Annotated in this window: 365 protein-coding genes, 2 tRNA genes and 8 pseudogenes (1 of these 375 cut by a window edge); 190 read left to right on the top strand and 185 right to left on the bottom strand. The window is 61.7% G+C overall.

Annotated features, from left to right (window positions below; translation table 11 throughout):
* Positions 1-255: pseudogene (locus NKL06_RS26780) on the top strand (UbiH/UbiF family hydroxylase); the annotation flags it as partial.
* Here the strand turns inward: NKL06_RS26780 and NKL06_RS26775 are convergent.
* Positions 232-1,193, bottom strand: a pseudogene (locus NKL06_RS26775) (AEC family transporter). The pseudogenes NKL06_RS26780 and NKL06_RS26775 sit on opposite strands and share 24 nt — an antisense overlap.
* Positions 1,194-1,417: 224 nt before the next feature.
* On the opposite strand from NKL06_RS26775, the gene hspQ reads away from it, so the two are divergent.
* Positions 1,418-1,741 carry a heat shock protein HspQ gene (gene hspQ, locus NKL06_RS26770; RefSeq protein ID WP_023668971.1) on the top strand — a complete coding sequence of 108 codons (324 nt, stop codon included), beginning with the start codon at positions 1,418-1,420 and terminating at the stop codon, positions 1,739-1,741.
* Positions 1,742-1,822: 81 nt separating this feature from the next.
* On the opposite strand, the gene NKL06_RS26765 is transcribed toward hspQ, so the two are convergent.
* Positions 1,823-2,446, bottom strand: a complete 624-nt coding sequence (locus tag NKL06_RS26765) for an invasion associated locus B family protein (RefSeq protein WP_023668972.1) — start codon at positions 2,444-2,446, stop codon at positions 1,823-1,825.
* 260 nt (positions 2,447-2,706) lie between these two features.
* On the opposite strand from NKL06_RS26765, the gene NKL06_RS26760 reads away from it, so the two are divergent.
* The gene (locus NKL06_RS26760; protein ID WP_023691321.1) at positions 2,707-4,527 is read left to right on the top strand and encodes an extracellular solute-binding protein; all 1,821 of its coding nucleotides are present in this window, start codon (positions 2,707-2,709) and stop codon (positions 4,525-4,527) included.
* A 49-nt stretch (positions 4,528-4,576) separates the two neighbouring features.
* Positions 4,577-5,257: a DsbA family oxidoreductase gene (locus tag NKL06_RS26755; RefSeq protein WP_023691322.1), complete on the top strand. Its 681-nt coding sequence runs from the start codon at positions 4,577-4,579 to the stop codon at positions 5,255-5,257.
* A 125-nt stretch (positions 5,258-5,382) separates the two neighbouring features.
* Here NKL06_RS26755 and NKL06_RS26750 read toward each other — a convergent pair whose 3' ends face one another.
* A complete protein-coding gene (locus tag NKL06_RS26750; RefSeq protein WP_196814090.1) occupies positions 5,383-5,790 on the bottom strand; it encodes a hypothetical protein in 408 nt (135 codons plus the stop codon).
* Between the two features lie 632 nt (positions 5,791-6,422).
* On the opposite strand from NKL06_RS26750, the gene NKL06_RS26745 reads away from it, so the two are divergent.
* Both NKL06_RS26745 and mgtE read left to right on the top strand, forming a co-directional pair.
* On the top strand, positions 6,423-8,309 hold the full coding sequence (locus NKL06_RS26745) for an ABC transporter ATP-binding protein/permease (protein ID WP_023691324.1): 1,887 nt from the start codon (positions 6,423-6,425) through the stop codon (positions 8,307-8,309).
* Positions 8,310-8,599: 290 nt separating this feature from the next.
* Positions 8,600-9,967 (top strand): magnesium transporter, encoded by a 1,368-nt coding sequence (gene mgtE, locus NKL06_RS26740; protein WP_023691325.1) that lies wholly within the window; start codon positions 8,600-8,602, stop codon positions 9,965-9,967.
* A gap of 74 nt (positions 9,968-10,041) precedes the next feature.
* On the opposite strand, the gene gor is transcribed toward mgtE, so the two are convergent.
* The 3 genes from gor to rpiA form a co-directional block, all read right to left on the bottom strand.
* Positions 10,042-11,433 carry a glutathione-disulfide reductase gene (gene gor, locus NKL06_RS26735; RefSeq protein WP_023691326.1) on the bottom strand — a complete coding sequence of 464 codons (1,392 nt, stop codon included), beginning with the start codon at positions 11,431-11,433 and terminating at the stop codon, positions 10,042-10,044.
* Between the two features lie 124 nt (positions 11,434-11,557).
* Positions 11,558-12,175, bottom strand: a complete 618-nt coding sequence (locus NKL06_RS26730) for a DUF2059 domain-containing protein (RefSeq protein WP_023668979.1) — start codon at positions 12,173-12,175, stop codon at positions 11,558-11,560.
* Complete coding sequence (rpiA, locus tag NKL06_RS26725; protein WP_023691327.1) at positions 12,162-12,893, bottom strand: ribose-5-phosphate isomerase RpiA; 732 nt, start codon at positions 12,891-12,893, stop codon at positions 12,162-12,164. Before rpiA ends, NKL06_RS26730 begins: the two co-directional genes overlap by 14 nt.
* Before the next feature lie 155 nt (positions 12,894-13,048).
* Between rpiA and NKL06_RS26720 the strand changes: the two genes are divergently transcribed.
* Positions 13,049-13,732, top strand: a complete 684-nt coding sequence (locus NKL06_RS26720; protein WP_023691328.1) for a phosphoglycolate phosphatase — start codon at positions 13,049-13,051, stop codon at positions 13,730-13,732.
* A gap of 128 nt (positions 13,733-13,860) precedes the next feature.
* Positions 13,861-13,935 (top strand) — tRNA-Val (locus NKL06_RS26715).
* A 38-nt stretch (positions 13,936-13,973) separates the two neighbouring features.
* Here NKL06_RS26715 and NKL06_RS26710 read toward each other — a convergent pair.
* The 8 genes and pseudogenes from NKL06_RS26710 to pcaD form a co-directional block, all read right to left on the bottom strand.
* A complete protein-coding gene (locus tag NKL06_RS26710) occupies positions 13,974-14,246 on the bottom strand; it encodes a hypothetical protein (protein ID WP_023691329.1) in 273 nt (90 codons plus the stop codon).
* A 111-nt stretch (positions 14,247-14,357) separates the two neighbouring features.
* Positions 14,358-17,027 (bottom strand): DNA/RNA non-specific endonuclease, encoded by a 2,670-nt coding sequence (locus tag NKL06_RS26705; RefSeq protein ID WP_023691330.1) that lies wholly within the window; start codon positions 17,025-17,027, stop codon positions 14,358-14,360.
* A complete protein-coding gene (locus NKL06_RS26700) occupies positions 17,024-18,382 on the bottom strand; it encodes a hypothetical protein (protein WP_155927156.1) in 1,359 nt (452 codons plus the stop codon). Before NKL06_RS26700 ends, NKL06_RS26705 begins: the two co-directional genes overlap by 4 nt.
* A gap of 77 nt (positions 18,383-18,459) precedes the next feature.
* Positions 18,460-19,443, bottom strand: a complete 984-nt coding sequence (locus NKL06_RS26695) for a trypsin-like peptidase domain-containing protein (RefSeq protein ID WP_023691332.1) — start codon at positions 19,441-19,443, stop codon at positions 18,460-18,462.
* A gap of 16 nt (positions 19,444-19,459) precedes the next feature.
* Positions 19,460-20,806, bottom strand: coding sequence for a DNA/RNA non-specific endonuclease (locus NKL06_RS26690; RefSeq protein ID WP_023691333.1), 1,347 nt, complete (start codon positions 20,804-20,806; stop codon positions 19,460-19,462).
* A gap of 76 nt (positions 20,807-20,882) precedes the next feature.
* Positions 20,883-21,002 (bottom strand): annotated as a pseudogene (locus NKL06_RS26685) (protocatechuate 3,4-dioxygenase subunit beta); the annotation flags it as partial.
* On the bottom strand, positions 20,992-21,405 hold the full coding sequence (pcaC, locus tag NKL06_RS26680; protein ID WP_023691335.1) for a 4-carboxymuconolactone decarboxylase: 414 nt from the start codon (positions 21,403-21,405) through the stop codon (positions 20,992-20,994). The pseudogene NKL06_RS26685 and the gene pcaC, both read right to left, overlap by 11 nt.
* Positions 21,398-22,207, bottom strand: coding sequence for a 3-oxoadipate enol-lactonase (gene pcaD / locus NKL06_RS26675; RefSeq protein ID WP_023691336.1), 810 nt, complete (start codon positions 22,205-22,207; stop codon positions 21,398-21,400). The genes pcaC and pcaD overlap by 8 nt, the downstream gene beginning before the upstream one ends.
* Positions 22,208-22,299: 92 nt before the next feature.
* Here pcaD and pcaQ point away from each other — a divergent pair, with 92 nt between their 5' ends.
* From pcaQ to NKL06_RS26630, 9 genes are all read left to right on the top strand, one after another.
* The gene (gene pcaQ / locus NKL06_RS26670) at positions 22,300-23,217 is read left to right on the top strand and encodes a pca operon transcription factor PcaQ (RefSeq protein WP_023691337.1); all 918 of its coding nucleotides are present in this window, start codon (positions 22,300-22,302) and stop codon (positions 23,215-23,217) included.
* Between the two features lie 276 nt (positions 23,218-23,493).
* Complete coding sequence (locus NKL06_RS26665) at positions 23,494-24,792, top strand: ABC transporter substrate-binding protein (protein WP_023691338.1); 1,299 nt, start codon at positions 23,494-23,496, stop codon at positions 24,790-24,792.
* A gap of 23 nt (positions 24,793-24,815) precedes the next feature.
* Positions 24,816-25,556: an ABC transporter ATP-binding protein gene (locus tag NKL06_RS26660; RefSeq protein WP_023691339.1), complete on the top strand. Its 741-nt coding sequence runs from the start codon at positions 24,816-24,818 to the stop codon at positions 25,554-25,556.
* Positions 25,553-26,281: an ABC transporter ATP-binding protein gene (locus NKL06_RS26655; protein WP_023691340.1), complete on the top strand. Its 729-nt coding sequence runs from the start codon at positions 25,553-25,555 to the stop codon at positions 26,279-26,281. Before NKL06_RS26660 ends, NKL06_RS26655 begins: the two co-directional genes overlap by 4 nt.
* Positions 26,278-27,174: a branched-chain amino acid ABC transporter permease gene (locus tag NKL06_RS26650; RefSeq protein WP_023691341.1), complete on the top strand. Its 897-nt coding sequence runs from the start codon at positions 26,278-26,280 to the stop codon at positions 27,172-27,174. Before NKL06_RS26655 ends, NKL06_RS26650 begins: the two co-directional genes overlap by 4 nt.
* Complete coding sequence (locus NKL06_RS26645; protein ID WP_023691342.1) at positions 27,171-28,235, top strand: branched-chain amino acid ABC transporter permease; 1,065 nt, start codon at positions 27,171-27,173, stop codon at positions 28,233-28,235. The genes NKL06_RS26650 and NKL06_RS26645 overlap by 4 nt, the downstream gene beginning before the upstream one ends.
* Before the next feature lie 2 nt (positions 28,236-28,237).
* Positions 28,238-29,023, top strand: a complete 786-nt coding sequence (locus NKL06_RS26640; protein WP_023691343.1) for a coniferyl-alcohol dehydrogenase — start codon at positions 28,238-28,240, stop codon at positions 29,021-29,023.
* Between the two features lie 89 nt (positions 29,024-29,112).
* Positions 29,113-30,558 (top strand): aldehyde dehydrogenase, encoded by a 1,446-nt coding sequence (locus tag NKL06_RS26635; RefSeq protein ID WP_023691344.1) that lies wholly within the window; start codon positions 29,113-29,115, stop codon positions 30,556-30,558.
* Positions 30,559-30,811: 253 nt separating this feature from the next.
* Positions 30,812-31,843 carry a hydroxyacid dehydrogenase gene (locus NKL06_RS26630; RefSeq protein WP_023691345.1) on the top strand — a complete coding sequence of 344 codons (1,032 nt, stop codon included), beginning with the start codon at positions 30,812-30,814 and terminating at the stop codon, positions 31,841-31,843.
* A 296-nt stretch (positions 31,844-32,139) separates the two neighbouring features.
* On the opposite strand, the gene msuE is transcribed toward NKL06_RS26630, so the two are convergent.
* Entirely contained in the window at positions 32,140-32,700 is a 561-nt protein-coding gene (gene msuE / locus NKL06_RS26625; RefSeq protein ID WP_023691346.1) for an FMN reductase, read from the bottom strand.
* 133 nt (positions 32,701-32,833) lie between these two features.
* Entirely contained in the window at positions 32,834-33,490 is a 657-nt protein-coding gene (locus NKL06_RS26620; protein ID WP_023691347.1) for a glutathione S-transferase family protein, read from the bottom strand.
* Between the two features lie 126 nt (positions 33,491-33,616).
* On the opposite strand from NKL06_RS26620, the gene NKL06_RS26615 reads away from it, so the two are divergent.
* Both NKL06_RS26615 and NKL06_RS26610 read left to right on the top strand, forming a co-directional pair.
* On the top strand, positions 33,617-34,525 hold the full coding sequence (locus NKL06_RS26615; protein ID WP_196813619.1) for an AraC family transcriptional regulator: 909 nt from the start codon (positions 33,617-33,619) through the stop codon (positions 34,523-34,525).
* Between the two features lie 108 nt (positions 34,526-34,633).
* The gene (locus NKL06_RS26610; protein ID WP_023691349.1) at positions 34,634-36,280 is read left to right on the top strand and encodes an acetolactate synthase large subunit; all 1,647 of its coding nucleotides are present in this window, start codon (positions 34,634-34,636) and stop codon (positions 36,278-36,280) included.
* Positions 36,281-36,309: 29 nt separating this feature from the next.
* On the opposite strand, the gene NKL06_RS26605 is transcribed toward NKL06_RS26610, so the two are convergent.
* The 6 genes from NKL06_RS26605 to NKL06_RS26580 form a co-directional block, all read right to left on the bottom strand.
* Entirely contained in the window at positions 36,310-37,680 is a 1,371-nt protein-coding gene (locus tag NKL06_RS26605; RefSeq protein ID WP_352581156.1) for an alpha-glucosidase/alpha-galactosidase, read from the bottom strand.
* Positions 37,681-37,701: 21 nt separating this feature from the next.
* The gene (locus NKL06_RS26600) at positions 37,702-39,369 is read right to left on the bottom strand and encodes an ABC transporter ATP-binding protein (RefSeq protein ID WP_023691351.1); all 1,668 of its coding nucleotides are present in this window, start codon (positions 39,367-39,369) and stop codon (positions 37,702-37,704) included.
* A 10-nt stretch (positions 39,370-39,379) separates the two neighbouring features.
* Positions 39,380-40,516, bottom strand: coding sequence for an ABC transporter permease (locus tag NKL06_RS26595; protein ID WP_023687914.1), 1,137 nt, complete (start codon positions 40,514-40,516; stop codon positions 39,380-39,382).
* A complete protein-coding gene (locus NKL06_RS26590; RefSeq protein ID WP_023668135.1) occupies positions 40,517-41,524 on the bottom strand; it encodes an ABC transporter permease in 1,008 nt (335 codons plus the stop codon).
* Between the two features lie 99 nt (positions 41,525-41,623).
* Positions 41,624-43,735, bottom strand: a complete 2,112-nt coding sequence (locus NKL06_RS26585; protein WP_023691352.1) for an ABC transporter substrate-binding protein — start codon at positions 43,733-43,735, stop codon at positions 41,624-41,626.
* Between the two features lie 98 nt (positions 43,736-43,833).
* On the bottom strand, positions 43,834-45,300 hold the full coding sequence (locus NKL06_RS26580) for an alpha-glucosidase/alpha-galactosidase (RefSeq protein WP_023687911.1): 1,467 nt from the start codon (positions 45,298-45,300) through the stop codon (positions 43,834-43,836).
* A 247-nt stretch (positions 45,301-45,547) separates the two neighbouring features.
* Between NKL06_RS26580 and NKL06_RS26575 the strand changes: the two genes are divergently transcribed.
* Positions 45,548-46,390 carry an AraC family ligand binding domain-containing protein gene (locus tag NKL06_RS26575; RefSeq protein WP_081725414.1) on the top strand — a complete coding sequence of 281 codons (843 nt, stop codon included), beginning with the start codon at positions 45,548-45,550 and terminating at the stop codon, positions 46,388-46,390.
* Between the two features lie 2 nt (positions 46,391-46,392).
* On the opposite strand, the gene NKL06_RS26570 is transcribed toward NKL06_RS26575, so the two are convergent.
* From NKL06_RS26570 to NKL06_RS26540, 7 genes are all read right to left on the bottom strand, one after another.
* Positions 46,393-47,460, bottom strand: coding sequence for an ABC transporter ATP-binding protein (locus tag NKL06_RS26570; RefSeq protein ID WP_023691353.1), 1,068 nt, complete (start codon positions 47,458-47,460; stop codon positions 46,393-46,395).
* A 3-nt stretch (positions 47,461-47,463) separates the two neighbouring features.
* The gene (locus NKL06_RS26565; RefSeq protein ID WP_023691354.1) at positions 47,464-48,312 is read right to left on the bottom strand and encodes a carbohydrate ABC transporter permease; all 849 of its coding nucleotides are present in this window, start codon (positions 48,310-48,312) and stop codon (positions 47,464-47,466) included.
* On the bottom strand, positions 48,312-49,235 hold the full coding sequence (locus tag NKL06_RS26560; protein WP_023685296.1) for a carbohydrate ABC transporter permease: 924 nt from the start codon (positions 49,233-49,235) through the stop codon (positions 48,312-48,314). Before NKL06_RS26560 ends, NKL06_RS26565 begins: the two co-directional genes overlap by 1 nt.
* A gap of 230 nt (positions 49,236-49,465) precedes the next feature.
* Entirely contained in the window at positions 49,466-50,743 is a 1,278-nt protein-coding gene (locus tag NKL06_RS26555) for an ABC transporter substrate-binding protein (protein WP_023685297.1), read from the bottom strand.
* Positions 50,744-50,769: 26 nt separating this feature from the next.
* On the bottom strand, positions 50,770-51,966 hold the full coding sequence (locus tag NKL06_RS26550) for a PLP-dependent transferase (RefSeq protein ID WP_023691355.1): 1,197 nt from the start codon (positions 51,964-51,966) through the stop codon (positions 50,770-50,772).
* Complete coding sequence (locus tag NKL06_RS26545; RefSeq protein WP_023691356.1) at positions 51,963-52,697, bottom strand: FadR/GntR family transcriptional regulator; 735 nt, start codon at positions 52,695-52,697, stop codon at positions 51,963-51,965. The genes NKL06_RS26550 and NKL06_RS26545 overlap by 4 nt, the downstream gene beginning before the upstream one ends.
* A gap of 121 nt (positions 52,698-52,818) precedes the next feature.
* Positions 52,819-53,526, bottom strand: a complete 708-nt coding sequence (locus tag NKL06_RS26540) for a DJ-1/PfpI family protein (protein WP_023691357.1) — start codon at positions 53,524-53,526, stop codon at positions 52,819-52,821.
* 86 nt (positions 53,527-53,612) lie between these two features.
* On the opposite strand from NKL06_RS26540, the gene NKL06_RS26535 reads away from it, so the two are divergent.
* Positions 53,613-54,560: a GlxA family transcriptional regulator gene (locus NKL06_RS26535; RefSeq protein ID WP_023685300.1), complete on the top strand. Its 948-nt coding sequence runs from the start codon at positions 53,613-53,615 to the stop codon at positions 54,558-54,560.
* 62 nt (positions 54,561-54,622) lie between these two features.
* On the opposite strand, the gene NKL06_RS26530 is transcribed toward NKL06_RS26535, so the two are convergent.
* From NKL06_RS26530 to NKL06_RS26515, 4 genes are all read right to left on the bottom strand, one after another.
* Positions 54,623-55,402, bottom strand: coding sequence for an SDR family oxidoreductase (locus tag NKL06_RS26530; protein ID WP_023691358.1), 780 nt, complete (start codon positions 55,400-55,402; stop codon positions 54,623-54,625).
* Between the two features lie 24 nt (positions 55,403-55,426).
* Entirely contained in the window at positions 55,427-56,377 is a 951-nt protein-coding gene (gene araH, locus NKL06_RS26525; protein ID WP_023691359.1) for an L-arabinose ABC transporter permease AraH, read from the bottom strand.
* Between the two features lie 11 nt (positions 56,378-56,388).
* Positions 56,389-57,900 (bottom strand): L-arabinose ABC transporter ATP-binding protein AraG, encoded by a 1,512-nt coding sequence (gene araG, locus NKL06_RS26520; RefSeq protein WP_023691360.1) that lies wholly within the window; start codon positions 57,898-57,900, stop codon positions 56,389-56,391.
* 70 nt (positions 57,901-57,970) lie between these two features.
* The gene (locus NKL06_RS26515) at positions 57,971-58,960 is read right to left on the bottom strand and encodes an arabinose ABC transporter substrate-binding protein (RefSeq protein WP_023668118.1); all 990 of its coding nucleotides are present in this window, start codon (positions 58,958-58,960) and stop codon (positions 57,971-57,973) included.
* 245 nt (positions 58,961-59,205) lie between these two features.
* Here NKL06_RS26515 and NKL06_RS26510 point away from each other — a divergent pair, with 245 nt between their 5' ends.
* Together NKL06_RS26510 and dgoD are read left to right on the top strand one after the other, a co-directional pair.
* Positions 59,206-59,895 (top strand): FadR/GntR family transcriptional regulator, encoded by a 690-nt coding sequence (locus NKL06_RS26510; RefSeq protein ID WP_245259915.1) that lies wholly within the window; start codon positions 59,206-59,208, stop codon positions 59,893-59,895.
* Between the two features lie 7 nt (positions 59,896-59,902).
* The gene (gene dgoD, locus NKL06_RS26505) at positions 59,903-61,051 is read left to right on the top strand and encodes a galactonate dehydratase (RefSeq protein WP_023668116.1); all 1,149 of its coding nucleotides are present in this window, start codon (positions 59,903-59,905) and stop codon (positions 61,049-61,051) included.
* A gap of 239 nt (positions 61,052-61,290) precedes the next feature.
* On the opposite strand, the gene NKL06_RS26500 is transcribed toward dgoD, so the two are convergent.
* From NKL06_RS26500 to uxuA, 5 genes are all read right to left on the bottom strand, one after another.
* Positions 61,291-62,943: an FAD-binding dehydrogenase gene (locus tag NKL06_RS26500; protein ID WP_023691361.1), complete on the bottom strand. Its 1,653-nt coding sequence runs from the start codon at positions 62,941-62,943 to the stop codon at positions 61,291-61,293.
* A gap of 49 nt (positions 62,944-62,992) precedes the next feature.
* Complete coding sequence (locus tag NKL06_RS26495) at positions 62,993-64,705, bottom strand: aldehyde dehydrogenase family protein (protein WP_023691362.1); 1,713 nt, start codon at positions 64,703-64,705, stop codon at positions 62,993-62,995.
* A 79-nt stretch (positions 64,706-64,784) separates the two neighbouring features.
* A complete protein-coding gene (locus NKL06_RS26490; protein ID WP_031207959.1) occupies positions 64,785-65,957 on the bottom strand; it encodes an alanine racemase in 1,173 nt (390 codons plus the stop codon).
* Positions 65,954-67,243, bottom strand: coding sequence for a D-arabinono-1,4-lactone oxidase (locus NKL06_RS26485; protein WP_023691364.1), 1,290 nt, complete (start codon positions 67,241-67,243; stop codon positions 65,954-65,956). Before NKL06_RS26485 ends, NKL06_RS26490 begins: the two co-directional genes overlap by 4 nt.
* Before the next feature lie 878 nt (positions 67,244-68,121).
* The gene (uxuA, locus tag NKL06_RS26480) at positions 68,122-69,306 is read right to left on the bottom strand and encodes a mannonate dehydratase (protein ID WP_023691365.1); all 1,185 of its coding nucleotides are present in this window, start codon (positions 69,304-69,306) and stop codon (positions 68,122-68,124) included.
* An 82-nt stretch (positions 69,307-69,388) separates the two neighbouring features.
* On the opposite strand from uxuA, the gene NKL06_RS26475 reads away from it, so the two are divergent.
* Positions 69,389-70,174, top strand: coding sequence for an SDR family NAD(P)-dependent oxidoreductase (locus NKL06_RS26475; protein ID WP_023691366.1), 786 nt, complete (start codon positions 69,389-69,391; stop codon positions 70,172-70,174).
* A gap of 49 nt (positions 70,175-70,223) precedes the next feature.
* On the opposite strand, the gene NKL06_RS26470 is transcribed toward NKL06_RS26475, so the two are convergent.
* The gene (locus NKL06_RS26470; RefSeq protein WP_023691367.1) at positions 70,224-71,060 is read right to left on the bottom strand and encodes an amidohydrolase family protein; all 837 of its coding nucleotides are present in this window, start codon (positions 71,058-71,060) and stop codon (positions 70,224-70,226) included.
* A gap of 69 nt (positions 71,061-71,129) precedes the next feature.
* Positions 71,130-72,659 carry an MDR family MFS transporter gene (locus NKL06_RS26465; protein WP_031210315.1) on the bottom strand — a complete coding sequence of 510 codons (1,530 nt, stop codon included), beginning with the start codon at positions 72,657-72,659 and terminating at the stop codon, positions 71,130-71,132.
* A gap of 116 nt (positions 72,660-72,775) precedes the next feature.
* On the opposite strand from NKL06_RS26465, the gene NKL06_RS26460 reads away from it, so the two are divergent.
* Positions 72,776-73,414 (top strand): MarR family winged helix-turn-helix transcriptional regulator, encoded by a 639-nt coding sequence (locus tag NKL06_RS26460; RefSeq protein WP_023691369.1) that lies wholly within the window; start codon positions 72,776-72,778, stop codon positions 73,412-73,414.
* Between the two features lie 74 nt (positions 73,415-73,488).
* Here NKL06_RS26460 and NKL06_RS26455 read toward each other — a convergent pair whose 3' ends face one another.
* From NKL06_RS26455 to NKL06_RS26435, 5 genes are read right to left on the bottom strand one after another with little or no spacing between them, the layout of a single operon-like run.
* Positions 73,489-74,691, bottom strand: a complete 1,203-nt coding sequence (locus tag NKL06_RS26455) for a mandelate racemase/muconate lactonizing enzyme family protein (protein ID WP_023691370.1) — start codon at positions 74,689-74,691, stop codon at positions 73,489-73,491.
* Between the two features lie 8 nt (positions 74,692-74,699).
* Positions 74,700-75,026, bottom strand: coding sequence for an NIPSNAP family protein (locus tag NKL06_RS26450; RefSeq protein WP_023691371.1), 327 nt, complete (start codon positions 75,024-75,026; stop codon positions 74,700-74,702).
* A gap of 47 nt (positions 75,027-75,073) precedes the next feature.
* Complete coding sequence (locus NKL06_RS26445; RefSeq protein ID WP_286457382.1) at positions 75,074-76,432, bottom strand: mandelate racemase/muconate lactonizing enzyme family protein; 1,359 nt, start codon at positions 76,430-76,432, stop codon at positions 75,074-75,076.
* A gap of 56 nt (positions 76,433-76,488) precedes the next feature.
* Complete coding sequence (locus NKL06_RS26440; protein ID WP_023691373.1) at positions 76,489-77,655, bottom strand: mandelate racemase/muconate lactonizing enzyme family protein; 1,167 nt, start codon at positions 77,653-77,655, stop codon at positions 76,489-76,491.
* A gap of 54 nt (positions 77,656-77,709) precedes the next feature.
* Positions 77,710-78,420: a GntR family transcriptional regulator gene (locus tag NKL06_RS26435; protein ID WP_023691374.1), complete on the bottom strand. Its 711-nt coding sequence runs from the start codon at positions 78,418-78,420 to the stop codon at positions 77,710-77,712.
* A gap of 205 nt (positions 78,421-78,625) precedes the next feature.
* Here NKL06_RS26435 and NKL06_RS26430 point away from each other — a divergent pair, with 205 nt between their 5' ends.
* The 6 genes from NKL06_RS26430 to NKL06_RS26405 all read left to right on the top strand — a co-directional run bounded on the left by NKL06_RS26430 (position 78,626) and on the right by NKL06_RS26405 (position 85,216).
* Positions 78,626-80,104, top strand: a complete 1,479-nt coding sequence (locus NKL06_RS26430; protein ID WP_023668101.1) for an ABC transporter substrate-binding protein — start codon at positions 78,626-78,628, stop codon at positions 80,102-80,104.
* Between the two features lie 81 nt (positions 80,105-80,185).
* Positions 80,186-81,145, top strand: a complete 960-nt coding sequence (locus tag NKL06_RS26425; RefSeq protein ID WP_023691376.1) for a carbohydrate ABC transporter permease — start codon at positions 80,186-80,188, stop codon at positions 81,143-81,145.
* Positions 81,142-82,032: a carbohydrate ABC transporter permease gene (locus NKL06_RS26420; protein ID WP_023691377.1), complete on the top strand. Its 891-nt coding sequence runs from the start codon at positions 81,142-81,144 to the stop codon at positions 82,030-82,032. Before NKL06_RS26425 ends, NKL06_RS26420 begins: the two co-directional genes overlap by 4 nt.
* A 124-nt stretch (positions 82,033-82,156) precedes the next feature.
* Positions 82,157-83,254, top strand: coding sequence for an ABC transporter ATP-binding protein (locus NKL06_RS26415; protein ID WP_023691379.1), 1,098 nt, complete (start codon positions 82,157-82,159; stop codon positions 83,252-83,254).
* 31 nt (positions 83,255-83,285) lie between these two features.
* Positions 83,286-84,449 (top strand): mandelate racemase/muconate lactonizing enzyme family protein, encoded by a 1,164-nt coding sequence (locus tag NKL06_RS26410; protein WP_023691380.1) that lies wholly within the window; start codon positions 83,286-83,288, stop codon positions 84,447-84,449.
* Positions 84,450-84,472: 23 nt separating this feature from the next.
* Entirely contained in the window at positions 84,473-85,216 is a 744-nt protein-coding gene (locus tag NKL06_RS26405; RefSeq protein ID WP_023668095.1) for a ribonuclease activity regulator RraA, read from the top strand.
* A 79-nt stretch (positions 85,217-85,295) separates the two neighbouring features.
* Here the strand turns inward: NKL06_RS26405 and NKL06_RS26400 are convergent, their stop codons facing one another.
* The gene (locus tag NKL06_RS26400) at positions 85,296-86,432 is read right to left on the bottom strand and encodes a DUF930 domain-containing protein (RefSeq protein ID WP_023691381.1); all 1,137 of its coding nucleotides are present in this window, start codon (positions 86,430-86,432) and stop codon (positions 85,296-85,298) included.
* 141 nt (positions 86,433-86,573) lie between these two features.
* Entirely contained in the window at positions 86,574-86,729 is a 156-nt protein-coding gene (locus tag NKL06_RS26395; RefSeq protein ID WP_023681184.1) for a YjiS-like domain-containing protein, read from the bottom strand.
* A 233-nt stretch (positions 86,730-86,962) separates the two neighbouring features.
* Between NKL06_RS26395 and NKL06_RS26390 the strand changes: the two genes are divergently transcribed.
* From NKL06_RS26390 to NKL06_RS32780, 7 genes and pseudogenes are all read left to right on the top strand, one after another.
* Positions 86,963-87,832 (top strand): LysR family transcriptional regulator, encoded by an 870-nt coding sequence (locus NKL06_RS26390; protein WP_023691382.1) that lies wholly within the window; start codon positions 86,963-86,965, stop codon positions 87,830-87,832.
* 322 nt (positions 87,833-88,154) lie between these two features.
* Positions 88,155-89,135 carry a cell division protein FtsZ gene (ftsZ, locus tag NKL06_RS26385; RefSeq protein WP_031198409.1) on the top strand — a complete coding sequence of 327 codons (981 nt, stop codon included), beginning with the start codon at positions 88,155-88,157 and terminating at the stop codon, positions 89,133-89,135.
* Between the two features lie 453 nt (positions 89,136-89,588).
* Entirely contained in the window at positions 89,589-90,230 is a 642-nt protein-coding gene (locus tag NKL06_RS26380) for a hypothetical protein (protein WP_023691383.1), read from the top strand.
* Positions 90,231-90,413: 183 nt separating this feature from the next.
* On the top strand, positions 90,414-91,385 hold the full coding sequence (locus tag NKL06_RS26375; protein ID WP_023687856.1) for an SDR family oxidoreductase: 972 nt from the start codon (positions 90,414-90,416) through the stop codon (positions 91,383-91,385).
* Between the two features lie 264 nt (positions 91,386-91,649).
* Positions 91,650-91,967: a hypothetical protein gene (locus tag NKL06_RS26370; RefSeq protein ID WP_023691385.1), complete on the top strand. Its 318-nt coding sequence runs from the start codon at positions 91,650-91,652 to the stop codon at positions 91,965-91,967.
* A 26-nt stretch (positions 91,968-91,993) separates the two neighbouring features.
* Positions 91,994-92,170: a PCC domain-containing protein gene (locus NKL06_RS26365; RefSeq protein ID WP_023691386.1), complete on the top strand. Its 177-nt coding sequence runs from the start codon at positions 91,994-91,996 to the stop codon at positions 92,168-92,170.
* Positions 92,163-92,591: pseudogene (locus NKL06_RS32780) on the top strand (GFA family protein). The gene NKL06_RS26365 and the pseudogene NKL06_RS32780 overlap by 8 nt, the downstream one beginning before the upstream one ends.
* 118 nt (positions 92,592-92,709) lie before the next feature.
* Here the strand turns inward: NKL06_RS32780 and NKL06_RS26355 are convergent.
* The 6 genes from NKL06_RS26355 to NKL06_RS26330 all read right to left on the bottom strand — a co-directional run bounded on the left by NKL06_RS26355 (position 92,710) and on the right by NKL06_RS26330 (position 103,369).
* A complete protein-coding gene (locus NKL06_RS26355) occupies positions 92,710-94,791 on the bottom strand; it encodes a PAS domain-containing hybrid sensor histidine kinase/response regulator (protein ID WP_352581143.1) in 2,082 nt (693 codons plus the stop codon).
* 10 nt (positions 94,792-94,801) lie between these two features.
* Positions 94,802-100,513, bottom strand: a complete 5,712-nt coding sequence (locus NKL06_RS26350) for a HAMP domain-containing protein (RefSeq protein ID WP_352581235.1) — start codon at positions 100,511-100,513, stop codon at positions 94,802-94,804.
* Between the two features lie 445 nt (positions 100,514-100,958).
* Positions 100,959-101,234 (bottom strand): hypothetical protein, encoded by a 276-nt coding sequence (locus NKL06_RS26345; protein ID WP_023691389.1) that lies wholly within the window; start codon positions 101,232-101,234, stop codon positions 100,959-100,961.
* A gap of 295 nt (positions 101,235-101,529) precedes the next feature.
* Positions 101,530-102,150, bottom strand: a complete 621-nt coding sequence (locus NKL06_RS26340) for a cysteine hydrolase family protein (protein ID WP_023687850.1) — start codon at positions 102,148-102,150, stop codon at positions 101,530-101,532.
* Positions 102,151-102,173: 23 nt separating this feature from the next.
* A complete protein-coding gene (locus tag NKL06_RS26335) occupies positions 102,174-102,716 on the bottom strand; it encodes a DUF6894 family protein (protein ID WP_031210317.1) in 543 nt (180 codons plus the stop codon).
* A gap of 44 nt (positions 102,717-102,760) precedes the next feature.
* Entirely contained in the window at positions 102,761-103,369 is a 609-nt protein-coding gene (locus tag NKL06_RS26330) for a LysE family translocator (RefSeq protein WP_245264472.1), read from the bottom strand.
* Between the two features lie 167 nt (positions 103,370-103,536).
* Here NKL06_RS26330 and ku point away from each other — a divergent pair, with 167 nt between their 5' ends.
* Positions 103,537-104,829 (top strand): non-homologous end joining protein Ku, encoded by a 1,293-nt coding sequence (gene ku / locus NKL06_RS26325; protein ID WP_348625490.1) that lies wholly within the window; start codon positions 103,537-103,539, stop codon positions 104,827-104,829.
* Positions 104,830-105,482: 653 nt separating this feature from the next.
* On the opposite strand, the gene NKL06_RS26320 is transcribed toward ku, so the two are convergent.
* The 5 genes from NKL06_RS26320 to NKL06_RS26300 form a co-directional block, all read right to left on the bottom strand.
* Positions 105,483-106,529, bottom strand: coding sequence for an ATP-dependent DNA ligase (locus tag NKL06_RS26320; protein ID WP_050592991.1), 1,047 nt, complete (start codon positions 106,527-106,529; stop codon positions 105,483-105,485).
* A 128-nt stretch (positions 106,530-106,657) separates the two neighbouring features.
* A complete protein-coding gene (locus NKL06_RS26315) occupies positions 106,658-107,164 on the bottom strand; it encodes a YciE/YciF ferroxidase family protein (protein ID WP_023668075.1) in 507 nt (168 codons plus the stop codon).
* Between the two features lie 332 nt (positions 107,165-107,496).
* Complete coding sequence (locus tag NKL06_RS26310; RefSeq protein WP_023681173.1) at positions 107,497-107,916, bottom strand: HD domain-containing protein; 420 nt, start codon at positions 107,914-107,916, stop codon at positions 107,497-107,499.
* A gap of 40 nt (positions 107,917-107,956) precedes the next feature.
* Positions 107,957-108,367 carry a DUF427 domain-containing protein gene (locus NKL06_RS26305; RefSeq protein ID WP_023691393.1) on the bottom strand — a complete coding sequence of 137 codons (411 nt, stop codon included), beginning with the start codon at positions 108,365-108,367 and terminating at the stop codon, positions 107,957-107,959.
* Positions 108,368-109,000: 633 nt separating this feature from the next.
* Positions 109,001-109,321, bottom strand: coding sequence for a hypothetical protein (locus tag NKL06_RS26300; RefSeq protein WP_023807304.1), 321 nt, complete (start codon positions 109,319-109,321; stop codon positions 109,001-109,003).
* A gap of 202 nt (positions 109,322-109,523) precedes the next feature.
* Here NKL06_RS26300 and NKL06_RS26295 point away from each other — a divergent pair, with 202 nt between their 5' ends.
* On the top strand, positions 109,524-110,099 hold the full coding sequence (locus NKL06_RS26295) for a GNAT family N-acetyltransferase (protein ID WP_023681170.1): 576 nt from the start codon (positions 109,524-109,526) through the stop codon (positions 110,097-110,099).
* 79 nt (positions 110,100-110,178) lie between these two features.
* On the opposite strand, the gene NKL06_RS26290 is transcribed toward NKL06_RS26295, so the two are convergent.
* Genes NKL06_RS26290 through NKL06_RS26275 form a run of 4 tightly spaced genes read right to left on the bottom strand, consistent with a single transcriptional unit; the run spans position 110,179 to position 112,551 of the window.
* A complete protein-coding gene (locus NKL06_RS26290) occupies positions 110,179-110,511 on the bottom strand; it encodes a hypothetical protein (RefSeq protein ID WP_023681169.1) in 333 nt (110 codons plus the stop codon).
* 2 nt (positions 110,512-110,513) lie between these two features.
* Positions 110,514-110,873: a hypothetical protein gene (locus tag NKL06_RS26285; protein WP_023691395.1), complete on the bottom strand. Its 360-nt coding sequence runs from the start codon at positions 110,871-110,873 to the stop codon at positions 110,514-110,516.
* Positions 110,873-112,093 (bottom strand): NRAMP family divalent metal transporter, encoded by a 1,221-nt coding sequence (locus NKL06_RS26280; RefSeq protein ID WP_023668066.1) that lies wholly within the window; start codon positions 112,091-112,093, stop codon positions 110,873-110,875. Before NKL06_RS26280 ends, NKL06_RS26285 begins: the two co-directional genes overlap by 1 nt.
* Positions 112,090-112,551: a hypothetical protein gene (locus NKL06_RS26275; RefSeq protein WP_245260972.1), complete on the bottom strand. Its 462-nt coding sequence runs from the start codon at positions 112,549-112,551 to the stop codon at positions 112,090-112,092. Before NKL06_RS26275 ends, NKL06_RS26280 begins: the two co-directional genes overlap by 4 nt.
* 523 nt (positions 112,552-113,074) lie before the next feature.
* On the opposite strand from NKL06_RS26275, the gene NKL06_RS26270 reads away from it, so the two are divergent.
* From NKL06_RS26270 to NKL06_RS26260, 3 genes are all read left to right on the top strand, one after another.
* Complete coding sequence (locus NKL06_RS26270; protein WP_023696321.1) at positions 113,075-113,872, top strand: SDR family NAD(P)-dependent oxidoreductase; 798 nt, start codon at positions 113,075-113,077, stop codon at positions 113,870-113,872.
* A gap of 250 nt (positions 113,873-114,122) precedes the next feature.
* Positions 114,123-114,806, top strand: coding sequence for an SDR family oxidoreductase (locus tag NKL06_RS26265; protein ID WP_280804108.1), 684 nt, complete (start codon positions 114,123-114,125; stop codon positions 114,804-114,806).
* Positions 114,807-114,974: 168 nt separating this feature from the next.
* Positions 114,975-115,220: a hypothetical protein gene (locus tag NKL06_RS26260; protein WP_023691400.1), complete on the top strand. Its 246-nt coding sequence runs from the start codon at positions 114,975-114,977 to the stop codon at positions 115,218-115,220.
* A gap of 191 nt (positions 115,221-115,411) precedes the next feature.
* Here NKL06_RS26260 and NKL06_RS26255 read toward each other — a convergent pair whose 3' ends face one another.
* Positions 115,412-115,828 (bottom strand): response regulator, encoded by a 417-nt coding sequence (locus tag NKL06_RS26255; RefSeq protein WP_023804850.1) that lies wholly within the window; start codon positions 115,826-115,828, stop codon positions 115,412-115,414.
* Complete coding sequence (locus NKL06_RS26250; protein WP_023691402.1) at positions 115,825-118,932, bottom strand: CheR family methyltransferase; 3,108 nt, start codon at positions 118,930-118,932, stop codon at positions 115,825-115,827. Before NKL06_RS26250 ends, NKL06_RS26255 begins: the two co-directional genes overlap by 4 nt.
* A 158-nt stretch (positions 118,933-119,090) precedes the next feature.
* Between NKL06_RS26250 and NKL06_RS26245 the strand changes: the two genes are divergently transcribed.
* Together NKL06_RS26245 and NKL06_RS26240 are read left to right on the top strand one after the other, a co-directional pair.
* A complete protein-coding gene (locus NKL06_RS26245; RefSeq protein WP_050588792.1) occupies positions 119,091-119,645 on the top strand; it encodes a response regulator in 555 nt (184 codons plus the stop codon).
* 2 nt (positions 119,646-119,647) lie between these two features.
* Entirely contained in the window at positions 119,648-119,938 is a 291-nt protein-coding gene (locus NKL06_RS26240) for a hypothetical protein (RefSeq protein ID WP_031197822.1), read from the top strand.
* A 225-nt stretch (positions 119,939-120,163) separates the two neighbouring features.
* Here the strand turns inward: NKL06_RS26240 and NKL06_RS26235 are convergent, their stop codons facing one another.
* The 4 genes from NKL06_RS26235 to NKL06_RS26220 form a co-directional block, all read right to left on the bottom strand.
* The gene (locus NKL06_RS26235; RefSeq protein WP_023691404.1) at positions 120,164-120,427 is read right to left on the bottom strand and encodes a hypothetical protein; all 264 of its coding nucleotides are present in this window, start codon (positions 120,425-120,427) and stop codon (positions 120,164-120,166) included.
* A 337-nt stretch (positions 120,428-120,764) separates the two neighbouring features.
* The gene (locus NKL06_RS26230; RefSeq protein WP_023691405.1) at positions 120,765-120,929 is read right to left on the bottom strand and encodes a hypothetical protein; all 165 of its coding nucleotides are present in this window, start codon (positions 120,927-120,929) and stop codon (positions 120,765-120,767) included.
* 247 nt (positions 120,930-121,176) lie between these two features.
* Positions 121,177-122,664 (bottom strand): alpha,alpha-trehalose-phosphate synthase (UDP-forming), encoded by a 1,488-nt coding sequence (locus tag NKL06_RS26225; RefSeq protein ID WP_023691406.1) that lies wholly within the window; start codon positions 122,662-122,664, stop codon positions 121,177-121,179.
* A gap of 291 nt (positions 122,665-122,955) precedes the next feature.
* Positions 122,956-123,180 carry a hypothetical protein gene (locus tag NKL06_RS26220; protein ID WP_023668054.1) on the bottom strand — a complete coding sequence of 75 codons (225 nt, stop codon included), beginning with the start codon at positions 123,178-123,180 and terminating at the stop codon, positions 122,956-122,958.
* Between the two features lie 192 nt (positions 123,181-123,372).
* On the opposite strand from NKL06_RS26220, the gene NKL06_RS26215 reads away from it, so the two are divergent.
* Complete coding sequence (locus tag NKL06_RS26215) at positions 123,373-123,843, top strand: GFA family protein (protein WP_023691407.1); 471 nt, start codon at positions 123,373-123,375, stop codon at positions 123,841-123,843.
* A 174-nt stretch (positions 123,844-124,017) separates the two neighbouring features.
* Entirely contained in the window at positions 124,018-124,902 is an 885-nt protein-coding gene (locus NKL06_RS26210) for an alpha/beta fold hydrolase (protein ID WP_023691408.1), read from the top strand.
* On the opposite strand, the gene ligD is transcribed toward NKL06_RS26210, so the two are convergent.
* The 3 genes from ligD to NKL06_RS26195 all read right to left on the bottom strand — a co-directional run bounded on the left by ligD (position 124,882) and on the right by NKL06_RS26195 (position 128,201).
* The gene (gene ligD, locus NKL06_RS26205; RefSeq protein WP_023691409.1) at positions 124,882-127,524 is read right to left on the bottom strand and encodes a DNA ligase D; all 2,643 of its coding nucleotides are present in this window, start codon (positions 127,522-127,524) and stop codon (positions 124,882-124,884) included. The genes NKL06_RS26210 and ligD overlap by 21 nt on opposite strands.
* Positions 127,525-127,686: 162 nt before the next feature.
* Positions 127,687-127,980 carry a hypothetical protein gene (locus NKL06_RS26200; protein ID WP_023687836.1) on the bottom strand — a complete coding sequence of 98 codons (294 nt, stop codon included), beginning with the start codon at positions 127,978-127,980 and terminating at the stop codon, positions 127,687-127,689.
* Positions 127,977-128,201: a hypothetical protein gene (locus NKL06_RS26195; protein WP_155921617.1), complete on the bottom strand. Its 225-nt coding sequence runs from the start codon at positions 128,199-128,201 to the stop codon at positions 127,977-127,979. The genes NKL06_RS26200 and NKL06_RS26195 overlap by 4 nt, the downstream gene beginning before the upstream one ends.
* A 193-nt stretch (positions 128,202-128,394) precedes the next feature.
* Between NKL06_RS26195 and NKL06_RS26190 the strand changes: the two genes are divergently transcribed.
* A complete protein-coding gene (locus NKL06_RS26190) occupies positions 128,395-129,387 on the top strand; it encodes a YihY/virulence factor BrkB family protein (RefSeq protein ID WP_023691410.1) in 993 nt (330 codons plus the stop codon).
* Positions 129,388-129,460: 73 nt separating this feature from the next.
* The gene (locus NKL06_RS26185; protein ID WP_023668045.1) at positions 129,461-129,757 is read left to right on the top strand and encodes a hypothetical protein; all 297 of its coding nucleotides are present in this window, start codon (positions 129,461-129,463) and stop codon (positions 129,755-129,757) included.
* A 91-nt stretch (positions 129,758-129,848) separates the two neighbouring features.
* Here the strand turns inward: NKL06_RS26185 and NKL06_RS26180 are convergent, their stop codons facing one another.
* Positions 129,849-131,246, bottom strand: a complete 1,398-nt coding sequence (locus tag NKL06_RS26180; protein ID WP_023691411.1) for a phospholipase D family protein — start codon at positions 131,244-131,246, stop codon at positions 129,849-129,851.
* 423 nt (positions 131,247-131,669) lie between these two features.
* On the opposite strand from NKL06_RS26180, the gene NKL06_RS26175 reads away from it, so the two are divergent.
* The 6 genes from NKL06_RS26175 to NKL06_RS26150 all read left to right on the top strand — a co-directional run bounded on the left by NKL06_RS26175 (position 131,670) and on the right by NKL06_RS26150 (position 134,466).
* Positions 131,670-132,197 carry a YciE/YciF ferroxidase family protein gene (locus tag NKL06_RS26175; RefSeq protein WP_023681150.1) on the top strand — a complete coding sequence of 176 codons (528 nt, stop codon included), beginning with the start codon at positions 131,670-131,672 and terminating at the stop codon, positions 132,195-132,197.
* 63 nt (positions 132,198-132,260) lie between these two features.
* Positions 132,261-132,416, top strand: coding sequence for a hypothetical protein (locus NKL06_RS26170; RefSeq protein ID WP_155923313.1), 156 nt, complete (start codon positions 132,261-132,263; stop codon positions 132,414-132,416).
* Entirely contained in the window at positions 132,413-132,625 is a 213-nt protein-coding gene (locus NKL06_RS26165) for a hypothetical protein (RefSeq protein ID WP_245259911.1), read from the top strand. Before NKL06_RS26170 ends, NKL06_RS26165 begins: the two co-directional genes overlap by 4 nt.
* Before the next feature lie 68 nt (positions 132,626-132,693).
* The gene (xth, locus tag NKL06_RS26160) at positions 132,694-133,470 is read left to right on the top strand and encodes an exodeoxyribonuclease III (RefSeq protein WP_023691412.1); all 777 of its coding nucleotides are present in this window, start codon (positions 132,694-132,696) and stop codon (positions 133,468-133,470) included.
* Between the two features lie 114 nt (positions 133,471-133,584).
* Entirely contained in the window at positions 133,585-134,154 is a 570-nt protein-coding gene (locus tag NKL06_RS26155) for a hypothetical protein (RefSeq protein ID WP_031207947.1), read from the top strand.
* 15 nt (positions 134,155-134,169) lie between these two features.
* Positions 134,170-134,466 (top strand): SemiSWEET family sugar transporter, encoded by a 297-nt coding sequence (locus NKL06_RS26150; protein WP_023681146.1) that lies wholly within the window; start codon positions 134,170-134,172, stop codon positions 134,464-134,466.
* 1 nt (position 134,467) lies between these two features.
* Here the strand turns inward: NKL06_RS26150 and NKL06_RS26145 are convergent, their stop codons facing one another.
* The 3 genes from NKL06_RS26145 to NKL06_RS26135 all read right to left on the bottom strand — a co-directional run bounded on the left by NKL06_RS26145 (position 134,468) and on the right by NKL06_RS26135 (position 137,035).
* The gene (locus NKL06_RS26145; protein WP_023691414.1) at positions 134,468-135,067 is read right to left on the bottom strand and encodes a cupin; all 600 of its coding nucleotides are present in this window, start codon (positions 135,065-135,067) and stop codon (positions 134,468-134,470) included.
* 40 nt (positions 135,068-135,107) lie between these two features.
* The gene (locus NKL06_RS26140; RefSeq protein WP_023691415.1) at positions 135,108-135,617 is read right to left on the bottom strand and encodes a pyridoxamine 5'-phosphate oxidase family protein; all 510 of its coding nucleotides are present in this window, start codon (positions 135,615-135,617) and stop codon (positions 135,108-135,110) included.
* 701 nt (positions 135,618-136,318) lie between these two features.
* Complete coding sequence (locus tag NKL06_RS26135; RefSeq protein WP_352581134.1) at positions 136,319-137,035, bottom strand: glycoside hydrolase family protein; 717 nt, start codon at positions 137,033-137,035, stop codon at positions 136,319-136,321.
* Positions 137,036-137,388: 353 nt separating this feature from the next.
* On the opposite strand from NKL06_RS26135, the gene NKL06_RS26130 reads away from it, so the two are divergent.
* Genes NKL06_RS26130 through NKL06_RS26120 form a run of 3 tightly spaced genes read left to right on the top strand, consistent with a single transcriptional unit; the run spans position 137,389 to position 140,275 of the window.
* Positions 137,389-138,561 (top strand): glycosyltransferase family protein, encoded by a 1,173-nt coding sequence (locus NKL06_RS26130; protein ID WP_023691418.1) that lies wholly within the window; start codon positions 137,389-137,391, stop codon positions 138,559-138,561.
* A gap of 2 nt (positions 138,562-138,563) precedes the next feature.
* Complete coding sequence (glf, locus tag NKL06_RS26125) at positions 138,564-139,706, top strand: UDP-galactopyranose mutase (RefSeq protein ID WP_023691419.1); 1,143 nt, start codon at positions 138,564-138,566, stop codon at positions 139,704-139,706.
* A 47-nt stretch (positions 139,707-139,753) separates the two neighbouring features.
* A complete protein-coding gene (locus NKL06_RS26120; protein ID WP_023687824.1) occupies positions 139,754-140,275 on the top strand; it encodes a ferritin-like domain-containing protein in 522 nt (173 codons plus the stop codon).
* Between the two features lie 69 nt (positions 140,276-140,344).
* On the opposite strand, the gene NKL06_RS26115 is transcribed toward NKL06_RS26120, so the two are convergent.
* Positions 140,345-141,502, bottom strand: a complete 1,158-nt coding sequence (locus NKL06_RS26115) for a hypothetical protein (protein ID WP_023691420.1) — start codon at positions 141,500-141,502, stop codon at positions 140,345-140,347.
* 299 nt (positions 141,503-141,801) lie between these two features.
* On the opposite strand from NKL06_RS26115, the gene NKL06_RS26110 reads away from it, so the two are divergent.
* From NKL06_RS26110 to cyoD, 5 genes are all read left to right on the top strand, one after another.
* On the top strand, positions 141,802-142,692 hold the full coding sequence (locus NKL06_RS26110) for an MBL fold metallo-hydrolase (protein ID WP_023668030.1): 891 nt from the start codon (positions 141,802-141,804) through the stop codon (positions 142,690-142,692).
* A gap of 233 nt (positions 142,693-142,925) precedes the next feature.
* Entirely contained in the window at positions 142,926-143,855 is a 930-nt protein-coding gene (gene cyoA, locus NKL06_RS26105) for a ubiquinol oxidase subunit II (RefSeq protein WP_245263729.1), read from the top strand.
* A gap of 2 nt (positions 143,856-143,857) precedes the next feature.
* Positions 143,858-145,858, top strand: a complete 2,001-nt coding sequence (gene cyoB / locus NKL06_RS26100; protein ID WP_023681135.1) for a cytochrome o ubiquinol oxidase subunit I — start codon at positions 143,858-143,860, stop codon at positions 145,856-145,858.
* On the top strand, positions 145,855-146,541 hold the full coding sequence (locus NKL06_RS26095; protein ID WP_023681134.1) for a cytochrome (ubi)quinol oxidase subunit III: 687 nt from the start codon (positions 145,855-145,857) through the stop codon (positions 146,539-146,541). Before cyoB ends, NKL06_RS26095 begins: the two co-directional genes overlap by 4 nt.
* Positions 146,538-146,948, top strand: coding sequence for a cytochrome o ubiquinol oxidase subunit IV (gene cyoD / locus NKL06_RS26090; protein ID WP_023691421.1), 411 nt, complete (start codon positions 146,538-146,540; stop codon positions 146,946-146,948). Before NKL06_RS26095 ends, cyoD begins: the two co-directional genes overlap by 4 nt.
* A 73-nt stretch (positions 146,949-147,021) precedes the next feature.
* On the opposite strand, the gene NKL06_RS26085 is transcribed toward cyoD, so the two are convergent.
* Positions 147,022-150,351 (bottom strand): DEAD/DEAH box helicase, encoded by a 3,330-nt coding sequence (locus tag NKL06_RS26085; RefSeq protein ID WP_023691422.1) that lies wholly within the window; start codon positions 150,349-150,351, stop codon positions 147,022-147,024.
* Between the two features lie 309 nt (positions 150,352-150,660).
* Between NKL06_RS26085 and NKL06_RS26080 the strand changes: the two genes are divergently transcribed.
* The 3 genes from NKL06_RS26080 to NKL06_RS26070 all read left to right on the top strand — a co-directional run bounded on the left by NKL06_RS26080 (position 150,661) and on the right by NKL06_RS26070 (position 152,135).
* Positions 150,661-151,500, top strand: coding sequence for a Crp/Fnr family transcriptional regulator (locus NKL06_RS26080; protein ID WP_023714650.1), 840 nt, complete (start codon positions 150,661-150,663; stop codon positions 151,498-151,500).
* A gap of 19 nt (positions 151,501-151,519) precedes the next feature.
* Positions 151,520-151,756 (top strand): DUF6894 family protein, encoded by a 237-nt coding sequence (locus NKL06_RS26075; protein WP_023668023.1) that lies wholly within the window; start codon positions 151,520-151,522, stop codon positions 151,754-151,756.
* A 202-nt stretch (positions 151,757-151,958) separates the two neighbouring features.
* The gene (locus NKL06_RS26070; protein ID WP_023687819.1) at positions 151,959-152,135 is read left to right on the top strand and encodes a hypothetical protein; all 177 of its coding nucleotides are present in this window, start codon (positions 151,959-151,961) and stop codon (positions 152,133-152,135) included.
* 186 nt (positions 152,136-152,321) lie between these two features.
* On the opposite strand, the gene NKL06_RS26065 is transcribed toward NKL06_RS26070, so the two are convergent.
* The 4 genes from NKL06_RS26065 to NKL06_RS26050 all read right to left on the bottom strand — a co-directional run bounded on the left by NKL06_RS26065 (position 152,322) and on the right by NKL06_RS26050 (position 154,950).
* Positions 152,322-152,714 (bottom strand): response regulator, encoded by a 393-nt coding sequence (locus NKL06_RS26065; RefSeq protein ID WP_023691423.1) that lies wholly within the window; start codon positions 152,712-152,714, stop codon positions 152,322-152,324.
* Positions 152,715-152,957: 243 nt separating this feature from the next.
* Complete coding sequence (locus NKL06_RS26060; protein WP_023687817.1) at positions 152,958-153,488, bottom strand: DUF1003 domain-containing protein; 531 nt, start codon at positions 153,486-153,488, stop codon at positions 152,958-152,960.
* 20 nt (positions 153,489-153,508) lie between these two features.
* Positions 153,509-154,567, bottom strand: coding sequence for an alpha/beta fold hydrolase (locus tag NKL06_RS26055; RefSeq protein ID WP_023691424.1), 1,059 nt, complete (start codon positions 154,565-154,567; stop codon positions 153,509-153,511).
* Positions 154,568-154,695: 128 nt separating this feature from the next.
* A complete protein-coding gene (locus NKL06_RS26050; protein ID WP_023681126.1) occupies positions 154,696-154,950 on the bottom strand; it encodes a hypothetical protein in 255 nt (84 codons plus the stop codon).
* 221 nt (positions 154,951-155,171) lie between these two features.
* On the opposite strand from NKL06_RS26050, the gene NKL06_RS26045 reads away from it, so the two are divergent.
* From NKL06_RS26045 to NKL06_RS25985, 13 genes are all read left to right on the top strand, one after another.
* A complete protein-coding gene (locus NKL06_RS26045; RefSeq protein WP_023691425.1) occupies positions 155,172-158,324 on the top strand; it encodes a GAF domain-containing protein in 3,153 nt (1,050 codons plus the stop codon).
* A gap of 361 nt (positions 158,325-158,685) precedes the next feature.
* A complete protein-coding gene (locus NKL06_RS26040) occupies positions 158,686-159,654 on the top strand; it encodes a manganese catalase family protein (RefSeq protein ID WP_023691426.1) in 969 nt (322 codons plus the stop codon).
* A 141-nt stretch (positions 159,655-159,795) separates the two neighbouring features.
* Complete coding sequence (locus NKL06_RS26035) at positions 159,796-160,845, top strand: chemotaxis protein CheB (protein WP_023691427.1); 1,050 nt, start codon at positions 159,796-159,798, stop codon at positions 160,843-160,845.
* Between the two features lie 273 nt (positions 160,846-161,118).
* Positions 161,119-161,901 (top strand): heme-binding protein, encoded by a 783-nt coding sequence (locus NKL06_RS26030; RefSeq protein ID WP_023712209.1) that lies wholly within the window; start codon positions 161,119-161,121, stop codon positions 161,899-161,901.
* Positions 161,898-163,775 carry a methanol/ethanol family PQQ-dependent dehydrogenase gene (locus tag NKL06_RS26025; protein WP_023691428.1) on the top strand — a complete coding sequence of 626 codons (1,878 nt, stop codon included), beginning with the start codon at positions 161,898-161,900 and terminating at the stop codon, positions 163,773-163,775. Before NKL06_RS26030 ends, NKL06_RS26025 begins: the two co-directional genes overlap by 4 nt.
* Before the next feature lie 58 nt (positions 163,776-163,833).
* A complete protein-coding gene (locus NKL06_RS26020) occupies positions 163,834-164,625 on the top strand; it encodes a substrate-binding domain-containing protein (RefSeq protein ID WP_023815901.1) in 792 nt (263 codons plus the stop codon).
* A complete protein-coding gene (locus NKL06_RS26015) occupies positions 164,622-165,155 on the top strand; it encodes a c-type cytochrome (protein ID WP_023668011.1) in 534 nt (177 codons plus the stop codon). Before NKL06_RS26020 ends, NKL06_RS26015 begins: the two co-directional genes overlap by 4 nt.
* Positions 165,152-166,165 carry a cytochrome c oxidase subunit II gene (coxB, locus tag NKL06_RS26010; protein WP_023691430.1) on the top strand — a complete coding sequence of 338 codons (1,014 nt, stop codon included), beginning with the start codon at positions 165,152-165,154 and terminating at the stop codon, positions 166,163-166,165. Before NKL06_RS26015 ends, coxB begins: the two co-directional genes overlap by 4 nt.
* A complete protein-coding gene (gene ctaD, locus NKL06_RS26005; protein ID WP_023691431.1) occupies positions 166,162-168,138 on the top strand; it encodes a cytochrome c oxidase subunit I in 1,977 nt (658 codons plus the stop codon). Before coxB ends, ctaD begins: the two co-directional genes overlap by 4 nt.
* Positions 168,135-168,740, top strand: coding sequence for a cytochrome c oxidase subunit 3 (locus NKL06_RS26000; protein WP_023681116.1), 606 nt, complete (start codon positions 168,135-168,137; stop codon positions 168,738-168,740). Before ctaD ends, NKL06_RS26000 begins: the two co-directional genes overlap by 4 nt.
* Entirely contained in the window at positions 168,740-169,081 is a 342-nt protein-coding gene (locus tag NKL06_RS25995; protein WP_023691432.1) for a hypothetical protein, read from the top strand. Before NKL06_RS26000 ends, NKL06_RS25995 begins: the two co-directional genes overlap by 1 nt.
* Positions 169,078-169,956: a cytochrome c oxidase assembly protein gene (locus NKL06_RS25990; protein ID WP_023691433.1), complete on the top strand. Its 879-nt coding sequence runs from the start codon at positions 169,078-169,080 to the stop codon at positions 169,954-169,956. The genes NKL06_RS25995 and NKL06_RS25990 overlap by 4 nt, the downstream gene beginning before the upstream one ends.
* Positions 169,937-170,353 (top strand): c-type cytochrome, encoded by a 417-nt coding sequence (locus NKL06_RS25985; protein ID WP_023691434.1) that lies wholly within the window; start codon positions 169,937-169,939, stop codon positions 170,351-170,353. Before NKL06_RS25990 ends, NKL06_RS25985 begins: the two co-directional genes overlap by 20 nt.
* Before the next feature lies 1 nt (position 170,354).
* On the opposite strand, the gene NKL06_RS25980 is transcribed toward NKL06_RS25985, so the two are convergent.
* The 8 genes from NKL06_RS25980 to NKL06_RS25945 all read right to left on the bottom strand — a co-directional run bounded on the left by NKL06_RS25980 (position 170,355) and on the right by NKL06_RS25945 (position 176,983).
* A complete protein-coding gene (locus tag NKL06_RS25980; RefSeq protein WP_023691435.1) occupies positions 170,355-171,161 on the bottom strand; it encodes a lanthanide ABC transporter permease protein PedC in 807 nt (268 codons plus the stop codon).
* Positions 171,158-171,883, bottom strand: coding sequence for a lanthanide ABC transporter ATP-binding protein PedB/LutE (locus NKL06_RS25975; RefSeq protein WP_023691436.1), 726 nt, complete (start codon positions 171,881-171,883; stop codon positions 171,158-171,160). Before NKL06_RS25975 ends, NKL06_RS25980 begins: the two co-directional genes overlap by 4 nt.
* Complete coding sequence (locus NKL06_RS25970) at positions 171,880-172,842, bottom strand: PQQ-dependent catabolism-associated beta-propeller protein (protein ID WP_023681110.1); 963 nt, start codon at positions 172,840-172,842, stop codon at positions 171,880-171,882. Before NKL06_RS25970 ends, NKL06_RS25975 begins: the two co-directional genes overlap by 4 nt.
* The gene (locus tag NKL06_RS25965) at positions 172,830-174,005 is read right to left on the bottom strand and encodes a lanthanide ABC transporter ABC transporter substrate-binding protein PedA1 (protein WP_023691437.1); all 1,176 of its coding nucleotides are present in this window, start codon (positions 174,003-174,005) and stop codon (positions 172,830-172,832) included. The genes NKL06_RS25970 and NKL06_RS25965 overlap by 13 nt, the downstream gene beginning before the upstream one ends.
* Complete coding sequence (locus NKL06_RS25960; protein ID WP_031210327.1) at positions 174,002-174,673, bottom strand: ABC transporter ATP-binding protein; 672 nt, start codon at positions 174,671-174,673, stop codon at positions 174,002-174,004. Before NKL06_RS25960 ends, NKL06_RS25965 begins: the two co-directional genes overlap by 4 nt.
* Positions 174,673-175,440: an ABC transporter permease gene (locus NKL06_RS25955; protein ID WP_023691439.1), complete on the bottom strand. Its 768-nt coding sequence runs from the start codon at positions 175,438-175,440 to the stop codon at positions 174,673-174,675. The genes NKL06_RS25960 and NKL06_RS25955 overlap by 1 nt, the downstream gene beginning before the upstream one ends.
* 10 nt (positions 175,441-175,450) lie before the next feature.
* The gene (locus NKL06_RS25950; RefSeq protein ID WP_031203154.1) at positions 175,451-176,485 is read right to left on the bottom strand and encodes an ABC transporter substrate-binding protein; all 1,035 of its coding nucleotides are present in this window, start codon (positions 176,483-176,485) and stop codon (positions 175,451-175,453) included.
* 156 nt (positions 176,486-176,641) lie between these two features.
* Positions 176,642-176,983, bottom strand: a complete 342-nt coding sequence (locus tag NKL06_RS25945) for a DUF768 domain-containing protein (protein WP_023696361.1) — start codon at positions 176,981-176,983, stop codon at positions 176,642-176,644.
* 188 nt (positions 176,984-177,171) lie between these two features.
* On the opposite strand from NKL06_RS25945, the gene NKL06_RS25940 reads away from it, so the two are divergent.
* From NKL06_RS25940 to NKL06_RS25925, 4 genes are all read left to right on the top strand, one after another.
* Entirely contained in the window at positions 177,172-178,128 is a 957-nt protein-coding gene (locus NKL06_RS25940) for an NAD(P)/FAD-dependent oxidoreductase (RefSeq protein ID WP_031202187.1), read from the top strand.
* Between the two features lie 165 nt (positions 178,129-178,293).
* Positions 178,294-179,580, top strand: a complete 1,287-nt coding sequence (locus tag NKL06_RS25935; RefSeq protein ID WP_023807295.1) for an SDR family oxidoreductase — start codon at positions 178,294-178,296, stop codon at positions 179,578-179,580.
* The gene (locus NKL06_RS25930) at positions 179,580-180,062 is read left to right on the top strand and encodes a DUF2269 family protein (protein ID WP_023691442.1); all 483 of its coding nucleotides are present in this window, start codon (positions 179,580-179,582) and stop codon (positions 180,060-180,062) included. The genes NKL06_RS25935 and NKL06_RS25930 overlap by 1 nt, the downstream gene beginning before the upstream one ends.
* A 110-nt stretch (positions 180,063-180,172) precedes the next feature.
* Positions 180,173-180,499, top strand: coding sequence for a low affinity iron permease family protein (locus NKL06_RS25925; RefSeq protein ID WP_023681103.1), 327 nt, complete (start codon positions 180,173-180,175; stop codon positions 180,497-180,499).
* A 215-nt stretch (positions 180,500-180,714) separates the two neighbouring features.
* Here NKL06_RS25925 and NKL06_RS25920 read toward each other — a convergent pair whose 3' ends face one another.
* Positions 180,715-180,990 (bottom strand): hypothetical protein, encoded by a 276-nt coding sequence (locus NKL06_RS25920; protein WP_023667991.1) that lies wholly within the window; start codon positions 180,988-180,990, stop codon positions 180,715-180,717.
* Between the two features lie 217 nt (positions 180,991-181,207).
* Here NKL06_RS25920 and NKL06_RS25915 point away from each other — a divergent pair, with 217 nt between their 5' ends.
* The 9 genes from NKL06_RS25915 to NKL06_RS25875 all read left to right on the top strand — a co-directional run bounded on the left by NKL06_RS25915 (position 181,208) and on the right by NKL06_RS25875 (position 190,426).
* On the top strand, positions 181,208-182,314 hold the full coding sequence (locus NKL06_RS25915) for an NAD-dependent epimerase/dehydratase family protein (protein ID WP_023691443.1): 1,107 nt from the start codon (positions 181,208-181,210) through the stop codon (positions 182,312-182,314).
* Entirely contained in the window at positions 182,311-183,384 is a 1,074-nt protein-coding gene (locus tag NKL06_RS25910) for a GDP-mannose 4,6-dehydratase (RefSeq protein ID WP_023691444.1), read from the top strand. Before NKL06_RS25915 ends, NKL06_RS25910 begins: the two co-directional genes overlap by 4 nt.
* Entirely contained in the window at positions 183,381-184,673 is a 1,293-nt protein-coding gene (locus NKL06_RS25905; protein WP_023691445.1) for a TIGR04295 family B12-binding domain-containing radical SAM protein, read from the top strand. The genes NKL06_RS25910 and NKL06_RS25905 overlap by 4 nt, the downstream gene beginning before the upstream one ends.
* Positions 184,658-185,758: a glycosyltransferase family 4 protein gene (locus NKL06_RS25900; protein WP_023667987.1), complete on the top strand. Its 1,101-nt coding sequence runs from the start codon at positions 184,658-184,660 to the stop codon at positions 185,756-185,758. The genes NKL06_RS25905 and NKL06_RS25900 overlap by 16 nt, the downstream gene beginning before the upstream one ends.
* Before the next feature lie 2 nt (positions 185,759-185,760).
* Positions 185,761-186,891 (top strand): CgeB family protein, encoded by a 1,131-nt coding sequence (locus NKL06_RS25895; RefSeq protein WP_023691446.1) that lies wholly within the window; start codon positions 185,761-185,763, stop codon positions 186,889-186,891.
* Positions 186,888-187,982, top strand: coding sequence for a CgeB family protein (locus tag NKL06_RS25890; protein WP_023667985.1), 1,095 nt, complete (start codon positions 186,888-186,890; stop codon positions 187,980-187,982). The genes NKL06_RS25895 and NKL06_RS25890 overlap by 4 nt, the downstream gene beginning before the upstream one ends.
* Entirely contained in the window at positions 187,979-189,082 is a 1,104-nt protein-coding gene (locus tag NKL06_RS25885) for a CgeB family protein (RefSeq protein WP_023681097.1), read from the top strand. The genes NKL06_RS25890 and NKL06_RS25885 overlap by 4 nt, the downstream gene beginning before the upstream one ends.
* A 23-nt stretch (positions 189,083-189,105) precedes the next feature.
* Positions 189,106-190,146, top strand: a complete 1,041-nt coding sequence (locus tag NKL06_RS25880) for a UDP-glucuronic acid decarboxylase family protein (protein WP_023681096.1) — start codon at positions 189,106-189,108, stop codon at positions 190,144-190,146.
* A 94-nt stretch (positions 190,147-190,240) separates the two neighbouring features.
* Positions 190,241-190,426 (top strand): hypothetical protein, encoded by a 186-nt coding sequence (locus tag NKL06_RS25875; protein ID WP_023667982.1) that lies wholly within the window; start codon positions 190,241-190,243, stop codon positions 190,424-190,426.
* Positions 190,427-190,434: 8 nt separating this feature from the next.
* Here NKL06_RS25875 and NKL06_RS25870 read toward each other — a convergent pair whose 3' ends face one another.
* Positions 190,435-192,249 (bottom strand): hypothetical protein, encoded by a 1,815-nt coding sequence (locus NKL06_RS25870; RefSeq protein WP_245262557.1) that lies wholly within the window; start codon positions 192,247-192,249, stop codon positions 190,435-190,437.
* An 85-nt stretch (positions 192,250-192,334) separates the two neighbouring features.
* Here NKL06_RS25870 and NKL06_RS25865 point away from each other — a divergent pair, with 85 nt between their 5' ends.
* The 11 genes from NKL06_RS25865 to NKL06_RS25815 all read left to right on the top strand — a co-directional run bounded on the left by NKL06_RS25865 (position 192,335) and on the right by NKL06_RS25815 (position 201,307).
* Complete coding sequence (locus NKL06_RS25865) at positions 192,335-193,438, top strand: inositol-3-phosphate synthase (RefSeq protein ID WP_023681094.1); 1,104 nt, start codon at positions 192,335-192,337, stop codon at positions 193,436-193,438.
* Positions 193,435-194,031 (top strand): histidine phosphatase family protein, encoded by a 597-nt coding sequence (locus NKL06_RS25860; RefSeq protein ID WP_023667978.1) that lies wholly within the window; start codon positions 193,435-193,437, stop codon positions 194,029-194,031. Before NKL06_RS25865 ends, NKL06_RS25860 begins: the two co-directional genes overlap by 4 nt.
* Before the next feature lie 14 nt (positions 194,032-194,045).
* Positions 194,046-195,146, top strand: a complete 1,101-nt coding sequence (locus NKL06_RS25855) for a CgeB family protein (RefSeq protein ID WP_023667977.1) — start codon at positions 194,046-194,048, stop codon at positions 195,144-195,146.
* The gene (locus NKL06_RS25850; RefSeq protein ID WP_023667976.1) at positions 195,146-195,949 is read left to right on the top strand and encodes a sugar phosphate nucleotidyltransferase; all 804 of its coding nucleotides are present in this window, start codon (positions 195,146-195,148) and stop codon (positions 195,947-195,949) included. The genes NKL06_RS25855 and NKL06_RS25850 overlap by 1 nt, the downstream gene beginning before the upstream one ends.
* 3 nt (positions 195,950-195,952) lie before the next feature.
* Positions 195,953-196,714 carry a TIGR04290 family methyltransferase gene (locus tag NKL06_RS25845; RefSeq protein ID WP_023667975.1) on the top strand — a complete coding sequence of 254 codons (762 nt, stop codon included), beginning with the start codon at positions 195,953-195,955 and terminating at the stop codon, positions 196,712-196,714.
* Positions 196,707-197,639: a glycoside hydrolase 5 family protein gene (locus NKL06_RS25840; protein ID WP_023691448.1), complete on the top strand. Its 933-nt coding sequence runs from the start codon at positions 196,707-196,709 to the stop codon at positions 197,637-197,639. Before NKL06_RS25845 ends, NKL06_RS25840 begins: the two co-directional genes overlap by 8 nt.
* A 7-nt stretch (positions 197,640-197,646) precedes the next feature.
* Complete coding sequence (locus tag NKL06_RS25835; RefSeq protein ID WP_023667973.1) at positions 197,647-198,804, top strand: glycosyltransferase; 1,158 nt, start codon at positions 197,647-197,649, stop codon at positions 198,802-198,804.
* Positions 198,805-198,857: 53 nt separating this feature from the next.
* Positions 198,858-199,790 carry a GNAT family N-acetyltransferase gene (locus NKL06_RS25830; RefSeq protein WP_023691449.1) on the top strand — a complete coding sequence of 311 codons (933 nt, stop codon included), beginning with the start codon at positions 198,858-198,860 and terminating at the stop codon, positions 199,788-199,790.
* A 4-nt stretch (positions 199,791-199,794) separates the two neighbouring features.
* Positions 199,795-200,697, top strand: a complete 903-nt coding sequence (locus tag NKL06_RS25825) for a class I SAM-dependent methyltransferase (RefSeq protein WP_023691450.1) — start codon at positions 199,795-199,797, stop codon at positions 200,695-200,697.
* Between the two features lie 73 nt (positions 200,698-200,770).
* Positions 200,771-200,989, top strand: coding sequence for a hypothetical protein (locus NKL06_RS25820; protein WP_023691451.1), 219 nt, complete (start codon positions 200,771-200,773; stop codon positions 200,987-200,989).
* A 141-nt stretch (positions 200,990-201,130) separates the two neighbouring features.
* Positions 201,131-201,307 carry a hypothetical protein gene (locus tag NKL06_RS25815; protein ID WP_023667969.1) on the top strand — a complete coding sequence of 59 codons (177 nt, stop codon included), beginning with the start codon at positions 201,131-201,133 and terminating at the stop codon, positions 201,305-201,307.
* Here NKL06_RS25815 and NKL06_RS25810 read toward each other — a convergent pair whose 3' ends face one another.
* The 5 genes from NKL06_RS25810 to NKL06_RS25790 form a co-directional block, all read right to left on the bottom strand.
* Complete coding sequence (locus NKL06_RS25810; RefSeq protein ID WP_023667968.1) at positions 201,308-201,871, bottom strand: sigma-70 family RNA polymerase sigma factor; 564 nt, start codon at positions 201,869-201,871, stop codon at positions 201,308-201,310.
* Positions 201,872-202,494: 623 nt separating this feature from the next.
* Positions 202,495-203,466 (bottom strand): amino acid ABC transporter permease, encoded by a 972-nt coding sequence (locus NKL06_RS25805; protein ID WP_023687785.1) that lies wholly within the window; start codon positions 203,464-203,466, stop codon positions 202,495-202,497.
* A 19-nt stretch (positions 203,467-203,485) separates the two neighbouring features.
* Positions 203,486-204,766: an NAD(P)/FAD-dependent oxidoreductase gene (locus NKL06_RS25800; protein WP_023691452.1), complete on the bottom strand. Its 1,281-nt coding sequence runs from the start codon at positions 204,764-204,766 to the stop codon at positions 203,486-203,488.
* Between the two features lie 144 nt (positions 204,767-204,910).
* Positions 204,911-205,738 carry a transporter substrate-binding domain-containing protein gene (locus tag NKL06_RS25795; protein WP_023691453.1) on the bottom strand — a complete coding sequence of 276 codons (828 nt, stop codon included), beginning with the start codon at positions 205,736-205,738 and terminating at the stop codon, positions 204,911-204,913.
* A gap of 298 nt (positions 205,739-206,036) precedes the next feature.
* Positions 206,037-207,239: an MFS transporter gene (locus NKL06_RS25790; RefSeq protein WP_023691454.1), complete on the bottom strand. Its 1,203-nt coding sequence runs from the start codon at positions 207,237-207,239 to the stop codon at positions 206,037-206,039.
* 176 nt (positions 207,240-207,415) lie between these two features.
* On the opposite strand from NKL06_RS25790, the gene NKL06_RS25785 reads away from it, so the two are divergent.
* From NKL06_RS25785 to NKL06_RS25770, 4 genes are all read left to right on the top strand, one after another.
* Complete coding sequence (locus tag NKL06_RS25785; RefSeq protein WP_023691455.1) at positions 207,416-208,327, top strand: LysR family transcriptional regulator; 912 nt, start codon at positions 207,416-207,418, stop codon at positions 208,325-208,327.
* Positions 208,328-208,617: 290 nt separating this feature from the next.
* On the top strand, positions 208,618-208,821 hold the full coding sequence (locus NKL06_RS25780) for a hypothetical protein (protein WP_023667962.1): 204 nt from the start codon (positions 208,618-208,620) through the stop codon (positions 208,819-208,821).
* A 224-nt stretch (positions 208,822-209,045) separates the two neighbouring features.
* Positions 209,046-209,300 carry a hypothetical protein gene (locus tag NKL06_RS25775; protein ID WP_023699977.1) on the top strand — a complete coding sequence of 85 codons (255 nt, stop codon included), beginning with the start codon at positions 209,046-209,048 and terminating at the stop codon, positions 209,298-209,300.
* A gap of 313 nt (positions 209,301-209,613) precedes the next feature.
* On the top strand, positions 209,614-210,588 hold the full coding sequence (locus NKL06_RS25770; RefSeq protein WP_023691458.1) for a L,D-transpeptidase family protein: 975 nt from the start codon (positions 209,614-209,616) through the stop codon (positions 210,586-210,588).
* Between the two features lie 88 nt (positions 210,589-210,676).
* Here NKL06_RS25770 and NKL06_RS25765 read toward each other — a convergent pair whose 3' ends face one another.
* The 6 genes from NKL06_RS25765 to NKL06_RS25740 form a co-directional block, all read right to left on the bottom strand.
* Positions 210,677-212,647 (bottom strand): CHASE2 domain-containing protein, encoded by a 1,971-nt coding sequence (locus tag NKL06_RS25765; protein WP_196815250.1) that lies wholly within the window; start codon positions 212,645-212,647, stop codon positions 210,677-210,679.
* A gap of 90 nt (positions 212,648-212,737) precedes the next feature.
* Positions 212,738-213,562 carry a FecR family protein gene (locus NKL06_RS25760; protein ID WP_023691460.1) on the bottom strand — a complete coding sequence of 275 codons (825 nt, stop codon included), beginning with the start codon at positions 213,560-213,562 and terminating at the stop codon, positions 212,738-212,740.
* Positions 213,559-214,776 (bottom strand): tetratricopeptide repeat protein, encoded by a 1,218-nt coding sequence (locus tag NKL06_RS25755; protein ID WP_196814065.1) that lies wholly within the window; start codon positions 214,774-214,776, stop codon positions 213,559-213,561. The genes NKL06_RS25760 and NKL06_RS25755 overlap by 4 nt, the downstream gene beginning before the upstream one ends.
* 537 nt (positions 214,777-215,313) lie before the next feature.
* Entirely contained in the window at positions 215,314-216,501 is a 1,188-nt protein-coding gene (locus NKL06_RS25750; protein ID WP_031198439.1) for a magnesium transporter, read from the bottom strand.
* A 202-nt stretch (positions 216,502-216,703) separates the two neighbouring features.
* Complete coding sequence (locus NKL06_RS25745; protein WP_023681074.1) at positions 216,704-216,859, bottom strand: hypothetical protein; 156 nt, start codon at positions 216,857-216,859, stop codon at positions 216,704-216,706.
* 143 nt (positions 216,860-217,002) lie between these two features.
* Entirely contained in the window at positions 217,003-217,719 is a 717-nt protein-coding gene (locus NKL06_RS25740; RefSeq protein ID WP_023691463.1) for a pentapeptide repeat-containing protein, read from the bottom strand.
* An 883-nt stretch (positions 217,720-218,602) separates the two neighbouring features.
* Between NKL06_RS25740 and NKL06_RS25735 the strand changes: the two genes are divergently transcribed.
* The 5 genes from NKL06_RS25735 (at position 218,603) to NKL06_RS25715 (ending at position 224,742) form a co-directional block, all read left to right on the top strand.
* Complete coding sequence (locus NKL06_RS25735; RefSeq protein ID WP_155927121.1) at positions 218,603-218,908, top strand: hypothetical protein; 306 nt, start codon at positions 218,603-218,605, stop codon at positions 218,906-218,908.
* Between the two features lie 251 nt (positions 218,909-219,159).
* Positions 219,160-220,608 (top strand): TolC family protein, encoded by a 1,449-nt coding sequence (locus NKL06_RS25730; protein ID WP_023681072.1) that lies wholly within the window; start codon positions 219,160-219,162, stop codon positions 220,606-220,608.
* 37 nt (positions 220,609-220,645) lie between these two features.
* A complete protein-coding gene (locus tag NKL06_RS25725) occupies positions 220,646-222,778 on the top strand; it encodes a type I secretion system permease/ATPase (RefSeq protein ID WP_023691465.1) in 2,133 nt (710 codons plus the stop codon).
* 43 nt (positions 222,779-222,821) lie between these two features.
* Complete coding sequence (locus NKL06_RS25720; RefSeq protein ID WP_023691466.1) at positions 222,822-224,111, top strand: HlyD family type I secretion periplasmic adaptor subunit; 1,290 nt, start codon at positions 222,822-222,824, stop codon at positions 224,109-224,111.
* Positions 224,101-224,742, top strand: a complete 642-nt coding sequence (locus tag NKL06_RS25715) for a ribbon-helix-helix domain-containing protein (RefSeq protein WP_023681069.1) — start codon at positions 224,101-224,103, stop codon at positions 224,740-224,742. The genes NKL06_RS25720 and NKL06_RS25715 overlap by 11 nt, the downstream gene beginning before the upstream one ends.
* 85 nt (positions 224,743-224,827) lie before the next feature.
* Here NKL06_RS25715 and NKL06_RS25710 read toward each other — a convergent pair whose 3' ends face one another.
* Positions 224,828-225,769: a transglutaminase-like cysteine peptidase gene (locus NKL06_RS25710; RefSeq protein WP_023691467.1), complete on the bottom strand. Its 942-nt coding sequence runs from the start codon at positions 225,767-225,769 to the stop codon at positions 224,828-224,830.
* Positions 225,770-226,092: 323 nt separating this feature from the next.
* Between NKL06_RS25710 and NKL06_RS25705 the strand changes: the two genes are divergently transcribed.
* The 6 genes and pseudogenes from NKL06_RS25705 to NKL06_RS32775 form a co-directional block, all read left to right on the top strand.
* Positions 226,093-231,540: a beta strand repeat-containing protein gene (locus tag NKL06_RS25705; protein ID WP_352581111.1), complete on the top strand. Its 5,448-nt coding sequence runs from the start codon at positions 226,093-226,095 to the stop codon at positions 231,538-231,540.
* A gap of 26 nt (positions 231,541-231,566) precedes the next feature.
* Positions 231,567-232,232 (top strand): hypothetical protein, encoded by a 666-nt coding sequence (locus tag NKL06_RS25700; RefSeq protein ID WP_352581109.1) that lies wholly within the window; start codon positions 231,567-231,569, stop codon positions 232,230-232,232.
* Positions 232,142-233,620 (top strand): cadherin-like domain-containing protein, encoded by a 1,479-nt coding sequence (locus NKL06_RS25695; RefSeq protein ID WP_352581107.1) that lies wholly within the window; start codon positions 232,142-232,144, stop codon positions 233,618-233,620. The genes NKL06_RS25700 and NKL06_RS25695 overlap by 91 nt, the downstream gene beginning before the upstream one ends.
* A gap of 206 nt (positions 233,621-233,826) precedes the next feature.
* Positions 233,827-233,952 (top strand): annotated as a pseudogene (locus NKL06_RS25690) (Ig-like domain-containing protein); the annotation flags it as partial.
* Between the two features lie 27 nt (positions 233,953-233,979).
* The gene (locus NKL06_RS25685) at positions 233,980-234,645 is read left to right on the top strand and encodes a hypothetical protein (protein WP_352581105.1); all 666 of its coding nucleotides are present in this window, start codon (positions 233,980-233,982) and stop codon (positions 234,643-234,645) included.
* A pseudogene (locus NKL06_RS32775) lies at positions 234,642-234,710 on the top strand (hypothetical protein); the annotation flags it as partial. The gene NKL06_RS25685 and the pseudogene NKL06_RS32775, both read left to right, overlap by 4 nt.
* Positions 234,711-234,836: 126 nt before the next feature.
* Here the strand turns inward: NKL06_RS32775 and NKL06_RS25680 are convergent.
* Positions 234,837-235,001 (bottom strand): hypothetical protein, encoded by a 165-nt coding sequence (locus tag NKL06_RS25680; protein ID WP_352581103.1) that lies wholly within the window; start codon positions 234,999-235,001, stop codon positions 234,837-234,839.
* A gap of 284 nt (positions 235,002-235,285) precedes the next feature.
* On the opposite strand from NKL06_RS25680, the gene NKL06_RS25675 reads away from it, so the two are divergent.
* The 7 genes from NKL06_RS25675 (at position 235,286) to NKL06_RS25645 (ending at position 245,630) form a co-directional block, all read left to right on the top strand.
* Complete coding sequence (locus NKL06_RS25675) at positions 235,286-241,120, top strand: SPM autocatalytic domain-containing protein (RefSeq protein WP_352581101.1); 5,835 nt, start codon at positions 235,286-235,288, stop codon at positions 241,118-241,120.
* A gap of 72 nt (positions 241,121-241,192) precedes the next feature.
* Positions 241,193-241,561: a hypothetical protein gene (locus tag NKL06_RS25670; RefSeq protein WP_023691470.1), complete on the top strand. Its 369-nt coding sequence runs from the start codon at positions 241,193-241,195 to the stop codon at positions 241,559-241,561.
* A gap of 34 nt (positions 241,562-241,595) precedes the next feature.
* On the top strand, positions 241,596-242,345 hold the full coding sequence (locus NKL06_RS25665; RefSeq protein WP_023691471.1) for a lytic transglycosylase domain-containing protein: 750 nt from the start codon (positions 241,596-241,598) through the stop codon (positions 242,343-242,345).
* A gap of 98 nt (positions 242,346-242,443) precedes the next feature.
* The gene (locus NKL06_RS25660) at positions 242,444-243,643 is read left to right on the top strand and encodes an ABC transporter substrate-binding protein (RefSeq protein WP_023691472.1); all 1,200 of its coding nucleotides are present in this window, start codon (positions 242,444-242,446) and stop codon (positions 243,641-243,643) included.
* Between the two features lie 13 nt (positions 243,644-243,656).
* Positions 243,657-244,370 (top strand): thermonuclease family protein, encoded by a 714-nt coding sequence (locus tag NKL06_RS25655; protein WP_245260618.1) that lies wholly within the window; start codon positions 243,657-243,659, stop codon positions 244,368-244,370.
* A gap of 165 nt (positions 244,371-244,535) precedes the next feature.
* The gene (locus tag NKL06_RS25650) at positions 244,536-245,288 is read left to right on the top strand and encodes a GGDEF domain-containing protein (RefSeq protein WP_023691474.1); all 753 of its coding nucleotides are present in this window, start codon (positions 244,536-244,538) and stop codon (positions 245,286-245,288) included.
* Positions 245,289-245,390: 102 nt separating this feature from the next.
* A complete protein-coding gene (locus NKL06_RS25645) occupies positions 245,391-245,630 on the top strand; it encodes a hypothetical protein (RefSeq protein ID WP_023696398.1) in 240 nt (79 codons plus the stop codon).
* Here the strand turns inward: NKL06_RS25645 and NKL06_RS25640 are convergent.
* Positions 245,606-246,016 (bottom strand): acetate/propionate family kinase, encoded by a 411-nt coding sequence (locus tag NKL06_RS25640; protein WP_023807288.1) that lies wholly within the window; start codon positions 246,014-246,016, stop codon positions 245,606-245,608. The genes NKL06_RS25645 and NKL06_RS25640 overlap by 25 nt on opposite strands.
* A gap of 420 nt (positions 246,017-246,436) precedes the next feature.
* Between NKL06_RS25640 and NKL06_RS25635 the strand changes: the two genes are divergently transcribed.
* Positions 246,437-246,604, top strand: coding sequence for a hypothetical protein (locus NKL06_RS25635; protein ID WP_023687760.1), 168 nt, complete (start codon positions 246,437-246,439; stop codon positions 246,602-246,604).
* Positions 246,605-248,414: 1,810 nt separating this feature from the next.
* Here NKL06_RS25635 and NKL06_RS25630 read toward each other — a convergent pair.
* From NKL06_RS25630 to NKL06_RS25620, 3 genes are all read right to left on the bottom strand, one after another.
* Positions 248,415-248,660, bottom strand: coding sequence for a hypothetical protein (locus NKL06_RS25630; RefSeq protein WP_023714697.1), 246 nt, complete (start codon positions 248,658-248,660; stop codon positions 248,415-248,417).
* Positions 248,661-248,760: 100 nt separating this feature from the next.
* Positions 248,761-248,886 (bottom strand): hypothetical protein, encoded by a 126-nt coding sequence (locus tag NKL06_RS25625; protein WP_280791034.1) that lies wholly within the window; start codon positions 248,884-248,886, stop codon positions 248,761-248,763.
* Between the two features lie 68 nt (positions 248,887-248,954).
* Positions 248,955-249,251, bottom strand: a complete 297-nt coding sequence (locus NKL06_RS25620) for an ATP-dependent DNA ligase (protein WP_023691480.1) — start codon at positions 249,249-249,251, stop codon at positions 248,955-248,957.
* 179 nt (positions 249,252-249,430) lie between these two features.
* On the opposite strand from NKL06_RS25620, the gene NKL06_RS25615 reads away from it, so the two are divergent.
* Positions 249,431-249,943 (top strand): response regulator, encoded by a 513-nt coding sequence (locus NKL06_RS25615; RefSeq protein WP_245267070.1) that lies wholly within the window; start codon positions 249,431-249,433, stop codon positions 249,941-249,943.
* 1,075 nt (positions 249,944-251,018) lie between these two features.
* Here the strand turns inward: NKL06_RS25615 and NKL06_RS25610 are convergent.
* Together NKL06_RS25610 and NKL06_RS25605 are read right to left on the bottom strand one after the other, a co-directional pair.
* A complete protein-coding gene (locus NKL06_RS25610; protein WP_081725366.1) occupies positions 251,019-251,246 on the bottom strand; it encodes an aminotransferase class I/II-fold pyridoxal phosphate-dependent enzyme in 228 nt (75 codons plus the stop codon).
* A 14-nt stretch (positions 251,247-251,260) separates the two neighbouring features.
* Positions 251,261-251,548 (bottom strand): aminotransferase class I/II-fold pyridoxal phosphate-dependent enzyme, encoded by a 288-nt coding sequence (locus NKL06_RS25605; RefSeq protein ID WP_081725365.1) that lies wholly within the window; start codon positions 251,546-251,548, stop codon positions 251,261-251,263.
* Positions 251,549-252,029: 481 nt separating this feature from the next.
* On the opposite strand from NKL06_RS25605, the gene NKL06_RS25600 reads away from it, so the two are divergent.
* Positions 252,030-253,460, top strand: a complete 1,431-nt coding sequence (locus NKL06_RS25600; RefSeq protein ID WP_023691483.1) for a coiled-coil domain-containing protein — start codon at positions 252,030-252,032, stop codon at positions 253,458-253,460.
* 289 nt (positions 253,461-253,749) lie between these two features.
* Here NKL06_RS25600 and NKL06_RS25595 read toward each other — a convergent pair whose 3' ends face one another.
* The 9 genes from NKL06_RS25595 to NKL06_RS25555 all read right to left on the bottom strand — a co-directional run bounded on the left by NKL06_RS25595 (position 253,750) and on the right by NKL06_RS25555 (position 264,319).
* Positions 253,750-255,045, bottom strand: coding sequence for an HlyD family type I secretion periplasmic adaptor subunit (locus NKL06_RS25595; RefSeq protein WP_348625496.1), 1,296 nt, complete (start codon positions 255,043-255,045; stop codon positions 253,750-253,752).
* 71 nt (positions 255,046-255,116) lie between these two features.
* Positions 255,117-256,829, bottom strand: a complete 1,713-nt coding sequence (locus NKL06_RS25590) for a type I secretion system permease/ATPase (protein ID WP_023691485.1) — start codon at positions 256,827-256,829, stop codon at positions 255,117-255,119.
* A gap of 333 nt (positions 256,830-257,162) precedes the next feature.
* Positions 257,163-258,077 carry a class I SAM-dependent methyltransferase gene (locus NKL06_RS25585; protein WP_023706596.1) on the bottom strand — a complete coding sequence of 305 codons (915 nt, stop codon included), beginning with the start codon at positions 258,075-258,077 and terminating at the stop codon, positions 257,163-257,165.
* Between the two features lie 72 nt (positions 258,078-258,149).
* A complete protein-coding gene (locus tag NKL06_RS25580) occupies positions 258,150-259,409 on the bottom strand; it encodes a polysaccharide biosynthesis/export family protein (RefSeq protein ID WP_023691487.1) in 1,260 nt (419 codons plus the stop codon).
* Positions 259,396-260,673 carry a hypothetical protein gene (locus NKL06_RS25575; RefSeq protein ID WP_023691488.1) on the bottom strand — a complete coding sequence of 426 codons (1,278 nt, stop codon included), beginning with the start codon at positions 260,671-260,673 and terminating at the stop codon, positions 259,396-259,398. The genes NKL06_RS25580 and NKL06_RS25575 overlap by 14 nt, the downstream gene beginning before the upstream one ends.
* Positions 260,670-261,674 (bottom strand): SDR family NAD(P)-dependent oxidoreductase, encoded by a 1,005-nt coding sequence (locus tag NKL06_RS25570; protein WP_023691489.1) that lies wholly within the window; start codon positions 261,672-261,674, stop codon positions 260,670-260,672. Before NKL06_RS25570 ends, NKL06_RS25575 begins: the two co-directional genes overlap by 4 nt.
* Positions 261,675-261,718: 44 nt before the next feature.
* The gene (locus tag NKL06_RS25565) at positions 261,719-262,393 is read right to left on the bottom strand and encodes a sugar transferase (RefSeq protein WP_023681043.1); all 675 of its coding nucleotides are present in this window, start codon (positions 262,391-262,393) and stop codon (positions 261,719-261,721) included.
* Positions 262,390-263,541, bottom strand: a complete 1,152-nt coding sequence (locus NKL06_RS25560; protein WP_023691490.1) for a DegT/DnrJ/EryC1/StrS family aminotransferase — start codon at positions 263,539-263,541, stop codon at positions 262,390-262,392. Before NKL06_RS25560 ends, NKL06_RS25565 begins: the two co-directional genes overlap by 4 nt.
* 49 nt (positions 263,542-263,590) lie before the next feature.
* Entirely contained in the window at positions 263,591-264,319 is a 729-nt protein-coding gene (locus NKL06_RS25555) for a nucleotidyltransferase family protein (RefSeq protein ID WP_023681041.1), read from the bottom strand.
* Positions 264,320-264,953: 634 nt separating this feature from the next.
* Here NKL06_RS25555 and NKL06_RS25550 point away from each other — a divergent pair.
* Positions 264,954-265,631, top strand: a complete 678-nt coding sequence (locus NKL06_RS25550; protein WP_023681040.1) for a LuxR C-terminal-related transcriptional regulator — start codon at positions 264,954-264,956, stop codon at positions 265,629-265,631.
* A 101-nt stretch (positions 265,632-265,732) separates the two neighbouring features.
* Here the strand turns inward: NKL06_RS25550 and NKL06_RS25545 are convergent, their stop codons facing one another.
* Positions 265,733-267,451, bottom strand: a complete 1,719-nt coding sequence (locus NKL06_RS25545) for a PAS domain S-box protein (RefSeq protein ID WP_023691491.1) — start codon at positions 267,449-267,451, stop codon at positions 265,733-265,735.
* Between the two features lie 254 nt (positions 267,452-267,705).
* Between NKL06_RS25545 and NKL06_RS25540 the strand changes: the two genes are divergently transcribed.
* Both NKL06_RS25540 and NKL06_RS25535 read left to right on the top strand, forming a co-directional pair.
* Positions 267,706-268,383 (top strand): helix-turn-helix transcriptional regulator, encoded by a 678-nt coding sequence (locus NKL06_RS25540; RefSeq protein WP_023689781.1) that lies wholly within the window; start codon positions 267,706-267,708, stop codon positions 268,381-268,383.
* Between the two features lie 160 nt (positions 268,384-268,543).
* On the top strand, positions 268,544-269,680 hold the full coding sequence (locus NKL06_RS25535) for an NAD-dependent epimerase/dehydratase family protein (RefSeq protein ID WP_081725364.1): 1,137 nt from the start codon (positions 268,544-268,546) through the stop codon (positions 269,678-269,680).
* Positions 269,681-269,729: 49 nt separating this feature from the next.
* On the opposite strand, the gene NKL06_RS25530 is transcribed toward NKL06_RS25535, so the two are convergent.
* The 6 genes from NKL06_RS25530 to NKL06_RS25505 form a co-directional block, all read right to left on the bottom strand.
* A complete protein-coding gene (locus tag NKL06_RS25530; protein ID WP_023691493.1) occupies positions 269,730-270,935 on the bottom strand; it encodes an acyltransferase family protein in 1,206 nt (401 codons plus the stop codon).
* 215 nt (positions 270,936-271,150) lie between these two features.
* A complete protein-coding gene (locus NKL06_RS25525) occupies positions 271,151-273,322 on the bottom strand; it encodes a polysaccharide biosynthesis C-terminal domain-containing protein (protein ID WP_031207915.1) in 2,172 nt (723 codons plus the stop codon).
* Positions 273,323-273,391: 69 nt separating this feature from the next.
* Positions 273,392-275,593 carry a GumC family protein gene (locus tag NKL06_RS25520; RefSeq protein WP_023691496.1) on the bottom strand — a complete coding sequence of 734 codons (2,202 nt, stop codon included), beginning with the start codon at positions 275,591-275,593 and terminating at the stop codon, positions 273,392-273,394.
* 1 nt (position 275,594) lies between these two features.
* Complete coding sequence (asnB, locus tag NKL06_RS25515) at positions 275,595-277,592, bottom strand: asparagine synthase (glutamine-hydrolyzing) (protein ID WP_023691497.1); 1,998 nt, start codon at positions 277,590-277,592, stop codon at positions 275,595-275,597.
* A 1-nt stretch (position 277,593) separates the two neighbouring features.
* Positions 277,594-278,850, bottom strand: coding sequence for an O-antigen ligase family protein (locus NKL06_RS25510; protein WP_245267072.1), 1,257 nt, complete (start codon positions 278,848-278,850; stop codon positions 277,594-277,596).
* Positions 278,850-280,076, bottom strand: coding sequence for a glycosyltransferase family 4 protein (locus NKL06_RS25505; RefSeq protein ID WP_023670892.1), 1,227 nt, complete (start codon positions 280,074-280,076; stop codon positions 278,850-278,852). The genes NKL06_RS25510 and NKL06_RS25505 overlap by 1 nt, the downstream gene beginning before the upstream one ends.
* A gap of 1,001 nt (positions 280,077-281,077) precedes the next feature.
* Between NKL06_RS25505 and NKL06_RS25500 the strand changes: the two genes are divergently transcribed.
* Together NKL06_RS25500 and NKL06_RS25495 are read left to right on the top strand one after the other, a co-directional pair.
* Positions 281,078-282,556, top strand: coding sequence for a M10 family metallopeptidase C-terminal domain-containing protein (locus NKL06_RS25500; RefSeq protein WP_023670890.1), 1,479 nt, complete (start codon positions 281,078-281,080; stop codon positions 282,554-282,556).
* An 88-nt stretch (positions 282,557-282,644) separates the two neighbouring features.
* Positions 282,645-282,857, top strand: coding sequence for a DUF768 domain-containing protein (locus NKL06_RS25495; protein ID WP_023670889.1), 213 nt, complete (start codon positions 282,645-282,647; stop codon positions 282,855-282,857).
* Positions 282,858-282,936: 79 nt separating this feature from the next.
* On the opposite strand, the gene NKL06_RS25490 is transcribed toward NKL06_RS25495, so the two are convergent.
* Positions 282,937-283,662: an AAA family ATPase gene (locus NKL06_RS25490; protein ID WP_023670888.1), complete on the bottom strand. Its 726-nt coding sequence runs from the start codon at positions 283,660-283,662 to the stop codon at positions 282,937-282,939.
* 342 nt (positions 283,663-284,004) lie between these two features.
* Between NKL06_RS25490 and NKL06_RS25485 the strand changes: the two genes are divergently transcribed.
* The 5 genes from NKL06_RS25485 to NKL06_RS25465 are packed head-to-tail and all read left to right on the top strand — an operon-like array spanning position 284,005 to position 291,634.
* Positions 284,005-286,755: a non-ribosomal peptide synthetase gene (locus NKL06_RS25485; RefSeq protein ID WP_023691500.1), complete on the top strand. Its 2,751-nt coding sequence runs from the start codon at positions 284,005-284,007 to the stop codon at positions 286,753-286,755.
* Positions 286,752-287,732, top strand: coding sequence for an NAD(+) synthase (nadE, locus tag NKL06_RS25480; protein ID WP_280790677.1), 981 nt, complete (start codon positions 286,752-286,754; stop codon positions 287,730-287,732). The genes NKL06_RS25485 and nadE overlap by 4 nt, the downstream gene beginning before the upstream one ends.
* A gap of 6 nt (positions 287,733-287,738) precedes the next feature.
* Entirely contained in the window at positions 287,739-289,766 is a 2,028-nt protein-coding gene (gene asnB / locus NKL06_RS25475) for an asparagine synthase (glutamine-hydrolyzing) (RefSeq protein WP_023691501.1), read from the top strand.
* Positions 289,756-291,312 carry a class I adenylate-forming enzyme family protein gene (locus NKL06_RS25470; protein ID WP_031207913.1) on the top strand — a complete coding sequence of 519 codons (1,557 nt, stop codon included), beginning with the start codon at positions 289,756-289,758 and terminating at the stop codon, positions 291,310-291,312. Before asnB (NKL06_RS25475) ends, NKL06_RS25470 begins: the two co-directional genes overlap by 11 nt.
* A 55-nt stretch (positions 291,313-291,367) precedes the next feature.
* Complete coding sequence (locus NKL06_RS25465; protein ID WP_023670883.1) at positions 291,368-291,634, top strand: acyl carrier protein; 267 nt, start codon at positions 291,368-291,370, stop codon at positions 291,632-291,634.
* 54 nt (positions 291,635-291,688) lie between these two features.
* On the opposite strand, the gene NKL06_RS25460 is transcribed toward NKL06_RS25465, so the two are convergent.
* Positions 291,689-292,381 carry a N5-glutamine methyltransferase family protein gene (locus NKL06_RS25460; protein ID WP_023689767.1) on the bottom strand — a complete coding sequence of 231 codons (693 nt, stop codon included), beginning with the start codon at positions 292,379-292,381 and terminating at the stop codon, positions 291,689-291,691.
* 485 nt (positions 292,382-292,866) lie between these two features.
* Between NKL06_RS25460 and NKL06_RS25455 the strand changes: the two genes are divergently transcribed.
* A complete protein-coding gene (locus NKL06_RS25455) occupies positions 292,867-293,238 on the top strand; it encodes a response regulator (protein WP_023670881.1) in 372 nt (123 codons plus the stop codon).
* 371 nt (positions 293,239-293,609) lie between these two features.
* Positions 293,610-293,813, top strand: coding sequence for a hypothetical protein (locus tag NKL06_RS25450; protein ID WP_155921622.1), 204 nt, complete (start codon positions 293,610-293,612; stop codon positions 293,811-293,813).
* Between the two features lie 173 nt (positions 293,814-293,986).
* On the opposite strand, the gene NKL06_RS25445 is transcribed toward NKL06_RS25450, so the two are convergent.
* The 3 genes from NKL06_RS25445 to NKL06_RS25435 all read right to left on the bottom strand — a co-directional run bounded on the left by NKL06_RS25445 (position 293,987) and on the right by NKL06_RS25435 (position 295,611).
* Positions 293,987-294,172, bottom strand: coding sequence for a hypothetical protein (locus tag NKL06_RS25445; protein WP_023681021.1), 186 nt, complete (start codon positions 294,170-294,172; stop codon positions 293,987-293,989).
* Between the two features lie 638 nt (positions 294,173-294,810).
* On the bottom strand, positions 294,811-295,002 hold the full coding sequence (locus NKL06_RS25440) for a hypothetical protein (RefSeq protein ID WP_023691504.1): 192 nt from the start codon (positions 295,000-295,002) through the stop codon (positions 294,811-294,813).
* Positions 295,003-295,535: 533 nt separating this feature from the next.
* A tRNA-Ile gene (locus tag NKL06_RS25435) sits at positions 295,536-295,611 on the bottom strand.
* Positions 295,612-295,744: 133 nt separating this feature from the next.
* On the opposite strand from NKL06_RS25435, the gene NKL06_RS25430 reads away from it, so the two are divergent.
* Positions 295,745-296,455, top strand: coding sequence for an SIMPL domain-containing protein (locus NKL06_RS25430; RefSeq protein ID WP_023672467.1), 711 nt, complete (start codon positions 295,745-295,747; stop codon positions 296,453-296,455).
* Positions 296,456-296,722: 267 nt separating this feature from the next.
* On the opposite strand, the gene NKL06_RS25425 is transcribed toward NKL06_RS25430, so the two are convergent.
* Both NKL06_RS25425 and NKL06_RS25420 read right to left on the bottom strand, forming a co-directional pair.
* Positions 296,723-297,067: a hypothetical protein gene (locus NKL06_RS25425; RefSeq protein ID WP_023672466.1), complete on the bottom strand. Its 345-nt coding sequence runs from the start codon at positions 297,065-297,067 to the stop codon at positions 296,723-296,725.
* A 220-nt stretch (positions 297,068-297,287) separates the two neighbouring features.
* Positions 297,288-297,734: a YcgN family cysteine cluster protein gene (locus tag NKL06_RS25420; RefSeq protein WP_023672465.1), complete on the bottom strand. Its 447-nt coding sequence runs from the start codon at positions 297,732-297,734 to the stop codon at positions 297,288-297,290.
* Positions 297,735-297,936: 202 nt separating this feature from the next.
* On the opposite strand from NKL06_RS25420, the gene NKL06_RS25415 reads away from it, so the two are divergent.
* Together NKL06_RS25415 and NKL06_RS25410 are read left to right on the top strand one after the other, a co-directional pair.
* Entirely contained in the window at positions 297,937-300,132 is a 2,196-nt protein-coding gene (locus NKL06_RS25415; RefSeq protein ID WP_023691506.1) for an OmpA family protein, read from the top strand.
* Between the two features lie 326 nt (positions 300,133-300,458).
* Positions 300,459-300,974 carry a TIGR00645 family protein gene (locus NKL06_RS25410; protein WP_023672463.1) on the top strand — a complete coding sequence of 172 codons (516 nt, stop codon included), beginning with the start codon at positions 300,459-300,461 and terminating at the stop codon, positions 300,972-300,974.
* Between the two features lie 130 nt (positions 300,975-301,104).
* On the opposite strand, the gene NKL06_RS25405 is transcribed toward NKL06_RS25410, so the two are convergent.
* The 3 genes from NKL06_RS25405 to NKL06_RS25395 all read right to left on the bottom strand — a co-directional run bounded on the left by NKL06_RS25405 (position 301,105) and on the right by NKL06_RS25395 (position 303,694).
* Positions 301,105-301,971, bottom strand: coding sequence for an SDR family oxidoreductase (locus NKL06_RS25405; protein WP_023691507.1), 867 nt, complete (start codon positions 301,969-301,971; stop codon positions 301,105-301,107).
* Positions 301,972-302,090: 119 nt separating this feature from the next.
* Positions 302,091-302,813, bottom strand: coding sequence for a helix-turn-helix transcriptional regulator (locus tag NKL06_RS25400; protein WP_155927115.1), 723 nt, complete (start codon positions 302,811-302,813; stop codon positions 302,091-302,093).
* Between the two features lie 8 nt (positions 302,814-302,821).
* Positions 302,822-303,694 carry a S1C family serine protease gene (locus tag NKL06_RS25395; protein WP_023691508.1) on the bottom strand — a complete coding sequence of 291 codons (873 nt, stop codon included), beginning with the start codon at positions 303,692-303,694 and terminating at the stop codon, positions 302,822-302,824.
* 169 nt (positions 303,695-303,863) lie between these two features.
* Between NKL06_RS25395 and NKL06_RS25390 the strand changes: the two genes are divergently transcribed.
* On the top strand, positions 303,864-304,814 hold the full coding sequence (locus NKL06_RS25390; protein WP_023691509.1) for a S1C family serine protease: 951 nt from the start codon (positions 303,864-303,866) through the stop codon (positions 304,812-304,814).
* Between the two features lie 4 nt (positions 304,815-304,818).
* On the opposite strand, the gene NKL06_RS25385 is transcribed toward NKL06_RS25390, so the two are convergent.
* Positions 304,819-305,730, bottom strand: a complete 912-nt coding sequence (locus tag NKL06_RS25385) for an arginase family protein (protein WP_023691510.1) — start codon at positions 305,728-305,730, stop codon at positions 304,819-304,821.
* Between the two features lie 94 nt (positions 305,731-305,824).
* The gene (locus tag NKL06_RS25380; protein WP_023691511.1) at positions 305,825-306,250 is read right to left on the bottom strand and encodes a VOC family protein; all 426 of its coding nucleotides are present in this window, start codon (positions 306,248-306,250) and stop codon (positions 305,825-305,827) included.
* Positions 306,251-306,316: 66 nt separating this feature from the next.
* Between NKL06_RS25380 and NKL06_RS25375 the strand changes: the two genes are divergently transcribed.
* On the top strand, positions 306,317-306,943 hold the full coding sequence (locus NKL06_RS25375; RefSeq protein WP_023691512.1) for a TetR/AcrR family transcriptional regulator: 627 nt from the start codon (positions 306,317-306,319) through the stop codon (positions 306,941-306,943).
* Here the strand turns inward: NKL06_RS25375 and NKL06_RS25370 are convergent.
* Positions 306,876-307,832 carry a LysR family transcriptional regulator gene (locus NKL06_RS25370; protein WP_023691513.1) on the bottom strand — a complete coding sequence of 319 codons (957 nt, stop codon included), beginning with the start codon at positions 307,830-307,832 and terminating at the stop codon, positions 306,876-306,878. The genes NKL06_RS25375 and NKL06_RS25370 overlap by 68 nt on opposite strands.
* A gap of 109 nt (positions 307,833-307,941) precedes the next feature.
* Between NKL06_RS25370 and NKL06_RS25365 the strand changes: the two genes are divergently transcribed.
* Together NKL06_RS25365 and NKL06_RS25360 are read left to right on the top strand one after the other, a co-directional pair.
* Positions 307,942-308,577, top strand: coding sequence for an FMN-dependent NADH-azoreductase (locus NKL06_RS25365; RefSeq protein WP_023672454.1), 636 nt, complete (start codon positions 307,942-307,944; stop codon positions 308,575-308,577).
* A 217-nt stretch (positions 308,578-308,794) separates the two neighbouring features.
* Positions 308,795-309,370, top strand: a complete 576-nt coding sequence (locus NKL06_RS25360; protein ID WP_245267073.1) for a hypothetical protein — start codon at positions 308,795-308,797, stop codon at positions 309,368-309,370.
* 47 nt (positions 309,371-309,417) lie between these two features.
* Here the strand turns inward: NKL06_RS25360 and greA (NKL06_RS25355) are convergent, their stop codons facing one another.
* The 3 genes from greA (NKL06_RS25355) to NKL06_RS25345 form a co-directional block, all read right to left on the bottom strand.
* Positions 309,418-309,900, bottom strand: coding sequence for a transcription elongation factor GreA (gene greA, locus NKL06_RS25355; protein WP_023691515.1), 483 nt, complete (start codon positions 309,898-309,900; stop codon positions 309,418-309,420).
* A 101-nt stretch (positions 309,901-310,001) separates the two neighbouring features.
* Complete coding sequence (locus tag NKL06_RS25350) at positions 310,002-310,298, bottom strand: HlyU family transcriptional regulator (RefSeq protein WP_023691516.1); 297 nt, start codon at positions 310,296-310,298, stop codon at positions 310,002-310,004.
* Between the two features lie 101 nt (positions 310,299-310,399).
* Positions 310,400-311,077, bottom strand: coding sequence for a PadR family transcriptional regulator (locus NKL06_RS25345; RefSeq protein WP_023689755.1), 678 nt, complete (start codon positions 311,075-311,077; stop codon positions 310,400-310,402).
* 272 nt (positions 311,078-311,349) lie between these two features.
* Here NKL06_RS25345 and NKL06_RS25340 point away from each other — a divergent pair, with 272 nt between their 5' ends.
* Positions 311,350-311,607, top strand: coding sequence for a DUF2798 domain-containing protein (locus tag NKL06_RS25340; protein WP_023672449.1), 258 nt, complete (start codon positions 311,350-311,352; stop codon positions 311,605-311,607).
* Between the two features lie 45 nt (positions 311,608-311,652).
* On the opposite strand, the gene NKL06_RS25335 is transcribed toward NKL06_RS25340, so the two are convergent.
* The 5 genes from NKL06_RS25335 to NKL06_RS25315 all read right to left on the bottom strand — a co-directional run bounded on the left by NKL06_RS25335 (position 311,653) and on the right by NKL06_RS25315 (position 317,504).
* Positions 311,653-312,033, bottom strand: a complete 381-nt coding sequence (locus tag NKL06_RS25335) for a thiol-disulfide oxidoreductase DCC family protein (RefSeq protein WP_023683796.1) — start codon at positions 312,031-312,033, stop codon at positions 311,653-311,655.
* Between the two features lie 69 nt (positions 312,034-312,102).
* A complete protein-coding gene (locus tag NKL06_RS25330; protein WP_023672447.1) occupies positions 312,103-312,396 on the bottom strand; it encodes a GYD domain-containing protein in 294 nt (97 codons plus the stop codon).
* A 190-nt stretch (positions 312,397-312,586) separates the two neighbouring features.
* The gene (gene rpoD, locus NKL06_RS25325) at positions 312,587-314,611 is read right to left on the bottom strand and encodes an RNA polymerase sigma factor RpoD (protein ID WP_023672446.1); all 2,025 of its coding nucleotides are present in this window, start codon (positions 314,609-314,611) and stop codon (positions 312,587-312,589) included.
* A 412-nt stretch (positions 314,612-315,023) separates the two neighbouring features.
* Positions 315,024-316,964 (bottom strand): DNA primase, encoded by a 1,941-nt coding sequence (dnaG, locus tag NKL06_RS25320; protein WP_023683795.1) that lies wholly within the window; start codon positions 316,962-316,964, stop codon positions 315,024-315,026.
* Between the two features lie 171 nt (positions 316,965-317,135).
* Positions 317,136-317,504: an RcnB family protein gene (locus NKL06_RS25315; protein WP_023672444.1), complete on the bottom strand. Its 369-nt coding sequence runs from the start codon at positions 317,502-317,504 to the stop codon at positions 317,136-317,138.
* A 388-nt stretch (positions 317,505-317,892) separates the two neighbouring features.
* On the opposite strand from NKL06_RS25315, the gene NKL06_RS25310 reads away from it, so the two are divergent.
* The gene (locus NKL06_RS25310; RefSeq protein WP_023691517.1) at positions 317,893-319,557 is read left to right on the top strand and encodes a Na/Pi cotransporter family protein; all 1,665 of its coding nucleotides are present in this window, start codon (positions 317,893-317,895) and stop codon (positions 319,555-319,557) included.
* Between the two features lie 93 nt (positions 319,558-319,650).
* Positions 319,651-320,832: an MFS transporter gene (locus NKL06_RS25305; protein ID WP_023807278.1), complete on the top strand. Its 1,182-nt coding sequence runs from the start codon at positions 319,651-319,653 to the stop codon at positions 320,830-320,832.
* Between the two features lie 7 nt (positions 320,833-320,839).
* On the opposite strand, the gene NKL06_RS25300 is transcribed toward NKL06_RS25305, so the two are convergent.
* Both NKL06_RS25300 and NKL06_RS25295 read right to left on the bottom strand, forming a co-directional pair.
* On the bottom strand, positions 320,840-321,397 hold the full coding sequence (locus tag NKL06_RS25300; protein ID WP_023672441.1) for a GNAT family N-acetyltransferase: 558 nt from the start codon (positions 321,395-321,397) through the stop codon (positions 320,840-320,842).
* Positions 321,398-321,506: 109 nt separating this feature from the next.
* Positions 321,507-321,956 carry a GatB/YqeY domain-containing protein gene (locus tag NKL06_RS25295; RefSeq protein WP_032888139.1) on the bottom strand — a complete coding sequence of 150 codons (450 nt, stop codon included), beginning with the start codon at positions 321,954-321,956 and terminating at the stop codon, positions 321,507-321,509.
* A gap of 260 nt (positions 321,957-322,216) precedes the next feature.
* On the opposite strand from NKL06_RS25295, the gene carA reads away from it, so the two are divergent.
* Positions 322,217-323,434, top strand: coding sequence for a glutamine-hydrolyzing carbamoyl-phosphate synthase small subunit (carA, locus tag NKL06_RS25290; protein ID WP_081725362.1), 1,218 nt, complete (start codon positions 322,217-322,219; stop codon positions 323,432-323,434).
* A 263-nt stretch (positions 323,435-323,697) separates the two neighbouring features.
* Here carA and NKL06_RS25285 read toward each other — a convergent pair whose 3' ends face one another.
* From NKL06_RS25285 to ypfJ, 3 genes are all read right to left on the bottom strand, one after another.
* Positions 323,698-324,618, bottom strand: coding sequence for an aldo/keto reductase (locus NKL06_RS25285; RefSeq protein ID WP_352581080.1), 921 nt, complete (start codon positions 324,616-324,618; stop codon positions 323,698-323,700).
* Positions 324,615-325,880 carry a TCR/Tet family MFS transporter gene (locus NKL06_RS25280; RefSeq protein WP_023683790.1) on the bottom strand — a complete coding sequence of 422 codons (1,266 nt, stop codon included), beginning with the start codon at positions 325,878-325,880 and terminating at the stop codon, positions 324,615-324,617. The genes NKL06_RS25285 and NKL06_RS25280 overlap by 4 nt, the downstream gene beginning before the upstream one ends.
* Before the next feature lie 176 nt (positions 325,881-326,056).
* Positions 326,057-326,992, bottom strand: coding sequence for a KPN_02809 family neutral zinc metallopeptidase (ypfJ, locus tag NKL06_RS25275; protein WP_023672436.1), 936 nt, complete (start codon positions 326,990-326,992; stop codon positions 326,057-326,059).
* A gap of 186 nt (positions 326,993-327,178) precedes the next feature.
* Here ypfJ and NKL06_RS25270 point away from each other — a divergent pair, with 186 nt between their 5' ends.
* On the top strand, positions 327,179-329,245 hold the full coding sequence (locus NKL06_RS25270; protein ID WP_031207902.1) for a hypothetical protein: 2,067 nt from the start codon (positions 327,179-327,181) through the stop codon (positions 329,243-329,245).
* A 28-nt stretch (positions 329,246-329,273) separates the two neighbouring features.
* Here the strand turns inward: NKL06_RS25270 and NKL06_RS25265 are convergent, their stop codons facing one another.
* Positions 329,274-329,462: a hypothetical protein gene (locus NKL06_RS25265; RefSeq protein WP_023672434.1), complete on the bottom strand. Its 189-nt coding sequence runs from the start codon at positions 329,460-329,462 to the stop codon at positions 329,274-329,276.
* A 91-nt stretch (positions 329,463-329,553) separates the two neighbouring features.
* Complete coding sequence (gene mntR / locus NKL06_RS25260; protein WP_023672433.1) at positions 329,554-330,009, bottom strand: manganese-binding transcriptional regulator MntR; 456 nt, start codon at positions 330,007-330,009, stop codon at positions 329,554-329,556.
* A 257-nt stretch (positions 330,010-330,266) separates the two neighbouring features.
* On the opposite strand from mntR, the gene NKL06_RS25255 reads away from it, so the two are divergent.
* The 3 genes and pseudogenes from NKL06_RS25255 (at position 330,267) to NKL06_RS25245 (ending at position 333,403) form a co-directional block, all read left to right on the top strand.
* Positions 330,267-331,625 (top strand): Nramp family divalent metal transporter, encoded by a 1,359-nt coding sequence (locus NKL06_RS25255; protein ID WP_023691522.1) that lies wholly within the window; start codon positions 330,267-330,269, stop codon positions 331,623-331,625.
* A gap of 153 nt (positions 331,626-331,778) precedes the next feature.
* Positions 331,779-332,636, top strand: a complete 858-nt coding sequence (locus tag NKL06_RS25250) for a protein-L-isoaspartate O-methyltransferase family protein (RefSeq protein ID WP_023691523.1) — start codon at positions 331,779-331,781, stop codon at positions 332,634-332,636.
* A gap of 117 nt (positions 332,637-332,753) precedes the next feature.
* Positions 332,754-333,403 (top strand): annotated as a pseudogene (locus NKL06_RS25245) (dihydrofolate reductase family protein).
* 63 nt (positions 333,404-333,466) lie between these two features.
* Here the strand turns inward: NKL06_RS25245 and NKL06_RS25240 are convergent.
* The gene (locus NKL06_RS25240) at positions 333,467-334,345 is read right to left on the bottom strand and encodes a LysR family transcriptional regulator (RefSeq protein WP_032888145.1); all 879 of its coding nucleotides are present in this window, start codon (positions 334,343-334,345) and stop codon (positions 333,467-333,469) included.
* An 87-nt stretch (positions 334,346-334,432) separates the two neighbouring features.
* Between NKL06_RS25240 and NKL06_RS25235 the strand changes: the two genes are divergently transcribed.
* Positions 334,433-335,032 (top strand): LysE family translocator, encoded by a 600-nt coding sequence (locus NKL06_RS25235; RefSeq protein WP_023683785.1) that lies wholly within the window; start codon positions 334,433-334,435, stop codon positions 335,030-335,032.
* Between the two features lie 159 nt (positions 335,033-335,191).
* On the opposite strand, the gene NKL06_RS25230 is transcribed toward NKL06_RS25235, so the two are convergent.
* A complete protein-coding gene (locus NKL06_RS25230; protein ID WP_023683784.1) occupies positions 335,192-335,986 on the bottom strand; it encodes an SDR family NAD(P)-dependent oxidoreductase in 795 nt (264 codons plus the stop codon).
* A 179-nt stretch (positions 335,987-336,165) separates the two neighbouring features.
* On the opposite strand from NKL06_RS25230, the gene NKL06_RS25225 reads away from it, so the two are divergent.
* Positions 336,166-336,630 (top strand): MarR family winged helix-turn-helix transcriptional regulator, encoded by a 465-nt coding sequence (locus NKL06_RS25225; RefSeq protein ID WP_023691525.1) that lies wholly within the window; start codon positions 336,166-336,168, stop codon positions 336,628-336,630.
* 29 nt (positions 336,631-336,659) lie between these two features.
* Here the strand turns inward: NKL06_RS25225 and NKL06_RS25220 are convergent, their stop codons facing one another.
* Positions 336,660-337,838 carry an MFS transporter gene (locus tag NKL06_RS25220; protein ID WP_023691526.1) on the bottom strand — a complete coding sequence of 393 codons (1,179 nt, stop codon included), beginning with the start codon at positions 337,836-337,838 and terminating at the stop codon, positions 336,660-336,662.
* Between the two features lie 199 nt (positions 337,839-338,037).
* Between NKL06_RS25220 and NKL06_RS25215 the strand changes: the two genes are divergently transcribed.
* The gene (locus tag NKL06_RS25215; RefSeq protein WP_023683780.1) at positions 338,038-338,394 is read left to right on the top strand and encodes an ArsR/SmtB family transcription factor; all 357 of its coding nucleotides are present in this window, start codon (positions 338,038-338,040) and stop codon (positions 338,392-338,394) included.
* A gap of 20 nt (positions 338,395-338,414) precedes the next feature.
* Here the strand turns inward: NKL06_RS25215 and NKL06_RS25210 are convergent, their stop codons facing one another.
* Entirely contained in the window at positions 338,415-338,885 is a 471-nt protein-coding gene (locus NKL06_RS25210) for a nucleoside deaminase (protein ID WP_023691527.1), read from the bottom strand.
* A gap of 198 nt (positions 338,886-339,083) precedes the next feature.
* Here NKL06_RS25210 and NKL06_RS25205 point away from each other — a divergent pair, with 198 nt between their 5' ends.
* From NKL06_RS25205 to NKL06_RS25190, 4 genes are all read left to right on the top strand, one after another.
* Entirely contained in the window at positions 339,084-339,860 is a 777-nt protein-coding gene (locus tag NKL06_RS25205; RefSeq protein WP_023672422.1) for a metallophosphoesterase family protein, read from the top strand.
* 214 nt (positions 339,861-340,074) lie between these two features.
* Complete coding sequence (locus NKL06_RS25200; RefSeq protein WP_245267075.1) at positions 340,075-341,157, top strand: SH3 domain-containing protein; 1,083 nt, start codon at positions 340,075-340,077, stop codon at positions 341,155-341,157.
* Positions 341,158-341,391: 234 nt separating this feature from the next.
* Positions 341,392-344,895 carry a carbamoyl-phosphate synthase large subunit gene (carB, locus tag NKL06_RS25195; protein WP_023691529.1) on the top strand — a complete coding sequence of 1,168 codons (3,504 nt, stop codon included), beginning with the start codon at positions 341,392-341,394 and terminating at the stop codon, positions 344,893-344,895.
* A 200-nt stretch (positions 344,896-345,095) separates the two neighbouring features.
* Positions 345,096-346,505 carry a hypothetical protein gene (locus tag NKL06_RS25190; protein WP_023691530.1) on the top strand — a complete coding sequence of 470 codons (1,410 nt, stop codon included), beginning with the start codon at positions 345,096-345,098 and terminating at the stop codon, positions 346,503-346,505.
* A 51-nt stretch (positions 346,506-346,556) separates the two neighbouring features.
* Here NKL06_RS25190 and NKL06_RS25185 read toward each other — a convergent pair whose 3' ends face one another.
* The 3 genes from NKL06_RS25185 to NKL06_RS25175 form a co-directional block, all read right to left on the bottom strand.
* Positions 346,557-346,949 (bottom strand): RidA family protein, encoded by a 393-nt coding sequence (locus NKL06_RS25185; RefSeq protein WP_023691531.1) that lies wholly within the window; start codon positions 346,947-346,949, stop codon positions 346,557-346,559.
* 237 nt (positions 346,950-347,186) lie between these two features.
* The gene (locus NKL06_RS25180; RefSeq protein WP_023691532.1) at positions 347,187-347,636 is read right to left on the bottom strand and encodes a cupin domain-containing protein; all 450 of its coding nucleotides are present in this window, start codon (positions 347,634-347,636) and stop codon (positions 347,187-347,189) included.
* 303 nt (positions 347,637-347,939) lie between these two features.
* A complete protein-coding gene (locus NKL06_RS25175; RefSeq protein WP_023691533.1) occupies positions 347,940-348,491 on the bottom strand; it encodes a DUF4142 domain-containing protein in 552 nt (183 codons plus the stop codon).
* Between the two features lie 325 nt (positions 348,492-348,816).
* On the opposite strand from NKL06_RS25175, the pseudogene NKL06_RS25170 reads away from it, so the two are divergent.
* A pseudogene (locus tag NKL06_RS25170) lies at positions 348,817-349,154 on the top strand (hypothetical protein).
* 286 nt (positions 349,155-349,440) lie between these two features.
* Here the strand turns inward: NKL06_RS25170 and NKL06_RS25165 are convergent.
* Positions 349,441-349,929 carry a GNAT family N-acetyltransferase gene (locus tag NKL06_RS25165; protein ID WP_023691535.1) on the bottom strand — a complete coding sequence of 163 codons (489 nt, stop codon included), beginning with the start codon at positions 349,927-349,929 and terminating at the stop codon, positions 349,441-349,443.
* Positions 349,930-349,934: 5 nt separating this feature from the next.
* The gene (locus tag NKL06_RS25160; protein ID WP_023691536.1) at positions 349,935-350,864 is read right to left on the bottom strand and encodes a lytic transglycosylase domain-containing protein; all 930 of its coding nucleotides are present in this window, start codon (positions 350,862-350,864) and stop codon (positions 349,935-349,937) included.
* 177 nt (positions 350,865-351,041) lie between these two features.
* Between NKL06_RS25160 and NKL06_RS25155 the strand changes: the two genes are divergently transcribed.
* A complete protein-coding gene (locus tag NKL06_RS25155) occupies positions 351,042-351,623 on the top strand; it encodes a methylated-DNA--[protein]-cysteine S-methyltransferase (protein ID WP_023691537.1) in 582 nt (193 codons plus the stop codon).
* Positions 351,624-351,787: 164 nt separating this feature from the next.
* Here NKL06_RS25155 and NKL06_RS25150 read toward each other — a convergent pair whose 3' ends face one another.
* Positions 351,788-352,114, bottom strand: coding sequence for a hypothetical protein (locus NKL06_RS25150; RefSeq protein WP_023689728.1), 327 nt, complete (start codon positions 352,112-352,114; stop codon positions 351,788-351,790).
* 298 nt (positions 352,115-352,412) lie between these two features.
* Between NKL06_RS25150 and NKL06_RS25145 the strand changes: the two genes are divergently transcribed.
* Positions 352,413-352,625 carry a cold-shock protein gene (locus NKL06_RS25145; protein WP_015316174.1) on the top strand — a complete coding sequence of 71 codons (213 nt, stop codon included), beginning with the start codon at positions 352,413-352,415 and terminating at the stop codon, positions 352,623-352,625.
* A 230-nt stretch (positions 352,626-352,855) separates the two neighbouring features.
* Positions 352,856-353,056, top strand: coding sequence for a hypothetical protein (locus NKL06_RS25140; protein ID WP_023689727.1), 201 nt, complete (start codon positions 352,856-352,858; stop codon positions 353,054-353,056).
* Between the two features lie 100 nt (positions 353,057-353,156).
* On the opposite strand, the gene NKL06_RS25135 is transcribed toward NKL06_RS25140, so the two are convergent.
* Both NKL06_RS25135 and NKL06_RS25130 read right to left on the bottom strand, forming a co-directional pair.
* Positions 353,157-354,017 (bottom strand): EAL domain-containing protein, encoded by an 861-nt coding sequence (locus NKL06_RS25135; protein ID WP_023689726.1) that lies wholly within the window; start codon positions 354,015-354,017, stop codon positions 353,157-353,159.
* The gene (locus NKL06_RS25130; RefSeq protein ID WP_023691538.1) at positions 354,014-354,913 is read right to left on the bottom strand and encodes an EAL domain-containing protein; all 900 of its coding nucleotides are present in this window, start codon (positions 354,911-354,913) and stop codon (positions 354,014-354,016) included. Before NKL06_RS25130 ends, NKL06_RS25135 begins: the two co-directional genes overlap by 4 nt.
* Positions 354,914-355,187: 274 nt before the next feature.
* On the opposite strand from NKL06_RS25130, the gene NKL06_RS25125 reads away from it, so the two are divergent.
* Positions 355,188-356,390, top strand: coding sequence for a pyridoxal phosphate-dependent aminotransferase (locus NKL06_RS25125; RefSeq protein WP_023691539.1), 1,203 nt, complete (start codon positions 355,188-355,190; stop codon positions 356,388-356,390).
* A gap of 57 nt (positions 356,391-356,447) precedes the next feature.
* Here NKL06_RS25125 and NKL06_RS25120 read toward each other — a convergent pair whose 3' ends face one another.
* Together NKL06_RS25120 and NKL06_RS25115 are read right to left on the bottom strand one after the other, a co-directional pair.
* Complete coding sequence (locus tag NKL06_RS25120) at positions 356,448-356,843, bottom strand: (R)-mandelonitrile lyase (RefSeq protein WP_023691540.1); 396 nt, start codon at positions 356,841-356,843, stop codon at positions 356,448-356,450.
* Positions 356,844-356,891: 48 nt separating this feature from the next.
* A complete protein-coding gene (locus NKL06_RS25115; protein WP_023691541.1) occupies positions 356,892-357,443 on the bottom strand; it encodes a methyltransferase family protein in 552 nt (183 codons plus the stop codon).
* A 147-nt stretch (positions 357,444-357,590) separates the two neighbouring features.
* Here NKL06_RS25115 and NKL06_RS25110 point away from each other — a divergent pair, with 147 nt between their 5' ends.
* From NKL06_RS25110 to NKL06_RS25100, 3 genes are all read left to right on the top strand, one after another.
* Positions 357,591-358,451, top strand: a complete 861-nt coding sequence (locus NKL06_RS25110; RefSeq protein WP_023671967.1) for an alpha/beta fold hydrolase — start codon at positions 357,591-357,593, stop codon at positions 358,449-358,451.
* Between the two features lie 247 nt (positions 358,452-358,698).
* Positions 358,699-360,750 (top strand): elongation factor G, encoded by a 2,052-nt coding sequence (locus NKL06_RS25105; RefSeq protein WP_023691542.1) that lies wholly within the window; start codon positions 358,699-358,701, stop codon positions 360,748-360,750.
* Between the two features lie 725 nt (positions 360,751-361,475).
* Positions 361,476-361,973 (top strand): methyltransferase family protein, encoded by a 498-nt coding sequence (locus NKL06_RS25100; protein WP_023671969.1) that lies wholly within the window; start codon positions 361,476-361,478, stop codon positions 361,971-361,973.
* A gap of 22 nt (positions 361,974-361,995) precedes the next feature.
* On the opposite strand, the gene NKL06_RS25095 is transcribed toward NKL06_RS25100, so the two are convergent.
* On the bottom strand, positions 361,996-362,892 hold the full coding sequence (locus NKL06_RS25095) for a LysR family transcriptional regulator (protein WP_023671970.1): 897 nt from the start codon (positions 362,890-362,892) through the stop codon (positions 361,996-361,998).
* An 80-nt stretch (positions 362,893-362,972) separates the two neighbouring features.
* Positions 362,973-363,947, bottom strand: coding sequence for a thioredoxin-disulfide reductase (gene trxB, locus NKL06_RS25090; RefSeq protein ID WP_023671971.1), 975 nt, complete (start codon positions 363,945-363,947; stop codon positions 362,973-362,975).
* A 256-nt stretch (positions 363,948-364,203) separates the two neighbouring features.
* Here trxB and NKL06_RS25085 point away from each other — a divergent pair, with 256 nt between their 5' ends.
* Entirely contained in the window at positions 364,204-364,680 is a 477-nt protein-coding gene (locus NKL06_RS25085; protein ID WP_023689719.1) for an Lrp/AsnC family transcriptional regulator, read from the top strand.
* Positions 364,681-365,101: 421 nt separating this feature from the next.
* On the opposite strand, the gene NKL06_RS25080 is transcribed toward NKL06_RS25085, so the two are convergent.
* The 5 genes from NKL06_RS25080 to NKL06_RS25060 form a co-directional block, all read right to left on the bottom strand.
* A complete protein-coding gene (locus NKL06_RS25080; protein ID WP_245267076.1) occupies positions 365,102-366,082 on the bottom strand; it encodes a phosphodiester glycosidase family protein in 981 nt (326 codons plus the stop codon).
* A gap of 206 nt (positions 366,083-366,288) precedes the next feature.
* A complete protein-coding gene (locus NKL06_RS25075; RefSeq protein ID WP_023671974.1) occupies positions 366,289-366,942 on the bottom strand; it encodes a D-glycero-alpha-D-manno-heptose-1,7-bisphosphate 7-phosphatase in 654 nt (217 codons plus the stop codon).
* On the bottom strand, positions 366,935-367,507 hold the full coding sequence (locus tag NKL06_RS25070) for a D-sedoheptulose-7-phosphate isomerase (RefSeq protein ID WP_023671975.1): 573 nt from the start codon (positions 367,505-367,507) through the stop codon (positions 366,935-366,937). Before NKL06_RS25070 ends, NKL06_RS25075 begins: the two co-directional genes overlap by 8 nt.
* A gap of 8 nt (positions 367,508-367,515) precedes the next feature.
* Positions 367,516-369,009, bottom strand: a complete 1,494-nt coding sequence (rfaE1, locus tag NKL06_RS25065) for a D-glycero-beta-D-manno-heptose-7-phosphate kinase (RefSeq protein ID WP_023671976.1) — start codon at positions 369,007-369,009, stop codon at positions 367,516-367,518.
* Positions 369,010-369,133: 124 nt separating this feature from the next.
* On the bottom strand, positions 369,134-369,766 hold the full coding sequence (locus NKL06_RS25060) for a LysE family translocator (RefSeq protein WP_023691544.1): 633 nt from the start codon (positions 369,764-369,766) through the stop codon (positions 369,134-369,136).
* Positions 369,767-369,900: 134 nt separating this feature from the next.
* On the opposite strand from NKL06_RS25060, the gene rfaD reads away from it, so the two are divergent.
* From rfaD to waaC, 3 genes are read left to right on the top strand one after another with little or no spacing between them, the layout of a single operon-like run.
* Positions 369,901-370,851, top strand: a complete 951-nt coding sequence (rfaD, locus tag NKL06_RS25055; RefSeq protein WP_023691545.1) for an ADP-glyceromanno-heptose 6-epimerase — start codon at positions 369,901-369,903, stop codon at positions 370,849-370,851.
* Positions 370,824-371,831: a lipopolysaccharide heptosyltransferase II gene (gene waaF / locus NKL06_RS25050; RefSeq protein WP_023691546.1), complete on the top strand. Its 1,008-nt coding sequence runs from the start codon at positions 370,824-370,826 to the stop codon at positions 371,829-371,831. Before rfaD ends, waaF begins: the two co-directional genes overlap by 28 nt.
* Entirely contained in the window at positions 371,828-372,802 is a 975-nt protein-coding gene (waaC, locus tag NKL06_RS25045; RefSeq protein ID WP_023683754.1) for a lipopolysaccharide heptosyltransferase I, read from the top strand. Before waaF ends, waaC begins: the two co-directional genes overlap by 4 nt.
* Positions 372,803-372,825: 23 nt before the next feature.
* On the opposite strand, the gene greA (NKL06_RS25040) is transcribed toward waaC, so the two are convergent.
* On the bottom strand, positions 372,826-373,299 hold the full coding sequence (gene greA / locus NKL06_RS25040; protein WP_023683753.1) for a transcription elongation factor GreA: 474 nt from the start codon (positions 373,297-373,299) through the stop codon (positions 372,826-372,828).
* A 288-nt stretch (positions 373,300-373,587) separates the two neighbouring features.
* Positions 373,588-374,124: a tetratricopeptide repeat protein gene (locus NKL06_RS25035; protein ID WP_023689712.1), complete on the bottom strand. Its 537-nt coding sequence runs from the start codon at positions 374,122-374,124 to the stop codon at positions 373,588-373,590.
* Between the two features lie 225 nt (positions 374,125-374,349).
* Here NKL06_RS25035 and NKL06_RS25030 point away from each other — a divergent pair, with 225 nt between their 5' ends.
* The 3 genes from NKL06_RS25030 to NKL06_RS25020 all read left to right on the top strand — a co-directional run bounded on the left by NKL06_RS25030 (position 374,350) and on the right by NKL06_RS25020 (position 376,974).
* Positions 374,350-374,775 (top strand): DUF3775 domain-containing protein, encoded by a 426-nt coding sequence (locus NKL06_RS25030; protein WP_023683751.1) that lies wholly within the window; start codon positions 374,350-374,352, stop codon positions 374,773-374,775.
* 102 nt (positions 374,776-374,877) lie between these two features.
* The gene (locus tag NKL06_RS25025) at positions 374,878-376,050 is read left to right on the top strand and encodes an extensin-like domain-containing protein (protein ID WP_502903791.1); all 1,173 of its coding nucleotides are present in this window, start codon (positions 374,878-374,880) and stop codon (positions 376,048-376,050) included.
* Between the two features lie 132 nt (positions 376,051-376,182).
* Positions 376,183-376,974 (top strand): extensin-like domain-containing protein, encoded by a 792-nt coding sequence (locus NKL06_RS25020; RefSeq protein WP_023691548.1) that lies wholly within the window; start codon positions 376,183-376,185, stop codon positions 376,972-376,974.
* Positions 376,975-376,994: 20 nt separating this feature from the next.
* Here NKL06_RS25020 and NKL06_RS25015 read toward each other — a convergent pair whose 3' ends face one another.
* On the bottom strand, positions 376,995-377,714 hold the full coding sequence (locus tag NKL06_RS25015; protein WP_023691549.1) for a gamma-glutamylcyclotransferase: 720 nt from the start codon (positions 377,712-377,714) through the stop codon (positions 376,995-376,997).
* A gap of 112 nt (positions 377,715-377,826) precedes the next feature.
* Between NKL06_RS25015 and NKL06_RS25010 the strand changes: the two genes are divergently transcribed.
* Entirely contained in the window at positions 377,827-378,534 is a 708-nt protein-coding gene (locus tag NKL06_RS25010) for an LssY C-terminal domain-containing protein (protein ID WP_023807273.1), read from the top strand.
* A 70-nt stretch (positions 378,535-378,604) separates the two neighbouring features.
* Positions 378,605-379,915 (top strand): hemolysin family protein, encoded by a 1,311-nt coding sequence (locus NKL06_RS25005; protein WP_023683747.1) that lies wholly within the window; start codon positions 378,605-378,607, stop codon positions 379,913-379,915.
* A 28-nt stretch (positions 379,916-379,943) separates the two neighbouring features.
* On the opposite strand, the gene NKL06_RS25000 is transcribed toward NKL06_RS25005, so the two are convergent.
* A complete protein-coding gene (locus tag NKL06_RS25000; protein WP_050587011.1) occupies positions 379,944-380,822 on the bottom strand; it encodes a DMT family transporter in 879 nt (292 codons plus the stop codon).
* Positions 380,823-381,080: 258 nt separating this feature from the next.
* On the opposite strand from NKL06_RS25000, the gene NKL06_RS24995 reads away from it, so the two are divergent.
* The gene (locus NKL06_RS24995) at positions 381,081-382,376 is read left to right on the top strand and encodes a glucoamylase family protein (protein WP_023691551.1); all 1,296 of its coding nucleotides are present in this window, start codon (positions 381,081-381,083) and stop codon (positions 382,374-382,376) included.
* 165 nt (positions 382,377-382,541) lie between these two features.
* On the opposite strand, the gene NKL06_RS24990 is transcribed toward NKL06_RS24995, so the two are convergent.
* Positions 382,542-383,147, bottom strand: a complete 606-nt coding sequence (locus NKL06_RS24990) for an NADPH-dependent FMN reductase (protein WP_023671992.1) — start codon at positions 383,145-383,147, stop codon at positions 382,542-382,544.
* An 89-nt stretch (positions 383,148-383,236) separates the two neighbouring features.
* Here NKL06_RS24990 and NKL06_RS24985 point away from each other — a divergent pair, with 89 nt between their 5' ends.
* Positions 383,237-383,605, top strand: coding sequence for a winged helix-turn-helix transcriptional regulator (locus NKL06_RS24985; RefSeq protein ID WP_023683744.1), 369 nt, complete (start codon positions 383,237-383,239; stop codon positions 383,603-383,605).
* Between the two features lie 500 nt (positions 383,606-384,105).
* Here NKL06_RS24985 and NKL06_RS24980 read toward each other — a convergent pair whose 3' ends face one another.
* Positions 384,106-384,501 (bottom strand): acyl-CoA thioesterase, encoded by a 396-nt coding sequence (locus NKL06_RS24980; RefSeq protein WP_023671995.1) that lies wholly within the window; start codon positions 384,499-384,501, stop codon positions 384,106-384,108.
* Between the two features lie 223 nt (positions 384,502-384,724).
* Between NKL06_RS24980 and NKL06_RS24975 the strand changes: the two genes are divergently transcribed.
* The 3 genes from NKL06_RS24975 to NKL06_RS24965 are packed head-to-tail and all read left to right on the top strand — an operon-like array spanning position 384,725 to position 388,466.
* Positions 384,725-386,341: a GMC family oxidoreductase gene (locus NKL06_RS24975; protein WP_023691552.1), complete on the top strand. Its 1,617-nt coding sequence runs from the start codon at positions 384,725-384,727 to the stop codon at positions 386,339-386,341.
* Positions 386,338-387,552: a mandelate racemase/muconate lactonizing enzyme family protein gene (locus NKL06_RS24970; RefSeq protein WP_023691553.1), complete on the top strand. Its 1,215-nt coding sequence runs from the start codon at positions 386,338-386,340 to the stop codon at positions 387,550-387,552. The genes NKL06_RS24975 and NKL06_RS24970 overlap by 4 nt, the downstream gene beginning before the upstream one ends.
* A complete protein-coding gene (locus NKL06_RS24965; RefSeq protein WP_023683741.1) occupies positions 387,549-388,466 on the top strand; it encodes an NAD(P)-dependent oxidoreductase in 918 nt (305 codons plus the stop codon). The genes NKL06_RS24970 and NKL06_RS24965 overlap by 4 nt, the downstream gene beginning before the upstream one ends.
* Positions 388,467-388,558: 92 nt before the next feature.
* Here the strand turns inward: NKL06_RS24965 and NKL06_RS24960 are convergent, their stop codons facing one another.
* Positions 388,559-389,497, bottom strand: coding sequence for a diacylglycerol/lipid kinase family protein (locus NKL06_RS24960; protein WP_023683740.1), 939 nt, complete (start codon positions 389,495-389,497; stop codon positions 388,559-388,561).
* Positions 389,498-390,271: 774 nt separating this feature from the next.
* Between NKL06_RS24960 and NKL06_RS24955 the strand changes: the two genes are divergently transcribed.
* Positions 390,272-390,472 carry a hypothetical protein gene (locus tag NKL06_RS24955; protein ID WP_023672000.1) on the top strand — a complete coding sequence of 67 codons (201 nt, stop codon included), beginning with the start codon at positions 390,272-390,274 and terminating at the stop codon, positions 390,470-390,472.
* Between the two features lie 37 nt (positions 390,473-390,509).
* On the opposite strand, the gene NKL06_RS24950 is transcribed toward NKL06_RS24955, so the two are convergent.
* Positions 390,510-391,142 (bottom strand): hypothetical protein, encoded by a 633-nt coding sequence (locus NKL06_RS24950; protein ID WP_023807272.1) that lies wholly within the window; start codon positions 391,140-391,142, stop codon positions 390,510-390,512.
* Between the two features lie 286 nt (positions 391,143-391,428).
* Here NKL06_RS24950 and NKL06_RS24945 point away from each other — a divergent pair, with 286 nt between their 5' ends.
* From NKL06_RS24945 to NKL06_RS24935, 3 genes are all read left to right on the top strand, one after another.
* Complete coding sequence (locus NKL06_RS24945; RefSeq protein ID WP_023672002.1) at positions 391,429-391,944, top strand: hypothetical protein; 516 nt, start codon at positions 391,429-391,431, stop codon at positions 391,942-391,944.
* 101 nt (positions 391,945-392,045) lie between these two features.
* Positions 392,046-392,540: a YegJ family protein gene (locus tag NKL06_RS24940; RefSeq protein ID WP_023691555.1), complete on the top strand. Its 495-nt coding sequence runs from the start codon at positions 392,046-392,048 to the stop codon at positions 392,538-392,540.
* A gap of 11 nt (positions 392,541-392,551) precedes the next feature.
* Positions 392,552-393,553: a serine hydrolase domain-containing protein gene (locus NKL06_RS24935; protein WP_023691556.1), complete on the top strand. Its 1,002-nt coding sequence runs from the start codon at positions 392,552-392,554 to the stop codon at positions 393,551-393,553.
* Between the two features lie 28 nt (positions 393,554-393,581).
* Here NKL06_RS24935 and NKL06_RS24930 read toward each other — a convergent pair whose 3' ends face one another.
* Both NKL06_RS24930 and NKL06_RS24925 read right to left on the bottom strand, forming a co-directional pair.
* A complete protein-coding gene (locus tag NKL06_RS24930; protein WP_023691557.1) occupies positions 393,582-394,559 on the bottom strand; it encodes a DUF3137 domain-containing protein in 978 nt (325 codons plus the stop codon).
* 46 nt (positions 394,560-394,605) lie between these two features.
* Entirely contained in the window at positions 394,606-395,649 is a 1,044-nt protein-coding gene (locus NKL06_RS24925) for a CapA family protein (protein ID WP_031198259.1), read from the bottom strand.
* A gap of 146 nt (positions 395,650-395,795) precedes the next feature.
* Here NKL06_RS24925 and NKL06_RS24920 point away from each other — a divergent pair, with 146 nt between their 5' ends.
* Positions 395,796-397,061: a hypothetical protein gene (locus NKL06_RS24920; protein WP_023691559.1), complete on the top strand. Its 1,266-nt coding sequence runs from the start codon at positions 395,796-395,798 to the stop codon at positions 397,059-397,061.
* Between the two features lie 122 nt (positions 397,062-397,183).
* Positions 397,184-397,503, top strand: the start of a protein-coding gene (gene uvrB / locus NKL06_RS24915) for an excinuclease ABC subunit UvrB (protein WP_023691560.1). It continues 2,845 nt past the right edge of the window; only the first 320 of its 3,165 coding nucleotides appear in the window; the start codon lies at positions 397,184-397,186; the stop codon falls past the right edge of the window.

Below are 397,503 nucleotides of genomic sequence, written 5' to 3'. Positions count from 1 at the left end.
CCCGGCGCCGCGAAGGCCCTGGCCGCCTATGATTCCAGGCGCCGTCCCGACATTCTGGCGCGTTCCGGCGCGGTCAATCTGCTCAACATGTCGCTGCTTTCGGACATGCTGCCGGCGCAGATGGCACGCAGCGCCGGCCTCAATGTGCTCGGCAGTTTCGCGCCGCTGCGCGCCTTTTTCATGCGCGAAGGCTTGAGGCCGGGCAGCGGCTTTGCGGCGCTTACCGGCGGTTCAGGGAAACAGGTCCGGCGGTAAGATGCCGTGGCGGATCATGTAGAGCAGCCCGGTCACCGTCAGCACCGAGAGGCAGGTGGTGATCAGCACGCTGGCCGAGGCGCGTTGCACCCAGACGCCATATTGCTGGGCGATGACGAAGACGTTGGTTGCGGTCGGTAATGCCGCCAAAAGCACGGCTGAAAAAACCCAGATTTCGGAAAAGTTCCCGATCCAGCTCAGCACGACGTAGCAGAGCGATGGATGCAGGATCAGCTTCAGCGCCGCGATCGACGCCAACTCATGCGGCACGCGGTTGAGCGGCCGGAGCGCAAGCGTCACGCCCATGGCAAACAGGGCGCAAGGGGCGGCTGCCCGCGAAAGATATTCAAGCAGGCGATCGACCGGCTGCGGTGGGTGAAAGCCGAGATAGGCGGCGCCAACGCCAAGCGCGGTCGCGATGATGAACGGGTGCAGGACGATTTTCCTGACTACGCCGAGGATGAGCCGCCACGGCGATGTCTTGTCGTCGCCCGACAGCGCCATCATCATCGGCGCGATGGCGAAATGCATGATATTTTCGAAGCAGAAGATCAGCGCAACGGGACCGCCGCTTGTTCGCCGAAGGCGAGCAGCGCCAGCCCCGGCCCCATATAGCCGATATTGCCGTAGGCCGCGGCCAGCGCCTTGATCGTCGACTGGGCGATCTCGCCGCGCGACGCCGTCACCGACCATACGAACATGATCGAGAAGATCGTGTAGGTGGAAAATACCGAGCCGAAGATGAAGCGCCATTCGGTCAACTGTTCGAACGGCGTGCGGGCCAGCAATTGGAAGAACAGGGCAGGAAGCGCGACATAGACGATGAAGGTGTTCATCCAGCCAAGCGCTTCCAGCGGCTGCCTGGTTATGCGCGCGACCAGAAAGCCGATGAAAATCAGCCCGAAGAACGGAAGAACAAGACCGACAATGTCAGACATTTTTGCCCTGGCCCGAAACCCCGGGACCGGGCTAGCCCGTAGCTTCATCGGGCGTCAAGCGCTTCGGCATTGAACTGACACGCTATCTGCGCCAAATAAAGCCTGATCCCAGACCTAAGTCGGGCTCGATTTTTGGCCACGGTGTGTGTAAATTCAAAGTCTTAGAGCGCTCTTCGCACATTCGAGGGGACGCCGGGCGCTCTAGAGGCTTAGTGGTGAGTATGATGAAAACGGCCAAATTTTCGATCGGACAGGTGGTTCGTCATCGGCTGTTTCCGTTCCGCGGCATCATTTTCGATGTCGATCCGCAATTTGCCAACACCGACGAATGGTACGAAGCCATCCCGGCCGACGTGCGGCCGCGCAAGGACCAGCCGTTTTACCATCTGCTCGCCGAGAATTCGGAAACCGAATACATCGCCTATGTCTCCGAGCAGAACCTGCTCGAGGATCAATCGGGCGAACCGGTCCGGCATCCACAGATCGGCGAGATGTTCGACAAGCGGCCCGACGGACGCTATGAGCCAAAACGCCAGTCGAGACACTGACATCACCTTGCATCGACGTGACGGCAACAAAAAAGCGGGGCATGACCCCTCTTTTTGTCGCTCCGGTATCTGTCCCGGCGATTAGTTGGCGGCTTTGGCCTTGGCCTGCTCGTCCTTGAGCTTCTTGGCGAAGTCCTGGTTGTTCTTGACGACGAAATCCTGAAGTTTTTTCTGCCGATCCTCGATGTCCGACTGCTGCAGCGGCGCGCCGTCAAAGGCGCCGCTGAAGCCGGTCAAGGCAACCTTGATTGGATTTGGCTGACTCTGGAAGTTGATCGAGGTCAGCGTGATCGCCTGTCCCTTCTTGAAGGACGCGACGAGCGCGTCGGTCAGCGGCACTTCGGCAACGCAACGGTCGGCGAAGCAAATGACATAATCCAGCTTCGTCGCCTTGCCGGCGTCTATTTGCAGGGCGATGCCGGGGGGCACCAGGCGACCTGGGGGAACCGTGACCTGGAAGACCTTGCGGTTTACCTTGCCCTTCAACTCGATCAGGCTGACGCCGGTGACGAACTGGCCGTTGCCGGCAGTGATGATGTTCTGGACATTGCAGATGTCGACATCTTCCTGCTTGGTGCAGGCCTTGAACCAACCCTGCGGAATCTGTTGCTGTGCCGAAGCGGTGGGAAGTCCGGCGCCCAGAAAGCCGACCACGCCCGCGGCCAGGACCGAAAGGCGGTATGCGTTGCTGTTCAGGCTCGTCATGTCGTGCATTTCCTCTCAAATGATCCCGGGACCGGCTTCTTCGCGCCGTGTGGTCCTGCTACCTGTTGCCGAATTGAGGCAACAGAATGACTTCGGAGCGCGTGTTACACTGCATGAGCAGCCGAATCCAGCCCGCCGCCTGCAATTCTTGGCCTCGCAATTTGGGTCGTGCGATTTGGGTTGATGTATCTGGCCGGAGCGCCGCGGCGCCATGTTAGGGTGCACTCCGAATCATCAAGCCGCCCAGTAAGGAGACGGTCATGGGCCGCATTCTTGTTTGGCTGATCGCCGCAATTTCGTTCTTCGCCTTTGCACCCGGCGTGGCGATGTCGGAACCGAGACATGCCATCGCAATGCAGGGCGAGCCGGCGCTGCCAGCCGACTACCAGCATTTCGACTACGTCAATCCCGATGCGCCCAAGGGCGGCAACATCACTTACTGCGTCGTCGGCAGCTTCGACAATCTGAACCCGTTCATCCTGAAGAGCCTGCGCACCACGGCGCGCGGCATGCAGGACCTCATTTTCGGCAATCTCGTCTTCGAGCCGTTGATGATGCGCAACTACGACGAGGCCTTCAGCCTCTATGGCCTGCTCGCAGACACAGCCGATATGGATCCCGAGCGCAAGTCGATCGAGTTCCATCTCAACCCAAATGCAAAGTGGTCCGATGGCGAGCCGGTGACGCCGGATGACGTGCTGTTCACCTACGATGTCTTCACCGACAAGGGCCGCCCGCCCTACAGGGACCGCATGAGCCTGATCGCCAAGCTCGAAAAGACCGGCGATCACAGCGTGCGCTTCACCTTCAACGACAAGGCCAATCGCGAGACCCCCTTGATCATCGCACTGACGCCGATCATCCCAAAGCACGCCTTCAACAAGGATACCTTCGACAAGACGACGCTGAAGCCGGTGATCGGCAGCGGTCCCTACACCATCGACAAGGTGCAGCCGGGACAGCGCATCGTCTTCAAGCGCAATCCGAATTACTGGGGCAAGGACATCCCTTCCAAGCGCGGCTTCGACAATTACGACCAGATCACCATCGAGTACTTCCTCAACGCCAATGCCAAGACGGAAGCGTTCAAGAAAGGCATCTGCGCCATTTACGATGAGGGCGATCCGGTCAAGCGCGAGCGCGACATCGATTTTCCCGCCTTTCATCGCGGCGAGGTGATCGCCGAGACCTTCGACACCGGCATACCGCCCGTGGTGACCGGGTTCCTGTTCAACACGCGACTGGAGAAGTTTTCCAATCCGGAGGTGCGGCGCGCGCTCGGCATGCTCTACGACTTCGAATGGGCCAACAAGAACCTGTTCGGCGGCAAGTACACGCGCACGATGAGCTACTGGCAGAATTCCGAACTTTCCGCGCTCGGCCATCCCGCCAGCGACAGGGAAAAGGCGCTGCTGGCGCCCTACCCCGGCCGCGTGCCGGCCGATGTCATGGACGGCAGCTGGCGCCCTCCGGTGAATGACGGCACCGGCCAGGACCGCAAGGTGCTGAAGCTGGCGTTCGACCTGCTGAAGAGCCAGGGCTACGCCGTTAGGGATGGCGTCCTGCTGGATCCCAAGGGAAACCCGTTCGGTTTCGAGATCCTGACGGCGTCGCAGGACGATGAACGCTTTGCCGCCATCTATCAGCGCTCGCTGGAAAAGATCGGCATCGCGGTGACCATCCGCAGCCTCGAGGCCGACCAGATCCAGTCGCGCAAGCAGCGTTTCGACTTTGAGGTTCTTGTCGGGTCGAGCGGGTTCAGCAACTCGCTGTCTCCCGGTATGGAGCAGAACCTTCGCTGGGGTTCTTCAGAGGCCAAAAGAGAAGGTTCATTCAATCTGGCCGGCGTCGCCGATCCGGCGGTCGACGCGGCGATCGACGCGATGCTGAGAGCACGGACCAAGGAAGACTATGTCGCCGCCGTGCGCGTGCTCGACCGATTGCTGATCTCCGGCAATTACATGGTGCCGATGCAGTACAACGCGCAGCAATGGCTCGCTTACTGGAATTACCTGGACCATCCCAAAAAGACGCCCATATTCGGTTATCAATGGCCGACCTGGTGGCGCAAGCCGAACTGAGCGTGGCCGAGATCGGTCTCGCTGAAACGTTCGGCTGCAGGAGATCAAGATGAGCGATGACAATTCCATTTCCGTCGACGTGGTTTCCGACGTCGTCTGCCCCTGGTGCTTCGTCGGCCAGAAGCGGCTGGATAAAGCGATTGCCGCTGCCGGCGACGTTGAGGTTCATGTGCGCTGGCGGCCGTTCCAGCTCGACCCGACCATCCCGCGCGAGGGCAAGGACCGGCGCGAATACATGCTGGCCAAATTCGGCAGCGACGAGCGCATCCGCCAGATGCATGCCCGCATAGAGCCGCTCGGCGAAGCCGAAGGCATCGATTTCGCTTTCGACGCCATCAAGGTCGCCGCCAACACGCTGGACGCGCATCGTGTCATCCGCTGGGCCGGTGCCGCCGGTGAAGCCGTGCAGAACCGGCTCGTGCGCCGGCTGTTCCAACTGTATTTCGAGAAAGGCGGCAATATTGGCGACCACGCCGTGCTGATCGATGCCGCCCGCGAGGCCGGCATGGACGCTGCCGTGGTCGAAACGCTGTTGCCGACCGATGCCGACGTCGAGGAGGTGCGCACAGAAATCGCCACGGCATCGCGGATGGGGATCACCGGCGTGCCGTGTTTCCTGCTCGAAGGCAAATACGCCGTCATGGGCGCGCAGGACGCCGACACGCTGACTGATGCCATCCGCCAAGTCGCGGCCGCAAAGGCCAAGGGCGAACTGGAAAAGGCCGGCTAGAGCCTGTTCCATCCCGATGGAAATCGGGATGGGCTCTATCTCCTTGTTTGAGCATGATCTCTGGACAAAACGGTTTCCCGTTTGTCCGAGAAAACCGGCAACCACTTTTCGGGATCATGTTCGGGTTATTTCACCGTCACCTTGGCTTTGCTGAGGAAGAATCCGTGGCCGTTGCTGCCCGTGCAGGTCAGTCCCTTGGTTGACGACTGGCAGGTAAACGGCCCTTTGCTCCAGCTGCTTCCGTAAGCCAGCTTCGCCACATCGCTGCAGCAGCCCTGCTCGCCCGGATTCTTGATCAATGTCGCCGGGCCGTTCGGCCCAAGGATCACGGTGACGTAGCTGGGCTCGACGCGCGAACAGCTCAGTTCCGGACCGCCATCCTGTGGTTCGTAGGTGCTGGTGCCGCCCTTCGGCGTGTAGATGCAGCCGATGTTGCCGGACGGAGCATTGAACTCGATTTGCCCTTCGGCGCTTGCCGGAATGGTCTGGCTGACGGCATGCGCAAGAGGCAGCCAGGCAAAGAGCGTCACCATTGCGGGAACGGCTGCGCGTGCAAGCATTGGGGAGCTTCCTTGTTGGGGACCGGACATGCATCGGTGCCGACAGTGCCCGGCAAGGTTCATTCCAGTGCGCTTGATTGTCAAACGGTGTTGAGCTGCAGCTAAAAAGCGTGGGCCAACTCATGAGCAGTCGCCGTGCAGGAGCGACGATCTTGCGTGCCCAACCATGATGGCCGGTGAAATGATTCGGGCGGCCTGGGGCGATCACGGACGGCAATTTTTCGGGCGATCCGGTTAGCGCGCGGTGGGAAAACCGGCCGACGGGCAGGCCTTTTGGTCACAAAGCCGTGTATGAGCCTTCCCTCAGGGAATATATTCGCACATCTGAGCGTTCTCGCAACACATTGAAACAAAGGACAAATTTGACCCAAAGACGGCGATCTCGCAGTACCAACTGTTGCCTCATGGCAACGGCGGGTGGGCTGCTTCACATTCGCCGGGATAAAATTCATAGAAAATGATCAATTGGTGTTACTATCCGTAACAAAACTAAAAAAGGTTTGGGCGGGATTGTGATTCGGGTCGACAGACCGCGACGTTCAATATCGGCACTTTGGAACCGCGACGCCCCCGCCGGGCCGTCGCCCCTGACGCCAGTATCGTCGATGCGGACCTTCTGGGGACTGATGCGGGCCTACTGGTTCTCGGACCGGTGGAGAGAGGCCTGGGCTCTCACCGTCGTCCTCGCGCTCATCATAGCCCTGTCGAGCAAGGCCGACGTCTGGTTTACCGTGTTGGCGGGCGAACTGGCAGCCTCAATCGCTTTTTTCCACGACGCCGCGAATACCACGCCCCTTGAATCAGTGCTTACCAATGCCGGCCTGCTTGTGCTGCTGGTCGTGTTCAAGGACATGGGAATCATAGGCGCCTGCAAATTTGTATCGGCGACATTGCATCGCAAATGGCGCGCCTGGTTGAACGCGCGTTTCAATGCGGCGCTGCTTGATACCAACCATACTCACTACCACGCTCAGAATGGCTCGCCAGATGCGCCAGCGCCCGACAACATCGATCAGCGCGTGCAGGAATCCATCAAAGACATGGCGGGCGGCGCCATCGGGCTTGCCCAAGGTGTCTTCGGCGTCTTCACCTCACTTTATTTTGTCGGCGGCGCTTTGCTGGCGAATTCCGTGGAGGTAAAAGGCCTGGATGCCCTCGGCAGCTATGGCAGCGCCGTCCTCGCTCTCCTGGCGGTTGCCATCTACGTGCCGGTCAATACCTGGATCGCGATCAAACTCGGCGGAATGCTGGAGTGGCTCAATGTCAGGATGCAGAAGGCCGAAGGCACCTATCGCAGCGAGCTGATCACCTTGTTGCGCCGCAGTTTCCATGTGTCGGCGTCGCAAGGCGAAGACGTGCAAAAGACGATACATGGACGGCTCTATCTCGATATCGATACCACCTGGTCGAAGCTCAACATCGTCAACACCCTCTATGCGGGATTCGAATCGGTCTATAATTTCGTCGGGGCCAAAGTTGTCGCCTACGGACCTGGTCTGGTGCCGTTCATCCACAACGGCGTCGACCTCAAGGGCTACATAACCGGTTCCGAGCAGGTCAACGCGCTGATCAGCAAATGTTCCTGGTTCATCCATGTCATGCCGAGTCTCGCCACCTTGCGGGCCAACAGCCAGCGCGTCATCGAGTTGGCGCACGCCATTGAAAACGTCCAACAGCCGCAGGAATTCTACAGCCAGACCGGCCGTTCCGATTTCCACTATGCCAGCCAGAACCCGGTCTTCGGCCTGACCATCCAGAAGCTTGAACTGGCGCATCAGGGTGAAGACGCCACGCCGTTCCTGAGCGCAGCCAATCTGCGCTTTCGGCGCGGCGAGTGGGCATTCCTCAAGGGCGAATCCGGCTGCGGCAAGACTTCGCTGATCAAGGCGATCAACGGCTTGTGGCCTTATGGCCGCGGCACCATCGTCTTCCCTGACGGTGTGAGGAGCTTCTATGCCGCCCAGGAGGTCAAGCTGCAGCAGGTGTCGCTGAAGCAGCTGGTGTGCCTGCCCGGTTCCGAGGACGACTATGGCGATGCGCAGGTCGCGGCAGCCCTGCACAAGGCCGGCCTCGGCGATTTCATCGAACACATGGCCGATGAAAGCCGCGAGGGAAAGATCTGGGACCAGCTGCTGTCCGGCGGCCAGAAGCAGAAGCTGGTTGTGGCCCGCATCGTGCTGCAGCAACCGGGACTGTTGTTCCTCGACGAAGCGACCGGCGCGCTCGATCCGGATGGCAAGATCGCCTTCCACCAGGCCATCAAGGACAACTGTCCCGATGTCACGGTGATCAGCATCATGCATGAGGCGGTGCCGCCACGTTCGGCCTCGGGCGAGGAATTCTACCATAGCGTGGTCGCGATCGCCGACGGCGTCGCCACCAAGAGGCCGCTTGTTCCGAACCTTCCGCGCGAGCTCACCACCATCCTTACGCAGCCGCGGCCGGTCGAGGACAAATGGATGCGTTTTTCACGCCGGCTGAAGCAGAAATAGCAGCCACGCCGAAGCGCGTTCCGCCACTGGCGGCGGGGCACTCGCTCCCTCCCCCTTCAATAATCATCACAGTCTCGCGATTGGGCCGGCTCCCGGCTGTTTTCCGCCACCCCCGCGATTGACTCGCCAAGATGCGCTCCTATGTTGCGCCCGCTCGCTGAATTCCAACTCGAACCCGCGAGCAGAAAGGTCACCGCGCCATGCCTGGCGACAGTAGTCGAACGCAACCGCCGTCCGCCTCGATGTGACCTCTAACGGCTCACGTCCCGCCGGACGGCAAGGAGTGAGCCATGAACGAATTTACCCCCGTCGTAGCGGGCGACGATGCCGTCGCTATCGCGCGTATTCTTGCCAATGATCACGTCGCCGATGTCGTCGAGGCCCTGAACCGGGAAGCTCGCGATACCGCGATAGAACTGCTTTGCGAAATGCCGTTCGAGCGGCTGGTCGAGATCTTCGACCAGCCTGAACTCGACGGCGCCTCCGATCTGGCCGAGGCGCTGCCGCGCGCCAAGGCGTGCAAGCTGCTGACCGCCATGTCGGTCGACCGCGCCGCCGATATTCTGCGAGAGCTGGATGAGCCGACGCGCTCCGAGCTGCTCGGCGGGTTGGTCCCGCCGCTGCGGGCAACGCTGCTTTCCATTCTCGGCTATCCCGAAGGCAGCGCCGCCTCAATCATGACGACCGAATTCGTCAGCGTGCCGTCGGACTGGTCCGTCGGGCGCACGCTCGACTACATCCGCAAGGTGGAGCGGACGCGGGAGACCGTCTACGCCATCTACATCGTCGATCCAGACACGCATGTGCTGGTGCGCTCGACCGGCCTGCGCCGGCTGATCACCGGCGAGCCGGACGATCCGATCCTGTCGGTGGCGCCGGATCGCGCCCCGGTGACGGTGACGCCGCTGACCGATCGCGAGACACTGGCGCAGACGATCTCCAAATATGACCTGCTCGCGGTTCCCGTCGTCGACCACGGCAAGATCCTCGGCATCGTCACCATCGACGACATCATCGACACCATGATCGAGGAGACGACCGAGGACGCGCATCGTTTCGGCGGCATGGAGGCGCTCGACGAGCCCTACATGAAGATGAGCTTTCTCGCGATGATCAAGAAGCGCGGCGGCTGGCTGTGCGCGCTGTTCATCTCGGAGATGCTGACCGCCAATGCCATGCAAAGCTATGAAGGCGAACTGCAAAAAGCGATCGTGCTCACTCTGTTCATCCCGCTGATCATGAGCTCGGGCGGCAATTCCGGTTCGCAGGCGACCTCGCTCGTCATTCGCGCGCTGGCGCTGCGCGAGATCGGCCTTCGCGACTGGTGGCGGGTGGCGTTGCGCGAATTGCCCACCGGCTTCGTGCTCGGCGCCATGCTTGGCGTGGTCGGCATCTGCCGCATCGCGCTCTGGCAATATATGGGCTTCTACGATTATGGGCCGCATTGGCCGCTGATCGCGGCGACCGTGGGGGCAGCACTCGTCGGCATCGTCACCTTCGGCTCGCTGTCGGGGTCGATGCTGCCGTTCGCGCTGAAACGGACCGGCTTCGATCCGGCGAGCGCCTCGGCGCCGTTCGTCGCCACGCTGGTCGATGTCACCGGCCTGGTGATCTATTTCTCGGTGGCGCTGGTCATCCTGCGCGGCACTTTGTTGTAATAAGCTTCAGGCCTCCCATCGCGGTGGCAACAGCGGCTGCCATGGGGGGTTCTTCAAGATCGAGCGCGCGGGCGTCAATCGACCCGCACGCCGTTCTTCACGCGGTAGGTGGGCTTGTACATGGTGACCAGTTCCTCCGCTGCCGTCGGGTGGACGGCCATGGTGCGGTCGAAATCATCCTTGGTGACGCCGGCCTTCAGCGGAATGCCGAGCAACTGCGCCATCTCGCCGGCGTCCGGCCCGAGGATGTGCGCGCCGAGCACTTTTCGCGTGGCGCCATCGACCACCAGCTTCGTCAGCATCTTTTCGTCGCGGCCCGACAGCGTGTGCCGCATCGGCCGGAATGTGGCGCGGTAGATTTCGATATCGGAGTAGCGCTTGACGGCATCGTCCTCGGACAGCCCGACGGTGCCGATCTCCGGCTGTGAGAAGACGGCGGTCGGAATGGTGTCGTGGTCGGGCGCGGTCGGATTGCCCTTGAATGCGGTCTCGATGAAGCACATGGCTTCGTGGATCGCCACAGGCGTCAACTGCACGCGGTTGGTGACGTCGCCGATCGCCCAGATGTTGTCGATGTTGGTGCGGGAATACTGGTCGACAACGATGGCGCCGGTTATGCCGAGCTCGATACCGACGCCTTCCAGGCCCATATTCTCGGTGTTTGGGAGGCGGCCGATGGCGAGCATGACCTGGTCGATCGTCAGCACCTTGCCGCCGGTGACCAACGCATCCAGCCTGCCGTCCGGCCGTTTGCGGACCCATTCCGACACGGCGTGGCAGAGGATCTTGATCCCCTTCTTTTCCATGGTTTCGTGCAGCATGTGCCGCAGGTCCATGTCGAAGCGCGACAGTATCTCCTTGCCGCGATAGACCAGCGTGGTGTCGACGCCCAAGCCATGGAAGATATTGGCGAATTCGACGGCGATGTAGCCTCCGCCCTCGATCATGATCGCCTTCGGCAGTTGCTTGAGGTCGAAAACCTCATTGGAAAAGATGCAATGCTCGTGACCGGGCAACGCCGGGTGCGGCGCCGGCCGGCCGCCGGTGGCGATCAGGATCTGGTCGGCGGTGACGGTGCGGTCATCGCCCAGGAGATGCACGACATGCGGGTCGACCAGCATGGCGCGCGAGTGGAACGTCTCGCCGCCGGCGCCTTTCACGTTCTTTTCGTAAATCGCTTCCAGACGGGCAATCTCGCGGTCCTTGTTGGCGACCAGCGTCGGCCAGTCGAAGCTGGCCTCGGGCACCGTCCAGCCATAGCCGGCGGCGTCGGCAAAATGCTCGGGAAATTGCGAGGCATAGACATAGAGTTTTTTCGGCACGCAGCCACGGATGACGCAGGTGCCGCCATAGCGGTATTCCTCCGCGATGCCGACACGTTTGCCGAGCGCTGCCGCCACGCGCGCCGCCCGAACCCCGCCGGAGCCGCCGCCGATGACGAAGAGATCGTAGTCGTAGCCGGCCATGCTGCTGTTCCTTGCCCCAAGAAATGTTTGAGACAGGTAGGCTGCATGAAGCCAAAAGAAAAGCCCGGTTTCCACCGGGCTTTCTGGTCCAGCGGCAAGGATGCCGGTGGCGAAATCAGACGTCTCAGTTCTTCGGCGCTTCCGGCTGGTCACCGTCTGCGGGCGCATCGCCGTCGGCAGGTGCAGCGCCATCGGCGGGGGCAGTTGCGTTATCCGGCGCAGGCGCGGCCGGAGCAGCGGCCTTCGCGGCGGCTGCCAGCGTTTCGCCGACCTGCTGGGCGAGATCGCGCGCCAGGCCGTTCTGCCAGATGTCGGCGGCCTTGACCAGTTCGCGCGTCACGTTGGGGCCGTTGTCGAGCAGCTTCTTGCCGGCATCGGAATTGTAGAAGGCGGCGATGTCGGTGAGATCCTTCTCGGAGAACACCTTGGCATAGGCCAGCGCTGCTTCCTTCTCCAGATCGGCACGGCGCGAGGCCAGCGCCAGTGCCTTCTCGCTTACGGTCTTGCCGATCAGCTCCTGCATATCAGGGTTCTTCTGGATAAGCTGCTGCTCGAGCGAGGCCGCCGCTTGCGGCAGGATGTTGTCGAACGAGTCGGTCGCGTGGATTGCCGTGACCGCCGCCCGTGCCGCCTTCAGATGCGATTCCGTGATCTCCTGCGAGAACGCCGGGGAAGAGAAGGCGAAAACGGCCGAAGCCGCCAGAACGGCGCAAAGATTGCGAACCCGGTTATGCAACATCATGATCGGTAGAACTCCCTGGTTTTCGGGCGGCATGGACGGTTTGGATGCCGTCGCCGCCGGCGATGATGGCCGCTGACGCCAGCCCGATGAAAAGACCATGCTCGACCACACCAGGAATGGCATGGAGAGCATTCGAAAGCGCTCTTGTATCCGGAATGCGGCCAAAAGATGCATCGAGGATAAAATGGCCGCCGTCTGTAACAAAAGGCTGGCCCCCCGTCATCCTCAATGTAACCGGGCCGGAAAGGCCGAGACTTTTGGCCGCTGCCGCGACCGCGATTTCGGTGGCGCGCAGGCCGAACCGGTTGACTTCGATCGGCAAGGGAAACTGGCCAAGGGTGTCGACCATCTTCGAGCGATCGGCAATGACGATCATGCGCTGAGATGCCGCCGCGACGATCTTCTCGCGCAGCAGCGCGCCGCCGCCGCCCTTGATCAGTGTCAGCGCCGCGTCGATCTCGTCGGCGCCGTCGACGGTAAGGTCGAGCTCGGGCGTTTCCTCAAGCGTCGACAGCGGCACGCCAAGTTCGCGGCAAAGGGCTGCAGTGCGCTCCGACGTCGGCACGCCGATGACGGTCAAGCCCGCGGCGATCTTTTCGGCCAGCAGCCGCACGAATTCGTCGGCCGTCGTCCCGGTGCCGATGCCGATGCGCATGCCGTCGCTGACATGGGCAAGGGCTGCCCGCGCGGCCTCGACTTTCAACTGCCTCGCATCCATGCTCGCCCCAGGGGTTTGGCTTGGTTCTGATTTTTCTGGATGCGCGCTCCTAGCACTTTTGCCCGCAGGGTCAAAGACTTTGGCTCGCACCGGCTTGCCTGAAAGAAGCGCAGCCGCTATCGCCTGCCTGCAATGCATCAGCCACAGGACAGGCCATGACCCAACCGATCATCGTGTTCGACCTCGACGGGACGCTGATCGACACGGCGCCGGATCTGCTCGACAGCCTCAACCACAGCCTTGCCGCCAGCGAGCTTGCCGCTGTCGACGAGGCCGGCTTCCGGCGTTTTGTCGGCCAGGGCGGACGGGTGATGATCGAGCGCGCGCATACCGCGCAGCAGAAATCGCTGGCGGTGGAGGAGCACGACAGGCTGCTGAAGGTGTTCCTCGACCACTACACACTCAACATCCCCGGCAAGTCGCGCCCCTACCCCGGTGTCGTCGAAGCCATCGCCCGCTTCGAGAAGGCCGGCTATCTGCTCGCCATCTGCACCAACAAATATGAGGCGAATTCGAAAGCGCTGATCGAGGCGCTCGGCCTGACAAAGCATTTCGCCGCGATCGCCGGCCAGGACACGTTCGCCTTCCGCAAGCCCGACCCGCGCCATCTGACCGAGACCATCCGGCTCGCCGGCGGCGATCCGCATCATGCGCTGATGGTCGGCGATTCGCAGACCGACATCGACACCGCCAAGGCAGCCGGCATTCCGGTGGTCGCCGTCGATTTCGGCTACACCGACCGCCATGTCAGAGAATTCGAGCCGTCGGCGGTGATTTCGCATTTCGACGCGCTGACGCTCGACCTGGCGGAACGGCTGATTGCAGCTGCGGCCGGCTGAGCGAAACGGGCGATTGCGCGGCAGCGCCTGCCCTCGCCTATTTCAGGCACAGAAGGCCGGCGCATCGCCTTGACTTCACAACCCTGCCTCCCTTATATCGCGGCTCGCTTGGCCTTCGGGCAACGAGCGGGCGATTAGCTCAGCGGGAGAGCACACCCTTCACACGGGTGGGGTCGCAGGTTCAATCCCTGCATCGCCCACCATTTTCTTTCCCTGAACAGCGCACTCCAAGCCAGCACTCCTAGCAGCTGCAACTCGCCCCTTCCCCACCAAAATTCTTCTGCGCGAATTTCAAGGCGCTTGAGTAGCTCGTGTAGCTCTGGAACTGGCAGACATCGGAGCCGTTGCGCACCTTCATCTGCTCGAGATCCCAGAACGAAACCTCGATGTGATCGTTGGCGCAATAGACCGTGTATTTTTCAGGCTCCAGCGCGTTGGCTTTCTGCAGCGGCATGGAGACGGCTGGAATGCAAAGCGCGGAAAGTGCAAGCATGACGGCGTGACGCGTGCGCATGTAAAAACCTCTGGAGTGAGAACAGCCCGTATTTGTCGCGACGATAGTGAGCGGCGCATCGCGGCTTTTTTACGCGCCCTTGTCTTCGCCCCGCTCGGGCCTTCAGTGTTTCTATATGCTGGTCCATATCTCCAATGTGTTGGCCTTGATGATCGGCACCGCACGGGCTGTCACCAGTCGGCCAGCGGCAACCGTGAGGTCGGCGGCCAGCAGTTCGGCGGCGCCACGGTCGGCGTCGTTGTAGGGGTTGTAGCGAACTTCGTTCTTGCCGGCGGCAGCGGCGACACGTTCTTCGCCAGGGTTTGGAATGCCCCAGCCCAAGGCCCGTATTTTTGCGGAAAGCGCCCCGGCGTCCTCGCGCGCCATGCCGGCGAACTGGACGTAAACCGTCTGTGGGCTCTGCTGGATACGCAGCCGGTCCTTCAGCGTGTTGAGTGCGTTGCGATCCTGCTCACCGATAACAGTCTGGCCGTCGGCTGCCGAAAGGGCGAGATCGGCAACCGCCCGGCGCGCGCCGGCAAACACAGCCAGCCAGTCCGGGCGTTCCCACAATTCAGGCGGTACCCCAAGCAGGGTCTCAAGCACGTTGCGGCGCCCCGCCGGTGTCAGCCCGCTTATGCTTTGCAGGCCGGCCATCTCGACGAGAGCCGCGACGATCTTCTGCCGTTCGACCACCGGAAGGTCTGCGTCTTCGAGGACGGCAATCAGGTCACCGCGCAGTGCATCATTTGCGCCGTCGAGCAGCTTGACGCGAGCCGCCAGTTCGTCGGCCGCGGTTCCATTGGGGCCGCGGTTCTTCAGTGAATCCGTCCATTCGATGAGAGGGTCGAAATTGAGGCTCGTGAGCCTTTCAAGCTCGGCAACCGGGAGCCGATACTGCTCGACGTTGAACGCCCCCGTAGCGTCGGCTGGAATGAAGAACGCATCGACCTCAAATTCCGGCTCCCTCACCTCTCCCTTCACGGCCGCCGACACCGAGGACACCGCGAGCTTCCAATAGGCATAAGGGACCGGCACGCCGTCGACCGGCTGGTCCGCGGGCCGGAAGACAGGACCACTGAAGATGGTCACCCGATTGGCGAGCGGATTGTGCTGCGAGCGAACCCAGTTTTCGAGCGGCACCCATCGGCTGCCGTAGAAAGTACGCGGCTGCGGCATCGTGTTTGGCAGGAAAGAGGCATACTGCGCCAGCTTGAGCGCCGCCGTTGCCGGATCGCCGGCGAACTCCGGACCCCAGGCGATGTCGCTGGCACTTGCAAATCGCGCCGCCAGCCAGGGCCGGTCCGCGCGAAAGTACCAGTTGGGACGAGGCTGGTAGTCGACCGACAATCGGCTGTCGGGTTTCAGTCTGCTGGCGGTGAATTGCAGCGGCAACCTCTGCGACCGATCCAGGTTGACGGCCGAATAGATGGCCATGCGATGAGTTCGGCCCATGACCAGCGAGTAGTTGATGTAATCAAGCGGCGGCGCCACGGCGTCGTTGGCCAGGTCGTCGGTTATCCTGGGCAAGCCGATCGTGGCCCCTATGAAATCGACCTTGTATCCCGAAAGAACGTTAGGCTGTTTGTCTATGTCTTTGCCAAGCAGCGGTTCAAGCGCGGCGCGCAGCGGCGCCGGCAATTGGTCGAGCGCGACCTCGCCGCTTTTGACCTGCCCGGCCACCTCGACCAGCACCCCCTGTCGCAAATCGGGCGCCAACTTGTCCAGGGACACGCTGCCGAGTTTGAGCTGTTCGACCACAAGCAAGATCGCGGATCGCAAAGTGGCCTGCGTGGCTTGCTGCTCGGCCAGCGTCTTGGCGGCGTCTTCCGCCTTCTTCTCGGCAACGGCAAGTGCAGCCTCGGCTCGCTGGCGTGCGTCTTCCGTCTTTTCAAGGGCGGTGGAAAGCTTTCCATTGAGCTTTGCGACCTCACTGGCCGTCGTCTCGGCATCCTTGCGCGCGTCAACAGCGTCATTTCTCTGGACGTAGGCGAAATAGGTGGTTGCCCCAAGGATCGCGGCCAGGATGGCAAACAGCGCGATCAATATATTCTTGCTGCGATCGCGCTGCTTCTGGCTGTCGGTCTCCGCCTTGGCGCTCGCCTCGACGAACTCGGCGATGTCCGGCCCCTGCGGCAGCTCCGCCGCCTCCTTCAGCGCTTCGCCGCGCAGGAGATAGCCGGGATAGCCGGTGTTCTTCCATTGCCGCGCCTGGGCGGCCACGCGAATGCGAAAGCGCTCGGTCAGCTCGTCCGAACTCAGTTCGTCGTCCGATGCGAAGCCGTCGCCGGATTCGGCACCGTCTTTGGTCGCGACGGCCATTGATTCAGGAACGGCGATGGCGACCGTTCCTGAATCGTTGATTTCACGCGATGCCGATTCGGAGTCAACCGCGACGGCAATTGGCTCTGTTGTTTCGAGCCCACCGCCACCTGCGAAAAACGCGAGCCGCGCCGGGCTGACGTCGGCTGAGGTGATGCCCGGCCGCGTGACCAGTTCGGCGGACCAATAATCGAGTATGCGCTGCGCCGCGCGCCGGTCGGATTCCCGCGCGATGGTGCTGCCGGCGCGCCGTGCCTTGGCCAGGAAGTCGCGGATGGCCTGCGCATCGGGGGCCGTGTTGTCGATGCTGGCTTCCGTCGTCTCGGCGCCGGCCTTGTCGCTGCGGCTCATCGATGGGTCGACGGCTTCATTGCTGCTGGCGATGCGCATCAGCTCGAGATGTGCGATCCGGATGTCGCTCAGCGAAATAAAATCGGCCGGAGTTTCGGTCTCCGTGCCTGTCGCAAGTTCATCGCTCATGGCCCCAGGTCCTCAATGATCTTGTGCAAAGGCGTGCTGACGCGGACGATCGAGGCGCATTCCGTTTTCAGCGCCAGATCGACCTGGACGAAGCGTTGCTGGGCCTCGTCCCGATAGGCTTCGAAGGCAAGGATGAAGGCGGTATCGACGGTCTCGCGCGATAGCTGGTCGTTGACGTCGGTGGAGTAGTCGACGAGCGTCGCCCGCCACGCTCCAGTGGGGTCGAGGTCGGCAAGAACCTTGACCTTCACTTCCAGGTTTCGCCACAGCGGCGAAAACTGGAACGGCAGCGACTTGTCCGCCGCAGCGCCCCCTTCTATCGGCTCGATCATGTCGGTAAGGCTGGCCAGCTTGTTGTCGATGTCCTGCCATAGCTTGTGCTCGACGACGCGCGCATAGATGGTCGAGGACAGCACCATGATCGCGTCATGCGCGGCCTTGATCAAGGGCACGGACGGCTCTTCTGCAGGAAGTTTGCCGGCTATCGTATCTAGACCGGTGGCCAAAAGTCCGAAGGGCAGGTTCTTTGCCGTGACGAAAATCTGCTGGTTGAGCCGCGACGGCACGACGCGCAGCACGGTGCGCACGTCAAACAGCGCGTCGTAGGCGTCCGGAGACTTGTTATCGATGGCAGCCTGCAACTTGATCGCAGCCGCCTTGAGGTCGTCGAGCCAGGCCTGCTCGATATCGTGAAGCGCCGGCCCCGCCGGCAGTTCCATGACCGACTCTCCGATAGAGACACAGAAGAGCTTCAATATTTTGAGGAAATTGCGCATGACGCGGACCTGCTCCAGGTCGGCCCCCATGTCGCGGGCGGCGACCAGCAGGTTCTGGAAGCTGCCGATGCCATATTGAAAACTCTGCAGATGGTCATGCAGGTCCTTGTAGGTCTTGAGGACATCGATCTGGCTGGTGACATTGGTGAGGCCGTTGTCGGCGGCAAGCGTGGCCTGAATGTCCTTGGACTGCTGGTTGACGGCGTTGAAGCCTGCGAGCGCGGTGTTGACCCGATCGTCGGTCGTCAGGCCGGGCAAGTCGGCCGTCGGTTTCTGGCCCGCGGCGAGTTCGTCCAGATAGGCCTTGAACCGGGCCGCGCACTGCGGATTTTGCGCCACGACGGCAGTCATAAGCGCCTGCGACAGTTTATTGGTCAACGCATAGTCAAGGATGTTGAACCAGACTGTAAGCGCCGCCCCCTGGAGGTTGATGGCGCCAGCGACGATCCCAGCGTCCTTGGTTACCTGCAACCAATCGGGAGGCAATGGGTAGAGATCAGCCAGTTGAAGCCTGAGGTCGAAATAGGCGCTGATCTCTGAACTCCCTGGTGTTTCGTGTGTGGCGTTATAAACCGTCACATCCGAAAAAATTTACATGCCGTAGTCCCAAAATCGCCGCGCATCGAGCTGCGCCATCGGTCTGCATAGCTCACCATCTACACAGGCTTTGCCGCGAGGTCTTGGATGATGGTGTCGATCGCGATGCCTTCGTTGCGATAATATGTGCTTTTGGTAGGCGCGTTGGGCTCGGTGAGCCAGCCTCCGCTGTGATGCAGCGCAATCAGGTTCCAGTCGGTATCGAAGACCGGCGAGCCCGACGAACCCGGCAGTGTGTCGGTGAGATACTGGACGCGGCCGCCGCCGACGAAGGCTACGACATTGGCGACGAACGAAATCTGTTTCTGCGCACCGCCGGGATGCTGGATGATGTTGACATGATCGCCGGCCTTGACGGTCATGGGTTTCAATTCCAACTCGCCCCATTTGGAGGCATCGCCCTTGATGCGGACGGCGGACCAATCATTGTCCTTGGAGGTACGAAGAGGCACGGCGGTGTCGATGTCGAACTGGTCGAGCGGCGCGTCGAGCCCGGCAACGGTGCGCTGATAGTTGAACTGGACCACCGTGCCCGCCAATGAAGCGTCGTCAGGCAAGACATGGTTGTTGGTGATCAGTATCCCGCCGGTGGTCATGAAGCCGGTGCCGGAGCTGCCATCCGCACGCTTGATGCGCACCACCGATCTTGCCCTGACAAGGCCGAGTTCGAGATAGCTGATCGGCACCAGCGTGCTCTTGTCGCCAAGGATTTTTTCGAGCTGGGCCGGCGCCGTCGCGCCGCTCCAATTGGCGGTCGCGGGGCCTTCGACCGGCGGCGGCGGGGCGTGCTGCTTTGCCTGCAGCAGTGCCTGGTCGCCGGGATTCTCATCGAGTGCAAAGGCGACGAGGTCGTCGGCCCTGGTCTCCTGCTTTGCGCGCTGGACAATCGCAAACCAGTTGTTGATCGCCTTGTTGTCAAAGGCGATCTGGGCCGTCGAAAGACCGACACCTTTGGCAACACGCACGCCGTCGCCGATCATCGGGTAAAGGTTGGCGAGGATGCGGTTGAGACTGTTCAGTTCGGATTGCGTCCATTCGGTCATGGGATTCCCTCCGACCCTAAGCCTTCTTCTTCCGCTTGCGTGATCCCGCCCGCATTGCAATTTCGCCGCCACGAACCGTTTCGTACTGGTCGGCGTCGACAATCGATTTGTCGAAGGTGATGCCGGTCATTTCGGAGATTTCGGTTAGCGGGTACATGGCGCCGATGAATTCGTCGGAGACGGCAAACTCCAGCTCCGTGTCCGACAGATCCTGTTCGAGGACGAAGCCATAGCTGGCGAGCCCGTCTGTGACGCGCGCCACGATCACCTTCCAGAAACGGCGCGGCACCGGCGCGCGAAGACTTGTTCCCTTGGGGCCTTTGCCGGCAAAGGTTCGGTCGTCATCGGCGAGCACCGGGCCAGCGAAGACACACAGCCGTTCGCTCGCCGCCTCCGACAGGACGTGGTTCTCAAGATCGCCCCAGTTCTTCTCGCCCCTGTCGGAGCGGTTGTAGCCTTCGACCTGGGGCGAGCAGTTGGTGACATGGAAGGAACAGACATTGCCCCTGAGCAGCAACTCGAAGGTGCTGCCCCAGGCCACGTCATCGCGCCTGACGATATGGCCCTTGTCGAAGGCGCCCTGATCCTGGGTGTAGAAGACGTCGGGGATCTGATACTTGTCGTCGAGCCGCAGATCCGGGAACCAGCGCTCGCTGAACAGGCCGCCGCGCGAATAGTTGCGGCCCTTTTCCGGCTCGCGCAGATTGCTCTCCTCGGTGACGTTGGAGGCGGTGAACAGCGCCAGCCGCCGCTTGGCGTGCATCTTGAGCGAAAAATTCTGGTAGTCGAGTTGCGTGCCGCCGGCCTTGAGCGGCGCCAGCACGGAGAGGTCGGTGGCCTCAGGCATCGGCACAACGACCGGCGCGAGTTTAGTGCCGCCAGAGAGAAATTTCTCGTCGTAGCCCTTATAGCCGGCATAGTCCGCGACCGTTTTGGGAACGAATGCGCCGCCTGGAGGGGTCGACTTGGCCGCTTCGAGCTCGACCGATTCCGTGACCGCTTCATGGGCAGGCGTTGCGCCGAGCGAGACGGTGATGCGCAACGGCACTTCGAAGGTGACGCTGCCGCCCGGCGAAACGACGACGCCTCCGGATGGAGGCGTCTGGGTGGCGACGCCCGGGATCTGCTGGACGCCGCCGACTTCAACCAGGTTTACGCCCTCGGCCGGCGACCCGCTGTCCGCCTTGTTCCACCATGCGCCCCAATCGTTTGGGCCGCCGCTGGCGGCGCCGGCGAAATTGAGGCCGAGGTCGACGACACGCTGGTCCTTGGCCAGCGCGCCGGTCGGCACGGCGTAGTTACGCTCGAGATAGCGGCCGGCGAAATGCAGCGCCACGACCTCGCCGGTGGCGAGGTTGATCATGGCGGTACCGGAGTTGCCGCCAGTGGTCGAGCAATCATGTGTCGCCGCGCTGACGATCTTGCCGAAACTCTCCGTGCGGCGAGCGCAGCACTGACGTCTTGTAGTCGGGCGTCAGCGCCGGCGGATGCCAGCCGCGGTCGCGCTGGAAGAAGGCGCCGCTCTCGGGCCTGCGGTTCGAGCCGGCATCAGCTGGCATGGCCAGCCCTGCTTCCGTCCATTTCCGAAAACACCTCCTTGGCGATCCTGAAGGCGCGGTTGGCGGCCGGCACGCCGGCATAGATCGCGACATGCAGGAACGCTTCGCAGATATCGTCGCGCGTCGCACCGGTGTTGGCGGTGGCGCGCACATGCATGGCGACCTCTTCATCATGGCCAAGGGCGGCCAGCAGTGCCAGCGTCACGATCGAGCGTTCGCGCCTGCTGAAGCCCGGACGCGTCCACACAGTGCCCCAGGCTGCCTCGGTGATCAGCTCCTGGAACGGCCGGTCGAAATCGGTGACGGCATCCTCGCTGCGATCAACATGCGGGTCGCCGAGCACCGAGCGCCTGACGGTCAGCCCGGTCTGGTATCTGGTTTCGTTTTTGGGCAGTTCATCCATGGGTCTGCTTTCTCAGGGGAAGCGCCGCGACGAAATCGCGGATCAGGGTGGTCAGCGCCTTGGGCTGTTCGACGCAAGGGATGTGCGCGGCGTCACGAATGATTTCGAAATGTGCGCCTGGGATCAGATCGGCCAGCCAGCGGACGAGATCCGGCGGCGTCGAGCCGTCCTGGTCGCCAACGACGCAAAGCGTGGGTACCGCGATCCCCTGCGCGGCCTCGGTGAAATCGGCATCGCGCACCGCGGCGCAGGTGCCGATATAGCCGGCAACGGCTTGCCGGGTCATCATGTTCCAGTAGCCGTCGAGCTCGGCGACACGGTCCGCGTGGAAGGCAGGCGTAAACCACATTTTGAGCACGGCATCGGCGATGGCCTGGATGCCTTTGCTTTCGACCGTTTCGATGCGGGTGTTCCAGCTGTCGGCAGTGCCGATCTTGTGGGCGGTGTCGCACAGGATGAGGCCGTCGACGATTTCGGGGCGCCGGGCATAAAACCCTTGCGCAATCAGGCCGCCCACCGACAGGCCGCACAGCACCGCATTGTTCAGTTCGAAATGATCGATCAGGCCCGACAGATCATCGACATGCTCGTCGATCGAGCTGACGCCACCAATGTCGGACAGGCCATGGCCGCGCTTGTCGTAGACCAACGCAGGCATTTCACCACCCAGTTCGGACAACACCTCGTCCCAGATGCGGAAGTCGGTGCCCAGCGAATTGATGAACACGATCGGCCGCGCATTTCCCTTCGCCTTGATGTGGCGATGGTGCAGCGTGATGCCGCCAATGTTGACGAATGGCACGATTTCGATCCTCCGTGTTCACATTGCACAAGGCATTTGGTTTGGTAAAATGATATTTTACGCCGTTTCGTTAACTGCTAGGTTATGAGAACATGTCCGAAAGCCGCATAAGGTTCCGTCACCTGCAGGCATTCCTTGAGGTAGCGCGGCAAGGCAGCGTCGCGAGGGCGGCCGACTTTCTCCATGTCAGCACACCGGCCGTGACCAAGACGCTGCGCGAACTGGAGGAGGCGCTTGGCATCGCTGTCGTCGAACGCGACGGCCGCGGCATCAGGGTGACGCGGCTTGGCGAAATCTTTCTCGGCCATGCCGGCACGGCGATCACGGCACTGAAGCGCGGCGTCGATTCCGTCCGCCAGGACGGCGCCATCAACCGGCATCCGATCCGCATCGGGGCGCTCCCGACAGTGTCGGCCAAGGTGATGCCACGCGCCATAAGCCTGTTCCTGAGTGAAAATACCGGTGCTGCGATCAAGATCGTCACCGGCGAGAACGCGGTCCTGCTGGAACAGTTGCGCGTCGGTGCGCTCGATCTCGTCGTCGGCCGGCTTGCGGCGCCGGAAAACATGACCGGCTTCTTCTTCGAGCATCTCTATTCCGAACCGGTGCTGTTCGTGGTGAGGGCCGGCCATCCGCTGCTGCAGCCGGGCCAGGACATCTTCGCCCGGCTCGATGAATTTCCGGTGCTGATGCCGACGCGGGAATCGGTCATCCGCCCGTTCGTCGACCGCCTGTTCATCACCAACGGCATGACGGCGCCTGCGACCGAGATCGAGACCGTCTCGGATTCCTTCGGCCGTGCCTTCCTGCGCCAAAGCAACGCGGTCTGGATCATATCGACAGGCGTCGTCGCCAACGAACTCTCCAGCGGCGCCTTCGTCGCCTTGCCCGTCAACACCGAGGAAACCAAAGGGCCGGTCGGCCTGACGATGCGGACCGACACTGCGCCTTCGCCGGCCTTCACCATCCTGCTGCAGACCATTCGCGAGGCGGCCAGCCAGAACGCCTGAGCACCTTTCGCCAATCTGGCGCAGAGCGGGCCTTCAGCCGTATTTCCATAACCTGTTGGTTAACGAAACACCGCAAAATATCATTTTACCAAACCAAACACCTAGGGCACTGTGACGATGGGAGGATCGAAATCGTGCCGTTATCGGCATTGGCGGCGTTCCGCTGCCGCCTCAAGGCCTGCCGGGGCGATCTCCGATCTTAAGAACGGGCGGCATCGATTTTGAGCAGGCCGGCGGTGACCTCCAGGTGCCGTCAGGAAAGGGAGGAATACCAGCATGACCTCAAGCAAATCCGGCGTCTCGCGGCGCCAGTTCATCGCCACATCGCTCGCCGGCGGCGCGGCACTTGCGCTCAGCCGCGGCCAGGCATTCGCGCAGGCCGCCGACACGCTGAAGGTCGGCTTTGTCAGCCCGCGCACCGGGCCGCTCGCCGGCTTCGGCCAGACCGACGGCTATGTGCTCGATCTCGCCCGCAAGGCGCTCGCCAACGGCCTCGACATCGGCGGCAAGAAATACAGTGTCGAGATCATCGACCAGGACACGCAATCCGACCCGTCGCGCGCCGGCCAGCTCGCCAAGGACCTCATCAACAACCAGGCCGTCGACCTGATGCTGGCGGTGTCGACGCCGGAGGTGATCAACCCGGTCGCCGACGCCTGCGAAGCCGCCGGCGTGCCTTGCCTCTCCACCGTCATGCCGTGGGAGGCCTGGTATTTCGGCCGCGGCGCCAAGCCCGGCGAACCCTCGCCGTTCAAATGGACCTATCATTTCGGCTTCGGCGTCGACGAGTTCTTCCGGACCTACATCTCGCAATGGAACCTGATCGAGACCAACAAGAAGGTCGGCGTCATGTATCCCAACGACGCAGACGGCAATGCCATCCGCACCCATCTGGCGCCGTTGCTGGCAAAGCAGGGTTTCACCATCGTCGATCCCGGCGCCTACGAGACCGGCACCACCGACTATTCCTCGCAGATCGCGCTGTTCAAGCAGGAAGGCGTCGAGATCTTCAACTCCTTCCCGATCCCGCCGGACTTCGCCGCCTTCTGGCGTCAGGCTGCACAGCAAGGCCTGATCAAGCAGATCAAGATCTGCCAGGTCGCCAAGACCGGATTGTTCCCGTCCGACATCGAGGCGCTGGGCGATCTCGGCAACAAGATTTCGAGCGCCGCTTACTGGCACAAGGCCTTTCCCTACAAGTCGCCGCTGACCGGCGTTTCGGGAATCGAACTGGCCGACGGTTATGAGGCCGCCAGCGGCAAGCAGTGGACGCAGCAGCTCGGCGCCTCGATGTCGCTGCTCGACGCCGGCTTCGAGGCGCTGAAGGCAAGCACCGACGCCAAGGACAAGGCGGCCGTCGCCAAGGCGCTGAGCACGCTCAACACCGAGACCATGATCGGCAAGGTCGACTTCACCAGCGGCCCGGTCGCCAATGTCTCTCCCGGCCCGATCATCGGCACCCAATGGGTGGCGGCCAAGGAAGGCGGCAAATTCCCGCTCGACTACGTCGTGACCGAGAACGCCACCGACCCGAAGGTTCCGGTCGAGGCCAAGCTCCAGCCGTATAACAGCTGACGGTCGGTTACGGGGATCGCATCGTGAACGGTTCAGCAAACGCCGCGATCCTCCGCGCTGCCGGCATCCAGAAACGCTTCGGCGCGCTGGTGGTGCTCGACGATGTCGACTTCGCCATGAATGCCGATGAGGCCGTCGGCATCGTCGGCCCGAACGGCGCCGGCAAGACGACGCTGCTCAGCATCTTGTCAGGCGCCTTCCCGCCGAGCGCCGGCACGGTCGCCTTCAAGGGTGGCGATGTGACCGCGATGCCGGCTACAGCGCGCTGTCGTCTCGGCTTGGTGCGCACGCACCAGGTGCCCAAGCCGTTCAGCGGCATGACCACGTTCGAGAACGTTTTTGTTGCCGCGTCGCATGGCGCCGGTCTCGCCCGCGACGAGGCCTATGAAGAGGCGCTGGAGTCGCTGAAACTGTGCGGCATGATGGGCGTGGCCAACCGGCGCGCCGAAACGCTCGGCCTGCTCGACCGCAAGCGGCTGGAACTTGCCCGCGCGCTCGCGGCAAGGCCTACGCTGCTTCTGCTCGACGAGATCGGCGGCGGACTGACCGATGGCGAGGCGAGCGAACTTGTCGATACCATCAAGGAATTGCGCCGCCGCAAGATCGGCATCGTCTGGATCGAGCACATCGTCCACATCCTGCTGCAGGTGGCAGAGCGGCTGATCTGTATGGACGCCGGCAAGATCATCGCCGATGGCGAGCCGCAAGCGGTGATGGCCGACCCGGAAGTCGTGCGCGCCTATCTCGGCGGAGGCCCGAAATGAGCCTGCTCGCAATCGAGAATCTGGTCGTCCGCCATGGCCTGTTGCAGGCGGTGCGCGGTGTGAGCTTTACGATCGAGCGCGGCGAAACGCTGGCGCTGGTCGGCGCCAACGGCGCCGGCAAGACGACGCTGCTGCGGGCGATCGCCGGCGCCCATGAGCCGACGGCCGGCCGCGTGCTGCTGAATGGCGCCGATATCACCGGCGTTCCCTCGCACAAGCGCGTCGGCATGGGCGTCGCGCTGGTGCCGGAAGGGCGAAAACTGTTCGTGCAAATGACGGTCGAGGAGAACCTCCTGCTTGGCAAGACCGCCGGCCGTCCCGGCGACTGGAGCGTGGAACGAGTGCTCGACACGTTCCCCAATCTGAAGCCGCGCCGCCATGCCAAGACCGGGCATCTCTCCGGTGGCGAGCAGCAGGCCACCGCCATCGGCCGCGCTTTGATGAGCAATCCCGAACTGCTGCTGCTCGACGAGGTCTCGCTCGGCCTGTCGCCGCTGGTGGTCGATCGCGTATACGCTTCGCGGCAAGGCCTGATCAGCTCCGGCACGACGATCATCCTGGTCGAACAGGACCTCAATCGCGCGCTCTCGGTCTCGGACAAGGTCATCTGCATGCTCGAAGGACGCGTCGCGCTGGAAGGCCCGAGCAAGGGCATGTCCCGCGATGAAGTGACGAAAGCCTATTTCGGTCTGCACAGAAAAAGCGCCGGGAGTGTGCCGGCATGAGCAACCAGATCGTCCAGGGCATCCTGCTCGGCGGCTACTACGCGCTTATCGCCTGCGGCCTCTCCTTCATGTTTTCGGTGATGCGCATAATCAACCTCGCGCATGGCAGCCTGGCCGTGTTTTCCGCCTACGCGCTGTGGTGGCTCGCCTCGCAATTCCATATCTCGCCCTTCGTCGGCCTGCTCATCGTGCTGCCGCTGATGGCGGCCATCGGCTGGGCGCTGCAGCGCTTCCTACTCGAGCGCAGCGCCCGTGGAGGCGCGCTGCTGCCGATCCTGACCACGTTCGGCCTCGCCATCGTCATCGACAATGCGCTGTTCGAGCAGTTCGGCGCCGACACACGTTCGCTGGCGCCCTATATCGGCAGCCTCTCCTACGATTCCTGGGAATGGCCGGGCAGCATCTATGTCGGCAAGCTTGCCGTGATCATGTTCGCCGCCGCCGTCATATTGCTTGGCGGACTGCAGCTGTTCCTTACCAACACCAGGCTTGGCCGCTCGATCCGCGCCACGTCGGAAGATCCCGACACGGCCGGTCTCGTCGGCGTCGATGCGCGCCGCGCCAACGCCCTCGCGGCCGCCATCGCCATGGTCACGGTCGGTCTTGCCGGTGCCTTCCTCGGCATGCGCGCCACCTTCGATCCCTATACCGGCGCACCTCAATTGCTGTTCGCTTTCGAGGCGGCGGTGATCGGCGGCGCCGGTTCGCTGTGGGGCACGCTTGTCGGCGGCATCGTGCTGGCGCTCGCCCAGACGCTCGGCGCGCAGGTGCATCCGCAAGGCTTCCTCATCGGCGGCCATGTCGCCTTCCTGATCGTGTTGTTCATCCGGCTCTCCACGTCCGGCCTTGGCCTGTGGGGCCTGGTGCGCCTGCCCGCGAGGAAGACGATATGAGCGCGGTTTCGGCCTCCCCCGTGATCGAGCGCGGCACAGCTGCTTCGCGTATCTCGGCGATCGCGGTCGTCGTCATCATCGCGCTGCTCGCCGTTGCGCCGCACTTCCTGTCGGCCGGCGCGGTCGACCGCATGACGGCCTTGTTCATCTATGTGATCCTGGCGGCGATGTGGAACGCGTTGGCCGGCTTCGGCGGGCTGGTTTCGGTGGGACAGCAAGTGTTCTTCGGCCTCGGCGCCTATTTCACCATCCGCCTGGCCGATGCCGGCCTCAACCCGTTCGCTTCGCTGTTCGTCTCCGCGATCATTGTCGGCGCGATCTCCTGGCCGATGTCGCTGTTCATGCTGCGGCTCAGGAACGGCGAGTTCGCCATCGGCATGTGGGTGATCGCGGCGCTCACCCATCTCCTGGTCAATCTCGACCGGCTGGTGCAAGGCGAGACCGGGACGTCGCTGATCTCGCTCAACGTCTATGACGCCGGTTCCAGGCGGGCGACGATCTACTGGCTGGCGCTGGCCGCGATGACGGCGCTGCTCGCCACCCTGTTTAGCCTGCTGCGCGGCAGCACGGGTGCGGCCATCCGCGCCATCAGGGACAATGAGGAGGCCGCGGCATCGGTCGGCGTGCGCGTCACCGGAACCAAGCGGCTGCTCTTCGTGCTCGCCGCCTTCGGCATCGGCATGGCCGGCGCGCTGTGGTTGGCCACGTCGATCACCTTCCAGCCGAAAACCTACTTCAACGTCCAGTGGACCGCCTACATGATCTTCATGGTGCTGGTCGGCGGCATCGGCACCTTCGAGGGCGCCATTCTGGGTGCGCTGCTGTTCTTCGTCATCGAGACCTGGTTCGGCGGCACCGGCGTCTGGTATCTGATCGGCCTCGGCGCCACGGCGGTGCTGTTCTCGCTGTTCCTGCCGCGCGGCGTGTGGGGAACGCTGGAGGAGCGCTTTGGCCTGCGCCTGCTACCGGTCGGCTACCGGGTCAGGCTGCCGGCAAACGCCGGCGATAGTGACGCGACGCCTTCGCCGCAACAGGCCGCAACGCATAGTGAAAAGGCGTGACCATGCTGTTCGGCAAGACCATCCTCATCACCGGTGTCGCCTCTGGTATCGGCGCTCGCACGGCCGAACTTGCCGGCCAACTGGGCGCTGACGTGATCGGCGTCGATATGCGTGAACCGGCAGCATCGGCCGGCAGTTTCGTCAAGGCTGACATCGCATCCAAGGCCGGCGTCGACGATCTCCTCGGGCGCCTGCCGCAGCGCATCGATGCGCTCTGCAATGTCGCCGGCCTCCCCGGCAACACCGGTGCGGTGTCGACACTGGCCGTCAACTTCTACGGCCTGCGCGCGCTCTCGGAAGACCTCGCACCAAGACTTCGTGAAGGCGGCACCGTAGTCAACGTCGCCTCGATCGCCGGCTATGGCTGGCGCGCCAATCTCAACCGCGCGGCATCGATGGTCGGCATCGAAGGCTTTCCCGATGTGGCGGAGGTGGTCGCCGACCATCAGGTGAAGAACGAGGAAGGCTATTCCGTTTCCAAGGAGCTGCTGCTTTTGTGGACGCAGAGCGCCGCGCATCAGGACCTGTTCAGGAGCCGCGGTATCCGCGTCAATGCAGTGAGCCCCGGCCCGGTCGAGACGCCGATCCTCAAACAGTTCCGCAATGTGCTGGGCGACGCCCGCGTCGATAGCGACATCGCCCGTAGCGGCCGCGCCGGCACATCGGGCGACATCGCGCCTGTCGTGCTGTTCCTGTGCTCGGACGGCGCACGCTGGGTTAACGGCGCCAATGTGCCGGTTGACGGTGGGCTTGAAGCATCGATCAATGCCGAGGTGCTCGGCTTCTAGACCATCATCCCGAAAAGTGGGAGCCGATGTTCGGATAAGATCGTGGTCAATATAGAAAAGACGCTCCACGGCGAGCGAGGGAGAGAACAATGGACATCGGACTTCTGATCGACGGCGATAAAAGGGATGCCTCCGGCTCAGCCTCTTACGAGCGCATGGACCCGTTCACCGGCAAGCTGGCGACCCGCGCTGCCGCAGCCAGCATCGCCGACGCCAATGCCGCGGTCCAAGCCGCTGCTGCCGCTTTCAAGACGTGGTCGAAGACCGGTCCGGGCGAGCGCCGCGCTTTGCTGTCCAAGGCGGCCGATGTCATGGACTCCAAGGTCGGCGAATTCACCAAGTTGATGATGGAAGAAACCGGCGCGACCGGCCCCTGGGCCGGCTTCAACGTCATGCTCGCCGCCAAAATGCTGCGCGAGGCAGCCGCCATGACGACCCAGATTTCGGGCGAGGTCATCCCCTCCGACAAGCCCGGCACGCTCGCCATGGCGATCCGCCAGCCGGCCGGCGTCTGCCTCGGCATCGCGCCGTGGAATGCACCGGTTATCCTCGGTACCCGTGCCATCGCCATGCCGATCGCCTGCGGCAACACGGTTGTGCTGAAAGCCTCCGAAATGTGCCCGGGCACGCACCGGCTGATCGGCCAGGTGCTGGTCGAGGCGGGCCTGCCCAAGGGCGTCATCAATGTCGTCACCAATGACCCCAAGGACGCAGCGGCAATCGTCGAAACACTGGTCGCGCACCCGGCCGTAAGGCGTGTCAACTTCACCGGCTCGACCAAGGTCGGCAGGATCATTGCCGAACTCGCCGGCCGTCACTTGAAGCCGGCGCTGCTCGAACTCGGCGGCAAGGCGCCGCTGGTCGTGCTCGACGATGCCGACATTGACGCCGCGGTCAATGCGGCGACCTTCGGCGCCTACATGCATCAGGGCCAGATCTGCATGTCGACCGAGCGCCTGGTCGTCGATGAAAAGGTCGCCGACGAGTTCGTCGCCAAGCTCGCCGCCCGCGCGGCGCAGCTGCCTGCCGGTGACCCGCGCGGCCATGTCGTGCTCGGTTCGCTGATCAGCGACCAAGCCGCCGACAAGATGGAAGAACTGGTTGCCGACGCCGTCGCCAAGGGCGCCAGGCTCGTGGCCGGCGGCAAGCGCACCGGAACCGTGGTCGAGGCGACATTGCTCGACCACGTGACGCCAGCGATGCGCGTCTATTCGGAAGAATCCTTCGGCCCGGTCAAGCCGGTGATCCGCGTCAAGGGCGAGGACGAAGCGGTATGTGTCGCCAACGATACCGAATACGGCCTGTCTTCAGCCGTGTTCAGCCGCGACATCCGCCGTGCCATGGCGGTTGCCGCGCGCATCGAAGCCGGTATCTGCCACATCAACGGCCCGACCGTCGGCGACGAGGCGCAAATGCCGTTCGGCGGCGTCAAGGGTTCAGGCTACGGCCGCTTCGGCGGCAAGGCCTCGATTGCCGAGTTCACCGACCTGCGCTGGCTGACCATCGAGGATCCGGGGCAGCACTATCCGTTTTGACTCCACCTTCTCTCACAGGGGAGAAGGAAAGGAGCCCTCAGGGCCGTTGCCTGGCGAGCCAACGGATTCCCGCATCAAAACCCGGCAAGGCTCGAGCCACGCGATCGGCGGCCCCTCCCGGAGTTGTAAATCGTTTAATCGTGGGTATTTTACCCCTCAAGCACATGCCGCCGGACGGCGGCAAGCGGTTTTGGGGACTACCACAAGTGCAAAGCAAAATACGCGATACGGATCGCGCCGGGGAGGAATCGTTATGCCAAACAAGGCCCTGCCGCTGGTCATCAGCGCGCCGGAACCACGCACGCTCGACCTGATCTTCACCTCACCGCAGCTGGCGCGCCTCAAAGCGCATTACCGCGTCGTCGAGACGACGGCCGAGGGCGTGGCGAACTTGCCCGCCGACGTGCTTGCCGAAGCCCGCTTTATTATCGGCCAGCCGCCGATCTCGCCCGAGACCTTGGACCGGATGCAGGCGCTGCGTTGCGTCTTCAATGTCGAGACCAACCTCATCAACAACATGCCCTATGAGACGCTGTTTGCGCGCGGCATCCATGTCGTCACCACCGGCCTCGTCTTCGCCGAGCCGGTGGCCGAGCTTGGCCTCGCCATGGCGCTCAACCTCGCCCGCAACATCGTCGATGCTGACCTCGCCTTCCGCAAAGGCGAGGAGCTGTGGGGCGGTGACGGCAATTTGACGGCGCGGCTTCTGTCCGGCGCCGATGTCGGCATCATCGGCTTCGGCGATCTCGGCCGTGCGCTCAACCGACTGCTGTCGGGTTTTCGCACCCGCACCAAGGTCTTCGACCCTTGGCTGCCGCCGTCGATCCTGATCGACAATGGCGTCGAGCCGGCCTCGCTGGACGAGGTGCTGACATCAAGCGATTTCGTCTTCGTCGTCGCTTCGGTGACCTCGGAGAACCAGGGTTTCCTCGGCGCTGAGGCCTTTGCAAGTATGCGCAAGGGCGCCGCCTTCATCCTGCTCAGCCGCGCCGGCGTCGTCGACTTCCCTGCCCTGATGGCGGCGGTGAAAAGCGGCCACATCGTCGCCGCCAGCGATGTCTTCCCTGAAGAACCGCTGGCGCAGGACCATCCGGTCCGTGCGATCCCCGGCTTCCTGCGCTCCGCCCACCGCGCCGGCGCGCTCGACATCGCCTTCAAGCGCATGGGCGACATGGTTCTGGAAGACATGGACCTGATCGACCGCGGCCTGCCGCCTCTGCGCTCCAAGCGCGCCGAGCGCGAGACGGTGTCAAGGATGCGTTCGAAGCCGGCGGACAGGAACTAGTTGTCGCGAGAAATCCGCCTGAGATGGATTTCGCAGTTGGCCAAAACCCCTTTGTCATCGCCGCTCAGGATGACCGGGAACCTTTGACCGGTATTGGCGTTTTTCAGCCCGGATCGCTCCCATTCGATCCAGACCCTACTATCGATACCAGGCCTAGCCGGCGGGGTATTGATTTTGAAGGCAATCGGGCTGTGGGAGGCTTGGCCTACTCCAAGGAGGCTCGTCACGATTCGCGTCGCTGGCGGGCCTTTTTATTCACTCCCGAGCAAAGCCGGAGGCGGCCTGCCCGCCTCGCTCTATCCGGCAGCAACGCCGGCTGGCGAGCGATTGGCCAGCACCAGCCCGACCTCGCCGACAACCTGCTCGACGCGCTTCAGGATGGGTTCGGCCCGCAGCACGCCGTCGGAAAAGTCCTTGTCCGTGGCATAGACCCCTGTCGGCAGCGTCAGCGCCTCGAAGAAGCCGAACAACGGCCGCAACTGGTGCTCGACGATCAACGCGTGGCGATCATTGCCGCCGGTGGCAAGCAGCACCACCGGCTTGCCGCGCAAAGCGGCGGGATCGAACAGATCGAAGAAGTGCTTGAACAGGCCGGTGTAACTGCCCTTGTAGGTCGGTGACCCCACCACCAGCACATCGGCATTGACGACGCTGTCGAAGATTGCCCGGGCCTGGCCGTCGAGATCGCGCGCCCATTTGGCAGCGCCGAGCGACGGGCCGAGGTCTTCGATGTCATAGGTGCTCGCCGACCGGCCATGCTGGCGCGCAATATCCCTGACGACCTGGTCGACAAAACCACGCGTCTTGGACGGCCTGGTGAAATTGCCGGAAAACCCGACGACGGTTGGATTGGGCATATTCTGGCACCTCCTGCGCGGCGGGCAGGCCCGCTTCATACCGCATGTTTACAGGCTTGCGCCTGCAGCAAGAAGCAAATGACTGACCTTGCAGCACCATAGTGAGGAATTTTTTTCCGTTTGCCCGCTCGTCTCAGGCCGCGAGAAGCCGGCCATAGGATTCCAGATAGAAGCCGGTTGACCTGGCGCAGGTCCGCACCGCCTCCCTGGCAGCAACCATTTCCTGCCAGCGTAGCAGGCGCTCGCATTCGGCCGGCATGGCAAAGCCCAGATATTTCTCAAGCACGCACAGCTGTTCGAACCAGGGATAGAAGGCGACGTCGGCGGCGCTGAATTCCGAGCCCAGCAAAAACCGTTCGTCCGCCCCTCGCCTCGCAAAGGCATGCTGTTCCACAAAGCGCAGGGCGTCGGCAAGCTGGGCCTTGATCCGCTCATGAACCATAGCGTCGGAACTGTGCATCATGGTTGCCGTCCTGGCGTAAAGCTGCGTGTCGGCGAAGCTGATCCAGATGCGCGCCTCAGCGCGGGCATGAGCATCCCTGGGGAAAATCGGCCGTTCGGGGAATGCATCATCGAGATATTCGCAGATGATCGCCGACTCCCTGACATATTGCCCCTGATGGCGCAGCAGCGGCACCTTTCCCGTCGGCGTGAGTTTCAGGAACCACGCCGGCTTGTTGCGCAGATCGATTTCGATTTCCGTCGCCTGCAGGCCTTTCTCGGCAAGGGCGAGCCTGACACGGTGCGCATAGGGACAAAGCTGCGCGACAAAAAGCTCGATTGGCGGCATGAATAACTCCTGAGTTTCGTTATCGCCGACAAGCGGCCTGTCGGGCATAGCTAGGTCCAGTAAGGCCGGCGCGCTATTCGACAGCGTCTAGATTGATTTATCGATCGTCTGTTTCTGGAGCGAAGCGTGGATCTCCTGGCTACCCTCATGCGCGAATTGCACTTCGCAGCCGCCGGGTACCGGCGCCTCGAACTGGCCGCGCCCTGGGCGATCTCGTTCAGCCAGGCTGGACTTCGCGGCATTCACGTCGTCATCAAGGGGCGATGCGAGGCGGTGTTCGGTGAGGAAGATGTCGAGCCTCTCGATGCCGGCGACCTGATCATTGCACCGCGCGCCGATCCGCATGTGCTGCGGTCGCCTGGCGCGCTCAAAAGCGCGAACGTCCCCGCCGCCGAACTGGCGACCCAAACCGCAGCCGGGCGTATTCGCAGCGGCGGCGAAGGCGAAAAGACCGTCATCCTGTGCGGCGCCTTCGCCTTTCGCGACGCCGACCATCCGGCACTTGCCGGCCTGCCGCGCATCGTTCACATCCGGGGATCGAATGGCCGTCTGCCCAAATGGCTGCGTGGCTATGTCGAGGCCTTGCTGGTTGAAGCGACCGACGAAGGTCCCGGCAGCGACGTAGTAATGGCTCGCCTGTCTGGGGCCATCGTCACGCGCGCCTTGCGCTCCGGTCTGGAAAGCATGGACAATCCAGGTTGGCTGAGGGGATTGCAGGACCCCGCGATCGCCAGAGCGCTCGCGACCCTGCATGAAGCCTATGGCCACGACTGGACGATCGAGACCCTGGCACGCGCGGTCGGGCTCTCCAGGGCAACCTTTGCCGCCCGCTTTCGCGATCTCGTCGGCGAAGCGCCCATGGCCTATCTCTTCGGCTGCCGCATGCGGCAAGCCAGCCGGCTGCTGCACGAGGGCAAGAGCCTGGGCCAAGTCGCCGAGGCGGTCGGCTACAGCTCGGAAGCCGCCTTCTCCACCGCCTTCAGGCGCCACGCCGGCGTCTCGCCCGGCCAATTCAGGAAACGGAAGGATCTGTAAGGCAGAGCGATATTGGCGGCGGCCGCGCCTCGCGCTAGGGCTTTTCCAGCACTATGTCTGATCATATCCCGCCGCGGTTCGCCGCCGCTTTGCCCCAGGAGATGCTTCGTGCCCAAAGGTTCTGACGTGCTTGTTGCCGCCCTCGAGAATGAGGGCGTCGATCGCATCTTCGGCATTCCCGGCGAAGAAAACCTGGACGTCGTCGAATCCATCCGCAAATCGTCGATCCAGCTGATTTTGACCCGCCATGAGCAGGCAGCCGCCTTTATGGCCGCCACCCATGGCAGGCTCACCGGCAAGCCAGGTGTGTGCATCACCACGCTGGGACCCGGCGCCCTGAACCTGACGACGGGGGCCGCCTATGCGCTGCTCGGCGCCATGCCGATGATCATGATCACCGGGCAGAAGGGCATCCGCTCGTCGCGCCAGGCTCGCTTCCAGATCGTCGACATCGTCGCCGCGATGAAGCCGTTGACCAAGCTGTCACGTCAGATCATCTCGGCGAAGACCATTCCCGCCGTGGTGCGCGAAGCGTTTCGGATTGCCGAGGAGGAGCGTCCGGGGCCGGTGCATCTGGAACTGCCCGAAGACATCGCGGCCGAGGAGTGCGACGATGTCGCGCTGATCCCGCCGCATCCGGTCGAGCTTCCGCTGGCCAGCCCGCTGGCGCTCGACCGTGCCGCTGAGATGATCATCAAGGCGCAACGTCCGCTGGCGATGCTGGGCGCCGCCGCATCGCGGCCGCGCTCGACCTCCGACCTCGCCCAGTTCGTGATCAGAACCGGCATCCCCTATTTCACCACCCAGATGGGCAAGGGCACCGTGCCCGGCGGCACCGAACTCTACATGGGCACCGCCGCTCTCTCCGAGCGCGACTATGTGCATGAGGCGATAGAACAGGCCGACCTCATCATCACTATCGGCCACGACACGATCGAGAAGCCGCCCTTCATTATGGGCGACAAGGGACCGAAGGTGATCCATGTCGGTTACCAGCCGGCCAATGTCGAGCAGGTCTATTTCCCGCAGACCGAAGTGGTCGGCGACATCGGCGCTTCGCTCAGGCTGCTTGCCGACCGGATCGAGGGCAAGATCCCCAACGCGCAAGCGTTGCTGCCATTGCGCGAAGGGATTTTGAGCCGCATTGCCACCCGCGCCACCGAAGACCGTTTCACGCCGCAGCGCTTGGTGCACGATGTGCGCGCGGTGATGCCGGCCGATGGCATCCTGGCGCTCGACAACGGCATGTACAAGATCTGGTTCTCGCGCAATTACCGCACGCGCGTCGCCAACACTTTGCTGCTCGACAACGCCCTGGCCACGATGGGCGCCGGCCTGCCGTCGGCGATGACGGCCGCGATGCTCTATCCCGGCCGCCGCGTCATGGCGATCTGCGGCGACGGCGGCTTCATGATGAACAGCCAGGAGCTGGAAACCGCCGTCAGGCTGAAACTTAACCTCGTCGTGCTGATCATCGAGGACAATGCTTTCGGCATGATCCGCTGGAAGCAGGCGGTCGACCAGTTCCCCGATTTCGGCATGACCTTCGGCAATCCCGATTTCGTCCGCTATGCCGAGGCCTATGGCGCCAAGGGAACCAGGGTCGGCGCCGTCTCAGAAATACAATCGACGCTTGAACAGGCCTTTGCCGGCGGTGGCGTCCATCTCGTCGTCGTTCCGATCGACTATTCGGAGAACGAGCGCGTGCTGGTCGAGGAACTGCGCCATCGGTTGCCGGCGCCACCGGAGGCCTGACGGTGGAGTAGATACCGCCGCAGCAGCGCTCAGGCGGCCCGGACCTTGGCGCTCCCACGCGCCCAGGCCGGCAGCCAGTCGCGATGTGTCGCCAGCAACTCATCGACCAGCGCCCAGATCTGGTCGAGATCGAGTTCGGCGGCCGTATGCGGATCCATCATCGCCGCGTGGTAGATGTGCTCGCGGTTTTCGGTCATCAGCGCCTGCACCGTCAATTCCTGCACATTGATGTTGGTGCGTATCAACGCGGTGAGTTGCGGCGGCAGCTCGCCAATATAGGTCGGCTGGATGCCGGAGCCGTCGACCAGGCACGGCACCTCGGCGGCGCAATTGTCCGGCAGCGAGGTGATGCAGCCATTGTTGCGGACATTGCCGTAGATCACCGAAGGCTCGCCGGTCCACACCGAGTTCATGATCGAGGAGGCGTATTCCTTCGATTGCTCGACCTCGATGCGGTCGGCCGAGCGATAGGCCTCGGCCTGGCCCTTCCAGCGCTCGATCTGCTCGATGCAGCGCTTGGGATATTCGTCGAGCGGAATGCCGAATTTCTCGATCAGGTCGGGCCGGCCTTCCTTGATGAAATAGGGCGTGTATTCGGCGAAATGCTCGGAGCTTTCGGTGACGAAATAGCCGAGACGCGTCAGCATCTCGTAGCGCACCTTGTTGGGGCAGCGCGGGTTCCAGCCCGGCTTCGGCGCCCTGCCCTCGCGATAGGCGCCGACGAGGTCCGGATAGAGATTGCGGTAAGAGCCATCCGGCTGCCGGTGCTCGAACTTCAGGTAGAAGGCCATGTGGTTGATGCCGGCCGAGCGGTAGCGTATCTCGTCGTAGGGAATGTCGAGATCGTGCGCCAGTTCCATCGCCGTGCCCTGCACCGAATGGCAGAGGCCGACCTGTTTGATGTCAGGAAATTTCTCTGAAATCGCCCAGGTGTTGATCGCCATCGGGTTGACGTATTGCAGCATGATCGCGTTTGGGCAGACGGCCAGCATGTCCTCGCAGATCTTCCACAGATGCGGCACGGTCCGGAGGCCGCGCATGATGCCGCCGACGCCGAGCGTGTCGGCAATGGTCTGGCGCAGGCCGTATTTCTTCGGCACCTCGAAATCGGTGACGGTGCAGGGCTCGTAACCGCCGATCTGGAAGGCGACGACGACGAAGTCGGCACCGGCGAGCGCCTTGCGTTGGTCGGAATAGGTCTCGGCCTTCGCCTTCACGCCCAGCGTCGCGATCAGCTTGTTGACGACGATGGCGCTCTCTTCCAGCCGCTGCGGATTGATGTCCATCAGCGCGATCGTCGCGCCTGACAGCGATGGCCGCTGCAGCACGTCGCCGACAATGTTCTTCATGAAGACGGTCGAACCCGCGCCAATGAAGGTGATCCTGGGATGTCTTGCCACTATTAAACCTCCGGCACTTTGCTACGCCACGTCGAAGGCGGCCCTGACGAGCCGTTCGGTGTAGGCGGTCTTGGGATGGGTGAGGACCTCGTCGACGGGTCCCTGTTCGACGATCTTGCCGTTCTGCATGACGATGACGCGATGGCAGAGCGCGCGCACCACCTTGAGGTCGTGCGAAATGAAGAGATAGCTAAGGCCGCGTTCGTCCTGCAGCTTGCGCAACAAGTCGATGATCTGCGCCTGCACCGAAAGGTCGAGCGCCGATGTCGGTTCATCGAGCAGAATGAATTCGGGCTCCAGCGCGATGGCTCGGGCAATGGCGATGCGCTGCCGCTGGCCGCCGGAAAATTCGTGCGGGAACCGCGACAGGATATCGCCGGGCATGCCGGCGCTGACCAGGGCGTCGCGAACCCGACCGACCCGCTCGCGCCGTGTCGTGCCGATCCTGTTGACGACCAGCCCTTCCTCGATGATCTGGCCGATCGTCATACGCGGGTTGAGCGACGAGAACGGATCCTGAAAAACGACCTGCATGCGCGAGCGCAGCGGCCGCATCCCGGCGCGCGACAGGCCGTGGATCGGCTGGCCGTCGAAGCTGACCTCGCCGCGCTTGGCCTCGGTGAGCCTGAGCAAGGCGAGACCGAAGGTGGTCTTGCCGGAGCCGGATTCGCCGACCAGCCCCAGTGTCTCGTGGCGGCAAAGCTTCAGGCCGAGATCGTCGACGGCGACCAGCTCGCGCCAGTCCGGCTTCAGGAAGCTGCCATGGCGTAGCATGAAGCAGACGCGCATATCGCGGGCCTCGAGGATGGTGCCGCTGTTTTCCGGCAGCGGCTGCGGCTTGCCGTGCGGCTCTGAAGCGAGCAGCCGCTTGGTATAGGCATGCTGCGGGTCGGCGAACAGCCGCTCGGTGACGTTGTGCTCGCACATCTCGCCATGCTGCATGACATAGACATAGTCGGAGAATTTTCGCACCACGGTGAGGTCGTGGGTGATCAGGATGACCGCCATCCTGAGTTCTTTTTGCAGATTGCGGATCAAATTGAGGATCTGTGCTTGCACCGTGACGTCGAGCGCTGTCGTTGGCTCGTCGGCGATCAGCACATCGGGGTCGTTGGCGAGCGCCATGGCGATCATCACGCGCTGGCGCTGCCCGCCCGACATCTGGTGCGGATACTGCTTGATGCGCGCTTCCGGCTCGGGGATCTGGACATGCCGCAAAAGCTCGAGCGCCCGCGCCCAGGCTTGCTTGCGGCTGACCTTTCGATGCACTCTGATCGCCTCGACGATCTGACTGCCGACCGTATAGATCGGGTTGAGCGAGCTCATCGGCTCCTGGAAGATCATCGAGATGCGATTGCCGCGCAACTTGCGCCGGGCGCTCTCGGGGAATTTCAGTATGTCCTGCCCGCAATAGTCGATGGTGGATTTCGGCGACACGGTGGCCCGCTTTGACAAGAGCCCCATGACGGCGCGCGCCGTCACCGACTTGCCGGAACCGGACTCGCCGACGATGGCGATCGTCTCCCCGCGATAGAGCTGGAACGAGACATCCTTCACCGCGTCGACGACGCCGTGCTCGACCTTGAAGGCGACCTCGATGTTGCGGGCATCGATGATGGGTTGGTCGTGGCGGCCGGCATGGTCGAGCCGGACGGCTGGTGCGAAGGTGGCTGCGAGCGCTACGGTCATCCCGGCCACCTCAATAGGGATCGACGGCATCGCGCAGGCCGTCGCCCAGCGCGTTGAAGGCAAAGACGGTGATCAGCACGAAGCCGACCGGCGACAGGATCCACGGATAGGTGCCGATGACCGAATAGGTAGCCGTGTCCTGCAGCATCAGCCCCCATGAGATCAGCGGCGGTTTCACGGCGAAGCCGAGGAAGCCGAGAAAGGCTTCGAGCAGTACCACCGTCGGGATCGCGATCGTCACGGCGACGATGACGTGGCTCATCACATTGGGGAAAATGTGCTGCATGATGATACGCATGTCGGTGGCGCCAACCGCCATGGCAGCGCGCACATAGTCGATCCGCGCCAGCGCCAGCGTCTTGCCGCGCACCTCGCGCGACATCTGCGCCCAGCCCAGCGCCGACATGACGATGATGACGAAGGCGAGGAAGACGTTGGTCGGCGCGGTCACCGGGATCAGCGTCGTCAGCGCAAGATAGAGCGGCAATTGCGGGAAGGCGAGCACCAGCTCGACAAAGCGCTGCATCCAGACGTCGAAGCGGCCGCCGAAATAGCCCGAGACCATGCCGACTGTGGTGCCGATGACGGTGATGATGAACACCACCGTCAGCGCGATCATCAGCGAGACGCGCGAGCCCTGGATGGCGCGCGACAACACATCGCGGCCGAATTTGTCGGTGCCGAGAAAATGCACCGGCTGGCCGTCGGCCGAAGCGAAGAAATGCCGGTTGGCGGGGATCAGGCCAAGCAGCCGGTAGTCGGCGCCCTTGACGAAGAAGCCGAGCAGGCGCGGATGCTCGTAATCCGGCCCGACGACCGGCTGGAAGGTGACCGGGTCGAGGTCTGCAGAATCCGCCAGCGCATAGACCCGCGGCTGGAGCACGAAATTCCCGTCTCTGTCGTGAAAACTCATCACTTGCGGCGGGGCGAAAGCGACATCGGTCACCTTGGGGTCCATCGGCGCGAAGAAATCGGCGAACAGCGCCATCAGCACCAGAAGCACGACAAGGATCAGCCCGGCCATGCCGGTCCAGGAGCGCCTCAGCCGGCGCCAGACCAGCGCCATATAGCTCTCATTGCCGCGTGGGGTCGCAATCGCGGTTGCTTCAGCCGGGGGCGGCGGCGGGGATGGGTCACGCGCCAGCATCTAGCTCTCCCTGAACTGGCGTACGCGCGGATCGAGCAGCGCGAGCAGCATGTCGGCGATGATGTTGCCGACGATCAGCGTTGCCGACAGCACCATCATGAAGGTCGCCGTGACATAAACGTCGCCGACCGCCATCGAGCCGACGATGGCGGGCCCGACCGTCGGCAGCGCAAAGATGATCGCCGTCTCGATCTCGCCGGTCAGCATGTAGGGCAGCACCACGCCCTGATACATGATGAGCGGGTGCAGTGCGTTGGGCACGGCATGGCGCATGACGACGGCGCTGCCGGTCAGGCCCTTGGCCTTGGCCGTCTCGACATATTGCGCGTTCAGCGTATCGAGCAGATTGCCGCGCATGACGCGCATATTGTAGGCGAGCCCGCCGAAGGTGGCGATCGCCACCACCGGCCAGACATGCTTGACGAGGTCGGCGAATTTCGCCCACGACCACGGCGCGCCGCCATATTGCGGCGAGAAGAAGCTGCCGATCTCCGACACGTTGAACTGGAAGACCAGGAGATAGACGATGATCAGCGCCATCAGGAAGCGCGGCACCGTCATGCCGAGGAAGGAGATGGCCGACAGCACCGAGTCGATCCATGTGTATTGCCTGGTCGCCGCCCAGATGCCGAAGGTGATGCCGAGCACCGACGCCAGCAGATGGCAGACCAATGCCAGCAGCAGCGTGCGCGGCAGCCGCTCGCCGACCACTGCGGCGACTGGCTTGTTGTAATAGAGGCTGTAGCCGAAATCGCCGCGGGTGATGATGCCGGCGACCCAGTTCAGGTACTGGACGGGCAGCGGTTTATCGAGGCCGTGCTCGACCCGATAGGCCTGCGCCTGCGCGTCGGCTTCGGCAAAAGACGCCCCGCCCTGGTTGATGAGCTGCGAACGGATATAGTCGGCATAGTCGCCCGGCGGCGCCTGGATGATGGCAAAGGTGACCAGGCTCAGGATGACCATGACCGGCACCGCCGATGCTATGCGCATGGCCAGGAATCGCAGCATCGGACCGTTTCTCCTCCTTGGATCTAATCTGTTGCCGCTGACCTTACTCCGTCCCGGCCGCGCGCGCAGCGCGGCCGGGCGTCAGCCAGGGGAGGAAACTCAGTTCGTCGGACCCTTGTCGCCGGGCTTGCCGGGAAGCTGGTCGGGAAAGAGTTCGTATTTCTGCTGCTTGTCGGCGGCGACGAAGACGCGTTCGCGCACGATCGAATCCTCGGCCCAGTTGAACATGAAGATCGGCGTTCCCTGCGGGATGTTGGAGAAGCGCTTGTTGATGATCAGGGCGCCGGGATATTCGGTCAGTCCAATATTGTAGACATGCTCCGTCGAGATCTTCTGGAACGTCTTCATCAGGCTGGCGCGCTCGTCATTGTCTGACGAGGAGACGAACTTGTTGACGATGTCGACAAGCTCCTTTTCGAACGGCATCAGGTCGACCACGCCGCTTTCGGGCGCGCGGTGATCCCAGCTGGTCTTGGGTCCGACGGGCGCGAGTTGCACGGTATTCTGCACGACGGAAGTCAGCTCCTGCTCGTTGCGCCTGATCAGCCAGTCGAAGCGGCCGGAATATTGCGAGGCATCACGCTGGGTGCCGTTGAGGCCGTTGAGCACGACCCTGATGCCAAGCTTTTCCATCTGGCCGACGACGCCTTCGGCGAGGCTCTTGTCAGTGCCGTAGTCATTGTTGACCAGCATCACGATCTCGACATTCTTGCCGCCGGCGGTCCCGGCCGGGAAGTTCACGAAGCCGTCGCCATCCGTATCCTTGAGACCAGCCTTGGCCAGTTCCGCCTTGGCGCCCTCGATGTCGAAGGGATAGTAGACGGTCGAGTTGCGGTCATAGAAGCTGGTGCCCGAGGAAAAGCCACCGGGGTAGATGGCGGTGAACGGCCCCTTGACCAGCGAGTCGCCGAGCGCCTTGCGGTCGAGCGCCATGGTGATGCCCTTGCGGAAGTCCTCATTGCGGTTGAGCTCGCGGATCGCCTGGCCGCGTTCGTCGGGATTGCCCCAGCCATTGGCGGAAAAATTCATGCGCAGATTGTAGCCGATCAGGCGCGGGCCAAAGGCGAGCCGGGCCGGCGCGTCCTTGTCCGCCGCTCGCTTCAGCGAAGCGACGAAATTCTCCGGCTGCTCGAGGTTGGAGAAGTCGGCGGCCCCTGCCACCGCCTGCACGTCGCGGTCGGCCCAGGTCGACAGCTTGTAGTGCAGTTCGTTGAGATAGGGCAGCTGGTTGCCCTTCTCGTCGACCTTCCAGTAGTAGGGATTGCGGCGCAAGACGATGATGTCGTCAGGCCTATACTCCACCGGCACCCAGGCGCCCATCACCGGAATGTTCATATATTCCGGCGGGAACGCGTTCTTGAACTGCTCGTAGGTATTCTTCGAGTACTTCGGATGCTGCGGCTTGAGGATATGCGCTGGGCCGGGGCAGAAGGTGCCATAGGCCATGGCGTAGAGATACTGTTTGGGGAAAGCGTCCTTGAAGGTCCACTCGACGGTGTAATCGTCGACCTTCTTCAGCGTCGTGCCGACACCGAAGGTTTCCGCTGTGGCGCCGTTCAACGGCGAGACATTGGGGTCGACGACCTCATCGTCCCAGTAGAACATGACATCGTCGGCATTGAAGGCAACGCCGTCAGACCATTTGGCGCCTTCGACCAGGTGCATGGTCAGCGTGTGGCCATCCTTCGACCAGTCCCAGCTCCTGGCGAGGTTGGGCAGCGGCTCGGTGTCCTTGGCCTCGACCTGGAACAAAGGCGCGGTGCGCGTCAGGCATTCCGAAAGGCCGATGTCGATGCCGCCCCATCCTTGGGTCTGGCCGGCGCCATAATTCCAGCCTTCCGGCCGGCCGCCAATGACGTGGCGCATGGTGTCGCCATAAACGCCGATGCCGTCCGGCATGTTGCCGGTCTTGAACACCAGCGGCTCCTTCGGCAGGCGATCCTTGACCGGCGGCAGCTTGCCAGTCTTGACGTATTTCTCGGTGACCCACTCGGGCTCGTGATATTCGGGCAGCGCCTTGAACTCCAGGATGGAATCGCGGGCGACGTATTTGATCTTGCCCTCGGCGGGAAACGCCGCCGGCGCCGGCGGCGTGGTCGGCTCGGACGCGTATGCACTGCCAAGCGCCGATGCCGAGACGCTCAGCGCCAGCCCGGCGAGAATGCCAATTCTTCGCCCGGCGAGAATGCCAATTCCACGAAAGTTCCTCATTGTGTTCCTCCCAGATGTTTCGACGTCTGCTGCTGCTCGCATCTATTCATGACGGCTGATTGGCGAACCGGCCTCCCGCTGTCCGCCTGCCAGCATTCTCAGCCGGCCTGTTTCAGAGCCGTTTTTTCGGCGCGCAGTTCCTCGATCGAGCGCACTTTGCGCCGCGCCGCACCCGCCCAGTCGCGGGTTTTCACCATCGATTTCGAAAGCCGCTCCTTGGCGGCCGGCACGGCATCGGCGTATTGCGGCAGCCAACGCGCCTGGGCGACGACCATCTCGTCGACCATCTGCCAGACCTCTTCCGGCGTCGACACCGCACCCACCAGCGGATCGTGCAGCACCGCGAGCTTGAGCAGGTCAATGTCGCCCGTAACAGCCGCATGCACCGACATGCGCTGAACGTTGATCGAAGCCATGCAGGTGGCCGCGCAGGCTTCCGGCAGCGTGATGCCTGACGCCATGTTGATGCCGAAGCGATCGACGAAACCGGGTGATTCGATGATCGCGTCCTGCGGCAGATTGGTGATGATGCCGGTGTTCTTGACGTTGAAGTGGCCGCGATAGACGCGGTTCGTCTCCAGCGCTTCGAGAATATGGCTGGCATGCTCGTTCGAGCGCTTCGATACGTCGAGCGGCTTCGACGCCGCTTCGAGGAATTGCGGATATTCCGTCTCGAACCAGTTGCGGGTTTCCGTGGAGTAGCGAAGATAGCCGCCGGTCTCGCCATGGATCCAGTCGGACATGTCGATCCAGCGGGTGATTTCGTCCGGCCGCTTGCGATACCAGGGCAGATATTCGGAGAGATGACCGTTGCTTTCGGTGGAGTAGACGCCGAAGCGCTTCAGCACGTCGATGCGCAGCTTTTCCTGCTGCGAATAGACCGGATGCGCCTCGAAGGCAGCCACCAGTTCGTCCTTGCCGATCTTGCGGCCGTTGAGCCGCAAATCGATGAACCAGGTCTGGTGGTTGATACCGGAGCAGACATAATCGAGTTCGCTGTGCGACTTGGCGCCGAGCACTTCGGCGATCTGTTCGGCGCCGTGCTGGACACCGTGGCAGAGGCCGACCGTATCGACCTTGCCATATTCGATCGCCGCCCAGGTGTTCATCGCCATCGGGTTGGCATAGTTGAGGAATTTGGCGCCTGGCTCGGCGACCTCCAATATGTCCTTGCAGAAGTCGAGGATGACCGGGATGTTGCGCTGGCCGTAGAGGATGCCCCCGGCGCAAATCGTGTCACCGACGCACTGGTCGATGCCGTATTTCAAGGGAATGCGGATATCGTCGGCATAGGCTTCGAGCCCGCCCACCCGCACGCAGCTGATGACGTAGCGCGCGCCTTCGAGCGCCTTGCGGCGGTCGGTCGTCGCCGTCACCCTGGTCGGCAGCTTGTTGGCCTCGACGATGCGGTCGAGGATCGCCTTGATCATTTGCAGATTGTGTTCGCTGAGATCGGTCAGCGCGAATTCGATGTCGCTGAATTCCGGGACGCACAAAATGTCGGTGAACAGCTTCTTGGTGAAGCCGACGCTGCCCGCGCCGATAATAGCGATTTTGAAACTCATCACCTTCACCTCGATCCATTCGAATGCCGGGTAAGGAGCAACAGGAAAGGGAATGGCGGCCCGCCTTGGCGCGCATGCCATTCGAGCCGGAATTCCGGCTCGTTCTCCTCCCCGCCCGCTCCTCGACCGCGGGTCTTTCGCGTTCTCAGGATTTGGATTATGCCGTTATTCCAGGGCGCGGCCAGAGAACGATTATGCTTTCGAGGGTAATTTTGTGCTGCATGATCTGATCGCCAACGGACAGTTGATGCGCACCATTTCGCTGCCGCGCGGCCGCCAGCGCCTGCATGCCATGCCGACCAGCACCGGCTATGAAGTACGCGAGGGCGTGACTTACGACTGGGATGGGCGCAAGCGCGGCCAGACGCCGTTCACCGTGCTGCAGCACACGATCAGCGGCACCGGCCAGCTGCGCTACGAGAACCGCAACTACCGCCTGCAGGCCAACGACACGCTGCTGGTGCTGGTGCCACACAACCATCGCTACTGGCTGGAGAAGGGCGACCGCTGGGAATATTTCTGGATCTCGATGAATGGCGAGGAGGCGCTGCGCGTCCACAAATCCATACTCAGCGTCTCCGGCCCGGTGTTTCGGCTGCAGCCGGAGACGATCGATCATCTCGCCGATTGCAGCCTGCGCCTGATCAAGGGCGGCGCTTCGCCTGGCGCTGCTTCGGCAATCGCCTATGAGGCGGCGATGGCGCTTTACGACGATGTCTTCGGCTCGCACGCCTTCACTGAGAAACAGAGCGTCATGCAGCCGGTCATCGATCATATCAACGCCAATCTCGACAAGCCCTTGCCCGTGGCCGAGCTCGTCCAGATCAGCGGCCTCAGCCGCGCCCATTTCTCGCGCTGCTTCGCCGAGAGCGAAGGCGTTCCGCCGGCCGAGTTCGTGCTGCAGCAGCGGCTGCAGCGGGCGGCGAAGCTGCTAACCAAAGCCGATTTCCTGCCGGTCAAGGAGGTCGCCATCCTGTGCGGCTTCGAGGACGCCAACTATTTCTCGAAAGTCTTCCGCCGGCTCTACGGCATCAACCCGACGCAGTTCCGCACCACCGGCATGTATGCCAGCCTGGGCAGCCTTCGATAGGATTACCCGATGCGGTTGCCGCTTGCGGGATCGAACAGATGCAGCGCCGCCGGATCGGCAGACAGCCGCACCTTATCGCCAGGCCGGATAGTGCTGCGTCCCATGACGAAGACACAAACCAGCTGGTTGGCGAGCCGGACATAGAACTGCGTCGACAGGCCGAGCGGCTCGACCACCTCGACCTCTGCCCTGAGCGGACCATCGTCGGCAAGCTGGATGTGCTCCGGCCGTAGCCCGACGGTGAGCACATCGCCATCCTTCAATGGCAAGCCATCAGGCAATCTCAGCTTCTGGCCGTCGGCCAGCACCGCGTCCACCTTGCCGCCCTTGGCCACTGTCGCCGGAAAAAAGTTCATGCCGGGCGAGCCGATGAAGCCGGCGACGAAGGTGTTGATCGGCCGATCGTAGAGTTCGAGCGGATGGCCGACCTGCTGGACGTAACCGTCATGCATGACGACGATGCGGTCGGCCATAGTCATGGCTTCGATCTGGTCGTGGGTGACATAGACTGATGTGGTCTTGAGCTGCTGGTGCAGCGCCTTGATCTCGGCGCGCATATGCACGCGCAATTTGGCGTCGAGATTGCTGAGCGGTTCGTCGAACAGGAACACTTTGGGATCACGCACGATGGCCCGGCCCATGGCGACGCGCTGGCGTTGGCCGCCGGACAGTTGCCTGGGCAGACGTCCGAGGAAACTGTCGAGGCCGAGCCGCTTTGCTGCCGCCCCTACCCTGCCGTCGATCCTCGTCTTCTCCGCCTTCTTCAACAGCAGGCTGAAGCCCATATTCGACGACACATCCATGTGCGGATAGAGCGCGTAGGACTGGAACACCATGGCAATATCGCGGTCCTTCGGCGCGACATCGTTGACCAGCCGATCGCCGATGTGGATCTCGCCGCCCGACACCTCCTCCAGCCCGGCAATCATGCGCAAAAGGGTCGACTTGCCACAGCCGGACGGGCCGACCAGCACGACGAACTCGCCATCGGCGATCTCGAGGTCGACGCCGTGCAGGATGCGCAGCGAACCGTAGTCCTTCTCGACGTTTTGCAGCGTGACGGAAGCCATCGATTATCCTTTGACCGCGCCGGCGGTGAGGCCGGTGACGAGATAGCGTTGCAGGAAGGCGAAGAAGATGCAGACCGGGATCAGCGCCAGGATCGACGCCGCCATCATCTGCCCCCAGTCGACGGCGAACTTGCCGATATAGGTGAGCAGGCCGACGGCAAACGTCTTCTGGTCGTCGCTGGAAATGAGCATCAGCGCGAACAGCAATTCGCTCCAGGCGGCGGTGAAGACGAAGCCAAGCGTGGCGCCCATGCCGGGCAAGGTCAGCGGCACGATCACCTTGCGCATCGCCTGCGCCCGCGTGCAGCCGTCGATCATCGCCGCTTCCTCCAGATCCTTCGGAATGCCGTCGAAGAAGGACTGCATCAGGAAGGTGGCGAAGGCGGTGTTGAAGGCCGTGTAGATGATGATCAGACCGACCAGGCTGTTGGTCAGGCCAAGCTCGCCCATGACGCGGTAGATCGGCGGAATGACCATCACCAGCGGAAAGGTTTGCGTGAGCAAAAGCATGATCGCCAGTGTCGCCTTGCCGCGAAAGGTGAAGCGCGACATGGCGTAGCCGGCGAGCGTGGCGATGACTGTCACCAGGGCCGCCGTCGACACCGAGACGATAACGCTGTTGAGGAAATAGCGGGGGAAGTCAGAGGCTTCCAGGACAGTGATGAAGTTGCGGAAGGTCGTCTGCGACGGCCACAGCGTGATGCCCTCGGAATAGAGCAGCCGCTCCGGCGTCACCGAAATCTTCAGCGTCCAGAAGATCGGGAACAGGGCGAAGATCATATAGGCGGCAATCGCCGCGTAGAGGCCGACGCCGCTGAAGATGCGCGAGGAGGTAGAGCGTCCGGCAATCATCAGACGTGCCTCACCAGCAACCGGCGGATGGCGATCAGCGCGATCGCATAGGCGATGAGCAGTACCAGTAGCAGCACCGCCACCGCGGAGGCATAGCCCTTGTCCAGCGACTTGAAGGCGCTGACATAGATGTAGACCGGCACCGTGCTGGTCGAGCCGGCCGGCCCGCCCTCGGTCATGACGAAGATCAGATCGGCGAAGGTCGCGATCCAGATCGTACGCAGCATGACGGTGATGACGATGGTCGGCGCCAGGAACGGCAGCGTCACCTTGGTGAAGCGCTGCCAAGGCGAAGCGCCGTCGATTGCGGCCGCCTCATGCAGTTCCGACGGGATCGACTTCAGCGCCGCCAGCAGCGTGATGGCGAAGAACGGAATGCCGAACCAGATGTTGGCGATGATCGGCCCCCACATGGCGGTCGCCGGATCGGACAGCACATTGGTCGGCTCGGCCTTCAGCCCGAGCGTGAAGAGCCAATGCGGCAGTGGTCCGATGATCGGATTGAACAGCCACGCCCAGGTCAGGCCCGACAGGAAAGATGGCACCGCCCAGGGCAGGAACACCACCGCCTGCACGAACTTGCGCCCGACAAACGGTTTGTCGAGCAGCAACGCCAGACCCAGGCCGAGGAAGAACTGGAAGAACAGGCTGGCGACGGTCCACCAGAGCGTGTTGACCAGCGCCTGCCCCAGCACCTGGTCGGTCAGCATCGCCTGGTACTGGCCTAGACCGACATATTCGGATTTGAAGGCGGAGAACTTCCGGAACGAATAGCTGATGCCGATGATCAGCGGCACCAGCAGCACCACGACCAGCAGAACGATCGCCGGGCTGAGATAAAGCCAGGGCTCGATGGCCGCATGCGTCAGCCGCTTCTTTCGCGGCCGGCCTGCGGATCGTATTTCGGACACGGCATAGGTCATTAGCGCTCAACAGTCATGGGTGGGTGCCGACAGCGGCAACAGCACCCTTCTCCCCGTTCACGGGGAGAAGATGCCGGCAGGCAGATGAGGGGCGGCGCCAGCCTTGGGGTGCTCGCGCTGCCCCTCATCCGGGCCTGTCTGTGCATGTCGTTGTCCCAAAACCGCTACGCACTTTTGGGCGACATGCATTCGGGCCACCTTCTCCCCGTAAACGGGAGAAGGAAGAAGAACTACTTCTTGTTCTTGGCCAGCCAGTCCTGCTGCTCCTTGGTCAGGAACGCGGCCCATTGATCGGCGACGTCCTTGGCCGACTTCTGGCCGAGCAGCACTTCCTGGAAATTCTTGATCGCCACCTGGTCGACGAAATTGCCGAGGTTCTCCAGATGTGTCGGCGGCGTCACCATTTCATATTTGGAAGTGTCGCTGAGTTCGGTGAACCAGCCCTTGAACTGCTCGGTCTTGAAGTGGGCATCCTGGTCGGCGCCATTGTGGATCGGCACGACGCCGACTTCCTTGGCCCATTCCAGATTGTCCTTGGGGGACAACAGCGTCGCCATCAGCTTCCAGGCATCGTCCTTGTGCTGCGAGTTGGCAAACATCGCCCAGCCGGCATAGCCCAGCGTCGGGTAGGATTTGCCGCTCGGTCCGACCGGCAGCGGCGCCACGGCAAAATCGTCGGCGCTCATTTTGTCGGCAATGCCGATCAGCGCATCCGGATCCTGGTTGAGCATCGCGCAGGTGCCGGAATAGAAGCCGGTGACGGTTTCGTTGAAGCCCCAGCTCACCGCATCCTTGGGCGCCAGCCCGTCCTTGTACATGTCGGCCAGCATCTGCAGGCCCTTGACCGAGCCCTCCTCGTTGATGGTCGAGGTGCCGTCCTCGTTGAAGTAGCCGCCCTTGCCAGCGGCGATGTTCATGAACATGTGCATGCCGTTGAAGGCGCCCGGGCCACCGCGCAGGCAGTAGCCGTACTTGCCCGGAATGGCGGAGATCTTCTTGGAGTCGGCGATGAAGTCGTCGAGCGTCGCCGGCGGGCCGTCGAGACCGGCCTCCTTGAACAGCTTCTTGTTCCAGAACAGCGCATTGACATAGTAGCCGTACGGGATCATGAACTGGGTGTTGTTGACGGTCGAGCCGAATTGCTTGGCGCGGTCGCCCAGCGTCTTGGCGTCGTCCCATTTGGCCATGTAAGGGCCGAGATCCTCGAGCTGGCCGTTGGTGGCGTACAGGCCCATCCAGCGCTCCGGCATCTCGACGATGTCGGGCGTATCGCCGGCCTGCACCATGGTGAGGAATTTCTCGAAGGCCTGCCCCCAGGGCAGCGAGACCACCTCGACCTTGACGCCGGCATTGGCGGCCTCGAACTCGGCGATCTGCTTCTTCAGGAATTCGGTGCGCTGCGGGCTGGTGATGACCTCGACCAGCTTGAGGGTGGTGTCGGCCAATGCGCCGCTGGCGGACATCGCCAGGCCGGCAGCGGTGGCAAGCATGATGCTCAGTCGTTTCATGTTCAGAACTCCCATTTTGAACCCAGTCATTTTTTTGCTTTGTCGAAGGCCTGGCCGATGTCGGCCCAGAGGTCTTCGACGCTTTCCAATCCGACATTGAAGCGGATGGTTCGGGGGCTGACGCCGAAGCGCGCCATCGAATTGAGACCCGGTGTCTGCTCGAGCGAGGCCTTTGCCGGCACGACCAGGCTTTCATGACCGCCCCAGCTGACGCCGATGCGGAAAAATTTCAGCGCATCGACGAAAGCGGGAATGTCGACATCCTCCGTCACCTCGAAGGAGAACAGCCCGGCATAGCCGGCAAGCGTCTTCTTGCCGGGATGGTTGGAATAGGCGGGATGATTGACCCGCTCGACCTTGTCATGCGCCTTCAAGCGCTCGGCGATGATGAGCCCACTCTTCATGTGATGCGGCAGTCTCAGCGGCAGCGTGCGCAGGCCGCGCAACAGCAGCCAGCCCTCGAAGGGCGACAGCTTTGCGCCGAGCTGCGAATAGGTCTGGTCGTTGATATGCTTGATGTGAGCGGCCGAGCCGGCCACCACGCCGGCGACGGTGTCGCTGTGACCGCCGAGATATTTCGAGGCGGAATGCAGCACCAGATCGACGCCGTGCAGGATCGGCTTCTGGAACACCGGCGTCGCCCAGGAATTGTCGATGGTGGTGACGATGCCCTGCTCTTTCGCCAGCCGCGTCAGATGTTCGAGATCCTGCAGCTCGAACGTCATCGAGGTCGGGCTTTCCAGGTAGAGCAGTTTGGCGCCGGGAAGAGCCGCGGCCACCGCATCCGGATCGGAGCCGTCGACATAGTCGACCTTGATGTGCAGGCGCGGGAACAACCGCTCGAACAGTCGGTAGGCGTCACCATAGCAGTTGCGCACCGCAACGATGCGCTCGCCGGCGCCGACAAAGGCAAGCAATGTCGCGCTGATCGCCGCCATGCCGCTGGAGAATCCGCGCGCGGCTTCCGCACCTTCGAGCGCTGCGACGCGTGACTCGAATTCCATCACCGTCGGGTTGTCGCCGCGCGAATAGATCGGCTGCTTCCTGCGCCCGGCAAAGGTGTCGGCCATGTCGGCATAGCTGGCGAAGGTGAACAGCGAGGTCTGGTAGATCGGCGGCACCACCGCATTGCCAGGGAACGGGTCGTCATGCGCCAGAAGCGTCGCCGCCTCGGCGAGATAGTCGCTGCCGGAAATGCCTGGGTCGAAGCTGTGCTCGTTCATGTGCGGACCGAAAGTTTGAGGTTGGCGGCGCCGCGCTTCAAATCGTCCTCGACCGTGGCGATCAGTTTCAGCGCTTCGGCCCGGGCGCCTTCCGGATCGTGCGCGGCGATGCAGTCGAACATGGTGCGGTGGTAGGGAAAGCTTGCGTGGCCGAAATCGCGCACGCCGAGCGGATGTTCCCAGAAGCGGTGGAACAGTTCGTGCATGGCGGCGATAATCTGCTCGAACAGCGGATTGCCGCAGGCGCGGTAGATCGCCTGATGGAATTCCCAGTCCTCTTCCGACGACATGCCGGCGCGGCTGAGAAACTCTTCCTCCATGATGTCGAGCTTGCGCTCGATCTCGGCGAGGTCGTCCCTGTCGGCACGAATGGCGCAAAGGGCGGCGGCTTCCGCTTCCAGCGCGCGGCGGATTTCCAGCGTGCGCATCAGGCCGGTGAAATCATTGCCGCCGGCAAGCGTCAGCGGCATGTGCAGCATGTCGAGCGAGACGGCGGCCTTGAGATAGGTGCCCGAGCCCTGCCGGCGCTCGACCAGGCCAAGCCCTTCCCAGCGCGTCAGCGCCTCGCGCACCGTATTGCGGCTGACCTTCAGACGCTCAGCGAGGATGCGTTCGGTCGGCAGCCTCTCACCGGGTTCCAGCTTCTCGCGCATGACGAAGCCGGCCAACGCCTTCAGCACCGCGTCGTCGCGGGCCGTCGTCTGGATCGGCGGAAGGCTGAATTGGGTCACCGGGGCTATTACCGAAGTGGTTCAATGGTCCAACCAATTTCTGCACAGACGAAGGGACCTGTCAACAGTGGAAACGCAGCAAGGCCGAAGGGCCAGGGGATGCACCTTCGGCCTTGCTGCTTCAGCCGTGGATGCGCGCCGGCGCAGCGGCGGCGCGAGCCTCGCGCCAGCGAGCGAAGATTGCCTCGCGAACCCGCCTCGAACCAGAGAGGCGCTTTTTTGCCTGCGCCAGCACCGCAGGCGACGCCTCGGCGGGCGTGCCGGACCGAAAGGGAGGAGCCGGGGCGTATTCGAGCGAGAGCTGCACGATCTCGGCCTCCTCCTGTCCAAGCAGCCTCGCAACCAGCGCCAGGCCGAAGTCGATCCCCGAAGTGACGCCGCCGGCGGTGATGAGCTTGCCGTCTTCGACGATACGCTCGTCGACCGGGATCGCTCCGAACTCCTCAAGGAAATCATGCGCATACCAGTGCGTGGTCGCGCGCTTGCCCCTCAGCAGTCCGGCCGCCCCAAGCACCAGGGCACCGCTGCAAACGGAGGTGATGTAGCGCACCTGCCCCGCGCGCTCCCACACGAAATCGAGGACTGTCTGGTCCTCCAGCAGCGCGTTGACCCCGCCCCCGCCAGGAATGCACAGCACGTCGAGGGGCCGGCAATCGTCAAAGGTCGCGGTTGGCGTCAGCGAGAGGCGCGTCGATGACGTCACCGGGTTGCGATCCTTCCAGATCAGTTCCACCTCGGCATCCTTGGCCGATGCCAGGACTTCGTATGGGCCGGTGAGGTCGAGTTGTTGGACGTCGGGGAATACGAGGATGCCGAAACGAAGGGGCATGGAAATCTCCGTGGGTTGACTTCCGGCAATCTACGGCATCATGGTTTGGCACGATTGCCATTCATCCCTCGCTTCGGGCCAAACCAATGCGCCGTATCGAAGTACTTGCCTATCCCGACATCCAGCTCCTCGACGTCAGCGGACCGCTGCAGGTCTTTGCCAGCGCCAATGATTTCAAAAGGCAGGCCGGCGAACCGGCTCCTTACGAGGTCGTGGTCGTCGCCGCCTCACCGCGCATCCGGACATCGGCCGGTCTCGTGCTGGAGGCAGCAGTGCTGCCAACCCACGGAGGTAAGATCGACACGCTGCTTGTCCCCGGAGGATGGGGCGTCAACGCAGCCTGCGACGATCCCGTGCTGGTCCAGTGGATCGCCGGTCGCTCGCGCGATGCCACCCGAACCGCTTCCGTCTGCAGCGGCGCCATGCTGCTGGCGACGGCTGGCCTGCTCGACGGCCGCCGCGCGGTGACCCATTGGGGACGCTGCGCGGAGTTCGCCCGGCGCTTTCCCGCGGTCCGGCTCGAACCCGATCCGATCTTCATCCGCGACGGCAATGTCTGGACATCCGCCGGCGTAACGGCGGGGATCGATCTCGCCCTCTCCCTCGTCGAGGCCGACCTTGGCCGGCACACGGCGCTCGGCGTGGCGCGCGAGTTGGTGGTCTTCCTGAAACGTCCCGGTGGCCAGGCGCAATTCAGCCAGACCCTCAAGCTGCAGCAAGGCGACGGGCGCTTCGACCGGCTGCATGGCTGGATCCTCGAAAATCTGGCCGGTGACCTGTCGCTCACGCAGTTGGCCGACCACGCCAATATGAGCCCGCGCAGCTTCTCGCGGCGCTATCGCGAGGCCACCGGCCGGACACCTGCCCGCGCGATCGAGGAGATCCGGATCGAGGCGGCGCGGCGGATGCTGGAGCGTGGCCAGCCCGTCAACCAGACGGCCCGCCGCTGCGGTTTCGGCTCGGAAGAAACCATGCGGCGCGGCTTTCTGCGCGTGCTGGGCACCAATCCGCGCGCCTATCGCGAGCGTTTCTGATCGCGACTGCTTGCTCCATTAGGCCGGCGGTCGATGCCGTAGAAATAGAGCCTCTCTAGCATTCAGGCGGGATGCTGTAGCTGGCTGAGCCCGCCATCGACGACGAGGGTCGCGGCGTTCATGAACGGGCACTCCTCGGAAATCATGAACACAGCGGCCAGCGCGATCTCGCGCGCCGAGGCGATGCGGCCGCCGGGATGCAGCGCCAGCGTCCTGGCGCGCGCCGCAACCGGATCGGCAAAACTGTTCCAATAGTCGGCTGCCTTCTGCGTCTCGACATAACCGGGCGCCAGCGCGTTCACGCGCACGCCCTGCCCGGCATATTCCAGCGCCAGCGACTTGGTCAGCCCAAGCAGCGCGTGCTTGGCCACGGGATAGGGGAAGGTATGAGGGATGATGGTGAAGCTGTGCGTCGAGGCGATGTTGAGGATCGCGCCACCGCCATTTGCGATCATTGCCGGCAGCACCGCCTTGGCGCAGTTCCAGGCGCCTTTGACGTTGACATCGAAATTGCGGTTCCACTCCTCCTCAGTCGCCTCGAGCGGCGTCGAGAACACATTCATCCCCGCATTGTTGATCAGCGCGTTGATCGGCCCGATCGCGTCGGTCGCCCGGCTGACGGCAGCGGCAATCGCGGCCCCGTCGCTGATGTCGGCTGAGACATGCCCGACATGGCCCTGCGGCGCTGCTAGGCCGGCGACCGCTTTGTCCAGCAGCGCGCCGTCGCGATCGACCAGGAACAGCCTTGCCCCTTCGGCGAGGCAAGCTTCAGCGATGGCAAGCCCAATGCCTTGCGCGGCGCCGGTGAGGAAGATGCGTTTGCCGGACAGGCGCTCAGCCATGGCTGTCACTCCACTGGAAGATGGTCAGCGCCGGCCCAGTGCCGACGAACGCAGATTGTCGAGCAAAACGGCAAGCAGCAGGATCACACCGCGCACAATGTATTGGTAGAACGCCGGGATGTTGAGCAGGTTCATGGCGTTTTCGGCGATGCCCATGATCAGCACGCCGACGATGACGCCCGACATGGTGGCGCGGCCGCCGGCAAGCGAGACGCCGCCGAGCACGCAGGCCGAGATGACCGAGAGTTCAAGCCCGACCGCGGCATTGGGCTGGCCCGACGTGATGCGCGAGGCCAGAAGGATGCCGGCGATGCCGCAGACCACGCCCTGCAGAGCAAAGATCCAGATCCGCGTCCAGTCGACATTGACGCCGGCCAGGCGCGAAGCCTCCGGGTTACCGCCGATGGCCAGCGTGTTCTTGCCGAACACGGTACGATTGAGGACAAAACCGAAGATGCAGAACAGCACGGCCAGGACCCAGACCGGCGTCGGAATGCCGAACAGCTTCGACAGCGCCAGTTGGTAGAAATCCGGGCTGTTGATGCCGACGGCGCGGCCATCGGATGCGATCAGCGCAAGGCCGCGCACGATCTGCATGGTAGCAAGCGTCGTGATCAGCGCGTTGATGCGGAACTTGGCGATGACGACGCCGTTGATGAAGCCGACGAAGGCGCCGCAGGCGATTGCCGCAAGAAGCCCGAGGATGATCGATCCGGTATGGTTCGACGCCATCACCGCGACCATGCCGGCGAAAGCAACGATCGAACCGACCGAGAGGTCGAAGTCGCGCGCGGCGAGGCAGAACATCATCGTGCAGGCGACGATGCCGACGGTGACCACCGATTGCAGCAGGCCGAGCATGTTGCGGTCGGTCAGAAAATTCGGCACCAGCAGCGACACCAGCGCGAAGGCGACGATGAAGATCACGACGAGGCCCTGTTCGCCGAGCAGGATCTTCTTCAACTGATCGGTCATGGCAAAGATCCTCAGGATGCGATCGCGTCGGGGGTTTTCTGATCGGGAAGAGCGGCGGCCAGGATCGCCTTTTCGGCGAACTGGTCGCGGGCGAGTTCGGCGCTGATGCGCCCGCCGCACATCACCAGGATGCGGTCGCAAATGCCCATCACTTCCGGCAGTTCGGACGAGACGACGACGATCGCCATGCCGTCTTCGGCAAGCTGGTAGAGCAGTTCGTAGATTTCCGCTTTGGCGCCAACATCGATACCGCGTGTCGGCTCGTCGACGATAAGCACGCGCACGCCCTGCTCCGACAGCCAGCGGCCGAGAATGACCTTCTGCTGGTTGCCACCGGAGAGGTTGATGATGTCCTGCTTGCGCGACGGCGTGCGCACCTTGAGCTTCTTGATGAAGGTCTCGGCGGTGGCGATCTCGCTGGCGCGGTTCAGGATCCCGAAGCGCGTGTGATGACGCCGCGACGAGATGTTGATGTTCTCCTCGATCGAGCGGCCCTGGATGATGCCGTCATGCTTGCGGTCTTCCGAGCACAAAACGATGCCGGCGCGGATCGCGTCATGGGGATCGGTGGCATGAACGACCTTGCCGTCGACGCTGATGGTGCCGCCTGAGCGCCGGTCGGCGCCGAAGACCAGCCGCATCAGTTCCGAGCGCCCCGCGCCGATCAGGCCGAAGAAGCCGACGATCTCGCCCGCCCTTGCCTCGAAGCTGGCGGGCGTCGTCAGTTTTACTCCGGAAACAGCGTCGACCTTCAGCCGGACATCGCCGGCCGGGCGTGGGCGAAACCCCCAGACATCGGAGATTTCGCGGCCGACCATTTCGGCGACGACCTGGTCGCGCGTGACGTCTTTCAGCGACGCATGGTGCGCCGCGAGCTTGCCGTCGCGCAGCACGGTCAGGCTGTCGCAGAGGCGGAACACTTCGTCCAGCCGGTGCGAGACATAGATGATGACCTTGCCCTCGCCGCGCAGGCGGTCGATCAGGGCAAACAGGATTTCGCTTTCGCGCGACGACAATGACGAGGTCGGCTCGTCCAGAGCGATGACGCGCGCGTCGAGCATGATCGCCTTGGCGATCTCGACCATCTGGCGCTCGCCGATCGACAGCGTCTTGACCTTGCGGCTGATATCGATGTCGATGCCGGCTGATTTCAGCTTGGCGCCAACATCGTCCAGCATCCTGGCACGGGCGATGATGCCGGCGTTGGCGGGGAAGCGGCCGAGGCTGAGGTTTTCGGCAACAGTGAGCTCGGGAACCAGCTGCAGTTCCTGGTGGATGACGATGACGCCATTGTCGAAGGCATCTCGCGTCGTTGCATAGGCTTGCATCTTGCCGTCGATGAGGATCTCGCCGTCATCGGCATGCTGGTCGCCGGACAGGATCTTGATCAGCGTGGATTTGCCGGCGCCGTTCTCGCCCATCAGGCCGTGCACGGCGCCCTTGTCGACGCCGAACGAGACGTCCGACAGCGCCTTGACGCCCGGATAGGTCTTGGTGATTTCCGAGAAGTCGAGAAAGGACATGGGGCGCCTATCCTTTTGCCATGCCAAACAGGCGGCGACTGTGAGCCGCCGCCTGTTTGTACAGGGAGGATTATTCGATGCCGAGACCCTTGCGGACCGTCTGGTAGTCGTCGCGCTTGGCCAGCGCACCGGCGGTCAGGATGAGCTTCTCGGGTTCCTTGTTGTTGGCGACCCAGTCATACATGTTGAGCGCAGTCTCGTAGCCGTGACGCTTCGGCGAGATGATCACCGTGCCGACGAAGCCGGTGGCGGTCGGCTTCTTGAACTCGTTGATCGCCGAATCCGCGCCGCCAATGCCGACGCCGATCACGTTTTCGGCCGGGATGCCGACGCTTTCGGAAGCGCGCACGGCGCCGAGAACGGCTTCGTCGTTGAGGCCGAAGGAGACCCACTTCTTGATGTCGGCATGGGCGTTGAGTACCACCGTCGCCGCATTGAGCGCAGCCTCGGTATCGGTCTTGGCCTGCGGCGCGTCAAAGATGTTTTCGGCCTTGAAGCCGTTGGCCTTCAGCACCGAAATGGCGCCTTCGACCCGGTCGACGGCGGTCGGCAACTGATCATAGGAGACGCGGATGGCGCCGACCTCGTCGGCCTTCCAGCCGCGCGCCTTCATTTCGTCGACGATCGCCTGGCCGACGGCCTCGCCGATCTTGGTCGCCGAAATGCCCATATGCGGCACGTCTTCCAGCGCCTTCCCGTCTGCGCCGACCAGACGGTCATCAACCGTCATCAGCTTGAGATTGTTGGCGGCGGCCTTGGCGACGATGCCGGGGCCGAGCTTCACATCAGGCGTGCAGACGATGAAGCCTTGCGCGCCCTGCGCGCCGAGATTGTCGATCGCCGACATCAGCTTCTCACCGTCCTCGGCGCCGATCTTGACCAGGGTAAAACCCTTCTCCTTGGCGGCCTGGTCGGCGAACTTCCATTCGTCCTGGAACCACGGCTCCTCGGGCTGTTTGACGATAAAACCTATCTTGGTGTCCTGAGCATATGCAGCGATGGTCGTGACGGACAGCACGGCAAGGGCGCCCGCGACGAGCGCGGTCTTCAGAAGTCGCATGATTACCTCCCAGCGATGGCCGGGCGCTCAGCCCGGATGCAGAGTCTCTAATTCTTTTTATCATACTCGTCAATTGATCTGGTATGATAATTGAGCTACATGCTCTGACCAGGGATCGTTGGCGCAAATCATCCGCATCCGGTAAGGCCGGGGACGTGAGATCAGTGGTTTCGCCGCCTTGGAGGAGGGCTGAGGTGACCGAAACTTCGAAGAAGGCATCAGGCGACACCCGCCGCCCGCGCGTCATGCCCGATGTGACCAAGGCGCTTGCCTCAGACATCTTTTCCGGACGCTATCCCGCCGGCTCGTCCCTGCCGACCGAAAACGAACTCGGCGTCGAATATGGCGTCAGCCGCACCGTCATCCGCGAGGCGCTGAAGGTGCTGGCCGCCAAGGGGCTGGTGCTGTCGCGACCGCGCATCGGCACGGTTGTATGTGAACAGGACAACTGGAACATCATCGACCCGCAGGTGCTGGCCTGGCACGCGCCGCATGCGCTGGACGACAAATTGTTCGACGCCATCCTCGAAACGCGCCGCGCCATCGAACCTCTGGTAGCTGAACTGGCGGCGACTCGTGCGACGCTGCAGGAGATCGCCGATCTCGAAGCCGCCTGGCGCGGCATGGCCAATGCCGGCGAGGATCTCGCCGCCTTCTCGCGCTCGGACATCACCTTCCACCAGATCGTCTATGCCGCGAGCCACAACCCGATCTTCCGCCAGATCGGCAATCTGATCGACACCGGGCTGAAATTCTCGCTCGAAGCAACGGCGACCATTTCGCTCGCCCGGCGCATGGAAGCGGTGGCGGCGCACCGTGAGGTGGTCGAGGCGCTGCGCATGCGCGATGCCGCGGCGGCGCGTGCGGCGGCAGGCCGGATCCTCGACCTTGCGGCGCGCGACCTGGTCAGCGCCAAGAAACTCAAGAACAACTGAGACCAGCATGAAAATCATCTCGCTCACCACCTACATCGTCCCGCCGCGCTGGCTGTTTCTGAAGATCGAGACTGATGCCGGCGTCACCGGCTGGGGCGAGCCTGTGGTCGAAGGCCGTGCGCTGACGGTCGAGGCAGCGGTCAAGGAACTTGGCGATTATCTGATCGGCAAGGACCCGCGCCTGATCGAGGACCATTGGACGGTGATGCATCGCGGCGGCTTCTACCGCGGCGGGCCGATCCTGATGAGCGCCATTGCCGGCATCGACCAGGCGCTGTGGGACATCAAGGGCAAGGCGCTCGGCGTGCCTGTGCACGAACTGCTCGGCGGCAAGCTGCGCGACAGCATCAAGGTCTATTCCTGGATCGGCGGCGACCGGCCGGCGGAAGTGGCTGCGGGCGCCAGGGAAGTGGTTTCGCGCGGTTTTCAGGCGCTGAAGATGAATGGCACCGAGGAACTGCAGATCGTCGACAGCCATGACAGAATAGATGCGGCTGTCGAACGAGTCGCCATGGTGCGCGAGGCCGTTGGGTCCAACATTGGCATCGCCGTCGATTTCCACGGCCGCGTGCATCGGCCGATGGCGCGCATGCTGGTCAAGGAGCTCGAACCCTACCGGCTGATGTTCATCGAGGAGCCGGTGCTCAGCGAAAACCGCGAGGCGCTGAAGGAGATCGCAGCGCTGGGCTCGACGCCGATCGCGCTCGGCGAGCGTCTTTACAGCCGCTGGGATTTCAAGTCGGTGTTCGAGCAAGGCGCCGTCGATATCATCCAGCCGGACCTGTCGCATGCCGGCGGCATCACCGAATGCCGCAAGATCGCGGCGATGGCCGAGGCCTATGACATTGCGGTGGCGCCACACTGCCCGCTCGGGCCGATCGCGCTTGCCGCCTGCCTGCAGCTCGATGCCGTCAGCTACAACTGCTTCATCCAGGAACAGAGCCTCGGCATCCACTACAACGCCGCAAACGATTTGCTCGACTATGCCGCCAACAAGGACGTCTTCCGCTACGAGGATGGCTATGTCGCAATCCCCGATGGTCCCGGCCTCGGCGTCGAAATCGACGAGGACTACGTCAAGGAACGCGCCAAGGAAGGCCACCGCTGGCGCAACCCGGTCTGGCGTCACAAGGACGGCTCCTTCGCCGAGTGGTAGCTCGGCCGACCTTGCGGCCAGGCCTTCAGGACCTCGGGTTCGATTTCGCGGTGGCGCCAGCGTAACGCAGGCCTCTGATGGGCCGCAGCGCCGAGCACCAGCGCATGGGAACCGTCGGCGCCGGCAAGCCGCAACTCGCTGACCGCCTGGGTTGCCGCAAGCGATCGAAAGCAGTCGCTATCCATGGAACATGGCGGATGTCCTGTTCTCATCGACCTTTTCTTGGCCCGCCAGCCGCGTCACCTGCCCGCGGCGTGCCGGCCTGCGTTCCTGCCGGAGAAGATGCAGCTGCCGAGAAATGTCCCTTCCAGCGCATTGTAGCCGTGATAGCCGCCGCCACCGCCGCCGGCCACCTCGCCTGCCGCATAGAGCCCGGCAATGGGTTCGCCATTGCCGTCGAGAACCTGCGAATTGAGATTGGTGTGCAGGCCGCCAAGCGTTTTGCGCGTCAGGATGTTGAGGCGCACCGCGATCAGCGGCCCGTGCCTGGGATCGAGTATCTTGTGCGGCTTGGTCACCCGGAAGATCTTGTCGCCAATGTAGTTGCGGGCGCCGCGGACGGCTGTGACCTGCGCATCCTTGGTATAGGCATGGTCGACCTCGCGATCGCGCGCCACGATCTGCGCCTTGAGCCGGTCGTAGTCGAGCAGATTGTCGCCTGACAGCGCGTTCATGCCGGCGACCAAGTCGGCCAGGTTGTCGCGGACGACGAAGTCCTCGCCCTTTTCCAGGAACGCTGCCACCGATGGTGGCGCCTTGCCGCCGCGCCGGTTCTTCAGCACGGCCCGCCAATCCTTGGCCGTAAAGTCTAGGTTTTGCTCCGAACCCGACAGCACGAACTCCTTCGAAGCGATCGTCTTGCTCAGCACGAACCAGGAATAATCGTGTCCCGTCGACAGGATACGCTTCAAGGTGCCGAGCGAATCGAAGCTCGGGAAGAACGGCGCCTCCATGCGTTGTCCCAGAGCATCGAACCATAGCGGCGACGGCGCCGACAGGATGCGGATGCCGTGGTTCGGCCAGATCGGATTCCAGTTCTTGATCCCCTCGACATAGTGCCACATGCGGTCGGCGTTGATGACGGCCCCGCCGGCGTCCTGGGTGATCGCCACCATGCGGCCGTCGACATGGTGCGGCACGCCGGCAACCATACGCTTCGGCGCTGGCCCCAGCCGCCGGACCGGCCAGACCTTGCGAACCAACTCATGATTGCCGCCGATGCCGCCGGAGGTGACGATCACGACACCGGCCGAAAGGTCGAAATCGCCGACGGCCGTGCGGCTCGACTGCTTGCCGCGCTCGACATCGGATGCCTCCAGGATTTCGCCCGCGACGCCGGTGACCGCGCCGTTGGTCTTGATCAGCCGGCTGACCTGATGACGGAATTTCAAAGTGATCAGCCCTTTGGCGACGTGCTCGCGCACGCGCCTTTCGAACGGCGCGACCACGCCCGGCCCAGTGCCCCATGTCAGGTGGAAGCGCGGCACTGAATTGCCGTGGCCATTGGCCAGCGCGCCGCCGCGCTCGGCCCAGCCGACCACCGGCCACCAGCGCATGCCCATGGCGTAGAGCCACGGCCGCATCTCGCCGGCGGCGAAATCGACATAGGCTTCCGCCACTTTCCTTGGCCAATGGTCCTCGGGCCGGTCGAACTGGGCAGAACCCAGCCAATCCTGCCAGGCGAGGTCGCGGCTGTCCTTGATGCGCAGGCGGCGCTGCTCGGGCGTGTTGACCAAAAACAGGCCGCCGAGCGACCAGAATGCCTGGCCGCCGAGAAAACCGCCACCCTCTTGCTCGACGATGATCACGCGCTTGCCGGCATCGCCGAGTTCCGCGGCTGCGGCCAGGCCGGCCAGCCCGCCGCCAACGATGATTGCGTCCGCGTCAGCCATTGTCGTAGCTCCTGTGCCGGCTTTTGTTTTCGAGATCGGATGCTCGTTGCTAGCCGCGCAGCGCGTTCCAGATGATGCGCGGCAGCTTCAGGAGGCTCGGCTGGTAGTTGAACTCGGTGATCAGGCGGCCGACCATGTGTGCCCTTTTGTGGGTCAGGAACCAGGCCGGCTTCGGCATGATGCGGAACGGCGCTTCGAGCACGCTGCGTTCCGGTCTGTCGAACAAATAGGTGTTGTGGACGACGCCGATGCCGCTCTGCACGTCGTCGAGCGTGTGGCCAGGGAAAGCACCCCAGGTCGGGCGCAGCAGCGCGAACAGAACGCCGCTCCAGGAATTGATGCCGATGCCGCCATAGCGCAGTTCGGCAATGATTTCCTCGAAGCGCTGCCGGCCGATCTCGGCGATCGTCCTGGGATGGATGAGGATGTTGGCGGCAAGCGTGCCGTGCAGCTTTTCATTGGCGTAGGCGACAGCGGCGCGCAGATAGGATTCCGCATTGCCCGCCGGCAGCCGCATGACGCTGAGCGCCGGCGCGAACACCTCGGCATTTTCGAGATAGGCGTCCGTGCCCGGCCGGAACGGCACCACAACGCAGGCGGGCCCGCCGGGCCGCTCGAATTTTTGTGCCGTGTCGGCGTGCGCCTCGAAGGCGGCGAGGCGCTCGGTCGCGCCGGGATAATAGGCCGGGCGCGACGGGGCTTTCTGCATCACCTTTTCGAGGGCCGCCAGAAGCGCATCGGATTTGCCCCAGCCTTCGGGCAACACGAGCATTTGGCAGGCGATGCAGTTGAAACCGGAATTGTTGAGCTTTTGGGTAGCGATCAGTTCGGCGTGGTAGGCGATGTCGGCATTCGACCATGGGCCGGGCACCACGATGGTGGGTGCCACGCCGCCAAGCTCAGAGGTGATACGCCGGCTGTTGCGCGGCGTGCCCGCCGCCTTGTTCTTGCGGCCCTCCTCGCCAGGCCCCCAGACGATCGCGTCATGCGAGGCGGCGGCACCGGTGATGTGGATGTCGTCGACGAGATCGTGGTTGCACAGATACGCGCCGACATCGGCGCCACCGCGCACGATGCGCAGCGCTCCGAATTCGATCAGCGGCCGCAGCGCCGGCCGCAGGAAATCGATCAGATAGTCGTTGACCGGGTTCATCTTGAGCAGAACCACCTGGTGCTCGACCAAAAGCTTGTGCAGGCAGTCGAGCGGCGCGATCGAGGCGACATTGCCGGCGCCGAGCACGAGGCCGATCTTGCCCTTGCGGCTGGTGCGCGGCGCGTCATAGGCCGATGCGGTGTTTGCGGCGAGGTTCGCCTTGGTCACGCCGGGCTGCATCCAGATCTCGGCCTTCAGCCCGGTGAACAACACCTTGTCCCAGAGCGAATTCGGAACCACCGTTACCGCCACCTGTCCGCTAGGCAAGGTGCGGACCGGCAGTCTGTCGAGAAACTTCTTGCCCTCCATCAGGCTGAGCGTGTGGATGAACTGGTTGCAGCCATCCATCAGCGCCGCCGGGCCAGCCAGCCATTCTTCGCCTTCCAGCGGCGAGCCGGTCGGGATGCCCTTCTTGCGCGTCGCGGTTTTGACCCACGCCTCGGCGACCTCGCGGATGTGATCCTTGACCTGCCGCAGCAAGGCGATCCGCTCGCCATTCGAGGTCTGCGCCCAGTCGTCCTTCCTGGCGTCGAGATCGGTGAGCGCGAGGTCGAGTTCGGCTGCCCATTCAGGCTGCACGGGCTGAGTTTTGACTGCCTTGGCGACCATCCTATCCTCCTCCACTTCGGTCTCTTGGTTTGACGCAATTCCTGTGGGAAAACCGCTTCACACTTTTCGTGGAATTGCTCTACGAAAACGGCAGTGCGGCCCATTGCTCGACGAATTTCCCGCCGGAATAGACCTGGATCGAACTGAACTGCTGTAGCACGAATTCGCTCTGGGTCGGACGCAGGAAGGCGTAGTCGTCAGGCCCGACATTGACGTTGTCGGGCAGCGCCATGAATTGCTGATTGGTCGAAAAGCCGAACGTCTTGTCGGTCTTCATCCCCACGGGATGGACGGGCTTCGCCATCCATTTTCCGCCATAGAGAAAACAGCCGCGCCGCGGCAACAGCCCGAGCTTCTGCAGCAGCCAGGAGCGCTGGTCGAGGCCCGGCGCCTGGACATCGACCACTTTCAGGATCGGCGTCGCGATGAATGCGGCAGGCCGCAATTGGCTGAGGCTCGGCACATCGAAATCGGTCGGCAGCATAAAAGCCGATCCGATGGACAATTCATTGGCGCCGACCCAGCTGTCATAGAGCAATGCGGTGCTGCTGCCGCCAAGATTGAGGATCTTGCGCTGGTCGGCGGCAAGGCAAGCGACATACTGGCGAAACAGGCTGATCGCCTTGACGCGCGCCTTGGCCGGTCCTCCCAGCAGTTTGGGGATATGGCCGATATGCGCCTCGTAGGCCATGACGCCTTCGCATTTCAGCCGCGGGTAATTCGCCAACGCGGAAACTGCCCGGGCCAGTGAGTCGGGATCGCTGATACCGCCGCGATGAAGGCCGACATCGACCTCGAAGCAGACGCGCAGCTCGCGGTCGAGCTCGGCGGCAAGCGAGCCATAGGCGGCCAGCCGCTCCTCGGTATCGATCAGCCAGACGATGCGCGACGTAGCTTCGCCGAGCCCGGCGAGAACGCCCTTCGTCAGCGCGTGCCTGGCGCCGGCAACCGGCATCGGCTTGCCCAACAGGAGATCGACTTGGGGAAACACTTTCAGCATCTCGGCGCTGATCGGCAGATGAAAGGTCATCAGCCTGTCGGTCGCAAACGCCGCGCGGATATGGTCGATCAGCGGCAGGCATGGCAGCGACTTGTCGACGAGGCGCAGATCGAGGCCCGTGGCGAACTTCGCCTTGATCGCAGCGATGTTGTGATCGAGCCGGTCGAGATCGAGCACCAGGCAAGGCTGAAAGATCCCGGCTGCCCTGAGCGCGCCCGACATTTCCGCGAAATAGGTGTCGGTCAGGCTCATGCCGCGACGCCGAGCAGCCTGGCAATATAGGGCGACACGAAGCGGTTGTCCGGGTCCATCTCGCGGCGGACCGCCATCGCATCGTTCCAGCGCGGATAGAGCGCGCTCAATTCCCTTGATGTCAGGCTGTGCATCTTGCCCCAATGCGGGCGGCCGCCGCGCTTCCTGAAGATCGGCTCGGCGGCGTTGAAGAACGCCATCGGATCGCGCTCGACGCCGTGATGGATGGCGATGGAACAGGTTGGGCGCTTGTAGAAGGGGCTGAGCCAGACATTGTCGGGCGCGACGACGCGCACCTCCATCGGAAAATAGACCTCTGGAAACCGCGTCTCGAGCAGCGCAATGATTTCGCTGAGTGCGGGCGCCCCTTCCTCGAACGGCAGGTGGTATTCCATCTCGTTGAACTTGACGTTGCGCTCGGAGGTGAAGACCTTCAGCCACTCCTCGACATAATCCTCGGCCGGCACCTTGGCGAAGGCCGAGCCGATGAGACGGCGGCGCAGCCAAGGGAGCCAGCTGAGATAGTCGCGCAGTTTTCTCAGCGTCGTCACCGCATCGTCGTCTTCCGTCGGCGGACGCACCGTCGCCGGCGCCTCGGTGATGTCGCTGGCAATCAGCAGCGCCTGGCCCGAAAACGGCACGTAGTAGAACTCGGCCGAACGATGCGCCGTCATGGTGCTTTCGAATTGCGCAAGCACATCGGCGATCGGCGCCGTCCAGCGGCGGTGCCGCATCCGGTAGCTCGCCACGTTGCGGATCGTCACTTCGGTGACGGCGCCGAAAGCGCCGAGCGAAGCGCCCATGGCTTCGATCATGTCGGGGCTCTTGGCACGGTCGAACTCTTTCAGCGCGCCACGCCCGTCGACGATCTGCATCGCCTCGAGCTGGGTGTGGTACGCGCCAAGTGTGATGCCCGAGCCGTGCGTGGCGGTGCCGAGCGCCCCGCCGAACGCCTGCTTGTCGATGTCGCCCATGTTCGGCAGCGCCTGGCCGACGCCGTGCAACAGCTTTGCCAGCGCGCCGATCTTGGTGCCGGCGCCGACCCGCGCCGTCAGCTTGGCCGGATCATGCGACCTCAACCCCTCGAAGCGATCGAGCGACAGGATGGTCCCGTCATTCTTAACCAGAGGCGTGAAGGAATGGCCCGTGCCAGCAAATCGAACTGGTCCCGGCGAGTTGCGAATGGCACCACTCAGCTCATCGAGACTCTGCGGTTCGGCAAAAGCCTGCGGCGTGGCCGTGACATAGCCCGACCAATTGCTCCACTGGCTGATAGCCTCTCCCAAAATTGCCTCCCTGGGACGCCGGCTTTGCCGGTCTTTCTCCTAGCGCTAAATAATATGATACATACTCAGCTTTTCGGATATGATACATTGTCAGCTTTCTGTCAACCTGGCAATCGGAGGTGTCTTGTGTGGTCCCGTGTTCAAGTGCATGGCCTTTCGCCATGATTGGGCGCATTCCGATAGTGAGATTATCTCTAGGCAATTAAAAGGACAAACAATGATACAAATATAATTAAAACAATCTGCTTAAATCTCAGCACAAGAGCTCTGCGCTCATCCCGTTTTATTCTGATTTTTATTTCATGTTCGTCATACTTTATAGACCCATAAAACATGCAGCATGCTAACAAAACCAAAAAATACCTCTCCTACCATGGCTTTCTCGGAAGTCACTACTGCCAAACGCAACCACCCATCCGCCAATTCCGTAAATAACCAATGTTGAAGTGAATAAAACGAAAAGCATCGAGAAAACGTATAGTTTCTTTAACGCATTCCGAGACCGTCGTGCCCATCCATCACTACAGTTCCCTTGCTTGCACGAACGTAAATCAATACTGCATTATTCGTGCTTCATACTTGATTTCCGAGTACCCCTCTAGCTCACCTCGGGGCAACGGAACTTCACTACACAATAGCACGCCGCCAGGTCGTGGGGCGAACGGCTAGGTTCCTCGTCCGTCAGCGAGCCGCGCGCTGTACTAAGGGCCATGCAAATCCATGAGGGCAACCGGCTGTATCACGAGCCTCACCGCGACCGGGCGATCGTGATCGAGCGTGGTATCTGATTGTCATCGGACGACATTCCGCGCCGGCCGCATTATCTACAGCTACGCACGCTGAGCCGGCGTCGGCATTGAACGCAGTTCGTTGCCCCTTCAAGCCAGCCCAAACGTTTCCACGGCCCGCATGATGCCGCGCAATTCGGCCAAGCCCTTCAGGCGGCCGATCAGCGAGTAGCCGGGATTGATCCTTGTCTTGCCGATATCGTCGGCGAGCAGGTGGCCATGGTCCGGCCGCATCGGGATTTGCCAGTCGGCGCGGCCCTCCTTGCGGCGGCGCGCCTCCTCCTGCATCAGCGCCAGGATGACATGCGCCATGTCAGTGCCGCCTTCGAGATGCTCGGCCTCGTAGAACGAGCCGTCATCCTCGATGGTGATGTTGCGCAGATGGGCGAAGTGGATGCGGTCGGCGAATTCCTTCACCATGGCGACGATGTCGTTGTCGGCGCGCGTGCCATAGGAACCGGTGCAGAACGTCAGGCCATTGGCCTGGCTGTCGACGGCATCGAGAATGAAACGCGCATCCTCGGCGGTCGAAACGACGCGCGGCAGGCCGTAGAGCGAAAACGGCGGATCGTCGGGGTGGATACACATGCGCACGCCCTCCTCTTCCGCCACCGGAATGATCTCGCGCAGGAACCACGCGAGGTTGCCGCGCAACTCCTTCGGCCCGATTCCGTCATAGTCCGCAAGCGCCTCGCGAAAACTGTCGCGGTCATACTTGCGCTCTGTAGCCGGCAGGCCGGCGATCAGATTGCGCTCGATCTGGTCCATCTTCTCTGGCGACAATTCCTTCAGCCGCGCTTCCGCTTGCGCAATACGCGCCGGCGTGTAGCTGTCAGCACCGTTCTTGCGCTTCAGCACGAACAGATCGTAGGCGGCGAAATCAACGGCATCAAAACGCAGGGCGTAGCCTGTCGTCGGCAGACGGTAGGCTAGATCGGTGCGGGTCCAGTCCACCACCGGCATGAAATTGTAGCAGATCGTGGCGATGCCGGCCTTGGCCAGCGCGCGGATCGAATCGCGGTAATAGCCGGCATAGCGCTCGCGTTCCTGCGCGCCGATCTTGAAGGAATTGTGGACCGGAATGCTCTCGACGACCGACCAGGTCAGCCCTGCTTCCTGGATAATGCGCTTGCGCTCCAGCACTTCGGCCTCAGGCCACGCCCGGCCGTCATAGATATGGTGGAGCGCCGAGACCACGCCGGTGGCGCCCGCCTGCTTGACATGATCGAGCGTCACCGGATCATCGGGCCCATACCAGCGCCAGCATTGTTCCATTTCGGCTTTCCTTCTGCGACAGGTTGGCAACTTATTGTTGGACCCCGATGGGAGTCGATAGAAAATGGAGGAGTTTTTAGAAATGACGGATTTCGACGGCAAGGTCGCCCTGGTGACCGGGACGACCGGAATCGGCCTGGCAACCGCCACACGCCTTGCGGCCGGTGGCGCCGCAATCATCGCCTGCGGCATCGACCGCGCCGCCAACGCGGCGATGAAAGCGCAACTAGAAAGTGCTGGTGCCGCGGTGCTGGTCATCGACACCGATGTGTCCGTCTCCGATCAGGTGCGCGACGCGGTCGCGGCTGGCGTCGCGAAGTTCGGCGGCCTGGATGTCATCGTCAATTCAGCCGCCGTCCATCCCTATGGCACGGCGACGACCACCGACTGGGAAACCTGGAACCGAACGATGACGGTCAATGTCGGCTCGATCTACCTGACCGCGCATTTCGGCATTCCGGAAATGATCAAGCGCGGAGGCGGCGCCATCGTCAACGTCGCCTCGGTGCAGGGCTTTGCCTGCCAGCAGAACGTCGCCGCCTATGCCACGACCAAGGGCGCCATCCACACGCTGACGCGCTCGCTGGCGCTCGACTACGCGGCATCAGGCATCCGCGTCAATTCGGTCAGCCCGGGCTCGATCCGCACGCCGATCCTGGAGAAGGCTGCGCGCGGTGACGGCGGCAGCGATGCCGATGTCGAAGAGGCCTACAAGCGCTTCGGCGCGGCGCATCCGCTCGGCCGTATCGGCGAACCGGAGGAAGTGGCGGAACTCATCGCCTTCCTGTGCTCGTCGAAGGCCGGTTTCTGCACCGGCGCGGACTACAGGATCGATGGCGGCCTGACGGCAGGTATTGGCGTGAAGTAGCGCTATGATGGCGTTCTGCGCGCTTGCAGGCAATCGGTGTCCGACCGCGCTACAGCTTCCACATCCGCTTGGCATTGCCCGACAACAATTTCGTCCTCTCCTCAGGGCTGGCGCCCGCGATCAGCGCGTGTGTCGCCGCCACCCAGGTGGCAAGGCCACCGCCAAGCGTGCACACCGGCCAGTCGCTGCCCCACACGACGCGGTCCCAGCCGAAAATGCCGATCGTGTGCTCGACATAGGGGCGCAAGGTCTCGACGGTCCATGAGCCGGCATCGGCATAGGCGACGACACCGGAGATCTTGCCGATGACATTGGGACGCCGCGCGATCTCGGTCATATGCTCGCGCCACGGATGTTCCGCACTGGCCTTGATGTCGGGCACGCCGCAATGGTCGAGCACGAACTGCACATCCGGCGCCAGATCGGCGAGCGCAACCGCCCTTGGAATCTGATGCGGCAGGACGACGAGGTCGAAGGTCAGGCCGGTGCCGGCAAGCCGCTTGATGTTTTCGCGAAACAGCGCGCTGTCCGAAAGCTCGTCCGGCATGACGTGCAGCACGCGACGGAACCCCTTGACGAAGGGATCGGCCTGCTGGCGCTCGAGATAGGCGGCGAAACCGGCCTCCTCCGGACGGCAGGAGGCGATCGCCCCGCGCAACAGCGTGCCCTTTTCCAGCGACTGCGCCTTCACATGGCTGGTCTCGGCCTGGATGTCGGCTTCATCGACGTCGACCTCCATATGCAGCGCGGCCTCGATGCCGGCGCGGCGGGCCTGGATCGCATATTCTGCGTGCGGGAAATCGCGGTTGAGCGCCGGCTCGCGGCTGAGCCAGGGATAGCGCAGCGCCGACAGGTCGATCAGGTGCAGATGAGTGTCGATGATCATGGCTGTCCTCCTCGGTGATTTCAGATCATCGCCAAATGCCTAAACCCAGCGCATGACACAAGCTTTGGCTCAGGCCCGCTTCGGGATCTCTTTGTCCTCGAGCAGCAGCGTCAGCCCCATGGCGACGAAATAGAGCGCCGCCACCCAGATGAACATCACGTTGAAGCCACTGGAGTAATGGTCGAGCACCACTTCGCGGATCGCGCCCGGCAGGCTCGATGCGAGGTGCGGCGTCAACCCGTTCAGGCCACCCGGCAGCAGGGCGGCGGCGTCTGCAGGAAGCTCGGCTGTCTGCCGGTTCAGCGCCCAGATCATCACCGCGCCGTTCAGCGCCAGACCCAGCGATGCTCCGAGCGTCCGCGCCTGGGTGATCAGCGACGTCACCGCGCCGATATCCTGCAGCGGTGCCGCCGCCTGGATCGCCACGATCAGCACCTGGAACTGCAGGCCCATGCTGATGCCGAACACAGCCATCATCGTTGCCAGCACCCAGATCGGCGTGTGCTGGTTGGTGAGGACAAAGCCCAGCATCAGAAACCCGCCAATACCCATGGCGACCACCGGCATCCATTTGTAGCGTCCGGTTGCGGCAATTACCCGCCCGGCGACGATCGAGATGACCATCGATGTCAGCGACGCCGGCAGGAACAGGAAGCCGACTTCGGCCGGGCTGAGACCCGTCAGCGTCTGCATGTAGAGGGCGAAATAGAAGAACATGCCCAGCGTCACCGTTCCGGCGACCAGCGACACGCCCGAGACGATGCTGACCGTCGAATTGCCGAACAGCCGCAGAGGTACGATCGGCTCTTCGGCCCGCCGCTCGACCATGACGAACAAGGTGATGGCGACTAGTGCCAGCAGCGGCAGCGCGAAGGTGATGAGGTCCGGTCCGCTGGGGTCGAGCACGTGGTAGCCCCAATAAACGATCGCCGTCGTGCCGGTGGCGAGCAGCACGCCGCCGAGATAGTCGATGCGGTGCCGCTTTTCGTTGAACCGGCTGCGCATGGCGAAGGCCAGCACCGCCAGCACGATGATCCCTATCGGCAAATTGACCAGGAACACCCAACGCCAGCCGAACAGGCTGGTGATGTAGCCGCCGGCCAGCGGGCCGAGCACCGACGACAGCGCGAACACCGCCGAACTGTAGCCCTGATATTTGGCGCGGTCGCGCGGCGAAAACAGTTCGCCGATCATGGCGAAGGCCGAAACCATCAACCCACCCCCGCCGATACCCTGCAGCACGCGCGCGGCGATCAAGCTCTCCATCGACCATGCCATGCCGCAGACCAGCGAGCCCAGCAGGAACAGGCCGATCGCCGTCAGCACGACATTCTTGCGGCCATACATGTCGCCAAGCTTGCCGTAGAATGGCGAGACCGCGGCGGTCGAGAGCAGGTAGGCGGCACCGACCCAGCCGAACAAATGCAGATTGCCGAGTTCGCCGGCAATGGTGGGCAAGGCGGTGACGACGATCTGCATGTCGATGGTTGCCATGAACATGGCGATCAGCGCGCCGAAATAGACGATCAAGGTCGTAAGGTCGGGCCTGACTTGGGCCTCCACGGGCGCTGTGTCCGGCAGCGTCTGCTCGACAGTCATCGGTGTCTCCGTAGCTTGGGGCGCGATTTATGTGCCCACAGCCGAGAGGTGTCAACCAGATATGTGCGCGCAGCATATAATTGACATCAGCATATATTCTTGCTAACGCGCTATGGATGAGCAGCAACGCATCCAGCAGTCCGGACCGATTTCCATCCCTGTTCCAGACGCGCGGCGATCGGGACCTCGCCGGTCTGGCGCGCGGCAGCGGCCTGTCCGAACCGGCGGCCGAGGCCGTGGCCGCCATCGATGCGGTAATGAGCAAGGTGCGCCGCTCGATCCAGCGCCGCGACTTCGGCCGCATGATCCTGGCGCGCGTAGACCCTTCGCTGGAAGTGAGCCATCTCGATGCGATCAGCGCCATCGCGAACAATCCGGTTTTCAGCGATACCCAGCAGGATGAGGTGACGGTTGGCGTCATCGCCGAGCGCCTCGAGACCGATCCGTCGCGCGCCAGCCGCATCGCGGCCGACCTCGTCGAACGCGGCTATGCCTGCCGTGTCGCATCGCAACGCGATGCCCGCCGCATCTGCCTCAAACTCACCGCCAAGGGTGAGCGCCTCGTGGCGGCGGTGCGCCAGACCAAATGGCGGATTTTCGCCGGATCGCTGGCACAGTGGGATGAGCAGGACCTAGTAAGGTTCGCCACCTTGCTGGAACGCTTCGCCGGTTGGGCCATGGACGAAGCCGGGATGAAAAGATCCGCCGAGGCCGTCAAGCAGTTGATGGACGAGATGCTGCCCGAAACGAAATAGGCGGCACGGCGTGGACGCTCACCCATGTGTGCGAGCCGTTCGATAGCCCTTGACGCTCAGGTCGCGTCGGATCGTTATCGGCCGAAGAAACCGGCGTCCTCTTCCGCAAGGTACTTCTTCGCTGCTTCGGCATCGATGTCGACACCCAGTCCCGGCGCTTCGAGCAGGTCGATCATGGAGTCCTTCACGATCTGCCCCTTGGGCAGGCCGACGACGATGTCCTCCCACCAGGGGTCGGAGGCGCTGGGATATTCGAAGGCGATGTAGTTGGCCGGCAGCGTGGCGCAGACATTGATCAGCGCACCGAGGCCCAGCAGACCGTTCGCCGTGCCGTGCGGCGCCATCATGATCGAGTGCATGTAGGCGTGCTCGGCCACCCATTTGAGCTCGGCGATGCCGCCGATGTCGGCGGGATCCGGACCGATGACGCGAACCGCCTGCGTCTCGATCAGTTCCTTGAAATTATGACGCAGATAGATCTGCTCTCCGGTGTGGATGGGCGTGGACGTCGATGTCGTGAGTTCACGGTAGGCCTGTGGATTGACCCATGGCACATAGTCTCCGGTCAGCATATCCTCCAGCCACATCAGATTGTACTTTTCCACGGCCCGCGCGAAGCGGATGGCGTCGGGCAGGAACCAGCCGGGGCCGCAATCCAGCGCCAGCGAGACCTTGTCGCCAAGCACCTCCTTCATGGCGATGACGCAGTCGATCATATGCGCCATGCCGCGCTCGCTGATCTGCCCCTGGTCCATCGCGCCGTGATAGGTCGGCGGCTGACGCACGCCGTAGTGGAAGTCGGGGACGCTGGTCTTCATGTTGGAATGAAAGCTGATGCCTTGCTTGACCATGAAGAAAGCTTCCGGCCGCTCCATCATCCATTTGACGTCGGCCGCGTAATCCTCCGGCCTGTCGCCGGTGCGCTTCTTGCGGATGGAACCGTTATAGACCCGAACCTTGTCGCGCACCTTGCCGCCAAGCAGCTTGTAGACCGGGACGCCGGCGGCCTTGCCGGCGATGTCCCACAGAGCGTGCTCGATGGCGCTGACGGCGGCGCCATAGGGCTTGAACGAACCGCGCTGACGGATCTTCAGCATGCAACGTTCCACATCCGTCGGATCCTCGCCGATCAGCGCGTCGCGGAAATGCAGCACCCAGGGTTTCAGATAAGGCTTGGTGTACTCGACCTCCCCGAGGCCATGGAGGCCTTCGTCGGTGACGATGCGCACGATGGGGTGCCTGCCGATGACGGCGCACCTGAGATCGGTGATCTTCATGATGTCCTCTATTTCACCGACGAGAAGGCGGTTGGCGCGAGAAACTGGCTGGAAATATTGGCCAGGATCGGGCCATCGCGCTCAGACTCGTCGCGGGCCTCGAGCCATGCCCGATCGGTGGTGAAGGCCTTCCATTTCACTTCGCGCTCGGCAAGGGATTCCCAGGCGATGAAATAGGTCAGTCGATTGCTGCTTTCGCCGACCACCGTGGTGAAGAACCCGGCCTGGCGGATGCCGTGCTTGTCCCACAGCGCCAAGGTATGGTCGTTGAAACGCTTGAGCAGCGCCGGGAGTTGGCCCGGCAAGCAGTCGTAAATGCGAAGTTCGTAGATCATGGTCCATCCTTCTGTTCACCTCTCCCTCCGAGGAGAGAAGTGTAGAGTCAGCTCCAGGTGCGGTCCCAGGAATATTCGTCGTCCCAGTGATCGGTCGGTTGCCAGATGCCGGTGACGCCGGGCTGCAGGTGCTGGCTGATCACTTCGTCGACGATGTCGTCGATGCCCAGACCAGGCTTGTCGGGCACGGTGATGAAGCCGTCCTTGACCAGCGGCTTGGGCAGGCCGGTGACGATATCGTCCCACCAGTCGACTTCGACGCTGTGATATTCGAGCGCCATGAAGTTTTCCGTCGCCACCGCGACATGCGCGGCGGCCATTGCCGCGATCGGGCTTTCCGCCATGTGAATGGCCATGGCGACGCCATGCTCCTGCGCCGCGTCGCCGATCTTCTTGGTCTCGAGAATGCCGCCGGTGGTCAGCAGATCCGGATGGATGACCGAGATGCCGGCGTTGAGCAGCGGCTCGAAGCCTTCCTTGAGGTAGATGTCCTCACCGGTGCAGATCGGCACCGAGGTCGCCTGCTGCAACTGCCGATACTGCTCGGTGTACTGCCAGGGGATCACGTCCTCGAGCCAGGCCGGTGCGTATTTCTCGATCCGCCGGGCCAGACGGATGCCGTCCTGCAGCGAGATGTGGCCGACATGGTCGATGGCAAGCGGAACCTCGTAGCCGATCACCTCGCGGACCTCGTGGATATATTGGTCGAGCAGGTCGATGCCCTTTTCGGTGAAGTGGAGGCCGGTGAAGGGATGCGGCACGTTCTGCGCATCATAGGCGGCGTTGCGCGCCCGGCGCTCGTCCAGCGTGCGTACCCGGCCGCGGCCGGCATGGGTGCGGAAACCATCGAGCACGCCGGCGGGCGCGACCACCGCGCCGGGGATGTGAGAAATCTGCGCCAGGCCGAGGTCCATCTTGAGGAAGGTGAAGCCAAGGTCCATCCGCGCCTTCAGCCGCTTGCCGGTCTCGGTGCCGCTGGGTTTGTCCGCGTCGGTGTCGCAATAGACACGCACCTTGTCGCGGAACCGTCCCCCCAGCATCTGGTAGATCGGCACGCCGTACGCCTTGCCAGCGAGATCCCACAGCGCGATCTCGATTGCCGAGACACCGCCGCCTTGCCGCCCATGGCCGCCAAACTGCTTGATGCGCCGGAACAGCCGGTCGACGTCGCAAGGGTTCTCGCCCAGCAACCGGCTCTTGAGCATCAGCGCATAGGTCGCGCTGGCGCCGTCGCGCACTTCGCCCAGGCCGACAATGCCCTGGTTGGTGTAGATCTTGACCAGCGCGGAGGTGAACGGCGCGCCGACGATCTCGGCAACGCGCAGGTCGGTGATGCGCAGGTCGCTCGGCCTGGAGTTCGTATTTACCCGATTGAGCGCCTCGCCGGCGCTACCCGTCTTTGCCATGGCTTATCCTCGTTCTGATTGGTGGCGCCCCGCACCCCCGGCCTGCATAAGCGTTGCTAGCCAAGCTCTATCTCGTGGGCCTGCAGGTAGTCTCGGTTCATCTCGACACCGAGACCCGGCTTCGACGCCAGCTTGAGGCTGCCGTTCGAGACATCGAGTGGCTCGTCGATGAGGTGATTATATTTGTCCAGGTTCCACTCCGACGTTTCGAGCTTGTAGAAGTTGGGAACCGTCATCATCACCTGCGCTCCCGCAACCACATTGATCGGTCCCGCGGCGTCATGGGGCGAGACCGGGATGTAGTAGGCTTCGCACAGGGCGGAAATCTTCTTCAGTTCGGTAATGCCGCCGGTCCAGGTAACGTCCGGCATGATGTAGTCCGCAAGCCTGTTCTCGAGCACCGGCACGAAATCCCATTTGGTGTGGCCGCGCTCGCCCCACGAGATGGCGGCACTGACCTTCTCACGCACTTGCTTGAGAGCATTGAGGCTTTCTGGCGGGCATGGCTCCTCGAACCAGTCGATCTGGCCGGCTTCCTCGAGGCTTCGGCAGAGGCGAATGGCGGTGGGGACGTCGAAGCGGCCATGCGCGTCGATGAGAATGTCGACATCGGGCCCCGCCGTTTCACGGATCAAAGCCGTTAGTTCGGCAGCCTCGCGCTCGTCCTTGCGGGTCATGCTGCCATCGAGGTAGCCGTCCCGCTGTTCGCGCGCCAAGCCATCGGCGATGCGGCCCTGGTGGGGGAAAGGATCGAACTTCAGCCCGGTGTGTCCGGATTCGACGATGTCTCGAATTTCGCGGACCACAGCCTCCTTGCTGGTAAACTTGGCCTGGTTGGGATGGGTATAGAGCGCGATTTCATCGCGCACCGGTCCGCCCAGCAGCTCGTAGATCGGCTTGCCTAGAACTTTGCCGCGAATGTCCCAGAGCGCCATGTCGATAGCGCTCACGCATTCGACCGCGGCGCCGCGGCTGCCCATATAGGTGAAGCTGCGGAAAATCTTGTGCCAGAGATGCTCGATGCGCGCCGGATCCTCACCTGTGACGGCAACACCGATCTGCCGCAGGATCGTGCACAGCGCGCGGTTGGCGAGCCTTGTGGTGGTGGTGATTTCCCCCCAGCCACTCACCCCTTCGTCGGTCGTCACCTCGACGAACAGGAACTCTCCCCAATAGGAAGCATCGGACTTGATCAGCCACGGCCGAACGCTCGTGATTTTCATCTCTCAACTACCTCTGTCTGATGGCCGGACCAATGATTTTCTGGGCTGGAAATTCTATCCGGCCCGAGCGGCGTTGCGCGCACGCATCTGTTCGAGAACGTGCCGGCCAGAACCCTCGACATGGCGGGCAATGAGCTCGGCCGCCTCGTCGGCATTTCCGGCTTTGATATGCGCGATGAGCTCGCGGTGTTCACGCATGATGGCGGCCCGCCGCGCGAGCGTGAAATTGAAACGCCGGCTCACGGCTCGCAGCACTTCGCGATGCTTCCACCAAAGCTCGGCGGCATGGCGGTTGTAGTGGCGCTGGTACATTACGGTGTGGAAGGCGGTATCCAGTTCACTGTGCCGCAATGTGTCGGTGAAGTTGTTCTCTTCGATCAGAGCCTGGATGCGTTCGAGTTCGGCGATGTCCTCGCCGGTCGCCATGTTCACGAACCATCGCGTCAGGGCCGGCTCGATCAGGACTCCGATCTCGTAGATATCCCGGACGAAATCCTGGTCTATGGGTCGGACGCGGGCGCCACGGTTGGCGACAAAGGTGACGAAGCCCTCCCCTCGCAACAGCTGCAGCGCCTCGCGTACGGGGTTGGTCGAGGTGCCGTGACGCCGGGCGAGATCGGTAACCACAAGTCGTTCGTTGGCGGCGAGCCGTCCCTCGATGATGTCTTCCCGGATCAGCTCATAAAGCGAGGCGCCCTCGCTGGACGCCGCGATGGGATCAATCCCCACGGGTGGCTCTGCTTTGAAATCACTTGTTTCGGCCAAAGCCGGCTCCCCCGATTAGTACATCACATGCTTGATATCATACACGCGTTTTGCAAACAATGTACGATCGGGTGCGTTGACAGGCAATCCACGATCTGAAAACGTACCAGATGATCGAAGGGATACATTGAGCAGAAGGACACATCCCGCACGGTCGAACGAGCCCCTTGGCGCACGGCGGCATGGGAGAATCTGGGAGGATACTATGACGAGGATTACACTCGGCGGTGCCGTCCTGCGCGGCACAGTCGCCACTGCTTTGATGGCGTCGCTCATGTCGGGATCGGCGCTGGGTTCGCCGCCGGTCGATTTGAGCAAGTGGTCGCCGGAATATGTGCGCTCCATCGCCGGCACACAGGATTTCGACACGGCCGCCGATTGCGGCAAGGTCACTCCGCTCGACTACAAGGGGCGACTGACGTTCTGGTATCAGGGTGTGTTCGAGGGCGACCCCGATCTCCTGCGCCAGTACTACAAGGATTTCTTCGAGACCTTCCGCAAGACCTATCCGAACATCCAGCTCGAGGATCAGGCCCTCACCTACAACGACCTTCTCGACAAATTCCGCACGGCGCTGCTCGGCAATGCGGCGCCGATGGCGGTCCGCCTGCAAATCCTGGGTGGAACCGAGTTCGCCTCGAAGGGTTATCTGCAGCCGCTCAAGCCGGAAGATGTGGGCTATCCCACAGAGGATTTCTGGCCCGGCGCCATGAAGGCGGTAACCTGGGATGGCGTGACCTACGGCATTCCCACCAACAATGAGACGATGGCGTTCATCTGGAACGCCGACATTTTCAAGCGTGCGGGCCTCGATCCGGACAAGGCTCCGGCTACCTGGGACGACGTCGTCAAATATTCCAAGCAGATCCATGACAAGCTCGGCATTGCCGGCTACGGCCTCGTGGCGCGAAAGAACGCCGGCAACACGCCGTACCGCTTCATGCCGCAGCTATGGGCCTATGGCGGCGGTGTCTTCGACGAAGCCTCCGCGAACCCGACCTATAAGGAGGTCGAGCTCAATAGCCCGCAGAGCAAGGCGGCGTTGCAAGCCTCCTACGACATGTATGTTCGCGACAAGTCGGTTCCGGTTTCGGCCCTCACCAACCAGCAGGCCGATAACCAGCCCCTGTTCGTCGCCGGCCAACTCGGCATGATGGTCTCGCACCCGTCCGACTATAACGTCATGCTCGACCTGCAGAAGAAGGCAACGGGCGCCGACAAGGATAAGGCGCAGACCGTCATCGACAACATGCGCTATGGCCTGATTCCGACCGGCCCCGACGGCAAGCGGGCGGTCGTGTTTGGTGGCTCGAACATTCACATCCTGAAGCCCGAATATGTCGAGGGCGGCAAGGTGGACGAGCCGGCCGCAAAGGCCATCATCTGCATGTGGACGAGCCCTGAATGGTCGTTGAAGATGGCGTATGCCGGCTCGAACCCAGGCAACCTCAACGGCTTCAAGACCAAATGGATGAAGGAACGTCTGGACAACATCAAGTTCCTCGATGTCACGACCTCGATGTTGCCATACGGCATTCCGTTTCCGGCGCTGCCGCAATCGCCCGAGATCATGAATATCATCGTCCCGGACATGCTGCAGAACGCCCTGACCGGAGCGATGACCGTCGATCAGGCAGCGGACGACGCGGCCGAGAAGGTGAAAAACCTGATGGACGGACTCTAGTCCGGGCCTGACCTGCGATCCGACCGGCTGCGCCGATAGTGCGTGCAGCCGGTTTGCTCCGAACAACAAGGGCACGCCATCGTGACGATCGTGACCGGGAAGGCCGAGGCTCGCCGAAGATTGCAACCCGGTAGCTCCGGGGTGCTGCGGAATATCTGGGAGCATCGCGCCGACTACGCTTACGTGCTTCCAGCGATCGCCGTGATGCTCATCGTCATCGCCTATCCGATCTACTACACGGTCGAGCTGTCGTTCTTTAAGACGCCGCCTGGCCTGCAGCTCCGCGACAAGACCTTCATCGGATTGGACAACTACACGGCCATCCTCACCAGCCAGGTGTTCTGGAAAGTCACCCTGAACACCCTGATCTGGACGATCGCATCCACCTTCGTTGCCTTTGCCTTGGGGTTTGCCGCCGCGCTGGCGCTCCACCGCGAGTTTATCGGCCGGGGTGTCCTGCGCGCTGTCCTGATCATTCCTTGGGTCATCAGCGCGGTTGCCGCCTCCTATATCTGGAAGTGGATCTACCATTCGGACTTCGGCATCATCGGCGCGGTGCTGGTCGGCCTCGGATTGGCTGACCGGCCGCCCAACTTCATCGACAACGTCAGCACGGTGCTGCCCTCCTTGATCGTCGTCAATATCTGGCGCGAGTTTCCGTTTGCCATGATCATGATGATGGCCGGCTTGCAGACGGTCCCCGACCAGTTGCTGCGCGCCGCGGAAGTCGACGGGGCCAATGCATGGCAGCGTTTCTGGCACGTCACCTTCCCGCATCTGCGCAACGTCTCGACGGTGACGATCCTGTTGCTCGCGGTGGCCAATTTCAATTCCTTCATCATCCCGTGGATCATGACCGGTGGCGGGCCGTCGAACGCGTCGCATATCTGGATCACCCACATCTATGAGCTCGCCTTCGGCCGTCAGCGATGGGGTGTCGCATCGGCCTATTCGGTACTCCTGTTCCTCATGCTGATGGTGCTGGGCTACTTCTACGTTCGTGCGCTGGCCGGCAACGAGCGCAACGAGGGGAGCGCATGAGCACGATCGTCGAGACAGCCCCTCGAGGTCCAGCCCGGCGCCGCATGCGCATCGACGGATGGCGTTGGGCCGGGCGCGTCTTCCTCGTGTTCATGCTGCTTTACACCGCGTTGCCGATGATCTGGATGCTGATCACATCGATCAAGTCCGGGTTCGCGGCGATGCAGTTCCCGCCGCAATGGTGGCCGGAAGAGCCTACCCTGGCCAGCTACCAAAAGCTGCTCGATCCGCAAAACAGCGTCGGCCAGGACTTCCTGCGTTTTTTCTGGAACAGCCTCTACGTGTCCACGGTCACCACAATCCTTTCGGTGATCGTGGCCGTTCCTGCGGCCTACGCGTTTTCGCGCTTTCGTTTCCCCGGACGAAACTTCCTGTTCTTCACCGTGCTTTTGCGCAACATGTTCCCGGCGGTGATCTTTCTCGTGCCCCTCTTCATCCTGATGCGCGCGATCGGGCTGGTGAACACGCATGGCTCGCTCATTCTCACCTATCTCACCTTCGGCCTGCCGCTGGCGATCTGGCTGCTCAAGGGCTTTTACGACAACATTCCGGTGCAGCTCGAGCAGGCGGCGCGGATCGATGGGGCGACCCGGTTCCAGGCCTTCATCCTGATCGTGATGCCTCTGTCGACGCCCGGTATCATCGCCACCGCGATCTATTCCTTCATTGGCGCCTGGAACGAGTACATCTATGCCTACACCTTCCTTTCCAAGAACGAGCAGTTGACCCTGCCGGTCGGCATACAGCGTTTCTTCTCGGAGAATACGACGGACTTTCCGGGCCTGATGGCGGCCAGCTTCATGATGAGCGTGCCCGTCGTGGTGCTGTTCCTCCTCCTGCAACGATACTTCGTACGCGCCCTTACAGAAGGCGCGGTCAAACACTAGAGCCGGATGATTTCAGGTCTGTTCGACCTGAAATCTGAATGCGCCTCTAAATCAAAGAGATAGAGCATGATGTCGTCCGAAAACCGCTTCACACTTTTCGGCATCATGCCGTAGGGAGTTGCCGATGGCCCACGTGGTCCTGAGAGATCTCGTCAAGACCTATGGCGGCTTCAAAGCTGTCAACGACGTTTCGCTGACGGTCAATGACGGCGAGTTCGTTGCGCTCGTCGGCCCTTCGGGCTGCGGCAAGACAACCACGCTCAATCTTGTCGCGGGATTGATCCCGGTCACATCGGGCGACATCGTCATCGGCGACCGCGTGGTCAACGACCTCGACCCCAAGGACCGGGACATCGCGATGGTGTTCCAGAACTACGCGCTCTACCCGCAGAAATCGGTCTACAAGAACCTGGCGTTCCCGCTGCAGATGCGCAAGCTGCCCAGGGACGAGATCGACAGGAAGGTCAAGGAAGCGGCGCGCGTGCTCGACATGACGCACCTTCTCGAGCGCAAGCCGCGCGAACTTTCAGGCGGGCAGCAGCAACGTGTCGCCTTGGGGCGCGCCCTCGTCCGCGACCCTGCCGTTTTCCTCATGGACGAGCCGCTCTCCAACCTCGACGCCAAACTGCGCGTGCAGATGCGCTCGGAGATCAAGCGCTTCCACCAGGACCTCAAGGCGACCATCATCTATGTCACGCACGACCAGCTCGAAGCCGTGACCATGGCCGACAAGATGGCGGTGATGAACAGCGGCTACCTGTTGCAATACGATTCTCCGGCGCAGGTCTTTGCCCATCCGGTGAACATGTTCGTCGCCAGCTTCATCGGCAGCCCGGCGATGAGCCTTGTTCCACTGGAGGCATCGACAGCAAACGGCAACACTGCGTTGACCGGCGCGGAGGGCTGGAGCCTTGAGCTCTCGCCGCTCAACGCCCGGAAGGTTGCGGGGGCAACGTCGAGGAAAGTCGTGCTCGGCGCACGTCACTCGACCATCAGGCTCCACAAGAGCGCGGTGCCAGGCAGCGTCCCGGCCAAGGCCTATACAGTGGAGCCGACCGGAGACGTCACCTTCGTGCAGGCGTTGCTGTCAGGCGCCATCGTCAACATCAGCGTGTCCCCCAACATCGCCGTCGCACCTGACGAGCAGATCTGGCTCGAGTTCGACCAGGAGCGGCTGCATCTGTTCGATGGCGAAACTGAACTGGCCCTCAAGGCCGGCTGAGACAAGACGGGGTTCATTGGGAACGTTGGGGATGACTGAAAAGCTTAAGATCACCGCGATCAAGCCCTATCCTGTGTGGGTTGGAACGCGCAATCAGATGCTCGTCAAGATCGAGACCGACCAGGGCGTCTTCGGCTGGGGCGAGAGCGGCTTGAGCGGGCGCGAAAAGGCCGTTGCCGGCGCGGTCGAGCATTTTCGCGAGTTTCTCATCGGCCGTGACCCGATGCAGATCGGGCGGATCTGGCAGGAGGCCTATCGCAGCCAGTACTTCGAAGGCGGGCGCGTTCTGCAGGCGGCTATCTCCGCCATCGACATCGCCCTTCACGACATCAAGGGCAAGGCGCTGGGGGTGCCGGTCTACGAACTGCTGGGCGGCAAGCAGCGCGACTGCATCCCCACCTTCGCCTCGACCGGAGACGAGGCCGAGGGCGACGTCGCCATCGAACGAGCCCGGGAGCTGCGCGCACGGGGGTGGCAGGCGATCCGCTTCTTCCCCGTAGGGCAAAGCAGCAGGGACATCTTCGAACCCCGCGAGTCGATCGGCGCTACCGCGAGCATGCTGAACAAGGCGCGCGAGGCGCTGGGCGACGACGTCGTCCTCGGCATCGACTATCATCATCGGCTGTCGGTGGCAGAGGCGGCGAGCTTCTGCAACAAGCTCGGCCGCGGCGTGCTTGATTTTCTCGAGGAGCCGATCCGCGACGAGACACCTGAAGCCTACGAATCCCTGCGCAGGATGACCGACATTCCCTTTGCCATCGGCGAGGAATTTGCCAGCAAGTGGCAGTTCCTGCCCTACATCGAGCGCGGCATCCATCAGTTCAACCGGCTCGATGTCTGCAATGTCGGCGGGCTCACCGAGGCGATGAAGGTCGCTGGCTGGAGCGAGGCGCATTATGTCGACCTGATGCCGCACAATCCGCTTGGTCCGGTGTGCACGGCCGCGACCCTGCATCTCGCCGCCGCTGTACCCAACTTCGCGTGGCTCGAGACCAGGGAACCCGAGACGAAGCTGGGCTTCGACAATTCCGACTTCTTCCCCGTGCAGCCACGGCTCGACGGTCCCGACTATCCGGTAAGCGACCTGCCGGGGCTCGGCGTCGAGGTCAACGAAGCGGCGGTCCGGGCGGAGGCTTTTCGTTTCTGGGAAGCGCCTCACCTCAGGCGCCGGGACGGGTCTGTTACGAACTGGTAGTTCCATCTCAACCGGAGTCCACAATGACGCATATCCCTGACATCACGCGACCGCCCAAAGACCTCATTGACGCCCTGAGGGAAATCGGCGCCGCGACGGTTGCCGGCACGCTAGGCCACATGGGTTTCCGCAATCCGCACATGGTCGGTCCGGTGGCGCAGAACCATGGGAAGTCGATCGTCGGGCCGGCGCTGACGCTGCAGTTCCTGCCGCAGCGGCCGGACCTCTTCAGCGAGGGAGAATACGCCGACCCGGAAACGCAACTGCACCGGCACGTGCTCTATCACGCGCAGGAAGGCGATGTGGTCGTCGTCGACGCGCGCGGTGACATGAGCTCGGGCGTCTTCGGCGATATGATGTCGACCTACTTCAAGGGCAGAGGCGGCGCGGGCATCGTCATCGATGGATGCATGCGCGACCGGCCGAATGTCGAAAAGCTCGATCTGCCGCTATGGCTGCGCGGCTGGACGCCCAACTACCATGTGCAAACCAGCATCTATCCGAACGCCGTCAACGTTCCGATCGCCTGCGGCGGTGTCACGGTGATCCCGGGCGACATTATCATCGCAGACGACGATGGGGTGGTAGTGCTTCCCGTCGCAATGGCCGCAAAGGTGATCGAAGAATCCCGGAAGCATCACGATTGGGAAGAGTTCTCGCGAGAGAAGCTGATGCAGGGCGCACCGCTGCAGCGCTACTATCCGCTGCATGACGATGCCCGCGGCGAATATGAGGAGTGGCGCAAGGCCAACCGCCCGGCGGATTGAGATGCAACCACGCGGCACCCAATCACAGCGCCTTGGACATAAACCAGTCGCCCAGCGCGTGGGCATGATAACGCGCAGGCTATCCCCCCGAATGCTGCCGGCGAAGTTCCTGTTCAAGCTGAGCGCTTTCGGCTGGCGAGGCGGCAGACCCGACATGAGAGTCGAAGGACAACACTCGCGTCGCGTCGGTGTCGACCTCACACCGGAAGCTCACATGGTACCATCCGATCGTTGCGCGAAAGGCCGCATCCGGATCTATAACAATATTGCCCGACTTCAGCGGTCTCATTGGTAGCCACTCGGGAGAAAACTCGGCGCCCTTCAGCTCCTCGGCCAACACGTTGGCGCAAAGTGTGGCAACGCGCTCACCGCGAGACATGCCGTCGGTCGCGGTGGTGCCGAATGCATTGCCGGTAGCGCCGTGCGAGAAGAGCTCGCGGACGCCCGGAAGGCCCGAGTAAGCCCCGGCTGAGGCCACCTCCGTGGAGCTAGGCTTCCTGGCGCCTCCGCCTCCAGGCTTCGAGACCTTTGCAGGGCTGCGCTTCGGCGCGTTTTCGGGCCTGGCCTTCGGCGCCTGGGCCGATGCAGGAAGCTCGATCTCACCATCATCGCCGGGGGTGGCCAACGGCGTCGCGGCTGCCTGCTTGTCAGCATCTTGCGGCTCTTGTTTGTCTGCTCCCTGCTTGCTCGCGTCCTCGGTTGCCTGCTTCTCCTGGGTCGGCTCGGAGGCTGCGGTTGCCGGCTTCTCCTCGGTCTTGGTCGTACCCGCCGGCTCCCCGGAGTCTGGCGACGCGGCGGGTTTGCTCTCGACGTCCTTCGGCTCACCTGGCGGCTTCGTATCCTTGTCCTTGACCGGTGTCGGCGAATTATCCTGCGCGCTGGCTCCATCCAGGGATTTCCTGGGGCCGGTATCCTTGTCGCCGAACTGGAATACAGGTTTCAGCACCTCGAGCGCCGGCGGCTTTTCCGCTACAGGCTTTTCTACTTTCGGTTCCGGTTGCTTTTGCGCTTCAGGCTTTGGAGGCGGCGGGGGCTCAGGCTTCGGCGGTTCGGGTGGCGGGACGAGTGCGACATTGACCGGTTCCTCCTCCTGCGGCTGCTGGGCAGGAACGGGCAGGCCATAGACCAGGAACGCGGTGATGAGCGCATGCAGGACCAGCGATGCGGGCAAGGCCCACAGCAAGGTCCGACGCCGCTCGGATTTCTCGGTCTTCATCCCTCACGATGTGGAGCGAAACTGCGGCGGCATCAAGCGTGGCAACCGTATTGGCGCATTCAGCCGCAGCTCAGCAGTGAGGAGACGACGCCTGATTGCTTCTCGCCGCCGGCTCCATTCTCTGCATGCCCGCCTCCAATCTCAGCGACGCAGGCTGGCGTCGCGGGCACGCTCGCGGAGCTCTTCGCGAGAAAGGCCCGCATCCGCCAATATGCTGTCTGGAAGCCGCCTCAAGCTCGCAAGCGTCTGGCGATAGGCAAGCCAGCGGGCGAAACGGTGTCGAAGTTCATGCAACATATCGTCTCCTTGAGAGCGAAATACCTCACGCTCTTGAGTTGGTCGAAAACGCAAAGCAATCGCGCAAAGCGTATGCACGATCAAAGGATTGGACTGACTTCCTGGCCAACCGAGGTGCCTGTCTTTGTCCCACCAGGGCAGGAATTTCCAGCGCCTCCAACGGCTGCATACTTGCGCATGATGTCCGCTTCGCGCTACAGCCACGGTCGCAAGGAGTTTTTCATTTCTGCAAAATGGATATTGGCTGGGACGATCTGAGGTTGTTTCTCGACGTTGCGCGGCTGGGTGGCCTGAGCGCGGCTACGGCAACCACGCGCCTCAGCGCAGCCACACTCGGACGACGCGTCACCGCGCTCGAAAAGCAGATCGGCGAAGCGCTGTTCGTACGGCAGCAGACCGGCTACCGGCTAACCCCGGTCGGTGAAGAACTGCTGCGGCGCGCCGAAGACGTCGAAGCAGCAATGCAGTCGCTGACCCGCTGGCGCGAGGGAAACCTGCCCGACCGCATTGTCCGCGTCTCGGCCGGGCCTTGGACCTCGGCCTTCGTTTCTGCCCATATCGGCGAAATCTGGACGGTCGATGACGGCATCAGGGTGGAACTCGTCACCACCACCGACCGGGTCGACATCGGTCGCCGCGCCGCCGATATCGGCATCCGCAGCGAGCGCCCGACCGAACAGTGGCTGGCCGGCCGTCAGAGCGGCAAGGTCGCGTATGCCATCTATTCCGGACGCCACCTGATCAACGGCATCGCCGCCGGGTTGTTCGTCGGCGTCACCGGCGAAGGGGCAAACATTGCCTCGGCGCGCTGGCTGCAAGCCCATCACGGCGACCGCATCGCCGTGCGCGGCAACAACACCCATTCGGTGCGAGAACTTGTGGCCGCGGGCGCCGGCCTTTCCGTCTTTCCGTGCTTCGTCGGCGACAGCGATCCGCGGCTGGTTCGTGTCGCTCAGCCTATCCCCGAACTCGAAACCGACCAGTGGATCGTCACCCATCATGAGGAACGCCACTCCCCGCCGGTACGAAAGATTGCCAACCGGATTGCCGCTCTGATGCGGGCCCATCAGCCGTTGTTTCGCGGCAAGATGCCGATCCGCTAAGCGTCAGGCGTCGCTCGGTCGCCAGATTCTCAAGGTTCTCGCGCGTGAGGCGGGCGCGTGAAGCTTGGAGGGGTTGGATCCCGGAGATTGTGGATTTTCGCTGGCCAGAATCCGAGCCGATTCCGGAACATCGGACTGGAGACCCATTCAAAAGGTCGGCTCATTCAGGCGTATATGGTACAAGTCCCACATCTTGTCTTGCCGCAAAGTTCACCCTCTGATTCCCTGTGCCAAGGCGATAGAACCTGATTCTTGCACCTGGCGTGTTCAAGCGGCGCGTTCCGGGAACCTTTTGTCGACCAATTCCAAGGAGAACAAGACGATGAGCACCGCGGCAAGGCCCGTCATCTCTGAAATGCGACCGAAGATAACCGTTATTGGTGTCGGCGGTGGCGGCGGCAACGCGGTCAACAACATGATTGCCGAAAATCTGCAGGGTGCGGAGTTCATCGTCGCCAACACCGATGCCCAGGCACTGACCATGTCGAAAGCATCGCGGCTGATCCAGCTGGGCGCCCATGTCACGGAAGGCCTGGGCGCCGGGTCGCTGCCCGCGGTCGGCCGCGCGGCAGCCGAGGAATCGATCGACGAGATCAGGGACCACCTTGCGGGAACCCATATGTGCTTCGTGACCGCCGGCATGGGAGGCGGAACTGGAACCGGTGCCGCGCCTGTCATAGCGAACGCTGCACGGGCAGCCGGCATCCTGACGGTGGCGGTCGTCACCAAGCCGTTCACCTTCGAAGGGAAGCGCCGCATGCAAGCCGCCGAAGAGGGCATCGAGCAGCTTCGCGAATGCGCCGATACCGTGATCGTTATTCCGAACCAGAACCTCTTCAGGATCGCCGACGCAAAGACGACTTTCGCGGACGCCTTCGCCATGGCTGATCGCGTCCTTTATTCCGGCGTCGGCTGCATAACCGATCTCATCGTCAAGGAGGGGCTGATCAATCTCGACTTCGCCGACGTGAAGTCGGTGATGCGCGACATGGGCCGCGCAATGATGGGTACCGGGGAAGCCACGGGCGAGGACCGCGCCAGGAAGGCCGCCGAAGCGGCGATAGCAAACCCGCTTCTCGACGAAGCCTCGATGATCGGCGCCAAGGGCGTCCTGGTCTCGATCTCGGGCGGCATGGACATGACGCTGTTCGAAGTCGATGAGGCCGCCACCCGCATCCGCGAGGAGGTCGACGCCGACGCCGACATCATCGTCGGCGCCATATTCGACCGGGCACTCGCCGGAAAGTTCAGGGTCTCAGTCGTGGCGACAGGATTGCGGCAGGGACTGGAGATGCCGCAGTAGGCAGGATCCGGGCTGCTGATTTATGAGTCTGGTGGACGTGGTCATGGGCTTCGCCACCGAAAAGTTTGGCCCGCAAGCCCGCACCATTGAACCTGCCGGTGAATTCGCGTTGCCGGCCTAGGGACCGAATTTGTTTCGAGGCCGCTGCCACGAATGCGCGAACTCGCATCAGCGCCGCCGCGGAACCGCCCCCAACTGCAACCGCCGCGAATGCGCTTCGACCCGGATCCCCAACAGGAGGCCATACGGATTGACCACGGCAGACATTTCGCCTGCGATATGGCCAGCATCTGCTGACCACATGATCGGCCCTTTCTGATCGCTGATGCGGGCTCGCTGGATATGGCACAATAAAACCGGCATGGATCAGACGTCGGGAGCATCCAGTGGCGGCCAGCCTCGCAAGCGCTATATCGAAGAAAAACTCAGGTCGACCCGACAGGAGCATACTCCATGGCTGACACGCCGACACCCGATGCTTCGTTTCTCGCGGCCCTGACGACAGAGCATTTCGTGCAGCAGACAGCGATCAGCACGTCCATAAGTGAAATGGCGTCGCGAACGACCATCTACATTATGGCTCTGTCGAGCGCTCTGGTGGCAACGGGCTTTGTTACGCAGTCCTCCGAGTTCTTCCTGCCGTTTGTCGCGGTTGTGCTGCCATCGGTCTTTTTACTGGGTGCCTTTACCGTCTTGAGGTTGGTCGACATCGCCGCTGAGAACATGCAGGCCCATATCGGCATTGCCCGGATCAGAGCCTACTATCGAACTTTGGGCGACGAGGCTGCCTTCCAGTTTTCCAAGGAATTCGGTCGCTGGCCCGAAAATGACGCCGAACCTTCTCTTCGTACTGGGCCTCTCCTGGCGTACCTGACCACTGCAGCGACTATGATCGCATTCATAAATGCCATCGTCGCTGCGGCGGGCGTTACTCTGCTTGCGTTTCGTGTCGGTGCAGAACTATTGCTCGCGCTGTGTCTTGGTGCTGGAACAGCAATCGGCTTGATGACGATTTTCTATTTATACCAGCGCCTTCGGACGAAAGGCATGGTCCGCATTGCCAAACCCTATGGTTCTGAAAAAAGCGTGCTTTGAGCGGGTAATGAATGTGGTGTTTGTCTGAACGCCGCCGGCATGGCAATTCCGATCTCATTGACGACCAATGCTCCACGCTCTTCGCAGGCTGTTCGCAATGGCGAGCCCTTTCGGGATCGAGATATTTGCGCAAACTTTTTTGCCCGGCATGCGTTGTTCGTTCTCCGAGCACAGGAGAAAGCCATGCAGACTAAGTCGCAGACTTCAGCTGAAGCCGCCAAGCAACGCCATATCCAGCGTGGTATCGACGCCAAAGACGAGACGAAGAGCAATGGCAAAATGCAACAAGCGATGCAAGCCGGCGCCCGCAAATATCCCGAGCCGCCTTTTCCCGAGCAGCATCAACCCAAACCGGGGCATGAATGGGCGATCGAGCCCGCTCCGCTCTACGATGCGCCTTACTACCTCGGATCGAAAAAACTCGACGACAAGGTAGCGCTTATCACGGGTGGTGATTCCGGCATCGGCCGTTCGGTGGCAGTCTTGTTCGCCCGCGAGGGCGCCGACATTGCGATCGTATACTTGAGTGAAGACAGGGACGCCGAAGCGACCAAAAACGCCGTCGAAAAGGAAGGCCGGCGTTGCATACTGATAAAAGCCGATGTCAGTGAACGCGAGCATTGCCGCAACGCCGTGGCGCTGACGGTCGAAAAATTCGGCAGGATCGACGTGCTGGTCAACAACGCCGCTTTCCAAATCCATTCCAGTGACTTCAACGACCTGACCGAGGAACATTTCGACACGACGCTGAAGACCAATCTTTACGGCTATTTCCACATGGCGCAGGAGAGCGTGCCGCACATGGAGCCGGGCTCCGCGATCATCAATACCGGTTCGGTGACCGGCATCGACGGTTCCAAGCAACTGGTTGACTATTCGATGACCAAGGGCGGCATTCATGCCTTCACGCGAGCGCTTTCGGGCAATCTGATCGGCAAGGGCATCCGGGTAAACGCGGTCGCGCCAGGTCCGGTGTGGACGCCGCTCAACCCTTCGGACAAGGAAGCCGACGACGTCTCGAAATTCGGCGCGGATACGCCGATGAAACGGCCAGCGCAACCGGAAGAACTTGCCCCGGCTTACGTGTTCCTCGCCTCGTCGCATTGCTCGAGTTACATCACGGGAGAGATCCTGCCGGTGGTCGGTGGCTACTGAGGTCGCGGAACGTATTTCATTGCGTTGGCTACCGAGTAGACGGCACGCGACGACGTCGTCTCCAGGGAGACGCTTGCCGCGCTCGATCGCTTCAAGAAAAGCGTGATCGGTGCCGTGCGCCGCTTCACGGCACCCGCCACGGCCCCGGAGCAATAGCGCTCCGTGTTGGTCGAAATCCTCGCCCGCGTTTCAGTTTTCTGAATTTCCACTTGGAACTCTCCCGCCGGCATCCCGTTCAAACATCATTGAGCCAGGAGAACGACCATGCCACGAGGCGACAAATCGAAATACAGCGACAAACAGGAACGCAAAGCCGACCACATTGCCGAAGGCTATGAGAAGCGCGGTGTTTCCGAGAAGGAATCCGAGCGGCGGGCATGGGCGACCGTCAACAAGGACGATGGCGGCGGCAAGAAAGAAGGCGGCGCGGGTCGTGGTAAACACACCGGACACCCCGCGGCCCACAAGGGTGGGAAAAGCGGCGGCAAGGCATCGGCTTCACGGTCAGCCGCAAGCCGATCGGAATCGGCAAAGAAGGCAGCGGCAACCCGCAAGCGGAATGCCGAGCACCATGCCCATTAACTGCCCCGCAACAGGTTCGGAACGCGATGAAACCCAAGCTCGCTAACCAGGTCAGCGGGCAAAGAATTTTCGTCGTGGTGCTCGACCTCGGCGACGAAGGCTTCGGCGCGCTGACAGCCTTCGCAACCGACCAAAACCTCGGCAGTGCCTCTTTGACTGCGATCGGAGCGTTCGGCGCCGCCTTGATCGATCTTGATGCGTGAGGTTGGCAAGCGCCTACCCGGCTCCTTGGCCATCCATGGCAATGTCTCTGTGGCAGGATCCGATTCAGCGCCGGGATCGAACCGAGGGTTCACTACTGCCAACTGCGATATGTGCAGACGAGCGACCGGCAGCGCGTTTGCAGTTCTTGCCTGGATGCCCTGCAAAAGCCTGACCTGGAATTCCGGAAAGCCAACATAACGAAGGTCTTCGCCGATTGCGCAAAGAGGCTTCTGCCCAGAATGCGGGTCGCCGCTCAGCCTTTGCTACGACGCGTCGCCAACCGAGATCGCGCTGCACGTCGGTACCTTCGATGATCCGGCTCATCTGGAGCCTCGGTACAACTATGGTTCAGCGCAGCGCCTTGGTTGGGTGTGCTGCGGAATAGACCTACCGGACCGCGACACCGAGGAGCGCTGGTAGCGCCGCCTGTTGCGAATGACCTAGATTGCCGATCAGGAATGCGGCCCTTGTCGCCGTGCCCCGAAAGTGCGGTCTCGATCTGCCCGGCCTGCCGACGTGGCCAGACCGTCGACAAGCCCTAAGCGCTAGCCGGTTTTGATCCTTTGGGGGCCGCATTCTCTATCGCGAGGAAAATCGCTTCGAACAGATCCTCGTCGCGGAAGGGCTTGCCGAGCAAGGGCACGTCGGCCGGCCGATCGGCAATCTCCCGGGCATCGGCATAGCCCGTGATCATGACCGCTGGCCAGTCCGAGCGCAAATTGCGCGCGAAGCGGATCACGTCGACGCCGGATACGAGTGGCATGGCGAAGTCGGTGATAATGACGTCGAACTGGTTGGGAGTGCGCTCCATCATGGCCAGCGCCTCCGCCCCTCCTCCCGCGCAGGTCACCTCGAAACCACGTTGGCGAAGGGACTCGGCGGTCAATTGCCGCAAAACATGGCTGTCGTCGATCAGGAGGATTGATGGGTGCTCCATCCCGGCATCGGCGAACGCTCGTTCAATGTCGGGTTCCACCACAGGATCGACCGGCTGTTCGGTCGATCGTGGCAGCCAGAGTTGCATGGTAGTTCCGCGGTTAACGACGCTTTCTATGCGAAGTGTCCCACCTGACTGCTTCATGAAGCCGTAGACCGTGCTGAGGCCGAGGCCCGTTCCCTTACCGACCGGCTTGGTGGTGAAGAACGGTTCGACGACCTTGGCGACAAGATCGGGGGGTATGCCGGATCCGGTGTCCTTGACGGCGATCATGACATAGTCGCCCGGCGGAATATCCTCTGTTGGCGTCCCGATCGATCGATTCTGCGCATGCACGGTTATTGTCCCGCCAGAGGGCATGGCGTCACGCGCGTTGAAAACCAGATTCATCAAGGCCAATTCAAGTTGGCCTGCATCGACATGCACCAGCCAGATCGTGTCATCGATCTGCCAGTCGAAACGGATCAACCCCCCCAGCACGGGCGCCACCAATCCGTTCATCGTGTCGCCCAGCGCAGCAAGGCGCACCGCTTCCGGCTTCAGGGTCTGGCGCCGCGAGAATGCCAGCATTCGCGCGACAAGGTCAGCGCCTTGTTTTGCAGAACGCCGCGTCAGGTCGAGTACCTGTTGCGCCTGATCATCCAACGCAGCCCGCCGTTCAAGCAGCCCTAACCCACTGAGAATTGCGGCGAGCAGGTTGTTGAAATCATGCGCCAGGCCGCCGGTTAGCTTGCCGATAGCGTCGATGCGCTGGGATTGAAGCAGCTGATCCTCAAGACCGCGCCGCTCGGTGATGTCAAGCAATGTGCCGATGATTTCCGGTTCACGGCCATCTGAGCCGTCCGACATCACCCCCTGGTCGAGAAAAATGCGATACTCGCCATTGGCGCATTGCCAGCGGAACTCGCACGTATAGGAGCCGGTGGTTTTTGCCGCCAGCAGCGCTTCCTTCAATCGCGGCAGATCGTCGGGATGAACGCGGCTGAGACCGAACTCCGGATCCGATGTCAGGTATTCAGGCGCAAAGCCGGTCAAGCGCTCGACGCCCTCGGTAACAAAGCGCGCCGCGAAGGGTGGCTCGGCTGCCCGAGCATGAAAGCAGACCGGCAACGAATTCAGGATGGCATCCTGCCGTTGCTCGGCGCTGCGCAGCGCGCGTTCGGCCTGAAGCTTGTCCTTGTGCGCCTGCAACGCCTGCGCCAATAGTCCCTGCTCGACCTCCGCCTTGCGCTGGATCTCGAGCGTCTTCTCGTGGAGTTCGACGAAAACCGCGACTTTCGAACGCAGCATGATCGGATCGAATGGCTTGAACACATAGTCGACCGCGCCGGCATCATAGCCGCGCAGCATATGCGCATCCTCCTTGTTGATGGCGGTCAAGAAGATGATTGGGGTGCGCTTGGATTGCTCGCGCTGGCGGATAAGTGCGGCCGTTTCATACCCGTCCAACCCTGGCATGAGGACATCCAGGAGAATGACGGCGAACTCCTCTTTCAGCAAAAAGCGCAGAGCCTCTTCGCCCGATTGGGCGCAGATGACCTCTCCGATAGTCGCGAGCACTTCGCTGATCGCCAGCAGATTGCGCTCATCGTCGTCCACCGCCAGGATACGGGCTCTTGCCGGCCCTTCGGCAAGAGCTGCCACCTCAAGTTTCCTTACCCTGTTTCTTGCCAGCTTTTGCATCGAACGGCCGTCAGTTCGCTGCCAGGAGAATTTTTTCCGGGCTCTCGACACGGGATCGGGCACGTCCGATCCAGACACGAAGCAGCGCCAGCAGGAGATCCAGATCGACGGGTTTGGCGATGTAGTCGGAAGCCCCGGCATCCAGACATTTTTGCCGATCCCCCTTCATCGCCTTTGCGGTGACGGAAATCAGCGGGATATGAGCAATCGCCGGTGTGCCGCGAATCCGCCGCATCGTCTCGTAGCCGTCCATCTCCGGCATCATGATATCGATCAATGCCACGTCGACATCGGGCGCCTGTTCAAGAAGCGCGATGCCATCACGGCCCCGCTCGGCATGCAGAACCTGTATGTCACAGGTCTCCAGAACACTGGTGAGCGAATAGATGTTGCGAATGTCGTCGTCGACGATGAGAACTTTCGCCCCGGCGAGATCGGACTTGCCGTTGTGTTCAGTTCCTGCCCAGGCCTCTTGGCGACCTTCTCCCGGCAGCGTTGCCGAAATGTGCAGCGCCAATTGAGCGAAGTTCTCCGCCCGCGGTGCTTCCGCCAAGGCCGGGTTCAATGCCAGCACCTGTTCAAGCGCGTCCGGGTGAGGCGTAAAGAACAGCAGCTGCGGCAAGGCTTCGCCGAATTGGCCGGTGATCTCGTCCAGCGCCTTTGCGTTGTCCTTGGCGGAGCGTCCAAAGCCGAGCACGACGGCATCATAGGAGGCGAGGCCAACGTCTTCTGCATTGGCCGCAACACGACCGATCGCGGTGACCGACGTTACGCCGTCGCGGATTGCCTCGACCAGCGCCAGACGCCGCTCCGGGTCAGGGTCCACGACCAGAACGCGGCGCTGAACGCGGAGCTTCTTCGAGTGGATATCCTGAAACACCTTCATCAGCTCGTCCGAGGAAACGGGCTTGGTGGAAATGCTGGACGCCCCCTTGCGTGCGAGACTGTCGATGTCTTCGGCACCCGAGATGACATGGATGGGAATTCCCCTCGTCTTCTGGTCATGCCGCAGCAGATCGAAAAGCACCCAGCCATCGATATCCGAAAGTCCGAGATCAAGTGTGATTGCGTCGGGAACGAGCTTGCGGGCCAATGCCAGCGTGCCGGAACCTGCAGTCGACAGAACGCCTTTCAGCCCGGCCGACCGGGCGAGGCCAAGCAGCAACCCGCCAAAGGTCGGATCATCTTCGACGATCAACACGATCCGATCGGTGGGTAGGATTGAATCGCGGTCGTCGATCAGCTCTGCCGAGGGCGGACTGCTGAGCAGAGCTGTCGCAGCAACCGCCTCCGCCGCCGGAGCCAAGGTCGACTGTACTGTCGTCACGCGGGGGCCGTCGAACGGGATGATGAGGGTAAATGTCGACCCCTTGCCCGGCGTGCTTTCGACCCGCAATTCGCCGCCAAGCAAGCGAGCGATCTCGCGGCTGATCGAGAGCCCAAGGCCGGTGCCACCATACTTGCGGCTGGTGGTGCCGTCGGCCTGCTGGAAGGCCTCGAAAATCAGCTTCTGTTTGTCTTCTGGAATGCCAATGCCGGTGTCGGTGACGGCGATCGCGAGAGCCTTCACCGGCTGCGTCGCGCCATTGCGGCGGCCGGCCTTCTCAACCCGGAAGTTCAGGCTGACCTCGCCTTCCGAGGTGAATTTGAACGCGTTGGAAAGCAGGTTGAGGACAATCTGCTGCAAGCGTTTCTCATCTGTGCGGACCGTGTCGGGAAGCGCCGGATCGACCTTGATGGTGAAGCCAAGTCCCTTGTCGGCTGCCAGCTGACGAAAAGTTCGTTCCATATGCTGGCGAAGATGCGTCACCGGCATATCGTTGATGTCGATGGAAACAGTGCCCGACTCGATCTTCGACAGATCGAGGATATCGTTGATGAGGCTGAGAAGATCGGTTCCTGCCGAATTGATGGTGCGGGCGAACTCTACCTGTTTTTCGTTGAGGTTGCCGTGCTGGTTGGTCGCCAGCAGGTTTGACAAAATGAGCAGCGAATTGAGCGGCGTGCGCAGTTCGTGGCTCATATTGGCCAGGAACTCGGACTTGTATTTCGACGTGAGTGCCAGTTGCTCGGCTTTCTCCTCCAGCGCGCGTCGCGCCATCTCGATTTCGAGATTCTTGTTTTCGACCTGCTTCTTTTCGTTCTCGAGCAGCTGCGCCTTTTCCTGCAGCTCCTCGTTCGTCGCATGCAGCTCTTCCTGCTTTTTTGTCAGCTCGGTTTGACGCGCTTGCAATTCCGACGTCAGCAGTTGCGACTGCTTGAGCAGGCCCTCCGTGCGCATCGTCGCAGCGATGGTGTTGAGAACGATGCCGACGGATTCCATGAGCTGGTTGAGGAACGACTGGTGTGTGTCACGAAACTCGCCGAACGAGGCGAGCTCGATGACGGCTTTGACTTCATCCTCGAACAGGGCAGGCAGGATGATGACATTGGCTGGCGAGGCGCTGCCAAGACCAGATGTGACCCGAAGGAATTCTGGCGGCACATTGTCCAGCATGATGGCGCGCTTGTCGGCGGCACTTTGCCCAACCAGGCCCTCTCGCAGATCAAGCCGCTGCTTGATGGCAGCTTTGCTCTCGGCGCCATAGGAAGCCGCCAGCTCAAGATAGGATTCCTCCTCGTCGCGATTGGTGACGTAGAACACCCCATACTGGGCGTTCACCAGAGGAGCGAGTTCGGACATGATGAGCCGCGAGACGGTGGCAAGATCGCGCTCGCCTTGCAGCATGCGCGAAAACCGGGCGAGATTGGTCTTCAACCAGTCCTGCTCGGCATTCTTCAGCGTCTGATCCTTCAGATTGCGGATCATTTCGTTGATGTTGTCTTTTAGCGCGGCGACCTCGCCGGACGCTTCGACGCTGATCGAACGGGTAAGATCGCCCTTGGTCACCGCCGTCGAAACCTCGGCGATGGCACGCACCTGGGTGGTCAGATTGGCAGCGAGTTGATTGACATTGTCGGTGAGGTCGCGCCAGAGGCCGGCGGCACCTGGCACACGCGCCTGACCACCGAGCTTACCCTCGATGCCCACCTCACGGGCGACGTTGGTCACCTGGTCGGCAAAGGTGGCAAGCGTCTCGATCATGCCGTTGATGGTGTCGGCCAGCAGGGCGATCTCTCCCTTCGCGTCGACCGTCAGTTTGCGCCTGAGATTGCCTTGCGCGACCGCCGTCACGACATCGGCGATGCCGCGCACCTGATTGGTCAAGTTCGTCGCCATCAGGTTGACGTTGTCGGTCAGGTCCTTCCAGGTACCGGCAACACCTTCGACGCGCGCCTGGCCACCAAGCTTGCCCTCGGTGCCAACCTCACGCGCGACTCGGGTGACCTCGCCGGCGAAGGAGTTCAACTGGTCCACCATGGTGTTGATGGTCGACTTGAGCTCCAGGATTTCGCCCTTCACATCGACGGTGATCTTCTTCGACAGGTCGCCGCGCGCCACGGCGGTCGTGACTTCGGCGATGTTACGCACCTGGCCGGTCAGATTCTCGGCCATCGAGTTCACATTGTCTGTGAGATCCTTCCACGTGCCGGCAACGCCGCGCACCTGCGCCTGGCCTCCCAACTTGCCTTCCGTGCCGACCTCGCGTGCCACGCGCGTGACTTCCGAAGCGAAGGAATTGAGCTGGTCCACCATTGTGTTGATGGTGTCCTTCAGCTCCAGGATCTCGCCGCGGACATCGACGGTGATCTTCTTCGAAAGGTCCCCGAGCGCCACGGCGGTGGTCACCTCGGCGATGTTGCGCACCTGGCCGGTCAGGTTGGCCGCCATGGCGTTGACGTTTTCGGTCAGATCCTTCCACGTGCCGCCTATGCCGCGCACCTGGGCCTGGCCGCCAAGCTTGCCGTCGGAGCCGACCTCGCGCGCGACACGCGTCACTTCCGAAGCGAAGGAATTGAGCTGGTCGACCATCGTGTTGATGACGTCCTTGATCTGCAAGATCTCGCCCAGCGCGTCGACGGTGATCTTCTGGGTCAAGTCGCCGGTCGCAATGGCCGTTGCCACCTTCGACACGTCACGCAACTGCACCGTCAAATTGCCGGCCATGGCGTTGACGTTGTCGGTCAGATCCTTCCAGGTGCCACCGACGCCTTCGACATGCGCCTGGCCACCAAGCTTGCCTTCCGATCCCACTTCGCGGGCCACACGCGTGACCTCAGAGGCAAAGGAGTTCAGTTGGTCGACCATCGTGTTGACGGTGTCCTTGAGCTCCAGGATCTCGCCTTTGACGTCGACGGTGATCTTCTTCGACAGGTCGCCGCGCGCCACGGCGGTGGTGACTTCTGCGATGTTTCGAACCTGGCCAGTCAGGTTGGCGGCCATGAGATTGACGTTGTCGGTCAAATCCTTCCATGTGCCGCCGACGCCCCTCACCTCTGCCTGGCCGCCCAGCTTGCCTTCGGTGCCGACCTCGCGTGCCACGCGCGTCACTTCCGAGGCAAAGGAGTTCAGTTGGTCGACCATCGTGTTGATGGTGTCCTTGAGTTCCAGGATTTCGCCTTGCACGGCGACCGTGATCTTCTTGGACAGATCGCCCGACGCGACCGCCGTCGTCACCTCGGCGATATTGCGCACCTGACCGGTCAGGTTCTCGGCCATCGAGTTGACGTTGTCGGTGAGGTCCTTCCAGGTGCCGGCGACGCCGCGCACCTGCGCCTGGCCGCCAAGCTTGCCTTCGGTGCCAACCTCGCGTGCCACGCGCGTGACCTCGCCCGCGAATGAATTCAGCTGGTCCACCATTGTGTTTATCGTGGATTTCAGCTCGAGAATCTCGCCCTTCACGTCGACCGTAATCTTCTTCGACAGGTCGCCCAAAGCCACTGCGGTCGTCACTTCGGCGATGTTGCGCACCTGGCCAGTCAGGTTCTCGGCCATGGAATTCACATTGTCGGTCAGATCCTTCCACGTACCACCAACACCCTCAACGCGCGCCTGGCCGCCAAGCTTGCCTTCAGTGCCGACCTCGCGCGCCACGCGCGTCACTTCCGAAGCGAAGGAATTAAGCTGGTCCACCATCGTGTTGATGGTGTTCTTCAGTTCTAGGATTTCGCCCTTGACATCGACTGTGATCTTCTTCGACAGGTCGCCCGACGCGACCGCGGTCGTAACCTCCGCGATGTTGCGCACTTGCCCGGTCAGGTTCGTGGCCATCGCGTTGACGTTGTCGGTCAGATCTTTCCACGTGCCGGCGACGCCCTTGACCCGGGCCTGGCCGCCGAGCTTGCCTTCCGTACCGACCTCGCGCGCCACGCGCGTCACCTCAGAGGCGAAGGAGGCCAACTGGCCGACCATGGTGTTGACGATCTTGCCGATGCGCAGGAATTCGCCACGCAGCGGTCGGCCGTCAATTTCGACCATCATGGTCTGCGACAGGTCGCCCTTGGCGACGGCGCCGATAACGCGCGCAACCTCAGCCGTTGGCTGAACCATGTCTTCTATGAGATCATTGACTGAACGGACACTGGATTCCCAACTGCCGGTGGCATTGCGAACCCGGCCGCGCTCGCCTATCCGCCCTTCCTTGCCGACGACCCGGCTCAAGCGCTCGAACTCGCGCGTCACTTGGTCGTTGAGATCAGCGATCTCATTGAAAGTCTCAGCTATCTCGGAATCGAGGCCTTCATAAACATTGTCGATGCGGACGGAGAAATCGCCGCGCCGGAAGGCTTTCAGAGAATTCAGGATGCTTTGACGGTCCAATTGCTTCTTGGATGCCTGCACGGTCACAGCGCCACTCCCAGCCCTATGGATTTATACGGATAAAATTGCCCCCGCGGCCAATGGTGGATCGCGCCGCAAGACCCCAAACGCGGCATTTTCCATTTTGTTCCATCGTGCCGTGAATTCCAGGCCGACCATTGCGCCTTGGTTTGAACGCCGGATTTCATGATGCGGTTGCGATTTATCGGGCTTCAGCCGACCACGACACGTCATCGCCGTTTGCCATTGCCAGACAGGCATGAATTGCGTTGCGCAACTCGGAAGGCGAGGCAGGCTTTGCGACCCATGTCCCGTGAAGGAAAATCGGATCGTGAAAACCCGAATTGGCGTAGCTTGCCGAATGGACGACAAAGGGGATGTTTCGGGCGTCAAGCAACGTAGCTATTCGTTCGAGCGCGATAAACGCCTCGTCTTCCAAAATCGCAACGGACCTATGGTGGTCCAATTATCGCAGTCCTTTGCTCTCCGAAGCGATCGGCAGCGCAGCACGCCGCCTGACCGGTTCCACCCGGTGGTCGAAGCTCACGGCAATTTTCTTGCCGGACATGGCACGGACCATAAGCCCGACCAATTCCTCGTCGTCGCAGCGACACTCAGGAAACCTTGCGCGGATTTCATCGACCGCAAACGCCGTCGAGATAATGTCGTCAGCGCGATAGCCAGAGATCACCGCGTAGACTGCGCTATAGGTTTCAAGGTCAATGACTTCGGTTTTCAGCACATCATCCTCCCTGCGGAAGGCCGACGGCAGAGGCGCCGGATGTCTCGCAAAGATTGCTAGATGCCGGCATCGAGTCTTCGGCGCTGTATCCTGTTCATTCTATGACGGTTGGCCGCGCTGTCGATAGCTCTGCAAGGCTTTGTACGCTTCCAGACACTGATTCCCGCGAGCGACCAGATCAGGCAATCGTGCCGTTCATATACGTTTTCCGGTTCACTGTAGTGCCGTCCGCCAACTGAAACAGTCCACCCGACCAGAATGACGATTGTCGGCCCTTTCACTTGAAGCCCCCAGGTCAGCGAGTGAGTTGTGGCCAACACTCCAACACCTCCGCCATGCTGGCCGCCTCAATCTGCTCACTGAAGCGGGAATGGTAGACTTCCATCAGTGCGTCATGGGTCTGGTCGGCAGAGCTGCAGATGGCATCGGTGACGAGAATGACGCGGAAGCCACGATCGATGGCGCCAAGCACGGTCGCGAGAACGCAAACGTCGGTTTCGCCACCGGTGATCACGAGCGCACGCACGCCGGAGCCACTCAGCAGCGCGTCGAGCCGCCCCTCGGTCCAGGGCGAATAGACGTGTTTGTCGACCACCGTCGCCGGCGGTACAAATCGTGCAAGTTGAGGCATCAGCTCGATCAGGCGCGGATCGATGTTGGAAAGGGTTACCTCCGCCCACCGACGATAGTAGTTTGCCCACATTCCCGGCGCCTCGCCCGGGCGGGCGGCAGGAATGAAGCGCGTGAACAGGGTACGGCTGGCATGTCTGGCGACCAGTTCTTCGATCGCCGGGACCACCTTTTCAGCCCACGGCACGGGCCAAGGTCCACCCGGCGCAAACAGGCGCTGCATGTCGACGCACAGATGCAGGCCATCGTCGCCTATTGGTCCGTGAATCAATCCTTGGGCGGCCACTGGTGGATTCCGTCGGGTTTGGGTTACTGGCCTGCCTGCCGCGCTGCATCGGCCTCAGCCACATCAACAGTGTAAAGCAATTCACCGTTTTCGTTGGATACCCTCACAAGCCAGCCGGACAGAGCGTCCGTGCCAGGCTGCAGGTCGGCGAGAAGATCGATTGCGCAGCGGATAGCTTCGGACCGGGCCGCCTCAAGGCTCGCCATCCTCGACGGCGGTATGCGTCGGCTGGTTTCGCCATCGCGATACTCAAAGACATATACGTCGCCGGCGCCGTCGCTTGCAGAGGTTATCTCGACCTGGTCGAAATTGCCGTTGCTGCTCGCGTCATATTCATTGGCTGCGAGATCAAAGGTCGCTGTCTGGACCAGGATTGCCTTTGCGCGGGCAAGCACGTCATCTTCAGCTTGTATCCCGACGTTTGCCATGTCCACCGTAACGCAGTCGCCGCCCTCGCCGCAAAATATCACCCGGTGAACCGACTGCCCGTCTGGCGCCCTGGCATTCACCACTTCGGTCCGAACGACTTGCATGACACTCTCCTGCCTGTGTCTGACAATGTTCATGGTGCGCTTTCGGTTCCTGCGGATGCAGGCGCCGGCCCGGCAACTTAACGGCTTGCGCCGCCGCCAAAGGCCATTCGGAACCCAAGGCCAACAATGAAGAGGCCGGCGATCCGCTGCTGCCAAAGCCGCACACGAGGGCGCTTCAGGATCCAGGCGCCTATGCTGCCGGAGGCCACGGCATAGGTCCCCAACACCAACACGCCCGTCATTTTCTGAGTTGCTCCCAGCAGCAACAGTTGAAGCGTCACGGAACTCCCATGCGGATCAACGAACTGAGGCAGGAACGCTACCATAAACGTGATGGGCCACGGATTGAACAGATTGGCAATCATGCCTTCCCGTGCCGCGGCGACGGCCTTGATCGGGGCCGTATCCGGCCGGGCCTGTGTTTCCGGCTTCGTGAAGACCAGCCCTAGCCCGAGCCATACGAGATACGCCGCCCCAAGCCATTGCAGTGCTCCAAAAGCTAGTGGGGAGGTTCGCACGAGAGACGAAACACCGAACGCTATGAGAGGAAGCTGAACCATGCCGGCGCCGGCCGTCATCCCCAATACCGTGAACAGCGCAACCCTGCGTCCCTGCCCTATGCCGCGCGCCGTCACCAGCATGCTATCCGGCCCGGGCGGCATCTGCAGCAGGACGACCGTTCCCACGAATGCTATCCAGTGGGCGGGATCGATGACTTGTTCCTCTCAACAATGATGCTCTTGTTGGACTTGGAGCGGCGATATAGCCGGTCAACGCGAAGCTGCGGCGCCGAGGCCGTTGCGCAGAAGTAGCTCATGTCTGGTTCAGAATTTACTGCAGAGCCGCGACCGCCTTGCTCCACGATCATCTCGGCAATGTACTCCTTGAGGTCCCCGACTTCGTCCTGAATGTCCTCGGGGGCGATGCCTTCCTCGTCTGCATCCGCGATGCATTGGCTTGCGAGTTCCTCTGCGGCATCGACGCCCTTCCGCATGAGAGCAGGCTTTTCGATCACATGCTCCTCAATCCATACTCCGACGAAATGGACTGTACGATTTACGATGAGGTCAGCGTCTTCCGAGAGCTGCGCCTCGGTTTTCAAATCGTCCCTCGTGGACACTTTCATGGAACTCACCTCGGCAAATGGGCTCACTTCCAACGCCGACAGGTTGCCAAAAGATGCACCGTGCCGATGAAAATCGCTGTCGAGACCGACAGGATTTCCCCCCACCGGACATTCACGGTGCACCGAGCCCCCGCCGCAGGAACAATTCGAACGGAAACGCGTTGCCCTAGCTGGAAACGGGATAAGCGCAAAATGGCCGCGCCACGTGCTGCCTGGAAGGGCTTCTTGAAGGTTGGTTCGGTTACTTGCGGCGTGAAGATTGTCGGCGCAACCAGCGAAGCATCCAAGATCCATTTCAAGATTTTGAACCGCAAGGACGGTCTGCCGGTCAGGAGCGTCTACGCCGACGAGGAGACCGGAAAGCTGGTGGATGCAGCGGATCAGGTGAAGGGTTTCGAGATCGAAAAGGACGAATTTCTCCAGATCGAACCTGACGACATAAAGGCGTTGAAGCTGACGTCGAAGCACACGCTCGAAGTCGGCGAATTCGTATCGATTGACGATATCGATACGCGCTATCTCGAGAAGCCCTACTATCTGATCCCGGCCGACGGCGCCGCAATCGAAGCATACGGAGTGATCCGCGATGCCATGAAGAACAAGGGCGTGGCCGCTCGATCCTGCGTGGTGCTCTACCAGCGCGGCCGCGAAGTGCTGATTCAGCCCTATGGCAAGGGGATGGTGATGACCGAGCTTCGCAACCACAACGAAATGGTTTCGGAAAGCACTGTGTTCGATGGATTGGCCAAGCAGAAATACGACCCCGATCTGCTCGAAATCGCCGGCATGCTTATTGACAAAAAGGTGACGACCTTCGATCCCTCGAAATTTGAAGACACCTATGAAGACGCGCTGATCGCCATGATCGATGCAAAGCGCAAAGGCAAGAAGCTGCCGAAGCCCGCACCAAGGCCACAGGAGAATGTCATCAACCTCGCTGAGGTGCTGAAGAAGAGCCTCAAACAGGAAGGGCTGGCGAGATCCACAAAGAGAGCCTCACCGAAACGCAAGACAGCATAGTTGATAACTGCCCAGCCAGAAGGTCCGCACAGCAGCCCCAGCCGCCCCTAAATCATTTGGAACAATTCTCGCGGTTGCCCGTTGGCCACCAAGGACGATGCCGTATGCCGAGATCAAGAACGTCGACAGGCAGTCCTCAAAGAGCCAGAGGCAGCGGATGCCAACATTGCGCTCAAAGGAGCCGGAACGCAGGACTCTGATCGGGCGCCGACAAGCCCCAGGACCGCTGGCCATCGGTAAAAATACATGGGGTGTGAAAAGACCCTTTCGCCTCCAGACGCGGCGACGCGCGACCTGTGGCGGGCCGAACCCACGCCCAAGCGAAACCCGGAGAATAGATGTGCCCCCCAAACCAGAGCCAACCGAAGAGCCGCCAGTGGATGCGCCGACGTGGACGCCGGACATACGCGAGCCTGAGCCGGATCTTCTTCCCGACGAAGTGCCAGTTCCTAATCCGGACGAGAACCGTGATCCGCCAAAGCGAGGCGTGGTGACAGACTGAACAACGGGTTTGGTCCGGCATCCTCCTGCAAAGGCGTTTATCTCGGCGCCGGGTTCAAGATCGCCAGTGAAATGCGACTGGATTTGGCTAACGCCGAATGCTTGACGGATTTGGTCTCGATGGTGTGGACCTGCCGACGCTTCGCCAAGCCTCATTTTCCAAGTATCTGTTCGAACGTGCATTGCTTCGGGCTTTTGTCAGGACGCCATCGCAGAAATTTGGTGCCATGACGGAAACGATCCCCGGTGACATGATCGAACAGCACCTCCGCCACCAGTTCGGGCCGCAATGGCTCCCATTGTCCGCTTCTTTCCGTGCTCCACCGACTGGGACCGCCCGGCGCTTTTCCCGTGAAGCCAGGAGCCGATCGCAAAGCTTCAAGTTGTCGCGTAAGCTTGGCCCTGTCCTCCCGGGCGATCGTCGAAGTGAACCCGACATGGTCGAGTTGCCCCTGGTCATTGTACAGGCCAAGCAACAGGGAGCCGACTTCACGCGAATTCGCCAGGTAGCGGAACCCTCCGACGACACAATCGGCCGTGCGCAGGCGCTTGACTTTGACCATGGCGCGCTCGCCGGGTCGATATTCGTCATCGAGAAGCTTGGCAACGACCCCGTCGGTCGAACCTTGTCCGGATTGGCCAAGCCATCTGCCTGCCGCCGCCAAATCACGCGTTGCCCGAGACAGTTCGAGATCCTTTCGCCCGGCCGACTTTACGAACAGTTCGAGTGCAGCGCGCCGAACCGAGAGCGGCTGCTGCATCAAGGCGCCCTCGGAGGTCGCCAACATGTCAAAGAGGATCAGCTTTGCCGGCGTCGCGACCGACAGTTTCCGGATCCTGCTTTCCGCCGGATGCAGCCGCATCTGCAAGGCGTCGAAAGAAAGAGAGCCTGCAATTTCGATGACGATCTCACCATCGACCACGAACTCTTTTGTTTTCAGTTCATGCAACATCGCGACGATTTCCGGGAAATACCGCCCTAACGGCTTGCCGGATTTTGCTCGCAACTCCACGGCCGCGCCGGCTTTAAAGGCCAGGCAGCGGAACCCGTCCCATTTGGGTTCGTATTGCCATCGGCCAGCATCGGCCGGCAACGTGTCGGCAGGCTTTGCTTCCATCGGCGCCGTGCTCAACGCCACGCCGAAAGACGATTTTACACTCGTCGGCAGATCGCGAGAGATGGCAGATTCGCCCGTCATGAAAGTTCCGTGGACAACGATGGAGATCGACTCAACGCAGCACTGGTGCCGGTTTTGGAAAAATCATGCTTCAACAGGGTTAGGTCATGATGAGATTTCAACCAGATCTCATCATGACCTGGGACGGTCTACTCGGCAGCCTGCATGTTGATCTTGCTTTCCGCCATTTCGGTGAGCTTGCGATCGGTCGCCTGCTCTTCCTTCAGGTTCTTGGCCAACACGTTGGCGCAGTCGCTGCGGCCAAGCTGCTTGGCCCAGGCGATGAGCGTGCCATATCTGGTCATCTCATAATGTTCGACCGCCTGCGCCGAGGCTATCAGTGCCGCGTCTAGGACCTCCTTGTCGTCGACGTCGCCGCTCACATCGTCGGCTTCCTCCAGAATGCCGTCTATCGCCGGGCAGTTGACCTCCTTGGCCTTGACGCCATGCAATTCGAACACCTGTTCGACGCGCTCGATATGGCCTTTGGTCTGCTCGAGGTGTTTTTCGAATCCGGCCTTCAATTGCGGATCGGTTGCCTTGCCGATCATCTTCGGCAGCGCTTTCTCGATCTGCTTTTCGGCGTAATAGATGTCGCGCAGCGTGTGCACGAAGAGATCGTCGAGTGTCTTGATGTCCTTCGAAAAGAAGCCCATGGCCTTACCTTTCATTGTGCAAAAGTTCGGGTTCGGCGGCGGCTTGCCCGCCACCCGCGGAGGCCGGGAACTCGTCCCGGCTTGCTGGTCAACGCACCGGTGCTGGAGGAGTTCCTGATTCCGAGCCGGGCCGTTACTTCTTTTCGAGACGCTGCGATCCATCTCCAAAGGAGCTTTGACCCGATCACACGTTCCATGGTCCAGACGACGACCCCAAGGCGCACGCCGGCGCGGAAAAACTGACGGCCAGGAGAGCGGAAACGTGCTCTGCGCCGCAAGCTCTCGCAGGCGATGGCTGCCTCGACAAATGCAATGCCAGCGTCGGGCGCGCACTATTGTCGGGAGAACTCTTGGTCAAGTATGCGAAGGCCCTCTTCATATTTGGCCGCCGACGCTCCGACCTGCCTCGACTGCCAGATGTTGTCCTCCAGATCGGCGCGTTTTACGGGGAGCGCCACTGGGTTCGACGCAGCCCGCCGGACAAAGGCGAAATACTCCTCATCCGGCCTGCGCGACATGGCATCGACCGCCGCGGTAATTGTAGGTCCGAAGCCTGCTTCTTCGAGCTTGGCGCGGGTCCAGCCTTCGCCTTTCTCCAGAACGTCATGAAGGTAGGCAACAGTCTTCTGATCGATTGTCTCGACGGCGTCGACGACACGGCGGCAATGCTCGATGTAGGGCCGCCCGGTCTTATCGCGCTGCGACGCATGAACCTCCTCCGCAATCTTTGCCGCCTGGTAGAAAATGCTCATCGCGCCTGTCGTTACCGTGATTGTCTCTGCCTGATGAAACCTATTCGACGATATGTGGCGTGTGTCGCTTGTCCTCGGCAGGGTCGACATCGATACGGGCCTTTTCCGGATCGAAAGCGCCGTGACCTGCAATAGCCAGAGCAGCCGCATCGGGCGTTTCGTAGGCCCACATGAAATCGTCGGAAGAACTGCCGACGGCGTGGACACGCCAGTAGCTTGCGGTGCCTTTAAGCGGGCACCAGGTGGTGGTGTCGGTCTTTTCGAAAAGATCGAAATAGATGTCCTCGAAGGGGATATAGAAAACGGGCTCGTGCCCGTCTTCACGCAGGACCTTCGCCCGCTCCGTAGCTGCGACGATGGCGTCGGAAAACCGCACCGTCACCGTGCCGGAAAACGGTTCTATGGCCAATCGGCCAAGGTTTTGCTGTGAAGTTGCGCCTGAAGTTTGCATCTGAATTTCTCCCTGGCGATTACCGCAAGATCGGTCATGCCTGGAGACGAAATGCGCGGCGGCGCTTCAGGTTCCGGCATGTCCGATGAACCTGAATGGCGGGCCAGACTTAAAGCGCCTCCCGCTTGCCGTATCCAGCAGTTCTCGTTGGTAAGGCGCGGTGAAATGCTCGTCCAACCCATTCGAAGACTTTAGAAGGACGACACGGTCGTCGCTTCCGTGGAGCGTCAGGGCTGGCGCCGAAATGATCTTCGCCGCTACTTGCCGGCGGGCGAGTTCGTGGCTGGAGATGCTCCAGCTGTTTGGCCGTCGTCAGCTGCCGCCTCATGTACGGGCTCCGGGGCGGCCTCAGTTGCTGCCAAGTGGGCCGCAAGGTCCCTATAGACCTTGTCCCTGCCGCCATCGTGTTTAGCGATCAGGCCAAGTAAGTCATGACGGCTTAGCTTTGCAATCTTCATTAGGAATTCGAATTCGTGCTTCGGAATCGAGGCTGCTAAGCGATCGAGTTTGGCCCGCCGGGTCTCTTTGGACACATGTGCTCCTATGTATCCAGCCATGCGAGGCACGTACTCGAAGGCCCGCCATTGTCTTGATGGCGGGCCTTCGGGCGGCCGAAGCCGCTAGGTCCATCGGCTACTTGTTGCAATTTTGCACGGTCGAGGTCGTTGCGCCACTTGCAGTGTTGTTATCGATGTCATTGCCTGCGGCGTCCTTGCAACGGTCGGTCATGCCGTTCGATTTTGTAGTCGAGTTTGTGGAATTCGGATCGGTTGGCACGGCCGCATTCCCGCTGCCAGTGCCATTGCCAGCGGCGCCGCCGCTGCCAACAGTTCCAGTACCAGTTCCATTACCCGTGCCAGCCGTGCCGCCAGCACCCGTTCCATTTGTCTGCGCCAAGGCGGAACCGGCCAAGGCAATAGTTATCACCGACGCGGCTAGAATTTTCTTCAACATTGGAGTCTCCGTGTTTGAATCGCCGAATTGCGATCGCTTTCCCAACGACAGGTTTTTCTCATTGTTCCCGGCGTAATGGATTGTGATCCGCAGCAGCCTTCGTCGAGGTGGACACTCTTGACGGCGCACGAATTGTGATAAGACCTGACAAGGGCAGGATGGGCTTTGTTCAACACCAAAGCGATATGTTGGGCGCGGCTGCATGCATCCGACGCGGATCGCGATGCGGAATGTGGGCAAGACGGGTTACAACAGAAGCGGCGATCAGAGCTGCGAGCGAACCGGCCGCCTTGATGTTAATCTGACGGTTGAATCTCAAGACCATTCCGACGCAGGAGCAGAACGCATGCCGGCTCGATCCGAAGGATTTACAATCGCTCTGGCTCACAACGGGGATGCACGAACGCAGGCGGCCGCTGCGCTCTATCGACACAACATCGAACAAACCGGAATCGATGACCGGGCAGTGATCGGCGCGGAGCTTACCGACCCCTCCGGAAAGATCTGGGGTGGAATTTGGGGCAGAACGGAACTGGGGCTCCTGTTTCTCGACATGTTCTTCTTGCCTGAAAAATTGCGTGGCCGATCCTATGGATCACAGCTTCTTATGGCGATCGAGGAGGAAGCCGTTAGGCGTGGATGCAAGAGAGCCGTCGTCGAGACGAGCAGTTTCCAGGCGCCTCAATTTTACCGGCATCATGGGTTTGAGGAATTCGGCAAGGTCGAATTCGTTATTCCAGGACACGCCCGCATCTTCCTTCGCAAGAACCTGCAGTAATCTTTGCGGAGGCGCCATCTGCACGAACGGCTGTTCGCCGGCAAAACGCCGGCGCCTTAGCCCTCCCAGCCGTAGCCATCTACTCCCGAAGGTCCTTTTGCCCTTTCCATCCAGGAAGCTCGGTCATCGGGCATAGTAGCCGCGGTCGCGCCGGATCGGAGATATCGAGTTTATCCCAGGGAATGCGGTACAGGCCGTCGCGGCGGCGCAGCCGAAACAGGTCGAGCATCGCGATGCCGATGGTCGAGGCCGACAGACGCTCGAACGCGGCGTAGATGCCAACGTGGAATTCAGTAACGACGAGCTCGTCGCCACGCTGTTCGGCGAGAATCTCTTCGATGTGACCGATGCTCTTTCCGCGCTGCGAGAGCACGCGTCGCCCGGCAAGATGTTCGAGGTTGACTGTCCTCATCATCACGCTCCTGGGATGCGCCCGATGACATGATCGCGCAACCAGTCCTGCCAGGCGAAAATCGACGTCTCGCCCACCTCGATGTCACATTCGATGTCGAGCCCGTTGTCCTGCACCTTTTTCCACGCAATCCTGTGTGGCTCGGCGTGGCGTTTGCCACCCACCCTCGTCGCCAGTTGCGCCATCCATTCCCCGGGCCGCGCGCCAAGGCGGCGCGCCAAAGTGATGGAGCCGAGTTCTATCGCGACAATCCCTGGTGGTTTGCCCCGCCGCAACTCGGCCACCACTCCGTCGACCTTGCCGATCTTGACCCGCCGGCGGTCGAACACCTGCTTGTCCAGGAGATCACGCATCAATTCCATCATGTGCCTCCGAATATCTGCAGCGGAATCGTCACCACGGCGAGCACGAAGGCAAGCGCGATAATGAAGACAACGGCGGCATTCGAAATGATGCCGTTGCGATGTTCGCCGACATAGCGTTCGTCATTCAGCAGGAAGAGAAATGGAACTACCGTCAGCGGAAGGCTCGCCGCCGTTACCGCCATGGAAAAGATGGTCAGCCTCAGTGGGTCGAGGCCAAGCATGATCGGAATGGCGGCCAAAAACAATGATGCCGTATAGACGGCACTGAAGCCCGGATCATCGCGCGGCTTGCGATCCTCGCCCCAGGTCCAGCCAAAGCCCTGCGCCACCAGATATGCCTGTTGCAACCCGACTTCGAGTGCGGCGCCGAAACAGGCAATGGCGAGCGAGGCAACGAATAGAACGAACCCCCAGAAGCCGAATATAGGGATCAGCATCAACGGCAGTTGGTGATAGTCGTCCACCTGGTCGATGCCGCGCGTCGCGAGAACGAGAGCAGCGACGATCAACACGCCGATCGAAATGGTCCCACCGAAGGTCATGCCCAGCCCGGCGATGGCACGATTGGCCCCAAGGTGGCTTTCATCCCATTTGTCCTCGATAGCTCCCGAGGAATAGAACATGAAAAGATAAGGCGATATTGACGCGCCGAGAATGCTGGCCGCCATGAACCAGTAATTGATGGCATCGTGAGCCGGCAGCGAAGGCACGGCGCTGCCAGCGACCGCTGTCCAGTCGGGCTTTAACATCACCGCACCAACCACGAAGCACAGCGTCACGAGGCCGAGGACCGAAACGCCTTTCTCGATAAAGCCAAACGTGCCTTTCCACAGCAGCAACCATGCCAGCAACGCCACCGGCAGTGCCCACCACTGGAAGCCTATGCCGGTGGCAAGTTCGAGTGCGATGGCCACACCGCCGATCTCAGCGGACAGCACCATGAAATTGACGAGAAGGACGACGAGCAACGGCCATAGAAAGACGTTGAACCCAAATCTTTCACGAATGCCCTCTGAGATCGTGTGATGGCTCATCGCGGCGAACCGACCGGCCATTTCAACCAAAAAGATGATGCATATGGTGCCGAGAACTATGGCCCAGATTAGCTGGAATCCGAAGGCGGCACCCGCCTGCGCCGCCGTAGCCATCGACCCGACTTCGAGGAAACCTCCGACACTGGTGACGACGCCAAGCGATATTTCCAGAAGCTTCTTCACGGCTTTGGTCCGAAAGCGCTGGTGTAAGCGGCGGCGAGCGAGCGCATGGCCGCCCGAAGATCCTGTTGTGCGCTTTTCACCTCAGTGCGATTGTTCACCCGCAATCCCGCCTCGGCATGCGCCACCGCCACCGACAAACTGTTGACTGCTGCCGTCAGTCCTGCTCGCCCGGCTGGTTCAGCGGTCTCGGCCGATCGAATTTGCGCCTCGACATCGGCCAGCGTTTTTCCGACCGAGTGCAGTGCGGCCGTGGCATAGGCGGACGGTGCCGCTCCCTCCACCCAGGCATCCAGTACCATCGATACGGTCTGTGCCGCGGAGGCCGCTGTTCGTGATTGCTGCGCCACCTGATTGGAAGATGAGCATCCGGCCACCCCGGCTAGCATCAGAAGCAAGCACAGCCAGCCAACCGGAAAATGACGGTCGTTATGGGGTACAGCGCGCGTTGGATGCGCCACGCGGATTTCCTCCCCGGCCCGAACCAACTGCGTCCGGCATCAATGATCTAGAGCGCTCGGAGAGCTCGTCAAACGAAACCGACGACGAGCCTGTGAGGTCGGCTAGTTCAACGTAACAAAACGCTCCATCCCGGACAGCCGTTAAAAGAGGGGGGCCCGCGCTTCTCTTTGGCGCGGAGAAGCGCGGGAGATCGGGCTGAGGGGATGACCCGATCGCGCAGCATCAACATGGGAGGGCAACAACGCTGCACGGTTCGAACTTCCAACCGGGCCACTTGTTCCAACTTCAACTGATTAGGCTCATTGCCGTTCTGAGTACTCAATCCATGCGTTTGGGGCCTTTTGAAGGTAGGCCATGGCGAGTTCTCATGGCGTAGAACGGTTTTTGTCGCAACGGCCCATCCATGAATGCGCGCGAGGACCGCGACGACGACCGTCGCCTGACCGTCATGACAGCGCACGATCAATCCAGCCCAAACGCCGCGGAACAATTGTGCCCACTCGTGGTTCCGATGGCACGAAGATGGAGGATATGATGACGGACGCCAAACTCGCTGTGGTGACCGGCGCCTCGAGTGGCATCGGAAGGGAACTCGCAAAGCTGTGCGCTAAAGACGGCTACGACCTGATCATCGCCGCCGACGAGCCGGCTATCCGGCAGGCGGCAGAGGCACTTGAGACCCACAATGTAACGGTCGAAGCCATTGAGGCCGATCTGGCGACCGTCGAGGGCGCCGATCGGTTGATCTCCCAGATCGGCGATCGCGATATCGACCTGTTGTTTCTCAATGCGGGACGCGGGCTCGGCAACGGCTTCGTCGACCAGGACTGGCGAAAAGTCCGCCGGATCATCGACACCAATGTCACCGGAACGGTCTATCTGGCGCATGAGCTCGGAGCCAAGATGGCCCGGCGAGGTCGCGGACGCATCCTGTTCACCGGGTCGATCGCCGGCTTCATGCCCGGCACATTCCAGGCCGTCTACAACGGCACGAAGGCGTTCATCGATTCCTTCTCGATCGCGCTCCGCCATGAGCTGAAAGATAGCGGCGTGACGGTCACCGTGCTGATGCCTGGCCCCACGCAGACGCGATTCTTCGAGCGCGCTGAAATGATGGATACCAAGGTCGGCTCCGATGAAAAGGACAATCCGGCCGATGTCGCCAAGACGGGTTACGAGGCGATGATGGCCGGTGATGAACAGGTCGTCAGCGGTTGGAAAAACAAGCTGCAGGTCGCCGCCGCGCATGTCACGCCGGCAGGCACCTTGGCCGAACAGCACCGTAGGATGGCCGAGCCGGGATCGGCGTCCAGCGACTGAGCCAATATTTCGCGCCATCGAACGGGCTGGCATTCGCAGAGACCGCATGTGCTGCGCGACGTAATCAATCGCTGCCGCAAGGACGGCACCATCTCGGTCCCCACGGCGTCTGTGTTGGCCTGATCGATCACATCCCGTCTGGCGCGGCGATGAATAAGAGACCGGCTTTCCGGATGGGCCAGACGCATACGCAACGCTGCCTCGAACCTCTTTTGGCCATGGTCCAGAGCGGCGCAATCGATCCCTCCTTGTGATTACCCACCGGGCCGATCTGAAAGCAGGGCCGGATCTCTACAAGACGTTCCGCGACAAGCAGGATGGCTGCATCAAAGTCGTGACGCGGCCTCACAGCAAAGACGGGCAAGGCGACCGACACTCACTGCAATCACAAGGGAACATTCGCGTCGACGGCCGGTTAGGTGCCACTTCCGTAACGGTCACCTGCCGTCAAAGCGAGCCCATGATGAACCACGACCAGCATGACAATGTACCAGACGCAGCGCGTAGACTTGTCGTCGGAAGCATGGCGGGAGGAATTCTCGCCGCTTATGCTTCCACGGCGTCAGCCGATACGGGAACAGTGCCTGCTAAAGCAGGCCCTGCGAGCCCGATGCTCAAACAGAATCCGGTGACGCAATATCACCAGCCGCCGTTCAAGCCACAGGAACAGAAGTGGCCGGGTTTGGCCAGCAAGATGGTGCCGCGCCCGGACCACGGCGAAACGACCTACAAAGGATCAGGCAGGCTTGCCGGCCGCAAAGCGCTGATAACCGGCGGCGATTCCGGTATTGGTCGTGCTGCGGCGATTGCATTCGCGCGCGAGCGTGCGGACGTTGCTTTCGGCTACCTCCCCGAAGAACAGGAAGACGCCGACGAACTGGTGGACCTAATAAAAGCGGCAGGTCAAAAGGCTTGCCGGCGATATCCGCAATGAGGCCTTTGCAGAAAGCTGGCCGATGAAGCAGCAACGCCCCTCGGCAGTCTCGACATCCTGGTCAGCAACGCTGCCCGCCTCACTAGAGTCCACGGTCCTCAAAAAGGGGCGCCAAGGCCACCGCTCCTTAGGCGTGGTGGGCTTTCAGACTGTCTACAGGAGGAACCAATGGCTGGCGATGAAATAGAAAGAAGGCGACTGCAGATGTTGATCGAACAATATCTGGAGACCCGTAAGCGACGGCACGATTTCGTGTCGATTGCGAATGCCGAACTCGCGATCAAGGCGGTCATGCCGCATTGCCCGGTGTCGAGCGCAGCATTGGCAGAGATGATTGCCGCTGGCGCCGTCACTTACGGCCTTGGCGTCCTATTCGACGCGAAGCAAACCGAGGGCGAACTGCCCGTTGTTTGATAGGCTCATCGTCTGACCAATCGTCACGCGGTCGCGAAATTTCGCCCAGCTCTGGAATACGCCAGACCGGGAGCATGCCAATCGTGCCGGCCGGATCGCAGGCACTTGCCGGCGACGCCGTCTCGGGCCTGGACCCGAATGTCGTCGCATATCTGGTGAAAAACCAGTGTCTTTGTCCCACGAGAAGTGCGTTACCGGGCTTCTCGTTGGGTTGGCACCGTTCCGCTGTCCTGGTGTCTTGCCAAAGCTGTCGGTTGAACACCGAGCATATTTCGCACGGCCTCGACCAGCGCAGCAGCCCACACGGGTTTTGACAGCATCTTGTGATGACGCAAATCTTGCGGGATGTCGGATGCCGTGTACCCACTGACGAAAACAAACGGAATTCCGCGTTGCGCTAGAAGAGGGACAAGGGCAGCGCTGGTCTCGCCGCCGAGACCAATGTCCAGGACCGCGGCAGATATGACTTCACTCTCGATCAGCTTTTTCGCGCGAGCAACGGACGGCACTGGCCCGGCGATGGCGAAGCCGGCCTCTTCCAGAATTGCGCGGTGCTCCTCCGCGACCAGCCATTCATCTTCGACGATAAGGATACGAGATGCAGTCACGTTTCGCTCTCCCGATGATCAAACGGAAACTCAATCCGCAAGCTCAAACCATCGGAACCGAAAGATGTTTCAAAATTTCCGCCAAGCCGATACTCAATTTCGCCTTTTACCAGCGAAAGACCAAATCCCGTCTTCTCAGGTGGAGTGACAGCGGGACCGCCGCTTTCTAACCATTCGAGCTGAAAACCATGATCCGACGCCGACCAAGTCACGGACACCACGCCGTTTGGCACGGACAAGGCGCCATATTTTCCAGCATTCGTGGCAAGTTCATGGATCACCATGCCAAGCGACAGGCCCTGCTGAGGCTTGAGCCGAATGTCCTCGCCTGTGGTGTTGATGCGTTCCAGCCCGAACGGCTCCACTTCCTGCCGCACGATTTCCTCTACCGAGACCTCTTTCCAGCTTTCGCGCGAGAGCACTCCGTAGGCCCGCGCCATGGCGCGCAGGCGACCGATGAGCGCTTCGGCGAAAGCCTCCGAAGAGGGAGCATTTTTCAGGGTCTGACTGGCAATGCTGACCGTAACAGCCAGCATGTTCTTGACCCGATGATTGAGTTCCGAGATCAATACCCGCTGGTGGGCTTCGGCTTCAGCCATGGTCGTCACATCGACAAAGGTCACCACCACACCTTGGATTTTTCGCACGCTGTCGCGGTAGGGGATCAGCCGCACGAGATAGTGGACGCCGTCGCTATCGCGCGGTAGCTGGTGCTCGATCATCTCGCCGGCTTTGAAAACTTGCGCGATATGGTCGCGCAGGTGCGGATAATCGAGCCGGCTGGCAAGATCGGTAAGCGGTCTTCCGATGTCGGTCGGCAGCAAATTGAAGAACGAAGACGCCGCCGGCGTGAAGCTGCGGATAACCAGCTTGGTATCGAGAAAAACAGTCGCGATCTGTGTGCTCTCGAACAGGTTCTTCAGATCGCTGTTGGCCCGATCGAGATCCTCGATCTTGGAAACCAGTTCGGCATTGATGGTGTTCAATTCCTCATTGAGGGACTGCATTTCTTCCTTGGAGGCCTCAAGCTCCTCATTGGAGGACTGGGCTTCTTCGTTGACTGAGACGAGTTCCTCATTGGAAGATTTCAACTCCTCCAATGCGGTCTCATATTCTTCGATCGTCGATTGCAGGCGCTCGCGCGTATCGCGGAGCTCGCGCTCGAAATCAGCAATCCCGGATGGCTGACGAACCTTTAGAGCCTCCAGCCGCGGCTGCGGCTGGCCCACCGGTTCGAACAGGACGAGAAACAGCGGCTCGCCGCTGCCGCGATCAACCAAGGGCTCGATCGTCAATGTGACGAATTGGACACGATCTTCATCTTCTTCAATGGCTATCGCTTCTCGCACAACCGTGCGCCGGCCTTCGGCCGCTTCCCGCAAAGCGCCGCGCAGTTCCAGACGCAGGCCGCTGCGTGCCATTGTGAGCAATTGTCTGCTCGGCACCCCTTGCGGCGGCTCGAGATATTTGCCGGTTCTGACCGAGTAATAGACGACATCTCCATCACCATTGATGACGACATGGGCCGGAGCGTAGCGTTCGAGAACATGGGCTTCAACGGTTTGCCTTAGGGAATAAGACAAGCCGCGGCGGGCATGAGTGTCATTGGCGCTGGAAAAGTTGCTTGCAGGCGCAGCATTCAACAAGATCGGCAGCCGCGGCGGCGCCGTATGTTCTCGTGCCTTGAATATCCGTTGTTTCTTGTCGACCGGTGCAAACAGATCGGCATGCTGGCTTATGCTCTCGGAGGTGCCAAGGAACAGATAGCCGCCGGGCTTCAGCGAATAGTGGAAGGTCGGAATAACCTGCTTTTGCACATCGGGGCCGAAATAGATCAGCAGGTTCCGGCACGACACCATGTCCATGCGCGAGAAGGGTGGATCGCGGATGACGCTGTGCGCCGAGAAGATGCAGAGATCACGTACGCTCTTGCTCAAGATGAAACTTGTGCCGTCATTGCTGAAGAAGCGTTCGCGACGTTCAGGCGAAACGCCCGCAAGCAATGACTCCGGATAGCGCGCCGAACGTGCGATGCCCAACGCCGCGTCATCGATGTCCGTGGCGAAAATCTGGATGCGCGGCACAGCCGAAAGTGTATCCATATGCTCGCGCATCAGCATTCCGATCGAGAAGACTTCCTCGCCGGTTGCGCAGCCGGGCACCCAGACGCGGATCGTATCGTTGGCGTCCTTGCCTTCGAAAAGTTTGGGGATGACGGTTTCTTCCAGGGTCTTGAAAGCGTCCGTATCGCGGAAGAAATTTGTCACGTTGATCAGCAGGTCGCGAAACAGCGACCGCACTTCCTCCGCATTTGAACGAAGCAACTCTATATAGGCATCGATCGCGGTGTTCTGTGTTATTTGCATGCGTCGCCTGACGCGGCGCAAGAACGTCTTGGCCTTGTAGCCCGAGAAATCATGTCCCGAATGGCTGCGCAGGATCGCGTAGATTTCTTCCTGGCCCTTGTGGAGTTTCAAAGCACTGGCCTTGCCATCGTCAGCTTCAAGCTCGTCGAGCAGTTCAAAGCTGTGGGCAAATTCCATGAGTTTCGCACCCATCTCATCGGCCGGGATGGCGATATCGATCAGACCGGAACTGATCGCGCTGCGCGGCATGTCGGGATTGCTCGGACCCGACTCGTCGGAGAGTTGCGCCAGCGTCAGGCCGCCATGCTCCTTGATTGCCTTGATGCCCAACGTACCGTCGGAATCGCCGCCCGACAGGACGACGCCGACGGCGTATTCGCCCTGATCCTCGGCCAGCGCGCTGAAAAAGATATCGATGGGCTTGCGCTCCCTGGACACCGAATTCGGTTGGCGCAGCTTTAGGCTGGAATTTTCGATGGTGAGGATCGCGTTGTGCGGCATCACATAGACGGTGTCAGGATGGATATCCATTGCATCTTCAGCGACACGAACCGGAATTCCGGTGTAAAGCGCAATCACTTCGTGCAGCAAACTTTCCCGTTCCGGGCTGAGATGCGTGACGATCACGAACGCCATCCCGCTCGAAGACGGCATCCCGCGAAAAAATCCCTCCATGGCGGCAATGCCGCCCGCAGAGGCGCCAATACCGACTATGGGGAACCTCGGCAGCTTTTGCATCAATTGTCCTGCTTCAGTGAAATGCAACGCGGCAGCGCTGATTTCGATCCAATGTGTAAACCGTTCCTGGTCGAATTCCCATCCCGCACCGCCGATAGCCACGGAACCGATGGACGCGACCGCCGTTTAAAGCCCGGAGGGCTGCTATGTTATTAGGCATGCGAATTCTGCTCGTCGAGGACGAATTCTTGCTGGCAAGCGAACTTGCCTCTTATTTCAGCGATTGTGGGGCGACCGTTTTGGGGCCGGTGTCGTCAGTCAGCCGGGCTCGACGATATATCGATTCAGCGGACGGGGCGGTGCTGGACATCGATCTTAACGGTGAGACTGTTTTTCCCCTCGCCGATGAGCTGACGGACAGAGGCATCCCGTTCGTATTCTTCTCCGGAAACGATCAGATCACCCTACCGGAGCGGTTCCGGTACACCCAAAACCTCTCCAAGCCGGCCGGGTTCAGGACGGTTGCCGGGATCCTCGCCGCGCAATCAACAGCGCTTGGTGAAGACAATGTTTTCCGCGCTCTTCCAAAACTGAGGCTGTCCGCGCGGCTGCTGCTGGGCGACCCACAGGCGGCCGATCGCCTCGTCGAACGGACATTGAAGGCGGCGCTGGAGGAGCGGTTGTCGACGCGGCATGACCTTCCCTTGAGCGAATGGCTCAATACACTCATGGAGGAGGTGCTCCGCAACGACAGGTCTGGCATCATGAATTGAGATTGTCCGATAGTTTGCCGCAGGCCGCCCTGTCGACCGCCCCCGCTACGGTACCCCTCCCCAAGAGCGCTTCGCTTCGTCTTGCAAATACGGCCGCATTCCTGCTAGAAATCCTCGTGGCCAAACCTCCGCAAACCAAACCTGACTCATTCCGCGATCCTGTTGAGGGCGACGCACTCGCAGCGCTGCTCGACGAAATCGCGGAAGAGGAAACACCTGAACGGCTGTTGAAGCTCGCCCTTGAGCTGCAGCAGCAACTGCTGTTGTCAAAGCAGCTGAAAAATCCCAACTGAACGGCCTGCAGCTAGGCATCTTGATGTGCCTCGAGTTCCACGATGGCGTCATCGCCTCGTTCGCCAGACCGATGCTGCTGCGGTAATCTTTCTGCGCTCGATGTGGGCGAAACCCCAGTCTCAATAGCTCAGCGGTTCCTGCGCCCAGAAGGCCCTGATCCCATCATGACGCCGATGAGACGACCAGGAAGATCAGGGCCAACTTGGGTCGCAGCCCAAGGTCGATCACTGCTGCCCTGGCATCTCGGTATTTTCTTGCGGGTTCTTTTTAACGCCGGGCGCGGGTGATGTCTCGGCGGGGGCATTGCCGCCTTGGTTCTGTTCCGGGGTGCGCTTTACTGGCGATGTCTGCCACGATCCGTCTGAAAGGGGTATGAACACAAAGAAGGCTAGCAGTGCGACGAAGATCACAGCCGCAATGACGACGCCCCACCCGAGTACATTTCGGGTGCCACGCTGTTCTTCCTTCCGGGACACATGCTCCGTCATCACTGGACTCCTTTGTGTCATTCGATGAAGTACAAATTTATCGTGCAGATCGACCGCACGGTCTGCTCTTCCCCGGCGCCGGCCGGCACAGCTGAAGAAAGCTGAAGCTAATCTTCTCCAGCTTTTCGGCTGCCTGGTTTGGCGACCCGCTTTGGCGTTTCCGGCACTGCCGGTTTCTGCTCGGGTGCAGGCGGATTGACCGCCTCATGCGCCAAACGGGCTTTGCGCAATCGCGCCGTTTTCTCTTCCCGCGCTTTACGATCGGCTTCCATTACTCCTTGTGCGTAGAGGGTGGCTCGTGCGTCTCTGTCGTTTGCGGATCCACTGGCCGCCATAGTCAGCCCTCCGCCTTGTAATTTCTTGCTTCCTTCTTGGCGCCGTCTTTGCCCTGCTCGGCTGCAAGCTCTTTGGCCTGCCCGGGTGACACGTCGGTGGCTTCGGCCAACTTGATTGCCTCTTGTTCAGAGAGATCACTGTCCTTTCGCGTGGGGTTCCTTGTCATCGCAGATCTCCTATCAGAGCCCAAACGACCGGACCGGCGGTGTGTTCCCTGGAGCCTTCGATAGTCCACCGATTGAGGCGGGCTATCGCGCTTCCGTCAATGAGCGAAAAGTTTCTGATGCGGGCTGACAAGGTACATGATCAGCTTCAAGGCCTTTCGAACTGCTCCGGCCAGCCGGATTATGGCCGGGCTACGACCGTGTGGGAACGCGTGACACACGGACGGATTCAGGCATCGATGCCAGGCGCTAGTTCTCGCCCGCGAGCGTGGCGAGAAATGACCGCCGCCATTCTGCTGCGTCATTGCGCGTGATGCGCTTGAGCAGTGCACTATGCCTTGCAATTCTTTCGTCAAGCGGCATCGCGAGCGCTTTTGCGATCGCATCGGCAACCTCGTCGACCGCATACGGGTTCACGATCAAGGATTCGGCAAGTTCTTCGGCCGCACCTGCAAAGCGCGACAACACCAGCACTCCGGGATCGGCTTCGTCCTGCGCGGCTATGTATTCCTTGGCGACGAGGTTCATTCCGTCACGCAGGGGCGTGACCAATCCGACCTGGCTAGCGCGCAACAGGCCAGCAAGCCGAGAGCGTGATACGGCACGGTGGATGTAGCGGATCGGGGTCCAAGCCAAATCCGCGTATCTTCCGTTGACCGCGCCGGCGGTTGCCTCAAGCTGGGCCCGGATGTCGGCATAGGCGCTGACCTCTTCGCGCGTCGGCGACGCAATCTGCAAATAGGTTGCCGCTCGCTCGTGTTCCGGATGCCTTTCCAAAAGACGAGCGAAAGCCTGCATGCGGCCGGGGAGACCCTTGGAGTAGTCCAGCCGATCGACGCCGATGATTTGCTTGAGGCCCAGAATCTGGCGGCGCATGGAATCGATCTGCACATCCTCCGCCGCCTCATTGGCCATGCGTGCGATTGAATCGACGTCGATGCCTATCGGAAAACACCTCGACAACACCGTGCGGCCGTTCATCTCAGCCGAACCATTGATATCAAAAGTAATGGAGTTGGCCGCCTGCACTGAGCGCCGGAAATTCCCCACGTCCGTTTCGGTCTGGAACCCCACGACGTCATATTGAAGCAGGTCATCGATGAGTTCTTCATGGTCGGGCGTGGCTACAAACAGGTCAGGCGGCGGGAACGGTATGTGAAGAAAGAAACCGATCCGATTCCGGACTCCCAGCCGCCGCAACTGGGCGGCCAAGGGGATAAGGTGGTAGTCGTGAACCCACACCAGGTCGTCGTTGCCCGACAGCAGTCCTGCGAGCGCCTTCGCGAACCGCGCATTGATCTGCCGGTAGGCGTGTAGAAACTCTGCCCGGTGGTTCACCAGGTCGAGTCGGTAATGAAAAAGCGGCCACAGCGTGCTGTTGGCATAGCCATTGTAATAGAGCGAATACTCCTCATAGGGCAGGGTAAGCGCAGCCGTCTCGATCTTTCCCACGCGTTCCAAGCGGATCAGCGGTTCGTCGCTCGCGGCGTAGTCCTGATACTCGGCGCTTGCTCCTAGCCACAGGCCTCCACGCTCGGCCAACGCATCCCCGATGCCTACAGCAAGTCCGCCGGCTTGCGACAGATCGCGAATGTTCCCCAGCCTGTTCGAGACGACAACCAGACGACGCGGGATGGCGCGATCGCCAGTTAGCTCCCCACCTACGGCGTCGCGCTCAAGAGGGTCACCAACCGTTTGCGAAGCCTCGTTGAAAATTTCATCCGGTCGCTGCAACAAGAGCAAATCCTGAGCGTGAAGATCGCTTGGGGAACGGTCCGCGCGTGCGATTGTTCCCGACGTAAGTGTCCAGCCGGACTCGCTGGATCACATTCTCGGCCCGCTCGGCGCCTTTTTCAGCGGCTCTCGCAGGATCGTCGTCGGACGCACCGGTGATGAGACCCCGATCCAGCACGCCGAGCAGCCGCTTTGGCGACGGCCGGACTTACCGCTTTGGTATTCATGCTGCCGGATCCCCTGCCCTGTCATATCAACTCCCCACCTTGGCAAAAGCCCCAACTGACCAAACGGTCAGTCCACCTCGATTACCTTGCGCGTCGGCTTTCGTTGGCGGGGCGGCTGCTTTGCGGCTACGGGCGCCGGCGGGGTCTGCGCTATCGATGCCTCCAACAACTGTCGCTGTTCTCTAAGCCGCGCCGTCTTGGCTTCCCTGGCATGCCGCTCCGCTTCCAACAGCAACTTGGCTTCTCGATCCGCCCTCTCGATCTTTTCCCTGTCGATGCGTCGTGTTTTCAAGGTCGCCTCCTTTGGTCAGACGGCGAACAAAGTGCGGACCTGAAAAAATGTTCCCAACAAACTAAGGCCTGATCTGCCTCAAATGATATTGACGAGCAACGTGCAAGTTGCGCGCATCTGCGGCTCTGTGACGTCCAAAGGAACTGCTTGCCGTTCGCGGCGTTACGCCACCAAGCTGGCCGGAAGACTACCATGGACGACAAACCACGAACGACGATCAGAAAACCGGCCCGGATTGATCGAGGGCATTGCTTTTGCGGAGCCATCACAGCTGAATTCAGTGGCGATCCCTTTTGGATTTGTTTCGACCACGACGATGACTGCCGACGAGCGATCGGCAGCCCACTGACGATCTGGATTGGCTATCGTCCAGATCAGGTCCATTGGCTCGGCCCAAAACCAAAAACATTCTCGAAAACCAGGGGCGTCGTGCGCTCCTTCTGTTCGGAATGTGGCACCTCGATTGGGTACACCGATGAAGGCTTGCCAAACGAGTTCTACATCTCGATCGGATTCATGGACGCGCCCGAGAAGTTCCATCCCCAAGCCCAGGCCTATTGGGAAATGCGGCTGCCGTTTATCAGGATGGATGACGGTTTGCCTCGCGTCGAGGGCTACACCCGGGCGCGCGACCCCACCCAGGGCAATCCCAGAGACCGGTGAGGCAGGAGGCTGGATCCGGGCGTCAGCGCCAGGGCTGGCGGATCCTGAACGGCGGCCGAACCATTGGAATGAGAGAAATGTCCAAACGGACAAATGCCCGAAACCAATTTCACCGGGGTGGGTTGAAGATGGACATGCGGGACTTGTTTTCACAGTCTGACGACAAAGAAGCGGATGTTTGAAGGATTCAAGCTAGAGACCGTGGATCTGCCCGAGTCCTCACTGAGAGTCAGGTATGGAGGTTCAGGCCCGCCGCTTCTTTTGCTGCATGGCCATCCTCGGACGCACGTTACCTGGCACCGGGTAGCCCCACTTCTCGCCGCCGACCACACAGTTGTCTGCCCCGATCTGAGGGGCTTTGGCCGGTCCTCGGTACCGGCGGACGCCGTAGACCATGCTGGATCCTCCAAGCGTGCCAAGGCCAGGGACTGCATCGCTCTCATGCGACATCTCGGCTTTGGCCGGTTTGCGATCGCAGGCCATGACCGCGGCAGCTACACAGCGTTCCGAGCAGCGATGGATCACCCGTCAGCGATCAGCCATCTGATCGTCATGGATAGCGTCCCTATCCTGGAAGCCCTCGAACGCTGCGACGCCCGCTTTGCGAAGCTCTGGTGGCACTGGTTCTTTTTTGCACAGCCGGACAAGCCCGAACGCGCAATCATGGCCGATCCTGACGCGTGGTATGGCGGCTCAGCCGAGTCCATGGGGGCTGAGGCCTATGTCGACTACAAGGACGCAATCCACGATCCGAATGTTGTTCACGGCATGCTTGAAGACTATCGGGCAGGTCTGGCCATCGACCAATTGCACGATGCCGACGACAGGAAAGCTGGTCGCCGGGTCGCGTGCCCGACCTTGGCGCTCTGGTCCGCCCGCGATGATCTTGGGGCACTCTACGGCAACGTGCTCGATGTTTGGCGACCCTGGACCACCGAACTAAAGGGCCAACCGATCGATTGCGGACATCATATGGCCGAAGAAGCAGCCGACGCGGTAGCCGCAGCCGTCATGGCGTTCTTGCGCGAACCGAAGTCGTCATGCGGCGAGCTTTGCTGAACCAATCCGTTTGATGGCACTGCTGATCGACCGTTCGCCATCGTCGTAGTCGGCCCAGGCGACGGTCTTTTCCAGGTGGCCCGGGACCGTGCGAACGGTGTATTTTTTCGGATCGAGATCCGCCTTCACCTGACTCCAGGTCAGCGGCATGGATACAGTCGCGCCTTCCCTGGCGCGAGGGGAGAGAGGGGCGACGGCTGTCGCCATGCGATCATTCCTGAGATAGTCGAGAAAAATCCGGGATGTCCGCAGCTTCTTGGCCATGTTGACGAGGTAGAGATCCGGGCTATCTGCCGCCATCTGGATGCAGACGGCCTTTGCGAAGGCCTTGGCCTCGGCCCATGTCGTCTTGCTGCGTTCGGCCGCCAATGGCGTCACGACATGCAAGCCTTTGCCGCCCGTGGTTTTGCAGAAGCTCACCAAGCCCAGATCTTCGAGACGATCGCGCATTTCCTTGGCTGCCGCGACCACCTTCGCAAAAGGGACTTCCGGACCGGGGTCAAGGTCGAAGACAAGTCGGCCAGGTATTTCGGGATGACCCGGCTGGCAATTCCAGGGGTGAAGCTCAAGGCCGCCTATCTGGGCGATCGCGGCCAGACCCTCGACGCGGTCGATTTGCAGATACGGTTTGTGGTCGCCGAAGACTTTTACCAGTTCCAGCAGATTGGATGTGCCTGGCATTGCGTGGCGCTGGAAAAACTGCTCGCCGGCGTAGCCATCCGGCGCACGCACGAGTGAACAGGGACGACCTTTGATATGTCTGATCATCCAGGGGCCAACGGTCTCGAAATATTCTGCAAGATCGAGCTTGTCGACGGGCTGACCGTCGCCGGCATTCGGCCAAAGCGGCTTGTCCGGCTTGGAAATGATGACGCCCATGACAACCGGGCTTTTTCCTGTCTTGCCAGTCACCTTGGCAGGGTCGGCAATCGGCGTCTCTTGAGGATCGGCTGGACGCTCGGCCTCGACGTCTTTTGCGGGCTTGTCTTCACGCAGGCCTTTGAAGGCGGCCTGCCGGATATTGCCACCCCCGGTCCAGCCGGCGAACTCGATTTCCGCGACCAATTCCGGCTTCGTCCAGAAGACGGTTGAATTCCTTTTCGGTGCGCCATCGCCGGTAAACGGCGACGTCGCGGCTTTCATCTCCTGCAGCCTGCGCATCAGCTGCTTGACCTTTGCCTCGCTGAATCCGGTCCCCACACGGCCGATATAAGCGAAATGTTCACCGCGATTGACGCCGACGAGCAATGACCGGAATTTGCCGTTGGTCGTCGACCAGCCGCCGATGACCACCTCATGCCCGGCGCGGCATTTCGATTTTGCCCAGGTGTCGGTCCTCCCCGAAACATAGGTCGCATCGGCCTTTTTGGAGACAATCCCCTCAAGCGACAGGCGACAGGCAGAACGCAGCACCGCGTCGCCGCCATTGCTGAAGTGCTCGACATAGCGGATGAGATTTTGCTCGCCGCGATCGACTTCGCCGAGCATCTCGCTCAGACGTTCCTTCCGTTGTGAGAGAGGCATCTTTCGCAGATCGACGCTATTTGCGAAGAGCAGGTCAAAGGCAAAGTAGATCAGGTCCTTCGTCCGGCGCTCCGACAGCGCTGCCTGCAGTGCGGCAAAATCGGGCGCGCCGTTCTCGCCAAGCGCTACGATCTCGCCGTCGATGATGACGTTGGGAAGACTGGCGGCCTCCTTTGCGATGGCGCCAAATTTCTCCGTCCAGTCAAGACCCTTGCGGGTCCTAAGCGCGATGTCCTTGTCTTCCACGCGCAACTGGACGCGATAACCGTCAAACTTGATTTCGTGAACCCAGTTCGTCCCGGCCGGCGGCCGGGAGAGCGTCGCGCAAAGCTGTGGTGGGATGAAGTCGGGCATCTTCGCCGCTGAGGCACCAGCGGCTCGCTTCGGCCGCGGAGCAGGCTTTGCCGACCTGGCGGCGCGCTTGTCGGCATGGCCGCGCTTGCTGTCCCAAACGGCATCCGCATCGGCCAACGATGAACCTTTCATCATGAACGGCTTCGGACCTGCCCCCTTCCCCGCTGCAATCCTCTCCATGCTCCGACCCGAGGCGACGGATCGATCCTGAGCCAGCACCGCATCGCCATTGCCCTCTGTCGCGTATTTGTCGCGGTGTTTGATCAGCAGCCAGTTGGTCCGCTTCCCGCCATTGCGGTCATGCTTCATGCGCACTAGGACGAAACTTCCATGCAGGCGCTTGCCCTGCAGCGTGAATTTCAGGTCGCCTTTTTCCAACGCCTTTTCGGGAGACATGGCGCCTTCCGGTTCCCAATATCCGCGATCCCACAACTGCACCGTGCCGCCACCATATTGTCCTTTGGGAATCGTGCCTTCGAAGTCGCCGTACTCCAGCGGGTGATCCTCAACCTCCACGGCAAGTCGTTTGTCGTGAGGATCCAGTGATGGACCTTTGGTCACAGCCCATGATTTGAAGACCCCGCCAAGCTCGAGGCGAAGATCATAGTGCAGCCGCGTGGCCGCGTGTTTTTGGATGACGAACCGGAGTCGGTTCGAACCCGCAATCGAGCTTTCGCCGCTGGGCTCTTTCGTCTTCGCGAAATCCCTTTTGGCCCGGTAGGTTGAAAGCTCGCCCGTTTTCATGGAAGTGCCCCGACTAATGACGCAACGCCGGGACTCAACGCAGTGGGTGAGATTTGGTTCGGTTCATAGCCGAGACGACGCCGATGCTGCTTTTCCGCTTCAGAGTGGCATCGGCGTCAAATGAGGCCTTCACGGAGACTACAGGTGTCGTCACCGCTGACGTTAAGGTTCCTTGGTTTGCCCAACCATTTTTGCAAGCTCTGAAAATGGTGGGATGTCCAGTTCGCCTTGCGCGTTGTTTGCGATCTGCAGAAGCCGGATCGGGAAGCAGATCGCGTCACGGTTGGCCGGTGACATGTCTTCGTAGGTCCGCTCGTCACCTGTCATGGACGCCTCTGCCTTTCGCAGGGCGGTATCGATCTCGTCAATTGACAGCAGACCTTTGTGAACGAGCAGGTTGTTGATTGACGCGACCGCCATCATCAACCCTTCAAGCTGAAGATTGGCAACGTTCATGGCTTGACCGTGTTTCCGCCGCCCGGCCTCGCCGGGGCGTTCTGGCCATCGGATTGGTGCGTCTTGTCATCCACCTCATTGACTGGCCGCGTCAGACCGACCCCACTCTTGGGTTTCTTGTTGCCGGCCGCATCCTGAGAGAACGCATCCGAAGGATCAGGACCTGTTCTAGCCGGGTACTTCGTTGCGCCGGTCTCGCGACGGTTTTCATTATCAGGCATTTTTGATCACTCCAATCGGATGACCGATAACCATTACGAGCCCGGCGAGTTCCGGCGCCGCATGGAACATTTCTGGCCGTTCGTGCAGAGACAAGCGGGCGTGTCTCGGCAATCGCGCCTCGCGCACTGGCGGCAGGTCTCGCTTTCGTTGCCGACAGCACTAGGTTGCTCGTTGAGGCAAAAGGAATTCCCCATGCGGGTGGCACGCGAAGCCTGGGTTCTTGGCAAGGAGAGCATCCTCGGATTCATCAACGACAATGCCCTCAGCCACGGTGCGGCGATGGCGTTCTATGCCGTTACGTCCCTGGCCCCGATCTTGTTGATCGTTGTTGCGATTGCTGGACTTGTCTTTGGGCATGAAGCAGCTCAACTCGCTCTGTCGGCCGAAATCGCAGGCGTGATGGGATCGCAAACCAGCGACCTTCTGCGCAGCACCATCGAAAGCGCTTCTCACAGAACCGCCGGCACTGTTGCCACCTTGGTGGGCATCGTCACCCTCTTCGTGACAGCCTCCGGGGTGTTTGGCGAAATGCAGCTTTCGCTCAACACAATCTGGAAGATTGACCCACCACCCATGTCTGTGTCGCGATTGGTGCGGGCGCGGGCGGCCAGCCTGGGTCTGGTTGCAGCGTTGGGATTTCTACTGCTTGTGTCGTTGGCGGCGAGTGCCGCCATTTCCGCGCTTGGCGCTGTCATCAACGCCCATCTGCCGTTCGGCACGATCATTCTCGCGTCGATAAACGGCATTGTATCATTCGTGCTGATTTCCGCTCTGTTTGCCGCGATCTTCAAGATCCTGCCGGACCGGTCGCTCGCTTGGCGCGATGTCGCAATTGGCGCGGCAGTGACCGCTTTGCTCTTCACCATCGGCAAGTCGCTGATTGGCTGGTATATCGGAACCAGCGCGATTGCATCCTCCTATGGCGCGGCGGGTGCACTGCTGGTCGTGCTGCTTTGGGTTTACTATTCGTCTGAGATATTCCTGCTCGGCGCCGAGTTCACGCGGGCCTATTCCGTCCGTCTCGGCAGTCGGTCCGACCTTCAACCGATAGTGGAGGCAGAGAGCCCGTCGCGACAGACATCGAACCTTGGACCAACCATCCAACGCGAGGTGCAGGCCTGGATTGTGATCACGGGTTTGCTGACCTTCGTGGCGACACGGGTCTGGCCATCGCGGCGATCTTAGCTGCTTCCCACCAATTCTGTTTCTTTGGAACGCAACCCGGACACCGGAATTGCATAGGAACAGGAGGTTGCCCATGCCAAAATTCCGCTTTGAGACGACAGTATCCGGCCAGACTACCGCTCTCGAGGAAGAGCTAGCGAGTGCGGAGATGGCCAGTCCGAGAGCAATAGAGATGGCGCGCGTAGCGGTGGCGGCGGATCCTGGGTCAGGAACCAAGCAATCGGGATCGACTATCAAGGTCTACGATGAAGCCGGATACCTGGTCGCCACAGTCAATTTTTCCGACGTGTTGCCGAGTGATCCGGACGCCGGACAGCATGGGATTGGCGACGCGGTTGTCGAAGAACCGGGTGTGATGCGGTCTGGCTGACCCGTGGTAGATCAGGGTTTCACGTTTCGCTCACGCGATCCCCGGCAGGGCAATTCGCTGAGATCGCGAGGTCCTCGGCCATCATCAGATGCTAGAGCTGAGATTCGATCGGGAGGTGACGGACGAAGACCGCCAGGATACGGCGAAAAAATCCGGCTTCTGGTTCATGCGTATAGTCCTGAATCTTGCCTTCGCCGCATCCATGCCAATGCAGAACATTGTGCTTCAGTTCGAGCCGATAGCTTGTTTCCGGAGATATTTCCGATTGGAATCGATGCCGCAGCTCGGCGACCAATTTCGGATCCTCAAACAGCACGCCCATTTCCGAGTTCAAGGACACTGACCGTGGATCGAAATTGAAGGAACCGACGAAGCCGATATTGTCGTCGACGGTGAAAGCTTTCGTATGCAGACTGGCGCCCTTCGAGCCAAACACCGAGATTGCGGAGCGCCGGTTGAACGGCTGAAGCTCGAAAATATTGACGCCATTCCTCAGCAGCCGCTTGCGATAGTTTGCGTAAGCGCCATGGACTGCGGCGACGTCCGTGGCGGCCAGGGAATTGGTCAGAACCGAAACGTCAACACCGGCGCCGACAAGGTCCAGCAAGATCGCTGTGCCCCTTTTGCCGGGGATGAAATAGGGCGACACAATTTCCAGACACCCGCGCGTGGATTGGATGATCGGACGCAGCTCTTTCATAAGCCAGCTGCGACGTCTCCAACCACGAACTTTCTCCGGCGGATCGGAGATGACCCGCACGCCATCGACCCAATGAACGTCGTTGCTGGCCGCAATAAACTCCGTGATCGAGCCCCGGTTGCCGATGCCGTTCAGGAATTTGGGATCGGGGCCGGTACTTCCTTCAAGCCATTTGGCATGCTCATGCTCAGCCACTGATCCCAAGGTTTTGATTGGCTTGGCTTCATTGCAAGCCCAGAAGGCATCGAATATCGCCGCGGTTTGCCGTACCGCAGGCCCCAGGAGCAGCAGATCGAGATCCCGGAAATTGGTTTCTGCCGCATCGAAATAGGCATCGCCAACATTCCGACCGCCGACAATGGCAAATTTGTCGTCAACGATCCAAGCCTTGTTGTGCATCCGTCGCGTCAATGCAAAGAGCCGCAACAGCACTTCCACACCACGCATGATCCGGCCGCGCCTGATACCGCTCGGATTGAACAACTTCAGTTCGATGTTTGGATGGTGGTTCAGCGCCAGATATGCCGCATCATTTTTGCGCGGATTGACGTCGTCAAGGAGCATGCGCACCCGAACACCGCGCTCAGCAGCTCGAAAAACCTCGCGAAGCAGCAAGCGGCCGGTGTGGTCATCATGCCAAAGGTAATACATCAGGTCGAGGCTGCGCTCAGCGCTCCTTGCCGCCAGCACGCGCACGGCGAAAGCGTCATAATTGTCCGAGACAAGCAGCAAGCCGCTCTTGCCGGCCTTGATGTTGTCGTCTGCGGTTCGCGAAAGTGATACGTCCATAAAAATTGCCACCTTTGGACGGCGCTCGCTGCCATCCCGCTCAAATCATAGCTAGAACCATTCTGAGGTATTCTGGTTGCATACGCAGCGTCCAATCACCCAATTGCTGGATGCAAGTAGGGCCAGCAATCAAGCGGCTGCAGAGCGGTCAGGAGGCTTGAGAGGCGTTGCCCCGACTGCTCTGCTGCCGCCGCGGAACTTGCGTCTCCTGCAGTCCCAGGCCCTCAGACCGCACGACCGTTGGCGGGAGCCCGATGGCGTGCGCCCCGCCGCGGCTCTTCGACGAGAATGACGTGGTCGTTGTTCTCAGTGAAGCGCAGGACCCTTTAAATTTAGATATCTCCATTATCCCGGAACCGGGTTCGGGTTTCCGAGTTAAGAAAATGCTCGCGACGGGCAATTTTCAACAGAGGAGACGGCACAATGCCCACTGCCAAGAAAGCCAATGGCAACAACAAGGACCTGGAGGACCTTTTCCTCGATGGCCTCAAAGACATCTACTATGCCGAGAAGAAAATTCTGAAAGCCTTGCCGAAGATGGCCAAAGGCGCATCCGAAGAGCAAGTTTCGGCAGCATTCGAGAAGCACCTCGCTGAAACCGAGGGGCAGGTCGAACGTCTGGAGGAGGTCTTCGAGATTCTCGGCGCGGCCGCGCGCGGCAAAACCTGCCCGGCGATCGACGGCATCCTGGAGGAAGGATCTGAAATCCTTCAGGAGTACAAGGGTTCGACTTCGCTCGATGCAGGGCTCGTCGGTGCCGCGCAAGCCGTGGAGCACTATGAGATTGCCAGGTATGGAACCCTGATTGCCTGGGCTACGACGCTCGGCAAGGATGACGTGGTTGCGCTCCTCAATGCGACACTTGAGGAGGAGAAGGCCACCGACGAGGCGCTGACTGCCCTCGGTGAAGCCGGCGTCAACGAACGAGCGGCAGAACGGAAAGCGGCTTGATTGATCGCCTACCCAACCGCCTCGGCGACCTATGTGCCGAGGCGGTCCCGGGAGATGAAGGACATGATCACGCATATCTACAAAGGACTGGAATGTTTCCTGCTTGAGTGTTCGGCCGCGCTGGTCAGGCGCCGCGCCCTTGGTGGTTCGCGCAGCGATCCTCGGCAGTTGCGAGAACAGCGCAGAGATGAGTTCAGGGCCCGCAAAGTCGCCGAATGAGCGCCAAGATGGAGAGTCGGATGGGCTTCTTTGGAAAATATTTCTCAGGACTGTTGAGCAAGAAATCGACTGACGGCAAGGGGAGCGGCGATATGCGTAAAGCTACCGGCGCGGGTCCGGCGATTGCCGCGCATTCCAAAGATGCAAAGACATCCGCTGCTTCCGGTCAAAGCACCAATGCTTCGAGCAAAAATGCAGATGGACGATGACAAAAGGCAAGATTTGGCTACCGACCCTATGTCGCATCGAATCGGCGCAAAGACGTTAAATCGTCGAGATGACCCGCATCGCAACCTTCAACGTCAATGGCGTCAACGGCCGACTGCCAGTGCTTGTCAAGTGGCTTGGCGAAACCGGCTATGACATCGTCTGCCTTCAAGAACTGAAGACCTCTGACGAAAAATTTCCCGTCGATGCGATTAGAAACGCCGGCTATGGCGCAATCTGGCACGGACAGAAATCCTACAATGGCGTGGCAATCCTCGCTCGCGGGATTGAGCCGCTGGAACGTCGTCGAGGTCTGCCGGGCGATCCCGACGATTCGCACAGCCGCTACATCGAGGCTGATGTGAATGGGCTTGTTGTCGGCTGCCTGTATTTGCCCAATGGCAATCCAGCGCCGGGGCCGAAGTTCGACTACAAACTTCGCTGGTTCCAACGTTTGATCACCTATGGCCAGGTGCTGCTCGGCGATAGCTCACCGACCATCCTGTGCGGCGACTATAACGTCGTTCCAGGCCCGATCGACGCGGCGGTGCCGGGGCGCTGGGTTGGCGATGCCGTTTACTTCCCCGAGAGCCGGAGCGCGTACGCCGAAATGCTTGCTCAGGGCTGGATCGATGCCGTCCGTCGCATTCATCCAGAAAAGGGAATTTACACCTATTGGAACTTCTCCTACCGCGGCGGGTACGATCGGAGTTCCGGGCTCCGGATGGACCATCTCTTGCTGAGTTCATCCCTATTGGATCGCCTGAAGAATGCCGGAGTAGATGCCGAAACGCGTGCATGGGACAAGCCGAGCGATCATGCCCCAGCCTGGATAGAACTTGATTGAGCTTCCTCGGCAAGGAGCCTGAAGGCCTGGTGGCGCTCCTTCGTGATTAGATTTGGCCGCATGTCATGCCAGCAATGAGGACTTCCGGCGCCAAGCGATTCAAAGGACGCAATGATGACAAACAGTCAAAAGGAAGCTGAACTGATTGCGCGTCTTGCACGCCAGCATGGCGTCACCGATGGCGCTGTCATGGCTGTCCTCGAGGCGTTGCGGCGTGGTGGTGGAACCATGGCCCAGTTCAGCCACGTCGACTTCGGAGGAATGTCACAATGGTCTTCCGGCATGACGATGGTCGGCGACATGTTCAATGACAGCCTCAAGGCGAAGCTCAACGCTATCGCGGCGGAGCTCTCGGCCTACCTGCTCGATCATCCCGCCAAGCCAAAACGCGCCGACACGAATGTGAGCTATCGTTCTGCAGCTATGGCCCACGCCGGCTCATGGTGGCCTGAGGAGCTTGGGAGCCCGTCTGCCGCTGGTTCTCAAAACAATATGCGCTACGCAGCGTTTCCTGAGCGAAGCCGCCTGGTCATCGACGATCATGGAAAGATGGAGATTTATGACACAGGCGACCATCGCATATCCGGCGTTTCGCAGCGCCAGAGCACGGCCTCCACCCTGACCTTTGTCAGCCAGCACGGCGTGGTCCGCGTATCTGATCTCAAGCGCATATCTGCGACGTAGGCCAGGGCCGCTTCCATGCAGACAGTCACGCTCATCGGCTATCTCGCGACCGTCTGCTCGATGAGCAGTTTCACCCCGCAAGCCTGGAAAATCATCAGGACACGGGAGACAAGCGGCATCTCCGCGCCGACGTATGCCATCACTGTGTTGGGCTTCGCCTTGTGGCTGGCCTTCGGCATCATGAAGGCAGAGTGGCCGATCATAATCACGAATGGCGTCTGTCTCCTGCTGTCAGCCTTCATTCTCACAATGACAGTCCTGCCGCAGGCTGAGAAAGACGCAGTTGCCAAGGCTTTCGACCCCGACGACTAAATTAGCGCTTCCAACTTTTCAGCAGCGGACCTTGGCTGCCATATGCAGGATCCTTGCGCGGACGCCCCACGCTGGGGATGGTTGCGAGCGCATCGCTATGCTGATCCTTGCTCCTACATTCGTCATAACTCCCAAACGGAGGATACGCGCCGACAACCAAAAAATCATCGGATGCCGAGAGGCATTGGTGCCCGGTCCCTGCCGGGAGGACCGCGACGTCACCGGCCTTCAGCGACAGCGTTCGTCCTTTCTTGCCGCCAAATCGGACTTCAGCATTTCCGCGCGCAATTCCCAGAACCTCGTGTATTTGCGAATGATAGTGAACGTAATCATAGATGCCGTTTCGCCAGCTATCGCCCCATCCGTTTGCATCGAAAAGCACCTCCATGACGGCTGCTGGATCAAGTCCTTCGGGCAATTCGACGGCGCCGCGATAAACGACGAGCGGCCATGCTGGATGATTGGGTACAAGTCCATCATCCTTGAACCAGAACTCATTCGACTTTCGCTGCCTCACAAATCCGGCGACAGCTTGCTTGCGCGGTCTTGCGAAACCGGTGACGTTCTCGATCACTTTCTTGCTGGTTTCCAAAATGCTCATCGACGCTGCCTCTAAAGCAGAGGTTAGTTTAGCCGCTCGCTCAGAGCTCGACCTTCGCGTTGTCGCCCACATTCGGCTTGGCGCCGGTAAAGGCCGCAAACACCATCGTTGCGGTAGCCATCATTAGCCCCGGGCTGTCCCACAATTCGCCTTCGTCGGGTTTGACCGTTATCAGACGAATCTCGGGATCATCGGCATTATCCCACCAGGCTGAGTCAGTTTTCTCCCAGAGCTCGGCGATCTTTTCCCTATCATTTGTCACTGTGGCCGGGCCTGACATCGTGACGTATTTGTAGTGGCTGTTGTCACTCCAGGCCAATGTGACCTTTGGATAGGTCGACAGCTGCTTGCTCTTGGCGCTGTCGTCATTGACGAGGAAGTATATGGCGTTTTCTTCACGGACCACACGCGCAGATAGCGGACGGGCTCGATTGTACTCGCCGTCCCAGGTCACAAACATGCAGACGTCGATGTCCTCGGCGAGTTCCCAGATGCGGTCTGTTGCCTCGGCGGGCGTGAGGTCCGTCTGCTGCTCTCGGCGGTTAGCCATAAGCGTCCTCCTGCGGGTGAATATCCTCGCTTACAACTCACGTCCCGCCACGACGTTCCAACTCACTGGTTCCTTCGACCTGCTAAGCGGCGGTGGAACTTTCGAAATTGCCGGAAGTTTGGATGGCAAACGCGAGGCCATGATGGTGGACAAGACGCTTCGAACATCAAGACGGACACCCGAGCAGGACGCAAAGGGTCAGTCGGAAAAGGACCACAAGGGCGGGGAAGCGATGGCGTCGCCAGCGCCGATCCGCGGGTGATCTCCGGCAAAAAAGACGGCGACGCGACATTCCCTGTCAAGGGACCGAAGAAATAGCTATGAGCCCATTAGTCGGGCATCTGGCGGTGTCATCGATGCGCGGAGACAATTGACGAACGGGCTGAAATCATTTCGCGATGACACTTTGCTACCGTCACCGACGCGGATCACCTTCAACCCTCCGGAGTTCCATGGCCGCATGACGCGGATCCGCCTCAAGGCGCTAATGGCAGCCTGGAATCACGCGACCTTTGAAAAGAGAGCGACGTCGCATCTGGCCAAACCATAGCGCCATCGGTGATCGGTTGTGGCAACCCGGCTCTGGTAGAACAGTGAAAGCTGACTGCCATCGATCATCACTGTCGAGTGGCCGTTCTCGCCCGGTTGACCTGGCTCCAGCACCGGGCCGATCGAAACGTAAGGGCCGCTGACCTCGTCGGCTATGGCAAAAACACCCGTTGCCGGTTTCCCCGAAGGCCGTCCGGAAGAAAGCACGTGGCATTGAGAAGCACCCGGCCGTCCGGCAATTCGATCAGTTGCGCGCCCTCAATGCCCCATTCGTAGTCGGGATCATCTCTGGTGTTATGGTGGGGAACGTCGTTGTGGTCGAGGATTTTGCCGATCCGCTTCCACGGACCGAACCACGAGTCGGACTGGCTACGCGCCAGATAGATGTCGGGCTGAGGCACCCTGGTGAATTTTGGCATAGCCGAATAAACGAGGTAGCGCCCACCGCCAATGACTGCCGGATGCGGATCGTAAATGCCGTCCTCTTCCGTGTCCGGGATGGCCAGAATGGCCGGACTGAGGACTACCCAATGGAACCCGTCGTTGGAAACCGCATGCTCGCAACGGCCACCCGACTTCATGAATTCCGTCTGGATGAACATGTGGAAGACGCCGCACTCGTGGGTCACACCGGGAGCCGCAACACCAGTGCCGTTGATTGGAAGTTCGATCGGCTCATGCTCGGCCCACGGTCCATACAGATCGGGCGCCGTGGCATGCAAGATTCTCCACGTCTCGGTGGTGACCGTGCCGCTTGACCCGAAGACGTGCCAGACACGGCCATCGAAGACAGGACACGGGTCCTTGAGATCATCCACGCTTTGCGGATGAAACAGTGGAAAAACGTTGGTTTCAAAGTTGATGTTCATGTCAGCCCCGGAATTCGCCTCGGCAGTCGGAGACGCGCAGAGATACAGGCGAATCATTGATGTTAGGCACATTCTATAGCCAACGAGTTCAACGCAAATACGGCAATGCCGCTGTCCACCAGCATTCCTCGTTGAACCACGCTTTCAGTGGCGGCCGGGTTCCGACAGCCGCCCTCGCCTCCGCAACCAGATCCCGCTTCGTGCGTGGAACAAGCGGGCGACCGGGCCTTCTTCATTTCAGTTGGAACAACTCACCTGATCGAAAGTTAGGAGCTGGAACTAAGTAGTTCTCTCCATTCGCGATTAACAAATGTTAATCGTAACATAAATAGTGTCACAGAGGGAGTATGTCAATGGATGCGGCCTTTGGCGGGGTAACCGGCAGTCAATATGTTCGTCGCGAAAATATACTGGTCTGCTTCTCCCACTTACGATGGAATTTTGTTCACCAGCGTCCGCAGCATCTCCTCACTCTCGCATCCGCTCAGCAGCGAGTGGTCTACTTTGAAGAACCCGTTTTCGAAGAATTGCCGCAGCCGCTGATGCGGACGAGCGTGGCATCGGAAAACATTCTGATTGTCACACCAGTGCTGCCGCTCGGCACGTCGGCCGCGAAAGCAGATGCCGTCCAGCGGAGATTTGTGCAGCAGACCATCGCTTCTATGCCGCATAGCCGGCTGATCGCCTGGTACTACACCCCAATGGCTCTTCGCTTTACGGAATTCCTCGACCCAGACATATGCGTCTATGACTGCATGGACGAACTCTCTGCGTTCAGGAATGCGCCCCCCGAGCTGGGCCAGATGGAAAAGGCGCTTCTGCGCCGCGCGGATCTGGTTTTCACCGGTGGTCTAAGCTTGTTCGAGACCAAGCGTCACCTGCATCCTGCCATCTTTCCATTTCCGAGCAGCATCGATGTGAGGCACTTTCACACCGCAAGACGGCCAGGAAGGGACCCAGCCGACCAGGCCGGCATTCCTTCCCCGAGGGTTGGATATTTCGGCGTCATCGACGAGCGGCTGGACGTCGATCTCGTGGCGCTAGCGGCAAAGACAATGCCGGACGTGCATTTCGTCATGCTCGGTCCGGTCGTCAAGATCGACCCTGCAAGCCTGCCGCAAGCCGAAAACCTGCATTGGCTTGGCCCGAAAGCCTACTGCGATCTGCCCGACTATTTGCGCCATTGGGACGCCGGATGGATGCCGTTTGCCCTCAACGAGGCGACGCGTTTCATCAGCCCGACCAAGACGCCGGAATTCCTCGCCGCGGGTCTGCCGGTGATCTCGACGGCAATCGTCGACGTGGTGCGCAGTTACGGTGCTGCCGGGCTGGTGGAAATCGCCGACTGTGACGATCTGGAAATCAAGCTGCGCTCCGTCCTTTCGCGACCCCGTCAGATGCTCCTGCAGCAAGTCGATGCCTATCTTGCGGACATGTCCTGGGAACGGACATGGAATGCCATGGCAGCTCACATTGAGCGCGCCTATCAACGCAAGAAGGTCGTGCCCCTTCGCAGGAGTGCATAGCCATGTTCGATTGGCTGATCGTCGGCGCGGGTTTCGCCGGCAGCGTGCTTGCCGAAAGGATAGCGTCGCAGCGTCAGGAAAGCGTTTTGCTGATCGATCGCCGCAGCCATGTGGGAGGCAACGCCTACGACTGCTACAATGAAGCCGGCATCCTCATCCATCGCTACGGCCCGCACATCTTCCACACCAACAGCCAAACGATCGTGGACCACCTTTCGCAGTTCACGCAATGGCGGCCGTACGAGCACAGGGTGTTGGCGGCCGTGGACGGGCAACTGGTTCCCATCCCGATCAATCTCGACACCATCAACCGGCTTTACGGGCTGGACCTGACCTCGGCACAGCTGGAGGATTTCTTCGCGTCGCGACGCGAAACGGTGGAGGATGTCCGAACGGCCGAGGACGTCGTCGTCAGCACCGTGGGGCGCGAGCTCTATGAAAAATTCTTCCGCGGCTACACAAGAAAGCAATGGGGCGTCGATCCCAGTCAGCTGAGCAAATCTGTCACGGCACGAGTGCCGACCAGGACCAACCGTGACGACCGCTATTTCAGCGACAGCTTCCAGAAAATGCCGGCCGGCGGGTACACGCGGATGTTCGAGCGCATGCTCGACCATCCGAATATCAAGATCATGCTGCAGACCGATTTCCGTGAAATTCGTGAGAAGATACCGTTCAGGCGCATGGTTTATACCGGCCCGATCGATGAATATTTCGGCTGGCAGCTCGGGCACCTTCCGTACCGTTCGCTTCGTTTCGAGCACGTTACACTGGATCGCGAGCAATTTCAGCCGGTTGCCGTGGTCAATTATCCCCAGACGGAAGATTACACGCGCATTACCGAGTACAAACATCTGACCGGCCAGCAGAGTTCGCGGACCAGCCTGACCTACGAATATCCCACGGACATCGGGGACCCGTACTATCCCGTGCCCCGGCCCGAAAACGAAGTGCTCTACAAGCGCTATGAAGCGCTCGCGGCAAGCTGCCCAGACGTGTGGTTTGTCGGTCGGCTTGCAACTTACCGCTATTACAACATGGACCAGGTAGTCGGACAGGCTCTGGCCACTTTCGCGCGCATCCAAAAAAGCCTCCCGGCCTGGGCGCGCACGGAGGAGCCGTTGTTGGCCGAGCCGAGAAGATAGTTTCTTCCAAGACGGAAGATCGGGCGGGTATCAGAAGGAGAAACTCGATGGATACAAACTTCAACTCGGAAAGCCGTGAGATATTTATCGTCGGCTTGCGCAACGCGCACGCCATGGAAAATCAAGCGCTGTCGATCATGAAGCCTCAGGTCGAGCGTATAGAGAACTATCCGGAGGTGGCCGATCGCTTGCGCCGGCACATTCAGGAAACCGAAGGCCAGATCACGAGACTCGAGTCCGTCCTGGAGGGCCTTGGCGAGGAGCACTCCACCCTCAAGGACACCGCCTTGTCGATGGTTGGCAGCGTGGCCGCCATTGGACATTCGATGGCCGGCGACGAGATCATCAAGAACAGCCTGGCGAATTTCGCATTCGAGAACTACGAGATTGCTGCCTACAATTCGCTGCTGGTACTGGCCGACGCCGGGGGCTTCCAGGATGCTGAAAGGGCCCTCAAGCAGAACCTGAACGAAGAGGAAGCCATGGCCAACTGGCTCAAGGAAAATCTGAGCGACGTTACCATGCGGTATGCCAGGCTGCGCGAGGCCGGGGCGACTGCAAAAAGCTGATGCACCGCACCGGCGCGGGCGGCGTTTCGAAACAGACGCTCGCCCGCCCCTCCCTCGTTTGAGGCCTCTTCAAGGCGTCGTGTCCGCCACGAGAAGAGCTTGCTGACGGGCCAGTTCATCTGCTGTGGGTTTGCGCAGGTGTCGCCTGCCATCAGCCTGGATGACGGAAAACAAACCAACCTCGGCATGTCGCGAATTGTCCCAGCCCGGGTAGGCCGTTATCGGGTACAGGCAAATACCCTCGATCGGCGCTCCGAGACTGATTGCGGAACGCACCTCGTCGCAGACATAGTGGAGCCAAGCCGGCCCGCCGGATCCCTCGGAACCGGTCTCCGCAATGAACATCGGCTTACCGTAGCGGTGGGCAACTTCTAGCAACATTTCTGACAGGGCGCGGTACTCGTGGTGTCCCATCGGAATCGTCGGCCCGTTTACGTACCATTGATTGTGCGGATAAAAATTCAAGCCCACGACATCGACAACATCTTCGCTCCCGCCCAACTCAGGTTCGACGCGGCCCAGCAACATGTCGTAAGCTTCGAACTGCCCCTGTCGGGCGTTTTCGGCCCGGCGCCGTTCGCTGCGGGTCCGGTCACGAGGGGCGATATGGATAAGCGGCTCGGCCCAGACAAATCTGCAGGCGGGGTCGATCTCCCGCATTGCACGAACACCCGCGATGGCGGCCTTCACGAGGTGCCGCTTGAACCATCCACGTTTGTTCGGCCCCACGCGCGGGAAATAGCCGACCTCGACAGCCCATGCGAAAAAGGAGATTTCGTTGATGGGACACAACAGAGGCGATGTTCCGGTGATCGAACGGTGTACCTTGACGGCTTCTGCCGCGAACGAGGCATAGGCGTCGATGAAATGCAGCGAGCCCTGATCGACATGGTCCGGAGATCCGTAGTGAAAGATATCCCAGATTACCTGAACACCTGCCGATCGGGCTGCCTCCACCATTGGCGCCCAACTTGACCAGTCATAGGTTCCGGGAGCGGTTTCGATCAAATGCCAACGCAGGCCGTCGCGGATCGTGCGAAGGCCGAGTTCGGCGCAGCCGCGGTAGTCGCCCAGGGCATGCAAATTATGCGAGGTCGCACGAATAAGATCGAGGCGAACGCCGTCCTTGCGCCGGTGCGAGGAGCATTCAAAGCCTGCCATGAAAAAACTGGCGAAGCGCGAAGCTTCCGGAACCGAGGCCTCCGTCTGGCGTCCCACTTCGCTCATTTTTCGAAGTCTCCTTTGGGCAATCGGCTTCGAACTCGGCCGCCTTGTCCGGACCGGGAACCGCGTTGGCGAAATACCGAATTCAGTCGGGCGCGCCCCATGTTCGTTGCTCAGTCCAGCTCGTCCTTGCGTGGCCGGGTAGTGCCGAACCCATTGGTAGAGCCTTTGTTCCGGTGGTGAACTGTCCGGGCGCCGCGTGCAAATGAGGAACAAGGAGGCCCGTCCCAAGTTCGGGGCGATGTACAGCCGCCGTCATCCACTCGAGCGGCTGCTCGGCAACAACAGAGGCATGGGATCACATGACCGTTCAGATTCGACTTTCCGAGATCGACCACGCCAGGCGCGAGGATCGTGGCGACGGCGCTTGGAGCATCGCACCGGACCTGGGTTACTTGCGGCTAGCAATCGTCAATGTCGTGTTCTTCGGCGCACCGGGCAGCGGAGATCGGAACTGGGTGCTGATCGATACCGGGTTGCCGACGTCTCGCAGCAGCATTCTAGCGGTCGCGGAAAAGCGGTTCGGCGTTAACGCACGGCCGGCTGCAATCATCCTGACCCATGGCCATTTCGACCATGTGGGAACGGTTCTAGAACTCGCAAATGGCTGGGACGTGCCTGTCTTCGCCCATCCACTCGAGCACCCCTATTTGGACGGAACCACATCCTATCCGCCACCGGATCCCTGGGTTGGGGGTGGACTGATGGCGCTGCTTTCACCGCTTTTTCCACGCGGGCCAATCGATCTTGGCAGCCGTTTGCAACCCTTGCCCGCCGATGGATCGATCCCCGGAATGCCCGGATGGCAATGGCTGCACACACCCGGACATGCCCCTGGGCATATCTCGCTCTGGCGCGAGCAAGACCGCTCGCTCATTGTAGGAGACGCTTTCATCACCACCGGTCAGGAGTCGGTCTATGAAGTCGCCATTCAGGATCTCGAGATGCACGGTCCGCCGCGCTATTTCACGCCAGACTGGGATGCAGCGGAAAGGTCCGTGAAGCATCTGGCTGCCTTGGGTCCCCAGATGGTCATCAGTGGACACGGTGCGGCTGCTGCGGGAGTGGGCATGCGGCAGGCTCTCGATAACCTGGCTGAGCGATTCAGGGTATTCGCCGTCCCGCCGAAATTGAAATTCGTGCGCGAGCCAGCGTCGCCGATAGCTAGGCCAATCGAGCCGCCATCGTTCTGAAATTATGGTCGGATTGGCCAACGCGGGACCATCGGACAGAGTAACTCGGTCCAGCGGAACAAACCCGGCCGGCGACAGTTGGGGCACTCGCTCAGGGGGCGACACCCTGCGAAGTGCCGCGAGGTTCCGCGCCATGGGGAGGCTCAGATGGAAACCCGATGAACGCATGCCCCTAGCACGCGTTCCCGCAAAGAGAGATTGCAGAGCCGGTGTTGTTGCCATCCAGCCCTAAGTTGACACGCCAACTGCTCTGGATCCTCGGAGGCGCATTCTTGCCCGGTTGCGCGGGGGGAGTGCTCGATCCCCAAGGACCAATTGGCGTCGGCAATCGCACGATCCTTTTGAACTCGCTGGCGGTGATGCTGGTGATCGTTGTTCCCACGCTTGTTGCACTTCTGGCATTCGCCTGGAAGTTCCGCGCCTCGAACAGCAACGCCCGCTATAACCCGGAGTTCACCTATTCGGGACGCGTGGAGTTGATCGTCTGGTCGATCCCGACGCTCACCATCCTGTTCATTGGCGGTCTGATCTACTACGGATCGTATCAGCTCGATCCGCGCAAACCGATCCCTTCTAGCCAGCCGCCGCTCGACATTCAGGTGGTGGCGCTCGACTGGAAATGGCTGTTCCTCTATCCCGAGCAGGGCGTGGGCGCTGTCAATCAACTGGTTATCCCCGCCGGTGTTCCAGTGCGTTTCAAGTTGACCTCGGCCAGCGTGATGAACACGTTCTTCGTGCCCCAGCTTGGCAGCATGGTCTACGTCATGAACGGCATGCAGACCGAATTGCATCTGCAGGCCGACCGCGAGGGCAGCTTTTTCGGCCAGTCGGCGCACTTCAGCGGCGACGGCTTCTCGGATATGAATTTCAGTGTGAGCGCGGTTTCAGCCGATGCCTTCACCCGCTGGGCGTCATCGCTGCGTGGCGGGGGCGGCGTGCTCAACGCCAACGCCTATCGCGAACTCGCCCGGCAAAGCACAAATGTGGCGCCGGCTTCCTTCGGTCATGTCCAGCCTGGGCTGTTCGAAGCGGTCGTTCAGCAGACGCTCCCACCGGGTCCGGGGCCTGCTGAGAGCGCAGCCAGCGGCGAGCCACAGGTGAGCCCAAGGGCATTACCCGCGGCGGCGGCAACGATGACCCATCATCCACAAGGCGCAGAATGACGATGCTGGGCAAGCTCGACTGGTCGGCCGTTCCTTTCGATCAACCTATCCCCCTCGGCGCAGCCCTTGGCGTCTTTCTGGCAGCAGCCGCCGTGCTTGGCTGGATAACGGTGAAGGGCTACTGGCCATATCTGTGGAGCGAGTGGATAAGCTCGGTCGACCACAAGCGCATCGGCGTGATGTACATTGTGCTGGCGATGCTCATGCTTCTTCGTGGTTTTATCGATGCTATCATGATGCGCACACAACAGGTGCTGGCGATTCACGGGCCGGGCTACCTCCCGCCGGAGCATTACGACCAGATCTTTTCCGCGCACGGCACGATCATGATCTTCTTCGCCGCGATGCCGTTCATGATCGGCCTGATGAATTTCGTCGTGCCGCTGCAGCTTGGCGTACGCGATGTCGCTTTTCCGACGCTCAATTCCGTCAGCTTCTGGCTGACGGCTTCCGGAGCCCTGCTGGTCAACATCTCGCTTGTGGTCGGCGAGTTCGCGCGCACCGGCTGGCTGCCCTATGCCCCTTTGTCGGAAACCGCCTACTCGCCGGGCGTCGGTGTCGATTATTATCTGTGGGCGATCCAGATCTCCGGCGTCGGCACGCTGCTCACCGGCGTCAACCTGGTGACGACCATCCTCAAGATGCGGGCGCCGGGAATGGGCTATCTGCGAATGCCGATGTTCTGCTGGACCTCGCTCGCGTCCAACCTGCTCATTGTCGCAGCCTTCCCGATCCTTACCGCCACGCTCGCAATGCTGACGCTGGACCGGTATCTCGGCTTCCACTTCTTCACCAACGAAGCTGGTGGAAATCAGATGATGTTCGTCAACCTGATCTGGGCGTGGGGCCATCCCGAAGTATACATCCTGGTGCTTCCCGCCTTCGGAATCTTTTCCGAGATTTTCTCGACTTTTTCATCGAAGCCGCTGTTCGGATACCGTTCGATGGTCGCGGCCACGATGTTCATCTGCATCGTCTCGTTCATGGTCTGGCTGCATCACTTCTTCACCATGGGTGCCGGAGCGGACGTTAATGCCGCCTTCGGCATCGCCACGTCGGTCATTGCCGTGGGAACCGGTGTGAAAATCTACAACTGGCTCTTCACCATGTATGGCGGGCGCGTTCGTTTCGACACGCCGATGCTTTGGGCATTGGCTTTCGTGACCACCTTCACCGTCGGCGGCATGACTGGCGTCCTGCTTGCCGTCCCGCCGGCCGACTTCGTGCTACACAATTCGCTTTTCCTCGTCGCGCATTTCCATAACGTCATCATCTCGGGCGTGTTGTTTGGAGCATTCGCCGGCTTCACCTACTGGTTCCCCAAGGCGTTCGGTTTCCGTTTGCACGAAGGCTGGGGAAAAGCGGCATTTTGGGTCACCTTGGCCGGCTACATGCTGGTCTTCGTACCGCTCTATATCGTCGGTCTGCTCGGCATGACGCGGCGCCTGCAACATATCGATATGGACCTTTGGGCACCGTGGCTGGTGGTGGCCGCTTTCGGCGTGGTGGTGATGATCGCCGGCGCGGCGCTGCAGATCACACAGCTTTTCGTTTCGATCCGGCATCGCGACAAGTTTCGCGACGAAACCGGCGACCCGTGGGACGGGCGTTCGCTGGAGTGGTCGACATCTTCCCCTCCTCCTGTCTTCAATTATGCACGGCTGCCTCACGTGGAAGACGAAGAGCCCTACTGGAGCATCAAGCAACGAGGGATCGAACAGAGCTCGGACGAGGAAAAGGCATATGAGCCGATCGAGATGCCTCGCAACAGCCCGACTGGCTTCGTCACCGCCTTCTTCAGCACACTGATCGGCTTCGCGCTGATCTGGCATATATGGTGGCTGGCGATCGTCGGCTTCATCGGCGCCTACGCAACCTTCGTCGTATTCGCCTGGCGCGATCATGGAGACTACGAGATCCCTGTCGACGAGGTCGCCCGCATCGACCATGACCACAAGGCAGCCCAGTTTGCCCGGTTGCGCGGGTGGGAGCGCCCGGCATGAGCGATCACGCATTCTCCGGCGACATCAGCGCCGGCACCCAGGCACGGGACCCGTATCGGCTTAATCACACCGGTCGGCATGCGGTGCGCTCTGCGACGGGCCACGGAGAAGGCGGCCCGGCCTCAAAGTTCGTCACGGTGACCTACGGCTTCTGGATCTTTCTCCTGTCCGACATCATCATGTTCTCGGCATTTTTCGCCGCCTACGCCGTGCTCGCCAAGGCAACCGCCGGCGGACCGACAGGCAAGGATCTGTTCGAACCGACACGGGTTGCGGTCCAGACGGGCCTTCTGCTCACTTCGAGCTTCACCGGCGGCGTGGCAACACTCGCCACCCGTCGCAGATCAATGGCTGCCACGCAGTTCTGGCTTCTCGTCACGGGGTTGCTCGGGGCAGCGTTCCTGTTCCTGGAACTACAGGAGTTCGCGGCAATGATCGGCGAGCAGGCAGGCCCCTCGCGCAGCGCATTTCTTTCTGCCTTCTTTGCGCTCGTTGGCTGCCACGGTGCCCATGTCGGTCTCGGCCTGCTCTGGCTGGGAACGATGATGGCGCAGCTGTGGGTCAAGGGCTTTCGGCCCGACATCTTGCGGCGGCTCCACTGCTTCGGGCTCTTCTGGCACGCCCTCGACATCATCTGGGTTGCCATCTTCACCCTGGTCTATCTGCTGGGAGCATCGTCATGACCGAGTTCGAGAGCAAGACCGGCGAGTTGCAGGACCGCCGCGATTCAGCGCCGGGCGAGGAACACATAAGCGAGCACGAAACGGCTGGGGGCCTCTCGGGCAATGTGCTCGGCTTCGGGCTGGCCATCCTGCTCACGATCGCGTCATTCCTGGCGGCGCGAACCGATCTGATTTACCAGCCTGCGGTCATCTCGGCCCTGGTGGTGCTCGCTGTTGCGCAGATGGGCGTGCATCTTGTCTTCTTTCTGCACCTGACCACCGGGCCGGACAACACCAACAACATCCTGGCCCTGGCCTTCGGCGTGCTGATCGTCGCGCTGGTGGTTCTGGGCTCTATCTGGATCATGGCCCACCTGAATGAAAACATGGCTGCCATGACACCCCATCAAACCGGAACCATGCCTTGAACGCTGCCCTGCGAACGCACGGCCGCCCACAGTGCACCATTCGCACCGATGGCCCCAGGAGACAAAAGGCTCGTCAGATCTCGTGCTTTGGCTGGGCTGCGCGTAGGGCATCAAGCGCTAAGCGAACCGCATCGATGCCTGAGACGCTGGGCTGGATCGGCCTGAAAATCAGGCGGCCCTTCCGGTAGTCCAGGCCCAACGCCTTGCTGTTCCGCCATCGGGACGCCGACGGCTTGTACCGAGGGGTGATCGCGATGGCCTCGGGACCCACATCGACTTTGCCGACGCCCAATTCCGACGCTGCTATTCGCAACCTGGTAAATTCCAGCAAAAGGGTTACTTCGCCAGGCATGTCTCCAAAGCGGTCCTCGAGCTCTTCGCTGAATGTATCGAGGTCCGGCTCCGAACGGATGCGGGAGAGCCGCGCATAGAGGCCAACGCGCACCGTAGGCTCGTCGACATAGCTCTCGGGAAAAGCCCCCTTTCCCGAGCCATTGATCTCGGCAAGTTGCTTGCCGAAGTCGGCCCCTCCGCCAGCCGCCGAGACCGCGCGCTCCAGCAAGTGCTCGTACAAGCCCACTCCGATCAGCTTCATATGCCCGGCCTGGTCTTCTCCGAAAAGATCGCCGGCGCCACGCAGGTCGAGGTCCCTTTGACTGATTGCCAGGCCTGAGCCGAGCCGATCGAGCGCAAGCATCGTCGAAAGCCGGGCCCTGGTGCTGTCGGCCAGTTCAACGCCAGGCTGGGTCAGAAGAAACGCAACGGCCTGCACCGCCCCCCTTCCGACCCGGCCCCGCAGCTGGTGCAACTGCGCCAGACCGAACCGGTCGGGGCGCCAAACGATGATGGTGTTGGCCCGCGGCACATCGAGGCCGCTCTCGATGATGTCGGTGCTCAACAAAATGTCGCCATCACCGTCGGCGAATCCGACCATGACTTCGTCCAGCTGTCTCCCCTTCATTTCACCATGCGCCGTCTTGACCCCGAGTTCCGGCACCAGTCTGTTCAGTTGGTCACAGGCCTGGGCAATATCCTCGATCCGCGGGACCACGAAAAAGCTCTGTCCACCCCGGTGAAATTCACGCAGAAGGGCCGCGCGCACCGATGCTGGATCGAACGCTGCCAAGATCGTGCGAACGGGACGTCTTTTGGCGGGCGGAGAGTTTAGAACGCTGACGTCCTGGATGCCTGACAACGCCGATTGCAACGTCCGGGGTATCGGTGTGGCGGTCATGCTCAGCGTATGGAGGCGAGGCGCCATGGTCCGCAGCGCGCGCTTCAACTTGACCCCGAACCGGTGCTCCTCGTCGATCACCAGCAGTCCAAGATTGGCGAAGGTGACGCTCTTGGACGCCAGGGCCTGAGTACCCACAACGACCGCAACCTGGCCGCTCCGCAGACCCTCTTTTGCCGCTCTCGCCTCCGCTGCCCCGACCATTCTTGAAAGGTGGGCGACCTGCAGGCCGGTTCCTGCGAAGCGGCGGCTGAACGTCTCATAGTGCTGTCGTGCCAACACCGTTGTCGGCGCTATGATAGCAACCTGTTTCCCGCAGAAAGCCGCGGCGGCGCAAGCACGCAGGGCGACCTCTGTCTTGCCGAAGCCGACATCGCCGCAGACGAGCCGGTTCATTGTTCTTCCCGACGAAAGATCATCGAGCACAGCGCGGATGGCGGCCGCTTGGTCGGGCGTCTCCGTATAGGGAAATCTCGCCGCAAAACGGGCGAAGTCCGTGCGGGAGGGCTTCATGATCTCGGCAGGCTGGCTGGACCTGATTTTGGCAAGACTCAAGAGGCGTTTGGCCAGCCTGTCGATCTCGCGCAACGCAGCTTCGCGTCGCTTCGGCCAGCCCTCGCCTTTGAGGCGATCAAGCGACACTGCCTCCGGTTCCGAGCCGTAGCGCCATATTCGTCCAAAGTCGTCGACCGGAACCAGCAAGGAAGCCCCGCCATGATATTCCAGTCTGACGACATCCTGTTGCTGGCCAGCCAACTCGACCTGTTCGACCGCGGCGAGCACGCCCAGGCCATGGTCTTCATGGACGACGACATCGCCAATGCGCAACTCGGGTTCGAGTATGCCCGTGGTCGCGCTCCCGCTCGCCTTTAACGCGGGCCCAAACAGGTCGGATGCGGCCACCACGGCGATATTGGATTGCGCGTCGACAAACCCTTCGTCGAGGACGAATTCAGCCTTGAGAACAGAGCCCCTCGCGGCCGAAAGGATTTGCGGCAAGTCGGCCGCTTCCTCTGCCCGCCGGCCTAGTCTCCTATCGAGCAGGCGATCTGCTCGCTGCAGTTCAGAGGCATCGCCGGTGAACACTACTCTGACTCCGGCACTCGTCTGCCCTCTGATGAATTCCGCGAAATCATACCCGGGTCGGGCCTGGCGGAAGAATTTGGGAACTCCCACGGCAGAAACGGCTAGTCTCACGCAGCAGCGGTTAAGCAGAGCAGCGTCCCACTCTTCACGGGATAGGTAAAATCGTCCCGGCAAAGGTTTTTTCGTTCCGGCTGCCTCCTGCCTGGCACGACGTGCATCCTCGACCAGATCCAGAATTCTGCCGAGCGGCTGCCCGTCGGTCCCTTCAAGGAAGGAGATCGAAGCGCTGGATGCCGCATCGAAGACGGATGGCATAGCGCCATACGATGCGACCAGGCGCTCCTCCATCGACGTCGCGCGCATCGCTGTCAACTCAGGATGCTCACCAGCTTTAAAGATCAGCTCGGATGCCGGTCCGACCGTAATCGAGTCTCGAACCTGATCGCTGAGCTGACTGAGCGGGTCGTAGGTCTTGAGCTGCCGGATGCAGGCATCGGGATCAACGATGACGCGAACGGGGCCATCCGCGCCAGCAGGGAAAATATCGATGAGATCGCCCCGAAAGGCTATCTCACCCGGTTCGTCGACCCTCTCGTCGACGACATAGCCAATGGCTTCGGACCAGGTTCTAAAATCGTCACGGTCGAGCTTTTGTCCCACCTCCAGAATTGTGAAACCGCCAGCGATGACCGGAGCAGGCGGCACCCGCTGCAGAATGGCTTCGAGCGACATTACAGCGATGCGCGGGCGATCCGGCTTCGTTGCGATCTCACGCAACGCACGAAGCCTTCGCCCCATATTGGCGCGTGTGGGCCACACCCTGTCGTAGGGCAGGCAATCCCAGGACGGCAGCAAGATTATATCCGCGTCAGGCAGGAACTGACGCAAGGCGCCGGCGATCTCCTCGGCACTGCGTTCCGAGGGAGCTATATGGATGATGTGCTTGTCCCGACTGGTCTCCAGGCCACGGGCCAGCGCTACCGCGATTGCTGAGGATGGCGGTCCGCCGTGCTCTATCGCAAACCCGCTGTCATCCGTGTGATCGATTTGTTCGACATCCGTCCGCGAAATATGCCTGTTCACTGAAATCTCACCTTGCCACTGAGACAACGTCAGCGGAGCCACCCCGTTCCTGGCGGCGCATCAAAGAGTTCCAGGACGGGCTGCGGGTGCAGCCCTTGAAATGGGCGGAGCGACAGGGTCAAAGCTGCGCCGTGATCGGCGAACTCCTGGGGCTGGCTGCCCAGCGGGAAAATTTCTAACCGAGCCTATGTCATAGGTTAATGCATTGCTGCCTTGCTCACCTATGGCTGTCCTAAAAAACTGGTGCTTCGATCATTCCGGGATCTTCAACCACGCTCGACGCTGGCAAAACGCTCCAGGCATGGGACCATGCCGCACGGCGGCGCCTTCTGCCGCCGCGCATATGTCCCCATGCCAGTCGGAACTTTTGGCGCGGATAATAGTTCGATCACCAACATCAGCCAGGTAGTCAATTTGTTCCCCACCTCATCCTCGGATGTACTCATTCGCAAGCTTCAGACCATCTCGGATCTTCGAGAGGCCGACATCGGCGTTCTGAAAGGCATTCCGATCCAGGAGAAGGAATATTTGGCCAACCACGATCTGGTGCGTGAGGGCGACCGTCCTGTTTACTCGTTTGTCGTTCTTGATGGCTTGGTCGGTTCGACCAAACATACGGGCGAAGGAAAGCGACAAATCACATCATTCTTCGTCGCCGGCGACATTCCTGATCTGCATGGGCTGCATCTGTCGGTCATGGATTGTAACTTCTCGACCCTTACGCCGGCGCGAATAGGTTTCATGCGGCATGACACCCTGCGTGCCGTTTGCGACCAGCACCCTCGCATCGCCACCGCTTTTTGGCGGTCGACGTTGATAGATGCCGCGATTTACAGGGAGTGGGTCATCAATGTGGGAAGACGCGAGGCATACACCCGCATGGCTCACATCCTGTGCGAACTGATTTTTCGCTTGCGCTCCATGGGGCGCATTGAGGATCACGTGGCGGATATCCCCATTACACAGGCGGCCCTTGGCGATGCACTGGGTTTGTCCACGGTCCACGTCAACCGGATGCTCCAGGAACTACGACGCAGAGGCCTCATTGCCACCTCGGGATCAAAAGTTCACGCACTGGACTGGGCTGGCCTCACTCACGCAGGAGATTTCGACACGACCTACCTGCACCAAAGGAACCCCGCAGATTAGCAGTGACGGAAGCTCTCCGATGGCACGATTTTTCTTCGACAGCGGCGATGGCGATCTCATCTTCGAGGACGAAATAGGTGTCGAATGCGCTGGCCTCGAGGAGGTCCGCCGCGCGGGATTCGAGGGCCTTGTCGACCTCACGAGAGAGTCACTGAAGAGCGTCGACGGGCAGCAATTGTTTATCGAAGTGCGCGATGAAAATGGCGCCAAGATTTTGCGGCTGAGCCTCTCGCTTCGGGTAAAATCGAACGTATAAATTTGCACTCTACGCGCAGCGTTAGGCGAGCGGACTGGGACTGCAAACATCCACTGGCATGTCGTGTCTCAAAACCAGGGCCACTTTTGAGCGACATGCATTAACCCATAGATTGTGCCTCGATTCGCCTCGATTTGTGTACAGGACGGGGAACCATCAAAGAGCCGCCGAGTTCGTCCAACGGACAAGCTCGGAATCTAACATGGAAGAAATCGGCAAGGCACAACAAAAGGTCATAGCCCGCCTCATACGGGAGTGGATTTCATCGGACGCCAATCGTCGCCAGCTTCGCCAGTTGCTGGATCTGCCGACAGACGCGGACATGCCTAGCGAGCATCGGTCATTGCTTGACGAACTCGACCGAAAGCTCAACCAATGAGCGCCCCTGCTTTCGGGAGGGCTCCCGAGTGGATGCGAGCCGGTGGCGAGGGGAAAGGAGCTGAGGTCGACATCTGGTTGAGGCCGCCGACATTTGACCCAAGCAGACGCGAACGCTTTACGCCGGACGGCGCCGATTGGCCGAAGAAGAATGTTCGGTCGTGTTCGCGGAGCCGCGGTCCCATTCCTAGAGGTGAGTTTCTGCACCTTGCTGCGCGTTTAAAAGTTGAGAAACGGCAGTTATGATCTGCGGCAGAAAAAAGGGCTTGGTGATCATTATGCTGTTGGGCACACCTTCCGCTCCCCAGTGTACCGCGCTGTCGCCACTGATATAGACAACCGGGATGGTCGAGTTGGACCTTCGCAAGTGCCGAGCGACCTCCCACCCCGACTGTCCTGCTCCCAGACGGATGTCCGTGAGCACGGCCTTGAACCTGGTCGGATCGGGGTCGAAAGCCGCCAGCGCCTCGGCGGCACTCCGAGTGCCGACGACCTGGAAGCCGGCCTCCTCCAAAGCTGACTCGAGGTCGAGCAGGATCATTGTCTCATCTTCGACGATCAGAACAGCACCTTCGCTCATCCGGAATCTCCCCAAGCCGCCACCGCTAATACGAGTTCGGCGTCAACTTGGTTCCATCTGACGCGCAGCAGCCTGTTGGTTATCGAAGCTCTACGCTGCCTCGATTGCGCGGCGGACTTGTGACGTCGGGAAGCCACCCTGGAAAAGGCCGACACCGGCTTAGCTGCTTCGACAGCCTTGGACAATGAGGCTGAATTACAGGTTGTAGCCGACGCTTAACCGTTGCCGACGAGGTCGCTTTGATCAAGCGTTCTCCTGATCTCCAGAAGCTTGCTGGATCTGCGTCATCACCTTTTGGGGATCCACATTCTCGGCGAGTTCCGGCAGCTCTTTGTCGGCCGGGGTCGAAATATTCAGACGCGCCGTCAAGGCAGCCACCATCTCGATCAGCCGCGTGGTTTCATGTTCGTTTAGAAGGCTGATCTGCAAATCCAGTTCGGCTCGGCGCTCGCTGTGGGCGGCCATTCTGTTCTGATTGATCAGCACGAAAGTAGACAGGAAGATTGCCTCAACCGAGGCGACCATAGCCAGGATCACGAAAGTCGGGTCCCAGGCTGGGACGGCTGGTATCTCGCCAAGGTTTGCGAGGACCCAGACGACAAGAATTGCAAGGTGCAGATAGACGAAAGTCATGCTTCCCGCGAAGCGCGAAACAGCGCCGGCGACCCACGCTTGAACGCCTTGGTGCTCTTCTTGCTGCCGCCTGTGCTCCACCAGGGCCTGTATGTTCTGGTGGAGCACCGACTGCATGTCGGCTGGACGTTGGTCGCTCATTTGAAAGCCCCGTTTGGAGATCATTCCGTGCAAGCGGCCTCGCTTATCGCCGGTGGCTCCCGCGAGGCCGGATCTGCCTTGAACTCGTCGGCACACGACTTGGGTCGCTGCCCACGGCCCGCTTGGAACAAGGCGTGCCGTCCTGCAATAGTGTGCACCATGCCGACCACTGCTTGGGGGGCGCTCTGATGAACCATATGGCCGGCGCCCGGAACCACCTCAAGGAGAGACCCACCGACTTCCGCGTGCAAGCGTCGTGCATCGCGTTGCGCGTCGAACAACCGATCCCCGGATCCCGCCATGATGCCGGTGGGCACGGCAATGTCCCTATAGTTGGCCTTTCCCAACAGGGACGCGACCAGCATCGATGCTGTCTCCAGAGAAACCGCCCGCAGTTGGGAAGGGCGGCTGGCGACATCTTTGGCGAGTGCGGCGAACTCGCTGGCGACGATGGCGGGTTTAAAGATCTTCTCCATTGCCCAATGCCAAGCAAGCCTTACAAGCGGCGGCAGCAAGGTGTGACGAAACGCGGTGCCGATCACAGGCAGTGCAGGGAGTGCGGCCAGTGCAAGATCCAGCCGCGGTGGCGGATAGTAATAGCCCGAGACCAGCACGATGCCGACGACCGACTGAGAATGCCTGCGCGCCAATTCGAGGGCGATCCAAGCTCCCCAGGAATGTCCAAGCACGAGGTATTTCTCTATACCCAGCCCGCAGGCTGCGGCATGTATAAGGTCGGCTTGGTCGCGAGCGGACCAACGCCGGCCGCGCGGTCGTGAGCTTCGCCCAAAACCGGGACGATCAAATGCAAGCACCCGGTAGGTCTTTGCCGCCTCATCGAAGATGCCGCTCGACTTGAAATCCTCCGCCATGGATCCATTGCCATGCAAGAGAAGGAGCGGCATGCCGGTTCCGGCTTCGATAAAATGCAGGCGCACACCATAGATCTCCATCACACGTCCGCACGCCCGGCCGGCAATCGCACGTTTGGCGCGGATGGCGTTGTATGCCGCCAGCGCCGCCAACGAGGCCGCGAGCAACCCGGTCGCGAGTTTCGGTCCATCTCTGTCGAACGCCATGCCCGTGCCTGTTGGAAACCATCTGCCGACCCCAACTCTCGGGGCGAAAGCTTGTTCCGCCAGACAAGACAACGCTGTACAACCGGCTCAAGCGGCTAAAGTAGGCCTTCTCCATGGAGTTGGGACCGTTAAGCCTGGGCAGCGCTGCTGCCTCCCATTTTCCAATCACCCTGCCAACGTGCGCGCACGGCAATGATCAGCATGGCCGCTTCCGTCATCCCGGTCTGGAAAAGTCTGACCAGCTCTCTCGCGATGGATTCTGCCGCGGTAGTGTCCGACGAAATCTCAAATTCCTCACACAGCGCGTCGAAAACCGACCGAAGCGTTTTCAGGTCGTCTGGATAGAGAGCGTCCGTATTCGTAAGAATGGGTCGGTCAAGCATCAAAACGTCTCCAAACGAGTGAAGTGCGGTTCGGGCACCCAGCCAGCGGGAGCTCGTCAAGTGCCCGCTGGTTTCCCCTTTATCCGCCACAGCGCGCCAACCTGTCATTAACCTATGACCGGTGCGGCGTGTTCGGCTGACCGGCCCGCCAAAGAAACTGCCGTCCTGCGGGGAACTCTTGGCCGTAGACTGCATTTAAGTCCGGGCAAAACGGGGGCGAAATGGGGGCCACTTCAAGCAATCCGCGATCTGAACTACAGCGCTTCGAGCTTTTGGCAGCGCTGGGCGACCGTATTCGCGAGATTACGGATCCCGTAGAACTGGCCTACGCAGCCGCGGAACTGCTGGGGAACCATTTTGGCATCAGCCGAGCCGGATACGGCACGATCGATCTAGAGAAAGAAACGATCACCATTGACAGGGACTGGAACGCGCCAGGCATCAAAAGCCTGGCTGGGACGCTGAATTTCAGGAACTACGGCTCGTATATCGAGGATTTGAAACGAGGCGAAACCGTTGTCTTTGAAAACGCCGAGACAGATCCGCGAACCAGCAGCCATGCGGAGGCACTCAAAGCCATCAGCGCCCAATCCGTCATCAACATGCCCGTTACCGAGCATGGCGGGCTGGTGGCGCTGTTATACCTGAACCACTCCGCGCCCAGACGCTGGGCGACGGAGGAAGTAGCCCTCATTTCGGCAGTCGCGGACCGGACGCGTACGGCGATAGAACGCCTTCGCGCCGAACTGGCCCTCCGTGAGAACGCCGAACGCCTTGCTTTTCTCGACCGCCTCGGCAGGGAGATAGCCCTCGCGGCCGACGCCGATGCTGTCATGCAGATCACCACTCGGCTCCTCGGCGAACATCTTGGCGTCTCGATCTGTGCCTATGCCGACATGGAGCAGGACCAAGACCATTTCACCATCCGCGGCGATTGGAGCGCACCTGGCTCGCCCAGCATCAGGGGATATTACAGTCTTGCCGATTTCGGTCGCCTGGCTGTCACCAACCTCAGCGCCAACAAGCCGCTTATCATCAACAACAACCTTGAGGAAATTGCTCCCGAGGAAGCGAAGACCTTTCAGGATATCGGGATAACGGCAACCATCTGTATGCCTTTGGTCAAACAAGGCCGACTGACTGCCCTGATGGCCATCCACGACAAGCAGCGCCGCGTCTGGTCGCAACGCGAACTGTCCTTGCTGACCGAGGTGACGGAGCGGTCCTGGGCTCACGTCGAGCGCGTTCGCTCGGAACAGGCGGCACGGGCCAGCGAGGAGAGGCTGAGGCTTGCCACCGACGCGGCCGCTATTGGCACCTGGGATTACGATCCCATCAGCGGAGTGCTGCGTTGGGACGACCGGTGCAAAGCCCTTTTTGGTTTGCCGCCGGACGCGGAGGTGACATATGAAAGCGCCTTCCTGGCGGGCCTCCACCCGGAAGATCGCGCACGGGCCGACGAGGCCGTACGCCAGTCGCTCGCGCCAGGCACCCCCTCCCGCTACGACATCGAATACCGGACGATCGGCCTTCGGGATGGCAAGGAGCGCTGGATTGCCGCAACGGGGGAAGCGCTTTTCCAGTCCGGCCGTGCGATCCGCTTCATCGGCACCGTGGTCGACGTCACCGCGCGAAAGCGGGTGGAGCATCAGCTTCAGTTGATGAACGCCACTGCGGCAGCCGTGGCGGCCGAGCTTGACGTGGAGCGAATTGTCCAGACGGTAACCGATGCCGGCGTGGTGCTGTCGGGCGCACAATTCGGAGCTTTCTTCTACAATGTGATCGACGACAAGGGCGACAGCTATGTGCTCTACGCCCTTTCGGGGGCACCTCGTTCTGCTTTCGAAAACTTTCCCATGCCGCGCAACACCGCGGTGTTCGAGCCCACTTTCCGCGGCACAAGCGTGGTGCGTTCCGACGATATCCTCACCGATCCGCGTTACGGAAAGAACTGGCCCCGCAAGGGAATGCCGGAGGGCCATCTGCCGGTGCGTTCCTATCTCGCCGTGCCGGTCGTCTCGCGTTCGGGCGAGGTCCTGGGCGGCCTCTTCCTTGGTCATTCAGAGACCGGCGTGTTCGCCGAACAGCAAGAAGCGGCCTTGCTGGGGCTTGCCGGCCATGCCGCGACGGCCATCGACAACTCCCGGCTGTTCAAGGCGCTGCAGACACTCAACGGCACGCTCGAACAACGTGTCAAAGATGAAGTTGCGGAACGCGCCAGAGCAGAAGAGCACCTGCGCCAAGCCCAGAAGATGGAAGCTGTCGGACAGCTCACCGGTGGCATCGCGCACGACTTCAACAATATGCTGGCCGTCATCATCGGCGGCCTGAACCTTGTGCAGCGCAAGCTCAGAAACGGCGATACCAACGTCCACCAATTCGTAACCGGCGCGATCGATGGAGCACAACGTGCCGCAGAACTTACCAGGCGACTGCTCGCCTTTTCCCGCCAGCAACCACTGGCGCCGAAGCGGCTGAATCCAAATCGCCTCGTCTCCGGTATGAGCGAATTGCTGAACCGGACGCTTGGCGAGACCATTCAGATCGAGACCGTGCTCGCTGCGGGCCTATGGCATGTCGAGGCCGACGCAGGGCAATTGGAAAGCGCGCTGCTCAACCTTTGCGTCAACGCAAGGGATGCCATGCCTGCTGGCGGCAAGCTGACGATCGAGACATCAAACGCCCACGTCGACGATCGCTATGCCAGGGAGAACGCGATCCCCTCCGGCCAGTATGTGATGATAGCGGTCACCGATACAGGAACGGGCATGACTGCTGATGTTGTCGCAAGAGCCTTCGATCCGTTCTTCACCACCAAGGGGGTCGGCAAAGGCACCGGGCTGGGACTCAGCCAAGTCTATGGGTTTGTTCGCCAGTCCGGCGGCAGTGTGAAGATCTATTCCGAGCAGGGCATCGGAACCACCTTGAAAATATATTTGCCGCGCTCGCACCATGGCGTGCTCGACAGCCAAATCGACGTCGTGGCAGGCGAGCACCCCGGCTGTGCAGACGAGATCATCATGGTTGTCGAGGATGAAGATCGCGTCCGGCTGATGGCCGCGGAAGCGCTGCGGGAACTGGGCTACTCCGTGCTGGAAATGCAAGGTCCACGCGAAGCGCTGGTGGCCGTCGAAAGCGGGCAAGTGCCGTCGCTTCTGTTCACCGACGTGGTGATGCCGGAGATGTCGGGCCGGGAGCTGGTGGATCAGGTCAAGACAATGCACCCGTCGCTAAAAGTGCTCTACACCACCGGCTACACACGAAATGCGATTGTCCACAACGGCACGCTCGATTTCGGAACCGAACTTTTGACCAAGCCCTACACGATCGACGAATTGGCAGAGAAAGTCCGGAAGGTGCTGGATCGAAAGTGAACGGGCAACAGCCCGCGACGCTCGCCGTGTGACCGAACCCGGCGTTTGCCGCGTAAGGTGTGCGGCGAAACGGGCCGAAGGTGTCGACACCGACATCGTATTAATATGGCCCGGCTTCACTTTTCCGAGCCAGTATCCCTCCAGATTTTGTCTACCTCTTGCCCATCCGCGGCCTTGCTCATTGCTGTGATGGCGCAGCACGATCGAAATCTCGTTGCCGCCGGTCACCGGTCGGAGAATAAATGCCGCCTCTGGCTCGCTGCGATGCTCAACACTGAAGTTAAAAATGCTCGCTGGCCGATGGCCGGATGGAACAATCAACTTGCCGGGATGTTCGGATGATCTAACCGGAGAGATGTCCATGTTCATGCACAACAAGCGCCTGCAATACACCGTTCGCGTCTCGGAGCCGAATCCTCGCCTGGCCTGCATGATCATGGAACAGTTCGGCGGCGCCGATGGCGAGCTTGCAGCGGCCATGCGCTATTTCACGCAAGGGCTTGGCGAGGACGATCTTGGCCGTCGCGACATGTTGCTCGATATTGCGACCGAAGAACTCAGCCATCTCGAAGTGGTGGGATCAATCGTCACCATGCTCAACAAGGGGCTCAAGGCACAGCTGGCCGAGGGCCAAATGAAGGAAGCGGACCTTTACCTGATGATCGGCGCCAGCGGCACAACAGCCAAGGAATCAATTCTGTTCGGCGGCGCTCCCGCGCTGTGCGACTCAGCCGGCGTTCCCTGGACCGCGGCCTATGTCGATTCGCGCGGTGAACCTACGGTGGATTTGCGATCGAATATCGCGGCCGAAGCTCGCGCCAAGATCGTTTACGAACGCCTCATCAACATCACCGACGACCCGGGAATCAAGGACGCGCTCGGCTTCCTGATGACCCGCGAGATCGCGCACCAGAAGTCGTTTGAGAAAGCACTCTACGCGATCGAAAACAATTTCCCTTCCGGCAAGCTCCCAGGCGTAGAGAAGTACGCCAGCATGTATGTCAACACCTCTCAAGGCGACGGCGATGTCGCTGGCCCATGGAATTCCGGCGAAGAGTGGGATCGGATCGATGACCTTGAAGAGGTGATGCCCGTCGACGGCGGAGACGGCCTGGCAACTGTCAAGCTGGGGGCCAAAGACCTGAAGGTGGTGGCCAGGATGGCCGACCGTACGCTTTCCGATCCGGCTTCCGATCCGACAACAGGCGCTGATCTAGGAGCGGGCCCGGGAGCTGGCCGTACCAAGAACGCCGATTTCGGCGGCGCGGCAAGCATTCAGGAGGCCCCGGCCGTGGCAGAGGCTGCTGTCAAACGCGCACGTAGGCGTTAGTACAGAGCCGACATCATTGCGGGCATCTATGTTCCGCGATGCGGCCGGAAGCTAACACCGACGAAGGCAGGGCATCCGACCAGCAACGGACTGGCCGGAGCGCTCGCATCGACATCTGTGCTGAATGTGGGTGAAGCAACCATGGCCACCGCCGCACCACGATCAGATTCGGAGCGTGCGGGCCAGCCGGATAAGGTCCGTCCCGACGGTTGCGAGAACCGGTGCATCGTGACAATCGGAGCATCGGCCGGCGGCGTCGACGCGCTGAAGAGACTTGTCCGCGATCTTTCGCCGGACATCCCGGCGGCTCTCCTCGTCGTACAGCACGTTGGTCCCACGAGTTACCTCGGCGACATTCTCGGTCGCGCTGCCAACATGCCCGTTGCAAATGCCTCCAGCGGCATGAAGGTTAAAAACGGGCACATCTTCGTTGCACCGCCCGGAGCTCACCTTCTGTTACATGACGATCATATGCTGCTGCGGCGCGGGCCGCGCGAGAACCTGGCGCGCCCCGCCATCGACCCCCTGTTTCGATCGGCGGCCTGCAGCTTTGGCGGCAGCGTGATCGGCGTCGTGCTCACAGGCAGCCTCTCCGACGGCACCGCCGGCCTGCACGCAGTCAAGATGTGCGGAGGCGTCAGCGTAGTCCAGGACCCCGGCGACGCTGCGGTACCCGACATGCCGCTGAGCGCCTTGCAGAATGTGGAAATCGACCATTGCGTCCCTCTGTCCGAAATGGCTGGCCTGTTGCACAGGCTTGCTTCCGAAATCGCAGGACCGACACCAGAAATCCCGTCCGGCATCCGCCTTGAGGCAGCGATTGCAGCTCAGGAGCACAGCACAATGGAACTGACCGAAGGCCAGCTTGGCGCCCCCTCGACATTTGTCTGCCCCGAATGTCATGGCCCCCTATGGGAGATAGAAGACGGGCCGATTACCCGTTACCGCTGCCACACCGGACATGCGTTCGGGGCAGACGTTTTGATGCAGGCCCAGGCTGACGATGCGGAACAGGCGCTTTGGAGCCTTCTAAGAGCGCACCAGCAGCGGGCTGAGTTGGCGAAACGTACGGCAAAACGCGAAGCCGCGCGGGAAAGACACAGCCTGGCCAGCCAAATGGCTGCGCGGGCCGCGGAATACGAAGCCGACGCGAAACTTATTGAAGAGATCATCCATCGTCGAACGCCGTGACAAGGCAACAGCGTTTGTCAGGGCGGGTGCGTCTGCGCCATCCCGATCGCATTTTCCTGGATCAGCCGCGTTGCCTCACCGCTTGGCCTGTGGCCACGGGTATCCAGGTCCCATGCTTTGATTGAACACCTGCACCCAAATCCAACTGCACGAATTTTATGCAAAGCAGGAACATAGAAGCATTACGCGAGTTAGGCACTGACCCATTGGACGTATCCTCGCATTCTGCGGTCTGCCTGGGTGGTCCTTGTTTTATAAACGAATGCCAGGACAATGTATCGCTCGCAGCTTTTCGTACCTCTTTTTGGCCTGCTGTTGCTGATGGGTGGCCTGTTCCACGGGCACGAGGCCATGGCGCAGGAACCCTGTCCGGCCGATCACGATAAGCTGCTTGCAGCCCTCAAAGCCAACGTGAAGGCAAGCGGCGGACCAGCCAATGGCGGCTTTGAAACCAACGAATGGGCAGCCATCGTTGCCCGTGACGGCACTGTCTGCGCGATTGCGTTCAGCGGCCCCACCCCCGACTCGCAATGGCCGGGAAGTCGGCTCATAGCAGCGGAGAAAGCCAACACGGCCAACGGTCTCAGCCTGGCTCAGATGGCCCTCTCGACGGCCAATCTCTATGCGGGGGTGCAGCCCGGCGGACCGCTATTTGGCCTGCAGGAGACCAATCCCGTCAACCAGGCCGCGGCCTATACGGGCGATCCCAAAACGTTCGGAAGCGCCGGCGACCCGCTCGTCGGCAAGCCGATCGGAGGCGTCGTGGTGTTTGGCGGCGGGCTTGCCCTCTACGACGGCAAGAGCATTGTCGGCGGCCTCGGCGTTTCAGGCGATTCCTCATGCGCCGATCACAATGTCGCCTGGCGTATCCGCGCGGCGCTCGGCTTCGACAAGGTCCCGGCAGGCGTCAATCCAAATCGCAAGGATGCCATTGTCTACGATCTGGACCCCGGCGGCAAAAGCGCTTCGGGCTGGGGCCATCCGCTTTGTGCCGGAACGGAGGCCGACATCGCGGCCGAACTCGGCGCCGGCGTGGGAGGCTCGATCAATAAATGAAAGCTATGCCGCAGTTGGCATTAACGCGCGTTGACGTAGAACGACGTACCCGCAAATTGGCAGCCGGGAATTCCTTTGGCGCTATCCTTCTGGTGACGCTGCTCGCCTGCGTGCTGCTTCTGGGCGCTGCGTCCGAGCCTCCTAAAACACCAGCGATCGTACCGCCAGCCGCAGCCTCGCCACCCGATGACGGCCAATGGACGATGCCGGCCAAGAACTACGCGTCGACGCGCTTCAGCGAACTCTCCGAGATCAATGAAGGCAACGTCAAGAACCTGCAGGTCGCGTTCACGTTCTCGACAGGCGTGAACAAGGGCCAGGAAGCAGCGCCGCTGGTCGTCGGCAACACCATGTATATCGTGACGCCCTTTCCCAACTTCGTCTATGCGCTCGATCTCTCCAAGCCCGGCGCCCCGATGAAGTGGAAGTACGAACCCAATCCCGAGCCGGCGGCACAGGGAGTGGCCTGCTGCGACGTCGTCAACCGCGGGGTGGCATTCGCCGACGGGCGCATTTTTTTCAATACGCTGGACGGCCACACGATTGCCCTTGATGCGAACACGGGCAAGCCGATCTGGAACACTCATGTCGGCAACATCAACATCGGCGAGACCATCACCATGGCGCCGCTTGTGGTGAAGGGCAAAGTGCTGGTCGGCAATTCCGGAGGCGAGATGGGCGTTCGCGGCTGGGTAAAGGCGCTCGACGCCGGCGACGGTCATGTCGTCTGGATCGCCTATAGCACCGGGCCGGACAAGGACGTGCTGATCGGATCGGACTTCAAGCCGCACTACGACATGGACAAAGGCAAGGATCTTGGCGTCACGACGTGGCCGCCGGAAGCCTGGAAGATCGGCGGCGGCAACATGTGGGGCTGGATTTCCTATGATCCCGATCTGAACCTGATTTTCCACGGCACCGGCAATCCCGGACCATGGAATCCGGATTTGCGGCCGGGCGACAACAAGTGGACGTCTGGCATTTTCGCGCGCGATCCAGACACCGGCGCGGCGAAATGGTTCTATCAGTGGAGCCCGCACGACCTCCACGACTATGACGGCATCAACGAGCAGATCCTGCTCGACATGACCTGGCAGGGCAAGCCGCGCAAGGTGCTGATCCGGCCGGAGCGCAACGGCTATCTCTACATCCTCGACCGGACAACCGGCGAGGTGCTGTCGGCAAAACCCTTTGGTCCCGTAAACTCCAGCAAAGGTGTGGACCTGAAAACCGGTCGACTGATCGTAAATCCGGACAAGAAGACCGGCACCGGCAAGGTCGTTCGCGATATCTGTCCGACGGCGTCTGGCCTCAAGGACTGGCAGCCTTCCGCGTTCTCGCCGAAGACCGGCCTGCTCTACATCCCGCACAACAATCTGTGCATGGATGAAGAAGGCGTCGAGGTGAACTACATCGCCGGCACGCCCTATGTGGGCATGAACGTCCGCATGATACCAGGGCCCGGCGGTAATCGCGGCGCCTTCACCGCCTGGGACATCGCCGCGGAGAAACCCGCCTGGAGCCTCAAGGAGAATTTCCCGGTATGGAGCGGCGCGGTGGTGACCGCCGGCGACGTTGTCTTCTATGGCACGATGGAAGGCTGGTTCAAGGCGGTCAGCGCCAAGACCGGAGACCTGCTTTGGCAGTTCAAGACCTCGTCCGGGATCATCGGCCAGCCTATCACCTATCGCGGTCCCGACGGGCACCAATATGTCGCCATCCTCTCAGGCGTCGGCGGCTGGGCCGGCGCAATTGTATCGGGCGATCTTGATCCGCGTGACGCCACCGCCGCGCTCGGTTTCGTCAATGCCATGAAGGATCTGAAGAACGCGACAACCTCGGGAGGCACGCTTTATGTGTTCCGGCTGCCTTGATGAATTGTACTTGACCGTAGGTCCGGCGCGAAAGGCGTGTCAACGACTGGCGATCGGCATGGCCGCCATCGCCTTCGTGTTCTTGACGGCCACAGCCGACGCACGTGAGTTGAGGGTCTGCGCCGATCCGAACAACATGCCGTTCTCCAACGCGGCCGGTCAGGGCTTCGAGAACAGGATCGCCGAAATCGTTGCGTCCGATCTCGGCGCGAAGCTGACCTATACCTGGTGGGCGCAGCGCCGCGGCTTCATCCGCAACACGCTGAAGGCGGGCCTGTGCGATCTCGTGCCGGGCACGCCGAGCAACCTCGAAATGCTGCGCACCACCACGCCCTACTACCGATCGTCCTATGTCTTCGTCACCCGCAGGGACGGCCCCGACGTAGCATCGTTCAATGATCCGCGGCTGCGCGACATGCGGATCGGTGTTCAGCTCATCGGCGACGATGGCGCCAATTCGCCTCCGGTCCAGGCGCTTGGCCGCCGCGGTATCGTCGGGCACCTCGTTGGCTATCCGGTCTATGGCGATTATTCCGCCCCCAACCCGCCGGCGCGCATCGTCGAAGCGGTGGCGAGTGGCGAGATCGACCTTGCCGTGGTCTGGGGCCCCCTCGCCGGCTACTTCGCCGCAAGGCAGAAGGTGCCGCTCCGCATCACGCCGGTTGCGCCCCGCATCGATGGACCGCAACTGCCGATGATCTATGACATCTCGATGGGCGTCCGCCGCGAAGACGATGCGCTGCGCGGCGATGTCAATGGCGCCCTGTCCAGGCACAAGGTCGAGATAGATGCCTTGCTGTCACAGTATGGCGTGCCGCGCCTCGATGCCTCGGGGAGCCCGGTGCGATGAGAGCCGTTGTGGCCATGCTCCTGTTTCCAGTCCTGGCGCTCGCTGCCTGCCAGCGCGAGGAACGTGACACGCGCCCGCAATCGGCGCTCGGATCGGGCGAGCAGCCGACGCCTGTGACCACGCTGGAGCCCGGCGGACAGCGCCCCCCCGCCAGCGATAACAAGGCGGCGAGCTTCGAGGCCAACGCCTTCCATATGAGCGAAGGGAAACGGCTTTTCGGCTGGTTCAACTGTTCGGGATGCCACGCCAATGGCGGCGGCGGCATGGGGCCGGCCCTGATGGACCAGAAGTGGCTCTATGGCAGCTCGATCGAAAGCATCCATGCCACGATCCGCGACGGTCGGCCAAACGGCATGCCGAGCTTCCGCGACAAGATTCCCGACGACCAGATCTGGGAGCTTGCCGCTTTCGTGCGCTCGCTGAGCGGCAACGCGCCGTCTTCCGCCGCGCCGCAACGCAATGACGACATGATGGCGCATCCGTCGGAAAACCGCATGCCCGACGCGGCCACGCTGGGGAAGTCGCCGTGAAACGTCTCGTCTCGATGGCGTTCGCCACCGCCGGCGCTCTGTTGCTCCAGGGATGCGCGGGCTGGCAATCCGCCCTCGACCCGAAAGGTCCCGCGGCGAGCGAACTGGCATGGCTGATCTGGTTCTTCACCGCGCTCTGCGCCGTGGTGTGGGTGCTGGTGATGATCGCCCTCGTCGTGCCCTTGATGATGCGGTCGCGCGCGCAGGCGGAGCCGCTCGCGATCGAGGCCGGCGCCGACGACCGGAAGCTGCGCGCGGTGATGACCGCCGTCGGGTTGACCGCCATTGTCCTGATCGGACTGACCTTGCTGAGCTTCTTCGCCAACAGGACGCTCGCCGCGATCGGCTCGGATGCCGCACTGACCATTCGGGTCACCGGCCATCAATGGTGGTGGGAGGTGCGCTATGAGGATGCCACGCCAAGCCGCCTCCTGACCACGGCGAACGAGATCCATATCCCCGCCGGGGAGCCGGTGCGGCTTCTTCTGACCTCGACCGACGTCATCCATTCCTTCTGGATCCCGAGCCTTTCGGGCAAGCTCGACCTCATTCCCGGCCACATGAACGTGCTCGACCTCAAGGCAGACAAGCCTGGTGTTTACCGAGGTCAATGCGCCGAGTTCTGCGGGGCGCAGCACGCAAACATGGGCACCTTCATCATCGCCGAGCCGCGTGCGAAGTTCGACGCCTGGTGGAACGACCAGTTGCAGCCGGCCGCTACTCCGACGGGGGACGAGGCCAAGGCCGGCCAGGATCTGTTTCTGAAGCGCCCTTGCGTGATGTGTCACAGAATAGGCGGCACGCCTGCCGGAGGAACGGTCGCCCCTGACCTCACCCATATAGCCAGCCGGCAGACGCTTGCCGCCGGGACATTGACAATGAGCCGCGGCAATCTCGCCGCCTGGATAGCCGACCCACAGGGCATCAAGCCCGGATCCCACATGCCGGTGGTGGAGCTCAGCGGCGACGAACTCAACGCCATGGTCGCCTACCTCGAGGCGCTTAAATGAGCAGCGCGGACCTCACAAGCGAACGCGACCTGCCGCCGGCGCGTGAAACCTCTACCGAGGGCGACGTCGCACCCGAGCATGACGGACCGCGCGACACCGGCATGGACGATGCCAGCCTGGATCGCTGGCTGGCGCGGACATGGCGCACGCCCCCCGGCATCATCGGCGCGCTGTCGAGCGTCGACCACAAGGTCGTCGCACGGCGCTATCTGATCACCGCCTTCGTGTTTCTGTGCCTGGGCGGGCTCAACGCTGTCGCCATGCGCATCCAGCTCTCAGGGCCGCAGCGCGGTCTGATCGGCCCGGACCTCTACAACCAGCTGTTCACGATGCATGGTGTGACCATGATGTTCCTGTTCGCCGTGCCCATCGTGCAGGCGACAGGCATCTATCTCGTCCCGCTGATGGTCGGCAGCCGCAACATCGCCTTTCCCCGCCTGAACGCGTTCAGCTACTGGATCTATGTTTCGGGCGGCATATTCGCCTGGGTGTCTTTCGCGCTCAACATGGCGCCCGACGTCGGCTGGTTTGCTTATGTGCCGCTGTCAGGCCCCGAATTCGCGCCGGGCAAGCGGGCCGACGTCTGGGCCCAGATGATCACTTATACAGAAGTTTCCTCACTGGCCGTCGCGGTGGCAACCATCGTCACCGTGTTCAAGCAGCGAGCCCCCGGCATGTCGCTGGACAGGATTCCGCTCTACGTCTGGGCAATGCTGGTTACCTCCTTCGTCGTCGTCTTCGCCATGCCCGCGGTGATGATCACCTCGACCTTCCTGATCCTCGACCGGCTGGTCGGCACACATATCTTCAACCCCGCCGAGGGCGGCGACGCACTGCTCTTCCAGCATCTGTTCTGGTTCTTTGGTCATCCGGAGGTCTACATCATCTTCCTGCCGGCGACGGGCATGGTCTCCGCGATCATCCCGGTCTTCGCCCGGCGTCCCGTGTTCGGGCATCTCGGGCTGGTCTTGTCGCTGATCGCCGTCGGTTTCCTTTCGTTCGGCCTCTGGGTCCATCACATGTTCGCGACGGGGCTACCCAAGCTCGGCGCCAGCTTCTTCACCGCGTCGAGCATGCTGATCGCCATCCCCAATGGCGTTCAGATCTTCTGCTGGCTGGCGACCTTGTGGGACGGCAGGCCGGTGATCCGCACGCCGCTGCTGTTCGTGTTCGGCTTCTTTTTCATCTTCGTCATCGGCGGCCTCACCGGCGTCATGCTCGCTTCGGTGCCGCTGGACCTCCAGGTGCACGACACTTATTTCGTCGTCGCCCATTTCCATTACGTGCTGATCGGCGGTTCGGTCTTCCCGCTGCTGGGCGCGGCCTATTTCTGGTTCCCCAAGATCAGCGGCCGCATGATGAGCGAGCGTCTCGGGCGCTGGCATTTCTGGCTGGCTTTCATCGGCTTCAACGCGGCTTTTTTTCCAATGCATCTCGTCGGGCTCTGGGGCATGCCACGAAGGGTCTACACCTATCCGGCCGAGCTTGGCTGGGGCAACATCAACCTGTTCATCAGCGCCGGCGCGGTGCTCTTTTTCCTCAGCTTCGTACTGTTCACGTTCAATCTTGTACACGGCGCGTTGAAGGGCGAACTGGCCGGAAACAATCCCTGGGATGCCGGTACGCTCGAATGGGCGACGTCTTCGCCGCCGCCAAGCTATAATTTCGCGCGGATACCGATTGTCACACACGTCGAGCCGCTCTGGGCCGAACGGGAGGCGCCGCCTGTGGCGACCGGACTCCGCGTCGATGTCCGTGAGCTGTTGATCTCAACCGTGGCGGAAGCCCACCCCGACATTCGCGAGAAATCGGCGACACCGTCGATCTGGCCGCTGCTGGCGGCAATCGCCGTCGGCGGTACGTTTGTCTATTCGATCTTCACGCCCTGGGCGATCGTCTGGGGCGCCGCGCCGATCGCCATCACCTTGATCGGCTGGTTCTGGCCCAAGGACGACCCGGAGGATGAGGGATGAGTGAGCGTCCCAGCTTGGATCTTTCGGACCTCCCAACCTTTGGACATGGTCCGCGCAGCCCGACCTGGTGGGGAACGCTCGGCTTCATGGCGCTGGAAGGCATGGGCTTTGCGTTGGCCGCCGGCGCATATCTCTATCTCGCCACTTTGTGGCCCAACTGGCGTCTAAGCGCCCCGCACCCCAACCATTGGCCCGGAACGATCGTCACCATCCTGTTTATCATCAGCGTGGTGCCGAATCACATCCTCCACGGCCATGCCAAGCAATGCGCGATCGTACCGGTCCGGATCGGGCTGGTGGTGATGTCGCTGCTCGGTCTGGCCCCGCTTGTCGTGCGCTGGTTCGAATTCCCGGCGCTGAACATCTACTGGGACACGAACGCCTATGGCTCGATGCTCTGGGTGCTGCTCGGGCTGCACACCACACACCTGATCACGGATGTCGGCGACACCATCGTTTTGACGGTGCTGATGTTCACACGCCATGGCTATAGCGGCCGGCGCTTCGGCGATGTCGGCGATAATGTCTTCTATTGGGATTTCGTGGTGCTGACCTGGATCCCGATCTATCTGCTCATCTACTGGATGCCGAGGCTAGGCTGATGCGTGCGTTGAAAATGGGAACGTCCTGGGGTGGTCTTCTGTCGGGGCCGATGGCTTGGGCAATCTCGACGCAGCTGAACTACGCACTCGTACCATGGCAGTGCAACCGCCAGGTGCCGGTGGTGCTTCCCGTGGCACTGGTGCTCGCCGTGCTTTCGCTGCTCGGCGGTGCCTTGTCATGGCGGGCGAAGCGGCAGGGCGGCGCCGCCTTCAAGCCTGAGCGCACGCGCAGCACCGAGCAGTTCGTCGCCGATCTCGGCATGCTTGCGGCATTGCTGTTTGCCCTCGTCATCATCATGCAAGGCAGCGCGGCTCTCATTCTCGACGTGTGCCTGCGATGAGCTTCGACGCGTTCTTCTCGACCTCGATCTGCTACGGCGCCGGCGCGCCCGAGGCCGGATGGACGCTCGCATTTCCCATCACGTTTCCGCTGGCCGCGATTGCCTTCCTTTATGCCATCGGAGCGACTCGGTTGTGGCGCCGCAGCAGCCGAGGCCGTCCCGAGCGGATGCGGCAGGCGTTGTTTTTCGCCGCCGGTTGGGGCGTGCTGACGGCAGCACTGGTCAGCCCCATCCATGCGCTCGGCGAGCGGGTGTTTGCCGCCCATATGATCGAGCATGAACTGCTGATGGCGGTGGCGGCGCCCCTCCTTGTCGCCGCTTGCCCAGGCGCAGTCCTGCTCTGGTCCTTGCCGGCCGCACTTCGCCGCGGGACGGGCAAGCTCACGCGCGCAAAGACGCTGCAATCCGTTTGGGCCCTGGTGATCCGTCCCCTCAACGCGACGATCATTCACGGCGTCGCCATCTGGATCTGGCACATTCCGGCGTTGTTCCAGGCAGCGCTCCAGCAGGGCTTTCTTCATTATGCCCAGCATGCGAGCTTCCTCGGCACAGCCTTGCTGTTCTGGTGGGCGCTCCTACCGCGCCCCGGTCGACAGCAGACCTATGGCAACTCCGTCATGCATCTTTTCTTCACCTCGCTCCATACCGGCCTGCTCGGTGTCCTGCTGCTGATGTCGCCCAAACTCTGGTATCCGGAGAATGGCGCCGGCGCGGCATTGTGGGGAATGACCGCGATCGAGGACCAGCAGCTCGCCGGATTGGTAATGTGGGTTCCGGCCGGCTTGATCTATGGCGGCGCCGCCCTGCTGCTCGCCGGCCTCTGGATAAGCAGCAGCGCAACCAGGGAGGCAACACATGCGCTCCGACCTGGGTAGGCTGATCGGGGGCGCCCTTGCCGCAATCCTGCTGCTGGCTGCGGCTGTCGCAGCGGCGACCTTGTGGTCCGACAGGCGCGAGCGCGTCCGGCACGAGTCGGATGCGGCGACCGGCGGCGTAGGCGCCCGCGCCATTCCAATCATGACGGCGAATGGCTGCTCCGGCTGCCATACGATACCCGGCGTGCCGGGTGCGCAAGGCCAGGTCGGACCCCGCCTGGACGGTGGCCTTGCCGACAGGGTCTTTATCGGTGGCCTGCTGGCAAACAATCCGGAGAACATGATCCGCTGGATACGCTCGGCGAGGGAAGTCAATCCGCACACGGCCATGCCGTCGACGAGGATCACCGAGCAACAGGCGCGGGACATCGCCGCTTATCTCTACGCGTTGAAGTAATTCATCCCTCGCCGCCGCGCCGGGACCACAAGCCGCGGCCGGGGTCATAGCCGATGACCGCCGCGAGGAAGAAGGCGATGAGGCAGCCAAGGACCACAACCGCCGCGACAGGATCGAACCGCAGATAGAGCGCGAAGCGTATCAGCTCGACCGCCGAGCTGAACGGGTTCCAGGCGGCGATTGTTGCCAGCACCGGTCCCGCCTCGGCAAGCCGCCACAGCGGATAGAGCGCCGTCGAGGCAAAGAACACCGGAAAGATGACGAAATTCATGACACCGGCAAAGTTCTCCATCTGTGTCGAAACCGAGGAGACAAGCAGTCCGAACGCGCCAAGCATGAGGCCCGCCAGCACGAGCGCCGGAAATACCGCGACGTAGCCGAAAACGGGCGGCCGCACATCCCAGAAACGCGCGATCAACAGAAACAAATAGACCAGCGGCACGCCGACGATCACGCTGGCCAGCAGGCGCGCCGCAAGCAGGTACCAGCGCGGCAATGGTGCGGTCAGCAACAGGCGCATGCTGCCCATCTCGCGATCGTAGACCATGGCCAGCGAACTTGCCATGGCATGGAAGAGCAGCATCATGGCCGCTAGCCCAGGCACCACATACACGTCATAGAGAACATAGGTCTGGTAGGGTGGCGTGATCGACAGACCGAGAACGGAGCGGAAGCCAGCGGCAAAGATTGCCAGCCAGACCAGCGGCCGTACCATCGCCGAGAGCAGCCGGCCGCGTTGCCGCAACGTGCGCAGCATCTCCCTGCGCAGGATGCCGTTGAGCGCGCGCACCGCGTGAGACGTTTTCATTCGGACTCCGTCAGCGACGCGAAGGCCTCGCCCGTGCTCGCCACACCGAGATCGGCAGCCAGGCGATCGGCGCGGCCGGCCCACCGCATTGTGCCTCGATGCAGCACCACCACATCGTCATCCGCCGTTAGTTCTTCCAGAAAATGTGTTGCCCACAGGACGGCAATGCCGCGCTCGCGGCAAAGCTCCCGCACGTGCCGCTCGAGCGCGCGGCGGCCCGGCACGTCGAGCCCGGTGGTCGGCTCATCCAGCAGCAAAAGGCGTGGGCTATGCATCAGAGCGCGTGCTATCTCGACACGGCGACGCTGCCCCCCGGAAAGCGCTCGGGCAGGATCGTCGATCCTGTCCAGCACGTCCAGCCAGCCGAGTTCGTGGATGGAGCGCTCCTTGCTCAAGGCCTGGCTAAGCCCATGCAAGGCCGCGTGGTAACGCAGGTTCTCGCCGGCCGTCAGATCGAGGTCGAGGGTCGGCAACTGGAAGACGACGCCCATCTGCGCCAACGCGGCGGACGGGTTGACATTCATCGCCTGGTCGAAGACATGCACCGAGCCGGAGCGGGCGTGATAAAGACCGGTGATCAGCGAGAACAACGTCGTCTTGCCGGCGCCATTGCGGCCTAGCAAGATGCACATCCTGCCTTGGGCCACAGAGAAAGAAACGCCGTCGAGAACCCGCCGGTTTCCGAAACTATGGCCCAGATTCTCGACCGACAAGGCGTTCATGGCCCGATCACGACGCCCCACGGCCCCCGCCCTACCGGCAGCGATTTCACCACCTCCTGGTTTTCCAGATCGATAAACGAAATATCGCCGGAATTCCCGTTTGCGCTGACCAGGCGCTTCTCGTCGCCGGAGAGCGCAACGTGCCAGGGTCGTTGACCAACAAGGTAGAGCCGACGGACCGCCAGCGTTTTCACATCGACTTCCGCAATCCTGTTGGCGGGGCCGAGCGCCACATAGACGGTCGTGCCATCGCGAGACGTCGCCATGCCGACCGCCTGCACACCCTCGCGTCGTATACCCGGCACCTCGAACTCGACTTTGCCGGTCTGCGCGCGCGTTGCCGTGTCGAAGACGGTGACAGTGCCCCGGATCTCCGAGGACACCCAGAATTGCTTCCCGTCCGACGAGAATAAAGCCGCGCGCGGCCGGGTATCGACCAGCAGATTGTCGACGAGTTCAAGCGTGCCTGCGTCGATCAGATGCACCATGCTGGTGGTCTCCGAAGTGCAGGCGACATAGCGGCCGTCGGCGCTGGCCGCCATTCCTTCCGGTTCGACGCCGACATCCACGGTGCCGATGACCTTGGCCGCGGCGATGTCCACCACCGACACCAGATTGTCATTCTCGTTGGCGACGAACAGCCGCTTGCCATCGGGATGGACTGCGAAGAATTCCGGATCGGCTCCCGAAGGCAATTCGCCGACGACCCGCCGCTTCGCGACGTCGACCACGTCGATGCGGTTGTCGTCGCCTTCCGCGACGAAAAGCATCTTGTTGTCGATCGACAGCGCCAGCCCGCGCGGACGGCGGCCGACATCGATCGTCGCCAGCAAAGTCATTGTCACGCCGTCGACGACCGCGACCGTATTATCCTGCTCATTGGAAACGTAGATGGTCTCGGCGGCGGCGGGAGCAGCAAGAGCGAACGCCGCCAACAACAGCGTCATCAGAACTTGCATGTGCTCTCCTCCAGGTCGATGCCCAGCGTGTCGAGCGGCGTGCGCTGATGCAGGAAGCCCGGTTGCGGTGAGCTGGAAATCAAGAGGCGAGGCCCGGCGATCAAAATGGGCTGGCGCATCTGTCCGTCCCAGGGACGGAAACTAAGCCCCTGCCCCTTGAAGCCAGCGAGAAGAAACGCGTCGCCGCGCATATATCTGCCGATTGCCGCGGGATCGAGACTGTGCAGGCGCGTCGTCGCTTCGCCGATACTGCGCACAGCGAGCCAGGCCGCGTAGTCGCTGGGCAACATCCAGCGCCCTGCCTGCCTGTGGAAACGGTCCTGCAGTTGCGTGGCGCCCCATTCCTCGCTGACAGCGCTCCAGCCTGTGGCGACCAGCCCTTGCGTGCCAGCGACGATTCTCGGCAGCGCGGTGCGGCCCTCCAGATAGGCGCCGAATTCATCCGCCTCGTCGGCGACCACGAGCACATCATAGTCGCTGACCTGCGTGATCGCGGGTATTTCGGTCTGCAGCGTGACATGCCCTGTATCGGAACGTCCGTTGGCGGGCCTGAATGTCCACGGCTGGTCGATCGTGATCTCGGCTCCGAAGCGAGCCGCCGCCCGTCGAAAGGCCGCAGCCATCGCCTGATCCTGCGAATGCGGCCCCACAAGCAGGAACCAACGCTGCCAGCGCTTCCAGGCGAGATATTGCGCCAGCCCGTCGGCGAGCATGGCGCGGCTCGGGATCGTGTGCAGGACGTTCCGACGGCAGTCCTGTTGGCGAAGCACGTCGTCCGGCGCCCGGCTGTTGAGCAACGTCATCTGCTCGGCACCGGGCGCGGCACTGGCCTGTAGAAGCTGACTGGCGTCGAGATCGGCGACGACAAAGGCGATGCCGGCATCGGCGAATTGTCTTACCGCGTCGTCCGGCGTTTCGGTTGGTTTCAATATTCTTTCCTCCAGCCGAAATTTCTGCCCAAGAAACCGGCCGGTGCTTTCGTCGTCGGCAATGCCGAGCCGTGCGCCTTGCAGGCCGTCATCGGTGACGGTTTCATCAAGGGGTCCAAGGGGCAGAGCCGGTTTGCGCTCCTGGCCGATATACCCGATCACCATCGTCTGTTGCTCGGTGGCGCCAGGGCCGGTGATCAGCAAAAGAAAGAGAAGGCCCAGCAACAGTCTCATTGTGTCGCCCCCAGCCCAAACCGCGACGATCCCGCTTCATCGCCACCAGAGATTGCGACATCGCGCACGATGCGCGCAGGCGATCCCTCCAGAACAATAACCCGATCCCCCAGCGACGAGGCATATGCGAGATCATGCGTAACCAGCAGCGTGGTAGTCCGCCGACTGGCGAAACAATCCTGCAGCAGGCGGCGCATGGCTTGCGCGGTCGCCTCGTCGAGTGAAGCGAATGGCTCGTCGAGGAGCAGGAGCGCAGGCTCCACGGCGAGCGCCCGGGCAAGCGCTACGCGCCGCGCCATACCGCCCGAGAGTCGCTGCGGATAGCTCTTCTCATTGCCTTTCAGGCCGACAGCGGCAAGCCACCGGGCCGCATCGGGCGCGCGATCTGGGATGGCCAGCTCTACATTGCGCAAGGCGGTGAGCCAGGGCAGCAGCCTCGGTGTCTGGAACAGCATGCCTATCGGAAGCGGTCGTCCGCTCACGCTGCCGCGAAATTCGCGGTCGACGCCCGAAACGATCGACAGCAGCGTCGACTTGCCGACACCGGAAGGGCCGGTCAGGACGCAGACCTGTCCGTCGGCTATATCAAGCGACAGCGCGCGAAAGATCGTCCGGCGCTGGCCGTCGTCACCGGGGAAAGTCTTGTCCTCGATCCTGATCCTCAGCATCAGCGTCGCCAGGCGAACAGACGACGTTCCAACGGCACAAGCAGTCCATACTCTATGGCAAGCATCACAACGCCGAAGCTGATCGCATAGGCAAGGATGTGGGTGACGTCGAAGTTCTGAAAATAGACCTGTAGCTGGAACCCGACGCCGTTGGAGCGGCCGAGCAGTTCGGCGAGCAACACGATCTTCCACGTCAATGCCAGCCCGCTGCGCAGGGTGACGAGAAAGAACGGCGCCAATTGCGGCAGCACGACATGCTGCAGCTTTGCAGCACGCCCGAAGCGATAGAGCTCAGCCATTTCGGCAAAGTCCTTGTCCAGCCGGCTGGCGCCTTCACGAATAGTCACCACGACATTGGGGATCTTGTTGAGCGCGACCGCAAGGACAAGCGCGGTCTCGGCAAGACCAAGCCAGATATAAATTAGAATGACCGTGATCAGCGCCGGCATGTTGAGGAGTAAGACGATCCAAGGCCTCATCCATATGTCGGCTCTGTGCGAGCGGCCTGCCGCGTAGCCAAGGGCCGCGCCGATGACTATTGCCGACCCGAGGCTTGCCACGACGCGCGCAAGCGAGATGCCCAAATGGTATGGCAGCTCGCCCCGAACCGCTTCGTGCAGGAGAACCGAAACAACCTGGACCGGACCAGGAAACAGCCGATCGGCGGCGATCGATGATGCAATCTGCCAGACGAGCACCATGGTCAGCAATGCCGCAGCCGATTGCCAACGCTGCATTGTGATGGGGAACGCTGGGACATCGGTCATTGGCGCGAGCTCAAGCCGGTATGGCCCGGAAGACACCAGGATCGAGGCTCGTCGCCTTGCCGACCAGATCCTCGCCGCCCAATTTGGCCAGGATTGCAAACAACCGGGCCGCGCCATCACGTTCGTCTTTGCCGAAACGACGAGGGATTCCGGCTCGATAGGCGGCGCGTAACGCCGCCTGTAGGTGAGGATCGTCCGTGCCCAATTGAGGCGCGAGCACCCGCCACTCGTCGTCCGAAGACTCGAGCAGCGACTTCGCTGCCGCGGTCGCGCTCGTGAATCGCGCGAGGGCTATCGGGTTGGCCCGCGCCCAGCTTTCATGGAAGACGTAGCCGAGCATCGGCAAGTCCACGGATACGCCAAGCCCCTGCAGGATTTGCGCGACACTGAGCAGAGGCCTTGCCCCCTCTGACTCGAGACGGGCGGCGAAATTCCAGAACGTCAGCAGTGCATCCAGTCGCCCCGCCAGAAATTCCTGCTCCAACAAAGGCGGCGCGCCGAACACTGGCTCCACCTCTTCAGCAAGATCGCGCTTCACCTGACGGAGGCCGAGAGCGCGCAACAGGATCCAGCTTTTGTCCAGCGGACCACCTGCGATCCCCAGCCTTTTGCCCTTGAGGTCCGCAAGAGTTCGAATGGACGAGCCTTGCGGCAGTTCCAGCGCGCCGACGGCACGAGAATAGGGATAGAACACCAGATCAGCGCCTTCGCTACGCTGGCGCATGACCCACACCCAGTCCGAAACGATGACGTCGACGCTGCCCGCCAGCAATGCGGTCTTACCGACTTCGGTCCCGGCAAGCCGCTGAGCCTCGATTGATACGCCGTGCACAGTGTCCAACGCATGTCGCCGCATGACGGCAACTTCCCAGGCGGCGGTGCCAAATCCCAGCACGCCAAATCGCACGAGCGGCGATGGCTGTGGCGCGGCTTCAGCGGAAGCACCCAATAGCCAGCAACAAATACCCGCAAGAGCGGCCCGCCGCGAGATGTGACCCTGATCATGCCGGGTCAGCCATTCGCCTGGAAGGGTAGCAGTCAGCACGGGCGCACCGGGTGTGAAGGAACTTTCCTAACGCGGTGGCGGCAGGAATGTTCCTCGATGGTGCATGGAACTAACGGGAAAGCACCTAAGGTCCGTTTTTCGGCTCGTACGGCAGTCCGGGGGCTTGTTCAGGCGAACAGAAGAAGGTGTCAGGGGCTACGGTCCGCTCTTGGCATCATCGACCTCCAACGCGTCCATTACAGGTGCCGGATCGCTCTTTTCGGAGCTCGGGCTCTGCACCCCGGACCCGGCGTTCTCGATCGCTTGCACGATAGCATCTTCGATGTTTCCGAGTTCGTCCTCCCTTACTTCACGCCCATAACCAGCCACCTCGGCATCCTGCTCGAATTGCTGAGCGAGCACCGCGACGCTGACTTCCTCTCGACCAGGAAGTGTGCCGACATTCTCCTGTAGCCAGTTTTGAAAAAACTCTCTGGTCGCGCTCATCTCAGACCACCCTTTCGCCAAACTAAGCGCGACGGTGAGCCGAAGTTCCATGATGCGTTCACTTTCCCAGTGGTGCTGTACTCACAGCGTTGGGAGCCACGAGGTTTTTGCAGGCTTGATGAGGCAGTGGCCTTTCTCTTCACGACTCGATTGGAGTTCACTCTTATTGTGCAGTGTGCATCCTGATTGCGTCCATTTCGACCCTGTGGAACAAGCTCGTTGAGTTGAAGTTAGGCCCGATGCCAAGCTTTTCGGGCGAACCAAGCTTTTCGGGCGCACAAGTTTTTGACGTTGCCATCGTCGGCGGCGGCCCCGCGGGGCTCGCTGCAGCCATGTATTTAGCCAGGTTTCTGCGTTCGGTGATCTCGCTCGACGCGGGGCATGCGCGTGCCAAGCTCATCCCAAAATCCCGCAACTGTCCCGGCTTCCCCGACGGCATCAGCGGGGAAGAACTGCTCGGCCGCCTACGAGCCCAGGCACAGCTATACGGCGCGAGCCTTGTCCATGGTTGCGTAGGCCACGCCGAAAAACGCGAGGGGTTTTTTGTTCTGACGACCACCTGCGGGATTGTCCAAGCAAGGCGCGTGATTCTGGCAACGGGCATTGTGGACAAGGCACCTCCCATTGAAAGACTGGAGGAGGCGATCGCAACCGGCATTGTCAGACTGTGCCCGGTTTGCGATGCATATGAGGCCCGGGGTAGCCGCATCGGCGTTGTTGGTCCGGAGCATCTCGCCGTCAGGGAGGCTCTGTTCCTGAAGGGATATGGCAGTCAGGTCGCCTTGCTCGCCAATAACCAGGATGATGTTTCCGAAGCTGCCCGCGGCGCCGCCTTGGCAGGCGGAGTTGAAATCTGGGACGCGGTCGATGACCTGATCCCTCGACGAACCGGGTTCGATGTCGTCATGGCCGAGGGCGCCCCGATGCGCAACATCGATGTGGTGTACCCTTCGATGGGCAGCGACGTACGCTCCGAACTCGCGGTTGCTCTGGGGGCTAACTGTGACGCAGAAGGCTATGTCCTGGTCAACCGACACCTTGAGACTTCAACGCCAGGACTCTATGCCATTGGCGACGTGGCCGAGGGGCTCAATCAAATTGCTGTTGCGTTCGGAGACGCCGCCAAGGCTGCAACTCACATTCATAACGACCTCCGCGATTGCGCCGAGCCGGCGACGAACTTCCGGCGAAGTTGACCTGCAGATGCGAGCGCACCGTACCGGCTCACCTTTGGCTGCGTTGATGCCCGGAACCTGTTCCACCCGGCGTGAGACTACCGGCTTCGGCTTTGCTAGAGTTCTCCCAGGCGCAGCCGCTGGGTTGATGGACGGGCACGCGCTGGCGAACGGCTGGAGGAAGGAATGAAAATTCTCGTCACCGGCGCGTCAGGTCTGATTGGAGCCGCGCTTTGCGCGCGCCTGGCCGGCGAGAGTCATGAAGTGGTTCGCGTGCTTCACCACGCAGACACTGGCGTCCACCCGGAGATCCAAACCGTTTCCGTGGATATGGCGCGGGGCTTGCGACCTCAGGACTGGACCCCCTACCTCGCCGGTGTGGACGCCGTCGTAAACTGTGCCGGCGTCCTGCAGGATAGTGCCCGGGAAAACACCCGGCATGTCCATTCTACCGGCGCCTCGGCTCTCTTCACCGCGTGTGAGCACGCAGGTGTGAATAAGGTGATCCACTTTTCTGCCATCGGGGTCGATCGCCAGCAGCCGTCCGCCTTTTCCGCCAGCAAGCTCGCCGGCGATGAGGCACTGATGGCACGTAGCCTTGACTGGGTCATCCTGCGCCCCTCCGTAGTGCTGGGAAGGCCGGCCTTCGGCGCAAGTGCACTTTTTCGCGGCCTCGCGGCGTTGCCGCTCTTGCCGTTGATGCCCGACACGGGCCGTCTCCAAGTCGTCCAACTCGATGACGTGATCTCCACCGTCCTGTTCTTCCTCAAACCCGGCAGCCCATCGCACCTCAAGCTGGACCTGGCTGGGCCCGAGGCACTTTCGATGAGCGAGGTCGTGGGTCGCTATCGCCGCTGGTTCGGATGGAGCAGTGCTCGGGAGTTCATCTTGCCCAATTGGGCCGCAGCTATCTTGTACAGGTTCGGGGATGCCGCGGCTCAGCTGGGCTGGCGCCCGCCGATGCGCAGCAATGCAGCAAAAGAGATTGCCCGTGGCGCTGTCGGCGATCCCCAACCCTGGATGACGGCGACCGGCATTCAACCATCAAGTCTTACATCTGCACTGCGTTTAAATCCTGCGACGGTGCAGGAGCGATGGTTCGCCGGTCTTTACTTCGTCAAGCCGGCGCTCTTTGTCGTCTTGCCGCTCTTCTGGATCATGACGGGCATCATTTCCCTCACTGCCGGCTGGCGCAGCGGAGTTGACTTGCTGATTGGCACTGCTGCCGGCCCCTTGGCCGAACCGGCGGTAGTCGCCGGCGCGCTGGCTGACATCGCCGTCGGGGCGCTTATCGCCTGTCGCCCAACCAGCCGGCTTGGTCTTTTCGGCGCAATCGCGGTATCGCTTTTCTATGCGATCGCCGGGAGCATTCTGCGGCCGGATCTTTGGCTTGAGCCACTCGGGCCGTTGATCAAAATCCTCCCGATCCTCGTTCTGCATTTTGCAGCGCTGGCCATTCTGGAGGAACGCTGATGACGTACTTCGTGCTTAAATACCTGCACGTGATCGGCGCTGCTGTGCTGCTCGGAACTGGTGCCGGCATTGCTTTTTTCATGCTTTTGGCACACCGGACCGGGAATGCCGCGACGATCGCAGCTGTCGCCCGAATTGTCGTGCTGGCTGATTTCCTGTTCACGGCTACGGCCGTTGTCGCACAACCTCTGACCGGACTGGGCCTCGCTAGGGTTGCGGGGTATTCGCTGTCCGAAGGATGGATCGTTCTCTCGATCCTGCTCTACATCTTAACGGGCCTGTTCTGGCTGCCTGTCGTGTGGATGCAGATCGAGATGCGAAATCTAGCCACACAGGCCGCACTCTCCAACCAACCTCCTCCCGAGCGCTACCATCAGCTGTTCAGACGCTGGTTTGTCTTCGGCTTCCCAGCTTTCGGCGCCGTGCTCGCCATTTTCTGGCTGATGATTGCGCGCCCGGCAATCGAGTGGTCATCGTTGTAGCTGCGATCGGCAAGCACTGCGCCGTGAATTCATTCGTCGCGCCTAGCTGGCTCGTGCCGGCGCGATGCACTGCGGTCGGGAACCACGGTCACTGCCGCGAGTTCTTTCGCATGGCCAATCATCCCGTCACCGGCGTGCTTACTTCAATCGGCACATTAACCTCCCGCCCCGCGGCATTCCTGATCCTGTTGGTCTACGCAATCCTTTGGATGATCTTCGAGCGACAAACCCTGGACTGGCATGGAGCGGCTACCTTGTTTACGTGGGCCATGACGCTGTTCATCCAGCGTGCCGAGCACCGCGACACTCAGGCCATTCACGCCAAACTGGATGAGATCCTGCGATCAGACCACAATGCCTCGAACATCACGCGGATCGACGATGAAGAGCCCGAGGAAATCGAAAAACACCGCCACCGCAGGCAGCAGGACGACTGATGAGCGGCGTTTTGGTTTCACGGCAGGACGAGTAGCGGGTTTCCAGCTTTTGACGCCTATCCAGCCCCGCCGCCTCCTGCGCTCAGGCCCAGGCCTTCGATCCTTGCTGCGGCTGTGGTTCAGCGACCGAAGGATCGGAGCCCCCTATTGTTCCACCGCATCCAGAAAAATTTGCCCGAGAACCAGGTCGGGCAAATCGGCCGGCTCGAAATGCGTCATTCGCCCTTCTGGTTGCGCTCGACGAACTTGTTGAAACGGCTGGTTTGTCCGTCACCAGTCTTGGACTGGTAAAGAAAGGCCAGATCGTTCTCGTCGAATATGCGGAAGAACTCGTCCCATTCGACCGGCTCGAATGCTTCCTCGGGTTTGCCGAAGTCGATCCGCAGGATGCCGCCCGCGCCTTTGGTGCGAACCACTGCCGGGCGTCCATCCCGCTCCTCGGCCCATTTGCGGATTTCGTCGTGATTGGTGGTCGTTTGCGACTGGGACATTGAAATCTCCTTTGATCATCGGCGTTGCCAACATCGGGCATCGTCGGGGCTGCCGGCGTCCTAACAGCACAAGGGCGGCAATGTTCCGGCACGGCGCGGCGAGCGCGATGTGGCTGCTTCCGAACGAAGCCGGCCAAAGGAACTTTGTTGAAGCCAAGGGAACAAACCTTTTGCCGAAAAGTTCGGGTCGCCAAGATTACCTGTCTGAGGAGTGGTCGTGAAACGGATATTGGTTACAGGGGGATGCGGCTTCATCGGCCGGCATGTCGCCCAGGAACTCATCGAGCAGGATTATTCGGTTCGCATTTTGGATGTGCTGCTGGAGCAGGTGCACGCAGGCGAAACAGTCGCCCTTCCCGCCGGGGCCGAGCTGATCAAGGGCGACATTCGGGACCGGGAGGCGGTCGCCAAGGCGCTGGAAGGCGTTGACGCGGTCATTCATCTGGCCGCGGAAGTCGGCGTCGGACAGTCGATGTACGAGATCGCGCGTTATGTCGGCACCAACGATCTCGGCACCGCGACGCTGCTCGAGGCGCTGATCAAACATCCGGTCGAGCGCATTGTCGTCGCCTCATCGATGAGTGTCTATGGCGAGGGCCTCTATGCTACATCGGACGGCCGGCGCATCGACAATGCCCGGCGCAAGGCGGGCGACATCAAAAACGGGCAGTGGAATCCGCTGTCGCCGGAAGGCGAGCCCCTCTCTCCCCTGCCGACGGACGAGGAAAAGCCGGTCGACCTCGCCTCTATCTATGCGCTGACGAAATACGCCCAGGAACGCGCCGTGCTGATCTTCGGCGAAGCCTATGGCATCGATGCGGTCGCGCTGCGCCTGTTCAACGTCTTCGGCGCCGGCCAGGCGTTATCGAACCCCTATACCGGCGTGTTGGCCAATTTTGCTTCGCGTCTCGCCAACGGCCAACGGCCAATGATCTTCGAGGATGGCGAACAGAAGCGCGATTTCGTCCATGTGGATGACGTCGCCCGCGCCTTTCGTCTTGCGCTGCAGCAACGCCAGGCAAGGGGTCACGTCATCAACATCGGCAGCGGCCGAGCCTATGCTATCAGCGACGTCGCGCGGGTACTTGCCGAGGCCATGGGAACGCCGGACCGCTCGCCAGAGTTGCTCGGCAAGGCGCGCTCCGGGGATATCCGCAACTGCTTCGCCGATATTTCCAAGGCCCGTGAGCTGCTCGGTTTCGAGCCGAGGCAACAACTGGAGAATTCGCTCGCCGATTTCGTTTCCTGGGTGCGCAACTCGTCCGCCATCGACCGCGGCGCCGACATGAAACGCGAGCTTGAAGAACGTGGGCTGGTGTCATGAATACGCGCAATCGACGCGACGCGCCCGTCGCCATTGTCGGCGGCAGCGGCTTCATAGGATCGAACCTGGCCGACAGCCTGTTGTCGGATGGCGAGCCGGTGCTGGTGATCGACAATCTCAGCCGCCCCGGCGTCGAACAGAACCTTGAATGGCTGGCGCAGAAACACGGAAGCCGCCTCATGGTCGAAACGATTGACGTGCGCGACGCCAACGCGCTTGCGCCCGTTCTGAAGAGTTCCAAGGCGATCTTCCACCTGGCCGCGCAAACCGCCGTCACAACGAGCCTGGTCCAACCGGACGAGGATTTCGACATCAACCTTCGAGGAACGTTCAATGTCCTCGAGGCGGCGCGGCTGAGCAGTGAGTTTGTTCCGGTGGTCTTCGCCAGCACCAACAAGGTCTATGGCAGCCTGCCAGACGTCGCGGTTCGCGAGGACGGCGATCGTTACCTGCCTTGCGACGGCATCATCCAAGCGAATGGCATCGACGAGACCCACGGCTTGGATTTCTGCACGCCCTATGGCTGCTCCAAAGGCGCGGCGGACCAATATGTGCTCGACTATGCCAAATCCTACGGCATGCCGACGGCGGTGCTGCGGATGAGCTGCATTTACGGGCCGCGCCAGTTCGGAACCGAGGATCAAGGCTGGGTCGCGCACTTCCTGCTGAGTGCGCTGACGGGACGTCCAATCACCATTTACGGCGACGGCAGACAAGTGCGCGACATACTGCATGTCTCCGATGCGGTCGCCGCCTACAGGGCCACGCTCGATCGTATCGAGACGACCAAAGGACAGGCATTCAATCTTGGCGGCGGCCCCGATAATGCGATCAGCCTGCGCATGCTGTTGAGCGAGATCCGTAGCTTGACCGGCCGTGAGCTTTCGATCCGCCATGATGGCGAACGCACCGGCGATCAGCCCTTCTTCGTCGCCGACACCCGCAAGATCAAAGCGATGCTTGGCTGGAAAGCTCGTGTTTCATGGCGCGAAGGCATTCGCGATCTCGCAGACTGGCTGCAACAACACCGGCTCCAGCCTCGCCCCGAAGTCGTGAGGTACGTCGCATGAAAATTGCCCTGGTAAACCCGTTCTGGACCTATGACGACAGCATTTATTTCGGCTGCCGCCAACCACATCTCCCGCTGGAACTCGGCTATTCGAAATCCCTGCTCGAAACAGCCGGCCATGAGGTGTTGATGCTGGATGGGCAATTGCAGAAGCTCGACAACTCGGACCTCTCCGAGCGTGTGGCTGATTTCGCGCCTGCAATGACGGTCGTCAGTACCGCCCCGACTTATCTGTTCTGGCGCTGCGCACCACCCGAGTTGCGCGTGCCGGCCGATTTCCTCAACCGTCTCGCCGGGCGCGGTGGACGCACAGTCGCGGTCGGGCCGCATGGCTCGGCTACGCCCGCGCCAACCTTGCGCAAGCTTGGCGTCGACATTGTTGTGCGCGGCGAATGCGAGGAAATCGTCGCGGAACTTGCCCGGCGCGACGACTGGAGCGCTGTGCCCTCGACCGCTTACCTGCGCGAGGCCAAGGTGGTTTTGACCGGCGGCGTCCACGCCAGCTCGTTTGTCGATCATCCGCCACTCCAATGGCCATCAGACTGGATCGCAGCCCATTCGCACCACCATCACAGGTTCGATGACAAGCAGGTTGGGTTCGGCGCGGAGGTCGAAGCATCGCGCGGCTGCCCCTACAATTGCAGCTTCTGCGCCAAGATCGATTTCCGCGATGCCTATCGCCGCCGAAACCACGAGGCTGTCATAGCGGAAATCGATGGGCTGATTGCCCAGGGGGTCGGCTACATTTATTTCATCGATGAAATCTTCCTGCCGCAAAAAGCGCTGTTGGAAGCGTTGATCCATCGCGCCGTGAAGTTCGGTGTGCAGACCCGCATCGACCTTTGGAAGCCCGAGCTGCTGGAATTGCTTGGTGCGGCCGGCTGCGTCTCCATCGAGGCCGGCCTCGAAAGCCTGACCGTGGAAGGTCGTGCGATGCTGGCGAAGCGCTGCCGGCTGGGCACCGAGGAACTCGCCGCGCTGCTCGTCAACGCCAGGCGTCACGTTCCGTTCGTACAGGCCAATCTGATCGGCGTCGTCGAGGATGATCCTGCCCTCGTCGATTACTGGCGAACGCACCTGATCGACAACGGCGTGTGGGCCAATGAACCCGTACCGCTTTATCCATATCCGAGTTCGCCAAGCTATCGCGAGCTTTGGGGCGAACCCGACGACCTCGCCTGGGAGCGCGCCCATGATCACTATCTCGCATCATTCCAGAAGTTCAGCGACATCCAGGAAAGGCGCCCGCGTCCGCTGGCGGAACTGGAGGCGACATGTTGCGGACACTGACGCCGCGCTCGCGGCGCATCCTGATGACGGTCGACGCCGTGGGCGGCGTGTGGCGCTATGCGCTCGACCTGGCCAGGGAACTTGTCAACGGCGGCGATAGCGTGGTGCTTGCCGGCCTCGGTCCGCCACCGTCCAGGCAGCAGGCCGACGAGGCGGAGGCTTTCGCGAAGCTGATCTGGCTGAACACGCCGCCGGATTGGATGACCCGCAACGGCGGTGATCTCGACGCGCTGCCGCGGGAGTTGCATGCGCCCATGCGCGACCACGCCATCGACCTTGTCCATTTCAACGCGCCTTCGCAGGCAGCGGGATTCGACGCGCCATGCCCGGTCGTGGTGGTCTCCCATTCCTGCGTGACGACTTGGTTCCATGCGGTCAGAGGACAGGCGGCGGATGGGGCATGGGCCTGGCAGAAGGAGCGCAACAGACGCGGCATGGATCGGGCCGACGCGGTCATCGCGCCGAGCCGCAGCCACGCCGACATGCTAGAGACCTGCTACGGCCCGATCGCGCGCTTGAGTGTGGTCAGAAATGGTGCCCGTCCTCTGCCGAATGCCGAAAAGCACCAACCGCTCGTGTTCGCTGCTGCCCGCTGGTGGGACGAGGGCAAAAATGCCGCGGTGGTCGACCAGGCGGCGTCCCTGACGCGATGGCCTCTGTTTGCCGCCGGGTCGACGAACGGCCCAAACGGCGAGCATGTCAGCTTCAGCCATGCTGTTCCTCTGGGAGCAGTGCCATCCGACGAGGCGCGTTCGTTGATGGCTCGCGCGGGTATTTTCGTATCGCCATCGCTCTACGAGCCATTCGGCCTGGCCGCGCTGGAAGCCGCCATGTCGGCTACGCCCCTGGTGCTTTCCGATATCGCCACCTATCGCGAACTATGGGACGGGGCCGCGATATTCTTTGACGCGCGCGATCCGCACGATCTCGCTGCCTGCCTCAACCGTCTCTCCAGCGATGCCGAGCTCCGGCGAGAGCTTGGCCAGGCAGCCATCCGACGCAGCCGCAGGTTTAGGCTGACAAAGCAGACAGCGGCTATGCGCGGCGTCTACGACAAAGCGGCCTTAGCGATGGCGGAGCGCTGATCATGCGCTTTGTGTTTTACACCCACTCGGTCGTTTCCGACTGGAACCATGGCAATGCCCATTTCCTGCGCGGCGTCATGCGAGAGCTGGTCCAGCGCCGGCATCAGGCTATTGCGCTGGAGCCGGCGAATGGCTGGAGCCGGTCGAATCTACTGGCTGAGAAGGGGTCGTTCGCCATCGAACGCTTCCGCAAGGATTTTCCCGAACTGATGCCGGTGACCTACGATGCCGGATTTGATCACGAAGCCTGGATTGCCGAGGCCGACGTTGTGATCGTTCATGAGTGGACGGATCCGGAGCTTGTCGCACGTATTGGCCGTGCCCGGGCCGCCGGCGGCAACTTCATCCTTCTTTTTCACGACACCCACCACCGGGCCGTGTCTGCGACCGAGGCACTCTCGGCGCTCCGGCTGGAGCACTATGACGGCGTTCTCGCCTTTGGCGAAACCTTGCGCGAGAGCTATCTGCGCGCCGGCTGGGGCAAGCGCGTCTTCACTTGGCATGAAGCGGCGGACGATCGCCTGTTCAAGCCGCACCCGGAGATCCACCCCACCTCCGATCTGGTCTGGATCGGCAACTGGGGCGATGATGAGCGGACCGCCGAACTCAAGGAGTTTCTGATCGAGCCGGTGCACGATCTCGGCCTTGATGCCGCTGTTCACGGCGTACGCTACCCCAAGACCGCACTTGCGGATCTGGCCACCGCAGGACTGCGCTATGAGGGGTGGATCGCCAATGCCGACGTGCCGAAGGCCTTCGCCGCGCATCGTGTCACCGTTCACGTTCCACGGCGCCCCTATCGCCAGAGGTTGCCCGGAATCCCGACGATCCGCATGTTCGAGGCACTCGCCTGCGGCATTCCGCTGATTTCAGCGCCATGGTCCGATGTCGAGCAGCTTTTCAGGCCCGGTGTCGACTTCCTGTTTGCCGAGAATGGCTCGCAAATGCGGCAACAGCTTCGGACGGTGTTGTCCGACGAGGACTTTGCGGCCTCCCTGGTGACCTCGGGTCTCGAGACCATCCGCTCGCGGCACACCTGCCGCCACCGCGTCGACGAGTTGCTCGGCGTGCTCACGCAATGCGCGAACCGACACACCGCCGTCCCGACAGCCGCAAAGGAAGCCGTCGCATGAAGATCGCATTCTATGGATCGAGCCTTTTGTCGTCCTACTGGAACGGTGCCGCGACGTACTATCGCGGTTTGCTCAAGGCACTTTCGCAATTGGGTTACGAGATCACGTTCTACGAACCCGATGTCTACGACCGGCAGAAGAACCGCGACATCGAAGCTCCCGACTGGTGCACTGTCGTCGTTTATGAGGCGACCCAGCATGCGCTGATGCAGGTCGCGGCACGTGCCGCCGGCGCCGACATCGTCGTCAAGGCGAGTGGCGTCGGTTTCGAAGACGAGGCGCTGCTTCGCGCCGTTCTCGACCACGCCCGCAGCGACGCGCTTGTCGTATTCTGGGACGTGGATGCGCCAGCCACGCTTGCCCAGTTGCGCGACGAGCCGGACCACCCGCTCCATCGTGCACTGCAGGAGATCGACCTCGTGCTGACCTATGGTGGCGGCGATCCCGTTGTCTGGGCCTATCGTGCCATGGGCGCCAAGGAGTGCGTGCCCATCTACAATGCGCTCGATCCCGAAACGCACCATCCGGTCGCCAGCAAAGCGCGTTTTGCCTGCGACCTGGCGTTCCTCGGAAACCGGCTGCCGGACCGTGAAGCGCGTGTCGAATCGTTTTTCCTCGATCCCGCCAGCCAGCTGCCGAAACAGCGTTTCCTGCTCGGAGGCTCGGGTTGGGGCGACAAGCCGCTCCCCACCAATGTAGGCTGGCTCGGCCATGTCGGCACCCGCGATCACAACGCCTTCAATGTCACCCCAAAAGCCGTGTTGAACATCAGCCGCGACAGCATGGCCGCCAACGGTTTTTCACCGGCCACGCGAGTGTTCGAGGCGGCCGGCGCGGGCGCCTGTCTCATCACGGATGCATGGCTGGGCGTGGAACTGTTCCTGAAACCAGGCGAGGAGATCCTGGTCGCGCGTGACGGCGGCGATGTCGCCGAAATAATGCGCTCGCTGACCCCCGGGCGGGCCAAGGCAATCGGCCAAGCCGCACTTCACCGCGTGCTGGCGGACCATACCTACGCGCTTCGGGCGGATGTGGCGGATGCCGTCTTCAAACGTCATTTCGAGCACGGGGCCGTGGAGGCAGCGGAATGACCAAGAAACTGGACATCGTCTTTCTCGGCCTGTCGCTGTCCTCATCCTGGGGAAACGGCCACGCCACGACTTTCCGGGGTCTTTTGAAAGGCTTGCACGGACTCGGTCACCGGGTGACTTTTCTGGAGCGCAACGTGCCCTGGTACGCCAATCACCGCGATCTGCGCGATCCGGAGTTCTGCGCCTTGCGCTACTACGAAACCACTGCGGAGCTGCAACGCGACTACGCACAGTGCCTGGAGCAGGCCGACATCATCGTCATCGGATCCTTTGTTCCAGAAGGACGCCAGGTCATCGACATCGTCGCCTCGCTTTGCAAGGGGCAGCTCTGCTTTTACGACATCGACACCCCGGTGACCCTGGCCAAGCTTTCAGCCGACGATTGCGATTATCTGAGTTCGCGGCAAATTCCGTATTTCGATGTCTATTTCTCCTTCACTGGCGGACCAACGCTCAACCATCTGGCGCAAGACTTCGGCGCGCGTCATGCCGAACCTCTCTATTGTTCGGTCGATCCAGAACGGCATCACCCGACAGGAGATCCGATCCGCTGGGATCTCGGCTATCTCGGCACCTACAGCATGGACCGGCAGACAACGCTGAACGCTCTGCTGCTCGAGCCCGCACGGCATATGCCGAACCTCCGTTTCGTCGTGGCCGGCTCCCAATATCCATCCGACATCATCTGGCCGGACAATGTCGAACGCATCGAACATTTGCCGCCAGCCGATCACGCCGCGTTCTATAGCCGTCAGCGCTACACGCTGAATGTCACACGCAGTTCCATGATCACCGCAGGATGGTCGCCCAGCGTGCGCCTGTTCGAAGCGGCGGCTTGCGGCACGCCCATCGTCAGCGACCACTGGCCAGGGCTCGACAGCTTCTTTCCCGCATCGGCGATCCACACCGCCGCGGAGACGGACGAAGTCATCGATATCCTCGTTGGCGAGTCCGAGCGCGCACGCCTGGCCATGGCCGGCCGGGCTCGCAAACTCGTCCTCGCTTCCCACACCGGTGGGGCCAGGGCTCGCGAATTCGTGGCGGCGCTGACCCAACCAACGGCGACGGCCCTCGATCTCGACATTGGAAGTGCAGCATGAACGGCAGACAGGAGAAAACAGCGATGCGACAGACAAGAAAGGCGCACAGGGCAAAGACGGTGCTTGTTGCCGGCGGCGCGGGTTTCCTCGGTTCGCATCTTTGCGAAGTATTGCTCCGCAACGGCTGGCGCGTGATCTGCGTCGACAATTTTCTGACCGGGCGCATGGAAAACATCATCTCGATCATGGACCGGCCGGGTTTCCGGTTGATCGAGCAGGACATCTGCCGGCCATTGGATCTCGGCGAGCCCGTGGATCACATCTTCAACCTGGCCTGCGCCGCCTCACCGCCGCGTTATCAGGCCGACCCGATACACACCACGCGTACCTGCGTGATCGGAACCCTCAACCTGCTCGAACTCGCTGTCCGCAATGACGCGCGACTGCTGCAGGCCTCGACGAGCGAAGTGTATGGCGATCCGGAACAACACCCGCAAAGGGAGGATTATGTCGGCCATGTGAACTGCACCGGCCCACGCGCCTGCTACGACGAGGGCAAGCGCACCGCCGAAACGCTTTGCTTCGACTATCTAAGGGCCGGCAAGGCCGACGTCCGCGTCGCGCGCATCTTCAACACCTACGGTCCGAGAATGGATCCGGCCGACGGTCGCATCGTCTCGAATTTGATCATGCAGGCGCTCGAGAAGCGTCCGCTGACGATATTCGGCGACGGCCAGCAGACGCGATCCTTCTGCTATGTCTCCGACTTGATTGATGGATTGATGCGCCTGATGAACATCGACCCCAATCCGGGCAAGCCGGTCAATCTGGGCAATCCCGGAGAATTCACCATCGTGCGACTGGCGGCATTGGTGAAGGCGATGACCGGCACCAAGTCGGATCTGAAATTTCTGCCCCTGCCGCAAGACGATCCTCGGCGCAGGCAGCCTGATATTTCGCGTGCGAAAACGCTGCTCGGCTGGTCGCCGAGAGTGCCGCTCAACGAAGGGCTCAAGCTGACGATCGATTATTTCGCGGCGCTCGAAGGCACCGGCATCGGCGATCAGATGACAGGCCTTGCCAAAAGGAGACCCGCAGGCGGGCTGCAGAACCTTCCTGCATGACGCGGGCCGCGGACGGACCTGCCCGGAGATCGTTCGGAACATCCATCCAACCTTGTAGTTTGGCGGGAGGGACCCGATACGGAGGATCATCCTCATGCAACCCAAGCGACCCGCGAAGGATGTCGACAAGATTGCCGAACGCGAGGCGGCTGCCTATCTGCGGCGCTCCTCGATCACCTATCTCGAGTGCTGCGTCAGCCTGATGATGACGCATCTGCAGCGCGAGGAAGTGGCCGCTATTCTCGAGCAGGAAGCAGACATGCTACGAAGGCTGGATTGATCGAAACGCTACACCTGAGATTCGTCCAGGAATCGTATCAGCCCCGCCCTGTATCGGTCTCCGGTCGCGGCCAGCCTTGCTTTTTCCTGGCCATTTTCGGATTGCGCAGCCGTGCTCCAGAGCCCGATTTGGAACGCCAAATAGCAGGGTTCGAAAAAATCGATGTGGCCATTGTCAATATCGAGCCCCATCCCCTCGACCAATGTCGTCACATCGCTGTCGGACAGTCCATATTCGACACGGGCGCCGGCAATGTCCCACTCTATCGGCTGGCAGCCAATCAAATCGTGTGCCCGGCAATGGTCGACGGCATCTGTCTTGACCACCGAGCCGTCGGCACAAACGAGAAACTCCCACGCGTGAAGCTTTCCGTCGATTTCCACCGGCTGCAGAACATGCGCAGGGGTTTTTTTCGAGAGCCAGCCGCGCAACGTCGCCGCTCGGTTCTCGCCCAGAGCTTCAGATGTATTGAAAACAGCCATTTCCGTGAGTGCGAGCAATGATGCACCCGGTTCGCAGGTTCGGAGATTGAGCGCCCGCCAGGTTAGATAGCGCGCCAACTCCGCGACCAGCCTTCCTCTTGGCAGCGGCGCCTGGTCCATCGTGGTGCCGTCAATCCACCGTTCGACCAGAAAGCCGTGGCAAAGCCCGACCACTTGCGATCCGAACCCGGCTTTCCCCAACATTTCCGCGGCTCGTCTCTTACGCCGTCCGGTTTCGCCGAGGCCGGCGAATTTGACGAGCCAGCGACCACACCCCGCGGACGCCAGGAATTTACGCCGCTCGATGCCGCGCGGGCTCGGCGGCCAATGCTTTTCGTCGACGTAGTGGACGCTCCTCCATTCGCCACCAGACAGTTCGGTCAGGCGTAATTCGGGGCTGCCGACCGCCTCGGCCACCCATTCGCTAAGCGTGGGAATGTTCGAGCTTTCGGGGAAGGTGCATTCGAGCGCCGTCGCCACATGTTTCGGACAGCGCGACCATGTCTCCCTGGCCTCCCGTGACGCTTCGATGCCCGGGTCGCCAGGATGGCTGGGAAACAGGTGAATGCGGTCCATACCAATACCCAGTTCCCGCAGCCACGCGACGACGGCGTGCATCGAACTGCCGGACAGACCGGGACCTTCGTCTACAACGGCGAAGCGTGCCGATGGATTGTTCTTCCAGGAAGCGATCGAGCGCGGATCGGCATTGATGTGCCTGCGGAAAGGATGGCCGACCGGACGAACGCTGAACGGCGCCGGCGCGCCAATCGCGGCAGCCACTATGGCGGCAAGCCCCAGGCCGATGCTGCGGATGCCGATCACGCATGTGTTCGCATCGAGACCTGACTCCTGCGCCGCTCCCAAATAGCTTTCGGGATAAAGCGCGTAATGCGCGTAACCCTCGGCAGAACCGGTCAGAACCTCAGCCTCGCAATCCAACCCGTCCAGCAGTTGGAGAAGTCCCGGCTCGATGCCACCGCCCACGGCGAAACCGCTTCGCCACGACTTCGCCACCTCTGCCGCAAGACCAACCAGCAATCTGGCGCCTTGCTGTTGCCGCGGCGAAAAGATGTCGATGCCCCTGTTCTCGAAATCGACATCGGCAAGCGCGCGAACCAGTTCCGATACGCTGATGAATAGGCCGACCAACGCGGCATGGCGTCGGACGCCATGAGCCATGCGGTCCAGACTTTGAGCAATTTCGCTCGCAGCATCGCGAAGCCGTTCTGCGCTCTGCCTCCGCTTCTGGTCGCCGTAAACAATCATCGATCGGTTTTCCAATGCTTCGCCTTGCGGCAACGCAGCGAGCGCTGCTTCGATCCATGCTGTCTTGCGCAATTTTTCGGCAGGCCAAGGAACATTCCGGCACGCTGGTGGTTCGGCTGCAGGAACTTACCTTTGAACAGCATAGGGCGGCAGTTTCGTGGGATCGAAAAAGGTTCGTGTCGGTATCGTCGGGGTCGGCAATTGCGCATCCTCCCTGGTGCAGGGCCTCTCCTATTATCGTCACGCAAAAAGCAACGAACCAATCCCAGGGCTGATGCATGCCGACCTCGGCGGTTACCATGTCGACGACATCGAGATTGTCTGCGCATTCGACGTCGCCAGGAGCAAGGTTGGCCTCGACGTCGCTGAAGCAATCTACGCCGCCCCGAACAACACGTTCCGCTTTGCCGATGCGGCGGCAAACGGCGTTCGCGTCGAGCGCGGACCGACACTTGACGGCATCGGAAAATACTTGCGCGACGAAATCGAGGAGGCGCCGGAGCCGGTTGCCGACGTCAGCGAAATCCTGCGCAACAGCGGCGCCGACGTGCTGGTCTCTTACCTGCCGGTGGGCTCCGAGGAGGCGACGCGCTTCTACGCCGAATGCGCGCTTGAGGCCGGCTGCGCCTTCGTCAACTGCATACCCGTTTTCATCGCCTCACGTCCGGAATGGCGCCGGCGCTTCGAGCAGCGAGGGCTGCCGCTGGTCGGCGATGATATCAAGAGCCAGGTCGGGGCGACCATCGTTCACCGCCTGCTGGCCAATCTCTTCCGCGAGCGCGGCGTGCGCATCGATCGCACTTATCAGCTGAATTTCGGCGGCAACACCGACTTCCTCAACATGCTGGAACGCGAGCGGCTGGAATCAAAGAAAATTTCCAAGACCCAGTCCGTGGCCAGCCAGTTCGATGTTCCCCTGGAGCCGGGCAATATTCATGTAGGACCCAGCGACCACGTACCGTGGCTGACTGATCGCAAATGGGCCTATATCCGAGTGGAAGGGACGACCTTCGGCGGCGTGCCGCTCAACGCCGAGCTCAAGCTGGAAGTCTGGGATTCTCCAAATTCAGCCGGCGTGGTGATCGATGCGATACGCTGCGCCAAGCTTGCGCTCGATCGCGGCATAGCGGGAGCACTGACCGGTCCCTGCAGCTATTTCATGAAGTCGCCTCCCGAACAGTTCACCGACGCCGAAGCGCGGCAGCGCACGCTCGCCTTCATCGCCGGCAAGGACGAGCCTTTGCTGGATGCCGCGGAATGACGACAACGTTCTTTTTGATCCGTCATGCAGCGCACGACAATGTCGGCTCCTATCTTGCAGGACGGATGGATGGCGTTTGCCTTGGCGAGGCTGGGAAGGCGCAGGCCGCGCATCTTGGTGGCCGCATGGCCCGGGAGCCGATTGAAGCCATCTTGTGCAGCCCGCGTGAGCGTACGCAAGAGACGGCCGTGCCGATCGCGCTTGCCTGCGGCGTCGGTGAAATCGCGATCTGCGCCGAACTCGACGAGATCGATTTCGGCGATTGGTCGGGAAAGACCTTCGACGAGTTGAATGGCGATGCCGGTTGGCGGGCGTGGAACGACCAGCGGCAGGAGGCCAGGACACCGAGCGGCGAGACCATGCTGGATGTGCAGGAGCGGATCGTCGCACTGATGAACGCAGTGCGCGAGCGGCATCCGAACCAGTGTGTCGCCCTGGTCAGCCACGCCGACGTCATCAAGGCCGCCGTCTGCAAGGTGCTTGGCTTGCCGGTCGGCGACTGCTTCCGCTTCGACATCGATCCAGCCTCGATCACGACGATCGTGTCGGGTGACTGGGGCTCCAAGCTCCTGCGAATGAACGAAGCTGCCTGACGAGGACTTTCCGGATGCAGATGGTCATTTTCGGTCTCACCGTTACATCATCATGGGGCAACGGCCATGCCACGCTCTGGCGCGGTCTGATCCGCGCCCTGGGTCGGCTGGGATGGTCCATCACCTTCTTCGAACGCGATACCCCCTACTATGCCGGGACGCGTGATCTCGATCGGCTCGATGGCGGCAACGTCGTCATTTATCCGGACTGGGAGGACATCCGTCGCGTTGCGGAGCGGGCAATGAAGCAAGCGGATGTCGTCGTCGTCACCTCCTACTGTGCCGACGCCGTGGAGGCCTCGCGGCTGGCGCAGCAGACAGGTCGCGGATTGCGTGTCTTCTACGATCTCGACACTCCGGTCACGCTTGCCCGCATCGAGCAAGGCGAGCGTCCGCCCTATTTCGGACCTGAGGGTCTCGCCGATTTCGACCTCGTTTTGAGTTACACCGGCGGCTCTGCGATCGAGGCGCTTAAGTCGGTTTTGGGCGCGCGTCACGTGGTGCCGCTCTATGGGCATGTCGATCCCGACCAACACCGGCCGGCAGAGAAGCGGGCCGAATTCGCCGGTGATCTGTCCTATCTCGGAACTTACGCGGCGGATCGCCAGGCCGGCGTCGAAAAGCTGCTGGTCCGCCCGGCCGCGCGCCTGCCTGACCACCGTTTCATCATTGGCGGCGCGCAATATCCGCAGGAATTCCCATGGAGCGACAACATCTTCTTTGTCAGGCATCTTCCGCCAGCCGACCATCCGGCTTTCTTCTCATCATCTCGCCTGACACTGAACGTCACCCGGGAGGCGATGGCGCAAAAGGGCTGGTGCCCGTCGGGACGGCTCTTCGAAGCGGCCGCGTGTGGGGCTGCCATCGTCACCGATGCATGGCCGGGCCTGACCGAATTTTTCGAACCCGGCCGCGAAATCTTGTTGGCGCATGACACCGATGATGTGGTCGCCGCATTGCGATTGCCGGAGCGCGAGCTCGACGGCATTCGAAGGCGTGCCCGCGACCGGGTCTTGGGCGAACACACTTCGGCACGGCGCGCGGCGGAACTGGATCGCATCCTGAACGAGGCCTTTCAAAGATCTCCCGGCGAACCGATGAGGGAAGCGGTCTGATGTTGGGCATCGTACCCGCTGCCGGGCGCGGCAGCCGCATTCAGCCGCTCGGCTTCTCGAAAGAGCTGCTGCCGGTCGGTAGCCGGATCGATGGACAGACCGAGCGTCCATGCGCCGTGAGCGAGTATCTGGTACGGCGCATGGTGCAGGCCGGCGTCGACAAGATTTGCTTCATCATCGGATCGGGCAAATCCGACATCCTTGAATACTACGCCGCCGGCTACGGTGACGCGGCGGCTCTCTTCGTGGTGCAGCCGAACCCCGTCGGTCTGTGCGATGCGATCTTCCGGGCGGCGCCCCTCGTCGCGCCCGACGAGGTCGTCCTGGTCGGCCTTCCCGATACGATCTGGTTTCCCGAGGACGGTTTCCGCCATTTGCCCGACGATCAGCTCTCATTTCTGCTTTTCCCGGTGGATCAGCCGGAATTCTTCGACGCCGTCGTCACCGACGTCCACGAGCGCGTGATCGAAATCCAGGTCAAACGACAGGATGCCGCCACGAACTGGGTCTGGGGTGCGTTCAAGATGCCGGGCCATATCCTGCATCAGCTTGCGGCACTCTGGCGTGAGCGCGAGCGCAGTGACGAATATATCGGCACTTTGGTCAACGCCTATATTGCGGCCGGCGGTACAGCTTTTGGTGTCAGGGCTGGGTCGGACTATGTCGATGTCGGCACTTTCAACGGCTATCGAACAGCTCTGCGGTTGCTTGAAAACGACGCCTCATCCGCGCAGCGCCGGCCCACCATGATCATGCCCGGCGCGCAGTCGCATGTACCCGTCGTTCCTGGCGAAGGAGCCTGAGCCATGCTGCATTCCCATGCCGAAATCCGCCGCCGCATCGATGCGCTCGGCCCATGGTTCCACAACATGGAACTTGCCGGCGTCCAAACCGCTCCCAACCATTTTCTGGGCAACTACCCGCTGATCAAATGGCGCAAATTTGCCAATGCCATTCCCGCTGATCTGAGGGGCAAGGCCGTACTCGATATCGGCTGCAATGCAGGATTTTACTCCATCGAGATGAAACGGCGAGGTGCTGACCGTGTCCTCGGCATCGATTTCGATGACGCCTACCTGGCGCAGGCTCGCTTTGCCGCCGAGGTTGCCGATTGCGAGATCGAATTCCAGAAGCTTTCGGTCTACGACGTCGGCTCGCTGCGCGAGACGTTCGATGTCGTGCTGTTCATGGGGGTGCTTTACCATTTGCGCCACCCCTTGCTCGCGCTCGACCTGATCCGCGAACATGTCGCCCGTGACCTGATGATCTTCCAGTCCATGCAGCGCGGCAGCGCGGATCTGCCCGAGTTGGAAGAAAACTATCATTTCTGGACGCATGACCTGTTCGACCAGCCGCAGTTTCCCAAGCTGCATTTTATCGAGCACCGCTATGCCGACGATCCCACCAACTGGTGGATTCCAAACCGCGCCTGCACCGAAGCGATGCTGCGCAGCGCCGGTTTCGAGATCGTTCTGCACCCCGAGCAGGAGGTCTATTTCTGCCGCGCAGCCGGGGACCCGGCCGGCGGCGGCGCCATCTACCCCTCGAAAGGACAGCTCCATGATTGAAGCCGCCATGATCTGGAACGAGCCCAACAACAAATCGCATTGGGACCCAGAGCTCGATCCCGATTGGAGCCGCTTTGCCAGGATGGCGATCTTGTCGGCTGACGCAATCGCGTCGGAGAACCCGTCTTTGACGAAAGTACTCGGTGGCATCTCGCCGATAGATCCGGGCTTTATCACCCGCATGAAGGAATTCGGCGTGCTGGACCATGTCGATGCCGTCGCCGTGCACGGCTTTCCGCTCGACTGGAACCTGTGGCAGATCCACGAATGGCCACAGAAGATCGGCGAGATCGCGACCGTCACCAACCTTCCCATCTGGGTCAGCGAAGTCGGCGTATCGACCTTCGGCGCGGAAGAAATCCAGGTCTGGGGGCTCAAGCGCACCGCCGAGTTGCTGATCGGCAACGCACCACGCATCCAGTGGTACAGCCTCTACGATCTTCCGCGCGAATGGGAAGCAACGACGCGGCATCGCGAGGCAGAGGGCTCTTCTTACTATCGACATTTCCACATGGGGCTGCTGCGCCAGGACGGTACGCCAAAACCTGCGCTGGAGGAGTTCCTGCGCTACACGCCCGCAATGGGGCTGGTGCAGTGGTTTCATTTCGAGGACGCCCGGCTGGACGATGCCGTCGCCTGGATGAAGCGGCTGGGCGTCACCAATATGCGCACGGGGCTTTCCTGGGCAGACAGCTTCCGGCCGAACGCGCTGGACTGGTTTGACCGGCAGATGGAGGCACTCGCCGATTTCGACGTGACGGTCACCTTTTGCTTTACACCGCAGCATCGCGGAATGATGCCCCACCACACCAGCCCACCTCTGGTGCCGGAGGAGTTCGCGGAATTCTGCGCAACCATGATCCGCCGCTATGCGCCCGGCATGACGTCCGCTTCGCTCCCGACGCGGCGGGCCTCGGCAGCGTGAAAGTGTCATGCTGCCAATGCATCAGACGCCCGACACATTGGACGAATTAGCGGCATCATCGACAGGTGGTGCGGCATACGGGACCGAGGCGCAACCAGCCGCGGCGCTCACTGTCCTCAATGTCGCCTACCCTCTCGCACCCGTCGGACCCGATGCTGTCGGCGGTGCCGAACAGGTTCTGTCGATGCTCGATCGGGAGCTGGTTCGCGCCGGCCACCGCTCTATCGTCATTGGCTGCCGCGGCTCCAGCGCGAGCGGTACCCTTGTGGAAATACCGGCTGAAAACGGCGTGCTCGACGAGGCGGCGAAGAGCCGCGCGCAGCAGGCTCATCGCAAAGCGATCGCCGCTGCCCGCGCCCGATGGCCGATCGATGTGGCTCATCTGCACGGTATCGATTTTCATGCCTATTTGCCCGACGATGGTCCGACCCTGGTGAGCCTCCACCTGCCCTTGGACTGGTATCCGGCCGAGGCTCTGCGACCGACGCGCGACGACCTGTGGCTCCATGCGGTCTCGCCCACCCAGCAGCAAACGGCGCCACCAGGGGCCAGACTGGTGGCGCCGATTCCCAACGGCGTTGACATCGAAGCACTGAGCCTGGTGCAGCCGAAGCGAGACTTTGCCCTGGTTCTCAGCCGAGTCTGCCCGGAAAAGGGCATTCACCTGGCCCTGGACGCGGCCAAACAGGCGGGCGTGCCCCTGGTCATCGGCGGCAAGGTCTACCCCTACGAAACACATACGCGCTACTTTCGCGACGAGGTCCAATCCCGTCTTGATGCTCGCCGCCGCTTCCTGGGCCCGCTCGGTTTTAACGCCAAGAGGCGCTTTCTCAACGCAGCCCGCTGTCTGGTCATTCCAAGCCTCGCCGCCGAGACAAGCTCGCTTGTCGCCATGGAGGCCCTCGCCTGCGGTACCCCGGTGGTCGCATTCCCGAATGGTGCGCTTGCGGATGTCATCGAGCACGGCAGGACGGGCTTTCTCGTCAACACAGTCGACGAGATGGCCCAAGCCATTCTTGCGGCGCCCAGCCTGGACGCCGAGGCGTGCCGGGTGGAGGCGCGACGGCGGTTTTCGCTGGAACGGATGATCTCGTCGTATATGGCTGCCTATCAGGCGCTGGCACAACTTGGCACAGATTGCCGGCGCTTCGCTGCGGCACCGTGAGAAAAGCAGTGTTGCGCAGCGAAATCATCGATGACCCCGTAAAATTCGATGCCTTGACGCCGCACTGGTGGAAACTGTGGGAGCAGAGTTCCTCTGCGACGCCGTTCCAATCCCCCGCCTGGCTGGTGCCATGGTGGCGCGCATTCGCACCCGGTGAACTGGCGACAGTTGCGGTCTGGCGTGGCGGCGATCTGGTCGGGCTGGCGCCACTCTATCTCGAGCATGGAACGGCCGGTTCGAAGCTGCTTCCGGTCGGTATTTCGCTCAGTGATTATCTGGACATCCTGGCTGTCCGGGATATCGAGGCGGCGGTTGTCGCCACCATTGCCGAAACGATCTGCTCGGTCGGGTGGTCACAATGGATCTTGTCTGATCTGCCGCAAAACAGTGCCGGTCTTACGATCGCGCATCCCGGTTTAACGGTCGAGAGGCCGGTAATTCATGCAGCCTGTCCCGTGCTTGCTGTTGCCGGCGACGACACGTTGGCCGGCTGCGTTCCCGCTCGGCGCAGGCGCCAGTTGCGCCGGGCGCGCCAAGCGGCGTCCAGACGCGGTCGGCTCGCGTTGGCGTCAGCGCGGGGCGATCAGAACTTCCTGAACCAATTGATCCGCCTGCACCAGGCACGCTGGGTTGGACATGGAGGTGGTGTATTGGCCGACCCCGCCGTGCGGCACTTCCATGGGCTTTCACTTCCCTTGCTCGATGCTCACGGCCTGGTCCGATGCTGGTTGCTCGCGATCGATGGCACGACTGTCGCCGCCTATTACGGATTTCACCACCGCGGCCGCGCCTATGCCTATCTCGGCGGCCTCGATCCTGCATATGCCGAGGAGAGCCCAGGGGCGATCCTGATCGGCCACGCGATCGCGGAGTCGATCCGCGAGGATGCGCGCGAGTTCGACTTCCTGCGCGGCCAGGAGGCCTACAAATATGGCTGGGGCGCCGTCGACAGGTGGACGATGCGGAGGATCTGGACGCGGAGTTGATGTCATGAGTGTGCACGCGCAGCGCCGGACATCGGTCAGACGGGCGGTCGAAGATTGCATGGCCGATGGTGCCTGCGCCGAAGCTGTTCTCGTCAGGCTGGCGCTTCACCTGCCGCCCACAATTGAAGCGGCGGAATTGGCGGAGTTCGTGCTGAAAGTCCGTCCGGCGGATACCGGCGATGCTGAAAGACTGCGAAAGGTCGCTGGACTGCTGCGCCACAGACCGGGCGTCCTTGCCACTTTGCGAGCGACAGGCGGCGCCGTTCGGCATGAACGCGGTAACGGCGAGACGGATATTGCCGTCGTCACGCGGCTGGCCTCGAGTTTTGATGCCGCGGCAGCAATTTCGACAGCCGCAAGTGTCCAGTTAGGATCCCTTGGCGATGACGAGCGGCTGACAGCCATGACCGACGAAATCGTTGAATGGCTCGAGGCGCGAGAATTCACCGGAATTGAACGAGACATTCTCGACATCGGTTGCGGCATCGGACGTTTCGAGCGCGCGCTGTCCAATTCCTTCAAGCGGATGGTCGGCATCGACATATCATCGCGGATGATCTCTATCGCCTCCGAGCAATGCGCAGCGCTCGGCAATGTCGAACTGCGCCAAACCTCCGGTCTCGATCTGGCCGACTTCGACGACGACAGTTTCGATTGCGTGTTGGCGGTCGACAGCTTTCCCTACCTGGTCCTGGCCGGCATGGCTGAGCGGCTTTTCGATGAAATTGCGCGCGTTCTCAAACGGCCGGGCCGGCTCGCATTGCTCAACTATTCTTATCGCGGATCGCTTTCTTTGGACCGGGCCGACATCGGCCGTCTTGCGCAAGCTCACCAATTGCGGGTCGTCATCGACGGCGAGAAGCCGTTTGGGTCATGGGATGGCGACGCCTTCCTGCTTGCTGGGTGAGACGGAACATTACAGCGCGATGCCGGTTCGGGCGTCGGCACCGATCGGTGTCCTGGATTCGAAGGAGGAGATCATGGCATCCGGCGGCAAAAAGCATTTCGGCCAAGGCAGCCAAGGCAAAGGTGCCGGCGCCGGCGCAATGACCACCTTGGACAAGGACAAGATCGAAGAAAACGCGGTTTTGTCCAACCGCGACAGGAAGCAACATAGCCGAGAGCGCGGGCTGGACGGCAATCGAATCAAGTCCGATCAATTTCAGGATCACGCCGCAAACCGGTTGCTGAAGGACTGACGCCACCGCGCCGCGTCTTGCCGCGGCACGGAGGAAAACTGTGCAAGGGCCGCCGGTGAGCCTCTCGGCGGTCGACAACGCCTTGTAGTGCCGAGCGCTCATCATCAGACTTGGATCTAGGGATGCTATCAAGAGAACGTGATGTCTCATTCGAGCGACGATACCACGGATCTGCTTGTCGAGATGGCAGTGGATCAGGAGATTGCTTCCCTGCTGGCCGCCATAGAGCAGGAAAAGATACCAGACCGCCTATCCAAGCTGGCGATCCAATTGCAAAACGCTCTCGTCGAGAAGCGTCGGCGAGACGTGAAGAGCTGATTATCTGCGGCTGTCGACCTCTATATCGAGCTGACCATCCGACAGCTGATTTCGCCTTTCTATCAATGTCTGCAACGAGCTCTCCCCGAGTAGCTCAAGGATGTTGGCGCGGGCACGGTTCAGCCGGCTCTTGACCGTCCCTACCGCGCAGCCGCAGATTTCGGCGGTTTCCTCGTAGCCCACTCCTAAAACGCCGATCAGCATCAGCACCTCGCGCTGATGTTCGGGCAGCTTTTGGATGGCGCCGTGAACTTCCTTGCTCTGAACGGTCCATTCCTGGGTAGCTTCCGAAATCGGTCTCGAAGACGCGCAGTCGAGAAGGCCTGGCGCTTCCCGTGCAGCGATCTTGATCCGGGTGTAGTAGGTGTTGCGCATGATGGTGAAGAGCCACGACTTCATGCGTGTACCAGGTTCGAACTTGTCGATGTTGGCGAGCCCTTTGGTCAACGTTTCCTGCACCAGATCGTCGGCATCGTCTGGAACGCGGCAGAAGGTGCGCGCGAAAGCCCGCAGGGCAGGTATCAGATCGACGATGGAAACGTCATTGGTTTGTTGGTCGGCCAAGAGATAGCCTCCGGATGACAATGGTCCAGCTCCCAGAAAAAAGAGTGAATGAACGAAGCCAGAGCTAAATGCATGGAAGTTTGGTTCGTTCCCGCCGTTGGAAACAACTCTTCGAAAATTCCACCGGGCGCGAACACGCCGACTACGGTCTTCCCCCAACCACGCCCACTTCAAAGGAACGAAACACCATGCCGAGCTTCATTCCCGGGAAGTCTCGCCGGTGCGTTTGGCTGTGCAGGGCATGGACCGAGTCGTGCGGCTGGTAACGCGCAAACCACTGCTGACAAACCTATTGGCGAACCACGTGGCGAACTCGGCTACCATCGATACATAGCGATAATGGTTGGCCGGAGACATGTTAGAGTCATTAATTTTGTTAACTTATTGGCGCGGGTGAAATCCAGCAATCGGTCGTAGTTGCCGGGCGGTCGGCCAACGAACATGCTCGTCCAGCACTTGCTCTATTCTGCCCTCCGATCGGGCTAAGCCGATGAAATACCGGGTTGATTCACCCCTCACGACGTCGCCGAACGGCATGCTGTCGCGTACAATCTGCAGCTGCTCTCCGAAGCTGGCTGTTGCGGTGCTGTGCAACTCGCTTTGGCGAAGATCACGGATGACGATCAGCGCTTGAGTGAGCGCCCGAACCGGTCCTCGATCCGCGACTGAAGGAACTCGAGCCCCATCGAGAGCAGCCAATAGATCATCGAGGCGGTGATGAGCATCTCGATGTGGCGGAACTCGGTCTGGCCCTGCGTGCGTGCGAGATACATGATCTCCCAGACCCCGACCACCGAGACCAGCGAAGAATCCTTCAGCATCGCAATGAACTGGTTGCCGGTCGGCGGCACGATGACGCGCATCGCCTGCGGCAGGATGACCAGGAACATCGTCTGGTTAGCGCTAAGGCCGAGTGCCGTAGCACCCTCGGTCTGGCCGCGCGAGATGCTTTCGATGCCGGCCCGGAAGATCTCGGTCATGTACGCGCCGTAGCAGAGCGACAGCGCCATGATGCCAGCCGGCACGGCGCCGATCACGTAGCCAATCTGCGGCAGGCCGAGATAGATGATGTAGATCTGCATCAGCAACGGCAAGCCACGAAACAGAGAGGTATAGAAGGTCGCCAAGCCATAGACCACGCCGTTGCGGGAAAGTTTGGCGATGGCGCCAACGAAGGCGATGAGGGTGGCGATGGCGATCGAAATGGCCGAAATGTAGAGGGTCGTCACCACACCCTTCGAGACGAGGAAGCCGATCTTCTTGGCGATGAACGCGAAGGACAGGTCGAAGGAATAGAAAAACAACATTAGCAACACGAACAGCTCTATCCAAACTGCCACAATCTGCTGTTTGCGGCTGAGATACCGCAGCGCGTTCCAGTTCGCCACCAAGATCAATGCGATCAGCACCGCCGAGACCGCCCGCCCGACGTCCGGGTTGGCGGCGAGCCACTCGACCGACCCCGGAACGAGCTTGCCGAGCCAACTGGCTTTGATGCCGAGCCCATACAGGCCGGCGGCGATGGCGGCGAGCACGAAGAACACGCCAACGCGGCGCGCCGCGTCCGGGTGGTTGAGCAATAGTCGGCCGATCACGTCTTCGATCTCCCTGCGGTCAGCGGGCCCGCTCGCGCCACCAATCCTGCGCCTGCAGCTTCCAGTAGGTGAGTTGCGCAACCGCAAGTCCAGCCGGGCCGCCCGCCCAGGCAAGGCCGAAGGGTGTGAACAGCCGGTAGCGGTCCGATTGTCCCAGTATGGCTTCGGCGATCAACTTGCCGGCGATCGCCGTGGTGTTGATGCCATGGCCACCAAAAGCCGTGAGGTACCAGACGCCCGGCTGCAACGGGCCTATTTGGGGCATCATGTGCCGGGCATAAGACATGAGCCCGGACCAGGCGAGTTCGGTCTTGAGGTGTTCGAGCTGCGGATAAGTGGTGACCATCTCACGGCGCAATTGCCTCCCCAACACGCCCGATGAGGCTGCCCGGGTGGTGATGCGCCCTCCCCAGAGCAGCCGCCTGCCGTCTTCGACAACACGGTAATAATCGCCTGCGCGACGGTTATCGCCGACGGCGTCGGTCGTCGTAATCGCCTTGGCGATGAGGTCAGGCGCCTCCTCGCTCACCATAACGTAGGTGGCGATCGGCAGGAATGCCCGCTGCAGCCGACTGACCAGTGGCCCCGTATATCCGCCGGTGGCAACTACGGCCTGGCGGGCGCGCACTTCGCCGCTGTCGGTACGCAAGATCTTTTCGGCGCCGTCAAGGTTGGCTTCAACGGCAGCCGTTCTCTCGTATATCCTGCCGCCCAGCCGCTCGATCTCGCCAGCAACGGCGCGCAGATAGTTAAGCGGATGCATGTGGAAGGCGCTGGGATCGCGCAGGCCTTGGTGGTAGCGATCCGAATGCAGCACCGCTCGCACCTGGTCGCGATCGAGATAGTCGAGCCGATAGTCGAAATCCCGCGCCAGTTGCTCGGCATATGCCTTGAGCGCGGCGCCACCATCGTGGCGAAGCACGCTCAATATACCGGAGCGCGGCTCTGCCGCCTTGATGTCGAGATCGCGGATCGTCTGCCGCACGAAGTCGACGCCTTCGATGGACAGGCGGTGCAGTTTTTGTGCCGCGTCGACGCCGGCCATCGCGGCGATGTTGTCGGTGCCGGTGGCGAAACCGGGATTGACGAAGCCGCCATTGCGACCGGAAGCGCCGAATCCTATCCGCTGCGCCTCAAGCACGACGACCTGCTGGCCGGCGCGAGCCAGTTGCAACGCCGTCGTCAGGCCGGCCAGTCCGCCGCCGACAACGACTGTCTCGCACTCGGAAACGCCGCTCAGCGGCGGCCTGATGGTGTTGTCGGCAAGCGTGCGTCGGTAATAGGTGTCAGGACATGTCATGATCAATACAATAAGGTGGCGGCACTAGAGCATTTTGCAGGCAGGCGGAGCCGCCCGGTGTCGTGGAAATGCGGCTGAAACAAAACAGATGGAGCGGGATGTTCAATTGAATGCACCCCGCTCAAGCTTTATCCACGATGCCTCTCAGTCAGAGCTGTAATCCTTGCCGTACCACTTGGTGGTCAGTTTCGCGAGGGTACCGTCCTTCTTCATCTCGTCGAGAATGCCGCCGATCTTGGCATTCCACTCGGCATCACCTTTTTCCGCGATCACCACCAGTGGCTCACGGAAGGCATAGCCGCCTTCCAGGACACGCAACGGGTAGCCGTTCTTTATCGCGTTCTGAGCCGTCTGTTCTGGTGCGATGACCGCGTTGAGGCGCACGCCGTCGCCGAGCCTCAAATCGTCGAACGGCAGCATTGAGTCAGCGAAAGTCCTGATCTCACCGGGCTCCAGCTTGTATTCGATGGGCGGCAGGCCGGGAGCATCGATCTCGAGTTGTCTACGGATGAAATCCTCCGACGTGGTGGCGGTCTCGACGCCGATGATCTTGCCGTTCAGGTCGGCGACCGATTTGGCCGGGCTGTCCTTGTGAACCACGTAGACGTAGGGGCTATAATAATAGATGCCTTCGAAATCGATCACCTTGGCCCGCGCTTTGGTCGGCGTCACCGAGCCGACACCCAGATCGTAACGTCCCTGCCAATGGCCGCCCGTCATCGTCGCCCAGTCCGGCGTATCGAAACTGACCTCGACACCGAGGCGCCTTGCGATCTCTTTCGAGACGTCTATGTCGAAGCCGACCAACTGATTGCTGTCGTCCAGGAAACTCTGCGGCGGCCAACCGCTGTTTGTGGCGACCACCATTGCCTTCTTCGAGGTAACCCGGTTGATGGTTTCACCCGCCGAGGCCGCAGACGCGAACGCGAGCGTGGTAGTGGCCAAGGCCAGCCACGCGATCAATTTCCTCACTTGAACCTCCCTCTTCATCGTCATTCAGACATATGCTTCCCAGAGCGCGCTCCCGTAGAGAAACAGCAATTGAGAGCGCGGCATGAGATCGATCTCATATCAGCACACATATCGACGAGGGGATCAAGTCCTTTTTCAAATAGCCAGTTGTCCTCCGGGGGCGCAAAGCATCGGCACCCGCACGGTGCGGCGGAACCCGCGTTTGATGTGACGCGCGTGACTTTCAAGACAGAGGAAACGAAGATCTACTTCAACCTATCACATCATTGCAGATGGGCGGCACAGGATGGCTTGCTGTCTACGAGTTTCCGATGTTCCGGTTAAGCATGGGTGCGCGGCACACCGGCAGCAGCACCAGCAGGATAATGGCGGAATCGACCCAGAGGACCCTGTTCACGCCCATCGTGTCGACGATCTGACTGGTCGCTAGGGTACCCACGGAGATGGCAAGATTGAAAGTGAAGCAGTAGATGGCCGTCGCGGTCTCCGCGCTTTCTGATGCTGCACTCAGCACCCACGTCTGCAGCGTAATGGGCGCCGCGCCATACGCGAAGCCCCACACCAGCAGCAGGATGGTTCCTGTGAGCGGCGTGACCCCGAGCAACGGGAAAAGAGCCAGCGTGGCCCCGAGCCCAATGACGACGCAGGCCAATGTGCGACCGACGGATTTTGCGGCCCAGACGCCTGCGACGGCGTTGCCAATCATTCCGAGAATGCCATACCCCAACAGTAGCCAGCCTATGCTCCCTGCAGTGACGCCCGAGACCTCCAGCAACACCGGGCTCACGAAGGTGTAGGCACCGTAGTGGGCAGCCACCAGCAGTGCGGTCGCAACCACGCCCGCCAGAAGGGCGGGATTGCGCAATTGCGCACGCAGGGCTTTCACCTCCACAGGCTGCGCCGCCTCCAGCTTCGGAAGCACAAGCAGGGCGGCGAGCAGTGTGGCAAAGCTCAGGCCGGCGAGAGACCAGAACGCGCCGCGCCAGCCGACTAGATCACCGATGATCGTGCCGGCCGGCACGCCCAGCACCGCAGCGGCACTTACACCGCCGAAGACAATAGTCATGGCGCGCGGCACGGACGGTCCAGGAACAAGGCGTACTGCGATGCTCCCGGCTATCGCCCAAAAGCCACCGATGGTGATCCCGACGAGCAGCCTGGACGCGAGAAGAACGGGAAAGTTCGTTGCGAGCGCTGAAATCACGCTCGCTGCAGCCATTACCGCGAGCAGGCCCGCCATCAGAATACGCCGGTCGAGCCTCCCCACTGCCAACGGCAAACCGATAGAAGCGAACGCCGCAATTACGCCGGGTATCGTCACCGTGAGACCGCCACTCCCAATAGAGACATTCAACTCGGAAGAAATTGCCGGAATCAGCCCCACAGGGAGTTGCTCCGCAGTGATCATCGAAAAAATACCCAGCGATACAGTGAGCACGGAGAGCCACATGCGAAAAGTGGCTCCCTGTTTCTCCCGAAGGGCTGCTTTGGTCAGAGACATGATCACCTCCAGCCCGCGAGAAGGCACTCGACGCCAACGTTTCGGGCAAACGTTAGAGAGACGGATCGGGCAATTGATCCCGGCCTAGTTTCAGATAATCTGTCCACTGCGGATTGATAATCGAGGGAGATATGGATGGTGAATTCACGAAACGTGAATGAAAGAGGTGATTGCAGTTGGACCGGCTGACCAGCATGACCGTGTTTGCCAACGTCGTCGGTGAAGGCAGCTTCGCTGGAGCGGCCAAGCGGATGCGACTATCGCCAGCGGCCGTGAGCAAGCATGTCCAAATGCTGGAAGAGTGGCTTGGCGCACGCCTTCTCAACCGGACGACCCGGCGCATCAGCCTGACAGAGCTCGGCGCCTCCGTCTACGAGCGCAGTCTGCGCATAATCGAGGATGTCGAGGAAGTTCGTACGAGCGCGGCCGAGAGCAAGACACGTCCGACCGGCTCACTGCGTGTCAGCGCGCCGATCTCCTTCGGCGCGATGCACCTTGGGAGAGTCGTTGCAGAATATCTCGCGGTCTACCCGGAGGTGTCGGTTGAGTTGGTGTTGGACGACCGTGTGGTTGACATCGTGGAAGAGGGCCTGGATGTCGCGGTACGCATCGCTCCACTCACGGTTTCCAATCTGGTTGCTCGCCGAATCGCGCCGTCACGCGAGGTGGTCTGCGCTTCGCGCGATTATCTGGACAGACGCGGGCGTCCCACAAAGCCGTCGGATCTCCACGACCATGATTGTCTGGACTACGCGTTGCGCGCCAGCCGCGGAAAATGGCGGTTCGACGGACCAAAGGGGGAAGTGGCGGTAAAAATCACTGCACGGATGACGGCAACGAACGGGCAGCTCCTGCGCGATGCGGCGCTGGGTGGAGCAGGCATAGTACTTTGCCCCACTTTCCTTGTTGGAGAAGCCATTCGTTCGGGCCAACTGGAGACAGTGATGCCCCAGTTCAAGCCGGTAAGCCGGTCGATCTACGCGATGTACCCGTCAAGAAGGCATCTTTCCGCCAAAGTTCAAAGCTTCGTGACGCTTCTCGCCGCCCACTTTGGTGAGAACCCACCTTGGGACAACTTTGGACCATGACGACTGGAATGTTGAGCCCAGAGGCCGCGCGCACTTGCACGGCCTTACTGTGCATGGGACCAGCACCCAGGGCCAAGGGGCGGTGCATATCGAGCCGTCCAGCACCTTTTCGAGACTGAAGCATCCGCTATTTGCCGACGGTCAGTCGCTGAGGCTCAATCCACCGCCCATCCTAAGCGCCGCCAAAGCGCAAGTTGTAGCATCTGCGGTGTCTCTGGTTCTCTGCGGCCACCGGCGGAACGGGTTGTAAGCAGGCGCGTTCCTCCAGCGTCAAGCTTGGAGAACATACCATGGATGACGAGCTGCGCCTGAAGTTACAAGAGCTGAGCCAAAGCATGCAAACGCGAGCGGCCGAACTTTCGACGCTCGGCGGCAGCGCAGACATAAGTACGGTGATGTCGGGGATCGCCGTCGCTCTGGAGGCGCTACTGGTGATTGCCGAAGAGATGAAAACGCCACGTTCCGGCCCTTCGGTCCTGCCCGACGCTACATGAACATCTCCGATCGTTTGGGAGAGGCTCCAGAGCGAGAGCGCCTACCGCTCACCAGCAAATCGCTCGCCGAGGAACTGGCTTTAATCCACATTCTGGGTTGGAGAGTGGAGAGCGCAATCTACTCGGTGGAGTACTCCAGGTGGGGTGAGCGTCGGCAGAAATGGATTTTGCACTCGACGATGCCTTTTGGGTAATCGGGGACGGCCTTAGGACGGAGGACCATGATGGCTTGGATGGCCGCAATTTGCCCGATTACAGATGAGCAGGCGCTCGTTAATTCGGAGACAGTTGGTGACATCCGGGAGTTTCGCTGTCCGAGTTGCGGCGACTTCAAAATCACGAACTCGGCCACCGCGATGTTCAAAGGCCTATCGGCAGAACAGAAGTTGGAGCGCTTCGAATACGCTAGAGCAATCGCGGGCGACAACGCGATCACAGTGACGACGGAACATGGATCTATCGATACCGAAGATCAATAGAATACCCGCCCGATAAGCCGGTTCCCAGCGCATCTCCTCACTTGCTGCCCTGAGACCATTTGACTGCCGGTCCAGGTAGTGGGCAGTTTGAAGGTAGAAGCTCACGTCAACATGGCCAGACCATTTTTACACTGCCGATCTGCGCGGCCAGCAACGCCTCTCGTGAGGGGCAAGGCATGGGCATCAAACGTCTCGGACCGGTCGGCAGCGTAAGGCTGGTTGCCTATGATCCCCTACCGGCGAATGGAACCAGATCTGCCACAGCGCGTCATAGAAGCAGATCAGGTGCGATTTAACGTAAGGAGTGAAATCGATGATCAGGCTCCTTCTCCTCCTCGCCATTGCACTCGCCTTCGCATGCGGCGGGACGGAGGCGGCCAAGCTGGACCTAGCCGCGGTAAATCAGGCGCAATTCTCCGCCGGCGATCCGAAAGGGCTCGATCCTGCCGTGCTGAAGGCGCAAATTTTTTTGGATCGTGCGCGCTTCTCACCGGGGCTCATCGACGGCCGCCTTGGAGAGAACTTCGCCAAGGCGGTCAAGGCCTTCCAGGCGTCGAACGGACTGGCGCCAGATGGCAAGCTCACCCAGGCGACTTGGGACAAGCTGATGGCAACCTCCACCAGCCCAGCTCTGATCACCTATGAACTGACCCGCAAAGATGTACGCGGCCCCTTCACCAAACGCATTCCGGGGCGCATGGAGAGGATGGCTCGCCTGAGAAGGCTTGGCTATCACGACTCGATCGAGAAGCTGGCGGAGCGCTTCCATGTGAGCGAACCATTGCTCAGGAGGCTAAACCCAGGCACCGGATTCAGGAAAGCTGGAACCACGCTGCTGGTACCAGATGTTGGCCGGGGTGAACCTCCCGCCACCATTGCCGGCGTCGAAGTCGACAAAGGCGCTCATCAGGTGCGCGTGCTCGACCCCTCCAATAAAGCGCTTGCCGTCTACCCTGCCTCGATCGGGAGCGACGAGAAGCCGGCACCAAGTGGGCAGGCAGAGATCCAAAGGGTGGTGCACAACCCGACCTATCACTACGATCCCGATTTTGCATTCAAGGGAGTCAAAACCAAGCGGCCCTTCACCATTGCTGCCGGCCCTAACAATCCCGTGGGATCAATCTGGATCGACCTCTCCATCGAAAGCTACGGCATTCACGGCACGCCCGAACCCGGCAAGATCGGGAAGACCTTCTCTCACGGCTGCATTAGGCTAACGAACTGGGATGCCGAGGACCTCGCCTCAATGGTGCACAAACATATGAAGGTGACTTTCAAGGACGAGTGACGCAAGCCGTCGCATCCCTCGATGGTCGCCGAAACGAGATGTCCGTCTGTGCCCGTGACAATCGCATCTTGCGATCCGCTGGATCCGATCAGCGGATGCTCCGGGTTCGGGGTGTCAGGTCAAGCGGCGCCATTTGCACGGATGGCGGCGAACCAACCACCATGACGGGGGCGCCAGATTGCTCACCACGTTGGCTCTCTACTTCGCGGCTCATACCTTGTTGAGCAGCTTGCATCTCCGGAACGGTGAAAACCGGCACCTCGCCCTTGAAACCCTGGAGCTCAAAGGCGCCCGCCTGGACGACCGGCATCGATGCTCCTGCCGCAAAGCCGGGTCCAAGCACCAGGGGGATGCCCAACTTCTTGGTCGTCGATTCGAGCCGTGCCGCGCGATTCACGGGGGAGCCGATCGCGGTGTAATCGAAGCGCCGTTCGGAGCCGAAATTGCCTACCGAGCAGATGCCGGTCTCGATGGCGACGCCGATTTCGATGGAGCGATGGCCATCCGCGGTGAAGGCGGCGTCTTCGCGCCTCACCCGCTCGATAAGGGCCAGGCCCGCGTCGAGCGCACGCTCACGATGATCGGGTTGATCTAGCGGTGCGTTCCAGAAGGCCAGCACCGCATCGCCCATGAACTTGTCGATGGTGCCGTCGCGCTTGAGGATCTCATCGGTCGCAATGCCGAGGAAATGGTTGACCACCTTGGCGATCTCTTGGGTGTCGAGCTGTTCGCTCATGGTCGTGAAGCCACGTATGTCGCTGATCAAAATGGTGATCTCGCGCTTCTCGCCGGACAGGATTGCCTCGGTGTCCGAGCTTGCGAGGCGCTGCACCACGGAGGGCGACAGATATTGGGAGAACTGTCGCGTCAGGGTGGACCGGCGCTGCTCGCTGCGCCTGTAGAGGACATAGCCTTCGAAGCCCGCAACCATGATGGTTGCAAGCGCCGGCTGCAGCGGGTCATAGAGTGCACCCTGCAGGCTGTACTCGAGAGCGCCGAACACGAACGGCGTGACGGCCAGCAGCGCCAGGGAGAGGGCGCCAAGCACGACACGCCCGGCGAGCACTCCGGAAACCCCGATGAAAACGACGGCACTGAGGAGAAACCAGAGCCGCTCGAGCGTACGCGCGTGCGCTGGCTCTGCCAGGAAGCGCCCGGCAAGCATCTGGCCGATCGCATCGGCGTGGATCTCCGCTCCTGGTCGCGCTGGACTCGTCGGCGTGGGCAGGTACTGCGTCAGGCCCACAGCCGACAGGTCGACAATGGCGATGGCGTCCCGCAGCCGCGGATCGCCATGGCCCGAAAGGATAGTGCTGGCAGACAGGCGAGGCGTGTCGGTGGCGGTTTCCCAGAGGCGGATGCTCCCCTCCGGCTCGAGCGGCACAATGGCGCCTGCCATCCTGAGTGCGTCGAACCCGGCTGCATTCATCCGGGCTGTGTAACCGTCCTGTCCAGCGTAAAGGCGCAGGAGCTCGAGTGCGAAAGACGGCCACAGCTGCGCGCGTTGAGGGGTGTTGCGAAGCCAGAGCAGCGGCACATGGCGCAGTACGCCGTCGGGATCGGGCAAGGTGCGAATCACGCCTAGGCCTGCGGCGGCGTTCGAGAATTCGGCAAGCGACCCGGTAAGACCGGTGAAGCCGGGAAGTGTATCGGGTACTTGCCCGACGATCGACCAGCCGGCTTTGGGTTCTGCTTCTGAAACCGTCGCTTCATTGCCCAGGCTGACGGCAAGCGCCGTTCGATTTTTGGACAGCGCCGCTGCCAGGCGCTTGTCTCCGGCCATGCCCTCAGGCGAGGTGTCAGCCTCGGGGAGTACCAGCGCAAGCCCGACCACCGCCGCGCCGGATTGCGTGATGCCATCGACCAGATCGGCCAAGAGGCCACGGTTCCAGGGCCATCGCCCATGTGCCTTGAGGCTGTCGTCGTCTATCGAGACGATCACGACAGGATTGCTCGTCGCCTGGCGTGGGGCGAGAAACTGATAAAAGTCGTACGTCCGCTCACGCAGGCGCGACAACGGCCCGTCAAAAGCCAAATGGCAAGCGAGCAGCAGGAGCACGACCAAAAGGCCGGATATTTTGCGCCTGCCGGCTTGCCGCCAATCAGCCCAGCGCCTACCGACCGAGTGGCTCATCTCGTGCAGCCAGGCCTAATCGCAGTTGTAGTAGTAGCAGCAACCCTCACCCTCACACTCGCCCCGCCGGCCCCCGCTGCCCGCAGGTGGCGTTGGGCTGTCAGGGAATTCCATGACCACTCCTGGCAGTGCGCCGTCCCTGGACCCGCAGACTTTGAGCGAGGAGCCTAGAGCCGACGCACAAATTGCGCTTACGTCCAACCCAGGACCCGGTGCGCCCGGCAGGCCGGTTCCCGCTATCCGGTCGATACTGTCCAAGATCGGGAAGGCGTCGATGCCGCCGTAGCCGGCCAGAAGCTTGCCATCGTCCGACGTGCAGGCGTAGCCCGGGTTCGTGATGACCAGCCGTTTGCCATTGATCGTGCAGGTCATGCGGCCGGCGCGCAATATGCCGACGGTCTGGCCGGCTGCCACCAGCACTTCGATGATGCCGCCTCTCGCTCCGAGCACCATGTGCGGCGTCGCAACCTGCATGACGCCCCCTTTCGAAACCTGGCCGCCATAAAAACGGGCCAGGCCGCTGTTCATCCCGATGTCGATCTTTCCCGACCCGGAGCCCGGATTGTAGACGAACTCATCGATCGTCAGGCTGGTGTTTGGACCAATTTTGGCGCTCGATTCATCCCGGAACACCAGCATTCCGAGACCGGTGGGATTGCTGCGCAACTGGTCGCCGAGTTCGACGCCGGCGCCAACGTTCATCGTCCCGCCGTTATTGCGGACGATGATGGTCTGATAGGCCGTCATCGACCCGACCGTCTCAGCAGCGGATGGTGCCGCGAAGGCGAGGCAGGCGACAAAAATGACGATCTGAAGATACCTCATCGCGGCCTCTTTCAATTGAGCGTCAACGTATAGCTCATGAGCATTTCGAACGATTTTCGGTCGCGGTTGGCGAGGGCGAAGTTGGTTTTGCGATAGGCGAGATCGACGCTGATCTTCTGCGCTTCCGTCAGCTGAAAATCGCTTTCCGAGGCAATGCGCCAGAAGTCGCTCTTGATATTTGTGCCGATGCCGACGGACAGATCGGGAGTGTCGCTGTGGCCGGCCGATAAGGCGATCTGGTGCGACCATGCGAAAAGATCCGGTACGTTCATCAACAGTCCGCCATAGCGGACCTCGCCCGTATAGCTGCGGCTGATTTCGCCCGATCCGGAAGCGAAGTCATTCGAGCCGACAAAGCGCAAGCCGAGCGCCTGGCCATTGCGGAAGCGGTAGCTGCCGCCTGCCTCATAGAAGACCCTGCTATCCGCGAAAATGCCTTGCGAGGCGCTTAGATCGATGTAGCCGCCACCGGCGAAGAGCGTCGTCTCGACCGTCGGGCGAACGACGAAACGTCCACTGAGGCCGATACCGGTTTCGTAAATGTCGCTGTCGAAACGATCCGTAACGGTGAACGCGGAAAGCAGCAGGCGCAGCGAATCGATCCCGCTGTTGGGCAGTCCCTTGTCCCAGGTAATCGCTGCGTTGCCGTGGATAAAAGTCTTCTCGCCACCCGGAACCGACAGGTCTTCCGTGAAAAGACGCTCAGTCGCGGTCAACGACCCCGAAAGAACGAGCGCGTCGGCACTTGGCGTGCCGAGGTCCCACCGCACAAAACCTTCCGCCTGCCCGTAAGGCGAGACGAAGCTGTCGTCGTCCTGCGCCCCGCCTGGCTCAAAATCGGTGAATGCGCTGAATACGCCGCCGGTCAGGGCGAGTTCCCAGGTGACGCCACGCAACGCGCGCTCGATGCGGGCGAGCAGGCGAACAGCTTCCTGTTGCTCACTTGCGGTCAGACCTCCGACTTCGATGCCGTACTGCACCTGCCGCCGGGCCAATTCATAGGACCCGACATGATAATACAACCGGCTGGCCGCAAGCCGGGCGCGCGCATCGCGCGGGTATTGGATCAGATACTGCTCGATCGAGGAGATCGCCTGATCGTATTGCCCAGCATTGACCGCAACCGTGACGAATTGGGCGAGCGTTCCATTGTCGGCCGGACTGGCGATGCGGGCCGCAAACGCATCGTCATAGGCCCCAAAAAGACCTTGTGCGCCGGCCGGCAACACGCCGGCACAAAGCAGCGCTGCGGCGACGCCGAAGATCGTTCGAAACGAAGATTGCATGCCGAGAACCCACCCCAAACCCGACTAGTGCGAGGGATTTAGCACGACTGCAAGAAAAAGGCGACTGAACGGTCGCCGGACTTATGCGAGTCCTCAGCAGCTGTTGCCGCTGCGCAACAAGATCTCGGGTTTATTCCTATTCCGGCTGCGCTGATTGTCAAAAACTCTTCTCAACATTGCTGCACGTGATTGAAGTATTTGGCCCAAGGCTTAACAAACTCAAATCTCATCAGTAGTGGATCGCCCAGCCGAGAAGATTAATATTGGGTGGGCGATTCTGCGTATCTGGTCACCAGGCTTTAAGGTGACCCACGGCTTCTCCAAAGGCCTTACGTCGCGTTTCGCAAGGGGCCGGAGAGCTGCCGAAAGGTGTTCTCACGACGCGTGTGCGATTCGGCCTGGGTCTTGCAATTTCTTTAAACGCGACGAGGTCAGCTTGTTGCCTCCGACTCCAGGGGACGGGTCAGCGGACGCAGCTTGCTAGAGCACGAGCATGGTTGCCAGCCCCAGCATCAGGCCCATGCCTACAATATCGGTCACGGTGGTGAGGAAGATCGCCGAGGCGACCGCCGGATCGGCGCCTACCCGGCGCAGGCTCAACGGGATCAGCACGCCGGAGATGCCGGACATGAGGCACGATCCGGACATGGCAAGCAGGATCACAAGTGCCAGCATCGGCGCCTGCGCCGCCGACGCCGGTTGCCTCGAGGCATAGAACCACATCGCCGCAGCCGCAACAACGCCGACGAGCGCGCCGTTGGCGGCCGCGAGCGCGCCCTCTCTCATCACCAAGTGCAGCTTCGGTCGTTTGTCCACATCCCCCAGGGCAAGGCCACGCAGCGTCATAGCCAGTGCCTGGCAGCCGGTGTTTCCGCTCTGCCCGGCCAAGACTGGGAGAAACGCCGCCAGAGCGACGATCTTCTCGATCGTGCCTGTGAACGAACTGACCACGAATGCGGCCATGAAGGCCGTCAGGAGATTCAACTGCAGCCACGGATGACGCTTCAGGAAGGCTGAAAACAGCGGCGTAAAAGAGCGCTCCTCCTTCTGGAGGCCTACCATCTGTCCAGACTGGGCGGAAATCTCGATGATTTGCTGCTCGAACAATCGCCAGCCGCGAACCTGCCCGAGCAGCCGGTTCTCCGCATCCACCACCGGATAGACAGGATAGTGACGCCGTACCGCCGCCTTGCATGCGTTACTCAAAGAGAGACCGACATCAAGAGCGAACGGCCTGGGCAGCATGATGTGATCGACAATCGCGTCGGGTTCGCTCAGCATCAGATCGCGCAGGACCGCCAGGCCAACCAGTTTATTGCCCTTGTCCGTGACGTAGAGATAAGTGAGCTCGGTCGGCACCTGGGCGCCTCTGACAGCTTCCACCGCGGCAGCAACCGTCGTCCCGACAGGAACGCTGGCGGGGATCGGGTCCATCACCTCGACGAGCGACTCGGGGATCGCGAAACCCATGTCACCATCATGAGAGCTGATGGGCCGCATATGCAGTGGCAAATGCTCGGCCACCTTACGGGCGTGCCCGTCAGGCAACAGCTTTAGTGTGTCGCGGATGAACTCGGGAGACTCTCTAGCGAGCAATTCAGCTGCGTCATCAGGTGCTCGAGCACGCAGCGTGCGCACCAACTTCTGAACGCCGGTCTCTTCGTTCATATGATATGGCCCCCCAATTGAAAGTGAAAAAGTTGTGAAGTATCGGATCGCACCGGGGCGGAAATACGACAGCTTCTTCCGGCCCCAGCAGTCCGCCTTGTGGTTCTCGCAACCGCCGCCTGCACGCTCCTAGCTTGAGAAGACAAAGCAGACGTCTACATTTTGGGCGTGCCCTCGTCAGGTCAGCATGCGAGTGTCCGCGCTATTTCCCTCGCTTTTCAACCTTTAGATTTGGGAGGTCGGGTCGCTTGGATACCACACCGGCCTCCTTCAAGGCGGTGTATCCAACCTTTTTGAGGAGCTTCTCTGTTTTGGCGCGCTCCTTGTCCAGAGCGGTATCACCTTTGACCTTGGGCATCCGTCCTCCATTTGGTCGTTGTCGTTCGCCGGTAAATGAGATTGCCGGAAATGTCCCGCAGTGTCGTGCTTTGACCCCCGGCCGAGGACTGAATTGAGGCGCTTTGCCGCCCGGCAGCCTTTGGCGGGAAGCGGACGGGCGGGCTATTCCTGCTGGAATTGACAGGGCCAATTTTCTGGCCTCGTCATGCCAGAAGGCAACTCGGTCCGGGCGTCCCCGCAAGCCATGTTGAGCTGCCACTGGGACAGACCCGCCGAATTGGATAGATCGAGGCCTTCGATACGGGTCAGAAAGAAAAAAGCGCCCTCAAAGTCTATCGGTGCGGTGAACTTCGCTCCTCGGAAGTCCGCCCGCGCGAGATTGGCAAACGAAAAGTGGCTGCCGCTGATATCGGCGTCATGGAACTGTGCACGCCCCAATTCCGCCTTTGTGAAGTCAACATTGACCAGATTGGCGTCCTGGAAATTCGAGCGCTGCACTTCCGCGCCCGTAAACACGGCGCCCTGCGCGTCCATATGGCTGAAGTCGGTCCTGTACGCCTCGATTTTGTCGAACCGGGCGCCTTTGGCGGTCGAGCCGGCCAGGGAAGCGCGCACAAGCGTTGCCTTCTCAAAATTTGCCGCAAGGAGATTGCTGTTCCTGAGGTCGGTCGAAGTGAAATCAACACCGAACAGGTTTGCCCCGCTCAGGTCCTGTCCTTCCAGGATGAGAAGCTTTTTGTCACACTCCTGCCAATTGACGCCAGGCGTCGCGGCTGCGTAGCAATCTTGAGCGGCGGTGGCGTTTTGCCAAGCCAATACAGTGCAAACCGCCAGAACCAAGCCGGATCCGCCGTAAGCTCTGGTTCGTCTCAAAGTCATTGTTGCTGGACCCCTCTGCTACTCGTCGACAATCAGCCTTACCACATCTGCTGACACTCGAGCCACGGTAACGACCGCCGTCACAGTTGCGCATCAACGATCCGCCGATAGCCAGCAGCAGCTTGCGGAACTCATCGAGAGGTGGGGAAAGGCTTTGACGGCAGAGCGCTTTTTCGCGGATGCGATCACAAAAAAAAGAGTTCGGCGTAAGCCGTGAGTTATTGGTGGGCCCGGAGGGCGAACGGAAATTGTTGATTTTGCTGAATTTGGTTGGCCAAAATCTGAAAGGTTCCCGTGTCATTCCGTATGCTCCCGCGACCCCAAACTGCCGACCATAGCTGACCTCGTTTTGCAAACGTTGGGAGATAGGGTCCAGAACCGCGGAAATGGGGGCGGTTGCAGATCGGCAGCTGTGGCAACAGCGCGCGACCAGCTGACGGTCTAGCGCCTCGATATGGCCGATGAGACTCGGGAAGTAACAAACAAGCGGCAGCTTGCAGGCAGTTGTGATCGGTGGAATGGATTTACGTCGAGGCGCCGGACCAGGACGGGCTCACTTGCCTCGAAGTTCAGCCTGTTGGAATGGCGCGGAGGAACGAGTAGTGGTATCTAACGAGCCGGCGGCCTCGATGTTTGACCGCTCGTCCTGCAACTCTCGTATGTCGTCCCGCAAAGTGGTGGCGCAACTGACCACTTCGTTCCGCATTGTTTAAACAGCGTATGACTCAATTACAGTAAATTTTTTTCTGAGCTGCGAAAAGGCCGACACTAACCGTCAAAAAAATTGCGCTTTTGATTTTAACGGAAAATCGCCGCAAGAAATATTTGGGGTTTCACTAGCTATCGGGATCAATCGAGCGATTTTTGGACCTTGCAGCATTCGATGGCCTACCGAACCGCCTCAAAAAGTACCGTCACCTCTTCGGTTGACCCAGTCGTTGATCGGCCGTCATACGAGCCCTATGCTGGCACGCTGGCCAGTGAAGCAGTCGTCGGCGTTTATTCGCCGGCTCAGGGATTTATGCCCACGCTTCAGGTCGAAGAAAGGCAGGGGTGTCCGTTCCAGGCTCTTGGCAAGCGGGCTAAGATTATCCTGCCGATTGTAGCTGCCAACCAAGATGTTGTCGGTCACCTCGCTGAAAAAGTACACCCAGAAATAGTCAAGCCATCAGGAGCAAATAGGTCATAAGGTGGCCTTGCAGTCCTCCTTCCCGGAGCGGTTTCGCTTGCCTGTTCAAACTCGGACGGCTGTTACTCCAAAACCGCAGTGGGTATTTTATGTGCCATTTTTGCGACATTCTATAGAATTTTGCTTGAATTCAGCGTTTTAGCGGTCACTAAATCAATAAGTGCTCCCATGTTTTGCAAATTTGTGAACAATCACGGTTGAGTTGTAACGCCTGGCAATAATGGCGCAGGGGAACGTTGGGGTGGGGTGAAATGAATACGACATCTATGTCGGCGATAGGCAAGCGCCTCGGCCTGCTGACGACGGTCGCCATATTGAGTTGTGGGAATGCTCACGCGCTCACTCTCCAGGAGGCGATGGCGGTTGCGGTGGAGTCCAACCCCGAAATTGGCCAAGCGATCGAAAACCGCGAAGCAATCGAATTCGAGCTACGCCAAGCGAAGGGACTTTATCTTCCCAGCGTCGATGTCGAGGCGTCGGCGGGGGTTCGTCGTCTCGACAATTCCTCCCGGCGTTCGCTGTCCATAGAGGATGACGCGCTCTATCCGGCGGAAGCCGACGTCGTTGTCACGCAGACGCTTTATGACAGCGGCGCAAGGCGGGCGGAACTGAACCGTCAGGCGTCGCGGGTCGACGGCGCATCGTTCCGGGTGCTGGAACGGTCTGAATTCATTGGACTGTCTGTCGTCCAGGACTATCTCGAATACATGCTGCAGGCTTCGATCGTTTCGGAAGCGAAGAAGAATCTGGGCTTTCACCAGGCAATCCTCGGCGACATCCGGCAAGGTATTGCAGGCGGCGCGTTGAACGAGGCTGATCGCCAGCAGGCCGAGGAGCGGCTGTTCGCTGCCAAGGCACGTATGCAGGAGGCGACCGAAGAACTGGAGGCTTCCAAGATACGGTTCTTCAAGACGGTCGGTAAGCCGCTGACCAACGCGTCAAGGCCAGGCGATGTCTCGAGCGCGCTGCCAAGGTCGCTCGACGACGCGCTAGGGCTGGCGCGACAGAACAATCCGCGCGTCCACATGGCCAACAGCGATATCGACGCCGCCGCCTCCCTGGTGGATGCGGCGCGGGCGAAATTCGGGCCCTCCGTCATCGCCGAAGGCCGCGCCCGCGGCGGCTATGACATCGACGGCGACGATGGCGACGCCAGCGACCTGCAGGCGCGGCTGGTGCTGCGCTGGAACCTCTATCGCGGCGGCATCGACAAAGCCAACGAGCAAGAGCAGGTCCGCCGCACCAGCGAGCAGCGCCTTGTGCTGCACCAGGTTCTGCGCGAGATCGAGGAAGCCGTCCGTACGTCATGGGATCGCCGCTTCCGGCAGGCCGATCTGGCAAAGACATTGAAGCTTCAGGCTGCCGCCAACGAAAGGCTGGTGGCGTCCTATCGCGAGCAGTTCAAGGTCGGACAGCGCTCGCTGCTCGATGTGCTCGACGCGCAGAACACGCGGTTCAACACAGCTACGCTTGCCGACACCGCATCCTACGCGTCGCTTTTCGCGCAGTACCGGCTGCTGGCGGCAACCGGGCAGTTGCTGAAGACCATGAATCTTCAGCCGGCAAAACAGGCCACCGCCTATGCCAAGGCCGAGTTCAATGCGCCTGAAACGGCCGACACCGAAACGTATGCGCGCACGCCGTCGGAGCAGACGAACGATCTGCCTTTCGACATCCTCGCACCGGTAAGAAAGAAGTAGGAAGGTCAAGGACGAACGATAGTCCTGCGGGCCGATCGTGAACCCACAACCCAAAATCCTCTCCCCAAAAGAGGCGTTCAAGGCCTGCTTCTCCGCTGTTGCCGGGTACCTCGGCAGGCCGAGTTCCGAGACCGTGCTGTTTGCCGGCGTGCCGCTGTCAGACACCCGCATCGATATCGACGCCATCCGGCATCTTGCCGAACGCATCGGTCTTGAAATCACGGAATTCAGCCATCGCGACTTTCTTCGCGGACGCATCGACCTTCCCGCCATTCTGTTTCGCGTCAGCCAGTTGCCGGTTGCGCTGCTTGCCCAGACCGAGGACGGTGGATTTACGACCGCTCCCCAGGAAGACGGGCGCACGACAATCAGCAAATCCGAGTTTTCCGGAAGTTATATTAGTGGCGGCGTTTCGTTCTCGATAACCTATGCCAACGCAGTAGAGGCGATGAGCGTCGGTTCGGCGGCCAAGATCGAGCGGCGACATTGGCTGACCGGCACGATGGGGCCGTTCTGGCGCACCTATTCGAAGGTCATCCTGTCGGCGGTATTCATCAATCTGCTGGCTCTTGCCTCACCGATCTTCACCATGAACGTCTACGACAGGATCTTGCCGAACAAGGCGATATCGACGCTCTGGGTGCTGTCGATCGGGATCGGCGCGGTCATTCTGTTCGACCTGCTCTTGAAGACCGCCAGAGCGTCACTGATCGACTATGCCGGGCGCAAGGCCGATCTTCGCATCTCCTATATGCTGTTCGAGAAGGTGCTGAATTCGTCCTTGTCGGCAAGGCCCGGCTCAACCGGCGAATATGCAAATCGGGTGACCCAGTACGAGTTCGTGCGCGAGTTTTTCACGTCGAACACCATCAGCGTCTTCATCGACACAGCCTTCGTCTTCGTCTTTCTTCTTGTCATCTATGCGATAGGCGGTTGGCTGGTCGTCATACCGGCCATTGCCTTTGTCGCCTCGGTGATCGTCGGGCTGATCACGCAACGGCGCATCGGCAAACGCGTTGCCGCTTCTATGAACGAGGCTTCGCAGCGCCAGGCCCTGCTGGTGGAATCCATCTCCACGCTGGAAACGATCAAATCGCTGCGCGCAGAGGCTTACCTTCTGCGAAAATGGGCGGAGCATTCCAAGAACGCATCCAACACGTCCGAGAAGATCAAACAGCTTTCGGCTGCCGCCGGCAACATAACCCAAGCCATCCAGCAGATGGTCACCGTCGCTTTGATCGTGGCCGGCGCCTATGCCTTTTCGGAAGGGCATGTCTCGACCGGCGCCATCATCGGCACCGTCATGCTGGCAGGCCGGGCGGTGGCCCCGCTTGGGCAGATTGCGATCACCTTGTCCAGACTTCGCCAGGCGATGCTGTCCCTGCGAATGGTGAATTCGATCATGGCGCAGCCTGAGGATCGGCCGGACACGGTTGGTTTCGTCAACCGCCCCATTCGCAACGGTGCAATGGCATTCAGGAATGTTGGCTTTGTCTACCCGGGTTCCGAAAACGAAGTGCTGACCGGCCTGAATTTCTCGGTGAAGCCCGGTGAGCGGATTGGCATCATCGGCCGCATAGGCTCGGGAAAGACGACCATGGGGAGGCTGATCGGCAGGCTTTTCCTGCCGACCTCCGGCGAGCTGCTGCTGGACGGGATCGACATCCGCCAATACCACCCATCGGAGGTTCGCGCCGCGGTCGGGATCGTCGCGCAAGCCAACGATCTATTTTCCGGCACCATCAAGGAAAATCTCCTGATGGCGTGCCCGGAGGCGACCGATGAGCAGATCGTCGAGGCGGCCAAGGCTGCCGGCGTCGACGACTTCGTCTCCCGCCATCCGCGAGGCTACGACATGAATGTCGGCGAGCGCGGCACCAATCTCTCGGGCGGTCAGAGGCAGACAATGGCAATTGCCCGCCTGTTGCTGACCAAACCGAAAATCGTGTTCCTGGACGAGCCGTCCGGCTCGATGGATCTGGCTTCCGAGCGCCAGCTGATCAAGCAGCTCAAAGTGGCTTTCGATCGCAACACGACCCTGATCGTATCGACGCACCGCTTCAGCATGCTCGAGCTGGCCGACCGCCTGATCGTCATCGAGCAGGGCAAGATCGTTGCCGATGGACCGAAAGACCAAGTGATACAAGCGCTGCAGAAAACAAGCGCCTGACGAACAGAATTATGCGTGAACACAGCACGTTGGGACGTGGTAAATGCTAGCCAGGGAAGACCGTCCGCCGCTTTTTGCGTCGGCTTCGATATTCATTATCGGAGCGCTTTTTGCGAGTTCGGTGGCCTGGGCATCCTTCGCCGAGGTCGATGAAATCGCACGCGGCGACGGCAAGATCATACCGGCGTCGAAGACCCAGATCATCCAGGCCAGCGAGCCGGGCGTGGTTCAGGAAATCGCCGTGACGATCGGTCAGGTCGTCAAGAAGAATGACCTCATCATTCGTCTCGACAACACCTTCAACACTTCCAGCCTTGGCGAGCAGCAGGCCAAGGCGCGGGCGCTGCAGACGCGCATTGCACGGCTCCAATTCGAACAGACCGGCAGCCTCGAGGGCGCGTTTCCCTGTCCGCCCGAGATCCAGAAGGTGGCGCCGGAAATCTGCGACAACGAGCAGAAGCTGCTAATCGCGCGGCGCGACAACTTCGAAGTCAAACTGTCGGTTCTAAAGTCGCGGCTCGATCAGCGTGAGAAGGAACTCGACGAAGCCAACGCCAATGCCGATCGCCTCACCAAGAACCTGGCCGTCAGCGACCAGGAGGCGAAGCTGGTCGAAGCGATGGTCAAGAAAGGCCTGATGGCGCGAACCGAGCAGCTCCGCGTCGAGCGCGAGCAGACCGAGCTCAATGGTCAGCTGACGCTTGCCGGAGAGACCATCAAGAAAGCCAGGTCTGCCATCACGGAAGCCAAGCTTCAGGTCGACGAACTTGGCCTGCAGCTGCAACAGGAAGCGCTCAGCGATCTGACGCAGGCGCTGGCCGATCTCTCGGTGGTGGACGAGACGATACGCGGTGCCACCGACAAGGTGGCGCGTACCGATATCCGTTCGCCTGTCGATGGTATCGTCAACACGCTTGACATCAATACGGTCGGCGCCTTCGTCCAGCCCGGCGCGGTCGTCGCGGGTATCGTGCCGACGTCCGAGACCCTGCTGGTCGAAGCCCGGGTCTCACCGCGGGACGTCGCCTTCATCCGGCCGGGCCAGGATGCCCTGATCAAGGTGACCGCCTATGACTTCTCGATCTTCGGCGGCATCGAAGGCAAGGTGTCGAACATCACTGCCGACAGCCTTGTCGACCAGAAGACCGGCGAACCGTACTATCAGGTGCGTGTCGCCACCGACAAATCGACCCTGACACGCGACGGCAAGACCTATTCGATCATCCCCGGCATGATCTGTTCGGTCGACATCAAGACCGGACGCAAAACGATTCTCACCTACCTTATGAAGCCGATCAACAAGGCGCGAGAGGAGGCAATGAGTGAGCGATAGCGCGGTCTCCCTTCCTGCCGATCGCGACCGGCTGCTGCCACCGCTGGCGGCAGAGGATTTCGGACTGGAGTTCCGGGTTGTGGCGCGTGGCGGCATGCGCCGCGGCATTCGTCTGGAACGGGCGTTCTGGACATCGCTGAAGCAGATGGCGGAAAGCCGCAAATGCACGATCGGCACACTGATCGAGGAAATTGCAGAGAGCCACGCCAACGCCGGAAACCTGACATCGGCAATTCGCGTAGCCTGCATGCGTGGATTGGCCGACCAAAACCTCACCTTGCAGAGGCTCGCGTCGATCAAGACCATCAGCGCCATTCTCGTCGCCTGTCCCTCGCCGGCCTTTGCCCTGGCATCGTCGAAGAAGATCCTGACCTTCAATGCGCCGTTCCAGCAACTGGTGCGGCGGCAATTGCCGGTGGCGCCGAACGAGGACGCGCGCCAGGATCTCAAGCTGGCGCTGGACCTCAATGTCGCCGACATATTCGCCAGGCTCGACGCCAATGGCGAGACGCCGGTCGCGACCGGTTTCGTCATAGGCGCCGGCGACCGCCGCTACCGCGGTCAACTGAGCGCGGTGCGGGCGCCGGTGGTCGAGCCGGAACTGCTGATGGCGTTCGTCTTCGGCGGCTAGAGCAATTCCGGGAAAAGTGTGAGCGGTTTCCGTGGAAAATTGCGTCAAACAAGAGATAGAGCGCTCAAGACTCTCTGGTGGGAGCTTACGGCTGCACACCTTCACCAGGCGCGACCGTCGAAAGGCCGCCCTTGATATCGGCTATTTGAGCAGAACCGGTCTTCGCGCCATGGATCCACGCGCGATCCGTGCTGAACGAATAGAGCGGTACGTAGGTCGGCAGGTCTGTGTCGCGCGAAACGACGTTGCTCAGGCTGTCGAGAATGAAGACGCCGCTGCCGGTGCTGACCGATAGCACGGCATGAAAGAAACCGCGCTTGCGATCCTGCAAGACGACCAGCGACATGCTCTGCGCCGGGATGCCTGCATGCAGCAGCGCGGCCATCTTGAGGATGGCGAAATCCTCGCAGTCCCCTGCCCGCCGCTCAAGGATTTCCGCGGGCTTGGCCCAGTAGTCGAGCCTGCCGTAAACCGCGCTATCCTTCTTGTAGGCGATGGCGCGATTTATACTTGAGTTGACGAAGGACAACTTATCGATGAAGCGCTTGTTCCCGGCTGCCTTGACGATCTCGGCAAAGGCGCTGTTCTTGCGTTCGCACGCGCTGCTCGCGGTACAGTCGACAATTGCCTTGTAGACCGGCGCCCAGCGCGCCGAAACCGGGAAATTGCGCATCGACAGGGCAACAGAACCGAACACGCCGGGAATGATCGCCGCCGTCTGGATCGGGTCGATCCCGGCGGCGGGCGGCGCGATCGAAGAACCACGCTTTTCATCAACGGCAACAGGACCATAGCTGCTGAAAATCATGCCGATCCAGTAGGCTGAAACCGGCTGCCATGGCGGCCGAGCCAGCGAAACGCCGCCGAGACTGGAAGGGGTTTCGACCGCCGCCAGAACTCCAGCGGCAGCGCCGGCATTCACGGTAATTGCTTTCGCGGATGATGGCTGCGGCAGGCTTGTGATCGCCATTGCCAGCAGGATGAGCCTGAGCCCGGTTATTCCCAGGGCAGATTTTTCTTTTTTCATAACGCCCACCTCTTGACTGTGGACGGTATCAATCTTGTCTCAAATTACTGGAAAGGAAGGTGGATAAGCTTCCTTCAATCGGGAACACCCATTTTGTGTAAAGTTTTATTCAAATTTATACTTCTGTTTACCAATCCAGCTCAGCCGGCGGATATCAAACGAAGCGCGGCGCGGCCAATGTATATCAGATTATATCTTCCGGGTTTACCACACGTAAAAAATGCCGAGACTTGCATATCGGGATATATGAAATTGATTGCGGGACAGTTGCAAAGCAGAAGTCGTCACTGTCTCTATCCGGGAAATGCCGGAGGGGTTTGGCGATGACGACGAGTAACGATTTGGATACCGTCTCGAATTCTTGGGACGAGCACTCTTCACATGAACATGGCGGCTCGCCATCGCAGGCAGGCATCCAGGTAGCGCAGGCCGCTCAGGCGGCGCCTGCCGAGCCGGTGCCGGTCGATGTCGGCAGTGGCGCACCCGTTCAGCCGGCAGCACCCGCGGAGGCGAAAGCGCCGGCGGCAGCCGCGCCGCATGAATACGTGGCCGACGCCAGCAACATCGTGAAACTTCCGGCGGACGTCTCCATCGACAACATCAAGGTCGACGGCCACAATCTGTTGCTGGAACAGGCCGACGGTTCAGTCATCCTCATCAAGGATGGCGCGCTCAACGTGCCGACCTTCATCATCGGTGATGTCGAAGTTCCGCGCGTGGCCTTGCTGGCCGCTCTTGAAGCGAGCCACGTCGATGTCGCCTTCGGTGCCGATGGTTCGATCTCGGCCGGCCCCGGAGGCTCGAACCCAAGCGCAGGCGCAGACTTCTCGGTTCCCCCAGGCGGCATCGGCGACGGCTTCGATCTTTCCGCATTGTTGCCGCCGACAGACCTGGCGTTCGGCCAGCCGGATCATCGCGAGCTGTTCCCAAGCCTGCGGCCGGATTCCACACCGTCGATCATCGACCTGACGCCTTCCGTCGAGGGCGGCGACACCATCGTCAATGAAAAGGGCCTGCCGGAAAGCCCTGGGCCGGAAGGTTCGGGCGAAGCGTCGGCGCCAGGCGTTGACGGCGACATCTCCGAACACAACACCGGCACCTTCACCATCGCCTCTCCCGACGGTGTCGGCTCGCTGACCATCGCCGGCCAGGTGATTTCGGGCGCGGCTCTTGCCAACAGCGCATCGACGCCGATCGACATCATCACGCCGCTCGGCAACACGCTGACCGTCAACGGCTACGACGCCAGCACAGGCCAGGTGAGCTACAGCTACACGCTCGTCCATAGCGCGACTCACCCCGACGCGGGGACAGATTCCATCTTCGACGACATGACGGTGACGGTTACCGACACCGACGGAGACGTGTCCCTTCCGGGCACGCTGTCCGTTCAGATCGTCGACGACGTGCCGACGGCGCATGATGAGGCCTCGCAGTCGATTGCGGAAGGTGCCCCGGCGCTGACGGGCACGCTGGACTTCGTCGCCGGCGCCGACGGCGCGACGGTGACGCATATCAACGGCACGGCGCTGATCTTCGATGCCGGCACGGGTTATTCGCAGTTGATCGACATCGGCGCGGGCACCATCCAGGTGAAGGCGGACGGGTCCTACTCGTTCACGCCGGACGCTTCGGTGGATAACAGTTCCGGTCCGGTAGCTGTTAACGCGACCTACACTGTGACGGACGGCGATCTCGACACGTCGACGGCCAACATCGCCTTCACAATCACGGACGGCGCGGCCCCGGTTGCCGGCGCTCCGATCACGCTGGCGCTTGACGACCAGAACCTGAGTGACGGCTCGACGCCGGCCGGCGCTGACTTCGCCTCGAACTCGATCACCTTCACGCCGGGCTCGGATGCGATGGCCTCGATCGCCTTTGGCACCGACCTGAGCGGGTTGAACACCGCCAACTTGACCTGGACCCGGGTGTCGGACACCCAGGTCGTCGGCAATGACGGCGCCGTGACTGTGGTGACGCTGGATCTGGCGGTTGCCAACAATGTGGCAACGGTGACGGCGACGCTGAACAACAATTACGATGCCCATCCTAGCATTAACGCCGACGACCTAGTCGATCTGGGCCATCTCGGCGTGGTTGCCACCGACACCGACGGCACCCAGGCGACAGGCACGGTCAACGTGACGGTGTCCGATGACGTGCCGACCGCGGTTGCCGACATCGACAGCATCGGGGCCGGCCTGTTCGGCCCGGCCACCGGCAATGTGCTGGTTGGCGGAACCGATGCCCTCGACGGCAACACGACCGACGGGGTTGCCGATACCAAGGGCGCCGACGGCGCTGCCGTGGTCGGCGTCGTCGCCGGCGACACCAATGCCGCCCTCGACAATACCGCAACACTCGGCGTGCAGATCCAGGGTCTCTACGGCAAGCTGACGCTGGCCGCCGACGGCACCTACACCTATACCCGCGATGCCGGCTCCGCCGGTGGCCATGACGACGTCTTCACCTACACCATCAAGGACGGCGACGGCGACACCTCGCACACCACGCTGACCATCTCGATCGGCAACTCGCCGCCGGTGATCACCGACCTGATGCCGGCCGCCAACGGCGGCGACGTCACCGTCAATGAGGATGACCTCCTGGCCAGCCGCGGCGTTGGCGAATCGGCCGGCTCCGACACCTCGAAGGAAAGCACCACCCAGGGCGGCACCTTCACCATCTCCTCGCCCGACGGCATCGCCTCGCTGACCATCGACGGCCATGCCTTCATCACCAACGGCGTGTTCACCGCCAGCTCCTTCACCACCGCGCTCGGCAATACGCTGAACGTGACCGGCTACAATCCCGCAACCGGCACCGTCAGCTATACCTACACGCTGCTCGACAACGAGGCCCATGCTACCGGCGCCTCCACCAACAGCCTGTTCGAGAACCTTGCCGTCTCGCTCACCGACCAGGACGGCCAGAACGCCACAGGCACGCTGTCCGTCAACATCGTCGATGACGTGCCGACCGCGGTTGCCGACATCGACAGCATCGGGGCCGGCCTGTTCGGCCCGGCCACCGGCAATGTGCTGGTTGGCGGAACCGATGCCCTCGACGGCAACACGACCGACGGGGTTGCCGATACCAAGGGCGCCGACGGCGCTGCCGTGGTCGGCGTCGTCGCCGGCGACACCAATGCCGCCCTCGACAATACCGCAACACTCGGCGTGCAGATCCAGGGTCTCTACGGCAAGCTGACGCTGGCCGCCGACGGCACCTACACCTATACCCGCGATGCCGGCTCCGCCGGTGGCCATGACGACGTCTTCACCTACACCATCAAGGACGGCGACGGCGACACCTCGCACACCACGCTGACCATCTCGATCGGCAACTCGCCGCCGGTGATCACCGACCTGACGCCGGCCGCCAACGGCGGCGACGTCACCGTCAATGAGGATGACCTCCTGGCCAGCCGCGGCGTTGGCGAATCGGCCGGCTCCGACACCTCGAAGGAAAGCACCACCCAGGGCGGCACCTTCACCATCTCCTCGCCCGACGGCATCGCCTCGCTGACCATCGACGGCCATGCCTTCATCACCAACGGCGTGTTCACCGCCAGCTCCTTCACCACCGCGCTCGGCAATACGCTGAACGTGACCGGCTACAATCCCGCAACCGGCACCGTCAGCTATACCTACACGCTGCTCGACAACGAGGCCCATGCTACCGGCGCCTCCACCAACAGCCTGTTCGAGAACCTTGCCGTCTCGCTCACCGACCAGGACGGCCAGAACGCCACAGGCACGCTGTCCGTCAACATCGTCGATGACGTGCCGACCGCGGTTGCCGACATCGACAGCATCGGGGCCGGCCTGTTCGGCCCGGCCACCGGCAATGTGCTGGTTGGCGGAACCGATGCCCTCGACGGCAACACGACCGACGGGGTTGCCGATACCAAGGGCGCCGACGGCGCTGCCGTGGTCGGCGTCGTCGCCGGCGACACCAATGCCGCCCTCGACAATACCGCAACACTCGGCGTGCAGATCCAGGGTCTCTACGGCAAGCTGACGCTGGCCGCCGACGGCACCTACACCTATACCCGCGATGCCGGCTCCGCCGGTGGCCATGACGACGTCTTCACCTACACCATCAAGGACGGCGACGGCGACACCTCGCACACCACGCTGACCATCTCGATCGGCAACTCGCCGCCGGTGATCACCGACCTGACGCCGGCCGCCAACGGCGGCGACGTCACCGTCAATGAGGATGACCTCCTGGCCAGCCGCGGCGTTGGCGAATCGGCCGGCTCCGACACCTCGAAGGAAAGCACCACCCAGGGCGGCACCTTCACCATCTCCTCGCCCGACGGCATCGCCTCGCTGACCATCGACGGCCATGCCTTCATCACCAACGGCGTGTTCACCGCCAGCTCCTTCACCACCGCGCTCGGCAATACGCTGAACGTGACCGGCTACAATCCCGCAACCGGCACCGTCAGCTATACCTACACGCTGCTCGACAACGAGGCCCATGCTACCGGCGCCTCCACCAACAGCCTGTTCGAGAACCTTGCCGTCTCGCTCACCGACCAGGACGGCCAGAACGCCACAGGCACGCTGTCCGTCAACATCGTCGATGACGTGCCGACCGCGGTTGCCGACATCGACAGCATCGGGGCCGGCCTGTTCGGCCCGGCCACCGGCAATGTGCTGGTTGGCGGAACCGATGCCCTCGACGGCAACACGACCGACGGGGTTGCCGATACCAAGGGCGCCGACGGCGCTGCCGTGGTCGGCGTCGTGGCCGGCGACACCAATGCCGCCCTCGACAATACCGCAACACTCGGCGTGCAGATCCAGGGTCTCTACGGCAAGCTGACGCTGGCCGCCGACGGCACCTACACCTATACCCGCGATGCCGGCTCCGCCGGTGGCCATGACGACGTCTTCACCTACACCATCAAGGACGGCGACGGCGACACCTCGCACACCACGCTGACCATCTCGATCGGCAACTCGCCGCCGGTGATCACCGACCTGACGCCGGCCGCCAACGGCGGCGACGTCACCGTCAATGAGGATGACCTCCTGGCCAGCCGCGGCGTTGGCGAATCGGCCGGCTCCGACACCTCGAAGGAAAGCACCACCCAGGGCGGCACCTTCACCATCTCCTCGCCCGACGGCATCGCCTCGCTGACCATCGACGGCCATGCCTTCATCACCAACGGCGTGTTCACCGCCAGCTCCTTCACCACCGCGCTCGGCAATACGCTGAACGTGACCGGCTACAATCCCGCAACCGGCACCGTCAGCTATACCTACACGCTGCTCGACAACGAGGCCCATGCTACCGGCGCCTCCACCAACAGCCTGTTCGAGAACCTTGCCGTCTCGCTCACCGACCAGGACGGCCAGAACGCCACAGGCACGCTGTCCGTCAACATCGTCGATGACGTGCCGACCGCGGTTGCCGACATCGACAGCATCGGGGCCGGCCTGTTCGGCCCGGCCACCGGCAATGTGCTGGTTGGCGGAACCGATGCCCTCGACGGCAACACGACCGACGGGGTTGCCGATACCAAGGGCGCCGACGGCGCTGCCGTGGTCGGCGTCGTGGCCGGCGACACCAATGCCGCCCTCGACAATACCGCAACACTCGGCGTGCAGATCCAGGGTCTCTACGGCAAGCTGACGCTGGCCGCCGACGGCACCTACACCTATACCCGCGATGCCGGCTCCGCCGTGGCCATGACGACGTCTTCACCTACACCATCAAGGACGGCGACGGCGACACCTCGCACACCACGCTGACCATCTCGATCGGCAACTCGCCGCCGGTGATCACCGACCTGACGCCGGCCGCCAACGGCGGCGACGTCACCGTCAATGAGGATGACCTCCTGGCCAGCCGCGGCGTTGGCGAATCGGCCGGCTCCGACACCTCGAAGGAAAGCACCACCCAGGGCGGCACCTTCACCATCTCCTCGCCCGACGGCATCGCCTCGCTGACCATCGACGGCCATGCCTTCATCACCAACGGCGTGTTCACCGCCAGCTCCTTCACCACCGCGCTCGGCAATACGCTGAACGTGACCGGCTACAATCCCGCAACCGGCACCGTCAGCTATACCTACACGCTGCTCGACAACGAGGCCCATGCTACCGGCGCCTCCACCAACAGCCTGTTCGAGAACCTTGCCGTCTCGCTCACCGACCAGGACGGCCAGAACGCCACAGGCACGCTGTCCGTCAACATCGTCGATGACGTGCCGACCGCGGTTGCCGACATCGACAGCATCGGGGCCGGCCTGTTCGGCCCGGCCACCGGCAATGTGCTGGTTGGCGGAACCGATGCCCTCGACGGCAACACGACCGACGGGGTTGCCGATACCAAGGCGCCGACGGCGCTGCCGTGGTCGGCGTCGTCGCCGGCGACACCAATGCCGCCCTCGACAATACCGCAACACTCGGCGTGCAGATCCAGGGTCTCTACGGCAAGCTGACGCTGGCCGCCGACGGCACCTACACCTATACCCGCGATGCCGGCTCCGCCGGTGGCCATGACGACGTCTTCACCTACACCATCAAGGACGGCGACGGCGACACCTCGCACACCACGCTGACCATCTCGATCGGCAACTCGCCGCCGGTGATCACCGACCTGATGCCGGCCGCCAACGGCGGCGACGTCACCGTCAATGAGGATGACCTCCTGGCCAGCCGCGGCGTTGGCGAATCGGCCGGCTCCGACACCTCGAAGGAAAGCACCACCCAGGGCGGCACCTTCACCATCTCCTCGCCCGACGGCATCGCCTCGCTGACCATCGACGGCCATGCCTTCATCACCAACGGCGTGTTCACCGCCAGCTCCTTCACCACCGCGCTCGGCAATACGCTGAACGTGACCGGCTACAATCCCGCAACCGGCACCGTCAGCTATACCTACACGCTGCTCGACAACGAGGCCCATGCTACCGGAGCCTCCACCAACAGCCTGTTCGAGAACCTTGCCGTCTCGCTCACCGACCAGGACGGCCAGAACGCCACAGGCACGCTGTCCGTCAACATCGTCGATGACGTGCCGACCGCGGTTGCCGACATCGACAGCATCGGGGCCGGCCTGTTCGGCCCGGCCACCGGCAATGTGCTGGTTGGCGGAACCGATGCCCTCGACGGCAACACGACCGACGGGGTTGCCGATACCAAGGGCGCCGACGGCGCTGCCGTGGTCGGCGTCGTCGCCGGCGACACCAATGCCGCCCTCGACAATACCGCAACACTCGGCGTGCAGATCCAGGGTCTCTACGGCAAGCTGACGCTGGCCGCCGACGGCACCTACACCTATACCCGCGATGCCGGCTCCGCCGGTGGCCATGACGACGTCTTCACCTACACCATCAAGGACGGCGACGGCGACACCTCGCACACCACGCTGACCATCTCGATCGGCAACTCGCCGCCGGTGATCACCGACCTGACGCCGGCCGCCAACGGCGGCGACGTCACCGTCAATGAGGATGACCTCCTGGCCAGCCGCGGCGTTGGCGAATCGGCCGGCTCCGACACCTCGAAGGAAAGCACCACCCAGGGCGGCACCTTCACCATCTCCTCGCCCGACGGCATCGCCTCGCTGACCATCGACGGCCATGCCTTCATCACCAACGGCGTGTTCACCGCCAGCTCCTTCACCACCGCGCTCGGCAATACGCTGAACGTGACCGGCTACAATCCCGCCAACCGGCACCGTCAGCTATACCTACACGCTGCTCGACAACGAGGCCCATGCTACCGGAGCCTCCACCAACAGCCTGTTCGAGAACCTTGCCGTCTCGCTCACCGACCAGGACGGCCAGAACGCCACAGGCACGCTGTCCGTCAACATCGTCGATGACGTGCCGACCGCGGTTGCCGACATCGACAGCATCGGGGCCGGCCTGTTCGGCCCGGCCACCGGCAATGTGCTGGTTGGCGGAACCGATGCCCTCGACGGCAACACGACCGACGGGTTGATACCAAGGGCGCCGACGGCGTGGTCGGCGTCGCCGGCGACACCAATGCCGCCCTCGACAATACCGCTGCAGACAGGGTCTCTACGGCAAGCTGACGCTGGCCGCCGACGGCACCTACACCTATACCCGCGATGCCGGCTCCGCCGGTGGCCATGACGACGTCTTCACCTACACCATCAAGGACGGCGACGGCGACACCTCGCACACCACGCTGACCATCTCGATCGGCAACTCGCCGCCGGTGATCACCGACCTGACGCCGGCCGCCAACGGCGGCGACGTCACCGTCAATGAGGATGACCTCCTGGCCAGCCGCGGCGTTGGCGAATCGGCCGGCTCCGACACCTCGAAGGAAAGCACCACCCAGGGCGGCACCTTCACCATCTCCTCGCCCGACGGCATCGCCTCGCTGACCATCGACGGCCATGCCTTCATCACCAACGGCGTGTTCACCGCCAGCTCCTTCACCACCGCGCTCGGCAATACGCTGAACGTGACCGGCTACAATCCCGCAACCGGCACCGTCAGCTATACCTACACGCTGCTCGACAACGAGGCCCATGCTACCGGCGCCTCCACCAACAGCCTGTTCGAGAACCTTGCCGTCTCGCTCACCGACCAGGACGGCCAGAACGCCACAGGCACGCTGTCCGTCAACATCGTCGATGACGTGCCGACCGCGGTTGCCGACATCGACAGCATCGGGGCCGGCCTGTTCGGCCCGGCCACCGGCAATGTGCTGGTTGGCGGAACCGATGCCCTCGACGGCAACACGACCGACGGGGTTGCCGATACCAAGGGCGCCGACGGCGCTGCCGTGGTCGGCGTCGTCGCCGGCGACACCAATGCCGCCCTCGACAATACCGCAACACTCGGCGTGCAGATCCAGGGTCTCTACGGCAGCTGACGCTGGCCGCCGACGGCACCTACACCTATACCCGCGATGCCGGCTCCGCCGGTGGCCATGACGACGTCTTCACCTACACCATCAAGGACGGCGACGGCGACACCTCGCACACCACGCTGACCATCTCGATCGGCAACTCGCCGCCGGTGATCACCGACCTGACCCGGCCGCCAACGGCGGCGACGTCACCGTCAATGAGGATGACCTCCTGGCCAGCCGCGGCGTTGCGAATCGGCCGGCTCCGACACCTCGAAGGAAAGCACCACCCAGGGCGGCACCTTCACCATCTCCTCGCCCGACGGCATCGCCTCGCTGACCATCGACGGCCATGCCTTCATCACCAACGGCGTGTTCACCGCCAGCTCCTTCACCACCGCGCTCGGCAATACGCTGAACGTGACCGGCTACAATCCCGCAACCGGCACCGTCAGCTATACCTACACGCTGCTCGACAACGAGGCCCATGCTACCGGCGCCTCCACCAACAGCCTGTTCGAGAACCTTGCCGTCTCGCTCACCGACCAGGACGGCCAGAACGCCACAGGCACGCTGTCCGTCAACATCGTCGATGACGTGCCGACCGCGGTTGCCGACATCGACAGCATCGGGGCCCTGTTCGGCCGGCCCGGCAATGTGCTGGTTGGCGAACCGATGCCTCGACGGCAACACGACCGACGGGGTTGCCGATACCAAGGGCGCCGACGGCGCTGCCGTGGTCGGCGTCGTCGCCGGCGACACCAATGCCGCCCTCGACAATACCGCAACACTCGGCGTGCAGATCCAGGGTCTCTACGGCAAGCTGACGCTGGCCGCCGACGGCACCTACACCTATACCCGCGATGCCGGCTCCGCCGGTGGCCATGACGACGTCTTCACCTACACCATCAAGGACGGCGACGGCGACACCTCGCACACCACGCTGACCATCTCGATCGGCAACTCGCCGCCGGTGATCACCGACCTGATGCCGGCCGCCAACGGCGGCGACGTCACCGTCAATGAGGATGACCTCCTGGCCAGCCGCGGCGTTGGCGAATCGGCCGGCTCCGACACCTCGAAGGAAAGCACCACCCAGGGCGGCACCTTCACCATCTCCTCGCCCGACGGCATCGCCTCGCTGACCATCGACGGCCATGCCTTCATCACCAACGGCGTGTTCACCGCCAGCTCCTTCACCACCGCGCTCGGCAATACGCTGAACGTGACCGGCTACAATCCCGCAACCGGCACCGTCAGCTATACCTACACGCTGCTCGACAACGAGGCCCATGCTACCGGAGCCTCCACCAACAGCCTGTTCGAGAACCTTGCCGTCTCGCTCACCGACCAGGACGGCCAGAACGCCACAGGCACGCTGTCCGTCAACATCGTCGATGACGTGCCGACCGCGGTTGCCGACATCGACAGCATCGGGGCCGGCCTGTTCGGCCCGGCCACCGGCAATGTGCTGGTTGGCGGAACCGATGCCCTCGACGGCAACACGACCGACGGGGTTGCCGATACCAAGGGCGCCGACGGCGCTGCCGTGGTCGGCGTCGTCGCCGGCGACACCAATGCCGCCCTCGACAATACCGCAACACTCGGCGTGCAGATCCAGGGTCTCTACGGCAAGCTGACGCTGGCCGCCGACGGCACCTACACCTATACCCGCGATGCCGGCTCCGCCGGTGGCCATGACGACGTCTTCACCTACACCATCAAGGACGGCGACGGCGACACCTCGCACACCACGCTGACCATCTCGATCGGCAACTCGCCGCCGGTGATCACCGACCTGACGCCGGCCGCCAACGGCGGCGACGTCACCGTCAATGAGGATGACCTCCTGGCCAGCCGCGGCGTTGGCGAATCGGCCGGCTCCGACACCTCGAAGGAAAGCACCACCCAGGGCGGCACCTTCACCATCTCCTCGCCCGACGGCATCGCCTCGCTGACCATCGACGGCCATGCCTTCATCACCAACGGCGTGTTCACCGCCAGCTCCTTCACCACCGCGCTCGGCAATACGCTGAACGTGACCGGCTACAATCCCGCAACCGGCACCGTCAGCTATACCTACACGCTGCTCGACAACGAGGCCCATGCTACCGGAGCCTCCACCAACAGCCTGTTCGAGAACCTTGCCGTCTCGCTCACCGACCAGGACGGCCAGAACGCCACAGGCACGCTGTCCGTCAACATCGTCGATGACGTGCCGACCGCGGTTGCCGACATCGACAGCATCGGGGCCGGCCTGTTCGGCCCGGCCACCGGCAATGTGCTGGTTGGCGGAACCGATGCCCTCGACGGCAACACGACCGACGGGGTTGCCGATACCAAGGGCGCCGACGGCGCTGCCGTGGTCGGCGTCGTCGCCGGCGACACCAATGCCGCCCTCGACAATACCGCAACACTCGGCGTGCAGATCCAGGGTCTCTACGGCAAGCTGACGCTGGCCGCCGACGGCACCTACACCTATACCCGCGATGCCGGCTCCGCCGGTGGCCATGACGACGTCTTCACCTACACCATCAAGGACGGCGACGGCGACACCTCGCACACCACGCTGACCATCTCGATCGGCAACTCGCCGCCGGTGATCACCGACCTGATGCCGGCCGCCAACGGCGGCGACGTCACCGTCAATGAGGATGACCTCCTGGCCAGCCGCGGCGTTGGCGAATCGGCCGGCTCCGACACCTCGAAGGAAAGCACCACCCAGGGCGGCACCTTCACCATCTCCTCGCCCGACGGCATCGCCTCGCTGACCATCGACGGCCATGCCTTCATCACCAACGGCGTGTTCACCGCCAGCTCCTTCACCACCGCGCTCGGCAATACGCTGAACGTGACCGGCTACAATCCCGCAACCGGCACCGTCAGCTATACCTACACGCTGCTCGACAACGAGGCCCATGCTACCGGCGCCTCCACCAACAGCCTGTTCGAGAACCTTGCCGTCTCGCTCACCGACCAGGACGGCCAGAACGCCACAGGCACGCTGTCCGTCAACATCGTCGATGACGTGCCGACCGCGGTTGCCGACATCGACAGCATCGGGGCCGGCCTGTTCGGCCCGGCCACCGGCAATGTGCTGGTTGGCGGAACCGATGCCCTCGACGGCAACACGACCGACGGGGTTGCCGATACCAAGGGCGCCGACGGCGCTGCCGTGGTCGGCGTCGTGGCCGGCGACACCAATGCCGCCCTCGACAATACCGCAACACTCGGCGTGCAGATCCAGGGTCTCTACGGCAAGCTGACGCTGGCCGCCGACGGCACCTACACCTATACCCGCGATGCCGGCTCCGCCGGTGGCCATGACGACGTCTTCACCTACACCATCAAGGACGGCGACGGCGACACCTCGCACACCACGCTGACCATCTCGATCGGCAACTCGCCGCCGGTGATCACCGACCTGACGCCGGCCGCCAACGGCGGCGACGTCACCGTCAATGAGGATGACCTCCTGGCCAGCCGCGGCGTTGGCGAATCGGCCGGCTCCGACACCTCGAAGGAAAGCACCACCCAGGGCGGCACCTTCACCATCTCCTCGCCCGACGGCATCGCCTCGCTGACCATCGACGGCCATGCCTTCATCACCAACGGCGTGTTCACCGCCAGCTCCTTCACCACCGCGCTCGGCAATACGCTGAACGTGACCGGCTACAATCCCGCAACCGGCACCGTCAGCTATACCTACACGCTGCTCGACAACGAGGCCCATGCTACCGGAGCCTCCACCAACAGCCTGTTCGAGAACCTTGCCGTCTCGCTCACCGACCAGGACGGCCAGAACGCCACAGGCACGCTGTCCGTCAACATCGTCGATGACGTGCCGACCGCGGTTGCCGACATCGACAGCATCGGGGCCGGCCTGTTCGGCCCGGCCACCGGCAATGTGCTGGTTGGCGGAACCGATGCCCTCGACGGCAACACGACCGACGGGGTTGCCGATACCAAGGGCGCCGACGGCGCTGCCGTGGTCGGCGTCGTCGCCGGCGACACCAATGCCGCCCTCGACAATACCGCAACACTCGGCGTGCAGATCCAGGGTCTCTACGGCAAGCTGACGCTGGCCGCCGACGGCACCTACACCTATACCCGCGATGCCGGCTCCGCCGGTGGCCATGACGACGTCTTCACCTACACCATCAAGGACGGCGACGGCGACACCTCGCACACCACGCTGACCATCTCGATCGGCAACTCGCCGCCGGTGATCACCGACCTGACGCCGGCCGCCAACGGCGGCGACGTCACCGTCAATGAGGATGACCTCCTGGCCAGCCGCGGCGTTGGCGAATCGGCCGGCTCCGACACCTCGAAGGAAAGCACCACCCAGGGCGGCACCTTCACCATCTCCTCGCCCGACGGCATCGCCTCGCTGACCATCGACGGCCATGCCTTCATCACCAACGGCGTGTTCACCGCCAGCTCCTTCACCACCGCGCTCGGCAATACGCTGAACGTGACCGGCTACAATCCCGCAACCGGCACCGTCAGCTATACCTACACGCTGCTCGACAACGAGGCCCATGCTACCGGCGCCTCCACCAACAGCCTGTTCGAGAACCTTGCCGTCTCGCTCACCGACCAGGACGGCCAGAACGCCACAGGCACGCTGTCCGTCAACATCGTCGATGACGTGCCGACATTGGGAACCGTGCAAAGCCAGCAGGCAAGCACCGATACGTCGCAAACGCCGGCCGTTGGAACACTCCACTTCGTCGCCGGCGCCGACGGCGCCGGGGCCACCATGACGATCACTGCCAACACAACAGGCATCACTTCGGCCGGCCACAACCTCATCACGGAGCAGTCCGGCAGTGTGTTGACCGCCTATGCCGACAACAACAACAACGGAAGCCATGATGCAGGCGACACGGCGGTCTTTACCATCACCGTTAATCCGAATGCCGGTACGTCGGGGCAGTACACGTTCGACCTTTTGGCACCTTTGGACGGCACTGTCAGTAATGTCTCCGTTGCATCGAGCGGCGCCTTCGGCTCCGGCCCCAGCAATTCCATCGTGGTGACGGCGGGCGGCCAGAATGTCGTGATGGTGACCGGATGGGCGCCAACGGATGCCGGCGGCTCCTTCACCTCACCACACGAGACGGCATGGCTGGCCGGCGGCATGCCATCGTTGACACAAACAAGCAACGTCAACGGTTCGTCAGCAGGTTGGGGCCTCGGCAACAACAATTTCGACGGAGGCGAGTTCATGCGTTTCGATTTCGGGACGCCGGACGACTATGACGGCCCGGGCGGCTATACGGCCCCGGCCATCACCCTCGCGACTGTTAGCTATGCCAAGTTTTCGTTCGATGCGGTTACCGCCGGCGACAAGATCGAGTTCGTCGCCCACTACACCAACGGAACCACGGCTTCCTTCACTCCGGCGGTCGGTGCGACGTTGCTGACGATCACATCGCCTGCCGGAACGCAGATCGCATGGGTCGACGCCTATGAGTCGTCGGGCAAGACCAAGCTGAACCTGACGGATGTCGGGGTCACGAGCACCACGGTCGACCATACAATTCCGGTCGCGTTGCAACTCACGGATGGCGACGGGGACACAACAACGACGGCGAATTTCACTGTCCACGTGGCGGCCGGACTGATACCTTTTGCCATTGCCGCTCCGGTCGTACTCGACCTCAACAATGATGGAATCCACACCACCGATCTGACGCACTCCACCGTTTCGTTCGACTATAACGGCGATGGCGTCGCTTCGAAAACCGCCTGGGTCGATACGCATGACGGTATCCTGGCGATCGATCTCAATGGCGACGGCAAGGTGAACAACGGTTCGGAGATCGTGTTCACCCAACATGCCGCCGGCGCTGCGACCGACCTTGCCGCGCTCGAGCAGCTCTATGACACAAATCATGATGGCAAGCTGACTGCCGCCGACCACGACTTTGCGCAATTTGGTGTCTGGCAAGATGCCAACGGCAACGGCGTGTCGGATTCGGGCGAGTTCAAATCTCTGGCCGCCTTGGGTATCGTCGAGATCGGCCTCGATAGCAACAATCAGCACTCGGTTTCGGCGGACGGCTCGGTCTTGACCTATGGCGAAGCCACCTTCACGACCGCCGACGGTCAGATAGCCGCGGTCGGCGACATCGGCTTCGGCAACTACGATAACGCTGGCTCCGGAAGCACGGCCGCCATCGCCGGCACTTCGGGAGCCGACACGTTCAAGATCGACAATCTAAACATCAAGGATCTGATCGCCGACTACCATGCCGGTGAAGGGGACAAGATCGACTTGAGCGCGTTGTTCGACAAGGCGCCGGCCGGCAACATGGCCGACTATGTGCATTACGACACCGCGACCAGCACCGTGAGCGTCGATACCAGCGGCTCGGGCAACGCGGCCAACTTCGTGGATGTCGCCGTTCTGCAGAATGCGCCTGCCACCGGCACGATCAACATCCTCTACGACGACACACAACATCAACAGCACACGGCCACGATTTAGCACTTATGCGTGGCCGTACTCTCATGCTACATATTAGCGAAACATAAAACCGCAGTTTGGAGAGGGACTTAAATGAAGCGTTGTGCAAGATTGCTGGCTTCGGCCGCGGCGCTGCTGTTGGCTGGATCGACTGGCTTCGCCGCCGACATCATCGACGGGCCGGTGGCCGACTATTGCCGGACCGTCGGCACATCGAACCTGGTGTTGAACGACAACATCGTCGATCTCAAGGTCCAGGTGGTCAAGCTGATGGACGAGTCGGTGGCCGTCGCCAACAGCTCGGAATGGATCAATTCGTCCCGCCCCGCCTTCGTCTGGGCGTCGGAAGCCAAGGTCGCCTGCGGCATGGCCTATGGCTACCTCAAGACGAACTACAAGGACGAGGACACGCTCAACAAGTGCGAGTGCTTCCACGACCGCATGGTCGAGTACATGAACTGACCGAAAGGGATCAAGTCGCGCCGACAGGCTGACGATGATCGCCCGTGGAAGATTGTCGAGAGCGATTGCCGGAGCGATCGCACTGGCCGTTTTTGCCCCTGAAGCCCGTGCCAACTGGCTGGAACGACCTGCCCTCGAGCAGCAAGCTCCGTCCGGCTTGACGCGGCCGGTTCGCTGCGATGTCGCTCCGGAATGGACGCGCGAGACATTCAAGGCGTTCGCGACGTGCCAGGCATCGCTCTACGGCCTGGAGCCGGTGCTGGCGAACGCGGTGATGGAGATCGAAAGCGGATTCGATCCCGATGTGCACGGCGCCGATGGTGAAGTCGGGTTGATGCAAGTGATGCCGGCGACGGCGCGAATGCTTGGCTTTCGCGGTTCGCTCGACGAACTCGCGGTCCCTGCGACCAACATCGCGCTCGGCGTCAGATATCTGGCGCAGGCAAACAGCCTTGCCGAAGGCGATCTTTGCACGACCGTCATGAAATATCGCGCCGGGCACGGTGAAACCCGGTTCTCCGAACTTTCGGTCCGCTACTGCCGGCATGCGCGCGCAATCCTGGCGAGAGAAGGTTTTGCGGTGGCCGGCCCGCTACCGATGGCGACGTTCGGATTCTCCGCATTCCCGACAGCAGGAGACGATGGTGCCCCTGCCCCGGCGAGGCGGATTTGTGTGCGCCGACTGTTCGTGCCGGGCCCGCGATACATGAAATGCACGGACTATCGAAGCGCCGGGCAAGCCAGAATGATCAAGGCGCTCCGGGCAAAACTTTTCGACGGCTGAGCCATAATCCAGCAATTGCAAAGACGGCGAGGCAAGTCTGCCGTAAGATGAACGGATGAGACCGGGACAAATACCCGGCGGGATATGAGGGAGGCATCATGGATTCTGGCCGGCAGCGACACGGTTCGTGGACGTGGGCGATCGTCTTTGCGTTAGCGGGCATAGTGTCGGGCTGCCAGTCGAAAGGCAGCGTCTCGGACGCGCTCGACCAGGCGGCGATCGCCGCACCCGGAGCGCCGGCCGCCGGCACCGCTGCCAGCCCGGCCCAAGCCACGCGATCGCTCGGCACCGGGTCGACGAAGGTCACGATGCTGCTGCCTTTGTCGGCCCCGGGCAACGCCGGCGAAAACGGCCGGAAGATGCTCGATGCGACCAAGCTGGCAATGGCCGACCTTGGCAGCGCACTGCTCACGGTTACGGTCGAGGACACCAAGGGCGACAGCGCGCACGCCAGCGAATTGGCTGTGAAGGCGATCACCACTGGAACCAAGATCGTCATCGGCCCGGTCGAACTCGCCGCCGCGCAGCACATAGCCAAGCTGTCGGGATCGAAGCGGCCGCCGGTGCTGGCGTTGGCCGACAATTTCGCTGGCGGCCCAGGCGTCTATGCGGTCCGCCTCAACGAGGCCGACAGCGCTGCCGCGGGCGCAGCCGGCCTGGCGGCCAAAGGCAGCAAGAAGTTCGTGTTGCTCGTTGCGGCGGGCGCGAATGCCGGCGCGGTTGAAAAGCGGGTCGCCAACAGCCTCAGCATCTATGGCGCGACGCTCGCCGTCACCATTCCGTATCCGGCCGGCGATGGCGGCACCAAAGTGGTCAATGATATGGGCTCGCTGGTCGAGGCTCCCGATGCCATCATCATCGCCAGCGGCGACGACAATCCGGCGCAGATCCTTGCGGCGCTCAAAACGAAAGGCATTCCTGGAAAAGCAATTGCCGTCGTTGGAACCAACCGCTGGCTGGAACATCCGATGGAGCCGCTGTTTGAAGGCTCCTACATCGCCACGCTCGACCCAACCGAAACCGGCCCGATCGCCGACCGCTTCAAGACGACCTACAATTATCCAGCCGACGCCAATGTCGCCTACGCCTATGATATGGTCGCCCTGACAGCAGGAATTGCAAGTTCGGCCGGGCCTGACGGCTTCAGCAAGCAGGTGCTCGAAAATCGGAGCGGATTTCGCGGATCGACCGGCCTGTTCCGGTTTCGGGCGGATGGCTCCAGTGAGCGATCCATGCCCTTCTATCAGGTTCAAAAAGGTGCACTCAAGCTGGTCGCCAAATCGACATCGGGGTATTGAGGGGCAAGGAACCTTGCTTGAGTTGATGGGCTGGCCGAGGCACAATCGCTTGATAGCGCTCGGAAGCCTGCTCCTCCTGGCCGGGGTCTTGTTGATCATCCGGGCCGCCGATCTGCTTCCCATCGATCGGCCGATACCAGCGCCGCGTCAATCCATCGACGATAGCCAGCCACTGCGACCAGTTGCGACCGTCGCCAATACGCCATGGCGAGGACGGGCACGCAAGATTGCTCAGGACCTTATCGCGCCGCCACAGCTTGATTCGGCGCAAATCGAACGGGTCGAGCCGCGCCCGCCGCTCAGCGACCTTGGTCTGGCCGCGCCTGCAGGGATGCGAATGCCAAAGGATTGGAAAGAGGTCCTGCTGTACCAACCGGTTGCTACCTCGTCGGCAACCTTCGAATCGATGGGGCGCAAGGTAGCCATCAGCGGGATCCAAGGCATTGACCTGGATGAGACCTGTTCCTTTCGTGGCATCGCCTGGCCTTGCGGCCAGCGTGCGCGCGCGACGTTCAATTCCTGGCTGCGCGGCCGGGCGCTGAAATGCGTCGTGCCGCCGGAAATCGATCGTTTTGCCATTGCGGCACCGTGCAGCTTGGGCAAGCAGGATGTCGGCGCGTGGCTTGTTTCCAATGGCTGGGCGACGGCCTTGGCGAATGGAATCTATGGCAAGGCGGAGGCAGTGGCCAGAGACGCGCAGATGGGGATATTCGGCCCGCCGCAATAGCCGATAATTCGGTGTCGTTGCTTTTGCCGCCGTAGCCTTGCTTTTGAAGGGCTGATTTCGGGCCGATGGTAGGTGATTGCGCCATTACTAAAATTGTATGTTTCCTCGAAACTGAAAGTGCAGCACCTTGGCCTTATGACAGCCGATCAGGCGGGAGATTGGCTAATGATGACACCAATGGCGAATAGCTCGCCCCGGCAATGGAAAGATATCGCATGGCTGACTGCCCTGGGATCGGCGGGAATTCTGCTCCTCTCGGTTGGCCTAAATTATCTGCTTCTGTTCTCGGAAGCCTTGACGCCCTTCGGCCGCAGCATGGTCACCGCGATCCTGTTGCCGGTCATCGTCGGTGGCCCACTTTTCCTGTTCATTGGACTGCAGCGGACCGAGCTCGTCCGTTATCGAAAAGAACTCAACAAGTCGGCGACCTTTGACAGCCTGACAGGCTGCCTCAACCGGACAGTCTTCACGTCGATGGTCGAAAGGAGAGCAACCAGGCCGGAATCGTCTGGTCCAAGATCTGGCGCCTTCCTGGTCATTCATCCCGAACACATCAGGTCCATCAATCTGCGCTTCGGCCTTGGCTGGGGTGACGAAGCCTTGCGGCTCATAGCCTCGACCATCCAGTCATCGGTACGCAAGGAAGATCTGGTGGGCCGGATCGGAACCTCCATGTTCGGGGTCTTTCTGCCCGGTGCGACAGAAGACGACGCCAGGGAGATCGGCGACCGTATCCGGGCGCGCGTGGCCCAAGCCTATTTCGCGCCAAAAGGAACCGCGGACACGCTGACCATCAGCGTCGGCGGCGTGGTGTTTGAAAACGAGTTGGAATTCGAGGACATGTTCCGATCGGCGGAATCGCTGTTATCCGGCGTCGAACGCCAGCCCGGATTTCAATTGTCGCACCTCCACAACTAGCTGAAACAAGTCGTTGCCGGAGGAACACCGCCGCAAATGTCTTGCCGCACGGCTGCGGCAGCGATCATCTTGGCCCTTGTTGCCAAACCGGACGATTGACCCATGGGCGGTTTCAACCCGTGGGAGGTCTGGTTCCTGACGGTGCTGACGGCATCGCCGCGCATCGCTGGCAGTATTTGCCGGACCGACCAAGTTCTGGTTGCCGCTGGTTGCAGCAACCTTGATCGCCTTGATGGCCGGCTATCGGACCATGCTGCTGCCGCCGAACTCCTGACAGGTCGAGACACCCGCCGCGCCAGTAGCATCAGGTTCGGCGCTCAGGGCACGAGCGACAAAGCTTGAGGGCGCACAGATAGCAGCTGGATCCCCACGGCTCTCTCTTCATCCGTGGGGATCACAAGCACGTCGACGTCGGAACCAGCAAGGCTGATGACCTCGTCGCCTCGTCCATTCAGCTTGTGGTCGATATTAACCGCAAGCCAGCCGGCCACAGCCCCGGCCCTCTCTCGAATACATTGGGCGTTTTGGCCTACGCCTGCCTTGAACACCAGCGTGTCCAGTCCGCCTATCGCAGCGGCCAGCGACCCGATCTCGCGTGCGATACGATAGACGAAGAGATCGACTGTTTCGGCGGCAAGAGGATCATCGGAGTCGATTAGCGTCCGCATATCACCGGATATCCCTGACACTCCGAGCAGGCCGGATTGCTCGTAGAGAAGGGTGACCAATCGTCCGTCTGCAGCTTCCGGTCATTCAGCTGCGCGCTTTGCCCCAGCCAGCCCACGCGCCTTTCTCGTTCGCCGGGCTTTGGGCTTACAATTCCAATCTCGACATAACCAGCTGCACCAGCATCACATGATCAACAGCCTCTCATTCTCTACCAGGCATACTATGACGCCTGGCTGGACCCGGGGACCAAAGGACCAGCCTCAAGCACATTCTCAGCCACGACATCGACGGTCAGCTGCAGTTCAACCGCGTTGGACGTGAGGTGAACACGAGCGCCGTCAACAAATTTCCCAACGACCATCCCGGCCTGGTCGGGCGGAGCCGGCGACTTTCTCTGTTCGCCGAAATCGTCAAGCACGCCCCTGCTGGGGCGAAGCTTTCTAAAGCACGCTCCGACCACATATTTTCAGGAGGGCGGGATGACAGAGCGTGAGCAAGAGATCGTCGCGAATGCATGGGCACTGGCTACGGGCGCACAACAAATCCTAGAGGCGCTTCTCATCATGCTGAAAAAGTCGGGAACGTCGCGCGATCTTCGATTGCCGGGTAGCCGGGAAGTGGACCATCAGTTAGGGGTCCGTAGCTAGAGCGTGATAAAGCAGCAAACACACTATCATAGAAACGGCGCTGCCTAGCAGCTGGTCTGCCGTCAGGCCGGAAAAATAGACAAGATGAAACGCCACCAACGCTCTACCAATCACGGTTCGGAACACTGCCGAACTAACCGTTAGTCGGCGCTAATGTTCCGGTCTGGACTCGCTACCGCTTTGGAAGCATTCTGCACTCGGGGGAGAGGGCGTGGGCAAAGTCCAGCGTCATCAAGGTGCGGATCAGGCCGACCGCTGGCGCAAGACCGCAAAGGGGCGGTGGATGTGGCGACGGCAATATCTGCCGGCGCTGGTGATGGTTCCCTGACCGGCTCATCCCAGCTGGCTGGCTGAGTGGCACCCGCACGGCCGGCGCGGGGAGCTGCGATATCAAGGGCAACATTTCCACCAGTACCGATGAGCGATTTATCACGTTCCAGGGCAGGAGCATTACTGGAAGACGACGATCAGTTTCAGTACAGCGAGCGCTGGCTGTGCAGCGAGGCAGAGGCATGGGCCGCCGGCTAGCGCAAAGCAAGGCGGTAGCGCGGTAGCCACCACCATGTGCAGGCCAACCAGCCCGTCATCATGGTCCGAACCTGATCGCACCCGCCGACCTTGGTCTCAACGTCGTTGATTGGCACTGCCACGCGGCTTTCCTTCATTCGCATGGTTCGCAGACATTAGCATGATCGCATACTCTCATCATCCGGCGTCGTCTCCCTCACAAAGCAGCGCCGGTAAGGCTCGGCGCCCTTTTTGTTTGTCCCATGTGCCAAAGGAGGTCGCCGGGCCTGCCGTTGCTCATCTTTGCGGGTTGCTCCTGATGGCTCCGCTTGGCGCCGTGGCCCTGCGTCTTCCTTCGGGTAAGGCCGGCGAGGCGCTTGTCAGACGGCCTGGCATGTAGGATTATGGTCCTCGTTGCGGCGACGCCCTCAATGGAGAGCGCCAATGGCCAGAACAAACCTTCCGAACAGCTTTCCCGGGCTGAAATCGAGCGCTTCCTGGCGGCAGCCGAAGCGCTGCACAAGAGCATCGCCGGGCCGCTCCTGGCGTACCACAGGGAGCACTGCCAAGCTCTACCTGAGGCCCATGGACCCCTGTTGAAGTCGATTGAGACGGTCACCGGCCAGAAGGCGCAGTTCATCCGCTGGAACGGGACAGGACCGGCACAGCCCCGGAGAAGCCTCCGGGCTGGTTCTCCTCGCGCAACTCTCGCGCCGCATCACCTCTAAGAGCAGTTCGAAGACGCTTTCGATTTCGCCGTTGATTTGGTCGGCAGGGATGCCAGGCTTCTCGGCCGCTGTCGTCATTGGTCTGCTAAGTCGCTGGCGGCGATCGGATCGCCCCGCGTCACAATCGCGGCGCGGAGGGGTTTTATTAGCTCCCCCTCATCTTGACGCCGGCGCCGGCTGCTCCAAAGTCTTGGGCATGGCTCGGGGAAGTATCAAAGTTGGCGACGAGGTCGCAGTCACGGCGATTGTGCGCGGCCGGGTGACGCCCGATCGCATAAGCGTGACGATCCCCTCCTACGACTTCCCGCATTCTGTTGTCGATTCGACTTGGAAGGCTGTGATTGGCCAGCATATGGAATTGATCGGCCCTGTCACACGCATCGACGGGGACAAGGTAACCGTCAGCCTCCGGCCATTGGTGACTGTCGACGCCGAGCACGTGCGCCTGGTCGAAAGCAACGTGGCGCTTCCGCGAGCGCGAAAAAGGCCGCTCGTTGACAAAGTTTAACTTGCCTGCCCACCCAAGGAACGGCCAGTGAAACTTTCCCCATCACATCGGCTCTGGTCGCCTCCCGCTAGCTGCCGGCGCGTTGCGATATCGGCGCAGTAGACGGGTCGGCATTTTCCGAACTTTCCGACATCTCGTCGCGATGACGTTGGCGAAGGCGCTTCAGCAGTTCGCGTGAGGCTTGGATCGCCCTGCGCGATTGATCCATGTTCTGGCGAAACGTGGCGCGTTCCTCCATGGACTTCTGCCACTTCAGCAAGGTAGCCGTAGTCGCAGTGGCCGCTTGAGCGATATCTATGGGCGTTGCAACCATCGCATCCTCCCAAAACGGCAATGGTAAACGCAATCTTTATAGGCCCGCCGAAACCCTTTCTTCAATCAAAAACGACCGTGCAGATTCATACACCAAATGGCTATTCGTCGGGGCGCTCGACGGCGGCTTCGTCGACCTCGGCCTCCATCTCGTCGTTGACGGTTTTGGTCTTGCCAAAACCGTCCATCGCCACACCGTCAAGCCCTGCAGCCAGCTGGCACCTCACGCTCCTTGCCATCCTTGCGCGCTTGGGCGCCGTACATCCAAGCGTAGGTGGCGCGTTCCTGATCTTTCTTAGGCATGGCCATTTGCATCATCCTCCCGGAAATCCAGCAGCCTTGCGTGCCCCAGCTTCTCGTCGCCTTTGAGGGTCTTGACCCAGCCAACCAGTCCGGGCTTCAGCCACTCGGCCTTGTCCTTTTTATGCCCCTTCGGGACCGGGCCGCCAACCTTGCCCTGGACGCGATCCCAAAGCGCTTGCCGCTCATCGGCACTGAAGTTGACGAGTGCGCCGCCTTTATAGAGGCCCTTTTCAGCGATGATCACCTGGGTAGCTTTGCCGCGCTCGCGCTGTGCACCGATGATTTGCATTTCCTTTTCCTCAAAGCACTTGATCTTGCGCCAAGCGCTCGTTTGCCGCTGCGATATGGGCTGCCCTTGAGCTTCGAGACCATGTCTTCTAGCCCGTCTCGTCGACCAGGTGGTAGACGGCGTCACCAGTGCGGCATCGCTCCGCTGAATTGAATGCGCCCGCCGGCAGGGATCATTTCGTGCAGGATATCGCCGCGATCTTCGGTCGGCATCCCGCGCAGGTCATGATGCGTGGAACCCTGCCGGTTGCTGACCGTTCTCCGTCAATGGAAGCCCCGAACCAACAGAGCCAAACGATCCTCGTGGTTGACGGCGACGTCATCGCCCGATGCGTCATCGCGGACTATCTCCGCCACTGTGGCTACAGGGTGATTGAGGCCCATTTCGCACGTGAGGCGCAACAAGCGTTGAACTATGCGGAGTTCGGTGTGGACACCGTCTTGTGTGACGTTGACCTGCCGGGCAACATGAACGGGTTCCAACTGTCGAAGTGGGTTCGCGAGAACAAGCCCGAGGTCAAAATAGTGCTTTCTGCCGCAGTAGAACGAACTGCGATCGCGGCGGGCGACCTTTGTCACGAAGGCCCGCACCTTGCGAAGCCGTATGAGCCGGCCAACGTAGTGGACCATATCAGGCGACTGCAGCGTGTTTGGAGCTTACGATCCAGGAACCCTGGTGCAAAGCGCAATTGATCTCTGTCCAGACGCCGAGAGGCTCGTCTGCATACCAATGGTGATTTAGCCCTGCGAACTGGACGCCGCTCAAAGGAAGAACGGCGTATAAGCCGTAGTCCTGCGTGCGGCCGCAACAGTGGACGGTTGTCGCGCGCAGGACGGAGGAAATTCGCCCTCCTGCCGCGGGCGGTGAACGGGATACCGTAGGAGCGTCAGCATAGCGCCGGCCACAGGACGGGACGCGGCACCGACTGTCCCCGTCCGGTAGTCCGCATGTTTTGGTCGAAGCCGACCGGCTGAGATCGTACGCATTTTGGTTCTCGACGGCACGGCCGCTGATCGGCGATGATGCGAGGACCGAGTTGCCTGGAAGAAATCATCTGGTCTTGCACCTTTTTTGCTTCCTCATTCGCGGGGCAGCTTGTGATTTTCCAGCCTGACAGACCCTCCCCTGTCTATAAGAAATTTCCCGACGCATGAGCGCACGTCCAACACAGTGCGGGCTCCAATGCTCACCGGCAGCGCGAGAATGGTAACCACCTACCTTGAGGGGAGCGCCACGTGCGTATTCAACGATGCAGGCGCTGCCAACCTCGGCATCCCCGGGAATAGCAGGCTTATAAATGAATATATCGTTGATCAACGCTATCGGCGCAGCCGCCGGGAGATGGACAGACCGCGTTCCAGCTAGGGGGATCGATGTTCCAGGCTAAAGGCATTGGCATGCCCGAATTAGAAAAAAGACCTGAATCCCGTAAAGCAGCAACAAAATGCCGAAAGCTATCCAGAAGCCGGGTCGCGTAAGCAATGCCAGATCTTTTCTTAGCTGCTCCATTCACATCAACTAACATGGCCAAGCGTCGTTCCCGTCCGCTGGGGACAAATTTCAACTAAGCTAATAGGCTTCGTCGCATAATGGCCGCGCCACTGCGGATCGAGACACCTCAGCGCCCCGCATGAGCACGCGCAACTCGATCGGAGGCGCAAGGAGAAAGTTTGGAACGGTTCCAAGAACCCCAAGCAAATTGAGCGCCGCAGCGGACGATAAGGTTCACGCATATCCCGGCGAACATCCGCACAGCAATGGTCAACATCAACGGCAGAAGGGCGTCCGAAAAGAAACGCATCTCTGCGTCACCGCCCCATCGAGAGTCACCGCTGCGGCATCTTGAATAAAGGTCGGCGATCCGAAGAGCATGCATTGCGCAAGATTTTCCAAATGACCTGATGCCGAGACCGGCCCAAGCGTCCACCCTAGCCTCCAGCCGGTCATTGCATGAGACTTCGACAGGCTGTTCACAATTATCGTCCGCTCTCTCATTCCGGGAATGGATGCTATTGAGGGAACTCGCCGTCGAACACTGTGCTGCGGTAAACCTCATCGCTGATGATCCATAGATTGTGCCGCTCGGCAAATGTGGCAATTGTTTCCAGATCGTCCCTGCCGAACTCATATCCGCCGGGATTGTTTGGGGAATTCAGCAAGATCGCCCGCGTTCGATCTCCTACGGCTGCACTGAGAATATCCTCGGATGCCTTCCGCCGCGCATTTTGCAGCGATAGTTTGACGGGTCGGACCACTGCTCCACCGGCGCGTATTGCCGCTTCGTATGTAGATACCAAGGCTCAAGGCAAAGCACCTCGTCGCCAGCTCCGGCAACGGAAGCTTAGTGTGATTGGGCGGCCAGGCGGCCGGTCCCCAATTCGTTCGAATGATGCGCTTGCCTCGCCAAGGTCGCATGGTGAGTCAGCCGGCAAACCAAAACACTCAACCGCCGGTTAGGCCCGGCCGCCTGATGCGCCCCACAAGAGGCTGTGCCGGGCCGTTCGTCGGGGCTTCTGCACCTGAGGGTTAATGTGCCCAGGCAACACACCATCGACGCCAAGACGATGGCAAGAAGGGGAGTCGCGCAGTCCTCAAGAATAAGTCAGCAGGCACCTAGACCGATGTAGGGCCTTCCAATCGCAGCTCTCGGCTCCTCGCGGCGCCGGCGCCCTGGCATCGTTTGATTGAACGAAGACGCTGAGTTGAGCTCTCGATACAAAAGCATCTCAGTCCTCGTGCCTCAATGGTTCCGGGCATGCGGCTGCAGGGGATGAAGTCATGAAGTTCAGGGATTTGATCAGACGCGCCGAGGACAATGTGGAGAGGTCGTTCGACGATCTCGAAGCTGACTTGGCTAACGCTGTCGACCAGTGCCTCGATTTGGAGGATGTCGCCGACGTGCCAAACATGGCGGGCGACAACAACGAACAGGATGACAGCGTACCAAGCGAGGACGGTGCCGGCGACGACGATGATAGCTCGCCGATACCAGCGCATCGGCTGACCTCACATACGCAGAGCCGAATTGCTGCCGTGAGCTCGTTTAACGGCTTGTTCCACGATGCCAAGCTCCATTTCGAGGAGATCAACGCAAAAATCTCCGAAATTACAAGCACATGTCAACTGACGTTCGAGTTTTTTCACATCCTTCACGCGGACATTCTCCGTGCCAACGAACTGGAGTTGGCGAATCAAAATCTGATCGCAGATCAAAGGAACTTGTCGGAAACACTCAATGACCTGAACAGACGGTACTGTGAGCGTCAAGGCACCGTCGAGACATTGCAGCAGCGCCAGGCAAGCCTTGTTCAGGAGTGTGAAGTGCTCCGTGGCGCGTTGGCCGCGGCAAGGCTGGAGCTGGTCGAAGCGGCGAACACCACCACAAAGAACGAAGCGGAATTTGGCGACCTCACGAACATGCTTGCCGCCGCAAATGTCGAGGCCGACAGGCGCTCCCGAGAGAACAAACAGCTGCGTGAAAAGAATGTGAGCCTGTCTATTGACCTGGAAAAGGCCATGAAGCGGGAGGAAGAGGCACGGCATAGGCTGGATGCCTTCTCCACGATCCATGCCAACGAAGCTGCGCGAAATTCCGAAATGCTGAGTGCGCTCGGCAAGAGCGAAAAAGAGGCAATCAAATTGCACACCTCACTCGAGGTTGCGCAGGCGAAGCTATGGGAGGTGACCGAAGCAGCCAGGATTATGCAGGCGGACATGGATGGCGAGCTTAAACGCTGCCAGGCTGAGAACCGAGGATTGCGCTCAGAAGTTCAAAGCCTCCAATCGCGCTTCGAACTCGCCTCAATCGCAAACAACGAGGCCGCGGCCGAGATCGCCAGGCTCCAGCTACAATGGAGCGACGCCCTGGCGGAAAAACAGGTGACTGACGAAAGGTTGGCCGCACTCGCTGAGGAGGCCGAAACCAACAAGGTGAACCTTTCCAAGATCACCGCAGATTTTGCGCAACTGTCCATGCAGCAGGCGTCCGATCAGATTGAACTCGATGTGAGACGGCAGGAATGTGAGGACTTGCGGGTCGAAATTGCCTCGGTCAATGCTCGGGTCAGGGAATTGCTGCCCTACAAGAGGTCGCATGGAAGCGCGAACGCCTTGCCGCATACATCTGACGTGGCAAATGTAGCGGTGACTGCAGACCGAACGGTGCATGCCGCACGCCGTGTCCGCCGGAGGGCCCTCGCCGCGTCGTAGGGGCAAAGAACCTCTCCTCGTGAGGCAATTGCCCCTGTCGATGATCGTGGAACGGTATGCGCTCTTTGTTGCGCAAAAGATGACAGGACGCTAACGCTGTTGTCGGAGCAGGACTTGGTGAGGCGGCCAGGAAAATCCTGTTGGGGCCTTGTAGCCGGGACAATGTCCCAGACGAGCTCGCGCGTCGTCCGCCGGCGTCACCCCTGTCCGGCATCACGTCGCCTACCAGCCAGTATGTCAGCAAGCACGCCTGCAGTGTGCCCGCGGTCGACCGCCCACAGCCGCCATGTCATTGCCGGAAAGCCCTCGACATCTGGTCGGTAAGTGGCTTCAGCAGATAAGACCAGACGCTGTGTTCGTCCGTACTTATGTGAACCTCCGCTGGCATACCGGCTTTGAGCACTTTGGCATCGGTCAGACATGTGGACTTGTCTTCGACATTGATGCGCGCCGAGAAATAAGAAAGCTGGCGCTGTTGATCTTTTATCAGGTCCGCCGAGATGCGCTTGACAGACCCTTGGCAGGCAGGCGTGGTGCCAGCGTCGAAAGCCGGAAACCGGATCGAGACCCGCTGACCTGGACGAACGTCATCTATGCGCGACGGCGCAATCAGCGCGTCGACCACAAGGTTGCCGGTGTCAGGGACGATCATCATCAGAACTTCGCCCGCGGCAATCACGCCGCCGATCGTGTGAATGGAAGATTCCTGTACCGTTCCCGATTGCGGAGCGCGGATGGTGGTTTTGGCCAGTTCGTCCTGTGCCACAACCTTGCGCTCGCTGAGTTCGGTCTGCTTGGCTTCCGTTTCACGAAGTTCGCTCGTTACGTCACTACGCCTTTGTTCATCGAGCTGAAGTATCTGCAGTTCGGTCTCGCTGATCCTGGCCTGCGCCTCGGCAACCGCCGCCGCGAGGCGCCCTGATTCTCCGTGCGCCCGGGTGGCATCCAGTCTGATGTTGCTAAGTCGCTCTTTGGACACCAGCTTCTTTGTAAAAAGCGCCTGTACATCGACAAGATCGCCATCCAGCAGGACCACGGATTGTTCTTCCGCGGTCTGTTGCGCCTTGAGGCCCTCAACTTGGCGTTCGAGTTGCTTTGAGCGGCTTTGCAACTGTGCCTTCTGCCCGTTGAGGGCCGTAGCGCGGCTTTCGAACAGCGTGCGCTCACCGTTCACCAAGGCAGCCAGTTCCGGCTCGCCCATTCGCGCTTGAAGGCTGAACGGAAGCTGCATCTCCGACAGGCCTTGCCGCTCTGCCTCCAGCCGCACAAGCCGAACCGTTGCCCGATCAAGATCCTTGCTAATTATCTGGAGATTGGCCCGTGTCAGTGTGTCGTCCAACCGTGCCATCACATCGCCGGCCCGTACATGATCCCCATCTTGCGCGAAGATGCCCCCTATCGTGCCGCCCGTCAGATGCTGGACCTTCTTTATGTTGCTCTCGATCACCACGGTCGCCGGCGCAATTACCGCGCCAGCAATCTTGGTCAGTCCGAGCCAGAGCCCGCCGCCGGCAAGCAACATAACCGTGACCGCCGCACCCAGGATCAGGTTGGCCCCGATTCCATCGCGCGTGCCCGAAATCATCGCGTTGCGCGGGCTCCCATTGCCGATCGGGGCCGATGGAGCCATCGTCGCCTCAGACAAAAAAATATTCCTCATGCGTGACCGCTCACCCCTTTGTGCATCGCGACGGCCGCTGCCGGGCGTTCAGCAGGCGCAGCAAAGGGGCGGATGACGTTGGCCAGGACCTCCTCGCGTGAGCCGAAGGCGTGAAGCATCCCATTGGACATTACGAGTACCCTGTCGATGTTGGTAAGGGCAGAAGGACGGTGCGCAACTACGATGACGATGCCTCCACGTCTGCGCACTGCCAGGATCGCGCCGGCCAAGGCGGTATCGCCATCGACGTCCAGATTTGAATTCGGCTCGTCCAGAACGACGAGAAACGGATCGCCGTAAAGTGCCCTGGCAAGCCCTACGAGTTGCCGCTGTCCAGCCGACAAGGCTGTTCCTCCCTCGCCCATGCGTGTTTGAAAACCGTTCGGCAATCGCAGGATCATTTTGTCGACGCCCGCTGCCTTGGCAGCTGCAAGCACGCCCTTGGCGTCGCCCTTCCCGCCAAATCGCGAAATGTTATCGGCAACCGTTCCATCAAACAGTTCGACGTCCTGGGGCAGGTAGCCAATATGCGCGCCAAGGTGTTCTTGGTCCCATTGGTCAAGCGAGGCGTCGTCCAGCCTCACCGTGCCGCGAAGTGGCTGCCAGACGCCCACCAGCGCGCGCACAAGCGTGCTTTTGCCAGAACCGCTCGGGCCGACAACGGCCATTCCCGTCCCTGCAGCCAGGCGGAAGCTGACATTGGCTACCGTCGGTTTTTGCTGGCCCGGTGGCGCTATGGTCAGGTCCTCGACCGCAAGCTCCGCTTGGGGGCGCGGAAGTTCCATATGTTCGTCCCGGTCAGGAAAAGCGGCCAGGGCCGTTGCCAGTTGCGAATAGCTTTGCCGGAACGCGGCGAACCCTCGCCAGTTCGCGATAGCGGCGTCAACAGGAGCCAATGAGCGGCCCAGCAAGATGGAGGATGCGATGATCACGCCTGGCGAGGCTTCGCCTCCTATCACCAGGTAGGCACCCAGTCCAAGAACGCAGGACTGCAAGGCCAAACGCAGTGCCCTAGAGAGTGCCCCGGTGGCGCCGACGACGTCGGAAAGCCTCTCTTGGTGCCGCAGATATGCGTTATTGATCTCGCCCCAGCGGTGGGCAAGCCGTGCGGAAAGGCCCATCGCGCGCACGACCTCCGCGTTGCGGCGTCCGGATTCGGCGAGATTGCGTTGCGACACCAGCGTCTCGGACGCGCGTGTCACCGATGTGCGGCCAAGAACTTCCGCCATGACCGTGAGCAGCACGACAATGATCGCACCGCTTGTGGACAACAGACCGAGCGCAGGATGCAGGAAATAGACGATCAGCAGGTAAAATGGAATCCACGGAGCGTCGAAGATGACAGTCGGCCCCATTCCGGAAAGGAAGCCGCGTAACTGATCGAGATCACGGAGGGGCTGTATCCGGTTCGCATCCTGCCCGCCAATGAGCGGCAAGGACAGTGAGAGGCCGAACACCCTCTGCTTCAAATTCCTATGGACACGATTGCCCACTCGAACCAGCAGGCGCAGCCGCACGAAATCCAGCAGCCCGTAGACAGCGTAAAGACCCAGCATTCCGATCGTGAACCCGACAAGCGTCGGAACGCTCTGCGAAGGTAAAACGCGATCGTAAATTTGCAGCATATAGACCGAGCCGGTCAGGGCGAGAAGGTTTATGACTGCCGAGAAGACGCCGACGCCTACCAGGCCAGGCACGGTCCCAAGCATTGCGCCTCGCAGATCCGACGAACTCCTTCCACCAGGGTTCATGGGTTTCGACCTCCCGTGAGAGATCGTTGCGCAAGCTCACTGGCCCCACTGGGCACGGACAATCTCTTGCTGTTCAGGAGCTTATCCCCTTAGCCTTCTAATATTACGCCCCACTAACATGATTGGACTTTAGTCAAAATGTAGCAAAATCGTGGCGCTGACCCGAGAAACCCGGAACCCACATATTAAATCGGGGGAAAACTGCCGTTCCACCGTATTTAGACGGGCTTCATGCCGGGCGAGCCACCCCAAGAAAACCGCTGCCTGCCGTTTTCGGGGCTTTCTCGGGATTTAGCGCTTCCTCGCAACAACCAGGAAGTGTTGCGCTAGCTGGCCAGGAACGCGAAGCCTTCTGCAGGCCTTCTCGACAGGCTGCATCATCATTTCACAGAACCCTGGCAACAGGTTTCCCGGCCGAGGCAGGTAACCGTACGGTATCGTCTGCTCGACGGTGAATCCCGAGGCAGTCAGGAGGGCCTTGAACCTCGCTGCGCTCAGCGTGTTGCGAATGGTGCGTCGAGACACTCGATTGAGCAGCCGGCACGCCAGGCCGACGGGCGACGTCGCATTCATGTGAACGTTGCACACAAGCCGCCCGCCATCTTTAAGGTGCTCATTGATCGCTTTCAGTGCATGCCATTTCAGTTCATCCTCTGCGTTCAGGAAAAAACGAAATGCGGTTACCACATCGAACGTCATACCCAACTGCTCCCTTGTCACGTCGACGTGACGCAAACTCACATTGGGCGGTACTTGAGCGCTGTCGAGCATAGTTCTGGAAACGTCGGCGCCAACCACCTCGCTGAAGAGGCCGGCGGCTACCTCGGCGATGCGGCCTGTTCCGCATGCGAAATCAAGGCAGTTTCGGCTCGCTCCGCTCAAGGGGCGAAGAACGTCGAGGATCAGGGGCTTTTCGATGTTCTCCCAAAGCGCGCCATAATAGCCGGAACTGTGCGTTTTGTTGTAATGTAGGCCGTAGCCGGGCGCGCAATGACTGGTCCTGTAGCCGTCCGACACGAAGCCGCCCTGCGCATTGCTCTCCTTGCTAGACGTAAATTCCTGCCAATTTCCGGACTCACCGGCGCGCGACCTGGACCGCACAATTCGCGCTGACGGCATATGGAAAGCATAACTTGACGACTGCGTCACCTGATCCGCGTTCGTTGAGGGTGTCAGGGTCGCTCCCTGGTTGAAAATGCGCCTCACCTTGGATCTCCGTTCAGTTGGGTTCGCCCCCCCGATAGAACAGTAAGCTCCGCACGGACTGCGGCTGACGCCCTATTGGACTGCCACACTTTGCAGTTCACTGCTGAATCTGGCTTCGACAGTATCCCCCGGCAGCACAATCGCATCTTCGTCAACCAACAGCTTGCGCCATTCATTGCCGATCTTGCGTACGATGGTCACCTGGGCCCGTACCGTTTCGCCGGCAATCGGCAATGGCTGTGTGGATGCTCCGGTCGGCTGCAGCTTCTCGCTGGCGGCATGGAGCCTGGCGGTGACATCCGCCAGCCGGGCGTTGGTGTCCTTCAGATCCGTCAGCAGGCCAATCCTCCTTTGATTGTCGTTGCGTTCGTGCTGTCTGACAAAGTCCTCCTGCTGGCGCCGCGCCCTCATCAGTTCGACCGAGGTTTGAAGCGCGCCGCTTGAAGATAAAAGCAACGCGCGCCTGACATCCGCGAGCCGGGTGTTGGTCAGATTGCCTGCATCGAATGCCTTCGTCACTCGCGCCAAATCTTGCTCATCCGCCTTCACGCTCTCGCCCTCGACTCGTTCGCGTTTCTGCAAAACGCCAATTTGCTCGGCAGCGTCCGTCCGGCCCTTCTCCAGAAAATCCTGCTCTTGCCGGAAATCACTCAGCGCAACCTTCAGCGCCTCTGCTTCAGCCTGTGCCATCGCGGCTACAACGCTCGGCGAAAGAGGTGATCCCTGTGGTGTCTTCTTGTCGAAATCCGCCTGGCCCTGAAGCTCGGCGCGAATGCGGGCAGCGTGAAGGTATTCTTTCGTGTAATCTCCCCAGAGCATTTCGTAATCGCGCTTGAGATCGACCGGATCAGGCCCGGCCTGGCCCGCCCGTGATCGCAAAAAACTGAAGCCGCCGGAAACGGCCAGCGCCTGCCGTACAGTCATGAGCGGACGGTAGGCCTGTTGTCCCGGGGTGAGCACATCGCCCGTTACATAGATCGGGCGATAGTCCGCTATGATCGCTGTGACATCGTCGGGCTCGACAGTAACTGTCTGCTCCCGCCCATCAGTCAGACGCACGTGAAAAATCTTGCTTGGCAAGACCTCTTGCATGCGCCTTTGCAGTTGGGACGCCGTCAGGCCTGCGACCATGATCATTCCAGCCTCCGGAAGGGCGATATTGCCATCCATCTGGACTACGGCGCGCTGCGTCCGATCAGGGATCGGCGCTATTCCTATCTCGACCGTATCGCCAGGTGAGAGTTGATAGGGCTCGACCTCGCCTGCGCAAGCCATCGAGGTTAGCGACATCATCACGACTGCGCCAAGAACGTATCGTCTACTGAAGGTCATTTGCGACAATCTCCTTCCGGTCAAACACCGGCTTCAAAGGCCATTCAACACGACTAACGAAATCGTATACCGGGCCACCGGGCACGCCCCAGTTGCTGGACCAGACCACCTGGGAGCCGTCCGGAGAGGGAGAGGCATGCGTCTCGCTCCAGTAGTCGAAGGGCGCGTTGTGCGTGTCTGCGACACGGCGGACCTCTCCACTGCCGTCTAGACGCAGAGCAATGACTTGCTGAGCGTAAGGCGCCCAATCCGGGTGCTGCGATAGTTCGGCTGGCGTGCCGCCATAACTCAGAAACACCCAGCCGGGCCTGCCGAGCGACCTGAGTGACGCATGCATGGCCTCGCCATATTTCATCAGCGAGGTAGCCTTGCCATCAGCCAAGCGGCGCTTGATCACCTGATATTTGTCAGGATCCGATTTGCTGATCCCGACATAGATTTCGCTTCCGTCGGAATCGACCGTCATGTCGCCATGGCCCGGTCGATGGTGCTCCATCCACTTCTGGCGCAATATGCCGTCGATGGAGAAGACGAAACTCGCTTCGATTCCGTCCGGTAATTGCTGGGAACACACTATGTTGATTCCGAGTGGTGAGATCGAGCAGGAGCCGGTCGTTCCCGGGAATTCGGCAAGATCGATATCCGGGAATTTCCGCCGTTGCTTGAGATCGTAGCCAAAAACCACCGCTCGGCCGTCATTGTTCGTTGCACGCACCGCAATCCGGCTGCCGTCGCGGCTCGGATTGCCTTTGTTGGGTCCAAATTTGAGGTTGGAGTACGCTCCGGAGGCGAACACGACGTCCTCATGATCGGTACGTGGGGCCCATGTCGCAATCTGCCGGCCCCCGACGCAGATCATCAACTCGGGATCAGTGGGATGCCATTCGCATTCGGTAGCGCGGTTGCGGTGGAACAAAGGCAAGTAGGTTTGTCCGTCGAGAAAGCACAGGCCACCGCAGCCATTGGCGATCAGGAGCAGGCTCTGGTCGGCATTCCAAGCCTGTGCGCTTGAGTAACGGTGGGTGCAGTACTTCTTCCCGCATACACCCGCCCGGCCGAGAACGCCCGGTCTGGTGATCCGTGCGAAAACCATGCCAGACCAAGGATCCCTTGTTTCGTGCACATAGCCCGGCAGGTTGTCCACAACCGCTGTGGCCGCCGCCTCCGCTGCCTTGCTTTGACGGCCGCCGGCAACGTAGATGTTGGGAGATATGGCACCGGCAGCCAGCAACAGCGCCAACGCATGACGGCCGCCCAGGGTCATGTCATGTAACCCACTTCGCGCCGTACCCGGCCTTCACTAAGGCGCTCGCGCCACCACGTGATTGTTCGCTCCAGCCCATCGCGCAGGCTGGTCTGTGTCCGCCATCCAGTCTCACGTTCAAAGCGCGAGGAATCGGCGAGCAAGGCGCGAACTTCGGAATTTTGCGGCCTCAGGCGCCTTTCATCACGACGGACCGGCTTTTTGCAATCGGTCAACTCAAGAACAATGGCCAATACGTCCGAGACGGTCGCGGCGCGTTGGCTGCCAGCGTTGTAGGCGTGGCCGAACTCGAGTTGGGCGAGACCTGCGGTCAGGAACGCTGTCGCGGTATCTTCGACATAGGTCAGGTCGCGGATCGGACTGGTATCGCCGACCATGATTGCAGGACATTTCGGGTCGAGGACCTGCCGGATAATGGTCGGCACGATGGCGCGTTCACTCTGGCGCGGGCCATACGTGTTGAAGGGTCGCATGATGACCACAGGGACATCGAACGACCTGGCGTAGGACTCCGCCATCATGTCGGCGCCGATTTTGGATGCCGAATATGGTGACTGTCCCTGCAGGGGGTGTGTTTCGCCGATCGGCATGGTTTGGGCAGTTCCATAGACCTCGCTCGTCGAGGTATGGATCACCCGCTCCGTCTCCCATAGGCGCGCCGCTTCGAGGACATTCACCGTGCCCAGGATGTTGGTTTCCACATAGGACTGGGCAGCGGCGTAGGAGTATGGAATCGCAATAAGCGCCGCCAGATGAAACACCGCGGCTTGGCCGCGCATGATCCGGTTAAGGAACGCACTGTCGCGGACGTCACCACGGACGAGCCTCAACTGGCTGCGGATGGTGTCTGGCAGATCGTCTAGCCATCCATGGCTGTCGAAGGAATTGTAAAGGGCAAGGGCTGTGACATCTGCCCCGTTGCGAACAAGCGCCTCCGTGACATGCGAACCGATGAAGCCGTCCGCGCCGGTCACCAGGACTTTCTTTCCATTGTAGCTCATCACTGCGCATTCCCTTGGCTGTTTGGAACGCTTCCCTTGGATATTCAAACGTCGATCGGCGGTACCGGAACCCAACCGACCACTGCCAGCACTCCCCGCACCATCCACGCGAGGTCGGAGACGATGGTGCGTCGCGGATAATACGAGAGGTCCAGTGTTGCCTTGGCGGGGAACATGACCTCCCGGTAGAACACGATCGGATCCACGGATTGGGGGAAGTAATGTGCTTCGTGCCGAAAAACGACCTGGGCTGGACCCAGCAGGCCTGGCTTGTATTGCAGCACGGCCCTAAGCTCGCCCCGGAAACAATCGGCGAAAGCCAGGCTCTCGGGTCGTGGACCGACGATCGCCATTTCGCCTTTGAGGACATTCCACAGCTGCGGTAGTTCGTCCAGCTTCGTCGCTGCGAGAAAGCGGCCAACGGTGGTCATGCGTGTATCGCCCACGACCGTCAGCGCAAGGCCTTGAGAGCCGCAGTTCACACCGAATTTGCGAAATTTGTACATGCGGAAGGTTCGGCCGCCGGCCCCGATGCGGGTCTGAGCGAACAAGATCGAGCCACCGCCCTCGAGCAGAAGCGCTCCGGCGATCAGCAGCATCAATGGCGCCAATGCGACGGTAGCGATGCCCGCCACCGCAAGATCGATTGCGCGTCTCGCAAAGCCGTGATCAGGATTTGGAACGAACATCCGGTGAAAGGCAGGGTCTAACGCATTCATGCAGCAGTTCCTCTTTGGGCGCCTGCTTTGAGCGCGCCTGTTTTGAGCGCGGCTGCCAGGGCAGCCACGACTGATTCGGCGGCGGCGGAAGTGACCTGGGGGTGCAGCGGAATTGTGAGCTCTCGCTGAGCGAAATCCTCTGTGTGGGGCAAACTCACGCCGGGAAGGCGCTCGCGGTAGAACGTCATTTGGTGCACCGGCGGGTAGTGGATGGTGGTTTGTATGCCCTGTGTCCGCAACTCGTCGATGACATCCTGCCGGCTCACGTAGCGCGGCAGGACGATCGGCATGATGTGGTAAGCCGACGTCCGGGGTTCGCTAAATGGAATGACAATAGCTGGGCAACGGTCCGCGATCAGGCGTCGGTACAAGACAGCTATGATACGCCTGATTTCGTTCCACTCTTGCAGGTTCTGCAGCTGAACCAGGCCTATTGCCGCTCGCATCTCGTCCATTCGGTAGTTGAATCCAAGCATCGTGACATCATATTGCGGCGTACGACTGTTCAGCCGCTGATGCGTCCCCGTGGTCATTCCGTGCCCGCGGGCCAGGCGAACCCTGTCGAGCAGATCGGGGTCACGTGCAATCACGGCGCCCCCTTCGGCCGTTGTCATGTTCTTGTTGCCATAGAAGCTGAACGCGGCCGCGGCGCCGAAGGTCCCGACTTCCCTAAGCCCGGGCGCGTGCGCAGCGTCCTCGATGATATGCAGCCCGCGAAGCCGGGCGAACCGCTGCCATTGTTCCCGATCGGCGAGATACCCGGCGAAGTGAACGAGAATGACCGCTTTCGTGCGCGTCGTGCACCGCGCTTCGGCTTCCGCAACCGAGATCAACGGCACGTCGACGGACTCGATATCGACGAAGACCGGCGTCGCCCCTACATACAGCACCGCATTCGCCGTCGCCACGAACGTCAGCGAAGGAACCAGTACTTCGTCGCCAGGGCCGATGCCCAAAGCATGGAGGAGAAGATGGAGCGCTGCAGTGCAGGAACCAACCGCAACGCAATCTCGCGCGCCATGCATGCTGGCAAAGGCCTGTTCGAACTCTCGTACCCTGTCCCCCATCGTAAGCCAGCCGCTATCAATCACCTGCGACACGGCTGCCTTCTCTGGCACGCCTAGGATCGGGGCGCTCACCAAGAGCATCTTGACCTCCTGAAAGCCTTGTTAGTGGCTAGACCTCTGCATCAGACCTTCATGCGGCTGCGGCGGCAGCCGCGACCTCGATTGAGGACGACTGATCTTCCCAGGCAATTGCCTGCGCATTCTGGAAGTCATCGACACGACCGATGTCGAGCCAAAGACCGTCATGCTTGTAAACATGCACGGTCGTGCCGCCCTGCATCATCTGCAGCATCAGGTCATCGAACCCAAATGGGATCCCGGACGGAATGAACCGCAGGACATCTGGGTTCATGCAGTAAATCCCCATGCTGACGAGATGGGAAAGCGTCGGCTTTTCCCGGAAGAGCTGGACGGTATTGTCGATCTCGTCGATGACGCCGAAGTCCATCTTGATATGACGGCATGCCGTGGCGATCGTAACGGGATCCCTATGCAAGCGGTGCGCGGCTACAAACCGGCTCAGGCTTAGATCTGTGAGGACATCGCCGTTCAGAACGACAAATGTTTCGTTCAGTTCATCCCTAATCAGAGAGAGAGGTCCGACGGTGCCGAGTGGCTCCATTTCCTGGGTATATTTGATCTTCAAGTTCCATTGCGATCCGTCGCCGCAGACGCTCCGGATCAAATGTCCTAGATACCCTGTCGTAATATATACCTCTTCAATGCCGTTGCGCCGCAGCCACTTCAAAAGCAACTCAAGAACAGGCCTGGCCCCTATCGGCATTAATGGTTTCGGCAGGACCGATGTAAACGGTCGAAGGCGCGTACCCATCCCACCACATTGAATCACCGCTTTCATTCGATCCTCCTGATCTGCAGTTGGCTTTGTTCGGGATCGGTGTTCCATTGTCCGGCCAGGGCACACCCTCAAATCCGGCCAAACCTCGGCGGCAATCCGAACATCATATGCGAAAAGGTATGTGACAGCCGGGGCGGCTGTCGTCGTGCATTCGAATGGCAGGGATTCAAAACGTTCAAGGTATTAGATGGCCACGAGATCAACAGCCTACAGAAGCGCGATTGGGCACTGATCATGACGCCGATAAAACGAAAGCAGTTGCTTTCAAGAAAGCTGCGATCCGCCAGGGCCGGACCGGCCTACAGGTCCGGCGACAGCGGGTGGCGACATAACAGATGCCACATGATTACGATGGTCCTGAACAGCTGGCTTTGGGCCCAGAGATGGGAAACCGGCATCGTTTTGCCGACAGGCACCGCACGCCAGGGTTAAAAATCTATGGATGAGCTTCGCAATTTAGTATTATATTAGACGTTCTGGATGTGCGTGGATGGGACGCTGCGGACATCACTGTGATGCGTTGACCAGTGGATGGCCGCCATTTTAGGACCACCACGGATTGTCGATCATAGGCGAATGGGAGGTTCCAGCGGGTTTTCTCGTCGGGAACCGAGTAACGCGTTGGGGTAGTTGCATGGCTCGGATCGTCATTGCCGACGATCACGGCTTATATCGGCGTGGTCTCCGGCTGGCACTCATGGCTGGAATTCCAAGCGCCGAAATATTCGAAGCTTCGTGTTTCGATGCCGCGGTCAATCTTTTAGAGGAGCAGGCGTCCATCGATCTTGCAATCCTCGATCTGAACATGCCTGGGCTGTTCCATCAGGAAGTGCTCAGCGACTTTATGGCTGCCTATCCTGACACTCGCTTTGCGATCGTTTCCGGGGATGATTCCCGCTCGGAGATACTGACCGCGCTTTCGATCGGACTTCACGGGTATATCGTCAAATCGCAGAGCGACGAAGAAGTCGTGCTGGCTGTAAACGAAATCCTCGCTGGCCGGATCTATGTGCCATCTCTCCTATCTCGAACGTCTGCCGACCAGAGATCGCATGCCCCCCCACCTCCGGTTCAAAATGCCAGCCGCCGGCACGAGGGCTCGGGCGACGTCGCTAGGCTGACGTCTAGACAGAAGGACGTCCTCAAGCTGATGGCAGAGGGGTACTCGAATAAGGAGATTGCCCGCAATCTGGACATTGCCGAGGCGACAACGAAAATCCATGCCGCAGCCGTGCTGCGTGAGCTTGGGGTTAGAAACCGTACCGAAGCAGCTGTGTTGCTCCAAAGCTGGCTGACGAGACAGGCGAGTTGACGTATGCCCCTCGAACCGGCCCGAGTTTGCTTGCAGGAAATCGCAGCAAAGGGCCCACACCATCGGTTAATTGGCCAATTCGGCTTCGACCTGGAGGGGCTCTATTGCAATCCAAATTCCTCAATTTCTTTGCGCGATACACGCAGCGAATATCGAAGGCCATCTTCGGTTATTTCCATATTCGGGGAATGCCCGACAAGCGGCGTGCTGTCCACACCGATTATCAGTGACCCGAACCCGCGGCGTACGACTTTTGAACTCTTCCGTCGGCCCGATTCCACCCAATCGAACACGAGGTCGTCACCTTCGTCCTCGGATGCAAATCGCCACTTAACTTCGACCTTGCCATTCGGGTCACCCAGCGCACCATGTTTCACCGAGTTTGTCGTCAACTCGTGAAGGATCATCGCCAAGCCCTCGGCGGCGCCGCTTGGCACAGTGAGGGAAGGTCCACTGATCGTAATGTCGCGTGTCTCCTTGAAGGGCTGCAATTCCCGGTCCACGAGTTCATGGAGCATCCCTGACAGGTTGGCATGACGAGAAAGGATGCGATGGGTCGCCTCCAGTGTTCGAATCCAATCGATCAACATCTCCTTGTATTTGGCAACATCATTGTCGGGAATATCGATCATGTTGACCAGAGCTCTAATCACTGGAAACACATTGCTGAACCGATGGCGCTCTTCGCGCATTATGCGCTCGCGTCTCTTTACGGCGGCGCGAAGCAAAGTTGTTTGTCGACGTTCGGTCAGATCCGCCGCCACCCCGATGCGCATTTTGCGGTCGCCGTGCTCTTCCTGCCGTCCACGCAATGCAATCCAGCGTGTGTGACCATCCACTTGCCGGACGCGAATCTCGACGTCAAAGTTCAATGCCGATGAAGGCTTTGCCGAGGCGGACAACTTCGGCCAGTCGACGGGATGGATTACGGCCGAGAGTTCTTCCAAGCGGCGGACTGGGGCCGGAGGCAGACCAAGGATGTCCCAGAACTTGCCGGAGCCGGCGACTGTCCCATCCTCAATGTCTATTTGCCATGTGCCCAGGCGCCCGGCAGATACGGCGAGATCGAGCCATTCCTTCTGAGCCCGAAGGGCCTCGCGTGCCGCTTGTCGCTCGGAAATATCGTCAACCACCACGAATACGCTCTCATTTGGCGCCTCTTCCGGCCGCGACGAAGACAGGGCCAGGTGAGCCCAGAATGCCGTGCCATCCTTGCGCAAAACGCGGATATCCGTAGCAGACGCGGTCCCATTGCCCAAATCTTGCAAAAGTTTCCGCACAGTACCTCGATCGTCGGGGACAATGAGTTCCTCCAGCTTGAGTTGGGCAAGTTCCTTGTGCGCGTAGCCGGTCATCTCCAAAAGCCGTCTATTCGACTGCAGCAGTTCGCCATTGCGATTGGTATTAGCAAAGCCCAAGGCGGCAGCATCGATGGCAGCGAGCCTCGCTTCTGCCACCCTGAGCGCGCCGTGCAGATCTTGTCGCAGGCGGTGGAACACGGTTGCGATCAGGCTACCCGAACCCAGAAGGAAGACGGCCCCGGTCCAGTCTCGACCAGTGAGGTGACCGTCCAACAGGTGTCGCATCCACAAGCCGGCGACCGCCATCAGAAGCGTTGCTGCGATGGCAACAAAACGGCCCTCAAGATACACGATGACAACGGTTATGGGGATAAACGCAACAAGCGGCAACGGCTGGCCGCCATATACCGTACTTATCGCCTCGAATGCTATCGATGCTGCAAACACCAAAAGCGAAGCTAGATGAGCCCACGTAGTGCTCGACACATTCGATTTGAGCCAGCGCAGGTCCGAACCCATGCGCAAAGACTACAACTTTCGGTCTAGTCCGTCGAGACTAGGCCGAACGGGTGGCACCTAATCCCAATGCCCGATTGCCATGACTTTGCCGGCGAATAAAATCATGGTGTCAGGAGCGCTCTTCAGAAAGATATATCCAAGAGACGCTGCGGAAAAACCATTCGCAGATTTCTCGCAGTATGTGGAAATTCAAGTTGAAGCAGCAACTTCATCAGATTTGATTTGCGTCAGTAGCAATGGGTTGGGTGGAAGCGATGACACTGATTGAAACGCGAAACGATGCGCTTGCAGGCAGGCAATACATTGTATTGAACGATACCCGCCACGAAAGGCCGATAAGCCTTGTGGACCGACCGGACGCAAGGGTCGGCGGATCTCGACGACGCAGCCTGGAATCCATCACCGGCATGCTTGATCGTATGGGTTGCGGCTATCTCGTCCTGGACCGAGACAAGAAAGTAATAGAATGGAACGCTGCCGCTCGGGACACCCTCGCACGCCAGGGCGAAGCAACTGATACAGCCGTCGAGCTTGCTGCCGGGTTGAGGCGGCTGGTCGCGAATGTTCCGGTCCACCTCCAGCCGGGCTCACTCTCATGGGTAGTGATCCACAGCAGAGGCGACAGGCCGGTGACCATGAACGAGACGGGGGTCGTTACACCGGACGGGACAACCGTCGTCGCATTGCTGGACCGGGATAACAAATCGGCGGCCAACCCTCGCACGTTGCAAAGGATGTTCGGTTTGACCAGCGCGGAAACGCAGTTGGCGCTACGCCTGGCCCATGGCGACGCGCCCCTGGAGATCGCCCGCAGCTGGCATCTCAGTCGCACGACTATCCGCTCTCAGCTCGCCTCGCTGTTCGCCAAGACCGACACGAGGCGTCAGGCGGAACTAGTGGCTCTTTTGGGGCGCATTTCGGTTTTGCCATGAGAAATCGACTGCTGTCTGCATCCGCTTTGATTCAGACAGCGGCGGCCCGCATTGAGCGCGCTGTCGCGTAGATCACAAGGCCGGCGGCGCCATTTCCGATCGTTCAAGGCGCTGCCGAGATAGCGCAGAACGCGGAACCTGGAAACGGGAGTGACTTGCCATGGCCGAAGCAGATTCGAAGGTCAACAAGCTGGCGGATATCGTTCACGCGCTGCAGGATGGTGCTGCGTCGAACCTTACGCACACGGGGCCGATCATCGTCACGGGCGCCGCTGGGTTCATCGGATTTCATGTTGCGTCACGCCTTTTGCGGCTCGGCGCCGAGGTCATCGGCGTCGACAACTTCACGCCTTACTACGACCTGAAGCTGAAGGAGGCGCGATTTACACGGCTCTGCGCCGAGCCGAGGTTCACGCCGATGCGCTTCGACCTGGCGGACCGGTCGCTGGTGAAAGCGCTGTTCTGCGAATTCCAGCCATCGCACTTTGTGCATCTGGCCGCCCAGGCCGGGGTGCGTCATTCGCTCGTCGACCCGCATGCCTATGTGGAGTCAAACATTGTCGCATTTCTCAACGTTCTGGAGGGCTGCCGACACGCCGGCGTCAGCCATCTCGTTTATGCCTCGTCGAGCTCCGTATATGGCGCCAATCGACGCATACCCTTCTCCGAACATCATGGTGCCAATCATCCGGTGAGCTTCTACGCCGCCACCAAGGCCGCCAACGAATGCATGGCGCATTCCTACAGCCATCTGTTCGGCTTGCCCGTAACCGGATTGCGCTTCTTCACCGTCTATGGTCCCTGGGGCAGGCCCGACATGGCAGTATACACGTTCACCCATGCCATCGCCGAGGGCCGAACGATCGAAATCGCCAATGCCGGGCGCGTATGGCGGGATTTCACCTATATCGACGACATCGTAGAGGGGGTTGTTCGCGTGCTCGCCAAACCACCGTGTCAGGATCCCGGTTGGGACGGTCGCGCTGCCGATCCTGCCACCAGTTCGGCGCCATATAGGCTCTACAATATCGGCAATGATCGGCCGGAAGAAATCAACCATCTGATCGCGCTCATCGAGACGGCCCTTGGTCGCCGCGCCGTTCGCGTCAACGTACCTTTACCGCCAGGTGACGTCCTGGAAACCCGCGCCGATGTCAGGGACCTGCGCCGCGCCGTTGGCTTCGCACCGGCGACAACACTGGAGGACGGCGTGCAACGTTTCGTGGAATGGTATCGGGAATTCCATGCACGCCCTGTCGGACAGGTGCGACCAGCTGGCCTTCCGGCAACGGCATAGTGAGCACAACGCCGCCGTTTCCCAGGTGTGGCAGGGTCGCGGCTCGCCTTCAATCTGTCTTGGGATACGCCGGCACTGGAAGGGACCCAAGCTGCCGTCCTGTGCCGTGCCCGACCCCCAAAAGGCGCCGCGCATAGCGGGTGAGCGGCTTCTCGAACAGACGGTGGGTGATAAATGCCACGCCCAGGGTTATCGCCAAGGCCGAACCGATGAAAGCCCACGGGCCGAGCACAAAGATCAAGCCTGTACGCCAGAAAATTATGCGCATGGCGCGGATCACGAATGGATGCATGAGGTAAAGAGCGTATGACGCATCGCCAACGCCAGCGGCCCACCTCGCCGCCAGGCTGTCATGCCTCAGTTTACCCGGCGGTGCCAGGGCAGCACTCCAAACTATTAGAGACGCCGGAATGCCATACACGACAGGGCGACCAAGGCCGGCCGAGATATCGGGAAACGCCGCCGCAAGCATCAGGGCACCCAGTCCCGTTGCGGCGACACAGGCCCTGATTGGGCCGGAAGGCCGCAGGCCCGAGGCGCAAATGACCCCGATCATCGCGCCGAAAGCAAATTCGAGGATGATCGGATTGGTCCAGAAACCCCAGGGCTCTGGCAAAGGAGCCGCAAGAGCGCCCGAGAGCACCATCCCAACCAGGATCGTGAGCAGGACCGTAACTGCCCACCGCATGGGCAGCACGATCGTCGCCGTGAACAACACGTAAAACAGCATCTCATAATTGAGCGTCCAACCCAACTCGTAGACCGGCTGAACGACGCCGTCAGGGCGACTTGCCGGAACGAATAAATAGGATTCGACTACAAACCTGAAATCGACGTAGCTCTGGTTGAGAAAATTTGGGGCGGCCACCGCTACCGCAATGTAGAGCGAGGTGAGCGCCCAATATAGCGGGACAATTCGCGCGATCCGGCGGGAAATGAAGAGACGCGCGCCCCCGGGCTTTGCGAACAGCTGTCGCGACGTATGCACCATGATAAGGCCGGAAATCACGAAGAAAATATCGACTCCAGCGCTCCATGGTATCGGATTCCAGCTTTGAAAGGTGCGGCCGGCCTGTAATTCCAGGGTGGCCGCATCATGCTGGGCGTGTCGCAGCGCGACCGAACTAGCCGCGAGGGCGCGCAGGACCTGAACTTGGGTGAGGGTTTCGCGTTGGCTGCGCTCGACAGGCGTCGATCTCTCCGAGCGACGGCGCACTGCAGGCGCCGAGGCGCTCGCCATTCGGGCTTGTTCCATGGATGCTCCGCAGATTGTGAGCACACCCTGGGGCGCCTCCGAAACTGATGCATCCTTCAAATGACGGACACAGCCCGCGAAGTATCGGCTGCCCGCGCGGGTGTCCGGAACAGAGATACGCCGAAGCGTCTGTGCAGCCCTATGGCCTTTGTGCGATCCGGGCTTCGTGACTTCCTGCCCGAACGACGGCAATCACCGTAGCCAAAACAGTGCTCTCATTTGCTCGCCCTCAAGAACCAATGCCATTGACGGGCATCGACCGCGCTCGGCCTGATCGACAGCAAGGCAAAAACCAAGCCTGGCATGATTTTCAGTCGCTTGCGGATATAGACGGCCATGGCAATGCTCCAGATGCTCAGTGCAAGTGCGACACCCACCGCAGCGCCAAGCAGGCCGTACACCGCAACTCCGGCTGCACAGGCAATGATATTGGCCACAGCACCCGCTATCATCGTCGTTGCCGCAGCCCATTCATTTCCAGTCATGGTCAGGAGATTCTGTTGGGGCCCGCACAGCGCGACAAAGACATATCCCAAAATCAGAACCCGTGCGATCGGCGCTCCCGCGCTATAACCCTCACCGAAATAGCTCAAGAACGGCTCGACGATCACCATCATCGGGACGGCCACCAGGATGGCACCGCCAGCAGAAAGCAGGGTTGCGCGCGCGAACAGCTGTTGTAGGCCTCTGCGATCGCCTCTGACGTAGAGATCGGCTGCTGTTGGCGAAAACATGGTTGCCACGGCGATACGGGACAGGCCCACGAGCATCGCGACATTCAAGGCCAGCGCGAAAATACCCGCTTCAGCAATATGGCTTGTCCAGCCCAAAACCAGGACTCCTGCCCGACTGACGAAAACATCGAGCCCGGTGATGAGCATGAGCGGGGGGACGGCAAGCCACCATTCCCTCGAGGCATAACTTGGCTTGGCGTGTCCCAGGCCGGGTGGTTCAAACCTCCTCGCGATGATGAACACCAGGGCCGCTGTGAAAGCGGAACTCACAAGCACCGCCAGCGTCACCGAGGGCGCATCCACTGTTCGAAATCCCGACAATGCCAGGAGGGCTACCAACACGAGCAGGAGCCCGTCTCGCATGATGCGCTCCGGCAACAACGCCGAGACAACGCCGCCGAAAGCACGCACAAGCGTGGCTCCGAGAGCATAGGCGGTAACCAAGGGCACAGCCATCATGCCGAGCACGATGCTTGTCTCAAGCCCTCTTTCCGTTGGATCTGAAAGGAACAGGACTGACGCAGCGCCGATCATCCCGAACAAGGTTGCCGCTATCAGCGATCTCTGCAGCGCAAATCTTATCACCCCGCGGGCCAGATCAAGCCTGCCACTGGCCCTATAGGCCGGGAGGAAACGCAACAATGATACATTAAAGCCAAGCGTTGCAAGATAGGCGAGCACTGACGTCCAAGCCTGAACGTAGGAATAGATGCCGTAGTTGTGAGGTCCGATAAGGCGTGCAATTGCCAACTGGGCAAGACTGGTCAAACCAGCGCCACCAATATAGATCAACAAGGCGAAGATGCTTGCCCAAGCGAGCCGCGATCCCATGTCCTTGTTGCGCGGCGGTGTGGTTGCTGAACCAGTTGTTACGTCTGCGCGATGAGATGGCAACTCAATTTGCTTTTCGCCGACCGCCCTATCGAAGCGCGACAATGCAGAAAGTATTTGTCTCTCAATCCGACAAATACTTTTAAAGGTCGATGGACCATCGGTGTATTCGACGGAGATGATTTCCCGGCCAGATGTTGTCAGGAGGTCATGCATCGCTTCAAAAACGGCGAACGAGCGCATGTTCACGTTCAAGTCGGCCTCGAAAATCCGTTCCGCCGGCGGCTCAAGCTCCATCCGCCTACGAAGGCGACTTTCCACGACCGCAGCTGGCACCAAGAGCCTGACGGTGAGATCGGCCGCCGGTGCGAGGCTGAGCGCCTTTTCCAGCGTTCTGGGGTTGGTGCTCCCATTGAACATCGCAAGCGAACCAATCGCTTGAACATATCCTTGATCGAAAATCGTAATTTCGGGCGATTGCTCCGCAGACTTCCAGCAACGCGAAAGGTGCAGGATGTATCGCCAGATTCGCGCGCGCCATATTCGGTTTTTTGGCGGTATCATCCTCACCATTGCAAAGGAATTGGAAATATCATCGGCTCGCCCTGCCGAAAAAAGCAATATTCTGGCTGTTGAAAATATCGCCGATACGATCCGTGATATGAACAGAAAGATTCCGAGATCATATTTGGCGGCCCTGGTGCTTGGCTTGTAGCTGAGGGCGACCTTGGCGTGATAGCCTTTCCCGCGCAGCTGCTGCGCAAGCGCATGTGCGAAGGTTGTTTTGCCGGATCCTGGAGGTCCGAAAAATTCAATGATCATCGTGTAGCTGGCTCGATTTAGGGACGCGATCGCTCCCTGGAGCTTCTGTTGAAGATCGCGGACGCATCTTCAAACCCTCTCCAACAGAAGATCGGCGTTGTCTCCGAGCCTGTAGCCGGCTAGCCTCTTCAGGTTCACCCGGGTGAGCACACTCCCTACTGGAACGGTGGCGGATCCGCCGGCCCCTATTGCATCCAGAGCACCACGGGCAATGCTGCGCCTCGTCCTTGCCCAGCGAACGGCAAAAAGCACCGAATCGGCCCAGCGCTTGAGCAGCCTGGTTTCAGGCCCCCCGAGGCCCAGGGGACCGTTCATGATGACCACGTCGTAGGCCGAACGCAGCTCCTCGGTGAACTGGCATTTGTCGACGGTGGACAGAAGGGTCAGGAGATCATCGGAAGGTGCTGGAGCGGCCATGAGGTCGATACCGATTTCCGGCATCCTCGTGATTGCATCCTTCAGCACGCAACGTTCATTCACATAGTCGCCGAAGGAGTTCCGGGCCTTGTCGGTGCTGAATTCACCACGAAACCCGTTCGTGAGCCGCACATCCTTGCGATCGAGATCGAGGAAAAGCACTCTTCCTCCCAGCCGCGTTGCCGCCAGCGCCAGGCTCCATGCCAACTCGGTCTTGGCATCGTCCTGGATGCTGGATGTCACGAGAATGATATGCGGCGGCTGTCCCTTTCCCTGAGTTGGCGCCGCAGTGACGAGCAGCGAAGTCACGGCGCGGCTGAACGGCAAGTTCTGCTGGCTCAGAACCAGATGCCGCAGCTTTCTGGCGTTAAGTCCCGCAACCCTGGGAAGCAGTCCTACGCACGGGACCCCAAGCTCGGCCTCGGCTTCGGCTTCACTGCGCAAGGTTTGGTTGAAACCGTTGCGGACCAGGACAATGACCGCCCCCATGAGACCAAAGACGACCATGCCGGGAGGAATCAGGAAAATTGGCGACAATGTCGTGGGGGCCGACGGCGGCCAGGCGGTCGAAAGGACCGCTACGCCTGGCGAAGGAGCGGCGATGCGACGTGTCAAGTCCTGCTGCCGGCTCAGGAGTTCGTTGTAATGCTGCGTCACGATGGCTACCCTAGGCTCAAGGGAACGCAGCCCCGAAAGTTGGCTCGCCGTGTCGGCCACGGCCGCGTCGAGCATCGCCTTGCGACTTTCAAGAGCCGTAGCCTGGGACCGGTAGACATTTGCCTCGGCAGCGATTCGGGCGACGCTTTGCTCCATTTCGCGGGCGATCGCGTTGCGCAGATCGCCGTCGGCGGCGGCACCCGACTGGCGTGTCACCAGGTCCGTCAACACGGGCGACCCGATTTCTTCAGCGATGGCCGTGACCGGGGCGCCCGCCTTGCGCAGGTCCTCAATACGGCGAAGGCGCGCTTCCGACGCGGAAAGACTGGCTCTCGATAGGAATATCTGCCGGCCGAGTTCCGCTGTCTCACTGGCTGCGTTGTTGGCCGCAGTCTGATCGACGGCGCCATGCGTGAGCCGGTATGTCTCCAGCCGATCTGTCGCTTCGACAAGATCCCTTTGTACTTGCGGAAGGCTGGCGACTATCGAATCTAGATGAACCTGATCCGATGCCCGGCTTTTTTGTACCAGATCTTGAATGTAGACCTGGGCAAACGTGTTCGCGACAAGTGCCGCACGCGCCGGACTTGGATCGGTGAAGCCGATGGTGATGACGCGCGATCGCAACTCTTGTCCGACCCTCATTCCGTTGCGTAGCGCCTTCAGCTCGGGCGCGTCCGCTGCGTCCGGATTTTCCGCCACCGTGTTATCCTGTCTCCAGGCCCTGTTCAGGAGATCGATGAGGAACGAGCCAGCCGCGGGCGGGACGGCATTGACGACGGTCTTTCCGTTACCGTCGACTGGTTGGGCTTTGCGCAGTGCTGCCAGGACCCGACGCAGGTGGCCTTGCGAGGAGAGCATCGTCAGATGATCATCGATGTTCGATTCCAGCGAGTCCTGGGCGGATGCCACGCCGCCCGAAGCACTGCTGCTCGGGGCATCGATAATGACCTGGGTCGTTGCCTCGAACAGCACCGGGCGGGTGAAGCCTGCCAGTCCGGCCAGGATGCCGCCCAGAAGGGCCATGGCAAGCAAGAACCATTTTCGCGTCGTCAGGATGATGACGAGCTGGTGGAAGGGTGACGATTGCGTTGGCTCGCGTGGCGGCCGCATCAAGCGCAGATTGGTTTCAAGTGTCCCAACTTCCATCTGCTTGGCGCGCGGACGCCGGGCGCGGTTGGCTATGGAACCTTCCATCTCAATCCCCTGTCAGTTCGATATGGTAAGAAGGGTGCGTGGCGACCGTCGATGGCCGCATGGCTTCGTTGCGCCACGCCTGAAACATGAGCACCGGCCACAGGTCGCGGAAATTATCTTGGCTTCCATGCAGATGATTGCGCCAGCATGCGTCGACCTTCTCACGGTCGATGACCCCGTCCCCGGAGCGGCCGATCGTGGCAATGATATCGGTTGCCCAGCCGCGCAAGGGCCCTTTCAACCAAGTCCCGACCGGAACGTCGAAACCTTGCTTGGGCCGGTCGACCAGTCGGCGTGGTACATAACGATCAAGCAGTCGTCGAAGCAACCATTTGCCCTTCCCGTTTCGGACTTTGGCACGGGCTGGCAACCGCCAGGCGAATTCAACGACGCGATGGTCCAGGATCGGGCATCGCCCCTCAAGGCTGTTGGCCATGGTGGCTCGATCGAGCTTCACCAAAATGTCGCCCGGTAGATAGCCTGTCATGTCGGCGAATAGGAGACGCGAGAGCAGGCCGTCGAGCTTTGTGGTGTCGGTAGGTGCTGTCGACGGCTTGCGATGAACAAGGTCGTTGGCTGAAGATTTTGTCAGTTGCAGAAAGAGTTCGTCCTCATCTCGCGCCGCGAGCAGGCGGGCAAGGCGAGCCAGGCGGTCACCGCGCAAGCCATGCCGCATATTCGCCGAAAGCGGCAGATTGCCGAAGATATCTTTCTGAGAGGCCTGGGCCAGCAACCCAGCCCCCGATGCCAACAGCCGGCGAAATGACAATGGCAGCTCATGCTGCTTTGTGAGGCGGGTTGCCAGGAAGTGTCGAGAATAGCCTGCGAAGCACTCGTCGCCACCATCGCCTGAAAGCGCCACGGTTACGTGTTGCCGCGCGAGGCGCGACACCAGCAGCGTCGGTATCTGCGATTCATCGGCAAACGGCTCGTCCCAAATCCGGGGCAGCTCCGGAACGACCTCAAGCGCGGCGGCCGGCGAGAGATGAAGTTCCGTATGATCGGTGCCCAGATGCCGAGCAACCGCGGCCGCATGGGGAGCTTCATCAAACCCACCTTCGCCGAACGCTATGGTGAACGTACGAACGGGGCTTCGGGACTGTGCCTGCATCAGGGCGACGACAGTCGAGCTGTCGATTCCGCCCGACAGAAAGGCGCCCAGCGGCACATCTGCAATCATTCGTTGCTTGACGGCCAGGCGGAGCAGGCTGTCGAGCTCGGTCGCGAGGTCCTCGTCGCTGGCGGCTATCGGATCGCGCTGTCCCTTGCTGGCGACATCGGCCAGCGACCACCAAGGGTGAATGCGATGCGCAAGCGAACCGGTGCCGCGGGCGTCGGCGAATTGCGCCGCAGTGACCGACAGGATTGAACCAGGCGGCAGCTTGAACACGCCTTGCCAAATGCAACGGTCATCCGGCACCCAGCCGTTGGAAACCATCGTCGTCGCCGCATCGACATCGAGTTCCGGGGTGAACCCTGGGAAGCAAGTGATCGCCTTCAACTCCGAGGCGAAGACAAGCGCGTCACGTGTCAAGGCGACATAGAGTGGCTTCTTGCCCATTCGGTCGCGGGCAAGCTGAAGCGTTCGGTTCTTCAGGTCCCACAGCCCGAAAGCAAACATGCCAGCGAAGCGCGCGAGGGCTGCATCAAGGCCCCAGCTTTCGATCGCGCACAGCATGACCTCCGTGTCGCTGGCGCCGCGGAAATGATGGCCCGCCCCTTCCAGTTCACGGCGCAGATCGCGAAAATTGTATATCTCGCCATTGAAGGTGATGACATACCGACCGCTCGCGGAGAGCATTGGCTGGCGACCCGCTTCGGACAGGTCGACGATGGCCAGTCGCCGGTGGCCGAAGGCTACCCCCCCTTCACGGCTCACCCAGAAGGCCTCACCGTCAGGTCCGCGATGACGAAGCGCCGTCGCCATCGGTCCGATGGCCCTGAGCGCACTTGCGTTGGCTGCATCGGGCGCCAACAAAATTCCGGCGATCCCGCACATTCTAGCATCTCCTCTGGCGAACAATCGCGGGGATCGCTTCCGGCGTCCCAGCGGCAAGGCAGAGGGTCAGACAGAACCACACGATCGGATGGCGGATGACCAAATGCGGAGCACTGAAAACGGCGATCGATGCCACGAGCGCCACCAGAGCGTCCAGCTTCGCCCGCCAGGCGGACAACGCAGCCGAGCCGAAGATCCACATCAGGGCTAGAACCGAAATCAGGCCGCCCTGAGTGTAGAGATCCAGGATGGTGCTGTGCGCCTCGAAGGGCCGCGGCAAAAACTGTTGATTGACCACGGGCGGACTATCTAGATGCGGGCCCGGACCCAGTCCAAGCGATCCCGATCGTGCCCCCTTCTCCAAGGCTGCATTCCAGAGGTAGAGGCGAAGCGCCGCGGTTTGGGCAGTCGCTTCCCCGCCCTTGTCTTTGGTCAGGCTCTTGGCGAAGTCTTCGGCGCTGGAAGCCTCGCTGAGGGCATAGGGCGCTATAGACAGGGCCAGCGGCAGGAAGCCAACGGCCATCAGGACGGCAAGCTGCCTTGAAAGGCTCGCCTTATTGCCGTCGCTCGCCAGCCAGGCCCGGACCCGCAGCCCGAGAAGGATCAGACAAGCCAGGACCGTGGTATAAAGGTAGGTATCGCTTTTTGTCAGCCTTCCGACGTAAACGGTGAATATGAGGCTGCATAGGGCAAGGCATCTTCCCCATTTATTGCTGGTGGTTGTGGCAAGATGCAAGGCCAGTGGACCGAGTAGGGCGCAGTAGAGCGCAAGCTGGTTCGGATTGTCGGACCACCCGCAGAAGCGGTCCCAGTACCAGGGTTCGACCCCAGCCTGATGGAGCCAGCCGAAACCAAGCCCTACCTGAATGATGAAGCCCGCATTCGCGACAGCAACCATCCACCAGGCGATACGACGCAAACGGAAAGACGCGTTGGGCTCCGCAGCGGCCAGACAGGTGACGCACGCCAACAGCACATAGGCCAGCGTGTCGTGCAACAACGGATCCAGGAACAACGTGGTTGTCAGAAAACCGATGATGTAACCCACGCCCATGGCAAGCGCCAGGATCAGCCAGAAAAGCCCAAGCTTAGCCAGTGCCGGCGTAACCTCCAGTTGGCCGCCAGCAAGGATTCGCGTCATCGACAGCATTATCCAGAGCGTGAGGCACAGTTCGCTGTAGCCGAAGGGCAGCCCTGGGATGCTGAGTTGCGCCGCGTAGGACATCGCGACGCCGAAGGCCAGAAGCGCATCACGCATCATTGCCGCGCCTCGCCCAGTCGATGGGGGCTCGGCACCGCCTCTTCCCTCGGATTCGCCTGCGCAGCTTGAACAAGCCTGCTGCGATATCTGCCACCCAGGATTGTCTTGTACAGGTCGCAATACTGGTCGATGACCCACGACAACGAGAACCGCTCCCGCACGAATCCGACGGAACGGCTCCCCATGGTCTTGCCACGGGCGGGGTCGGAAAGAATATCGACTATCCGCGAGGCCAAGCCATCCGCATCGCGCGGCGCCACGAGATAGCCGTTCCAGCCATCCTCAACCACATCGTTGCAGCCCGGCATGTTGGAGGCGACGATCGGTAATCCGGACAATCCCGCCTCCAGCAGGACACGCGGAATTCCCTCGCGATATTGCGTCGGAAACGCAAACAGATCCGCCATCCCCAGGAGGGCTGGAATGTCGCGCCTTGGCCCCAATGCGACAACGTGGGGAACATGGCGCTCGATATCGGCTCTGCTGACGGCAAACGGACCTTCGGAGTCTTGCGGGCCGACAAGTACGAAACGCGCGTTGGGCCTCTCGCGGATAACGCGAGGAACCGCCTCGATGAGGGTTGGAATCCCCTTCTGCCGCGTGAGCCGACCGACAAATATTATGACCTGGGCCGATTGTAGGCCAAGTTCCTCGCGCATCGTGGCAGCCGAAGGACCACGATACCTTGCCATCGAGAATGCATCGGGGTCGATGCCAGAACTCCGGATCAGTCGCCCTTTGCCGCGAGCCACCAGCCGGTAGCGCTCGAAGAAGGCCTGATCATCACTATTCTGGAAGACGGTCATGGCTGTCCAACGAGACGCCACCCCCTGAAGGCCGCAAAAGAAAGGACGCAATGCCAGGGCCCGCGGCTCCCGCGACGAGAATGTCCAACCAAGCCCGTTGATGGTGCGAACGACGGGAACGTGCCCGCGCACCGCCAGTGGAGTTAGGATATTGGGCTTGGTGTCGAAACTTTGAATGATGTCCGGACGCAGTTCGGACATCAGTTCACGGATCGCGCTGACAGCACCCCATTCTGCACCGCCGCTGCCAAAGCGGTCGAACCCAAATCGGCGATGGGCAATGCCATGGGGTGAGAAGGCGGCTCCGAGATCACTCGAAACGGCAGTGACTTGAAAACCCCTTTCGCGAAGCGCCAAAAGAAACGGGATTCTTAGTCTATGATCCTCGCCGCCAACGCAAACCAGATGCGGACTCATCCTGTCGCTCCTGGATGCGATCCCAATCTCGTTAAACAGCTGACCCTATCCGCGGTTTCCATGGCCGGTTTCATCGCCCCTGAACACACAACAGCCAGTCCCACGCTAGGAGCAGGCTTTCGTGCTGTCCTCGTCTGTTTGCATGAAGCAAGCTGATCAACGATGCGGCAATGCAGCCACAATCGCTGTCGCCTCGGTCAGTGCGTTGGATCATCCGGTCTGACGGTGCAATGACGGCACCTTCGCGTACGACACGGCGGGCCGGATATAAAAAAGGGCTGTGTTCGAAAGGTCCGCGCGCCGCGTTCAAAGCAACTTCCGCCCGCCTTCTCACGCCGGATCAACATCGCGCCCAGATGGTGTGATGACTCGCACCGCCAGTTCTCCCGAGCGCTTCGTCTGGAACAGGCTTTCACCCGGTGTCTGGATATGGTCGGACCACCAGCCGCCTCTTCCCGCGGATGGGCGACCGCGTTGCCATGCTCGCCGTCATTCGGACCGGCACGCCCGCCTTTCCGTTGAACCCGGTGGGATCCAGTTCAGTGCCTCTCCGCAATTGCCAGCGGCGCGCGCCTCGCATGACCTTGTGGAGTACTGCCTTGCTCATTTTGGCGCCGAGGCTTTTCACGAGGAGCATTGAGCGGCTGCAATGGGAGGGCTTCGCCAGGACGCGATTCCTTTGCGGTCTGAGCTCGAAGAAGTCCTGCGGGAGCGCGCATTTGGGCGGTGGCTCAACCGAAGCGTGCATTGGCCGATTACCGCCACTGCAAACGCACAAGGCGCTCCGGCAGACGTCGCTGCAATGCTTTCGTTGCAGGCTTGAGCACCCCATACTTGGATCATCTACATACCTCTGAGGCAAGCGTAGCATCGAGGCTGTTGTGTTTTTCGGACGCTGATCAAAGATTCTATCAAGGGGCGCCGGTATTTGATTTGTCGCTAATGGATCCTTTCCCTAGGCAGGTGTGGGGCGCCTACCGAATCGGACGAAGGGTATGTCAATGACAACACTCCATTACGCCTCGGGCGGGTCGGCCTCCGAGGTCGCGAAAGCCGGATTCAATCTTGTTGATGTATCTTCCTTGGACCAGCTCAACGCCTTGCCGGCCGGCCAGAAAGGCCTGGTGTGGCTCAATGAAGCCGATGGTGCAACCTCCTCCTTTATCCAGAAGGTCACGCCCTTCATCGGCAATCCGAAAGTGTTTGGCTTCTTCCTAGTCGATGAGCCGGACCCGACCGGCAAATGGGGAACTTATGCCACCGCCGCTGATCTGAAGGCGGAGTCAGACTGGATCCACAGCCACCTGCCCGGCGCCAAGACCTTCATAACCATGATGAACATGGGGTCTTCCGCTAACCCCGACTTTTCAAACACATTCAATCCTGCCAACACGCATATCGACTATTACGGCTTGGATCCCTACCCGGTACGGACCGGAACAAGCACGATTGATTACAACATGATCGACAGGACTGTGGCGGCGGCCGTCGCCTCGGGCATCCCGCTCAGTCAGGTCGTTCCCGTGTATCAGACCTTCGGCGGCGGCGACTGGACGACCGACACGGGCGGTCGCTATGTCCTGCCCAGCGTTGCTCAGGAAAAGACCATGTTGGACCACTGGGCCAAGGTAGCGCCTTCGCCGGCCTTCGACTATGCCTATGCTTGGGGTTCTCAACAGGGCGACACGGCGCTTGAGAGCTCGCCGACGCTGCAGGCTCTGTTCCTTCAACACAACCAGAGCACCGCAAGCGGTCCTTCGGCCAGCGAACCGACGCCGCCGCCTACCAGCACAGTGCCTCCGCCCACAAGTGTCCCTCCGACCAGCACCGGCGATCACATTTTCTACGGCACGGGTAGCGCGGATGTGCTTCGCGGCACCGCTGGCGCGGACACGATGATGGGCCGCGGCTACAACGACACCTACTATGTCAACAACGCCGGCGACAAGGTGGTGGAACTGCGGCACAGCGGCAACGATAGCGTGCTGGCATCGGTCAGCTACGCGCTGTCGGCCGGCTCGCAGGTCGAGCATCTTGCGACCACCAGCAAATTGGGAACTGCCGCCATCAAGCTCACGGGAAACGAATTCGCCCAAACCATTGATGGCAATTCCGGGAGCAACACTATCAACGGCGGTGGCGGGAGAGACGTTCTGACGGGACATGGCGGCAACGACGTCTTTGTCTTCGATTCGGCTCTCAAGGTCGGCAATATCGACAAGGTCACCGATTTCAAAGTGGGCCACGACAAGATCCAACTCGACCACACCGTGTTTGCCGGCCTGCATACAGGCGCCCTTCCCCCTTCGGCGTTTTACGCCGGCAGGGCCGCGCACGACAGCGGCGATCACATCGTCTATAACAGCACGACCGGCGCGCTTTCCTTTGACAGCGACGGCTCGGGCGGCGCACATCAGATCCAATTTGCCACTCTATCGCCACACTTGGCTCTGACGGCGTCCTCGTTCATCGTGACGTGACCGCGGGAACGTCAGCCTGAGCAAGATGGTCTGACGTTCTTGAATATGGCTGACGGAACCAAGAAGCCCCGCCGAGCTTGTACTTGGTATGAGCGCGCGCGGCATCGAATTCCTGCAGAAATGGGTAGAGGATAAGATCCCACTCTACACCAAGGCCGATCCGGCTCTTGCGGCGAAACTTGCGGACCAAGCAACGGCGGATGCCATCAGAGCGGGAATCCGCCCCGAGGAAATCTCTGAGGAAGTCGGAAGCATGTTGACGACCATGCTCGAAGTGCTCGATCAGCACGATTCGACATGATTGCGCGCTTGGCGGCAGATGCTGCCCGGCTTGGCGCCAAATGCATAAATGTGTCATGGATCATAGGTCATGGGCCAGCCTAGGCAGCATGACCAACATGCTCTCCCAGAACGCGCGCGACGACCCCGTCCACGTCGTGAGGTTCAGCACCATTGACTTGTATCAACGGCCATCGGTCCTGGCGCAGGCACTCGCCGACCTCTCTTGAGATTTCGGCCTGCCTTAATCCTTTGTCCACGCCAAGTTCGAACAGCATAACCTCGAGGAGCGGTTGCTGCGCATGCCTATCCACAAGACGGCGGCGTAACGTTTCCTGGGGCGCGTCGAGTTGCACAACGAGATCCGGCCGCGGCAGGAACGCCAGGCACTCGCGGACCGCGTCGAGGCTTGGAGTTCTAGCCAGCACACCCAGCGCACACAAAGCCTGAATCATGCCCTCTTCGAAGATGAAGCAACCGGGCGACTCCCGCGCTTGGCGCCAGGACTGGCACAGTTGGGCGATGTCGACCTTCATTCGCCATGACCACACGCGGCTTCGAAGAGGGATCGATGCCAGAAGCCGGGCCGCGACACTGTCCTTTGGCAAGGTCGACAGCAAGATAGGACCGGATGTGGCAATCTTTTTGCCAATTCTTCCTATGCCATGGCGGATTTCCGGAGCGTCATCCTGAGCCGATCCAGGTTCAATCAGGCGATACCCATTTACTGTCTTCACATTGATGCCGTGTCTCGCCAGCCCTTGGCAGAGGCCGCGAAGCAGCGTGGTTTTACCCGCGCCAGGCGGCCCAAACAACTCGATGATCATATGCTCAAGCGTCTCCGAAACGAGCAGTCATTCCCCTACGGATCAAGCTTAGCCGGATTTCCGATCACACCAACGTTCATTTGAATGATTGTTCCAGTCAGTGAATCTGGGCACCGAGCCCGGATTCTAGCGGAGATGCCGATCGCTCCGTTTGCCTGGGCAAGCCGTCTTGCGCTCGACGGAGCTTGCAAGGAAAAACGACCGGTGCTGGACACAGATGGCAAAACTTCTGAAGGACGCTCGGGAAGCGCTGGCTAGGCAAGATCGAGGCATCATCCGAATGATTGATGAAAAGATCTCCGCGGCGAGCGATGTTCGACCGTCAGCTTGGCGGGGCCCTGAATGTCCTCAGTGTGTTTGCATTCGGAAGTGGCAAATCAAAACCTACAGGTGGATCTGCGACCCACCCGAAAGTGGTCAGTCGTTCCCGAATATGATCTTGACCAAGGGGGGCCAGTCTGGCGCCGTTACCGACAGATGGGTGCCAAATTTGCGGACACTCCAATCTTCGACCACCTTGGAGATGTCGCCAGGCGGTATCCTGACAAGCTCGCAATCAGCGACGGCGCGAACCGCCTGACTTTTTCTGAGCTTTTCCGGGCGGTCGAGACGCTGGCAACTCATATCGCTGCCGTCGTCCCCGAAGGGCAGGCCATCGGCATCCTGCAAGCAAACTCCGCTTGGTATCCTGTGGCGATGTTGGCGACCATGGCGGCGGGACGGCCTTCGGTCCCGCTCAACACAAGAGATCCCGCCTCTCGCATTTTCGATATAGTCAGTGCCGCGGGGCTCGGCGCGATTATAGGCGCCGAAAATGTTCGCCCGGTCGAATTGGCCCAAGAGATCGTCTGGATCGAAATTGCGGCCGCCGTGGCGTCCAACGATCAACACCCAGAACAGCAGCATAAGCCCCCTATGGTTTCGGTCGATGCGCCCGCATTGGTGCTTTACACTTCGGGCAGCACCGGGCGCCCCAAGGGAATCGTCAACAGCCAACGCAGCCTGCTATGGCGGGTCCGGCAATATGTCGATGCGTGCCATATCAGCGCGGATGACGTTTTCCTGCCGCTGACCGGGCCAGCCACGATCGCCGGTTGCCGGGAGATCTTTGCGGCGCTGCTGACGGGCGCCACGTTGCATCTTCTCGAGGTGGAGGCTGTCGGCCTGCGCGCTACGCGCGCTCGATTGCAGTCCGAAGGTGTGACGATCGCCTATCTTGTGCCGGCACTGCTTCGAGCCCTCCTGGCTGAGGCGCCCGCCGACGCTTCCTGGCCGCTCAGAGTGGCCCGAATCGGTGGGGAGAAAGTGTCATGGACGGACATCGCTTTGCTGCGCAAAGCCGTTTCGGACCAGTGTCTGATCCAGATCGGCTACTCATCGACTGAAACCATCGGTTCGCAATGGTTCTTGCCGCCTGACTGGCCCGAGCAAGACGCGTCGGTTCCCGTCGGCAGGCTGCTCCCTGGTATGACATTCGCTATCGTCGACGAAGCGGAGCGCAATGTAGGGCCAGGCGAAAGTGGAGAGCTTCTGATCAAAAGCCGCTATGTCCTGCTTGGTCATTGGGAGAACGGTGTGGTCGTTCCCGCGCAGCCGGACCCCGACGATCCCGAGGCTCGGCTTTTTTCGACCGGGGACCTCGTTCGGCTCGACGATGATGGCATCTTGAGGATCGTCGGCCGCAAAGGGCGCCAGATCAAGATCAATGGTCGACGCATCGAGCCCGCCGAACTCGAACGGGTCTTGCGTTGCGCGCCTTCGGTGGCGGATGCCGTGGTGATGGTAACGGCCGCGCAGGAACTCATCGCCTTCGCGGTTCCCCAGCGCTTCGCAGGCGGCGCTTTTGCAGACGACCTTCGCCAGCTCCTCAGAATGACCTTGCCGGCACCATTGCGTCCCTTGCGATTGCACCCCGTTGACGCAATCCCACGCCTGTCGGGAGGTAAGGTCGATTTGGCAACACTGGCCGAGATAGATCGTTCGCACGGAAGGAGGGCGCGAGTCGCCCGGTCGTCCACTCTCGATGCTCCGCCCGCCGGAGGAGCAAAGGACACACGTCAAATAGTGCAGCACGCGTGGACGCAGGTTCTCAACACAGGCACTGCCACGGGAAACTGGGATGATGCTGGAGGAGATTCGCTGCAGCTGCTGCACTGCGTGATGGCGATCGAAAACGCCATCGGGCAAGAGCTGGGCCTCGAAGCATTCACCGTCGGCATGAGCTTGGACGAGATGGTTGAGGCGGTCGTCTCTGCACGGTCGGGCGAAGGGCGCGAAAAGAAGCACCACCCCCCGGTTCTTTTCCTGTTTCCAGGGTCCGTTGGCTATGGTCCGAGCCTCGCTGCGTTCGCAGCCGCCATGGGGAAAGTCGCCCGTGTAAACCCGATCCGATATCCGAGCCTTGCGGCGATACTGGACGGACACAACACCCTCAGCGCCATGGCTGGCGCCGCACTCGAGCAGATAAGCCGCATCCAACCTGCGGGTTCCGTGCGACTTCTCGGCCATTCTCTGGGTGGCGCGGTTGCATTCGAGGTTGCCGCACGGCTCATGAAGGCCGGGCGAACGGTGCGGTTCCTGGGCATCCTCGACACGAGCCTTCTGGACGAGCCGAGCAACCATTGGGAGACACTTACCCGTACGTTCTATCGTATTCGCACCAACCGCATATCCGCGCATCGGATGGCTTGCAGAGCCCTTGCGAAGATCACCGTCGCCGTGGGCGGCGAAGCGCGTCTGGCCAGGATTCTGGACAGATTTGCCAATGGAGAGTTCAACCCGACGATCTTCAGGACCAAACTGGAACTGCAGGAGGTTTTAAGGGCGAAGTCATTCTTCCAATGGCTTGAGGCACCGAAACCGGCTCTGCCCCTCTCCGGTACCTTGTTCCGATGTCGCAGGGAGGGAATGCCGCGGGCCTTGGGCTGGGACAGCGTCTTGGCACACCTGGACGTCATTTCGATCACGGGCAGCCACATCGACCTTGTCGTCGAACCAAACCTTGCCACCAACCGTCCGCTTATCGAGACGGCCATCGTGCAGACCTACTCCCCCGCCGAATCTCGCAAAAGGGAGGACTTGTCATCGACATAATTCCGGAATTCAGCAAGGACATGCTGACGCTCGATGCCCGCGCGGAGGTCGATCGCATCGTTGACACCTTGCGCACTCAGGTTCTCGGCACCCTGCATCGTCGCGGCGTGGTTGTCGGTCTTTCCGGCGGTATCGACAGCTCCGTCGTCGCGACCTTGTGCATGCGCGCGTTCGGGAAAGACAAGGTCCTGGGACTGTTCATGCCGGAGCGGGATTCTTCCGGCGACTCCCTGAGACTTGGCCGCCGCGTCGCGGCACAGCTTGGCATTGAAAGCGTCCTTGAGGACATAGCACCGGCACTGGAGGCCATTGGGGCCTACCGCCGGCAGATCGATGCGATCCAGACCGTCGTTCCCGACTATGGGGAAGGGTGGAAATGCAAGCTGGTGATCGCGTCGGTTCTGGAGAGCAGCGGGCTCAATATAACCCGCCTCACGGTCCAGGATCCGCAGGGTAAAGTAGATACCGTGCGTCTGCCGCCAGCTGCCTATCTGCAGATCGTTGCTGCGACAAACTACAAGCAGCGCCTGCGCAAGATGACGGAATACTATCACGCCGACCGCCTCAAATACGCGGTTGTCGGCACTCCAAATCGCCTCGAGTACGACCAGGGCTTTTTCGTCAAGCAGGGCGACGGAGCCGCCGACGTGATGCCGATCGTTCACCTTTACAAAACCCAGGTTTATCAACTCGCGGAATATCTCGAGGTGGATGATGAAATCCGGCAGCGGCCACCGACCACCGACACCTTTTCCATGACCCAAAGCCAGGAAGAATTCTATTTCGCGCTGCCCTATCACCTGATGGATCTATGCCTCTACGGCCTGAACCACGGGGTCGCCAGCAATGAGCTCGCGGCGGTTGCTGGCCTCACGGAGCCCCAGCTTCAGAAAGTGTTCAAGGACATCGAAGCGAAACGAAGGGCGGCCCACTATCTTCACGCGCGGCCTTTGCTGTCCGCGGAAGGCGGAGATTGACCGAGCATGTGCGGCATCGCTGGAATCGTGGCGCTGAATGCCACAGCGGCTTCTCCTTCGCGGCAGGCGCTGATGCAGATGATGGGCGCGCTGGCGCATCGCGGCCCCGACGGGCGCGGTCTCTACCGGGACAGACGCGCGGGGCTGGCGCATGTGCGCCTGTCCATCGTCGATCTTTCCAGTGGCCAGCAACCGATGGCGGACACAGGCGATACGACGTGGATCGTGTTCAACGGCGAGATATTCAACTACGTCGAATTGCGTGAAAAACTCACGGCGCTCGGCCACCGCTTCCGAACCCGCAGCGACACGGAGGTCGCGCTACACGCCTATCGTGAGTGGGGAGAAACGGCCTTCGAGCGGATGAACGGCCAATGGGCAATTGCGATCTGGGATTCAGTGGCCAATCGTCTTATATTGTCGCGCGACCGCTTCGGCATTTGCCCGCTGTATTTCAGCGAGCATGCGCACCGGCTTTATTTCGCCAGCGAAGTGAAAGCCATTTTCGCGGCCGATCGAACCATACCTCGCGCCCTTGATCCAGCCGGCATCGATCAGACGTTCACGCTCTGGACGGTCGTTCCGCCGCAAGGAGTTTTCCACGGAATCAACGAACTCGAGCCGGGTCGTGTCCGCATCTATCAGGATGGCACCGTTCGTGAGCGGATTTTTTGGCAGCCTTCCTATCCTGACAATTTCGGATCGCGGCAGGGCGAGTTCCCCGGGTCCTCCAACGACGCGGTGGACCGCGTGTCTAGCGCTCTTGAGGCCGCGACGGCGCTCAGAATGGTGCGCGCCGACGTGCCTGTCGGGTGCTACCTCTCCGGAGGGCTGGACAGTTCGCTTGTGGCCGCGCTCGCGAGGCGCTTCGCGGGCGATCGCTTCCAAACCTTCTCCTTGCGTTTTGCCGACGCCGAATATGACGAGACCCGCTTCCAGCGAATGGTTGCCGAGGCGACCGGCAGTGAGCACCATGAAGTGGTCGTTTCGCGCAGAGATATAGCCGGAATCTTTCCGGAGGTAATCCGACACACCGAACGCCCGATACTGAGGACTGCCCCGGCGCCACTCTTCCTGCTCTCGCGCCTAGTGCGCGAGCGTGGAATCAAGGTCGTGCTGACCGGCGAAGGCGCTGACGAAATGTTCGCCGGCTACGACCTGTTCCGCGAAGGCAAGGTCCGCCGCTTCTGGGGGCGCCACCCGACTTCGACACGACGCTCTCGGCTCCTGGAACGCCTTTACCCCTATCTCACCCGCTCGCCGGTGCAACAGCAGGCGATGGCGCGTCAGTTCTTCGGGCGAAATATTCAGGCTTACGACGCGCCGGGCTTTGCTCATGAAACCCGCTGGCAAACCACCAGGGCCATCAAGCGCTTGTTTACGGCCGATTTGCGGGCTCGAACGCAGGGCCGCGACGCCGTGTCCGAGTTGCTCGCCCGTCTGCCCGCGCAGTTTGCCCGTTGGAGCCCTCTTGCGCAGGACCAGTATCTCGAGGTGCAAACACTGATGTCGGGCTATCTGCTCTCCTCGCAAGGCGACAGGATGCTGATGGCTCACTCCGTCGAGGGGCGCTTCCCGTTCCTGGACGATGAACTTGTGAGGCTCGCGAATTCGCTGCCACCCTCCTTCAAACTCCGCGGCCTCGACGAAAAGCACGTGCTGAAGCGCATGGCGGCACCCATCCTGCCCTCCGAGATCGTAGCCCGCAGGAAGCAGCCCTTCCGTGCGCCCAACGCGCTTTGCTTCGTCGGCGCAGACGCTCCGGATTACGCTCGCGAGGCGGTTTCGCAGAAGGCCCTTCGCGAGGCGAATGTCTTCGATCCAAAGGGGGTCACGCACCTGCTTGCCAAATGCCAGGCCAGAACTGGCGATGGCGACCTGTCCAATGCCGACAACATGGCGCTGGTCGGCGTGTTGTCGACCCAACTTCTTCATCAGCAGTTCGTCGCGGGTTGTCCCAGTGCAACGCTCGAATGCACGCTCAGCGTCGACGTCGACTGCGAACATCGGGAAGAGCGCCTGTATGTTGCATGATGCCGCACCATTGCTGCATGACTACCTCGCCCATTCCGCCGTCCGACACGGAAGTAAGGTGGCGCTGGTGTGCAACAGGCAGCGTGTCACCTACCTCGAACTCGAAACGCGAGCCAACGCGATCGCCCGGGACCTGGCCGCATCCGGAGTCGTTCGCGGTGATCGCGTGATGATCTTCGCCGACAACACCGTCGAGACGGTGGTTAGCTTCTGGGCGGTGCTAAAGGCGAATGCGGTGGTGTGCATCGTCAACCCGCTCACCAAGAGCGACAAGCTCGATTATCTGCTCAACGACTGCCGGCCGACGGCGCTCATCACGGACGGCCATCTGCACGCGATCTTCCGCGAGCCGGCGCGCGGCTGCCCGTCACTTCTGCGGGTGATCGTATCGGGACCGATCGACGACGTCGAACTCGCCCAGCTGCCGTTTGCCGTGCGCTGGGACGCCGCCCTCGCCAATGGCGCGGATACGCCGCCGGCACGGCAGTGCATCGATGTTGATCTGGCAGCCATCATCTACACGTCCGGGTCGACGGGCGAACCCAAGGGCGTGATGCTGACGCACAGAAACATGATGGCCGCGTGCGCGTCTGTCGCTTCCTACCTGGCGATTGCCGAGGACGAGGTGATCCTCAATGTCCTACCCCTCGCCTTCGATTATGGACTGTACCAGATGATCATGGCTTTTCGTACCGGCGCCCGGCTGGTGCTCGAACGCTCGTTCGCTTTCCCGGCACAGATCCTCGGGTTGATCAGGCAGGAGGGAGTTACGGGCTTTCCCGGCGTGCCCACAATCTTTGCCGCACTCTCCGAACTCAGGTCCCTCAAAGACCAGGATTTCTCGAGCATCCGCTACGTCACAAACACTGCGGCAGCCCTACCCCTCAAGCATATTTTCATGCTTCGCGAGCTGTTTTCGGGTGCACGCATCTATTCGATGTACGGTCTCACCGAATGCAAACGTTGCACCTATTTGCCGCCAGAGGACCTCGAGCGAAAGCCATTGAGCGTAGGGATCGCAATCCCGAATACGGAGATGTGGATCGTTGACGAGCATGACAGGCGGATAGGCCCAGGCGTTGTCGGCCAACTCGTCATTCGCGGCGCAACGGTGATGAACGGGTATTGGGGCAAGCCCGAGGCAACGGCCAGGAAACTCAAACCCGGCCCGCTGCCCGGCGAGCAGGTCCTATACACCGGCGACTACTGCCGGATGGATACGGAGGGTTACCTCTACTTCGTTGGCCGTGGGGATGAGATCATAAAGTCGCGAGGCGAGAAGGTGGCGCCAAGGGAAGTGGAAAATGTACTGATGGACATTCCAGGAGTCCGAGAAGCGGCTGTCATAGGTGTTCCCGACGAGCTCCTCGGGCAAGCGGTGAAAGCTTTTGTGGTGATGGAGCATGGAAGAGCCATTGGCGAAAGGGAACTGCAGAAGGAGTGCCAGAAGCGTCTGGAAAACTTCATGGTCCCGAAATCCATCGTCGTTGTGGCGAACCTGCCGATGACGGACACGGGAAAACTCAAGAAAACGGCGCTGTCATGATACGGGGCCAGAACCAAGTCGCTGATTTAATGGTGACGCCACGGAGGACGAATTCATGTTGACCATCAAGGAACGCACCGGAATCTACAGCGAGCAGATTCGTAGTTTCTTGGTTTCGAATTTCTACGTCAGCGACGTCAAGGCATTGCTGGATGACGCATCCTTGCTCGATCAAGGCATTGTCGACTCGACGGGTGTGCTTGAGATTATCGGCTTCATCGAGGAGACCTTTGGCATTACCGTCGAGGATAGCGAACTTCTGCCTGAAAACCTCGATTCCATCCAGGGGATCGAGCAATACATCATCCGCAAAATGAACTGATGGGTAAGCGTAACGCCCAGAGCAGCCCCGTATTTGGTCTGATTGTCGCAGGATTCATGCCTGCGTCTTGACTTGCCCCAGAACCACCCGGCCCTCGCCGGCTTCGTTCGAGACCGAACGGATGTTCTCGAATGCCTTGCTGCGTTCCAGCAGACCCGCTACCTGTCGGTCTTGGCCAAGCCCGACCTCGAAGAGCAGGATGCCGCCACGCCGCAGGTATCGCGGTGCGTCTTTCAGTACGCGCATATGAATGCTCAGGCCGTAAGGGCCGGCTGCAAACGCCTCGCGCGGCTCAAGCTCGATCAGATGGGCGCGGTCGCCCTCGAGCCGCTTTTCAGAAATGTAAGGCGGATTGCAGACGATTACGTCGATAGTTCCGTCTAACCCAAGGCCGATGAGAGAGTCGAACAAGTCGCCCTGAAGCACCGAAAGACGCTCAGCCATGCCGTGATGTGAGGTGTTGCGGCGTGCCGTTTCGACGCATTCATCGGTGAGATCGCTTGCCCAGACAAGGGCGCTGGGCACATGGTAGGCGATCGCGCACGCCAGATTCCCAGTGCCGCAGCACATATCAACTATGCGCGGAGCCGGCAGGTTCATCTGATGCAACACACCAAGCGCGGTCTTGCCGAGCAACTCGGTCTCAGGTCTGGGGACGAGCGCACCGGGCGAAACCAGCAGTTCAAGTCCCATGAACATGGCGCGGCCGGCGCCATAGGCATCAGCTACACTGAACTCTTTGCTCATGGCCGACCCCATCGCTTGATCTCCACAGTATAGATCTGCGGCGCTCATGCGCCAGCCAAACCTGCTCCGAAATCATGAATTCTCAAGCCTTTCCTTCGAAAAACTGCAGGCACAAACTCGGTGCATCGCACTTCTGACGCTCATTGACCGATTGCAATCTCAGGTCGCCCAAGATGGAGAGAGAGGTGCTGCTCATGCTTTGAAGAGCCAATGGCGCGGTACGGCGGCTTTTAGATTTTGTGGATCGTGGAGAGGGGTAAACGCCTATCCAACTCTGATGGAGCGGAGGCGCGGACCGCAGCTCATTGACGCGCTAATCTTCGGCTCCGGTAATTCAGCAAGTGGTCGGTGGAAGCGCCTCCGCTCCAGCATCAGCCTCACCTTGCTGCATGGAGAGGTTACCTATAGGTTTGCGGACATGTCGAAACAACTGTCCGAAGGTCTCGGATCGACATCTCATTTCCGGTCAATCGCAGAGAGGGGCCGTGAGCGAAAGCGTGAGTGTTCTGATTGTTGAGGATCAATGGCTAGTCGCGCAGGACACTGCCGCGCGGCTGCGTCGCGCCGGTTATCAGGTGGTCGGACCTGTGCCGTCGGTATCCGCCGCTCTGCGTCTTGTCGAATCGGACAAGATTGACGTGGCGTTGCTAGACATCCAGCTGAACGGTGAAACGGGTCTGCCGGTGGCGAGGATATTGCAGGCGCGAGGCATCCCCTTTGCCTTCTTGTCGGGATTTGGCCCCGCCGACGTTCCCGCGGCTTTCCGCGACTGCAGATTCCTGCCGAAGCCGGCAACCGATGCTGTCATCCTTGCTGCTGTCAGCGAGTTGGCGTCCCTGCGCACAGCTTCGCGCTGACATTCGCTCCGCCGCATTATTACCGGAGTTGCGCCCCGGCGACCTGGTAGGCCGGATGAGGTCAGTCTCACAAAGGGCAACATTGGCGCTTTGGCCATGAGGACGGCGGACTACAACCGGCGAGGACGGAAATTCAGCGTTCAAAAAGCATCCGCCGGGGTTCCACTTCTCGGCCTGTTGGCGGCGATTTGGACTTAGGTCCGATCCCGGTCGCCAGAGGTCGGATTGCGGAACATCTGCCAAGGACCCACGTTCGGGGTTTGAGCACGGAGGTGCCGGCCGATCTCGAAGCGCAAGTTTCACGGGCAACTGTTGGGGAGTGTCGTAGTGCCGATTTCAAACGATATGGGGGACGAGTACCTGGAACTGGAATGTCCAAACTGTTCTCATGTCATCATAAAAAAGGGATCGTGGTTGAAGGTGATATCCAACTTCAACTGCACCCAATGCCATGCAAAAATCAGAATTGGTTATATGACCAAGCTCGCGCTTTTCGAGAAAAAAAGGCAAAGCATGAACCCGGCTGCGCAGTGAGCGTCCTGGCGGCCCGACAGTCGTTTGGGGTGGTGCGTTGAACCGTCGGGCCTGACCGGCCCGATGGCGGGGGAGCCAGGCCGGCTGGGTGAATCGTATACATTAGATCGTGCTTATCAAGCCCAAATACGCGGCGCGACATCGCCTGGTGACGCAACGGTGAACCCCGCGCCCGTATACGCGCTAGCAGGAACGTCGGCGGTCAACATGCCGCTCATTCGTAGAGAGTGCGAACAGCTTCATCAAACAGCTCCACCTCGGCTTCAACCTTTTCAGCCGCTTTATCGACCTTGTCGAAACGCTTCAGCATTCGATTGTGGAGCATGGACAAGCGTGCGGCATGGTAGACCACGCTGCGCTTGTAACCTTCAGAGTCGAGTGGTTCGAACAACATTGTCATGGCAGAAATCCTCAATGTTTTTCGTCCTGCAATCCTTCCCTAGTAAACCGCCAGTTAACTCTTTCGTTCCGCTGGTGATGCGAAGGCGCCCGAATGAATAACTCGTTGCGCTGTCTCCAGACTGCACGAGCGTGCTTCGTCTGTCTGAGGTTGGGCCCCAAGGCTTGCGCTTGCCTCGCCTGTTCGGCTCATGCTGCGTCAGTCACGACATCGACGGCCAGCTTCAGTTCAATCGCTTTGGGCGTGAGTTGAATACCGGCGCTGCCAAGAATTGCCGAATGATCATCCTGCTGTGGAGGGACCGCCGAACCCGTCAGGAGCGACGAACCGAGCCGGCTTGGATAGTCGCCCCGCCGCAAGGACGCGAGCGATCGAAGATCACGTCGGCAGGTGCTCTGCCCTCTCTAGGAAGCCGGCGCCGCGCGCACTTACTGAAAAAACCCAAACAGAATAAGAGCGAGAAAGGCAAACAGCAGCGCTGCAGCCGCTAGCAACACACCTTTGTTGGAGCCCCGCCGAGGTTGAGGGTCAGGCACGAGTTTTTTCCGGTTTGGGAGTTCATTCATTGGACATTAATTTGCGGCTGCAAATTAGGTTCCGCTCATGCTTGAATACCTACAATGCCGCCCCACAGCGCCCTACAGGCGCACGACCTTCGCTAGCCCTAGGCGTATCCGCTGGCCTTCTGCAAAGGACAACGCGAACGATTCCTGATTGAATGACCTGGCAATTTCCTGATCTCTCTCAACCACGCGGACGAACCATTCGCCGCAGGTTTCTGTCACTTCGACGCAAGGCACGGCCTTGCGGAATGGAACCACGTTATCCATCACAGCCGACCTACGAGCAATGGCAACATCGGTCTTATAAGGCCACCGAATTCGGGATTTCAATAAAAAAGTCGGTACGTGATCATGTAATTTACGGGATCAAGTAATTAGTGAGCAGCGGATCGCATTTGAAGTCCGCTAAGATCACCTATGTGCTCACCGAAGCATTGGGGCTCGGCCGACACGGTGATTTTGAACGCCTACGGCAATTCCTTCTCGGAGAGGTCGCTGACCGGCATGATGGCGCACCGAACCAAGATGGCGGGCATGGGGCCCGGCTGCACGCTGCATGGACTTCGGAAGACGCTGGGGAAGTACCTGGCCAAGGAGGGGCGCGACCTCGAAACAATCGGCAGGCATTCTCGGCCACGACGACCTGGACCACGTAGAGCTTTACAGCAAGGACGGAGCAGGAGCGGCTCGCCATGGATGGCATGGCGAAGCTTCTGAAGCGGTTTGTCTAACCGACTGTCTAACCGACTGTCTAACCAGGTTGTCTACCCTCGACGCAAAGCCTTGTGCACCAAGGCGACTGGTGGGCCCGGAGGGACTCGAACCCCCAACCAAGCGGTTATGAGCCGCCGGCTCTAACCATTGAGCTACAGGCCCCACGCGCGCTGGATTAGTGTTTTTCCTTGCGCGGCACAAGGCTTTCCGGACGGGCTGGCCGAGATCGCCCAAATCAGCCCATATTCGCGCCCTAGTCGACAGGCGCGACTGGATCGCACACCGAGGAGATTTCATGACCAGACATATTTTGCCGCTCGCACTTGCCGCCGCGATCGCTTTTCCGGCGATGGCAAGCGCTGCCGATTCGCTGCCCCCGCCCCGCATCATCGTGTCGGGTGAAGGCCAGTCGACCGTGGCGCCTGACCTGGCGCTGCTGACGCTCAGCGTCATGCGCGAGGCCAAGACCGCACGCGCGGCACTCGACGCCAACAACGACGCCATGGCCGCCGTGATCGCGGCAATGAAGTCGGCAGGGATCAAGGACCGCGACCTGCAGACCGCCGGCATCCAGATCAACCCGCGTTACAACTACACCAACAAACCGGACGGCAGCCAGGAAGCCGAGCTTGTCGCCTACCAGGTGACCAACACACTCTCGGTGCGCATCCGCGACATCGACAAAACAGGTGAGATTCTCGACAAGGCTGTGTCGCTCGGCGTCAATCAGGGCGGAGGCATTTCGTTCTCCAACGAGGATCCGAAAGCTGCCGTCACCGAAGCCCGCAAGAAGGCGGTCGCCGATGCCATGGCCAAGGCCAAGACGCTGGCCGAAGCCGCCGGCGTCAGCATAGGCCGGGTGCTGGAAATCACCGACCAGAACGTTGCGCCGGCGCCGATGCCGATCAATGCAAAGGCCTTCGATGCGGCAGGCGCCGCGGTTCCCGTGCAGGCCGGCGAGAATGCCTACGCCGTGCAGGTAACAGTGACATTCGAGCTTAAGTAGCAGGCCGCCGGGCTGGGCGCGGTTCTGCTGAACCCGTCGGCCGGAACCGCAGATTTCCGACATGAAAAACCCCGGAGGACTGGCCTCCGGGGTTTTTCGAGCCGCACCTTTCCGCGGAGGGAAAGGGGCTCCTGGCTGACCCTAGAAGGGTCATGCCGCTACTCCAGGTACTCCAGGCTGATCCTGGCAGAGGAACATGCCTCCGGATCGACCTTCGCAGAAGGTCGTATCCCAGACTGATCTTCGCAGAAGATCAGTCTGGTTCTCTTAGCGATAGATAACCGGGCAGCCGCGCTCATTGGCGAACACGACCACTACGCGATCGCCATACTGGCGGCCGGCGACCTTCACCACGCGGCGATTGACATCGACGATGCGGACGCGGTGCAGGCCCATGCGCTCGGCCTTGTCGAGGGCGCGGTCCGGCGAGCAGCGGCGCCAATTGCGGTCACGGCGAAAGCCGTCCTCATCGTCGCCGGTGTAGACGCCGACGCGGCGGTCATGGTTGTTGCCGAAGCCGAGATAGATCGAGTCCGCCTGGGCGGGCACTGCGGCAAGGGTGCCGAGAGCTACGAGACCCGAAAGGGCTGCCGTCTTGAATGAGTTGAACATTGTCTTCTCTCCTTGTTGAGGGCTTGCGCCCGTCTTGGTCGAACCGATGGGGGGAGAATGCTCCTTGCAATCTGAACTCTTCGCGAACCGGCCGTTCATTTTCGGTTAATCTGCCCGACAGGTCAAAAGCAACCGCCCCTTCCACCGCTGCAAACGATCCTGACCGTCAAAAACGTCCAATGGCGCGGAACGCCCTATGGCAACGTCCGTTCCAGAATGCTCAGGGCTCGTCGTCGAGCATATAGTCGAAATAATCGTCCGGCTCGGCCAGATCGGTCTCACTGGCGCGGACGCGGCCGCGCATGGAGATGCCGGCATCATGAACGGTCTCGGCACTTCCCGACACCAGCCTGTGCCACCAATAGAGGTCGTGCCCCTCGGCAACCAGCCGGTAGGCACAGGTTTTCGGCAGCCACGTGATGGTGCGCACATTCTGCGGCGTCAGCCCGACACAGTCCGGCACGCGCGCCAGCCGGTTGGCATAGTCCGAACAGCGGCAGCTTTGCCCATCGAACAGCCGGCAGCCGACTGATGTCCAGTAGATCTCGCCGGTATCCTCGTCCTCGAGTTTAGACAGGCAGCATTTTCCGCAGCCGTCGCACAGCGATTCCCACTCGGTGGGCGTCATCGCTTCCAGCGTCTTGGTCTTCCAGAACGGCGTTTCCATTATGGGTCGAGATGTGGCCTCCGCATGCGGCAAGGTCAAGCTGTTGTGTGACTTCAAGTTCCGGCCGCACCATAGGAAAAACATGAAGTTGCCTTCAAAACGCCGGTCAATCGTCCTTGGGTGCGGGTAATGCCCGCAAACCGGAACCAATCCGGTCAAGGACAGTTTGGGCAGGGATGGGACCCCACAAGGAGAATTTAAGATGAAACGCCAACCACGGGTACTGGCAGGTACGGCACTTGGCCTGCTTATGGCATCCGCGCCGTTGGGCGCATCCCCGTTGCAGGGCAACGCCGTTTTCGGCCCCTTGCAGCACACGGCCGCGCCACTGATCCTGGTCCAGGACGACCCTGCTGCAGATGGTCAGCAGACCGACCAGGAACTGCCGCGCAAAAAGAAACGCCAGCAGGCCGAACAGGCAGCGCCGGCCGCCGAGCAGCCTGCACCGGCTGCAGAGCAACCCGCCCCTGCCGCCGAGGAACAACAGCCGCGCAGGAAGAAGCGGGATCAGCAGCAGACCGAACAGGCCCCGGCCGAACAGGCCGCACCTGCCGCCGAGGAACAGCAGCCGCGCAAAAAGAAGCGCAATCAACAGCAGCAGATCGAGGCGGCGCCTGCGGATGAGGGCGGCGCCCAGGCAGCGCCGGCGACCGATGAGCAGCCGCTCAAGCCACGCAAGAAGAAGCGTGACCAGCAGCAGATCGAGGCAGCACCGGCTGAACAACCGGCCGAACAGGTAGCTCCGGCAAATGAAGAACAGCCGCTAAAGCCACGCAAGAAGAAGCGCGACCAACAGCAGATCGAAGCGGCGCCCGCTGAACAGCCGGCCCAGCAGCCTGCCGAGCAGGCAGCGCCCACCGAACAGGTGGCGCCGGCAAACGACAACAAGTCGGGCAAGAAAAAGCGCAAGCAGGATCAGCAGATTGAGGCCGCGCCTGCCGACAAAGCGCCAGACGTCAAAGTTGCGCCTGCCGGAGAGCCCGCGCCGCAGGCCGAGCCGATTCAGCCCCCGGCCGATCAGCAAGCGGCTCCCGCCGAAGGTGAACAGCCGAAGGATCAGGCGAAAAAGCACGGCAAAAAAACTGTCGGCGAACAGCCGGTGACGGGCGAACAGCAGCCTGCGACCGGTGAACCACAGCCTGCGGAGCAACCGGCCAATGCCGAGCAGCCCGCGCAACGTGAGACGCCGGCGCAAGGCGAAGCCACGGCCAACCCCGACGAAGCGCCCATCCTGGACAGCCAGAAGGATGCCAGGCGCAAGCACCGCAAGGACCAGGGCGGCAACAGCCAGAATGGCGACGGCCAAAATGGGAACGGCCAGAATGCTGGCGGCCAGACGGGCGAGCAGCCCGCGCAGGGCGGCACCGAGGCGCAAGCCCCGAAGCCGGCTCCGGTCGACCAGGGACCGCCGCCCACCGACGACAAGTCAGCTCAGCAGGCAATTCAGCCAGAAAAGATCGCCCCGGTGACGGAGGAAAAAGGCAAACGCGTCGAGCGTGCACCCGATGAGAACGTCCGCGACCGCCGGCGTCCGAAAGGCGTCGACGTCGTCAAGGAACTCGGCGACCGCGTCATCCTGCAGTTCAACAACCAGACGATCGTGGAAAGCAATGACGCTCCGCGCATGCACCGCGGCGCCAGGAATGTTTACTATGAGGAACTGTCGGGCGATCGCTCTCGGGAAATCGTCGAGCGCGACAATGGCATCCAGATCGTCACCATCCGCAACCGCAATGGCGACGTCATCAGGCGATCGCGCATCACGCCGGATGGGCACGAATATGTGCTGAGCTATGTCGACGAGCGCAGCTATGACGACGACAATGACTGGCGCGATCCCGGTGACGACCTGCCGCCGATGCGGCTCACCATCCCGCGCCGCGAGTACATCCTCGATTCGGAAGATGTCGAAAGCCCGGACGATTATTACGAGTTCCTCGAACAACCGCCGGTGGAGAAGGTCCAGCGCCTCTATTCCATCGACGAAGTGAAGCGTTCGGCGCGCGTGCGCGACATTGCCCGTCGCGTCGACCTCGATACATTGAACTTCGAGTTCGGCTCGGCCTCGATATCCGACACCGAAGTGCAGAAACTGGAAGGCGTCGCCACGGCCATGGAGAAACTGTTGAAGAAGAACCCGGCCGAAACCTTCCTGATCGAAGGCCACACCGATGCGGTTGGCACGCCGGAAGCAAACCTTGCTCTGTCCGACCGGCGCGCTGAGTCTGTCGCCGAAGCGCTGACCAATGCCTTCGGGATCCCGCCGGAAAACCTGACCACTCAGGGCTATGGCGAGGAATACCTGAAGGTCAACACCACGGCGCCCAACCGCGAGAACCGCCGTGTCGGCATCCGTCGCATCACCTCGCTGGTGGCACCGGTGGCGAGTAACAATTGATCTGCTTTCCAATGGCTTGAGCAGCTTTCTGGAATCAGATCGACAACAAGGACCCATCCCGGCAGATCGGGATGGGTCGAGCTGCGGACAGCAATCCCGGTTCAGCAAGAATTGTACTGGTATTAGAACCGGCTCATTGAATAGAGCGGCCGCCCTCCCCAGATTCAAGCCTGGGCGTTCCCTGCCCCGTCCCGACTCCAGCGGGATGCATTGAACCCCGCCGGCCCTCCCGGCGGGGTTTTTTTGCGTCGCAATTTGCCTTGCAAACTGCGGCAAGCTGATCGAAATACCCCAGTCGACCTCAGAAAGCTGACCGGAACCGCTGCATGAAACGTCTCGAACTCGCCATCGAATCGATCATCCTCGCCTCACGCTGGCTGCTGGTGGTTTTCTACATCGGGCTGGCCCTGGCGCTCGCCGTCTATGCGCTGTCCTTCGGCAAAAAACTCTACGAGTTCGTCATGGTCGCCTTCACACTCGACGACACCGACACCATCCTGAAGATGCTCGGCCTCATCGACGCCGCACTTGTCGCCTCGCTGGTGGTGATGGTGATCATCTCCGGCTACGAGAATTTCGTCAGCCGCTTCGACGACCAGGATGGCGGTGTGCACTGGCTGGGTACGATCGATGTCGGTTCGCTGAAGGTCAAGGTCGCCTCGACCATCGTCGCTATTTCCTCGATCCACCTGTTGCAGGTGTTCCTGAATTCGTCTTCCTATACGATCGACCAGCTGATGTGGCTGACCATCATCCACCTCGCTTTCGTCGTCTCGGCGCTGATGCTGGCCTATATCGACCGGCTGATGGGACTGAGCAAAGGCAAGAAGGGCGAGGAGTGATGAGCCCCTTTCTCCCCGTTCATGGGGAGGTGAGGCTGGTCCGCACAGCGGGCGAAAAGCCAATTGCTTGGTTTTTCGAAAAACGCCGGCAGGTGGATGAGGAAGCAGCGCCGTCGGCCCGTGATTTCCGTCAGTAGATGCTTTTGACGTTCGTCGGCGAATTGGCAAATACCGCGTCCGGCACGAAAAAGTCGCCGGCCAGCGGCCCGGTCGCGCCGGGCGCGTAGACCGCGAAATCGGTCACGCCCTCGGCCCGCAGCACCTCTTCATCGATGTAGAAATTGCCTGATGTCTCGCGCGATGAGCGCATGAAGATGGCGTGTGCGGCATCGGCCATGATGTCGGGTAAGCGGCTCATCGCCGCCACCGTCGCGCCGCCGAGCAGATTGCGCACCGCAGCCGTGTCGATGGTCGAGATCGGCCACAGCGAATTGACCGCGATGCCGTCCTTGGAAAACTCGGCGCTCATCCCCAGCGTGCACATCGACATGCCGAACTTGGCCATGGTGTAGGCGACATGGTTCTTGAACCATTTGGCCTTCATGTCGAGCGGCGGCGCCAGATTCAAGATGTGAGGATTGCTTGCCAACTTCAGGTGCGGAATGCACATTTTCGACACCAGGAAGGTGCCGCGCGTGTTGATCTGGTGCATCAGATCGTAGCGCTTCATGTCCGTCTCCAGCGTGCCGGTGAGCTGGATGGCGCTGGCATTGTTGACGCAGATATCGATGCCGCCGAACTTTTCGACGGTCTTGGCAACCGCCTCAGCCACCTGCGCCTCCTCGCGGATGTCGCACAAAACAGGCAGCGCCTTGCCGCCGGCCTGCTCGATCTCCTCAGCTGCCGAGTAGATCGTGCCCGGCAGCTTCGGATGCGGCTCGGCGGTCTTGGCCGCGATCGTCACATTGGCGCCGTCGCGCGCAGCTCGCAGCGCGATCGAAAGACCGATGCCGCGCGACCCGCCGGAGATGAACAGCGTCTTTCCCTTGAGCGACATGTCTTGGCACCTCCCTTGCTACATCACTGACGCGAACCATTGCGCGGCGGCAATGCACTGCGCAAGGCCTCGGCAGCCTGCAACGGGTTACGCAACGTAGGCTCAAATGGATAAGGGGGTTAGACCAGCACCAGGCCCTGCCGCATCGCGATCGCGATGGCATCCGTGCGGTTCGCAGCACCCAGCTTGATCAGGATCGCGGCGACGTGGAACTTTGCCGTGTGCACGGAGATGTTCAGCCGCCGCGCGATCACCTTGTTGGGCGCGCCTTCGGCCAGCAGCGCCAGCACTTCGGCCTCGCGCGGCGACAGCGCCGGACGGGCGGTAGCGCCATCGTCCAACGGCTCCTCGCCGAACAGCCCGCTATGGCTTCCGCCGTTGGCGGCGCCATCGAAATCGTCGTGGCGAGCGGGCGTCGAACGCCCATCCCTGGACACCCGGTAGCCGGCCGCCGCAAGTCTGACGGCAGCCGCGATCAGATTCGCATCCGACGCCAAAGGCAGCACGGCAAGCACCCGGTTTTCCGGCCGGCCAGCGCTCGCGGATAGCAGCACCCGTGGGATTGCGCTGTTGCCACCATCGGCCCGATCGAGCCAGGCCGGACTGTTCGCAACAGCGTCATCGACGACAGCGACGTCGGCAATCCCGCTGCCGGCCACGACCGGAAGCAGATCGTCCGCCATGGCAAGCGAAGCTGACAGGCGCTCGGCACGCGCGGCATCGTGCAGCGCGATCAGCACCACGAGCTGGCGTCCGCCGCCCGCCACCTCCGGCCCACCCACCTCCGGCCCACCCGCCTCCGGCCCACCCGCCTCCGGCCTTGTCAGCGTGTCGCTTTCCATCGCCCCTCTCAGCTCAGCGGTTTTTCACCGACGGTCAGCGCGACGTCGCGCTGCTCGCCGCCGCGCACCACGCCGAGCGTCACCGCGGCGCCCGCGCTATCCGGCCCAAGCTTTCGGATCAGTTCGCGCGGGCCGTGCACGGCCTCGCCATTCCACGCCACGATGATGTCGCCCAGCGCAAGGCCGGCGGCCTTGGCCGGACCATTGTCGTCGAGGCTCATGACGATGGCGCCGCGCGCCGCGCCGTCACGGATCGGGTGCAGGCCGGCGCCGAGATAGCCGCGCGCGACATGGCCCTTTTCACGCAGCGTCGCCACGGCCCGCTCGATCGTCTCATAAGGCATGACCAGCGCACGACCACGTGGCCCAAACAGCAGCATGCCGATCAGCGCGCCCTTGGCGTCAAGCACCGGCCCGCCCTCGAAACGGCCGCCGGCATTGACGGCGAGATTGATGCGCCGATCGATGGTGCCGCCGCGCATCGAGCGCCAGGCGGGGCCGACCTCGCCGACCGAGCCCGAGACAGCCAGCGCCGAGCCCTGACTGCTGCCGACAGCGACGGCGACGTTGCCCGGCCGCACCCCATCCGCCTTGGCGAGCGCAGGCGCCGCGGCCGCGCCGGCCGGCTTCAGAAGCGCTACGCCGGTCGACGGATCGCGACCGACCAGTTCGGCCTTCACCGCTTCGCCCGAAGCCAATGTCAATTCGATCTCCTCACCGGCCTCGACAGCTTCCTCGGCGGTGACGAAATAGCCGTCACGCCAGTGGAAGGCGCTGGCGGTGCGATGGTGATGGGTGGTGAAACTTGCCGTTGCCGGCGCAGCCTTGGCGGCGAGATCGGCGATGGCCTCGGAAAATGCATTAAGGTTGAAGTCACTCATGATGATCTCCTGGGTTTTCTCATGCCCCAGATATCGCTCGGCAGTGCGCCCGGAGGTACTCGTCTGACGGCTAGTTACTGGTTTGACTGGCCATCTGGTCAGGTCGCGGCAGTTCGAGCCGCTCCGCACATATAGTCATCATCGCGCCTGAAAACACGGAGCCCCGCCAATGGCCCTCGCCGCCCACAAGTTCGAAACCGACGACACACTGCTCGACGCCTATTCGATGACAGTCGCCGACGCCGTCGACCGCATCGGCCCAGCCGTCTGCCGCATCGAGCGCGTCGGTGGCCAAGGTGGCCATGGCTCCGGCTTCGTCATCACCCCGGACGGGCTGGTCGTCACCAATTTCCATGTCGTTGGCGATGCCAAAACGGTGCGCGTCTCTATGCCCGACGGCGCCTCCAGCGAAGGCCGCGTGCTAGGCCGCGACCCCGACACCGACATCGCGCTGGTGCGCGCCGATGGCAGCTTCACCGAAGTCGCGCCGCTCGGCGATTCCAAGCGGCTGCGGCGCGGCCAGATCGCCATTGCCATCGGCAATCCGCTCGGCTTCGAATGGACCGTAACGTCGGGCGTGGTCTCCGCACTTGGCCGTTCGATGCGCGCCTCGACCGGGCGGCTGATCGACGATGTCATCCAGACCGATGCCGCGCTCAATCCCGGCAATTCCGGCGGACCGCTGGTGTCGTCGGCAGGCGAGGTCATCGGCGTCAACACCGCCATGATCCACGGCGCGCAAGGCATCGCCTTCGCGGTCGCTTCCAACACCGCCAATTTCGTCATTTCGGAGATCATCCGCTTCGGGCGCGTGCGCCGTGCCTTCATCGGCATCTCGGCCGACACCACCAGTTTGCCGCGCCGCGCCGCCCTTCTGTCGCAGGTGACCACCAGTACGGCGGTACGGCTGCGCAGCGTCGAGAAAGACGGACCCGCGGCGAAGGCCGGCCTCAGGGAAGGCGACATCATCGCGTCAATAGACGGTCGCCCGGTCACCGGCGTCGACGACCTCGTGCGCATGCTCGACGCCGAACGCATCGGCCGCGAGACGCTGTGCACCGTGGTGCGCCGCACCGGCGTCAGCCAGGTGACGGTGACGCCGGTAGCAAGGGCGAGTTGAGCCCTTATCGAGGCTTGAGCACCCGCCCGAGCAGCGACACCAGCAGTCGCGCAAGGTCACCGGTCGGGTCGAGGTCGGGATCGTAGATCGTCATGTCCAAGCCGGTGCAGCGCTGGTCCGCTGTCAGCGCCGACAGAATGGCAACGAGTTCATCGGGGTCGATGCCGGGGCTGCCGGGCGAATCCACCGCCGGCATCACCGTCTGGTCGAGCACATCGACATCGAGATGCAGCCAGTAGGGACAGCCGGCGCGCGCCAGCGTCGCTCTTGTCTTTTGCAACACTCCAGCCGCGCCGAGTTCCTGCGCGGCAAAGACGTCGATGCGCGTCACGGCGGTCGCATTGATGTCGGGCCAGGCAAAATCGGCATCGCGGCTCTCGCGTTCGCCGATCTGAACCACCGCCTCGTCGGCGACGAGCGGACCGACAACACCTGGCCATTGCGCCAGCAAAGCCTCGCCGCGTCCGGTGGCAAGTGCCAGATCCATGCCGGCAACCGAGCCGAGTGAGGCATTGACATCGTAGTTGCCGGGATGGCGGAAATCGCTGTGGCCATCGACATGGACCAGGGCGACCGCGCCCGAGCGCCGCGCGGCGACCAGTGCGCCAAGCAGGATCGAGCAGTCGCCGCCGATGATCAGCGGGAACTCGCCTTGCCCAAGCGCACCGGTGACGATCTCGGCAAGATCGAGGTTGAAGCAGCGGATCGCCGGACCATTACGCAGCCTAGTGCCCGGTTGCGGTTCGGTACTGTAGGCGGGTCTGTCGAGATCGACCACCCGCCCCGGCGCCAGCGACTCGATCAAACCAGCTTCGCTCAGCGCCTGCGGCGCACGCCAGGTGCCGGGCACATGGCCCGGCTCCAAGGGCCGAAGGCCGAGATTGGATGGCGCACGAACAAGGCAGATGTCACGCATGCGGCAGGCCCAGCTTCAACATCACCAACATAGACCGCATGGTGCGGGTCCGGCCACAGCGGCCGGAGCCGCTGCCGACATTTGCTGCCATTGTTCAGGCGCCCGCCGCGCCCGCCGCGAATTGCGCCTGAAATTCCGGGCTGAGCGGGATCGGCTTGATGACGTCGATCAGCACGCCATTGGGATCCCTGGTGATGAAATGGCGCTGGCCGAAGAGTTCGTCGCGCAGCGGGCACAGGATCGGCAGGCCGGCCGCAACGATCCGTTCATAGACAGCATCAGGATCCCTCACCTCGAAATTGATCAGCAGCCCCGATGTGCGGCCGCGCCCCCCCTCGGGGATCGTCTCGTGGTCGCCCTGGACGATACCGAGATTGACCCGGCGATCCTCGGCAGACTGCAGATGCACATACCAGTCGCTCGCAAACAGCGGCTTGAAGCGGAAGTGATTGATATAGAAGGCTTTTGTTCCGGCTACGTCGCCCGTCATCAGCACCGGATAATAGCTCGTCGTCTTCATCTTTCTTTCTCCCATCAGCCAACATACAGTTTGCATGTAATTCGAAATAACATACAGGCTGCATGTATGCAACGAGAAACCCCGCGCCGCTCCAACCGCGACCGCACCGAAGCGACGCGCGCCGACCTGATCGCCGCGGCGCGCAAACTGTTCATCGAAAAGTCCTATGCCGAGACCGGCACGCCGGAGATCGTTGCGGCCGCCGGCGTCACCCGCGGCGCGCTCTATCACCACTTTGCCGACAAGCAGGCGCTGTTTGCCGCCGTGGTCGAGCAGGAGGCGGCGGCGGTGGCGCAAGAGATCGAGCGCGCCTCGCCGCCTTCTTTGTTTGCCCGCAATGCGCTGATTGCCGGCTCGGACGCCTATCTCGCCGCCATGCGCGCGCCCGGCCGCACGCGGCTCTTGCTGCTTGACGGACCGGCCGTGCTTGGCCGCGCCGCCATGGATGCGATCGACAATCGCCACGGCAACCGGTCGCTGCGCGAAGGCCTGGTTGCGGCGATGCGCGAACAGTCGATGACCAGACTGCCTGCCGATGCGCTGACCGCTTTGCTCGCCGCTGCCTTCGACCGCGCAGCACTTGCCGTCGAGGCCGGCGCCTCGGCCGAAGACTATCGCGCCGTGCTCATGGCTCTGATCGATGGGCTGTCTCCGGCTCGCCCTCAGGCAGGTCGTCCGGTTCGAACTCGTTGAAGCAGCCGAGCTGGCGTTTGAACTGGTCGATCAGCCAGGCCGCCGCCGGTTTCGGGCTGCGGTCGGCGCGGTGCATGGCATAGAGCGATGAGCGCACCTCGCTAAAGGGTTCAAGGTCGAGTTCGACCAGCCTGCCGCTGGCCAAATCGTCCGCGATCAGCCAGCGCGGCAACCCGCCCCAGCCCAGCCCCTCGCGCATCAACGTATGCTTGATACGCACGTCTGTCAGCCGCCATGTACGATAGGCAAAGACGCCGAAGTCTCGTCCCTTGGTGCGTTCCGACTGGTCGGTGACAACCAGCTGGGTGTGCTCGCGCGCATCCTCGAGCGCCACCGGTTTCGGCAGCAGTGCCAGAGGATGGGTGGGGGCGGCAGCCAGCACGATCGACATGAAGCCGATGCGCACGAGATGCACGTCGACCTCGCCCAGCAGGCCACCGATGCCAAGATCCGACTGTCCGCTGACGACATGGTCGGGGATCAGACCGAGCGTGCCGATATGCAGTCGCATCATCACGGTCGGGAACTGCGCCTCGAACGCCTTCAGCACCCGCACCAGCACCGGCGAGGGCAGCGCCGCGTCAACCGATACCGAAACTTCAGCCTCCAGCCCCTGATGGTGACCGTCGGCACGCGAACGGATGCGCTGCAGCACGCCGACCATTCGCCGGGCGTCCTCCAGCATCGCCCGGCCGATTTCGGTCAACTGCGGCTCGCGCGTGCCCTCGCGCTCGAACAGTTTCAGGCCAAGCTGCGCTTCAAGATTGGCGATGCCGTAGCTGATGACGGACTGCGCGCGGTTAAGCTTGCGGCCGGCGGCTGAGAAGCTGCCGGTGTCGGCGACCGCAACCAGGATCTGCAATTGGTCGAGCGTCGGATTGGGCTGCACGGCATACCTACTTTATGGATGGATCATATAGATAATATACCAGTTTTTTGAATGGGTCGGTAGGCCCATATCAGGCGGGAGAAATCAATTCCCACTGGAGAGAACCGCTATGTCTATCCTGCTTGTAACCTCGAGCCCGCGCGGCGCTGCCTCGCACTCGACCCGTATCGCTACCGAATTCGCTGAAAAGCTCGTCGCCGCCGACCCGTCGAATACGCTCGTCGTACGCGACCTCGTGGCCAACCCGCTGCCGCATATCGACACCGATTATGCGACCGGCATCTACACCCCCGTTGAAGCCCGCACGCCGCGCCAGGCCGAAGTCGTCGGCGTCTCCGACATCGTGCTTGACGAACTGTTCGCAGCCGACACCGTGATCCTGGCCACCGGCTTCATCAACTTCAACATCTCCTCGACCCTGAAGTCCTGGGTCGATCACATCTCCCGCTCCGGCAAGAGCTTCTCTTATGGCGAGGGTGGTCCCAAGGGCCTCGTCACCGGCAAGAAGGTCTATATCGTACTCGCCTCGGGCGGCATCTATTCCGAAGGTGCGGCCGTGCAGTTCGATCACGCCATCCCCTATCTGCGCGGCGTGCTCGGCTTTCTCGGCATGACCGATGTCGACGTCATCCGCATCGAAGGCGTCGGCATGGGCCCTGATGCCGTCACCGCCGCGCTCGCCAATGCGACGGCCAAGGTCGACGCCGTGGTGGCCAAGACCGCGAGCGCGCAAATCGCCGCGTAAGCACACCCCGTCATTCGCATTGAAAGGCAGGCGCTTCGGCGCCTGCCTTCTTGCTGTCCGGGGCCGAGAGCAGGGTCCACCGGCAGATGGCGTGGTGTTCGTGGCGGGGTTTTCGATGGCTGCCAACTATTCTTGCCCGTCCATCAGCTGGCCCTCATAGGCTTGGAGCCCCCGGCATCGCCATCGGATTTGCCGTTGGTCCACGGCCAATCTGTTTTTGCACCGACGGATCGGGCTAAACTCGTGCATCCCTGTCAAAACAGAGAGGCAACTTATGGCCGAATGTCGGAGTGGAGGAGGGAACAACGGAATTGTCGCAAGCGCTGTTGCCGACGACGATCCGCGTCTCGCGTTCATCTATCAGGAGGCGGTGAGAGGTCTCACTCAACAGCAGACGCTTGTGGAGAACATGAGCACCCGCGCCGACAGCCTTGTCTTTGCCACCGCATTTGCCAACTCGCTACTCGGCGGTGCGGCGCTTTCCAACGGGCTTGGGCTTTGGGATTGGACCGCAGTGGCCCTGTTGTTCGGCATCGGGCTGATCGTCTTCATGCTTTGGCCCTATCACCAATATACATTCCGCTTCGATCCGGAAGATCTGCTTGATCAATATGTCGACGGCGACAGGCCGACGACAATGTCGGCCATGCGCCGCGCGCTTGCCCTTCGGATCAAGGCGGACATGGCCGGCAACTGGCGAATTATCCAGTGGCTCCGGCTAGCGTTGCAGATTGCGCTGGTTTTTCTGCTGCTCGACATCCTGGCTTGGCTTTTGGCAATTGCGGGCATCTGATCACGTCTCAAGGTGCACCGGCCTCGGTCGCGCATCATACCTGCGTCCTAGGAAATGGACAGGATCTCAAGTTCGCGCGGCCCTAGCTGGACAAAGTCGCCAACGGTTTTTCCGGTCAGCGCGATGGCAACCGGCGAACCATGCGATATGGAAGCTTCAGACGGGTTGGCCTCATCCTCTCCGACGATGCGGAAGGTCTGAGTGCGGCCATCATCACGCTTGAAGGTAACGGTGTGCCCGAAGGCGATCGCCTCATTAGAGGTGGGCACCGGCATAAGCTGAGCCGTACGCACGCGCTCGGCATAGTAACGCATATCTCGAACCGGAACCGCTGACTGGCGTCGCCGCTCATTGACATCTTCCAGCACGCTAGCGGCCTCGAGAGCTTGCTGGGCGCGAGCCAATTCAACCTGCAGCATCTTGAGGCCCGCTTCCGTGACAAGGTTGACCCGATCGGAGACAGGGCGAGCCGGCAGGATGGTTTCCGATGCTGCCTCGGCGCTTTCCTCCTTGGCAAACGCTACGCTCAATTGTCGATACTTTCTGCTTGCGGCCCACTGCCATTATTCGAGATTCTGGCGACGGATGACCGGCGCAAAACCTATGTTCGGCGCCTCGACCAGTTCGGCCCTTACCCGAACATCCTCTCGCCTTGCTCGTCGACCAGCTGCATGCCCTTCTTGATCGAGATGTCGACGGCGTCGTCCAGTCCGGCAAAGCGATCGGCGCGGATGAATTTGTGTTCCTTCATCACGCCGTCGACTTCCTTCGAAACCACGCCGCAGGTCTGGTATTGGCCCCCCTCCGCCTTGTAGGGCGTGGCGCTGATCAAAAATCCCTTGTGCTCAACCTGCTTTGCCGGTGCTGCGCTCTTGGGCTCGCCCGCCTCACCGCCGCCACCACCGAAAAGACGTTTCAGAAAAGACATGGGGCTTCCTCCAACGGCAATCATCCTGCACCACGTCTCGCGGTGCAGGATGATTTTCAGTACCGTTCCTCAGTCGAACGGGCAAGGGTTCTCGCCCGGGGTCAACCGCGCGATAGCGCTTCCAGGGCTTCAGCGGCGGCTTCCAGGACTGCAATCGCCTCGGCCTGCTTTTCAGCCGGCGCGTCGACGAGATCGCCGAGCGCGGCACGCAGCCGGTGGCGCACGGCGCGGAACTCCTCGCGGGCATCCGAGCGACCCCGTCCACCACGCCGTCCGCCTTCCTCGCCGTCGTCGTTCCAGCCGAACCAGTCCCGCGCTTTCGCCATCTTGCGGCCGAAGCGCTCGAGATGCTCCAGCACGCCGTCGATCATCTCGCGGTTCTCGGCGAGATGCGCCTGCCCCGCCTCGGTGATCGAAAACACCTTCTTGTTGCCGTCGGCGGCTGAAGCCGCATAGCCGGCCTCTTCCAGGAAGGTCAGCGTCGGATAGACGACGCCCGGGCTCGGGCTGTAGATGCCGCTGGTGCGCTCTTCCAGCGCCTTGATGATGTCGTAGCCGTGGCGAGGCGCCTCGGCCAGCAGCGACAGCGTGATCAGCTTGAGATCGCCGTCGGCCAGCATGCGCCCGGCGCGAAACATGTCGCCCGGGCCGCCGCGTCCACCGCCACGTCCGCCGTGGCCGAACGGACCAAAGCCGCTGCCCCCTCTTCCACCAAATTTGCCTGCCATGTGCAGGAATGCGCGCTCGGCGCGCTCGCCAAAGGGATGATGTCTGTGCATGAATTGCTCCTTGAGTTATATCTTACGATACATCTTAATTAGGCTTGCCCCGCCGACGAGTCAAGATATATCTTACGATGTATCTAAAGGCGGCGCCAGAAGGTTGATTTCGCCGCCGCCGGCAGCTAGAAAGCGCGTGAGGGCCAAAACCTCTCCGTAAGCGTCTGACGTCAAGCAACGCATCCACCCCGGTCTTTCCGGGCAGTTCCGCCGGAAACCCGGCGCAATGGATGCCAAATGCGACGGACCGGATGTTTCAGGAAAATCCAGAAATGACCACGACCCGTAAGCGCGGCAAGCTGCCGGCGCGCTATGCCGCGATCGTCAGCCCGCTGGTGCTGTCGCTGCTGATGACCTTCATCGTCTCGTTCATATCGACGCTGAAAAGCCTTGGACTGCAACCTGATTTGCCGGCTGTCTGGCTCACTGCCTGGGGCCTGTCCTGGCTGGTAGCGTTCCCAACGTTGCTCATGGTGCTGCCGGCGGTGCGCCGCATTGTCGGCTGGCTTTGCGAGCCGGCGTCCCGGTAACGCCCATGACGGTAAGGCCCGCAGATATCTTCGGGCCTTGCCTCGCTACCAGCGGCCCTTGCGCCGGTTCCAGGCATAGAGAAGATCGGCGAAGCGATTGTACGCGAACCGCGTCAGCGGCAGCGCGACCGGATTGCCGAAGAGCGTCGCCAGCCAGCCCTCGCCCGGCGTCGCCCGCCAGACGGCAACCGCGACATCGGCGCCGACCAGCAGCCTGCCTTCGGCATCGGTGGCATGCAGCCGGCGGCGTATGTCCTCCAGCGAGGCGCTGTAGCCAGAGAGCGCCGCCGGTTCGAGGTTGATGTCGCGGAATTCGATCCGCCCGGCCTTGATCGCCTCGATCAGCCGCCGTTTCTGCCGGGTGATGCCGCCATCGCAAACCGGGCAGCGTGTGTTGTACCAGACGGTCAGCGCAGGCTTGGACATGGCGCGACTATCGCCTTGACGGCACGGCCCCGCAATATGACGCCGAGCCGCACGGACCCACGCCCAGCGCTATCCAAGCGAAGTGACGATCTCGCGATAGGCAAATTCCGGGAAAGCCTTGAGCGTTCGCGTCTTGACGCTGCCACCCGTTGCCAGCATCAGGGCGAAACGAGCAAGCACAGCATCGTCGGGCGCCTCGATAATCGCCACCATGTCATATTCGCCCATAGTCAGGTAAAACGCCTTGAACGAGCCGCCCATGTCGGCCAGTTGCTTCTTGGCGGCATCGAGCCGCTTCGGCGACTCTCGGATATTTCTGGCGCCCTGTTCTGTCCAGTTCATCAGCAGGATGTAGGTTGTCATCACACACCTCCCTCCGGCGCCACGGAGCACGGCTGAGGACATCAGCCGGGGCGGACATCCGGTTTTTCGCCCAGAACATGCATCCGACCAGGCAAGTATCCTCCCGACGGAGATGGGCGACAAGAGCCTTCACCCGGCAACAAAAAGGGCGCCATCGGCGCCCTTTTCGAATGCTGGTCTGTTGCCGGTATCAGCTGTCGAGGAAGCTCCTCAGCTTGCGGCTCCGGCTCGGGTGCTTGAGCTTGCGCAGCGCCTTGGCCTCGATCTGGCGGATACGTTCGCGGGTGACCGAAAACTGCTGGCCGACTTCTTCCAGCGTGTGGTCGGTGTTCATGCCGATGCCGAAGCGCATGCGCAGCACCCGCTCCTCGCGCGGCGTCAGCGAGGCGAGCACCCGCGTGGTGGTCTCGCGCAGATTGGCTTGGATCGCCGCATCGATCGGCAGGATCGCCATCTTGTCCTCGATGAAATCGCCCAGATGCGAATCCTCTTCGTCACCCACAGGGGTTTCGAGCGAGATCGGCTCCTTGGCGATCTTCAACACCTTGCGCACTTTTTCGAGCGGCATTGCGAGCTTTTCTGCCAGTTCCTCCGGCGTCGGCTCGCGGCCGATTTCATGCAGCATCTGGCGCGACGTGCGCACGATCTTGTTGATCGTTTCGATCATGTGCACCGGGATGCGGATGGTGCGCGCCTGGTCGGCGATCGAACGCGTGATCGCCTGCCGGATCCACCATGTCGCATAGGTCGAGAACTTGTAGCCGCGGCGGTATTCGAATTTGTCGACCGCCTTCATCAAGCCGATATTGCCTTCCTGGATCAGGTCGAGGAACTGCAGGCCGCGATTGGTGTATTTCTTGGCGATGGAAATGACGAGGCGCAGGTTGGCCTCGACCATTTCCTTCTTGGCGATAGCGGCTTCGCGCTCGCCCTTCTGCACCTGGTTGACGATCTTGCGGAATTCCAGGATCGAGATCGCCGTCTCGGTGGCGAGGTTCTGGATTTCCGAACGCAGATCCTTGATCGCGTCCTTCTCGTTCTTGGTGAATTCCTTCCAGCCGCGCGAGGTCAGGTTGCCGATCGAGCGCGTCCAGTTCGGGTCGAGCTCGGAGCCCTGATATTCCTTGAGGAACTCCTCGCGGCGCACGCCATAGCTTTCGGCCAGGCGCAGCAGCTTGCCTTCGTTCTGCACCAGCCGCTTGTTGATGTCGTAGAGCTGCTCGACCAGCGCCTCGATGCGCGCCGTGTTGAGCGACAGCGACTTCACCGCCTTGATCAGCTGGTCCTTCAGCTCCTTCAGGCGGCGGTCCTGGCTGGGCGACAGCGTGCCGGTCGCGGCCAGACGGTTCTCGACCTGCTGGTCCTGCAGCTTGCGCAGCTTCTTGTAGGTGTCGGCGATGACGTCGAGCGTCTCCATCACCTGCGGGCGCAATTCCGCTTCCATCGCCGCCAGCGACAGGCTCGCCTCGTCCTCGTCTTCCTCGTCGTCATCGACCAGGCCGCGCGTGTCGGCGCCGACATTGGTGATGTCGTCTTCCTCGTCGCGTCCACGCCTCGGCTTGTCCTCGGCCTTGGGCGCCTCCTCGATGCGCTCGACCACCGGCGCCTGCTTGGCTTCGGGGCCCGCATAGGTGGCTTCGAGGTCGATGATCTCGCGCAGCAGGATCTTGGATTCGTTGAGCTCGTCACGCCAGATGATGATGGCCTGGAAGGTCAGCGGGCTTTCGCAGAGGCCCGCGATCATCGTCTCGCGGCCGGCCTCGATGCGCTTGGCGATCGCGATTTCGCCCTCGCGCGACAGGAGCTCGACCGAGCCCATCTCGCGCAGATACATGCGCACCGGGTCATCGGTGCGGTCGGTCGGCTCTTTCTTGGTGGTCGTGGCGGCGACGGCGGTGCCGGTCTGCTCGGCCAGTTCGTTGGCGTCTTCCTCGGCGTCGGCATTGCTGTCGGCGGCCTCGGGCTCCTCGCTCTGATCGTCGTCCTCGACCACGTTGATGCCCATGTCGGACAGCATCGCATTGATGTCTTCGATGCGATCCGGATCGGTCTCTTCCGACGGCAGAACCGCGTTCAGTTCGTCGAGAGTCACATAGCCGCGCTTCTTGGCGGCCTTGATCATCTTCTTGACAGCATCATCGGAAAGGTCGAGCAGAGGCCCATCGGTGGCGCCTTCACGTTCGGTCTCGACCTCTTCCTTTTCCTTTGTCGCCATAGTCTTTATCTTCTCCTAGCGGCCGAGCATCGAAGCCGCGTAGCTGCCGCACCGGTCAAACTACATGCGCTGGTGGCGCTTAACCGGGCCGGTAACCGAATCAACTCTTTTGTTTGTTCATATCGTGCCCCCAAAACCGGTTTTCACTTTTGGGCGATATGCATTAAGTCCAGATTAACCCTGATATCTGTGGCAGGCTGACAGCCTGTCCAGTGATCAGCACCTCGCGTCAGTGCATTTCCATCGACGCCGGCGCGGGTTAAGGTTTCGAATCGTCCTGATTCCGTCATTCTGCCAGAAGGTCAAGCGCCTCTCGCATGATTCGCATCAAAAAAGCGAATCAATTACCCGACTTAGAGGCGTCGATTCGACGCGCAGCACGTACAACATTCATTCTTGCGCAGGTTTCGACCTAGACGCGCCCACCCCTGCCCGAGGATACACCGAACCCTTCGATCAGCGCTTCCGTTGCTTGTACATCACGGAATTGCGCCTGAATCTCGATGAGGTGCCGGTAGTTTTCGTCAGTGGGATCGCTGGCGAGCGCTGCTTCCGCCTGTTTCAGCTCCTTATGTAAGGTGCGCGCGCTGCGCTGCAAGTGCAGCGCCTGGTTGAAGGCGTCGCGGGCATCGTCAAGCGCTGCGGTTTCCAGCGCGGGCCATTGCCTGGCCCGTTGGATGAGCGCCACGGCGCGCCCCCAGATATCGCTGCAGCCGGCACGTTCGATGGTGGCGATCACCGCGCTACGGTCATTGGCCATGTCGTGCGCCATCGCATCGAGGATGGCGGCGTGCAGCCGCTGCAGATCGGTGTTGGCGAGATCGAGGAACTCGACATGGGCGAAGTTCTCGTCGATCAGCGCCGGATGGTTGACGAGGGCTACGATGATCGTCGCCTCGCGCACCGACATCATCTCGCCACCGCGTTTGACCATGGCGGAGCGGCCGAGGCTTTCGGTGATCGCGGCGCGCGCGCCTGCCCCGCTGCCTTTGGCGAACTGTCCGCCGGGTGCGGGCGTTTTGCCCTGCCCCGGTTTCCAGTCCTGGCGACCTTGCCGCACTTCGCGCTGGGCGCTGAAGAAGGTGAGCTCCCGCTCGCGCATCCACTGCTGGTAGTGGTAGCGCTGGCTCTCATCGCGGATGCGGCTGGTCAGTTCGCGCAGCGTCTTTGTCAGCCCCGCCCGCCGCTCCGGCGTGTCGAAGACGCCACCGGATGTCTCACGCATCCACAACAAATCAGCGAGAGGCCGCGCTTCCGCCAGCACGGCACGAAACGCGTCCGGCCCTTCTGCCTTGACCAGATCGTCGGGATCCTTGCCCTCCGGCAACAGCGCAAAGCGCACCGACCGCCCGGCCTGCACCGACGGCAGCGCGAGATCCGCGGCGCGCCACGCCGCCTTCAGCCCGGCCTGGTCGCCGTCGAAGCACAGCATCGGCTCAGGCGCCATGCGCCACAGAAGTTCGAGTTGGTTTTCGGTGAGCGCGGTGCCGAGCGGCGCCACGGCATTCTCGAAGCCGGCCTGCGCCAGCGCAATCACGTCCATATAGCCTTCGACGGCAATCACCGTGCCGCCTTTCGCCAGCGCTTTGCGGGCGCGGGCGAAATTGTAGAGCACGTTGCCCTTGTGGAAGAGCTCCGTGTCGGGCGAATTCATGTATTTGGCCAGCGCATCGGGCGCCAGTGCGCGGCCGCCAAAGGCGATGATCTTGCCGCGCGAATCCGGGATCGGGAACATGATGCGATCGCGGAACCAGTCATAGGAGACCGGGATGTCGTCGCCATGACGCACCAGCCCGCAGGCCTCGATGTCGGCCTTGGGCACACCCTTGGCGGCAAGATGTTCCTTCAGCGCATTGCGGCTGTCGGGCGCAAAGCCCAGCCGGAACGATTGCTGCGTCGCCGGCGTCAGCCCGCGATCCCTGAGATAGGCGCGGGCTTTTGCACCCTCCGGTCCTTGCAGCCGCTCCTGGAAGAAGGCAGTCGCCATCTCCATGACATCGGTCAGACTGGCGCGTTCCTTCTCACGCTGTTCTTCCCGCTCGTCGCGCACCGGCATCGGCACGCCGGCCATGTCGGCGATCTTCTCGACCGCTTCGGGAAAGCTTAATCCGTCGAGCTCGGTCAGGAACTTGAAATGATCGCCCGACACCGAACAGCCGAAACAGTGATAGCGGCCCTTCTTGTCCTCGCAGTGGAAGGAGGGGCTCTTTTCGCCATGGAACGGACAACAGGCCCAATAGTCGCCGCGCGAGGCGTTGGTCTTCTTCCTGTCCCATGCGACGCGCTGGCCGATGACCGATGAAATCGGCACACGGTCGCGTATCTCATCGAGAAAGGCGGGCGGAAAGCGCATTGGGGAACTCGTTTGTCCCTCATATAATCATGCTCGCGGAATCCGACGACCCTTATTGCGGACCATACCCGGTTTCCACAGCCAAAAAGCCCGGTTTCTACAGCCAAAAGAAAGGCGGCCGTTTCGGGCCGCCTCCTTTCAAGTCTCTGCATTGCGCCGGCGAGGCCGGGCTTAATGCGCGGCAATGGCGCCGAAGATGATGCCGGACAGGACGCTGACCAGCACATAGTCGTTGCCGACGCGGATCCATTCCTGGCCGCGGCCGGGGCGATGCAGGCCATAGCGGCCATAATCGCGGATCGGCTGGTGCCGCTTCCAGCTGGAATATTTCTGGCCATTGCGCCAATGGCTGCGCTTGACGACCACCGTCTTCTTCACGACGCGCTTCCTGACATCGACATGCTTGCCGGGCCTCTGCCAGTCGACCCGCGTGTAATTCGACTGCGGTGCGACCGGTGCGTTCACCGGTGCGGCCTGGCCGGTAAGCGAAGTGGCGGCCAGCATCGAGAAAGCGAGGGCGGAAAGAACAACACGTTTCATAGCGGGGCTCCTTGGTTGTCGATGCCTAGGGAATAGCGCCCGAAGGATGAACCGAAACTGAACACTAGCATTACATTTACGTAATGAAATCCGGTGCTTATCCTGGATATTTGAACATCATCGCAAAGGCGATTGCCGGGAGTCCGGCAAACCGGGACGATCCGCTGCCATCACCAGGGATCCGCCATGCAACCATTTGCGCATCCGTCCATTTTCCGACACGCCCTGTCGCGCCGCGACGGCTCTTGAAATCGACAAGATTTTATTACCCGGCTAAAATATTCCGGATATTGTTCAAGACTGTCATGACCATGATTCGCAGCCCCGTTTTCCTCCCTGCACTGCGCGCCCTCCGCGTCGCGGTAGCTGTCTGCGTGCGGGTTTCGAAATGAGCGGCTCCGTCGTCCTGCTGCATCTGGCGGGCGCGGTGGCGCTGATGCTGTTTGCCACCCGCATGGTCAAGACAGGCGTCGAGCGCGCCTATGGCGACGTGCTGCGTCACCGGCTGCGCTCCACCATGCGCAATCCGATCATGGCGGTGCTGGCCGGCTGCGGCCTGTCCATCGCGCTGCAGAGCTCGACCGCCGTCACGCTTCTCGTCGGCTCCTTCGCCGGCGCCGGCATCGTCTCGGGCATGTCGGGCCAATTGGCTGTGCGCGGCGCCGAGATCGGCTCGGCGCTGGTGGTCAAGCTCTTGACCTTCGATCTGACGCTGCTGGTGCCGATCTGCCTCGTCGCCGGCACGGTCATGTTCATGGCCACCGAGCGGCGCGATTGGCGCCAGTTCGGCCGTATCCTGGTCGGCATCGGCCTTCTGGTACTGTCGCTGGAAATGATCGGCCAGGCGTCGGAGCCGCTGCGGCAGAGCACGCTGATGCCGCTCATCATCGAATATTTCTCCAGCGACTACGTCACCGCCTATCTGCTCGCCGCGCTCGTTACCTGGCTCTTCCACTCCTCGATCGCCGCCGTGCTTTTGATGGTGACGCTGGCCGGCCGCGGCTTCATCCCGCCCGAACTCGGCATCGTGCTGGTGCTCGGCGTCAATCTCGGCTCGTCGATCATCGCGCCGCTGCTCACCCGAAGTGCCGAACCTGGCGTGCGCGTCGTGCCGATCGGCAATCTGTTGATGCGCGGCATGGGCTCGCTGATGATGCTGATCCTGTTCATGACGCTGAAGCCGCCGGTCGCCTTCCTCGGCGCCACCGTGCCCGACCAGATCGTCAACGCCCACATCCTGTTCAATGTGCTGATCCTGCTCGCCGGCCTGCCGCTTGCCAGCCTGATCTATCGTGCCTCTGAGAAGATCGTCGCAATGGGCACCAAGCCAGCGCCGGCTACAGAGCTCGATGTGGTCGAACTCTCCGCCCTCAACGACGGCGCGCTCGACGTTCCGAGCCAGGCGCTGGCCAACGCCACCCGCGAGGTGGTGCGCGTCTGCGAGACGGTCGAGATCATGCTCAAGCGCATCATCGAGCTGTATGAAAGCGCCGACGGCGACAAGATCAAGGCGCTGGCCGCCCTTGACGACCGCGTCGACAGGAAGCACGCGGCGATCAAGCTCTATCTGGCCAAATTGACCAGGAACTCGCTCACAGAGGACGAGGCGCTGCGCTGCCAGGAGCTGATAGGCGCCTGCGTCAAGCTCGAGCAGGTCGGCGACATCATCGTGCGCAACATGCTGGTGCATGTGAAGAAGAAGTTCGAGCGCGGGCTGGAGTTCACGCCCGAGGGCTGGAGCGAGCTGCTCGCCTTTCACACCTCGGTGCTGGCCAATGCCAGGCTTGCTTTCAACGTGCTGGTGTCGCGCGACCCTGAGACCGCCCGCCAGCTGGTGCTGGAAAAGGACCGGCTGCGCGACCGCGAAAAGGAAACCAGCGCCAGCCATTTCGTGCGCCTGCGCGACGGCACCGCCAAGAGCGTCGAAACAAGTTCCATCCACCTCGACACCATCCGCGACCTGAAGCAGATCAACTCGCTGCTGGCGTCGATGGCCTACCCGGTGCTGGAAGAGCGCGGGTTGCTGGGTGGGTCGCGGTTGAAGGCAAGCTGATCAAGAAAACCTAAAGCGGCGTCGATAATTTCTGCATTGCCCACGAACCCCATCCATGGTTTGAGGCGACCTTATCCGAGGATCGCTTCCGCCATGCTCCCGCTCATTGCCCTGTTCATTGCCGCCTTTGCTTTCGGCACCACCGAATTCGTCATCGCCGGCGTGCTGCCGCAAGTGGCCGACGGCCTTGGCGTTTCGATCCCGACTTCCGGCTATCTCGTCTCAGGCTATGCCGGCGGCATCGCGGTTGGCGGGCCATTGCTGGCGCTCGCCACCAAGGGCATTCCCCGCAAGACGCTGCTGCTTTGCCTGACCGTCGCCTTCACCATCGGCCAGGCCGCTTGCGCGCTGGCGCCCGATTTTGCCTCGATGCTGCTCTTGCGCATTGCGGTCGCCGTCGCACACGGCGCCTATTTCGGCGTCGCCATGGTGGTGGCTGTCGGCCTCGTGCCCGAGGACAAGCGCGGCATGGCCGTGGCTGTGATCCTCTCCGGCCTCACCGTATCCAATGTCATCGGCGTCCCGGCCGGCACCGCAATCGGCAATCTCTGGGGCTGGCGCGCCACCTTCTGGGTGATGTGCGCGCTTGGCGTGGTAGCCTTTGCCGCCATGGCTGCGCTTTTGCCGCGCACGACAGGCGCATCAAGGCCATCCGCCAGTCTTGGCAGCGAGGTTCGCGTGCTGGCGCGCCAGCAAGTCTGGACCTCGCTGATCCTGATGCTGATGTTGATGATCGGCCAGTTCGGCCTGTTCACCTACATCACCCCGACCCTGCTTGAGGTGACCCATCTCGACGAGGGCCTGATCCCCTGGGTGCTGCTGCTCAACGGCGTCGGCGCCACCGTCGGTGTGTTTCTCGGCGGCAAGCTTTCCGACTGGAAGCTGATGCCGTCGCTGATCACAATGCTTGCGCTGCAAGCGGTGATGTTGGGCGTGATCTATGCCGTCAGCCCCTACCCCGTGCCGATGGTCATCGCCATCGTTATCTGGGGTGGCCTCAACTTCGCCATAGGCACGCCGATCCAGACCCGCATCCTGGCCTGGACGGCGGACGCCTCCAACCTCGCCTCCTCGCTCATCCCCTCCGGCTTCAATGTCGGCATCGCGCTCGCCGCGTCGCTGGGCGCTGCCATGCTCAATGCCGGCTACGGCTATCGCAGCCTGCCGGTTGTGGGCGCTGCCGCCATGCTGGTGGCGGTGGTGGTGGCACTTGCCTCCTACATCTGGGAGGGGCGCAGCCGGGCAGCGCCGCCGCTGCCAGCAGCGGCCGAATAGCATCGGACTACAAATCGATCCGGAACAACAAACTCTCGGCGCCGCCATACGCGGCGTCCTTGATGAACGGACCGACCACACGGCCGCCATTGGCCAGCACCACCTTCTGCGAGGCCGGATTGTCGAGGTCGGTGGTGAGCTCGACATATGGCAAACCAACAGCCCTCGCCTCGTCCAGCATCAGCCGCAGCGCCTCGGTCGCATAGCCTCGTCCGCGCTTCCACGGCACCACGGCATAGCCGATATGGCCGAGCACATGCGACGGCAGTGCGGCCGTACCCGGCTGCCAGCGAAAGCCGATCGAGCCGGCGGCCTCGCCGTCCCAGATCCAGCGCCGGAAGCCCGGCAGCCGCGGCACGGTCGTGCCGTCCGGCAAGGTAATCGGGCCTCCTTTGGCCTCGGGATCGTCGAGGCTGGCAAGGAACGCCGCGGGATCCTCGTCGATCGCCGCAAGTTGCTCGCGCGTCGCTTCCATCAGCCGGACATTGTCCGGCGACCAGCCACGCTCGAGCGCCGCCTTGTAGGAGGGCAGATGTTCGAGCGTGGGTTTGACGATTTCGATCATGGTGGGTCTCTCCGGCAGGTCAACGCTTGCTCGCTTAAGCCGGTGCGGACCGTTTCTTGCCCAGAGGTAATGCCCCTGCTCTCCTTCGCCATTGAAGCGGTGTCGGCTCCTACTGCAGCAGGCCTTTGACGATGCCGCTGGCCTTGCCGAAATCCATCTGGCCGGCATATTTCTGCTTCAGCGCCGCGATCACCTTGCCCATGTCCTTTTGGCTGGCGGCACCGGTCGCAGCGATCGCCTCGCGCGCCGCAGCTGTTACGGCGGCCTCATCCAGCTGCGTCGGCAGGAAGCCGCGGATGATCTCCATCTCGCCACGCTCCTGCGCGGCCAGATCCGGGCGCTTGCCGTCCTCGAACGCCTTGGCCGATTCCTCGCGCTGCTTCACCATCTTGGCCAGGATCTGCAGGATCTCCTCGTCGCTGGCGGGGTCCTTGGTCGAGCCGCGATTGGCGATGTCGCGGTCGTGGATGGCGGCCTGGATCAGCCTGAGCGTCGGCAGCCGGTGCTTGTCCTGCGCCTTCATCGCGCTTTTCAGGGATTCGGCGATTTTTGCGCGCATGATGCTTTCTCCTTCGAACGGCGCGGACAATAACCGCGGCCCATCCGCAAAGCAAACGCGCCAAAGCCCTGATATCGTTCGACGAAACAAATGCTCGCCGTTTTTGGCACGGGCATCATTGACCGCTCTGGCGCCTTCCCCTATGTACTCGGCCTTGCACAAGACAAAGAATTGATGCGCGCAGGCTCGAGAGATCGGCCGCGCCGTTTGCTGCGCAGATGGCCCGCCATCGAAGCGCGCAGCGTGACAGGAGCGTCGCCATGGCCGAGATGACCCCCGAACTGACCCCGCCTTGGGCAACCGAAAAGCCGACCGCCGTCCTGGTGCTGGCCGACGGCACCGTCATCGAGGGTCGCGGCCTCGGCGCCACCGGTTCCGCCGTTGCCGAAGTCTGCTTCAACACCGCGCTCACCGGCTACCAGGAAATTCTCACCGACCCGTCCTATGCCGGCCAGATCGTCACCTTCACCTTCCCGCATATCGGCAACATCGGCACCAATGACGAGGACATCGAGGACTTGAACCCGGTCGCCCGTGCCGGCGCCGTTGGCGCGGTGTTCAAGGCCGATGTCACCAACCCGTCCAACTACCGCGCCGACACCGGGCTGGACCAGTGGCTGAAGAAGCGCGGCATCGTCGCGCTGTCGGGCATCGACACCCGGGCGCTGACCGCGCTGATCCGCGAAAAGGGCATGCCCAATGCCGTCATTGCGCACGCGCCCGACGGCATCTTCGACCTCGACGATTTGAAGCGGCGGGCCGCCGCCTGGTCGGGCCTGATCGGGCTTGACCTCGCCAAGGAAGTCACCTCCGGCCAGTCCTCGGTCTGGCGTGGAACGCCCTGGGTGTGGAACGAAGGCTTTGGCGAACAGGCCGAGCCGTCGATGCACGTCGTCGCCATCGACTACGGCGTCAAGCGTAACATCCTTCGCCTGCTTTCCGGCCTCGGCGCCAAGGTCACCGTGGTTCCGGCCGGTACTGGTTCGGAAGAAATCCTGGCCATGCAGCCCGACGGCATCTTCCTCTCCAACGGCCCCGGCGACCCGGAAGCCACCGGCGAATACGCGGTGCCGGTCATCCAGGACCTGCTCAAGACCGATATTCCGGTGTTCGGCATCTGCCTCGGCCACCAGATGCTGGCCCTGGCGCTGGGCGGCAAGACCGCCAAGATGCACCAGGGCCATCACGGCGCCAACCACCCCGTCAAGGATCATACCACCGGCAAGGTCGAGATCGTCTCGATGAACCACGGCTTTGCCGTCGATGCCGACTCCTTGCCCGAGGGCGTCGAGGAAACCCATGTCTCGCTGTTCGATGGCTCGAACTGCGGTATTGCGCTCACGGGCCGTCCGGTGTTCTCGGTCCAGCATCACCCCGAGGCCTCGCCCGGTCCGCAGGACTCGCACTATCTGTTCCGCCGTTTCGTCAATCTGATACGCGAAAAGCGCGGCGAGGAACTGCTGGCCGAACGGGTTTGATTTTACAGGTCTTCGCCTAGCCGTTGCCCAGATCGTGATGCTCCGAATAGCCGGAGTTACAAACGCGGCGCGATTGCCCTTGTCTTGGGTCAATGGAATAAACCGGTCAACCGGTCTGTTTGTGACGGCGCGAAGCGACGAAGGCTTCGAGAGGCCCGACGGCATCCCCTGAGCCCAAGCCCCCCTCATCGCTTCGCTTGCGCGCCGCATTAACGGACGAAGCACACACCTATGGCGGGTTCGAAGTTCGCGCCTGGGTAACCTTATGCCACCGGCCGGCCTTCGCTGGCCTCCAGTATGGCGAACCATTGCTGGCGGTCGAGGTCGATCTCCAGCGCCTTGACCATGGCGGCCAGCCGCTCGGGCTTCATCGTGCCCAGCACCGGCGCCAGCCGCGCCGGATGGCGCAGCAGCCAGGCGATGGCGACGGCGGCGAGATCGCCGGCGCCGATCTCGGCAGCCACCGCCGCGATTGCCGCCCTGACCCGCGCCTCGCGCCCTTCCTTGCCGGTGAACAGCAAGCCGCCGCCGAGCGGCGACCAGATCATCGGCGCATAGCCGAGGCGTTGCGCGTGATCGAGGCTGCCATCCATCAGCGCATTGGTCTTCAGCACCGACATCTCGATCTGGTTGGTGGCCAAGGCAAACGGCAGCCGCGAAGCCAGAAGGTCGAACTGCGACGGCGTGAAATTGGAGACCCCGACCGCTCTCACCTTGCCCGACTTGACCAGCCCGGCAAGGGCCGCCGCCGTCTCGTCGGCATCCATCAGCGGATCCGGCCGGTGCAGCAGCAACAGGTCGAGATAGTCGGTGCCGAGATTGGCGAGCGAACGGTCGACCGAGGCGGCAATGTGGGCCGCACTGGTGTCGTAATGCTTCAGCCGGTTCTGAGGCCGGTTGGCCGATGCCAGCATGATGTCGCATTTCGAGATCAGCTCGATGCTGTCGCGTTTGCCCTTCCAGCGCGACAAGCCGGCGCCAAAGGCAGCTTCCACCTGGTAATGCCCGTAAATATCGGCATGGTCGAAGCTGGTCAGGCCGAGATCGACCGCAGTGCCGATCAGCCGCGCGATCTGGTCGGCGTCCGGGCGCGCGGCGTTGTCGAGCAGGCGCCAGGCGCCGAACACCAGCCGCGACAGCGACACTCCGTCCTTGGTTAGCTCTATGCGGCTGTCATGGCTCATATCTGGGCTCCATCTTCCGCAGCGCCGGTGGCAACGCTTCTCACCGCCGTCGGCCTCGCAACTTTCGTCACAAAGACAATGACCGCAAGCGTCAGGAAGCACGCGCCAACCAGATAGGGCGCGCCGCCGAACACCACGGGCGCATTCGGTCCGGTGAACCAGGAAAAGATCGCGGTGTAGAGCAGCGGCGTGATGATCGAGGTGATCGAGAAGATCGACGTCATCGCGCCCTGCAATTCGCCTTGCGCCGACGGCGGCACCTTGGCGGCGGCAAGGCTTCTCAGCGGCGGATCGGCCAGTGCTTCCAGGCAGCCGACGACGATCACCGCATAAATCATCCAGCCTTGCGAGGCGAAGGCGTAGCCGAAGGCGCTGGCCGCCGTGAATGTCAGGCCGATGACCGCCGTCCTCCATTCGCCAAGTTTGGGGATCACGCGCGGCAGCACCGTCGCCATGACGATCGCCCCACACAGGCCGAAGGCGCCGAGCGAGAAGCCGATCTGCTGCTCGCTCCAGCCATAACGATAATTGGACACGAACGACCACACCGCCGGATACATCATGTGGCCGAGCGTCATTAGGAAGAAGGCGAGCCCGATCCAGCCGATGCCCTGATATTGGCGCATCTGCAGCAGCGTGCCGACCGGGTTGGCGCGTTTCCACTCGAAGCGGCGGCGGTGCTTTTCATCGAGCGTTTCAGGCAGGAAGAACATGGCGATGAGGAAGTTCACGAAGGCAAGCCCGGCGGCAAAGTAAAACGGCACTCGCGGCCCGAACGTGCCGAGCAGCCCGCCCAGCACCGGCCCAATGACGAAGCCGACGCCGAAGGCGATGCCGAGCAGACCGAAATTCTTCGCCCGGTTGTCATCGTTCGAGATGTCGGCAATGAAGGCCGACGTCGTCGAATAGCTGGCGCCCGAAATGCCGGCCAGCACGCGGCCGATGAACAGCATCGGATAGGACCAGGCGATGGCGCAGATCAGATTGTCGATCGAGAATGTAAGCACCGAGGCAAGCAGGATCGGCCGCCGCCCGAAGCGGTCGCTCAATCCACCCATGATTGGCGCGAAGAAGAACTGCATCGCCGCATAGACGAAGAACAGCCAGCCGCCTTCGATCGCCGCTTCGCTGATGCCGACGCCGGAAAGCTCCCTGAGAAAGGCCGGCAACACCGGCATGATCATGCCGAAGCCGATAATGTCGAGCAGCAGCGTGGTGAAGACGAGCGCAAGGCCCCGCCTGGCGGTTTTGGGGTCGATCATGATGGCGTCTGCTCCCTGAGACCGCCCTTGGGCGGGCGCCCGTTATAGGCGAGGCGCCACTTTGGAACAATAGGAGAACGCCTCAGGCGTTCTCCTCCTGACATCTGTTGCCGGTGGTGAATCGGCCCGCCGACGGATGCGCTTTGGACCGCGGTCGGCTGGAACTTGCGAGCGCCTCAAACCGGACCGGTCAGCGTGTTGCAATCCGACAGCTTGCCGCTCTTGTAGCCGCGCGCCAGCCAGGTCTGCCGCTGCTGCGACGTCCCGTGGTTGAAGCTTTCCGGCACGACATAGCCCTGCATCTTCTTCTGCAGCGTATCGTCGCCGATCTGCTTGGCGGCGTTGAGCGCCTCTTCGATGTCGCCCTGTTCCAGAATGCCCTTCTGCGCGGTGAAATGCGCCCAAACGCCGGCGAAGCAGTCGGCCTGCAGCTCGATGCGCACCGACATCTGGTTGGCTTCCGCCTCACCCATCGACTGCCGCATCTGGTTGAACTTGGGCAGGATGCCGGTGAGGTTCTGCACATGGTGACCGACTTCATGAGCGATCACATAGGCTTGGGCGAAATCCCCCGAGGCGCCGAACTGCTGGTCGAGCTGCTGGAAGAAGGTGGTGTCGAGGTAGACCTTGTGGTCGCCGGGACAATAGAACGGTCCGGCTGCCGTCGAGGCGGAGCCGCAGGCCGAGCGGATCTGGCCGCTGAACAGCACAAGCTTCGGGTCCTCGTATTTCAGGCCCTGCGACTGGAAGATGCCGGTCCAGGTCTCTTCGGTCTCGGCCAGCACGGTCGCCACGAACTGCTTCATCTCGTCGGAAGCAGGCGTGCCGGCGCCGTCGTCCTGGCCGCCGCTGTTGTCGGTAATCTGGCCACCGCCACCCGGCAGCACGCCGCCGCCGTCGCCGCTGCCCAGGATCTGCGACGGGTCGAAGCCGAAATACCATCCGGCCAGCACCACGAGGACGACCAGCAATATGCTGCCGCCGCCGCCGGTGCGGCCGCCGATCGGGATGCGGAACTGGCCAGGGCTGCCGCCGCCGAAACCACCACCGCCGCCGCTGTCGCTGCGCTCGTCCTCGACATTGTCACTCTGACGGCGGCCCTTCCAGAGCATGGCAACTCCCCGTATGCAAATTTCGGCTGGCTTGGCCGATGTCGTGGCCCACTCCGACCCAACAGACAATTATCGCAATGGTTGCGCCAAGTCACAGTATTTTTCGTGGCAGCGGCATCGCGTTCGCACTCTGGTCGAGGCGGCATGCGCGCTGTAGCATCCGGTTCGAACGGGGGTGTCGGGGACTTGCGGACAATCGGTCGATTTCTGCTGCTGGCGGTGGTGCTATGCCTCGGCCCGTCGCCGGCGCGCGCCGTGACGCTCGATTCCAGCGTCGCCGTAACCGATCCCGAGACATTGCAGGCGCTTGAGCGTGGCGGCCTGTCGATCAGCCGCCTGCTCGGCCCGGCGCTGGGTCTCACGCGCGAGGTCGACAATCGGGGCCTGTTTTCGGTGCGCGCGCTGACCCCTGTCCGCAACGCCGTAAAGCAGGAGATCGCCGACGAGCCTGCCAATAGCCCCGATCCTTACGTCGCGGCCATGGCCAAGTCGAAGGACACCAGCCAGAAATTCAACCCGAAATACATCGACGATGACGGCTCGACGCTCGACCTGACCGGCGTCGTCAACCGCATGGACCGCGGCTATCTCGGCCACACCGAATGCGGCGAGATCAGGCTGATCTACCGCTTCCATTATTCGGTGGCGGAGAAGCCCACGAAGGGAAAGACAGCGCAACGAATCTCGTCGCGGCTGCCGCTGACCATGAGCCTGGTCTTCAACGCCAGGCCCGGTGAGGCTCACGCCCGCGCTTCGAGAGACCGTCCAAGCGCCACCGCCGTTTCCTGTGCCGAAATCGCCAAGCGCTGGCTCGCCGCCGGCCAGAAGAACCTTGCGCCCGAGCAACTGGCAGCCTGGCTGCGCTCCGACGAAGGGCCGCTCTCCAACGCCATGCTGAATTCGTCGCAGATCATGCGGCTTGAGCTGAACATGCAGGTTCTCCGGCTGTCGGCCTCGAGCCGCCGCGACTTCGGTGGCCACGCCGAATATCTCCTCAAGATTTTCAAATGGGACCCAACGACGTCCACCTTCCAGGAATCGAAGATGGAGAACCAGATCGACCGGAAAGTGGTTCTGGCCGACCGGCCGGCCTTCGCCAAATGGCTGCTGACCGACCGCAACCTCTACGACCTCGATCGCGGCCGGCTGGTCATCGACGACAAATTCCTGGCGACCAGCGCCGTCTCGGTCGCACCCGGCGGCATGGCCAGGTCGCAAAACAATATCGCCTATGGGCTGCTCGACGATGCCGACATCGACAAGGCACTGCAGGACTATGTCGCCAAGGGCAACGAGCTGCGCAGCGTGAAATCGGTGGCCGGCTTCAATCTGCGTCTCAACGAAATGACCTGCACCGGCTGCCACCAGACGCACGGCATTGCCGGCTTCCACTATACAGGCGCCGATCCGGCCAACGAGCCGCGCCGCAACGCCGTCTTCGTCCCCGGCTCGGCGGTGTTCTTCGCCGACCTGCCGCGCCGCCGCGCCATCGTCGAGGACTTCGCCACAGGCGGCCATCCGGATTTCTCCCGCGGCTTCGCCGCCCGTCCGGACGCCAAACTCGCCGAAGCGCTGAAAGGCACCGATCTCTACAATGGCTGGGGCTCGATCTGCTACAGCGGCGAGGATGCCAGCTTCAAGGACTGGAGCTGCGGCGAAAGCCTGCGCTGCGCCGGCGTCCATGAAAGCGACATCCATCCGGGCTTCGGCACCTGCGTCAGCGAGGCGGCCACCGCAGTCGGCGACCCCGTCGAGTTCGGCGAGATCAAGATGTCGAGCTGGGGCAGCGACAAATATTGCCGCCTGTCGCCGGCCACCGCAAAAGCCTGCGCCATCGATCCGGCGCGCGACAAGAAACCGGTAATCAAGCTCGCCGGCTATGGCGCGGCGCGCCAACGCTACGACAACCCCGAGCAGAAGACCGGTGGCTTTCCCGGGGGCATGCTGCGCAAGGCAAGCTGCGACAAGCTTCCCGACGAGGCGACTTGCGGCCGCCTCGCCAAGACCGGTTTCAACGACTGCATCGCGTCGGGCAAGGACCACAAATTCTGCACCAAGGAATTCACCAAGACCGCCGGCCTGCGCGCCTGCGACAAGGCGCATCCCTGCCGCGAGGACTATATCTGCACCGCCGGCTACGACGATCTGGCCGCAGCCAAGCCTGGCAAGGGCTCCTGCATTCCGCCCTATTTCATCTTCCAGTTCCGCGTCGACGGCCATCCGCGCAGCTGGGTGCAGGACACCGAGGAATGAGCGGCAGGTTGCCGCTTGCGAACAGAACTCAGATCTTCTGCTTGGTGCCGGCGCTTTTGCCGTCCGAGCTTTTGGAGCGTTCCTCGAAACGCGCGGCGCCCTTTTTCAGCGCATGGCCGGTTTCGACCTCGGTCTTGCGTTCGTCCTTTGCCGCTGCCTGCCTCAAACCCTCGGCCGCCTGCTTGCCCTTCGCGGTCGGTGCCTGTTCGACGCCCATGTTTTCCTCCTTGGCGCGCAACAATCACGCGCAACGTCAGGAGCAACGAGCCTGACGTGCGGAGGTTCCAGTGGTGCGGCCCCGGCACCCCTCAGCGCGGCGCGATCATCGCCTTGCGAAAGGCTTCCAGCGTCTCGGCGCTGACATGATGCTCGATGCCCTCGGCATCGATGCGCGCCGTCTCGGCGCTGACACCGAGCGAACGCAAAAACGCTTCTACCGTCTGGTGGCGGATGCGGCTCTCTTCCGCCACCTTGCGCCCGGCGTCGGTCAGGAACACACCGCGATAGGGTTTTCTGGAAACGAGCCCGTCGGCGCACAGCCTGGTCAGCATCTTGGCCACCGTCGGCTGGGCGACACCCAGCCGCGCAGCAATATCGACCTGACGCGCCTCATTGCCGTCCTCGATCAGGTCGGCGATCAGCTCGACATAATCCTCGACCAGCGCGCCGCGGCGCGCTTCGCGCTGCTGCCGGAACCCTTTCGAATGAATCTCGGCGTCCGGCAGCGGCTCCTCGCGTCCAACCGGTCTGTGCTTCAGCGCCAACACGCGCTCCTTCCTATCTTTTGACAAGAATCGGCTTTGGGCAAAGCAATCGCCCTTTGCCATTCATAGCACGGGCTTAACTGTTCCAGCCGTTTATTTCCATTCCATGGCAGGCACAACCGGCGTTTGCGATCCCCTGCCGGCCTGCCGGTCGGCGCAACAGGAAGCACATACAATGAAATATAGCCTATTGCATAATGTTGAGCCCTGGCATAGATAGGATGACGTCAACCGATCCACCCAGTGGAAAGCCCTCCATGTCCGAAGCTGACGCTACCTTGGGATCATCCTGGCGATTTGACAGGCCGGAGGACAATCCTCCCAGCCTGCGCGAGGTGAACTCCACGATCGCGGTGCCACAGTCCGGCGTCTGGTTCCGTCGCCTGTTCGCCTTCATGGGACCGGGCTACATGGTCTCGGTCGGCTATATGGATCCGGGCAACTGGGCCACCGACCTCGCCGGCGGCGCCCAGTTCGGCTACACGCTATTGTTCATCATCATGCTGTCCAACCTGATGGCGATCCTGCTGCAGGCGCTTGCCGCCCGGCTTGGCATCGCCACCGGCCGCGACCTCGCCCAGGCCTGCCGCGCCTATTATCCGCGTCCCGTCAGTTTCGTGCTGTGGATCGCCTGCGAACTCGCCATCATCGCCTGCGACCTCGCCGAGGTGATCGGCACGGCGATCGCGCTGCAGCTTCTGTTCGGCATTCCGCTCATCGGCGGCGCGTTGCTGACGGCGCTCGACGCCTTCATCGTGCTGCTCTTGATGAACAAGGGTTTCCGCTATCTCGAAGCCTTCGTCATCGCGCTTCTGATCATCATCTTCGGCTGTTTCGCCATCCAGATTTTTGCCGCTGCCCCTCCGGTCGGCTCGATCCTGCATTCGATGTTCGTGCCGTCGACGGAGATCGTCACCAATCCGGCGATGCTCTACATCGCCATCGGCATCATCGGGGCCACGGTGATGCCGCACAATCTCTACCTGCACTCCTCGATCGTACAGACACGCGCCTATGAACGGACCGAAAAAGGCAAGCGCGACGCCATTAAATGGGCGACGACGGACTCGACCATCGCGCTCGTCCTGGCGCTGTTCGTCAACGCCTCGATCCTGATCGTCTCGGCGGTGGCCTTCCATGGCACCGGCCATCAGGATGTCGCCGAGATCGGCCAGGCCTTCGAGCTCTTGTCGCCACTGCTCGGCCTCGGCATCGCCTCCATCCTGTTTGCGGTGGCGCTGCTGGCCTCCGGCCTCAACTCGACGGTTACGGCAACGCTTGCCGGCCAGATCGTCATGGAAGGCTTTTTGCGCCTGCGCATTCCGCAATGGGCGCGCCGGCTGCTGACGCGCGGCATCGCCATCGTCCCGGTGGTGGTCGTCACCGCGCTCTATGGCGAAAAGGGCACCGGCCAGTTGCTGGTCTTCAGCCAGGTGGTACTGTCGATGCAGCTGCCCTTCGCGGTCATCCCGCTGGTGCAGTTCGTCTCCGACAAGAAGAAGATGGGCGACCTTGCCATTCCCCGCGGCGTGGCGGCCCTCGCCTGGGTGGTCGCGGCGGTCATCCTGGTGCTCAACTTCAAGCTGCTCTACGACACCGTCTTCGGCGTCGGCTGAGTTTCTTCTTGAGCAGTTCGCCGTTTCGCCGAAACGGCGAACTGCTCTATCTCTTGTTTTGACGCAATTCCGGGCGGAAAGCCGCCTCACACTTTTCCTGGAATTGCTCAAGACGGCGACAAACCGGCGGCTTGCGCTATCTTACCGACCATCATGACAAGTGTCGAAGACGCCAGGAAATTTTACGCGCAGCTGATGGCGGCCAATGCCGGCTCGGCCGATCCGCGCCTCGAAGAGGCGTTCGCCACCGTTCCGCGCGAGGCCTTTCTCGGTCCCGGACCCTGGGCGGTAGTCGCCGGCAGGGCGCTCACCGCCGGCAACGGCAAGATCATGACGCCGAGCGCCGATCCTGTTCACATCTATCAGGACGTGCTGGTGGCGCTCGATGCCGACAAGGGCATCAACAATGGCGAACCCTCCTTGCACGCGATGTGGATCGGCAGGATCGCCCCCAGACCGGACGAGGCCGTCACCCATATCGGCGCCGGCACAGGCTACTACACCGCCTTGCTGGCGCGGCTGGTTGCGCCCGGCCCGGTGACCGCCTTCGAAATGGAGGCCGATCTTGCTGCCAGAGCAACAAAGAATCTCGAAACCTACGGCAATGTAAGCGTCGTCCACGGCGATGCCGTCACCGGCGATCTGCCGCCGTCCGACATCATCTATGTCAATGCCGGTGTCGTCGCACCGCCGGCTGCCTGGCTGAGGGCGCTGAAAGCGGGCGGCCGCATGATCTTTCCCTGGCGCCCGTCCCAGGGCGTCGGCCTGGCCGTAATGGTGACCCGCACCAAACAAGGTTTTGCCTGCGACCCCTTCATGCGCTCGTGGTTCATCCCCTGCGTCGGCGCCTCGGTCGCCGGTTCGGCGGCCAAAATCCCCGACCTCCAGAAGGCCGCGCGCAGCCGTTCGATCTGGCTGACATCAGACAGGGCGCCGGACCGGACCGCCACCGCCATCATCGGCGACGTCTGGTTTTCGTCGCAGGCGCTTGGCGGCGGGCGACGGCGGTAGGTACCCTTGTCGGCCGGCAGCGTTTTTTTGCCAACGCCTGTCGGGCGGCCGCCGGCCTGTCCGTCCTTAGATCGAAATCCGGCCCTGACGGCGCGGATCCTGGAAAAGGAAAATCCAATGCGAAAGATCATCGCTTCCACCTTCGTCAGCCTCGACGGCGTCATGCAGGCGCCAGGCGGCCCGGAAGAAGACCCGGTTGGCGGCTTCGAATTCGGCGGCTGGACGTTCCACTACTTCGACGAGGTGGCGGGGGTGGCCATAGAGGAATTGTTCTCCAAACCCTTCGCCCTGCTGCTCGGCCGCAGAACCTACGACATCTTCGCCGCTTACTGGCCGTATCAGAAAGATGCCATCGGAGATGCCTTCAACCCTGCGACTAAATGTGTGGCGACGCATCGGCCGGATTCGCTCACCTGGGAAAATACGCAATGGCTTGGAGAAGATATCGTCGCGGCGTTGCGCCGCCTCAAGAAGGAAGATGGGCCTGACCTGCTCATCCAGGGTTCGAGCGAGCTGATCCAGACTTTGCTCGCCAACGGGCTGATCGACGAGATCCGGTTGATGATCTTCCCGCTGCTGCTGGGCAAGGGCAAGCGGCTGTTCGATGGTGGTGCGATGCCCGCCGCTTTCAAGCTGGTCAAGTCGCAGGCCACTACCACAGGCGTCATCATGGCGACCTACGAACGCGGGGTGAGGTCAAGGTCGGGTCGTTCGCTACGCAGAAGCCGTCAGAGGCCGAGCTCGAGCGGCGTAAGAACTGGAAGTAACAGGGACAGGCTTGGCACCTTTCCTCTCCCCCGATCGACGGGGGAGAGGAAATGCAAGTTCTGTCAAGCCGCCACAGCCCGCCGTGCCAACCCACCCCGGATATACCGCGCGAACTCCTGCGCTGCCGGCGCCGTGCCGTACTTCGGCAAATGCAGATTGATGGAAAAATTCGGCAGCGGCGGCAGCCCGGCATCAAAAGCCAGGATGTCAAGATCGGCAGGCACGGTGGAGGCCAGCCAGGCGGTGACGGCAAGGTCGGAGCGCACTGTCGCGGTCGTGGCGTCGATGTTGCCGTTCTCGAACACGGTGCGCCATTCCAGCCCGTGCTCGTTCAGCGCCGACAGCACCACCGGGCGGAAGGCGCAGGTGTCGGCGACGATCGACACCGGCAGCGGCCGCTTGGCGCGGGCGACGCCGCCCTTGGCCCCCACCCAGACCAGCCGGTCAATGGCCAGGCACTCACCGGCGGACGGGCCGACCGGTTCCTCGATGACGGCAAGGTCGATGGTGCCGGCTGCAAGAGCCGCGGCAAGATCCGGCGAGGCGGCGCAGAGTAGGGATATCTCGATCTTCGGATAGGTCTCGGCATAGGCTTTCAGCACCGGCGCCAGCAAGGTGCCGACAAGGTCATAGGGAACACCGAGCCGCACCTGGCCGGCGACCTCGGTGCCCGCCATCTCGGCCCAGATCTCGTCATTGAGGCCAAGCAACCGTTTGCCCTTGCCGAACAGCCGCTCGCCGGGCCGCGTCAGCCGCAAGCCACGCCGGTCGCGCTCGAACAGGCTGCAGCCCAGCGCCTCCTCCAGCCTTTTGATCTGCTGGCTGACGGCGCCTTGCGTCAGATGCAGCGCGTTCGCCGCCGCCGTCATGCTGGCCTTGTCGGCGACAGTGACGAAGGTGCGGATCAGCGCTGTGTCGAGGTTACGGATCATGGTTGGCATTATACCTACTAATGCCAACCATCGCAAACATTGCATTTACTGAAGTATGCAGAAGTCTACCGTAGGGCCTTCGATGGAGGACGCCTCATGTTGCAGCCCATCTTTCCGCTCATCCTGTTTGCCTTCGTGGCCACCGTCACGCCGGGAATCGCCACCACCCTGTCGACTGCTTCAGGTGCGCAGTTCGGCTTTCGCCGTTCCGTTCCCCTATTGATCGGCAGCGCTGCCGGCCTCGCCACCGTGACCGCTGCTGCCGCCGCCGGGCTCGCCGGTCTGCTGCTGGCCATGCCGTCGCTGCAACTGGCGATGAAAATCATCGGCTCGCTCTATCTCATCTGGCTGGCAATCAAGATCGGCCGCGCCGGGCCGCCTGATCTCGATGTGGCGATGGCAAAACCCAACAGCTTCTTCGGCGGCGCCGGCATTCAATGGATGAACCCGAAGGGCTGGGCGATGGGACTGGGTGCGGCGGCCTCGTTCGCAGCCCTTGCCGACGGTCCGGGACAACTCGCGCTGCTGCTCGGCTCGACCTTCGGCTTCACCGCAGCCATCTCGCTGTCGATCTGGTGCGTGGCGGGCATGGTGCTGGCACGGCTGCTCAAGACCGAATGGCAATGGCGCGCGCTCAACATCGTGCTGGCGCTGGTGCTGGCTGCGTCGATCATACCGATGTGGCGGGGAGCGTAAACGCAGAGGTCGGCGCCAGTACCGCACCCGGACCTGCGGTCCGACCTCCCCACAAAGGGGAGGTAGGGGAGCGCGCACTTTATCCTCCCCCTTGTGGGGAGGGCCGCGAACGAAGTGAGCGGGGTGGGGGTCCTGGTTCGCGAAGCGAACCAGCTACTCTCAAGCCGCGTAACGCGCCGCCGGCTTGTCGGCGTGCAGGCTGCCGTAGAAGACTTGCCTTGCGCCGAGGAAGGTGTCGAGCTTGGCTGTGTCGGCAAGTGCCGGCACGGTGACGGCTTCGCCCCTGGATAGGCCCACAAGCGCGGCATCGACCATATCGTCGGCGGACATGATGATCTCCTTCGGCAGATTGTGGATATCGCCACCGGCGAGCTCCCAGAAATCGGTGCGGGTCGCGCCCGGCAGCACCGCCTGCACCTTCACATTGGTGCCGGCGACTTCGCGGTGCAGGGCCTCGGTGAAGTTGACGACATAGGCCTTGGTACCGCTGTAGATGCCGCCGAACGAGGTATCATAGGCGAGCACAGAGGCGATGTTGACGATGGCGCCGCGGTTGCGCGCAAGAAGCCCCGGCAGAACGGCGCGGGTCAGGCGGGTCAAGGCGATGACGTTGACCTTGATCATGCGCTCGGCCTCGTCGGCGTCGGCCGTTGCCACCACGGCCTGGCCGCCAATGCCGGCATTGTTGACCAGCAGCGTGACGCTATCGTCGGCTGCGATCGCCTGCTCGACGCGGCGCACATCATTGTCGTCGGCGAGGTCGGCTGATATCACGCTGACCTTGCGCTTGTAGGCATAACGCAGCTTTTCAGCCAGTTCCTGCAGCCGGTCGGCGCGCCGCGCCACCAGCACCAGATCGTAGCCTTGCCCGGCCAGCCGGTCGGCATAGACAGCACCTATGCCGGCCGATGCACCAGTGACGACTGCGGTACCCTTGTTGTCCTGTCCACTCATTGTCCTGTTCCTTTTTCTGCCCGGCGAGACAGGTCGATGACCCTCGTCCCGCCCTGACTTCCAATTAGTGGTATATGCCACCATCCTGGAAGTAGGTATATGCCACTATCTTGTCAACGGAGGCGGCAGAAACTATTTCTGCGACAGGCCGGCAGCGGTTTTGCCGGCAAGGAGTCGTGATGAGCAAGACCGTGCTGCCGGGATTCAGCCTTTGCAACAACGCCACGCTGCGGCGCGCCGCGCGCAAGCTCGGCCGCTTCTATGACGATGTAATCTCGCCTTCGGGTCTGAAGGGCACGCAGTACGGCCTGCTCTACCAGATCCATGTCAGCAATGAGCCGGCGATGGGCACGATAGCCGAAGCGATGGTCATGGATCTCTCGGCGCTCGGCCACACGCTGAAGCCGCTGATCCGCGACGGCTATGTCGACACCTTCGCTGACAAGGACGATCGCCGCGTCAAGCGGGTGCGGCTGACCGACCAAGGCCTGGCCAAGCTCGAGGAGACGACGAAATTGTGGACCATTGCCCAGCAGCGCTTCGAGGCCCTGGTCGGCCCGCAACGAGCGGCAGATCTGCGCGCTATGCTGGATGAAGTCGCGGCGCTGGACTACGACGTGCCCGCGGCCGCCCCTTCAAGCTGAAAGAGCGGCCGCCGGTCCTTTGCAAAGATCTATTCGGCCGGCATGGCGACCGGCCGGGCCGCCCAGCGGCCGGCCAGCACCGCGCCAAGCCCGATCAGCGGGAAGATGGCGGCGACCAAGCCGAGATCGGCCGGCACGCCGTAGCGCAGCACGGCGCCGCCGACCACAGCACCCAGCGCCACGCCGAGATAGAGCGCCGAAGCGTTGAGCGACAGCACGATCGGGGCGGCGTCGGGCGCCAGCTTGATGATGCGGCTGGCCTGCGCCGGCGGAAATGCCCAGCCGACCATGCCCCACGGCACCATCATGGCCATCAATGCCGGCCCGGCGAGATGCTGCGGCAGGAAGGTCGGGATGACCGAGAGCATCACCAGCATGACGGCGCTCAGCGCCAGCGACCAGCCGACGGTGCGCGTCGCACCAAAACGGTCGGCCGCCTGGCCTCCGGCTATGTTGCCGATGACGGCGCCGACACCGAAGGCGAGCAGCATGCCGGGCAGCGCAATCGGGCTGAGGCCGCCGCTCTGGATGGCCAGCGGCGCGATATAGGAAAACACCGAGAAGGCGCCGATCAGGGCAAGAGCGGTGGTCAGCAGGATCGGCATGACGCCGGGGCGCAGCGCCGCAGCCAGGCGCCGCCTGAGCGGCAGCTTGGTGCCGACAATTCCGCGCGGCAGCCGGTACCACAGGATGGCGCCGACCAGCGCGCCGAGCCCGGCAATGGCAAAGAAGGTCCCGCGCCAGCCGGCTATCGTGGCAACCAGCGCGCCGAGCGGTGCACCCAGCGCAACCGCCACCGTGGTTCCGCCGACGACGACTGCAATGGCCCGCGCCCGGTGGTGGTCATCGACCAGCGCCACCGCCGTGCCTTGAGCGGTAGCGGCAAACAGGCCTGACGACAGCGCCATGATGATGCGGGCAATGAGCAGCAGCTCGAAGGACGAGCTCAGCGCCGCCACCACATTGCCGATGACGAAGAACGCCAGCGTCCACAAGATGACGCGGCGCCGGTCCCATTCGCCGGTCAGCGTTGCCAGGATCGGCGTGCCGATGGCGTAAGCCAGCGCGAAGGCGGTGATCAGCGTGCCGGCGAGCGGAATGGAAATGCGGGCGTTGGTGGCGATGTCAGGCAGCAGGCTGGAGATGACGAAGCCTTCGGTCGAGATCGTGAACGATCCGAGCGCAAGCCAAAAGAGGCGCTTGTCCATAGGGCGTGTCCTTAGTTCAAAAGTTATTGAACAATTGGACATAACAGGGCGTGATGTCAATGAAGCCAGGTGAAAATAGCTGAAGCCTGCTGACAGCCCTGTGTCAGGACAGCCATTGGGCCAATCGCGAAGCGGACTGTGCATGCCCGCGAAACATGGACGCGTTGAAATCGCCACCGACTGTGCTTAGTTTCGGGCCATGACTTTGCCGCACCCCAATACAGACCAGATCAGCCTGCCGGTTGTGCTCGGCGTGCTTGGCGACCCGACCCGGCTCGCCATCGTGCGCTATCTCGCCAGCAAGGAAGGCGTGCCGCTGAACTGCAGCCGGTTCCTCGACCTCGGCTCCAAGACCAATCTCAGCTATCACCTGGCCAAACTGCGCGAGGCCGGCGTCACCCGCGCCGAAGTGGCTGGCACCAACCGGATGATCACGCTGCGCCGCGCCGACCTCGACGCCCGCTTCCCCGGCCTGCTCGACAGCGTGATTGCGGCGGCCGGAGATGATCCGGCTCTGCCCATCGTCGGTGGCCACGACATCGAAATGCCGGCCTAACCGGTTTAGAAGTCAAGGTCCTAGCGCTGCCAAAAACCGATATGCGGGGCGAGGAGCTCTTCGTCCATCTCGGGGAAGGGTCCGTGGACCTCGACCGGCTTCTGCCCGGAGCCGAGGACTGTGCGCGACGAGAGGTTCATCGTCGGGTTCTCTGCGTGATTGCCGGTCAGCGCGAGAAGCTTGGTCTCCTCGAAGCCGTAGACCAGCCGGCCGATATTGGCCCAGTACAGCGTTCCCGTGCACATCGCACAGGGCTCGCCGGTTGTGACCAGCGTGCAGGACCAGAGGAATTCCGGCGGATAGGCGTCCGCGGCACGCCGGGAGAGCTCGGTTTCGGCGTGGCGCACGGTGTTGATGTTGCCTTGCCGCATCAGGATGCGATCGTCGGGGCCGACGAGCACGCAGCCGAAAGGATGGTGCCCGTGCGCGGCAGTCTCGCGCGCGACGTCATTGGCGGCGCGAAGGTGGGCAACCATCTGGTCGCGGGTCATCGCCTGTCCTCCCCCGGATGAACTCTGGAGCGGCGTGGACGCTAGCAGATGGAGTGCTTCCGCGATAGGCGGGGCTCCCGGCTGTCTCGAACGATCTCAAGGGCTTGATAATGAAGGCAGGGCTTGATAATGAAGGCAGGGGCTTGATAACGAAGACGGGCCGCAAGCCTCAACGGGCTGCACCAAGGAGCCCGCCGCATGCGCATTGCCGTTCTCGCCGACATCCATGGCAATGTGCTGGCGCTGGATGCCGTGCTCGCCGATCTAGCGCGGCGCGGCGGCGCCGATCTCACCGTCAACCTTGGCGACTGTGTCTCCGGCCCGCTCTGGCCGCGCGAGACGTTCGAGCGGCTCGAAGCGCTCGACCTACCGACGGTGCGCGGCAACCATGACCGCCGCGTCGCGGTCGATCCGGCCGACGATATGATGTGGGCTTCAGACCGCTATGCGCAGGAACGGCTGACATCAGCGCAGCGCGAAGCCCTGCTCGCCCTGCCCTTCACGCTGGAGATTGTTCCCGGCGTGGTCGCTTTCCATGCGCGGCCCGACCATGACGAGAAATACCTGCTCGACGCGATCGTCGATGGCCAACTGGTGCGCGCGCCGCTTGCCGCTATTCAGCGGCGGTTGCAGGCGCTGGACCCGGCCTGCCGCATCGTGCTGTGCGGCCACAGCCACCGCGCGGAACTGGTCCGTATCCCCGGCGGCCCCTTGCTCTTCAATCCCGGCAGCGTCGGCGCCCCCGCCTATGAAGATGACACGCCCCCGGCGCATGTTTCGGAGCAAGGCAGCCCGCATGCGCGCTACGGCATCCTCACCTTGGATGGCGATGGTCCAGACCGTTTCGAGACCATCGCCGTCGACTACGACCACGAAGCGGCGGCGAGACAGGCCGCACAGGCGGGCCGACCGGAATGGGCGCATGCGCTGAGGACCGGCTTCATGCCCAAACCCTCTTGGCAAGGCTCCGCTTGACCGCACGGCTGCGCCCTGCTTCCGCCTCGCGGCACCAAACATCGGACGCATTTTCAGACTTACATGGCCGCGTATCGTCCCTTATAAAACCGCCTTGGCATACGGCAGGACTGCTGCCGCAAGGGTAATCGGCGCACGGCCAATGATGAGGCGCACAATCCGAACCATTTTGCATCGACTGACTGGCGCTCCGCTCCTGCGGGCCCCGTTGCGCATGGGGCTGTTGCTCATCGGCCTGTTGTTGGTGAGCTTGCCGGCCAATGCCGAGGACGCGCCTGCCGACATCGTTTCCATCGTGACCGAGCTCGGCCCAGGCGATCTCCTCAACATCCGCGCCACGCCGTCGCCGGTCGGCAGAACCCAGGCGCGTCTGCCGATCGGCTCGAGCGTCAGGAATTTCGGCTGCAACGAAGTGGACGGCCACCGCTGGTGCAAGGTCGAGGAGATTGACAATCCACTGGTCAAAGGCTGGGCGCCCGCGCGCTATCTTATCCCCGACAATCCGACCGTGGTCGAAGTAGACGCCGTGCCGCCCCAGGTGACCGCCAGCGCTGAAGCCGGCGGCCCGGCGCTCGCGCCCGACATGCCGACGCAGCCGGCCGACGTGGCCGCAACACCCCCAGCAACTGCACCTGCCGCCTCTGCCGCTCCGGCTGCACCCACTCAGGCTCCACCCACCCCGGCTGCACCCGCGCCGGCCCCACTCGACCTGACGGAGCGCCTTGGCGGCACGGATCCGGGCGCGCCGAAGTCCGCCGCCGAGATCGGCAGGACCGCCATGCAGGATGCTTACGGCCTCGCCTTCGCAGCCAATGAAAGCCCGAGGACGGGCGAGATCCCCGCCACGGAGGCTCCGGCGACGGAGGCCACAGGGACGCCGGTACAGGATTCCACCGCGTCTGCGGGAGCAGCGCCGGATGCGGCGTCCGCGCCCGGGGTACCATCCCCGACGCCTCGGCCAGACCAGGCCAAAGCTGCGACCGCTACGCAAACCGTTGCACGGCTGGAACCCCCGCCCGCCCCCGGCGCCACGTCCGACATTCCCTGCGCGCGCTATGTCGGTCAGCCGATGACCCGCTGCACCGTCAACATCGTCCACAATGGCGCCGACAAGGCAGACATCACCGTGACCTGGCCCGATGGCGGCACGCGCGTCATCTCCTTCTCTGCCGGCATGCCGGCCAACTCGGATTCGCCCAGCGAGTTCCGCTTCACAAGGGAAGGCAGCCTCAACATGATCCGGATCGGCGCTGCCGAGCGGTTTGAGATTACGGATCAGCTCGCGCTGGGGGATTAGGTGTCAGGCAGTAGGGATAGGCAATAGACGGCTTAACCTCGCTCCTGCCTAATCCCTGCTGCCTGATCCCTACTGCCTGATCCCTACTGCATAGCCTCATTTTCGGGGTTACATCTCCCAAAACTCTTCCCTATAAGGCCCTCCTAGCCTGATACCAGAATCGCAAGCACAACCGGCCGGGTCTTCCCGTCCCGGTTTTTCGTGCAAGCCGCTCGCCGAACGGAACTCACAACGATGCCAAGACGCACCGACATCAAGTCGATCCTGATCATCGGGGCCGGCCCCATCGTCATCGGCCAGGCCTGCGAGTTCGACTATTCCGGCACACAGGCCTGCAAGGCGCTGAAGGAGGAAGGCTTCCGGGTCATCCTGGTCAATTCCAACCCGGCCACCATAATGACCGACCCGGAACTGGCCGACGCCACCTATATCGAGCCGATCACGCCTGAGGTGGTCGCCAAGATCATCGCCAAGGAACGGCCCGACGCACTGCTGCCGACCATGGGCGGCCAGACCGCGCTCAACACCGCTCTGTCGCTGCGCCGCATGGGCGTGCTCGACCGCTACAATGTCGAGATGATCGGCGCCGACGCCACGGCGATCGACAAGGCTGAGGACCGGGCGCTGTTTCGCGAGGCGATGAAGAAGATCGGCCTGGAAACGCCGAAGTCGATGCTTGCCAATGCCACCGACGTCAAGAACGCCGACCGCAAGACCCATGAGGCCGAGCGCGCCGCCGTCAAGGCCGAGGCGCCTGCCGACCTCGATGCCGCGCTCGACGCGCTGGAAACCCGCTGGAACCTCGGCGAAGGCGACCGCAAGCAGCGCTACATCAGCCATGGCATGGCGATTGCCGCCCAGGCGCTCGACCATGTCGGCCTGCCCGCCATCATCCGCCCGTCCTTCACCATGGGCGGCACAGGCGGCGGCATCGCCTACAACCGCGCCGAATTCTACGACATCGTCCAGTCCGGCCTCGACGCCTCGCCGACCACCGAAGTGCTGATCGAGGAAAGCGTGCTCGGCTGGAAGGAGTATGAGATGGAGGTCGTCCGCGACAAGGCGGACAATTGCATCATCGTCTGCTCGATCGAGAACATCGACCCGATGGGCGTACACACCGGTGACTCGATCACCGTCGCCCCCGCGCTGACCTTGACCGACAAGGAATACCAGATGATGCGCAACGCCTCGATCGCGGTGCTGCGCGAGATCGGCGTCGAGACCGGCGGCTCCAACGTGCAGTTCGCCGTCAACCCGGCCGACGGTCGGCTGGTCGTCATCGAGATGAACCCGCGCGTCTCGCGCAGTTCCGCCTTGGCTTCGAAGGCGACCGGCTTCCCCATCGCCAAGATCGCGGCCAAGCTCGCCGTCGGCTACACGCTGGACGAGCTGGAGAACGACATCACCGGCGGCGCCACGCCCGCCTCCTTCGAGCCAAGCATCGATTACGTCGTCACCAAGATCCCGCGTTTTGCCTTCGAGAAATTCCCCGGCGCCGAGCCGGTGCTGACCACCGCCATGAAGTCGGTCGGCGAAGTCATGGCCATCGGCCGCACCTTCCAGGAATCGCTGCAGAAGGCTTTGCGTGGACTGGAAACCGGCCTTACCGGCCTCGACGAAATCGAGATCCCCGGCCTCGGCCACGGTGCCGTAGCTGCCAACCACGCCGACGACCGCAACGCCATCCGCGCAGCGCTCGGCACGCCGACGCCCGACCGGCTGCGCATGGTGGCGCAGGCGATCCGCATGGGCACCTCGCTGGAAGACGTGCACGCAATGTGCAAGATCGACCCGTGGTTCCTCGAACAGATCGCCGGCATCGTTGCCATGGAAGCCCGCATCCGCGAGCACGGCATTCCGCAAGACGCCGTCAATCTGCGCATGCTGAAGGCGATGGGCTTCTCCGATGCCCGCCTCGCGTCGCTGACGAAGACCGACGCCGAAGTGATTCAAAAGGTTCGCGAAAAGCTCGACGTTCATCCAGTTTATAAGCGCATCGACACCTGCGCCGCCGAGTTCGCCTCGCCCACCGCCTATATGTACTCGACCTATGAAGTGCCCTTCGCCGGCGCGCTGGCCAATGAAGCGCAAGTGTCGTCGCGAAAAAAAGTCGTCATCCTCGGCGGCGGTCCCAATCGCATCGGCCAGGGCATCGAGTTCGACTATTGCTGCTGCCATGCCGCCTTCGCTCTGCGCGACGCCGGCTATGAAGCGATCATGATCAACTGCAACCCCGAGACGGTCTCGACCGACTACGACACCTCCGATCGGCTCTATTTCGAGCCGCTGACGGCCGAGGACGTGCTGGAGATCCTGCGCGCCGAACAGGCCTCGGGCGAACTGGTCGGCGTCATCGTCCAGTTCGGCGGCCAGACGCCGCTGAAGCTGGCCGACGCGCTGGAGAAGGCCGGCATCCCGATCCTCGGCACGTCACCCGACATGATCGATCTCGCCGAAGACCGCGACCGCTTCCAGAAGCTGCTGCACAAGCTCAACCTCAGCCAGCCGAAGAACGGCATCGCCTATTCTGTCGAGCAGGCCCGCCTCGTCGCCGGCGAGCTCGGCTTCCCGCTGGTGGTGCGCCCCTCCTACGTGCTCGGCGGCCGCGCCATGCAGATCATCCATGACGAAAGCATGCTGCAATCCTATCTGCTCGACACCGTGCCCGGCCTGGTGCCGGAGGACATCAAGCAGAAATACCCCAACGACAAGACCGGCCAGATCAACACGCTGCTGGGCAAGAACCCGCTTTTGTTCGACACCTATCTCTCCGGCGCGATCGAGGTCGATGTCGACTGCCTCTGCGACGGCACGTCGACCTTCGTGTCGGGTATTCTCGAACACATCGAGGAGGCCGGCATTCACTCGGGCGATAGCGCCTGCTCGCTGCCGGTGCATTCGCTGCCTTCCGAACTGGTCGACGAGCTGGAGCGCCAGACGGCGGCGCTTGCCCGCGCGCTCAATGTCGGCGGGTTGATGAACGTGCAGTATGCGATCAAGGACGGCACGGTCTATGTGCTGGAGGTCAACCCGCGGGCATCGCGCACCGTGCCATTCGTCGCCAAGACCATCGGCCGGCCCATTGCGAAAATCGCTGCCCGCATCATGGCCGGCGAGAAGCTGGAAGACGCCTTCGCCCATTACGGCGCCATGCCCGATCCGCGCAACCCCGGCCATATCGCCGTCAAGGAAGCCGTCTTCCCCTTCGCCCGCTTCCCCGGCGTCGACATATTGCTGGGCCCAGAAATGCGCTCGACCGGCGAGGTCATGGGCCTCGACCGCGACTTCGCACTCGCCTTCGCCAAAAGCCAGCTCGGCGCCGGCGTCGACCTGCCGCGCTCCGGCACACTGTTCGTCTCGGTGCGCGACGAGGACAAGAAAGGCATATTGCCGGCAGTCAAGCGCCTCGCCGGCCTCGGCTTCAAGGTGCTGGCCACGTCAGGCACGCAGCGCTTCCTCGCCGAAAACGGCGTCGACGCCCAGAAGATCAACAAGGTGCTGGAGGGACGCCCCCACATCGAAGACGCCATCCGCAACCGCCAGGTCCAGATCGTCTTCAACACCACGGACGGCCAGAAGGCGGTGTCGGACTCCAAGTCGCTGCGCCGCGCAACGCTGATGCAGAAGGTGCCGTATTACACGACGCTGTCGGGCGCCGCGGCGGTGGCCGAGGCGATTGCGGCGCTGAAGGCTGGGAGCCTGGAGGTTCGGCCGCTGCAGGAGTATTTTGCTTGACGCAATTGGCGCTCTCACCACATCTTTCGGAGATGGCAAGCAGTTTCCATTTTCTCTATAAGGATTTTGGACAACCGAAATTGACCAGAAAAACACAAAATGATAGCTCCGGCAATTGCTGTGAATGGGTCGCGAAATAACTTCTCAGAAACTCAACTTTATGTAGAATGGTACTTTGGATTTTCCGAAAGTGATATTCTATGGCCACGGACAAAGCCCCTATAACGCCTGCAGTGGACCTCCCAGCGCCACCGACCCAGCTCGATTTATCTGGAATCCAAGAGCTAGCTAGCGCGTCAACTATTCCTCCTACAAAGGAAATTGACATTTCGTTCTTTTCGCATCGATCGCGAAAATCCACTCAGCTGGTTGGTAACAAGAATACAGTAAATCTCCTCAAAGCAAAGAGAGAGTGGCTCAGTTTCGACCTTGTCGATACCGTATATATAACTTCGATAAAAGTTTTTGCGACCGGTTATGAAGAACACCATGAAATGGAGATTAGCTTCGTAGACGGGTCGAACGGTGGCAGAACCGAAGAGTCGAAACGATATGACGGATCATCTTTTAATTTTGAGCCGAATAGATTTGTAAACGGCTTCGGAATTAGGCCGAGTGAACGATTCTGGAAATCGGCAAGCATAACAAGAATCGAAATTAAGGGAGTTGAGCAGAAATACTTTTCCGCGATCGTAAAACTTTTTGACGATATTGCAGGCGAGCGGGAAAAAATCGAAAACTCTCTTAGGGCCTATCTTGAAGAAGCCAAAGTCTCGTTTAACAAAATTGAAGAAAACAGCTTAGAAATCTCCAACCAAAATGACGCGATTGAGGCAGGAGAATCCGAAATCAAAGACCTCAACGCGAAGGTGCAGGAATTAGCCGACACAGCTGACGAGGTTGAAAGACGAATTGCGATTGGTGTTTCGGTTGAGAACGAGCGCAACGAGCGCGTGACGGCGATAGAACTAAACATTGACAAGCTAAATGCCGACAGGAAAGCACTTAGCTCCGAAATATCCAGCAAAGAGGCGATACTTAGGGAGTTAAAGAATAACATAAATTTATTTCCAACCGAAATTGCCGGTTATGTCAAACAAGGAACAAACAACATTAAGCTATATACTGGAATTTGCGCTGTGCCAATTTTAATAATTGGACTAGTAACAGCTAGATTATTTTTAAACTCTGAGCGACTATTGGATTTCTTCCTTCAGAATAATCAAATGGGAATCATCGAGTTCCTGATCTCACGAGCACCGTATGTGATCATATCGGCATCAGTCCTAGCTGTGTGCTATTCAATTCTATATCGTCTAATATCGGAAATTATAAATATCAACCGCAAGAGACAGGACCTCTACAAAATAAGCATCATTGCCACTGACGTCTCTTACGCTTCCCAAGACGAAATGGAATTAACCAATGATGAGCGATATGAACTCCGAACACAGACTAAGATCGAGATGTTAAAGGAGCATCTTAAGCATCATATGAGCGAGGATTATTTATATGCTCCAAGCAAAAGCTACGCGAGTACACTTCTATCGATGCTAGCTAGGCGGGGTAGCAAGGCGGACAACGATGAGACTGATAAGGCGGCCGCATAGAAAATAGCACGGCCGGATTGGAACGCCAGAGACGGCGGCTGCCACCGCTCCTCACGCCACCGCCACACACTCAATCTCGATATCGAACTCCATCGGCCATGACGCCACCGGCACAAAACTGCGCGCCGGCGGGTTGACACTGAAATACCTGGCATAGACCCGGTTGATGGCGTTGTAGAAGCCGGAATTGACGGCGTAGATGCGCACCATCACCACGTTTTCCAGCGAGGTGCCGGCCGCTTCCAGGCAGTGTCTCAGCGCCTTCAGCGACGCCTCGGTCTGTGTCTCGATGTCGCCGCGCACCATCTCGCCGGTCACCATGTCCACCGGCGGCGTCGCCGAGATGAACACGAAGCCGTTGGCCCTCACCGCCGTCGAGCAGGGCAGCCCGAGCGCCCGCACCTTGGCCGACATCACGGGCACTTCGATGACTTCCTTTTTCATGGTGATCTTCCCCTTGTTTGCCAAGCTGGCGCCAAGGCCCCCTCACCCAGCCTCCGCTTCGCTCGGCTGACCTCTCCCCGAGGGGAGAGGCGCCGGTCAGCGCCAGCGCTTCCCTCTTCTCCCCAGTGGGGAGAAGGTGGCCGCGAAGCGGTCGGATGAGGGGGCCTGCGCCACCTTTGATTGTGAGGAGCTTATCCCCCGCCCAGCGAACGCCAGCGCCGAACCATGGTCCAGCCGTCACCCCTGCCCGGGATACGGCATGCCGTCCTTGTGCAGAAACCTGCCATCGGAACTCGGGCTCATCATGTCGATGTCGGAGCAAGTGATGAGATCATCCGGATTGCGCGAGCCGACTTCGAGATAGCGCGCCGTTGTGGACGAGCGGTTGATCATGTGGTGGCCGTTGCCGCTGTTCTTGGCAAAGGCCTTGAGCAGCGTCTCGCCGCCATCCTCGACCAGCACCAGTTCGCCTTCCAGCACATAGACGAGCTCGTCCTCATGGCTGTGCCAGTGGCGCTGGCTGGACCAGCCGCCTGATGGCAATGTCATCAGGTTGACGCCGAAATCGGTGAGGCCGCCGGCATCGCCGAGGCGGTGGCGTGTGCGCTCGGCGCAAGGGGCGTCGAAGGGCGCGGGGTAGCCGGAGCCCTTGCGGACAGGCACGGTGGACAGGTCGATCTTGGGCATGGGAGCTCCATTGGAATTGGTGGCGGCAGTGTATGTCACTGCCGGCGCAGCCACAGAGCCACTTTGCCGCAATGCCTTGCCAACGGCAGGCATCGGCCGTCGCACTCTACGGCGCCCCCCTCTGTCCTGCCGGACATCTCCCCCACAAGCAGGGAGATTGGCTGTCGCCTCAGCCTTCGCCAATTTTCACCGTCGCAAGAAAAGCACGGCGCCGACGCTGCTGATCTCCCCACTCGTGGGGGAGATGTCCGGCAGGACAGAGGGGGGCGCCGTAGAATGCTATTGCTGGCCAGTCACCAGTCCTCAACCCTGATGCGCGGCCGCGAGTTCCTTCACGTGCTTCTCGTGCATCTGCAGCGTCGGCAGCGTCTTCTTGGCGAATTCCTTCATCGCCGGGTCGTCGCCCGAGTTGGCATAGCTGCTGAACAGGGCTACGGCCTCCTTGTGCGCGTCCGTCTGCATCTGGATGTACTTGGCGTCAAAATCCTTGCCGCTTGCGCTCTTCAACTCGTCGAGCATTGCCTGCTCCTTCGGCTGCAGGGCCGGCCCCGCGGCTTTGGTCGAACCGGTGGTCTGGCCCTGGCTCAGCGCCGCCTTGAACTCCTTGCCGGCTTTGGTGTGGTCCTTGACCATCTGCTTGGCGAATTTCTTGACGTCAGCCGCCTTGGATTTCTCCTCGGCGAGCTTGCTCGACTGGATTTCGAATTCGTTGGAGCTAGGCACCGTCTTGACGAAGGTTGGGGTATCGACCTTGCTGGCGGCCATGGCAGGCGCGACCGCAGTCGAGTTGGCCGCAAGGGCGGCAGGGGCACCGGCGAACAAGGCGACGGCGGCAATGGTGAGAAGCGTTTTCATCTGAGTTCTCCGATTTGAAGATTTCCCTCGGCTAATCAAACGCGGCATTGGCGGCAGGGTTGCGTCCGGAGAACTATTCGTCAGCGACCATCTGCCGAAGAGCCGTCCCGAGCCCCTGGCGGACAAACCTCAGGACAGCACGCCTCGCCATATTGCAGCTGTTCGTTCCAGTTCGGCCGACCCTCAGGCGTGAAATCCATAAGGTTCCACAGGATCTCGCAGATGCCGATGGCGCGCTGATCCTAATGGACGGCGCTGCATTGGGAGCCGGTTGCACTTCCCTGTATTGCGTCTGCAGGTTAGATTTCCGGAGCTGGGGAGACACATGCAAGAGGATGAAGAGATCGATCTGCGCTGCCCGCAAGTGGTGGCCGACAATGCCGCCAAGGGGTTGAGGCTGCGAAGAGAATTCGGCCGGGGCGGCACCGAGATCGGCGTGGCGCGGGCGACGGAACTCAAGAACCGCGAAAAGCTGGCGCCATCCACCATCCGCCGCATGGTCAGCTACTTCGCCCGCCACGAGGTCGACAAGCGCGGCAAGAATTACGGCAATGAAGACAATCCATCTGCCGGCCATATCGCTTGGCTGCTGTGGGGCGGCGACGAGGGCCGCGCCTGGGCGATTGAGCTCAAAAGAAGATCGGTAATGCGCCCGATATCTGAGGGCGACCGTAAAACGACTGGCGGGCCCCAAACCCCCGCCTGGGACCCGCCAAGGAGTGGCTGAACACATGCCGGTGCAGCCCCTCCACATCTGCCAGTCGTCGATCCGCCATCGGTCGAAAGGCATGGATGGTGAGTTAGCATCCGGTTGCAGCGGCCAATGTGAAGCAGTTCACAATCCGAAGGATTTCAACAGCGCTCGAGCAATTCCAGGAAAGGTGGGAACCGGTTTTCCCGTGAAAAGCGCGTAGCGTTTTCCCCAGGGAATTGCGGCAAGAAAAAACCCTTACCCTTCCCAGGCGACAGGCATCATTCCCAACCGCTCGTAGAGCCTGAGCGCGGCGGCGTTCTCGACCGTGTTGGTCTTGAGGTCGACATGGGCCGCGCCTCGATCGCGAAAGGCGTTGAAAGCCTGCCACATCAGCGCCTCGCCAATGCCTTTGCCGCGCGCTTCGGGATGGACCGCGAGGTCCTTGACGAAGGCCCTCGTCCAGCACAGCGCTGCCGCCGCCAGCCGTCCCTTGGCGTCGATGACCAGGAAACACAGCGCCGGGTCGAATTCGGCATCGCTGGATATGCGCGGCCACCATTCGTCGAACGGGCCGTCGGTGCCGTCGTCGAACACCTCGCTCAAAAGCGCATGCAAGGGCTGCGCGTCACCATGTTCGAAGCAGCGCATGGTAAAGCCGGCCGGCCAGTGCGGTGCAACGAGCGTCTCGTCGAGGATTTTGCGCAGCCGGATGTCGTTTGGAGCCGGCGGGCGCGGTTCAGGCATCGCGCTCAGGCGTCGGGCTGCAGCCGGCGGCGCTTGCGGTCGACACCGAGGCCGGTGGCCTCGAGCAGGCCTTTGCGCTTGGCGTCGAAATAATAGCCGGTCTGGTAGAGCCAATCGGCCTTCTTGGCGTTGCCACCTGCCACCAGCCAGGCGCCACGCAGATATTTGACCGCGTATTTCAGATTGGTTTCGGCGTCGAACAGGCCCTTGGCCGGCCCGTCATAGCCCATGCCGCGCGCCGTCGCGTGCTTGATCTGCATCAGCCCCCAATGGCCGTTATTGTAAGCCTTGGGATTGTAGGTGCTTTCGCGGTTGACGACGTGGCGCACCAGATCGACCGGCACCTCGTAGAGAGCAGCGTATTTCTGGATCAGCCGGTCGACGTCGCCGCGCATGCCGGTCGCATGCTCTTCTTCCGGGAGACCGAGCGGCGCGGCGGGGAACTGGCCCAGGGAAGCCGGGTTCTGCGGCACGACATAGGCTACCTGCTGCACGCCGGGCATGGCGTTCTGGCCGCCCTTGGCGGTCGCCGGCATGACAAGGCTGGCGGTCGTATATTGCGCCGCGACCGGCTGTCCGGCGTTGGCGGGCGCAGGCGCCTGCCAAGCATTGGCGGCCATCACCGCAGGCACGGCCGGGGCCGTGGGCGTCGCGCCGGCAAAGGCCGCCGTCGCGGCAACCGGCTGCGCTGCGCCATCGAGCGCTGGCGTGGCCGGCGTCGCTTCGGCCGCCTGGACGGGTGTTATGCCCGAGGATTGCGGTAGCACCGAAACCGTATCGGGCAGCGGCAAGGTGAAGCCGGCATCGCTGCCGGCGGCGGTCGCGGTTTCGGTCAGCGCAGGCGTAGCCTTCATTTGCGAGGTCGATTGGCAGCCGCTGAGGGCAGCTGCGCCGACGATCACAGAGATCGCGATAAGGTTGAACTTTGCTGGCAAGCCGCGCGGGTCCGATTTGTCGGTTGTTAAGAAGTCCTTACACCAGCGATTCCTGGTGGGCAATCGGGACCATCTGGTGGTTTTCGGGTGGCGAGAGCCGGGATCAGATGCCATATTGTTCTGCATATGTACCGGTTGGTATCCCGGTTTTCGCCGCTTTGCGGAAAGGAGCGCATCATGGAAACGGCATCTTCGATCACAGCCGGCCACGCAGTGTTAGAAACAGTGATCGGCTTCATGGGCATCGCCTGGAGCGAAAAGGGCCTGATCCGGCTCTGCCTGCCCGAAAGGAGCCGCGAAGCAGTGGAGCGCCGGCTGATGCGGCATGCCGGTGTTGCCGCCAATACCACTGCGAACACTGGGCAGCCGCAATGGGTGGTCGAGCTGATCGCCTCGATCAAGGCGTATGCCACAGGCGAGGACGTCGATTTCTCCGGCGTGCCGGTCGATCTCGACGGCGTCGACGACTTCCGTCTCGCCATCTACGACGCGGCGCGGAAACTGCATTACGGCGAAACCACCACCTATGGCGAACTGGCCAAGCGCGCCGGCCAAGCCGGCCTGCCGCGCGAAACCGGGGCAGCGCTGGGCGCCAACCCGGTGCCGCTGGTCATCCCCTGCCATCGGATTCTAGCCGCGGGCGGCAAGATCGGCGGCTTCTCGGCGCCCGGCGGCTCGGCCACCAAGGAAAAGATGCTGGCCATGGAAGGCGTGCGCGTCGGCCCGCCGCCGGCGGCGCAGGTCTCGTTCGGGTTCTAAGAGCTTGAATGGGTATGCCGGCTGGGTATGTTGAGATTCAGGCCAGGCCGCACCGAGAACTATGGTCTTCGAGAACCGGAGCGGAGCGTACTTAATCTACGTGGGCGCCGGAAGCGCAGAAGACCATCGTTCGCAGGCCGGCCTCACCTGAATATCAATATGCCCTAATGACGGCGCAGGAAGCGGCGATGAAAATGGTCGTTCTCGATCCGCTTGCAGAGATAGACCGGGCAGGATTCGGTGTCGGCGCTCGGCACATAGGCGCGCTTCCTGACCTCGCCGACATTGCAGAATTGCTGGCTCTGCACATAGCGGTCGAAGAGCGGCAGCCCCGGCACGCGCCTGGACTGATAGCGCAGGATGACCGCGCCCTGGCGGGCGATCGTGCCTTGCACCCTGTCGCAGCTCATACGAGTGGGGTCGTAGCGCGAGATCGCCTGCGCCTCGGCGGCCGCCAGCGTCAGGCAGGCGGCAAGCAGAATGGTTTTCACAACCGTTTTCATGACAGTCTCCCAAAACCGGACTAACGCCGTCGGGCGTCCCGGTCTTCCCGATTGCTCGACGCTTTCATGCGATTGGGGCGCCCTTTGGGCGGCGCCACCGCAACGCCATTTTTCGAGCCATCTTGTTTTTGGTGCGAAACCCGCCTATATCAGCTCCATTGATATTTCGGCCGATCGATCCGGGCCTCGCGATCTTCGCGTTTGCTGACGTCTATCTCCAAAATCTCGATACAAACCGGCTGAACCTCGGTTCGGTCAAACCAAAGCAAATGCGAGGACTATTCATATGGCAACTGGTACGGTCAAGTGGTTCAATGCCACCAAGGGCTTCGGCTTCATTCAGCCTGATTCGGGCGGTGCGGACGTTTTCGTTCACATCTCCGCTGTCGAGCGCGCTGGACTGTCGACCCTGGTCGAAGGCCAGAAAATCAACTTCGAGATCGAGCAGGACCGCCGCACAGGCAAGTCGTCCGCTGGTTCTCTGAGCAAGGCAGCCTGATTTTGCGATAGCGCGCGCCGGACGAGAGTTCGGGGCGCGCGGCAAGTCACGGATGTACTGACGGTCGCGCGAGAAGCGCGCTGGAGCGGAAAGACCCGACAAGCTGGATCAGCAGATAGCTGCCGGCCCGGACTTAAAGCTCCGATCAGGCTACCGAAAATGGGAAGGCGGGATTTATCCCGCCTTTTTGTTTGTCTGGAATTGGACGATGGCCATGCTAGTTTCGCCCCATGACCAAGCTCGAACAGATTGAAAGATCCATCGCAGCCCTGAACACCAAAGAACTAAAGGCCTTTACCAAATGGTTCGCAGCGTATCGGGCAGAGGTGTGGGAGATGCAGATCGAGGCGGACGCCAAGGCTGGCCGGCTGGATAAGTTTGCCGAGCAGGCTTTGGCTGAACTTCACGCGGGCCGAGTTCGCCCTCTTTGAATGCGCGCTACGGCCGAAGGCCGCAAGCCCAACCGGGCATCGCGCCCGTTGGCGTCCCGTCCGGAACGAGCCGCGAAGCGGCGGCAAGCGCGAGTACAAATCAGCGCCGCAGATGCAGCGGCACCACCTTGTTGTCGGCGCCAAGCAGCGCCTCGATCGACAGCGGCTCCCGGTTGAAGATCGTGCCGGCCAGCGCCGGGCGGCCGAGATGGAACCCCTGTAGCAGGTCGACGCCGCCATCCAGCGCGACGCGCAGATGCACGGATTGCTCGATGCCTTCGACCAGCACCTTGGCGCCGCGATCGTGCAGCGACGAGACGAGCGGCCGGAAGAAGCGCTCGGCGGCAGCGTGGCGGCAGAATTCGGCGAACCAGCCGCCGTCGATCTTCACAATATCCGGTTGAAGCAGGCTCATCCGCTCCGCGGTCGAGTGGCCGGTGCCGAAATCGTCGATGGCGATGCGGATGCCGTGGCGCCGCATCTCGCGCACCAGCGGGGCCAGCACATTATCGTCGGCCGCCTGTTCGGTGATCTCGCAGACCAGCATGGCGGCATGCAGGTCGAGATCGCCGAGATGCCGCGTCATCAGCCGGATCTCGGCCAGCGCCCGCCCGAGATGATCGTTGATCATCGGGTTGTAATTGAAGAACAGGTCGAGCCCGTCGACGCCGATGTTGCGGAAGTTTTTCAGATGCAGCATCCGGCACATCGTCTCGACAAACAGGCGGTCGCCCGGCGCAACACTGTCGAAGAACATGGCCGGTGCAACCGGCATGGAAGCGCGCTGCGGTTCGATCAGCGCCTCGACGGCAACCGCGGCCAACGCGCCACCGCGTGGCGCAAAGATCGGCTGGTAGGCGCTCTTCAGCCGGAACGCGCCATAGACGCCATATTCGATGCCGACCTCGTCGGCAAAGATCGCTTCGCCGATATCGCGACGCCTCTCGCGCTGCCCGGTCATGGCCCGGTCCTGCGCCCGAACACCCTGCCCGGCCGCGCCGGAGGCGCTGCAGTCGGGCCGGCAGGCGTCTTGCCAGGCTCGGCCGCCGCGACAGACGGCTGCGTATCCTTGCCGAAAGCGCGAAAGCTGGTCGGCGCCAGTTCCGGCTTCGCCAGCACGAAGCCCTGCACCATCGATGCGCCGGATTTCTCGGCCAATTCAAGCTGCCAGCCTTCCTCGATGCCTTCGAACACGGTGCGGATGCCCTGTAGTTCGAAGTTCGTCACCATGGCAGTCAGCAGGGCAAAGCCGGCCCCCGATTCCATGAGTTGCGTGATCCAGTGCGCATCGAATTTGACGATGTCGGGCTTGAGCTCCTTGATGCGGTTGATGTCGGATTCATCGGCGCCGTAATCGTCGACAGCGATGCGAAAGCCATTGGCCCGCAGCGCCTCGACAAAGCTGTAGAGCGTTTCCTGCGACGCCGACTTCTGCTCGGTCACCTCGCACACGATGCGGCGCGGATCGATCCCGGCTTCGTGCAGCACCAGCCGCATGTCGCGCAGCGCGTTATCGGCGATGGAGCGCTCGGTAAACACCGACGGATCGAAATTGACGAAGATCGAAGCCTCTTGCGACAGGCAGGCGCCGGCATTGAGCAAATGCAGCGTGCGCGTCAGCGCCTCGATATGCAGGCGGTCGCCGGCCGGACAGGTGCGGAAGAAGTTCATCGGCGATTGCGGCTCGCCGTCACGAAACGGCCGGATCAGCCCCTCGAATGCTGCGATCGAGAGCTTGCCCTCCTTGAAGGCGAAGATCGGCTGAAAGGCGCTCTGCAGCGTGTAGGGACCCCAGACACCTGAAGCGGTGCCGTCATCGTGACGGATGATGTGGGCAAGCCCGGTGCTGCGCGACAAGGGTCCCTCGCTCCGCGAGACAGGCGAAATGGCTGGCGATCCTGCCGTCAAAGGTTTTAGCGGCCGTTGATGAATTTAGTCTTGCCGGGGATAGGCGTCGATTGCAGAGCCCGCAACGCAGAGTGAAACCGTCATGCACGCGCTCCAAAAAGCCGATCTCCACGGGTCCTTGACCCTGGCTCATCCGACAATGCTTGCACTTGCCGGGTCGATGCGACATGAGAGGCGCCGCAGCTGTTTGCGGTTGCGCCGACCCCTCTGGAGATATCTGGCCATGGCCTTTCTTGCCGACGCCCTTGCCCGCGTAAAGCCTTCCGCCACCATCGCGGTGACGCAGAAAGCCCGCGAGCTGAAAAATGCCGGCCGCGACATTATCGGCCTCGGCGCCGGCGAACCGGATTTCGACACGCCCGACAACATCAAGAATGCGGCGATCGAGGCGATCCGCCGCGGCGAGACCAAATACCCGCCGGTTTCGGGCATCGCGCCGCTGCGTGAGGCGATCGCGAAAAAATTCAAGCGCGAGAACAATCTCGACTACAAGCCCGAGCAGACCATTGTCGGCACCGGCGGCAAGCAGATCCTGTTCAACGCCTTCATGGCGACGCTGAACCCAGGCGACGAGGTCATCATCCCCCGCCCCTATTGGGTCAGCTATCCCGAAATGGTGGCGATCTGCGGCGGCACCTCGGTGTTCGCCGATACTTCGATCGACAATGGTTTCAAGCTCACTCCCGCCGTGCTGGAAAATGCGATCACGCCGAAGACCAAATGGCTGTTGATGAACTCGCCGTCGAACCCGTCCGGCGCCGCATACACGGAAGCCGAGCTGCGCGCGCTGGCCGACGTGCTCTTGAAGCATCCGCATGTCTGGACACTGACCGACGACATGTACGAACACCTGACCTATGGCGACTTCGTCTTCAGGACGATCGCCGAGGTCGAGCCGAAACTCTACGAGCGCACGCTGACCATGAACGGCGTCTCGAAAGCCTACGCCATGACCGGCTGGCGCATCGGCTATGCCGCGGGTCCCGTCCAGTTGATCAAGGCGATGGACATGATCCAGGGCCAGCAGACCTCGGGCGCCTGCACCATCGCGCAATGGGCCTCGGTCGAGGCGCTCAACGGCCCGCAGGATTTCGTCGCCAGGAACAAGGCGATCTTTCAGGGCCGTCGCGACCTCGTCGTGTCGATGCTCAACCAGGCGCGGGGCATAACCTGCCCGTCGCCGGAAGGCGCCTTCTATGTCTACCCGTCCTGCGCCCAGCTGATTGGCAAGAAGACCAAAGCCGGCAAGATAATCGACACCGACGAGACTTTCTGCTCCGAATTGCTCGAAGGCGAGGGTGTCGCAGTGGTGTTCGGCTCGGCCTTCGGCCTCGGCCCCAACTTCCGCATCTCCTACGCGACGTCGGAGACGCTGCTGGAGGAAGCCTGCACGCGCATCCAGCGGTTCACGGCATCGCTGACCTGATCAGGCTCCGAGACATGAAACCGGCCTTTCGAGCCGGGTTTTTGTCAAGAGCAGACCTCAGCCGCCATACTGCTCGCTCGTGACCGCTTCCATCCAATCTGCGTGGACGCCGTCCAGCGCTTCCTGCATGGCGACGTGGGTCATTGTCGTCTTTGGACCCGCGCCGTGCCAGTGCTTCTCGCCCGGCTCGAACGAGATGACGTCGCCCGCCTTGATCTCCTGGATCGGCCCGCCCCATGCCTGCGCAAGGCCGGCGCCCGCAGTGACATAAAGCGTCTGCCCCAGCGGATGCGTGTGCCAGTGGGTACGCGCACCGGGCTCGAAGCTGACCAGCGTGGCTCTGAGCCGGGCCGGCGCTTCCTTCTCGATGATGGGCGTCTGCAGCACGCGGCCGGTGAAATACTGGTCCGGCGCGATGATGGTCGGCACGCTGCCGCAGGCAATGATCTTCATCTCTGGTGATCCCTAAGTTTGGCAGAACCTACCCTGCCCCGGTGCCGGCTACCACCCCAGCCGGGGCCAGAACAGGCCGGCATGTACGCGATAGTCCGCGTAGGCTCCGGCCAGCGGCGTGCGCGAAAATTTCTTCTCTTCGTCCAGCGCCGCAAACACATAGAGGATAGCGATTCCGGCGATCGGCACCACCGCCCAGATCGACCAGGTCGCGATCCCCCACCCGATCCAGAAGACGATGTAGGACGTATAGAAGGGGTGGCGGACATGGCCGTAGGGGCCGTCGGTCAGCAGGCTGTGTGGATCGTCGGGTGCGAAGGCGAAGCGCAATCGCGCCTTGCGCGACGTGACAATCGCCCACCAGAACAGGGCAGAGCTCGCCAGTTCGACGGCAAGTCCGGTGAGCTTTGCCGAACCCGGCTGCGATTGGATCCAAAGGATGGCGAGAAGGAACAGCGCCGTGGCGATGACCGCCGCCGAAATCACCATGGCGCCTGGAGACATCGCCTGCGATTGGAAATGCGCCCGCATCGACCAGACATATTGGCCAAGCGTCGCGATGCTGCAGATCGAGACAAGAAGATCAAGGACTGGTTCCATTGTCGGGATTCCGCGCGTGATTGCCATGGAGCCAGCGATCGTGCCGGCTATCTCTTTAGAAATCCTTTCTTAACCACATGTTTAAAGAACATATAGAGCCAGCGATGCGATGTTGGCGGTCAGGCAAATCTCAAGGTCTAATCCAGCATGAGCATCACTCACCGCACCATCCGCACGCCGCAGGCCGACTTGCGCCTCAGCCAGTCGTCTGGGTCCGGCATGCCCATCGTCATGATCCATGGGTCGGGCAGTTCGCGCGCCGTGTTTGCCCGTCAGTTCGATAGCCCGCTTGCCGACGGCCATCGGCTGATCGCCTTCGACCTTCCCGGCCACGGCGAGTCCTCCGATGCCCGCGACCCGGCGACCGCCTATACGATTACCGGCCTTGCCCAGACCACAGCCCGGCTTCTCGACGCTTTGGGCATCGGCCACGCCATCATCTTCGGCTGGTCGCTCGGCGGCCATGTGGCGGTCGAACTGGCCAGCTTTCACCATGCGGTCAGCGGCCTGGTGCTGACCGGAGCGCCGCCGGTGTCGCGGGGGCCGCTTGGCATGCTGCGCGGCTTTCACGCCAACTGGGACATGCTGCTGGCCTCCAAGAAGGTCTACTCCGAACGCGACATCGAGCGCTTCGAGGCGCTTTGCTTCGGCGATACCGCCAGTCCGTCTTTCCGCGAAGCCATAAGGCGCACCGACGGCAGGCTTCGCGCCGGCGTGGCGCGCAGCATGTTTGCCGGCAAGGGCGCCGACCAGAAACAGGTGGTCGAGCACGCCCCGTTCCCGGTTGCGGTGATCAATGGAGAGCATGATCCGCTGGTGCGGCTGAGTTACTTCGAGACGGTGGCCTATGGCTTGCTGTGGGAACAATGCCATGTCATATCAGGCGCCGGCCATGCACCGTTCTGGGAACGCCCAGACCTGTTCAACCCGTTGCTGTCGCGCTACGCCGAGATGGTGGTGAAGCAGAGTGCAGCCGCCACGCCCACGCGCCGCACCCAGGCAAGCTGAAATCGCCGGACGGTTCTGATCCCGGGGTCTTGCCTCGGCCGCCTGACGGCGCACCGGATTCCTATTTTCCTTGCCCTGCCGGCTAACCCGTGGGACGATGGGCTTGGGCAGGTGGCTAAGAGAAACAACCCCGCCCCGCGACGGTCGAACAGGCCGGCCGCCGCTCACGACAGGGTGCGATCGGCGCAAAACCGTTTCCACTTTTGCTGATCGCACTCCAAGGGCCAAGCCTGAGTGGAGGTCAGCCATGGGTACTCGCGCCGGAGGACGACGCACGGGACCGAAATGCATTGCCATAGTCGGTCCCTTTGCAAGCGGTAAGACGACACTTCTCGAAGCCATCCTCGCCCGTACGGGCGCCATCCCCCGCCAAAATCCCGTTTCATCGGGAAGCACCGTTTCCGATCATTCGCCCGAGGCGCGGGCGCACGCCATGAGCGTCGAGGCGACCTTTGCCACCACCGAATTCATGGGCGAGCAGATCACCTTCGTCGACTGTCCCGGATCGATCGAATTCTCCTTCGAGGCCGAGCCGGTGCTGGCAGCCTGCGATCTCGCGGTGGTCGTCGCCGAGGCCGACGAGAAGAAGATCCCAGCCTTGCAGCTCATCATGCGCAAGCTCGACGATCACGGCGTGCCGCGCATCCTGTTCCTCAACAAGGTCGACAAGGCAATCGCCGGCGTACGCGATACGCTGAAGATGCTGCAGCCGACGAGCGCGGCGCCGCTGTTGCTGCGCCAGATTCCGCTGCGCAAGGACAATGTGGTGATCGGTTCCATCGACCTGGCGCTAGAGCGCGCCTACATCTACCGCGAATATGCCGAAAGCCAGGTTGCCGAAATTCCAACTGACGACAAGGCGCGCGAACTGGAGGCTCGCTTCTCCATGCTGGAGACGCTTGCCGACCATGACGACCAGTTGATGGAGCAGTTGCTGGAGGAGATCGAGCCGCCGAAAGACGCGGTCTTCGACGATCTGTCCGCCGACCTGCGCGCCGGCGCCATAACGCCGGTGCTTATCGGCACCGCCGAAAAAGGCAACGGCGTGCTGCGCCTTTTGAAGGCGATCCGCCATGACGCACCGGATGTCGAGGCGACGCGCAAACGGCTCGGCGTCCCCGACGGCAATCACACCGTGGTCCAGGTGATGAAGACCATCCACACCGCGCATGGCGGCAAGCTGTCCGTGTCGCGCGTACTCTCCGGCCAGATCGCCGATGCAGCCGAACTCTATTTGTCGAATGGCGAGACGGCGAAGGTCTCCGGCATCTACAAGATGCTCGGCAAGGACCAGTCCAAGCTCACCGCTGCCAAGGCCGGCGACACGGTGGCGTTGGGCAAGCTGGACGAGGTCAAGACCGGCCAGACGTTGAGTTCCACGAAGGGCGGTATCAAGCCGCTGGTCACGCTTACGCCGCCGCAGCCGGTCTTTGCCTTTGCGCTACGGCCGAAGGAGCGCAAGGACGAGGTCAAAATGTCGGCGGCCATCCAGCGCCTGGCCGAGGAAGATCCCTCGCTCACCTTGCGCCACAACCAGGACTCGGCCGAGACCGTGCTGTCCGGCCATGGCGAGATGCATCTGCGGGTCGTGCGCGAGCGGCTGGAAGGCAAGAATCAGATTCCGGTCGAAGGCCATGCGCCTGCCGTCCCCTATCGCGAGACGATCCGAAAGACGGTGCAGCAGCGCGGCCGCCACAAGAAGCAGTCCGGCGGCCATGGCCAGTTCGGCGATGTGGTGATCGAGATCAAGCCGCTGCCGCGCGGCTCCGGCTTTCAGTTCTCGGACACCATCACCGGCGGCGTCGTGCCCAAGACCTACATCCAGTCGGTCGAAACCGGCGTGCGCGATTATCTGAAATCCGGCCCGCTCGGCTTCCCTGTCGTCGATGTCGCCGTTAACCTCTCCGACGGCTCCTACCACGCCGTCGATTCCTCCGACATGGCTTTCCAGATGGCGGCCAAGCTGGCCATGAAGGAAGGCATGGCGGCCTGCTCGCCGGTGCTGCTCGAGCCGGTCATGAAGGTCGAGATCGTCACGCCGTCCGAAGCCACTTCGAAGATCATCGCGCTGATCCCGCAACGGCGCGGCCAGATCCTTGGCTACGACGCGCGGCCTGACTGGCCGGGATGGGATGTCGTGGAGGCGACCATGCCGCAGGCCGAGATCGGCGACCTGATCATCGAACTGCGCTCGGCGACCTCCGGCGTCGCCAGCTATCGTTGCGCCTTCGATCACATGGCCGAGCTGACCGGTCGGTTGGCCGACGAGGCGATGAACGCCAACGGCAAGGCTGCCTGACAGGCCGAAGGATGATCCGCACAAAAAACGGCGCCCGGATGACCCGGACGCCGCTCTTATTGCGGACCGTCTTCTTGGGAGGAAAACGGCAGGTCCGCCGCACGTATCCGCCGCGCCATGCGGCACTGACAGACGAATAGGTTCGGACGCGGTAGCCGCCTGAGCCCGGATCTTCCGAGTGATGCCCCCATCTCCCGGTCGAACCACACCGCGTCCTATGATCTGCTTAAACGATGAATCGCGCCTGCGGCATGTTACCTGAGGTTACATGTCACTGTTACGCGGCGATTTTGCTCGATTTTTCGCTGGCTACGGCAGGCCCGGAAACAAAAAAGCCGGATCAATGAAGATCCGGCTGAGTTTGATTGGAAGTGCCTGTTAAGGCTAACCTCCAGAGGGGAACACTCGAGGGCGCTAATGGGAGGAGAACGCGCCCAGGAGATGATCTATATATGTGCTGTTCATGCCCAAGAAACAAGCATCTATTTTGCAACACACGCATGCAAAAAGGTACAGGCTGTGGTCTAACCCATGTCTAGGGGCCATAGGACCACGAAAAGTTGCCAAATGAATGGCGCGACCGTGCGGTTGCCTTCGCAGAACCGCAAGTCGGGCTGATTCTCGCGCTCGCGGGCAAAAAGCCGAATGACGTTGAATCGGGCAGCAGGCGTTTATTTTTGCGGCAGCGGGATGGGAAGGGTCGGCCGGAAGAAGGGAGACCTGACATGCGGACACCCCAGGCGATCGCCGGCAGCGCGGTCTTCTTCATCGCCGCACCTTGTGTCGTGGCCGGGCTGGTGCCCTGGCTGCTGACGGACCGCTACCGTCTGCCGCTGTCGACGGTGCCCGGCTTCGTGCCGGCTGGCTCCATCCTAATCGTCGCGGCCATCGCCCTGCTCGTCCATTCCTTTGCCCGCTTCGCGCTCGAAGGCATGGGCACGCCGGCGCCTGTAGCACCCACCGAGAGACTGGTGATCGGCGGCGTCTACCGCCATGTCCGCAACCCGATGTACGTCGCCGTGCTGTCGATCATCCTCGGCCAGGCGTTGCTGTTTTCAAGCTGGAGCGTCGCTGCCTATGCCGCCATCGGCGCGATCGTCATGGGCTCTTTCGTCAGGTTCTATGAGGAGCCGACTCTCGCCCGCCGCTACGGTGGCGAATACGAGACCTACCGCCGCAATGTTCCCGGCTGGCTGCCACGGCTGACGCCTTGGCGGGGGTGACCAGCACCTCCCAAGGGCATGTTTAAAATGACCAGCTGCGCGCTTTGGCGATGATGAAGTCGCGGAAGACGTGCAGCTTGGCCTGGTTCTTCATTGCATCGGGATAGGCGAAATAGGTGTCGAAGGACGGCACCTCGGTCTCCGGCAAAAGCTGCACCAAATCCGATTCCTTGGAGATCACGTAGTCGGGCAGCATGGCGATGCCGGCGCCGCCCTGCACGGCGCGCTTGATCGACAAGATGTCGTTGATCTGCAGCGTCGGCACCCTTTGCCCACCGTCGAAATCGCCGATCGTTTCCAGCCAGTTCAGCTCCGACAGATGCGACGGCACCGGCACACCGAAAGTGACGATGCGATGGTTCTTCAGATCGGCGACCGAGGTCGGCTTGCCGTGCTTGCCGACATAGGACGGCGAGGCATAGAGGTGGAAATGCACGGTGAACAGGCGGCGCTGGATAAGGTCGGGCTGCTGCGGCTGGCGCAGCCGTATCGCGCAGTCGGCCTGGCGCATGGTGAGGTCGAGTTCCTCATTGGCCAGGATCAGCTGCAGGCTGATTTCCGGATAGAGCTCGATGAATTCCTGCACCCGCTCGGTCAGCCAGCCGGCGCCGAGCCCGACCGTGGTCGTTACCCTCAGCACGCCTGAGGGACGGTCCTTGGCCTCGGTCAGCTTCGACTTGATGGTCTCCAGCTTCATCAGCACGTCATGCGCCGTGCGGAACAGCATTTCGCCCTGCTCGGTCAGCACCAGGCCGCGGGCATGGCGATTGAACAGCGGCACCCCGACATCATGTTCGAGCGCGCTGACCTGGCGTGAAATCGCCGATTGCGACAGGTGCAAAGTCTCGGCGGCATGGGTAAACGACCCAGCCTCCGCCGCTGCGTGAAACACGCGAAGCTTGTCCCAGTCCAACGCCATTGAGTTCCCCTCGTTCTGTTTTTGGCGTCTGAATGAAAAATCAGGCTTTTGAACGGCTTGCGACGCCGTCTTGATAGATTTTATTCCGCCGCTTCGCGGTGCACCTCGATGCCGGCCAGGTATTTTTCCGCCTCGAGCGCGGCCATGCAGCCGAGCCCGGCGGCGGTCACCGCCTGACGGTAGATATCGTCGGTCACGTCACCGGCGGCGAACACGCCGGGCACATCGGTGCGGGTCGAATTCGGCGCCGTCCACAGATAGCCGTTCGGCTTCTGCTTCAGCTTGCCGACAAACAATTCCACCGCCGGCGCATGGCCGATCGCCACGAACACGCCGTCCACCTGGAGATGGCTGACCTCGCCGGTCATCGCATTTCTGAGCTTCAGCCCTTCGACCGAAGGCGGCAGCGGCGTCTTGCCGGGCCGGCCGGTGATCTCGTCGACGATCGTGTCCCAGATGACTCGGACATTGTCCTTTTTCAACAGCCGCTCACGCAGGATGCGCTCGGCGCGGAAATCGTTGCGCCGGTGGATGACGGTCACGCTCTTCGCCAGATTGGAGAGATAGAGCGCCTCCTCCACCGCCGAATTGCCGCCGCCGATGACAGCGACATCCTTGCCGCGATAGAAAAAACCATCGCAGGTGGCGCAGGCCGACACGCCGAAGCCCATGAAGGTTTGTTCGGTGGGGATGCCCAGCCACTTCGCCTGCGCACCGGTGGCGATGATCAGCGCATCGGCCGTGTAAGTGGTGCCGGAATCGCCCGTGGCGCGGAACGGCCGCACATTGAGGTCGACCTCGGTGATGATGTCGTTGACGATGTCAGTGCCGACATGCTCGGCCTGCTTCAGCATCTGCTCCATCAGCCACGGGCCCTGGATCGGATCGGCGAAGCCCGGATAGTTTTCGACATCGGTGGTGATCATCAGCTGCCCGCCCTGCTGCAAGCCTGCTACGAGCATCGGCTTGAGCATGGCGCGCGCGGCGTAGACTGCGGCGGTATAGCCGGCCGGGCCGGAACCGATGATAAGGACAGGCGCGTGCTTGGTGGTCATCTAAAGCCTCTGCGGGGCAGACAATCGAGTGTGCCTTGGAAAACGACGTGAAATGCTGCTGGCAATGTAAGGGTTGCCAACCACACCAGCAAGACGATCAGGCCGTCGTCCCCGGAAAGCTTCGGCCTACAGGCTTATTCGCGCAATGGCCGCTTTCGTTACGGTTGCGAAATCGCCCGACCAAAGGGCTGGCATCGACACAAAAGTCGTTTAAGGACGAGAGCGCGAAAGATTCTTGCGCTAAGCCGAGACCGCCATGCCCCTGAAAGCCGACCTCGACGCCATCGACTGGAAGATTCTGCGCGAGCTTCAGGCCGACGGGCGCATGACCAATGTCGAACTGTCGAGCCGTGTCGGCATTTCCGCCCCGCCCTGCCTGCGCCGTGTCCGGCGGCTGGAGGAAACCGGCATCATCAGAGGCTATCGCGCCTTGCTCAACGCGCCGGCGCTCGGCATGGATGTCGTCGCCTTCTGCCTGATCGGCCTGCATCACCAAGCCGACGCGGAGCTCAAAGCTTTCGCCGAGCGCACTCGCGGCTGGCCGATCGTGCGCGACGCCTGGATGGTCTCGGGCGAATCCGACTTCCTGCTGCATTGCGTGGCGAGCGATCTCGGCACATTCCAGACCTTCGTCATTGAAGAACTGGCCTCGGCCCCCAATGTCGACACGGTGCGCACCGCGCTGACCATCCGCCGCGTCAAGGACGAAGGGCTGGTGGCGTTCAGCGCCTGATAAGCGAGATTAACTTCGAAAAAGCATGTGCGATGCCGACCAAGACATACCCCAACAGACACACTGCTACCTCTCCGACAACTGGCAAAAGAATGAAGCCGTCCCCAGGGCCGGGGCTCTCACCAGGGGACATCTCCGGCAAAGCTAAAAAGGCTAGCAAAATAGTGAGCAAGCAAGCCAGACGAATGTGATGACATGCGGCAACCATTTGAGACGGAAAATGTTTTTTGACGCGAGAACGCCGCGCCGATCACAATCATGTTGACGACGAATATGAGCCAGAAAGCGAATTCTGGCGCCGAAATCGTAGGGTATTCCGGGTCAGATTGCGTGAACATGAGCGGCCAAGGTTGAATATGCCATCCGGTTTCAGCTACGGAATCGGGAGTACTTTGACCCACCCTGCCAAGGGCAGGATCTGCTACCTGCGCTCCACCGTGAGAACAACAGGCAATCCCCAGGGCACATCTAGCGGTGCTTGAAGCAGTGAGACGTCGCCATCCGCGACCTGGGCTTCCCACTTGGCATAGTGTTTCAACCGGTAGTTCCCGGAGCGGACGCTGAGGCAGGCAACAGGCCCGCCATCGAGGTTTAGCGCCGTCTTGAGATCGAGGTCGGTCTGCAACAGGAAGTTTGCTAGCCGGTCCAGCGAGAAGAAAGCGTCCTTGGTCGAACCGACGATGATCCAGCCCTGACGATCTTCCGCGATAAAGGTGCGGTTGGCCAACCAGTTGCTCTTGGCGCGTACATTGTTGCGGCCGTCCTCACCGACAAGCAATGGATAGGAAACCATAGCGTTTTCGGCATTCTCCGTGACTGCGCGCCAGTCACGTGAATTGAGATCGACCACATGCGTGCCGGAGGCATTCACGAACCAGGCGCCGGCCTTCGCATCGTATTCATCCGGCCCGAGCCTCGCACCCATGCTGACAAAGGGCGTGTCGGCTTCGCCCTTCAGTCCGAAATAACTGCCATTGACGATCAGAACGGTGCCGCCTGTGCCTTGTGGATTGAGTGCCGCTTCCCACTGGTCGATGTCCTTGGCACCACTGGGCTCGTTACGGGCAACGAAACGGAATTTGGCTGGATCGAAACGGTTGAGATAGAGCCGGTCAATTTCACGGTCGCCCGCCATGACGGGGATTTCTCTGACCTGGAATCCAGGCTCGGTTTCATTCCATGAGCTGGCTCCAGCGGTCACATCAGGAATTTCCGATTTCAACGCAAGCTGCATGGCAGGCGAGAGACGCGCATCGCCGGGTGCAACGGCGATCCAGTAGCTTCCGCCGCGGCGAAGAAGTGCATTGAGCCCATACACGCCGTGTTTTTGCCAGACATACCCCACGGCTGAAAGCACAGCCAATATCAACAAGACAACGGCAACAGAGATTGCTTTCTTCAATGAATTCCCCTCGTTCTTCGATGGAATGACATCTGCAAATTTCTTGCTTGAATGATGTCTGATCTCTGCAGTTTTTCCGCAAAAGAGCGTGGTGCTTTCCTGGGGAATAGCGTCAAAGCAAAGAAATGGATCGGCTCGCCGTTTCTGCGAAACGGTGAAACGCTCAAGCTAACCCATTGAGATTGCGTCGCAACAGATCCGGAAAGCTAAATCAGTCTCGATCCGAGCGACTCGACAGCTCTCAAAAGCCGTTCCAGATCATCGGGGTTGCGCAGCGGCAGAACCTCGAAGCCCGGCTCATTACTTCCCTCGCCATCCACCAGCCAGCCGCGCGGCAGGCCGGCACGTTGTCCGGCCTGCATATCCGCGGCCTTGTCGCCGACTATCAGCGAGCGCTTGAGATCGAGGCCGAGACGCTGCCGGGCCTGTAGCAGCATGCCCGGATTGGGCTTGCGCATTGGATGGTCGGCGACCGCCAGTGGCCCGCTGCCCGCCTCGTGGTAGGCGCAGGCCAGAACCATGTCGACGAAGGCATCGCCGGCGGCAAGCAGCTTGAGAACCCGGCCGTTGACCGCGGCAAATTCCTTCCAGCCGAAATAGCCGCGCGCGATGCCGGACTGGTTGGTGACGATGACCACCGGGATGTTGCCCCGGTTGGCCGCCGCGATGACCGGCACGATGCCGTCGCGCAGCGCCATTTTGGCTGGATCGTCGGGATAGCCGGTGTCGACATTGATGGTGCCGTCGCGGTCGAGGAACAGCGCCGGCGCGTTGGCTGGAAACACCCGCGAACCCACCCGCTCAACCCACAGGCCGGGCTCAGCCAGCGGGTATGGACCGTAGGCCCCGGTGTCAGCCATTCGACAGACGGTCTTCCACCACCTCGCAGAGATAGTGGTAGAGGCAGAGATGTCCCTGCTGGATGATCGGCGTCGAGGTCGAGGGCACGTTGAGCAGTATGTCGGTGAGCGGCTTGAGTTTGCCACCGCTGTCGCCGGTGAGGCTGACCACCGTCATGCCCATCATCCGAGCCTGTTCGGCGGCAGCCAGAATGCTCGGCGAATTGCCGCTGGTCGAGATGGCAAGCAGCACGCCGCCGGGCGCGCCATGCGCCTCGACCTGGCGCGAAAACACGGTGTCGAAGCCATAGTCATTGCCCCAGGCGGTCAGCATGCCCGCGTTGGCCGGCAGCGCAATCACATTGTAGGCCTTGCGCTCCTTAAGGAAGCGGCCGACCAGTTCGGTGGCAATGTGGATGGCGTCGCTGGCCGAGCCGCCATTGCCGCAGACCAGCAGCGCCTTGCCCGAGGAAAGCGCGGCGACGACCGCACTCACAGCACGTTCCATCTCGGCGGTCAGGTCACGCTCGACTGTCGCGGTGATCGCGGCCGCCGAGCGGACCAGATAGTCATTCAGTCCGGACATGAAATCCCTCAGTTGGTACCGCCGCCGGCGCGCAATTTGCCGATCGTGCCGGTGGTGCTCTTGCCGGCGACAAGGTCGACCAGGACGACGCGCCCGCCCGCCTTCTGCACCACATCGGCGCCGACAACGGTTTCGACCGTGTAGTCGGCGCCCTTGACCAGAATGTCGGGCAGAAGCGCCTCGATCAGCGCCAGCGGCGTATCCTCTTCGAACACCACGACCGCATCGACCGAGGCCAGGGCGGCGAGCACGCAGGCACGATCATGCTGATCGTTGACCGGGCGCCCTGCGCCTTTCAGCCGACGCACCGAGGCATCGCTGTTGAGGCCGAGCACCAGCCGGTCGCACTGGCTGCGCGCCGCGTGGAGAAGACTGACATGGCCGGCATGCAATATATCGAAGCAGCCATTGGTGAAGCCGACGCTCAGGCCCTCGTCCTTCCACGCCGCCACCATGCGCGCGGCCGATGCGGCATCGAGGATGGCGTCCTTATGGGCGGTGGGGCCGTGCGAGCGGAACAGCGCGCCGGTGAGTTCCTCCACGGTCAGCCGCGCGGTGCCGCGTTTGCCCACCACCACACCGCCGGCGGCATTGGCGATGGAGGCGGCCATGACGCGATCGGCGCCCGCGGCCAGAGCCAGCGCGAAGCTCGCGATTACCGTATCGCCGGCGCCCGAAACGTCGAACACTTCGCGCGCCTGGGTGGCGATGTGGCGCGCCTCATCCGCGCCGACGACGCTCATGCCCTTTTCGCTGCGGGTGGCGACGACGAAGTCGAAGCCATGTGCCGAAATCAGCTGGCGTGCCGCCGCGACGATCTCGTCGTCGGCGAAAACCGGGCGACCGACAGCTTCGCCAAGCTCCTTGCGGTTGGGCGTGATGGCGGTCGCGCCGGCATAGCGCGCATAGTCGCGGCCCTTGGGATCGACCAGCACCGGTTTTCCCGCCTCGCGGCAGATGGCGATCAGGTCGGCGGCGACGCCGTCGAGCAAGATGCCCTTGCCATAGTCGGACAGAATGACGATGTCGGCGCGCGTGAGTGCGGCGCGAAAATGCCGGACCAGGTCCGCCCGTTCCTTGTCGTCGAGCGGCTTGATCTCTTCCTCATCGAAGCGCAGCACCTGCTGATTGAGCGCGCTGAAGCGGCTCTTCGACGACGTCATGCGACCGCGCTCCTGCGCCATATCAGCCGTATCGGCGCCGAGTTCGCGCAGCATGCGCACCAGATTGTCGCCGGCCACATCGGTGCCGATCACCGATATGGGAATAGCGCTGGCACCCAGCGAGACGATGTTGGCGACAACGTTGCCTGCGCCGCCCATCGTCGAGGTCTCGCCGCGCCCGTGCAGCACCGGGATCGGCGCTTCCGGCGAGATGCGCTCGATGACGCCGTTGACGAAACGGTCGAGGATGAAGTCGCCGACCACCAGCACGGCAACGTCGCCAAAGCGGGCAATGGCGCGGTGCAAAGGTTCGGGCGAAGGCGGATTGTGCTTGATCATGTCACTGGCAATGCGAGGGAAAGGCCGACCTCAATCACGCTGAAAATTGTCAATTTACGGGCCGGATCGTTCATGGCGAAGCCGATATACCGCAAATCCGCGCAGCGCAACGTCAGGGCGGCCGTCAGCTCTTCTGCAACGCGACGTGGACGCCCAGTCCGACCAGCACCGCCCCGCCCGCCCGCTGCATGATCCGCTGCGCACGGCTGGAGCGCTTCAGCCGGGCGATCACCATGCCTGCCAGCAACACGCAGACAATATCTGCCGAAGAGAACATTAAATTGACGATGGTGCCCAGCACGACGAATTGCAGCCACACCGGGAACCCCGCCGAGGCATCGATGAACTGTGGCAGGAACGCCATGAAGAAGATCGCCGTCTTCGGATTGAGCACTTCGACGGTGATGCTCTCGAAAAATGCGCGGCGCGCCGATTTGCGCTCGATCGTCGGCAGCGCCCTGTCACCGTCCCCGCGCTTGCGGAACAAGGACACGCCAAGCCAGATCAGATAGAGCGCGCCGATGAGCTTGACCGCCATGTAGAGCGGCGGCACCGCATGGAAGAGCACCGACAGCCCGGCGGCAGCCGCAAAGACATGGAAATAACCGCCAAGATGGATGCCAAGTGCCGCCGTCAGCCCCGACCAGCGCCCGCGCGCCATGGTCTGCGCGGCGGCATAGAGCATGGCCGGTCCTGGAATATAGGCAAAGATCGCCGTGGTGGCGAAAAACGCAATGAGCAGTTCGGTCGACGGCATTTTTTGTCCCCTAGCTTGCGGGCCTCGAATAAAGCGGGCCGCTTCGCGGTCTCACTATGTCGTCGTGGTGCTTCATCGACAGCCCGGCTGCCCTCCCTTATAAGGACCGGAATCGCAAGCAACCAGAGGCCTTCATGATCATCGTCACGGGCGGGGCCGGCATGATCGGCTCCAACATCGTCGCCGCACTCAATGCCGAAGGCCATGATGACATCCTCGTCGTCGACGACCTCACCGACGGCCACAAGATCGCCAACCTGGCCGATTTGCAGATAGCCGACTATCTCGACAAGGACGAATTCTTGGCCACCTTGGAAGCCGGCGACCTAGGCCGAGTGGAGGCCGTCTTCCACCAGGGCGCCTGCTCGACCACCACGGAATGGAACGGCAAGTTCATGATGGACGTGAACTACGCCTTCTCAAAGCGGTTGCTGCATGGCTGTCTTTCGCTGCGCATACCGTTCCTCTATGCCTCCTCGGCTTCCGTCTACGGCGGCGGTTCGGAGTTTCGCGAGGACCCCGCACTTGAGCGGCCGCTCAACGTCTACGCCTATTCGAAGAAACTATTCGACGACTATGTCAGGCGCACCGTGTTCGACACCGATCATTCGCAGGTCGCCGGCCTGCGCTACTTCAACGTCTATGGCCCGCGCGAGGCGCACAAGGGCGCCATGGCCTCGGTCGCCTTCCATCTGTTCAACCAAGTCGGGCGCGGCGAAAACCCAAAGCTGTTCGGCGCCCATGACGGCTTCGGGCCTGGCGAACAGAGCCGCGACTTCATTCATGTCGGCGATGTCGCCGACGTCAATCTGTGGCTGTGGAAGCGCGGCTCGAGCGGCATCTTCAACTGCGGCACCGGCCGCGCCCAGCCGTTCCGCGCCATTGCCGAGACCGTGATCGATACGCTGGGCAAGGGCGAGATCGAGTTCATCGAATTCCCCGATCACCTCAAGGGCAGCTACCAGAGTTTTACCCAGGCTGATATGTCCCGCTTGCGCGCAGCCGGCTATAATGGGCAATTCCGCAGCGTGGAAACCGGCGTCAGAGACTATGTCGAATGGCTGAAAGCCCAACGATCCTCGTGATCGGCCCACGCTGGGTGGGCGATATGGTCATGGCGCAGTGCCTGTTCTCGGCGTTGAAGGAGCTCCATCCCAACGCCGCCATCGACGTGCTTGCCCCGGCCTGGGCGGCCCCGCTGGTCAAGCGCATGCCCGAGATTCGCCAGCAGATCGATTTCCCGCTGCAACCCGGCGCGCTCGAATTCATCATTCGCCGCCGCTTCGGCCGCCTGCTGCGCGGCCGCTACGACATGGCCTACGTCCTGCCGGGCAGTTGGAAATCGGCGCTGATCCCGTTCTTTGCCCGCATTCCGCGCCGTTTCGGCAATCTCCGGGAAATGCGCTACGGCCTGCTGACCGACATCGTGCCGCTGCCCGATGCCGTCAAACGGCGCACCGCGCAGGCCTATTTTGGCCTCGCCCAAGGCGGACATTTCCGGCCGCCGCGGCTCACCGTCGACGCCGGCAATCAGAAAGATCTGCTCGCTCGCTTCGCAGTGCAGCCGGGAAAATTCGTCGCCATGATGCCCGGCGCCGAATTCGGTCCGGCCAAACGCTGGCCTAGCGAAAGCTATGCCGGCCTCGCCGGAGAGATGATGGCGAAAGGATTCAAGGTCGCGTTGTTCGGCTCGAAGAACGATCGCGACGTCACCGCCGAGATCGCAGCACTCGCGCCCGGTGTCGTCGATCTGGCAGGAAAGACACGGCTGGAGGACGCCATCGACCTGATCGCCGCGGCCAGGCTGGCGGTGTCCAACGACAGCGGGCTGATGCATGTCGCGGCCGCCGTCGGCACGCCGGTCGTTGCCGTCTACGGTTCGACCTCGCCGGAAAACACGCCGCCGTTGGCTGAACAGCGCGAACTGATCTGGTTGCATCTGTCCTGTTCGCCCTGCCACCGGAAGGTCTGTCCGCTCGGCCACCTCAACTGCCTGAAGACGCTGGACGTTGCCCGAGTGGCAGCGGCGGCGGACAGGTTGCTGGAACTCCCGGCCGCCGCATGAAGGTGTTGATCGTCAAGACCTCCTCGATGGGCGACGTCATCCACACCTTCCCCGCCGTCGAAGATGCACGCCGCAAGCGCCCCGATATCGCCTTCGACTGGTGCGTCGAAGAGGCCTTTGCCGGCATCGTCGCGCTGCATCCGGCGATAGCAAAGATCCATACCGTCGCCATCCGGCGCTGGCGCAAGCATCTGTTCAACGCCGGCACATGGCGGGAGGCGACAAGCTTGCGCCGCGCTCTGCAAGCAGGCGAGTACGACCTCGTCATCGATGCGCAGGGGCTGCTGAAATCGGCCCTGGTGGCGAAACAGGCAGCGGCACCAATCGCAGGTTTCGACCGCGCAAGCGCGCGGGAGCCCTCGGCAACGTTGTTTTACCAGCGCAAATACGCCGTGCCGCGCAACCTGCACGCCATCGAACGCACGCGCCGGCTGTTCGGGCTGGCGCTCGGCTACGAGCCCGATCTTTCGGCGCTCGCATCCGGGATTGTGCCGCCTCCCGGCGGCCTGGCCGGCATTGACGGCAAGACGGCCTTCCTGCTGCACGGCACCAGCCGCGAGGACAAGAAATGGCCCGCCGAAGACTGGATCGAAACGGCTCGCCTGCTGGTTGGTAGCGGAATGACGCCGGTCACCACCTGGTCGAACGAGCGTGAGAAGGCGGTGGCCAAGGCGATCTCGAAAGCCGTGCCGTCAACGATCGTGGTGCCGAGATCGCCGCTGGCAGACATTGCCGCGATCCTTGGCCGCTCGACGCTGGTTATCGGCGCCGACACCGGTCTGACCCACCTCGCCAGCGCCTTCGGCCTGCCGACGGTCGCGGTGTTCCTGGCGACCGAGCCGGGTTTGACCGGCCCGCGCGGGCAATATGCCTCAACGTTGCTGGCCGCAGCGGGGGAGCGCCTCATGCCGGCACAGGTGGTGCCGGAAGCAGAAAAGCTATTAGCCCTTAAGCTCCAAGCTTCGGCATAGGACCTTCCAGCAATTCTGAGGTGCTAGATAAATTGCACCTGGACGATCTCATAACCCCTGGCGCCGCCGGGGGCGTTGACCTCGATGGCGTCGCCGACTTCCTTGCCGATCAGCGCGCGCGCGATCGGCGAGGAGATCGAAATACGGCCCGATTTCACATCCGCTTCCTGGTCGCCGACAATCTGGTAGGTCTTCTTTTCCTCGGTGTCCTCGTCGACCAGCACCACCGTGGCGCCGAACTTGACCTTGTCGCCGCTAAGCTTGGTGACGTCGATCACCTCGGCCCGAGCAATATAGTCTTCCAGTTCGTTGACACGGCCCTCATTGAGGCTCTGCGCCTCTTTGGCGGCATGATATTCGGCATTTTCGGACAGGTCGCCATGCGAGCGCGCTTCGGAGATCGCCTCGATGATACGCGGCCGCTCTTGCTGCTGGCGCCAGCGCAGTTCTTCCTTCAATGACGCGAACCCCTCGCCTGTCATCGGGACCTTGTTCATGATGCCTGACCTTTCCTGCCGCCACCCCCGCATTTCGGGGAAAGCCTTGTCGATGGGTATAAAAAGAAAACGGGTCCGGCAGCCTCGGGCTAACGGAACCGTTTCACCGCAATTTTCCCCAATATAGCGATCCTCGCGCGTTTTTCACGCTCAAAAAGCAGGCTTTTTGAAAAATCATGAGCCGACTTGCGCAATTGCCGTCACGGCATGTGCAGCGTGTTGCAGTTGCGACAACAAAAACCGGCTGCGATTGCTCGCAGCCGGCCCAGAGAAGCCGTTGGGGTGGGGTCAGCTTCTCATGAAATGGTAGATCTGTTCGGCCAGCATGCCGTATTCGCGCGAATCCTTGCCCGTCCGCTTCTCGATCTCGGCCAGTTGCGCCTGAGCGCCGGCCAGATCGCCGATCTGCAGATGGGCCTCGCCGAGATATTCGCGCACCAGCGTGTAGTCCGGGTTGATGCGGAGCGCTTCCTCGTAATAGCCGAGGCCGACGGTGACACGGCCGGAATGGCGATGCGAATAGCCGAGATAGTTGAGGATGCGCGGATCCTGCTTGTTGGCGGCAAGGCTGAGCACGGCGATTGCCTCATCATAACGCCCGGCCATGGCCAGGTCGTGACCAGCATCATAGATGTTGTCGTCGTCCAGCATGCCGTACTTCGGCGCGACGCATTTCTGCTTTTTCTTGTCCCAGACCTGCCCCTTCTTGCACTGGGTGGTGGTCTCGGTACCACCGCCACCGCCGCCGGCCGCAAACACCGGAACCGCAAAGAACTGCAGCGCGACAACCGCCGCAGCCGCCTGGATCAACACTCTTTTATGCATCGAAGCCTCCTTGAGGGGATAATGACAAGCTTGAGGGAAAATGACGATAATGAAAAGCTAACGCCGGGATGCAGACTTTTCATCCCGGAAACCCGCAGCCGCCGAAACTATTTGTGCGCCATGCCTAACTTGAATTCGGTCAAAGGCGGGAGCCAAGGATCAGAACATGACGTGACGCGCGCTGCAAATCCGCTATCATTCGGGAAATGATCAGCGGGGTGCCGAGTGCAACAGCGCCGTGAGCGGGAATGGGAGCTATCGATCGGCCCGGACACCGTGCGCCTGTTCATTCTCAAGGCAAAGGGACTGAGTGCTGCCGTCAACGAAGACTATGCCGACGGTGCCGAGCATGAGGTCGAGCTCGATGGTGAATCACATGCCAATCACCACCATGACGGTCTGGCGGAGGAAAGCGCGGAAGACCTCACCGAGGAAGAGCTGCGCGAGCTGATCAACGACCTCAACGTTGACGAAGCGGCCGAGTTGATCGCGCTGGCCTGGGTCGGCCGCGGCGACTATGACGCTGCGGAATGGTCCGATGCGGTTGCCGCCGCGCGCGACCGCGCCAACAAGCGCACGGCGAAATACCTGCTCGGCATGCCGCTTTTGGCCGACTGGCTGGAAGAAGGGCTGGAAGCGATTGGCGCGTAACGGCGTGGTTACCGTTCGTGATGGGCCGCAGGCAACCTCCGGGCGCTCGCGCCGTTGAGGACGATGGGGTCTGTTGTACTTTCCCGAACATGCAGGGTTGCACTGGTCATGGTCGTCACGGCTCTGCTGCTGACGCCCCTGCTGACGCAAGCCGACGCCAAACAGCGCAAGAAGCATTACACGCCGCTGTCACAGCGGTTGGAGCAGTTGTTTTCACCGCGGGTCGACTCGCATCCTAAGCCGCGCAGCAAACACAGCCAGAAGCCCAGGCCACAGCGGCACATCACGCCAAAGCAGGTGGAACAAAAGACCCCGGATAAAGAGCCCTCGCCCGCCGATGTTCCGGTGCAGCCCTCGCGCGTTGTCCCGCTGCCCGAGGCGCGTCCTTCAGAGGCGCCGAAGACCGGCGCGGCACCGATCGAAAAGCAAAAGGCCGAAGGTCCGAACCCCCTTGGCGCGCCCAACCGGTCCAATGACGATCGATTCAACGAAGAAAAGTCCCGTTTTAAAAAGCAGGCGCGGCCCGGACCGTCAGCCCCGAAGCCGTCGACCGATAAGCAAAGCGAGCCCGAGCCGCCGGCCGCGGTGCCGATTCCGACACAAAAGCCAGACACTTCGGAACCTGAAGCTCAGCCGCCGGCCGTTGCTCCGCAACCACCTGAAAAACCCGATGCCGGCGACAAGAAGATGCTGCCCGATGCGCGCTCGGCCGATTTGCCCGATGCAAAAATGCCGGCGGCGGAAGTCGCCTGTCGCGAGCGGCTGACGGCCCTTGGTGTCGAATTCGAGGAGCATAAGGCGGAAAGCAATCCCGACATCGGCTGCTCGATCCCCTATCCCCTGGTGCTGAAGTCGCTCGGAAAATCCATCGCCATCGGCCCCGCGACCGAACTCAACTGCCCGATGGCCGAGGCGGCAGCCCGCTTTGCCGCCGAAATCATACAGCCGGCGGCGAAAGCCGAGTTCGGAGCCGACCTGAAATCGATCAACCAGGCATCGGCCTTTGTTTGCCGGCCGCGCAACGGCACGCGCCATCTGTCGGAACATGCCTTCGGCAACGCGCTCGATATTGCCAGCTTCACGTTGTCGGATGGCAGAAAGATCGAAGTCGGTCCAACGCCGCCCGAGAAGGACGGCGAATTCCTCAATGCGGTGCGCAAGGCCGCCTGCGGACCGTTCAAGACCGTGCTTGGACCGGGCGCGGACCCGGACCATTCCCTGCATTTCCATCTCGATCTCGAACCGCGCCGGAATGGTGGCACTTTCTGCCAGTAATGGCCCTCCAGTGATCGTCATGCCGGTGATGGTCTGGCTGCCGCATTTCGGCCGCAGGCATGAACGGGAACGCTGAGTTTTCCTTTACCCTTGATCGTTAAAATCCCACCGATCAAGGACAGGATTCCGCCCATGGCCGCAATATTTCGCGCCGCGAAGGCAAAAAGCGCAGCGATACTGGCCACCGGTCTTGCGCTGGCCGCCGTTTCGGCTTGCAACACTGGCAGCGTGCTGTCGCTGCAGCCGGCCGTCGATGTCGGCTCGCAGACCGCGGCCGTGCCGCAATATGAAGGCATGCAGAAGCTCGTCCCGTCCAATCCCTATATGACTGCCGCCTATCCGCGCATGGACGAGCCGATGTCGGAGTCGGAGCCGCAGCAGATGCCGGCCAGCGAAACCGATTGCCGTGGCGAGCTGAAGCGGCTTCGCGTCGTCTACACCGATGTCCAGCCGATCCACGAGGGACAGTGCGGCATAGACTGGCCGGTCAAGGTCTCCGCCATCGGCGGCATCCAGATGAAGCCCGCCGCGACATTGACCTGCGACATGGCCGCAAGTTTCGCCGCCTGGACCAGCAACGAACTGGTTCCCTCCGCCCGCTGGCGCTATTTCTCGGGCGTCAAGACCATCCACCAGGGCTCAAGCTATTCCTGCCGCAACATCGCCGGCGAAGGTGTCCTGTCCGAGCACGGCAAGGGCAACGCCCTCGACGTCATGAGCATCGAGCTCAACAACGGCGACGACATCGACGTGCGCAAGCCCGGCCTGTTTGCCTTCCGCACCCGCGGCTTCCTCAACAATGTGCGTGCCGACGGCTGCCAGTATTTCACCACCGTGCTCGGTCCCGGCTACAATTACGATCACCGCAACCATTTCCATTTCGACATCAAGAACCGCAAAAGCGGCTACCGCGCCTGCCGCTAAGGCGTTTCACCGTTCAGAAATCAGTCGGGATTGGCGTTCCTGGTGGAAGCGATGATTTGCTCGGCCACCAGATCCTGAATGCGCCAAAGGTTCCTGTCGCGGATACCGCTCTCTTCCAACTTGCTGACGGTTCGGAACAGGTATTGAGCCGACGAGCCCCAATGCCCGGCAGCCCGCGCCAGCGTGTCGGCAACCTGCTCCAATGGCAGCCGGCCGGCATAGGCCCTGCCGTCTGGCGCGGCGACGAAAGCCAAGGCCCGCAACGGCCCATCCTTGGTCTTGACCTTGATCCAGCATGGCACGTTAGTCGGCGGATTGGCATCGATCTCGCGGCGCATCAACTGGCCAAGTTGCCCGACATGGTCTTCCGCGGGCAGCCGATAGACGATGCCGTTGCAGCTGCCGCCTCGATCGAGCGCCAGCATCAGCGCCGGCAAATCACGGGTTCCGCGCCAACGGGTCAGCGTCAGGCAGAACGAGCGGTGCCATCCTGGCGCCGTGGCCGGGCGCTGCTCGACATGGGCAAATTCGGGGTTCCAGATCAGCGACCCGTAGGCAAAGACCCATAGCGCTTCAGGCCGATGCTCCGACAGAAGTTGCTCGACAAGACTATCGAACTCCGCGTCTGTATGCTCGGTTGTTCCGGGCTCGGGACCCGGATCCGGTTCGACACGCTCGACCCTTGCGACAAGGTCCGCGGTCAATGCCATCGAGCTGCGACCCACCGGCTTCTTATCCATTCCTGCTCACCCCCCGCAAAAACGATGGCCGACGATAGAACGGCTGCTCGCCGCTGGCCATTGATTTCCAGGGTCCGTCAGGCACAGATACCGCACGGATCGAGCCGCTTTCATGAGCCGACGAAGCCTGCAACGACGCGCATTGACCTGGCTCGCCGCTCTTCTGGCGGTCTGGCTGGCCCTCGCCTATGTCGCTGCGCCGGAATTCTGGACGGTTCGCGACCGCGGCTTTCGCACGCGGACTTTCGAGATGGTGACACACACGCCGCAAGGCATTCCGGGCGACCCGATCAATATCGGCCTTGTCGGTACCGAAAAAGAGATGGTCCATGCCTTCGCCATGACCGGATGGGATACGGCCGATGGCGTGACGCTAAAGACCGCGATCGAAATCGGTGAGAGCGTGCTGTTCGACCATCCCTATCCTGACGCCCCGGTCAGCCGGCTGCTGTTCGAAGGCCGGGCCCAGGATCTCGCCTTCGAAAAGCCGGTCGGCGGGAGCGCCGACCGGCGCCATCATGTCCGCTTCTGGCGCAGCGATGCGACCGGCGACGACGGCCGAACGCTCTGGATGGGCTCGGCCAGCTTCGACCGCGGCGTTGGTCTCAGCCACGATACCGGCGCCATCACCCACCATATCGCCCCTGACATCGACGCCGAGCGCGATCTCGTGATCCACGACCTGTCGGCGGCCGGCATGGTGATCTCGGTGAGCGACATCCCGGGCATCGGCGCCACCAGGACCGGACGCAACGGCGGCGGCGATCCCTATTTCACCGACGGCAAGGCTGTTGTCGGGGTGCTCAGGCAATTCCCCTGAACCACTGTCATTTTCCAAAAATCATCGCGGACTATTTTCCTGCGGCCCGCCGCAATGCTATTGAGCCCTGATGCTATACGTCGAAATCGCCACCGTGGTCGTCCTCATCTGTGTGAACGGCCTTCTGTCGATGTCCGAGCTCGCCATCGTGTCGTCGCGCCCGGCGCGGCTCAAGGCGATGATCGACCGGGGCGTCAATGGCGCCGGGCGTGCGCTGACGCTCGGCTCCAATCCCGGCAAATTCCTGTCGTCAGTGCAGATCGGCATCACTCTGGTCGGCGTGCTGTCGGGCGCCTTCTCCGGCGCCACGCTGGGCGACAGGCTGTCGGTGTACCTGGCCTCGACCGGCATGCGCGAAAACATCGCCGATCCGCTCGGCGTCGGCATTGTCGTTGCGATCATCACCTATTTCTCGCTGATCGTCGGCGAACTGGTGCCCAAGCAGATCGCGCTGCGCGATCCCGAGCGTGTTGCGGCCCGCGCGGCGCCTGCGATGACCATCCTCGCCACCGTCTCGGCGCCGCTGGTGTTCCTGCTCGACATTTCCGGCCGCGCCATATTGTGGTTGCTCGGCCAGCGCGGCGAGAGCGAGGAAAAAGTCACCGACGAAGAGATCAAGATGCTGGTCGCCGAGGCCGAGCACCACGGCACCATCGAATCTGACGAGCGGCGCATGATCGCCGGCGTCATGCGGCTCGGCGATCGCGCCGTGCGCGCCGTGATGACGCCGCGCACCGAGGTCGACTGGATCAATTTGCAGTCCGATGAGGGTGCCATCCGCAAGCTCTTGATGGAGACCCAGCATTCGCGCCTGCCGGCCGGCGATGGCGGCGTCGACGTCATGGTTGGCGTTGTTCAGACGCGCGACGTGCTGGCCGCCCTGCTTGCCGGCCGCGCACTCGATCCGCGCAAGCATGTGCGCGCCGCCCCCATCGTCTACGATCAGGCCGACGCGCTGGATGTGCTGCAGAAGCTGAAGGAATCCGACGTGCCGATGGCGCTGGTGCATGACGAATACGGCCATTTCGAAGGGATCGTCACGCCTGCCGACATTCTCGAGGCCATCACCGGCGTCTTCCGGGCCGATACCGACGCCGGCGACGAGGAAAACGCCGTCAAGCGCGAGGACGGCTCATGGCTGCTCGCGGGATACATGCAAGCCGACGAGATGGCTGACGTTCTCGGTATCGACCTGCCGGAAAATCGCGATTACGAGACCGTCGCCGGTTATGTGCTGTCGCACATGCACCATCTGCCGGCGACCGGCGAATGCGTCGACGCGCAAGGCTGGCGTTTCGAGGTCGTCGACCTCGACGGCCGCCGCATCGACAAGCTGATCGCCACCCGGCTGCCCAGCGGCCATCGCGAAGTGGTGCGTTGACGCTCTGCCGTCAAAGCGAATAGCGCCCTCAGACCGCGGCTTCGATCGGTTCGGCAAGCTTCGGATTGGAGCGCGAGGCGATCAGGCAACTGGCCACGATCAGGGCCGCTCCAGCCAGCGTGGTCCAGGTCGCCGCCTCGTCGAAGAACAGCCAGCCAAACACGATCGCCCAGATGAAGGCGGAATACTCCGTCGGGATTAGATATTGCGCTTCGGCCCGCGCGTAGGACCAGCTCATCAGGAACTGGCCGGAGAGCGACAGCGCCGTCACCCCGGCCAGTGGAAGCAAGAGATTGCCCGGCAGGGCAACCGCGAGCCAGGGAGCGGCGGGGAGAAGGACGGCGGCAACGCACAGGTTCTGGAACAGCATGATCTCGACTGGTTTGGCCACCAGCGCCTGCCGCCGCGAGAGGATCAGATTGTAGGCGTAGAACACCGTCGATGCGAGCACCGCCACCGTGCCAAGCAGGGCATCCCCGGTATAGTTCCCTTGCCCGAACTGTCCGGCCATGATGATGACGACGCCGGCGATGCCCGCCAGCGACGCCCAGATCGCCTGGCGCTGTATGCGTTCGCCCAAAAGCAGCGCCGCCAGCAGGAGAGCGAACAGCGGCGCGACGAAACTAAGCCCGATCCCATCCGCTAGCGGCAATCTGGCAAGGCCCCAGAAGAACGACAGCAGAACGATGCCCACGATCACGGCGCGCAGCGCGTGTAGCCGCAGCACGGAAGGCGTGGGAAGGGAACGCGGCCCCGCCGCCCAGGCCGTGCCCGCGACCACGCTCGCAAGCATGCTTCGCCACAGCACCGTGTTGTAGACACCGACGGCGATGACCAGGATTTTCATCGCCGCATCCATGGCGGACAGAAGGAAGATCGCAAGTGCACAGACCAGCACCGGGGTCATGGGGGAAACGACGCCTGACAGGCTGGGTGACTTCACGGGGCATGCTCATGTGATGGATCGCAGCCGGATATATCAGGGGAGGACGGACAGGCCAGATGGCAGGGCCGTGCATATGGCGGTCCAACCGATCTTCGCAGCCCCTCGATTTGAATTCGGTGCGTTGGCAGCGCCTTTCGCTATCGGCCCCAGCCTGCCCTCACCCATGATTGATCCGCTGGAAGAATGGCAAAAGCAGCCAAAGCCTCTATATCGATTGTCATGGATGCATCGAACGAACACGCGCTAAACGACGAGCTTCTCCAAGATATCCAGCGCCTGTCCTTCGAGTATTTTCTCAACGAGGCCAACCCTGCCAACGGCCTGGTCGCCGACCGCAACACGCCAACGTCGCCTGCCAGCATAGCCGCTGTCGGGCTCGCTTTGTCGTCCTATCCCGTCGGTGTCGAGCGCGGTTTCATGACGCGCGATGCCGCAATCGAGCGGACGCTCGCCACGCTTCGCTTCTTCTGGAACGCCCCGCACGGGCCGGAGCCCGATGCCACCGGCTACAAGGGTTTCTACTATCATTTCCTCGACATGAAGACCGGCCGCCGCGTCTGGAATTGCGAACTGTCCACGATCGATACCGCACTTCTGCTTGCCGGTGTTCTGGCTGCCGGCGCTTATTTCGACGAGGACGATGAGCTCGAACTGGAAATCCTCAAGCTTGCCGATGCGCTCTACCGCCGTGCCGACTGGCGCTGGGCGCAGAACGGCGGCGCCACCGTCACCCATGGCTGGCGGCCTGGAAAAGGCTTTCTGCGCTACCGCTGGGAAGGATTTGACGAGGCGCTGATCCTGTACGTTCTGGGTCTCGGTTCGCCGACCCACTCGCTGCCGCCCGAGAGCTACGCGGCCTGGCTGTCCACCTATAAGTGGAAGACAATCTACGGCCGCGAGATGGTCTATGCCGGCCCGCTTTTCATCCACCAGTTCTCGCATATCTGGATCGATTTTCGCGACATCCGCGATGCTTTCATGCAGGGTCACGACAGCGACTATTTCGAAAACAGCCGCCAGGCGACGTATCTGCAGCGCGATTACGCAATCCGCAATCCGAGGGGGTTCGCGGGCTATGGCGAGAATTGCTGGGGCGTCACCGCCAGCGACGGCCCAGGTCCGATCGCGCGGCGAGCCGATGGACGCCGCTTCTTCGGTTATCTCGCCCGCGGCGCACCGTTTGGCCCCGATGACGGCACGCTGTCGCCATGGGCTGCAATCGCCTCCTTGCCTTTTGCGCCGGAAATCGTGCTGCCGGCGCTGCGCCATTTCCACGAGATGGACCTGCGCGACGGCAACCCTTACGGCTTCACCGCGAGCTTCAACCCGACGATCGCTGCCGACGACGGCCGCGCCTGCGGTTGGGTATCGCCGGACCATGTCGGCATCAACCAGGGGCCGATCGCCCTGATGATCGAGAACTACCGGTCCGACTTCCTGTGGCGATTGATGCGCCGCGTGCCGGCCATCACCACAGGACTGCGCCGGGCCGGGTTTTCCAGCGGGTGGCTGTGACAGGCGGCGATCCTTCGCGCGGGATCGTCAAGGCATCAGCGCGACCTTGCCGGTCCGACTCCACCATCCGGCCAAGGGAGCCGAGAGCGCCTCTTCACGTGAATGAAAAAGGGCGGCGCAAACGCCGCCCTTTGGAAAAATCATCGATCCTTGGGAGGATAAGGCTCAGGCCGCCTGGGCTTCGCCGGCAATCGCGTCGGCCTGACGCGCTGCCTTGAGCACGCGGGCCCACCAGGCAACGTCGTTGACCAGCGCCGTGGCAGCCTGGTTCAGATGCTCGATCTCCTCGAGCTTCTTCTCGCCCTGGCGCACCGCCAGGAAATCGCTCCAGGCAATGTGAACGGCGGATTTGACCGGCGCCATCTGCAATTCGACCGCGGCAAGACGCAAATGTTCGACAGCGCGCGAGCCGCCGACGCTGCCATAGCCGACGAAACCGGCCGGCTTCTTGTTCCATTCATTGGCGGCGTAATCGATGGCGTTCTTCAGCACGGCCGTCGGGCCATGATTGTATTCGGCGGCGGTGAAGATGAAGCCGTCGAACTCGGCGACCTTCTTTTGCCAGCGCTGGGCAACTTCGTTCTGCGACGGCGCCCAGGCGGACGAGGCGACCTCGTCGAAGAAGGGCAGCGGCCAGTCGCGCAGGTCGACGGTCTCGACGTCGATGTCGGCATGAGATTTCGCGATCTTGGCGATCCACTGGGCGGGCACATCGGCGAAACGCGCGGCGCGTGTCGAACCGACGACGATGGCGATTTTGGGCTTGGACATGGGGCTCTCCATATATGCAAAAGCTGGTATCGTTTGGATACCGGCGCTATATGAGATACTGACAAATGGCAGCGCAAGGAGGCACCGTTATGTTACTGAGGCACCCGCACAACACCGAAGACTGCCGCGCCGTCTCGGAAATCCTGCAGCGCGTCGGCGACAAATGGACCGTTCTGGTCGTCGGCAAGCTGGGCGGCGGACCGCTGCGTTTCAATGAGTTGCGCGCCGCTGTCGGCGGCATTTCGCAGAAGATGCTGACCACCACCTTGCGCGGTCTTGAGCGCGACGGCTTCGTCACCCGAACCGTGTTCCCGACCATCCCGCCACGCGTCGACTATGAGCTGACGGAGCTCGGCCATGAGCTGCTGGTGCCGGTCGGCGCGCTCGGCGAATGGGCGCGGAAGAACACCTCGCGGGTCCAGGCGGCGCGTGAAAGATTCGATGGCGTGCACGCCTGAAAACCGTTGCCCAGCAATAGTTTACGGATTTTGCCGTCGACGACGCGTACCCGGGTTTAACTGGATCCGCCCTTGCATCGTTGGTCACGCCATCGCGACATAGCTGCAGCGTTTCGTTCGCCGGCGCATCATCATTTTGAGGCTGACGAGGTCTTCCGCTGACGGGCCCTCAGGCCTTTGACGCAGGGTTGCTGCAACACACTGCGCCGCACGTCTCTACCCTTGCAGACCGCTGGGCGGTCCGCTCGTTGCCAACGGTCCGGTCGTGCGTGCAGGCAACGCTTGGAAGCTCTTTCCTGATCTCGGTATAAGCGGTCGTGCCAAGCAGGCAGATCACCGCGACGAGGGCCGCCACGAGCCAGCCGTTCAGCATGTGTTGACGCATTGTCTTCCCTCCGCCGCCCGCAGAATCGGATGTGAAGGCAACCATTGGATGTCGCGCAGCGCATCGCCCGCGCGGGGGATGTTACATAAGCGCAAGCTTGGCAGAATCGACGATGTCAACTTTCGGTTGGAATCGGCTTCGGCTTGCCGTCGCTATCCAGCGCCACCATGACGAAATCGGCGTGGGTGACCTTCTCCATCAGGTCGGAGAGGTAGCGTTGCGCCCAGGCCTCGACCTTGAGCGTCATGGAGGTGCGGCCGACGCGCTCGACATGGGTGTAGATGCACAGCGTGTCGCCGATCTTCATCGCCTTGGCGAAGGACATTTCCTTGACAGCCGCCGTCACCACGCGACCCTTGGCCCGCTCGGCCGCACGGATGCCGCAGGCAAGATCCATCTGCGCCATCACCCAGCCGCCAAAGATGTCGCCGGCCGCATTTGCATCGGCCGGCATGGCGAGCGTACGCAAGGTCAGATCGCCGATCGGCCGTCCGTCCGCGTAATGCACCATCCGAGATTCCCCTGAAGCGATAGCCCTTGATCCCGTAGCGTCATGGACCCAAGAGGTCAACGCGACGGGCGAGGCTCCCGGCGCAATGTCGGTTCCATGGTGGCTTTTCCGACCAGGCGTCTCACGGTCGCTTTTTTCACAAGCCATGCCGGAAGCCGCAGGGGCGCGGCCAAGCCGTCGCGGATAGGCTGCGCTCAGTTTTGCGGAGCCGCCAACACCAATCATGCAGACTTATGACTTCATCATCGTCGGCTCCGGCTCAGCCGGCTCGGTTCTCGCCGACAGGCTGTCGGCTTCCGGCCGTTACTCCGTGCTGGTGCTGGAAGCCGGCGGCAGCGACCGCCGCTTCTATGTCCAGATGCCGCTTGGCTACGGCAAGACTTTCTTCGACCCCGCGGTCAACTGGAACTACAAGCCCGAGCCGGACCCCGGCCTTGCCGGCAATGTCGACCATTGGCCGCGCGGCAAGCTGCTTGGCGGCTCCAGCTCGATCAACGCCATGGTCTGGATCCGTGGCGCGCGCGAGGACTTTGACGACTGGCGCGATGCCGGAAATCCCGGTTGGGGCTATGACGATCTGTTGCCGGGCTTCAAGGCGCTTGAGGACAATGAGGCCGGCGCCGACAGATGGCGCGGCACCGGCGGGCCGATGCATATCACCGACACGACGAACGCCGTCCATCCGCTGACCAGGCGCTACCTCGCAGCCGGCCAGCAGGCTGGGCTGCCGCTCAACCCTGACTTCAACGGCGCCGCCCAGGAAGGCGTCGGCGTCTACCAGATCTCGACCAGGAATGGCCGCCGCATGTCGGCCGCGCGCGCCTTCCTGCGCCCGGCGATGAAGCGCGCGAATGTGCGCGTCGAAGCCAATGCGCTGGCGAGCAGAATCCTGTTCGAGGGCAAGCGAGCTGTCGGCATCGAATATCTGCAGAACGGCGAGACCAAGACGGCGCGGGCCGGCCGCGAAGTCATCCTGTCCGCCGGCTCGATCAACTCGCCGCAGCTCTTGCAACTGTCCGGCGTCGGCCCCTCGTCACTGCTCAAGGGGCTTGGCATCCCGGTCGTCCACGCCAACGAAAATGTCGGCGCGCATCTGCAGGACCATGTCGGCATCAACTATGCCTTCAAGGGAAACGTGCCGACGCTCAACCAAATCCTGCGGCCCTGGTGGGGCAAGCTGCTGGTCGGCATGCAGTATATCCTGACCCGTTCCGGCCCGCTGTCGCTGTCGATGAACCATGGCGGCGGTTTCTTCCGCACCGACCCGGCGTTTTCGCGCCCCAACATGCAGCTTTATTTCCAGGCTTTCTCGACCGTCATCCCGAAGAGCGGCGAGCGCCCGATCCTGACGCCAGATCCGTGGCCGGGCTTTTCCATCGGCCTCTCCAACTGCCGCCCGTCCAGCCGCGGCGAGATCATGATCCGCTCCAGCAATCCGCGTGATTATCCCAGGATCTTCGCCAACGCCTATTCCACCAACGCCGATGTCGACGAGATGCTGGCGGCGGTGAAGTTCGTGCGCAAGATAGCCTCGATGCCCGCCATGGCCGAGATCATCACTGAGGAGGTTTTGCCGGGCCCATCGATCCAGTCGGATGCTGACCTGATCCAGGATTTCAGGAAGCGCTCAGGCACCGTCTATCACCCGGTCTCGACCTGCCGCATGGGGCCGGACGCCGGGGCCGCCGTCGTCGACCCGCGCCTGAAAGTGCACGGGCTCGAAGGTCTGCGCGTCATAGACGCCTCGATATTTCCCGCCAACATCACCGGCAACACCAACGCCGCCTCGGTCATGACCGGATGGAAGGGCGCCGAACTGGTTCTGGAGGACCAAAAATGAAGATCACCGACGTCAAGACCTGGGTAGTCGGCAATCCGCCGCCGGGCATCGGCGGCAAGTATTTCATCTTCGTCAAGCTGACCACCGATGGCGGCGTCGTCGGTTACGGCGAGGCCTACAACGCCACCTTCTCGGCTCACATAACAGCGAAGCTGGTCGAGGACATGGCCGAGCGTTACCTGATCGGCCACGATCCGCATGACATCGAGACCTTCTTCCGCCGCGCCTATTCCTCAGGATTTACCCAGCGCCCCGACGTTACCGGCATGGGCTGTTTCTCGGCGCTGGAAATGGCCTGCTGGGACATTGTCGGCAAGGAAGCCGACAAGCCGGTCTACAAACTGCTCGGCGGCCAGGTGCACGAGACGCTGCGCTCCTACACCTATCTCTATCCGCACACCGGCAGCGTCCATTCGGAAGACGCGCCGGACGGCAGGAACGTCTACAATGACCCCGAATTGGCGGCCGCCTGCGCGCTCGAATATGTCGAGCAGGGGTTCAACGCCGTCAAGCTCGACCCGGCCGGACCTTATACCGCCTTCGACGGCCACCAGCCGCGCCTGATCGACATCGATGTCTCCACCCGCATGGTCAAGGCGATCCGCGAAGCGGTCGGCACCCGCGCCGATATTCTGTTCGGCACGCATGGCCAGTTCACCGCGTCGGGTGCGCTGCGCATGGCACGAGCCATCGAGCCCTACGATCCCTTGTGGTTCGAAGAGCCGGTCCCGCCGGACATGCCCGAAGTGATGGCGCATGTCGCCCGCGGCACCTCGATCCCGATCGCCACCGGCGAGCGGTTGACCACGAAGTTCGAATTCGCTCGCGTGATCGAGAACCGCGCCGCCACCATCCTGCAACCGGACCTTGGCCGCTCAGGCGGCATTCTCGAAACCAAGAAGATCGCCGCCATGGCCGAGGCCTACCACATCCAGATCGCGCCGCACTGCTATTGTGGGCCGATCGTTGGCGCCGCCAACATCCAGCTGGCGGTGACGCTGCCCAATTTCCTCATCCTGGAATCGCTGAAGCAGTGGGACGGCTTCCACGCGACACTGCTCAAGAAGAAGATCGAATGGCAGGACGGCAATGTCATTCCATCGAAGGAGCCGGGCCTCGGCGTCGAGCTGGACGAAGCGGTCTGCGACGCGCATCCCTACACCGGCAAGGACCTGCATTTGCAGATGATGCAAACGCCGCTGATGCCGTGAGCGAACGCTACGCCTTCATCGGCCTTGGCCATCTCGGCGGCAACCTTGCCGCCAGCCTGTTGCGCAACGGTTTTGTCGTCATCGTCTTCGACCGCGACCCCGCCGCCGTCGAGCGCCTCGTGGCGCTCGGCGCCACGGCCGCGACCAGCCCGGCCGAAGCGGCGGCACAGGCCGGCAATGCCATTACTTGCCTGCCCTCGCCCAAGGTCAGCGAAGCGGTGCTGGCGAATGCCGGCGGCCTGCTCGAGGGTCTGCCCAGGGGCGGCTCCTGGATCGAGATGTCGACCAACGGCCGCGACGAGATCCTGCGCCTAGCCGCCCTCGCCGCGGCCAAAGGCATCGAGACGCTGGAGTGCCCGGTCACCGGCGGCGTGCATCTGGCCGCGGTCGGAAAGATCACCGCGCTTGTCGGCGGCGATGCTGCGCTTTACGAGCGCCATCGTCCGGCCATCGAAGCGATGTGCGCAAAGTCGTTCCTGATGGGTCCGGTCGGCTCGGCGGCGGTGATCAAGGTGATCACCAACATGCTGGCCTTCATCCATCTCGTCGCCGCCGGCGAGGCGCTGATGTTGGCCAAGCAAGGCGGCCTCGACCTCGCGCAATCCTACCACGCCATCGTCGCCTCCTCCGGCAACAGCTTCGTCCATGAGACCGAAAGCCAGCTCATCCTCAACGGCTCCTACGACATTGGCTTCACCATGGACCTGGCACTGAAGGACCTCGGCTTTGCGCTTGCGATGGGCAGAGAGTTCAGACTGCCACTCCAACTGGCGCCGCTTGTGAGTGAGATTTTCCTGATGGGCAAACAGGAATATGGCGGCGGCGCCTGGTCGACCCAGATCGTCAAACTGCTCGAGGATGCCGTCGACATGGATCTGCGCGCGCCCGGTTTCCCAGCCAAGCTGGAAAGCTAAGCCGGGTAAATATGTCCTGCGATTTCAGGCCTTTGGCCGGTTCGCCGGAATCGCCGCTCAAACCACCTGAATCAATCCCTCAACGCCTTGATTCAATATCTCAGCGTCAGCGCTCCGGGCAGGATCTCAAACGTCGCGGGTATACGCCCCGGCGACTCGCCATCTATGTCGACCAGCGCGCCGTTCTTCTCGACATCGCCGATAGGTTCGACCACCACTTTCCGGCCACGCAATATGGTGATGGCCGGATGGTTGCGGTGCCGGCCGCCATAGAGCAGCCGAATATCCCAGATCAGCTTCAGCTTGCCGGCCGCGCGCAGGATGACGATGTCGAACTGGCCGTCGGCGAGTTCGGCGTCCGGGGCGATCATCATGCCGCCGCCGAAGAACTTTCCGTTGGCGACCGCCACCAGCGCCATGCGCGCCTCGACCGGGGTGCCATCGTCGACGGTGATCCTGACGTCCTGGAAGCGGTAGCGGATGAACTCGACCACGGTGCGCCAGAAAAACAGCGCCTTGGCCGACATCCTGCCCTTGCGCTTGTCGGCATTGACCGCACGGTCCGTGGCGCCGGATAGGCCGAGGCTGGCGATATTGATGAAGTGCCGGCTGGCCAGCGCGCCATGGTCGTCGATGTAGCAGATGCGCCCTGCATCGACCTTGCGCGCCTTGGCTTCGGCGATCCGCTTCAGCACCGCATCCACCTCTTTCGGCAGCCCGAGCCCGCGCGCGAAATCGATGCCGGTGCCGCAAGGCAGCAAGGCAAGTTCGGTTGTCCGGCCGCTCTCATCGAAAGCCTGCAGCAATCCGTCGGCCACTTCGCTGGCGGTGCCGTCGCCGCCGGCCGCGATCACCAGCTCGAAGCCGCTTGCCGCGAGGTCGAGCGCCAGCCTTTCGGCGTCGCCCTCGGCCTGCGTCTCGCGCAGCTCGAATTCGCCGAAATGCTTTTTCAGCGAAGCAGCCACCTCCGGCCAATGCCGTTTCAGCCGGCCGCCGCCGGCAATCGGATTGAGCACCACCCCGACTTTCAATGCGCACCCTCCCCGCACCGAGCCGATAGGCTCGATGCTTTGCCTGCATTGAAGCCCGCGCCAGCCGGCGGAGCAAGGGGCACAGCCGATCAGGCGCCAAAAAGCGGGCGGGCTGTCTAATGCAGCTGGAGTCGAAATTCCGAGCTTTGTGGCAAACCGTCCCCGATAATCCCGTTATCCACAGGCTCACGCCCATTCCCCAAAACCCTTACCCGGCGTAAGTTTAACTCATCTCAGGCGGCTACCGATCGCCACGCCGAAAGGCAAAGCGAAAAGGCGGATTTCCTGAGGCCCGTACGGCCCGAAGCGAGAGCAGGCTTGCTTGTTCGAGGGACGGATGCCGAGACCTACGGGGCCGCGGAAAGCGTGCGAACGCCAACGGCGGACCGATGCTGCCATGAAGGACGGCGAAAACCTTCGATGGCGCGCCGAACGAAGCTCGCAAGGGTGGAGAACGGCGTGGTCTGGAACGGGCACTGCCCTCGGGCGGTGACTGGCAGGACCGTCAAAATCAAGGCCGGCATGGCGCGACGACTTTACGGAAGTTGCTGCCGCGACCGTGTCCTGATCTGACAGGGAGGCGCTGGGAGAAATCCCGGCGCCGACTGTCTTTTGGGCCAAGGGTCCGGTCGGCGAAGCGACGCGTAAGAAGCCGATACTTTGCTGGAACGCGATTTCGGCGCTGACGGCACCACTTCATCACCAGGCGCGGTCAGCAATTCACCGACATGATCCCGCGCCTGATCGACAGAGGCGTGTCCTTCGTCGAGATCGGTGGCAACGACGCGATCATCCTCACCGTGTTTCGGCGGCGGACTTCGCTCCGCCCAAAGGCTCCCGCACGCCGTTCAGCCAACCGGTTCCGATCGATCCGGCCACCCGTCGCACCGGCTGATCGTCGCCGTGCGCAAGCTGCACATCGTGCTGCCGGCGCTGTTCGAAGCAGGCGCCAGGCTGGAACACCTCTCCGACTGAAGACGCGCCCTGCACGCGGCCTGCCCGGCGGGCCGAGCTACTTCTTCGGGCCGATGCCCGGGATCAAATTGAGGCCAGCGTTTATATATTCCGGCCGTATGGCGCCGCTGATGAGCGTGAAGGTGGCGAGCATGATGCTGGCCAGCGCACCGTCATGCCATGGCCTGAGGGCCAGCGCGTTGACGGCATAGGCCCAGAATGGGAAGGCGAGCATCGACATGACGATGTTGGCTCCCGGAGCCTCCGCATTGTCGGCTGAATCGCTGACCGATTTCAGATACACCGGCGTCATCGCCAGCGCGACGATCAACATGATCCATGAAATGGTCCAGACGCTGATACCGGCCATTTCAATCTTATAGATGGCTGCCTGCACCTTACCCGGAATGTCCCCCGGATCGCCTTTGGTCTCTTCCGCCACCGCATCGGTCAACGCCTTGGCAACCGGCTGCTCAGTGGCATTGACCAGGATGGAGTTGACGAAGATGAAAAATGCCACGACTTCGGCAGGCACGTACTTCGCAACCCGGTCGAGATAGCCGTCGCCGCCTTTCGATCCTTGATCTTCTTGCTTGTCATCGTCGACGCCGAGCGGAGCATCGCCTGGAATGCCCTCGAGCGTTGAATCCCTTTTCGGCACAGGCTCGGCGGACCGGACAATTCTTCCCATGACAAACCCCTCCTATATTGTTGTATCGCCCCGTGAGTATCGTAGTAGAAAACCGGGCCAAGAAACAGTTGTCGCGGCCATAGCCGACAAGATTTATTCAGGCTTCTTCCTGCAAATGCATCACGCTCCCGCCCTATCTGCTACCGGGTGTCTCGAAATCCACCTATAGTGAGCCGTACCCGAAAAACGCATCCCCCGGCTCATCGCGTGATCGCGGCCAAAATCCCGCCTTGTTCGCGCGCGATGGAAGGACTGGCTGCCGGGGGGCAATCCGAAGGACAAGACCGTGATCAAGACCGCCCTTGTCGCCATGACCATTGTCGGCTGCGACTGCGACGCCAAGCTTTGCGAATATATCGGCGAGACGCCGGCGAAGTGGGCGACTATCGCCGACTGCGAAGCGGCGATGAAAAGCCAGATGCTGCACCAGAAGAACTTCGACTATCCGCTGGTCTCTGGCATCTGCCGCAGCAAGGGGTCGGCGTCTTCTTCGCAACTGGCGGCGGCCGCATCCCGCCCGGAACTGAAGCCGGCCAGCCGGAATGTCCAAACCCCGTTGCCGCCGGAACTGAGCCATCGGCCGAGCGTTCCCGTCGGCTCCCCGACGACGGCCATGGAGGCAGCAGCGGTACGGCCCGTCGCCTACGAGCAAGTGGTCGATGGCGGAACAGGCGTGCTCTACCGCACCAGGAACGGCTACGCCGTGGTCAAGACAGATCTCGGCCGCGTCGCGTCGGCAACGGTCGGCATTGCCAAGCGGTCCGCGAACTGGCTGGCGGGGCTGGTGCCGAGCGGGTTGTGAGCGGCCTGCCGTTCGGACCATACCACGCTGTCGCACTGCCGTTGAAAACTCCAGATAGATGCATGATGGTGTCAGGCATCGACACGCAGGAGCGCCATTTCATGAAGCATGCAGTTCGAACCGTGCTGTCCCTGGTGCTGGCCTTGGCGCCGATTCCGGCCGGTGCGCAGGATTCCGGCCAGGGCGGCGACAAGGTTGTAGGCGTCGCCAGGGACGATCCGGACATGGCGGCGGCCATTGCGCAGGCGCGCGCCAGCCTCGATGAATTCCTGTCCTTGTCGGATGCGCCGCCAGCCGGGACAACCAGCTACAAATTGAAAGTCGAGGTCAGGGACGGAGACGCCTCGGAGCATTTCTGGATCATCCCCTTCCACAAGACCGCGACCGGCTTTGCAGGAACATTGGCCAATGAGCCGCAAGCGGTGCACAATGTCGTGGCCGGCCAGGAACTCGAATTCAACCGGGACGATATTTCCGACTGGGGCTACACCAGAAACGGTCGCCAGGTAGGCAGCTTCACCGTCTGCGTGATGTTCAAGACGATGGCGCAAGAAGACGTCGAATATTATCGCCAGAACTACGGCTTCGACTGCTGAGGCGCGGCGACATGAAAGGGGCTGAATATCCCGGCGAAAAATGGAACGTCGTATCGGCGGCCGATGCCGGATGGAACGTCGATCTCCTCGCCGAGGCGAAAGCAGCGGCACGGCAATTTGGTTCGATAGCGTCTGTGGCCATCCATCGCGGATCTGTCGTCGCATCCAGCGGTTCGGCCTCGAAAAAAGTCGTCATCCGCTCGGTCCGCAAAAGCCTGCTGAGCGCTCTAATCGGCATCGAGGTCAAGCGCGGACGCATTCGTCTGGACAACACGCTGGGCGAGCTCGGCATCGATGATGTCGCGCCGTCGTTGAGCGAAGCCGAAAAGCAGGCAACAGTCGGCGATCTCATCAAGGCTCGGTCCGGGATTTACCACCCGGCGCTCGCCGAATCCGAACAGATGAAAGCCGACCGGCCCGTCCGCGGCAGCCACCCCAGGGACAGCCACTGGTATTACAACAATTGGGACTTCAACGCCCTTGGCACCATCTATGAGAGGGCAACCGGCCGCTCCGTTTTTGACGGCTTCCATGCCGACATCGCCGTCCCGCTCGGCATGCAGGATTTTCACCCTGACGACGGCGCGTATTTGCGCGGCCCCGAATCGGAGCACCCCGCCTATCATTTTCGCATGACCGCGCGCGATCTTGCCCGATTCGGCCTTCTGTACCTGCGCAAAGGCAGCTGGCGCGGCACGGAGATCGTGCCGCGGGCGTGGATCGAAGACAGCACAAAGGCTTATTCGATCACTCCAGACGGAAGCGGCTATGGTTACATGTGGTGGACGACCGGCCGTGATGGCGAAGCCCAGTCCGAAGCCACCGTTCTTCGCAATGCGGATTTGCCCAGGGTTCGCTATTTCGCCCATGGCGGTTTCGGTCAGATGATCGGCGTCTTGCCGGCAGCCGAACTGGTAGTCGTCAACCTCGCGGTCAGCCGCTCCAGATCCGCCGAGGAGCAGCGCAGGCTCGGCGATATTGTCCGCCTTGTCGCGAGAGCCGCACCCGGATGAATGGCGGCTTGTTGCAATCGGGAACTGCCTAGCTTGCGGCCGCCTCGCCATCCGTCGCGCCGATCTTGCGCACCAGCGCCGCGGTCGCCAGGATCGCGCCCATATCGGCGATCATCGGGGCGATGTGCTTGGTGTAATCGAGTGGCACGGAAATGGCGGGCAGTTCGAAGAAATTCTTCGGCTGCGGCAAGAGCAGGAAACCATCGCTGCCATTAAGTGCCACCCGCGCCGGATCATCGCGCCATGTCTCGTGCAGCCATTTCAGCGCCTGCGCCAACCGGCCGCTCACCAGCGGCTGCGCGGCGGCGACATTGTCGGTGCGAAATTCGTAGTCGCCGTCGAGCAGCGGATCGCCGCTGGACAGTTCCTGCATCTTGCCGGCGAAGATGCCGCGGAAGAAACCGACCACCGCGTTGCTGCGGCGCGTCGCGACCAATATGCCGGGGAACGGCGCGATCGTCTCGAACGCAACGATGACGCCCTTGAAGACCGTCGACGAGCCTTTGCCCGAACCTTGGCGCAACTCCGCCTCGTAGAGCTCGAACGGAAAATCCTCGTAGCGGCCTGACACGATGTCGTCGAAGCTCTGCCGGTTGAAGGCGCCGACCACGGCGCGCGGCAGCCGGTCGAAGGAATTCGGCGTCACGCTGTGCTGATAGCGCACATCCCTGATGAAGCCGAAGATGATCGGCAGCAGCGTGTCACGGAACGATTGCTGCAGCCGCGTCGCCGGCCTGATCGCCAGGAAGTACAGCAGCAGCGCCGCGAAGAAACCGCCGGCATAGAGGAACACATGCGGCGTCGAGAACCATTGCTCGTTCAAGTCGGCGACCTTGTTGAACAGCCAGGCCACCAGCACGACAAAAACCAGCAGCAGCCCCAGAAACACCGGCACCCGCCAGCGCACCTGGCGGCAGGCCGAAGCCCGTCCAGCCTCATAGATCTCGATATTCTTCCTGATGCCGGCGACCACCGCTTCATCAGGCATGAACTCAGCTGCTTCCATCGCCCCCTCGCAAAGTCCTATTATACCTATGATAACGGGAAAGTTGTCAGTCGCCAAAGATCGCCTTCAGCCTGGCCTGGACCTTGCCCTTCACCCGGCCAGTCAGCGCCTCGACCGGAACCAGCCGCTCATGCCCGCCTGCGCGCAGCCGCATGAAGGGATGCATCCGGTACCCGGCGATCGCACCGCGCATGAGATCGGCGCTGACATCGACGACGAAAATGCCGGCGATGCGGCCGGGCCAGGGCTGCCGCGCCAGCGCCGTGCCGAGGAAGTCGCCAAGCCCGTAAGCCACGAGCGTCTTGCCGACCCATTGCACCGGCTGCACGACATGGGCGTGGTGCCCGGCAATCAGCCCGACGCCGTGACCGGCCAGCACCCTCGCCAGCATTTGCGTTTGCGGCTGCGGAAAATGCCGGAACTCCCAGTCCCAGTGCGGCACCGCACAGGTGAGATCGATGTTCTTGTCGGCCGCGCCTCTCGGCCATGCCGCCGGATCGCCTTGCATCGAGACAAGCTCGGTGAATGGCCCGGCGTCACCATTGCGCCACAGTGTGAAGGCGGCAAAGCCGATCGTCAGCGGCCCGGCCTTGACCTGCTCCACCGGTCCTTTTTTCGCGGTGCCGATGGTGCGGATTCCAAGCCGCTTCAACGCCGCAACCGTCTCGTCGAAACCGGCGACGCCCTGGTCGAGCACATGGTTGTTGGCCAGCGACAGCACGAGCCTTTCGCGCGCGATGCCTACGGCGGCAAGCGCCGCGGCAAGAAACCGCTCGCTCATCGCATGGTGAGTGCCAAGCCGCGTGCCAAACGCCACGCTCGGCCGCTCGACGACCGGACTTTCGCAATTGCCGATCACCAGATCGGCTGAGCCCAAGAGCTTTGCGATCTCCGGATCGCACTCCGGCGCACTATGGTTGGCCACCGCCGAAATATCGCCGACAAAGGCCAGCCGCACCTTGCGCCTTGGCGGTGGATCGATGAGTGTCGTTGCCGCGATCGGCGCAAAATCCCTGACATCGCCGCCGAGAGACGGTTTCAGGAAGCGCGGCAGCCATGACAGTTTGTAGGAAAGCGGATAATTCGACACGCGACGCCCAATCGTTTGCCCAATCGGTTAGCTTGTGTAGACGGTCTGCCCGGGAAGTGTCGACCGTCAGTCCTTGAAACACTGCCGCCGGCAGACACGGCGCCAAATGCGTGTAATGTCTGCGCATCGCATAGTGGAGGGATGAGATGACACGTTTTGCAGGCCTGCTGGCGTCCGCCCTCCTCCTGTTGCTGCCTTTATCTTCGGCCCGCGCCGCCGCGCCCGAAGCGGCAACCGCTTTGTTCGAGGCCAAAACGGTGACCGAGCGCAACGCCGCGCTTACCACGCTCGAGGCTGCAGCCCAGGGCGATCCGGCGTCAGCCTATGCCGCCGGCGCCGGCGAATTCTTCACCGCGCTGGAAATCCTCGCCGGCGGTCTGCACCGCCACGGGTTCGAAAGCCCGCAATCCTTCATGCTGCCGCTGATGCGGCTGCCGATTCCGGACAGTCCCAATCCCGAACCGCTGACCTATGAGCAGTTCCGCGCCATTCTGGTCGCCTTCCGCGACCGGCTGGAGACATCCGCGGCCACTCTGGGCTCGGTACCCGCCGATGCCGATATCGGCATGGTCGTCGACCTCACCCATGCCGGCATCGATCTCAACGAAGACGGTGCCATCGCGCCGGATGAAAGCATGGCCGCGATCATGGCCTCGCTGTCGCGCGGCGGTATCTCGTCGGACGGCGCCGCTCCCTCGCTCACATTCCGCTTCGACCGGGCCGACGGTTTCTGGCTGCAGGGCTATGCCGAATTCCTGATGGCGCAGGCCGATTTCTGGCTGGCGCATGATTTCAGGACCATGTTCGACGGCTCGTTCCACATGCTGTTCCCGCACGCCAAACTGCCGCTGCAGGACGTTCTGGTGCCTCCCGCCGGGGACATGGGCAGCAGCATCTTCTCATCGGAATGGCGCATCGCGGATTTCATCTCCATGGTTCACCTCGTCAACTGGCCGGTGGTCGAGCCCGAGCGACGTCAAGCGGCGCGCCGCCATCTGCTCGAAATGATCCGGCTGTCGCGCCAGGACTGGAAGGCGATCCGCGCCGAGACCGACAATGACCGCGAATGGCTACCGGGACCGCAGCAGAAGGGCGAGAACCCGCTCACCGGGCTCGAAGTCGGCGAGGAGCAGGTCGAGGCCTGGCTCGCCACTCTGACCATGGCCGAAGACCTTTTGGAAGGCCGCAAGCTGCTGCCGCATTTCCGCATCACGGCCAGCACCGGCCAGGGCATCAACATGAAGCGTTTCTTCGAAGAACCGAAGCCTTTCGACCTAGTGCTGTCGATTACCGGCCCGGCCATCGCGCCCTACCTCGAGAGCGGTGAGATCGTGACCAGCGGCGAGTTCGACCAGATCCAGCGTCAGTTCGGTGGCGGTGGGTTTTTGACCTTCGCGCTGTGGTTCAATTGAGCAGGTGGCCCGGCTTTGCGTGACACAGCTCCTGACACCCTTGTGTCAGGAGCTTCGACCCGCTTAGTGTCCCTTGCCACTGCACTCTTTCCATTTTGGCGGACTCTGCCCATATTTGGGGCATGGCCAAACTTCCCGAGAAAAAGACACCGTCTCCGGCGGGTGACAACAGCGCTTCGCTGCCCAAGCGGCGCAGCCCGTTGACCGATTTCCTCGATGCTTCGGAGCCCTTGCACAAGGGTGGCTTCGCCGAGGCGCCGCAGGCTGACTTCACCGGCACGCCGCTGAGCGGCTCGATTGCCGACTGGGCCGAGCAGATCGAGCAGGAGGCCGAGAAGGAAGGCCGTCTCACCGGTAAGGGCGATGGCAAATCACCAAGGTCCGCGAAGAAGATCCCGGAGCGGTCCGCTGCGCCCGGCCGCAGTTCGCGCGGGACCTCGAT

The organism is Mesorhizobium sp. C268A (genome assembly GCF_040324475.1).
Classification (GTDB): domain Bacteria; phylum Pseudomonadota; class Alphaproteobacteria; order Rhizobiales; family Rhizobiaceae; genus Mesorhizobium.
The sequence above is the reverse complement of the archived record's forward strand: the minus strand, read 5'-3'. Positions and strand labels throughout refer to the sequence as shown.

What these genes read in the sequence shown, in the direction of transcription:
- hspQ (WP_023668971.1), top strand. Translation starts at nt 1,418, where the DNA reads ATGAAAACGGCCAAATTTTCGATCGGACAGGTGGTTCGTCATCGGCTG.
- NKL06_RS26765 (WP_023668972.1), bottom strand. Translation starts at nt 2,446, where the DNA reads ATGACGAGCCTGAACAGCAACGCATACCGCCTTTCGGTCCTGGCCGCG.
- NKL06_RS26760 (WP_023691321.1), top strand. Translation starts at nt 2,707, where the DNA reads ATGGGCCGCATTCTTGTTTGGCTGATCGCCGCAATTTCGTTCTTCGCC.
- NKL06_RS26755 (WP_023691322.1), top strand. Translation starts at nt 4,577, where the DNA reads ATGAGCGATGACAATTCCATTTCCGTCGACGTGGTTTCCGACGTCGTC.
- NKL06_RS26750 (WP_196814090.1), bottom strand. Translation starts at nt 5,790, where the DNA reads ATGGTGACGCTCTTTGCCTGGCTGCCTCTTGCGCATGCCGTCAGCCAG.
- NKL06_RS26745 (WP_023691324.1), top strand. Translation starts at nt 6,423, where the DNA reads ATGCGGACCTTCTGGGGACTGATGCGGGCCTACTGGTTCTCGGACCGG.
- mgtE (WP_023691325.1), top strand. Translation starts at nt 8,600, where the DNA reads ATGAACGAATTTACCCCCGTCGTAGCGGGCGACGATGCCGTCGCTATC.
- gor (WP_023691326.1), bottom strand. Translation starts at nt 11,433, where the DNA reads ATGGCCGGCTACGACTACGATCTCTTCGTCATCGGCGGCGGCTCCGGC.
- NKL06_RS26730 (WP_023668979.1), bottom strand. Translation starts at nt 12,175, where the DNA reads ATGATGTTGCATAACCGGGTTCGCAATCTTTGCGCCGTTCTGGCGGCT.
- rpiA (WP_023691327.1), bottom strand. Translation starts at nt 12,893, where the DNA reads ATGGATGCGAGGCAGTTGAAAGTCGAGGCCGCGCGGGCAGCCCTTGCC.
- NKL06_RS26720 (WP_023691328.1), top strand. Translation starts at nt 13,049, where the DNA reads ATGACCCAACCGATCATCGTGTTCGACCTCGACGGGACGCTGATCGAC.
- NKL06_RS26710 (WP_023691329.1), bottom strand. Translation starts at nt 14,246, where the DNA reads ATGCGCACGCGTCACGCCGTCATGCTTGCACTTTCCGCGCTTTGCATT.
- NKL06_RS26705 (WP_023691330.1), bottom strand. Translation starts at nt 17,027, where the DNA reads ATGAGCGATGAACTTGCGACAGGCACGGAGACCGAAACTCCGGCCGAT.
- NKL06_RS26695 (WP_023691332.1), bottom strand. Translation starts at nt 19,443, where the DNA reads ATGACCGAATGGACGCAATCCGAACTGAACAGTCTCAACCGCATCCTC.
- NKL06_RS26690 (WP_023691333.1), bottom strand. Translation starts at nt 20,806, where the DNA reads ATGATCAACCTCGCCACCGGCGAGGTCGTGGCGCTGCATTTCGCCGGC.
- pcaC (WP_023691335.1), bottom strand. Translation starts at nt 21,405, where the DNA reads ATGGATGAACTGCCCAAAAACGAAACCAGATACCAGACCGGGCTGACC.
- pcaQ (WP_023691337.1), top strand. Translation starts at nt 22,300, where the DNA reads ATGTCCGAAAGCCGCATAAGGTTCCGTCACCTGCAGGCATTCCTTGAG.
- NKL06_RS26665 (WP_023691338.1), top strand. Translation starts at nt 23,494, where the DNA reads ATGACCTCAAGCAAATCCGGCGTCTCGCGGCGCCAGTTCATCGCCACA.
- NKL06_RS26655 (WP_023691340.1), top strand. Translation starts at nt 25,553, where the DNA reads ATGAGCCTGCTCGCAATCGAGAATCTGGTCGTCCGCCATGGCCTGTTG.
- NKL06_RS26650 (WP_023691341.1), top strand. Translation starts at nt 26,278, where the DNA reads ATGAGCAACCAGATCGTCCAGGGCATCCTGCTCGGCGGCTACTACGCG.
- NKL06_RS26645 (WP_023691342.1), top strand. Translation starts at nt 27,171, where the DNA reads ATGAGCGCGGTTTCGGCCTCCCCCGTGATCGAGCGCGGCACAGCTGCT.
- NKL06_RS26640 (WP_023691343.1), top strand. Translation starts at nt 28,238, where the DNA reads ATGCTGTTCGGCAAGACCATCCTCATCACCGGTGTCGCCTCTGGTATC.
- NKL06_RS26635 (WP_023691344.1), top strand. Translation starts at nt 29,113, where the DNA reads ATGGACATCGGACTTCTGATCGACGGCGATAAAAGGGATGCCTCCGGC.
- NKL06_RS26630 (WP_023691345.1), top strand. Translation starts at nt 30,812, where the DNA reads ATGCCAAACAAGGCCCTGCCGCTGGTCATCAGCGCGCCGGAACCACGC.
- msuE (WP_023691346.1), bottom strand. Translation starts at nt 32,700, where the DNA reads ATGCCCAATCCAACCGTCGTCGGGTTTTCCGGCAATTTCACCAGGCCG.
- NKL06_RS26620 (WP_023691347.1), bottom strand. Translation starts at nt 33,490, where the DNA reads ATGCCGCCAATCGAGCTTTTTGTCGCGCAGCTTTGTCCCTATGCGCAC.
- NKL06_RS26600 (WP_023691351.1), bottom strand. Translation starts at nt 39,369, where the DNA reads ATGACCGTAGCGCTCGCAGCCACCTTCGCACCAGCCGTCCGGCTCGAC.
- NKL06_RS26595 (WP_023687914.1), bottom strand. Translation starts at nt 40,516, where the DNA reads ATGCTGGCGCGTGACCCATCCCCGCCGCCGCCCCCGGCTGAAGCAACC.
- NKL06_RS26590 (WP_023668135.1), bottom strand. Translation starts at nt 41,524, where the DNA reads ATGCTGCGATTCCTGGCCATGCGCATAGCATCGGCGGTGCCGGTCATG.
- NKL06_RS26585 (WP_023691352.1), bottom strand. Translation starts at nt 43,735, where the DNA reads ATGAGGAACTTTCGTGGAATTGGCATTCTCGCCGGGCGAAGAATTGGC.
- NKL06_RS26580 (WP_023687911.1), bottom strand. Translation starts at nt 45,300, where the DNA reads ATGAGTTTCAAAATCGCTATTATCGGCGCGGGCAGCGTCGGCTTCACC.
- NKL06_RS26575 (WP_081725414.1), top strand. Translation starts at nt 45,548, where the DNA reads ATGCGCACCATTTCGCTGCCGCGCGGCCGCCAGCGCCTGCATGCCATG.
- NKL06_RS26570 (WP_023691353.1), bottom strand. Translation starts at nt 47,460, where the DNA reads ATGGCTTCCGTCACGCTGCAAAACGTCGAGAAGGACTACGGTTCGCTG.
- NKL06_RS26565 (WP_023691354.1), bottom strand. Translation starts at nt 48,312, where the DNA reads ATGATTGCCGGACGCTCTACCTCCTCGCGCATCTTCAGCGGCGTCGGC.
- NKL06_RS26560 (WP_023685296.1), bottom strand. Translation starts at nt 49,235, where the DNA reads ATGACCTATGCCGTGTCCGAAATACGATCCGCAGGCCGGCCGCGAAAG.
- NKL06_RS26555 (WP_023685297.1), bottom strand. Translation starts at nt 50,743, where the DNA reads ATGAAACGACTGAGCATCATGCTTGCCACCGCTGCCGGCCTGGCGATG.
- NKL06_RS26550 (WP_023691355.1), bottom strand. Translation starts at nt 51,966, where the DNA reads ATGAACGAGCACAGCTTCGACCCAGGCATTTCCGGCAGCGACTATCTC.
- NKL06_RS26540 (WP_023691357.1), bottom strand. Translation starts at nt 53,526, where the DNA reads ATGCCCCTTCGTTTCGGCATCCTCGTATTCCCCGACGTCCAACAACTC.
- NKL06_RS26535 (WP_023685300.1), top strand. Translation starts at nt 53,613, where the DNA reads ATGCGCCGTATCGAAGTACTTGCCTATCCCGACATCCAGCTCCTCGAC.
- NKL06_RS26530 (WP_023691358.1), bottom strand. Translation starts at nt 55,402, where the DNA reads ATGGCTGAGCGCCTGTCCGGCAAACGCATCTTCCTCACCGGCGCCGCG.
- araH (WP_023691359.1), bottom strand. Translation starts at nt 56,377, where the DNA reads ATGACCGATCAGTTGAAGAAGATCCTGCTCGGCGAACAGGGCCTCGTC.
- araG (WP_023691360.1), bottom strand. Translation starts at nt 57,900, where the DNA reads ATGTCCTTTCTCGACTTCTCGGAAATCACCAAGACCTATCCGGGCGTC.
- NKL06_RS26515 (WP_023668118.1), bottom strand. Translation starts at nt 58,960, where the DNA reads ATGCGACTTCTGAAGACCGCGCTCGTCGCGGGCGCCCTTGCCGTGCTG.
- NKL06_RS26510 (WP_245259915.1), top strand. Translation starts at nt 59,206, where the DNA reads ATGCCCGATGTGACCAAGGCGCTTGCCTCAGACATCTTTTCCGGACGC.
- dgoD (WP_023668116.1), top strand. Translation starts at nt 59,903, where the DNA reads ATGAAAATCATCTCGCTCACCACCTACATCGTCCCGCCGCGCTGGCTG.
- NKL06_RS26500 (WP_023691361.1), bottom strand. Translation starts at nt 62,943, where the DNA reads ATGGCTGACGCGGACGCAATCATCGTTGGCGGCGGGCTGGCCGGCCTG.
- NKL06_RS26495 (WP_023691362.1), bottom strand. Translation starts at nt 64,705, where the DNA reads ATGGTCGCCAAGGCAGTCAAAACTCAGCCCGTGCAGCCTGAATGGGCA.
- NKL06_RS26490 (WP_031207959.1), bottom strand. Translation starts at nt 65,957, where the DNA reads ATGAGCCTGACCGACACCTATTTCGCGGAAATGTCGGGCGCGCTCAGG.
- uxuA (WP_023691365.1), bottom strand. Translation starts at nt 69,306, where the DNA reads ATGGAACAATGCTGGCGCTGGTATGGGCCCGATGATCCGGTGACGCTC.
- NKL06_RS26475 (WP_023691366.1), top strand. Translation starts at nt 69,389, where the DNA reads ATGACGGATTTCGACGGCAAGGTCGCCCTGGTGACCGGGACGACCGGA.
- NKL06_RS26470 (WP_023691367.1), bottom strand. Translation starts at nt 71,060, where the DNA reads ATGATCATCGACACTCATCTGCACCTGATCGACCTGTCGGCGCTGCGC.
- NKL06_RS26465 (WP_031210315.1), bottom strand. Translation starts at nt 72,659, where the DNA reads ATGACTGTCGAGCAGACGCTGCCGGACACAGCGCCCGTGGAGGCCCAA.
- NKL06_RS26460 (WP_023691369.1), top strand. Translation starts at nt 72,776, where the DNA reads ATGAGCAGCAACGCATCCAGCAGTCCGGACCGATTTCCATCCCTGTTC.
- NKL06_RS26455 (WP_023691370.1), bottom strand. Translation starts at nt 74,691, where the DNA reads ATGAAGATCACCGATCTCAGGTGCGCCGTCATCGGCAGGCACCCCATC.
- NKL06_RS26450 (WP_023691371.1), bottom strand. Translation starts at nt 75,026, where the DNA reads ATGATCTACGAACTTCGCATTTACGACTGCTTGCCGGGCCAACTCCCG.
- NKL06_RS26445 (WP_286457382.1), bottom strand. Translation starts at nt 76,432, where the DNA reads ATGGCAAAGACGGGTAGCGCCGGCGAGGCGCTCAATCGGGTAAATACG.
- NKL06_RS26440 (WP_023691373.1), bottom strand. Translation starts at nt 77,655, where the DNA reads ATGAAAATCACGAGCGTTCGGCCGTGGCTGATCAAGTCCGATGCTTCC.
- NKL06_RS26430 (WP_023668101.1), top strand. Translation starts at nt 78,626, where the DNA reads ATGACGAGGATTACACTCGGCGGTGCCGTCCTGCGCGGCACAGTCGCC.
- NKL06_RS26420 (WP_023691377.1), top strand. Translation starts at nt 81,142, where the DNA reads ATGAGCACGATCGTCGAGACAGCCCCTCGAGGTCCAGCCCGGCGCCGC.
- NKL06_RS26415 (WP_023691379.1), top strand. Translation starts at nt 82,157, where the DNA reads ATGGCCCACGTGGTCCTGAGAGATCTCGTCAAGACCTATGGCGGCTTC.
- NKL06_RS26410 (WP_023691380.1), top strand. Translation starts at nt 83,286, where the DNA reads ATGACTGAAAAGCTTAAGATCACCGCGATCAAGCCCTATCCTGTGTGG.
- NKL06_RS26405 (WP_023668095.1), top strand. Translation starts at nt 84,473, where the DNA reads ATGACGCATATCCCTGACATCACGCGACCGCCCAAAGACCTCATTGAC.
- NKL06_RS26400 (WP_023691381.1), bottom strand. Translation starts at nt 86,432, where the DNA reads ATGAAGACCGAGAAATCCGAGCGGCGTCGGACCTTGCTGTGGGCCTTG.
- NKL06_RS26395 (WP_023681184.1), bottom strand. Translation starts at nt 86,729, where the DNA reads ATGTTGCATGAACTTCGACACCGTTTCGCCCGCTGGCTTGCCTATCGC.
- NKL06_RS26390 (WP_023691382.1), top strand. Translation starts at nt 86,963, where the DNA reads ATGGATATTGGCTGGGACGATCTGAGGTTGTTTCTCGACGTTGCGCGG.
- ftsZ (WP_031198409.1), top strand. Translation starts at nt 88,155, where the DNA reads ATGAGCACCGCGGCAAGGCCCGTCATCTCTGAAATGCGACCGAAGATA.
- NKL06_RS26380 (WP_023691383.1), top strand. Translation starts at nt 89,589, where the DNA reads ATGGCTGACACGCCGACACCCGATGCTTCGTTTCTCGCGGCCCTGACG.
- NKL06_RS26375 (WP_023687856.1), top strand. Translation starts at nt 90,414, where the DNA reads ATGCAGACTAAGTCGCAGACTTCAGCTGAAGCCGCCAAGCAACGCCAT.
- NKL06_RS26370 (WP_023691385.1), top strand. Translation starts at nt 91,650, where the DNA reads ATGCCACGAGGCGACAAATCGAAATACAGCGACAAACAGGAACGCAAA.
- NKL06_RS26365 (WP_023691386.1), top strand. Translation starts at nt 91,994, where the DNA reads ATGAAACCCAAGCTCGCTAACCAGGTCAGCGGGCAAAGAATTTTCGTC.
- NKL06_RS26355 (WP_352581143.1), bottom strand. Translation starts at nt 94,791, where the DNA reads ATGCAAAAGCTGGCAAGAAACAGGGTAAGGAAACTTGAGGTGGCAGCT.
- NKL06_RS26335 (WP_031210317.1), bottom strand. Translation starts at nt 102,716, where the DNA reads ATGAACATTGTCAGACACAGGCAGGAGAGTGTCATGCAAGTCGTTCGG.
- NKL06_RS26320 (WP_050592991.1), bottom strand. Translation starts at nt 106,529, where the DNA reads ATGACGGGCGAATCTGCCATCTCTCGCGATCTGCCGACGAGTGTAAAA.
- NKL06_RS26315 (WP_023668075.1), bottom strand. Translation starts at nt 107,164, where the DNA reads ATGGGCTTCTTTTCGAAGGACATCAAGACACTCGACGATCTCTTCGTG.
- NKL06_RS26310 (WP_023681173.1), bottom strand. Translation starts at nt 107,916, where the DNA reads ATGAGCATTTTCTACCAGGCGGCAAAGATTGCGGAGGAGGTTCATGCG.
- NKL06_RS26305 (WP_023691393.1), bottom strand. Translation starts at nt 108,367, where the DNA reads ATGCAAACTTCAGGCGCAACTTCACAGCAAAACCTTGGCCGATTGGCC.
- NKL06_RS26300 (WP_023807304.1), bottom strand. Translation starts at nt 109,321, where the DNA reads ATGTTGAAGAAAATTCTAGCCGCGTCGGTGATAACTATTGCCTTGGCC.
- NKL06_RS26295 (WP_023681170.1), top strand. Translation starts at nt 109,524, where the DNA reads ATGCATCCGACGCGGATCGCGATGCGGAATGTGGGCAAGACGGGTTAC.
- NKL06_RS26290 (WP_023681169.1), bottom strand. Translation starts at nt 110,511, where the DNA reads ATGAGGACAGTCAACCTCGAACATCTTGCCGGGCGACGCGTGCTCTCG.
- NKL06_RS26285 (WP_023691395.1), bottom strand. Translation starts at nt 110,873, where the DNA reads ATGGAATTGATGCGTGATCTCCTGGACAAGCAGGTGTTCGACCGCCGG.
- NKL06_RS26270 (WP_023696321.1), top strand. Translation starts at nt 113,075, where the DNA reads ATGGAGGATATGATGACGGACGCCAAACTCGCTGTGGTGACCGGCGCC.
- NKL06_RS26260 (WP_023691400.1), top strand. Translation starts at nt 114,975, where the DNA reads ATGGCTGGCGATGAAATAGAAAGAAGGCGACTGCAGATGTTGATCGAA.
- NKL06_RS26250 (WP_023691402.1), bottom strand. Translation starts at nt 118,932, where the DNA reads ATGCAAAAGCTGCCGAGGTTCCCCATAGTCGGTATTGGCGCCTCTGCG.
- NKL06_RS26245 (WP_050588792.1), top strand. Translation starts at nt 119,091, where the DNA reads ATGCGAATTCTGCTCGTCGAGGACGAATTCTTGCTGGCAAGCGAACTT.
- NKL06_RS26235 (WP_023691404.1), bottom strand. Translation starts at nt 120,427, where the DNA reads ATGACGGAGCATGTGTCCCGGAAGGAAGAACAGCGTGGCACCCGAAAT.
- NKL06_RS26230 (WP_023691405.1), bottom strand. Translation starts at nt 120,929, where the DNA reads ATGACAAGGAACCCCACGCGAAAGGACAGTGATCTCTCTGAACAAGAG.
- NKL06_RS26215 (WP_023691407.1), top strand. Translation starts at nt 123,373, where the DNA reads ATGGACGACAAACCACGAACGACGATCAGAAAACCGGCCCGGATTGAT.
- NKL06_RS26210 (WP_023691408.1), top strand. Translation starts at nt 124,018, where the DNA reads ATGTTTGAAGGATTCAAGCTAGAGACCGTGGATCTGCCCGAGTCCTCA.
- ligD (WP_023691409.1), bottom strand. Translation starts at nt 127,524, where the DNA reads ATGAAAACGGGCGAGCTTTCAACCTACCGGGCCAAAAGGGATTTCGCG.
- NKL06_RS26200 (WP_023687836.1), bottom strand. Translation starts at nt 127,980, where the DNA reads ATGAACGTTGCCAATCTTCAGCTTGAAGGGTTGATGATGGCGGTCGCG.
- NKL06_RS26195 (WP_155921617.1), bottom strand. Translation starts at nt 128,201, where the DNA reads ATGCCTGATAATGAAAACCGTCGCGAGACCGGCGCAACGAAGTACCCG.
- NKL06_RS26190 (WP_023691410.1), top strand. Translation starts at nt 128,395, where the DNA reads ATGCGGGTGGCACGCGAAGCCTGGGTTCTTGGCAAGGAGAGCATCCTC.
- NKL06_RS26185 (WP_023668045.1), top strand. Translation starts at nt 129,461, where the DNA reads ATGCCAAAATTCCGCTTTGAGACGACAGTATCCGGCCAGACTACCGCT.
- NKL06_RS26180 (WP_023691411.1), bottom strand. Translation starts at nt 131,246, where the DNA reads ATGGACGTATCACTTTCGCGAACCGCAGACGACAACATCAAGGCCGGC.
- NKL06_RS26175 (WP_023681150.1), top strand. Translation starts at nt 131,670, where the DNA reads ATGCCCACTGCCAAGAAAGCCAATGGCAACAACAAGGACCTGGAGGAC.
- NKL06_RS26170 (WP_155923313.1), top strand. Translation starts at nt 132,261, where the DNA reads ATGATCACGCATATCTACAAAGGACTGGAATGTTTCCTGCTTGAGTGT.
- NKL06_RS26165 (WP_245259911.1), top strand. Translation starts at nt 132,413, where the DNA reads ATGAGCGCCAAGATGGAGAGTCGGATGGGCTTCTTTGGAAAATATTTC.
- xth (WP_023691412.1), top strand. Translation starts at nt 132,694, where the DNA reads ATGACCCGCATCGCAACCTTCAACGTCAATGGCGTCAACGGCCGACTG.
- NKL06_RS26155 (WP_031207947.1), top strand. Translation starts at nt 133,585, where the DNA reads ATGACAAACAGTCAAAAGGAAGCTGAACTGATTGCGCGTCTTGCACGC.
- NKL06_RS26150 (WP_023681146.1), top strand. Translation starts at nt 134,170, where the DNA reads ATGCAGACAGTCACGCTCATCGGCTATCTCGCGACCGTCTGCTCGATG.
- NKL06_RS26145 (WP_023691414.1), bottom strand. Translation starts at nt 135,067, where the DNA reads ATGAGCATTTTGGAAACCAGCAAGAAAGTGATCGAGAACGTCACCGGT.
- NKL06_RS26140 (WP_023691415.1), bottom strand. Translation starts at nt 135,617, where the DNA reads ATGGCTAACCGCCGAGAGCAGCAGACGGACCTCACGCCCGCCGAGGCA.
- NKL06_RS26135 (WP_352581134.1), bottom strand. Translation starts at nt 137,035, where the DNA reads ATGAACATCAACTTTGAAACCAACGTTTTTCCACTGTTTCATCCGCAA.
- NKL06_RS26130 (WP_023691418.1), top strand. Translation starts at nt 137,389, where the DNA reads ATGGATGCGGCCTTTGGCGGGGTAACCGGCAGTCAATATGTTCGTCGC.
- glf (WP_023691419.1), top strand. Translation starts at nt 138,564, where the DNA reads ATGTTCGATTGGCTGATCGTCGGCGCGGGTTTCGCCGGCAGCGTGCTT.
- NKL06_RS26120 (WP_023687824.1), top strand. Translation starts at nt 139,754, where the DNA reads ATGGATACAAACTTCAACTCGGAAAGCCGTGAGATATTTATCGTCGGC.
- NKL06_RS26115 (WP_023691420.1), bottom strand. Translation starts at nt 141,502, where the DNA reads ATGAGCGAAGTGGGACGCCAGACGGAGGCCTCGGTTCCGGAAGCTTCG.
- NKL06_RS26110 (WP_023668030.1), top strand. Translation starts at nt 141,802, where the DNA reads ATGACCGTTCAGATTCGACTTTCCGAGATCGACCACGCCAGGCGCGAG.
- cyoB (WP_023681135.1), top strand. Translation starts at nt 143,858, where the DNA reads ATGCTGGGCAAGCTCGACTGGTCGGCCGTTCCTTTCGATCAACCTATC.
- NKL06_RS26095 (WP_023681134.1), top strand. Translation starts at nt 145,855, where the DNA reads ATGAGCGATCACGCATTCTCCGGCGACATCAGCGCCGGCACCCAGGCA.
- cyoD (WP_023691421.1), top strand. Translation starts at nt 146,538, where the DNA reads ATGACCGAGTTCGAGAGCAAGACCGGCGAGTTGCAGGACCGCCGCGAT.
- NKL06_RS26080 (WP_023714650.1), top strand. Translation starts at nt 150,661, where the DNA reads ATGCCGCACGGCGGCGCCTTCTGCCGCCGCGCATATGTCCCCATGCCA.
- NKL06_RS26075 (WP_023668023.1), top strand. Translation starts at nt 151,520, where the DNA reads ATGGCACGATTTTTCTTCGACAGCGGCGATGGCGATCTCATCTTCGAG.
- NKL06_RS26070 (WP_023687819.1), top strand. Translation starts at nt 151,959, where the DNA reads ATGGAAGAAATCGGCAAGGCACAACAAAAGGTCATAGCCCGCCTCATA.
- NKL06_RS26065 (WP_023691423.1), bottom strand. Translation starts at nt 152,714, where the DNA reads ATGAGCGAAGGTGCTGTTCTGATCGTCGAAGATGAGACAATGATCCTG.
- NKL06_RS26060 (WP_023687817.1), bottom strand. Translation starts at nt 153,488, where the DNA reads ATGAGCGACCAACGTCCAGCCGACATGCAGTCGGTGCTCCACCAGAAC.
- NKL06_RS26055 (WP_023691424.1), bottom strand. Translation starts at nt 154,567, where the DNA reads ATGGCGTTCGACAGAGATGGACCGAAACTCGCGACCGGGTTGCTCGCG.
- NKL06_RS26050 (WP_023681126.1), bottom strand. Translation starts at nt 154,950, where the DNA reads ATGCTTGACCGACCCATTCTTACGAATACGGACGCTCTCTATCCAGAC.
- NKL06_RS26045 (WP_023691425.1), top strand. Translation starts at nt 155,172, where the DNA reads ATGGGGGCCACTTCAAGCAATCCGCGATCTGAACTACAGCGCTTCGAG.
- NKL06_RS26040 (WP_023691426.1), top strand. Translation starts at nt 158,686, where the DNA reads ATGTTCATGCACAACAAGCGCCTGCAATACACCGTTCGCGTCTCGGAG.
- NKL06_RS26035 (WP_023691427.1), top strand. Translation starts at nt 159,796, where the DNA reads ATGGCCACCGCCGCACCACGATCAGATTCGGAGCGTGCGGGCCAGCCG.
- NKL06_RS26030 (WP_023712209.1), top strand. Translation starts at nt 161,119, where the DNA reads ATGTATCGCTCGCAGCTTTTCGTACCTCTTTTTGGCCTGCTGTTGCTG.
- NKL06_RS26025 (WP_023691428.1), top strand. Translation starts at nt 161,898, where the DNA reads ATGAAAGCTATGCCGCAGTTGGCATTAACGCGCGTTGACGTAGAACGA.
- NKL06_RS26020 (WP_023815901.1), top strand. Translation starts at nt 163,834, where the DNA reads ATGGCCGCCATCGCCTTCGTGTTCTTGACGGCCACAGCCGACGCACGT.
- NKL06_RS26015 (WP_023668011.1), top strand. Translation starts at nt 164,622, where the DNA reads ATGAGAGCCGTTGTGGCCATGCTCCTGTTTCCAGTCCTGGCGCTCGCT.
- ctaD (WP_023691431.1), top strand. Translation starts at nt 166,162, where the DNA reads ATGAGCAGCGCGGACCTCACAAGCGAACGCGACCTGCCGCCGGCGCGT.
- NKL06_RS26000 (WP_023681116.1), top strand. Translation starts at nt 168,135, where the DNA reads ATGAGTGAGCGTCCCAGCTTGGATCTTTCGGACCTCCCAACCTTTGGA.
- NKL06_RS25995 (WP_023691432.1), top strand. Translation starts at nt 168,740, where the DNA reads ATGCGTGCGTTGAAAATGGGAACGTCCTGGGGTGGTCTTCTGTCGGGG.
- NKL06_RS25990 (WP_023691433.1), top strand. Translation starts at nt 169,078, where the DNA reads ATGAGCTTCGACGCGTTCTTCTCGACCTCGATCTGCTACGGCGCCGGC.
- NKL06_RS25985 (WP_023691434.1), top strand. Translation starts at nt 169,937, where the DNA reads ATGCGCTCCGACCTGGGTAGGCTGATCGGGGGCGCCCTTGCCGCAATC.
- NKL06_RS25980 (WP_023691435.1), bottom strand. Translation starts at nt 171,161, where the DNA reads ATGAAAACGTCTCACGCGGTGCGCGCGCTCAACGGCATCCTGCGCAGG.
- NKL06_RS25975 (WP_023691436.1), bottom strand. Translation starts at nt 171,883, where the DNA reads ATGAACGCCTTGTCGGTCGAGAATCTGGGCCATAGTTTCGGAAACCGG.
- NKL06_RS25970 (WP_023681110.1), bottom strand. Translation starts at nt 172,842, where the DNA reads ATGCAAGTTCTGATGACGCTGTTGTTGGCGGCGTTCGCTCTTGCTGCT.
- NKL06_RS25965 (WP_023691437.1), bottom strand. Translation starts at nt 174,005, where the DNA reads ATGAGACTGTTGCTGGGCCTTCTCTTTCTTTTGCTGATCACCGGCCCT.
- NKL06_RS25960 (WP_031210327.1), bottom strand. Translation starts at nt 174,673, where the DNA reads ATGCTGAGGATCAGGATCGAGGACAAGACTTTCCCCGGTGACGACGGC.
- NKL06_RS25955 (WP_023691439.1), bottom strand. Translation starts at nt 175,440, where the DNA reads ATGACCGATGTCCCAGCGTTCCCCATCACAATGCAGCGTTGGCAATCG.
- NKL06_RS25945 (WP_023696361.1), bottom strand. Translation starts at nt 176,983, where the DNA reads ATGGAACTTCGGCTCACCGTCGCGCTTAGTTTGGCGAAAGGGTGGTCT.
- NKL06_RS25940 (WP_031202187.1), top strand. Translation starts at nt 177,172, where the DNA reads ATGCCAAGCTTTTCGGGCGAACCAAGCTTTTCGGGCGCACAAGTTTTT.
- NKL06_RS25935 (WP_023807295.1), top strand. Translation starts at nt 178,294, where the DNA reads ATGAAAATTCTCGTCACCGGCGCGTCAGGTCTGATTGGAGCCGCGCTT.
- NKL06_RS25930 (WP_023691442.1), top strand. Translation starts at nt 179,580, where the DNA reads ATGACGTACTTCGTGCTTAAATACCTGCACGTGATCGGCGCTGCTGTG.
- NKL06_RS25925 (WP_023681103.1), top strand. Translation starts at nt 180,173, where the DNA reads ATGGCCAATCATCCCGTCACCGGCGTGCTTACTTCAATCGGCACATTA.
- NKL06_RS25920 (WP_023667991.1), bottom strand. Translation starts at nt 180,990, where the DNA reads ATGTCCCAGTCGCAAACGACCACCAATCACGACGAAATCCGCAAATGG.
- NKL06_RS25910 (WP_023691444.1), top strand. Translation starts at nt 182,311, where the DNA reads ATGAATACGCGCAATCGACGCGACGCGCCCGTCGCCATTGTCGGCGGC.
- NKL06_RS25905 (WP_023691445.1), top strand. Translation starts at nt 183,381, where the DNA reads ATGAAAATTGCCCTGGTAAACCCGTTCTGGACCTATGACGACAGCATT.
- NKL06_RS25900 (WP_023667987.1), top strand. Translation starts at nt 184,658, where the DNA reads ATGTTGCGGACACTGACGCCGCGCTCGCGGCGCATCCTGATGACGGTC.
- NKL06_RS25895 (WP_023691446.1), top strand. Translation starts at nt 185,761, where the DNA reads ATGCGCTTTGTGTTTTACACCCACTCGGTCGTTTCCGACTGGAACCAT.
- NKL06_RS25890 (WP_023667985.1), top strand. Translation starts at nt 186,888, where the DNA reads ATGAAGATCGCATTCTATGGATCGAGCCTTTTGTCGTCCTACTGGAAC.
- NKL06_RS25885 (WP_023681097.1), top strand. Translation starts at nt 187,979, where the DNA reads ATGACCAAGAAACTGGACATCGTCTTTCTCGGCCTGTCGCTGTCCTCA.
- NKL06_RS25880 (WP_023681096.1), top strand. Translation starts at nt 189,106, where the DNA reads ATGCGACAGACAAGAAAGGCGCACAGGGCAAAGACGGTGCTTGTTGCC.
- NKL06_RS25875 (WP_023667982.1), top strand. Translation starts at nt 190,241, where the DNA reads ATGCAACCCAAGCGACCCGCGAAGGATGTCGACAAGATTGCCGAACGC.
- NKL06_RS25860 (WP_023667978.1), top strand. Translation starts at nt 193,435, where the DNA reads ATGACGACAACGTTCTTTTTGATCCGTCATGCAGCGCACGACAATGTC.
- NKL06_RS25855 (WP_023667977.1), top strand. Translation starts at nt 194,046, where the DNA reads ATGCAGATGGTCATTTTCGGTCTCACCGTTACATCATCATGGGGCAAC.
- NKL06_RS25850 (WP_023667976.1), top strand. Translation starts at nt 195,146, where the DNA reads ATGTTGGGCATCGTACCCGCTGCCGGGCGCGGCAGCCGCATTCAGCCG.
- NKL06_RS25845 (WP_023667975.1), top strand. Translation starts at nt 195,953, where the DNA reads ATGCTGCATTCCCATGCCGAAATCCGCCGCCGCATCGATGCGCTCGGC.
- NKL06_RS25840 (WP_023691448.1), top strand. Translation starts at nt 196,707, where the DNA reads ATGATTGAAGCCGCCATGATCTGGAACGAGCCCAACAACAAATCGCAT.
- NKL06_RS25835 (WP_023667973.1), top strand. Translation starts at nt 197,647, where the DNA reads ATGCTGCCAATGCATCAGACGCCCGACACATTGGACGAATTAGCGGCA.
- NKL06_RS25825 (WP_023691450.1), top strand. Translation starts at nt 199,795, where the DNA reads ATGAGTGTGCACGCGCAGCGCCGGACATCGGTCAGACGGGCGGTCGAA.
- NKL06_RS25820 (WP_023691451.1), top strand. Translation starts at nt 200,771, where the DNA reads ATGGCATCCGGCGGCAAAAAGCATTTCGGCCAAGGCAGCCAAGGCAAA.
- NKL06_RS25815 (WP_023667969.1), top strand. Translation starts at nt 201,131, where the DNA reads ATGTCTCATTCGAGCGACGATACCACGGATCTGCTTGTCGAGATGGCA.
- NKL06_RS25800 (WP_023691452.1), bottom strand. Translation starts at nt 204,766, where the DNA reads ATGACATGTCCTGACACCTATTACCGACGCACGCTTGCCGACAACACC.
- NKL06_RS25790 (WP_023691454.1), bottom strand. Translation starts at nt 207,239, where the DNA reads ATGTCTCTGACCAAAGCAGCCCTTCGGGAGAAACAGGGAGCCACTTTT.
- NKL06_RS25780 (WP_023667962.1), top strand. Translation starts at nt 208,618, where the DNA reads ATGGATGACGAGCTGCGCCTGAAGTTACAAGAGCTGAGCCAAAGCATG.
- NKL06_RS25775 (WP_023699977.1), top strand. Translation starts at nt 209,046, where the DNA reads ATGGCTTGGATGGCCGCAATTTGCCCGATTACAGATGAGCAGGCGCTC.
- NKL06_RS25770 (WP_023691458.1), top strand. Translation starts at nt 209,614, where the DNA reads ATGATCAGGCTCCTTCTCCTCCTCGCCATTGCACTCGCCTTCGCATGC.
- NKL06_RS25750 (WP_031198439.1), bottom strand. Translation starts at nt 216,501, where the DNA reads ATGAACGAAGAGACCGGCGTTCAGAAGTTGGTGCGCACGCTGCGTGCT.
- NKL06_RS25745 (WP_023681074.1), bottom strand. Translation starts at nt 216,859, where the DNA reads ATGCCCAAGGTCAAAGGTGATACCGCTCTGGACAAGGAGCGCGCCAAA.
- NKL06_RS25740 (WP_023691463.1), bottom strand. Translation starts at nt 217,719, where the DNA reads ATGACTTTGAGACGAACCAGAGCTTACGGCGGATCCGGCTTGGTTCTG.
- NKL06_RS25735 (WP_155927121.1), top strand. Translation starts at nt 218,603, where the DNA reads ATGGCCTACCGAACCGCCTCAAAAAGTACCGTCACCTCTTCGGTTGAC.
- NKL06_RS25730 (WP_023681072.1), top strand. Translation starts at nt 219,160, where the DNA reads ATGAATACGACATCTATGTCGGCGATAGGCAAGCGCCTCGGCCTGCTG.
- NKL06_RS25720 (WP_023691466.1), top strand. Translation starts at nt 222,822, where the DNA reads ATGCTAGCCAGGGAAGACCGTCCGCCGCTTTTTGCGTCGGCTTCGATA.
- NKL06_RS25710 (WP_023691467.1), bottom strand. Translation starts at nt 225,769, where the DNA reads ATGAAAAAAGAAAAATCTGCCCTGGGAATAACCGGGCTCAGGCTCATC.
- NKL06_RS25705 (WP_352581111.1), top strand. Translation starts at nt 226,093, where the DNA reads ATGACGACGAGTAACGATTTGGATACCGTCTCGAATTCTTGGGACGAG.
- NKL06_RS25670 (WP_023691470.1), top strand. Translation starts at nt 241,193, where the DNA reads ATGAAGCGTTGTGCAAGATTGCTGGCTTCGGCCGCGGCGCTGCTGTTG.
- NKL06_RS25665 (WP_023691471.1), top strand. Translation starts at nt 241,596, where the DNA reads ATGATCGCCCGTGGAAGATTGTCGAGAGCGATTGCCGGAGCGATCGCA.
- NKL06_RS25660 (WP_023691472.1), top strand. Translation starts at nt 242,444, where the DNA reads ATGGATTCTGGCCGGCAGCGACACGGTTCGTGGACGTGGGCGATCGTC.
- NKL06_RS25650 (WP_023691474.1), top strand. Translation starts at nt 244,536, where the DNA reads ATGATGACACCAATGGCGAATAGCTCGCCCCGGCAATGGAAAGATATC.
- NKL06_RS25645 (WP_023696398.1), top strand. Translation starts at nt 245,391, where the DNA reads ATGGGCGGTTTCAACCCGTGGGAGGTCTGGTTCCTGACGGTGCTGACG.
- NKL06_RS25635 (WP_023687760.1), top strand. Translation starts at nt 246,437, where the DNA reads ATGACAGAGCGTGAGCAAGAGATCGTCGCGAATGCATGGGCACTGGCT.
- NKL06_RS25630 (WP_023714697.1), bottom strand. Translation starts at nt 248,660, where the DNA reads ATGGTTGCAACGCCCATAGATATCGCTCAAGCGGCCACTGCGACTACG.
- NKL06_RS25620 (WP_023691480.1), bottom strand. Translation starts at nt 249,251, where the DNA reads ATGCAAATCATCGGTGCACAGCGCGAGCGCGGCAAAGCTACCCAGGTG.
- NKL06_RS25610 (WP_081725366.1), bottom strand. Translation starts at nt 251,246, where the DNA reads ATGAGAGAGCGGACGATAATTGTGAACAGCCTGTCGAAGTCTCATGCA.
- NKL06_RS25600 (WP_023691483.1), top strand. Translation starts at nt 252,030, where the DNA reads ATGAAGTTCAGGGATTTGATCAGACGCGCCGAGGACAATGTGGAGAGG.
- NKL06_RS25595 (WP_348625496.1), bottom strand. Translation starts at nt 255,045, where the DNA reads ATGATTTCGGGCACGCGCGATGGAATCGGGGCCAACCTGATCCTGGGT.
- NKL06_RS25590 (WP_023691485.1), bottom strand. Translation starts at nt 256,829, where the DNA reads ATGCTTGGGACCGTGCCTGGCCTGGTAGGCGTCGGCGTCTTCTCGGCA.
- NKL06_RS25580 (WP_023691487.1), bottom strand. Translation starts at nt 259,409, where the DNA reads ATGACCTTCAGTAGACGATACGTTCTTGGCGCAGTCGTGATGATGTCG.
- NKL06_RS25575 (WP_023691488.1), bottom strand. Translation starts at nt 260,673, where the DNA reads ATGACCCTGGGCGGCCGTCATGCGTTGGCGCTGTTGCTGGCTGCCGGT.
- NKL06_RS25570 (WP_023691489.1), bottom strand. Translation starts at nt 261,674, where the DNA reads ATGAGCTACAATGGAAAGAAAGTCCTGGTGACCGGCGCGGACGGCTTC.
- NKL06_RS25565 (WP_023681043.1), bottom strand. Translation starts at nt 262,393, where the DNA reads ATGAATGCGTTAGACCCTGCCTTTCACCGGATGTTCGTTCCAAATCCT.
- NKL06_RS25560 (WP_023691490.1), bottom strand. Translation starts at nt 263,541, where the DNA reads ATGCTCTTGGTGAGCGCCCCGATCCTAGGCGTGCCAGAGAAGGCAGCC.
- NKL06_RS25555 (WP_023681041.1), bottom strand. Translation starts at nt 264,319, where the DNA reads ATGAAAGCGGTGATTCAATGTGGTGGGATGGGTACGCGCCTTCGACCG.
- NKL06_RS25550 (WP_023681040.1), top strand. Translation starts at nt 264,954, where the DNA reads ATGGCTCGGATCGTCATTGCCGACGATCACGGCTTATATCGGCGTGGT.
- NKL06_RS25545 (WP_023691491.1), bottom strand. Translation starts at nt 267,451, where the DNA reads ATGGGTTCGGACCTGCGCTGGCTCAAATCGAATGTGTCGAGCACTACG.
- NKL06_RS25540 (WP_023689781.1), top strand. Translation starts at nt 267,706, where the DNA reads ATGACACTGATTGAAACGCGAAACGATGCGCTTGCAGGCAGGCAATAC.
- NKL06_RS25535 (WP_081725364.1), top strand. Translation starts at nt 268,544, where the DNA reads ATGGCCGAAGCAGATTCGAAGGTCAACAAGCTGGCGGATATCGTTCAC.
- NKL06_RS25530 (WP_023691493.1), bottom strand. Translation starts at nt 270,935, where the DNA reads ATGGAACAAGCCCGAATGGCGAGCGCCTCGGCGCCTGCAGTGCGCCGT.
- NKL06_RS25525 (WP_031207915.1), bottom strand. Translation starts at nt 273,322, where the DNA reads ATGATCATTGAATTTTTCGGACCTCCAGGATCCGGCAAAACAACCTTC.
- NKL06_RS25520 (WP_023691496.1), bottom strand. Translation starts at nt 275,593, where the DNA reads ATGGAAGGTTCCATAGCCAACCGCGCCCGGCGTCCGCGCGCCAAGCAG.
- asnB (WP_023691497.1), bottom strand. Translation starts at nt 277,592, where the DNA reads ATGTGCGGGATCGCCGGAATTTTGTTGGCGCCCGATGCAGCCAACGCA.
- NKL06_RS25510 (WP_245267072.1), bottom strand. Translation starts at nt 278,850, where the DNA reads ATGCGTGATGCGCTTCTGGCCTTCGGCGTCGCGATGTCCTACGCGGCG.
- NKL06_RS25505 (WP_023670892.1), bottom strand. Translation starts at nt 280,076, where the DNA reads ATGAGTCCGCATCTGGTTTGCGTTGGCGGCGAGGATCATAGACTAAGA.
- NKL06_RS25500 (WP_023670890.1), top strand. Translation starts at nt 281,078, where the DNA reads ATGACAACACTCCATTACGCCTCGGGCGGGTCGGCCTCCGAGGTCGCG.
- NKL06_RS25495 (WP_023670889.1), top strand. Translation starts at nt 282,645, where the DNA reads ATGAGCGCGCGCGGCATCGAATTCCTGCAGAAATGGGTAGAGGATAAG.
- NKL06_RS25490 (WP_023670888.1), bottom strand. Translation starts at nt 283,662, where the DNA reads ATGATCATCGAGTTGTTTGGGCCGCCTGGCGCGGGTAAAACCACGCTG.
- NKL06_RS25485 (WP_023691500.1), top strand. Translation starts at nt 284,005, where the DNA reads ATGTCCTCAGTGTGTTTGCATTCGGAAGTGGCAAATCAAAACCTACAG.
- asnB (WP_023691501.1), top strand. Translation starts at nt 287,739, where the DNA reads ATGTGCGGCATCGCTGGAATCGTGGCGCTGAATGCCACAGCGGCTTCT.
- NKL06_RS25470 (WP_031207913.1), top strand. Translation starts at nt 289,756, where the DNA reads ATGTTGCATGATGCCGCACCATTGCTGCATGACTACCTCGCCCATTCC.
- NKL06_RS25465 (WP_023670883.1), top strand. Translation starts at nt 291,368, where the DNA reads ATGTTGACCATCAAGGAACGCACCGGAATCTACAGCGAGCAGATTCGT.
- NKL06_RS25460 (WP_023689767.1), bottom strand. Translation starts at nt 292,381, where the DNA reads ATGAGCAAAGAGTTCAGTGTAGCTGATGCCTATGGCGCCGGCCGCGCC.
- NKL06_RS25450 (WP_155921622.1), top strand. Translation starts at nt 293,610, where the DNA reads ATGTCCAAACTGTTCTCATGTCATCATAAAAAAGGGATCGTGGTTGAA.
- NKL06_RS25445 (WP_023681021.1), bottom strand. Translation starts at nt 294,172, where the DNA reads ATGACAATGTTGTTCGAACCACTCGACTCTGAAGGTTACAAGCGCAGC.
- NKL06_RS25440 (WP_023691504.1), bottom strand. Translation starts at nt 295,002, where the DNA reads ATGGATAACGTGGTTCCATTCCGCAAGGCCGTGCCTTGCGTCGAAGTG.
- NKL06_RS25430 (WP_023672467.1), top strand. Translation starts at nt 295,745, where the DNA reads ATGACCAGACATATTTTGCCGCTCGCACTTGCCGCCGCGATCGCTTTT.
- NKL06_RS25425 (WP_023672466.1), bottom strand. Translation starts at nt 297,067, where the DNA reads ATGTTCAACTCATTCAAGACGGCAGCCCTTTCGGGTCTCGTAGCTCTC.
- NKL06_RS25420 (WP_023672465.1), bottom strand. Translation starts at nt 297,734, where the DNA reads ATGGAAACGCCGTTCTGGAAGACCAAGACGCTGGAAGCGATGACGCCC.
- NKL06_RS25415 (WP_023691506.1), top strand. Translation starts at nt 297,937, where the DNA reads ATGAAACGCCAACCACGGGTACTGGCAGGTACGGCACTTGGCCTGCTT.
- NKL06_RS25410 (WP_023672463.1), top strand. Translation starts at nt 300,459, where the DNA reads ATGAAACGTCTCGAACTCGCCATCGAATCGATCATCCTCGCCTCACGC.
- NKL06_RS25405 (WP_023691507.1), bottom strand. Translation starts at nt 301,971, where the DNA reads ATGTCGCTCAAGGGAAAGACGCTGTTCATCTCCGGCGGGTCGCGCGGC.
- NKL06_RS25400 (WP_155927115.1), bottom strand. Translation starts at nt 302,813, where the DNA reads ATGGAAAGCGACACGCTGACAAGGCCGGAGGCGGGTGGGCCGGAGGCG.
- NKL06_RS25395 (WP_023691508.1), bottom strand. Translation starts at nt 303,694, where the DNA reads ATGAGTGACTTCAACCTTAATGCATTTTCCGAGGCCATCGCCGATCTC.
- NKL06_RS25390 (WP_023691509.1), top strand. Translation starts at nt 303,864, where the DNA reads ATGGCCCTCGCCGCCCACAAGTTCGAAACCGACGACACACTGCTCGAC.
- NKL06_RS25385 (WP_023691510.1), bottom strand. Translation starts at nt 305,730, where the DNA reads ATGCGTGACATCTGCCTTGTTCGTGCGCCATCCAATCTCGGCCTTCGG.
- NKL06_RS25380 (WP_023691511.1), bottom strand. Translation starts at nt 306,250, where the DNA reads ATGAAGACGACGAGCTATTATCCGGTGCTGATGACGGGCGACGTAGCC.
- NKL06_RS25375 (WP_023691512.1), top strand. Translation starts at nt 306,317, where the DNA reads ATGCAACGAGAAACCCCGCGCCGCTCCAACCGCGACCGCACCGAAGCG.
- NKL06_RS25365 (WP_023672454.1), top strand. Translation starts at nt 307,942, where the DNA reads ATGTCTATCCTGCTTGTAACCTCGAGCCCGCGCGGCGCTGCCTCGCAC.
- NKL06_RS25350 (WP_023691516.1), bottom strand. Translation starts at nt 310,298, where the DNA reads ATGTCTTTTCTGAAACGTCTTTTCGGTGGTGGCGGCGGTGAGGCGGGC.
- NKL06_RS25345 (WP_023689755.1), bottom strand. Translation starts at nt 311,077, where the DNA reads ATGCACAGACATCATCCCTTTGGCGAGCGCGCCGAGCGCGCATTCCTG.
- NKL06_RS25340 (WP_023672449.1), top strand. Translation starts at nt 311,350, where the DNA reads ATGACCACGACCCGTAAGCGCGGCAAGCTGCCGGCGCGCTATGCCGCG.
- NKL06_RS25335 (WP_023683796.1), bottom strand. Translation starts at nt 312,033, where the DNA reads ATGTCCAAGCCTGCGCTGACCGTCTGGTACAACACACGCTGCCCGGTT.
- NKL06_RS25330 (WP_023672447.1), bottom strand. Translation starts at nt 312,396, where the DNA reads ATGACAACCTACATCCTGCTGATGAACTGGACAGAACAGGGCGCCAGA.
- rpoD (WP_023672446.1), bottom strand. Translation starts at nt 314,611, where the DNA reads ATGGCGACAAAGGAAAAGGAAGAGGTCGAGACCGAACGTGAAGGCGCC.
- dnaG (WP_023683795.1), bottom strand. Translation starts at nt 316,964, where the DNA reads ATGCGCTTTCCGCCCGCCTTTCTCGATGAGATACGCGACCGTGTGCCG.
- NKL06_RS25315 (WP_023672444.1), bottom strand. Translation starts at nt 317,504, where the DNA reads ATGAAACGTGTTGTTCTTTCCGCCCTCGCTTTCTCGATGCTGGCCGCC.
- NKL06_RS25310 (WP_023691517.1), top strand. Translation starts at nt 317,893, where the DNA reads ATGAGCGGCTCCGTCGTCCTGCTGCATCTGGCGGGCGCGGTGGCGCTG.
- NKL06_RS25305 (WP_023807278.1), top strand. Translation starts at nt 319,651, where the DNA reads ATGCTCCCGCTCATTGCCCTGTTCATTGCCGCCTTTGCTTTCGGCACC.
- NKL06_RS25300 (WP_023672441.1), bottom strand. Translation starts at nt 321,397, where the DNA reads ATGATCGAAATCGTCAAACCCACGCTCGAACATCTGCCCTCCTACAAG.
- NKL06_RS25295 (WP_032888139.1), bottom strand. Translation starts at nt 321,956, where the DNA reads ATGCGCGCAAAAATCGCCGAATCCCTGAAAAGCGCGATGAAGGCGCAG.
- carA (WP_081725362.1), top strand. Translation starts at nt 322,217, where the DNA reads ATGGCCGAGATGACCCCCGAACTGACCCCGCCTTGGGCAACCGAAAAG.
- NKL06_RS25285 (WP_352581080.1), bottom strand. Translation starts at nt 324,618, where the DNA reads ATGAGCCATGACAGCCGCATAGAGCTAACCAAGGACGGAGTGTCGCTG.
- NKL06_RS25280 (WP_023683790.1), bottom strand. Translation starts at nt 325,880, where the DNA reads ATGATCGACCCCAAAACCGCCAGGCGGGGCCTTGCGCTCGTCTTCACC.
- ypfJ (WP_023672436.1), bottom strand. Translation starts at nt 326,992, where the DNA reads ATGCTCTGGAAGGGCCGCCGTCAGAGTGACAATGTCGAGGACGAGCGC.
- NKL06_RS25265 (WP_023672434.1), bottom strand. Translation starts at nt 329,462, where the DNA reads ATGGGCGTCGAACAGGCACCGACCGCGAAGGGCAAGCAGGCGGCCGAG.
- NKL06_RS25255 (WP_023691522.1), top strand. Translation starts at nt 330,267, where the DNA reads ATGTCCGAAGCTGACGCTACCTTGGGATCATCCTGGCGATTTGACAGG.
- NKL06_RS25250 (WP_023691523.1), top strand. Translation starts at nt 331,779, where the DNA reads ATGACAAGTGTCGAAGACGCCAGGAAATTTTACGCGCAGCTGATGGCG.
- NKL06_RS25240 (WP_032888145.1), bottom strand. Translation starts at nt 334,345, where the DNA reads ATGCCAACCATGATCCGTAACCTCGACACAGCGCTGATCCGCACCTTC.
- NKL06_RS25235 (WP_023683785.1), top strand. Translation starts at nt 334,433, where the DNA reads ATGTTGCAGCCCATCTTTCCGCTCATCCTGTTTGCCTTCGTGGCCACC.
- NKL06_RS25230 (WP_023683784.1), bottom strand. Translation starts at nt 335,986, where the DNA reads ATGAGTGGACAGGACAACAAGGGTACCGCAGTCGTCACTGGTGCATCG.
- NKL06_RS25225 (WP_023691525.1), top strand. Translation starts at nt 336,166, where the DNA reads ATGAGCAAGACCGTGCTGCCGGGATTCAGCCTTTGCAACAACGCCACG.
- NKL06_RS25220 (WP_023691526.1), bottom strand. Translation starts at nt 337,838, where the DNA reads ATGGACAAGCGCCTCTTTTGGCTTGCGCTCGGATCGTTCACGATCTCG.
- NKL06_RS25215 (WP_023683780.1), top strand. Translation starts at nt 338,038, where the DNA reads ATGACTTTGCCGCACCCCAATACAGACCAGATCAGCCTGCCGGTTGTG.
- NKL06_RS25210 (WP_023691527.1), bottom strand. Translation starts at nt 338,885, where the DNA reads ATGACCCGCGACCAGATGGTTGCCCACCTTCGCGCCGCCAATGACGTC.
- NKL06_RS25205 (WP_023672422.1), top strand. Translation starts at nt 339,084, where the DNA reads ATGCGCATTGCCGTTCTCGCCGACATCCATGGCAATGTGCTGGCGCTG.
- NKL06_RS25200 (WP_245267075.1), top strand. Translation starts at nt 340,075, where the DNA reads ATGGGGCTGTTGCTCATCGGCCTGTTGTTGGTGAGCTTGCCGGCCAAT.
- carB (WP_023691529.1), top strand. Translation starts at nt 341,392, where the DNA reads ATGCCAAGACGCACCGACATCAAGTCGATCCTGATCATCGGGGCCGGC.
- NKL06_RS25190 (WP_023691530.1), top strand. Translation starts at nt 345,096, where the DNA reads ATGGCCACGGACAAAGCCCCTATAACGCCTGCAGTGGACCTCCCAGCG.
- NKL06_RS25185 (WP_023691531.1), bottom strand. Translation starts at nt 346,949, where the DNA reads ATGAAAAAGGAAGTCATCGAAGTGCCCGTGATGTCGGCCAAGGTGCGG.
- NKL06_RS25180 (WP_023691532.1), bottom strand. Translation starts at nt 347,636, where the DNA reads ATGCCCAAGATCGACCTGTCCACCGTGCCTGTCCGCAAGGGCTCCGGC.
- NKL06_RS25175 (WP_023691533.1), bottom strand. Translation starts at nt 348,491, where the DNA reads ATGAAAACGCTTCTCACCATTGCCGCCGTCGCCTTGTTCGCCGGTGCC.
- NKL06_RS25165 (WP_023691535.1), bottom strand. Translation starts at nt 349,929, where the DNA reads ATGCCTGAACCGCGCCCGCCGGCTCCAAACGACATCCGGCTGCGCAAA.
- NKL06_RS25155 (WP_023691537.1), top strand. Translation starts at nt 351,042, where the DNA reads ATGGAAACGGCATCTTCGATCACAGCCGGCCACGCAGTGTTAGAAACA.
- NKL06_RS25145 (WP_015316174.1), top strand. Translation starts at nt 352,413, where the DNA reads ATGGCAACTGGTACGGTCAAGTGGTTCAATGCCACCAAGGGCTTCGGC.
- NKL06_RS25140 (WP_023689727.1), top strand. Translation starts at nt 352,856, where the DNA reads ATGACCAAGCTCGAACAGATTGAAAGATCCATCGCAGCCCTGAACACC.
- NKL06_RS25135 (WP_023689726.1), bottom strand. Translation starts at nt 354,017, where the DNA reads ATGACCGGGCAGCGCGAGAGGCGTCGCGATATCGGCGAAGCGATCTTT.
- NKL06_RS25125 (WP_023691539.1), top strand. Translation starts at nt 355,188, where the DNA reads ATGGCCTTTCTTGCCGACGCCCTTGCCCGCGTAAAGCCTTCCGCCACC.
- NKL06_RS25120 (WP_023691540.1), bottom strand. Translation starts at nt 356,843, where the DNA reads ATGAAGATCATTGCCTGCGGCAGCGTGCCGACCATCATCGCGCCGGAC.
- NKL06_RS25115 (WP_023691541.1), bottom strand. Translation starts at nt 357,443, where the DNA reads ATGGAACCAGTCCTTGATCTTCTTGTCTCGATCTGCAGCATCGCGACG.
- NKL06_RS25110 (WP_023671967.1), top strand. Translation starts at nt 357,591, where the DNA reads ATGAGCATCACTCACCGCACCATCCGCACGCCGCAGGCCGACTTGCGC.
- NKL06_RS25105 (WP_023691542.1), top strand. Translation starts at nt 358,699, where the DNA reads ATGGGTACTCGCGCCGGAGGACGACGCACGGGACCGAAATGCATTGCC.
- NKL06_RS25100 (WP_023671969.1), top strand. Translation starts at nt 361,476, where the DNA reads ATGCGGACACCCCAGGCGATCGCCGGCAGCGCGGTCTTCTTCATCGCC.
- NKL06_RS25095 (WP_023671970.1), bottom strand. Translation starts at nt 362,892, where the DNA reads ATGGCGTTGGACTGGGACAAGCTTCGCGTGTTTCACGCAGCGGCGGAG.
- trxB (WP_023671971.1), bottom strand. Translation starts at nt 363,947, where the DNA reads ATGACCACCAAGCACGCGCCTGTCCTTATCATCGGTTCCGGCCCGGCC.
- NKL06_RS25085 (WP_023689719.1), top strand. Translation starts at nt 364,204, where the DNA reads ATGCCCCTGAAAGCCGACCTCGACGCCATCGACTGGAAGATTCTGCGC.
- NKL06_RS25075 (WP_023671974.1), bottom strand. Translation starts at nt 366,942, where the DNA reads ATGGCTGACACCGGGGCCTACGGTCCATACCCGCTGGCTGAGCCCGGC.
- NKL06_RS25070 (WP_023671975.1), bottom strand. Translation starts at nt 367,507, where the DNA reads ATGTCCGGACTGAATGACTATCTGGTCCGCTCGGCGGCCGCGATCACC.
- rfaE1 (WP_023671976.1), bottom strand. Translation starts at nt 369,009, where the DNA reads ATGATCAAGCACAATCCGCCTTCGCCCGAACCTTTGCACCGCGCCATT.
- NKL06_RS25060 (WP_023691544.1), bottom strand. Translation starts at nt 369,766, where the DNA reads ATGCCGTCGACCGAACTGCTCATTGCGTTTTTCGCCACCACGGCGATC.
- rfaD (WP_023691545.1), top strand. Translation starts at nt 369,901, where the DNA reads ATGATCATCGTCACGGGCGGGGCCGGCATGATCGGCTCCAACATCGTC.
- waaF (WP_023691546.1), top strand. Translation starts at nt 370,824, where the DNA reads ATGGCTGAAAGCCCAACGATCCTCGTGATCGGCCCACGCTGGGTGGGC.
- waaC (WP_023683754.1), top strand. Translation starts at nt 371,828, where the DNA reads ATGAAGGTGTTGATCGTCAAGACCTCCTCGATGGGCGACGTCATCCAC.
- greA (WP_023683753.1), bottom strand. Translation starts at nt 373,299, where the DNA reads ATGAACAAGGTCCCGATGACAGGCGAGGGGTTCGCGTCATTGAAGGAA.
- NKL06_RS25035 (WP_023689712.1), bottom strand. Translation starts at nt 374,124, where the DNA reads ATGCATAAAAGAGTGTTGATCCAGGCGGCTGCGGCGGTTGTCGCGCTG.
- NKL06_RS25020 (WP_023691548.1), top strand. Translation starts at nt 376,183, where the DNA reads ATGGCCGCAATATTTCGCGCCGCGAAGGCAAAAAGCGCAGCGATACTG.
- NKL06_RS25015 (WP_023691549.1), bottom strand. Translation starts at nt 377,714, where the DNA reads ATGGATAAGAAGCCGGTGGGTCGCAGCTCGATGGCATTGACCGCGGAC.
- NKL06_RS25010 (WP_023807273.1), top strand. Translation starts at nt 377,827, where the DNA reads ATGAGCCGACGAAGCCTGCAACGACGCGCATTGACCTGGCTCGCCGCT.
- NKL06_RS25005 (WP_023683747.1), top strand. Translation starts at nt 378,605, where the DNA reads ATGCTATACGTCGAAATCGCCACCGTGGTCGTCCTCATCTGTGTGAAC.
- NKL06_RS25000 (WP_050587011.1), bottom strand. Translation starts at nt 380,822, where the DNA reads ATGACCCCGGTGCTGGTCTGTGCACTTGCGATCTTCCTTCTGTCCGCC.
- NKL06_RS24995 (WP_023691551.1), top strand. Translation starts at nt 381,081, where the DNA reads ATGGATGCATCGAACGAACACGCGCTAAACGACGAGCTTCTCCAAGAT.
- NKL06_RS24990 (WP_023671992.1), bottom strand. Translation starts at nt 383,147, where the DNA reads ATGTCCAAGCCCAAAATCGCCATCGTCGTCGGTTCGACACGCGCCGCG.
- NKL06_RS24985 (WP_023683744.1), top strand. Translation starts at nt 383,237, where the DNA reads ATGTTACTGAGGCACCCGCACAACACCGAAGACTGCCGCGCCGTCTCG.
- NKL06_RS24980 (WP_023671995.1), bottom strand. Translation starts at nt 384,501, where the DNA reads ATGGTGCATTACGCGGACGGACGGCCGATCGGCGATCTGACCTTGCGT.
- NKL06_RS24975 (WP_023691552.1), top strand. Translation starts at nt 384,725, where the DNA reads ATGCAGACTTATGACTTCATCATCGTCGGCTCCGGCTCAGCCGGCTCG.
- NKL06_RS24970 (WP_023691553.1), top strand. Translation starts at nt 386,338, where the DNA reads ATGAAGATCACCGACGTCAAGACCTGGGTAGTCGGCAATCCGCCGCCG.
- NKL06_RS24950 (WP_023807272.1), bottom strand. Translation starts at nt 391,142, where the DNA reads ATGGGAAGAATTGTCCGGTCCGCCGAGCCTGTGCCGAAAAGGGATTCA.
- NKL06_RS24940 (WP_023691555.1), top strand. Translation starts at nt 392,046, where the DNA reads ATGAAGCATGCAGTTCGAACCGTGCTGTCCCTGGTGCTGGCCTTGGCG.
- NKL06_RS24935 (WP_023691556.1), top strand. Translation starts at nt 392,552, where the DNA reads ATGAAAGGGGCTGAATATCCCGGCGAAAAATGGAACGTCGTATCGGCG.
- NKL06_RS24930 (WP_023691557.1), bottom strand. Translation starts at nt 394,559, where the DNA reads ATGGAAGCAGCTGAGTTCATGCCTGATGAAGCGGTGGTCGCCGGCATC.
- NKL06_RS24920 (WP_023691559.1), top strand. Translation starts at nt 395,796, where the DNA reads ATGACACGTTTTGCAGGCCTGCTGGCGTCCGCCCTCCTCCTGTTGCTG.